Origin of the sequence: Paracoccus wurundjeri, from assembly GCF_030678915.1 — a bacterium.
In the GTDB taxonomy this organism is placed as follows: Bacteria; Pseudomonadota; Alphaproteobacteria; order Rhodobacterales; family Rhodobacteraceae; genus Paracoccus; species Paracoccus onubensis_A.
The window spans coordinates 1-448,585 of the sequence record NZ_JAUUTZ010000001.1; the positions used below are offsets into that span (position 1 = coordinate 1).

The following is a 448,585-nucleotide window of genomic DNA, read 5'->3' on the forward strand; positions in this document are numbered from 1 at the left end:
TCACCTCCGCCCCTTCTCCCGCTCTCCATTTCCGCCCTACTCCCGACTCGCAAGCCCCCCCCCCCCCGCCCCCCCCCCCCCCCCCCCCCCCCCCCCCCCCCCCCCCCCCCCCCCCCCCCCCCCCCCTGTTGGTACGCCACTGGTTCAAGGGACCAGCCGGCGACGGGCAGCGCCCCCGTCATCATGGGTCGATCGTTTCATTACAAATCCGGCAGATGGCCCGGCCAATTGGTTTCCTCGTGCCACGCTTGTCCCAGTCGGAGAATTGCAGCATCGCTTCCCGTCGCTCCGGCCAGTTGCATTCCCATCGGCAGGCCGTTCGCGCCAAAGCCTACCGGCACTGACAGGCAAGGCAATCCGGCAAGGCTGACCGGCACAACGATTTCCATCCAGCGGTGATAGGTGTCGGCAGGTTTGCCGCCCACCTCCTGCGGCCAGCGCCATTCGGCGGGGAAGGGCCAGACCTGCGCGGTCGGCAGTGCGATGATGTCTACCTCCTCGAATAACCGTGCCGCACGGCGATACCATTCGCTGCGGATCGCGCTTGCCTCGTAAACCTGCGAGGCGGAGAGGCTCAGGCCCTGCGCGATTTCCCATATCGCTTCCGGCTTCATCAGGGCGCGTTTATCAGGATCGTCATACAGGGCGCGTTTTCCTCCGGCTATCTGAAAGGCGCGCAGTGTCATCCAGCTTTCCCACAGTTTTTCCCCGGGGAAGGGCGGTGAAAGGGGGATGATTTCGCATCCCAATCCTTCCATCTGCGTCAACGCGGCTTCACAAAGCGGCAGGATTCCCTCTTCGCAGGGATAAGCGCCACCCCAATCGCCCAACCAGCCGATTCTGGTGCCTTTGGCCGGGGCATCAAGCGCGGCTGCGAAATCCTCGCCCGGGCGGCCGAATGGCAGGGCGGGATGAGGGCCGGCCATGATCGATAGAAGATGCGCGAGATCACGCGGGCTGCGGGCCATTGGCCCCAATGTCGCCATGGTTGCCATGAAGCTGTCGCCTATGGGCTCGCCGGGCACAAGCCCCCAGCTTGGCCGGAAACCGTAGACGTTACAGAAACCTGCCGGATTGCGCAGGCTGCCCATCATATCCGATCCATCGGCGACCGGCACCATCCGTGCCGCCAAAGCCGCCGCCGCGCCACCCGACGAGCCCCCGGCACTGCGATCGGGGGCATAGGGGTTGCGCGTGACGCCGAAGACCTCGTTGAAACTATGTGAGCCAAGACCCCATTCGGGCGTATTGGTCTTGCCGATGAAAATCGCCCCCGCCTCGCGCATTCGGGCCACGATTACATGGTCTTCCGTCGGCATGTGGTCGCGATAGATGGGCGAGCCCCATGTGGTGCGGATACCCTGAACCGCCGCGAGGTCCTTGACTGCTATGGGCAATCCATGCAGCCAACCCTTGCGGGGCGAACGGTCGGCCTCTCTTGCCTCGGCCAGCAATTCGTCGTGATCCCGAAGGCTGATAATGGCATTGATCCGGGAATTGGTGTCCGCGATCCGGTCCAGATGGGCCTGCATGATCTCTTCCGCAGTCAATTGGCCCGCGATCATGGCGCGGGTCAGAGTGTCGGCGTCCATATGGATTGGATTGCTCATCGGTTCCGGGCTTTCGTCTTGGCGGTTACGGGGGTTAAGCGGGTGCAGGCGAAGAGGCGGAATGCCTTGGCCTCAGCGGACATGCTCGCCTCGGGTTTCCGCATATCGGCCTTCATCCTGCACAGATCTGCTGTAGCGCCAGCCATTGCGGATCGGTCAGCAGTGCCTTCCGTGGCGGTGAATCGCGATAAGGATCCTCTTTGATCAGGTCCAGAACCGATGCGCCGGTGGGATCAAGGCTGTGCGCATAGGGCGCGCTTGGAATTCCCTTTTCCCTGAATGCCTTCAGCAGGCCGTCTCGATCCGCGGGCGGAGCCGGTTGTTGAAGAAGCGTTTCTCCGTATCCATGCATGGCCTTTTCGGGCAGCGTACCAAGCGTCAGCAATTGCAGAACCGCTCTGGTACCGGCATATTCCAATGCATTCAGCAAAAGCTCCTTATCCGAAACCGCCATTTCCGCGGCCATCAGATGCCCTGCCGCCGCCGCCGGTCCGGGGGCGGTCAGCAGGACGTCATTGCCAAGCACATACAGATTGCCCGGAAGGCGACGCGCGCCATTGACCGGAGAGGGAACAACCCGGATCTTCGCATCCTCGGCGATCAGCTTTGGCGCGATCCAATCCAGAACGGCCTGACCCGAATGACGTTCGCAGACGGCTCCGGTGCTGCGGGAGATATCGGTCAGAATGGCATTCCCAACGGCAAATGCCTGTGCCGGAGGGGCGATATTCGCCGCATGGCGCGTCAGTGCATCGGGCAGCCAGACGACCGCTGCGGCGGCCATGGCCAATGCCGTCAGCAATGTAAGTCCGCCCCTGAGCCGCCCGGGATGGGCCTGCCGTGCCAGAACCGCGCGCTGAACGCGATCTATGGCTTCGATCATCAGCGGATCGTCCACTTCCAGCGTTTCATCCGGTCCATCGGCGCGGGGGCTGTAGATCGCGGGCAGTTTGCCCGGATTGACTCGGGTCACTGCGGGCAGGGACCAATGCGACAGGGGGCGCTCCGATTTCGGGTCCGAAAGCGTCAGCGTGGCTTCTCCGACAGAGACGATTACCTCACGAAGCCGCGCCTCGGGCGTCTCGCGCCACGAGCCTTGCGCCTCAAGGCGTTCGAATTGCGTCAGCGCCGTCATGGTTTTGGAATTTACCCATCGTTTTCAACGACCATAGCGCGGCTACAGGGCTGGTCAATGCTTGCCGTCAGAATGCCGTGCGGCATCGTGGCAAACAGCTTCGATATTGTATCTGTCCGGGTCCAGGATGAAAGCGGCGTAATAATGCGGATGATATCGCACCCGCAGTCCCGGCGCGCCGTTATCTTCCCCTCCGGCAGCAACGGCTTCGGCGTGGAAGGCATCGACATCGGCATGTGTTTCGGCAGCAAAGGCGAAATGCACCAGTTCGGGCCGCGGCGTGCCGGGGGCGATCCAGAACTCGCCATCCGGATCGCGGGATCGGAGCGCGCCTGCCACCACTCCGAAACCGACGCCCTCCGCACGGTCGATCGTCATCCTGTAACCCAACGGTGCCAATGCCCTTGCATAAAAACGCTTGCTTTGGGCCAGGTCAGAGACTGTTATGCAAAGATGATCCAGCATGATTATCCGCGCCTGCCATCACCGGCCACGGCAATCGGGAACGATATTGCCGACCGCCGCGACGATTTGAACTGATAATACGAAGCGTACAGGAAAACGGGATGGGCAGCGGCGCCCACGGATATCAGTCCGCCGCTTCCGGCACCCGCATTCCCTTTTCTCGCGCCAGAATCCGCATCCGATCCTGAAGTTTCTCGAATGCGCGGACTTCGATCTGGCGTATGCGTTCGCGCGAAACGTTGTAGCGGGAAGAAAGATCCTCCAGCGTCATCGGGTCGTCGCGCAGGCGCCGCTCCATCAGGATATCCTTTTCCCGGTCGTTCAGTACGCTCATGGCTTCGATCAGCATCTGACGGCGCGTGCCGAGTTCTTCGGTTTCGGCATAGGCTTCGGCCTGATTGGCGTCCTCGTCTTCCAGCCAGTCCTGCCATTGCGCCGTGGAATCGCCATCCGCCGATCCCACCGTCGCATTGAGCGAGGCATCGCCGCCCGACAGGCGGCGATTCATCTGGGTCACTTCGTCCTCGGTGACGTTCAGGTCGTTGGCGATCCGGGCGACATGTTCGGGACGCAGATCACCCTCTTCCAGGGCGCCGATACGGGATTTGGCCTTGCGCAGATTGAAGAACAGCTTCTTTTGCGCACTGGTCGTGCCCATCTTGACCAGCGACCATGACCGCAGGATGTATTCTTGGATCGACGCGCGGATCCACCACATCGCATAGGTCGCCAGCCGGAAACCTTTTTCCGGATCAAAGCGTTTGACGGCCTGCATCAAACCCACATTCGCTTCCGAAATCACCTCGGCCTGTGGCAGACCATAGCCGCGGTATCCCATCGCGATCTTGGCGGCCAGACGCAGATGGCTGGTCACCAGCTTATGCGCGGCCTCTGAATCTTCGTGATCGGCCCATGCTTTGGCCAGCATATATTCCTCTTCGGGTTCCAGCAGCGGGAATTTGCGGATCTCCTGAAGATAACGGTTCAGGCCCTGCTCGGGACTGGGGGCGGGTAGATTTGCATAATTAGCCATAATCAAAGGCCTTTCGCGGAGGTAAACATAACGCAGAAATCACGGTTACGGTTCCGTGAGCGGAGGCTGCGCTTGCCCGCCAAGGGGCGAATTGGGCTGGAGGATAACTGTCCGGACTCTCTGGAATGATAACGTGGGAATGGCTCACGTTCATGTCAAGACTTCGCGAGGCGCAGACCCGTCAGCAGGCGCTGCATGTCGTCGGGCAAGGGGCTTTCAAAGCTTAGCGATGCGCCGCTGACGGGGTGATCAAAGCCAAGAAACGCCGCGTGCAGCGCCTGTCGCGGGAAGGCTTTGACCGCCTCTCCGATCTCTCCCAGTGCCTTGACCGAGGCTTTCCGCGCACCACCATAGACCGGGTCACCGATCAGGCCCAGCCCGGCATGGGCCATATGGATGCGGATTTGATGGGTGCGGCCTGTCTCCAACCGGCATTCAATCAGCATCGCCGCCGGGGGTTTTCCAAAACTTTCCAGCATTCGCGCCCGCGTCACCGCGTGGCGGCCGCGGTCAAAATAAACCGCCTGTCGCTGTCGGTCCGTGGCGTGGCGCGCCAGACGGGAGGTGATCTTGAGAATGCCACCGGGCTCGAAACTGATGCCGGGGATCCCGCGCAGTCTTGGATCGGCGGCGTCGATTACGCCATGCGCAAGCGCCAGATATCGACGCTGTGCCGTATGTGCCTCGAACTGGGCGGCAAGACCGTGATGCGCACGGTCGGATTTGGCGACGACCAGCAGACCCGATGTGTCCTTGTCGATCCGGTGAACGATCCCCGGCCTGCGCTCTCCGCCGATCCCGGACAGGCTGTCGGCGCAATGGGCCAGCAGCGCGTTCACCAGCGTGCCCGAGGGCGAGCCCGGGGCAGGGTGCACAACCATTCCTGCGGGTTTGTCGATCACAAGCAGATCCGCGTCCTCATGGACGATATTCAGCGGGATGTTTTCGGGCCGCGTCTCGACGGGTTCCGGTTTGGGCAGGGCGATGCGGTATTCCTGCCCCTCGATCACCCGCGCCTTTCCGTCCCGCGCCACCCCTTCGGGGCCGCTGACCGCACCATCCGCGATCAGCCGTGCAAGGCGCGTGCGCGAAAGCGCCGCTTCCTCTGGCACTGCGAGCGCAAGGGCCTTATCAAGCCGCTCAGGCGGATTGGCCGGGATGGTGACGACAAGGTTCGACATGACCAAGGATGATAACGACTGGAAAGAGACAGCGAAAGCGGTACCAGAGCTGCGTTTCCTGAAAACGCTTGTCACCGCATTGTCGTTGGTGATGGGGCTTGGGATGGTGGCGATCGTGGCGCTGCTATGGATGCGGCTAGGGCAACCGGTGCTGCCCGAACTGCCCGAGAACATTACCTTGCCCGAAGGCGCAGGCGCCGATGCCGTCACCTTTGCCCGTGACTGGATCGTGGTCATCACCGATACGGGTGAGGTGCTGCTTTACGATCGCAACGGGGTGCTGCGAGATCAGGTTCAGTCGCGCTGACGCCCTGTTTCCAGCGCATCGAGTCGCGCCCTCAGTTCGGCATTCTCGGTGCGCGCCTTGATCGCCATTTCGCGCACGGCCTCGAATTCTTCGCGGGTGACGAAATCGCGATCGGCCAGCCAGCGGTCGATCCAGCCTTTCATGGCGGTTTCGGCCTCGGTCTTGGCCCCTTGAGCGACACCCATCGCATTTGTCATCAATTGCGAGACATCGTCGAAAAACTTGTTCTGTGCAGCCATTTAGCTTGTTCCTCTGCGTTGATTGCCCCCTATATGGGCTGCAATCCTCCGGGGTTCAATGTTGACACTGCGCCGGGCGGCGCTAGCGTGCGCCCGCAAAACCGGTCCAGAGGCAGCATGATCCCGTTTCCCGAGATATCACCCGAAATTTTCACAATTCAGCTTGGGGGACTGTCGCTCAGCCTTCGCTGGTATGCGCTGGCTTATCTGGCCGGGCTGCTGCTTGGCTGGCGGATCATGGTGCGCATGATGCGCGGACCCGCCATCTGGGGCGATCGGGCTCCGATGGACGGCGAGGCGGTGGATGACCTGCTGACATGGGTGATTCTGGGCGTGATCCTGGGCGGCAGGCTTGGCTTTGTTTTCTTCTACGAGCCCCAATATTATCTTTCCAATCCGGCCGAGATCGTGAAGGTCTGGGAGGGCGGGATGAGTTTTCACGGCGGTTTCGCGGGTGTGATCGTCGCTGCGGGGCTGTTCTGCCGCGCCCGAGGGTTTCCCATGCTGCGGCTGGCCGATGCGATGGCCGTGGTTGCGCCTATCGGTCTGTTTTTCGGGCGTGTCGCGAATTTCATCAATGCCGAACTTTGGGGCCGTCCGACCGATCTGCCATGGGGCGTGATCTTCCCCGGAGAGGCCGCGCAGAACTGTCCCGGGATCGAGGGATTGTGTGCGCGTCATCCCAGCCAGCTTTACGAAGCGGGGCTGGAGGGATTGGCGCTTGGGTTGATCCTTTGGGTCTGCGTGCGGTCGGGCGGTCTGCGCAGGCCGGGACTTGCATTTGGGATTTTCTTGTCAGGATATGCACTTGCGCGGATATTCGTGGAATTGTTCCGGGTCGCTGATCAGCAATTCATCACCCCGGACAACCCGCTTGGCCATGTTATCGGTGGGCCGGTGATCGGGCTGACCATGGGGCAGGTTCTGTCCCTGCCGATGCTGTTGGTCGGGCTGTTCTTCATCATTCGCGCATGGCGTCGTGACCCGACCGCATGACCCCGCTGGCCGAGATCATCGTGCAGCGTATCCGGGCGACCGGGCCGATAACGCTGGCCGATTACATGGAGCTTTGCCTGCTGCATCCCAGCTTTGGCTACTATGCGACCCGCGATCCGTTCGGGAAAGGTGGTGATTTCATCACCGCGCCAGAAATATCGCAGATTTTCGGAGAGCTATGCGGGCTTTCTCTGGCACAGTCCTGGACGGATCAGGGCAGTCCGGCGTCTTTCACCCTAGCCGAGCCGGGGCCGGGGCGCGGAACGCTGATGGCGGATATGTTGCGCGCCATGCAGGCTGTTCCGGGTATGACACAAGCCGCTGAGGTGACGCTGATCGAGGCTTCGGCGCATCTGCGACAGATGCAGCGGCAGCGGTTGGATCAGGTCCGGCATCTGAAAAATATCGAGGAACTGCCGAACAAACCTTTGTTCATGATGGCAAATGAATTTTTTGATGCCCTGCCGGTCCGACAGTTTCAGCGTGTCGAAACAGGCTGGGCAGAAAGGGTTGTCGGATTGAAAGAGGACGGTTTGCGCATGGGTCTTTCCCCTCCGGTCGATCTTCCGCGAGAGGGGCGCATTGGCGATATCGTTGAAGATTGCCCGGCAGCAGTTGCGATCATGGCCACGATTGCGGGGAGGATCGTTGCCTGCGGCGGTGCCGCGATCGTCGTCGATTATGGCGGCTGGAACGGCTTTGGCGATACGTTTCAGGCGGTTCGGGGACATTCATCGGAAGATCCGCTGGCCAATCCGGGTGAGGCGGATCTGACGGCCCATGTGGATTTCGCGCCACTGGCGGCAGCGGCGATCCGGGCGGGCGCCGCGGTGTCGCGACCGGTCTATCAGGGCGACTGGCTGCTGTCGCTTGGTGCCGAAGCACGTGCGCGGCGATTATACGAGGCCGGAGATAAAGGCGCATTGGATGCGCTCAGACGCTTGACCGACGGGCAGGAAATGGGTCACCTGTTCAAAGCGATGGCCGTCTGGCCGAAAGGGGCGCCCCCGGTGCCCGGATTTGATGAGCTGAATGCCGATGCAGATGACGCTTGAAATCCTGACCCACCCGCTGCTTGCTGATGTAAGGCACGGATTTTTCACGCGAAAGGGCGGGGCTTCCTCGGGGCTTTTCGCCGGGCTGAATTGTGGACGCGGAAGCAGCGACCAACGGGAAATGGTTGCACTGAACCGAGCAAGGGTCGCGACAGCCATGGGCGTTTCCCCTGACAGGCTGACGGCGGTGAAGCAGGTTCACTCCGCCGATGTGGTGACACTGGGCGAGGATGACGATCCGGACAAGATCGGCGATATCAGGGCCGATGGGATGGTGACCCGCCGCCGCGATGTGGCGCTGGGGATTCTGACTGCGGATTGTCAGCCTATTCTTCTGGCCGATTCGAAGGCCGGGATCATCGGGGCATGCCATGCAGGATGGCGTGGCGCCCTGGCCGGAATCATCGAGGCCACGGTCGCGGCGATGCAGGAATTGGGCGCCGGTGAAATCCATGCGGTGATCGGACCGACCATCAGCCAGCGCGCCTATGAGGTCGGCGAGGAATTCATGGAAGATTTCCTGATGGAAGATCCGGAATACTCGCGGTTTTTCAGCGGTGGCTCGAATGGTCGTCCGATGTTTGATCTGCCGTCTTTCGGTTTGTCCCGCCTTCGCGCGGCAGGGGTCGAGGCCGAATGGTGCGGGCATTGTACCTATTCCGATCCCGAGCGCTTTTTCAGCTATCGCCGCGCGACGCATGAGGGGCATGCCGATTACGGCCGGCTGATCTCGGCAATCGCATTGTAGGGCCATCTCGTCCGGGCGACGTATTCACGGCGGGATATCATTCCTGATCTTCGAAAAGATCAAGCTGCACCTGATCCTGCGCTTCGTCCTGTTCGAAGCCCGACAGGGTGATGCCAAGCAATCGCGCGCCTCGCGGGTCGGGCAGGACGGTGGCGGCCAATTCGCGGGCCAGCATCAGAAATTCCTCTTGTGACGCAATCGCGTGGGGCAGGGTTCTTGCCCGCGTGACCTGTTTGAAATCGGCGAATCTCACCTTGACCGTCACCGTCCGGCCAAGCAACTGGTTTTTTGAGACATGCCGCCAGACCTTGTCCGACAGGGGGGCAAGCGCCTCATTCACCTCGGCTATGGTCATCAGGTCGGTGAAATAGGTATTCTCTGCCCCTACCGATTTGCGGACACGCTCGGGGCTGACGCGCCGATGGTCGATTCCGCGCGAAATATTCCAGTAATATCGCCCGGATTTTCCGAAACGGCGGGTCAGGAAATCCAGATCCTGTGCACGCATATCGGCACCCGTATGGATGCCCATGGCCTGCATCTTGGCGGCGGTGGCAGGACCGATGCCATGGAACTTGCCGACCGGCAGAGAAAGCACAAAATCCGGCCCGCGCGCGGGCGGGATGACGCATAGACCGTCGGGCTTGTTCTGGTCTGATGCCAGCTTGGCCAGAAACTTGTTGTAACTGACCCCCGCGCTTGCCGTCAGGCGGGTCGTCTCGCGGATCCGTGCGCGGATCTCTTTTGCGACCTGTGTCGCGGTTTGTCCGGGCCAGAGATGGTCGGTGACATCCAGATAAGCCTCGTCCAGTGACAGGGGCTCGACCAAAGGCGTGTAATCCAGAAAAATGTCACGGATTTGTCCGCTGACCGCGCGGTAGACGTCGAAACGATGCCGCACGAAGATCAGATCGGGGCACAGCCGCTTGGCCGTGACCGAGGGCATGGCCGAACGCACCCCATAAGCCCGCGCCTCATAGCTTGCTGCCGCCACTACTCCGCGCAGGGCAGCGCCGCCAACGGCGACCGGCTTGCCCCGCAATTCCGGATCATCCCGCTGCTCGACCGAGGCATAGAAGGCATCCATATCGATATGGATGATCTTGCGGACCCGCTCTGGCCCGCCGTCACGGGGCGCTGTGGCCCCTTCCGTCATTCGGGGAAGACACGGGCCGCGCCCGCCTCCATTCCGTCGCCCAGCCGGTCAAAGCGGACATGGGCGATTCCGCGACCGCCCGACTGCGTGAACAGCGTGCCGACCGCGCGGCCCTCACGCGTGATCGGGGTGCCGACAGGCGCGCTGCCCTCGACGCGCAGGGTGGTCAGGCCCTTGCGCAACTCGGTCTTGTGTTTCATCCGGGCGGTGACCTCCTGTCCGACATAACAGCCCTTGCGGAAATCGACGCCATGCAGACGCTCGAACCCGGCTTCAAGGATGAATGTTTCATTGGGGATCAGTTCGATCAGCGATTCGGGAATGCAATGGGTTACCCGGATGGCGTCCCAGTCGGTGCCATCATCGCCCGTGCCGCCGTAAAGCCGCCAGCCAAGCGCCTCGTGCCGTGGATCGGTGATCGCGCCCTCGGGGGCCGGACCCGTCCCGCGGGCAAGGGGCATCGAAACAGGCTCCAGCACAAGTTTTGAGCGCAGTTTGTATAGTGTCAGGCGGCGCAGCAGATCTTCGGTCAGACCGGCATCGACATCCAGCAGCAGGGTGTTTTCAACCGGTATGATCAGAAAATCCGCCAGATATTTCCCCTGAGGCGTCAGCAGCGCTGCCCAGCATGGACCCGTGCCGACATCATTGGTGACCAGATTCTGAAGGAATTCTACCCGATCCTCACCAGTGATGCGGATGAGTTGGCGATTGCTCATTCATAATTCTCCGGCAAGCCACGATATCGTGGCGACATGGTTATGGAATATCGGTCCTGAGATGGCTCGGGTAGGAAAAAAATACCGGGATCGCTACTGCCACTTCGCGCAAAGCGAATCTCCGCAGGATGATGGCGACGGGGATCAGAGCCGCAGCAGGCCAATATATCGCGACGGTCCGGCAACGTCTGAACAGGCTCACGGTAGCGCGGTTCTTCATGTGCTTTCCCCGAATTGCATTGCGACAAGGCTGGCATAGGCACCACCCTTTGCCATCAACTGGTCATGGCTGCCCTGTTCGACAACCCTTCCCGCGTCGATCACCACGATCTTGTCGGCATTGCGGATCGTTGAAAGCCGGTGCGCGATCACCAGCGTGGTCCTGCCCTTGGACAGCCGGTCCAACGATTCCTGCACCAGTCGTTCGCTGCCTGTATCAAGCGCACTCGTCGCCTCATCCAGCAACAGGATCGGCGCGTCACGCAGCACTGCCCGCGCAATCGCTACCCGCTGACGCTGCCCGCCGGACAAGGCCGAGCCGCGCGGGCCGGCCTGAGAATCCAGCCCTCGGCTGAGCGCTTCGGTGAATTCCAGCACATGCGCCGCCTCGAGTGCCTGCCGCAATGCCGGCTCTTCGGCATCAGGGCGGCCCATCAGGATATTGTCACGCAGGCTGTCATCGAACAGAGCAGATTCCTGTGAGACGGTCGAGAACTGGTCGCGAAGCGTCTCCAGATCGTAATCGGAAACCGGTATGTTCCCCAGCAGCACCTTGCCCCGATCAGGATCGATCATTCGTGTCAGCAGATTGAACACGGTGGATTTCCCCGCGCCGGACGGCCCGACAAGGGCGGTCGTCTGACCGGCTTCGGCGCGAAAGTTCAGCCCATGCAGAACTGTCTGGCCTTCGTAAGACAGCCAGACATCCTCCAGTTCGATCGACAGTTCGGTGGGCGGATCGCGCCGGGGGCCGGACAGGATCGTGGGCCTTGTGTCCAATGTCTGGTAAATCCGTTCAAGGCTGGCGGCGGCGGTCTGCCAGTTGCCCGCCGTTCCGCCAAGGCGGCGCATCGGCTGGAATGCCAGCGCGAGCGCCGTGAAAAATGACATGAAGTCACCGATGCTGCGCGTGCCTTCCATCACCTGCGAGCCGCCAAGCGCCAGGACGGCGACAAAGCCTATTCCGGTGACGATATCCGTCAAGGCGGGCATCAGGACGCTGGTCGTGGCGACCTTGACCTCGGCGCGGCGGATGCGGTTGATGATCTCGTCAAAGCGGCCCGTCTGCACCGTTTCCGCGCGATTCAACCGGATCGAAGCGATGCCATGCAGGATTTCGTCCAGTCTTGTAGCGCGCAGGCTGGCATTCGCACGGCTTTGCCGCATCTTGCGGCGGATATATCGCTGGATCAGTGCGGAAGGGGCGATCAGCAGGGGAATCCCGATCAATGCGGCAACCGTCCATGATGCGTCGATGGCGACGGCGACCGCGAACAGGCCGATCAGCGATATCACGTCCCGGGTTGCCCCGGTGATCAGCGTTGACCAGACACCCTGAACCGCGATCGTATCGCCCTGGATCCTCTCGATCAATGCGCCGGGGGAGTTGTCATTGAAGAAGCGGCCATCGAGTGTCAGGATATGGGCCAGCAAATCGCGCTGCATCTCGGTCGAGATATTCAGCGAGATCTGTTTCAACAGCGATCTGCTGGCGATCAGGGTCAAGGCGCGCAGCAGGAAGATGCTGAAGATCGCCATCCCCACCCACCAAATCGCATCGGCGTCCTTGCCGACGAAAACCCGGTCGAAAAGCGGCTTCAGCATCCATGAGATCAGCCCCAAGGTCGCGCCCTCGATCGACATCAGGACAAAGGCCAGGCCCATGGCGCCGCGGTTCTTGTACAGGTAATCCCGCCAGAAGCGTAAAAACAGCTCGCGGGAGGGAAGTTCCTGAGGGGCGGGTTTGGTCACGTGAACGCTCGTCTCCTTGGCCGGGGCGGTGGACCTCCGACCGTCTGCGGTGGGGCAACGCTCTATAGGGCATAGCCTGTCTGGGTCTGGACGGGCAAGTCGTGAAGATCTTCCGGTCGGGACCGTTGACGAAAGATCGGAACAGGCATACCGATTTTGCAGTCTGTGAAGGAAGAACAGAATGAGCCTTGCTTTCGGCCCCCCCGTTATCGCCATTCCCGGCCCTTCACCCGTTCCCGACCGGGTGCTGCGCGCCATGCATCGCGCGTCTCCGGATATCTACGGAGAGGAATTGGCAGAGTTCAATCTGCAGGTCATGGCAAAGCTGAAACGGCTTGCCGGAACAGATGCCAATCTCGCGCCCTATATCGGCAACGGGCATGCGGGATGGGAGGCCGTCGCCGCCAATATCTTCTCGCCGGGCGATGAGGCGCTTTTACTTGTTTCCGGGCATTTTGGCAGTTCCTGGGCCAGCCAGATGACCGAGATGGGCATTGCGGTCGAGGTGATGGATTTCGGCAGCGCGCCCGCCGATCCCGGGCGATTGGCCGAGCGATTGGCGCAGGATCGCGAAAGCCGTATCCGTGCGGTCATGCTGTGCCAGACGGATACAGCAACTTCCGCCGCGGCAGATATTCCGGCCATCCGGGCTGCCATGGATCAGCATCCGGCGCTTCTGGTCGTCGATTCGATCGCCTCTCTGGGATGCTCGCCGATGCATATGGATGATTGGGGTGTGGATGTTCTGATCTCAGCCAGTCAGAAAGGGCTGATGTGCCCGCCGGGGATCGCCTTTGTCTGGTTCTCTGACCGGGCTGCGGCACGGGGCCGTACCGCTTTGACTACACCGGTCTGGGACTGGCATTTACGCGCCGGTGCCGAGGCCCTGTGGCGGTTCTGGGGTGGCACTCCCCCCGTTCAGCATATTTTCGCGCTTGATGAAGCCCTGCGAATGCTGCTTGACGAAGAAGGGCTGGATGCGGTCTGGGCACGTCACGCGGCTTTGGCGGAAACCGTCTGGGCGGCGGTGGATGCCTGGGGCGCGGGGAATCCCGATATCCGGCTGACCATTGCGGATCCGGTAAACCGGGCGAATTCGGTGACGGCCCTGTCATTGCCCGGCGCATCCGCCCTGCGTCAATGGCTTAGCGCCAATACCGGCGTGACGCTTGGTGTCGGGCTGGGGGCGAGTGATCCGGACAATGCGTTGCGGGTTGCCCATATGGGTTACTGCAACGCGGCCATGCTGATGGCGTCCCTAGGAGCCATGGAGGCGGGGATGGCTGCCCTGTCCATTCCACGTGGCCGCGGCGCGCTTGAAGCCGCCGCCGGGATCGTCGCCGCGCGTGCGTGAAGCCCGGGCGGGTGCCGAGGCATTTGCGCGGTCTTGTCCGGTTCGGGCGGATCAATCGGTCTGGCCGCCTTCCATTCTGGCAATCGTGATGATGCTCTGGCCGTATTTTCGCTGATCGACCATCTGTATCGGCGCGGCGATCTTTGGCGGTTTGGCTTCTTCCCAAACGATGAACGCTCCGGGCGTGATCCAGCCGTTTTGCAGGCATGACGCAATTGCCTTTTCCCCCAGCCCCTTGGAATAGGGCGGGTCGAGGAAGATCAGATCATGGGGTGGCCCTTCGTTCAGGCCCGGTCTTGTCGCATCGCGCCGCAGGATGGAGATACTGTTCATCGCCCGCGCGCGTTCCGCATTGTCGCGGATAAGCCCCAGGGATTTCGGTCCGTTTTCGACAAATGTCACGAAATCCGCACCACGGGACAGGGCCTCTAATCCCAGTGCTCCGGTCCCCGCGAACAGATCCAGCACGCGTGCCCCCGCGACAGGATTGCCGTATTTGCCGTTCACAAGCAGGTTGAAGATCGCCTCGCGGATCCGGTCCGTGGTCGGGCGCAGATGCGTTGCCTCACTGCCCTGACCCAGTTCGGCAAGTTTCAGGCCCCGGAATGCGCCGCCGACGATTCTCATGCAAGCAATGCCTTGAGATCGACCGCAGCTCCGACGGCTTCGGGTGTGGGCGAGCGTCCGGCTTCGATCAGGCGTTTGCCGATCATATAGGCGCGCGGATCGTTCAACGCGTCCACGGCCAGCAGGCGTGACGCGGAATAATACCAGACCGAGCCGGAATGCGGCCGGTCGCCGGCCCGTGTCACGATATGGTCGTGATCGTTGCCCAGCCCGGCAATTTGCAGCTTGGCGTCGAACTGATCCGACCAGAACCACGGCTTCGCGACATAGGGGCGTCGCACACCACAAATGTTGTCCGCGACCAGTTCAGCCATGTCGATGGCGTTTCCGACGCTTTCCAGACGGATGCGCTTGCCCAGATGCGGAAAGCTGGCGCAGTCACCGGCGGCCCAGATCGCCGGATCCGAGCTTTGTCCGTATTCATCGACCGCGATGCCATTCTCGACGGCAAGTCCGGCCTCTTGCGCAAGAGCTGTTTCCGGGGCGACACCGATCCCCGTCACGACCAAATCGGCGGGCAGGGTCCGGCCGTTCTGAAGTGTGACTCCGCTGACCCACTTGTCACCGTTAAGGCGGGAAACCCCGACATTTTCGATGATCTCGACGCCATGTTTCCGGTGCAATTCGCGGATCATGTCTGCGGTTTCTGCGGCGGCGACGCGGCTCAGGATGCGCGGCGCGGCCTCGACCAATGCCACATCAAGGCCAAGTTTGCGTGCGACCGCGGCTGCTTCCAGACCGATATAGCCGCCTCCGATCACCACAAGGCGGCGGCCTGATTGCAATTCCGGCGCAAGATAATCGACATCTGCCAGATTGCGGATCACGTGAACCCCGGCCAAATTTCCGCCGATGCTTTCTGGCAGGTGTCGCGGCGATGCCCCTAACGTCAACGCAAGGATGTCATATCCGATTCGCTCCTTTTCGGTGACGATCTCTTGCGTTTCGCGGTCGATCGACCGGGCGCGTTCGTTCAGGCGCAGGGTGATTTCCTGCTCTTGCCACCATTCGGGGGCGCGCAGGGTCAGCCGGTCAAGACTCATATCCCCCAGCAGATAGGCTTTGGAAAGCGGGGGGCGTTGATATGGGGCAGCGGCTTCCGCTCCGATCACGGTAAGCGGGCCGTGATGCCCATTGGCACGTAGTCGTGCGGCCATCGACGCTGCCGCCTGTCCCGCCCCCAGGATCACGATCCGCATTACCCTGTCCTTCCGCCGTCTGGTCCGTCGCCGCAGCGCAACCTATAGTCGGCGCGAATCCATTGCAATTCACGGAGGACAGGCAATGAGCATTACCACAGGCGACGCATTTCCAGCGGGAAAGCTGCTTCGGGTCGGCGGAAACGGTCCCGAAGAGGTCAACACGAATGATCTTGCCCAGGGGCGCGTCGCGATTTTTGGTCTTCCCGGTGCCTTTACCGGCACCTGCACCAACGCACATATGCCCAGCTTTATCCGTACCGCTGATGATTTCCGCGCCAAGGGCATCGACCGGATTATCTGTCTGACGGTCAATGATCCGTTCGTGTGTGACGCCTGGGCCAAGGCGACCGGTGCGCCTGACGCCGGGATCGAGGTTCTTGCAGATGCGGATGGCAGTGTCACCAAGGCTCTTGGGCTAAGCTTCGATGCTCCGCCGGCTGGTCTTTTCGGTCGTTGCAAGCGGTTTGCGGCATTGCTGAATGATGGCAAGGTTGAGGTGATCCAGATCGAGGATTCGCCCGGCCAATGCAGCGTCAGTGCCGGAGAAGCGCTGCTCGAGAAGGTCTGACGAAAGGTTGCGGTCTTCCCGGCCGACGGGCGGGGGGGACAACCGCCTTGAACGGTCCAGTTGCGACGGGCCGTTTCAATACGCAACTTGCCGGGGTATGACAGGATGATCGGCGGCACAGGATTTCGTATCGGTTCTGATCTTGTCGATGGCCGCAATCGTTAAGTGAACCAGCGCGGGATCGCAGAGGAAACCGTCATCTTCGACATATCGATATGGAAGAAGGTGAGAGGCTGGATAACGACCCAAGCGGGACTCGTTACGGCTGCTTCCTTCCGGACCTGACCGGGTTGGCGAGGTGCCTGCCCGCACCAACCTCTCACGATTCATGTAGAACGCCGAACGGGGCGATGCAACCCCGTCGGGTTTTTTGTTACCGCCTGGAACGATTATCGTGTCCCGGATGCAAGTGACGTGCCGACCGGCGGAACATTGCAACCTTTGGGCGAATCCTGGCCGAGATTCGGGAGTGGGCGGGGTCAATCGAATCAAATGGGTTAAGATGTGGTAAGCAACTGATGACTGGATCTGCCCGATGTTGACGACATGGTTGAATAGCTCGCCCGGAATGGACTATCAGCAACGGAGCGCGGCAATTGGCGCGTCGTATTCCGGCATGTTTTCAGGGCGATCCATAATGAAATTTTCTACTCGGATTGATGCAGATCAACCTGCACCGCAGTTTTTTGACAAAGTGAACGATTTCAACCGGCTTGAAGAATTGCTGATCGCACGCGGCGCCAGTGTCACGCGAATCGATCCGGCCAAGGAGCCCGGCACCGGAATGGCCTGGGACATCGTATTCGACTGGCGGGGAAAAGAGCGCCGGATTCGCATGGAAGTGACACGTTTCGACCGGCCCGAACATGTGACCATGACCGGCCATTCCGATTCGCTTGAGATGACGATCGATTCGACCATCATCGCCCTGAGTCAAAATCGCTCACGACTTGTTTACGAGTTGGACATCCATCCGCGGAACATGCGGGCGCGATTGATGCTGCAAACCGCCAAGCTGGGCAAGGCCAGACTGGACCGGCGCTACGAGCATCGGATCCGGGAGCTCATTTCCGAACTGGGGGCGCTGGGCTGAGACAGCGCGGTCGCGCCCCGCTCAGGCCTGGGTCTTCCGCAGCGGATCGGCGGGATAAACCCCGAGAATATTCAGCATCGATGTGAAATAGCTGAGTTCATCCAGTGCCCGCTGGACATTCGCGTCATCGGGATGGCCCTGAATATCCGCATAAAACTGCGTCGCGGTGAAAACACCATCGACCATATAGCTTTCCAACTTGGTCATGTTCACGCCATTCGTCGCGAATCCACCCATCGCCTTGTAAAGCGCTGCAGGGATGTTTCTGACCCGGAATACGAAACTGGTCAGCATATCCTTGCTCCGGCGGCGGCGATCCGGTTCGCGCGACATCAGCAGAAAGCGCGTGGTGTTGTTCTGACGATCCTCGATCTGATCGGCGAGACTGCTCAATCCGTAAATCTCACCCGCCAGCGGCGAGGCAAGCGCTGCCAGCGACTTTATGCCGCGGGCCGCCACCTCTTGCGCAGATCCCGCCGTGTCGGCACCGGTGATACCGCGGATGCCGTGCTGGCGCATGAAGCCCCGGCATTGGCCAAGAAGCACGGTATGGCTCATGGCTTCGCGGATCTCGTGCAACTCGGTTCCCGGCAGGGCCAGCAGGCTGATATGAACCCGCACAAAGGCTTCGTCGACGATATGCAACCCGGATTCGGGCAGCAAATGGTGGATATCTGCCACCCGACCATAAGTAGAGTTTTCGACCGGAAGCATCGCCAGATCGGCTTTTTCCGATCGGACAGTTTCAATCACATCCTCGAAGGTCCGGCATGGCATGGCCTCCATATCCGGGCGCGCCCTGCGACAGGCGGCGTGGCTATAGGCGCCGGGCTCGCCCTGAAATGCGATGCGATTCGTGGTCATGTCTGTGTTCCAGTGTCGGAATTTTAGGTTTGGCAGGATAACTATACCTTGATCCCGGAAAGCGAAAGCGGATAGACAATGCCGGAATTGACGAGCTTACCAATCGGGGACCGCACGCGATGTTCGACACCATGACCGTGACCAAGGCAGCCGGGGCACTTATCGGGGCACTTTTGTTCTTGCTGCTTGTAAACTGGGGGGCCAGTGCTCTTTATCACGTTGGCTCGGCCGGGCATGGCGAGGGTGAGGAACATGCTCAGGCTTACACCATCCCGGTTCCGGAATCCGAGGAAGGTGGTGAAGGCGGTGAGGAAGAGATCGATTTTGCGGCTCTTATGGAAGCCGCCGACCCCGCCGCGGGCGAAAAGGGCTTTGGCAAGTGCAAAGCCTGTCACGCTGTGGATGGCAGCGATGGCGTAGGTCCGCATCTGAACGGTGTCGTGGGCCGCGATGTGGCTTCTGTCAGCGGCTTCGCTTATTCGAGCGGTATGACCGATCATGCAGCCGAAGCGCCGCAATGGACGCCAGAGGCGCTGCAGGAATTCCTGACCAATCCCAAAGGCGTAGTCAGCGGCACCAAGATGTCCTTTGCCGGTTTGAAAAAGCCCGAAGATCGGGCGGATCTGATCGCTTATCTGCAAAGCGTGGAATAAACCAAGACGGCCTTTCGGGCTTGCGGGGAATTTGATCCGTGCCTGCCCGGTTGGAATGGCCGTAAGACCATGGCAGGGGATGGTATCACCCTCTGCTTTTCCCTATATGGGTTTTGGTCTATGCTTGTCTCTTAAACACCAAGCGCGGGTTTCCCGATGAATATGCAATACGGCGACAAGAAGCTGCTGGAACTGGACCGTGATGCGGTCTGGGCACAGATACGCGATGAGGCGGCGCAGGCGATTCGGAACGAACCGCTGCTGGGCTCGGTGATCCACGGGGGGCTTTTGCATCATCGCAGCCTTGAAGCCGCATTAGCCTATCGGTTCTCGCAAAAACTGGCTTCCGGCGAGATGAGCGAGCAGATTCTGCGGGAAATCGCGGATGAAGCTTATCGCGCCTCGCCCGAGCTTGGCGATGCGGCGCGCAGGGATTTGCTTGCCGTCTACGAACGTGATCCCGCGACGCATCGGCTGATCCAGCCGATTCTGTTCTTCAAGGGGTATCAGGCATTGCAGGCCTATCGTATGGCCAACTGGCTCTGGCGGGAAGAGCGGCGCGATCTGGCTTATTTCGTGCAGATGCGCTGCTCGGAATGTTTCGGTGTCGATATTCACCCGGCGGCCCGGATCGGCACCGGTGTCATGATCGACCACGCCCATTCCATTGTCATCGGTGAGACGGCTACGGTTGGCGATGATGTCTCGATGCTGCATTCCGTCACGCTTGGCGGAACCGGGAAAGAGGACGGCGACCGCCATCCCAAGATCGGCGACGGCGTGATGATCGGCGCGGGGGCGAAGGTTTTGGGGAATATCCGGATCGGGAATTGTTCGCGGATCGCGGCGGGATCGGTCGTGTTGCATGAAGTTCCCGATTGCAAGACGGTTGCCGGTGTTCCTGCACGGGTGATCGGCGATGCCGGCTGCGCCGAGCCGTCGCAAAGCATGAACCAGTTGCTGGGGATCGAAGACTACATTTAACACAGGCGGCGCGCTTGACCGGAAGGTCGCTGCTATGCGTCCCGCGATGACCGGGCGCTGCCCCCGGACTCTTGGGTATATTGAGTGAAAACGACGGGAGGGGATCGGGACCGGAGCGGCGAGCCATGAGGCGGTGCCGTCGGATCAAAGACCCGATGCGCTTCCTGTCAGTTCCGGCAGCGTGATTTTTTCACGCGACAACCGGTCATCCAATTCCTCGGCTATGTGGGATGCCAGCGAGAAGCCCTGATAGATAAGCGCCGAATATAACTGAATCGCTGTCGCGCCTGCGCGAAGCTTGTCCCATGCCTGCTGGGCCGAACCGATACCGCCGACTCCGATCAGTGGAATTTTTCCGCCCGTTTCCCGATATAGCCTGCCAAGTATCTCGGTCGAGCGTTCGAATAGCGGCGCGCCGGACAGCCCGCCGGTCTCGGATTGCTGCTGACTTGTCAGATTGTCACGCGACAAGGTCGTGTTGGTGGCGATGATCGCGTCTATCCGCGCGTTACGGGCGACCGCGGCGATGTCGGACAGGGCGGCATTGTCCAGATCCGGTGCAATCTTGATGAAAACCGGAACCCGGCGCGGCAAGGCATCACGCGCCTCCATCACGCCCTCCAGAAGCGCGGCAAGCGCCTCGGCCCCCTGAAGGTCGCGGAGTTTCTCTGTATTCGGGGAGGAGACGTTGACGGTCAGGAAATCTGCGGCCGAACCAGCGATACGTGTCACCTCGGCGAAATCTGCGGCCCGGTCGGCGCTGTCCTTGTTCGCACCGATATTCAATCCGACCGGAATACCCGAAGGGCGTTCGGATAGCCGTGCGGCAATGGCGCTTGCACCGTCATTGTTGAAACCGAAGCGGTTCACAATGGCCCGATCCTCGCGCAGCCGGAACAGGCGGGGTTTCGGGTTGCCGGGCTGTGGGCGCGGGGTCGCGGCACCCAGTTCGATAAAACCGAATCCGGCCCGCATCAATGCCGTGACCGCGCGGGCATTTTTGTCGTAACCCGCTGCCAGTCCGACCGGATTGGGCAGTGACAATCCGGCAAATGTAACACGAAGACGGTCAGAGGTGACCGGCGCGCCGGGTAACGGCACCAATCCAAGCGCAAGCGCCCGGATTGAAAGATCATGAGCCTGTTCCGGATCCAGACGATGCAACGCATAGAGGCCAAGTTTTTCGACGATGCTCATTCCAGTGGCCCGGTCTCGTGGCCATCCGGCCCGGCTTCGATTGGTCGTGTCCAGAGGATATCGGATGATCCAAGTGACCGGTACAGATGCGGAAAAAGATCTCCTCCGCGCGACGGTTCCCATTTCAGATCCGTCGCCATCGCAGTTGAATCGCAGGCCACCAGCGTCAGGCCGGTTTCATTTATGAAATGTTTTGCAAGCGTTCCGGGCAGCTGGGCTGCGGTCGAAAAATGCACGAAGCCATCTTTAATATCGACCGGCGCACCGGAGAATATGCCCCTGGTGCTCAGTTCGGCCCATTCGGCTTCTCGGAGGATTTTGTAAATCAGCATGACGCCGTTTTGCGTCCGGTATCGCCCTGTGGTCAAGAGCGTATCGCACGGGATCGCAGGAAGTTTTCCAGGCGCGAAAACGGCCATCGGCTGGCGTGCTGCAGGCACAGAAATACCGGGGGACATAAAGTCCCCCGGCAGAATATTAGTCCATGGCCTTGAAGTTGAACTCTCCGCCTTCCTTGATGCCCGAGGGCCAGCGGGCCGTGACCGTCTTGGTCCGGGTATAGAAACGGAAAGCGTCGGGGCCATGCTGGTTCAGATCGCCGAAACCCGATTTCTTCCAGCCGCCAAAGGTGTGATAGGCCAGCGGGACCGGAATCGGAACGTTGATGCCGACCATGCCGATATTGATCCGATTGGCGAAATCGCGGGCGGCATCGCCGTCGCGGGTGAAGATCGCGGTACCATTGCCATATTCATGACTCATGGCGAGTCCGATCGCTTCTTCATAGCTGCCGGCGCGGATAGTGGACAGGACCGGGCCGAAAATCTCGGTCTTGTAGATATCCATATCCGGGGTCACGCGGTCGAACAGATGCGGGCCGACGAAAAAGCCGTCCTCATAGCCTTGCAATTTGAAATCACGGCCATCGACGACCAGTTCCGCGCCTTGATCGATGCCGGACTGGACAAGGCGATGGATATTCTCTTTCGCCGCCGCCGTCACCACCGGGCCATAATCCACATCATCGCCCGCCGTCCAGGGGCCGACTTTCAGTTTCTCGATACGTGGCACCAGCTTTTCGATCAATGCATCGGCGGTTTTCTCGCCCACCGGCACCGCAACTGAAATCGCCATACAGCGTTCACCCGCAGCGCCATAGCCTGCACCGACCAGCGCGTCGGCAGCCTGATCCAGATCGGCATCGGGCATGATGATCATATGGTTCTTCGCGCCGCCGAAGCATTGCGCGCGCTTGCCGGATTGCGCTGCGCGTTCATAGATATATTGCGCGATCGGGGTCGAGCCGACAAAACCCACCGCCTGAATGACCGGATTGTCGAGGATCGCATCGACGCTTTCCTTGTCGCCATTGACGACCTGCAATACGCCATCGGGCAGTCCCGCTTCTTTCAGAAGCTGAGCCAGCATCAGCGGAACCGAAGGATCGCGCTCGGACGGTTTCAGGATCATCGCATTGCCCGAGGCCAGCGCCGGTCCCATTTTCCACAGCGGAATCATGGCGGGGAAGTTGAAGGGCGTGATCCCTGCGACAACGCCAAGCGGCTGACGCATCGAATACATGTCGATGCCGGTACCGGCGCTGTCGGTGAAATCGCCCTTCAGCAGATGTGGTGCGCCGATACAGAACTCGATCACTTCCAGCCCGCGCTGCACGTCGCCCTTGGCGTCGGGGAATGTTTTGCCATGTTCGGATGACAGCGCTTCGGCCAACTTGTCCATATCGCGGTTCAGCAGGCGTACGAATTCCATCATCACGCGGGCGCGTCGCTGCGGGTTGGTCGCGCCCCATTTGACCTGCGCTTTCGCGGCGCTGTCGACTGCGGCGTCAAGTTCGGCCTTGGTGGCCAGCGACAGTTTCGCCTGCACTTCGCCGGTGGCCGGATTATACACATCAGAGAAGCGCCCGGATGTACCCTTGGCCTCTTTCCCGTCAATCCAGTGGTGAATCTCTTTCATGCTGTCCTCCTGCATTTGTCAGATGCAGCATAGTCTTGCGCAAATGCTGCGGAAAGGGGCAGGGTGACAAAAGCATTTTGCAAAATTGCAAGGGTCAGACATGGATTGGGACGATCTGCGCATATTTCTTGCCGTGGCACGAAATGAAAGCCTGTCAGGGGCGGGGCGCCGGCTGGGTCTGGATGCCTCGACCGTGGGGCGGCGGATTGCGCGGCTTGAACAGGCGGTCGGCGCGGTTCTGTTCGCCAAGACCCCGCAAGGATACATATTGACGACCGAGGGTGGCAGGCTGGTCGCCCCAGCCGAGGCGGCCGAAAAGGCGGCCGCCGCTGCGTTTGAGGCGACATGGCGGGATGAGGGGATTTCCGGGCAGTTGCGAATCGGCGCACCGGATGGCTGTGCGAATTACCTGCTTCCGCAGATCGCCCACCGGATGAGCGAAAGGCATCCGGGACTGGAGATCCAGATCGTCGCATTGCCGCGCGTGGTGAATCTGTCGAAACGCGAAGCGGATATGGCGATTGCGGTTTCCCCGCCGGAGACCGGGCGGCTGACGGTACAGCGCCTGTCTGAATATCATCTGCATCTGGCCGCTCATGATGATTACCTGCGCAGTCATCCTCCGATTGCGGGTCTGGCGGATCTTCGTCACCACCGGATGATCGGGTATATTCCCGACATGATTTTCGACCGGGAACTGGATTACCTGTCCGAAACCGGGGTCGAGGCCGCCGCGATCACCTCCAACTCGGTTTCCGTGCAGATGCAGGCGATCAGGGCAGGGGCGGGGCTGGGGATCGTGCATGACTTCGCGATCCCCTTCGCGCCCGGGGTGCGCAAGGTTCTACCCGATGAGATCGCCCTGACCCGGAATTTCTGGCTGCTGCGTCATGCGGATGACCGTGCTTCTCGTCGAATGACCCTGCTTGCCGATGAATTGGGGCGTGGAATCAGGCAAGAAATCGCGTTGCTTGAGGCAAAGCCGGATTGACGCGGCATCAGCGAGAGGTCGGGCTTGACGTGAAGCGAATGTAAGAAAATGATAAAATGAAGAATCTGGGCGGAGGAATAGCAATGCTTGTCAATCAGCTTTTGTCGATGAAGGGCCTGTCGGGCAAGCCCGGCGTCGTGTCGGCAACCATTTTCACCATCGCTCCGGATGCCACGCTTGAGGACGCGGCAAAACTTCTGGCCGAAAAGCGGATCGGCGCCGTTGTTGTTTCTTCTGACGGCTACAAGCCGGAAGGTATCCTGTCCGAACGCGATATCGTCCGGCAACTTGGGCAAAAGGGCAGCGGCATCCTGAACACGCCAATCCGCGAGGTCATGACGACCTCTGTCCAGACTTGCACAGTGGGTGAAGATGCACTGAGCATTCTTGACCGTATGACCAAAGGGCGCTTTCGCCATTTGCCGGTGGTCGATGATGACGGGAACATGCTGGGCGTGCTTTCCATCGGAGATGCGGTCAGCGGACGGCTGAAGGAGCTGGCCGCCGAGAAGGAGGCACTGACCGGCATGATCATGGGCAGCTAAGGCTGAAATTCAGTCAAAGCCTTGCAGATCCGGTGGAAATCAGTTTTCCCTAAGGGCAAGTTCACGCATAAGGAATTCTAACAATGCGCACTGGCCTTTATCCCGGTACATTCGATCCGATCACCTTGGGCCATACCGATATCATTCAGCGGGCAATGGCTTTGGTCGATCGGCTGGTGATCGGTGTCGCGATCAATCGCGACAAGGCCCCGCTGTTCAGTCTTGAGGAACGAGTCGCCATGGTCCGTGCCGAATGCGATACGATCATGGCGGAAACCGGAGGAGAGATCCTCGTTCATCCATTCGAGAACCTGCTGATAGATTGCGCCCGCAATGTCGGAGCAACCGTGATTGTGCGCGGATTGCGCGCGGTGGCGGATTTCGAATATGAATTTCAGATGGTTGGCATGAACCGCGCATTGGATTCCGGCGTCGAGACAGTGTTTTTGATGGCTGATGCACGCAGACAGGCCATCGCGTCGAAACTGGTCAAGGAGATCGCCAGACTGGGCGGCGATGTGTCGAAATTCGTGACGCCGGATGTACGGGCGGCCCTGACAAAAAAAATGACCTGATCCGGACAGATTTTCGGGCAAAGTGCCATTGCGGCTGCCTGATCGGCGTCAGACATCGGCAACAAAATGAAAAGGCCCGCTGAAGCGGGCCTTGATCACGCAATGAAGCGCGAAGTTATCACAATCTTACGTGCCAGTGGCAGGCGGCGCGAGCTTCTTGGTTCCGCCGCCATTCGCCAGCGGATCGTCCTGACGCTGAACCGATCCCTCGAAATGGGCGCCGGATTCAATGGCGATGGTCTTGTGAATAATATCGCCTTCCACCCGCGCGCTGGCCGAAAGCCGCACACGCAGACCCCGGACCCGACCAACGACCCGGCCATTGACGACAACATCGTCACCGACGATTTCGCCCTTGATCGTAGCAGTTTCGCCGACGGTAAGTTGATGCGCACGAACATCGCCCTCGATCGTGCCTTCGATCTGGATATCGCCTTCGGTCTTGATATTCCCGACCACGGTCAGATCAGAGGACAGAACAGATGGCGTGGTCCGGCCGCGCGGCGCGGTTGGTACCACATTCTCGCCTGCGCGCTCGGGCGCGGGGGCGTTGTAGGCTTCGGCTTCCTTGGGTGCGGAAGCTGGCTGCTGAGACTGATTTTCGGTCACACGAGTCTTAGAAAACATTGTTTGCTGCCTTGATGAAACTCATCGGATCTACGGCCCGGCCATTCATACGCACTTCGTAATGAAGATGCGGTCCGGTCGAGCGTCCAGTACTCCCCATATCACCGATCAGATCGCCTTGCGACACCCTTTGCCCCTGTTTTACACGAATTCGTGACAGATGCCCGAAGCGAGTTTCCGTTCCCAACTCATGCGAAATCTTGATCAGATTGCCATAACCGCTTTGCTGGCCCGCAAAATTCACGACCCCGTCGGCGGTTGCATAGACAGCGGTACCGGTCGGGCCAGCCATGTCGATCCCGGAATGCATCCGGCCCCAGCGGCGGCCGAAACCCGAAGTCAGGCGATAAGAGCTTTTCAGCGGCATTGCCAGAGGAAGCTTTTCGATGGCGATGCGATAAGTATTCATCTCGTCCAGCGTGACGACGATCTGCTTGGCTTTGGTTTCGCTTTGCTTCAGGGCGGCATTGCCGCTGGTCGAATATGAAATCGGATTCAGCGGACCGCCCTGGCCGGAATATCCTTTCCGAATGGCTTCCAACACCTCATCCGGGTCCATTCCGACGGAACGGAAGACATCATCCAGCGGCTTGACCGAGACCGTGACGGCGTTTTCAAGCTGGTTCAGGATTTCATCATTGCGGGTGACAATCTGATCGCGTTCGATCCGCAATTCCTCGGCCGTTTTCTGAGCCACTTCCGCAGTGCGTTCCGCTTCGCCCCGGGCCTTGGCGGTATCGCGCAACTCGCCGGACAGAATATCCAGCGCGGCGGCGATTTCCTCTTCCCGCGCATGGTCCGTCGCGCCATTGCCATCTGTCGTGCGGATTTGCTCTTCCGCATCGTTCCGTTCTGAAATTGCCTGGCGCAGGCTTGACTGGATGGTCTGCAAACCTGTTTCGAGTTCACTCCGCTTCTTTTCGGATGCAAGGAGCTGCGATTGCATTTCGGATACTTGCTGAAGGGCGGCGGTAAACCGGTTCTGCGTCGCCAGGGCCTCGGCTGCGCGGGCATCGCGCTCGGACGAAAGCTGAGCAAGCCGTTCTTCGAATGCAGCATGCGCCTGAACCATCTGCTCTTCATTCGATCCGGAACTGATCGCGTCGATGACCAGCACCGAGCTTGCGAACAATGTCCATCCGAACATCACCGTACCGCCCATCAGGCAGCCAAGTTGTGTCAGGGGGCGGAGGCGTAAAAAGCGGGTCGCATCGTCTGAACGCAGAAACAAACGTTTCTCGGGCAGCCATCGTTCAAGGGAAGAGTTCAGGCTGCTGATAAGGCGCTTTGGCAATGTGTGTCCCTCGTGTCGCACCTGTTTCTTTATTCGAGGTGCTGCAGTTCCAGTTGCCTAGCGGTAATAATAGGCTCCGCCCACAAGGCAACTCTCCTTATGTCGCACCCCCACATTTTGGCCGAAACACGCTTTGACTGGCGAAAATCCGCCGATATTGTGTTTTGCTCAGGCGATCTCGTAAGGCAGAGGACCGCTACGGTTGTCGGGGATACGCAAGGGTCTGTCTATCGGAGGAACCGACCGCTGGTGACAATCCGGCCGCGGGCAGATCCGGCAGGAAATACCGATCGGTTCAAATACAAGCGGATTGCCCGGATCAAGCCCGTCGGCATAGATCAGGCCATCTGCATGCCTGATCTCGCAGCCCAGACCGATGGCAAAGCGCCTGACCGGTGCATTGAACGCCCCGGCATGTTTCGAGACGTCGCGCGACAACAGCAGATAACGGACCCCGTCCGGCGTTTCCGCCAGCTGCCGCAGGAACCGGCCCGGCTGTTCGAAGGCCTGATGCACGTTCCAAAGCGGACAGGCGCCGCCGAAACGGGCGAATTGCAATCGCGTCGCCGAGTGCCGCTTGGTGATCGTGCCCGCCTGATCCACGCGAACGAAAAAGAACGGTACCCCCTTTGCCCCGGGACGCTGCATGGTCGAAAGGCGATGCGCCACCTGCTCAAGCGATGCGCCGAACAGATGTGAAAGACGCTCCAGATCGTGGCGTTCGCTCTGCGCGGCCTGAAGAAATTCGCGATAGGGCATCAGGGCCGCTCCGGCGAAATAATTCGCCAGTCCGACCCGGGCGATTTCACGGGCGACCGGGGTGCGGAAACGGGCAAGATCAAGCGTGGCTTCCAGAAGGTCGCGTTGCAATTCAAGCGCGACCAGATGCAGAAGCTGAAACACCCGCGTGGGTCTTTCGGCAGCCGCGTTCATTTGCAGTTCCCCCCCATTGCGGTGGAACACCGAATTGGTCGGAAGTTCCACGACCGATACGCGGATATCCCGTTGGGCCAGTGCATCGACGGCAATCTGCCAGGGATCGCCGCGTCTGCCATCCGTGCAGGCGAAACGTTCCGCCGCATGGTCCACGGCGTCGATGTAATTATCGCAGTAATGAAAGAAGTCCCGCACTTCCTCCCATGCGGTGATGACCGCGTTCTGGCCTGCCGCTCCGATGGCTTCGTCCAGTGCGGCCAGCCGTTCCTGTCCCTGGCGATGCGCGCGATACAGATCCAGAAACGCCCTTGCCAGCATCGGCGCATTGGTTGCGGCCAGACGCAGATCAGCCAATGGCGGCGTGGAATCGAACAGGGGATCGGCCAGCGCCTCTTGCATGTCGATCACCATGCGTTCCGCATCGCCAGCCGCCAGTGTGGTCAGGTCGATCCCGTATTCCCGGGCAAGCCGCAGCAGAACACCGGCGGAGATCGGGCGATGATTGTTTTCCATCTGCGACAGATAGGGAAGCGACACGCCCAGGGTTTCGGCAAAGCGCCGCTGCGTCAGCCCCTCTCGCGCCCGCGTTTCACGCAGGGCTGTTCCGGCATAGATCTTCTGCGTGGCCATGATCGCCCCCTACTTTGCAAACTTGGTTCTACCCTTTGCAAAGCCAGTTCGGCAAGTGGTGGTATGTATCAGGGGCCGAAATGAAAAGGCCGCCCCAAGAGGACGGCCCGGAACTTGCGATCTGCCCTGAAGATCAGTTCATGGCGTAGAATTCGACCACGAGGTTCGGTTCCATCTGCACCGCATAGGGCACATCGCCCAGCGACGGCGTGCGCAGGAAGGTCGCGGTCATCTTGTTGTGATCGGTTTCCACATAATCCGGCACGTCACGCTCGGGCAGGGCGACGGCTTCCAGCACGATGGCCAATTGGCGCGAACGCTCACGGATGGAAATCACGTCGCCTTCGCGGACGCGATAGGAAGGCACGTTTACACGCTTGCCGTTAACTTCGATATGGCCGTGGTTCACGAATTGGCGCGCGGCGAAGATGGTCGGAACGAATTTTGCGCGGTAAACGACTGCATCCAGACGACGCTCCAGCAGGCCGATCAGGTTTTCGCCGGTATCGCCCTTGATCCGCTCTGCTTCGGCATAGATGCGGCGGAACTGCTTTTCGGTCAGGTCGCCGTAATAGCCCTTGAGCTTCTGCTTGGCGCGAAGCTGGGTGCCGAAATCGGACAGTTTGCCCTTGCGGCGCTGGCCGTGCTGGCCGGGGCCGTATTCGCGGCGGTTGACCGGGGATTTGGCGCGGCCCCAGATGTTTTCGCCCATGCGGCGATCGATCTTGTACTTGGCAGCGGTGCGTTTGGTCATCGCTGATCTCCTTCTTTTGCGTTACGAAGGGCGTTGTCCTTTGGCCGAAGCCCGACAGGCATCCCCTTGCGGGGGCCACCAACACCAATGAAGTGCGCGCTTATAGCCTCACCGCCGCCAGAGTCAAGCGCGCTGCGCCTGCAATCGCGCCAATCCTTCGGACCAGCCGGAAGTCAGTGCCGGATCGGGTTCGAATCGCGCCGCGATATCCGGCTGCGAGATCGCATCGGCACCGGCCCCCAGGGCAGCCATCAGCCCCAGACGTGCCGCGCCGAAACCCGCCCCTGTCTCGGAGCCCGCCGGGCGCAGAATCGGCACGCGGGTCGCCTGCGCCAGCATTGCCAGCCACAGATCCGAACGTGCGCCTCCGCCCATCGCGATCAGCGAATCTGCCCCGCCTCCGGCATCGCGCAACGCGACCATGTTCTCGGCCAGAGCCAGTGTCACGCCCTCAAGTACGGCGCGGGTCATCTGAGGCCGGGTCGCGCCCGAAGACAACCCGCTGAACCCGGCCCGCTGCGCAGGATCGTTCAGCGGCGTCCGTTCGCCGCTCAGATAGGGCCAGAACGCGATGGGGCCCGGCGGGGTGGGGTGATCGTCCAGCTCTGCCAGCAGATTGCCAACCGGCTGATCGGCGATCCCCGCCCACCAGTCCAGACAGGCGGCGGCAGAAAGCATCACCCCCATCTGGTGCCATTGACCGGGCAGGGCATGGCAAAATGCGTGAACCGCGGTTTCGGGTGCGGGCAGGAAACGGTCGGTGGCTGCGAAAATGACGCCCGATGTGCCAAGTGAAACCAGACCGACCCCCGGACCGGTAATCCCTGCGCCGATTGCGGTGGCCGCGTTGTCGCCGCCGCCCCCGGCAACCGGGATACCGGGGGGAAGGCCCAATTCGCCGGCAATGTCCGCCCGCAGATATCCGGCAATTTCGCTGCCTTCTGTCAGCGTAGGCATTTGGCTGCGTTCCATGCCCGTAGCGGATAGCAGATCGTCGGACCAGTCGCGCTTTGCCGGATCGAACCATGCGGTGCCCGAGGCATCGGACATGTCGCTGATCGCCTCGCCGGTCAGCCAGAGGCGTAAATAGTCCTTGGGCAAAAGCACAAGACGGGTCCGTGCGAACAGATCCGGCTCGTGGTTCTGCATCCAGACCAGTTTCGGGGCGGTGAAACCTGCGAAGACGATATTGCCGGTGAGTTTGCGGAATTGCGGGTCGCCGTCCAGCCTGGCCGCTTCCTCCGAGGCGCGACCATCATTCCACAGGATCGCAGGGCGAAGAACCCGATTGTCGCTGTCAAGGCAGATTGCGCCATGCATCTGGCCGGACAGTCCGATCCCTGCCACTTTGTTCAATGGTATGCCGAGATCGGCAATCGCCCGGCGGGTGGCGGCAATCCAGTCTTGCGGTATCTGCTCGGACCAGCCGGGATGCCGATTCTTTACAGTCAGGGCGGCATGTCCCGTAGCCGCTACGCGCTGCGCATCGTCAATCAGCACCACCTTCACCCCCGAGGTGCCGAGATCGATCCCAAGAAACATCATGTCCCTCCCCGTTACTGGTCGTCGCATTCTTGCGTTATCCATCGCCGCGGCGCAATTCGCGACCGCGGTGGAAATTGCCTTGCGGCGGATTTTCAGAGCTGACGTGTCAGCCGGCGGGAATTGGCGGATATGCGCTTGTCATACGGCCTAAGCGCTTCGGACAAGACCTGTTCGGGGCTGGCGCCCCGGCTAGCGGCCTGCGCCATGGCGTAGAGGGATTCCGAGGCCGCCGCCTGTTTTTCCGCAACCATACGGAAAGGTTCACCCGGAGCCTGAGCGATGAGACCAAGCATTCCCGCCACACGCAGGCCGATTACCATTTGCGATTCCATCGAGATTCGCGTCAGTTGTGCCCAAAGTTGAAAAGGCGATGAAGAAACTGTTTTTCTTGTCATTTGTTTGTTTTTACCAATTGGATGGCATTATCGCCAAAAAGGGTATTCTTCGTCAGTTTTACGCGATGCCGCAAGTGCAACGCCCGGAAAACTGTTCGGTTTCCGGTTAATCCGGCTTGGAAAGCCTGTTTCGGCATGCAATGAGGCGTTTCATGACCGATCATATCACCCTTCGTCGTCCCGATGATTGGCACCTGCATCTGCGCGATGGCGAGATGCTGCGCGCCGTGGCCCCTCATTCCGCCGGTTTCGGCCGAGCGATCATCATGCCCAATCTGGTGCCGCCGGTCGTGACCGGCCAGCAGGCTGCCGCTTATCGTGAGCGCATTCTGTCGGCGGTGCCTGAAGGCGCGACCTTCCAGCCGCAGATGACGCTCTATCTGACCGATACGACCGATCCGGCAGATGTGATCAAGGCGCATCAGGGCGGCGTCATCCGGGCGGTGAAACTGTATCCGGCAGGCGCAACGACCAATTCGGATAGCGGGGTGACCGATTTCGATCGTATCCGCCCGGTATTCGAGGCGATGGCCGAGGCCGGCATCCCCCTGTGCGTGCATGGCGAGGTCACCGATCCCGATGTGGATATCTTCGACCGCGAGGCCGTGTTCATCGACCGCGTTCTGGATCCGGTCCGCCGCGCGAATCCCGAACTGAAGGTAGTGATGGAGCATATCACCACCTCTGACGGGGTGGCCTATGCACGCAGCGGCGAGAATATCGGCGCGACCATCACCACGCATCATCTGGTGATCAACCGCAATGCGATCTTTGCCGGAGGCATTCGCCCTCATTATTATTGTCTGCCGATTGCCAAGCGCGAAACCCATCGGCTGGCGCTGCGCGAGGCGGCGACCAGTGGCGATGCGCGGTTTTTCCTTGGGACCGACTCGGCGCCTCATCCCGACCGGGCCAAGCTGCAGCCCTGTGGCTGCGCGGGGTGCTTCACCGCGCCGAACACGATGTCGATACTGGCCCATGTCTTCGAGGAAGAGGGCGCATTGGACCGGTTGGAAGCCTTTACCAGCCTTAACGGAGCCGCGTTCTATGAGCTGCTGCCGAATGAGGACCGCATTCGCCTGACCCGCCGCGATATTCCCACCGAATATCCCGCAACCATTGTTGCCGGAGACGAAACCGTTACCGTTTTCGATCCCGGTTTTCCCCTTTACTGGCATCTGGAGGACCTATGAGTCTGCCCTATCCCACACGTGAAGAGATCGCCCGCCTGTCCGCCCGCATGCTGCTGGAAATCAAGGCGGTCGATTTCAATGCCAGGCAACCCTTTACCTATGCGTCGGGCAAGAAGGGGCCGACCTATGTCGATTGCCGCCGGATCGTCAGCTTTCCGCGTGTGCGCCAGACCTTGCTGGACTTCCTTGCCGCGACCATCATGCGCGATGCCGGCTTCGAAGCCTTCGACAATATCGCGGGTGGAGAAACGGCGGGCATTCCCTTTGCCGCGATGGTCGCGGAACGTCTTGGCCTGCCGATGACCTATGTGCGCAAGAAGCCCAAGGGCTACGGCCGCAATGCAAGGATCGAGGGCGTGATGACCGAGGGGCAGCGGGTGCTTCTGGTCGAGGATCTGACCACGGATGGCGGCAGCAAGCTGTCCTTCGTCGACGCGATCCGCGAGACCGGGGCAAGCTGCGCCCATACGGCAGTGATCTTCTATTACGGTATTTTCCCCGAGACGACGCAGCGCCTTGCCGATCATGGTGTCAGCCTGCATCACCTGTGCACTTGGTGGGATGTGTTGAACGAGGCGCGGGAAAGCGAAGCTTTCGATGCGGCCACGCTGGATGAGGTCCAGACCTTCCTGTCCGATCCGAAAGGGTGGCAGGCAGCCAACGGGTGACCTGCAGTTATCCACAGCTTATCCCCCATTCTGCCCACCAGATTTCGTTGCGCCGCCATTTGCGAAACCCATAACTTAGCGTATCATACTGCGAATAATCAGCATGCGGGGGCAGCGGGTCTATGAGCAATCTTCGGGTGATCGTTCCGGGACAGGAAGGCGAGGCGGGTGAAGTTCAGGCGGTACCTTATTCGCTTGAGGCAGAGCAGCAGCTTCTGGGTGCGCTTCTGACCAATAACGATGTCTTCGACCGGGTCAGCCAGATCATCAAGCCCGAACATTTCTATCACCCTGTTCACGCCCGCATCTTCGAGATCTGCGCCGAGCGTATCCGTAAGAATGCACTTGCAAGCCCGGTGACGATAAAAGCCTTCATGGAAAATGACGAAGGTTTGCAAGAGCTTGGCGGCGCACCCTATCTGGCGCGGATCGCGGGTGTGGCGATCTCGGCTTATGCGGCGCGTGATTACGCGCAGATGATCCGGGAATTCGCCCTGCGGCGCGAATTGATCGCACTGGGGCAGGATATTTCCGCGCGCGCCTCGACCGTCGAGGTGGATGACGACGCGGAAGAGCAGATCAAGGCGGCCGAACAGACGCTGTACAAGCTGGGCGAACAGGGCGTGGCCGAGCGCGGATTCCAAAGCTTTCTCAAGGCGGTGACGGGCGCTGTTCAGGCGGCGAACGCGGCCTATCAACGGGATGGCAAGCTATCGGGGATCCCGACCGGACTGATCGATCTGGACAACAAGATGGGCGGGCTGAACAATTCGGACCTGATCATCCTGGCCGGGCGGCCCTCGATGGGGAAAACCTCGCTGGTGACGAATATCGCCTTCAACGTTTCCAAGGTGCATAAACTGGGCGAGCGGCCGGATGGCACGCATGGGACCGTGGAAGGCGGCGTGGTCGGTTTTTTCAGCCTTGAAATGTCGGCGGAGCAGCTTGCCGCCCGTATCCTGTCCGAAGCCGCCGAGGTTCCCAGCGAACGCATCCGCAGCGGCAATATGGACGAGGCCGAATTCCGCCGTTTCGTCGAGGCGGCGCATGCGTTGCAGAATTGCCCACTTTATATCGACGACACGCCCGCGCTGCCGATCAATCAGCTTGCCGCCCGCGCCCGCAAGCTCAAGCGGACGCATGGGCTGGACGTGCTGATCATCGATTATCTGCAATTGCTGCGCCCGGCGACGGCCAAGGACAGCCGCGTGAACGAGGTTTCCGAGATTACGCAGGGCCTGAAGGCCATCGCCAAGGAACTGAATATCCCGGTGATCGCGCTGTCGCAGCTTTCGCGTCAGGTCGAAAACCGCGAGGACAAGCGCCCGCAATTGTCCGACCTGCGCGAATCGGGCAGTATCGAGCAGGATGCCGATATCGTCATGTTCGTGTTCCGCGAGGAATATTACCGCGAACGCGAAAAACCGTCCGACAGCGATCTGGACGCGATGGCCAAGTGGCAGCAGATCATGGAACAGGTGCATGGCAAGGCCGAAGTGATCCTTGGCAAGCAGCGGCACGGCCCCATTGGTACGGTCGAACTGGCTTTCGAGGGGCAATTCACCCGTTTCGGCAATCTGGCAAAGGACCGGCAAAGCTCATGGGATTGAGCCTGCCGGTTCCGGTCGTCACGATCGGTTTGCTCATCTTGTCAAATCTGTTCATGACGGTGGCGTGGTATGGGCATCTGAAATTCAAGGCGGCGCCGCTTCTGACCGTGATCATGGTCAGTTGGGGGATCGCCCTATTTGAATATATCCTGCAGGTGCCGGCCAATCGTGTCGGGTATGACTATTTCAATGCTGCGCAGCTGAAAACCATACAGGAAGTCATCAGCCTGTCGGTCTTCGCCCTTTTCTCGTGGGTTTACCTGGGCGAGAAGCTGAGCTGGCAGCACGGTGTCGGCTTCATGCTGATCTGCGCCGGCGCATGGTTCGTGTTCCATGACTGGGGATAAGGTGACCGAAGGCATGGCAGGTAAGAGAACGCCTCCGCATATCCTGACATTGGTGGCGCTGTCCGGTGTATCGGCGCTGTCGATGAACGTGTTTTTGCCCTCATTGCCTGGCATGGCGCGGGATTTCGGGGTGGAATACGGTGTGATGCAGCTTTCCGTCTCGGCCTATATCGGGGCCAGTGCGGTGCTGCAGCTTCTGGGTGGCCCGATCAGCGATCGCTGGGGCCGGCGGCCGGTCGTGCTGACTTCGTTGGCCATTTTCATCCTTGCGACGATCGGTACATTGCTTGCCCCGAATGTCGGAATTTTCCTGATTTTCCGGTTGATTCAGGCGGTTATAGCAACATGCATGCTGGTGCCCCGCGCCGTGGTGCGCGATATGTATGATGGTGCGCAGGCGGCGTCGATGATCGGTTACGTGACCATGGGCATGGCCGTCGTTCCCATGATGGCGCCGGTGGTCGGCGGGATCCTTGATGAAGCCTATGGATGGCGTGCGAATTTCGCGGTGATGGGGCTTCTGGCCTTGCTGGTCGGCATCGTGGCATGGCGCGATCTGGGTGAGACGGTTCGGGATGGCGGGCTGTCCATGCGGCAGCAGGCACAAAACTACCCGATTCTGGCGCGTTCGGTGCGGTTCTGGGGCTATTGTCTTGCAGCGACCCTGTCATCGGGCTGTTTCTTCGCCTATCTCGGCGGGGCTCCTTTCGTGGGCGAGCATGTCTTTGGGCTTTCTCCCGCTGAAGTGGGGTATTTCTTTGCCGCACCTTCGATCGGTTATCTGACGGGCAATTTCCTGTCGGCCCGGTTCACCGCGCGGTTCGGGTTGAATCGGATGATCCTGATCGGCACCTGTGTCTGCCTGTTCTTCGTTGCCTCTTCGCTGACGGTACTTCTTTTCGGGATTGTCGATCCGTTTATCTTTTTCGGTGCGATCGCTGGCATGGGTTTGGGTAACGGGCTGGTGATGCCTAACGCCAATGCCGGAATGATGAGCGTGCGGCCCGAGCTTGCGGGAACCGCCAGCGGGCTGGGCGGGGCGCTTGCCATTGCCGGGGGCGCAGTGTTGTCTGCGCTTGCCGGGGCACTTTTGCAGCCCGGAACAGGAGCCATGCCGTTGATGATCATCATGACGGTTTCGGCGGCAGGGGCGCTGTTGGCGATTCTGTGGGTGCTTCGGCGAGAGGCGCAGTTGAGCCGGGCAAAATAAACCGGGGCGATATAACCAATGGATCGCAAGATGAAGATTTGGAAGGAATGACCGGGCATGCCGCATGATCCGTTCCATCTTGCTCCGGCGCGGATGCATGAAGCCGAGGGGCAGGGCCGTCATGCTTTCGCGCTGTTTCAGGCGGTGCGCCACGATGGCCCGCTGATCTGGATTACGCCTGCCCGCGCTTCGCATAGCCCGATGCTGCCCGGATTGCCCGAGGGCGTGGGTGAGCGGTTGCATCTGATCCGTCCCGAAAACGAGACGGATTTGCTATGGTCCACCGAGGAAGCATTGCGCAGCCAGCCGGTTGGGCTGGTCATCGCCGAACCCGAAATTCCCATGTCCCTGACCGTTGCCCGCCGGCTGCAACTGGCTGCCGAGGCCGGGCAGACTCCGGGGCTGATGCTGATCCGTGAAGGAGCAGGCAGCAATGCCACTGAAACAAGATGGCATTGCGATCCTGTGGCGGGAAGCGCGGACTCGACTCTGCATCGCTGGTCCCTTAAAAAGAACAAAAAGGGAACATTTGGCAAGTGGATATTGCATTGGAATGGTGAAACGGCTGCTTTCGATCTGGTTTCCAAGACTGGCAAGCGATCTTCATCTGCGACATCGACCCGGTAAGGGGCCATTTGCCTTAAGTCACCGGTCAGGCAATACCATTCATCTGCATTGCCTGAACATGATTGCCGAAGCACAGGGACTGCGCCGGGGAATGCCTCTGGCCGATGCGCGCGCGATCTGTCCCCGGCTTGTGACCCATCCCGCCGATCTGCCGCGGGAAGCGGCGGGGCTGATGGCGCTGCGGCGTTTTACGCTGCGTTATGCGCCCTTGGTTGCAAAGGATGGCAGCGACGGGCTGATCGCGGATATTTCCGGGGTGCCGCATCTATTCGGGGGCGAGGAAGCCCTGCGTGACGATCTGCATGCGCGGTTTGCGGGGGCGGGCATCACGGTCGAAACGGCGATTGCCGGATCGCGCGGGGCGGCATTCGCATTGGCGCGCCATGGTGGCGGGATCATTCCCGACGGGGCTCTGAAACGGGGAATCGCGGCGCTTCCGGTCGCGGGCTTGCGGATCGGACACGAGATAGCCGGGGGGCTGATCCGGCTGGGTCTGACCCGGATCGGGGATCTGGCCTGCCAGCCGCGGGCGCCTCTGGTACGGCGCTTTGGACCCGGGCTGATGATGCGGCTGGATCAGGCGTTGGGGGAGCGGTCCGAACCGGTTGCGGCTGAACCCGAAGCGCCGCATTTCGGGGTGCGGATGACCCTGCCCGAACCCATTGGCCTGCAGGCGGATGTCATGGCCTCTTTGCTGCGCCTGCTGAAACAACTCGGCAGAAAACTGGCCCGTCATGAGATGGGCGCCCGCCGGTTGCGGCTGGAGCTTATGCGGGTGGACCGGGAGACGATAAGGATCGAGATCGGTCTTGCCCGTCCGATGCGTGATCCTTTTCGGATCGCGGCGCTGTTCACCAGAAAACTTGAAGAGGTCGATGCGGGTTTCGGCATTGAGGCCATGCGGCTTCATGCCCATGTCACGGAAAACCTGCCGCCCGAGCAAATTGACGATACGCCAGATCAGGAGGATGTACTTGCCGATCTGTTCTCGCGTCTTGGCAATCGTCTGGGATTTCAGCATGTGCAGCGCCTGCTTCCTGCCGATAGCGACATCCCCGAACGTAGCTTTACGCTTTCTGCCGCAGCCTATAGCCAGGCCGAGACCAGACCTCTGCGATACGGACCGCCGCGCCCGGTCATCATTTTCCCGCCCGAACCGGTCACAGCCGTTTCTGGCCACCCGCCCGTACGCTTCCGCTGGCGTCGGAGGGGATACACGACCTTGCGGGCCACGGGCCCCGAGCGGATTGCCCCGGAATGGTGGTTCGATGATCCGGCATGGCGCAGCGGGATCCGCGACTATTGGCGGATCGAGACGCGGCAGGGGCCGCGCCTGTGGTTGTTTCATACGCCACAGGCACCGGCATGGGCCATGCAGGGAGAATTCGCATGAAAGATTATGCCGAACTTTGCGTGACCAGCAATTTCACCTTCCTGACCGGCGCATCGCATCCCGAGGAACTGATCACGCGTGCTGCGCAACTTGGCCTTGCCGCCATTGCGATCACCGACCGTAATTCAGTTGCTGGTGTGGTCCGGGCCTGGACGGCGTTGAAAGAGATGAAGCGCTCGCAGGCAGAGGAAGACACTCCTATCGTTCCGCGCGATATGCCTTTGCCGAAATTTATCGCGGGCTGCCGGCTTGTGCTGACTGACAGCCCGGTGGAATGGCTGGCATTGCCAACCGATGTTGCGGCCTGGTCGCGACTGACGCGGCTGCTGTCGCTGGGCAAGGGGCGGGCGCCAAAGGGCGAATGTCATCTGGGCAGCCGGGATTTGCAGGAATGGGGCAGGGGGATGATCCTGATCGCCCTGCCGCCGGATCCTTTGGAAAGCGGTTGCAGCCATGCTGATCTGCGTGCCATGGGGCACCGTTTTCCCGGGTTTTGCTATCTGGGGGTCGCACCGCGTTATGACGGGCGCGATCCGCTGCGTTTCGATCATCTGGAGCGGATTGCGCACAAGACCTGTCTGCCGATGACAGCGGTAGGCGATGTGCTGATGCATCGTGCCGCGCGCCGCCCTCTGGTCGATGTGCTGACCTGTCTGCGGATCGGCTGCACCATCGACGATATCGGCCTGAACCGTCTGACCAATGGTGAACGCCGCCTGAAAGCCGGGGCCGAGATGGCGCGGCTGTTTCAGCACCACCCCGCTGCGATCCGGCGCACAATGGACATCGCGGATCGCTGCGGATTCGATCTTGGTCATCTGCGTGGGCAATATCCGGATGAGGAACAGGATGGCGAACCCGCACAGGATCGGCTGGAACGATTGGTGCGAGAGGGGGGTATCTGGCGCTATCCCGATGGGCTGCCGCCGAAAATCGCCGCGCGTGTCGAAACGGAATTGCGGCTGATCGCGGAGCTGGAATACGCGCCCTATTTTCTGACCGTGCGTGACATTGTGAGTTTTGCGCGATCAAAGGGAATTCTGTGTCAGGGGCGCGGTTCGGCGGCGAATTCGGTCATCTGCTACCTGTTGGGCATTACCGAGGTGCAGCCCGGTTCCATTACCCTGATCTTCGAGCGTTTCATCAGCAAAGAACGTGGCGAACCGCCGGATATCGACGTGGATTTCGAGCATGAGCGCCGGGAAGAAGTCATTCAGTGGATATATAAGAAATATGGCCGCGAACATGCGGGGCTGACTGCGACCGTCATCCGTTTCCAATCGCGCGCCGCCATTCGCGAGGTCGGCAAGGTCATGGGCCTGTCTCAGGATGTGCTGGCCCGGATGACCGGGTTGATGTGGGGCTCCTCCTCGAAAGGGCCGGGTATCGGGGAATTGCGGGCGGCCGGCCTTGATCCCAATGACAGGCGCGTCGGACTGACGGCCCGGCTGATCGGTGAAATCATCGGCTTCCCCCGGCATTTGTCGCAGCATGTCGGCGGTTTCGTCATCACCCAGGGCCGTCTGGATGAGCTTTGTCCCATCGAGAACGCGGCGATGAAGGATCGCACCGTGATCGAATGGAACAAGGATGATATCGACAGTCTTGATCTGATGAAAGTCGATGTGCTGGGGCTTGGCATGCTGACCTGCATCCGCAAGGCTTTCAAGTTGCTGAAGGATCATCGCGGGCTGGAACTGACGCTGGACAGTTTTCGGCCCGACGATGATCCGGATGCACCACCCGTTTATGATATGCTTTGCAGGGCCGATGCCGTGGGCGTGTTCCAGGTCGAAAGCAGGGCGCAGATGAATTTCCTGCCCCGGATGCAGCCGCGTGACCTTTATGATCTGATCTGCGAGGTCGCCATCGTCCGCCCCGGCCCGATTCAGGGCGGTATGGTCCAGCCCTTCCTCAATCGCCGTCAGAAACGGGAGAGTGTCGAGGATCTGGGCCCCGAGTTGATGGAGGTTCTGAAAGGCACTTATGGCATACCGCTGTTTCAGGAACAGGCGATGCAGATCGCCGTGATCGCCGCCGGCTTCACGCCAGCCGAGGCGGATCATCTGCGGCGCTCGCTGGCCACCTTCCGGCGCATGGGCACGATCCACAGATTTCGTGATCGTTTCATCACGGGAATGCTGCAAAATGGCTATGATCCGGATTTCGCCGCCCGCTGTTTCGCCCAGATCGAAGGTTTCGCCGATTATGGCTTTCCCGAAAGCCATGCGGCCAGCTTCGCGCGGTTGGTCTATATTTCGGCATGGATCAAATGCCATCATCCGGCGGTATTTACCTGTGCTCTGCTGAACAGCCAGCCGATGGGCTTTTACGGCCCGGCGCAGCTTGTACGGGATGCCCGCGATCATGGGGTCGAGGTTTTGCCGGTCTCGGTCAATCACTCCGAATGGGATTGCACATTGGAGGCGTGCGGCGATGGCGAACTCGCATTGCGTCTTGGCTTGCGTCAGATCAAAGGGATGAAGGAGGAGGATGCAGAACAGATCGCTAAGTTCCGGGGCAATGGGTATCCCGATGTCGAAAGCCTGTGGCTCCGGGCCGGGATCAAACCCGAGATATTGGAACGGCTGGCCGAAGCGGATGCCTTCGTCACAATCGGAGTTGGCCGCCGGGACGCATTATGGGCCGCCCGCGCCCTGCGCTCTCCGGGAATGCTGCCACTGTTCGGCGCGGATGGTGAGGGCGTAGATGAACCGAAAGTGATATTGCCCACGATGACATTGGGGCAGGAGGTGATCGAGGATTATCTTTCGATGCGTCTTTCCCTGCGGGCGCATCCGCTGGAAATACTGCGCCGGCGCTTGCCCGAAAGCATGGTGCATGAGCGATTATCCGTCATGAATGGTCGGGTTTCCGTGACCGGCCTTGTCATTACCCGACAACGGCCGGCGACAGCCTCTGGCGTCATCTTCCTGACGCTGGAGGATGAAACCGGCACCTCGAACATCGTTGTCTGGAGGCGAATCTACGAACGTTACCGCAATGCGATCATCGGTGGCCGCCTGCTGCGCGTTACCGGCCGTATCGAGCGTGAAGGGCAGGTGGTGCATGTCATCGCTGAAAAGATTGAAGATCTGTCTCTTATGCTGGCAAATATCAGCGGTCCCGGACGCATTGCCGGAAACGGGCCGCCGCAGCCCTCGGCCCGGCATCCGCGAGAGCAGGCGAAGCGGCTTTTCCCAAGCCGGGATTTTCACTGATCCGGTGCGAAATGCAGCCCCGAGCGTGCCAGAGCTGATAGCGTCGCCCGGAACTGATATCTCGCCGCCGGGATCAACTTCGGATCATCGACCGAAACCCGCCGCATTCGGCAGCCAGGTCGTCAGTTCCGGAACGGCAATCAGAACGGCCATACCGCCCAGCATCAGCAGAACGAAAGGTGCCGCACCTCGGACGATAGTGCCAAGCGTGGCATCGGTAATGCCCTTGATGACGAACAGGTTCATACCCACCGGGGGTGTGATCATGGCGAGTTCCAGATTGACCATCAGCAGGATACCGTACCAGATCGGGTCGATCCCGAGACTGGTGATCGTCGGAAGCAGGATAGGCGTCGTGATCAGGATGATGGCGATGGATTCAAGAAACATGCCAAGCACGAAGATCAGCCCCATGACCACAAGGATGAAACCGATCGGACCAAGGCCGAAGCCTGCCACCGTCTCCGTTACGCCGACGGGCAGGCGGATCAGGGTGATCGCATGTCCGAACATCGCCGCGCCCGCAATGATCATGAATACCATCATCGATGTGCGCATAGTGGAATAGGCGCAGTCCCACAGCTCGCGCAGGCCAAAGTTCCGATAGACCAGAACAGCGACCAGAAGCGCATAAAGAGATCCTGCCGCCGCAGCCTCGGTGGCGGTGAAGACGCCGAAATAGATACCACCCATCACAACCGGCGGTGCAAGCAGTGCCCAGACCGACCGGCGGAATGCTGCGGCCGCCTTGGGCCAGCCAGCCCATTCCGGTGAAGCGATTCCGCGGCGGGCACGGGCCTGCAGCACGCAGAAGATCGAAAAGACCAGCGCCAGCAACAGGCCGGGCACCACTCCGGCAAGAAAGAGCGCACCGATCGATGCGTCCGAAACGACGGCATACAGGATCATCGGGCCCGAAGGCGGGATCAGGATGCCAAGTGTGCCCCCGGCTGCGACCACGCCCAATGCATCGCGTTCTGGATAGCCGAAGCGTTTCATCTGGGGGATCGCGCTTGACCCTATGGAAAGCGCGGTTGCGACGGATGAGCCGGAAATGGCAGCGAAGATGGTGCAAGCCAGCACGGTTGCGACACCAAGGCCGCCTTTGACATGGCCGATCACCGTATGGGCGAAATCATAAAGATCGTCGATTACCCGTGCCTTGATCATAACCTGCGCCATGAAGACAAATAACGGGATGGTGCTGAGGACCGGCTTGTTCATATGCATGTAGACCGCGTCTCCAAGCCCGTCGATATCGCCTTCGACCAGCAAAAGGATTCCGCCGGCAGTCAGACCCAGCGCAGCGAAGATCGGAATACCGCTCAGAAGCAGCAGAAGCAGGACACCAAAGACCAGAAAAAGCGTCACTTCGGCACCTCCCGGATGCTGCGCAGCAGTCGAAGGCCGGCGGCAAGGAACAGAAGCATCGACCCGATCACGACCGGCACCTGCGGAATCCAGGTCTGGATTTCGATATAACCGACCGAATAAGAGCCGAAAGCGCGGGCGAAGGAGATCGAATCCCAAGTCGACATCCCCACGATTACGGCGAAAACCATGATCGTGAAACTGGCGAATACGGACTGGATACGGCCCATGCGGGGGCCAAGCCGCGCAGTCGCCAGATCAATCGCGATATGATCGCCCCGGCGCAGCGCTTCGGCGGCGCCAAGCATCACCATGGTTACCAGCAGATAGCCAACCATCTCGTCATTCCACTGCAAAGGACGACCCATCAGGTAACGGCGCGTGACTGCAAAGGTAATCTGGATCAGTACCACAAGGATCAATGCCGTGCTGATCGCGCCGCAGAAGCGGACCAGTCCGGTAATGATGCGATCGGGGAAGAAGGGGGCGTTTTCTACCCCTTTCTCGGAACGGATGTCATGCATGGAAACCGCCGGTCATATCTTGCTCAGCAATTCCAGCAGCTTCTGGCTATCGGGATCGCCTTCACCGAAAGCCTTGTCGAAAGCTGGCCGCATGACCGCCTCCAGCGCGGCATTTTCTTCGGGCGTTGCGATATGGACCTTTACCCCTTTCTCAAGCAATTGCTCGGGGCCGGCATCGCCGGCTTCCACCGATGCCTCGATCGCCCATTCCGAGGCTTTCAGCCCGGCTTCCGTCAAGGCGGCCTTCGAGGTGTCGGACAGGCTATCGTAGAATTCGGGATTCAGATAGCCGTGCAGATAGGCAGAAAGGACCGGAACGACTGTGAACGCGTCCTGAACTTCGTAATATTTGCGCGAAACGGCGGCAGCCACATCGGTAATCGCACCGTCAACCACGCCGGTGGCAAGTGCCTGATAGACCTCTGAGCCCGGTAATGCGGTGGGAGTAGCGCCAAGCGCCTCGAAAGCGGCATCGAAAGGCGGTGTGAGGCCGCGGATTTTCAACCCTTTGAAATCTTCCGGTTTGACCAGCGGTTCGCCTTTGGTGGTGAAGACGGATGTATTGGTCTGGAACATCCAGACAACATTCTTCACGCCTTTTTCCAGCAATTTTTCCTCAAGAAATGCGGCGGCTTCGGATTCCGGCCATTTCTTCCATATCTCGATATCGCCGAAGGCAAAGGGAGCCACGGTCACGTTCATGATCGGCAATGTCTTGCCCCATTGGAAATTCAGCGAAAAGGCGCATTCGATATCGCCCTTGGCTGTGGCCACGATGTTTTCACGGGCACCAACCAGACTGTCGGCACCGAAGACATGCACATCCAGTTCACCCTCGGAAAGTGTCTCGACCTCTTCCGCCCAGCGCTCGACGACTTTGGCGATATGATGTCCCGGCGGAAGCTGGTGGCTGCAACGCATTTCGGTTGCGGCAAAAACACCGGTTGCCGTCGAGGCAAACAGGGCTGCGCCGATTGCGGCGGACGTCACATATTTCATGATTGGTTTCCTCCCTACTGTTTTTCAGATCGTGCGGCTGGTTTTCCAACTGACATTCGGTGGCGGACCGGCTCGATTCAGAGTCCCGTGAAATCGTTCGCCCGGCATCGCCTCCTCCGCGATGGCCCGTGCGGCCTTTAGGCCGGCGAGATCGATTCCGGTCCGATAACCCATGGTTTCCGCCAGATAGACGATATCCTCGAAGACGACATTACCGGTTGCACCCGGTGCAAAAGGACAGCCGCCAAGGCCCCCAAGCGAAGCATCGATGACGCGCGCGCCATTGTCCAGTGCGGCTGCGGCATTGGCGATGCCCATGCCACGCGTGTCGTGCAAGTGGATGATGAAGGGGCGGCCAGCGCATAATTTCTCTATCCGGGCGCATAGCGCCCCTACCTGCTTCGGCCCGGCATAGCCCACTGTATCGGCAATCCCGACGATATCGGCGCCGGTGGCAAGACAGGTTTCGGCCAGTCGTATCACCTCATCATGCCTTACCTCGCCAGCGATCGAGCAACCGAAAGCCATCGCGATCCCGGCATTGATGATCTTGTCCGGGGCATCGTTATCGCGCATGGTTACGATCTTGCCGACCAGTTCCACCGCGGATTTGCGCGAGCGGCGCATATTGGCCTGACTGTGCTCATCGGTGGCCGAGATGACACAGACCATTTCATGCAACCCGGTCCGAAGCGCGGTTTCCGCTCCGCGCTCATTCAGCGTCAGTCCGGCGGAATGAATGTCCAGCCGTTCACTGGCATCCAGCATTGCCTCGATATCGGCGAATTGGGGAAAGCGGGCGGCGGGCAGGAAAGAACCGATCTCGTAATGCCGTACACCGGCCTGCGTTTCGCGTTCCATCCAGGCGATCTTTGCGCTGGTAGAGGGGATAGCCCGGGCGAGCTGTAAGCCGTCGCGCAGCCCGACCTCTCTCAGGGTTATCCTGTCTGTTGGATAGATCGCATCGACCCGGCTCATGCGGTCACGTCCTTTGCGCCGCTGGCAAGAAGGATTTCGGTTTCGCTCAAGCCAGCGCGGGATAAAACTTCGCGGGTGTCTTCGCCGATGTCCGCGATGTCGAGCGCGCCACCGGTGACCGCGGCATCATCGACCTCGAACGGCATCACCGGGGCACGAAAAACCTGTCCCTCGGGCAAGCGCGAAGCGAATAAGCCATCGGGGCGCAGGACATGGGGATCGTCATACATTTCGGCGGGTCGGTGGATCGGGGAAAAAGGGATGCCTGCATCTTCGAACATCGAGGCAAGCTGCGCGAAACGGAATTCCCGCACAGCGCTGGCGACGATAGGGATAGTCCAATCGCGCGCCTCTATCTGGTCCATGCGTTTTTGCAGGCGGGGATCGTCGCGCAGGCTGTCGAGACCCAGAAGATTGCACAGTGTGACCCACTGGCCTTCGGTCACAGCGCCGATAAAGACCTGCCGGCCGTCTCCGGACTCGAAAATGTCATAGACGGGCCAGGAAAATTCGCGTTCGGGCATTGGCGGCGCCTCGCGGCCTTCGATATCGAACTGCACCATATGCTGGGCGACCAGAAGCAGGCAATTTTCGAACAACCCGGTGCGCAGCACATGGCCTTTACCATCTTTGCCGCGCTCGAGAAGTGCGGCTAGCACCGCGAAAGCGCCGAACAGCCCGCCCATGATGTCATTGGCGGAAGAACCGATCCGCAGCGGTCGCCCGGTCGGGCCGGTCATATAGGCCATGCCGGTCATCATCTGCACCACCTCGTCCATGGCGGTGCGATTTTCATAAGGACCCTTGAGAAAACCCTTGAGAGACGAGACGATAAGCTGGGGATATTTCTTCCGCAGCATCCCGGGGTCAAATCCCATTCCGGCCAGCGACTCGTCGCGGAAATTTTCGACAAAGATATCGGCGCTTTCCAGAATGCGGTGCATCGCGGCCCTGCCTGCATCCGATTTCAGATCCAATGTGATGCTTTTCTTCCCACGGTTGAAAGTTGGGTGGAACCCGCGTCCCATCCCGGTAAGCGCACGGGTCTTGTCACCCTCAGGCGGTTCAACCTTGATGACTTCTGCACCCAGCATGCCCAGGAACATCCCGCAGGACGGCCCCATGATCATATGGGTCATCTCGATCACGCGCAGACCGGCAAGCGGCTTGAAATCATCATTCATTCGGTATCCTCCCGACTCGCAGATTAGCCAAAAGCCAATCAGCGGAATAATATAATGTTTGGATGTAACCCTTCTGGAAACGAGAATGCTTGATACCCGTCAGCTACAGTATTTCGCAGCCATTTATGAAAGCGGTTCGCTTGCACAGGCATCGCAGACCCTCCGGGTGGCGGCTTCGGCGCTCAGCCATCATCTGGCACAGCTTGAACACCGGCTTGGAAGCCCGCTATTCCTGCGCAAACCACGCGGAATGGAGCCGACCGCCGCGGGGCATCGGCTGCATGAACATACAAGGTCGATACTGCGGTCCATTGCCGCTGCCGAGACGGATCTCAGGGATAGCGTGGGGCAGGTGTCGGGCCCGGTCTCGGTCGGAATGTCCTTTTCCGCCGTCAAAGCGATTGGGGTCGAGTTCATTTCGAGGGTGGTGCATGATTACCCGGATGTGCAACTGGTCCTAACCGAAAGCCTTTCGGGAACCGCCTTGCCTTATCTGCTGGCCTCGGAGGTGGATCTGGCGTTGGTTTACAATCCGCCCAATGACCCCGCCATCCATTCCGAGCCTGTGCTTGAGGAAACGATGGTCTGCGTTGGCCGTTCGGAAATCATCGGAGAAACCAAGGACCCGATCAGTTTTGCCGAATTGCTCGAACTGCCGATTATCCTGCTGCGTCAGGGTGTGTCGGCCCGCGCGCTCATCGATGACAATACGTTGCTCAAGAAGATCGAGGCGCGGGCGCGCCTACAGATGAATTCGGTTCAGGCCATTGCCGGAAGTATTGATGCGGGGCTGGGCTGTGTGATCGGAACGCGGCTGTTCATGCAGGATCAGTTGCAACGCGGATCCGTCCATGCCCGCGCGATCACCAATCCAGAACTGTCACGCACTTTGCATCTGTGTCAGGTCGCCACGCGTCCACGAACCTTTGCCTCCGAGGCAATTCGCGCATTGTTGCTTGGGTTGGTGCGAAAAGCCGTCACCGACGGACGATGGGAGGCGCAGCTTGTCGGATGAATACGGCCAGAAAGTTGTGTCGCCGGTGGTGCCGCGGTGAAGCTGTGCCGATTCATGCCAAGGGCTGCATTCGGGCAAGCGCATCGGCCATTCGCGACAGGCCGGGCAAAAGCGGGAACAGGTCGGCTTGCAGCGCGTGGTAAATATCCGGCTTGCCGGTAAACTGCGGCCGCGCCCGAGTTTTATTGTCGCGCGGCTCGGGAAACCATCCGCCATATTCATGATCGATCAGGACTGAAGCCGCGAATTGCCACAGGCGCCGGTACCACATCTCGTCTTCGTCGCGGGCTTCCAGTTTGATCAGGCTTGCCAGAACGCCGATGGCTTCGGTCACCGGCCACCAGTAGCGCGACATGTCAAGCTGAGCGCCGTCGAAACGCAGGGTATAAACCAGGCCCTCCCGCTGCTGATCCCAGGCGGCGCGCAGGGCGTGTTGCACCAGTTCACGGGCATGAGCGGGTGCAGAGCCCTCGGGTCTTCCGGCCAGATCCCACCAATGCAGCAATAATCGCGCCATCTCGAAGGAATGCCCGGGTGTCGTGCCTGCCGGCCGGAACATCGGATTACCGGAATAGTCCGGGTCGGCAGTCCAGTTTTTGTCGTAATGCTCGGGGATTTGCCAGCCATTGCGGGCCGCCTCACCGGCGATGAAAAACGCGAGAATGCGTCCGGCGCGGGTCAGAAATGCGGTTTCTCCCGTGGCTTCATAGGCGGTCAGCAGGGCTTCAACCCCGTGCATATTCGCATTCATGCCGCGATAGGTCGAAAACACCTGCCAGTCACGGGTGAACTCGTCGCGGAACAGCCCGTGGTCTTCGTCCCAGTAATGCCGGTCCAGAATCTCGACGATATCGCCCAGAAGGCGGTCCGCATCCGGGTGGCCCGCCAGTTTCGCGCTGGAAGCCGCCAGCAGAACAAAGACATGCCCATAGGCCAGCTTGGTCCCGTCGGTGACGCCCGCCGCATCCCCCGCCGCATCCACGGACCAGAGATAACCGCCATGCTGCCGGTCGCGATGCCCCTGCCACAGCCATGCCATCCCCTGATCGATGATCTCGGCCTTGTCCGCCCGCCCGGCCATTTGCGCAAGGGCATAGCAATGCACAAGCCGTGTCGTCGTATGAAGTTCCTGCAATTCACCGGGCAAGGGCCTGCCGCTGTCGTCAAGCGTATGGAAACCACCCCCCGCGCGCGGGCTGGCATCGAAGAAATCAAGCGCCTTCCGTGCATCCTGCACAAGAAAGGCCCGATGCGTGTCATCCTTTAGCCAAAGGCCCGCAGCATCCGTCTTGCCGGGTTCGCCCATCATCCGCTCCTTCCCGGTTCACCGTTTCCGCATGGCATCCATAAGCGCGGCGCCGAACGATCCGTTCCCATCATTCCCGCGCGGCGCGGGTTTGACTTGTCTCGGCTTTTGCGCATTCCCGGAGGGGCCGCGTGACTGCGCCCCCGCCTTTCGTCCTTCTTGCGCCCCGCCATCCTTGCGCATGGTCAGGCCGATGCGCTTGCGGGGGATATCCACCTCGGTCACGCGAACCCTGACGATATCCCCGACCTTTACGACCTCGTTCGGGTCCTTCACGAAACGGTCGGCAAGCTGGCTGATATGCACCAGCCCGTCCTGATGCACACCGATATCGACAAAAGCCCCGAAGGCCGCGACATTGGTGACCGTGCCTTCCAGCGACATGCCAGAGCGCAGATCCTTGATATCTTCGACGCCCTCCGCGAAGCTGGCGGTCACAAAGCCGGGACGCGGATCGCGGCCGGGCTTTTCAAGTTCGGACAGGATGTCGCGTACCGTGGGCAGGCCGAATTTATCATCCACGAAATCCTCGGCGCGAAGCCCCTTCAACGCCATGGCATCACCCATGATCGCGCGGATGTCGCGCCCGCAGGCTTTCACGATCTTTCGCGCGACGCCATAAGCCTCGGGATGGACGCTTGACGCATCCAGAGGCTCGTCGCCCTCGCGAATGCGCAGGAAACCCGCGCATTGCTCGAAGGCGCGGGGACCAAGCCCCGCCACATCTTTCAGGGATTTGCGCGAACGGAATGCACCGTTGCCGTCCCGATGCGTGACGATGGCCCCGGCCAGAGACGGCCCCAGCCCCGCCACATGGGAGAGCAGCGCGGATGAGGCCGTGTTCAGATCGACGCCGACCGCGTTCACCGCATCCTCGATCACGGCTTCAAGCGCTTTGGTCAACTGCCGCTGATCGACGTCATGCTGATATTGCCCCACACCGATGGATTCGGGCGGCACCTTGACCAGTTCCGCCAGCGGATCCTGCAAGCGACGGGCAATCGAGACCGCGCCGCGCAGCGAAACGTCCAGATCGGGAAATTCCCTTGCCGCCAGTTCCGAGGCCGAATAGACCGATGCCCCCGCCTCGGACACCACGACCCTGGTCGGCGCCTTTTCCGTTTTGGGCAGGCGTTTCAGCACATCCGCGACCATCCGCTCGGTCTCGCGGCTGGCTGTGCCATTGCCGATGGCGATCAATTCGGCACCGTGCCGTGCGATCAGGGTCAGCAGGGCAGCCTCGGCCCCCGCCAAATCTTTCTTCGGGGGAAAGGGATACAGCGTTGCGGTTTCCAGCAGCTTGCCCGTTGCATCCACGACAGCCAGCTTGACCCCGGTCCGAATGCCCGGATCAAGGCCGATCGTAACTTTTGCCCCCGCCGGAGCGGCCAGCAGAAGATCCTTGAGATTGCGGCCGAAGACCCGGATGGCCTCGTCATGGGCGCGTTTGCGCAATTCGGTCAGCAGGTCGATATACATGGTGTTCGACAGCCGCACCCGCCAGGTCCAGCCGGCGACCTGCCGAAGCCATTTGTCCCCCGGCTGTTCGCCCAATTTGCCGATGGCCTGCGCCACGATTCCTTCGGCGCGCGCTGCGCCACTGTCCGGATCGGGGGAGATGTCGATGGTCACCACCTCTTCCTTTGCAGCCCGCAGGATCGCAAGCGCACGATGCGCGGGGATATCGGCCCATCTCTCGCGGTGATCGAAGTAATCGGAAAATTTCGCACCGGCCTCTTCCTTACCGTCCACGACCTTTGCCGCGATAAATGCCTCGGTCCGCATGAAATCGCGCAACGCACCCAGCAAAGCGGCATTCTCGGACAATTCCTCGACCAGAATGTCACGCGCTCCGTCCAGAGCCGCCTTCACATCGGGGACGGTTTCGGAAATGTAGCCCTGCGCCAGTTCCTGCGGTTCGGAGTCGCGATTTTCCTGAATGGCGCGCAGCAATGGTTCCAGCCCGTTCTCACGGGCGATCATCGCCTTGGTGCGGCGCTTGGGCTTGAACGGCAGGTAGATATCCTCAAGAGTTGCCTTGGTTTCCGCCGTGGCGATGCTGCGCGCCAGTTCATCGGTCAGCTTGTTCTGTTCGCGGATAGATTTAAGGATCGCCTCGCGCCGGGCCTCCAGCTCACGCAGATAGGCAAGCCGTTCGGACAGGACCCGCAACTGGCTGTCATCCAGCCCACCCGTCACCTCCTTGCGGTACCGTGCGACAAAGGGGACCGTCGCGCCGCCATCAAGCAGTTCCACAGCGGCATTGACCTGCGCGGCGCTGGCATTGATCTCGGTCGCGATGACGCGGGTGATACGTTCGGCTGACTCCATCTGATCCTCATTCGTTCCGGAAACAATGTCCTAGCCTTGCGGCGTCCATGCGCCAAGCGCGAAAACCCGTGCTACTCGGCGGCTGTGGGTTTTTTCTCTTCGAGTTTCAACTCAGGAAGCTCGAGGAGTTCGGCCCGTCGGGGATTGCCCGCCAGGCTTTGGCGCACGGCCTCGCGAAGCGCGTGCGAGCGTTTCAGAATCCGGCGGAAACTGGTTTCGTTCAGTTCCAGCAGGCTGGTGGGCGTGATTGCCGTAACTTCCGCCCGGCGCGGCTTGCCGGTCAGGACAGCCAACTGCCCGAACATGTCGCCCCGCCCAAGACGGACGGTCTGTCCGGCCGTTTCTTGCTGAACCGCGCCAGAGGATACGAAGAAGACGCTATGCGCCGCGCTGTCCTTGCGAAGAATGACCTTTCCCGCATTGACATAACGCGTAGTCAATGCGCGGCCCAGTCTGCGCATCTCGTTTTCGCTCAGATCGGCGAATAGCGGGAATTGCCGTACCAATTCTTTTTTCGGCAGCGCGAGGTCGAGATGGGGGCGGCCTTCGGACTCGGCGCGGCGGCGGCTGATATCCTGCATCAATGCGGTGTGCAGCTCTGATCCGATCAGCCCGTCGTCATGCATGGCGTTGTACTCGCGTTCTTCCAGACGCAGGGCGGTGCGGCGGATAAAGCGTCGTTCCAGCTTTTCGGCATAGCCGGGATATTGCAGACGCAATCCCTCGATCGCAGTTTCAACGGCTTCGACCCGACGGTTCAGCAATTCATGCAGGAGTTCCGCAACCCTGCGGCCGTGAATGCGACGGATCCGACGATCAATGAATTTGTATAAATCACGCAATATCAGCCGCTTTGCAAGCAACATCTCGAAGCGATCTGCGGTCATGCGGGCAAGTGGCGTGGCGATATGCAGCCGGTTGCGCAGGAATGCCGCCAATCTGAAATCCTTGCCATAGCGCAGACTGCGCCGCGCGGCCCGCTGATATCCGGTGCGCCCGCCGGTCCGCGCAGCTTCGATCATCCGGTCCGCGTCGAAAAGCATCGTTTCCGACAGTCGTGCGCTTATTGCCCGTTCGCGGAACCGTTCAAGGATCACTTCGCGCTCATATCCGGCAAGCGCGATCAGGCCCAGCGTGATACGGTCGCGATCAAGGATTTCGGTATTATCCTCTGCCTCCGCCTGCGCGACCGCCTCATCCAGCCTTTGGGCGAAGCGCTTGGCCTCCGAACGGACGGTTTCGCGCGTCAGTTCGTAATCTTCGGCGGTTTCCGCGACTTCTTCACGCACGGTTTGCAGCGATACGGCGATCACCTGATTGGATAGCGCGACATCCAGAGGGGACAGTTTGTCCAGTCCAAGCTTTCCGATCACCCAACGCAGCGTCGTTCCCTGAACCAGAAGCGTGAACAGGGTAAACCCGGTTGCGACGATCCCCACCAGTCGTTTCGTTTCGACCGGTACGCGCAGGTTTTCGGTCACCGCCAGCGCCAGCGCCAGCGTGACCGCACCGCGCAAGCCCCCCCAGAGGATCGCGCTCCGATATCGCCCGCTGACCTGCGGCGAGACGCGGACCGCCGATAATAACGGCATCAGGCCGAACAAGACGATTGCCCGTGCCACGGTGGCGGCGGCGATCACCACCAGAATAAGTGCGAAATCGCCGGCATGCGTATCCTCCAGAAGGCGCGGGATCAGCAATGCGGCGAGAATGAAGATCAGTGCCCCGGCCCAATGCGCAAGCAGGGCCCAGACCTCGCGCAGATTGGTCCAGAAGGCGGGCGACAGCCGGACAGGGCCGATGATGCTCATGGTCAGCCCGGCGACCACGACCCCGATCACACCGGATGCGTCGAATAATCTTTCCGCCATAACGAAGGACAGATAGGGGACCGCGACCGAAACCGAAATCTGCGCCAGTTCGAAGCGGGCGAACCACATCATCAGGACGACGGCGATACGCGCGGTCAGAAATCCGGCAAGCGTACCGCCGACGAACAGCATCGGAAATCCGCTGATCGCCTCGCCCAGAGCGGGGTCCGCGCCACCCAGCGTGACGAAACCCATGAACAGGCCGAACAGTGCGATTGCGGCGGCATCGTTCAACAGGCTTTCGCCCTCGATGATCCGTGCCAGGCGCCGCGGTGCCGAGATCGAGCGGAAAATCCCCACTACGGCCGAGGGATCCGTGGTGGAGACGATCGATCCGATCAGCAGGCAGATGACCAGCGGCAAGCCGCTGAACCATGCCAGCGAATAGCCGATCGTCAGGGTGGCAACGACGACGGCCACGACCGCCAGTGTCAGGATCGGTACCCAGTCATCCAGCATCCGCCGCACATTCATTTCCAGCGTTGCCTGAAAAATCAGTGTCGGCAGAAAGACATAGAGGAACACGTTCGAGCGGATCGGCAGGGCCAGAATTGCCTCGGCCACCGGGTCCAGGGCATTGGTCAGACTGGTACGCAGGAAAAAGATTGCGGCGGCCCCGATCAGAATGCCCAGAACCGCGAGAATCACACTGTAAGGCAATGCCAGCCGCGCCGCCAAAGGTTCAGCAAGCCCGATGAGGACGAAAAGCGACGCTGCAATGGTGGTCAGAAGAACGATGTCCATTGCTCTGCGATAGCCGGATTTTTCGGGTCAGGGAATATCTTCCCGCAACAAAAATCGATCACAATGGAGCGTTGATGCGTTTCGGCTAAAATTCGAGCGAACCGTGGCTTACGCCTGTCCATCGGCCAGCAATGCCAGATCCGCATGCCCCCGATCCGCCAGTTGCCGCGCCGCCCGCCATGCCCTGAGACCGCTGCGGCAGCATAACACCACGCGCTGCCCGGAAGGAGGTTCCCATTCGGCGATTGCTTCGGGACCAAGCCGCAGGGCATGGGGTGCTACGGGCGAAGGGGATTCGCTTTCCGGGCGCAATTCGATCACGCAATCAGAAGGGCGCAGCCCGTTGCGTGAAATGAAAGGCAGGGCAGGGCCGTCAGGCTCGGGCGCGTCGGTAAAGCGGAAACTGCTGAAGCGCCATCCGGCAAGATCAACGGTCACCATCTGCCCGATGGGGGAAGGTTCAAGGCCCAGCAAAGCGGACATGGCCATCTGCGCCTGCAATGCACCGACGGTCGCGACCACGGGGCCCATGACACCCGCTGTCGCGCAGCTTTGGGCATTGCGCGGAAGTTCCGGAAAAAGCGCGCGCAGGGATGGGCCCCCGCCGCAGAAACCACCGGCATATCCCTGCCGGCCCAGTACCGATCCGGCGATCAGCGGCAAGCGGCGGCGGGCGCATTCGTCCGAAAGAATGTAACTCACGGCAAAGCTGTCTGCCGCATCGACGACCAGATCAACATCCTCCAGCAGCGGTCCCGCCGTATCAGGATCAAGCCAGCCGCGAATTGCCTGAAGTTCGATCTCCGGATTCAGCCGCCGGGCTTCCCGCGCCGCGCAATCCGCCTTGGGCTGTCCGATATCCGACATGCGGAAGATCGTCTGCCGATGCAGATTGCTTTCACTGACCAGATCATCGTCCAACAGCCGTAATCGTCCGACCCCGGCCCCGGTGAGCGCCGGGATCACGCTTGACCCAAGCCCGCCTGCACCAACCACAAGCACATGCGATGCGGCAAGCCGGGCCTGTCCGACAGAGCCGATCTCGGGCAGGATGGTCTGACGGTCGTAACGGGTCATTCCGGCGGTTCCTTGGGCGGGTTCCGGATAGAGATATGAGTGTCCGGCGATGTGTTTCAACCGGAATTTGACGGATGGCGTTTCATATTGCGCGTGGCGGTGCTTTCAGATCCGCAAAACGCGGCAAGATTTTCGTCATCTCCGCCCGCAAGCTATTCTTGCTGCGACGAAGGATCACACGACCACGCCGGCGCCTTCGGTCGCGGGGCCGGCAACGGCCCGGAAGGCTGCGAATAACTCGCGGCCCATGCCCTCGTTGCTGCCTGAGGGATCGAAACCTGCGGGGCGGCGGTTGTCGAAATCCTCGGCCAGGCAATCGATCGTGCCCATGGTGGCGTCCATGCGGATGAGATCGCCATCCCGCACGCGGGCAAGCGGCCCGCCTACGGATGCTTCGGGCGAGATATGGATCGCGGCGGGCACTTTGCCCGAAGCCCCCGACATGCGCCCGTCGGTCACGAGCGCCACCTTAAGCCCCCGGTCCTGCAAGACAGCCAGGCATGGCGTCAGCGAATGCAATTCGGGCATGCCATTCGCGCGCGGTCCCTGAAAGCGGACGACGACAACCGTGTCTTCGGTGAATTCGCCCGCCTTGAAAGCAGCCTTCACCTGTTCCTGATCTGTGAAAACACGGGCTTTCGCTTCGATCACATGACGTTCCTGCGCCACGGCGCTGACCTTGATGACGCCTCGGCCAAGATTGCCCTCCAGCTGTTTCACTCCGCCGGTTCGGGCAAAGGGAGCGCTGGCCGGGCGCAGGATCTTGTCGTTCAGGGATTCTTTCGCCCCGGCCTCCCAGCGTACACGCTTTCCGTCCAGTTTCGGTTCGGCCGTGTAGCCGTTCAAGCCGGTTCCGTTGATCGTTCTGACATCGGCATGCAGCAGACCCGCTTCCAGCAATTGCCCGATCATATAACCGATGCCGCCAGCAGCATGGAAATGATTCACATCCGCCAGACCATTCGGATAGACCCGCGCCATTAGCGGGACATTTTCGGAAATATCATGGAAATCGGCGATATCCAGCAGCACCCCGGCCGCCCGCGCCATGGCCGGCAGATGCATGACCAGATTGGTCGAGCCGCCCGTCGCCATCAGACCCACGATGCCGTTGACAAAGGCACGTTCGTCCAGAACCTCGCCCGCGGGCAGGTAATCGTTGCCCAGTCGGGTGATCGCTGCCGCGCGTTCAAGACCGGCCACGGTCAGGGCTTCGCGCAGGGGGGTGTTCGGATTCACGAAGCTGGAGCCGGGCAGATGCAGCCCCATGAATTCCATCAGCATCTGATTGCTGTTGGCGGTGCCGTAGAAAGTGCAGGTGCCGGGGGAGTGATAAGAGGCCATTTCCGCCGCCATCAACACGTCACGCCCGACCTCTCCGGCGGCGAATTGCTGGCGAATCTTCGATTTCTCGTCATTCGGCAGGCCGGACGGCATCGGCCCGGCGGGAATGAATACGGCGGGGATATGGCCGAACGTTGCCGCCCCGATCACCAGTCCTGGTACGATCTTGTCGCAGACCCCCATGTAAAGCGCCGCATCGAAACAATCATGGGACAACGCCACCCCGGCGGCCAAAGCGATGACATCGCGCGAAAACAGCGACAACTCCATCCCCGCGCGGCCCTGCGTGACGCCGTCGCACATGGCGGGAACGCCGCCCGCAACCTGTACAGTTACCCCGATTTCACGCCCGGCGCGGCGAATGATATCGGGATAGCGTTCATAGGGCTGATGCGCCGACAGCATGTCATTATAGGCCGTGACGATCCCGATATTCGGCTTGCGCGAGCCCGCCAGATCGTCCTTGTCATCCATTGCCGCATAGGCATGGGCCTGATTGCCGCAGGACAGATGCGCCCGGCGGGGGCCATCCTCGGCGGCTTTGGCGATCTTTTTCAGATAAGCGCTGCGGGTGGTTTGCGAACGTTCGCGGATACGGTCGGTCACACGGTCGATGGTGGCGTGAAGGGTCATCTTGCTGCCTCCTCTGGCTTTGAAGGCACAATAATCTGTTAGCGATAACAATTCAACCCATGCTTGGAATTTGCAGCTATCACCGCGCGAGATTTCAGCAGATCGTCACATGCGGGAAATAGCCGTCAAATTCGCCGGATCGGAAGCGGGATCGTTCAGCCGGTGGCTTTTTCGGCCAGCTTCGCCTGATCCCACAGGCGATCCATCTCGGCAAGATCGCTATCCTCCGGGCGGCGGTTATCCGAGGCCAGGGCGGCCTCTATCGCCTGGAACCTGCGGGTGAACTTGGTATTCGCGCGGCGCAGCGCCTGTTCCGGATCGATCTTCAGATGCCTTGCCAGATTGGCCATGACGAACAGCAGATCGCCGAATTCCTCTTCAAGCTCGTCCGGTCCCAGATGATCGCGGGCCTCAACCAGTTCGGCGGTTTCCTCGGCGATCTTGTCCAGAACATTCGCGGCATCGGGCCAATCGAAGCCTACCCGTGCCGCCCGGTTCTGCAGTTTGACCGCCCGTGTCAGTGCCGGCAGGCCAAGCGCGACCCCGTCCAATGTCCCGCGTTCGGCCTTGCCCGCGCGTTCGACGGCCTTGATCGCCTCCCAGTCTTTCACCTGTTGTTCGGCGGATTTGTCGCGGCTTTCATCGCCAAAGACATGCGGATGCCGGAAAATCAGCTTGTCGGAAATTGCTGCGGCGCAATCCGCAAAATCGAACATGCCCTGTTCCTGCGCCATTTGCGCATGGAACACGACCTGCAACAGCAAATCGCCCAGTTCGCCCGGCAATTCATCCCATGCCTTGCGGTCGATGGCATCGGCGACCTCATGCGCCTCTTCGATCGTGTAGGGTGAGATCGAGGCGAAATCCTGTTCGATATCCCAGGGACAGCCGGTTTTCGGATCCCGCAACTCGGCCATGATGTCGATCAGGCGGGTGATCTCGGCGCCCGCGTTCTTGCTGTCAGCCATTGCAATTCATCCCGTCCTCGGCTCCGATGAACCGATTGCCACAGCATGAAGGGTGAGTCCACATGCCAGTCCTGAACCGAATCGCTTCCTTCGCTGACGATATGACCGCATGGCGACGGTATCTGCACCAGCATCCGGAACTGGGATTCGAGTGCCATGAAACGGCGAAATTCGTCGCAGGGAAGTTGCGCGAGTTCGGAGTGGACGAAATCCACGAAGGAATCGGAAAGACCGGCATTGTCGCGATTATCAATGGCAAGGGCGGAGGAAACACGATCGGATTGCGGGCCGATATGGACGGGCTGCCGATGTCCGAGACAAGCGGGGTGGAATGGGCCTCGACCGTGCCGGGACGGATGCATGCATGCGGACATGACGGGCATACGACCATGCTTCTGGGGGCGGCGAAATATTTGTCCGAGACACGGAATTTCACCGGACGCGTGGCGTTGATCTTTCAGCCCGCAGAAGAGGCTGGAGGCGGCGGAGACGTCATGGTTCAGGAAGGCATCATGGAGCGATTCGGGATCGGCCGGGTCTTCGCGATGCATAACAGTCCCGGTCAGCCTCAGGGGAGCTTCTATACCACGCCGGGGCCGATTATGGCGGCCGTGGACAGCTTCGAGATCGATATCAGCGGCCGTGGCGGCCACGGCGCGATGCCGCATCTGACCGCGGATCCGGTGGTGGCGGCCGTGGCCATCGTGACTGCGATCCAGACGATTTCCAGTCGCAACCATTACGCTTTGGACGATCTGGTCGTGTCAGTGACGCAGATCCATACCGGCAGCGCCGATAATATCGTTCCGGATGATGCGTGGATCTGCGGCACCGTACGGACCTTTGATCCGGATGTGCGCGAGATGGTCCGTCGCCGCCTGTCCGAGATCTGCACAGGGCAGGGTGCGGCCTACAATGTTACCGCAACATTAAACTATCACGAGGGATATCCCGCTACCGTCAACGATCCAGATCAGACAGCTTTTGCAGCGCAGACCGCCCGTGAGGTGGTGGGAGAGGCGAATGTCGCCGATAATTATGGCCGCGAGATGGGGGCCGAGGATTTCAGTTATATGCTGAATGCGCGTCCGGGCTGTTACCTGTTTCTGGGGCAGGGCGGTGGGCCGGGAGTTCACAATCCGGGTTATGATTTCAACGACGATATCGCTCCTATCGGCGCCAGTTTCTTCGCGCGTCTGGTCGAACGCGCCCAGCCGGTGGATTAAAGCCGGAAATACCCGCCGCATGGCGACGTGGGGGCTGTTCACGCGGTTCTGAACCCGAAAGTCAGCTTTGGGCATGCGGTTTCTTGCCAATAACCGGCCACACAGATAGGTTGCGCGCCAACTCGTGAGATGGTCCGTCATATTGACCCGGTCCGACAGCCGAAAGGAAATTGAATGTTCGCTACTCCTGCCTACGCACAGGCCGCCGGTGGTTCCGGCGGAGCTGCCTTTGCTCAGTTCATTCCGCTGGTACTGATCTTTGCGATCATGTATTTCCTGATGATCAGACCTCAGCAAAAGCGGGTGAAGCAGCATCGCGAGATGGTGGCCGCGCTGAAGAAGGGCGACCAGATCGTGACGCAGGGCGGTTTGATCGGCAAGGTTGTCAGTGCCCGCGATGACGAACTGGAGGTCGAAATCGCGCAGGGCGTGCGTGTCCGTGTGGTGCGTTCGACCGTGGCGCAGGTGATTAGCGCAACCCAGCCCGTTGCCGCCAATAGCTGAAGGCCGGATAACAGATGCTTCAGATCGACCGATGGAAACGTATCCTGATCATCGGGCTCTGCGTGCTGGGTCTGGCCTATGCCGCGCCCAACCTGTTCTACAAACGCGTAGAGGCGCATAACGACGCTGTCGCGCAGATCGAAAGGACCGGGGCCAGCACTCCGGAACTCGATGCGGCAAAGGCTGGCTGGCCGGGCTGGCTGCCGAGCGGTCTGGTCAATCTGGGGCTTGATCTTCGTGGCGGCGCGCATTTGCTGGCCGAGGTGCAGGTCGAGCAGGTCTACAAGTCGCGGATGGATGGGCTTTGGCCCGAACTTCGTCGCGCGCTTGCGGATGAGCGATCCACCATCGGCGCGATTCGGCGGGTGCAATCGCCGGAAGGGACGCTGAAAATCGAGATCGCCAATCCCGATCAGATGTCCCGCGCAATCGAGATCGCCCGCGGCTTTTCGGATCCCATCACCAGTCTGACAGGGGCGGGGCAGTCCAGTCTGGATATCTCGGGCAGCGGCAAAACGATGACGATTCAGTTGTCGGATGCCGAAAAGATCGCCGTGAATGACCGGACAATGCAGCAGAGCCTTGAGATCGTCCGCCGCCGTATCGACGAGGTGGGAACCCGTGAGCCGACGATTATTCGACAGGGCGATGACCGCATTCTGATTCAGGTGCCGGGCATCGGCTCGGCTGCCGAACTCAAGGAACTGATCGGTACGACGGCGAAACTGACATTCAACCCGGTCGCAGGTACCGGCTCGAATCCGGATGCGTCGGTCGATATCGGGCAGATCGTGCTGTCCGACGCCGAGAATGAAGGCGTTTATTACACGATCGAAGAAAACCCGGTCGTCACGGGTGAAGAATTGAACGATGCGCTTCCGGCCACGGACGAGAACGGATTTCCTTCGGTCACATTCCGTTTCAACCCGTCCGGAGCGCGGAAATTCGGGCATTATACATCGGCCAATATTGGCCAGCCCTTCGCGATCGTATTGGATGACGAGGTCATCTCGGCCCCGGTGATCCGGCAGGCGATCGAGACCGGCTCGGGCCAGATTTCAGGTTCGATGACCTTCGACGAGGCAAATCGGCTTGCAGTGCTGTTGCGCGCGGGCGCGCTTCCAGCCGAACTGAACTTTCTGGAAGAGCGCACGATCGGCCCGGAATTGGGGCAGGACAGCGTCGACGCGGGCAAGATCGCAGCTGGCGTGGGGTTCGTGGCAGTGGTTGCCCTGATGATCCTGTCATATGGGCAGTTCGGCGTCTTTGCCTCGATTGCGCTTGCCATCAATATGGGGCTGCTCTTCGGCGTGCTGTCGATGATCGGCGCGACATTGACCTTACCCGGTATCGCCGGGATCGTGCTGACCATCGGTATGGCAGTCGACGCCAATGTGCTGGTCTTCGAGCGAATACGAGAGGAACTGAGACATGCCAAAGGCCCGGCGCGGGCGATTGAACTGGGCTACGAACGGGCGAAGTCCGCGATCGTGGACGCCAATATCACCACGCTGATCGTCGCTGCGATCCTGTTCTTTCTTGGCTCGGGGCCCGTCAAGGGTTTTGCGGTGACGTTGACCATCGGTATCGTCACCTCGGTTTTCACCGCTCTTTGGGTCACACGACTATTGACAGTCACGTGGTTCCACCGCGCCCGTCCACGCCAGATCGAGGTGTAACATGGCTTTTCGTCTGAAACTGGTCCCGGACAATACGCAGATCGATTTTTTCCGGTGGCAGGCCCTGACCTTCGGTATATCGTCTCTGCTGGCTGTTCTGTCGGTTGTCGTTCTGGTGATATACGGGCTGAATTTCGGCATCGATTTCAGGGGCGGCACCACGATCCGTACCGAATCGACGCAAGCCGTGGATGTCGCCACTTATCGCGAGGCTTTGCAGCCCCTTGGGCTTGGCGACGTGGCGATTTCCGAGGTTTTCGATCCGACATTCGGTCCCGATCAGCATGTCGCGCAGATTCGTATAAGCGCGCAGGAAGGTGCGGAAGCCGCGAGCGCCGAAACCGTCGATGCCGTCAAGGTGGCGTTGCAGGAGGTCGATTCGGCAATTACCTTCCCCTCGGTAGAGTCGGTCGGTCCCAAAGTCTCGGGCGAGTTGATCAACACCGCCATCTACGCGGTTCTGGCCGCGCTGGTCGGGATTTCGTTTTATATCTGGCTACGTTTCGAGTGGCAGTTCGCGATAGGTGCGATCGTGTCCCTTGCTCATGACGTGCTGATCACTTTGGGTATCTTTTCCCTGCTTCAGCTCAAATTCGATCTGGCCACGGTGGCGGCGCTGCTGACGATCGTGGGATATTCGATCAACGATACCGTGGTGGTCTTCGACCGGCTGCGCGAAAACCTTTTGAAATACAAGAAACGGCCACTGCGCGAGGTGATGAACCTGTCGGTGAACGAGACCCTCAGCCGGACGGTGATGACGTCCGGGACCACGTTGCTGGCATTGATTGCCTTGCTGGTTCTTGGCGGGGATGTGATCCGCAGCTTTGTCTTCGCGATCACTTTCGGGATCGTGATCGGTACCTATTCCTCGATCTACACGGCCAAGAACATCGTGCTCTGGTTGGGCGTCAAGCGTGACTGGTCCAAAAAATCCCCTGCGGATTCGCCCGACTTCCCGGGGGCCGAGGCTCCCTGATGGCAATGAAGCCCACAGATTTCGACGGAGCGCAGCCGGTCGACGGCTACGGCCCCGGCTTCTTTCGGGTGGGCGGAGAGGTGCTGTATGGGCCGGTAATCGTACAGGCGGGTGGTGCGCAGCCCTGGGACGGCTTGGACGATCATGCGCCATTACTGGCGTTGGCGGGCAAGATCGATGTGCTGTTCCTTGGCACGGGCGAAGAGATTGCACGCCCGCCCGCCGATCTCGCGCAGGCCCTGGAAGATGCCGGCGTCATGGTCGAGGCGATGGCGTCCCCGACTGCCGCGCGCATCTATAACGTGACTCTGTCCGAAGGGCGTCGCGTCGCCTGCGCGCTCCTGCCGCTGTGAGCCTGCTTGCCGTCCATGATCTTGCCGTGGCGCGTGGCGGGCTGCGGGCGGTCGAAGGTGTGTCCTTCACCTTGCAGGAGGGCAAGGCACTGATCCTGCGCGGCCCGAACGGGATCGGCAAGACGACCCTGCTGCGCTGTGTTGCGGGCCTGCAGCCTCCGGTAGCGGGGCGGATCGAGTTGGCCGCTGATGCAGTGGCTTATGCCGCCCATGCCGACGGTCTGAAATCCGCCCTGACCGTGGCAGAGAATCTGCGCTTCTGGGCACAGGTTTTCGGCGGCGGCGATGAAGCCCGGGCGCTTGAATGGATGGAACTGACCGCGCTTGCCGATCGCCCGGCGCTTGCATTATCTGCAGGGCAGAAACGGCGGCTGGGCCTTGCTCGCCTGCTTGTATCCGGCCGTCCCCTCTGGGTGCTGGATGAGCCGACCGTGTCGCTGGATGCCGCCTCGGTCGGGCGCTTTGCCGACATGATCCGGATGCATTTGTCGGGTGGCGGGGCGGCACTGATGGCGACGCATATCGATCTGGGGCTGGACGAAGCGCAGGTGCTGGATCTGACCCCGTATCGCGCCAGACCCGGCCGGGTCGAACGACCCGCAGGCTTCAATGAGGCATTCGCATGAGCGGGCTGGCCGTCAGCGGTAATGCGGGGCAACGCGGCTTCGCAATGAAGAGGCCCAGATGCTGGCCCTTCTGAAACGCGACCTCACCCTTGCCACCCGCGCCGGAGGCGGATTCGGTCTGGCGGTTGCGTTTTTCCTGATCCTTTGCGCGCTCGTGCCTTTTGGCGTGGGCCCCGACAGCGAGGCTTTGCGCCCGATTGCGCCGGGAATCCTGTGGGTAGGCGCACTATTGTCCAGCCTGTTGTCGCTGGACCGGATTTTCGCGCTGGATCACGAGGATGGCAGTCTTGATCTTCTGGCGACCGCGCCGATTCCTCTTGAGGGCGTCGTCGCGGTCAAGGCGTTCGCGCATTGGATCACCACGGGATTGCCGCTGGTGGTGGCTGCACCGGTCTTCGGCCTGCTGCTGCATCTGCCCGGCGAGGCGGTTTTCTGGCTGATCCTGTCACTGCTGATCGGGACACCGGCGCTGTCCATGCTGGGCGCGTTCGGAGCAGGGGTCACCGTCGGGCTGCGGCGCGGAGGGCTACTTTTGTCGCTCTTGGTTCTGCCGCTGTATATCCCCACGCTGATTTTCGGCACCGAGGTCACCCGCCGGGGCGCCGAAGCAGCGGATCCGTTCACGCCGATGCTGTTCCTCGGGGGTATCACTGCGGGGGTGCTGGCATTAGTGCCGTTTGCCGCTGCCGCCGCCTTGCGGGTCAATCTGCGGTGATCGGGCTTGAGGGGCGCAGGCTTCGGGGGTAGGGGAAGCACATGTCGATCTGGGAATACGCCAATCCTGTCAAATTCATGCGCGTCTCCGGCGCGGTTCTGCCGTGGCTGGTAGCGACCGCCGTGATCTGCACGACAGGCGGTGTCGCGTGGGGTTTCCTGACGCCGGAAGATTACCGGCAGGGCTCGACGGTAAAGATCGTTTTCCTGCATGTGCCGGCGGCGATGATGGCGATCAACATCTGGGTGATGATGCTGGTCGCTTCGTTGATCTGGCTGATCCGCCGGCATCATGTCAGTGCCCTTGCCGCCAAGGCCGCCGCCCCTGTCGGTGCGGTGATGACCCTGATCGCTCTGGCAACCGGTGCGATCTGGGGGCAGCCGATGTGGGGAACGTGGTGGGAATGGGATCCAAGGCTGACCTCGTTCCTGATCCTGCTGCTGTTCTATATCGGATATATCGCCCTGTGGTCGTCAATCGAGGATGCGGATAGCGCCGCCGATCTGACGGGCGTGCTGTGTCTGGTCGGTTCGGTTTTCGCCTTGCTCAGCCGCTATGCGGTGATGTTCTGGAATCAGGGCCTGCATCAGGGCGCATCGCTTTCGGTCGCCGAGGGTGAAAGGATGAGCGCGGTTTACCGCTATCCGCTTTACCTTTCGATGTTGGGTTTCCTTCTGTTGTTTCTGGCGCTTGTCCTGATCCGCACCCGCACCGAGATCCGAAGGCGGCGTCTCGCCGCATTGCAGGCAAGGGAGATGCGTGGATGATCGAGCTTGGAAAATATGCCGGAACGGTGCTGGCGGCCTATGGGGTTTCCATCCTGCTGCTGATCGGGATCGTCTGGCAGACTTTGGCGGCGAATGCCCGCGCCCGCCGCGAGTTGGAGAAGCACGAGAAACATGGCTAGGATTTCCCCGCTTGTCATTCTGCCTCCGCTGGTCTTTGCCGCGCTTGCAGGATTGTTCCTTTGGGGTATGGGGCGCGACGATCCGCAATCACTGCCCTCGACCATGATCGGGCGCGAAGCGCCTGCCGTGCCGCAGACCACATTACCCGGCAAGGAGCAGTTGACCGATGAATTGCTGCGCCAGCCGGGCGTGAAGCTGGTGAATTTCTGGGCAAGCTGGTGTCCGCCTTGCCGGGCCGAGCATCCGACGCTGATGGAATTGTCGAAAGACATGCCGGTTTACGGAATCGATCTGAAGGACCCCGAGGCCAATGCGATCGAATTTCTGGAAAAGGACGGCGATCCCTATCATGCTCTGGCGACCGATCCCAAGGGACGCGGGGCGATCGACTGGGGCGTGAGCGCGCCTCCCGAGACGTTTATCATCAATGGCGAGGGTGAGATCCTTTATCGCTTCGCGGGGCCGATGGTCCGCGAGGATTACACCAACCGTTTCCTGCCGGAACTTGAAAAGGCGCTTGCCGCCGAAGAGTAATCGGGCGTCTTGCGTCCGGCAGGACGGCAGGACAAACTGCCCCTTATCGGGATAGGTATGGAGAGGGCAGTCATGACAAGGTTCAGTCTTGTGACGGCGTTGCTATTGGGCAGCGCATGGGCATTTCCGGGGATGGCGCAGCAGGCGACGGATGCCGTTGCCCCTGAAGCTGCGAGTTCTGAAACCGGCACGGAAGGCGACGCCTTTGCCGATCTTTCCGAAGCGGCGCGGGCCGCATTGACCAGCAAGGAATCCGGCGAACCTGTCACTGCGCAGAACTGGATGGTGAGTGCGGCGAATCCCCTGGCGGTCGAAGCGGGCGCTAAGGTCCTGGAACACGGCGGATCCGCAGCGGATGCCATGGTGGCGGTGCAAACCGTTTTGGGATTGGTTGAGCCGCAAAGTTCGGGACTTGGCGGTGGGGCGTTTCTTGTCTGGTATGACGCTGAAAGCGGCGATCTGACGACGCTTGACGGGCGCGAGACTGCGCCGATGGCTGCGACACCGCGCTATTTCCAGGATGAAGAAGGCGAGCCGCTGGAATTCTATGATGCGGTGGTCGGCGGACGTTCGGTCGGCACACCCGGCACGCCCGCGCTTCTCGAAGAGGCGCATCGCCGCTGGGGCAAGGTGAATTGGGGCGGGCTGTTCGATGATGCCATCACGCTGGCCGAGGACGGCTTTGCCGTTTCGCCCCGCCTTGCAGGGCTGGTTGCCGAAGAGGGTGAAAGGCTGCGCCGCTTCCCCGCGACCGAGGAATATTTCTTTCCCGAGGGTACGGCAATCGCAGCGGGGGATCGCCTGAAGAACCCGGAATATGCGCATGTGCTTAAGCGGCTGGCGCAAGAGGGTAGCAGCGCCTTTTACAGCGGCGAGATTGCCGAGGGAATCGTCGATACCGTGCGCAATGCCGAGGGCAATCCCGGTTTGCTGGCGCTGGGTGACTTTGCTGCCTATCGGGTCAAGGAACGGCCGGTCGTCTGTGCGGAATACCGGGATCACGATGTCTGCGGGATGGGGCCGCCTTCCTCGGGGGCGCTGACCATGGGGCAGATTCTTGGCATGCTGGACGGTTATGATCTGGCCTCGCTGGGGGCAGAAAATCCGGAAAGCTGGCGGTTGATCGCGGATGCCTCGCGCCTGGCATTCGCCGATCGCGAGCGTTACATGGCCGATAGCGATTTCGTTCCGGTTCCCGTCGAAGGGCTGGTCGCGCCAGAATATCTGGCCGAGCGGGGAAAGCTGCTGGCTGGCGATGATGCCCTGCCCGAGGTCACTGCCGGCTCTCCCGGCTGGTCGCATGCGATGAACTGGGGGCAGGACAGCGCGCTGGAACTTCCCTCGACCTCGCATATCTCGATCGTCGATGCCGAGGGGAACGCCCTCTCGATGACCACGACCATCGAGAACGGCTTTGGGTCGCGCCTGTTCACTCAGGGATTTCTGTTGAACAACGAATTGACCGATTTCTCATTCGAGACGCATGACGAGGCAGGTTATCCAATTGCCAACCGGCTGGAACCGGGCAAACGGCCGCGATCCTCGATGACGCCCAGCATCGTGCTGAAGGATGGCAAACCGGTGCTGGTAATCGGCTCTCCGGGTGGCAGCCAGATCATCGGCTATACCGCCAAGGCGATCATCGGCTATCTGGACTGGGGGCTGGATGTTCAGCAGGCAATCGGCCTGCCGAATATCGTCAACCGCTTCGGGCCGATGGATATCGAGGCCGGGACAAGTGCCGCTGAGCTGATGCAACCGCTGCAGGATATCGGTTTCGAAGTCGAAGAGACGGATCTGAACTCCGGTCTTCATGGCATTGCCATTACTCCCGAGGGGCTTTCGGGCGGGGCCGATCCGCGCCGCGAAGGGATCGCGTTGGGCGGATGAGGCGATTTGCGAAGAAAATCGCAAGGCGGCTGGATGGGCCTTCATGCCGCCGTCAGTTTCAGGCGTTGTACCTGCGTTGCGCATTTCAGTTCTTGCAAAGAAGACGCCGATGATCCGACGTTTCGGCGCAAGCCCGGAATTCGGGCGGCAATATCGGCGCAGACCCGGAGCCTATGCCGTCCTGTTGCGTGAGGGGCGGATCTTGCTGACATATCAGGACGGGTCCGAGCCTGAATTCCAGCTTCCGGGTGGTGGAATAGATCCTGGCGAGGCTCCGATTTTTGCGCTGCATCGCGAGGTTATGGAAGAAACCGGCTGGACGATATCCTCGCCACGGCGGGTCGGGACCTATCGCAGGTTTTGTTTCATGCCGGAATATGGGTTTTATGCGGAAAAGCTGTGTTCGGTCTGGATTGCGCGCCCGATCATGCAAATGTCGGCACCGACCGAGCCCGGCCATGAAGCGCATTGGTTCCCTGCCGGACAGGCCACAGCCATGCTTGCCGATCCGGGCGCGAGAGAGATGCTGACGATCGCGCTGCGATATGGCGGGAGAAGCCGGCGGTCGTGATGCCCGCCGGGGTTCCGTGACCTCCGGCAGGGCGAAATTCGTCGTTATACGAGCAATTCCGAAAGCAAATCGTCGCTGGTAATGTCACGATAAGTGAATTCGGAATGGTCAAGACGCTCCATCAAGGCGATCAGATTGGCGGGATCGCTGGTTTCGATCCCGATCAGCACCGAACCGAAATTCCGGGCGGATTTCTTGAGATATTCGAAGCGCGATATATCGTCATCCGGGCCCAGAAGCTGAAGGAAATCGCGTAAGGCGCCGGGTCGCTGCGGCATCCGCAATACGAAATATTTCTTGATGCCCGAGAAGCGCTGCGCGCGCTCCTTGACTTCGGGAAGCCGCTCGAAATCGAAATTTCCGCCGGAACAGACGCAGACTACCGTCCTGCCGGTCAGGTCGCCGATATCGGACAAGACGTCGATGGCAAGCGCGCCGGATGGTTCAAGCACAATCCCTTCGACATTCAGCATTTCCAGCATGGTGCGGCAGATGCGGTCCTCGGGCGCGATATGCACATCCTCGGGCAAGAAGCGGGACAGGGTTTCGAATGGCAGGCCGCCGATGCGGGCGACGGCCGCGCCATCGACGAATGTATCAATGGCGGGCAGGGCGACGGGCGCGCCGGTTTTCAATGCCGCGTGCAGGCAGGCCCCGCCAAGGGGCTCAGCAAAGGCGAAGCCGGTTTCGGGCGCGGTTTCGCCCAGATAGCGGACCACGCCCGAGGACATGCCGCCGCCGCCCACGGGCAAAACGACAAGATCGGGCGCACGGCCCAGTTGTTCCAGAAATTCCAGCCCTAACGTGGCCTGCCCCTCGATCACGTCGGCGGCGTCGAAGGGGCTTAGGAATTGCGCGTCATGCTTGGCTGCGAATGACTGCGAGGTCGCCAGGGTCTGGTCGAAATAGTCTCCGGTCAGCACGATCTCGATGGAGTCGCCGCCAAAGGTCTGGGTCTTGTCGATCTTCTGCTTGGGCGTCGTGACAGGCATGAAGATCGTGCCGCGCGCGCCGAAATGACGGCAGGCATAGGCCACGCCCTGGGCATGATTGCCCGCGCTTGCACAGACGACATGCGCATTGCTGCCCGCGCCGCTTTCGATCAGCTTGCGCATGGCGTTATAGGCGCCGCGCAGCTTGTAACTGCGGACCGGGGTCAAATCCTCGCGCTTGAGCCAGATATCGGCGCCGAATTTCGCCGAAAGATGGTCATTGCGTTGAAGCGGGGTCGGCTCGAACAGGTCGCGCAGCGCGGCCTCGGCCTGACGGACGGATTGAGCGAAGTTTTCCATGGCCTTGCCCATGCCGCGAATGAACGGAATTGGCAAGGGGGCGTGGGATGATAGGGGCAGATCCGATGTAAACCGCCGGAGCCGGGCGGCAAATATTCCCGTGAAATGGCCATGGCGGCGCGAAACCGGCAGTTAAACCGGCGCCTGCTCTTGTGACAGCCGCGAAAGAGGCATATTCCCCGGGAAAATTGACAAAAGGTTGAACGCATGTCCGACGCGCCGAAAAAAGTCGTCCTTGCCTATTCGGGCGGGCTCGACACCTCGATCATCCTGAAATGGCTTCAGACCGAATATGGTTGCGAGGTCATCACATTTACGGCCGATCTGGGGCAGGGCGAGGAACTGGAACCCGCCCGCCAGAAAGCCGAGATGCTGGGCATCAAGCCCGAGAATATTCATATCGAGGATCTGCGCGAGGAATTCACCCGCGATTTCGTTTTCCCGATGTTCCGTGCCAATGCGGTCTATGAAGGGCAGTATCTTCTTGGCACCGCGATCGCGCGTCCGCTGATTTCCAAGCGCTTGGTCGAGATCGCGCAGGAACATGGTGCCGATGCGGTTGCGCATGGAGCGACCGGCAAGGGCAATGATCAGGTGCGTTTCGAGATCGCCGCCTATGCGCTTGATCCGGCGATCAAGGTCATTGCGCCATGGCGCGAATGGGATCTGACGTCGCGCACCAAGCTGCTGGAATTCGCCGAACAGAACCAGATTCCCATCGCCAAGGATAAACGGGGCGAAGCACCGTTCAGCGTGGATGCGAATCTGCTGCATACCTCGTCCGAAGGAAAAGTGCTGGAGGATCCGGGTGCGGAAGCGCCAGACTATGTCTATCAGCGGACCGATCATCCGGAAAATGCCCCCGATCAGCCGGAATTCATCGAAATCGGCTTCGAGAAGGGCGATCCGGTGGCGATCAACGGCGAGGCGATGTCTCCGGCCACGCTTCTGACCGCGTTGAACGAATATGGCCGCAGGCACGGTATCGGTCGCCTCGATCTGGTCGAGAACCGGTTCGTCGGAATGAAATCGCGCGGCGTCTATGAAACCCCGGGCGGCACCATTCTGCTGGAGGCGCATCGCGGCATCGAACAGATCACGCTGGATCGCGGTGCCGGGCATCTGAAAGACCAGATCATGCCGCAATATGCGGAACTGATCTACAACGGTTTCTGGTTCAGCCCGGAACGCGAAATGTTGCAGGCTCTGATCGACAAATCGCAAGAGCATGTGACCGGTACGGTGCGGCTGAAACTTTATAAAGGGCTGGCGCGGACCGTGGCCCGCTGGTCGGATCATTCGCTTTATTCCGAGGCGCATGTGACCTTCGAGGATGATGCCGGCGCTTATGATCAGAAGGACGCGGCGGGCTTCATTCGCCTGAATGCCCTGCGGCTGAAACTGATCGGAAATCGCAACGCCCGTTTCAAACCATGAGCGAGCAGCGCCTGACCGCCCGGATCGCGATTGTCACTGTCAGCGACCGGGCGTCGCGCGGCGAATATGAGGATAAAGGCGGTCCCGGGGCCGAAAGCTGGTTGCGCGACGTGGTGGTTTCGCCCATCGAGATCGATCGCCATATCATCCCGGATGGACGTGAATGCGTTACCGTGAAGCTGCGTGAACTGGCCGATAACGGCGCCGATCTGATCCTTGTGACCGGCGGCACCGGCCCAGCGCCCCGCGATCAGACCCCCGAGGCGGTCATGGATGTGGCGGACAAGGAACTGCCGGGGTTCGGCGAGGAAATGCGCCGTGCCTCGCTGACCGAGGTGCCGACCGCGATTCTTTCGCGTCAGACGGCAGTGATCCGCGGGGAAACCCTGATCATCACCATCCCCGGCAAACCCTCTGCGATCGCGACCTGCATGAATGCGGTCTTCGCGGCGGTGCCCTATTGCCTTGATCTGATCGGTGCCGGCCGGATCGAAACCGACCCGGCGAAGATCAAGGCGTTTCGGCCGAAAGGCGCGTGATACCGGGTCGGGCAAAGTGCCCGCAGCGCACGGTGGAAGGCGGATTACAGGGGGCAGGCTGCATCTCGCAAACGTGAGGCCGCCATTGTAACGGCATCTGATGGGCATCCGTATCTCCATGCAAAGGAGAACAGGATGACATTGATTTTTGCCTATCTCGCGGGCTTGCTGACGCTTATCAATCCCTGCGTATTGCCGGTTCTGCCCATCGTCATCGGTTCGGCACTGGGACAACACCGGCTTGGCCCCGTGGCAATGGCCGCCGGGATGAGCGTTTCCTTCGTCATTCTGGGCCTGTTCGTCGCGGCTTTCGGCCAGGTGCTTGGCCTGACCGAGGAAAGGCTGAATATGATCGCGGCCATCGGCATGATGCTGTTCGGCGCGGCGTTGTTGTTGCCACAGGCAGGTGTCGTGTTCCAAACCGCGACCGCAGGGCTTGCCGCCCGCGCGGATGCCCGGATCGACCAGACCCGGAATCATGGCCTGATGGGACAGGTTTTGGGCGGCGCATTGCTTGGCGCCGCATGGAGCCCCTGTATCGGGCCGACACTTGGCGGGGCGATTGCCCTGGCCAGCAGTGGCGGGGGCCTGTTCCAGGCCGGGGCGATCATGCTGGCATTTTCCTTCGGCGTTGCCACGCTGATCCTCGCGCTTGGATATGGCGCCCGCGATCTTCTGATGCGCAACCGCGCAAGGGCGCAGGCTTTGGCGATAAGGTCGCGGCCGGTCATCGGGATCATCTTCATCCTTGTCGGGATCGCCCTGATATCCGGGCTCGTTCAATATCTCGAATTTCTTGCCGTCCAGTATCTGCCGGTCTGGCTGCAGGATCTTTCTGTCTCGATCTGATTTTCAACCAAGGAAGGATTACCAATCATGAAACGCCGAAATTTTCTGGCCGTCTGTACGGCACTGACATTTGCGCTACCCCATGTCACGCTCGCGAATGAGATGCTTGAAAATGATTTTGTGACCTACAATCCCAAGGTGCTTGAGCAGGCTTTGGCAAATGGCGAGACTGTCTTCCTTGATTTCAAGGCAAGCTGGTGTACGACCTGTGCGGCGCAGGCAAGAGTGATCTCGGCTCTGCGCGAAGAGGATCCAGCTTATGACAAGGCCATGACTTTCATGCTGGCCGATTGGGATATGTGGAAAGACAAGCCTATCGTCAGCGAGATGAATATTCCGCGTCGCTCGACCCTTGTCGTGCTGCGCGGAGAAGAGGAACTGGGGCGCGTCGTGGCGGAAACATCCAAGGAAAAAATCCAGTCCCTGATGGATCTGGGGCTGAAGGGTTAAGCCTTTCCGGGACGGAACCGGTATTCAATCCGACAAACGGGATCGGGATGTCGGACAGGATATCAGAAAACCGAAAGGATCTCGCCAAGTGGCTTCTTGCGCTTGGCGATTTCCGGAACAACCGCGTCATCCGCAGGCAGGCCGACAGGCAGGATCATCACCGGCTTTTCATTCACTGGCCGGCCGCATAATTCGTTCAGAAAGCGCATCGGATTGGGTGTGTGGGTCAGCGTAACCAGCCCGGCGTGATGAACCGCGGCGATCAGCATTCCACAGGCGATACCCACGCTTTCAGGAACATAGTAATGTTTGCGCTTCTCTCCGTCGCTGAATCCGTAACGCTGTGCGAAAACCACGATCAACCAGGGCGCGATCGTCAGATGCGGCTTGTCCGGGCCGGTGCCGACCGGTTCCAGAGCGGCGAGCCACTCATCCCCGCCGCCTCCCGCGTAAAAAGCCTGTTCTTCCTCTTCCGCGGCCTTGCGGATACGGGCTTTCATCGCGGAATCGCCGATGGCTACGAAATGCCACGGTTGCTGGTTTGCCCCGGAAGGCGCCGTTCCCGCAACCTCGATGCAGGTCTCGATCACCTCGCGCGAGACGGGCGTATCTGCGAAATCCCGGACGCTGTGCCGTCGCCGCATGTAATCCCGGAATTCCCGCAGCTTCGCCAGCGACATATCCGGAGAAAGCTGTACCCGATCGGGCAAGGGAACGGGTTTGTAGGTCATTTTTTCCTCCTTGCGGCGTCAACCTGCGCCAATCAATACTCCGGTTGCGAAGACCAGACCGCCGCCGACAACCACCTGAAGCGCGGCCCGCCAGAACGGGGTCTGCATCCAGCGATTCTGTATCCACGCGATCGCCCAAAGCTCGATAAAAACCACGATGCAGGCGATGATCGTGGCGGTCCAGAAATGCGGGATCAGATAGGGCAGGGCATGACCCAGCCCGCCAAGTGCCGTCATCACCCCCGAGGCAATGCCCCGGCGGATCGGTGATCCGCGCCCCGACACGATTCCGTCGTCCGAGGCGGCTTCGGTGAAGCCCATGCTTATCCCTGCACCCAGGCTGGCGGCCAGACCGACCAGAAATGTCGTCGACGTGTCCTGCGTGGCGAATGCCGTCGCGAAAATCGGCGCAAGCGTCGAAACGCTGCCATCCATCAATCCCGCCAGCCCCGGCTGAACCCATGTCAGCACGAAATTCCGATATGCGACCGCGCCTTCGTCTTCGCGTGCCTTGGGCGTCAGATGCTCATCGGCAAGTTCCTCGGCACGCTGTTCATGCCCGCGTTCCGCGGCGGCCAGATCGCCCAGCAGCTTGCGCGTGGCCGCATCGGTTGTGACCCGTGCTGCCTGAACATAGAATTCCGCCGCATCATGTTCCATCAATGCGGCCTCGCCCCGGATGGTTTCCAAGGACAGATTCTGCATCATCCATGCCGGACGACGGCTGTAATAGCCCGCCACATGCTCGCGCCGGATCACGGGAAGAGCTTCACCGAAACGCTGCCGATAGGCATCGATCAGGATCCTGCGATGCTCATCTTCTTCCTCGCCCATACCGTCGAAAATCGCCGCTGTCGCAGGGTAATCTTCGCGCAGGAATTCGGCCCAGTTACGGTATATTCGCGCGTCATCCTCTTCGGATGAGATGGCAAGCGCCAGCACTTCGCGTTCGGTCAGGTCGGAAAATCTCTTTCGATTGCTCAGCATCCGCATGGTATTCTTCTTTATACAGGGGCCTGTCTATCGCTGTAGAAGGATCAGACTGCAGGGGTCATCTGCGCTCTGGCAGCAATTGCTGCAACGGGCCGGCAAGCAGTAGCCAGATAGAGGTTAGCACAAGTCCCCAGTTCGCCCAGCTTGACGGATGGAAATCGACCCAGGCGGCGCGGGCAGCGAAGATCACCCAGAGAATCGCGACGGGCAATGAGACCATCCGCCAGCGTTCCGTCCTGACCGGGTGGATGAACTTGATATTGGTGAATGTGGCGATCGTCAGTGCGATCACGATCAGCATGATCACGGCCCAATGCGGTTTCACCGCGAAAAGGACCAGCACCACCATGTTCCAGCACCCGGGAAATCCCGCGAAAGAATTATCATTCGTTTTCATGCGGGTATCAGCAAAATATACGACGCTGCCATAAACGATCACGATGATCGCGACCCATCCTGTCCAGCCCGAAAGCAAGCCGGACCGAAACAATGCGAAAGCCGGAATGAAGACATAGGTCAGGTAATCGATGATCAGATCCATCAACACGCCGTCATAATTGGCCCAGTTTGTCTTGACGTCGTATCTGCGCGCCAGGGGGCCATCGATTCCGTCCACGGCGAAGGCGACGACCAGCCACAGAAACATCAGCGACCATTCGGATTGGGCTGCCGCCAGCATCGCCAGCATGGACAGCACCGCACCGGTTGCGGTCAGAAGATGTACCAACAAAGCCTTGTGACGTAGCTGCATTCGTCGTTTCTGGCAGGTTCGCGGTTGCCGCGCAACAGGCTTGTTCCGCGGTGATCAGCGTAACCGCGGAGGAGCTTTCGGCTTTTCCGCAGATGGCGTTTCAGCAGGTTCAAGATTGAAGCGCAGGGCTGCTTGTGGCGGTCTGGTATCCGAGAAGCTGATATCAACCCCGCCGGGCTGCGAAGGCAGGAAGGAAAGCGCCTCTGCAAGCGCCTTGGCGATTGCGGGCTGATGTTCGGTTGCGGCTCCGGCGATCAGCAGAATATGGCCGGAGGGGCCATTTTCACCCTCTATCCCGGCGAGTGCCGCTCCTGAAATGAGCCCGCTCATATCCGCGAACCGCATTGCCAAAGGCTCGGCCAATGCCTCGACGGTGGTCGGGGCGGCGGCGGTCAGACGCAGCCGCGCCTCGTCTGTTTCGGGCGTTGCCGCCAGGGCATCCGTCAGCCAGTGCAGCATCGCGGCATCAAGCAACATTTCCGAAGGAAAGCCCGGATTGACAAGCAGTCCCGCCTTTTCCTGCTGCAGCAACCCTGCCAGCACACGCCCCGGCATCGCGGCAAAAGAGACCGGCTTTCCGAAAAAGCCGGCCAACCGGTCTTCACCGTCGCAGGCCAGCGCGACCGGTCCCGACTCCAGAGGGAATATCTGCAATTCGAGCCGATCCCCAGCGGGTTCGCGAGCCAACGCAACCGACAATTCGGTATCCGCCAACCGCGACAGTATTCTTGCCCGCTGCGGAGAGGCGGCGTCATGGAATGGCACCACCGCGAGTTCGTCAAGCGCGGTCATGCCGTCCCTAGTCGATGAAATCGCCGGCCTGGAAATTGCCCAGGTTGCCAAGGATTTGCCCGATCAGCGAGATTTCGGTCACGCTTGTATCGGTCACGCGACGTGACAATGTGACGACACGACCCTGCTCGAGTCCGAATCGTTCGACATTGCGGACGACACCTTGCTGATCGAAGGATATCGCCACGACCTCGCGGCTGACTTCCTGCGGTTTCTGGGGGCCGAAATGGCGCCAGCGCGAGCCGACATAGTACCAGCCCGACCCGGTCAGCAGCCCCTGTGCGGAAGGGCGTCCGATAAGCTGTGGCACCTGATCCATCGTGGTTTGGCCCACAACGACCTGCGCCAGGTCAATGTCAGGCGGAACAAATCCGTGATTGCGATAGACCGGGGAGCAGGCTGCAAGCCCGAGAATGGCCACTAGGCCCAGAATCAAAATCTGCCGGATGGCGGCCATGAATTCGGTTTCCCTTCGCTCGGACTGTTGACGCGGCCCGTCCGCCTTAGCAAACTCGTCACCGACGCTCAAGAATATCCATCATCGTCCGACATCGCTGTTTCGTATCCTTGTGGATGCCGATCTGCCTGCCGGCCCCCAGAGGACCATTATGACCGCCCCCGAATCTCATCCGCAACGTCTGCGCGTCGCGCATTTGAATCCTCGTGCCGCCACGCCTTTCATTCTGCGTCCAGACGAGGAAACCCGGGCCGCCATCGCAGAGGATCTGGGGCTTCTGCGGCTGACCAGGCTTGAATTTTCCGGGCATGTGCGGGCCGAGGGTGGCGAGGCATGGAGGCTGGAAGGGCAATTGTCGGCGCGGGTGGTTCAGCCATGCGTGATCACCCTCAAGCCGGTGAAAACCGATCTTTCGCAGCCGGTGCAGCGCCATTATTCGCTGCATTTCCAATCACCTGAAGGTGAAGAGATCGAAATGCCGGATGAGACGCAGGAACCATTGGGTCAGTTCATCGATCTGGCGGAAGTGATGATCGAGGAACTGACGCTGTCCTTGCCGGATTATCCGCGGGCGCCCGATGCGGAATTGCCGGCAGAGTCGAACGACGCCGAAGAACCCGAAACCCGCAGGCCATTCGCCGGTCTGGACAAACTGCTGAAAGGTGGCGGGAATCAGGAGTGACGGGATCGTCCTATCCGCGCCCTCCGGCGATGAAATCCTCTTGCGAAAGCGTGGGTTTCGCGCCACGATCCGGGCGCACGGCGGCGGATAGAACACATTTCCCGCTCAAGCACCGCTGCAAGGGCTTGCAGGCGCGCCCGTCATGGCGTATCTGCGCGGTTCATTTGCGAATTCAATACACATGGTGCGCTTGCCGCAAGGGCAGGGCACCCAGCTAACCGAGGTTGTGACATGGCTGTCCCTCAGAACCGCGTAACCCGTTCCAAGCGTAACATGCGCCGTGCGCATGATGCTCTGGTCGCGGGAAACCCGAATGAATGCTCGAATTGCGGCGAGTTGAAACGCCCGCATCATGTTTGCTCGTCTTGCGGTCACTATGGTGATCGCGAAGTGATCGCGCAGGCTGACGAAATCGATCTCGACGACGACGCGGCCTGATCGGGGTCGGCTTCGCCATTTGATGACTACCGAACCGAACACATCGGCACCATGCGCCTCTGGAGAAGGGGGAAGCGTGGTGATTTCGGTTGACGCCATGGGGGGTGATCGTGGCCCCTCGGTGGTTGTCGCCGGCATGGCTGAAAGCGCCATGAAGAATCCCGAGATACGGTTTGTCGTGCATGGCGACGAAAGCCAGCTTGGGCACCTGATCTCCCGGCGCAAGGAATTGGCCGGCCGCTGTGACATCCGTCATGCCGCAGGCGTGGTGACGATGGATGACAAGCCCAGTCAGATCGTGCGCAAGGGGAGTGACACCTCGATGTGGTCCGCCCTCGAATCGGTTCGCGCCGGAGAGGCGGGGGCCGCTGTGTCCTGTGGCAATACCGGGGCATTGATGGCGCTGTCGATGTTGCGGCTGCGGAAATTGCCGGGTGTGAACCGCCCGGCGATCGCCTGCCTGTGGCCGTCGAAGAATCCGGGCGGCTTCAATGTCATGCTGGATGTGGGCGCCGATATCCGTGCCGATGCATCTGATCTTCTGAAATATGCGTTGATGGGCGCATCCTATGCCCGCAACGGGCTGGACATCCCCGATCCGCGAATCGGGCTTCTGAATGTCGGCACCGAAGAACATAAGGGTCGGGCTGAACTGAAACATGCCAACGACCTGATTGCCGCCGCTGCCGAGGCGGGGCATTTCCGCTATGTCGGTTTCGTCGAAGGGGGTGATCTTCCGTCCTCGCGCGTCGATGTTATCGTGACCGATGGATTTACGGGCAATATCGCGCTCAAGACCGGTGAAGGCACGGCGAAACTGGTCGGTGAGTTTCTGCGCCAGGCGTTCGCCAATTCGATCCTGTCCAAATTCGCAGCGTTATTGGCGATGACTTCGCTCAAGCGTCTGCAGAAACGTATCGACCCGCGCCGCGTCAATGGCGGGATATTTCTTGGACTGAACGGCACTGTCGTGAAGTCGCATGGCTCGGCCGATGCCACCGGCGTTTCCGCGGCGATCAAGCTGGCCTTTCAGTTGACCAAATCCGGCTTTCAGGACCGCTTGGCCGCCCGTGTCGCCCAAAGCGCCGCCACTCTGCCCTTGGGCACGGAATCAGGAGGAGCCACATCGTGACAACAAGGCGCGCGGTCGTTACCGGAACAGGCCATTATCTGCCCGAAAGAGTGGTCGAGAACAGCTGGTTCGAAGACAAGCTGGACACGTCCGACGAATGGATCCGCACCCGAACCGGCATCGAGCGGCGGCATTTCGCGGCAGAAGGCGAGACCACCGGTGATCTGGGAATTCGTGCCGGCCGCGCGGCACTGGACAAGGCGGGATTGCGGCCGGACGATCTGGACGGGATCGTGCTTGCGACCTCGACACCGGATCTCACCTTTCCGGCAGTGGCGACCATCGTGCAATCCGGACTGGGAATGACCCGAGGCTTTGCCTTTGATGTTCAGGCCGTCTGTGCCGGCTTCGTCTTTGCGCTTGCCAATGCCGACGCCCTGATCCGCTCGGGGCAGGCTGATCGGCTTCTGGTCATCGGCTCGGAAACATTTTCGCGGATCATGGACTGGAGCGATCGCAGCACCTGCGTGTTGTTCGGCGACGGTGCGGGCGCGGTCGTTCTGGAAGCGCAAGAGGGTAAAGGCGATAACAGCGATCGTGGCATCCTTGCCTGCGACATGAACAGTGACGGCCAGTATCGCGAATTGCTGTATGTCGATGGCGGCGTCTCGACGACCGGAACTGCCGGACAGTTGCGGATGCAGGGAAATCTGGTTTTCCGTCATGCGGTCGAAAAGCTGACCAGGACGGCGCATGCCGCTCTGGACAAGGCCAGTCTGGCCCCGGCGGATGTCGATTGGCTGGTCCCGCATCAGGCCAATCTGCGAATCATTTCGGCCACAGCGCAGAAAATGGGCTTGCCGATGGAAAAGGTTGTCCTGACTGTTGCGGATCACGGCAACACCTCGGCCGCTTCGATCCCGCTTGCCCTGTCCGTTGCGAATGACGAGGGCCGGTTCAAACCCGGAGATCTTCTTGTGACCGAAGCCATCGGCGGCGGATTAAGCTGGGGATCCGCGATCCTTCGCTGGTAGGGAACCCGCCCAGCGAATCGTGGGCCGGGAAACGCGGGGCGTCAGAACGGGGCGGGCAGGCTGAAACTTTGCTGCACGCCGCTATCGGGATGCCTGATGCGCAGGCCCTCGGCATGGAGCATCAGTCTTGAAAAATCCGCAGCTTCCCCCGTCGCGTAAAGCGGATCGCCAAGGATGGCATGTCCTGTCTCGGCCATATGCACCCGAAGCTGATGGCTGCGCCCGGTCAATGGAAATAACCGCACCCGGCTTTCATCATCCGAAGCACGGATGACGCGCCAATCCGTCTGCGCGGGTCGTCCTTCGGCGTGATCGACCTTTTGCCGGGGCCGGTTGGGCCAGTCCACGATCAGCGGCAGATCGACCCGGCCGGTTTTCGGCTCCAGCCGCCCATATACGCGGGCGATATAGGTTTTCTTGACCTGCCTTTCCTCGAATTGCTTCGACAGGAAGCGCTGTGCATGCGGAGTCAGGCCAAAGATCATCACGCCGGATGTATCCAGATCCAGCCGGTGCACCAGCAGCACGGTCGGAAAGGCGCCGCGCAGCCGCTCGATCATGCAGTCCGCTTTGTCGGGCCCCCGTCCCGGAACCGAAAGCAGGCCCGAGGGCTTTGCCACGACCAGAATTTCATGATCGGCATGGATCACCTCAGGCGGATCCGGGGGTGGCGCGTAAACCGAGATCATTTCGCCACAAGGCGCAGCGCCAGTCCGGCATACATGAATGCCGCGATCCGGTTAACCAGCCCAAGCCGCTTTCCGATCACCTGACCTGCAAACCCGCCGACGATACCGTAACCCATCGTGACGATGGTCCCCGTCACGATGAAGATTAGCCCAAGCCCCAGTATCTGCTGCCAGACCGGCCCCCAGGCGGGATTCGTAAACTGAGGCAGGAATGCCAGCAGGAACAGCACAGGCTTGGGATTCATCGCATTGGACAGAAACCCGCGGCGAATGATGTTCCAGGGTCGCACACTGCCTTTTGCCGAAGGATCTACAGGCCCTGCGGTCCAGCTTTTCCACGCAAGCCACAGAAGATAGGCGGCACCCACATATTTGATTGCGGTCAGGATGCCGGGATGTGTGGCGACGATTGCCCCCAGCCCGACCGTCGCCATGGTCAGGTGCATCAATACGCCCAGACCAACCCCCAGACCGGCCAGTATTCCGGCCTTTGGTCCGCCCTGAATACCGCAGGCGCTGGCAAAGAACACGTCCTGACCCGGCGCGAAATTCAGCACCAGCCCACCCGCAATGAAGGTCATGAGCTGTGCCAGCGGAATATTGGCCAATGTTTCCCAGATCATGACTGCGCCTCTTGCGGCAGACCATCTGCGATCTCGTAATAGTTCCCCTTGTCGGTCACGAAAATATGCCCGGTCAGCTGCAAACCCGTGGGTTCATCCACCGCACCCGATGCCACGGCCACCCTGTCCGAGCCGATCTTTCGCCAGAACAGACTGCTGCCACATTCCGGACAAAAGCCGCGCTCTGCCTCGTCGGAAGAGCGATACCATCTCATCGGCCCCTCGATGGTCAATGCGCGGGCAGCCGCGCTGGCCCAGAGATGCCCGGACCAACGACGGCACTGCCCGCAATGGCACGCGCTGTATCCGGCCTCATCCCATTGCCCACGAAAGCGCACTTCGCCGCACAGGCAATGCCCGGTAAATTCAGAACCCATCGAAGACTTCCTCCAATATCTCTACCAGCCGCGTGGCGTCCTGTTGTCCGAAGGCATCTGCGCGGTTGCTGTCGATATCCAGCACGCCAATCAACCTTCCGCTCTTGCCGAATACCGGCAATACGATTTCCGAGCGGGTCGTGCTGGAGCAGGCGATATGACCCGGGAAGGCGTCGACATCAGCGACGATCTGAACCTCGCCGCTGCGTGCTGCCGCGCCGCAAACGCCACGGGAGAACGGGATGACCAGACAGCCATGCCCGCCCTGATAGGGGCCGATCTTCAGCAGTTCGGGCGCGACGACGCGATAAAACCCGGTCCAGTCGAATCGCTCGTCCGAGTGGTGGATCTCGCAGGCCAACGTAGCCATAAGCGCAACTTCATCGGTTTCGCCTTCCGTCAGGGCGCGGATCCGCGCATGTAATGCGTCATAATCGGTCATGGTCTTCCTTTACGCCAGTCAGAGCGCGACGAGAAGACCATGTGTGACACCGGCAAGATGACGGGACTGATACCCCGAATGGGTCAATCCGGCAGGGGGATGAATTCGTCGCGATCCGCCGGCGGCAGGTCGAACTGACCCTGACCCCAGCGGGCGTCGCGCCATTCGCGCTTTGCCTCTTCGATCCTTTCGCGCGAGGAGGCGACGAAATTCCACCATATGTAGCGGGGACCGTTCAGCGTCTCGCCGCCAAGAGCCATCAGCCTTGCGCCGCGATCGCCTGCCGCCACCGTGATCTCGTCGCCGGGACGAAAGACCATCATTTGCCCGGCCTCGAATTCCTGTCCGGCGATGCGAATCGATCCCTCGGTAATGTAAAGCCCGCGATCTTCGTGATCCTTGGGCAAGGGAAAACGCGCCCGAGCCGCAAGGGTGACGTCGAGATAAAAACTGTCGGAATACATTTTGGCCGGGGCCGTTTCGCCATAAGCACGACCCAGGATCAGCCGGGCCTCGATGCCTTCATCGTGAATTTCGGGCAGGGTGCCCTTGCCGTGATGCTCGAATGTGGGGGCAATGTCTTCGTGACTTTCCGGCAGCGCGATCCATGTCTGTATTCCGTACAGGCTGTTCGGCCCCTGACGTCCGGCGGCGGAAGTGCGCTCGGAATGGGTGACGCCCTTGCCTGCGACCATCCAGTTCAATTCGCCGGGACGGATGACCTGATCGGCGCCGGTACTGTCGCGATGATGGAAATCGCCGCGAAAAAGATAGGTCACGGTGCCCAGCCCGATATGCGGGTGCGGGCGTATATCCACGCCTTGCCCGGTCAGGAATTCGGCGGGTCCGGCCTGATCGAAGAAGATGAACGGCCCGACCATCTGCCGTTTCGGGGCGGGCAGGGCGCGGCGGACCTCGAAATCGCCAAGGTCGCGGGCGCGGGGAACGATCAGGGTCTCGATGGCGTCCGGTCCGATCTCGTCCGGACAGCCGGGGGTCAATGCGGGGTTCCAACTCATAGGTGCCTCCTTGTGATATTGATCAGAATGGGCCGATTTTCGCGAACGGCCAAGAGGAAACACGTTCTGGATTCGCGAACGCCGGGTAGGCTGTTACGCCGCTGGCAGCGGGCCGGCAGATAGAGCATCTTACACGCAAGCAGAAAGGAGTCCGGGGCATGACCAGCGGTATTCATCATGTGACGGCGATCACCCGCGATGTTCAGGCGAATGTCGATTTCTGGATGGGATTCCTGGGGCTTTCGCTGGTCAAGCAAAGCGCGGGTTTCGAGGATGCCGAGCAGTTGCATCTGTTTTACGGCAATGCGGCAGGTGATCCGGGAAGCCTGGTCAGTTTTCTGATCTGGCAGGATGGAGCCGCCGGACGTGTAGGGCATGGACAGGTGGCCGAGATCGCCCTTTCCATTCCGCGTGCGCGTATCGGAGACTGGCTGACCCGCGCCATGCAGCACCGGCTGCCTGTCGAGGGACCTGCCCGTGAATTCGGCGAGCCGGTTCTGCGGCTGAAAGATCCGGACGGGATCATCGTCAAGCTGGTCGGGACGGATGTGCCGGATCAGGGATGGCCTGCCGCACCGCAGCGGTTGCGCTCGGTCACGTTATGGTCGGAACTGCCCGAGCAGACGGCAGCTTTCCTTGGCCGTTTCGGCTATCGGCCGGGGCCGGTGGAAGCGGGTGTCGTAAGGCTGATTTCAGACAGCGATGCCGTGGATATCCGCGATGCTTCGAGCTTTGTCCCAAGCATTCCTGGCAGCGGCGTGATTGATCATGTCGCTTTTCGGATGGCCGACATCGACGCGATCGAGGCGCATCATGCCGAATTGTCACGCCTGAACGGTGGCGAGGTCACGCTGCATGATCGAAAATATTTCACCTCGCTTTATGTCCGCGAACCCGCCGGTATCCTGATCGAACTGGCAACCGACGGTCCCGGCATGGGCGTGGATGAGGCCCGGCTGGGTGAGACCCTGATGATCCCTCCGCATTTTGCGGGCCGCGCGGATGATCTGCGCGTGTCACTTCCTCAATTCGCCCGCCCGGGCGAGGAAAGGATTCCGATGAGAGAGCTTCCCTTTATCCACCGCATCTATCAGCCCGACACAACGGATGGTTCTGCCCTGATCCTGCTGCCTGGCTCGGGCAGGGATGAGGCCGATCTGATGCCGCTTGCGCATCGAATCGCGCCCACGGCGCGTTTGCTGGGGGTGCGCGGACGCTCGAATGAAGAGGGGATGCCACGTTTCTTCCGCCGCATTACCATGACCAGTTTCGATCAGGACGATATCCGTGCCGAGGCGGCCGCTTTTGAGGCGTTCTGGCATGGCGCGATTGCAGCCTATGATCTGGATCCGGCGCGCACGACCGTATTGGGATATTCCAATGGCGCGAATTTCGCGGCGGCGGTGATGGCGCTGTATCCGGGGCTGCTGCGCCGGGCCGTTCTGTTGCGCGCGATGGCCGCGCTTGAGGATTTGCCGGTAAGCAGCCTAAGCGGAACTCAGGTCTTGACGGTGACCGGTGCACGGGATCCTTATGGGCCCTATGCTGCGCGTCTGAATGATTGGCTGAAAGCGAGCGGCGCCGATCTTGACGCGCGCTCGGTTTCCGCGGGCCATGAAATCACGCAGGATGATGTGGCGATTGTGCAGGATTGGCTGAAAGGAGAATGAGATGGCGGATATTACCATCACCAAAGAGGAAATCGACAACCGGCATGGTCGCTATGTAGCGCATGTGGCGGGAATCGATGCAGAGGCGGAACTGACCTTTACGCGCCGGGGTGAGGGGCGGATCAGTGCCGATCACACCGGTGCACCCGAAGAACTGCGGGGCACGGGCGCCGCGGGGGCGTTGGTCCGTCACATGGTCGAGGATGCGCGGGCGAATGGCTTGACCATCATTCCGCTATGCTCCTATGTGCAGGCGCAATATGCCAAGCATCCCGAATGGGCCGATCTGTTCACGACTGCGCCGGGTGAAAAGCCGAAAATACCGCAGTAATAGGCGCGGCTTGCCATCCCGTTCCACTGCATGTCAGATATCGGTCGGATTGGCGGTAGAAAACGGCATGACAGACGCTATGGAACAGATTGCGGTCGGAGATGGGGCTGCGGACGTTGCGATGTTGATGGGCGTGCTGGAAGCGCATGGCTTCGACCCGGTCGCGACCGACAGGCATTCCGGGCTGACGCTATCGAATCTGTCGCAGGCGATCGGCGGCGTGAGAGTCTTTGTTCGCGTCGGGCAGGCTGGCGAGGCGGGCGAACTGCTGACCGCTCTGGGCATGCCGGTCTGGAGCCGTCCGTCCTGGCGTACGATGCTGTTTTTCGCATTTGCATGGTGGTTTGCGCATGTGCCGCCGCCCGGCCTTGGCAGCGCGCTTGTCCTGCGCCCCGGAACTGGCGATGAGACGCAGCTTGCCGATCCCTGAACCGCAAGGGGAGCAACGCCCCCTTTGCCCCGCCGTCACTTCGTGCCAAAACCGGATAACAGCGCGAAAGGATGACCCATGACTTCGACCGGCTTCGGCAAAGGCTGCCATCTTCACCTGATCGACGGATCGGCATTCATTTTTCGCGCCTATCACGCGCTTCCACCGCTGACCCGGAAATCCGACGGGCTGCCGATCGGGGCGGTGGCGGGTTTCTGCAATATGCTGTGGAAATATATCAGCGGTCAGAACGGCAGTAACGCGCCAACTCATGTCGCGGTGATCTTCGATCATTCCTCGAAAACCTTTCGCAATGATATTTATCCGGAATACAAGGCCAATCGCCCCGAACTGCCCGAGGATCTGCGCCCGCAATTCCCCCTGACCCGCGAGGCGACGCGCGCCTTCAATGTCGCCTGCATCGAGACGGAAGGGTTCGAGGCCGATGATATTATCGCGACGCTGGCCTGTCAGGCCCGCGATGCGGGTGGGGCGGTCACGATTGTCAGCAGTGACAAGGATCTGATGCAGCTTGTCGGGCAGGGCGTGAACATGCTTGACCCGATCAAGAACAAGGCCATCGGTCCGGATGAGGTGGTCGAGAAATTTGGCGTTGGCCCCGACCGCGTGGTGGATGTGCAGGCGTTGGCCGGGGATTCGGTCGATAACGTGCCCGGCGCACCGGGAATCGGGGTGAAAACCGCCGCTTTGCTGATCAATGAATACGGAGATCTTGAAGCCCTGCTGGAACGGGCCGGAGAGATCAGGCAACCCAAGCGCCGCCAGACCCTGATCGATTTTGCCGAACAGATTCGCATCTCGAAAAAGCTGGTGCAACTGGATTGCCAGACGCCGCTGGATTTCTCATTGGGAAGCCTGGAGGTGCGCGATCCTGAATCCGAAGCGCTGCTGGACTTTCTGAGCCGGATGGAATTCCGGACACTGACCGCCCGCGTGGCCGAGACACTTGGGGTCGAGGCCCCTGCGGTGGTCTCTGCCCCGGCAAGCATCGCCCCTGCCGCGCCGGATATGCCGGCGATGGGCGCGAATGGCTACCAGACCCTGTCCGACCTTGCCGCCCTTGAGGCATGGATCGATGACATCCGCGAGACCGGGCATGTCGCCATCGACACCGAAACTACCGGGCTTGACGAAATGCAGGCCGGGCTTGTCGGCATCTCGCTTGCCGTTCGCCCGGGCGATGCCTGTTATATCCCGCTGGCCCATGTCGAGGGCGAGGGGGACCTGTTCGGCAGCGGCGACCGGTTGCCGGGACAACTTGAGACCGCCGAGGTGCTGGAGGCGTTAAAGCCCGTTCTGGAGGATCCGGCGATCCTGAAGATTGGCCAGAACGTCAAATATGACTGGAAGATCCTCGCTCGTCACGGAATCAGCATGGCGCCGGTCACGGATACGATGCTGATGTCCTATGCATTGAATGCGGGGACCCATAACCACGGTATGGATGAGTTGGCCGAACGTTATCTTGGCCATAAATGCATCCCCATCAAGGAATTGATCGGTTCGGGAAAGGCCCAGATCGGCTTTGCTCAGGTCGCCATCGACAAGGCCGCCCCCTATGCTGCCGAGGATGCCGAGGTAACGCTGCGTCTGTGGCAGCATTTCGCGCCGCTATTGTCCAGCGAGCGGGTGACGACCGCTTACGAAACGCTGGAGCGTCCGATGATCCCGGTTCTGGCCGGTATGGAAATGGCCGGAGTGAAGGTCAATGGCGATACGCTGAAGCGCATGTCGAATGCCTTTGCACAGAAGATGGCGCAGCTCGAGGAAGAGATTCATCAGCTTGCGGGCGAAAAGTTCAATGTCGGCAGCCCCAAGCAACTGGGAGAGATTCTGTTCGACAAGATGAGTCTGTCGGGTGGCAAGCAGGGCAAGACCGGGGCTTATTCCACCAGTGCCGATGTGCTGGAAGATTTGGCGGCGGAAGGTCATGACTTGCCTGCGCGGATCCTGGACTGGCGGCAGGTCGCCAAGCTGAAATCGACCTATACCGATGCGCTTCAATCCCATGTGAACCCGGATACAGGCCGGGTCCATACCAGCTATTCCATCGCCGGGGCGCAGACCGGGCGGCTGGCCTCGACCGACCCCAACCTGCAGAATATTCCGGTGCGCAGCGATGAAGGCCGCCGTATCCGCGAGGCTTTCGTAGCGACGCCGGGGCATCGTCTGGTCAGTCTGGATTACAGCCAGATCGAATTGAGGATACTCGCCAATGTCGCGGATATTCCGGCGCTGAAACAGGCATTCAGGGACGGGATAGACATTCACGCCATGACCGCCAGCCAGATGTTCCATGTGCCGGTCGAGGGAATGGATCCGATGGTGCGCCGTCAGGCCAAGGCGATCAATTTCGGCGTGATTTACGGCATTTCCGGCTATGGCCTGTCGCGCAATCTGCGGATCCCCCGGGCCGAAGCGCAGGCCTTCATCAATACCTATTTCGAACGCTTCCCCGAGATTCGCGTCTATATGGACAAGACCGTGGCGGACGCGAAAGAACATGGTTTCGTTCGCACTCTGTTCGGGCGGCGGATCAACACACCCGGAATCAATGCCTCTGGTCCGGCTGCGGGAGGCGCGCGGCGCGCGGCGATCAATGCGCCGATTCAGGGTGCGGCGGCGGATATCATTCGCAGGGCAATGATCCGGATGCATGCGGCGATCCGTCATCTGCCCGCGAAGATGCTGTTGCAGGTTCATGACGAACTGGTTTTCGAGGTCGAGGAAAGCGCAGCGGAAGATCTCATAGCTGCCGCGCGTCAGGTCATGGAAGCTGCTGCTGAACCTGCCGTCAAACTTTCGGTGCCGCTGGTTGTGGATGCGGGTATCGGGGAAAACTGGGCCGAAGCGCATTGACGGGATTGGGTGATGGGACATTCCCACGGGCACGGATATTCGCACGATCATGCGCATGGGCATCACCATCATCACGGTGACCATGCGATCGGCTGGGCTGTGGTCGTCAATCTGCTTCTGACGGCGGCGCAGATCATCGGCGGATTGCTGGCCGGATCCACGGCGCTGATCGCGGACGGGGTGCATAACCTTTCCGACGCATTGGCGCTGGTGCTTGCCTTTGGCGCGCGGCGATTGGCGCGGCGCGATGCTTCGCCCGACATGAGCTTTGGCTGGGGCCGGGCAGAGGTGGTGGCGGCTTTTGTCAATTACCTTGCACTGATCGCCATCTCGGTATGGCTGGCCATCGAGGCAATCGGGCGTCTTTTCAATCCACCCGAGGTCGCAGGTGGGGTGGTCATGGGATTGGCGGCATTTGCCTTGATCATCGATCTGGGGACAGCGGCGCTGGTGTACCGGCTGTCCAAGGACAGTGTGAATATCCGGGCGGCATTCATGCATAATCTGGCCGATGCCGCGGTATCGGTGGCGGTGATTATCGGCGGGCTGCTGATCTGGGCCTTTGGCTGGAATCTGGCCGATCCGATCCTGACGCTGGCGATCTCGGGTGCGATCCTGTGGCATATCCTGCCGGATCTTGGACCCGTGCTCCGTATGCTGATGCTGGGCGCTCCGCCGGGAAGCGATCCGGAAGCCGCGATCGAGGCATTGCGGAATCTGCCCGGGGTGCGCGACGCTCATCACCTGCATTTGTGGCAGATCGATGAGCGGAGGAATGCGGTCTCGGTGCATCTGGTGGTTGAATCCGACGACTATTCCAGGGCGATTCACGCTGCGAAAGACATGCTGCACCGGGATTTCGGCATAGCCCATGCAACGATCGAGGTCGAGCCGCCCGGCGCCTGCGCGGATGAGGTTGCGGCACCCGCGAAGAGTTCTTTGCGATAAACCGCTGGCATCGGGAACCATTAATCACGATCCGGCGTTAACCTGCGTTATCTTACTCACGCCGCCGTGAGCGGCAGGCATCAATCTTGGATGAATCGAGGGGACTATGGGCATTTTCGATAAAATCAAAGGCGCAATCTGGGGCGAAGCCGAAGCGGCAGAAGCCGATCCTGCGACCCGGCCCGCCACCGAACCCGCTGCCAAGGCTCCGGCAGGCGCTCCGGCAGACAAGGCACCCGAAGCCGCGAAAGCGCCACAATCATCCGGTGCTGCGGTCGATGTTGCGGCAGTGCTTGACGGAGCGGTGCAAAAATCCGGGCAGACGCTGAACTGGCGGAGTTCGATCGTCGATCTGATGAAAGCACTCGGTCTGGACAGCAGCCTTGATCACCGCAAGGAGTTGGCGCAGGAACTGGGGTATACCGGCGAACTGAACGGTTCGGCAGAGATGAATACCTGGCTGCACAAGCAGGTGATCCAGAAGCTGAAAGAGAATGGCGGCAAAGTGCCTGCCGATCTCTGAATCCGGACGCATCCGGGTTACAGGGCCGCATCTTCGGGTGCGGCCTTTTTTAATGCGATGTTTGATTGTCCGCTGCTTCAGGCCGCCAGTTCGCCGCGCAAGGAGTTGGTTGCACTCTCGACGATCCGGACCTGCGCAAGATCGCCGATCTGCACATCGCCCGTATCCACGAAGACCGAATGCAGATAATCGGATTTTCCGATCATCTGACCGGGGATGCGCCCCGGTTTCTCGAACAGGACACCAAGCGTCCGGCCGACCATATCCTGTTGCGCGGCCTTTTGTTGCCGGGTCAGAAGCGCCTGCAATTCCTGCAAACGGGCGTCCGCGACTTTGCTGTCGATCTCTTCGCGCTCATAGGCAGGGGTGCCGGGGCGAGGCGAGTATTTGAAGCTGAAAGCGGTGCCGAAACCGACGTCTTCGATCAGGCGCATTGTATCGGCATGATCCTGGTCGGTTTCGCCGGGGAAGCCGACGATGAAATCGCTGGTCAGCATGATGTCGGGGCGGGCTTCGCGGATCCGCTCGATCAGGCGCAGATATTCCGCAGCGGTGTGTTTGCGGTTCATCGCCTTGAGGATGCGGTCGCTGCCCGATTGGACCGGCAGATGCAGATAGGGCATCAATTGCGGCACGTCGCGATGCGCCTCGATCAGGTCATCGGCCATGTCATTGGGATGGCTGGTGGTATAGCGGATACGGTCCAGCCCGTCGATCTCACCCAATGCCCGGATCAGACGGCCAAAGCCCCATTCGCGGCCATCCTCGCCCTTGCCGTGCCAGCCATTCACATTCTGCCCCAAAAGCGTGATTTCACGCACGCCCCGTGACACCAGATCCCGCGCCTCGCTCAGGATACGCTGAACGGGGCGACTGACCTCGGCGCCGCGCGTATAGGGGACCACGCAGAAGGCGCAGAACTTGTCGCAGCCTTCCTGCACGGTCAGAAAAGCGGCAGGGGCGCGGCGGGTGGCACGGTTTTTCGGCAGATGATCGAATTTATCCTCTTCCGGGAAATCGGTAAGGATCCGGGGCGCTTCACCGCGCAGCATCTGCGGCAGGCGGTGATAGGTCTGCGGCCCGACGACCAGATCGACAATGGGCATGCGGCGCACGATTTCTTCGCCCTCGGCCTGCGCGACGCAGCCCGCCACGCCGATCTTCAGGTCCGGCTTTTCGGCCTTGAAGGGTTTCAGCCGTCCCAGATCGGAATAAAGCTTCTCTGCCGCCTTTTCCCGGATATGGCAGGTATTCAGCAGAACCATGTCGGCTTCGGCCTGATCCTCGGTCAGGACATAGCCTTCGCTGCCCATGGCCTCGGCCATGCGTTGGCTGTCGTAAACGTTCATCTGGCAGCCATAGGTCTTGATGAAGAGCTTTTTGGCCGCAGTTACGGTTTCCGGGGCGGTTTTGCTGGCGTTATCACTCATGCCGTGCTGTCCTTGAGGTTCCGGGGCTGATACAGGAAATCATAAGTTTTGGAAAGACGGATGACGGGCGATCTGACCAATATTCCCAATATCGGCCCTGCCACCGCGCGGGCCCTGATCGCCGCCGGGGTGCCGGATGAGGCGTATCTGCGTGAAATAGGCGCGGATGCGGCCTATCGCGCCTTGCTGCTGAACGGAGAACGGCCGCATTTCATCGGCTATTACGTGCTGCATATGGGGTTGCAGGGGCGACCGTGGAACGATTGCCGGGGCGATGAGAAGATCGCGCTGCGCGAACGATTTGACGCTTTGGTTGCGGAAATACGGGGCGCAGCCCTGTCGGGCATCGAAGCCGAGCTTGACGCGATCGGATTGCCGCGCGGCAAATGACCCGGGGGCAGGGCGCCCCCGGCTTTTTCGTACGCGTGCTCAGCCTTCGGGGAAGAAGGCAAAGCGGATCACGAACAATGCCGCCACCAGCCATGTCGCCGGATGCACCTGATGCGCCTTGCCCGTCAGCAGCTTCAGCACCGCATAGCTGATAAAGCCGAAGGCCAGACCATTGGCGATCGAATAGGTGAAGGGCATTGCGATGGCGGTCAAAACGGCGGGCGCGGCTTCGGTCACATCGTCGAAATCGACCTCGCGCAGTTCCCTCACCATCAGCGTTGCCACATAAAGCAGGGCAGGCGCCGTCGCATAGGCGGGCACCGATCCGGCCAGCGGCGCGAAGAACATCGCCAGCAGGAACAGGACCGCGACGACGAGGGCCGTCAATCCGGTCCGCCCCCCTGCCTGTACGCCCGAGGCGCTTTCGACATAGGCCGTGGTCGAGGATGTCCCCAGCACGGAACCGGCCAGGATTGCCGATGAATCCGCCATCAGGGCGCGGCCAAGGTTCTTGTTCTCATGCGCGGGCTCGTCTTTCATCAACCCGGCGCGTTTTGCCACGCCGATCAACGTGCCGGTTGCGTCGAAAACCTCGACAAGGATCATGACAAGGATGACATGGAAGATGCCGAAGCTGAGCGCCCCCATCAGATCCAGCTGAAAGAAGGTCGGGGCAATGGACGGCGGCATGGACATGATGCCCCCGAATTCGCTGACGCCCAGCAGGATTGCGGCAAGCGTCACGACCAGGATCCCGATCAGGATCGAGCCGGGCACTTTCAGTGCATCAAGCGCGGCGATGATGAAGAAACCGATGATGGCAAGAAGCGTCCCGGTCTCGGTCATATTGCCCAGCGCGACGAAGGTCGCGTCATTCGCGACAATGATCCCCGAGGATTTCATGGCGATGATGGCCAGAAACAGCCCGATGCCCGCCGCGATACCGCTGCGCATCGAGATCGGAATTCCCGAAATCAGCCAGCTTCGGATTCCCGTAACGGTCAGGATCAGAAAGATCACGCCGCTGATGAAGACCGCGCCAAGCGCCTCTTGCCATGTGAACCCCATCGCGCCCACGACGGTAAAGGCGAAGAATGCGTTCAACCCCATCCCGGGCGCCATGCCGATCGGCCAGTTCGCCAGCAATCCCATGATCGCCGAGCCAAGCGCGGCGGCAAGGCAGGTGGCGACGAAGACCGCATTCCTGTCCATGCCGGTCGAGGACAGGATGTCGGGGTTGACGAAGATGATATAGGCCATCGTCAGGAATGTGGTCAGACCGGCGATCACCTCGGTCCTGACATTGCTGCCATGTTCTGACAGCTTGAAGTAGCGTTCCATGAATTCTCCCTCCGCGCGGCGTTTCTGCCGCCATGCCTTTGCTTAAGGGCATGGCGCTTGCCGTTACAATCTGCCGGAAAGCGGAAGTCTTTCAACGATGAATTGAAACCACCTGCGATCTTTGTCGATTCATTGATACAGAATTCTGGCTTTGCCCGCTTGTCCGGCAGCGGCCGAAGCTGTTTGCTGGGGCCGGAGCAGCAACCGAAGGACAGGCAAGATGCGCTACAGCCGCGACATGCGAGGATATGGCGAAAAAACTCCGGATCCGCAATGGCCCGGCGGCGCGAAGATCGCCGTTCAGATCGTAGTGAATTACGAGGAGGGCGGCGAGAACAGCATCGAGCATGGCGATGCCGCCTCGGAAGGATTCCTGTCCGAGATCGTGGGCGCGCAGCCTTGGCCCGGCCAGCGTCACTGGAATATGGAAACGATCTATGATTACGGCGCACGCGCGGGATTCTGGCGGTTGCACCGTATTCTGCGCGACATTCCTGTCACCGTTTACGGCGTGGCGACGGCGCTTCAGCGTAGTCCGGAACAGGCCCGTGCGATGATGGATGCCGGATGGGAAATGGCGACCCATGGCTATAAATGGATCGAATACAAGGATGTGCCCCGCGAAACTGAGGAACAGCATATCGCCGAAGCGATCCGTATTCATACCGAAGTGACGGGCAGCCGTCCGTTGGGATTCTATCAGGGACGCGCATCGGTCAACACGGTGCCGCTTGGCTGCGAAGAGGGCGGCTTTGAATATCTGGCGGATACCTATGCCGATGAACTGCCCTTCTGGCATATTCATAATGACCGCCCGCAATTGATGGTGCCCTATACGCTGGATGCCAATGACATGCGCTTTGCCAATGGCGGTTTCACCAATGGCGAGGAATTCTTTCTTTATCTGCGCGACGCTTTCGACAATCTTTACCGCGAAGGATGTGAAGGTGCGCCGAAGATGCTGTCCATCGGGCTGCATTGCCGTCTGGCTGGCCGCCCGGCCCGGGCCGAGGCCGTGCGCCGTTTCATCGAACATGCCCGCGCACATGAGGGTGTGTGGTTCGCCACCCGTCTGGATATCGCGCGGCATTGGAAAGAGGTGCATCCCTACACAAAGATTTTGCGGCCCTCGCGGATGGAACGTGAGGATTTCATCAAGACATTCGGTGGCATTTACGAACATTCGCCCTTCATCGCGGAACGGGTCTGGGATGGTGAGATGGGCGCGGTCCATGATTGCACAGAAGGGCTTGCCGCAAGGATGGCGCAGATCTTCCGCTCTGCCTCGGACTCAGAGCGGTTGGGTGTTCTGACCGCTCACCCGGATCTGGCGGGCAAACTGGCTGCTGCCAAACGGCTGACCGCCGAAAGCACAGCCGAGCAGGCAAGCGCCGGGCTGGACGCACTGACCGATGCCGAGCATTCCGAGTTCACCCGCTTGAACGAGCTATATACCGGAAAGCATGGCTTCCCGTTCATCATCGCCGTGCGCGATCACGACAAGGCGGGCATTCTTGCCGCCATGAAATCGCGGGTTGAAAACGATACCCCGAATGAGCGTGTTGAGGCCGAACGGCAGGTCATGCGCATCGCTGAATTACGGCTGAAGGAAGTTCTGAAATGACCGATCTGCCCCTCGAAGGAGCCCCCTCTGGCAACCCGGCGAAACCGCCACAAGAGCAACTGGCGGGCCCCTATGCCGGACCGGTTGCCGGCCTGCCGCCGCAGAGCGGTCTGACCACCGACACGGCAGTTTTCACCGATGCCTATGCAATCGTCCCGCGCTCCGTGATGCGCGATATCGTCACCAGCTATCTGCCCGGCTGGACAGGGATGCGCATGTGGGTTCTGGCCCGCCCGCTTTCGGGGTTCGCCGAGACCTTCAGCCAGTATATCGTGGAACTGGCCGAAGGCGGTGGCAGCGATCAGCCCGATGACGATCCCGAGGTGCAGCACGCGCTGTTCGTCACCGGCGGAGAAATCTGCGTGACGATCGACGGCACCGATCACCTGCTGACGCCCGGCGGCTTCGCCTATATCCCTCCGGGCATGCCATGGCAGGTGCATAACCGCGCGTCCGGCAATGCCGGCTTTCACTGGTGGCGCAAACGCTGGCAGCCCTGCAATGGCGTCGACCGGCCCGATCCCATCGTCACGCAAGAGCAGGACATCCCGCCCTCGCCCATGCCCGATACGGCTGGCGCATGGGCCACGACGCGGTTCATGGATCCGACCGATCTGCGCCATGACATGCATATCACCATCGTCACGCTGCAGCCCGGCGGCTCGATCCCCTTTGCCGAGACCCATGTGATGGAACATGGCCTGTTCGTGCTGGAGGGCAAGGCCGTCTATCGCCTGAACCGCGACTGGGCCGAGGTCGGCCCGGGTGATTTCATGTGGCTGCGCGCCTTCTGCCCGCAGGCCTGTTATGCCGGCGGCCCGGGTCGGTTCCGCTATCTTCTATACAAGGACGTCAACCGCCACGCCGCCCTCTGGCAGAACCGATGAAAGACGCGTTCAGGTGAAAATCTGCCGGGTTTCCTCGGCATCGGTTTGCCTGAACGTGTTGGCAACCCGTTTCGAAACGCGGAAATAGGGAATCCAGATGAATAATCCGATTACCGCGCCGGACAGGCTGTAAATCATGGTCGAAGCCTCTGACGGCGTGATGGCGCGGGTTGCAAGATATTCCACCACGGCAACCACCACTCCGAACAGGTAATAGCCGATCATCCAGTTGGGTGTCCGTGAAGAGCGGGTCAGCATGAGATAAAGGCAAAATAATGCCAGCGCGAATGCCAGGAGCCCGATCGCAAGCGAAGCGATCACGGGCAGGCGTAAATACAAGAGCGAGGGCTCGTTACCCTGGATGATCGCGCCGATACTGTCCCATTGCATGAATGCCTGAACCAGATTGAAGCCAGTCGACGCCGCTGCCGCAATAAGACCCAACAGCGGCAATATCAGCCATCCTCCGATACCCGAGGGGCCATTCGGATCGTATGTCGGGGGCATGGGATAACCTCGCGCTCGTGATCTTTATCGGGAATATTCCAGATTATTTTACGAATGGTAAATATCTTTACGATCCTGATCCGAAAATCCGGCAGGATCGGCGTTATCCTTTGGTCGCGTTGACCGGAGGTGTCTTCGTTCTTGCGCGGATCCGGGCCTCGCGCCAGGTGATATAGGAGATGGCGCCGATCATCAGCCCGCCGCCCAGAATGACCCATTCGTCCAGCGGTTCATGGAAGATGAACACACCGACCATGCTTGCCCAGATCAGTTGCAGGAAGGTCACCGGCTGCGTCACGGTCATCGGTGCGGCGGCGAACGCGCGGGTCATGGCGTAATGCCCGCATGTGCCGAACAGGGCGACCAGTCCCAGCCAGCCAAGCTGGCCGAGGGTCGGGGGCACCCAGACGATGATCGTCAGCGGGATAAGCCCGATCATGCAAGTCAGCGACAACATCGCCACAACCGCCGCCGGAGAGATCATGGCCGTCAGGCGTTTGGCCAGCAGATAAGAGCCGCCGAACATCACGGCGGCGCCCAGTTGCGACAGATGCCCGGGATCCAGCTCGCGAATTCCCGGACGCAGCACGATAACCGCGCCCAGCAAGGCAACGCCGATGGCGGCAATGCGACGGGCCGCGAGTTTTTCGCCCAGAAAAAGCGCCGCGCCGACAGTCACCATGATCGGGTTGAGAAAGCCGATTGCGGTTACTTCTGCGACGGTTATCCGTGCCATGGCATAAAACCATGCGATGACCGCCAGGACATGCAATAGACCTCGCAAGGCAAAAAGCCGCCAGAGACTGGCGGAAAAGCCCTGCCTCAGAGCGGGTAACAGCGCAGGAAGCAGGAAAGCCGTACCATAGACGAAACGGATGAATGCCGCCTGAGGCGCCGGCAGCGCGCCCTCCAGACCACGCACGATGGCATTGACGGCCACGAAACAAAAACCGGTCAACAGCATCCAGCCAATGCCGATCGCATCCCGGCGTGTTTCAAGGTCGATTTGCATGATCTGCAACTCTGCGTTTTCGACAGGAATTGCAAGGTAAATCTATGCGCTCTTCTGCTATGTCGCGATGTCGGGGCGCATGTTGTGGCGGATATGCCGAAGCCCTTATTTGGTGCTGTGCGTTCTGTTTTGTCGCTCAGGCACTGACATTCGCCACGCGAGGACATAGATTTCCGGCATGAGCACATCTTTCACCCTGACCACCCATGCCGCCATCGCCGAAATCCCGGCTGAAACCTGGGACCGGCTGGGCGGAAGCAACCCTTTCACGACGCATCGTTTCCTTGACGCTCTTGAGCGCTCGGGCTCTGTCGGCCCCGGCACCGGCTGGCAGCCTTTGCATCTGACCGTCGAATGCGCGGGTGAGATTGTCGGGGCTGCGCCTCTTTACGCGAAGTCGCATAGTCAGGGCGAATATATCTTCGACCACGCATGGGCACAGGCCTATATGCGCGCCGGCGGGCGATACTATCCCAAGCTGCAATGCGCCACCCCCTTTACCCCGGTCAGCGGGCCGCGCCTGCTGGCCTCTGATTCCGAGGTGAAGCGGGCGCTTCTGGCGGGCATGATGCAGATCGCGGAGCGGGCCGGGTGTTCCGGCGTGCACGTAACCTTCTGCGACGAGGATGAGGTGACCTTGGGGGAGACCGCAGGCTATCTGCCGCGCGTCACCCAGCAGTTTCACTGGTTCAATCGCGGCTATGCCAGTTTCGACGCGTTTCTGACGGAATTGTCATCGCGGAAGCGAAAGGCGATCCGCAAGGAACGCGCACGGGCGCAGGCATTCGGCGGCGATATCGTCCAACTGACCGGGGATCGGCTGGAACCGCGGCACTGGGATGCTTTCTGGAACTTCTATCAGGACACGGGTAGCCGCAAATGGGGGCAGCCCTATCTGACCCGCGCCTTTTTCGACCATATTCAGGACAGCATGCGGGACGATGTGCTGCTTGTTCTTGCCGAGCGGGACGGAGAACCCATTGCCGGGGCACTGAACTTCATCGGCCCTGACGCGATTTACGGCCGCTACTGGGGCTGTGTCGAGGATCACGCCTTCCTGCATTTCGAACTATGCTATCATCAGGCCATCGACTACGCGATCCTGCACGGTCTCACCCGCGTCGAGGCAGGGGCGCAGGGTGAGCATAAGCTGGCACGGGGCTATCTTCCCGCCGAAATCCATTCATTGCACTGGCTGCGCGACGAAGGCTTTCTGCGCGCGGTGGCCAGCTATCTCGATCAGGAGCGCGAAGCGATGGGGGAAGAGATAGAATTGCTGACGGATTGGGGGCCATTCCGGAAGAACGGCTAGCGGGTTCTGTTCTGACCGAAAGTATCGCCGAATGATCCTGATCCCGTGGCTATCGGGCTCTTCCTTCCGGCGGTCAGCCATATTGCGCCTTTTCTTCGTCACCCACATATCCGCGGGCTCCGGGGGCAGCGGCCGGCTTTACCCGATTGGATTCATACCCATTCCCAGGGCCGTGTATGTTCTCCAAGACGGCGTGCCACCTCGGCCTCATCCACGGTATCGCCGCGCGTCAGGCGCGCGACGAGGCCACGCTTCTTGTCGTCGATCACTTCGGCAACGCTGGCCCCGGTGCCGTCCAGAACTTCGTTGTAAATCCGAATGATCGCAAGCTTTCGCAGATCGGGCTTGAAGATCTTCCCGACCGCCGTTTTGGGGAGTTCGGGCAGGATTTCGATATATTTCGGAATCGCCGCACGTTCGTGGATATGTGCGCGTGCATGTTCCATCAACTCCTCGACCGTTACCGCGCTGCCGGAAACCAGTTCGACATAGGCGCAAGGCAGTTCGCCCGCGAAACTGTCGGGCTGGCCGATCGCGCCGGCAAAGGCAACGTCGGGATGGCTCAGCAATCCGTCCTCCAACTCGGCCGGGTCGATGTTATGGCCGCCGCGAATGATCAGATCCTTGGCCCGTCCGGTGATCCACAGATAACCATCCGGATCGATCCGCCCCAGATCGCCGGTGCGCAGATAGACATCCTCGGTGAACAGCCCGTGGTTCTTGTCGGCCTCGGTATAGGTCGAGCCGGGGATGACGCCGGGATTGGCGATGCAGATCTCGCCCACCTCATCGGTGGCGCATTCATGCACATTGCCCGCATCGTCATGGTTCAGAATGCGGACATGGGTATAGGGCAGGGGAATCCCGACAGAGCCGACCTTCTTCAGCCCGTCCACGGGATTGCAACTGACCAGACAGGTCGCCTCGGTCAGCCCGTAACCTTCGGCGATCTCGACCCCGGTGGCCTGCCGGAAGCGGTTATAAAGCTCTAGCGGCAACGGTGCCGAGCCGGAAATCGCGGTTTTCAGCGAAGAAACATCGGCATCGACTTTGCGCTGCATCAGAGCCGAAATGGCCGTTGGCACGGTGATCAGGAAGGTACAGCGCCAGCGTTCGATCAGTTTCCAGAAATTGTCGAATACGCCCTCGCCGCGATAGCCGGCCGGAGTCGGCATGATGACATGCGCCCCCGAGGCGATACAGGACATCAGGATCGGATAAGCGGCGAAGACATGAAACATCGGCAGCGGGCACATCAGCACATCGGTTTCATCAAAGAGCAGAGTGCCGCCCAGCCAGCCGTTATAGATCATGCCGGAATATTTATGCTGCGCCAGCTTGGGCATACCGGTGGTGCCGCCGGTATGAAAATAGGCGGCGACCCGGTCCTGCTGAACATCCTCGAAGCGCAGGGCGGTGCCGTCCTGCTTGTCGGCCGCGTCATTGAAATCCAGAATCTGCGCCTTGTGGACGGTTGTGACCTTTGGCCGGATCAAGGGAACGATGAAGCGCTTCAGCCCGGTCAGATGCCGGTTCAGATCCACCTCGAGGACATGAGTGATATTCGGCGCTTGCGCAACCGCCTGGGCGGTTTTCTGGGCGATGTCGGTCTTGGGGAACGCTTTTAGCGTAACCAGCACCTTGGCGTTGGTTTCCCGCAGGATACCGGCAATCTGCTCGGGATCGAGAAGCGGATTGATCGGATTGACGATCCCCGCCGTCGCCCCGGCCACCAGAATCACCGGTGTCTCGATACTGTTTGGCAGAAGATAGGCGACCGTGTCACCCGGCCCGACGCCCAGGCTGCGGAACAGATTGGCGGTCTGGGTGACGCGGGCGAGAAATTCGCGCCAGCTCAGCGTCGTGGCATGATCGTTCGCGCCCGAAAGAAGCTGAAAGCTGAGGGCGGGACGGGATGGGAAACGATGTGCGGTGTCTTTCAGAAACCCGTATAATGTTACAGGCAGATCCCGTCTGTCGAACGGCATTTCGGCTTCGACACGGTCGCGGTCTTCATAGCTGCTGAATCGGCCCATCGTTTCCCCCTCCTTCAAAGCCCATAGGGGGGCTTTGCTCATTGATTGCCAGAATGGGATAAACCAATGATCATCGGCAAGGGTTTACTCGGGTAACCGCATTGGAACGCCACGTCAAATCCCGGGAAACAGGTCATCTGCTCTGCCTTTGGATCATTTCCTGTGATGCGGGAGGGGGCAGCGCGCCGGTTTGCGCAGCCGGGCGTTTTATGAGATTGCCGCTGCAGGAAGGCAATTGCCCTTGATCGCCGGAGCCGGAGAGTACCCATGTTCGAACCTTATCTGGGTCATTGGGACCTTGTTCGCGACGGAAAGCCAGTCGTTACCCCGTCCGCTGCTTTGCTTCCGGTGCTGTGGCGCGACAAGCCAGCCATGCTTAAACTGACCTCCAACGAGGACGTTCGGCGAGGTGCCGCGCTGTTGGAGTGGTGGCGCGGGGAAGGCGCGGCCAAGGTTTTTGCAAGAGATCAGGCGGCCCTGCTTATGGAGCGGGCCGAAGCTTCGCGATCCTTGGCGGATATGGCTCGCGGTGGATATGACGATGAGGCCTGCCGTATTCTATGCGCGACCGCTGCAGACCTACATACCACACGTTCCGGGATTCTGCCGGATCTGGCACCTTTGGAATACTGGTTCCGCGACCTTGAACCTGCCGCCGTGAAATATGGCGGGATCCTTATGCGCTGTGCGGAAACTGCCCGATCGCTGCTTGCCGAGCCGCGCGAATGCGGGGTTCTTCATGGAGACCTGCACCATGATAATGTGCTTGATTTCGGGGCGCGTGGCTGGCTTGTCATTGATCCCCACGCTCTGTTTGGCGAGCGTGGTTTCGATTTCGCCAATATCTTCACCAATCCTGACCTGAGTGATCCAAGCCGCCCCGTCGCGCGTGAACCGGGCTGCTTCGCCCGCCGCCTGAACGTGGTCGCCGAAGCGGCAAAGCTGGATCGGCTGCGCCTGTTGCAATGGATCCTTGCATGGACTGGATTGTCGGCCGCCTGGTACCTGAATGACGATGATCCTATGGCAAAGATCGATCTGGATGTTGCGGAATTGGCGGCAGCAGAGCTTGATCGATGATTTGCAAAGGGGGGTGCGGATGCCGACGAAGACAGCGGGCGGTAACGGGTTTTTCGCGTCGATCACGGCAAGAGATGTCAGCTTCCAGAGATTATTGACTCACGGGCCGAGGATTTTCTGTGCCTGACGGCCAGGACCGTCAGGCACTTCCACCCCAATCGTCAAGCAACGCTGACTCACTGTGCCTGTGATGCGGGACAGAGTTGACATTCAGCCTGTGAACGCGATGAAGAGATTGCGCTGCGGATCGAACAGCGCAACATTTCCGCCGTGATCAAATGAGTTCATCGGGCTCGCCGCCTCAAGGTATTCCCAAAGGCTATGAGAGCCGGTCACCTTGCGGATTTTATTGTTCCAGCATTCGTCCGCATTGCCAAGCACGCGTATCTCAATCGCCATCTCATGGACACGCTCAGTCAGAGGATTGATGCTCCAAGGCTCGAAGTTTTGTGCTAATTCAGGAGGTCCAGCGGCAGGGGTAGCGCGATAGATCGCCACCACGCACGTAAAGACCTGTGATTCACTCGCGACAACGGTGAGGCTTTCTACGCTTCCATCAGCTACAAAATGATCAGCGATGTTCTCATCCAAGCAGGCAGATAGCAGGAAGATCGCAATTAGTGGCCAAAACTTCATGCCAACTCCCAAGCTCAGTCAACTGGCATCCTATCTGTAAAGACTAACGGCGGCAAAGGACTCTTCGCACCGATGACCTGACCCCGGTTCAGGTGCCCTTTGGGTCAGAAATCTGACGGAAAGCCAGAAATATCTGACAGACGATAAAAGAGGCTAAATGGCGGACCCGGGACGATTCGAACGCCCGACCCCCAGATTCGTAGTCTGGTGCTCTATCCAGCTGAGCTACGGGTCCGCTGTAGGGGGGTGATCTAACGATGTGGCCTTGGATGCGCAAGGGGGAATGGTAAGAAAAATTCGGTAAATGATCAGCGCGCAGTGTCCGGGCGCGACTCAGGGCGCGATAGGAGCGGAGCATTCACCTCGCGGGGGATGCGTATCATGAATTCGCTGCCTTCCGCGTCGCTGCGCAGGAGTTCCAGCCGCCCACCGTGACTGCGCACCAGATCCGCCGCGATCGCCATGCCGAGGCCGGTTCCGCCCTTGCGTACGCTGCTGGTGAATGGCTGGAACAGATATTCCCGCGCCTTGTCGGGCAGACCGGGGCCATCGTCGCCAATGCGAATCCACCATTCGCTGTCACTTTCACCCGCGCCGATCTCGATCAGGCCGGGTTGCCCGGTTCCCTCAAGCGCCTGCCGGGCATTTCTCGTCAGATTGCTGAGCACCCGGTACAGTTGATCGCGATCTGCCCGAATCATCAGGCTTGCCGGGATATCCGTCAGATACTCGACCAGCCCCGGCTCCGGAGCGGCCAGGGTTTCCGCTTCGATGACCTCGGCGGCGAGCTGGGCCAGATTGAACCGCGACAGGGATGGCGCAGGCTCTTCCGCCTTGCCGAAGGCGAGGGTGGTTTCGCACAGGGTCACGGCGCGGGAAATCGAGTTGAGCAGCTTCGGCGCCGCCCGCCTGACCTTGGGATCGGCACTGTCTTCCAGCCGGTCGGCAAAAATCTGTGCGGTGGTCAGAATATTGCGCAGGTCATGGCTGATTTTGGCAACCGCCTGTCCAAGCTGCGCCAGACGCTCCTTTTGCTTCAGCGAAGAAGTGACGGTCTTCTGCATCGCCTCAAGCGCGATTTCGGCATTGCGCAATTCGACAAGCCGCGCGTCCGGGGTAATGATATGGCGCGGATCGTCCGGCGCTTCGGCATAGGCCGAAAGGTTGCTGATGACGCGGCGGATGGGAACCAGAATCAGGCGCTGCGCGGCAAGGTTCAGCAGGATGGCCGTCAGAATGGAGAAGGCGGCGGATGTCACCAGAATGCGCAGGCCGAAATCTATCATTCCGCTTCGCAGCGGAGCGGTCTGCATGGTGATCTCGATCAACTGCCCGGCCTGATTGACCGGTGCGCCGATCACGCGAATCACCTGATCCCTGCTTTCGGCCAGCGTTCCCATTGCGTCTGTGATAGATTGCCAGGGACGGGTCTCACGCAGATCATAGGTTTCGATAACAGGCCCCGGTATCGGTGACGAAAGCACAAGCTGCCGGATGTCGTCACGCCGCAGGACCACGTTGAATACTCCGGCATTCTGCAAAAGCTCGGATTCCAGGTCACTGGCCAGAGCGTCATCAGTCGCCAGCAGCGCGAGGCTGGCGATCTGGGCGCGTTCCAGTCGCGATTCAAGATAGTCCAGGCGATAATTCGACAATGCTGGCAAAAGAATGAATATTTCTGCCAGTATGACGAAGATGATCGTCAATGCAGCGAATCGGCCAGAGATGGTATTCAGTTTCATCTTCTCTCGGTTCTGTGCGCTTCGGCTGCTATGTAATCACGCGAACGCGATTTTTACATATCGAACGAAACAGGCAGGCTCAGAGTTCCCGGATCTTGTTGCGTCAAGCTGCCGCAGGCATTTCAACGGTTGACGCAGTAACCGGCTTGCACTATCCAGCGGGCTTCAGACAACCGGCGGTTATCGTGCGGGGCGGTGCTTTCAGGCTGCCTTGTCGTCTGCCGCCAACCGCAAGCTACGACCCGGAGACAGGAATATGAAGCGCACTTTTCAACCGTCGAACCTTGTTCGTGCGCGCCGTCACGGCTTTCGCGCCCGTATGGCCACCAAAGGTGGCCGCCGCGTGCTGAATGCCCGCCGTGCCAAAGGCCGCAAGCGTCTTTCGGCCTGATTCATTCCGGAGGGCTTTTGCCCTGCCGGTAAAAGGCCCGAACATGCCGCCCTTGCCCCATCCTTGTACCAATACTCGGTCCCCGGATGATGGCATGGCGGCTTTTCGCATGGATAACAATCCGCATCAGTGCAAGATGCCTGTGATCATCCGGAAACGTGCTGATTTTCTGGCCGCAGCGCGTGCACGCCGTCAGCCGATGCCGGGTTTTCTTCTACAGGCGCGGGATCGCGGTGATGACGGGCCGGCGCGGGTCGGTTTTACCTGCTCGAAGAAGATCGGCAATGCCGTTACGCGAAACCGGGCCAAGCGCCGGCTGCGCGAGGTTGCGCGGCACATCCTGGCCAGCACTGCCCGGCGAGGTTGGGATTATGTCCTGATTGGTCGCCCCGAAACCACGGTCAGCCGCGAATTTGCCTCGCTTTGCGACGATTTGACCCGGGCATTGCGCAAGGTGCATAAATGAGCCCGCTTGCTCATCTTTTTGCTCTGCCGGTCCGGGCTTATCGACTGATCGGGTCACCTTGGGTGGGGCATGGCTGCCGCTTCCAGCCCACTTGCTCTGCCTATGCGCTTGAGGCGCTTCAGCGTCACGGCGCGTTTCGAGGCGGCTGGCTGACCCTGCGGCGCATTGCGCGGTGTCATCCCTGGGGAGGGCAGGGCTTCGATCCCGTTCCGCAATGCGGTTCGGATTGCAATGACCAAGAAGAGCATCGCGATTAACTGCATGCGATATTCTACCGGGCCGGAATGGCCGATACCGTGGGATCAGGATCATGGGAACAGCCCTTAACGGATGGTGTCCCCGGGCATGAATGTTGGGGCCAGCTGAATGACGCGCCCTTCCGGCGGCGCTTCCTTCCCTGCAACAAGTCGCGCGGCACGCCGTCCGATTTCCACCCGTCGTGCGTCGGTCGTCGCCAGGCGCATCGGCAGGCCGTCCAGCAAATCCACCCCATTGAAGCCTGCAAGCCCCAATTGGTTGGGAATGTTATAGCCTTTGTCCAGACAGTGCAGTAAACCCCCTGCGCCTATCATGTCGTTGGAGTAATAAAGAAAATCCAGATCAGGCGCGCGGGTCAGGATTCGTTCGGTCAGTTCCCGGCCTTTCAGAAGCGATGAGCCGCCCTGATAATATTCCCGCCCCGCAAGCTGCACGCCGGCGGCGGCCAGTCCCTGCTCGAATCCTTCCATGCGTTTACGGGCGCGGTGATCTTCGGGCATATGGGTGCCGACAAAACCGATCCGGCGATAGCCTGCCGCAAGCAACCGTTCGGCCATCTCGCGTCCGGCCCGGATATGCGAAATTCCGACGATCGTATCGACTGCTTCGCCGTCCGTATCCATGATTTCGATAACCGGGATGCCGGAATTGGCAAGCATCGCTCGCGAGGCCTTGCTATGTTCCAGCCCTGCAAGAATGACGCCCGAGGGCCGCCATGACAGCATGTCGTAAAGGACCATCTCTTCCCGTGCCGGAGAGTAATTCGTTACCCCGACCACGGGCTGCAACCCGGTATCGTCCAACTCGGCCGAGACCCCGCCCAGAACATCGGGAAATACGAGATTCGACAATGAAGGAATGACCACCGCAATCAGATTGACCCTTTGGCTTGCCAGCCCTCCGGCAATCTTGTTCGGCACATAGCCCAATGTTTTCGCGGCGGTCAGGACCTTTTCCCGCGTTGCCGCCGAAACATCCCCCCGATTTCGCAGAACACGGCTGACCGTCATCTCGGACACCCCGGACGCTTCGGAAACATCACGCAAGGTCAACGAGCGGCGAGAGCGGGGATTGTTCATTTCTGTCCAATGAAAATTTGCTATCATTTATATGTTAGCGGACATCAACTGACAGGACAACCTTGCCATTGGGATACTGGCCGGCCTAAACACCAGCATAAGGCCCCGTGGCTCAACTGGATAGAGCAGCCCCCTCCTAAGGGGCAGGTTACAGGTTCGAATCCTGTCGGGGTCACCATCTAAGTAACTCTGAATTATAAGAAATTTATCTGCCACACCAAATCTGACATCAGCTCTGATGTGGCAGAACGAGGCAAGAACATGTATCATGTTGTGGCACAGAATTGGCACAGTGATTCTGGTTCCGTTCTTGTCCGAATCGTGCCGGTAGTTTGAATCCGGTTGCCGCGGGCGAGGAGGCGCGCCATTACCGCCCCATGAAAGCGACACATGACGACAAGACATTTATCCTGACCGGACGGTACTGGTCCGGAATATTTCCGGTCGAAGAACTGCCGAAGCAACTGGCCTTTTACCGCGGTCAGCGAGCGAAGTTCCCCAAGGCTAAGGGCACCTATGACGCAACGATCGAGGCGCTGGAGAAGCCGGCGAATGAGATCGGCCTATGAAAAGCCCGCGCCGGAAGACCGGCGCAGACAATCTCGGCCTCTGCTCAAAAGGCCATCCTGTGACAGGGAGACACAGGGGGCGGAGGGTTCAGGACTGCTCTGCGCCCACTATAACAACATCGGACCGCCGGAAATGTTCCTGATGGGTAACTGCGCATAAAAGGTCCGCGCTTGGGAGGCGATCCATCTACTCCGGAATAATCTTTTGAGCGATACCCGCGTGTTGCGCGATCACTGATCAGAGCCTGATGTAAACCGCCCTCAATGTCCCCATGTGTAAGGTATCCGCACAGTAATCCTGCGCGGTGTTATGGAGGGCCTCTCATGAGCACCCCGGAAAAAAACCACCCCGATCAGAAAACCGAGCCGCAACAAAATCAGGCGGAGCCGGTAAAAGACCCCAAACAGCAAGGCGATAACGATAAGAAGCCTTCCGGGAGTCGGCTTCCCGGTTGATCGAAAAGATCATGCGGTGCGGCGCTGGGAGGATGAGGGAGGCCTTATACCTTCTAGCTTGATCGCAGTCGCGGCGTTAATGCCAAGTTAAATTCGGCGGGGTAAAACCCGCCGTTTATGCATGGAAAAGCCCGCGCTAATGGGAGCGCGGGCCATTAGGTGATGAGAAAAGCATGTTTGGAAACAGCACTTATATGAGGAATACTAATGACAGGGGTATGACAGCGCGTGGTAAATCTGCCTGTATAGGACCGTCCTTCATCGGTTTTCGTGCCTGATCTGGCTGCTACAATCGCGCAGTAATCTGTCGCGTTTACGGAGAGAGTACATGAGGAAACTGGTTTTTGCTTTGGCACTTGCTATGGCGAGTGGCACGGCCCAGGCTGACAAGCGTTCGCTCGTTACCGATTGGGGAGGCGAAATCTCTAAGGCCATACTCGAGGCAATCAGCCAGCCTCCTGTTGATATATACTGGCACGACGGCTCAGAATACTACCTGTACATCACAGTTAAACGTGACGGGACGGTCGTTGATATTAGGAGTTCGGCGCCTAGAGACGATCAGATTGTGATAGAGTTCAAGCGCAGGATAATGAAGGCATCTCCCCTTCCTCCTGCGCCGAAGCTACTGTCTTATGACACCTATTCGTTTGCAGTCCCTGTAGGTATGTAGGGCTGTGCGCATGAAAAAGCCCGCGCCAGAGAGCCAGCGCGGGTTAAGCTTGGACACACGGGCTGCCAAAGCCCACGCACCGGTGACGTACCTTGGACGTCCAGTTGCACGCTATCCGTAAGATTACCTACGCAGAATTACGCATAAAAATCCCGCGCTAGATGGGGGTCCAGCGCGGGTTAGTCTGAACCAACGGGGTTATGAAGCCCGTTGCGGACAGCATATATCCAACGCTGTACCGATGGGCAACGAGTGGAAATGTCCATGAAAAGCCCCGCTCGATGGCGGGAAGGATATCGAAGGCATGTCCCGCTGCCTCGTGCGGCTCACCGCTCCAATCCTCCCGCATTCCGGACAATGGCATCTCGCGAACAACTGATCCCGGTGGACGAACCCCGACAGCGTGATGATCGAATGATGATCGCAGGAGCAATATATGTGGGCGGTGTTCAGTCACTCGTCCAGCGTTCTGCCCGCCAGCCTCTCAAGTATCCGCTCCGCTCCGTAGTCGCCTTGCCTGTGCTTCTCGTCAGCGGCCTTCAGCAGCCAGTTCATCATCTCATTTTTGCTGGCGATCGATCCGCGATGCTCGCATGCCATCACAAGCAAGCGGTAAAGCTGCTCAATGGCGCTTTCGTACTGATCGGGCGTTTCTTCGTGGTGTTCGGTGATCTCGGTCATTATTCTTCCTCAATCAACTATGGCCCATCAACGATAGCCGAAGTCTGGCCCGTGCCCCATTGGGATGCCTCAGTCAAACCACCAGTCCAACAAGATGATGACAAGGACTGCGGCACCCAAAAGATAAAGGATGGCGTGGGCGCTTCGTCCTCGGATGAATTTCCTCATAGGCACTCCGGCTATCAATCTTTCTCTATTTACTCCGGTTCATCATCCTTGATCCTGAACGTTGCCACCAAGTGATACTGTAACTGGACGTCAAGAACATCTGAGTTAATATCGGGGATTGACAGTGTTTCGGGTGGTGGTGAGCAAGGCTGTATGAAGTGGATTGAGGTGAAATGCGAGATTTGCAACTGTCATGGGCGCTATCGCAAAGAACGGTTCCATGAGATTTCCGGGACGGATCATCCGCCGAGTGCGCTAACCAAGTTCGCGGCGGAGATGGGATGCGCGAAAGCGATCGAACAGGGGTGGCAGTTCGTTCGCTATGATAATCTGATCATGCACGATCGATGCGGAATCCAATATTACAGACGGGATGGGTGATTGCGGTTGATGCTAAAGCTGAATGAGCCCGGCGTAAATTAGGGTTTCTTTCGACTTTTGGGGGTAGGTTGAACGGGAGTCGACAACGTTGCTTCCGCAGCCTCTTTTTCAATGCGAGCAGCTTTAAGCTTAACGTTCAGATCACGTTGGCGCCGCTGCTGTTCCTCTACAATTTTCTTGGCAACCGTCGTGGTTCGATCAAGCATTGTCTCTTTCGCTGTGTATGCTTGTCCATATGGCGAACTCGGGCTTTTCTTTCGCGACATATTTTCTCCGTAAGTTATTCTGACCTGACGAGTGCTTGATATAGAGATCGGCGGGTTTTACCCCGCCGGCTAATTGGATGCTATTGCCAGAGCTGCAATAAGGCTGGAAGGCAGAAGCCCACCCTCATTCTCCCAGCGTTCTATCGAGACATTTTTTGTATTCAGCTGGCGTTTTGATCTGTCGAGGCGGGCTCTTTGTTCTTCTCCCCGTCCTGCTTCGGGGTCTTCACCTGCTCCGACTGGTCACTTGGTTGAATGTCTTTCTGTTCGGGCTTCGGTTTATACGGGGCGCTCATCGGCATTCCCTCCATAACACCGCGCAGGATTACTGTGCGGATACAGTAGACGTGGGGTCTTGGCAGCCGATATACATCAGGTCCAGGTCAATAATCGCACAAGGCATGGAGATCATTCCTAAGATTGACCAGCGCCAGCGGTAAACTCTGCAGCGTGCGACCGCGATTTCACAGCGAGCCGGCGCTTTTCAGTGCCTCTGCCCGCCGATCTCGCCCAGTGATCGCATCCAGTCGTTCTTGTAGCTTTGCGCGGGCCATCTGTTCCAGCTGCTCCTGAGACAGGCAGGGATTATAGCTTGGAATTTTCCGAACCTATTGACTCTCCGTCCGCGACGCCGCCTGATTGCTTCTGGTGAAAACATTGATCCTTCGAGGCGGAAATGGTCGAGGATGCGGACATGGATGACCCGTGGCAAGTACCGGCTGGGGGTTTCTCGCCGAACGCCGAAGACGGCGATCCTATCTGTATTGAAACCATAGAGAATGTTGAGCCACTGGACCGACAATTTGGGATCAGTCCCAAGAAGACCGTTCCGGACGTGCTGCGGGAGGTCATTTTCGGTCAGCCCGAGCCGACCCAACCCGAAATTGAAATAGCAGGCGGAGATCCAGCTAATGTGCCATCGATGCAGACCTATGCTATCCTGGATGCAGCGAAGGTCACAAACCTGCCCGAGCTATTAGGAGCAAGCGGGTTAGAGCATCGTTGCCTGTTCAAAGGTAATGCCTATGATGATCTGAAGGATGTGGCGCCGTGGCTTGTCCGGTTGGAAGAGGGAAACGACTTCACTCGCCGTTTGTTCACCGGTCCTGACGGCATCAACGGGCTATGGGACAAAGAGCCGGGGATCTACGTGCGGTCACGCGGAATTCTGGATGAAATATTTCGACATTTTAGAAAATTCACTCGCTTGCGAGACAAAAAAGACCAGTGGAGATACTTCCGGTTTTGGGATCCTGAATTTTTTACAATTGCCTCAATGTTCGCAAAAGCAAAAAGATGTGATGTCTCAATAATTATGGGACGAACAATAACTCTATCTTCTGTCGGAAATTATGTAATTGATCCAGCGGAAGGTAGACATGCCAGTAGTCGTGATCGTGAAGAGCGAGAAATAGAGATATTTAATTAATCTGCAAAGTATATCTTGATAAATAAGAAAATTAAGAGTCATGAAAAGGAATTCAAAAAAAGTATGAAGGCGTCATTTGTGATGAGATCTTACGTGACCATGTTCGGAAATCCCGCGATAAAGGGGACTGGGCATGTTGGAATAGGGATTGTTTGTGATATTGTTTACGCTTCGCACTATTTTTTTGATGAAAACTTTGATGTTGTGAAACACATGTGGGCGTCGTGTAAGGTTAATGATGAGTGGCGATTTGATAAAATAGTTAGATTGAGAAACACAATGATTTTTTGCCTAAGGACTGGAATTAATCCCGTGAAAATAGATAATATTTGGAGCTAATGTTATGGGGAGTTCTGGAACGTCGAACACCGATGGCGACGAAGCAGGAATCGAAGAGGATGTTCAAACGGCCGCGGCTGGGGCGGATGACGAAAGTGACGCCGAAGCGTCATGCCCATGCCCTAAGTGGAAGTATGAAATCGGTGCCAACCATATCGGCGGGGCTTTGGGCAGGGAGTATTATCATCTTTTTGTACGGGTAACTGATTTGATGAACTTGTCGAGCCCGACATATAGAGCGGGGCCGAGTGCCGATGGGCAGCCGGCTATCAGCGGTGTCATCATGGGGACGATGACACCCGATTCAGTGGTGACGCCCAACGAGGATTATGAAAGTTCCGATGATGAGCTAAGCTTAGGGTACATTTTGCCTACGATATTCAATAATTTTCCGGGGTCACTCGAAGATACAGGAGTTGCGATATTCGGAGAGGCAGTAATTCTCGACAAGGATCATAACCTTGGTTTGACACAGCACTCCCAAGAAATTGCCGACAAAAAAATAAAATACGTTCCAACAGGACCTAACAGTAACTCATACGCCACTACAATTGTAAACGAAGAGGGCATCGGTGCAGAGCCGCCAGATTGCTGGGCTCCAGGAGCGGGTGTTAGCTTACTATGAGAATTATCATTGCATTCTTAATGTTATTCTCAACCTCTGCAATGGGAGATGCTGATATGAACTGCATAATGATAAATTATGACATGTCGCCTGAACAAGCTCAAAACCTGGTTGAAAAAAGTATCAGGCAAGTTCCCGTTGAGGACGTCCCCGGCCTTTTTTGTCAGGATCATCTCTTTTACCCTCCAAATGTGACCTTCTCCGACGATGGTACGTTTTATGTCGGGCTTTCCATCCAAGAAACCAGGGGGGGCTTGCCTAGGCTTCATAGGTTCATATTTCACTGGAGCGTTAGAGAAGGAGCAACGGACAAGTTGCTAGATGTAAATTATGGAACCTTATCTCCATGAAACTACATGTATATATTGATCAGGGCTTTGATCTTTGCTGCGTCCTCCGCTACCTATCGCCTTCACAGCGCGCCGGCGCCTTTCAACGCCTCAGCTAGCCGGTCCCGCCCGGTGATCGTGTCCAACCGTTCCTGTAGCTTTGCCCGTGCCATCTGTTCCAGTTGCTCCTGAGACGGGCCGAGCTTGCGTATCGCGCCGGGAACGGATTGCCTCACATAGCTGACGATTTCACCCGCCGTGCGATCCGGCACCGCGATGGAGGGATGGCGCTGCAAGGTATCAATGGCCAGACCCACACCGGTATTCAGGGCCGAGTGGAGCGCAGCGCGATGCCGGGCCTCGATGTCGATCCGCCACCGCTCTGGCAGGCGGCGGAAGAACCACGCCAGCGCAGCCAGAATCAGCCAGACGGCATAATCCACGATGATTGGTTGCAGAATGTTCTGCATGCTGTCGATGATGTTCATGACTTAACCTCCAATGGCTGCGAGACAGATGCGCTGTTCCGCAGCGCGGCGGTTCACGAGGCCTTGGACGGTTTTTCCGCCAGCCTTGTTCCAGCGTGGCAGCTCGTTGCAGGCATCGCGCCATCGGCCCGCATTGGCGCGCTTCGCCAGCGTCGAGCTGCAAGCGGCACCGGTGCCGACGTTGTAGGACCAAGAGATCAAGGCGACCTGCACATCGAGAGGCTGATCGGGCAGGGCAGGGATGCACCGGTTCAGCGGTTCGCGGAACTCGGCCAGAGCATCCATCAGCATCTTGCCGCACTCGGCCGAGGTGTAGCGGTCACCCTGCTTGACGCCTCGCGTTTCGCCGTAACAGACCGTCCAGACTGGCGGGCTGGCGACGCGATCGAGATAGGCTTCGGTGCGTTCGCCTTCCCACGGACCAACGAATGCGGCAGCGGCAGCGAGAACGGCAGCAGCGCCAGTTGTGGTCGCCGCTTTGCGCTTGGACGAAAACAGTGAGGCAATCCACGCCCAGAGCGCGGACAGGAATTGGTTCATAACATTCTCCATGAAGAAGCCGCCCAAAAGGCGGCGCAGCTAGGGCGGTATTTGTGTATTTATTTACACGTAGCGCTTGACGCGTCGGCTGACCTTGTGTATATATTTACACAGAAAGGAGGCGCGATGGAGCGAAATTCGAAAAAGCTCCTGAAGATGCTCAAAGCGGAAGGCTTCGAGGAAGTGTCAAAAAAAGGCTCTCACCTGAAGCTTCGGAAAGGCGAAAGGACCGTAATCCTTCCACATCCGAAGAAAGACCTGCCGCTAGGGACAGTCAGAAGCATATACGAACAGGCAGGGCTGCTTTAGGCCCTGCTTCCTTCGCGCTCCCGGAAACAGCAAGTCGCAAGAGGAAAAACATGCGTTACTTTACAGCTATCGTTCACAAAGACGAGGATAGCGCCTATGGGTTGACCTTCCCCGATCTTCCCGGCTGCTTTGCCGCGGCAGATACCTGGGATGGAATTCCCGCAGTTGCGGCGGAAGCCCTCGATCTGTGGTTTGAGGATATGCCGGATGTTGTTCCGGCATCCCTCGATGATATTCGCCAGCGGAAAGACGTGGCGGAAGCCCTTGCCGCTGGCGCAGTTCTGATGCCGGTTCCCTATATCCCGGCTGATACAGCACTGGCCCGGGTGAATATTTCGATGGAACGCGGGCTATTGCGGGCTATCGATGAAACCGCGAAAGCTCGTGGAATGACACGGTCATCGTTCATAGCGTCATCAGCTCGCAGGGAGCTTGTCGGCGCTTAGATTACGGCCCCCTGTCGATCTTCGCCTCGATCTTGCGCAGGCTGTCGAGGATGAGGATCAGCCGTTCATCCTGTCGGGCTGTCGTGTATTCGACAGATCGAATGCGGGCCTCGTTGGAGGAAATGGCCTTAGCTTGCTCTGCCGCCTTCTCTGACAGGCTCTCGGTCGTAGAGACCAGTTGCTGCCATCCGAACAAGATCCCTGCGATCGTCCCGGCACCCACCAGCAGGTTACCGGTGCTAATTCGTTTGTCGATCTCCCAAGCCATATGGCCTCCTTTCGGGCATAGAAAAAGCCCTGCGCGAGGCGGGGCTGACGAAACGTCGAAGTGTCGCGGACACAAAGAACTAGCCGAAATGCGCTTGCATAACGTGCAGTGATGGGCGAGTTATCGCCTATGGCTAGGATCGGCATGACCCATGGATGAATTCAAAGACGCGCTTGAAAAGCTGGCGAATAAGCGCGCTTTGCGCGAGGCGCGGGAAAGGCGGAAGATCCAGAAGGATCTGGCGAAGGGCCTCATGGATGATCATGCAGATGATGAGTCCGAGGCTAAATCGCCGCCGAGTTCGAAACGGACCATGGTCCGGGCCCGTCTGAGAATACAGCTCGCACCATTCCGATATGGCGCCCTGGCGGCGGCGCGGAAACCCTGTGCTGCGTAGCTGACACCGCTTCGACGGCCGGAATGACCAGGCTGTCAAACTCGACAATTGCGACTTCATACGACACGGCACCTGCTACGGGCGTCCATGACAGAAGCAGGTCACTGCCCGAGGCGCTCCATTCCGTGATTACTGGAGCCGACCGCTGATTAAGAACGGTGGTTTCCTGCAAAATTCCGGTCGCGATCACCTCGTGCCCCAGATTGGTCGGATGGATGTTGTCGTCTGATATGACATCCTGACCCACAGTTATGTTCGAAAACTGAACTTGCCCGTCAGTATTTGCACCGTCAACCGTGAGCATAAGGTCATAGAACTCCGCTCCTTCCGGAGACGTCCCTTCATTGGTGAATATTTGAACAGACGTGTCCGAAAGCGTGATGTAATCGCCGCTGGTCGTGGAAATTACGGTGTCGGGATTCTCTGAGCTTAACCAGCGGATTTGAATTCGGGCGCGACCGGTGGTTCCGCCGAGACGACGAATATCGGCTGAAATCCACAACTCGCCCTCCGGAACGGGGGATACATTACCCCCCTGATTGTTAGAAACCGTTGTGAGCGTGCCAACATAGGTCGCTGAACATGCAAGCGAGCGAACATCGAGTATCGTTCGCCGCATTCTGCTGGGCGCCATTCTTTCGCGACCAATGCCATGCGTCTTGGAGTCGGAATCAAGGATGCGATGGACGCCGGAGGATGGAAGTCAGCCGCATTGTTCATGGAAACATATGTCCACAGCGATGATCCGGGGCGACGTGTCGTCTCTGCCTTAGAAGGCACAAAATTGGCACAGGTTTCGGCCGGAAAGAGAAAACAGAAGAAAAAACAATTACCTAAAAAGGGCGGTTAATTCCCTCCTAAGGGGCAGGTTACAGGTTCGAATCCTGTCGGGGTCACCATTAAAGAAAATAAAGTGAATTATTCGAAACGGCGGGTTTGTGACGAATGTCATGACCAGAACGCGGCAAGAATATGTATCGAGCTGTGGCACAATCCCGGCAGAACGATTCTCGACCGGATCGCGCAGAAGAGAGACGGGCGATCCCATGACGGCAGGTCACAGCGCCGAATAATAGCCGAAAGCCTGACTCGCGTCAGACCGTTTCCACATCGATCGGCAAGGCGGTGGTCGTCCGGACGGTTTCCATCGCGAATTTAGATGTCACGTTCCGGCATGGCAACGCGCGTGTCAGTTCCAGATAGAACTGGTCAAAGGCAGAGGTGTCGGCCACAACGACCTTCAGCAGGTAATCGATATCACCTGCCATTCGATAAACCTCTACGATTTCATCGAATTGCGGGATGATCTTTCGAAACTGCGCTCGCCATTCCGGGCTGTGATCCGCAGCCTCGATTTCGATGAATACCATCAATCCAAGGCCAATCGTATCGGGATCAACCAGGGCAACCCGGCCGGTGATGATCCTGGCAGCTTCGAGCTTTTGCACCCTTTTCCAGCAGGGCGTCTGAGACAATCCGACACGCTCTGCCAATTGTGCCACGGGCAGGGTCGCGTCTCGCATCAGTTCATGAAGGATTTTTCGGTCAATCCTGTCGAGTGCGGGCGTGTTTACTGGAGCGTTCATTTATATGGTCCTGCCATCAAGTTGGTCCACGGTGGCGCAAGCCGGGCGAAGAATTCGCTTTCGGCTTGCGCGAGGAGCCATGCATTCGGCTCTTCTCTTCTCAGCCCGAAATCATACAGGCTCTGGTGCAGCAGGGCCTGCCAGATCGGATCGAACCGGCCTCGCCGGGGCCTGGGCATCACGATCACGCGCAGCTGGCGTTGCGCTTCGGGGTAACTGCGCCAGACGCAAACCCATTTCGGCGCTGCGGTGCGAATTTCCCATCCATCCCCGATCTCGCTCGGAGCTGGCCCCGCCACCCGCAACTTCGCCGTCGTGAACCACAGCGCGGCACGAAGCCGGAAATGCGGGCCGGATTGGGGCAGGGGTTGCATCGCACCCGCCCATTCCTAGGCCGTGGTGAAGGCGCGAACGAATTCACTGGCCGGACGCGCTCTGATATCGCCGGGTCTGCCGACCTGTTCGATCCGTCCCATCGACATGACCACCACCAGATCCGCCAGTTCCATGGCTTCTTCCTGATCATGCGTCACGAAGACGGTTGTCAGACCGGTCGTATCGTGAATCTCGCGCAGGCCCTGACGCAGCTCTTTTCTGACCTTGGCGTCAAGCGCGCCGAAAGGTTCATCTAGCAGCAGCATGCGCGGCTCGATGGCCAGGGCGCGGGCAAGGGCGACACGCTGACGCTGTCCACCCGAAAGCTGGCTGGGATAGCGCGGCCCGATATCGGGCAACTGAATGAGATCCAGCAGACGATTGACGCGCCGCCCTATCTCGGCCTCGGTCGGGCGTTCCTTGCGTTTTCTGGCGCGCAGACCATAGGCCACGTTTTCGAAAACGGTCATATGCCGGAACAGGGCGTAATGCTGGAACACGAAACCGGCGCGGCGTTGCTGCACAGTCATCCCGGTTGCATCCTCTCCGTTAAAGAGCACGCGGCCGGAGGTTGGGAACTCAAGCCCCGCGAGGATCCGTAAAAGCGTTGTCTTGCCGGAACCCGACGGGCCCAGAAGTGCGATCAACGCGCCCGAGGGAATGGAAAGCGACACGGGATGAAGCGCGCGCTCGGCACCGAATTCTTTTGCGATTTCTTCGATTTCAACAAACATGACTGGACCTTTCTAATGGCGGCGGGTGGCAGAAAGCAGATCCGCGTAACGCCATTCGAGCAGGGATTTCAGGAGGAGGGTGACCAGCGCCAGCATGGCCAGCGCTGCGGCCAGAGAGAATGCCGCGACCGAGAGATATTCGTTATAAAGCATTTCGATCATGATTGGCATGGTGGTCGTCTCACCCCGGATTTTGCCGGAGATGACCGCAACCGCACCGAATTCGCCCATGGCCCGCGCATTGCAAAGAAGCACACCATAAAGCAGCGCCCAGCGGATATTCGGCAGCGTCACGGTAAAGAATGTACGCCAACCCGAAGCGCCAAGGGTCAGAGCGGCCTCTTCCTCGGCCCGGCCCTGTTCCATCATTACCGGGATCAATTCGCGCGCTACGAAGGGGAAGGTCACGAACATCGTGGCGAGCAGGATACCGGGGAGAGCGAAGACGATTTTCATGTCATGCGCGATGAACCAGGCACCAAGGGCCGAATTCGAACCGAACAGCAGGACCAGCGCCAGACCGGCAACCACCGGTGAGACCGAGAAGGGCAGATCGATCAGCGTGATCAGGAAAGCCTTGCCGCGAAAATCGAACTTCGTGATTGCCCAGGCCGCTGCGATGCCGAACACGGCATTGAGAGGGACGACAACCGCCGCAACCAGCAGCGTCAGCCGGATCGCAGAGCGGGCATCCGGCTCTGAAAGTGAGGAAATCGCGGCAGACCATCCCTCGCGCAGAGCCTCGGCAAAGACCGCGATGAGTGGTGCGAATAACAGGATGGCGATCAGGACGACAACCGTGCCGATCAGGATATACCGGGCAAGGCGCGGTTCTGTGGTAACGGGGTTTGCCCGTACAGGATACGCAATATCAGACATTCACAAATCCCCCGCGGTTTCGATAATCATTCGGAAACCGGTATTTCCGCTTTCAGAGGACAGGCGCATGCCTGCTCTATGTGGGGGCTGCCGCATTCGGTTGCTGCTAGACATCGCCCATCCTCCGTCTGCTCCAGATCTGGATCGCATTGATCGCCAGCAGCATCGCGAAAGAGATCAGCAGCATGGCAAGTCCGATCGCGGTGGCGGCGTCGTAATTATATTCCTCGAGCCGGATCACGATCAGCAGGGGCGCGATCTCGGTTTGAAGCGGAAGGTTGCCCGCGATGAAAATGACCGAGCCGTATTCACCGACCGATCGGGCAAGCGCGAGAGCGAAACCGGTCAGGAGCGCGGGCGTCAGCGTGGGCAGGATGACCCGATACAGGGTATAGATGCGTCGTGCGCCGAGCGTGGCGCTTGCTTCTTCGATCTCGCGGTCGAGTTCCTCGATCACGGGCTGAACCGTGCGCACCACGAAGGGCAAACCGATGAAGATGAGCGCCAGCCAGATGCCGATCTCGGTATAGGCGATCTTGATGTTGAATGGTGCCAGCAACTGTCCGAATACGCCATTGGGTGCGTATAAAGCCGTCAATGCAATACCGGCGACTGCTGTCGGCAAGGCGAAGGGCAGATCGATCGCCGCATCGATCAGACGCCGCCCCCAGAACCTGTAGCGAACCAGAACCCAGGCCAGCACCAGCCCGAATACCAGATTGAACAGCGACGCGATCAGTGCCGCCCGAAAAGAAAGGAGCAGGGCGCTGCGGATGCGCTGTGAATTGACCATTTCCCACAGATCGGCAGGGCCAATGGTCAATCCCCGACCCAGAAGGGCGGCGATCGGTAAAAGCACGACGATGGAAAGCACCGTCATCATGATCCCGAAACTTAGCCCAAAGCCCGGAAGGGGCGAGGCCGAGCGGAGAATACCCGTTCTCATGCCTTATTGCCCTTCATAGATCTGGTCGAAAATGCCGCCATCGGCAAAGAAGGTCGGTTGCACCTCGGCCCAACCGCCGAAATCCTCGATCGAGAGAAGCTCGACTTCGGGGAAGCGGGCGATGTCTTCTTCTGATGCGGCCGAGGTATCCCAGGCGCGATAGAAATTCTTAAGGGCAAGGGCCTGCGCCTCGGGGCTGTAAAGATGCTCCAGATAGGCTTCGGCGGCTTCGCGCTGTGCGTCTGACTTGATGTTTCCGTCGATCAGGGCGACGGGCGGTTCGGCCAGTATCGAGATCGACGGGACCACGATATCGAACGCATCCTCGCCCTGTTCTTCGAGCGCAAGAAATGCTTCGTTTTCCCAGGCCAGCAGCACGTCACCCATACCACGCTGAACGAAGGTGTTCGTCGATCCGCGCGCCCCGGTGTCGAGGACCGGAACATTTCCGTAAAGCGCGGCCACATAGTCCTGCGCCTTTTTCTCGTCGCCGCCGAACTCCTTAAGCGCCCAGCCCCAACCGGCCAGGAAGTTCCAACGGGCACCGCCCGAGGTCTTGGGGTTCGGTGTGATGACCTGCACATCTTCTGCGACCAGATCATCCCAATCCTCGATGCCTTTCGGATTACCGTCCCGGACAAGGAATACGATCGTCGATGTATAAGGCGAGGAATTGTGCGGAAGACGCGACTGCCAGTCGTCGGGTATCTTACCGGTATTTTCCGCGATGACATCGATATCCGCGGAAAGCGCCAATGTGGCCACCTGTGCTTCCAGCCCGTCAATCACCGACCGGGCCTGTCCGCCGGACCCGCCATGCGACTGGCGCAATGTCACCGGCTCATTGCCTTGTTCAGTCCACCATTCGTTGAAAAGCTCGTTATATGCCCGGTAAAGTTCCCGGGTGGGATCATAGGAAACGTTCAGGATTTCCACCGATTCCTGTGCATGCGCAGCAGGTACGCCGCTGACGGCAAGACCGATGGCGGCGATGGTCGAAAGCAACCCTGCGCGCAAATGCCTAGCGGAGAACGCTGCTCTGACAGGCGAGACGCGCGTATCTTTTCGTGATGCGACCGGCTTTCCGGACAGTCTGCGACCGCCCGTATCGATCTCGATATGACCACCGACAAGATCCCGGACGAAGGTGCCCTGCGCGAGTAACTGCGAACTGATGGCGATTGTGCGGATCATAGTGACTTCCTTTGCTGAACCGGGTCATCGTTTGCTGTCTGACTGCGCAGCGCTCACGCGGCCGGATCATGCGATCAGAACCGCCGTGAGTCGCAGACACCGCCTGACCTCTAAATTACGACAGAGATAGTCGTGTTTTGCAAAGGAAAAATTACGTCTATTTTGATCGATATTTTGGAAAATTATTCTCCTGCGGCGGCTTCCGACAGGGAAAATCGTTCAAGAGGCTGCGAATCTTCCATCAGGTCTGCCAGTGTCAGCGACTCGATCATCAGAATATAAGCCGAGTAGAAACCACCAAAGACTGCCCGCACCCGGCAGGTTTCCTCGTCCTTGCAATCCTCGCATCGCTGATAGGCTTTTCGCGACAGGCAGGGCAAAGGCGCCATCGGCCCGTCGATCAGCCGCAGGATCATGGCGATCGAGATCCGTCTGGGATTCTTGATGAGTTCGTAACCGCCCTTGCGTCCGCGTCGGCTGCCGATAAAACCCGCACGCTTCAGATCCAGAAGGATATGTTCCAGAAACCGCTTCGGAGCCCCGGATCGCTCGGCAATCTCTTCGATGCGTAGGGCTGTTCCATCCCGTGCCATTTCATCGGCCATCACCATAAGAGACTTGAGAGCGTATTTCGTTTTCTGAGTGATCATTTATTTCCGGCGGGTTAGAAAAGCTTGATTATCATGGTCGATTTTAACAAGAGCGCAGTAAAAAGCGACCCCAATCTGCGCTTTACGACGCATTTGCGGGGTGTTGTTCCCTGATCGCCTCATTCACAGCATATCACGAGAAGATAGGGTTCTGACGATCCTTGGGAAGAGCGCGGGCGGCAGTCATGACTTGATCGTGTTCACACCGTTTGAACGAAAATGAGGAACTGACAATCATTGCAGCCTGATGTGGGCGGTATCATGGCTGGCGCAAAAGCCGGGCATCCGGCTTTGACCGAAAGATGCCGACGTGAATATGTCTGCATCCTCATGACTGCCGGCATGCGGCTTCCTGATTGACGTATTCGCGGGAATGTCAGGCGGATATTCGTGCGGCTTGCTTAGGCATTCTTGCGGAAGTTCGGTGAAGTATAAGCCCTGCGCGCAGGAACCTGCATTCAAAGCATGCTGTCATTCATGCTGACTCTTTGGCAGGCAAATGCGTTGCCTTGCTTGCACAAGGCGCGCAATTCACCGATCGCAGGGCCGCCGGCAGGTTTCGGCACCACGCGTTTCGATGAACAGGATGCCGTCAGGGCAATTGCCAGCATAAGAAGCAGATATCTCAGCATAATTCACTCATTACAGGGGCGATGACATGGAAAGGGGCCGGAAATCCGGCAACCGGGCTGGCGGCGGGTCTCACGCGAATAAAACCGCCAATTCCGCCCGCATATACGCGGCGCAGGCCTGACCTGCAGCAGAGCGCGATCTGAATGGCTGTATGTCTGGTCCGGTAATGAACCATGCGCGAATCCTTCCATTGCCCGATTACTGCAATTTATCCTCTGATCGTCAATGCGGTTGAAGTTGATGGCGGACTGGTTGTCCTTCACATCCTGGTTTATCTGCCGATCTTGTGGATAACTTGCTAATCCTGTCTATATATGGGGTTTTGGTTGACTTGTAGCGGTCTCGAGGCAACAATCCCCAACAGCTTTGATTCTGGAAAGGTTCGCCTTTGCGATTCGACCGTCTTCGCCTCAACGGCTTCAAAAGCTTCGTGGATCCGACCGATCTGGTCATTCGCGAAGGGCTGACGGGTGTGGTCGGGCCGAATGGGTGCGGAAAATCCAATCTGCTTGAGGCGCTTCGCTGGGTCATGGGTGAAAATCGCCCGACCGCGATGCGGGGCGATGGCATGGAAGACGTGATCTTCGCTGGAACGACGCGGCGTTCGGCCCGTGGGCATGCCGAGGTTTCATTGAAGATCGACAATCGCGACCGCCTTGCGCCTGCCGGCTTTAATGATGAGGATCATTTCGACATTGTGCGCCGCATCACCCGCGATGCGGGCTCTGCCTACAAGATCGCGGGCAAGGATGTGCGGGCGCGGGATGTGCAGATGCTGTTTGCCGACGCCTCGACAGGCGCGCATTCTCCGGCGCTTGTCCGGCAGGGGCAGATCAGCGAACTGATCAACGCCAAACCCAAAAGTCGCCGCCGGATTCTGGAAGAGGCGGCGGGGATTTCCGGCCTGTATCAGCGTCGGCACGAGGCTGAACTGAAGCTGAACGGGGCGGAAAGCAACCTAACGCGGGTGGACGATACGCTGGAACAACTGTCCACGCAGGCCGCCTCTTTGGCGCGGCAGGCGCGTGCGGCGGCGAAGTATCGCGAGATCGGGGCGGCGCTGCGACTGGCCGAGGGGTTGTTACTTTATCGCCGCTGGTCCGAGGCGGAAGCGTCGCGGATTGCGACTGCGGAAGCCCTGGCCACCGCCGTGAAGGCTGCGGCTGCGGCAGAGGTGGCATCGCGCGAGGCGGCGGCGCGGCGCGAGGCGGCGGATGAGGCGCTGCCTCCGCTGCGCGAAGAAGAACAGGTGGCGGCGGCGATCCTGTCGCGGCTGGTGGTCGAGCGGGAGGCTTTGGACGAGGCCGAGGCGCGGGCGGCGGAAACGGTACGGGCCCTGGTCGCGCGGATTGCGCAGCTTGACCGGGATATCGAGCGCGAAGAGGCGCTGAATCGCGACGCGGGCGAGGTGGTCGAACGACTGGCATGGGAAAAGGCCGAGCTTGAGAAATCGGGCGAAGGGCATGAAGCCAGACTGGACATCGCGGCAAATGCTGCCGATGAGGCCGCCGAGGCACTGCGTGAGGTCGAGGGACGTCTGGCGGAGCTGACCGATGAAGCTGCAAGGCTGGCTGCGCGCCACCAATCCGCAGAGCGTCTGGCATCCGATCTGCGGGACATGCTGGATCGCGCCGAACGTGCGGCGGCTGAGGCGGATGAGAATGCCAAACGCGCCAGCGCTACGGGTATCGCCGCCGAAGAGGCATTGCGCATGGCCGAAGAGGCGCAGGAGGCTGCCCGCAACCGGGCTGAGGCTGCCGAAGATGCCTTGGCCGGCGCAGAAATCGCCCGGGCCGAGGCGGAGGCAGCAGAGGCGACCGCCCGCGCAGCGCGGTCGGAAGCCGAGGGTGAATCCGGAGCGCTGGCGGCCGAGATGGCGGCACTTAAGCGGCTGGTCGAACGTGGGCAGTCCGACGGCCGCGCTATTCTGGACCGCGTTCAGGTTGCCAAGGGCTATGAAATCGCCTTTGGCGCTGCGCTTGGTGACGATCTGCGGGCCGGACTGGCCGAGGATGGCGAAAGCGGCTGGCATGAATTGCCGGGCTGGGATTCGCCGCAACCCATGCCCGAGGGTGCGACAGCGATATCGCAGCATGTCACCGGCCCGGAGGCACTGACGCGGCGCCTGACTCAGGTGGGGCTGGTCGCCGATGCGGGCAGAGGTGCTGCGATGCAGGCGAGGTTGCGTCCCGGTCAGCGTTTGGTGACGGCAGAGGGAGATCTTTTCCGCTGGGACGGGATGCGGGTGATGGCGGGCGAAGCTTCGTCATCGGCGGCGCTTCATCTTCAAAAGGTGAACCAGCTCAATGAATTGTCCGGGCAAGTTGAAGAAGCGCAGGAACGTGCCGCGATCGCCGTCGAGGCGCATGACGAGGCCAGAGCGCGCCTTGCCGATGCGGGGGCGCAAGAGAAATCGGCGCGCGACGCACGACGCGAGGCCGAGCGGCAGTTGTCGGATTCGGCGCGCGCAGCGACACGGGCCGAGTCGGATCTGGCCATGGCGAACAGCCGGGTGGACTCGGCGCGTGTTGAGGTCAAGCGACACCGGGAAGATGCTGCCGATGCCCGTAGCCGGCTGACCCAGGCAGAGCGGGCATTGGCCGAATTGCCGGATCGCGGCGATGCTTCGCGGGCGGTCGAGAATGCCCGGACCGGAGTTGAGGCTGCGCGCATCGCGACGATGACGCGGCGGACGGCCCTGGATGAATTGCGGCGGGAAGGAAATGCCCGCATCAAACGGCTGCAAGAAATAGCAAAGGAAGAATCGGGCTGGAAACTGCGGCTTCAGCAGGCCGGCACCCGTTCTTCCGAACTTGCGTCGCGGCGCGACGCGACGGCAGAGGAACTGGAGCAGGCCGAGGCGCAGCCCGCTATTCTGGCGGAGAAGCGCGAAAACCTGACCGAACGCGAGGTCGAAGCTCAAGAACGGCTTGATCGGGCGCGCGAAGCCTTATCGATCGCCGATGACGCGGTCCGCTCGGCCGGCCATGCCGAACGGGATGCAGAGCGTCTTGCGTCCGAGGCTCGTGAAAATCGCGCGGCACTGTCGGCACGGGCCGAGGCAGCGCGGGATGCAGAGACTACCGCGCGGGCGCGTATTGTCGAGGAAACCGAGGATACGCCCGACGCCTTGCGCGACAAGCTGGCCGACGAGGATACGGATACACCTTCCGCCATGCTCGAAGATCGGATCGCGAAGCTTCGAACCCAGCGCGATGCGCTTGGTGCCGTCAACCTGCGAGCCGATGAAGATAAGCGCGAAATCGAGGCAGAGCGCGATCAGCTGGCCGCCGAAAAGGCGGAACTCGAAGAGGCGATCCGTAAATTGCGTCTTGGGATCAACAGCCTGAATCGGGAAGGGCGCGAACGACTGCTGAATGCGTTCGATACAGTGAACGGGAATTTCTCGACACTGTTTCAAACCTTGTTCGGCGGAGGGGAGGCACGGCTGGTTCTGGTGGAATCAGATGATCCGCTTGAAGCCGGGCTGGAGATCATGTGCCAGCCGCCGGGGAAGAAACTGTCCACGCTCAGCCTGCTTTCGGGCGGAGAGCAGACGCTGACGGCGCTTGCCCTGATCTTTGCCGTGTTTCTTGCCAATCCCGCTCCAATCTGTGTTCTGGACGAAGTGGATGCGCCGCTGGATGACGCCAATGTCAGCCGTTTCTGCGACATGCTGGACGAGATGACGCAGCGCACCGAAACGCGGTTTCTGATCATCACGCACCATGCGGTCACCATGGCACGGATGGATCGTCTGTTCGGGGTGACCATGGTCGAGCAGGGGGTTAGTCAGTTGGTCAGCGTGGATCTGAAACGGGCCGAGGCGCTGGTCGCGTAACTCCGATACGATGTCGTCATGCCTCTTTGCGCCCGGGAATCGCGTTTCGAGGCTGTTATTTTTGCATGGCTGTGTTGCAATCGTTGTTTTCCCAGCATTTGCGCGAGATTCGCGGTTGACTTCATGCTTACCGCGACTAAAAAGCGGGCTTCAACGGATTCTAGGGGTTTGCGTCAAGCGGCTTGCCCCGAAGCAGGAGCTAAGACCATGGCGAAGCCGACGACCATCAAAATCCGGCTCAATTCCAGTGCCGGGACCGGTCATTTCTACGTGACCAAGAAGAATGCCCGCACCATGACGGAAAAGATGACCGTCCGGAAATATGATCCGGTTGTGCGTCAGCATGTCGAATACAAAGAAGGCAAGATCAAGTAAGATCTTCGCCTCGATTGTTTCGTTGAAAGGCCGCGCCCTTTGGGCGACGGCCTTTTCATTGATGCTGACGATCATATATGGTTGCTGACTGGCACACGGGATGCAGGAAAGCGGCATGGACACTGGCAACGATATTTTCAACACTTCGCCGGACCCGTTTGCCGGCCTGATCTCGCGGCCGGATGGAAGTTTGGCGCTGCTTCTGCGCTCGGAAGGGGGCTTTCCCCGCCGCCCTGGCGCGGCGATGGCATTATGGCCTGACGGGACCCGGATCGGGCGTCTGGGCGCGGGATGCATCGACGCGGATATCGCGGGACATCTTGGTGCGGTCGAGCCGGTGACACGGCTGATCTATGGGAAAGGCGGCCCGATCGATCTTCCCTTGCCCTGTGGCGGCAGTGTCGAGATTGCCTTGATTCAGCGGCCGGATCCCGAATGGCTGCGACAAATCGCCCATGCCCGAAAAATTCGGCAGGCCGCTTATTGGAGGATCGGTCTTGCTGAAGGCGAGGTTCAGATGACCGAAGCCGCGGAGACGGGCTTGCATGGCGATGAATTTGTCCTCAAACTGTATCCCGGCTGTGCCTTGCATATTCATGGCGAGGGCGATGAGGCGACGGCTTTGGCCGCCATGGCACGTGCGATCGGGTTGGACTGCCATTTGGGTGCAAATTCCGTTACGGCGGATGCACAAACCGCCGTTGTGGCCCTGTTTCATGATCATGACCGGGAATTGACGATCCTGCGCGACGCGCTTGCCTCTGACGCGTTCTATATCGGTGCGATGGGCTCCCATCGTGCGCAGGTGGCGCGTCTCGCTGGGCTGAGGGATGTCGGGGTAGGGGAAGAAGAACTGGCAAAGCTTCGTGGACCAATCGGCGTTGTCGCCCCCGCGCGCGAGCCACGCCTGCTGGCCGCATCGGTTCTGACCGAGATATTGTCGCTATATGATCGGGCATTCGGTTGACCCGCACCGGGCTGTTGCTTGCTGCCGGTGCGTCGCGCCGCTTTGGCGCGGATGACAAGCTTCTGGCCGTGCTTCATGATCGTCCGGTGATTACTTATGCTGCGGATGCCATGCGGCGGGCGCCACTGGAACGCCGGATTGCTGTGATCACAAATCCTGATCTGCGGCCCTTCCTGTCCGGCTTCGATGTGGTCGAGATCGCGCCCGGCACCCAATCCGACAGTCTGATCGCCGGGCTGAAAGCGGCGGATGTGCCTGATCGGCTGCTGATCGTCCTGGCTGATATGCCACTGGTCACGTCCGAATTGCTGAGGCAGGTCATTGCCCGGGTCAGCGACAGCCAGCCGGCGGCGTGTCATGACGAAGGTCCGCCCATGCCGCCGGCCTGCTTTCCGAAAAACTGGCTTGCACGGCTTGCCGATGCATCGGGAGACAGGGGGGCGGGGCGGTTCATCCGGGATTTGCCTGCCAGCGCGTTGATTCCGGCGCGCGGGATGCTTGCGGATATCGACAGCCTCGCCGATCTCGCGCGGCTGGAGGAGCAACCGCGACCATGAGAGGCCGGGGCAGCGCGTTTTCTGCGGCATTTCCCCTTGCCAAACTCGCGCATAGCGTTTATTTGCCGCCACACTTCACAGGCAGAGGAGGGCCCTTGCGGGAGACATCCGCAAAAGGTCCACCGGTTGGAGCATATGCTTCGAAACCTTTGCCAAGGCGCAAACCGGAAAGGAATTGGATATGGCGCTTCCCGAATTTTCGCTGCGTCAGCTTTTGGAAGCTGGCGTTCACTACGGTCACCAGACCCAGCGTTGGAACCCCCGCATGGGCGAGTTCATCTATGGTGAACGTAACGGTATCCACATCGTCGATCTGACGCAGACCGTCCCGATGCTGGACGCGGCTTTGCAGGCGATCCGCGACGTCGTTGCCAAGGGCGGCCGCGTGCTGTTCGTCGGCACCAAGCGTCAGGCGCAGAAATCGATTGCCGAAGCGGCCGAGAAATCTGCGCAATTCTACATGAACCACCGTTGGCTGGGCGGCACGCTGACCAACTGGAAAACCGTGTCGCAATCGATCAACCGCCTGAAAGCGATTGATGAGACGATGGCGGGCGGTGCCGAAGGGCTGACCAAGAAAGAACGCCTGGGCCTTGAGCGCGAGCAGGCCAAACTGCAAGCTTCGCTTGGCGGTATCCGCGATATGGGCGGCCTGCCGGACATGCTGTTCGTGATCGACGTGAACAAGGAAGACCTCGCCATCGCCGAGGCCCGCAAGCTGGGCATTCCGGTCATCGCCGTGGTCGATACCAATTGCTCGCCTGATGGTGTGGATTATATCATTCCGGGCAATGACGACGCGGCCCGGGCGATTGCGCTTTATTGCGATCTGGCCAGCCGTGCCGCTCTGGACGGGATGTCGGCGCAGATGGGCGCTGCCGGTGTGGATGTCGGCGCATTCGCCGAGGCTCCTGCAGAAGATCTGAGCGAAGACGAAGCCGGGACCGCCGCCGCCGAGCAAGCCACGACCGACGCCTGATTCCGACCGGGCTCGGGATAACTGCATTTTACAGAACTGTCGTCAGGCGGGGATATGCCCCGCCTGAGGCGTTGAAAAAAGGAGAAGATCATGGCTATCACAGCCGCGATGGTGAAAGAACTGCGTGAGATCACTGGCGCAGGTATGATGGATGCCAAAAAGGCACTTACCGAGGTTGACGGCGATATGCAGGCCGCCACCGACTGGCTGCGTACTAAAGGTCTTGCCACGGCGGCCAAAAAATCGGGCCGTGTCGCTGCCGAAGGTTTGATCGCGGTTGCTGTACGTGATGGCAAGGGTGTTGCTGTCGAGGTGAACTCGGAAACCGATTTCGTTGCGAAAAACGAGGAATTTCAGAATATGGTCCGCAAGATCGCGGACGCGGCGCTTGATGCCGACGATGTGGAGGCTTTGAAAAAAGCCCAGATCGACGGCAAGCCTGTCTCGGATATTCTGACCGATGCGATTGCCAAGATCGGTGAAAACATGTCGCTGCGCCGGATGACGGTCGTCGAGGCGCCGAAAGTTGTCACCTATGTCCATAACTCGGTTGCCCAGGGCATGGGCGCGATCGGTGTGCTGGTCGGTCTGGAAGGGGGCGATGACGAGATCGGCCGTCAGATCGCCATGCATGTTGCCGCGACCTCGCCCGCGTCGCTGGGGCAGGAGGATCTGGATCCCGCGATGATCGAGCATGAAAAACAGGTGCTGACCGATCAGGCCCGCGAATCCGGTAAGCCCGATGCCGTTATCGAAAAGATGATCGAGGGCCGGATGAAGAAATTCTTCGAAGAAGTGACGCTTCTTGGTCAGAAATTCGTCATCAATCCGGACCTGACCGTCGAGGCGGCGGCGAAAGAGGCCGGCGCGCGGATCACCGGTTTTGCCCGTGTTGCTGTCGGTGAAGGCATCGACAAGAAGGAAGAAGATTTCGCAGCCGAGGTCGCCAAGACTTTGGGCGGCGCCTGATCCATTCCCGGCCATCTCTGCATTCGGCGCCGTTTCCTGAAATGGCGCCGTTTTTATTTTCGAGTGATGACATGTTGTTACATTGCCACGCTGACATGGATTCAGCCCCTGACGGGAAGCCTGCGATACGCGCCGGTTTGGGTGCATATTGAGCCCCGTTTGCCGGAAGGATCGTCGTCGGGAAAAATCTTTTTTCCGCAAATCCCGTTGCAAACTGGATCTGTGACCTGAAAATATGGCAAGCAGGTCTGGCTTTTCAAAACTTTATGAGTGCGCTGCTGGTATGCCTTTCATCATTGCAATTGACGGACCCGCCGCTTCGGGAAAGGGCACGATCGCCCGTGCGTTGGCCGAACATTACGGTTTTTATCATCTTGATACCGGATTGCTGTATCGGGCCACCGGAGCCAAAGGCGGTGATCCGGTAGAGGCCGCACGAACTCTGACACCTGCGGATCTTGAACGTGACGGTCTGCGCAGTTCGGAAGCTGGGCAGATCGCAAGCCGCATTGCCATCATTCCCGAAGTCCGTTCGGCGCTGGTCGAGTTTCAACGCCGTTTTGCCGCGCAGGAGCCGGGTGCGGTACTGGATGGGCGCGATATCGGCACGGTGATTTGTCCAGATGCGCCGGTAAAACTGTATGTCGTTGCCTCGAATGAGGTGAGGGCACAGCGCCGCGCGGCGGAACTGGGTGCGGATCCGGCGCAAATGCTGTCTGAATTGCGGGAACGTGACCGGCGCGACCGGGAACGTGATACGGCGCCGATGCGTCCGGCGGATGATGCGCGGATCATCGATACCAGCAATATCTCGATCGATGAGGCGATTGCGGCAGCGATCGGTATCGTGGACCATTGTCGCAGTTGACATTATCCGGGCACCTTTCGCCAGATGCCGTTGCGGTTCTCGACACCCGCTCACTGACGGAAAAATATTATCTGCTGATCGCTGCCGAATATCGCCGTTACCCTCTTTCCCCTTCCAAAGGAACCTGCTATTTGCCCCGGCATAATAAAAGGCCGGTGTAGCTCAGCTGGTAGAGCACGTCATTCGTAATGATGGGGTCGGGGGTTCGAGTCCCTTCACCGGCACCATGAAATTTCCGCGATTTCCGTAGATACGGGATAAGCAGGAAATTCTGGTTCCAGCCTTTCAACGATAGCATGAGACCGATTGCGCGTTATTCCCGCATCAGGGGAAAGGCTGCCTGAAATAGAGGATGGCAGGAAGCCGTCGGCAGGAAGGCTCCGGACCGCATTCATCTGCACCTCATCGCTGTCCGCCCATTGACGCGAGGCACGGCTTGGGCCATGCCGCGAACCATGCTACGTATCGACGACATATCCTTTTCCATTCAGGGCCGCCCGCTTTTCGAAAGCGCGTCGGTCAGTATTCCCGAAGGTCACAAGATCGGTCTTGTCGGTCCCAATGGGGCAGGAAAGACGACGCTGTTCCGGCTGATCCGCGGCGAGCTGGCGCTTGATGGGGGTGAGATCACATTGCCAAGCCGCGCCCGTATCGGCGGCGTGGCGCAAGAAGCTCCGGGCACCGACCGTTCGGTACTGGAGACGGTATTGGCCGAGGATAAGGAACGCGCGGCCCTGATGGCGGAAAGCGAGACCGCTACAGATGCGCATCGGATCGCCGAGATCCAGACGCGGCTGGCTGATATCGATGCATGGTCGGCCGAGGCGCGCGCGGCTTCGATCCTTGACGGGTTGGGATTCGGCAATGCCGATCAGGCGCGCCCGACCAGCGATTTCTCGGGCGGCTGGCGGATGCGGGTGGCGCTTGCGGGGGTGCTGTTTTCGCAACCCGATCTGTTGCTTCTGGACGAGCCGACCAACTATCTGGATCTTGAAGGTGCGCTATGGCTCGAAACCTATCTGGCCCGCTACCCGCACACGGTGATCATCATCAGCCATGACCGGGAATTGCTGAACCGGGCGGTCGGACATATCCTGCATGTCGAAAACCGCAAGCTGACGCTTTACACCGGCGGCTATGACGGTTTTGCCAAGCTGCGGGCAGAGAAGCGGGCGCTTCAGGCTGCAGAGGCGAGGAAACAGGCGGATCGCCGGGCACATTTGCAAAGTTTCGTGGACCGTTTCCGCGCCAAGGCGACCAAGGCCCGTCAGGCGCAGGCCCGCATCAAGATGCTGGCCAGGATGGTGCCGATCACCGCGCCGGAAGAAGCGAAATTCCACCGTTTCAGCTTTCCCCAGCCCGAGGAATTGTCGCCGCCCATTATCGCGATGGAGGATGTCGCGGTCGGTTATGGCGACCGGGCGGTGTTGCGACGGCTGAATCTACGGATCGATCAAGATGACCGGATCGCGCTGTTGGGCCGGAACGGGCAGGGAAAATCCACGCTGTCCAAGCTGTTGGCCGAACGGCTGACCGTGATGGAGGGCCGGATCACCCGCGCGACGAAATTGCGGGTGGGTTACTTTGCGCAGCATCAGGTCGATGAATTGTCGCTGAATGAAACTCCGCTGGATCATGTGCGACGACTCCGCCCGGACGAAGCGCCGTCAAGGCTGCGTGCGCGGCTGGCCGGATTCGGGCTGATGGAGGCGCAGGCGGAAACCCGGGTCGGGCAATTGTCCGGTGGCCAGAAGGCGCGGCTTTCCTTGCTGATCGCCACGATCGATGCGCCGCATCTGCTTGTGCTGGACGAACCGACTAACCACCTTGATATTGAAAGCCGCGAGGCACTGTCCGAGGCATTGAATGATTATACCGGGGCGGTTGTGCTGGTCAGTCACGACATGCATCTTCTGGGGCTGGTCGCGGATCGGTTGTGGCTGGTGAATGAAGGACAGGTCACGGGTTATGAAGGTGATCTGGAAGATTATCGCCGATTCCTGCTGAACGGAGATCAGCCGTCCAGGCCCAAGCCGCCCGAGCCAGTGAAACCCGTCGCCAAACGCCCGGCCCGCGATGAATTGCAATCCGTCAAAGCCGAGGTTCGACGCGCCGAAGAACGGGTGCAGAAGCTGGCCGACATGCTGAAGAAGCTGGATCTGAAACTGGCCGATCCCGAGATTTACCGGGATGCCGTGGAGGCCGAGAAATGGGGCCGGAAACATGCTGAAGCAAAAGATGCCATGCGGCGGGCGGAAGATATCTGGATGAACGCACTGGAAAATCTTGAACTTGCGCAGAAGTCCTGAGGACTGTTGCGGAATTGTGCAGGCACGATTTCCTGACCGCGATCTGGACGATGTTTTCTTGCGCGGCGAAGTGATTCTCCGCTAAGTGATGACAGCACAGCCTTTGAACCTTGGGTCCGGACAGTCTCATGAAATGTTTTCTAGTTGCAGTAATTTTGACCTCCGCCGTCACGACGGCGGCGTATTCGCAGGAAGTATCGGCTGATCTTGGGCTTGGCGTGCAGGCCAAACCGACCTATCCCGGCGCAGATGATTCCTCTATCGCGCCGTGGTTCATCTGGCGCAATGTCAGCTTTGGGGCCGATGACGGCAGTAAAGACGGATTCTCTCTTCAACCCTCGTTTTCGCTGGTCGGAGATCGCGAAACTTCGGACGATGCGGCGCTTGAAGGGTTGGATGAAATCGAACGGGCCTATGAAGTGGGTGCCCGCCTTAACTATGTAAACGGGCCGGTGACGGCCTATGCCTCGATGCGCAGGGGCTTCAAAGGGCATGAAGGCCTGACAGGTGAAGTCGGGATGGATTACCGCACGGTTCTGAGTGATCGGGTTTCCTTGTGGTCCGGTGTCGAACTGGGCTTCGCCAACTCGAAATACACCAACACCTATTTCGGTGTGACGCCGGATGAGGCAAGCCGCAGCCAATATTCCGCATATGATGCGGGCGGCGGGCTGACCTCTGCTGCGATCAAGTTCCAGGCGGCCTATGCCGTCAATGACAAGACCGCCCTGCTGGGCGAAGTGTCCTATGGCAAGCTGCTTGGTGATGCCGCCGATTCGCCGATCGTGCAGGAAGAATGGCAACCCTCGCTGAAACTCGGCGTGGTGCGCCGCTTCTCCTTCGGCTTCTGATCGTTACACATACCTGTTCGCGCTGGGTTCACATCGCTTCTTCATACAGGTCGAAATCGCTTTGGCGCATTTCCCGAAGATGGCTGCGTAATTCCGTTGGAAGCTCCAGATGTGCCCGAGGAGAGACGTTGATCTTTTCAAGCACATCAAGATCAATCCGCAGCCTGTCAGTCAGGAAGTCCTGCAAGGCTTCCTGACTTTCGTATTTGAACAGGTAATCAACCTTGTAGCCAAGATCCGGGGCGGTCACCATCTGGCTTTGCCGCCCGATTTTTGCATAGCCAGGCTGTTCTTCGGCAAGATATCCTTCAATGAATTTGGTGAAGCTTACATCCCGGGTGGATTCCGGCTGTCCGGAAAATTGTGGAAGTAACCGATAGCGATACCAGCTTCCCAACCAGTCAAGCGGTTCCCGGATAACGGCCAGGGTCTCGATGGGTGCCGGGCCGTCCGGGATCAGTTTGCGGAACCGGTTATTGAACATGCGGATGCCCATATGTTTCAGGCCCGGCGGGTGGCGGAATACGATTGCGGCCTGATCGGCCAATGCTGCCTGATAGGCATGTGTACCTGTCTTGGGTACGGCCAGGAATGCCAGGCCGAATTTCCAGAACACCATCATTACTGTTTCTCCTGATCGTTTTCTGCAATCTTGGGCTTGCGGCCGTAAGCCGGATGTAACGCCACAGGATTCGCTTTTCGTCACGAGCGACGCGATGCACAGTTAAATCTGACGGAACTTTTGGTAAAGACGTCAGCTTGTACTTAAATGCATCATCCGGAAATCTGGTCGGTGGGGCAGTCAGTCGCGTTCTGGAAGACTACCGAAAGCGTGAAATGACATCGGATCGATGAATGATGTAGTCTGCGCCATGTGGCCGGTTTGACGGCATGAACAAGGTGAAACGAGGCAGAGATGGCCACATATCCGGAACTTGCGGCGATTCGGCTGGGATATGGATTATCGGCGCAAACACCCCCTCCTGCCGGACGGGACGAGGTGCTTGCTTCAGTCAGGCGTGCGGCGGCTGATGCTGATGGCGTCACCATGGCGGCTGCGCGCAACGGACAGTCGCGTCTCAGAAAACTGTCGAAAAAGCGTAAGAATGGCGACAAAACCGCCGCCGAGGCGATCAAAAAGCAGCGTCAGAGCTTAAGTCTGCTGGTTCTCAGGGATACGCAGCGCCGCTATGCTCGTGCCGTTGACGATCCGGGAGGGTTTGGCGAAAGGCTGGTCCAGTTCTGGGCCGATCATTTCACGGTCAGCGGTACCGATGTCGTGCGTCGCGTGATGATCAGCAGCCATGTGAATGAGGCGATCCGCCCGCATATCGGCGGAAGATTCGCCGACCTGATGTTCGCAGCAGAGACGCATCCATGCATGCTGGTCTACCTTAATCAGAATAACTCGGTCGGACCCAATTCGCCCTTGGCAAAGCAAAGAAAGGGAAAGAATAAGCTTGGCCTGAATGAAAACCTCGCGCGCGAAATGATCGAACTGCATAGTCTTGGGGTCGGGGCGGATTACACGCAGAAAGATGTGCGGCAGCTTGCGAAATTATTGACCGGGCTGACATATAGTTCGGAACATGGAGATATTTTCCTCGCTGAGCGCGCCGAACCGGGAGAAGTCACCGTATTGGGGCAAAGTTACAGGGGGGATGGCCCTCCGAAGCTCGACGATATTCGTGCCGTTATCGAGGATTTGTCCCGGAATCCCGCAACCGCGCAGCATCTGGCGCGAAAGCTGGTCACGCATTTCATCTCGGACGATCCGCCGCAATCGCTGGTAGACCGATTGGCAGGAACCTATACCGACACGGACGGAGACCTAAGCGCGGTTAACGCTGCCTTGGCCGATTCCCCTGAACTTGCGGAGCATTTCCGCGAGAAGGTGAAGCAGCCATTCGAATTCATCGTTGCCTCATTGCGCAGTCTTGGTGTCACTGGTGAAGAGATCATGGCTCTCAAACCCAAGCAGGTGCGCCAATGGCTGGAATTTCCCCTGACGGGAATGGGGCAGAAATGGGCCAGACCTGCGGGACCTGATGGCTGGCCCGAAGCCGCCGATGACTGGATTACGCCACAAGGGCTGGCTGCCCGGATCGAATGGGCCATGAATGTGCCTCAGAAGTTCCGCAAGAAGCTGCCTGATCCGCGACAGTTCATGCAGACAGCTCTTGGAGAAACCGCCTCCGAACCGCTGCAATGGGCGGTCCCCAAGGCCGAGACCACGCGCGACGGAATTGCGATCGTGCTGGCATCGGTGGATTTCAACCGGAGATGAAGCGATGCTGAGTCGACGACTATTCCTTAAATCCAGTGCAATCATCGGCTGCTCGGCTGCGGCACATCCGCTTTTGTCCAGCATCGCCTTTGCCTCCGCTCCCGGCGAAAACCGGCTGGTCGTGATCATTCTGCGCGGTGCTATGGATGGTATCGATGTGTTCCAGCCTTATGGCGATCCGGAATTGCGCAAGCTGCGCCGGAAAATCTCGCTTGGTCCGGATCAGGGGGCGCATGATCTTGACGGGTTCTTCGCCCTGCATCCGTCGTTATCATCGCTCATGCCGCTATGGAAAGCCGGAGAGCTGGGTTTTGCGCCCGCCGTCTCGACACCCTATCGCGACAAGCGAAGCCATTTCGACGGGCAGGACATGCTTGAAGCCGGCACCGGAACGGATGTGGAGGTCTTTCAGCAGCGCGACGGTTGGCTGAATCGTCTGTTGCACAACATGCCTGGCGCGAAATCCGAAACCGCCTATTCGGTCGGTACCGAACAGATGCGGATTCTCGCTGGCGATGCGCCGGCAAAAAGCTGGACGCCGAAAATCAACCTGCAGCTTGGCCCGCAGGCACAGATGCTGCTGCAACATGTCTATCACGACGATCCGTTGTTTCGCGAAGGCGGATTCGAAGGGATGGAAATCGCCAGTCAAAGCATGGATAAGATCAAAGAGAAGAAAGGGCCGACCCGTGATGCACGTGAATTGGCGCGTTTCTCTGCAAGCCGGTTGAACGGTGACACGCGGATCGCGACCTTTTCGTTGTCCGGATGGGATACGCATGCGCGGCAATTCGTTACGATTGACAGTGCATTGATGAACCTTGCGGACGCGATTCTGACACTGCGTGAGGATCTGGGTGAGAACTGGTCAAAGACGACCGTGCTGGCCATGACCGAGTTCGGCAGGACTGTGCGTGAAAACGGTTCGGGTGGTACCGATCATGGTACGGGCGGAGCCATGCTGATCGCCGGAGGGGCAGTGCGTGGCGGACAGGCTTTGGGGAAATGGCCGGGGCTGGGCGAAAGCGATCTTTATGCCGGGCGCGACCTGATGCCTGTGACGGATATTCGCGCTTATGCCGCCTGGGCATTGCACGATCTGTTCGGGACCGAACGGGGGGCGCTTGAAAGTTCGGTCTTTCCAGGGCTGGATATGGGTGAAAATCCACGCATCCTTGCCTGAATAGCGCTATCCCTTACCCTGATCGCTTGGGCTCTGAACGGAGGGCTGACGTCCAGAGCCGCATCTCGCTCGCGTGATCATGGGCGCGGCTCGTTGGCAAAGGGGCGGAAGCAGAACAAATTATCGGCTACCCTATAGACTGGGTCTTCCTGGCAAAATTGCCAGCCTGACCGTCGTGTAACTTTCTGCCGAAAGACTGGCTGGGGCGGTAGGATTCGAACCTACGGTACACGGTACCAAAAACCCTAGATTTAGCCTGATCTACAAGCGTTTTCCTGTAAACTGACCGTGTTTCAGGTTGTTTTATATCAATGACTTACAGAGATGCTGTAAACTATTTTTGCCGTGCCAGCTTGAGCAAAATCTCTGCCCCATTCTCCGGATTCGCGCGGGCATATTTTTCGATCATTTCGGATGCGTGCTTGAGGGACCATCCCATGAATGCCGCAATGTCCCCCAGCTTTAGGCCCGCAATGAGAAGCCGTGTCGCGGCGGTCCCGCGCAGGTCATAGGGGGTCAGTTTCGGGTTCACCTTCGCCTCTTTGGCGTATTTGGTGATCTGCCGGGATACTTGTCTCGGTGTCCATTGGCCCCCGCCTCGAATCTTCGTCAGGATCAGCATATCCGTGGATGAATCGATTACCTCCGCAAGCCGGGGCGTGACCGGTATGCTGTATGGCTGTCCCGTCTTGGCTCTGCGCCCGCGCAGGTACCGGCCAGAGGGGGTGACTGACACATTCCCCTTGGTGAGAGTGACCATATCGACAGGGGCAAGGCCGGTTTCGCTGGCGATGATAATTGCTCGCTGAACTGGCGCACTGGCAATGCGGATCGTTCGCTCGATCTCGTCATCCGTCCAGATAAATCCAGATCGATCGACGGAATAGACGCCTTTAATCCCCGCGAGATGATGATACTCGCTCATGCCGTTGTCATAGGCGAAGGCCGAAAGCTTCGCGAGCATCGACATATGCGCGTCGGCCTGCCTTCCAGACCAATTTTCATCCCGCCACTTCATAGCGACACCGCGAATCTTCCGGCTATTCAGGATCGAGATTGGCGCATCCCCGAATTTCTTGTCGATAGGGGTGATGTACTTGCTTTCATCGCTCTTGGTGCGCGGGGCAAGTTTCGCATAGGCACCGCTTTCGAGATACCGGACGATGAGCATGCGGAACTTGCCGGCAGACCGAACTGGGCCTTGATGCCTAGACAGGTCGGCAACGTATTTCGGCGATCCTTCGGCGTGAGGCATATCCGAGTTCCAGAACATCGGCCCACCGCGATAGGCGTAGTGGTACTGGCGGATACGGCCCGACGCCATCCGCTTTTTGACGCGATGAATTCCAGTCAGTTTTCCGCCAGCCATTTATCTGCCTCGCTCGCGTTCGCCTGCGTCGGTGCGTTGGTGATTATATGCACGTCTCCCGTTTCGCCAATACGGTATCCGTAGACGGTCAGGCCGCGATCCTCGGCCACCTGTAGCGCAATTTGCAGTCGGTCGTTGATGACTGTTCTGCTCGGTGCGCGTGCCATCATTCCGTCTCCTTGTGGTTGAGGGCGGCGCGGGCTATCTGGCCGCTGAAAAGGATCGGACGATCAGTCATTCCGCTCTCCATTGAATAAAGGTGGCGGACAGCGCCGCCGAGTTGCCGCGCACAGGCGAGGGCGCGGGGTTAGAACCAGTTGCCAAGGGCTTCATCCTCTTGGTCGGTCAGCATGCGTTCCACGCGCTTAAGCAGTTCCTCGCTGGAACCATGCGCGGCGTAGAACGCCCGCTTGGAATAGTGATATGCACCGGGCCCGAACTCGCGCCGATGGTGCGGCGGGCATAGCGGCAGGACGCGCATATTGCTGCGCGGCTCGCCTTCATGGTGAACCTCGACCGGCCATGCTCCGCAGACGAGGCAGGGCAATCCGTCAACGGCTTCCATGTGGTCTTTCTCGGCCTTGGTTTTGCTGGCGCTACGAGGCTTTCGCTTCTCGCCTTTCTGGCCAAGCGGACCCTTCATGCGGGCGATGAAGGTCATCTCATATCCTCCGGGTCAGTCAGTCTGACGCCTTGAGCCGACCAATGCCGCGCCATCTCGTCCAGGTATTCCGTCTTGGCTTCCTTGCTCATGCGGCGAGTTACCGGCATGTCGATCGGCTCCATCATGCAGGCCAGCTTGCTTTCGTATACGAGTGGCTTGACGTGCTGGTCATATTTGACGCGAAACTCATCATCAGTCCGGCGCAGGATCGGCACGCCAAAGTGCAGCTTGCTGTATCCTCGCGCCCATTCTGCCGACACGTCACCAAGCTGCGCAGCCACGTCATTGCACCACTGGCGCTGTAGGCGGTTCTGCTTGGTCGATCGGTCCTGCGTGATCCGCACCACGAAGCCAGCCGGTATTGTCGGCGCGATCTGCTGCAAATACAGACGCTGGCTGTCGCTGATGATGCGGATCGGCGCGAATTTCATGCCGCGGCCTCATACAGCATATCGATCACCTGCTGCTCGGCGCTATCGACCGTGCCGCCGATGGTTTCCGCAAGTAGCGCGGCTGCCGTGTCGATGATCAGTGACCGCTCCGTCCAGCCTGATTGGCGTGCGGCTGCAATGGCGGCGATGATGGTGGGCTTCGGGTAGGTCATGCGCGGTTTTCTCCTCTCAGGAAGTCGCCGTTCACTGTATGCAGCTTCCCGTGGCAGGACGTGCACAGCCAGAACACATCTAAAGGGCGGGAGTAATCGTGGTGATGAGCGTGAAGCTTCCCTTCGGCTCCACAAAAGAAGCACTCACTATCCTTCGCCAGCCTTCCATCTCTAACGGCATTATTGACGGCGCAGTGGGCCTTCCGTTTAGGGGTTCCCTTTATGCGGTCGCGATATTTCTTCCTCGAAGCAATACCCGCAGCGCTTTCAGAACTCCTTCTAGCGGCATCCTTTCGGTGATCGTTCTCCCGATATCGAACGCGGTCATAATTTCGGTAGTAATCGATCTTCTCATCTCGATTATTTCGGACCCTTTCTTTCGTGCACTCCTTGCATTCACCGGACTCCCCGTCTCGGCGAATTTGCTGCGGGTAAAATCCCGAAGCCTCTTTCTCCTCCTGGCAAACCCGGCAGATCGGCATTAGACCCTCCACTCTGCGGAAAAGGGGATGCTATCTCCGTCATACGGGTCTGGTGCGCCGCCGCTGGGCGCACCGCCTGCCGGTGCGCCGGATTGTCCTAGCGGCTCCTGATAGCTGCCGTTCCCACTGTCCCGCGATCCGCCGCCTTGCGCCCCGTCCAGCATCACCAACTTGGCGTCGAAGCCTTGCAGGACAATCTCGGTGCTGTAGCGGTCATTGCCGCTTTGGTCCTGCCATTTTCTGGTCGTGAACTTCCCGGCGACGAAGACTTTGCTTCCCTTGCGCAGATACTGCTCTGCGGTCTTAGCCAACGGACCGAAGATAACGATGGGAACCCATTCGGTTTTCTCGCGCTGCTCGCCCGACTGCTTATCGCGCCATTTTTCACTGACGGCGATCCGTAGATTGGCGATCTTGTCGCCAGATTGCATGGTTCTGATTTCAGGGTCAGCCCCGAGGTTCCCAATAAATTCGCAACGGTTCAGCATCAGTAAGCCACCTTCTCTTGATATACGCGCAGGCCATCGGCCCCGACGTTCTCTTTGTGGTTCCGTCTTGCCCATTCTTCGATGAATGCGGTCAGATCATCGCGCCGATTGACGGCGATCCAGTTCAGCAGTTTGCGGTGATCGGTGATCTCGTATTTCGTCACCGTGCGCATACCCTTGACGGTATCCTTGTTCGCGGATGCTGCGGCTTTCTTGGCGTCCATAGCGGCTTGTGCAGCCTCGGCTGCCGCGCGTTCGGCCTCGATATCGCCAGCCCTTACTTGCCGCGCAGCTTCTTCGGCAGCGCGTTCCTTGGCCCGCTGTTCCTCGTAAGCCTTGCGCTTTGCTTCTTCCTTCTCGGCCGCCAGCTTGCGCTTGTACGGGTCTTGCAGTGCCGCGCATCCCTTGATGCGCATTTCCAGATCGTCAAGCGTCGGCTTGAACCGGGCCTTCTCGGCTTTCCATGCGTCGTAGATCGGCTTTGCCGCGCTATCTTCTGCAGCAGTAACGGCTTTCTTCGCTTCTTTGAGCGTCTTTTGCAGGGCGTCTAGCGCCTTCATCTGCTCTTCGTTTTCTACCGGCGATCCATCCAGCCAGTTGTTGCTTTCCTCGATAGCGTCACCGAAAGGGGCAAGGGCTTCATCTAGCGGGTCGGGCGGCATGTTGTGGCCGACTTTTGCAGGGGCGTTCATGTCTATCTCCGTCAGTAAGGAATGCCATCGCCGGCCAGATCGGCATTGGCGGCGGCTTTCAGGGTTTCGATTTCAGCCTCAACTCGGGCCGCGTTCTCGGAATCCGATGACCGCATTTCAGCGAATGACGCTTTAAACTTCTCGCTGTCGGCTTCGGTAACACCGTTCCTCTTTAGTGCCGCAATCATGTTGTCGGCGCGTCTCGACATATCGACGGGCTGCGGGCGTTCATGGACCTCTGACCCCTGACGTCCGATGTCTCGCGGCGCTGCTGATTGCGCGTCGTCGTCAACCTCTGCGGACAGCCCAAGCGCTGCTTTCAGAGTATACCTTTGCAGATACGTCACCGCGCTTCCGATGGCCTGAAAGCCGTTCTTGTTTCCCGACTGGTCCGGCGAAGCGGAAAGCGTCGTTTCCTCCAAGTGGCCATGGACATGCTCAATTATGCAGGTCACGCTGACGCCATTCTGCTGACCTGTCCGGAACCGATAGGACAGCCCATTCGCAGCAAGGATAGGGTCAATCTGCTTCGCGATACCTGCAAGGGTTTCGTGCTTGTAATGGGTCCGGCCCTTGCTGCTGGTGAAATCCACCACGGCGTCCTTGACGATCGTCGGCATATCTTTCCGGGCCGATGCCAAGGCATGGGAAAAGGCGATACGGGCGCTCTGTGCGTCAACGCGCTCTTTCATGACCAGCATCCGTTCCAGCTTATCCAGATCGGCGTCGGGGTTCATGACAACCCGCTCAATCATCGATACGATGGGATCAGCAGGTAGGGTTGCATTTGCTTCATGCTTTGTGATCGGGTTCATCTGCGTTGCCTTTCGAATTGATGCCCCCGGAGCCTTCATTCCAGAGAGGGACAGGCTCCATACTGTGCGCTTATGCGCGGCTCCGAGGGGGCCGGCGTCATGCCGGGGAACTATTGCCGGCGGGGTGAAACGGTAGGCCCCGCCGGCGTCCGCGTGGGGAGGGTCACGCGGTTTGCTTGAGGGCGACCTGCGCCCGGTATTTCTGCTGCACCCATGCGGGGAGGCGGTCGTATTCGTCCTGCCAAGCCCAGTAGGGCGTGAAATGTACGGTGACGATCATGGCTGCGCTGCCCAAGTCAGCAGGAGCCAGAGATACGGGGCGGCAAAAACGCAGATCGCGCCGATGCCGTCACAAAACCAATCTCGGAGACTTCCCATCACACCACCCCATCCAGCGATGCGGTATCGACGCCGGCGTTATTCAGGTCGAACCGGCTCATGTAGCGGATGCCGTCTGCGCCATCGATCTCTGCGCCGATCAGGTCTTTCCAGTCTGCATACCGCCAGTCGTCGGGGTCGTTTGTGCCGCCATCGACAGCTTGAGTGCTGAGAGTGAAATGCGCGGTTACTGCGCTCTCATAATCGCCTGTCGCGTCTCCGTAGATGTCGGAGATGTCTTCGGTCAGGTCGCTTGCCTTGTGCCATGACGGCTTAACTGCGGTTCCGGTGATATGTGCCGGGATATGCATCACGCGATCCCCCATGCAGCGAGGGCAACGATGGCCATGAAGCCGATCAGCCAGATGATGTTGAAAGAGTTGTCCATGTATCCTCTCCGTTTCCGAGTTCGCTCCGTTGCCGTTTGGCGGTCGAGTTCTTCGGCGGTATGAAAGGAATGTACTTCGCAATATGCGTAGCGTCAAGATAAAAAATACGCAATTTGCGAAGTAATAATTTGCCCATGCCTCCGCGACGCGGTAGAATCAGGGCATGGAAAACAATGATGTTCCGCCGAATTGCGAATCGTTCCCGCTCCCGCGTAAGCTCGCCCGTCAGGGTGTTGCGAGGATCATTCGATGCGGTATCTGGGGAAAGTGTGGCGACAGGCCTGGACTTCATCAGCAGAGCGGTGGCCAAAATGGCGCGAGGGAGCAATGAGGTTCATTCTCCAAGCTGCAATAATTTTCGCGCTGTTATGGATAGTGCCGAGATTTGGGGCGTGGGACAGCCATGCGAAAGCTGGCATTATCACTCTAGCCGCCCTTGTCGGGAGCCTGGTTGTCACGTTCGTATCGGATTTGCTTGTGGCCCCGGCGCGAATAGATCGGGATCAGGTAAAGGAAATTCGACACCTTCGGGAGGCGATAGAAGCGTCAGCGCAGTCCGAAAGAATGAGTGCGGCTCTATCTGCTCTTTGGGTTCGAGGCGTAGACGTTGCCGACGGAGAACTTGATGATTGGCTGCGTGAAGTCACTGATTTCGTGGAACGCAACATGTCATCGGCAGACATCCATAAGTTGACAGTTTCAAAGGTCTCAGGGCATGAGGCCGTTTTAGAATTTTTGAACTCTCTAGCTTCATCGCCCTATCCCGGTGGGTTTCACGGCAAATTGCGAACAGTCCTATCTGAATACGCAATGTGGCCGCAACTTAGCGACAGATACACAGACAACACTGACACCCGAGATTTTCGGGATCGTTCCAGAGGCAGAGCTTGACGCCACTCGAAGGTCATCGGTGTCGTTCGTATCTGTGTGATTTGGACTTGCCTGCCGATCTCAGCTAAGCGAATACACCCGCATGAAGATCACGCACGACGACAAGACATTCACGCTGACCGGACGGTACTGGTCAGGGACATTCCCGATCGAAGAACTTCCGAAGCAATTGGCCTTTTACCGCAGCCAGCGAGATAAGTTCCCGAAGGCGAGGGGGGCTTATGACGCGCCGATCGCGGCGCTGGAGAAGCTGGAGGAAGAGATCGGCGCATGAAAAACTGCCCGCACCAATCAAGGCACGGGCAGCCATGAATCAACGGGGGTATGAGGCCCGTTGTGTGTAGCATGTAGGTCGCGCAGTTCGTCCGCGCAATGAGTAGAATTACGCATAAAAAGGCCCGCGCTAATTTGTTAGCGCGGGCGAGTCCAACGGGGGTTGATTATACAACCATCGCTAACCTGTCAGCCTCCGAATGTGTCTTCAAGGGCGACTTAAGTGGGCCTGCCGCATTCCGCGTTCTGACAACTTGTCAGTCGGTCTCAAGACCCGCGCATAAAAAAGCCCGCACCTTTGGGGAAGCGCGGACTGCAATATGACTGCCTAAAAATTACTTGTTCAATAGCCACAAACCATTGCGGTCATGTGACGGCGCTTTGTAAAAAAAGCCCCGCGCAAGGAGGATGACGCGCGGGGCTTGGTTCACCCGCAGGGAAGAGGAAGCGGGTTATCCAGTTGGTGTTATGCATATGTATAAATACGATTTCTGCGGAGCGGCGTAAATGAATGCGGCAGGATATTATGAGAAATTCTTTAGTTGCCTGATGTTTCGGCAGTCCAAATGCCGCGGTGCAGCGCAAGTGGGCAAATGCCCCTCGGTGGTGGGGCCGCAGGAAAAGTATATGCGGACGCTGTGGTCAGTCATTAATTCTACCGGCGAATTGGCCTATTCTTCTTCGATCAACTCCGGCCCGTCATCCTTTGCCCCGAATTTCGACACGGGATGATGTCTAAGCTGCACGCCGGCCCCTATATCTGGATCATCACTGCCACCCAGCCATGCATCGCGTTCTTCCGTGTTCAGGATAACGGGCATGCGGTGATGGACCGCGTCAACCATATCGTTCGCCGCGCGGGTCACAATCGTGCAGGTGAGCATATCCTGCCAGACTGACGACAGCCCGGCGAACCACAGCGTTTCCTCGTTCCCTGCGTTCCGAATGAAATGCGGCTGCTTGCTGCCTTTCTCGCCCGTCCATTCGTAATAGCCACCGGCGGGGATCAGGCAGCGGCCATATTTCCATGGGCCTCGATAGGCCGGCTTCTTCGCCGCATCCTCGATCCGGGCGTTGAATGTCGTGGCCTTCCAGTCTTTTAGATCGCCCTTGTGCCATGATGGGATCAGCCACCAGCGGGCGAGGGCAGGGGCGCCGTCATCATCGAACGTCCAGACGTCCTGCGTCGGCTTGATGTTGTATCGGCGCTTCCACCCCTTGAACGGGTCGATCTTTGTCTCGCTGATCTCCGCAAAGTTTGGATCGACAAATCGCCCGCACATCCAGTCATCCTCCCCGTCCTATTCTGTCACCGAGGCCAAGCCGATATGCAATGGCCAAACGCTGTATCTCGGATGAGCGGCTGCTTGCATGTGTAAGATTGAGGGCGCGATCCCATGCAATCGCGAGCATACCACCCTTTGGATGTGCGCTTGATATCCGCTCAATCGCCTCGCGAACATCCCGTGCCTGCCGCAAATCCTCATCTCGCGTCCGGTCAATCGCTGCATCGATAACCGCTAGTGCCTCGGCGAGTTCTTCATTGCCAGCGATCTGTTCGGACCAGGCGCCGCCAAACGCGACGTTCCGTAACTGTCCTTTCCTGTCCATATTGTCCTCTTGCATGGTGAGAACAAATATAGAACATAATCGGCGTACAGAACATCCGGCAGGTATTGGGTATGGGGCCGTTTCGAACACTATACATCGACATGAACAGCTTCTTCGCGAGCGTCGAGCAGCAGGTTGACCCGTCGATTCGCGGTCGTCCCGTGGCCATCACCGCCATGGAAAACGAGAAGGGGTGCTGTGTCGCGGCCAGCTATGAAGCCAAGGCATTCGGGGTCGGGACCGGTACAAGCGTTGTGGATGCGCGGCGGATGTGTCCTGGCATTGTGTTCCTGCCCAGCCGCCATAGGCTCTACGTACGCTACAATCTGCAAGTCGCGGCGGTGCTGGACCGGTTTTGCGAATTGGAGCGTATCCGGTCAGTGGATGAGTTTCAGGTTGCGCTATCGGGTGAGGCCCGAGCACTCGCTGGTGCGCGTGCGCTGGTTGCGTCGCTCAAAGGGGCTGTTGCTGCGGAGGTCGGGGAATGCCTTCGCTTCTCTGCTGGTATCGGTCCGAACCATCTCTTGGCGAAGATCGCGGGAAAGTTGGAAAAGCCGAACGGCTTCCAATGGCTATCGGCTGACAATATGCCGGACCGAATTTCCCATCTGGAATTGGATGATCTTCCGGGGATATCGAAATCGATGAAGGCGCGGCTTCTCCGTGCTGGTGTCTATGATGTCGGAACGCTGTGCCGACTCGATCCACGACACGCACGGATCATCTGGCGATCAGTCGAGGGCGAAAGATTTGTGCGGATGCTGCAAGGTATGAACATCGAGATCACGCCGACGAAAAGGAGCGGCTACGGAAACAGCAAGGTATTGGCGCCGGAGTTGCGCCAGCCGCGAGAAGCGTATTTGGTGTCGCGATGGCTGATCGAGAAGGCGACGTCCCGGCTGCGGCGTGATGGTCGCGTTGCATCGTCGTTCAGCCTGCACTTATCGCCGATGGACGCGCCTCGATGGGCGCGATCGATCAAGACTGCTTCGACACAGGACACAGCTGAGTTCCTGCGCATAAACCGGGCGCTGTGGATCAGGGCGTGGCCATATGTGCGCTGGAAGAAATTGCTCGGGATTGGCGTGCATCTTGGTGATGTAGATATGCTGGAGAACAGGATCGGCGATCTTCTCGCGCCGCTCGCCCCCGCCGAACGGAGCGCCGGAGAAAGGGCATCGGCAGCTGTCGATTTCATCAATCAACGATTTGGGGAAGGGACCGTTACCTATGGGATAAACAGACCTCATCCCGGTTTCTTTGAGCGTGGATGACGTGAAGCCCATAACTCGGCCGTCAGCATCTTCTCCAGTGTCATAGATCGCCGGAAAATGGGTTGTAGTATTCCGTTTCGATCCATTCCTCGGCATCGTGACCGAAGCCTGCATTCACGATTATCTGCACTGGCACGGAGACATTCTGGCCGCGGACTATCGCTTCGTTTATCGCGTCTTGGCGGTCGGCGAACATCAGGTCACCGATAATATCCTCCGCATCAATTTTCGGACCCGAGACTAGCCATTGCTCTTCATCTGATGCGCTGGGCATGACCTCGATGAACTGGGAAGGCGTGATGTCATCCTGCATATCACTTCTCCTGATATGTTCGGATCGCATGAGAACATAAAGAGAACGTAGGAGTCAATTCAATCCTTCCTATGCAAAAACGACAGCTCCAACTTATCCGCGTATTCGTCCAGCATGCGTGCCGCACCGTAATCGCCCTGCCGTTCCCGTTCATCGGCAGCCACCCTCACCATCTCGGGAAGGTCATCTTTCGATATCGCAGCCGGCGTTTCCGTCTGCAATTTCAGCATGTCGAGGATCACACGGATAGCGGCTTCGTATTGGTCTGACGTCTCGGTCATTTGGTTCTAACCATCTCGGCGGCTTGTCGCAGCACAGACGCAACCGCGGGGTGTGATTGTGTCGCCTGCCATTCATAGGCGGTGCAGACTTTTTCGCGGCCTTCCTCTGTGGCCAGCAACTCGACCTGCATGTTCACGAGCAGATCAAGCAGAAAGTCACGCAGCGCGGCTTCGTTGCTTCTTCTTGGGGCCGGTGTGTCGTTCATGTCGGCATCCATCCACAGGTATGTTGTATCATGACAATCGATCTGGCGTTAACTAAGACCCATAATCTACCCCGATTCCCATGATTCGCACCACGATATAGGCGCAAGACGCAACTAGTCGTGGCATTGATTCATCGGCAATGTTCTGCTTGTGTTCTCATGCCATATAGAGGTGGTAGATGGAAAAGAGAGACACGATCAGCGATGCCGATCTTTTAGAGGCCATGAAAAAAGCGCGGGAAGAAACCGGTTTGCCGATGGATTTTTGGGCCGATCTTACAGATGGGTTTCCTTACAGCTTAGCGGCAATCTTATGTGGCAGATCATCAATTTTTCCAAAGTACATGAACTCCAAGGACAGCCCATAAGCTTTGCGCAACTTCTTGGCTGCTTCTAAACTCAACGGACGCTTGGCGTTTTCAAATGGGCCATAGGTCTGCATCCCCATTTCAGCCCGTTCTGCGAATTCCTTCTTCTCCATGCCAAGAGCGAGACGCGCAGCCTTTAATCTTGCAGCCACCGCTTCGATGTCGTCGCCCTTCTCTTCAAGCATTCTGCACCATCCTAAGAAATCCGAGCGGATCATAACTACGCAGTCCGCGAAATTAACTAAGCTATTTGCGTATTGACAATTGCTACGCAGATTGCGAAGTTATGTGGCATGGAGAACATCTTTCACATTTGGCCGGACCTTGCTGCGCTGGCCCGCGATATAGGTAAGCCCTACACAACGGTTTATTCGTGGTCCGCCCGAGGCCGTATCCCGGCAGCTTACGACATCCATTTGATCGAAGCCGCTAGGCGTCGAGGGAAAAAACTCACTCTTGAACAGCTAGCCCGCGAACGATCCCCTAAACAAGAGGCGCAGCGATGAAACACGCCGCGCCCCCGTTTCCTCATTCTGTTGCTGTTGGCCCATCACAAGCCAACTCAACCACAAAGGGAACTCAAATGTCTTTACCCAAAGTTTTTGACCCGCGCGCGTTTCGTGCTCGGTTCGCGTTTTACTGGTCAGACTTCCTTCGGGCCAACTACCGAAACCCCGAAGCCGTAGCGCATGCTTTCGGCGTTACATTCCAGACTGCACTGAACTGGTGGAACGGCGCCAATCGTCCTTCTGGCGACGTTGTGGCGCTTGCCGGACGATCATTCACAGACTTCATGGAGGCGCGGCAATGAGGCTGCTTTATCTCGTTGGCTGGGCATTCGTGACCAGCTTGATATTCGCATGTGTGGGGTTGGCATTCCTGCCCCACACCGCCGCTTGCCTGCTAGCCCCCACTCAAAAGTTTTTGAGTAACCGTTCACGCCCCCGTCAAGGGGCGGGCGAGTGATGCCATGCGCAAGGTTCCTCGCTGTGGCAGATGCGGCGCTCTCAACGCGCCATTCGGTTTCTCCGTGGGCGGACAGACCATCTACTCCTGTCTCGCTCACCGCTCCGCAGCCCAGCAATGGGCCGACGACCGCCGCGCTGATATCGCGCCGCGCAGACCGGCTGACGTTCAACAACGGGGTCGTCAAGCGCCGATACATCGAGACGCAGATGAACCTGATCAGGGGAGCTTGATCTGATGGGCGCGATGCAACGCCGGAAGGGCGCGGAATTTGAACGCACCGTAGCGAAGGAATTGTTCGAGCGCCTCGGCATCGACTTCAATCGCAACCTGAAACAGTACCAGACAAGCGGGCAGGGCGATCTGACCACCGATGCACCCGGCTGGGGCTTCTCGATCGAGTGCAAGCACTGCAACACGGCGAACCTGCCGGCATGGCGTCGTCAGGCTGTAGAAGCCGCCCGCGCGACCGATCAGCTTCCCTGCGTCATATATCGCGTCACTCGCGGCCCGATCCGTGTCTCGGTGCCTCTCCGCGCCTTCTGTGACGCATGGCCGTCTGATGAATGGGCCGAGATCACGCTGGACGGCTTTTGCCTCCTGGCACGTGAAATCATGGCCGAGAGCGCAGCATGGCAGCCGAACGATTATCGGCGTCTGCGTGACCAGATCGTCGGAGAGGGGGCGGAATGAGCGTCAAAATCATGTCCGCTGTTTTCGAGAGCGAAACGCTGGCGCCCACTGAACGTCTGATCATGCTTGCGTTGGCGGATCATGCGGATGACACGGGCCGGTGTTACCCCTCGATATCACGTCTAGGCCGGAGAACAGGGCTTAGCGAAAGGGCTGTTCAGACCAACATCAGAAAGCTGGTCAATCAGGGTTATATTCGCGTCATCGCGGGCGGCGGAAAGAATAACACAAACGTCTATTTCGTCAGCGCAAACCCCGCAGCAGATGCACCCTGCACGAAATGCACCCCCGCAGCAGATGCACCCCAAACCCCGCAGCAGATGCGCCCAAACCCCGCAGCAGATGCACCCGAACCATCAGGAACCATCACTAAACCATCAGAAGAACCCCTTTTTATTCCCCCAAGGGAAAAATCGAAGCGGGCTACGTCGATCTCTGATGACTGGAAGCCTTCTCAGAAAAACATCGCCGACGCCCACAAGCAAAATCTCACTGATTGGGAAATCGAAAATGAATCCGAAAAATTCAGAGATTATCACAAGTCACGCGGCACCAAGTTCAAAGATTGGGACGCCGGCTGGAGAACGTGGATCAGGAACTCCCGTGAGTTCGCGGCCAGAAGTGCGCCTCGCCGCCAGCAGCCCCAGGCAGGTCAACAATTCTCTGGCCTCGCTGGCGCAGCAATGCGGAGTAGAGTTGCACGTCAGCAAGGATATGAAGGCTAAGTACGACAAGTACGGCGCTTTCATCGGATATGAAAAGACCGGGAAAATTCTAGCGACGATCAAAGGCGACGAGGACAGCATTTGCGCGATGCGCGAACGTCTGGCCGGGGCATTCGCACAGCCAACCGAAGATCAGGTCGAAGAATGGGTAGCGGAACTCTCTCTGATTGCTCCTAAGCGCTTCGACGGCGACGGGAACGAGATGCTGCGTCTCCGTGCTTATGTTTCCAGACTCCGCGAATACCCGGCTGACGTTGTCCGCGAGGCTCTGCTTTCGCGGGTGTGGCGCTTCTTCCCCAGCTGGGCCGAATTGTCAGATGCCTGCGACGAGCTTGTCGCCCATCGTCGTGCAGTCAGGGTAGAGCTGGACCGTGCCGAAGAAAAAATTCGGGACCGGGAGCTTCGCGCAAGAGCCTTGCCGACCGAGAAAACGGTGACGCTCACACCGGAGGAATCCGAGAAACGCCGAAAGGCGACCATGGCGCATGTCAACGGCATCATTTCCTCAATGCGGGAGAAGCTATCCGCGCAGCAAGTCGCCGAACAGGAACGCGAGGATGCATTGCTCGCCAAGATGAAGCGCCCCCCGGAGGTGAAATAATGGACAGCAGCAAAGCAATTTCCAAGCACATGGAAAACGCCCGCAAGGTACGCGAAGCATGGACCGACATCATCCGCAAGCACTGCGAGGCAGGCATGATGATGGGGGAGATGCGCAAGGCCACCGGCAAGTCGCATGCCTTCATTCGCCGCATCATGGACGAGAACGGATTCAAGCTGGCGTCTGAGGCCAAGCCAGAGCCTGCGCCGGTGAAGAAGCCCGATCCCAGCAAGCTGGTTATCGAGGTGTCCACCGGAACATGTCAGCGCGCCAACCGCATATCGCTGCGCCGCCCACCCTGGGGCGAGTTTGCCCGCGACCCACGCCACGAGACAGCCCCACGCGGCAACAGCCACATGTACAGCAGCCCGGTAACGCGGGCAGAGCAGATCGAGCGGGCGCTGTGGCAGGAGGCAGGGGTATGAGCGAGGGCCGCAAGGACGATGGCGAAAAGCTTCCCATGCACCTGCTGCCGCCAGAGCTGCTGACCAGCGTGGCATCCATATTGGACTTCGGTGCACAGAAATACGCCCCGCGCAATTGGGAGCGCGGCATGGCGTGGAGCCGCGTCTACTCGGCGCTGCTGCGGCATATGCTGGCTTGGTGGGATGGCGAGGACACGGACCGTGAGACGGGCAAGTCGCATCTCTGGCACGCCGGCTGCTGCGTGGCGTTCCTCATCGCATATGAGGCGCGTGGCACAGGCGAGGATGACAGGCCCGGGGCCGTCATGGCGCTGGAGCGGGAGGCGGGGAAGTGATCGACATGGATGATCCAAAGCAACGGCGCGATTTCCTGATCCACTATGCCCGCGTCAACCTGAAGGAAGCCGGACGCCGCAGGGAAGATCGGGCGTCTTCGTGCGTACTGATTGGCTGGGCGGCGAAGGCTCGCAGAGAGGCCGCATCGATCGACGTTACACCAGCGCAGGGCGACTTGTTCGCCGAATAACAACAGGAGAGCAGGATGGCACGTGCATACACGCAAGCAGCCCGGCGCAGGGCGAAGAAGGGGCGGAGCGGCCAGACGGTTGCATCGCTGTATCAGAGCTTTGAGCGCCAGACGGTGCGCCAAAAGCCGCGAGAGGACGCCGACAGGACGGTGATCGAAGCGAGACAACGCCATACAGGCAAGAGCCGGGATGAGGTCAGAAAGGCGCAGTATGGCGACATCTGCGGGAAGGCTATCGGCATGGGGTCAGATAGCGCGGATGAGTCTGATCGACTGTGGCAGACATTCAAGGGCCTCACGGTCGCCGCGGAAATCTACTACCGACGCCGCATAGGTGTCAGCTTGTTCCCGAACGTCGCCAAGATGGAATACATGCCCGAGGAATGGGGAACGCGGCCAGATGATAGGCCTGACACGCGCACCCGGGAGGAAAAGGAAGCGGATGCACGGAATACCTGGTCACGGTGGCAGGGGTATCTGGCGAAGCTGTCGCCGAGCGAGCGCACGATCATTGATTTCGCCATGCGGCATCGGTTCATCCTGTTCCAGATGGGTAAGCTGACGCGGCACGGACAGCGCTTTGTAAATGCGATGCGCTCGCTTGACGAGGTGGTCAGAGCGTGATAATCATATGGCAGCGCCACGGTTACGGACTAACGGCGCAATTGACTCCGCTATTTTGCCTGCGCCCCACCCCTCGGGTTGTACTCACATACTTGGGGCGCAGACATGATATCGGCCCGCGGAGTGTCGGAGAACCACATTCAGCCGTAGCGCTCGCGTTATCCCACCTTGGCCGTTCGCAGCCAAGGATAGCCCCGCCCGTTAACTCGCGCGGGGCTTTCGTTTACAGACGCGTCAAGATCGTGTTGTTTTTGACGATTTTGAAGTTATCGCCGTCCCGCACCACGTGCGCCCTATCTTCCGTTCGGTAATGGTTCGGCCCGTCCTTCATGTCCGCCACGCCGCCCACTGAATAGCGCACTTTGACTTCGACGTATCGTGTAAGCAGGTATTCTTCGCCGTGCTCATCTACGCAGGTAAAGGTTTCCCGTGTCTGGAATCGTCCCATGTCGTTGCCCTTTCGCAGCTGGTTCACCACAACATGACCAGCCGGTTCCTGCAAACTAATAATCCGCCATCCGGCGGCGTCATCCCTGATTGGGCAAAGCCCGCAGGCAATAGGTTCACCGTAAGGGGGCCGGGTGACGCTCCCCGATCGCGGCACAGACATCGCAGGTATTGAGCAAACAGGCCGCGATCAACTCATGAGGGCAGTGAATGACCAACCCAATCAAATGCGAGCTTCACATAGGTAGCGACGTATACGAGCTGGACGAGGTGACTCTGCGCCGGGACTGCGTAGAGGTTCCAGATTGTGGCGATCCGGGGTACATCCGCCGGTTCCCCGTCGAGACGCTGCGTGTTCAGGCTGTAGTGGGCAAGAAGGTGAAAAGCGACACGGTTGCGCCTCTCAGCGAATATGACCGCGCTTGCATGGATGGCTTTCAGAACAACATCGCATGACCAGTAAGTGGGTAGGCAAGTGGCTAGGCTAAAGGCACCGGCCCCGCGGTTATCCGTCCCCACCAAGAGGCTAGCGACGCCGCGAGCAGAGGTTTTCAGGTCAAAGCAACGGGCGCAGGAGATAACTTGGCGCGGCCTGTACGATAAGGCCCAATGGCGCGGAACAAAGGCTGCAAAGGGTCAGGACGGTCTACGGTGGAAGATACTCACCCGCGACCTGTTCACATGCCAATGGTGCGGCGATGCCGGCCAGCCCCCGTCGAAGCTGGTAGCGGACCACATACGGCCTCACACGGGAAACGGGGATCTATTCTGGGATGAGGATAACATCCAGTGCCTATGCAAGTCCTGTCATGACGGCAAGAAGCAGGCGCTAGAGAGGGCAGATAAGGCAGCGGCCATCCATCCGAAATGGATCGAGCCATCGCTCATCCCGCTCACTATAGTCTGTGGCCCACCAGCATCAGGCAAGACGCATTACGTAAACATGAATGCAGGTATTAACGATCTGGTGATCGACCTGGATGTGATAGCGTCTCGGCTATCGGGCGAGCCATTACATGGATGGGATAGGACTAAGTGGCTTAACGCAGCGCTGTGGCAACGCAACAATATGCTGGGCAGCCTGTCGAAGGCCCGTAAGCATAATGCAGCATGGCTGATCGTGTCAGAGCCAAAGGCAAGGCATCGGCAATGGTGGGTGGATACGATGAAGCCCAAGCAGGTGATCGTGCTGGAGGTTGATGAGCGCCAGTGCATGGCGAACGCGGCGAATGACGGCGACCGTGACTTATCGGAAGTCGATCGGATCGCAACGCAATGGTGGGCAAACTATCAACGCCGCGTCGGTGATGTGAGGATATCAGGCTGATTGATCAGGTCAGGGGGGGGTAGTGCGGAAGTGAATCGAGCCTCCTGCCCAACCCGCGGCCCCCATGCATGCAGAGATTTTTTTCCTGCTGGAGAGTTGGAGGGTGCGCACTAACCGCGCACTGCGACGCATGACCGATAAAAAACAGGCCATTGATTGGCCGAGCATCAAAAGCGATTGGGTCAAGTCTGACTGGAGTATTCGCAAGATTGCGGAATGGTATCAGGTTTCTGAAAGCGCCATCCGCAAGCGCTCGAAGGCTGAAAGCTGGCCGGAGCGCACCCAACCCGCTGCGAACTCGGTGCGCACCGATACGGCACCCCGACGCGAGCCGGTCATGATGGCCGGTGTCGATGCAACCAAGCCGGAGAACATCGTTTCTCGGGGGCAAAACCTGATCTTCCGCTTGCTGGATGAATTGGACGCGGTGACGACGCACAACACCGAACTGGCCGAGATGATCGAGACGCACGAGGAAGACCCGCGGCGCCGGGCCGCGATGATGAAGGCGATCGAGTTGCCGGGCCGGGCGAATGTGGTGAAGGCTCTTGCTACAGCATTCAAGACCTGGAGCGAGTCCGCGGCCCCGGAAGGGAAGAAGGCACAGCGTCAGGCAAGTGCGGAGGCGCGTGTTGGTGCCGGCGGGCGGGGTTCGCCGGGAGCGGCCCCTAAGCTGGCTGTGGATAACACTAATCGATGATGGAATGGACAACCTCGAACCCGCATTGGGAGAAGCGAATTGTCGAGGGGCGATCACTGATCCCTTGTCAGCCTCTTTTCCCGGATGAGGCCGAAGCCGCGCTGGATGAGTTCAAGGCGCTGCGGGTTGTGGACGCGCCGGGAAGCCCAACATTTGGCGAGACTGGTGACGATTGGATATTCGATTTCGTCAGGGCGATTTTCGGCGCATATGACGCGGAGGCCGGAACCCGCCGCATCAACCAATTTTTTCTATGCGTCTCGAAGAAAAACGGTAAGTCGACAATTGCTGCCGGTATCATGCTTACGGCATTGATACGCAATTGGCGGAAATCCAACGAGCTTATAATCGTCGCTCCGACGATCAAGGCAGCCAATAACAGTTTCAAGCCAGCCGCAGATATGGTTCGGGCTGACCCGCTTCTGAATTCTTCGGACGGCGGGTTTCTTCATGTCATCGATCATCAGCGAACAATCAAACACCTGACTACAGGTGCGACCCTGACGATTTTGGCGGCTGACGCAGGAACGGTTGCCGGCAACAAGGCCGCTTTCGTGCTTGTCGATGAGTTGTGGGAGTTTGGTAAGCAATCCAAGGCGGATGCTATGATGCGCGAAGCGGCTGGAGGGCTGGTTGCTCGTCCAGAGGGCTTTCTCATCTACATCACGACACAGGCGGACCAGCCTCCGTCTGGTGTGTTCAAAGACAAGCTTGATTATGCCCGAGACGTTCGGGATGGGAAGATCGAAGACCCGAAGTTTATGCCGGTGATTTACGAGTTCCCGCAGCCGATGCTGGACGCGGAATCATATCTTGATCCCGCAAACTGCTTCATCACCAACCCATATTTGGGGCGCACGGCTTGGGGTCCAGAGTGGATAGCTGACGAGCTCAAGAAGGAGATGGCCAAGGGCCCGGAAACCCGGAATGTGTTTCTTGCCAAGCACCTGAATGTCGAGATCGGAATGAACCTCCGGGCCAATCGCTGGCCGGGGGCGGATTTCTGGGCCAGTCGGGCCGATAAGACGCTGACGTATGAAACGCTAATGGATCGCAGCGATGTCGTTGTGATCGGTGTTGACGGAGGTGGCCTCGATGACTTGTTTGGCTTGTGCCTGCTCGGTCGTGACAAGAAAACGAAAGACTGGCTCGCATGGGGCCGGGCATGGTGCCACAAGGGCGTGCTGGAGCGCCGCAAGAGCATTGCCTCCCGGCTCCGCGATTTCGAGAGAGAGGGTTCGTTGACGATCCTTGACGATGAGCTGGGGGATATCGCCGCCATTGTTGAGATCGCGCAGGATGTTAAGGATCGGAAGTTGCTGGCTTCGGTCGCGGCTGACCCTGCTGGACTGGGCGAGATGATCGACGCCTTGGCGGAGGTTGGGATCACGCCGGAGAATGGCCTTGTCATCGGGGCGCCGCAGGGCGGGTTCCTGATGAACGCGATCAAGACGGCTGAACGAAAGCTGGTGAACGGCACGCTCTGGCATGACGGATCGGCTCTGATGGCTTGGTGCGTTGGCAACCTCAAGATTGAGGCCACAGCGACCACCATACGGGCAACCAAGGCCAATGCTGGGGATGCGAAGATCGACCCCGCGATGGCTTTATTCGATGCGGTTACGGTGATGAGCCGCAACCCGGAAGCGGCGAGAGAGCCGGAATATCAATTCTTCACGGTAGGCTAGGAGGCCGGTATGGATCGCGCCTATTCAACACTTGAGATCAAGGCGCTGGACGAGGAAGCCGGGACGATTACCGGCATCGCCAGCACGCCTGCGACCGATCGCATGGATGACATCGTTCTGCCGGAAGGCGCGACCTGCTGGCGATCATTGCGGAGTTGTCCGCGAATGATGGGGCGGATCAGGAGATGTTATTCGGCTGGGCGCAGAAAGTTGAAGCGGTCCTGCGCCAAGCAGAACGGCAGGTTGAGAATAGCGTTGACGAGCAAACGCGAACCTACAATCGCATCATAGAAGAATTCGATAAGGATACGCAGGAATTCAAAGGGCTTCTCGACGATCGAGCCACCGCACAGAAAGCGCTAGATGAGGCGATCAAGTCTGGTACCGATGCGCAGGTGGCGCAGTGGAAACGAGTGATCGCCGCACAGGATGAGCAGATCGCCAAGGCCTACGAGCAGGCGCAAAAGAACGACGAAGCGTTCCAGCGCATTGCAAAGTCGTTCGGGGTGATCGAGGGCGGCATTAAAAGTTATTCGCAGGCGATAGATTCTCTTTTCCCATCTTCCGGTAAGGGAATTCTCGACCTCATCGGACAGGCGGAAGGTACTGACAAGGGGCGCAGCTACAATGAAACCCTCGGGTATGGGGCTTATACCGGCGGCGCGGTGAATCTTACCAGCATGTCGCTCCGCGATGTTCTAGCGCTTCAAAAGCAGATACTCGATCACCCGAACAACCCCTACAATTCCTCTGCGGTTGGCCGGTATCAGATCGTCAGCAAGACGCTGCGGAGCCTGATCGGGGAATTGAACCTGTCGCTTGATGAGCAATTTACACCTGAATTGCAGGACCGTCTTGCGTTGCAATTGGTGCGCCGCCGCCAAGGACAAGGAACGTCGGGGCTCCGGAATGAATGGGAAGGTCTGCGCAATGTTCCGGACGAGGCGATTACGGCGGCATTGGGACAGCAGGTTATTCCGACTGCGGACCCTGAGATCACAAAGGCGCTGAAAGAGCAGATCAAGGAGCGCGAACGCCTCGCCGAGCAGGCAAAAAAATATGGCGAGCAACTATCTTCGAACCTCCTGACACAGCAGCAGACTGCTGCGCTTGAGAAGCAACGGGCAGAACAGATATTCGCGATTAGAACGCAGGGCCTCAGCAAGGAAGAGGAGGCATCTGCAATCGCATCCGTTAATGCGGAGTTCGAGAAGCAGCGGACGGTTATGTCTCTGGTCGCAGATGCCAAGCGTCGGAATGTTGATCTCGATCATCTCATGGCCGACAGCACGATGACTTATCGCCAGGCGATTGAAGCACTCGGAGTCGCCACCAGAGATGCCGCACTTGCGGAGTACGAACGATCCGCAGCGCTGAAAGAAGTCTCGGAGCGGCAGGCATTTGCGTCGAATATCAACGATCAAATGAAGAACGGTCTTCTCGACGCGATAGTTGCTGGCGAAGGTTTCGCGGATGTCTTGGCAAGTGTTGCTCAGATGTTGGCTAAAGCGGCGCTCCAAGCGGCGCTCTTTGGCAGTGGTCCATTCGGTGGAGGCGGCGGTAGCGGTCTATTAGGTAACCTCTTCGGAAACCTGTTCAGCTTCGACGGTGGCGGCTTTACCGGCATGGGCGGTCGCTCTGGCGGCATCGACGGAAAGGGCGGCTTTCCGGCCATCCTTCACCCGAATGAGACAGTCGTGGACCATACGCGCGGGCAGTCAGTCGGCGGTGGTTCCATGAGCATCAACGTCAACGTCGAGGGCGCGAACGGCGACCAGCACGTCATCGCGCTTGTGCAGCAAGGCGTCCAGCAGGGCTTGGCCTCATACGACAAGGCTATGCCCGCCCGCGTCCAGCAAATCAACGCCAGCCCGCGGAAGAGATGATGGCCCCAAAATGTAGCGTGAGCGAGATTTATATTTATGTGGAGGTTACACCGAGCGCGAGAGCCACGACGCTCAGGGAGCGGTGTACCGCACGTTCGTTTTCGCCAATTGATCCCTCGCGTTGATGCCCCTGTATGGCTTTCGCCGCCTTCTTGTACACGGCAATTCGCCAGTTTTGCGACCCGGAGACCTTATCAAAATCATCTGCCGCAATGGTCAATGCAGTAATCAAGGACTCCGTGAGTGGCATCATGATCGATGAGTTGCTCGATTCTTCGGGTGTCATAGGCGTGCTTTTCATTTGCTTAACGACCACCTTTAGCGGCCCATTCGGGTCTGGGTGCATGTAATTTTCTCCATCAATGCGTGTTGACGCGATGGTGACTGCATGACGGGGCCTTTGTCGAGACCCGGATTTCTAATTCGCAGGAGTGCCAATGGCTCTTTCATTCCCCTATGCGCTGGATTTCCTCGCTAACTGCATGATCGGTGAGCGTGTCCCGCTGAGATTGCAGCGCAATGATGAAATGTCCGGCAGCGGTGACGGGCGTTACTGGTCCGCTGAACTGGCGCGGCCTCTGTGGACGGCCAGCTATTCACTCTACGCTAAGCAAGAAGCACATGCCCGCGAGATGAACGCGAAGGTCTGGGGCCTCGACGGAATGAGTAAGACCATGCTCTGGGCTGACCCTAACTATCGCGGGCCGGCGTCCGGCGTGACGACAGGTCTTGGTGGCGTCAGCGTGTCCAGCGTCCGCGCGGATCGGGGGGCATTGTCGCTCACTGGCCTGCCTGTGGGCTTCACGGTGACGGCTGGTGACTTCCTGTCTATCGCGTTCGGTACATATGTCTACTTCGGGGCGTTTGTCGAAGGCGGCACGGCTGGCGCTGGCGGCGACTTGGGTAGCCGAGAGGTGCGGCCATTCCTGCCTATGGGCATTCAGACGCAAGCCGTTGAGCTTGTCCGGCCATACTTCAAGGCAATCGTGACCGAGTATCAGCCCTTCGCCAGCACGCGCTGGCATTGGGGCGATAGCGCGTCCATCAGTATTTTGCAGCGGCCCTGATATGAGAATACTCGCACCCAATCTGGTCACATCCCTGCAAGCCGCACGGGATGAGGGCATCAAGCCCGTCTATTTCGTGACGATCTACGCCAAGGATCGCGATACGGGGGTGGTCTATCCAATCGGCTTCTGGTCGGGGGATGAACAGATATTCGCCAACGTCCAGACGCCGCAAGGTGGCTTGTCGTCATATTTTTTCTTCGGCGGCGTGAATTTGCAGGTTGATGGTCTGCAATATGTCATGGACCTTACCGACAATGCAGTGTCAGTTTCTGTCAGTCAGGTTGAGGAAGTTTCACAAGAGCTATTCCGTGGTTTCGATGTCCGCCTCGCCAATGTCGAGATCCACGCCACCACGCTGACTGGCGGCGCATTCACCAGCGCACCGCAGCTTGTCTGGGTCGGGATTGTCGATGAATTGCAGATCGCCACGCCGGCAGTCGGAGGTGACGGGAATATCGGCTTCACTTGCCGGTCGGAGATCATGTCGCAGTTGACCGCGATCAACCCGGCGAAATCATCGAACGAGCATCAGAAGCGGCGCAACCCGAACGACCGCTTCAGCGAATACGCTTCGGTTATCAGTAGCCGGGACGTGCAGTGGTATTATCGCAAGGACGATTGAATATGCAGAACCATCCTTTTATCCGCATCGGAAGTGAAGATTATCGCATTGAAATCGGCACGGGCGGCCTAGTCATAATCGATAACCGGCACAAACAGAGCTGGTTACGGTCAACCCTGTTTCACGCCAAGCAGGTCGGCCGCCGCCTTAAGTGCTTTATGAACCCATAACTCCTCGTCGCTTCCGGTCGCCTCATGATTGTGCGTCATGAGCTCTCCACAGAGTTTCTGGTAGGCGTCAATACGCCATTCCTTTCCTGTTGCCTCGTCAGCCTTCATGGCTGCTAGTGATGCGGACCTAGCAAGCGCTGCCATTAGGATCCTTGTCGCCGTGGGGTTCTCCCAATCTTCGGGCGATAGCCGTAGGTCAAAGAATGGGCGGCAATCCACAACGATCTTCTTGGAAGGGTCGGGAAACATGACTGATTCTCCATCGGCGGATACCCGCTCATAGTGGTACGTTGATGCGAGGGAAGTCGAGTCTTTTTATTTCAATGAGGTAGCGATGCAGAGATTGTCACGTCGCGATGATTGGCGCGGTCGCTTTGCCGAGGAAATGGACAAGCAGCGCCGCGAGGCATTCGGATGGGGAACGCAGGATTGCGCTATCGGCCTTGTCGCTGGCGCGATCGAGGCAGTCAGCGGCGTTGATCTGGCAGAGCAATATCGCGGGAAATATGACGGCCCGTTCGGGGCTGTGCGTATCCTGCGCGATAGCGGCAGTCTGACGCTTGGTGACTTCGCCGCAAAGCATCTTCCGGAAATCCATCCTTCGCAGGCCCGTATTGGCGATATAGGCATTGTTGCCGCTGACGGGCCGATTGGCGAAGCATTCTGCATCTTCGACGCCAGCAGCGTGATCGTCATGACCGAACAGGGTCACGGTCGCTTGCCGCGTGCTGACGTCATCCGGGCATTCAAGGTCGGGTAATTCATGAAAAAGCTTCTTCTTGTCACATCGGCGCTTGTTGCGCTCGGGGCCGGTCCCGCTAATGCTGGTCCTGTCGCGGCTGCGGTCGCCTGGGTGGGAAATACGATTGCAGCAGGAGGGCTTGCAGCGGCTGCGCTACAAACGGCGATCGGCATGGGCGTGTCTATGTTGGCTCAGGCTATTGGCCGGGCGCGGATGGACAAGCCAGAGATCAGCGTCAGCTTCGACGTGCAGTTCGGCGACGATCGCCCGCTTTCGTTCATCGCGGGTGACTATGTCACGGCAGGCAAGCGCAAATATATCGGCTCATGGGGCAAGAATACCCGCTTCATCACTGAGGTGGTGGAGTTGTCCGCCCTGCCGCAGCCCAGCCTTGTCGGGATGTATGTAGATGATGAGCCAGCTGAATTCACTGGCAACATATGGGGAATCAACCCGAGCGATAATCCGAACAATATTTCGACGCAGGGTGAGTACAGCCCCGGAAACCTCCCGGTTGGGTGGATGAATGCCGGTCGCGCGGTGTCGAACTACAGCGACGATGGCAACCGCATCTATGTGAAGTTTGTGAACGGCATGCAGACCGCCGCCGACCCGTACCTTGTCTGGCTGTTCAGCAGCGATCCGGACTATCCGTGGACCGCCGATATGGTCGGGACCGGTAAATCATATGCCATCATCACCACCCGCTACGACAGCGACACGCTGACCAGCTACCCGCAGTATCTGTTCCAGCCAGAAGCTTTGCCGATGTACGACATCCGCAAGGACAGCACGGCTGGCGGGTCTGGAACGCATCGCTGGGGATCGTCCGCGACCTATGAGCCGACGCGCAACCCGGCGGTCATTGCCTATAATATCGCCCGGGGCATCTATTTCGGCGACGAATGGGTGTTCGGCGGAAAGAACCTTGCTGCATGGCGCTTGCCTGCTGCCGAGTGGATGGCAGCGGCGAATGAATGCGATGCCGAGGTGAACCTGGACGGCGGCGGGACGGAACCGGCCTATCGCTGCGGCATGGAAATCACCGTCGATATGGCGGCGGCGGATGTGCTGGAAGAAATCGGCAAGGCCGCGAATATGCACTTCGCCGAAGTCGGTGGCATGCTCAAGCCGATCGTGGGCCTGCCGGGCGCAGCGTCCCTGGCGTTTACCGATGACGATATAATCATCACCGAAGGGCAGTCATACAAGCCGTTTTACCCTGTAAGTGAAACGTATAACAGCCTGTCCGCGACCTATCCCGAGCCGGGCGAGAAGTGGGCGACCAAAGACAGCCCGGAATTCATCGACGCTACCGCGACGGCTGACGATGGCGGACGCTACCTGCCGACGTCTGTCAGTTATCCGGCCGCGCCCTACGGCAAGCAGGTTCAGCGGTTGCAGCGGGCGCAGATGCAGGACTTCCGCCGCTTCCGCCGTCACCAATTCCACCTGCCACCCGACGCTTATGCCTTGGAGCCGGGCGTTGACATGGTGTCGTGGACCAGCGAGCGCAACGGCTATATCAACAAACTGTTCGTGGTCGAGAGCGTCAGCAAGACGCCGGGCATGAATGTGCTTGTCGGCCTGCGCGAAGTGGATCCTTCCGATTATGATTGGTCGAGCGATTTCGAGCAGCCGATCGATATCATCGCGCCGGTTAATCCGATCCCGTTCACGCAGCCGATCAACGGCCTGACTGTCACGCCTGCAATCGTGAAGGACAACGCCAGCGCCGATCGCCGCCCGGCTATCCTTGTGCAATGCACTGGCGATGAGGCTGGCGTCACCGATATCCAGATCGAAGGACGGGTTCAGGGCGAGCCTGTCACCATCACGACGACGCGCAAATTCGCGGAGCCGTTCGGCTGGTATTTGCTCGATGTGGTGCCGCTGACGGTCTATGAGGTCCGGGCGCGGCTGCTGTCGAACCTGACGCCTAAGTCGCAGTGGTCCACATGGCTGACGGTCACGACGCCTGACGTGCGCCTGCAATGGGCCGATCTGGCCGAGGAAATCGAGCAGGCCGTGCAGGACGCGCAGGATCATGCTGATGAAGTCGCGCAGCAGATACAGGACGAACGCGATCGAGCAATGGCCGTTGAGGCCGCGCTTGAGGCTGCGGTTGACGGCCTGAATACCGAGGTCGATGGCGTTCAGAGCGATCTTAACAATGCCGTCACCACGATCAACAATGAGATCACGGACGTCCGCAATGACCTGAATACCGAGATTGATCAGGTCTATGTTGATTTTCAGGCGGCAGACGAGGGCATTCAGACGCAAGTTGATCTGCTGGCGCTGCAAGTCAGCAACACGTCATATATCCGCACCACTGACGGCGATAACGGCATCGGCCAGTGGACCGCCTTAACCGGCGCGGCAACGCCGACAACGGCGAGCTTCGTCCCCCCGGGCCAAACGGGAAACAGCATCGTCGTTTCAGCCCCTGGCGCATACGAGCAGCCCTATTACTCCGGCATCAGCATGAACGGGACTGTGTTCCGTATCCGTGGCTGGGTGAACGTTGCGGTGGGTTCGACGGGTCGCGTTGCTATTGTCGGGTCCACGCCGGGGAATGGCCCGGGCGGCGAAACCGTTCTCGCGCAGACTGATCCGATCACCGGCGGCTGGCAGCAGATTGACATGCAGTTCACGGTCGGGGTCGACACGGAAGAATGGGCGCCGGCGTTCCTCGTTGACACTGGGGTTATGCGGTTCTGGCGTGTTCGGCTTGAGGATTATTCCGCTGCGGCCAATCTCGAAGCTGCGATTGACGCCAATGCGCAGGCGATCATCACGGAAACGCAGGCCCGCGTGCAGATGGGTCTGGACCTGACCGCATCCTATGAAGCGGCAGACAGCAACCTGCAAGCCGGGATCACGTCGAACACGGTAGCAATCGCCGATGAGGAAGCCGCGCGGATTGCGGATATCGAACGTTTGGAGGCCCGCAGTGGTCTGGGCAACCTGATCAATAAGGCAGACTATAGTGATTCCTCCGTTGGCTCATGGATTGTTGTGGAGGGTCTACCCGCCGCGAACGTTACCACAAGCACGGCTCTGCCGCCGGAGGCATTGTCCGGCGATCGAACGATTATGTTCGCGGATTCCTCAAGCCCGGCTGACGTGCGGGCAGTTGAGGGCGATTTCCGGCCCGGAGATATCGGTGGCAAGACGTTGATCGTCACCGGAACGGCCCGCAGCGGCGTGGGATTGGCCCGCATCGCTTTGGGCGTCGAGGTGAGGCTGGCCGATAACAGCACGGCGATCTATACCGCGACCGTCCGTGATGGTGGTGTAGATCAGTCATGGGTCCAATTCTCTGCCGAGGTCACTGTCGAAGACGACAAGACTGTTTCATGGCGTCCAACGGTCACGATCACTGACAGCACGGCTGGCCTGAGCCGTGGCTTCCTGTGGGCGCCCCGCATGGAGCTTATCGACGGCGCGGCTATGGCTGCCGTCCAGCAAGAAGCGCTTGCCCGTGCTGCGGAGGATATCGCCCTTGCAGGCCGGATCGACACCGTGGAGGCGACGGTCGGCGACAACACCGCCGCGATCACGACCGAAACCGCCGCCCGAGTATCTGCTGATAACGCGCTGGCAACGCAGATCATCACGCTGGAAAGCGAGGTTGATGACAATGCAGCGGCCATCACCAGCGAGGCACTGACCCGCGCCGATGCCGACAGCGCACTGTCCGGCAGGATCACCACAGTCGAGGCAACATCAGAAGATAACACGGCGGCGATCGAGGCCGAGCAGATCGCACGATCAACCGCCGATGATGCTCTGGCAGGCGATATCATTATTTTGCAAACGCAAGTCGGCGATAATGAAGCCGCGATCCAACAGGAAGCCATCGCCCGAGCGAACGGGGATAGCGCTCTAGCTGAGCAGATCACATCGCTTGAGGCCAGCTTTGGCAGCGACGGGAACCTGATCAAGAAATCGGATTTCAGCGATGGCGAGGTGGGTCTATGGACTGGGACGGGATCGGCCAGCGTCAGGACGACCACAGCCCTGCCGTCGCAAGCGCCTGCCGGGGATATGGCCCTTGTTGTCGAACAGACTTCCGGCGCGACAGGAACGATCCTCGCTGTAGAGGGTGAGCCGCGCGTCGGGAACGTTGGCGGCAAAACGCTGGCCATCTCCGGATATGCCAGGGCCAACGCATCGGGGTCGCCCAATATTCATATCGGCGTCCGCTATACCACGATGGAGGGCGGCTCGGAAATTGGCGGCATCTGGACGCAGGTCCGCGCAAGTGGTCAGGGCTGGGGGTATTTTTCGGTCACTGTCACCGTTTCTGATGCCAAAACGTATTCGTGGCGCCCACAGATCAGGCTGACGGGAGGCACCGGCGGGAACTGGGCCGGCGTGGTCTGGTCGCCTCGTATCGAGATTGTCGATGATGTCGCGGTTCAGGCAAACGCTACGGCTACATCGGCTGCAACTGTTGGAGCGAATAACACTCAGGCAATCGCGAACATCACCAACACCGTCGCCGCCGAGTATGGATCATGGGGCGCATTCGTCAACCAGACGGCGACAGCAATCGCCGAGCAGAACGGATTTGCTGCGGGCTTCTTCGGTCTGACGGCGGAAACGTCGGGTGGGAATATCGTCGGGATCAAAGGCACGACATGGGATGACCCCGACGGCTCTGGCGGTTCGGTGCTGCGTTTGGTCGGTGAGACGACGATCGTTGAAGGCACGCTGGGCGCTTATATGCTGTCGATCTTCGACCCGGCTAACCTTGTTCCAGACAACCAGTTTCAGAGTAACGGCGCATGGGGCCTGCCGAGCGGCCCGTTTGCACTTGTGGCGTCGTCGGCTGGTAATATCGGCAGCATTGGCGCTATTCGCTACGACGGCACTCCCGGTACCGGATGGACGGCGTGGCGGCGAGGTAAGGATTTCAGCGTAGACCGGAACAAGGAATATTACGGCGAGGCAAGAGCCTTCACCGGCGGCGGTAATCAGTATTCGATCCAAGTTCAGGTCATGTGGGTGGATAGTTCCGGGGCTGATATATCGTCGCCGAGCACGATTGCAGGAATCGCCGTTAATACAGGAAACACCCTGTATACCAACAGCTTTACCGCTCCTGCTGATGCCCGCAAGGGGTACATCCGCTACCGAGTGAATCAGGACAACACGAATGCTGCCGTTCAGATCGGGGGCATTGTGGTTCGGGCCAAGGAACAGGCGACGACCCTGATCCAGCCTGACAGCATTACGACGCCGCTCCTTGTGACTGGTGCTGTTACGGCCAGCAAGATTTCAGTGAGCAACCTGTCAGCGGTATCCGCGACAGTCGGCCTGCTGCGCACGGCAACGACCGGCGAGCGCATGGAAATCCACTCCAATCAAATTCGTGTCTACGACGCGAGCAACACGATGCGAGTCAGAATAGGGAACCTGGGATGATTTACACAGATAAAGAAAACGGCATGACCGTTTGCACATGCGATTGCTGCGGTCTTGTCGAGGCGACCGACGAGGCGAACGGGGTTGCGGTTGAGGGATGGGGCAGCGGCCACCTGTGGCTTGACGTGTCCCTTGCGGAGCAACGCCAGACGCCGCTCTGTTTCTGTCCCGCCTGCAATCCCGGCATTCTGTCGGCACCCGTTCTGCGCGTGAAGCCCGAGGCTGAATAATGGCGTTCGGTGCGCAGGTTTTAACGCAGCGCGGGATCGAAGATATAGCCGCTGTGACATCCTTACGGCTCATCCACACGCAAGCGTTCACTGCAAGCTCCGGGACGTATACGGCACCAACTGAATTCACGCTGAATAACGGCAGCGTTTTCTTTACAGGCGGTTACGCGGGAAGCGGAAGTGTCGGAACCCGAGTCACCAGAAGCGGACGGGATTTCAGCTTTGTGAACGCTGAGGCGGGAATACGCTTCTACACTTGCTTGAAGGCTGCCGCACCGGTCAGTTCTGGATATGGAATAGAGATGATCAACGGCGACGGCTACGCGGTGATCGACACGAACAATGCGCCGTTGTGGGTGAAGTCAGAGGGGAACAGCACAGGCACACCGCATCCTATGGGCGGGGTTTACCAGCACTCAATATCCACAGCAGCCAATGACATAGTTATGTTTTCTCTCACTAGCGGCCAGATGGGGGTCAGCTACTACAATCCTACTGATGGCCATGTGATCATCCACAACGCCCAGAACATCCAATATAAAGTGCTCTCGCATATTCCGAAAACAGCGACCCCAAGCTTTGGCATGGCGATATTCAACCAAAGCGGGAATAAGGTCTGGGACAGTGAAATGCCTATCCTTAACCTGCAATTTGCCGATATATCTACGCCGGGCGATGGGGTGATATATACAGTCCCGTCCGGGACAAACTTCTTCTACATGTCCTCATTCAGCCACATAACCTATGACCCATTCTCGGGCGGTCAGGCGGATTACTGGATCGTGTTTAACGCCTATGCCCTGAGCAGGACATCGGCAACGTCCGTCACAAAAACGCTGATCCCAATCAACCAAATCCCAGGCTTCGGTACAGCCCCGGCACCGGCCAACCCCAATGGATGGACTTACTCCGTCCTTTGCGGTCGAACCTGATATCGACAGAACCTATCACGACCCTGAGCCTCGCTTTTGCGGGGCTTTTTTAATGCGGAGACGCCAATGGCCAGCAGTACGCTCAAACCTGGCGGGGTAGACGGAAATGATTGATGGCCTGCTTCGGTGCCGCGGGGGATTAACCTTCCGGCAGGGGAATCCAATGTTCGAAATCTGCGTTATAATACTCCACAGATAACTGAGGGTCGCTGAAAGTCCAATATCCATGCTCCCCGAACTCGAGAAATTGGCTTTCGGAATACTCCTCGTAATGAACGATGTACCAGAGATCGTTGACCTTCGCTAGAATGTTGCCCCCATCAAGGGGGGCTGAGTCTATCGTTCTTAGTTCGTCGTAGCTTGCGGAGATTTTGTCGGTACCCCGAAGCATGAACCTTTGCCGTTCAGTTACATCTGTTGGCAGCTTGTCGGCGTCGTCGCGGCTTGTCGCGGGGGTGGCTGAGTAGCGAAAATCTCTAATCCAGTTAGAAAAGGTAGAGGCCAGTCCCTCGAGTTCTTCCACTCGGGTCTCAAGGTCGCGGACTTTCTCGTTAATTTCTGGTGTACCGGACATGACGCTGCCAATCGTTGATATGAGCGAATTTATGCCTAACGTTTCCGAAAAGGCAAGCGATATTCCGCCACTCGCAGTTGGCTCGTGCTAATCCTGCAACCTCAGCAGCTCTCGCTCGATCGTGTCTAATGCGTCTGGGTCACCGGCGCGCGCCGATTTAATCGCTGTGTGAATTCTTTCCCACGAGGGATGATCATCGGCAATTAACCGGCCCTCCATGTGAGCGACCGTCAAAGCATGCGTGTAAACCACGCGATAGGCGGGGCGACGGATTGCCTCGTCACGCATATCGCGCAGGCGCTTATACAGTCGAAGAATGGTCATGCGCATTAGATAGTGCGGCACGAGTACAGGCCAAGGCCGCCATCCCTGCAATCTCCCTTATATCGCCCTGCCATGCGCGGGCTTTTTTCATGCCCGAAAGGAACCGGCATGCCACGCATCGAAAACACAGTATCGCTCGGCAACATCATCTCGATCGTTGGCACCATTCTCACGGCAATGAGCATGGTTGGCGCCATGGTCTATTGGGGCGGGAGATTGAGCGAACGCGCCGACAGCATGGAGCGCGAGGTATTGCGTCTGCAATCGACGGCAGCCGCACATGAAACGCGGATACGCAGCGTTGAGCAGATGTCGGCCCGGCAGGATGAGCGGTTGGTCCTGATCCTCGATGCGCTTCGCAAGATCGAAGCACGGATGGACAACCAGAATTAACCGGAGAGGGCAAGGCTATGGCAGGCTGGCACTGGCGGACATCGTGTTTCTGCAATCGGCTGCTATTCGGTCGAGCCAATGAACCGATATGCTCTCGGGTTTATGTAGCGCATCCATCGATATGCCGGAGCGTGTTCCTGTTCCTGATGGATATCGTTTTCGGCGAGTATCAGCACTGCCGAAACATCCACGAGAGATATAAGTGGACCCGGGTGCGCAACTCAGGGAACACCCCCGGGTCCTAGCCTCCGCATGCTGCTACATCTGCGGAGGCTATCTCTATAGTGTGCCGCGCGGCTTAAAAAACACTCGATACAGTATCGCAATTGCCAAGAACCAACGCGGGAACGAGCCGCGAGTTCCCAGAAATCCCAATCCCTGAAATTCAATTCCTGCCCGTGAATTCCGATTCCGGGCGGCTTTTCCTTGTGAGGAACCATGAGTAATTCCCCCATCAAACGCATCGTGCTGCACTATAGCGCGACCTATCCCGATCAGGACTTCGGCGTTGCTGATATCCGGCGCATGCATCTGGCTCGTGGGTTCAATGACGTGGGATATCACTATGTCATCAAGCGCGACGGAACCGTGCAGAAAGGCCGCGCCGACAACGTGATCGGGGCGCACGTCAAAGGCTTCAATACCGGCAGCCTCGGTATCTGCTGCATCGGCGGTATCGAACGATCCACCGGCCCGAATGTCGGCGTGGACAACCGCACCTCCGCGCAGAAAGCCGCGACGATCAAGCTGGTGAAAGAACTGCTGGCGAAACATCCCGGCGCGGAAGTCGTCGGCCATCGCGATCTGGCTGCCACTCAATGCCCCGGTTTTGATGTGCGTAGCTGGTGGGTTCAATCACAGCAAAGCGGGTTGAGTGGCGATGGCTCACATCAAAGCCCCAGCCTGATCACGCTGATCCTCAATTTCCTCAGAGCAATCTTCGGAGGGTGCAAATGACCCGAACCAATATCACCGTGATCGTCCGCGTGCTGCTCTACGTGATCGCAGGCGTGCTTATGCGCGGCGGCTGGCTGCCCGGTGACGCGACGATCGTATTCACCGACCCCGCCGTTGTGGAGCTTGTTGCTGGCGCGGTTCTGGCTGTCCTGACTGGCGTATTCACCGTCAAGCATGAGGGGCGGAAGCCATGAGCCTCTACGCCATTCTCGCGGCTCTTGGTGGCCTTGTCGTCACCATAGCCGGCGCGTTCTTCGCTGGCAGCCGCTCGGCAAACCGAAAGCGAGACGCTGACCAATCGGATGCGGCCCTCGAAACCTATCGCAAATCAAAGGAGGCACAAGACAATGCGTCTGATCTGTCTGACGATGCTATTTCTGACTGGCTGCGCGAACGTGCCCGTAAATGATGCGGCGCTATGCGATAGCACGGAAGCCGCGCGGACTAAGCTGGCTTCGGCGCTTCTGGTCGATGGAGGCCCGCAGAGCCGCCGCGCAGGCGCGACCCTGATTGCCGGGATCGATGGGGGCTGCGGGGACAACTGATGCTCGACGCTGAACAAATCGACAACTGGCACCGCGACAAGGAAGAAGCATTGTTCGCAGCCAAGGAATTCGCACGCAGGAAGCGCAAGGGGCTGCCGCCAGACCGGTTCGCGAGTTCCCGGCAGCTTCACCTCGTCGCAGAGGGCATCGACGCCCTGCGGCAAATCATCGACTGGCAGAACGCGGTCATTGAAGGAATGTCGGATGACTCCTGAACAACAAGCAGCGCTGGACGCGATGGAGCAGTACGGCAGCCAGCGCAAGGCAGCCGAGGCGCTGGGTATCAGCCGCGCGGGGCTTCGGTCACGTCTGGACGGGGCGAGAAAGCATGTAGACCCCGGTCCAGCCGTCACAGAAGCTGCTGAGAAAATCGGCCTCAACATGGCGGTAATAAAGGGCGGATGGGTAACGCCAAGGGGTTTATCCGCCCGGTTCTCTATTCCAGATACTGACGGATACCAGGAGGTCTTGGAGGAAATCCGCGAGAGCATCGAAGAACTGATGAACGGCAAGCGCCCATCACTGCCGGATCGTTTCGAGTCGAGGGAGGGCAGTATGCTTTTCGTGTCACCGGCTGATGTGCATATCGGCAAGCTGTCGGTGCAGACCGAAACTGGCGTGACCTACAACTCCGACATTGCCGCCCATCGTCTGGCAGAGGGCTGCCGGTCGATTATCCGGCGCTCCAAGGGTATGAGTTGTTCCCGCGTTGCTCTGGTCATTGGGAATGACATCTCACACATAGACAGGCCGGACAGACGCACGACGAGCGGAACGCCACAGGACACATGCGGCACGATATTCACTATCCATAAGGCTGCGTTCAAGGGTTACGTGGACGCCATCAATCATGCACGGGCAGAGGGTCTTGAGGTTCATTTGTATTTCGTGCCGTCCAATCACGACTGGGTGCTGGGGTATACGATAGCTCAAGCCGTCTGGGCATACTTCCACGATCACCCGAACGTCCATGCCAATGAGTACACCATGTCCGAGAACCATCGGAAATATATCCGGTTCGGAGGCAATAATATTGGCATCACGCATGGCGACGGGGCCAAGGAAAGCGACCTTCCGCAACTGATGATGCGCGAGACAGGCCACCATGCCGCAGAGACGCTGCACCATTACTGGTACATCCACCACTACCACCATAAGATCAAGAAGAATGCCGGTCTAAACCCGCAATCACGCGAGAAGGACCATATCGCGATGACGGCCATCAACATCGGCATCGGCGCGATGGAAGGCGATAACACGGCCATCGAAGTGATCCGCAGCCCGTCTGCGCCCGATGGATGGCATCACCGAAACGGATACCTGAACAGGCAAGCCGTCGAAGCATTCGTGCATCACGCGCGGGACGGACAGACTGACCGGCTCACCGAGTGGTTTTGATGATCCACAATTCCACGCCTTGCTGAACACCCTATATGGAGATCGTTCGATGACCCCAACCCGAAAGCGCCGCCTCCTGATCCTCGCCGGCAAGCCGATCGATCACAAGCCGTACTATTCGCAGTATCTGCAACTGATCGATGACGGCCTTTGCGGCTGGGTCAACGGATGGGCTTGGCGCACAGACGCAGGTGATCGGTGGTTGAGGGATAACGAGCGTTGATATTGTCCACCCCAAAGCGACAGGCGGAGGGGATGTTAAAGAGCGTTGAATCGGGACGCATCAGGAACGAATTTGTAAACTGCGCTGTAAACCGGGCATTCCTTCCGAATCACCCAATTTAACTACAATCATGAAATGTATCGATGATTTTTGGCTGGGGCGGTAGGATTCGAACCTACGGTACACGGTACCAAAAACCGTTGCCTTACCACTTGGCCACGCCCCAACTGTCCGCGCTGAATAGCCAAGACCATCGGGGGGTTCAAGTCGAAATTTATCTCAACTTGTTCACTTTCGGAGATACCGTTATGGGCAGCGCATGGATCAGGTGGATATCGCAATTCTTGGGGCCGGGGCGGCCGGGTTGTTCTGTGCCGGCTCGGCATTGACGCAGGGACAAAGCGTGCTGGTGATCGAGCATTCCTCGAAGCCGGGCGAGAAAATCCGTATCTCTGGCGGTGGAAGATGCAATTTCACCAATATGGCCACGACGTGGGACAGGTTTCTGTCGGGTAACCTGCGGTTTTCAGCATCAGCCCTGGCCAGGTTCCAGCCTGAGGATTTCGTGCGGCTGGTCGATGGGGCAGGGATTGCATGGCATGAAAAAACCCAGGGACAGCTTTTCTGCGACGGCAAGGCGACCCAGATCATCGATCTGCTTCTGCATCGTATGCGTGGCGCCGAGCTTCGGCTTCAAACGGCTGTGAAGGATGTCTCACGCAATGCGGACGGATTTGTCGTCGCGACATCTGCCGGGCAAGTCAGGGCGCAGCATGTCGTGGTCGCCACAGGCGGTAAATCGATTCCGAAAATGGGTGCGACCGGCATCGGCTATGATATCGCTGAAAAATTCGGGTTACGGCTGGTTGAGCCTCGCGCGGGGCTGGTGCCCCTTGGCTTTGCCGAGCAGGATCTGGCGCTGTGCCGCCCATTGGCCGGCATCTCGGTCGAGGCCGAGATTGCGCATGGTCCGGCGCGTTTTCGGGATGCGCTGCTTTTCACGCATCGCGGCCTGAGTGGCCCGGTGATCTTGCAGATCTCGAACTATTGGCGGCCCGGTGAGATGCTTGAGCTTGATCTGGTGCCGGATGTGGATATCGCCGGGTGCCTGATACAAGCGCGAAATGGTGCGGGGCGGGTGAGTGTCGCCCAAGTCTTGTCGCAATGGCTGCCCGAGCGGCTGGCGCAGGCGATTCTGGCCGAGATGGAGTTGGCCGCTGGCCGCTTGGCGGATCAGTCGAACGATAGCCTGAAACGGTTGGGGCAGCGGATCAATCGCTGGCAGATCCGTCCCGTTGGAACCGAAGGGTATCGAACGGCCGAAGTGACGCTGGGCGGTGTGGATACGGGTGATCTGGACGCGAAAACCTTACAGGCGCGCAAGGTGCCCGGATTGCATTTCATCGGGGAATGCGTCGATGTGACAGGCTGGTTGGGCGGCTATAATTTCCAATGGGCCTGGGCATCGGGGGATGCCGCTGGCCGCGCGATATCGCATCGCTGACCGGTTCAGACCCGAAGCGGGTCCGACTTGGCCAGGACGTCGAATTTCATGAGTGAACCGATCAATGCCTGCATCTGGTCCAGCGGGATCATGTTCGGCCCATCGGATGGCGCGTTGTCGGGGTCTTCATGCGTTTCGATGAAGACGCCGGCGACGCCCAGGGAAACCGCTGCACGTGCCATGACTGGTGCAAATTCCCGTTGACCGCCGGACGAGCCGCCTTGCCCTCCGGGCTGCTGGACCGAATGGGTGGCATCCATGATGACGGGGTAGCCGCTGCGCGCCATGATCGGCAATGCGCGCATATCTGCAACCAGGGTGTTATAGCCGAAACTTGCGCCGCGTTCGGTCAGCAGGATGTTGTCATTGCCGGTCGAGGCGACCTTGGCGGCGACATTCGGCATATCCCAGGGTGCGAGGAACTGGCCCTTCTTGATATTGACGACCGCGCCAGTTTTTCCCGCCGCCAGCAGCAGATCGGTTTGGCGGGAAAGAAAGGCGGGGATCTGAATGATATCCACGGCCTCGGCCGCCAGTTCCGCCTGCGCGATGTCATGAACATCGGTCAGGACCGGACATCCCAGCCTTTCGCGGATCGTCGTTAACATCTGCAGGCCTTCGTCTATCCCCACCCCCCTTCGACCCTGAAGAGAGGTGCGGTTTGCCTTGTCATAGCTTGCCTTGAATACATAGCCTGCACCGGCATCGGCGCAAATCCGGGCCATCGTCTCGCCGATATTAAGAGCGTGGTCCAGCGTTTCAAGCTGACAGGGCCCGGCAATGACCGTCAGCGGAAGGTCATTGCCGCAGGTCAGGTTGCCGATTGTGATATGGCGCGGCGTTGTCATGTGGATACCTGTTCACGCAAGATGGAAACCGTCAGCGACGCCATGAGATAAAGCCCCATGAAGATCAGAAACGCGACAAGCGTATTCTGAAATGCTTTCGGGTAGGTTGCCTCATCCGGCGGAACCGGAGAGATGGACATCGACAGATAGCGCACCTGTTTGTTGGCCTCGATCTGGGCGGAAACAAGCTGCGTCGCGGCGCTTGCAAGCAGTTCTTGCCGGGTCGCCAATTCGCCTTCGGCGATCCGCAATTCGCCCGAGATTTCGGCCAGCGAACTTCGCGCATCCCCGTCCTCGGTCAGTTGCGAGCGTGTTTCGCTGATGATTTCCTGAAGTCTGGCGATATCGCCGCGCGTTGCCGCGACCCTGCTTTGCACAGGGTTGGGATTGGCCTGAAGCTGTCCCAGTTCAAGCCGTTTTTCCGTCAGCTGCGCTTCAAGTTGCGAAATTTGCTGCATGACGACCGAGCTTTCCGCTGCCGGATCCAGCACGCCAAGCTGGGTCTGCAATTCCTGCACCCGCCGCTGCGCGGACAACACGTTTTGCTCGGCCTCGTTGTAATTTTCAGTTGCCCCCTTCATCTGGTCACCCCGTATGCGGGCCGTCAGCTTATCGACCTCTTCCTCGGCATAGCGGATCAGTGCCAGTGAAAATTCCTTGCTCAACTCGGCATTGGGGGCGATCACCTCCATATTGATCAGCCCCTCGGTCGGATCGTAACCGATGATCACCGAATCCTTGTAGAGTTCATAGGCTTCTTCATTGGTGGCATCCGCGGGTAATCGCCGAATCGGATCGAGGTCGGGGCTCTGGTAGTTTTCCTTGAAGCCCTGATCCTCGTTCAGCCGCATCATCGCTTCACGCGAGGTCAGATAGCCCTGAACCGCGACGGAATCGGTGTTATTCGCGAGCGGAGAGCTGCTGAACATGCCGCCGACATCTGCGCCTCCTGTCGAATCGGCTCGCTGAATCTGGAACTGCGAATAGGTGGCGTAAAGCGGCGAGGCGAATTTGAAGTAATAAACGCCCACCGCGAATGTTGGCAGCATCACGAAGACCAGCAAACGCATCGCGAGAGAGATCAGCCTGCGGCGGCGGCGGCGGGCCATATCCTGCTGGATACGATAGATTTCCGCCGCCCGGCGTTCTTCGTTCATATCGTCTGGGGCAGGCAGATTTGCTCCGCCATGAGGTCCGGTGAGCGACCCGGCAGGGCGAATGGCTGGCGCATTGGGAGAGGGTGAGGATCCGGCCTTAGCCCCTTCATTCGAAAGAATTTTCTTTAACGCTTCGCGGTGGGAAGGGTCGATTCCGCGTTCACGCAGTTCCAATACGGCTTCTTCGTCAGTACTGACCCTGATCTGATGCAAAGTGGCGATCCGGCGGGCGATACGCAATTGGCGATCCGAAAGCTTTTCCGCGCGGATCGCGGCAAGTTTGGCGTCGCGATCATCCGCAGGCTCGTTCGGTTGTGCCGCTGAACCAGACGGAGTGTCCGGCTTGGGATCGGTGAGACGGAGATCCCCGAAACCGTCATCATGCGGTTCGGGCTGCATCATCCGTTCGCGTATCTCTGCCTCGGTGGGGTTGCTGGGCGTTGTCTGCTGGGGTTGTGGGGTCTTCTTGCGGACCGCTACGCGCACCGATGGCCTTTTGCTTTCGGTTTCGGATGGCTTGGTTTCGCCGTCACGGACGGATCCCGGTGCCGAGGCGTGAAATCGTCTCGCTTTAGGCCGAATAGTCATAATACTGTTTTGCCTCTTCAAGGGTCTCAAATCTATATAATTTACCGTGACGCAAGATGGCAGCGGAACGGCAGAATCGTTCAATTGTCTGTGGCTGATGAGAAACGATGATTACGGTCGATTTCCGGAGTCGGTCGTAAAGTACCGATCCAGCCTTTCGGTTGAATTCGACATCCGTCGTATGCGGCATGCCTTCGTCAATCAGGTAAATGTCGAATTCCAGTGCAAGAAGCAATGAAAAGTTGAAACGCTGCTTCATTCCTGCGGAATAGGTTCCGACCGGCATTTCGAAATATTCGTCAATCCCTGTAAGCCAGCGCGTGAATGCTTCGACGTAATCTGGATCAAGTCCGTAAATACGTGCGATGTAACGAGAATTTTCAACTGCAGAGTGTTTATTGTTCACGCCGCCCATGAAGCCGAGCGGAAAGGAAACCCTGCAATTCGACCGGATCGCTCCCTCATCCGGTTTTTCGATACCACACATCATATTGATCAGCGTGGTCTTGCCGGTGCCGTTCGGCGCAAGGATTCCCAGGGAATTGCCAAGCTCTACCCGAAAGGACGCACGGTCCAGAATGACTTTGCGCTGTAGTCCGGTCCAGAAGGACTTGGAGACATTCTCGAATTCCAGCATTGAAGATCCTGGCACCATTTGATTGCCGCCACCGTGGCGGCACGGTGCGGACAATAGGTTCGGACTACCTGCCTGTCCAGCGGACTGCTGGAGATTTGAACTAATAAGAGAAGGTGGCTTTATTTCCTTGGAATTCGGTCTAGATTCGCGACATGTCGTCATTGTCGCAAGAGATTCGAGCCTGCAGGCTGTGCGCGCAGCGCTTTTCCGCCACCGCGACCAGACATGAGCCGCGACCGGTCGTCTGGTTTCGCAGCACTGCCCGACTTCTGATCGCGGGGCAGGCGCCGGGAATGCGAGTGCATGAAAGCGGCCGTCCCTTCACCGACAAATCTGGCGAGCGTTTACGGCAGTGGATGGAGATTGATGAGGAGACTTTCTATGATCGAAGCCGGGTCGCCATCGTGCCGATGGCCTTCTGTTTTCCCGGATATGACAAGAAAGGCTCGGATCTGCCCCCGCCGCCTGTCTGCGCCCGTACATGGCGTCATCGGGTCATGGAGCATCTTCGTCCGCGTCTGACATTGCTGGTCGGGGGGCATGCGATCAGATGGCATCTGGGGGCCGCGAATGTGACCGAGACGGTTCGGACATGGCGGGATCACGCCCCCGGCGTCTTTCCCCTGCCGCATCCATCCTGGCGCAATACGGCCTGGCTGCGCAGGAATCCCTGGTTCGAGGCGGAACTGTTACCCGAACTGCGCAAGGCGGTCTTCGCTGAACTCGACCGATGAGCTATTCGTGGAAACGGGGTCTTTCCCAAGTCGGATCGGGTGCCCGATTTCTTGCCTTTTGGGGGCGTGAGGTCTTTTCATCCGCGTTTATTCGCCCCATATTGAGAGTAAGGAGAGGATACGACATGCCCTTGCCGCACTTTCTTTTGCTTATCTGCACAGTGGTCATGGCGGCTGCCGCCACACTTTGGTTCAGCCTGACCGCTGGTGTTCCGTTACTGACTCTGCTGCTGATTGCGTTGACCGGGGCCGTTCTTCTGCATTTCTCGACAAGAAACGGGCACGATCAGGACGGCTGACGGAAGTTCAGCTTTCCAGTTCGGCATCCCAGTAAAGAAAATCCATCCAGCTTTCATGCAGATGGTTCGGCGGGAAGCGCCGGCCAATGGCATGCATTTCCTCGGGCACGGGCTGGCGCGGCTTGCGGCGCAGGCTCATCCCGCTATGGCGCAGGCTGCGATTCGCCTTGCGCAGATTGCAGGGCGAGCAGGCCGCCACGACGTTTTCCCAGCTGGTAATCCCCCCGCGCGAACGCGGCACGACATGGTCGAAAGTCAACTCACCCTTGGCTCCGCAATACTGGCAGCAGAATTCGTCGCGCAGAAAAAGATTGAAGCGCGTGAATGCCACGCGCTTCTGGGGTCTGACATAATCTTTCAACACGACGACAGAGGGGATTTTGAAGGCTTGCCGCTGACTTCGCACGACCTCCTCATATTCGGCGATGATACTGACCCTTTCCAGAAACACCGCCTTGATGGCTTCCTGCCAGGGCCACAGCGACAGCGGATAATAACTGAGTGGCCGGTAATCCGCGTTCAGAACCAAGGCGGGGTGATGGCGCAGATTGGCCGGTTCCCGTACGAACTGGGTTCGAAATTCCGCGTGATGAGCCTTATCCAGCATCCTTTGGTTCCGCCTGTCTTGCCTCCGCCCGCAAAAGGCGCTTGCGCCGCATTAAACCGACTATATCTCGTGGCTGACGAGTGACAAGCCCCCGGATGTATTCGGCTTGGCGAAGAATTAGTCTGCAAGGATGACAAGGCCATGACAACTTGCCTCGAACCCGAACGAATGGCAGTCTGGCATTATGACTGCATCACCGCCTCCTGTTTTCGGCACGCTGGAAACCGCTCTTTACGCGGATGACCTGCATGCTGCGGAAGATTTCTGGTCCGGCGTCATGGGATTCGAAAAGATTGTCGCCGAAGCCGGACGGCATGTCTTTTTCCGTATTGCGGAAAGCCCCGCTCCGCAGGTGCTTCTGATCTTCCGGCCCGTTGCGTCGGAAAAACCCACCGATCCCGGTGCCAGATTGCCGGTCCCGCCGCATGGAGCGCGTGGCCCCGGCCATTTCTGCCTTGCCGTGGCGCCTGACGCGCTGGATCGTTGGCGCAGTCATCTGGTTGCTCATGGCATTGAAATAGAGGCAGATTTCCTGTGGCCTGACGGCGCCCGTTCGATCTATTTCCGTGATCCTGGGGGTAATTCGATCGAATTGGCCGATCCGCATCTATGGGCGTGATGTTCGCCGGTCGCATGTGATGCGTCCCGGCCGGACAATATTCACTTCCCCAGACGTTCTTTCAGAAAGCCAAGCGCCACCGAAAGCCCGTCCGGCGAAATGCCATGGCCGGTTCCGTTCATCACGTGACCGTAAACCGTGAAATCCGCGCCTTGCAGCGCATCACCCGCGAGCTTCATATCCGCGAAAGGCACCACCGGATCGGCGTCGCCGTGAATGAGCAGCACGGGCGGTTTGACCTTCGCTTCGCTTTCCAGCAATTCGGGGACCAACAAGCGCCCCGAGAAACCGATAATGCCTGCGACCTCGTGGCTCCGGCGTGGCAGGATATGAAGGGCCATCATTGTTCCCTGTGAAAAGCCGATCACAACCATCCTGTCCGCAGTCAGGCCCTCATCGGTCAGCACCTTGTCCAGAAAATCGTTCAGCGATTCAATGGATCGCCCCATTGATTCCCGCGCCTGCTCTTCGGTCGAGCCGTCCATCCACGGAATAGGAAACCATTGATAGCCCGCCGGATTATTCGTGCAGGGCTCTGGCGCGTCGGGTGCATAAAAGGCGGCGCCGGGCAGATGTGGCGCAAGCGGATCGGCAAGCCCCAGCAGATCGGCGCCGTCCGCGCCATAACCATGCAGGAACACGATAACGGAATCTGCGTTTTCGGGGCCCTTGCGGGCGGATTTCAACTCGGTGGTCACCTGATCCCCTCTCGTCCTTTGATCTGGCGGTAATAGGCCCACAGCCCTCTTGCGGCAACCGCACGCCAGGGCCGCCACGCTTCGGCCATTTGCCGCAGCTCTGCCGGGCTGGGACGCGCATCGAGGCCATAGAGCAGTTTTGCCGCTTCCTGCAGGGCCAGATCGCCCGCTGCAAAGACATCTGCCCGGCCAAGTGCGAATTTCAGATAAATTTCCGCCGTCCATTGACCGATTCCCGGCAACGCGACCAATGCCGCTATCGCATCCTTATCGGGAAGTTCGCGCAGCCGTCCCCAATCCGGCTGTGTTTCGGCGATTGCCCGCAAATATCGGATTTTGGGCCGGGATAAGCCGACGGCGCGCATGTCATCGTCGCTTGCCTGCGCGATCCGGTCGGGCAAGGTTAGCCCGGCATGCTCCATCCGCGCCCAGATCGAGGTCGCCGCGGCAACCGATATCTGTTGCGCCACGATTGCGCCTGCAATTGCCTCGAACCCATCGGGACGGCGGCGCAGAGGCAGGGGAGAGAGATCCGGCATGACGCGTGCCCAGACCGGGCAGATGCCGGCAAGCCATGCGGCCCCTTCCGCCAGATCCGCCTCGGTCTCGATGATACGGCCCGGCGGCTGGAGAAGTTCAGCCATGATCCGCCTGGGCTTCCAGTTTCAACCGGGTTTCCCATGCTTTCGAGATATGCTGTCTCAGTTCGGCATCGGCGGCATTGCCGTCGCCGGCGGCGATGGCGTCGACGATTCGCTTGTGCTCGGACAATGCGGTCACGCTGCGGCCCTCTGCCGCAAGCGAGGTTCGCGCCATAAGCGCCATGCTTCGATGCACAAGATCAAGCTGCTGCACCAGATAACGGTTATGCGACGCAAGATGAATCTGCCGGTGAAAGCGGCGGTTCGTGCGTGCCAGTGTTTCCGGATCATCCAGGGATTTCTGATCATCGGCCACCATCTGCGCAAGGACGCGCACTTCTTCAGGCGTCGCATGGCGCGCCGCCAGCCGCCCGGCCAAAGCTTCCAATTCGGCGCGCACGACATAAAGCTCGGCCAATTGATTGTGATCCAGCGAGGCGACAATCAGGCTACGTCCGTCCCGGACCAGCATTTGCTGCGTTTCTAGCCGTTGCAGCGCTTCACGCACGGGGGTTCGTGACACGCCGAAGCGTTCGGCCAGTTCGGATTCAACAAGCCGGTCGCCGGGGCGATAGGTCCCCGATTCAATGGCGGCAAGGATCAAGGTATAGGCATCATCTCTCATGGGGGACACGATTGGCCGACTGAACGGCAATTGCAAGCGCGGTGTCGCCGGGATATGCGTTTGGGCATGGATTTGACCAAAGATTTCACCAATACCGATATCTGGATCTTCGATCTGGACAATACGCTTTACCCGGCCGAGCTGGATCTGTTTGCGCAGATCGAGACGCGGATGGTCGATTTCGTCATGCGTGAGTTTTCGGTCAGTGCAGAAATCGCCAACGGAATGCGGCATGATTACTGGTCCCGCTATGGGACCACGCTTGCCGGGCTGATGGCGGAACATGCCGTTGATCCTTCCGCCTATCTGTCCGAGGTGCATGACATCGATTTTTCGGTTTTGCCGCCCGCGCCGGAACTGGCCGAAGCGATTGCCGCCTTGCCGGGGCGCAAGCTGGTGCATACCAATGGTGATTCCGCCTATGCCGCCAAGGTTCTGGCCGCCCGGCAACTGGATGTCTTCGAAGCGGTTTATGGTGTCGAGGAAACGGCGTTTCATCCCAAGCCCCGGTCCGAGGCTTATGAAGCCGTGATCGCGCAGGCCGGGATCGATCCGCGCCGCGCGGCGTTCTTTGAAGACGACCCGCGCAATCTTGCGGTGCCGCATACGCTTGGCATGCGCACGATTTTAGTCGGGCCGGGGCGCGACGGACCAAACGCGCTTGCCGCGGGGGGCAGGATTGGCGATCATGTCCAACACCGAACCGGCGATCTGACCGTGTTCCTGCGGGACATCGCTTTGGTATAGATCCCTTTGGAAAGGGTGCGGATGAACAGCAAGATCGAAGATATCGACATTCTGGTCTCGGGCGGCGGAATCGCCGGGCTGATTGCCGCAGCAGCCTTTGGAGCCGGGGGCTTTTCGACCCTGTGCGTCGATCCTGCACCCCCGGTTGCCGATGAGGCTGCGGCAGGCGCGGATCTGCGCAGCACTGCCTTTCTGGCGCCTTCGGTGGCGTTTCTCGAACGGATCGGTCTGTGGGAACAACTGGCGCCTTTCGCCACGCCCTTGCAGATCATGCGCATCGTGGATGCCGGTGGCGAACGGTCTGATGCCCGGCTGACCCGCGATTTCGACGCCGCCGAGATCGGCGACAGGCCCTTTGGCTGGAACCTGCCTAACTGGCTTTTGCGTCGTGAAATTCCGGCGCGGCTTCAGGCTTTGCAGACCGTGCGTTTCCAGCCCGGTATAGCGACAGCAGATGTCATCCCCAGAGATGCGGGCGCGATTGTCACGCTGTCTGACGGGCGACGCCTGCGCGCGCGGCTGCTGATCGCGGCTGACGGTCGCAATTCACCCGTCCGGCGGGCCTTGGGAATCAATGTGCGGACATTCCGCTACGGCCAGAAAGCCCTGGCCTTTGCGGTGACGCATGATTTGCCGCATGAGAATATCTCGACCGAGATCCACCGTTCGGGCGGGCCGTTTACGCTGGTTCCCTTGCCGGATCGCGAGGGATTGCCATCCTCGGCGGTCGTCTGGATGGAGAGCGGACGCGAGATTGAGCGGCTGGCTGCGCTTCCACGAGAGGATTTCGCTTATGAACTCAATGCGCGATCAGCCGGGATCCTGGGGCATCTGACACAGGCGACGCCGTTGTCGCAATGGCCGATCATCAGTCAGATCGCTGACCGGTTCAGTGGAACTCGTACAGCCCTGATTGCGGAAGCCGCGCATGTCCTTCCCCCCATCGGCGCGCAAGGGCTGAACATGAGCCTTGCCGATCTGGATGTCCTGACGGAACTTTCGCGCGGCGATCCCGGAAGCCGGGACAGTCTTGAACGCTATGATCGGACCCGTCGCCCCGATGCCTATACCCGGCTTCTGGGTATCGATGCGCTGAATCGCGCCAGTCAGGCCAGTTTCCGCCCGTTGCGGGATCTGCGGGCCATCGCGCTGGGGGGCTTTTACGGCATTGCCCCGGTCAGGCGCATGATGATGCGGGCCGGGCTGGGATTGCGCGGAACCGGAACCTGAGCGGAGGAGGGCGATATGCCCAATCAGGACTATGTTCTGACCATGGCCAGATATAACCGCTGGCAGAACGAAAACCTTCTTGCTGCTACGGATGGGTTGTCCCCTGATGAACGACGCAAGGACAGAGGCGCCTTCTTCGGGTCGATCGAAAGGACTTTTTCACATATCCTGTGGGCCGACATGATGTGGCTGCATCGCTTTAGCGGAACGCCCCGTCCGAAGGGCAGCCTTTCGGACTCGGTCGCTCTGATCGGGGACTGGGATGAATTCCGCCAGTTGCGAGGCCGGCTGGACGGGCAAATTCTGCAATGGGCTCATGATGTGTCGTCGGATTGGTTCGAAGGAAATCTCCGCTGGACCTCTGGCATGGCTCATCGTGAATTTTCCATGCCGCGAAAAACCGTGGTCATGCAGCTTTTCAATCACCAGACCCATCATCGCGGTCAGATACATGCCATGCTGACCGCGGCGGGCGCGCAGCCGGGCGCGACGGATTTACCTTTCATGCCCGAGATTTACGCAAGCGCCTGATGTTTCTTTTGCTCGATGTCGCGATACTCGTCTATGTTCAGTCAACTTCCTTCAAGGGGCCGCTTCGATGACAACTGCCGTATTCACGCATCCCTCTGCCGAAACCCACCTGATGCCCATGGGACATCCCGAGCAGGTGGCGCGTTATGCCGCCGTGATCTCGGCTCTGGATGGTCTTGATCTGCTTTGGCAAGAGGCCGGACTGGCCGATGATTCCGAGATCCTGCGCTGTCATCCGCAACGATATCTGGACCGTATCCGCGCCGCGCTTCCGGATGAGGGGTTTCGGGCACTGGATGCCGATACGCATTTATCGCCAGGCAGTCTCGAGGCCGCCTCGCGTGCGGTCGGCGGGGCCTGCGCGGCTGTGGATGCGGTGTTGGCCGGGCATGTGTCCAACGCATTCCTTGCGATGCGCCCGCCCGGCCATCATGCCGAGCGTGAAACCGCGATGGGATTCTGCCTTTTCGGAACTGCGGCGATTGCGGCGAAGCGGGCATTGGATCATCACGGTCTTGACCGGGTTGCTGTTCTGGATTTCGACGTTCATCACGGCAATGGAACGCAGGATTTGCTATGGGACGAGAAGCGCGCCTTTTTCGCTTCCAGCCATCAGATGCCTTTGTATCCGGGCAGCGGGACGGTCGGTGAAACCGGTGCATATGGGCAGATCATGAATGTACCGCTTCCGCCGGGATCGGGTGGCGAACAGGCCGTTGCGGCATGGCGAACAATTCTGGATCGATGCCGGGATTTCAGGCCGCAACTGGTGCTGATCTCGGCCGGATTTGACTCGCATCGTGACGATCCGCTTGCCCAGCTTGAATGGCGAGAGGCGGATTTCGCAGAGATTACGCATTCGATCTGCGCGATGGCTGCCGAATGCAGTGCGCCGGTGGTATCCTGTCTGGAAGGCGGCTATGATCTGGCCGCTCTGGGGCGGTCGGTCCGCGCCCATGTCGAAGTGATGATGGAGGCCGGAAAATGACCGAGATCGAAAAGCTGTCGTTCGAGGACGCGATGCGCGAACTGGAACAGACCGTCGGCAAGCTGGAAACCGGCGAAGCCACGCTTGAAGAATCGATCAAGCTTTATGAACGCGGCGCCGAATTGCGGCAGCATTGCGAAAAACGGCTGCGCGAAGCTGAAGAACGTGTAGAGAAAATCACGCTTTCCGCGAATGGTCAGCCCACCGGCACGGAACCGGCCGAGCAGCCGTGATGCAAGCCAGATTCGATGAGGTGAAAGCGCAGGTTCAGGCTGCGCTCGATGCCGCAATGGCGGAATTGCCAAAGGGCGAGCTTCGCGATGCGATGGCCTATGCCACCGTTGGCGGCAAACGGGTTCGCGCTTTTCTGGTGATGGAATCGGCGCGGCTGCATGGGTTGGGCGATGACATTGCGCTGCCTGTCGCGACTGCGGTCGAGTTGCTGCATGCCTATAGTCTTGTCCATGACGATCTTCCCGCCATGGATAACGATGATCTGCGCCGCGGGATGCCGACCTGTCATGTGCAATGGTCGGAAGCCACGGCTATTCTTGCCGGCGATGCCCTGCAGTCTCTGGCCTTCCGGTTGCTAAGCGAGGATGCGGTCGGCGACGCCGAGGCGCGGTTGCGGCTGATTCGGGCATTTTCCGATGCGATCGGTGCGCGGGGGATGGTCTGGGGTCAGGCATTGGATATCGCGGCGGAAACCGCACTCGAACCGCTTGATCTGAAAGCGGTAACGAAACTTCAGGCCGCGAAGACGGGGGCACTGATCCGCTTTTCCGCAACTGCCGGACCTTTGATCACGGGGGAGGAACCGCAATATCTGGATGAATATGCCAAGGCACTGGGACTGGCATTTCAGATCGTGGATGACATTCTTGACGTGACGGGTGACGAAGAAGTGACCGGCAAGCGCGTCGGCAAAGACAGTAACGCGGGCAAGGCGACATTCGTGTCATTGCTTGGGCTGGACGGCGCGCAGGCAGAAGCGCGCAGCTATGCTGTAGCTGCGGAAGCTGCACTGAAACGCTATGGCGAAAGCGCAGAGAACTTGCGGGAACTGGCGCGGTTCGTTATCGAACGCGACACCTGAACGCATTGCCGGAGCGCCAGTCATGATAAATCGCCCGCAGACTCCGCTTCTTGACAGGGTCGCCTTGCCGTCGGACCTGAAAGCGTTGACCGATAGCGAATTGCGGCAACTCGCCGATGAGTTGCGAAGCGAAACCGTAAGTGCCGTCAGCGAAACCGGCGGACATCTGGGCGCAGGGCTGGGTGTGGTCGAACTGACCGTGGCGCTGCATGCGGTATTCGATACGCCGCGCGACAAGATCATCTGGGATGTCGGGCATCAATGTTATCCGCACAAGATCCTGACCGGCCGGCGCGACCGGATCCGCAGTTTGCGCATGGGCGGCGGTCTGTCCGGTTTCACCAAGCGCACCGAAAGCCCCTATGATCCCTTTGGCGCGGGACATAGCTCTACCTCGATCTCGGCAGCGCTTGGCTTTGCCATTGCCCGGGAACTGGGGGGAGACCCCGGGGATGCCATTGCGGTGATCGGCGACGGCGCCATGAGCGCGGGCATGGCCTATGAGGCTTTGAACAATGCCGGCGATCTGGGCAAGCGTCTTTTCGTGATCCTGAACGATAACGAGATGTCGATCGCGCCGCCCGTTGGCGCGATGTCGTCCTATCTGACCCGGCTGTATACGGGTGGCCCGTTTCAGGAACTGAAGGCGGCGGCCAAGGGCGCCGTCGGTTTCCTACCCGAAGCTTTGCAAGAGGGTGCGCGCCGGGCGAAAGAAATGCTTAAGGGCATGGCGGTCGGAGGCACTTTGTTCGAGGAACTGGGTTTCTCCTATATCGGGCCGGTGGATGGCCACGATATGGAGCAGCTTCTGCCGCTTCTGCGCACGGTCAAGTCACGGGCGACCGGGCCGGTTCTGATCCATGCGGTGACCAGAAAGGGCAAGGGTTACGCGCCGGCAGAATCCGCTGCGGACCGCGGGCATGCGACGGGAAAATTCGACGTCGTGACCGGGGTTCAGGCAAAGGCGAAATCCAACGCGCCCAGCTATACCTCGGTATTCGCGCGCGCCTTGACGGATCAAGCCAGCCGGGATGACCGGATTGTCGGGATTACGGCCGCGATGCCGGATGGCACTGGTCTTAAACAATTCGCCGAGACCTTTCCCCGCCGCTGTTTCGATGTCGGCATTGCCGAACAGCATGCGGTGACATTCGCCGCCGGTCTGGCGGCAGGTGGGATGAAACCCTTCTGCGCGATTTATTCGACCTTCTTGCAGCGCGGCTATGATCAGGTTGTGCATGACGTCGCGGTGCAGGGCCTGCCGGTTCGTTTCGCTATCGACCGTGCCGGGCTGGTCGGACAGGATGGGCCGACCCATGCCGGGGCTTTCGATATCGCCTATCTCTCGAATCTGCCAGGTTTCGTTGTGATGGCCGCCGCGGATGAGGCCGAATTGACTCATATGGTTGCGACTGCCGCCGCATATGATCAGGGGCCGATTTCGTTCCGTTTTCCGCGCGGCGAAGGCACGGGCGTCGATATGCCTGAACATGGCGAGGTTCTGGAAATCGGCAAGGGCCGGATCATATCCGAGGGGCAGGGGGTTGCCATTCTGTCTTTCGGTACGCGCCTATCCGAAGTTTCGAAGGCATGCGAATCCCTGCGCGCCCGTGGAATCGTGCCAACCGTCGCCGATGCCCGTTTCGCCAAGCCGCTGGACCGGGATTTGATCCTGCAACTCGCGGCGGATCATGGCGCATTGATCACCATCGAAGAGGGCGCGGTCGGGGGCTTTGGCAGCCATGTCGCCCAGCTTCTGGCGGAAGAGGGCATTTTCGACAACGGGCTGAAGTTCCGCTCGATGGTTTTGCCTGATCGTTTCGTCGATCACGATGCGCCTTATGCGATGTATGACAGTTCCGCCCTGAATGCGGCGCATATCGAGGCGAAAGTACTGGACGTGCTGGGCATCGGCGATCTGACGGGACGGCGCGCCGATAACCGCTGATCTTATTGGTAACTACGGACAAGCGCGCCTGCGATCAATGCCCAGCCATCGACTGCCACGAAGAATGCCAGCTTGAATGGCAGTGATACGACGACCGGCGGCACCATCATCATGCCCATGGACATCAGTACCGCCGATACCACCAGATCGATGATCAGAAAGGGCAGGGCGATCAGAAAGCCGATCGCGAATGCCCGCTGAATCTCGGACAGCATGAATGAGGGAACCAGAACCGACAGGCGTTCCGGTCCGGCATCCGGATCCGGAGCGATCTCGGCAAGCTGTAACAGGGTATCCGGGTCCGTCCGGTTTTCCATGAATTGCCGGAACGGTATCACGGCTCGCTGAAAGGCTTCGGCGATCCCGATCTCGCCACGCTGCAAGGGCGCACCGGCGCTTTGCCAGGCTTCGCGCAGAACCGGATCCATGATGAACCATGTCAGGAACAGCGATAGCGCGATGATCAGCATATTGGGAGGAGATTGCTGCAATCCCACGGACTGACGCAGGATCGACAGGACGGTGACGATGAACGGAAAGCAGGTCACCGTCACCAGAATGCCGGGGGCGAGGGACAGTACAGTCATCATCAGCAGGATCAGAACCGAATTCTGACCCAGACTGTCGGCAGCCTGTTGAAACGGCAGTTCTTGCGCAAATGCGCCGGACGGCAGGAGAAGCGCCACGGCGATGGATAACAGCCGCGTCACATTCCCTCCGTCGCGCCGATGATGCGGACGCATAGCCGGTCACCCGGAGAGCCATCGCCGGTCAGCTCGCCGCGTGCGACGACCTTTTCACCGACACAGACCTCAACCCCGTCATCGATGGTCTGGTCCAGTACCAGAATATCCTCTGGCTTCAACGCAGAGAGCTGCGCGACCGTTTGTCTTGTGTGTCCCAGCCGGATGCTGACTTCCAGTTGGATATGATCGGTATCGATCAGGTTTCTCAACTCGTTCATGCTGTCGAATCCTCTGCAATTTCTTCGATCATATTTTTGATTTCATGTATTATTTTCTCATTCGAGAATTCGATATGCCCGCCCGTGAAACTCAGTGAGATACGGTCGGATTCCGCGGCAGCCGTGGCGATTCCCGTTATGCCCGCTTCGGCGATGCAGCTTTTGACCAGGTCGCGCAGCTTGTCGTTACAGGCAATGCGCAGGGATACCGGGTGCGCGTCATTGGCCACGCGGGTCAATTCGGCCGTCAGCGCCCGTTCGATCCGCTGCGAAGCATGAAGCGGCGCAAGCGTGTCAACGATCCCCGAGATCAAAGGGATAAATGCCGCGGTCATTTCCTTTCTGACATCTTGGCGAAACGTCTGGTCTTCGCCGAGTGACTGTGAAACCCGCTCCAGCGCGCCGCAAAGCTGCCGGATATCGTCGTTCCGGGCCTGCTGCTGCCCATCCGCGAACCCCTCTGCCCGCGCGTGATCCAGATCGTCGCGAGTGAATGTCGGTTCCGGCGTAGTCTGCAGTCTCGCCGGCATGAAGGCTTCAAGCTTTATTGCAGTGGATGCCATTAGATTTTCTCTCTGTTTTCAATCCATCCCGATAAGATCTTAAGGCTCTCATCATGTTTTTCACGCATCATGCTGCGCAGCCGAGCAACCGGATCGGCGGATGGCAGGGCAAGAGGCTCATCCGCAGGTTCGAACGGGTCTGTGCCCAGTGGGATCGGGGTAACGAAACTGTCGAGTGAAAAACCGTCATCGCTACTGTCATTCAACAGGCCGGGCGACGGTTCCGGCGCGGGCTGTGCCGGCGCGCTGCTATTATCCGCCAATGGAAGTTGGGCCACGTCCTGCGGCCGTCGCAAAGCGCGGAGAACGAGCATCAGAATGGCCATTGCAAACAGGCCGAACAGGGCTAATCGCAGCAATGAATTCAGATGAAGGCGATCCAGCAAGGACGGTTGCGCAAATGTCCCATTCTGTGTCAATGCTGCGAATGGCAGGGATTTAACAGTGATGACGTCGCCGCGGGATTCGTCGAAACCGGTGGCAGAAGCCACGAGTTCGCGCAAGACCGCAAGCTCCGCTTCAGAACGCGGTATGATCTCGGACTCTCCCTGATCATTGGTTCCTACGGTTCCATTGACCAGAACCGCGACGGAAAGACGACGGATCGTGCCCGGTTGGCGGGACACTTCTCTGGTGATTGTGCTGATCTCGTAATTTTCCTGCTGCCGCGCCTGCGACCGTGCGGACTGCGAACCGTCCTGGGGATTATCCTCCGAATCCGGCAGGTTGGAGGCGGCGGTAACGGCTCCGGGACCGCTTGAACTGCTTTGATCCGAGCTTTCCTCGGTGATCTGGCTGATCAATGCACGCTGTTCGGGGTCAATACGCTCTTCGCGCAATTGTTCGGTTTCGTTCATGATGTCGAGATTCAACTCGACAATGGCGTTGCCTGTGCCCACATGCGATTCAAGGATCCGCGCGACATTCCGCTTCATTTCCGCGGCGCGGTCCAGCCCCTCCCGATCTTCGCCGGTGCCGATGATCCCATGCTGTGAATCGATGACGGTGACATTGTCGGGATGCAATCCGGGGACCGCCGAAGATACCAGATATTTCAACGCCGAAGCCTGATCCCGACTGATCGCCGATCCGCTTGTTGTCAATGTGACCGAGGCGCCCGCGTCGGCGTTCCGGCGGTAGCCGCGCGCCTGATCGACCGCCAGATGCACACGCGCGGATTTCACATTGGGCAGGGCCAGGATAGTTCGCGCCAATTCGCCTTCCTTGGCGCGCCAGTAAGCTGCGTCGAACATCTGCGACGTCGTGCCGAAACCCGACATCCCGTCCAGCAATTCATATCCGGCATTCCCTGTTTCGGGCAGCCCCTGCGCAGCCAGATCGACACGCAGCCTGTCGCGCGACGCCGCATCGACCCAGATCGAATCGCCACGAAGTTCATAGGCGATGCCCGCGCTTTCGATCCTTGTGACGATTTCACTTGCCTGTGCGGGTTCCAGTCCACCATACAGCAATGCCAGCTGGGCGCGGTTGGCGATCCAGCCAATCGTCGCGATTGCAATGAACGCAGCAAGAAACGTAGCAGTCATCAGGATTTTCTGCTTCGCGCTGCGCATTTTCCAGTAGTCCTGCAATTTTTGCAAAACCGGCCCCTTCGAATCAATCGTTGCTCTCTGCCTCCTTCATGACATCGGCCGGCTTAAGATTTGGTTAGTGGCAGGCTGTTAGATCGATTCGTGAATGACGGAGAATCACCATGAGCAATGATGCGGAACAGCAGGGGCAGAAACGCGGGAAGAAACGAAGGAAATTACTGATGCCACTGGCTGCCGTCGTGCTGGGCGGGGTGGGTTTCTTCTCGACTTATCTTGGCCTCCTGCCATCTCCTGGGGGTAAGGCCGAAGCCAAGCCGGCCGTGCATAAGGTCGAGTTTGTGGACATCCCCACGATAGAGCTTCCGATTCCCGGCACGCGTCATCGTATGGTCATTGTCTCGGCGGCAATCGAGACGGATGCCCTGCACAAGTCCGAGGTCGAGCATATGATGCCGCGTGTTCAGGATGCATTCACCAGCTTTTTATCCGATGTCGATGAAAGCGCGTATGAAAAGCGCGGTGTGCTTGAAATTCTGCGATCCGAACTGGTGACGCGCACCCGCTTCGTCCTTGGGGAAGAACCCGTCAAAGACTTGCTGATAACGGAGTTTCGGATCAAATGACGATGGATTCCATCTTGCAAATTATGCTGCTTGCCGCGTCTTGCGGGCTTGGCATGTTCTGTATCCTGCTGGCGCGCAGGCTGCATCGGCTGAACAATCTCGAATCCGGAATTGGCGGCGCCATTGCCGTCATGAGCGCCGAGGTGGACCGGCTTGATCGCGCGATCCGCAAGGCACGTGCCGAGGCGTCGGTGGCAAGCGAAGCGCTTGCCGAAGAAATTGCGCAGGCGCGCGGCGAACGGGAAATGTGGGACTTGCGCCAGAAAATGGATGCGGGCTTTGCGATTGGCTCGCAAAGCCGAAGCCCGGTATCCCGTCGTCTCCGCAAGCGCCTGCCGGAGGATGTCAATGCGTAACCGGCTTCTTCCCTTTCTGACGCTGGCATTCGCGTTGCCGGTTGCGGTAACCCTGATTGGTAAAGGCGGGCAGAATTTTCCTTATCAATTCGCGGCCTTCGCGGAACCTGCTGATTTGATGCGTGGCTGCACGGATGTGCCCGAGGCGGTCGCCCTTGCCCAGACCCTTAAGGAACGGGCCCTGCGGGTCGAGCGCTATCTGGCAAGCATCGAAGAGCGAAAGACCGAATTGTCACAGGCCGAAGGCGCGCTTCGGAAAAGGGCAGAGGAACTTAAAAGGCGCAAGGACGCGCTTGGCGCGCATAACGAAAACAAATCCGTTGCCATTCAGGACGATATTGACCGCCTGATCGCTGTTTATGATCAGATGAAGCCCGCCGAGGCCGCAGCCATCCTGACCAATCTGCCATCGGATTTCGCCGCCGAGATTCTGATGCGCGTCGACCCCGAGAACGGCGCACGGATTATCGCTGCGGTCGAGCCTCGTCAGGCGGCCCTTTTGACCGCCGAAATGGGCGCGCGCAGCGTCCGCAACCCCTAAGGAGTAATTTGTATGTTCGGGATCGTCGGCATGGTGGTGACCACGGTGATGGTATTCGGGGGATATTTGCTTGCAGGGGGCAAGATGCATGTGATCCTGCATTCGCTACCCTATGAGATGATGATGATCATGGGTGCGGCTGTCGGCGCTTATCTTCTTTCCAATGACAGCCACACGTTGAAAACGACGATTGGCGGGCTTGTGCGGGCCTTCAAGGGGCCGAAATGGACGGCACAGGATCATCAGGACGTGCTGTGCCTGATGTTTCAACTGCTGCGCGTTGCGCGTGACAATCCGGTCGGACTCGAGGCGCATATCGAAAGCCCGGACAGTTCCGAGATTTTCACCGCCTATCCGCGGCTGCTGGCGGATCGGAATATCGTTTCGCTGATTGCGGATACGCTGCGATCGGCAAGCCTGAACTACGATGATCCCTATCAGGTCGAAGAGATGCTTACGCGGCGTATCGCGAGTATGAGCGAAGACGAGATGCATGTTCCCCACGCGCTCCAGAATATGGCGGATGCCTTGCCTGCCCTGGGGATCGTCGCCGCGGTGCTGGGCGTCATCAAGACCATGAGCTCGATTGATCAGCCGCCGGCGGTGTTGGGCAAGCTGATCGGTGGCGCACTGGTCGGGACATTTCTCGGGGTGTTTCTGTCCTATGGCTTCGTGGCACCGCTGGCGCAGCGCCTCGGAGCGGTCATCAAGCAGGATCTCATGTTCTACGATGTTGTCAAATCGGTGCTTGTCGCCGGATTGCACCAACATGCGACAAATCTTTGCGTGGAAGTCGGAAGGCAAGCCGTGCCCGAACATGTAAGGCCGAGTTTCGACGGACTCGAAACTGCGCTGCGCGAATTGAAAAAGGCTGCATGATGATCGTATCGGCGCTTTTGACCGTTGTACTTGCGACATCGGATGCAGAACCTCCTGTAACAACCGGATTGGACGCATTTACCCGGGATGCCTCTGCCAGATTGCTGGAGGGGCGGGGTCTTCCGGCCGATTACCGGCGCCAGCTTCTGACGATGCCGCCGACGGATCGTTTACAGGCAATCATTTTTCTGCGCCGCTCGGGCCTTCTTTCCGGTGACATCTGGCTTCTGGAAGACGTTCTCCGCCCGCCCGGAATATCCGACCCGAATGAGAGTGCCGAATGAAACAGGTCGGTGGAGTATCCTCACGTTCTTCTTTTCTGCCGGATGCGCAGCTCCTGATCACCGGCGGTCTGGTGCTGATTGTCATTTCACTGGTCATTCCACTGCCTCCGGGACTGTTGGATTTCGGGATCGCCCTGTCGATCGCGACGGCGACACTGGTGCTTGTCATGGCATCTCTGGTTGACAAGCCAGCGGATTTTCAGGCTTTCCCGGTGCTGCTTCTGGTGTCTCTGGTGATCCGGCTTTCGTTGAACGTGTCGTCGACGCGGTTGATCCTGACCCAGGGCCATACCGGCAAAAGCGCCGCAGGTCAGGTTATCAGCGGTTTTGCTGATTTCGTGGCCGGTGGCTCGCTGCTGGTCGGGCTGACGATCTTCGCGGTTATCTCGGTGGTCAACTTCATGGTCATCACCAAGGGATCGGGCCGTATGGCCGAAGTTGCGGCCCGGTTCGCGCTTGATTCCATGCCGGGCAAGCAGCTTGCGATTGACGGCGACCTGAATGCCGGAGCTATCGATCACGAAGAGGCGAAACAGCGCCGCATTCGTGAACAGCATGAGATCAGCTTTTTCGGTTCTCTCGACGGCGCATCGAAATTCGTCAAAGGCGATGCGATTGCGGGGATCGTGATCACCCTGATCAATCTGCTGATCGGGCTAAGTGTCGGTGTCGCCGTTCATGGCATGGCCCTTGGCGATGCGTTGTCCACCTATTCGCACCTGACCATCGGCGACGGGCTGGTAAGCCAGATCCCGGCCCTGATCACGTCGATGGCCGCCGCCCTGCTGCTTTCGCGTGGCGGAACCACTGACACGACTGCGCAACTGGTTTCGCAGCAGATATTATCCGGCTGGATGCCTGTCGCGATTGTTGCGGGTGCCATGGCACTTCTGTCCTTTGTGCCGGGAATGCCGCGTGGATTGTTCCTTGCCATGGCGCTTGCAATGGCCATTGGCGCATGGCTGCTTGCCCGTCGCGGGCTTCGGATCGAAGAACCGATATCCGGACTGGATGACGAACAGCCGGTTGAGCGCCCTGCAGAACGGATCGGCGACGTGCTGGACACCGATGAGATTACAGTTGAAATCGGCGGTGATCTGGTACCCGCAGCGCTGGATCAGGCGCATGGCCTGGGAGGCAGGATCACGAATCTGCGCATTTTCGCTGCGCGCAGTTTTGGCGTTATTCTGCCAGATGTCCGGATCACCGATGCGGATGAGCTTCATGCGACGGATTATCAGATCCGCATTCAGGGTGTCGTAAGAGGGCGCGGCAGTTTACGCATAGATGAGGTTCTGGCTCTGGGGCCGGATGATATGCTTGAGGAGTTGGGCGGGATTGCGGTGAAGGAACCGGTCTATTCCAGCCCCGCCCGCTGGATTTCCAAAGACATGCGGGACGATGCCGCGACGAAGGGGCTGACAGTGGTTACCCCGATGGAAGTTCTGTCCACCCATCTGATGGAAGCCGTTAAGACCAATTTACCCTCATTGCTGACCCTGACGGCGCTGCAGCGGCAGATCGAGGAACTGAAATCCATTTCCGATCCCTCGCGGGCAGAGCGTTACAAGCGATATTTCGAAAGCATGGTTCCCGAAAAGGTAACTCCTGAGACGCTTCTGGCGGTTCTTCGTGCATTACTTGAAGAAGGAATTTCGATCCGGAACCTGCCTATCATTATCGATGCGATTTGCGAATTCCGGGCGATCGAGTCGGTCGAGACCGTTTATGAATTGGTGCGTAAGCGGTTGCGTGGGCAGATCACACAGCAATCTTCCGATGATTCCGGTCGGATCGAGGCGCTGCAATTGCATCCGGCATGGGAGGCGGAATTCGTACGCTCGGACACCGAAACGGGCAGGGCAGGCGGAACCGTCATCACCCCATCCCTTTCAGGTCGGTTGGTGAAAGCGATGCATCAGGCGCTTGGCGGCATGCAATCGTCACGGGCTGTCCTCATCATTCCGGATCACAGGCGCAGGATGGTTCGCGCGGTTCTGACGTCGAGCGGGGTCAGGGTGCCCGTGATCGGGATGGAGGAAATCGACAGTTCGGCCGAATTGTGCCTGTTGGGTACGGTTGAGGCGGCGTGATGTGGCAGCAAGCGGTGGAATTGCTGCCCGGGTTCAGCTGGACGATGGTACTTGTCTATGCGCGGGTTCAGGCCTGCCTGCTGATTTTGCCGGGTTTCGGAGAGCAGGTGATCCCCGCACGCGTCAAGGTGGGGCTGGCGATGGTAATCGTGCCGCTGCTGACTTCGGGGCTTCCGGTTGCCGGAATACCCCGGGCACCCGTGGAAATTCTGGGACAGATTGCTGTCGAAATGGTGATCGGTCTGGCAAGCGGGGGCCTGCTTCGGATTCTTGCAATTGCCATCGATATCGCGGCGACGGCGATTGCCACCGCTTCCTCATTATCGCAGCTTGTCGGTATTTCGCTCGATGCCGCTCCGCATCCGCTGGGCAACCTGCTGCATCTGGGTGGAATGGCGGTTCTGCTGGCGTTGGGATTGCCGGTCATGGTTCTGCAATTCATGGCCGACGGACTGTCGATATGGCCGCCGGGCGGCTGGCCGGATTTGCGCGATCTGGCCTATGAGGCGATACCGACGGTTGCGCGGGCATTCGGCCTTGCCATGTTGCTGGCTGCTCCGTTCACCCTTGGGGGTTTTCTCTTTCAGGCCCTGTCCGGGGTGATCAATCGCGTAATGCCATCCTTGCCGGTGATCTTCATCGGCTCCCCATTGTCGGTATTTCTGGCGATTGCGGGGGCGGCGATGATGGCGCCGCTGCTTATCGAGATCTGGGCGAATGCGGTGCTTGACTTCACCTTGTCGCCATTATGAGTGAGGAGAAGGACGAAAAACCGTTCGAACCATCCGAACGGAAATTACAAAAGGCCCGTAAAGATGGCGATGTTCCACGCTCGACCGAAGTCAATGTGCTGGGCATGTATCTGGGGGCCTGGCTGGTTTTGACAATCGGTGCAGGCGTCGCAACCCGTGAATGGCTGGCCTCGGCAAGCCGGGCATTGGGTAGCGACGCCTGGCTTGGCGGATCGGTCGTTGCCATTGCCATGCCGGTCGGCGGTTTTGCCGCCGTGGCCGTGATCGGTCTGATGATGGTGCCGTTTGCGACGATCTTCATCGCACTCCTCGCGCAACGCGGTTTGGTCTTTTCAGTCAAGAAGATCGCGTTCGATCCCAAACGTCTGAACCCGATCAGGAATGCCGGGCAGAAATTCGGCCCCGCCGGATTGGTGACTTTCGGGATCTCGGTCCTCAAGGCGGCATTTGTTTGTCTTGGCGGATGGTATCTGTTTTCGTCGCTTCTGAACCATCTTGCCGCGACCATGTCGGGAGCCGGCAACCAATGGATTCCGGGGCTGCGGAAACTGTTGCAGGATGTCGTGACGATGGCTGTCGCGATCTCGGCGTTGTTCGCGGTCATCGACCTGCTTTGGAAGCGCCATGAATATCTGAAGCGTCATCGGATGACCCGCAAGGAACTTGATGACGAGAACAAGGATACCGAAGGTGATCCGCATATCAAGGCGGCGCGTCGTCAGAAAGCCATTGATCTTGCGATGAAACAGATGCTTTCGGATGTCGCGCGCGCGGATGTGGTCATCGTCAATCCCACGCATTACGCGGTTGCGCTTGAATGGAAACGGGGAAGCGGGCGTGCGCCGGTTTGCCTTGCCAAGGGCACCGACGATCTCGCGGCCCGGATCCGTGACAAGGCGCGCGCGCATGACGTGCCAATCCATTCCGATCCGCCATGCGCGCGGGCGCTGCACGCCACTGTCGGTATCGGAGAGGAAATACGAAGAGAGCATTTCGCCGCTGTGGCGATCGCCATCCGTTTTGCCGAGAAGATGCGGCAGAAAGCGCGGGCGGGATGGTGAACAGAAGCAGTGATCTGACCCGGCTTGAACGGATCGCAAGGCTGAAGGCCGAACGTGAACTTGGAAAATTCGCAGCGATCAACGCGCATATGGCCGCTGCCCGGCAGCGCGTTTCGGCGATGCGGCAGACGCTTGAACAAAGCTATCGCAACCGGGCGCCGCTTTCTTTGCCCATTGCCCGGATCGAGACCGCGCAAGCCGGCCGTGTCGCCCGGGAATTATGGATGGCAGAACAGGATGCCGAACGTCTGAAACCGGGCTTCGAGCGGATTCGCCATGCCGCGATGCAGGAATTCGGCCGGGCAGAAGTCCTTAAGGAACTGGCGCGTCAAGAAACCCGCGCCAAGAAGACCCAGAGCCTGTAGCACCTGCCCGCATTCTCCTTCTTTCCTCCTCCCCTTCTTCTTTGTTCAAATACCTCGGGGGTGCGCGGGGCGCCCCCCCCCCCCCCCCCCCCCCCCCCATCGCGGGACGCAAGTAACCGGCATTGTCGCTTCAACGCGACACTCTCTCTCTTCAGGATCGCCTTATCATGACCGGAACTCAATCCGGCTGTGAAGCGACCTCAGACCCAGGGGCGGGCTTGCGTCATTTGCGACTCGTAGCTGTCAATCGCTCCGGCCTTTTCCATCGTCAGGCCGATATCGTCCAGCCCGTTCAGAAGGCAATGCTTGCGGAACGGATCGATGTCGAAACGGAATTCTTGCCCGTCTGAGCTGCTGACGGTCTGGTTTTCCAGATCGACGGTCATCCGGGCATTCGCGCCTTTGCGGGCATCATCCATCAGGGCATCCACCGCCTCTTGCGGTAGGGTGATTGGAAGAATACCGTTCTTGAAGCAATTGTTGAAGAAGATATCGGCAAAGCTGGTCGAGATGACGCAGCGAATCCCGAAATCCAGCAGCGCCCATGGCGCATGTTCCCGCGACGATCCGCAGCCGAAATTATCGCCTGCCACAAGAATTTGCGCATCGCGGTAAGCAGGTTGATTCAGGACGAAATCCGGCAATTCCTTGCCGTCTCGGTCATAGCGCATCTCGTCGAACAGGTTGACGCCCAGCCCTGTGCGCTTGATGGTTTTCAGGAATTGCTTGGGGATGATCATATCGGTGTCGATATTGACCAGCGGCATGGGGGCCGCGATCCCGGTCAGTGTGGTGAATTTATCCATGTCTCGGTTCCTCAGGCGTTTTCGGCCGCAAATTCGCGCACATCCACCAGATGTCCGGCAACTCCGGCTGCTGCTGCCATGGTGGGTGACATCAGATGGGTCCGGCCCTTGTAGCCCTGACGCCCCTCGAAATTACGGTTCGAGGTGGCGGCACAGCGCTCTTCCGGCGCCAATTGGTCCGGGTTCATGCCCAGGCACATCGAGCATCCGGCCAGCCGCCATTCGAATCCGGCATCGATGAAGATCTGATCCAGCCCTTCCTCTTCTGCCTGCGCCCGCACCAGCCCCGAACCGGGAACCACCATGCCGCGTACATTCGCGGCAAGTTTGCGCCCGCGCAGCACGTCGGCGGCAGCGCGCAGATCCTCGATCCGGCCATTGGTGCAAGAGCCGATGAAGACCGCATCAATCGCGATATCGGTCAGTTTCGTACCAGGCTTCAGCCCCATATATTCCAGCGAACGCCGTGCGGCATCGACCTTGCCGGCCTGGAAATCTTCGGGGGCGGGAACGGTCGCGGTGATCGGCAGCGCATCCTCGGGCGAGGTGCCCCATGTGACCGTCGGCGCAATATCCTCGCCCCGCAGGGTCACGATCTTGTCGAAATGCGCGCCATCGTCGGAATGCAGCGTCTTCCACCATGCCAGAGCAGCCTCCCACTGCGCGCCCTTCGGCGCGTGGGGGCGGCCTTTGACATATTCGAACGTGGTTTCGTCCGGCGCGATCAGTCCTGCGCGCGCGCCGCCTTCTATCGCCATGTTGCAGATCGTCATCCGGCCCTCCATCGACAGATTGCGGATCACTTCCCCGCAATATTCGATGACATGGCCGGTGCCGCCCGCTGTGCCCGTCTCGGCGATGATGGCCAGAACCACGTCCTTGGCGGTGACGCCGGGGGCAAGGCGGCCGGTGATCTCGACCTTCATGTTCTTCGATTTCGACTGGATCAGGGTTTGCGTCGCCAGGACATGCTCGACCTCGGAGGTGCCGATGCCATGGGCAAGCGCGCCGAATGCGCCATGCGTCGCGGTATGGCTGTCACCGCAGACAACGGTCATGCCGGGCAGGGTCCAGCCCTGTTCCGGGCCGACGATATGGACGATGCCCTGCCGGATATCGTTGACCGGATAATATTCAACGCCGAAATCGCGGGCGTTTTTGTCAAGCGCATCGACCTGAATCCGCGATTCCTCGTTCTCGATCCCGTCCTGACGGTCCAGCGTGGTGGGTACATTATGATCGGGGACGGCAATGGTGCGCTCGGGCGCGTGTACCTTGCGGCCGGTCATGCGCAGACCTTCGAATGCCTGCGGGCTGGTGACTTCGTGGACCAGATGACGGTCGATATAAAGCAGGCAGGTGCCGCTTTCGGAACGATCGACGACATGGGCGTCCCAGATCTTGTCATACAGGGTACGCGGGGTGATTTCGGGATTCGTCATGGCTCGTGGCTTTCGGCTGTGAGATTAAGTGCATGATGGCAAGAATCGGCAGGATGCCGCAAGCCGTCAGCCGCGGGCCGTCACGCAGCGCGTTTCGCCGTAAAACCGTGATGGAAGACGGGCACGGTCATGGATGTCGAAATAGATGAATCCGGTCATGGATCATATTCTACGCATGATTTTCGTAACCTGCAATATTGGTTGCGCAGGCTGGCATTGCAAGCCATGTCATTTTTCCGGAATGCCAATTTTACGTCTGTGGATTGAGATGAGACGAAAAGATGCTATCTTTAGTATAACCCCTGCGCCGGGGGCGATCGGCGCGTTGACCGGAGGATATGACCCTGTCAGAACACGTCTCGCCGGCTGATAGGCCGGCTGCGACCGCCGCGGGAGATCAGCTGAGCAGTGAGCAGCTGTTGTCCCGCATCTTGTCCTCGCTTGAAGACGACAAGGCCGAGGATATCGTTACGATCGACCTGCGCGGCCGATCGGCCATGGCGGATCACATGGTGATCGCATCGGGCCGCAGTGCACGTCAGGTTGGTGCCATCGCCGAAAAGCTGGCCGACCGCTTCAAGCAGGCAACTGGTCGCAGCGCGCGGATCGAAGGCAAGGACACCGGTGATTGGGTGCTGATCGACACCGACGACGTCATCGTCCATGTATTCCGCCCCGAAGTTCGCGATTTCTATCAGCTCGAGAAGATGTGGATGCCCGCCGATGCACTTGCCCGGGTGCGAGAGGCCGGCCCGCAGCCTCAGTAAGACATGCGGATCGACATCGCTGCCGTCGGGCGGCTTCGCAAGGGGCCGGAGGCGGCGATGGTCGCGGATTATCTTGACCGTTTCGCCAAAACCGGGCGAGGGCTGGGCCTGCCCTCGGTCAGGCTTATCGAGGTAGAGGACAAGCGTGGCGGCGGTATGGCGGCGGAAGCCGGGCTTTTGACCCGCGCAATTCCCGCAGGTTCCGCCATGATTGCATTGGACGAGCGGGGGGATCAGCCAACATCGCCCGATTTCGCCGCACGTATCGCGACATTTCGCGATCAGGCCCGGGATTTGTGCTTTGTGATCGGCGGCGCGGACGGGATCGATCCGTCACTGCGATCCCGCGCGGAATGGCAGATCAGTTTCGGCAAGATGGTCTGGCCGCATATGCTGGTGCGGGTCATGCTGGCCGAGCAGCTTTACAGGGCCACCACCATCCTTGCCGGGACACCTTATCACCGGAATTGAGGCCGGGGGCGGGGGCTCGTCCGTTGCCAACAGGTCTCTTGAACCGGTGGCGTAGCTGCCGGCGATGCCCTCGGAATATTTTTGGATGAAGAAGGCAGGCGGACTTACTGTCTTTCGCCTTTGAAACGCTCTGCCCATTCTTCGCGCTGGTCATCGGTGATCTTGGCGAACAGCATCTCGGGCCCCGTGAAGGCATGACCAGGAGGCAGTGCGGCCAGAGCCTTTTGCAGATCGCCGGGCCAGTCGGCGTTGTTGGTCTGCATCGCTTCCAGCATCGTTTTCGAGGCGAAGGGAATGAAAGGGGCAGACAGGACGGCATAGAGACGGATCAGGTTCAGACCCAGCCGTACCTGCATCGCCGCCTTTTCAGGATCGGCCTTGAAAGTGGCCCAGGGCGCCGCAGCTTGCAGATATTCGTTACCCAGCACCCAGATCGCACGCAATTCCGAAGCCGAGCGGCGCACCTCCATCCGGTTCATGCTGGCTTCATAGGCCCGGACACGGGTGATCAATGCGTCGATCAGCCGGTGTTCATCGGGACCGAACGTGCCGCCTTCGGGTACCGCTTCGCCGAACTTCGAGCGGCAGAACTTGGTAATCCGGCTGACGAAATTGCCCAGCACATCGGCCAGATCCTTGTTCACGGATTGCTGGAAATTTTCCCATGTGAATTCGCTGTCGCCGGATTCGGGAGCATGGGACAGAAGCCACCAGCGCCAGTAATCGGCAGGCAGGATTTCAAGTGCATGGTCCATGAAGACGCCACGCCCCTGAGAGGTACTGAACTGTCCGCCGTCATAGGTCAGGTAGTTGAAGGACTTGATGTAATCGACCATCTTCCACGGCTCGCCCGAACCGATCAGCGTAACCGGGAAGCTGAGCGTATGGAAAGGGACGTTATCCTTGCCCATGAATTGCGTATAGGTGACATCATCCGCGCCTTCATCGGTGCGCCACCAGCCGCGCCAATCGGCTTCGGCTTTGCCGTTCGCGTCGGCCCATTCGGCGGTTGCGGCGATATATTCGATGGGGGCGTCAAACCAGACATAGAAGACTTTGCCCTCCATTCCCGGCCATTCCTGATCTCCGCGTTTGACCGGCACGCCCCAGTTCAGGTCGCGCGTAATGCCGCGATCCTGCAAGCCGTCTCCGTCATTCAGCCACTTCTTTGCGATCGAAGTGGTCAGGATCGGCCAGTCGGTCTTTGAATCGATCCATGCCGCGATATCATCTTTCAGTGCGGATTGCCGCAGATAGAGATGTCGGGTTTCGCGCACTTCCAGATTGGTGCTGCCGCTGATGGCAGAGCGCGGGTCGATCAGGTCGGTGGGATCAAGCTGCTTGGTGCAGTTTTCGCATTGATCGCCGCGCGCCTTGTCGTAACCGCAATTCGGACAGGTGCCCTCGATATAGCGGTCGGGCAGGAAGCGGCCATCATCAATGGAATAGACCTGTTTCTCGCTGACTTCGCGGATATATCCGCGATCCGCCAGCTTTCCTGCGAAATGCTGGGTCAGCACGCGGTTGCGGTCGCTGGAAGAGCGTCCGTAATGATCGAAAGACAGACCGAAGCCCCGCGCGAGTGCGGATTGTTCGCCATGCATCCGGGCACAGTAATCGGCCACGGGCTCGCCGGTCTTGGCGGCGGCAAGCTCGGCCGGGGTGCCATGCTCATCGGTGGCGCAGATGAACATCACCTCATGCCCGCGCCCCCGCAGGTAACGGGCATAAAGATCGGCGGGCAGTTGCGAGCCGACGAGATTTCCCAGATGTTTGATGCCGTTGATATAGGGCAGGGCAGAAGTAATCAGATGGCGGGCCATATTCGCGTCCTTTGTATCGGCGCTTATCTAGCCGCGATGCCGGGCGAATGAAAGTGGCGATCGGGCTCAGGACCGGCCGGGGCTGCCGGAGACGCGAACGATGGTCCCCTGGGCCACCGCGCAGAGCGTTTCACGATCATCATCCACAGACCAGATCCGGCATTGGCAGATGGCCTGCTTTCCGGAGACCGAGACCGCTTCGGCCTGGGCCCGTAATCGCGCGCCCTTTGCCGGGCGGGCGTAATTGATCTTGAATTCAGAGGTCAGGGCGTCGTCGTTCAGTGCCATGCCTCCGGCGAAAGTCAATGAATTGTCGGCCAGATAGGAAATCACGCCGCCATGCGCAAAACCATGCTGCTGCTGTAATTCCCTGCGCAGGGGCAACTCCATGGTCACGCCGCTTTCGGACGCCTTGATGAGTGCAGCCCCAAGCAGTTGCGTAAAGGGTTGGCTCGCGAAGATCCGGCGAGCCAGTTCGGGCATCGAAGTTCGATCCATGGCGCGTCCCCTGAATGAGCTTTGGGCATATGATGAGTGTGGCGAGCCAGCCCGTTCTTTTTGCGGGCAATCCCGGCTTCCTGCAACAGGAACGTTGGGGAAGGTTCGTAAACGCCTTTGCCCGGACAACCCTCAGCACCCATCCCCAGGACGGGATGAATGCTGCGGGTTGCAAGGACTCAGCGGTAATAGGCGACCGGGGTGCCCGCCAGCACGCTCATGTTCAAAAGGCCGCGCGTGGTGATCGACGAGGTGACGATATGGGCGCGGTTGCCCATGCCCATGAGGATCGGCCCGACCTCCAGCCCGTTCGCGCACATCTTCAATGCATTGCGTACACCGGATGCGGTGTCTGTGCCCGGGAAAACCAGAACATTCGCCTTGCCTTCCAGCTTCGAGCCCGGAAAAATCCGTTCCCGCAATTCGGGATTGATCGCCGCATCGACCTGCATTTCGCCATCATACATGAAATCAGGCTTCTGCGCATCGAGAAGCGCGATCGCATCACGCATCTTGCGGCCGGTATAGGAATCCATATTGCCGAATTGCGAATGAGCGCACAAAGCGATTCGCGGAGTAAGACCAAAGCGGCGGACATGGCGGGCGGCGCCGATGACGGTATCGGCGACCTGCTGAGGCGTAGGATCGTTATGGCATTGCGTATCGGTGATGAAGAGCGGGCCATCCTCGAGAATGATCATCGACAATGCGCCAATTGGCCGCAGCCCGTCACGGGCCAGGACATTCTGGATGTATTGCAGATGCCACTTATATTGCCCGAAGGTGCCGCAGATCATGCTGTCGGCCTCTTGCCGGTGCACCATGACCGCGCCGATGGCTGTCGTATTGGTGCGCATGATCGCACGGGCGATATCCGGACTGACGCCGCGCCGCGCCATGAGTTGATGATAGGTTTCCCAGTAATCACGGTAACGGGGATCGTTTTCGGGATTCACGATCTCGAAATCCCGTTCGGGCCGGATCGGCAGCCCCGCGCGTTCCGCCCGCATCGTGATGACCTCGGGTCGTCCGATCAGGATCGGCGCATCGGTGGTTTCCTCCAGCATCGCGTTGGCGGCGCGCAGCACCCGTTCATCCTCGCCCTCGGCGAAGACGATGCGCCGCGTCGCGGTTGCAGCTGCTTCGAAGACCGGACGCATGATCATGGCCGAACGGAAGACCGAGCCGTCCAGCTTGCGCTTATAGGCTTCCAGATCCTCGATCGGGCGGGTGGCGACGCCGGTATCCATCGCCGCCTTCGCCACCGCCGAGGAAACGACGCCGACCAACCGCGGATCGAAAGGTTTCGGGATCAGGTATTCGGGGCCGAAGCTCAGGGTTTCGCCATGATAGGCGGCTGCGGCTTCGGCTGCCGTGGTGGTGCGGGCAAGCGCGGCGATGCCTTCGACACAGGCGATCTGCATCTCGTCATTGATCGTGGTCGCACCTACATCCAGCGCCCCCCGGAAAATAAAGGGGAAGCACAGAACGTTATTGACCTGATTGGGAAAATCGCTGCGTCCGGTGGCGATGATCGCATCGGGCGCAACCTTCCGGGCCTCGTCCGGCAGAATTTCCGGGATGGGATTGGCCAGCGCAAAGATGATCGGCGCCTTGCACATTTTCGCCACCATCTCCGGTTTCAGCACGCCGGGCCCGGAAAGGCCAAGGAACAAATCCGCGCCTTCGATCACCTCGTCCAGTTCCCGCTTGTCCGAGTTCTGGGCGAATGCCTGTTTCTGCGGGTTCATGTCTTCGGTCCGGCCGTCGTAAACCAGCCCGTTGATATCACAAAGCCAGACATTCTCGCGCTTGACGCCAAGTTTCAGCAGCATGTTGAGACAGGCGATTCCCGCCGCACCGCCGCCGGTCGAGACGACTTTGATATCCTCGAACCTCTTGCCGGCCACGCGCAGCGCATTATGCGCCGCAGCACCCACGACGATGGCGGTGCCGTGCTGGTCGTCGTGGAAAACCGGGATGTTCATCCGCTCGCGGCAGATTCTCTCGACGATGAAGCAATCGGGGGCCTTGATATCTTCAAGATTGATCGCTCCGAATGTGGGTTCCAGCGAACAGACGATATCGGCCAGTTTTTCGGGATCCGATTGATCTATCTCGATGTCGAAACAGTCGATATTGGCGAATTTCTTGAAAAGGACCGCCTTGCCCTCCATTACCGGTTTGGCGGCCGCCGCGCCGATATTGCCCAGCCCCAGAACCGCCGTGCCGTTCGAGACGACCGCGACCAGATTCCCGCGCGAGGTATAGCGGCTGGAATTGGCTGAATCTGCCTGGATTTCAATGCAGGCTTCGGCGACACCGGGGGAATAGGCGCGCGACAGGTCGCGACCATTGGCCAGCGGCTTGGTTGCCCGGATTTCCAGCTTACCCGGTCTTGGGAATTCGTGATAATCAAGTGCGGCTTGCCGGGCGTTATCCTGCCTGCGATCTTCCATATTTGCCCCTCCGGTTCTCATATTAGTTCACCGTTAAACCATTTCTGCGGCGGGGAACAGGAGGGTTCAGCTTGCGTTATGTGCTGATGGGCGCAAAACTCGTAAAAATTTTGACAGCAAAGGAGCAGCAAGCCATGTCATTACTGGATGCCGCACGAGAAGTGCGCGAGGCGGCATATGCTCCTTATTCCCGGTTCAAGGTTGGCGCCGCGATTCGCAGCGCCTCGGGTGAGGTCTATCGCGGCTGCAATGTGGAAAACGTTGCCTATCCCGAAGGCACCTGCGCCGAGGCCGGCGCAATTGCGGCGATGGTCGCCGCCGGAGAGACCGAACTGATCGAGGTTGCGGTGATCGCCGACAGCCCGTCCCCCGTGCCGCCTTGCGGGGGATGCCGCCAGAAACTGGCCGAGTTCGGACATGCCAATACGCCGGTTTTGCTGGCGACGGTGTCGGGTGCAACGCTTTCGACGACGATCGGGGAATTGCTGCCCGGGCGCTTCGATGCCGCCCATATGGGCAACGCCACATGACCGATCCGCGCAGTGTCATTGCCGCTTTGCGCGATGGGCGGGGCCTTGATGGCTCGGGCGCGGCTCTGATTGCGCAGGGATTGGCGGACGGTTCGGTAACGGACGCGCAGGCAGGGGCATTTGCCATGGCCGTGCTGACGCGCGGGGCGGGCGAAAAGGGACGGGTAGCCCTGACCCGGGCGATGCGCGATTCGGGCCATGTCATGAACTGGGACTTGCCGGGGCCGGTCGCGGACAAGCATTCGACCGGCGGTGTCGGAGATGCCGTCAGCCTGATCCTTGCGCCGCTTCTGGCGGCGAGCGGGGTATTCGTTCCGATGATCTCGGGGCGCGGGCTGGGCCATACGGGTGGCACGCTGGACAAGCTGGAATCGATTCCCGGATATATTTGCGATCAATCCGAAGAACAGTTTCGCCAGATCGTAGCGAATTGCGGCTGCGCCATCGTGGCGGCAACTACGGATTTCGCCCCTGCCGACCGTCGGCTTTACGCGATCCGTGACGAATCAGGTACGGTCGAATCCATCGATCTGATCACAGCGTCAATTCTGTCCAAGAAGCTTGCCGCGGGTTTGGATGCGCTGGTGCTGGACGTCAAGGCGGGCTCGGGCGCTTTCATGCCCAGGCCCGAGGCGTCGGAACGGCTGGCCCAGGCGCTTGTGCAGACGGCGAACGGGGCAGGGTGCCGGACTTCGGCCCTGATCACCGATATGGATCAGCCTTTGGCGCGCAGCGCCGGAAACGCGCTCGAGGTGACCGAGGCGATCCGGGTGCTGCGCGGTGAAAAGGGTGCATTGCGCGATCTGTCCCTTGCGCTGTCGGCGGAATGCCTGCGTTTGTCCGGGCAAGATGCAAATCGGCTGGAACAACTGCTGGACAGTGGCGCTGCCGCCGAGGCTTTCGGTCGCATGATTGCCGCGCAGGGCGGCCCTGCCGATCTGCTTGACCGATCCGATGCCTATTTGGTCGCTGCCCCGGTCATCCGTCCGGTTTTGGCGGGTGCCGGAGCGGTTTCGGCGATTGACGTCACGGCGCTGGGTCATGCCGTTGTCGCCCTTGGCGGCGGGCGCGTCCGGGCGGGGGAAAGGATCGATCACCGGGTCGGCTTGTCTGCCCTTGCGAAGCTGGGCGATGCGGTTGGCCCCGACGCGCCCATTGCCATGGTTCATGCCGCCGATGACACCGCCGCTGATATTGCCGTCGCCGCAGTTCAATCGGCCTATCGAATCGGAGAACCCACGCCGTCCGGACCTTTGATCCGCGACAGGATCGGTGGCGATGATTAGGGCAATGTGCAGGGCAATCGTTCAGCCGGCATCCGCTGCGGCTGCGCGTGAGGGCGGGGTGACCCGCTTCGACCCGATGCGAAAAACCTTGTTACATGGATGTATCGATGCCGGATAAACGCGCATTTCTGATCGTCATGGATTCCGTCGGCATCGGCGGCGCACCTGACGCCGACCGTTTCTTTAATGACGGCAGGCCGGATACCGGCGCGAATACCCTTGGTCATATCGCGCAGGCGCAGCCCTTGCAGATGCCTAATCTGGATCGGCTGGGACTGGGCGCCGCCATCCGACTGGCTTCGGGGCTGGAGGCACCGGGACTGGGTGCCGCCCCTCAGGGGCTTTGGGGCGCCGCGACCGAGATGTCCAAGGGCAAGGATACCCCCTCGGGGCATTGGGAAATCGCGGGCGTGCCGGTTCCGTGGGAATGGCACTATTTCCCCAAGACGATCCCGGCCTTTCCGCCAGAAGTTACCGCGCGTCTTTGCGAGCTGGCCGGGACCGAGGGGATATTGGCGAATTGTCACGCCTCCGGCACGCAGGTGATCGAGGAATACGGCGAAGCGCATATCCGTACCGGCTGGCCGATCTGCTACACCTCGGTCGACAGCGTGCTGCAGATCGCCGCGCATGAAAAGCATTTCGGCCTCGACCGTCTGCTTGCGCTCTGCCAGAGCATCGCGCCGATGCTGCATGACATGCGGCTGGGCAGAGTAATCGCACGGCCCTTTATCGGCGAGCGTCCCGGCGGGTTCAAACGGACCCCTAACCGGCGCGATTTCGCTATTGCTCCTCCGTCGGATACCATTCTGGACATCGCGGCAAAGGCGGGCCGCGTCACCCATGCCATCGGAAAGATCGGTGATATCTTCAGTCATCGCGGCATCACCCATCTGCACAAGGGAAAATCTGATGCCGATCTCGCCGATCATCTCATCACGCTGGGACAAGAGGCTGAATCCGGCAGCCTGACCTTTGCCAATTTCGTCGAGTTCGATATGAATTTCGGCCATCGCCGCGATATTCCCGGCTATGCGGCACAGCTTGAATGGTTCGATCGGGTGGCGGGCCGCCTGATCGAATGCCTGCGGCCCGGCGATCTTGCCATTTTCACCGCCGATCACGGCAATGACCCCAGTTGGTCCGGTACCGATCACACGCGCGAACGGGTTCCGGTTCTGGGCGCGGGACTGGGGGCTAAGGCAATCGGACAGGTGGGATTTTCGGATATCGGCGCTTCTGTCATGGCGCATCTGGGCCTGCCTGCGCCGCAAACTGGAAGGTCCTTCCTGTGAAGAAGATCGAACTTCACCTGCATCTCGAAGGGGCCGCGCCCGCATCCTTCATCCGCGGTCTTGCCGCCGAGAAACATATCGATCTGTCGGGGGCATTCGATGCCCACGGGCATTATGCCTATCGCGATTTCGCCGAATTCCTGCGCGTCTATGAAGCCGCCATCAGCGTCCTGCAAACCCCGCAGGATTTCGCCCGGCTTCTGGCCGAAGTGCTGGAGCGTTCCGCCGAGCAGGGCGTTATCTATACCGAGCTTTTTGTTTCGCCCGAATTCTGCGGCGGCGCGGATTTATCCGCATGGCGCGATTATCTTGCCGCCATGTCCGAGGTGGCGGCAAGGATGCGTCTTAAGGGCATCGACAGCCGCGGCATCGTCACCGCGATTCGTCACTTTGGTCCTGACCGTGCCCGCAAATCCGCCATTTGCGCCGCCGAAACGGCGGACGGATGGATCACCGGTTTCGGCATGGGCGGCGCGGAAACCGTCGGCCGCGCGACCGATTACGCATGGAGCTTTGACTGCGCGCGCGAAGCCGGACTGGGTTTGACCTGTCACGCAGGGGAATGGGGCGGGCCGGACAGTATCCGCGACGCATTGGATCTTGGCGTCTCGCGCATTGGTCACGGCGTGCGCGCCATCGACGATCCGGCGCTGGTTCGCGATCTCGCGGCGCGTGAAACGGTGCTGGAGGTTTGCCCCGGCTCGAATATCGCGCTTGGCCTTTGGCCGGACTGGGCCGCCCATCCCATTGCCCGGCTGCTGGATGCGGGGATGAAACTGACCATCTCGACCGACGATCCGCCATTTTTCCACACCACCATGCGCCATGAATATGCGCGCCTCGCCGATGCATTCGGTTGGGGCGAACAGGAATTCACGCAAATGAATCAATGGGCCATTGACGCCGCCTTCTGCGACGAGGAAACACGTGCGCGGCTGAGAAAGGAGTTCACGTGAACAAGCAGCATCTGACGATCATCAATCATCCGCTGGTCCAGCACAAGCTGACGATCATGCGCAAGAAGGACGTCTCGACCGCGGGGTTCCGCAGGCTCTTGCGTGAAATCAGCCTGCTTCTGGCCTATGAGGTCACGCGAGAGTTGGAACTGACAACCACCACGATCGAGACGCCGATCTGCGAGATGCAGGCCCCTACGCTTGAGGGCAAGAAACTTGCACTGATCTCGATCCTGCGGGCCGGGAACGGATTGCTTGACGGGATCCTTGAATTGATCCCCGGTGCGCGGGTGGGGTTCGTCGGGCTGTATCGCGATCCCGAGACGCTGCAGCCGGTGGAATATTACTGCAAGGTGCCGAATGCGCTTGATGCCCGCATGACCATTGTGGTCGATCCCATGCTGGCCACGGGAAACTCTTCGGTCGCGGCTATCGACAAGCTGAAAGAGCATGGCGCGAAAAACCTGCGTTTCCTGTGCCTGCTGGCCGCGCCCGAAGGGGTGGAGCGGATGCGGCAGGCGCATCCGGATGTACCGGTTTTTACCGCCGCCCTGGATGAGCGGCTGGACGATCACGGCTATATCGTGCCCGGGCTTGGCGACGCGGGTGACCGGATGTTCGGTACGAAATAAAGGCGCATTAAGCGTTTGTTCAAAGTTCCGGATTATCCATCGGCCATAAGATGAATCTGCGCAGGTGGCCAATGCGGTATGTCTGGGGCTTGTTGTTTCTGTTGAGTGCCTCTGTTGCGCAGGCGACCCCGTCACCTGAGCCCCCGCGGGATTATTCGGGTGATCAGTATATCGACGGGTCAGGTTGCGTCTTTAACCGTACCGGCGGACGATGGATTGCCCGAACCGATCGCGACGGCAAAGCCGTCTGCGGCTTTCCCTCCAGTCTCTCGGCGCGCCGGACCGATCCGGATGCCGAAACCGTTCTCGCGCCGCTTCGCCAACCGGAACCGCCGGATCCTGCGCAATTGCTGCGGGAACAACTGGCCGGTGAACTGCGTCAGGGTGAGTTTGCCGCCGATCCGCGACAGGCCGAGGAACGGCGGGAACCGGAAATTCCCGATGCCAGCCAGGGTCTGATCGCCGAGGCGCAGGCAGTGCTGAAATTACGGGCGGCGATTGGGGCGAAGCTTGCGGGTCGTCCGGCCGATTCTGCTCTCTGCGCGCGATTGGGCTATGTCCCCGATCCGGTTGCCCGTCCGATTCCAGGGGGCGATGTCCTGTCGGGATTTTGCCGCGGTCAACCTCCTGCGACGCCAGAAGCGCATATTCTTCCGGGGAAGCGGCTGGACCGAGGGGGGGAGGCTGTGTCCCGAACGGCACCTGCCGCGCGGCGGGCATCGGTGACGCTCGACGCGCAGCCATCGGTCAGACGAGCCGTGAAGCGACCCGTGCGTGATAGCTCGGCACCCGGCAGGACAGCCCCGGTCGCGAAGGCTAAGCCAGCCGCGCCGCGCCGTGATCCTGTTCCAGAGCTGATTCCGGCATCGGCACGCTATATTCAGATTGGCACGTTTTCCGATGACCTCAGTTCCGAACCGGCGATCCGGCATTTATCCGCATTGGGCTATCCGGTCGCGCGGGCTTATCGACAGGGCGCGGACCGGAAATCGCGGGTCATCCTGGCCGGCCCGTTTGACGACCGCCGTTCGCTGGTGGCCGCACTGAACCTGCTTCGGGACAAGGGATACCGGGCTGTTGCCCGTTGAAAAGCACCGGATCGGGCTTGGGACGCATGGCATCGTCAAGATGGCAATAAGGGGATAATGGCGCGGTTGACGGGGCTCGAACCCGCGACCCCCGGCGTGACAGGCCGGTACTCTAACCAACTGAGCTACAACCGCGCATTTATCCGGGCGAAAAGGTGCAAGTGGCGCGGTTGACGGGGCTCGAACCCGCGACCCCCGGCGTGACAGGCCGGTACTCTAACCAACTGAGCTACAACCGCACACTCACCTTCCCCGGCTGATCGCCCGCCGGGGTGAGCGGGGTTTAAGCGTAGCGTGGCGACACGTCAAGACAGCATGGGAAAAAACATCTGCGGATCAGAAGAGAATGCCCGGAATGCTTTGTGGTGCCCGTCTTGGGATCGGCGGAAGAAAGCTGATTTTGCGCCGTCTTCCCGGAATGCCAGATGAAATTGCGATGTGACAACGGCATTTGGTGACACAGAAGGGCGAACTGCATTTACCGGCTGTGGCTGATCCGCCCGCCGCAAACCGGCGCGGGAACCCCGGTTGTCATCGGGCCGGAAGTTGGAAGCCCTTTCACGACGCGAGCCGCCAGCCAGCCGAAAGCCTGTGCCTCAAGCATATCGCCGTCCAGCCCCGCCGATTCGACGGGTTGCACCCTGGTGGTCAGCTGCGCGCGCAATGCCTCCATGATCGCGGTGTTATGACGCCCGCCGCCGCAGACCAGAAGAACCGCCGGAGGGGCGGGCAGCCAGCGCAACCCCGCCGCGACCGAGCGGGCCAATGCCGCGACCAGCGTGGCCGCCGCATCGGCATCGGTCAAATGGGAAACGGCCTGGGAAAGCCCTGAAAACTGATTCCGATCCAGCGATTTTGGCGGCGGGCGCTCGAAATACGGATGGCGCAGGAATTCGGCCAGAATGTCGTGGTCAACCCGCCCCGATGAGGCCAGCCTGCCGTCCTCGTCCCGTTCCCGGTGCAGGCGGTTGCGCATCAGATCGTTGATCGGCGCATTTGCAGGGCCGGTGTCGAAGGCGATGCATGCGCCGGGGGCCTCGGGCGCGGGGACAGAGGGATCGGCCCAGGTGATATTCCCGACCCCGCCGAGATTCAGAAACGCGACGGGTTCGACGGGCAAATGCCCCTGCGCGATGGCCCATTCTGCGCAAGCCCAGTGAAAAAACGGCGCAAGCGGGGCGCCTTCGCCGCCCTGCCGGACATCCTCGCTGCGGAAATCCCAGATGACAGGGCGATCTGACATGCGGGCCAGCGCCGCGCCGTCTCCGGCCTGATGCGTGCCGCGGCCCTGCGGGTCATGCGCCAATGTCTGGCCGTGATAGCCGATCAACTCGGCTTCGGGAAAATCCCCCGCCAGCGCGGCATGGCTGAGAACAGAGATCTCCGCCGCCTCTTTCACCCCGGCCTCGCCGGGCCAGCGTCCAAGCGCCGCATGCAGCGCTGCCGCCTCGTTATCCGAATAGGCGCGATAACCGCTGCGGCCAAAGCCGCCGATGCGGATGCCGTCCGTCTCGATCATCGCTGCATCGACTCCGTCCAGCGAGGTTCCCGACATCATTCCCAGAACGCGGATCATCATGGCTTTTCCTTTGCTCTTGCAGCCGGTATATCCGCAGCGCAGCAAAGGAAACACCCATGACCTACCAGCCCAAATCCGATTTTCTGCAAATCATGTCCGAACGCGGCTATCTGGCCGATTGCACCGATTACGAAGGTCTGGACAGGGCGCTGCTGGCCGGTCCGGTGACGGCCTATATCGGCTATGATGCGACGGCGGCCAGCCTGCATGTCGGGCATCTGCTGAATATCATGATGCTGCGCTGGTTCCAGAAAACCGGCAACCAGCCGATCACGCTGATGGGCGGCGGGACGACCAAGGTGGGCGATCCCTCGTTTCGCGCGGATGAACGGCCATTGCTGGATGATGCCGCGATTCAGGGCAATATCGACGGGATGCAGCAGGTGTTCGCGCGCTATCTTGTTTACGGCGACGGGCAGGCCCTGATGCTGAACAACGCCGAATGGCTGGACGGGCTGAACTATCTGGAATTCCTGCGCGATATCGGCCGGCATTTCAGCGTCAACAGGATGCTGTCATTCGAGTCGGTCAAGTCGAGGCTGGATCGCGAGCAGTCGCTGTCCTTTCTTGAATTCAACTACATGATCCTGCAAGCCTATGATTTCCTTGAGTTGAATCGCCGCTATGGCTGTCAGCTTCAGATGGGCGGCTCGGATCAATGGGGGAATATCGTCAACGGGATCGACCTGACCCGGCGTGTGGATGACAAGGTGATCTGGGGGCTGACCTCACCCCTGTTGACGACCAGCGACGGGCGCAAGATGGGCAAGTCGCAGGGCGGTGCCGTCTGGCTAAATGGCGGGATGCTGTCACCTTATGAATTCTGGCAGTTCTGGCGAAATACTACTGATGCCGATGTCGGACGGTTCCTGAAGCTTTATACCGAATTGCCGGTTGAGGAATGTGACCGCCTTGCCGCTTTGCAGGGCTCGGAGATCAACGAGGCGAAGATCCGTCTGGCCAATGAGGTCACGACGCTTTTGCATGGCGCCGACGCGGCGGCGAGCGCCGAAGCAACCGCGCGTGAGGTGTTTGAACAGGGCGGGGCGGGCGGCGACCTGGAGGTTGCACTGTTGCCGGCGGATGCCTTTGACAGCGGGCTGAGCGTGGTTCAGATGCTGGTCAAAGCCGGCATCACGGCAAGCGGCAAGGAGGCAAAGCGACTGATTGCCGAAGGCGGACTGCGGTTGAATAATCAGCCTGTCGGCGATCCGCTGCTGCCTGTCGATGCGGGAATGATCGGTGACGGCATGAAAGTCTCGGTCGGCAAGAAGAAGCATCGGATGGTCCGGATCGGTTAGGGCGGAAACCGCATGGCTGCCTTGCGCGGCCATGTGACGCCACGTCGCGGCACTGGAATTCGGGTTTCGGCTTTCTTATCTGCACGGGTGCGGGAGGATAACTCCAATATGGCAGATTCAGATATGAGCCAAGATACACAACCGCAAAGCATCGCCAGCCGTCAGAACGGAAAAGAGGCCGACAACGCTCTGGAGCAGATGTTCGGCTATTTCAGCCGTGAAGAGCAGCCACGCCGGATCGTCACGGAATTCGACGCCTATCGGGCCGGGATCCGCGCCGCCTGATTATCGGCTTATCCGCGCTCGACCCTGCAATGGAAGCAATTATTGCTGGCCGAGCGGATATGGATGAATGCGATCTCGTCCCGCGTGAAGAGTTCACGGCACCGGGCCTCGATTTGTCCGGTCGGGACGACTCCGCCGGTTCCATAGACGATACGTTCATCGGCGGAATAGCCGCGGACGATATATTGCTCTGATCGCAGAAAGCCTGCGGGGAAATCCGGCCCGCCTGCCGCGCATTCCGCGGCGCAAAGAAAGATCGGGCCGGATTCCGTATAGGGGTTCAGCCCCTCGAATGGCCTATGCGCGACGATCAGATAAGGTTCGCCTTCCGGCACCTGATCCATGCAGTGACGGCAGGGCGTGCCATTGCCGGGTGAGGCCGCGACATGTTCGGGCGCCAGACCATAGGCGTCAGCTGCGCCGTTGCGCCATGCCTGTGCCAACGCGGTCGGGATCGGACGGAAACGGATTTGCATTTCGGGACTCCTGTTTTGCGACAGACCTGTTTATGTAGAACAGGCGAAATACAGGGGCGCAGAAATCGGGCGTCTCATTCGGCAAACTGGGTGACATGCGATGAAGGATATGGTCGAAGCAGAGGCGTTGATCGCGAAAATGGGCGAAGCCGCGCGCGCGGCCGCGACGGAATTGGCGCAAGCCCCAGCCGAACGGAAACACGCCGCGTTGATCGGCGCAGCCTATGAAATTCGTAAACGCGCGCCCGAAATTCTTGCGGCGAATGCGCGCGACCTGGAATATGGCCGCGAAAAGGGCCTGTCCGATGCAATGATCGACCGCCTTCGGCTGGATGACGACCGGTTGCGCGGGATCGAGGACGGTTTGCGCGCCGTGGCCGAGCAGCCGGATCCGATCGGTGCGGTCATCGATGAATGGGACCGTCCGACCGGATTGCATATCCAGCGTGTCCGTACACCGATCGGGGTGTTGGGCGTGATCTATGAAAGCCGTCCGAATGTGACGGCGGATGCCGGTGCGCTTGCCCTGAAATCCGGGAATGCGGTCATCCTGCGCGGCGGCTCGGAAAGCCTGCATTCGTCGGAAGCGATCCATGCCTGTCTGGTCGAAGGCTTGCGTCAGGCGAAACTGCCGGAAGCAGCGATTCAGCTTGTCCCTACCCGTGACCGTGCGGCGGTCAGTGCCATGCTGACGGCGCAGGGGCTGATCGATGTCATCATTCCGCGTGGCGGCAAGGGATTGGTCGGGCTTGTACAGCGAGAGGCGCGGGTGCCGGTCTTCGCGCATCTTGAAGGGATCTGCCATATCTATGTGGATCGCGATGCCGACCCCGAAATGGCCCGCAAGGTGGTACTGAATGCCAAGACGCGGCGCACGGGCATTTGCGGTGCGGCGGAATGCCTGCTGATCGACTGGCGGTTTTACACGCAACACGGGGCCACCGTCATCGAGGATCTGATCGCCGCCGGTGTAGAGGTCCGGGCGGAAGACGAGTTGTCGAAGATATCGGGAACCGTTCGCGCGCAGCCTGATGATTTCGGGCGGGAATTTCTGGATATGATCATCGCGGTCCGGCTTGTGGATGGCGTTGACGAGGCGATTGCGCATATCCGGAAATATGGCAGCCAGCATACTGAATCGATCCTGACCGGCAACGATGCGACGGCCGAGGCGTTTTTTGCCGGGTTGGACAGTGCGATCCTCATGCGGAACGCCTCGACGCAATTCGCGGATGGAGGCGAATTTGGCATGGGGGCGGAAATCGGCATCGCGACCGGAAAACTGCATGCCCGCGGCCCGGTGGGAGCCGAGCAACTGACCAGCTTCAAATATCAGGTCACGGGGCAGGGAACGATCAGGAGCTAGGCCGGCTCTCTGGCGGGACCGCCCCTTTGGCTGGGGCGGTCTTTTCGAATGTCAGAACGCGATTCCGACGCTGCGCCCGGTCAGCTTCCAGCTTAATGCGCGACCGCAATCCGCCGCCGCTTCCGCAAGCAGGAGAAACTGAACCTCTGAGGGCGAGGGGCTGCGTTGCGGTAGCGTTTCGCTTTGATCCAGCCAGGCCCACAGGGTGGTATCGGCCCGGATTTCTTCGGCTTCCGCCGTCAGTTTCCAGCCGGTTTCGGAATGCCGTACCATGACATTTCCGCCCTTGGGCAAGGCATGTTCAAGACACATCATGGCAAGCAAAACCATCCGGACGCGATCGCGTGGAAATGTGCCATAGGCGATCAGATCAACCTTGATCCGATGCTGCGCCGTCATGCCGGATAGCAGCTTCTTCAGTTGTGCGGCGGTGATCGACTGATCCGCCGAGGCATGGCCGAAAGCGATCCGGAAAGATTGAAGCCGGTTATGGGCCGCACTGACTGAATCCGCGATAAGACGCATTTCGGGCGTCCGGGTCAGGCCGGGAAACTCGTCCGAAAGTTCAAGCAGTTCTATGCCATTGCCGATCGCTCCGATCGGAGAAACAAGATCATGACACAGCCGGGAACCAACCAGTGTCGCCAACTGGCGGGGATCGATACGCATTGTATGGGCACTCATCAGAATGTACCTTCTGAACCTGACATCAAAGGATTAATCATGAATGAACTTCTCGAACCCGGAATGATCGTCCGGCATCCCGGTGCTCCGGAATGGGGAGAAGGACAGGTGCAATCGCGTATCGGCGACCGGATTACCGTGAATTTTACCAACGCCGGAAAGCAGGTTATCGACGGTAAAAGGGTTACTCTGGAGATCCTGCGGTGGAATCAATCGTGACATTGTGACCAATAATTACTCTTCTTTGGGTTGTTTTATGCCTGATTACGGCATCTTTTGCGTGTAACAGGATCCTGCATTTGGTTGCAATGCGACATTTGCACATTTAGACAGCAATCCTGAGCGCATTTCGGCAATACCGGCAGGTCCGATGAAATCCGACCCTTCTTATTTCGATATCCGCATTGCCACGAGTGAGCGTGATCTGCGCGCGGCGCAAAGGCTGCGCTACCGGGTTTTTGTCGAAGAGCTTGGTGGCGATGGCCCTTTGGTGGATCACGAGAATCGGCTTGAGCGGGACGAGTTCGATCCCGTCGTTGATCATCTCTGCCTGATCGATAAACGGCGCAGCACGGATGCGCTGGATCATGTCGTAGGGGCTTATCGGCTTTTACCGGGGCTTCGGGCGGAAGAGTTCGGCCGTTTCTATTGCGATAGCGAATATGATCTGACCAGATTGCGTACCTCGGGGCGATCTCTTCTCGAACTTGGCCGGTCATGCGTGGATCGGGATTACCGGGGTGGTTCGGGGATGTTTCTGCTGTGGAACGCCCTGGCCGATTACGTTCTTGATCTGGGGATAGAACTGCTGTTCGGCGTGGCCAGTTTTCATGGTACTGATTCCGGGATACTGGCTCCGTCGCTAAGTTGGCTTTACCATCATCACCTTGCCGATGAGACATTGCGCCCCACGGCCCGGGCAGAAGGTTATCAGCCGATGAATTTGATCCCTCCGGACCAGCTTGACCGGCGCGAGGTGATGATCGGCATGCCTGCGCTTATCAAGGCTTATCTCCGGCTTGGTGGCCGGGTCGGGGATGGCGCTTATATCGACCGGGATTTCAATACGACCGATGTTTTCCTTCTGATGGATACCGCGGCCATGTCCGAAAAGCACAAGAAATTTTACGAAAGCCGCTGGCAAGGGCAATGAGCGGAACACGTGAGCGCATCGAACCCGTCCGGGGTGAGATGACATGGCGAAGCGATGACGTTCCTGCCTTGGCGCGGCCGGCGGGGTTTTTGGGCTGGTGGCGGGTTATGCGCCGTGGAATACCTGCGATTCTTGTGCTTCTGATCGGTGTGATCCTGATCCTGCCGATGCGCGGAATCGAAAAGTTGCTTCATGGTCCTCGCCGCCCCTGGACCGGGCCTCATGTTCAGATCGTCTGCCGTCTGGTGCTGGTTTGCATCGGGCTTGGCTGGCGCTGCCAAGGGCTGCCCATGCGCGGTCCCGGCGCCATCGTGGCGAACCATTCAAGCTGGCTGGATATCCTGACGATGAATGCGGCGCTGCCGATCTTCTTCGTTTCCAAGGCCGAGGTGCGCGGCTGGCCGGGCATCAATATCCTGACTGCGGTCACCAATACCCATTTCGTGGTTCGCGATCCGAAATTCGCCCGGCAGCAGGCAAGGGAATTCGCCGCGCGTGTGCGGGCGGGTCATCGGTTGCTGTTCTTCCCCGAGGGAACCTCGACCGATGGGCGGCGGGTCCTGCCGTTCAAACCGACGCTGTTTCAGGGTTTTCTGGATCCCGAACTGCCCGAAGCCCTGGCGATTCAACCGATGAGCGTTGCCTATCACGCGCCCAGCGGGTGCGACCCGCGATTCTATGGCTGGTGGGGTGATATGGGGCTGGGGGATCATTTGCTGACGGTGCTGTCCGCGCCGCGTCAGGGCCGGGTCGAGGTGGTTCTGCTTCCGCCCGTTCCGGTTGCCGGAGAAACCCGGAAGACATTGGCCCTGAAGACAGGTGAATCCGTGCGTGAAGGGCTTGATGCCGCGCTTGGAGAAGCGGATAATCAAGATTGAATCTGCCGCCATAATACCATATATTGTATCCCCCTCCGCCATTGCCGCCAAGGAAGCCAGATGACTCGTTTTGCCGCCCCAATTGCCGAACAGATCTGGGACATGAAATACCGGATGAAGGATGCCGCCGGGCAACCTGTAGATGCAACGGTCGAGGATAGCTGGCGGCGCGTTGCCCGTGATCTTGCACAGGTCGAGAAAGAGCCGGAGATCTGGGAAGATCGTTTTTATGCCGCGCTCGAGGATTTCAAATTCCTGCCCGCAGGCCGGATTCTGGCCGGAGCGGGAACAGGCAGGACGGTGACGCTGTTCAATTGCTTTGTCATGGGGACGATCCCCGACAATATGGGCGGCATCTTCGACATGTTGAAAGAAGCCGCCCTGACCATGCAGCAGGGTGGTGGGATCGGCTACGATTTCAGCACCATCCGCCCCAAGGGGGCCGAGGTGAAGGGCGTGGCGGCGGATGCCTCGGGGCCGCTTTCCTTCATGGATGTCTGGGATGCGATGTGCCGCACGATCATGTCGGCGGGCAGCCGGCGCGGTGCGATGATGGCCACGATGCGCTGCGATCATCCGGATATCGAACAATTCATCGAGGCCAAGCAGGACAGCGCCCGTTTGCGGATGTTCAACCTTTCGGTGCTGGTCACGGATGCGTTCATGGAGGCCGTGAAGGTCGACGGCACATGGGATCTGAAATTCGGCGACAAGGTCTATCGGACCTTGCAGGCGCGCGATCTGTGGAACCGGATCATGCGCGCGACCTATGATTACGCCGAGCCCGGCGTGATCTTCATCGACCGGATCAATCAGGCGAACAATCTGCATTACGCCGAGACGATCTCGGCGACCAATCCCTGCGGCGAGCAACCATTGCCGCCCTATGGCGCCTGCCTGTTGGGCTCGATCAATCTGGCCCGGCTGGTGACGGAACCGTTCTCGGATGCCGCAAGGCTGGATGAGGCGGCGCTTGACGAACTGGTGCGGACTGCCGTGCGGATGATGGATAACGTGGTGGATGCCTCGAAATTCCCGCTGGATCAGCAGGCCGCTGAAGCACAGGCCAAACGCCGGATCGGGCTTGGTGTCACCGGCTTGGCGGATGCCTTGCTGATGCTTGGCCTGCGATACGGGGCAGAGGATGCGGCTGCGCAAACGCGGGTCTGGATGAAGGCAATTGCGCGTTCGGCCTATCTGGCAAGCGCCGATCTGGCGCGTGAGAAGGGGGCATTCCCGCTGTTCGATGCGGATGAGTTCCTGAAGTCGGGTTTCATGCAGCGGATGGATGTGGATGTGCGTGACGCCATCGCGGCGCATGGCATCCGTAACGCGCTTCTGACCTCGATCGCGCCGACCGGGACGATCAGCCTTTATGCGGGCAATGTCAGTTCCGGGATCGAACCGGTCTTCGCTTATGCCTATAGCCGCAAGGTGCTGCAAAAGGACGGTTCCCGTACCGAGGAAGAGGTGGTCGATTACGCGGTGCAGATGTGGCGCGATCTGAAGGGCGACGCACCCCTGCCGGATCACTTCGTGAATGCGCAGACCCTTGCGCCCCGCGATCACGTCGCCATGCAGGCGGCGGCGCAGGAATGGGTGGACAGCTCGATCTCCAAGACCATCAACTGCCCCGAAGATATCTCTTTCGAGGATTTCAAGGATGTTTATCTTGCGGCATGGGATCTGGGCTGCAAGGGCTGTACGACCTATCGCCCGAATGATGTGACGGGTTCGGTCCTGTCCGTTTCCGAAAAAACCGAGGCCGCGCCCGAAGCCGATCAGGGCGCCGATGTCGTCTATCTGACAGAGCCGCTTGACCGGCCGTCCGCGTTGGAGGGGTCGACCTACAAGCTGAAATGGCCGGGCAGCGAACATGCGATCTATATCACCGTGAATGACATCGTGCAGGGCGGACATCGCCGCCCCTTCGAAGTGTTCATCAACTCGAAGAATATGGAGCATTTCGCCTGGACCGTCGCATTGACGCGGATGATCTCGGCGGTGTTCCGTCGCGGCGGGGATGTGTCTTTCGTGGTCGAGGAATTGAAAGCGGTGTTCGATCCGCGCGGCGGCGCCTGGATGCAGGGCCGTTATGTGCCGTCCATTCTGGCGGCGATCGGCGGAGTGATCGAACGACATATGATCTCGACCGGGTTTCTGGCAGGTGAGGGAATGGGCCTGAAATCCGATCCGCGAGCAGAGGTCGTGGCCGTTGGGGAACGCCCGAAAGGCCCGGCCTGCCCAAGCTGCGGGCAATTCGGCATGCAAATGCTTGAGGGCTGCATGACCTGCCCGAATTGCGGCCATTCGAAATGCGGATAGGCACAGGAGCATTCCGAACCGGCGACAACTGGATGCCGACCGGGCGCCGCGATATCTTGTAAACGAAAACTACGCCCCGGGATCCTGCTCCTGATGGGACCAGAGATAACCGATGAATGCGCCTTTCACGATCCGCAGCAACACAAGGGTCAGAAGCGTCGTGATCAGGCCAACGATGAGCAGCAGAGTCAGCGGGCTTGGCCTGAACAGCACCCAAGTAAAGCCGATCAGCGGGATCAAAAGCAATAGCATGATCGTCATGGTGAAGAATGCCGGACCGTCCGCGGCCCGATAATTTCCAAGCGGAGCCTTGCAGTTTTCGCATTCAGGAGAGATCGTCAGATAGCCCGTCAGAAGTTTTCCCTCCCCGCAATTCGGGCAACGGTTCATCAACCCACGAATAACGGCCGCTTTTCTTTCCTGGGATTCCGTCATGTCCAGCCTCGCCCTCATATCACGTCAGCCATGCTGACACGGCCGACGATAGCAAATTCCGGGCGGACGTGACCACGCCCGGCGGATTTATTGGCCGCTCAAGCCTTCCGATTTGAAGAAATCCGCGCATAGCGGTTCGGTCAATGCGGTAAATTCGTCTTCCGAAAGCTTTGCATAACAGGCCGATCTCAGGCGGCGCTCATACATTGTTCCGGGTTGCGGTCGTTCGGGACGATTCCCCTCGACAGAGGCCGCCTCGGACATCTTCATGAATCTTCCCGACGGCGGATCGAAGGCAAATTCGTCCTCATAAATTTTCTCCAGACAGACCATTCCGCGGGTCGAGTCCTGCAGATTGAAGATCACACCTTCCCTGCTCAGAAGCTCTTCCCCGATTTCTTTTGCGGCATCGCTGGAGGGATCGCTCTCAAGCGCCGTCTCGCATTGATCAAGAAGCTCCCGCATCGGCAGACTGCTGTAATTCTCGTCGGCAAGAAGCGTGGCAGGGAATGTGGCGAATAGGGCGACAAATACGGCAGGTTTCAATTTTTCCTCCGGGGATGGTGCGTCGTCTCCCAATTGCCCATGAATGCGGATGTGACGCAAGACACAGTTCCCGGCGCCTTGCTGCTGCTGGCGAAGTTTGGCCATAAGAGTTGCGGGCAGGGCGCAGCCACCCCCTTTACCCAGCGGTGCCATCACATATAATTCGTTTGCTGCGCCCGTTCGTCTGGCCTAGTTTCGTGAGGCGCGGCGAAAGACATTCCGCCAATTTCCGAAACAAGAACCGTGGTCCGACCGATGAATACCAGATTCTGTGCCCTGATCGTGCTTGTGCTTTCCCTGCCGGCGACCTCATTCGCCCAAAGTGAAAAGACCGAACCGTCCCTGGCCGATCTGACCGCGGACGAAAAGATGGAAGCGGCATTCGATGACATGGCCGGGGACGTGGAATTGCCCGATTGGGTCAAGTCCAAGGCGGTGACATCTCCGGGTCAGCGGGTCAGTTTTGACGGCAAGGAATATCTGGCCATGACCGGTTGCGAGCAGCATCAATGCGGCGCTCACAAGATCGCGGTGCTTTACGAGGAACAATCCGGAACGATGTATGGCCTTTTGACCGCCGAGGATGAGGAAAGCGGCGGCGAGACGCTGACCTGGCTCAATATCGGCGGCGGGCCGGAATCGATCGACGGCAAGACCCTGTTATTCGCCGCAGTGACCGGAAGTATCGAGAACCACCCCGAGGATTTTCAATACGCGCAGTAAAACGCCGCGTCTTCGCCGATGGCTTTCTGAACCAGTGCTGCGCCGGTTGACGGTGATGCGCTGGATATTTGAATGAAGAAGGGCAGAGGTGGAGCCGGTCAGATATGACGGCAATCACCGGGCAGCCGCTCAGCCGCCGGAATGGATATTGCGGCTGTCTGCCGGTGCTTCGTCTCGGGCGTTCATGCCGTAATCGCGCAAAACATTGGCGATCCGCAGACGGTAATCGGCAAAGATGTGATCCCGGCCGGCCGTCTGTGCCGCGCGATGCTCTGACAGGTTGCGCCATTGCGCGATGGCGGCTTCGTCGCGCCAGAAGGACAGCGACAGAATTTTATCGGGATTCGTAAGACTCCGGAAACGCTCGATCGAAAGGAACCCGTCTATGTCTTCCAGCAAGGGGCGAAGCTGGGCAGCCAGATCAAGATATTCGCTTTGGGTTTCCGTGGTGATTTCCACTTCGAAGATGACCGCGATCATGGGTGCACCCCATGCGGCGCCGAGGCCATCTTGACGAACAGGCGATCTTCGCGCCGGATGAAACCCTGATCGCGGGCGAATTCGTAATTCTCGCGTCCCAGAGGATCGGCTGCCAATCGGGCGCGATAATCCTCGTATTCCGCCAGAGAGGGCAGGGAGTATATCCCGTAAGCGGTCGTTGCCGATCCTTCATGCGGCGCGAAATAGCCGAACAGATCGGCCCCGCAACGCGGAATGCATTGTCCCCAGTTGCGGGCATATTCCTCGAACAGGTCACGCCGGTTCGGATCTATATCATAGGTGATGATGCAGGTTATCATGTCTTGGCCTTTCCTTGCTGTCATCTGGATAGCAGATTGCCGATACGTAATGGTTCGGTTAATATCGAACCATGAGAGAAGGTCCGGATATCGCGCGCATTGCCGCATTGGTCGCAGATCCCGCCCGCTGTTCCATGCTGCTGGCATTGATGGATGGTCGCGCCCTGACCGCGACCGAGCTTGCCGGCCTTGCCGGGATCACCAAGCAGACAGCCAGTAGTCATCTGGCGAAGCTGGTGGATGGCGAGGTGCTGCGGGTGGAGGCGCAGGGGCGTCACCGCTATTTCCAGCTTGAGGGACCGCATGTGGCGGCTTTGCTTGAGGCGCTGATGGTGTTTTCCAGCGATTCCGTTCCACCGTTGCGTACCGGACCAAAGGATTTCGCACTTCGCAAGGCACGGATCTGTTATGACCATCTTGCCGGTGAAATGGGCGTGGAACTTCACGACCGGATGCGCGAGCGAGGCTGGTTGTCCGATGATCTGACCATTACCGAAAAGGGGTGGACGCATCTTGCCGCAATCGGTCTGACGCCGGCGAAATTGCCGCGCAGCAACCGCCCGCTTTGCCGGTCCTGCCTGGACTGGAGCCAGCGCCGTCATCACCTTGCGGGTCTGGTGGGCAGGATGATTCTTGACCACATCCTGGCGCTGTCCTGGGCGCGGCGTTTGCCGGCGTCCCGCGTCATCGCATTTACTCCGGATGGGGAACGACGTTTTCTGGATTGGCTGCGGTAGCGCAGGGCTGAAGCAAAACCCATCTCCGGCAGGATACTTATTTCGGATAGATGGCCCATCAATAAGACTGCAATGATCCGCTGGGGGGCGAAATGCCCGTCTTGGTCAGGCTATCGCGCGGCGAATGTTCCGCAGGACACCGGAGGGGCCCAGCTGTCGTCGTTCTGTTACCATGCCTTGGGAGAATTGCCGGATCAGCCAGAGAGCATTTTGTACCGCGAGCATCATGAACACAGAAAAAGACGCCAGATTCTGGGACCGGGCTTCACGGAAATACGCCAAGGGGGCGATTGCGGATCACGCCGGATACGAGCGCAGCCTGGATCGGACCCGCGCTTTGCTGGAACCGGAGGGCCGGGTGCTGGAACTGGGCTGCGGTACGGGAACGACGGCTTTGCGGCTTGCGGGCGATGTGAAAAGCTATCTTGCGACGGATATTTCCGCGGAGATGATCGCGATTGCCAATGAAAAATGCGCGGCCAATCCCGTCTCCGGACTGGTTTTTCACATAGCCACGGTGGAAACGGTTGTGCCGGATATGGCAGGCTTTGATGCGATACTGGGATTCAATTATCTCCATCTGGTCCGCGACTTGCCAGACGCTCTGCGCCGCATTCGTGCCTTGCTAGCCGCTGACGGCCTCTTCATTTCCAAGACACCCTGCGTTGGCGATATGAACCCGCTTATCGGGTTTGCCTTGTTACCCGCGATGCGCATGGTCGGCAAAGCGCCTTATGCGAATGTTTTCGCGGCAGCAGAGCTGAACCGGCATATACGGGATGCAGGCTTCGACATTCTTGTCTCTGAAAGCCATGCAACCGGGCGCAGGGATGCCCGCCCCTATATCGTGGCGCGCAAGCGGTAGGTGGCCGTGGATGTGCATCTCGCCTTGTGTGGCGGGGGCAGGTTTTCAGCCCGTCGCCGCCGTTCCGGAAAACGGATGACGGCGACGGTATTTGTCGCGGAAATTGTGGTTCAGGCGCTTCTGCCGATCTCGGGCGAGATGGTCGCCGGTTGTGGCGCGGCGGGTTTCTCGTCGGTTTTCAGGCTCCAGTACAACTCGTCCAGGCCGGAAGCCTGATCTTCAACCGGCACACACAATCCGACGGTCCGTTCCAGCAGGAAGGCCAGAATCGCACCTGTCACGACACCGGCACCGATACATATCGCGATTCCCGCAAGCTGCATGAGAAGACTGATCTGACCGTGCTGAAACGCATAGGCGCCCTCTTCGATGCCGAAATAACCGCCACGAGGTGTTCCGGCCTTCACGAGTCCGACCATGATCAAACCATATATGCCTGCGCCGAAGAAAAGCGGGAAAAGCTTATGCTCATCGATGCCGCGCTTTAGCGTGAATTCGTAAACCGCCCAACATGTGACGGGCGCGAACAGCGCGACAAGGAAGGCCTGCCACGGCAGATAGACATCAAAGCCCGATGCACAAGCCACATAGCCCGCCAGCGGTCCGAACAGGAAATAGATATAGGATTTGGTTCTGTAAGAGATGATCGCCCCGGTGATCGCACCGCCCGCCCAGGCGAGGCCGTAATTGTTGAACGCAATGCCGACGCTGGTATCCGCCATGGTCACACTGACGGCCAATGCCTCGGGGTCGAAGAAGAACAGGCATGACAGGATCACCATCGGCAATCCGGCAAAGATCGTCACCAGCCCGGTCGCGGCAAGGCCGATGCTGGGCGCGTTATATGACGGAACCTTGGGATGAGGCTCGAACATGCCCGGTCGTTGCCCCAGTTTCGGCACCAGAGCCGCCGCCATCCCCGCCGGGAACAGGTAGACGAAACCGACCCCGAAGAAATCGTGGAATCCCGCATTGGTCAGCGGACCGACAGATCCCCAGGTGATCCAGCTCAGCACCGAGGACACGATGGTCGCCACGACCGCGGTGATGTAGTAGGAGGTCGCCGTCATCCGCTCGGATACCGAGAAATGCAGCAAGACGTTAACGATCCCGGCAAAGCAGGCTAGGAAGAACACGAATATCTGGAATGTGTTCAATCCTGGGAAAATCGCCGGATCGGTATGATGCGCCAGACTGTTGGCCAGGCTGCCGCCCAGCCACCAGTCATGAAGGGCATCGCCAAGCGTCGCGCCTTCCATGATATAATATTGTCCGGCCCAGAAACCGAAGCCGATCACGAAATAGGTGGTAAAACCCAGAAAAAACCCCACCATTTTCTCGACGGTGGAATTGTACAGATTTTCGCTGCGGGTCGTGCCTGCGTCGATCATCAGAAGCCCGACGACGACAAGGATCGCACCGACCGCGCCAGAACCGTAGATAAGGTTCTGCACAAGCGAACTCAGCGTGACTTGCTCTGAATAGAGCATGGCTGCGTTAGATTCCATTATTGTTGCTCCCTGTTTTCAGTCCCTTTGTTTCTCAAGGCTTTCCATCTGTTGCTTCGTGTGGGACGTCACGAAAATTCATTGTCTCGCCTGATGCTTCCACGCAGGCTCTGCTTTCCGCGATCCGCGAATTGAAGGGGGAATCCGTCGATCCCCCCTCCCGGATCAGATCATCGGTCTTCCATCTTTCCGCGCCTCTCGGATTTCCCGCAGAAAGGCGCGGACGAGAACGAATAACACTCCGGCGACAATGACGGGCCAGACAAGAACATATGCGCTCAGCAGAATTTCGGTCATGGTCATCAGTCCTTTCACTCAGGTGTTTTGCGTGTCGAATTGGCCGGCATGACGCGCGATCCGGTCGAAATCGAACTCATCTTTATTGAACCAGGAAAGCACCACGCACAGGATCGCCGATACCGCATAGGCCAGAAGCGAGGCGGTCAGGACCGGATATTGATGCAGGAAACCAAGTGCGAAGGGCAGGGTGATCAGCATCGCCAGCACCACCGCCGCCACGCCGGCCCGCAGGCCGAAAAAGCCGAAGATCATCAGTCCGGCGATGACGCCTATGCCGACGACCGACAGAAGATCGGTGACGATTGCAACTGTGCCTTCCAGCGGCAGCCAGCCCGTGCGCACCAGCGTGAAGACCGCCAATGCCGCAAGGACCGAGATGGTGAAGCCGGTATTGTTGACCTTGTTCCAGTAGAAACTGGCGATAACCGGAAAGACCAGCGCTCCCCATATCGCCCCGACAAGAACAAGCAGATCAAGAATATCAAAGCGGCTGCTGGCGAAATACATTGCCATTCCGGTTGCGACGATCATGGTGATGCGGCCGATCAGCAGCATGAGTTGCGGCTTGGCGCCCGTCTTTCCCGCGATATTGCGGCCATAGATGTCGGTCATGACGATGGATGACATGGCCGCCAGATCCGAGTCTGCGGTCGAGGCGAGCGACCCGATGATCATGATGAAGAAGACGCACAGGAAGGCCAGCGGCAGATAGCCAGCCGCAAGCTGCGGGATCAGATTGTTGACGTCGCCATCCGCCGGGTCGATGCCGATATAAAGGGCAAGCACGCCAAGCATTCCGACCCCGATCACCGTCGCGCCATAACCCACGGTCGCGGTGACGAAGGTTTGCTTGATCATATCTTCGCGCACGGCGAAAAGGCGCTGTGCGATGGTCTGATTCCCGATCGCATAGGCCAGAACCGCGGCGATGAAGGGCGCGCCCTGATTGAAGAACGCGTCGGATGAGAAGAAGCTTTGTTGCTGTGCCGTCAGGTTCTGTGCGCCTTCAACGAAGATCGAACTGCCACCCGCCGCGAAGAAGATCATGGGAACAACGATGACGACTGCGCCCAGCATGGCACAGACCTGAATGAAATCCGTCAGCATCGAGGCCCGGATTCCTGACCAGAGCGTATAGAGCAGCACCCCTCCCGCGATCAGCAGCACCCCCGTCGAGAAGGACAGCGGCGACATCATCGAAATCAGGGCACCTCCGGCGATGAAATTGGACGTCAGGCTGAGAAGGCTTCCAAGCAGGTTCGATCCGGCAAGAAGCAACTGGCTGGACTGCCCATGTCGGGCATGCAGGATTTCAGCCAGGGTATGGGCCCTTGGCGCCAGTGATCGGATGCGCTTGCCGAAGGGATAGATGAACAGGATCATCAATGCGCCCCACAGCCCGTAATGGATCGGACCGGAAAGCCCATAGGTATAACCCGACGTCGCCGAGGCATAGAGAGATGCTGCCCAGATCCATGTGGCCGTCATTGACGCAGCCGAGATGCCGAAACCGACATTATTGCCCGCTGTCATGTAGCTGTCGGCATTCTCCTGCTTCTTGCCGATGGATAGCGAGATGACGAAGGTGATCCCGAAGAAGGCAATTAGAAGTAAGAGCGTCAGAGTGGTTCCAAGCGCCATGGGCTGCATTCATCTAGTCCTTTTGCTCAGGTTGCGGGGTATCGACAATTACCAGGAACGCCGCGGCCCGTTTGCGGATATCGTCCATTTGGCAAACCGGTCGTCGGTGAACATGTCTGATGATGCCAGCCTTCTGTCGCGGGACCGGCTGAACATCCATTCGGATGTAAGAGGGTATTGAGCTTGGGAAGCTTGGGGACGGCCACCATGATGAACAGGTCGCCGCCATGATCACTTCACCAGTTCCGGATGATCTGGCATGTCGCCCGTGAGCCGGCAGCCCGCCCCGGTATTTTCGACGATGCGTGTCGCCACCTTGTCAGCCGCATGGGCTGTTGCCGGTTCCGATATCGTCAACGCCACAGCTCTGCTGCGGATCGTCTGGCCAGCGTTCAAAGTGACTCCCATCCCGTCCCGGCCCTTCGCCTCCGGGCGTAAGGCAGGGCGGCGATGGGTAACGGCACGGGACGTCCACGATAATATCATGACCGGGGGCGTTTCTTTTCGGGATCGTAATGCGGGAAAGAGGCGATTTTCGCCGCGATACGTTTCTGATGTCCGTCCAGCCGACCCACCTCTACTGCCGTGCCCGGCTCGGCATGGGCGATATCCACACGCGCCAGCGCGATCATCTGCCCGGTTCGCGGCACCCGCATGGCCGAGCAGATCTCGCCCACCTGCGCGCGCCCGATCCGGATGCAATCGCCATGCGCCACAGGCTCCTGACCTTCGATCTCAAGCCCCACGAATTTGCGCGAGGGATGTTCCTTGCGCCGGATCAATGCATCGCGGCCTACGAAATCGGCGGTCTTGGATTTCAGCGGAACGGTAAAGCCGATACCGGCTTCGAACGGATCGGTCTGATCGTTGAAATCGTAGCCTGCAAAGACCAGCCCGGCTTCTATCCGCACCAGATCCAGTCCGGCCAGTCCCATCGGTTTGATGCCCAGTGGCTGCCCCGCCTGCCAGACGGCATCGAACACCGTTTCGCCGTCTTTCGGGTGACAGAACACTTCGTAACCCAGTTCGCCGGTATAGCCGGTGCGCGAGACGACGACCGGCACGCCCTGTTCGCCACCGATCCGGCCCACGGTAAAGCGGAACCAACCCAATTCCGGCAAGGCGGGCTGATGCGGAGGCGTCCAGATGATCCCGGACAGCAATTCGCGGGATTTCGGCCCCTGAACCGCCAGATTATGCATCTGATCGGTGGACGAGCGGATCATCACGTTCAACCCCAATCGGGCGGCTTCCTCACGCATCCAGACGCCGCCTTCGTCAGAGCCTCCGATCCAGCGGAAATTCTGCTCGCCCAGCCGGAACAGCGTGCCGTCATCAATCATGCCGCCATGCGGGTAACACATCGCCGAATAGACGACCTGCCCATGACCCAGCGTGCTGACATTCCGGGTCAGCACCCAGTTCATCAGGGCTTCGGCATCCGGGCCTGTTACCTCGAATTTGCGCAGCGCCGACAAATCCATGGCCACCACGCCTTCGCGGCAGGCGAAATAGCTTTCGACCGCGTCGCATTCCGGGAAGGAATTCGGCAGCCAGAAGCCGCGATATTCGACGAAATCACGCGTCATTCCGGCGAATTTCTGGTGGAAGGCGGTCTCGCGCGTCATGATCGGCTCCGAATCTGGTGTGGCGCGCCATGCGACTGCGCGTTGAATGCGCTCGGTCGCGGCGTAGCTGCGTAAATGAATATCGGTCAGCATCCAGCCATTGGCTGGCGAGGTGTCATCCGGGCAGGCCGAGGATACGCAGACAATATCGGTCAAAGCCCTCAGCAAGACGTAGTCACCGGGCCGCGACCATGGCTCGTCGGTATACATGACGCCATGCTCGTCGATCGAGGTATTGAAGAAGAAATTCGCCGCCATCCAGCCGCGCCGCTCGGGCACCCCGTAAGGCAACAGCGCCGCGTTGAAATTATCGGTGCAGTTCACATGACCGGGATAGCCGATATCGTCATAATATTTGGCCGAGCAGGCCATGGCGAAAGCATCATGCCGACCGCAGGTATCCTGGATCACCTCTACCAGTGGCGTCAGATCCTGATCGTAATATTTCGCATGCAGGCCCGGCATAGGATAGGCATGGTTCTGATAGGTGCGGGTCGTCGTCACATCCAGCGGCAGCGCTTGTCCACGATCCAGCTTGCGGGCATCGAAACATTGGAAATCCGTGCATTGGCGGCCATCGACATCGATGATCTGAATGAACTCGCCCTTGCGGACCAGATAGGCCTCGGCGGTAGAGGATTTCACCCGCAGATCAAGGATCGGATCGGCCAGCGGATCGGGCAGGGCGAATCCGGCATTGCGGCGTGGCGCCGCACGGGTGATGTTCAGGGTCAGCGGCGTCGTGGTGTTCTGAAGCTCGAAATCCATCGGCGCGCCGGGGGCCGCGACCACAAGCCACCCTTCGGCGGCTGCGGTGAAACCGGCCTGGGCGCCCGGTTCGGTCTCGGCGGAAAACAATCCGATCGCTCGCTTTATCTCGATCCCTCTTGCGGCCAGCCCCTTGCGCAATCGCGCAAGACTGGGCTGATCCGAAGACAGCAGCGCCTGTAACCCATTGGCCGGTCGATCCGCCTTTACACCCAGGATCTGGCTGTCCACCCGGCCATCGCGATGCGCAGCCAGAAGTTCGGCATGCTGGCCGCCCTCGTCATTCACAATCTCGATCCGGTCCCCTGTGGCGATCTGGACCAGAATGGCCCCGCCGCCGGGAACCGCATAGCGTTCGCTGGCCACCGAAAGATTGTATTTCGCAGCCCGGCGCGGGCGCGTTGCAACCGGCGGGCCCGGCCGAAGCAGATTGTCTGGCGGTAATGACAACATCTTTTGCCTCATCCTGAGAGAAGATTCCAAGGCGCCGGGCGGCGCCTTTGACTATTCATCGTCAGTTCTGCAGGTAGACTTCCTTGCTATCGTCCAGCGCATCCTTCCACGGCGTATGATGGACCGGAGCCATCGTGCCGGTGATCACCGAGCGATAGCAGTGATCGCGGAAGGTCATGATGTTCTCGGCCTTGTGCTTCTTCCATTCGAAGAAGGCCTGACATGCGCCATCGACATCGAAGCTGGGATAATCCGTCTCGGCGATCAGTTCCTTGACGTAGTCGCCCTGATACTGGATCGCATATTTGGCGTCGTCCGAGGCTTCCTCGCGCGTGATACGCTCTTGCACATCGGCCATCATCACCTGCTTGTCCGTGGGCAGTTCGATCCGCCCAAGGATCGCATCGCGCACCCACCACGCCTGAGCGTCGAACATGTTGAAGGTGAACCACTGGTCCTGCATGCCCAGATAGAACATCTTCGGATTATGGACATAGGCGACCCCCTTATACAGATCGGCACTCGCCAGCCGGTTGGCGGTTTTCAGTCGCAGATCGTCGGGCAGGAACGGGAAATAATGCCGGTACCCGGTGCAAAGGATGATCGCGTCGACCTCTTTGCTGCTGCCGTCAGAGAAATGCGCGGTCCGGCCGTCGACACGCTCCAATGCGGGCAGTTCCTGCCAGTTATCCGGCCATTTGAAACCCATCGGCGCGCTGCGATAGCAGGTGGTTACTGTCTTTGCGCCATATTTCCAGCATTGCGAGCCGATATCCTCGGCTGAATAGGACGAGCCCAGCAGCAGCACGTCCTTGCCGGTGAATTCACGGGCATCGCGGAAATCATGGGCATGGACGATCCGGCCGTTGAACTGTGCGAATCCGGGATATTCCGGCACGTTGGGGCTGGAGAAATGCCCTGAGGCGCAGATCACATGATCGAATTGTTCTTTGTATACGCTGTCTTTTTCCGCGTCATGGACAGTGACGGTGAACTGTTCCGTCTCGGGGTCGTAATCGATCCAGCGGATAATGCTCCGGAACCGGATCCAGTCGCGCACGCCCGCTTTCTTCACCCGCCCCTCGATATAATCGAACAGTACCGCGCGCGGCGGATAAGAGGCGATCTGCTTGCCGAAATGTTCCTCGAAAGAATAATCGGCGAATTCCAACCCCTCTTTCGGACCGTTGCTCCAAAGATAGCGATACATCGATCCATGGACCGGATCGCCATTCTCATCGACGCCGGTGCGCCAGGTGTAATTCCAAAGCCCGCCCCAATTGGATTGTTTCTCGAAACAGACGATCTCGGGAATCTCGGTGCCTTGCTTGGCGGCCGATTGAAATGCACGCAACTGTGCCAGCCCCGAAGGTCCAGCGCCAATGATGGCAATACGCTTGGTCATGTTCCTTGCTTCTCCCAATTGTGGTAAGACCAGTATTGTGAACTGGTTCATTCGGTTTGGACCTATAAGAACATCAGAGTGCCTTTAAGGCAATATTTTTTCGTCACAAGAATGTTGCTTATTATTTTCGTGCGCTTTGAGCGTTAAAAGCAGGCTATAACAATCGCATGAGCAGGTCGGTTTTTATCTGGAAGTCACCGGTCAGCGGATCCTTGCCTCATCCCGGCGCCGCGAATCGGCACGCTGCGGAACCGGTCGGCGCAGAGGAGCGGTCAATACCGGCAACTGCTTACCCGGATGATCCGGACCGAATTCTGACGGGGGAATCCTTGCCGCACTCTTATGCCGCGGCTAGGGTGAGATCCGTGTTACCAGTGAATAAGATTTTAAAATCATGCCGAAAGCCCGCCGCGAAAGCGATATCTGTTCCTGCCATAATTGTCATCTCTCACCATTACCCTCTCTGGGCGGCGGCAACCGCCTTGATTTCACCCAAGCCGCGACTTCGATATGATCCGCCTGTCCAGGGAAGACCTGGCGGTCTTCAGGGCGCATGCTGAGCAGAATCTGGATCGGGATAGCGCCGCACGTTTTCGGTTCAAGAACGCGGACGAGGTAGCCCATCTGAACGATCAGGAGCTTTTGGCCGCTATCCGCGCGGCGCGTGAAACGGTGGTCGGTTTCGGAATCTCCGATCTGAAATTGCGGTTTCGGTTCATCATGCTGGATGTCTTTCGCCTGCCCGGTTTCTGGCGCGATGAGGCGGTGCAATCGCTGATGCATGCAGAGACGGGAACTGCGGATACCCGCTTTGGCGATGTTTGCGCCTTGATCAAGATGGCGGCCGTCCGCAACGGCATGTCGGACCGGGTGTGGTGGTAATGGGCAAGACGCGTATTCTGAAAGCCCCGATCGAACAGACTTTGCGGCGGATCGAACAATATTTCAGACGACGTCGCACCGTCCCGGATGACGATATCTGGAATGTGCCCACACCTCTGAAGGGAATCCCGCCCGGAGATTTCGTCGTCCCGCCCGCTCCGGTGCTGAATCCCGGGGCTGACGACCCTGCGGCTCCGGAACCCGATCCGGATCCGGAAAGACGCAAACCCGGCATTCCCGCATTCGATCCTGAAACGGATGCCGAGAGCGAGCATAACAAGACGCCGAATACCAGAGACGAGCCGGAATGCGCGAAATGCGAAAGATGCCCGCCGCGACAGCAAGGGCATCTCACGCCCCAGTCCGCGCCGCAGAAGCGCCCGGAACAGAAGCGTGGCTATGATTATCAGTACTGGGTCTGTCCGTGGCATTACTATGATCCGGCAAGGTCGCAGATCGGGGAATGGGATTGGCTCGGGGTGATTTTCGATGGGCTGCACCCAAGCGAATGCCACCTGTTCGAGGCCAAGCATGGATATGACGGGTTTCTGAAGCAGGATGATTGGAATGCGGAGGGCAGGCCTGGTTTGCAAGACTGGGCTAGCAACGCTTTTGATAAGATCATCGATCAAGCGGATCGGCAGCACGCAGTTGTTGTGTCACATTACCCGAATGTCAGGCTGACATGGGTGTTCAGCAGCATGATAACCAAGCTTTATGTATTTCAAAGATTTATAGACAATGGATGGGTTCCTCCAATCGAGGCCGAGGTGCGCCCATTTGAGCAGGAAAGATATGACGATGAGTGATCTGGCGTTGTCCGTGAAGCTGCCCCCTCAAAACTATGGTTTTGAAGAGGGTGCGGCGGATTTTCTGGAACTTCTCACGCAACTGCGTCAGGTACGCGGTTTCGATGTGGACTGGTATGCAATATGGGAAAAAGATGGTCCCCGTTATGATGTTTGGAAAGACCGTGAAACTTATCTTCAGCAATTCCGCGAAAATAATGCTGAGAAAGCAGATCACTTCAGCATTTGGGCGCATGAAAGCAGTGATCGTTTATATGATTTGACATATCGCTGGAACAATTGGAGCACGAACCACCTGTCCGGCGAAGTTTATCGCCCTCATCCCCAATACGGCACCCAATTCCAGCTTTATGTCGGCCTGATCGACGCCATTCTCGGGTGGAAGCGTCCGCAGCATCTGGCCTTCGGGCCGGGCGTGTATCTCCGCGATCATCACCCGCTGGACCGTTCCCGCGCGGGCATCCGCTGGATTGGCTGGATCCCCTTCACGCTCAATCCTTCGGACGTGCCCGAGGCCGAGATCGTCCAGCCCATGCATAACGGCACCCTGATCGTCACCCAATCGCAATACTGGCAGGCATGGGAGGCGAACCCGGATTATTCCCGCGAAGCGATCGAGAGGGCGCAGGAGGTCGAAATCCGGCTTAATCTGCTTGGCGTTCTGCCCACAAATATCGAGCTGGAGCGCGGGGACTGGGGGCGATAGATCCTTAAACCCGCAATGCCGGAACATGGCCCGGCATTCCGATGTACCCGTGGCCGGGATCGTTCAGCCGATGCATGACGGCAGTCTGACCGTGACGCAATCGCGGGACCGACAGGCACGGGAAGTCAACCCGGAGTGTTCCGGCGAGCCGAAACAGTTAAGACCTGTTTCGGATTATTCAGTCATTTCCAGTGAATTAAATGGTAGCGGAGGAGGGATTTGAACCCCCGACACAAGGATTATGATTCCTCTGCTCTAACCAACTGAGCTACTCCGCCACGGGTGGGGGCGATGTAAGGGGTCTGGTGGGGGGCGTCAAGCGGTTTTCGTAACCGGACCGAACTTGCTGTCATGCTTCCCGAATGACGGTGGGGAAGGCGGGTTTCACGGGGCTTGCCCTCGCTTCGAGCTTGCGCCACCTTGCAGCTATCAATCCCGCGTTGACGGGACATGTCCGACAGGGAGACTTACATGAAACATCTGTTGACCACACGTGCGATGCTACTGGCTTCCGCCCTGGCCATTGCACCTGCCGCCCATGCTGAAACGCCGGCCGATGTGCTGGTCGTGGCGCATACGATAAACGATATCATCACGCTGGATCCCGCGCAGGCATTCGAGTTTGCGGGGAATGACGTCAATCGCAACAATTACGACCGGCTGGTGGATTTCGATCCGATGGATCTGGACGCCGGCTTCCAGCCCTCGCTCGCCGAAAGCTGGGAAATGTCCGAGGATGGAACCGCGATGACCTTTACCATGCGTGAAGGCGTCACCTTCCATTCGGGTAATCCGGTGCGTGCGGAAGATGCGGCATGGTCGCTGCAACGTGCCGTCAAGCTGGACAAGACGCCCGCATTCATCCTGACGCAATTCGGCTTTACGCCCGAGAATGTCGAGGAAAAGATCACATTCGAGGGGAACACGCTAACCCTGAATCTGGATGAGCCCTATGCGCAATCCTTCGTTCTCAACTGCCTGACCGCCATGGTCGCCAGCGTGGTGGATAAGGAAACGGTTCTGGAACATGTCGAGGGCGAGGATCTGGGCAATGCGTGGCTGGCGAATAATGAAGCCGGTTCGGGCGCATATGTGTTGCAGGCATGGAAGCCGAACGAGGCCGTGCAACTGACCGCCTATGAGGATTACTGGCAGGGTCCTGCCACGATGAAGCGGGTGATCATCCGCGATGTGCAGGAATCCAGCGCGCAGCGCCTGCTTCTGGAGCAGGGCGATATCGACGTCGCCCGGAATCTGTCACCGACCGATGTCGAGGGTCTGCAAGGGGTTGAAGGCGTCAAGATCCAGGACGAGCCGCTGGGACGAATCCTGTATATGGGGCTGAATCAGAAGGATGAATTGCTGTCGAACCCCGCTGTAATCGAGGCGATGAAATATCTTGTCGATTACGATGGAATCACCAACAGTTTCCTCAAGGGTCAGTTCGTGCCGCATCAATCCTTCCTGCCGAAAGGATATCTGGGGGCGCTGGAAGAACTTCCCTGGACATATGATGTCGAGAAGGCCAGGCAGATCCTGGAAGATGCCGGGATCGAGGGCGGGACCGTCACGACCAAGGTTCGCGATCTGCGCGAATATATCGACGTGGCGCAATCCCTGCAGGCATCGATGGCCGAGGTTGGGTTGACGCTGGAGATTCAGCAGATGACCGGCGCGCAGGTGCTGGATGCCTATCGCGCCCGCGATGTGCCGATTTTCCTGGGCGAATGGGGGCCGGATTACTCTGACCCGAATACCAATGCGGCGACCTTTGCATGGAACCCCGATAACAGCGATGACGCGGCGGCAACCGGCTTGCTTGCCTGGCGGAACGCCTATGCCGTCCCCGAGGACATGGCCGAAATGACCGAGGCCGCAACGCGGGAGCAGGATAGCGACAAACGTGCCCAGATGTATCAGGACCTGCAGCGCAAATATCAGGCCGAGGCCCCGATCATCCCGCTCTTCCAGCGTATCGAGCCGACGGGCTTGCAGGAGAATGTCCAGAACTGGAATTCCGGCAAATCCGTGACCTCGGTCATGTATCATCAGGTCACAAAGGGCGAATAAGCCTTGAGCGTGACCAATACAGAAACGGGCGGGAAGCGTATGGCTCGCCCGGGCTCTGCCCGCAATCGTCGCATCCGCCGGGTCGCGGGCACAGTTCTGTCGCTTGCCCTGACATTATTGGGCTTACTACTGGTAACCTTCATTATCGGGCGGGTCATGCCGATTGACCCGGTCCTGAAGGTCGTGGGCGATCGTGCCTCGCAGGCGCAATATGACGCGGTCTATCAGGCCATGGGACTGGATCAGCCGCTGGCGGTGCAGTTCCTGCGCTATATCGGCGAAGTGCTGACCGGCGATTTCGGGCGTTCCATTTCGACCGGCCAGCCGGTGCTCCAGGATATCAAGCGGGTTTTTCCAGCAACATTGGAGCTGGCGGCGCTGGGCACGTTGATCGGCGTCAGCATCGGCGTGCCGCTGGGCGTGATTGCGGCGGCGCGGCGCGGCGGCTGGATCGATCAGATCGCGCGGGTCGTGGCGCTTGTCGGGTATTCCATGCCGATTTTCTGGCTGGGGCTGATGGGGCTTCTGGTATTCTACGGCATCCTCGGCTGGGTCGGCGGACCGGGCCGGCAGGGCATCATCTATGACGGGATGGTCCCCCATGTGACCGGGATGATCCTTGTCGATTCGCTGATCACGGGCGACTGGGGGGCCTTCAGGGATGCTTTCAGCCATATCATCCTGCCGGCAAGCCTGCTGGGATATTACAGTCTTGCCTATATCAGCCGCATGACCCGCAGTTTCATGCTGGAACAGCTTTCGGCGGAATATATCACCACGGCTCGCGTCAAGGGAATGTCCGAGCGCGCGGTGGTCTGGCGTCACGCCTTCCGCAATATCTCGATCCCTCTCGTAACGGTGATTGCGCTCAGCTTCGGATCGTTGCTCGAGGGGTCGGTGCTGACCGAAATCATCTTCAGCTGGCCGGGGCTGGGGCAATATATCACCAACACCCTGCTGGCTGGGGATATGAACGCGGTGCTGGGCGGCACGGTCGTCGTCGGTGTCTGCTTTATCGGGCTGAATCTTCTCAGCGATATTCTTTATCGTGTGCTGGATCCGAGGTCGAAATGAGCGAAACCGAACTTTCCCGCCCGATATCCCGCCGCGAATGGCTTTTGTCAGATGCTCCGCAAAGCCGCCGGCAGGCGCAGCTTGGCGCGCTTTATCAGGGATGGCTGACATTCCGCGCGAACAAGCTGGCCATGTTCGGGCTGATCATCCTGATCCTGCTGTTCGGCATGGCGATATTCGCGCCCTGGCTTGCGCCGCAAAGCCCGTTTTCACAGAATCTTGCCGACCGGCTGCAACCGCCATCGGCAGCGCATTGGCTGGGCACCGATTCCTTTGGTCGCGATATCCTGTCGCGCCTGATTCACGGTTCCCGGATTACATTGTTCATCGTTGGCACCGTGGCACTGATCGCGCCGGTGGTGGGTCTGCTGATCGGCACTATCGCGGGATTCGCTGGCGGATGGGTTGATCAGCTGCTGATGCGGATCACCGACATCTTTCTGGCCTTCCCCAAGCTGATCCTTGCACTCGCCTTCGTTGCCGCCCTTGGTCCAAGCATCGGCAACGCCGTTCTGGCGCTGGCCCTGACGGCATGGCCGCCTTATGCCCGCCTTGCGCGTGCCGAAACGCTGACCATCCGCAATGCCGATTACATCGCTGCCGCAAGATTGCAGGGCGCGGGGCCGATGCGGCTGTTGATCCGGCATATCTGGCCGCTTTGCGTCAGTTCGCTGATCGTGCGCGTGGCCCTTGATATGGCGGGCATTATCCTGTCGGCGGCAGGGCTGGGCTTTCTGGGCCTTGGTGCGCAGCCGCCCATGCCCGAATGGGGCGCGATGATCTCGGATGGCAGGATCTATATCCTCGACTATTGGTGGGTGGCCGCGATGCCCGGCCTTGCGATCTTCATCGTCAGCCTTGCATTCAATCTGCTGGGAGACGGGCTGCGCGATGTTCTGGATCCGAAAGGAGCCAAGGAATGAGCACGCCTCTGCTATCCGTCAAGAACCTGTGTGTCACCTTTGCCAGCCGTCGCGGCGATTTTCAGGCCGTCCGCGGCGTCAGCTTTGAGCTTGGCCGCGAAAGGCTGGGAGTGGTGGGCGAATCCGGTTCGGGGAAATCCATGACCGGCCGCGCCATTCTGGGCCTCGTCCGTCCGCCGGGCCGGGTCACCGCCGACCGGATGGAGCTCGAGGGGCAGTCGATCCTGAACCTGCCGGAACGCCGGATGCGCAAACTGCGCGGCAGCCGGATCAGCATGGTGATGCAGGATCCGAAATTCAGCCTGAACCCGGTCATGACGGTCGGCGATCAGATCATGGAGTCCTACCGGCTCCATGCTGGCGGAGGCCGTGCCGCCGCACGCCAGAAGGCGCTCGAGATGCTGAATGCGGTCCGGATTCGCGACCCCGAGCGGGTCATGGACACCTATCCGCACGAGGTTTCGGGCGGGATGGGGCAGCGGATCATGATTGCCATGATGCTGGCGCCCGACCCGCAGATCCTGATCGCGGACGAACCCACCTCGGCGCTTGACGTTTCGGTCCGGGGCGAGGTGTTGAATATCATGGATGGGTTGGTGCGGGACCGCGGGATGGGGCTGATTTTCATCAGCCACGATCTGAACCTGGTCGCAAAATTCTGTGATCGGGTGCTGATCATGTATGCAGGCCGCGTTGTCGAAAGCCTGCCCGCGCGCGATCTCCATAATGCCCGACATCCATATACGCAGGGCTTGTTGCGCAGCCTGCCGCGCCTTGACACGCCGGTCGAACGCCTTCCGGTCCTGCAACGCGAAGAAAGTTGGCGCAGCGGTGAACTCGATCCGTCGCCTGAGACGTAAGATGCGTCTTCCTCGTAGACATATCCATAGACGACAGGGCCGCCCATGCTGAATGTTTCCGATCTTGATGTCTGGTTCGGCGATCCTCCCGACCGTGTGGATGCGGTCAGGGATGCTGCCTTTTCCGTGTCCAAGGGGGAAAGCTTCGGTTTGGTAGGCGAGTCGGGTTCGGGAAAATCCACCATCTTAAGGGCGATCGCCGGCCTGATCGACAGCTGGTCGGGGCAAATCGAAGTCGATGGTACGCGGATCGAGGGTGCGCGCCGCGACAGGGCATTTTACAAGACCGTGCAGATGGTATTTCAGGATCCCTATGCCAGCCTGCATCCCCGCCATTCTGTCGACGCGGTGCTGTCCGAAGCGCTTCGGCTACAGGGGATGGGCGATATCGACCGGCGCATCACCCGGCTGCTGGAGGATGTCGGGCTGGGGAAAGGGTTCCGTTTCCGCTATCCGCATCAATTGTCGGGTGGCCAGCGCCAGCGCGTCGCCATCGCCCGGGCCCTTGCCGCCGAACCGCGCCTGCTGCTGCTGGACGAGCCGACCAGTGCGCTGGATGTCAGCGTACAGGCGGAAATTCTGAACCTTCTGAAGGAATTACGGGAAGAGCACGGGCTGACCTATGTGATGGTCAGTCACGATCTGGCGGTGGTCGGGCATATCTGCGACCGGCTGGCGGTAATGCAACAGGGACAGATCGTCGAAATCATGTCCGTGGACGCCCTGCGCCGGGGAGCGGGTGAACAGGATTACACCCGACACCTGATCGCTGCCTCGCAGTGATGATGAATGAAGGGCAGCATCCATGCAGGCAGGGCGCGAGGCATAGCGGGCTGAAATTCCTGTGTGTCCTGATCATCTGTTTTTCCCTGATCGTCCCGTTTTCTGTCTGCGCGTGATGCAGGTTTTACTGCCGGGGAAATAGACGAACTGGCAGCCGCTACCCTCTGCTTTGCCATCTGGAATGACGCCCCTGATTCCCGATGATATCTTTGGTGATCAGGCGCGTTTTCCGAAGATGATCTCAGGCATCCGCTTTTTCGACCGCGCGTGCGGATCGATTGTTTTCGACCAGCTTTTCAACAAGATTTTTGTAATTATTAAGATAAGTCTGTCGCGTATACCGTTCCAACCCGTCCGAGCAGGACTTGGAGTATTTTTCCGGATCAAGCAGCACTTTCCTTATTGCTTCTGCGATATCGTCTACTTTTCCCGGCTTGATCAGATATCCGTTCGATCCCGATTTGATCATTTCCTGGGGACCATATTTGACGTCATAAGTAATAACCGGGCATGCGGCGGATAACGATTCAAGGATGGAAAGCCCAAATCCTTCGGTCAGGGTGGGATATAGTGACGCCAAAGCGCCGTTGAATTCTGCCAATGGCTCTTTCGTATAACCCATCAGCTTGATCCTGTTCTGACATTTCAGGCGCTTGATCAATGCGGTCAACTCTTTTCCGCCGCTTCCTTTCCCGTATATCAGATAATCGACATCAGGAAATTCTTTCTTTATTTTCGCAAACGCCTTGATACATTCGTCAATCGGTTTCCCTGACAGATCAAGCCGGGATATCGTTATGATATTTTTCCTCTTCTGTGGTTTAACCGGCTTTGCCTCATAATAATGAGGTATAACAGCCACCTCTTGTGATGGCTTCAGGTCAAGCTCGATTTCCTTTTTATGCACATTGGTTGCGGTGATGATCGCTTGACCATCGAAATCATCGACGAATTTCTTGTAAACGGGAAGGAGAACACCCTTTTGATCGCGATGTTCAGCATGCAGGAAAAGTGCCCGGGGGGTTTTTATGACATTCGACAGGTATGATCCTTTGATCCCATCCACAAATGTAACCGTATCCTGAAGCTCCACCATTTCCAGAAGGTTCCGCGCCAGCGCCTTCTGTGTCCGGCAGAGCCGGCCGGTTATCAGGTTTTTCCCAACCAGATATTTGTCGTTCTTGGTTTTGAGCCAGCGAATCGGCCTGCTTTCCGCATAATCTGTTGTTTCTGTCGTGCCATCTGAATTATTAACGATTTTATTTATGATAAACCCATTCAAAAGGGTGAAATGGATCGTATTTTTACCGTTTACAACTTTGCGATCCGTGATGGTGCCGACAGGTGATTTCTTGTTGTCGTCTTTCATGACAATCTTGCCATCACGTGAGTATACAATTTTACTTCCCTGTTTCTTTGCATTATCAAAATCGGGAAACCCGTTGAATAACTTTACCCCCTCTGTGATCGCAACCGGGGCGCAAAGTTCCGGCAATGTGAAATGCTTGACCTCCGGCGCCAATGTTCCTTCTTTTCTAAGGGATTCTATATCAAGTTTTTGTTCTACAGAATGGGCGGTTGTCATCAGGATGGCCGAAAATCCATCCATTTCGGAAAACCCGTTCAATCTATTGTAAATCGCTTTTACTTTTCCTCCGCCACGCAATAAAACCTCTTCCGTGATGCTGATGACTTTGATCATGATGTGGCTCCGAAAGGTAATCAGGGTGATTGTGCCTTCGATATAGGCGTATTTACTCGTGACTACTACCGCTTGTGCGAAAACGTCATCGCGACAAGCTGAATTTTGCTGTCCTATTATCCGGAAAGTTGCAAGCCAGCAATGGCGCCGACTCTGGGTTGTGGCGCGGTTTTCACCATGCTGTGAAAATGCCGGCGCCGGGATATAATCCGATAAGACCTGCTTCTTCTGCTGACCACTATCTTCGCTTGCAGCCCGATCCGGTTAATCGGGAACCAGTGCCGCCATCTTCATGGCCACAATCCATTACGCAAGCCAACTACGAAGGCGTAGCTGAAACAGCTACCGCCTTGGTACATATCTTGGAAATGGTGAGCCCGACAGGATTCGAACCTGTGACCCACTGATTAAAAGTCAGTTGCTCTACCAACTGAGCTACGGGCCCAACGGGGGGTTTACTAGGTGGCCCGGCGGGGGGCGTCAAGCGGAAATCATTCCTCTCTGGCGGATTTTTCTCGGGCGTCTTATATGCGGGGCATGAGTGCTGATCTTCCCCAGGCTCTGCCCTTCATGAAAATGCACGGGCTGGGCAATGATTTTGTCGTGATCGACCTGCGCGCCGGTGGCCAGCCTCCGGCGGCGGGGCTGATCATGCGAATTGCCGACCGGAATCGGGGGGTCGGATTCGATCAGCTTGCGACGATTGAAGCAGATGAACAGGCCGATCTGCGGCTGAGATTCTGGAATCCTGACGGATCGGTCAGTGCCGCCTGCGGGAACGCGACACGTTGCATTGCGCGTTATGTCATGGATGAAACCGGCCGTGACCGCCTGAGTTTGCGCACCGATCACGGGACCTTGCAGGCTGAGGATGCCGGGGCGGGGATGACGCGGGTGAATATGGGGCATCCCGTATTTGACTGGCGGCAGATACCCTTGGCACAGGATGTCGATATCGATCATTTGCCGATCCCGGGCGATCCCGTTGCGACGGGGATGGGAAATCCGCATATGACCTTCTTCGTCGAGGATGCCGCCGCCGTCGATCTGGAAGGATTCGGAGCCAGGCACGAACATCACCCCCTTTACCCCGAACGCAGCAATGTCGAGATCGTGCAGGTTCTGTCCCGCGATGAAATCCTTCTGCGGATATGGGAGCGGGGGACGGGCCCGACACTGGCCTCTGGCTCTTGTTCATGCGCGGCAGCGGTGGCCGCCGCGCGGCGCGGGCTTACGGGCAGGCGGGTCAAGGTCAATGTGCCTGGCGGCGTCCTGCATATCGACTGGCGCGAGGATGGCGTCTGGATGGAAGGCGCGACCGCGCATGTCTTTTCAGGCATGCTGACGCCGGAATGGTTATCCGAATGAGCGCGCCGGTCTTTTCCACGCTGGGCTGCCGCCTGAACGCCTACGAGACCGAGGCCATGCGCGAGATGGCCGAGTCGGCGGGAATGTCGGGCGCGGTCGTGGTGAATACCTGCGCCGTGACAGCCGAAGCCGTGCGCAAGGCGCGGCAGGAAATCAGGCGGCTGGCGCGGGAAAATCCGGGCGCACCGGTGATCGTGACGGGCTGCGCGGCGCAGACCGAGCCGGAAACCTTTGCCGCCATGCCCGAAGTGACCCGGGTGATTGGCAATCACGAGAAGATGCAGCCCGAGACATGGGCGAATATGCGAACGCCCGATCTGATCGGCGAAACCGAAAAGATCCGCGTTGACGATATCATGTCGATCAAGGAAACGGCGGGGCATCTGATCGACGGGTTCGGCCGGCATCGCGCCTATGTGCAGGTGCAGAATGGCTGCGATCATCGCTGTACCTTCTGCATCATTCCTTATGGTCGCGGGAATTCGCGCAGCGTGCCTGCGGGTGTGGTGGTCGAGCAGATCAAGCGTCTTGTGGGGCGTGGCTTCAACGAGGTGGTCCTGACCGGTGTTGACCTGACCTCGTGGGGCGCCGATCTGCCCGGGCAGCCCCGGCTGGGTGATCTGGTGATGCGGATCCTTCGGCTGGTGCCGGATCTGCCGCGCCTGCGGATCAGCTCTATCGACTCAATCGAGGCGGATGAGAATCTGATGCTTGCGATCGCGACCGAATCCCGGCTGATGCCGCATCTGCATCTGTCGTTACAGGCTGGCGATGATATGATTCTCAAGCGGATGAAACGGCGTCATCTGCGTGATGACGCCATCAGGTTCTGTGAAGAGGCACGCCGCTTGCGCCCCGAGATTGTTTTCGGTGCGGATATCATCGCAGGCTTTCCGACCGAGACCGATGCGATGTTCGAAAACTCCCTGCGACTGGTCGAGGAATGCGGCCTGACCTTCCTGCATGTCTTTCCCTATTCTGCACGCAAGGGAACTCCGGCGGCACGGATGCCTGCGGTAAAGGGGCCGGTCATCCGCGAACGCGCGGCAAGGCTGCGCGAGGTGGGGGACAAGGCGTTACAACAACATCTGAGGGCACAGGTCGGGCGTGTTCATCATGTGCTGACCGAAGGGCCGCGGCTTGGCCGGACAGAACAATTCACCGAAGTCAGCTTTGCGACGGAACAGCCCGAGGGTACATTGCTGAAACTGGAAATTTCCGGGCAGGACGGCACGCGGCTTGTGGCGTGAATGACGCACCCGGTTTCGCATTCGATATGACCGGGCGGGCTTTCAGAACAGGCTGAGCTGATCGCCTTTTCGTGCCGGAGGACCGAAGCGGCTGCAATCCAGTGGCGGCCTGCTTTCCCGAAACCCCAGACGTTTCCTCGCCAGCCGGAACCGCTGATGCATCAATTGCGCCTCTATCCCGGTACCGGTGAAGCGAAATCCGTAACGCGGATCATTATCGCGACCGCTGCGCATGGCCTGAACCCGGTTCATGACATGTGTGGCCATCCCCGGCCGATGACGCTCCAGCCAGTCCCGGAACAGCGGTGCGACCTCTCGCGGCAGACGCAGCGGGATCATGCTTGCCCATCTGGCTCCGGCATCATGGGCGGCGGATAATATCGATTCGATCTCGGCCTCGGTCAGGACCGGTATCACCGGGGCAACCATGACCCGAACCGGTATACCGGCATGCGACAGCTCCCTGATCATGCCAAGCCGGGTCCGGGGCGTCGGAGCGCGTGGTTCCAGAAGCCGTGCGAGTTCGGCATCCAATGTGGTCACACTGATCCCGATTTCTGCCTGATCCTTCGCCGCCATCTCGACCCAAAGGTCGATATCGCGCAGCACCGTCCGCCCGCGCGTCACCAGCGTGGCCGGATGGTTCCAGTCACGCAGCACCCGCAGAATACCGGGCATGATCGCCAGCTTCGCCTCGATCGGCTGATAGGGGTCGGTATTCGTTCCCAGGGCAATTGGCGCGGCATTGTAGGAAGGCCGGGCAAGCTCTTTCTCAAGCAGTTGCGCGGCGCTGGGCTTGGCGGTGATCTTCGTTTCGAAATCCAGCCCCGGCGACAGTCCCAGATAGGAATGGCTGGGCCGCGCATAGCAATAGACGCAACCATGTTCACAGCCGCGATAAGGATTGATGGAGCGATCAAAACCGATATCCGGCGAGCTATTGCGCGTGATTATCGAACGCGGACGCTCGATCATCAGATCGGTTTTAAGCAGGTGGGTGTCCTCTTCGATATCCCAGCCATCGGATTCGCGTATCCGCTGATGCCGTTCGAACCGGCCATCGGGGCGGGTATCCGCGCCACGGGCCTTCAGGCGTTCATCTGGATTACGAGGCGGCAGCATGGAATATTTATAGAACAAAACATGAACAAAATCCAGCAAAACTTTCCACGATCCTGCCCACAAACCTATAGGTTTCCGTCGAACCGCCCTAATAGGGGCGGTCCATCCGCGCATAGATGGCAACCCGGCCTTTCGCGGGGCTGGACCAGTTCAACCGGATCTGGCGTTTTTGCGTGCCGATCTGGGTCTGCACCCAGGGCATCTGTGTGACCGCGTCGCCAGAGGCATTGGTGATCCGGCTTTCAGCCACGACAGAGGTAACGGACATCGCCCGGCCTTTGAAGGGTAATCCGTTCAGTTCCGGTGATGTCCATGTTCTGGACGCGCTGGTCTGATTGATCGAAACCAGCAGCGGATTCGCGACATAGGTCGAGATGCCGTTGAATGTGTTCTCGGTGAAATGCACATTCCGCATCTTGCCATAATCGAGATCCGCGATCGAATTATCCACGCGATCGATCCGCTCCACAATGCTGTCATGCGTTTTGAAGACATTACCCACGACGGATAATCCGTGCAGGTAATGACCCTTGCCATATGGCTTGACGACCAGCCAGGAAAACCACCGGACGGAACTGCCGGTCAGGAATGTGTTGCCGGTGATGGTCAGAGCGCCGAAGCTGTATTGCTGGCCATTGAAATCCGGGTACTCGCTATGCTCATTCGTCCACTCGATCGAGGCATTATCGACATAGTTCCCGGTGATCGTGACCTGCACATGTGGCTGTGTCAGCACCAGCCCGGCATAACGCAGGCCCGCATCCGCACTGTCGCCCTGAAACCAGTGATTGCCGCTGATGATATGGCCGCCGCCATGGGCGATCATGAAATGCGCAAAGCGCACGAACCGGCTGTGACGGATCTTCACGTCATTCGCATTGACATTGATGGCGATGCTCTTGCGTTCCTGTGCAAGAACATCGAGCTCGTTCGAGATGAACTGACAGCTATCCACCATCAGATCCTGACAGCCCCGGCCGATCGAGGTGATGCCGCGATCCCTGGGGCGGGTGATGTAGCAGTTGCGGATCGCATTGGTCTGGCCGTCGCGCGCCAGCATGATCGCACTGGCGACGCCCTGGCAATTGATGTCGAGATCCACGAAATTGAAGCGGGCAAGCTGCTCCAGACCCGAGAAGTCAAGCATGTAACGGAAACGTTCGAAGCTGTACCGCCACGTTCCCGCACCACCATATAGCGGCTGAGACAATTCCAGTCTGCGCTTACCGATATTCCGGCTTTTGACATAGACCTCCCGCCCGACGCCGGTTCCCGTCACCAGACTGCCGGGTTCGATCGCCGCGATATTCTCGACATTGGTCAGTGCCGTCGGATCGGCGGGATCATAGTTTGCCATGCTGCGCACGAGCTTGGAATTCCATGCACCTCCGGCAGTGGCAAGCAGGCTGCCATTCGCGATCACCCGCCGGTTGGAATATCCGCGCAGATCGGGTGCCAGGCGATGCACTTCCAGCGGTTCTGTAATCTCGACCCTGCGCCCGCACAGATCGAGAGTCACGTGATCGGTATATCCCAGCAATGCTTGCAGGGCTTTCTTGAAGCCCGGGGTTTCGCCTCCGAACGCATCCGCATAGGTCGGCAGGTCGAAACTTTTTAATAGCGACACTCGCGTCGAAGCTGATGTCTTTAATCTACCTTTGAAGCGGATCCGTGAATTGATGCTCAGATTGCCGCCGATGAAATATTCGCCCTCGGGCACAAGGATACTCCCGCCATTCGCGGCATGATCGGCGGCAATGAAGGCGGCGCGGTCATCGGTGATCCCGTCGCCTTTGGCACCAAAATCCAGAACATCCACCCAATCGATGAGCGCAGGGACAAAACCGGTCGTGACATTCTCGATCCGCAGGGATTCGATCCGGACCGCGCCGCCATTGTCGCCGATCAGATCAAGACCGAAATGACCGAATGCCGGTTTGATGCCCCAGGCCAGGTCCACTCCGGGGCGGGATCCCGGGCCGACAATGGCGCTGATCTCTACAACCTGATTGTATTTCCGGATGGCCACCACGGGACCTGTCTCGGTCAGCCCCGTGACATGAGCGCGTGTCCGGTCGCGTGGCCAACCGGCGATGCGGACACTGCATAACGGCCCGGAAAGAATCTTAACCCTTGCCGAGATCCGCAAATAGGTGCCCGGAATGATCGGGGTATCGCCCTGATATCGTATCCTTGTCGTGGCTTTTTCCTTGCGGATTTCCAGACAGGTGCCGAAATGCTGATCATCCGGAACGATTCCCGCATTGCGCGCCGTGGCCCAATTCGCCTCGTTCTCGCTACCATTCCCCTGTGACCAAAGCTCAAGTCCCGCACTGAACGGTGCAGGCGCAAGCAGTAGTTGATTGGTGATTGCGATCGTCATGCCCATGTCTCCCTGAAATCCGATGCGGCTCAGGGAATACCCCTTTGCTGCATGGATGGGAGATAACTCGCCAACCCCTAATCCGGACTAAAGACCGCGCGCGTTGCGCAGCCGCAAAACTGTAACGATCAGACACGAACGGGGCAGGGCGGATATTCACTATCACCCTGCCGCCGGAAATTCCTATGACGATTGCGCCGCCAGCAACTCACCGGCAAGTGCGCGCTCGATCAAATCGCGGGTTTCATCGATCCCGTAAAGCGCGATGAAGCCGCCGAACCGTGGTCCCTGATCCGCGCCCAGCAGCACCTGATACAAGGCGCTGAACCAGTTCCGCAAAGGCTCGAACCCGTGGTCTTTTCCAACCGCGAACACCATGGATTGCAGGGTTTCCGCATCAACAGGCTGATCCCATGCGGCAAGCCGCGCGGCCAGATCTTCCATGGCCCTGCGCTCGATATCGTCCGGAGCCCGGAACTGCCGTGCAGGCGCCACGAAATCGTTGAAATAGCGCAGGGCGAAATCTGCGGCCTGATCGAGTCCGGGATGGGTTTCGGGACTGGCTTCGGGCGCATAGCGGCGAATGAAGCCCCAAAGCCCCTCCTTGCCCGAGGCCCCCGCGACCGATGCAAGATTCAGCAGCATCTGGAACGACACGACCAGATCCGAGGCGGGCACGTTATCGCCGTGAATATGTCGCACCGGGTTCATGAGTTTCTGTTCGGCGGTCTGTTCCGGATAGGCGCGCAATTGTTGATGATATTCGTCCACCGCCTTGGGGATGACGTCGAAATACATCCGCTTTGCCGTTTTGGGTTTCTGATACATGAAGTAAGACAGGCTCTCGGTGGCCGCATAGGTCAGCCATTCGTCGATCGAAAGCCCGTTGCCCTTGGATTTGCTGATCTTCTGCCCGTTCTGGTCAAGAAACAATTCATAGGTAAAATGTTCCGGTTTCCTGCCGCCAAGTATCTCGCAGATGCGATCATAGATCGGCGTATTCGTGGAGTGATCCTTCCCATACATCTCGAAATCCACATCCAGCGCGGCCCATCGGGCGCCGAAATCGGGTTTCCACTGCAATTTGACCTGGCCACCTGTCACCGGCAGGGTCAGCTCCTCACCCTCATCATCGAAGGTGATCGTTCCGGCACGGGCATCGACATGCTTGATGGGGACATAAAGCACGCGGCCGGATTTGGGGCTGATCGGCAGGAAGCAGCTATAGGTCTGCTGGCGCTCTTCGCGCAGGCTGGCCAGCATCACCTCCATGATCCTGTCATATTGCTCGGCCGCACGCAGCAGCACCGGATCGAACCGGCCCGAGCGATAGAAATCCGTGGCACTGATGAACTCGTATTCGAATCCGAACGTGTCCAGAAAGCGGCGCAACATGGCATTGTTGTGCTGGCCGAAACTTTCATATTGTCCGAACGGATCGGGCACCGAAGTCAGCGGCTTTTGCAGATGCTCGCGCAACAGCTCGGGCTGCGGGACATTGTCCGGCACTTTGCGCATTCCGTCCAGATCGTCCGAAAAGCAGATCAGCTTGGTCGGGATATCGCTGATGATTTCGAAGGCTCGGCGGATCATCGTCGTTCGCGCCACCTCGCCAAAGGTGCCGATATGCGGCAGGCCCGAGGGGCCATATCCGGTCTCGAACAGAACGTAACCCTTCTCGGGGGCCTTCTTTTCAAAGCGTTTAAGCACCCGGCGCGCCTCTTCGAACGGCCAGGCCTTCGATTTCATCGCGGCATCGCGCAAGGTGGTCATCGCATTTTCTCCTGTAACGGGACCTTGCCGCCTTATTGAAAGGCCGAGCAATCGTCAATATTCTGGTGTCCGACCCTGACGGAGACATGACATGACGACGGACTTGCCTTCCCTTTCTCCCTGCGATGCGCTGGTTGCCGTCATGGTCGCCGTTTCCGCCTCGGATGAGAACATGCGCACCGCTGAACTGGTGGCGATTCAGCGCATGGTCGATCATGCACCGATTTTCGCGGATTATGACGACGACCGGATCCGCCCCGTCAGCCAGACCGTCATGACCCTGTTTGAAGAAGAGGACGGGCTTGACGCGTTTTTCGGTCTGATCCGCGAGGCATTGCCCGAGAAACTTTATGAAACCGCCTATGCGCTTGCCTGCGATGTCGGCGCGGCCAATGGCCGTCTTTACGAAGGCGAAATTGCCATGCTCGCAGAGATCCGCGATCAGCTTAACATCGTGCGCCTGCATGCTGCCGCGATCGAGCTTTCGGCGCGGGTACGCCACCGGGTGCTGTAGCGCAGTCGCTGCGCTAAGGCGGACTGCCCGATCCTGAAGGATTGCGGCAGGAAATCTGATCGGCGTTAACCCCGGCCTGCGGCTGTCAGTCGCCGGATCAGCCGTCCCCGCGCCGCGGGTAACGGATGGCCGACCAGTTCTGCCGCAAGCCGGCCTTCAAGGAAATGCCCTGTGATGGCCAATCCTTCGGCAAGCCCATTGCCGCGATTGTCGCCCGCGCCGCCAAGCATTGCAGGCAAGGGCAATAGCCGCTCGGCCCATTCTCCGGCGCCTTCCCGGCTGACAGCCCGGCCCGAACGCGGGCTGACATATGCCAGCCCATCCCGCGTTCCGGTCACGGCGCATGTGTTCAGATCAAGGCCGAAGCCCATCTCGTCAAGCAGGCGCATTTCCCAATACAGGTAATCTTCTGCCCAGTCGCGGCCCTCATCCATGGCATCCAGCAACGCTTCGGTTGCCGCGACCAGGGCCGGATGCGGATCGCGCTCGGGCAGGGCAAAGCGCAGCAGCGCGCATATCGCATTCAACCCCGCCAGCCCAAGAGGATCCGCCAGAAGCGCCGCGCGTTGCCGGACCGGCTCGACCGCGAAATGTCCCAGATGATTCTCTTGTCGCGCCCGCCAGTGTAACGCCAGACGCGATCCGGGTTGCAGCATTGCCGCCCGCTTGCGCGAGGCCCCGCCGGGCACCAGCCCGACATGGCGGCCATGTTGCAGGGTCAGCACATCCAGAATGACCGCGGTTTCCCCATGCGTCCGGCCAGAGATGACGGTGCCTTCAGCCTGCCATTCCATGATCGTCTTTCTCAAATGCGGGGATCAGGCTGGCATGATGCGGCGTTTCGCACAAGCCTTGTCCTTTACACAGCGCTTTTAACCCAAATTCAGCCGCGACCGCGATCCTGGCGGATATCGCCGATCGTCAGGACCGGCGCGGCTTCGATATCGGCGGCGTTCAGCATCAAGGCAACCCTGTTCAGCACAGACAGGATCATCTGTTGTTCCCAGGTTTCCAGTTTTTGGTACTTTGCAACGAAATGCTGCTGCAGCGCGCTGGGAGCGCTGCGCAAAGCCTCGACCCCGGCCGGGGCGATAACGACATGGGTCTGTCGCCTGTCCGTGCTGGAACGTTCGCGGTGGACCATTCCACGGTTTTCAAGCTGATCGACAAGTGCGGTGACGGTCGCCTGACGGACTCCCATCTGGTTGGCCATGGCGGTCGGCGTGGCGTTGCCTTCCTTGCGTCCCGACAGGATTTGCAGCACGCGCAGCTTGGCAGGCGTCAGGCCCGCCGCCTGCGCCAGTTCCCGCTCGTACAGCTCGGTCGCCCGCAGAATACGCCGTAAAGCGATCAGGGTATCGTCAAGTTGTTTGTCATCGGAACCGTCCATATCCACATCATCACATGAAAGATCGAACCGGTTCAATCTGTAAGCTTCGTGTAAAATATTTCGCTTGACTAATGACTTTCTGACATCGCAATGCGGTGATATTATAAAAAACCCATGAAAATACAGAAAATTAACCGGAAATAGCCAAAACTTGCCGATAAGGTTGCAACCAAAGCGTGTTTTTATTAATTAGTATCACGAAGCAATTCAGAGGCCTGATTAATGCCCAAGGACGTGAACGAGATCGAAAAGCAACGCATGCGGACACTTGTCCTGCGCAAACCCCGAAGCACCGACGGCTCTGCCATCTGGGAATTGGTGCGGGAATGCAGTCCGCTGGATGAGAACTCGATGTATTGCAATCTCGTGCAGGCCGAACATTTCAGCGACACCTGTGTAGTGGCCGAGATGGGCGGCAATATCGTTGGCTGGATTTCAGGCCACATGATCCCGAACGAGGATGCGCTTTTCGTCTGGCAGGTGGCTGTCAGCCCGCGTGCGCGGGGTCTTGGGCTTGGCCGCAGGATGCTTGAACATCTGATCGGTCGTGACGCTTGTGCCGAAGCCGATCGGCTGAATACTACGATCACCAAGGATAACGAGGCATCCTGGGCGCTGTTCCGCAGCTTGGCCCGCGAGGTCGGCGGAGAGATTTCCGACAAGGCGCATTACAAGCGCGACACCCATTTCGATGGCCAGCACGCGACCGAACATATGGTGACGATTACTCTCCCGGCCGCGGATGCGTCGGAGACCTCTGACGCTGCCTGAAGCGTGCCTCGTATTCCAGGAATTCATCAGAACGCACGACGTGCGAAAGGACTTTCAATGTCTGACGACATGATTACGAAGCTTGACCCCGAAATTTTCACGCGCCGCGAAAGCGAGGCGCGTTCGTATTGCCGAAGCGTTCCGGCGGTATTCACCTCTGCGAGCGGTTCGATCCTGACCGATCAGGACGGTGTGGAGTATATCGATTTTCTGGCTGGCTGCTCATCGCTGAACTACGGCCATAACGATGCAGATATGAAAGATGCGCTTGTCCGGCATATCACCTCGGACGGGCTGGCCCACGGACTGGATCTGCATACCGATACCAAGGCCGGGTTTCTGACAGCGTTCGAGCGTCATATCCTGACCCCCCGCGACATGGACCACCGCGTGATGTTCACCGGCCCGACCGGCGCGAACGCGGTCGAGGCGGCGATGAAAATTGCCCGCAAGGTCACCGGGCGCACGAATATCATCGCTTTCACCAACGGATTCCATGGCGTCACGATGGGCGCATTGGCCGCGACCGGAAACGGCTATCATCGCGGCGGCGCGGGCATGGACAAGCAGGGCGTCACCCGCATGCCCTATGACGGCTATGCCAAGGGGGTGAATGCTGCCGCGTTGCTTGACCAGATGCTGTCCGATGCCTCGGGCGGGATCGATGCGCCTGCCGCGATCATGCTTGAGACAATACAGGGCGAGGGCGGGCTGAACGCCGCTTCGGATGAATTTGTCGGCAAGATTGCCGATATCGCGAAAAAGCATGGCGCATTGCTGATCATCGACGATATTCAGGCAGGCTGCGGCCGCAGCGGCACGTTTTTCTCGTTCGAGAAGATGGGCGTCATGCCGGATATCGTCACCATGGCGAAATCCATCTCGGGTTTCGGTCTGCCGCTTGCGCTGGTGCTCGTGCGTCCGGAATATGACGTGTTCGGCCCTGCCGAGCATAATGGCACATTCCGCGGCAATACCCATGCCTTCGTGACAGCCCGCGTCGCCATCGAGAAATTCTGGGCGAACAAGGCATTCGAAACGGAATTGGCCGAAAAGGCCATGCTGATCGAGAAGCGCCTGACCGAACTGGCCGATCTGGTTCCCGGCGCTTTCCTGAAAGGGCGCGGCCTGATGCGCGGCGTTGACGTGGGCACCGGCGAACTGGCCGATGAAATCTGTGGCCGTGCCTATGAAAAGGGCCTGATCATCGAAACCTCTGGCAGTGACGGGCAGGTCGTCAAGGTGCTTGCCCCGCTGACAACCTCGGTCGAGATTTTCAACAAGGGATTTGATATCCTGCTGGAATCGGCAGAAGAAGTCCTTGCCACAACCAAGATAGCTGCGGAGTAACAAAGATGATCGTGCGCGATTTCAACAAATTGAAAGATACCGATTCTTCAGTTTCGGATGCCCGGTGGAATTCGGTCCGGATGCTGCTGGCCGATGACGGGATGGGATTCTCGTTCCATATCACCACGCTGGAAGCCGGCTCCGAGCATACATTTCATTACAAGCACCATTTCGAAAGCGTCTATTGTATGTCGGGCAAGGGCTCGATCACCGATCTGGGCACCGGCGAGACGCATGAGATCAAGCCGGGCGTCATGTATGCATTGAATCTGAATGACAAACACACCCTGCGGGCCGAGGAAGAGCTGGTCATGGCCTGCTGCTTCAACCCGCCCGTGACGGGCAAGGAAGTTCACCGCGAAGATGGCTCTTATGCTCCGGTGGAAGAACTGACGGACTGAATATGACCCACACTGTCGATAAAATCGGCGGCACGTCGATGTCGCGCATCAATGAATTGCGCGACACGCTGATCATCGGCGATCGCAGCGGGGCTGATCTCTACGGGCGCATCTTTGTCGTCTCGGCCTTCGGCGGGATCACCAACCTGCTGCTGGAACACAAGAAATCGGGCGAGGCCGGGGTTTATGCCGCTTTTGCCAGCTCGGATTCCGATCATGGCTGGCACGAGGCGCTTGATCGCGTGGCCCAAGCCATGGCCCGGGCGCATCAGGCTGTTCTGGACCATCCCGCCGATACAGAGCGCGCCGATGCTTTCGTCCGCGACCGCATCCTTGGCGCCCGCAATTGCCTGATCGATTTGCAGCGCCTTTGCTCTTACGGCCATTTCCGGCTGTCCGAACATATGATGCAGACCCGCGAACTTCTGTCGGGGCTGGGCGAGGCGCATTCCGCCTTTGTCACCACGCTGATGCTGCAGCGAGCCGGCGTGAACGCCCGCTTTGTCGATCTGTCGGGCTGGCAGGATGAAGGCGATGTCAGTCTTGACCAGCGTATCGGGGGGGCGATGGACGGTGTCGATCCCGCGAATGAAATGCCTATCGTCACCGGTTATGCGCAATGCAGCGAAGGTCTGATGCGCGAATTCGACCGGGGTTATTCCGAAGTGACCTTTTCGCGGCTGGCGGCACTGACCGGCGCGCGCGAGGCGATCATTCACAAGGAATTCCACCTGTCCTCCGCCGATCCGAACCTTGTCGGGCAGAAGGCCGTGCGCAAACTGGGCCGGACGAATTACGATGTGGCCGACCAGCTGTCCAATATGGGGATGGAGGCCATCCATCCCAAGGCAGCCAAGACCCTGCGCCAGTCAGGCGTACCGCTGCGGGTCACCAATGCGTTCGAACCGGAGGATCCCGGCACCCTGATCGACGACCAGCCCACGGACGAGGCGCGGGTCGAGATCGTGACCGGGCTTGATCTTTTCGCTTTCGAATTGTTCGAGCAGGATATGGTCGGTGCGAAAGGATATGACGCCACGGTGCTGGAAATCCTGACCCGGCATAATGTCAGAATTGTCTCGAAAGTGTCGAACGCCAACACGGTCACGCATTACGTCGACACGTCGCTCAAGGTTTTGCGCAGGGTCGAGAAGGATCTGGAGCAGCGTTATCCCTCGGCGGAGGTGACCTCGCGGGCGATCTCGATGGTGGCGGCGATCGGGCGCGATCTGAATGGCTTGGCGGTGCTGAGCCGTGGTCTGAACGCATTGGCTGATAACGGGCTGGAAGCAATCGGCGCGACACAGGGGCCGCGTCCGGTCGATGTCCAGTTCATCGTGGAACGCGATGTCATGAAGCCTGCGATCCGGGCCCTGCATCATGCGCTGGTCGAACAGGAACCGCAGGGGCTGTTGAAGGCGGCGTAATACCGGATTGTCCGTGAGTGATGACCCCGGCCCGCAGATAATCCTGCGGGCCGGGGTCATTCATTGCCGCGCAAGCGCCCGCGTCTTTGCTTGCTTAATCGTTCATGTTGGATTAACTGCATCTTGCTTCGGTTCCGGGCGTCATGCCCGGTGAAAAGGGAACGCGGTGCAAACCCGCGACTGCCCCCGCAACTGTGAGCGGCGAGCGAAGCCGGAGGATGCCACTGTCTGCGACATTGCGGATGGGAAGGCCCGGCCAAGCAAGGACCCGCAAAGTCAGGAGACCTGCCAAAGCGATCACCCTGAGTGCATGCGAGGGGCATGCGCGATACGGTTTTTCCGTCGTGGTGATACTCGCGTTCGGCAGCCGGTCTGTCCGGGCAAAATGTATCCAGCCCGCTACCGGGCGGCCGACAGGAAATCGACAGATGAGAATCATCGCAATTCTGACTGTAACCACCGCACTTACGGCATTTTCCTCGAACGCGCAGGAGCCTGTTCTCCTGTCCGAGATCACCCTGACCGCCGGCAGCGAGGCCACCGAACTCAGCCGTTCGGGCAGTTCGGTTTCGGTGCTTGACGAAGACAGCCTCGCGAACCGGACCGGGCAACCCATATCGCAAAGCATCAGCCGGTTGCCGGGGGTCACCATGACTCAGTCCGGGCCGCTGGGAACGACTGGAAACCTGCAGGTCCGGGGCGCGCCTGCGCAATATGTGCCCGTGATCATCGACGGGATCGACGTCTCGGATCCGGCGGCGGGGCAGCCCGCTTTCGATATCGGCGGCATGACTGGTGCGAATCTCGGGCGGGTCGAACTTTTACGCGGAACGCAATCGTCGCTTTACGGGTCGCGCGCGGTTGGCGGTGTGCTCAGCATGCAATCGCTGCGCCCGGAACAGGAGGGTTCGCACCATCGTTTCGCGATCGAAGCGGGCAGCTTCAATACGCTATTGGCCAGTTACGGCGTCACGTTGCGGCAGGGTGGAACGGATCTGGCGTTCTCGGCCAGCCGGATCCACAGCGACGGATTTTCCGCCAAGGACGAGAATGACGGCAATTTCGAGCGTGACGGATATGACGCCACCCGTCTGAATTTCTATGCGGCGCATGAATTGCAGAACGGGGCAATTATCGGCCTCAACGGTTTCTGGGAAAAAAGCGAGGGCGATTTCGACGAGTTCGGCGGTGATATCACGGGCACACCGGGCGATGAATATAACGAACGCGAATCCTATGGGCTGCGTGCCTTCGCGCAGTTCTCGACTGGCGAGGTTCAGCACGATGTCGCCCTGACCCGCTATCATATCGACCGCATGAGTTGGACGAATGGTCATGGTGATCCTTTTGTCGGCACCCGCACCAAATTGTCCTGGCAGGGCGCAATGGATCTGGGCGGTGCGGGCACGCGCCTGATCATTGGTGCGGATACCGAGAAGGAAAAATCCGAAGGCAACGGCGATTCCCGCATGACGGGCGCTTTCGCGGAAATCGCGGTGCCGATCAGTCCCCGGCTTGACGTCAACGCATCGCTGCGCCGCGATGAACATTCGCGTTTCGGCGGTTATACCTCGGGCCGTCTGACGGCCGTCTATCGCGCCAACGAGGATTTGCTGTTCCGGGCCGCGGTCGGAAATGGCTTCCGCGCTCCGTCGCTTTATGAACTGTACGATTCCTACGGCAACCCGGATATGGAGCGCGAGGAAAGCGTGACCGCTGAACTCGGTGTCGAAAAGCGTTGGGGCGATGAGAATTATCTGCGTGCCACCGCGTTCTACACTGAAGCAGAGAACCTGATCGGCTTTGATAGGGAGTCGGTGTCCTGCAAGAGCGCGGTCGAGACGGGTTGGCCGGGATGCTACGCGCAGGTCGATGGAAAGGCCCGCCGCAAGGGGGTGGAACTCGATGGCCGCTTTGCTTTTGGCGCGGGCCACGCCCTGACGGCATCCTATACCTACACGGACAGCAATGTGATCGCGAACTGGGCGGATGTGCCCGCGCATAGTCTTCACCTTGGCGTCGAGACGGAATTCACAAGCGGGACCACGGCAGGTATCGCGCTGCGGTATCTGGCCCACCGGCCGGGAGAGCTGGAGGATTTCGCGACGGTTGATCTGTTGTTCAGCCATCCTCTGACCGAAAACGCTCAAGCCTATCTGCGCATCGAGAATATCTTCGACAAGCAATATCAATTGGTTGACAGCTATGGCACTCCTGATCGCTCTGTCTATGCGGGGCTGCGTGCGTCGTTCTAGGCGCATCTGCGGCTGGCTGGTGGCGATGCTGGTCGCCGCAGTCCTTCCCGCCGAGTCCGCGCCGCAGCGTGTGGTGTCGATGAATCTGTGCACCGATCAGATTGCCATGTTGCTTGCGGCGGAAGGGCAGTTGATTTCGGTCAGCGATCTGGCGGCGGATCCCCGGATGTCATCGATGGCGGACAAGGCTGCGGCGTACCAGGAAAATCATGGCCGGGCCGAGGAAATCTATCTGATGCGTCCCGATCTGGTTATTGCGGGGCAATTCACGCAAGGGCCGACCGTGCAGATGTTGCGGCGGCTTGGGATCCGCGTCGAGGTTTTTCCTCCGGCCGAAAGCATCGAGTCGATCCGCAAGGAGATCCGCCATATGGGGGCGTTGCTGGGCCGTGAGCAAGCGGCGGACGCCCTGCTTGCCGATTTCGATGAGGGTCTGGAGGCTACCGCCAGCAAGACCCGGCGCGGCAGGGCTGCGCTTTATTATGCGAATGGTTTCACCTCCGGGCGGAACACGCTGGCCGGGACGATTCTGGATGCGGCGGGTTACGATAATGTCGCCGGAGATTTCGGTATCGACGACACCTCGGCGCTGCCCATGGAACTGATCGTGATGTCGCAGCCGGACCGGGTGATTACCGGCTCGAAATGGCCCGGGCAATCCCGGTCCGAGGCGATCCTTGATCATCCCGCACTGAAGAAACTCTCATTCGGGGTCGCCGAGGCGACGGACCGGGACTGGGTTTGCGGCACCCCGTATATTCTTCGCGCCATCGGGGAACTGCAATGAAACCGGTTTTCGCCCTCCTGACGCTGCTGATGCTTGGGCTGTTCATCCTGTCTCTGGTAACCGGTCCCGCCGATCTGGGCATGGCTGACAGTCTTCTGGCGATGATATGGGGCGGCGACGGCCCGGTTCCGATCGTCATGCGCGAGATCCGTCTGCCGCGCGCGATCCTTGGGCTGGCAATCGGCGGGGCGCTTGGACTTGGCGGAGCGGCGATGCAGGGTTATCTGCGCAATCCGCTGGCCGAGCCGGGGCTGATCGGCGTTTCGGGGATGGCCGCGCTGGGGGCGGTTCTGGCGATTCAGACCGGAATGGCCCTGAACGCGCCACTTGTATTGCCGCTATCGGCACTGATCGGCGCGGCGGCCGGAGCGGGCCTGCTGATCCTGCTGGCCGGTCCGGGCGGCGGGTCGGTCACGCTGATCCTTGCCGGAATTGCCATCTCGGCATTGGCGAATGCCGGGACCGCATTGGTTCTCAACCTGTCTCCCAATCCCTACGCGGCGAATGAGATCGTCTTCTGGCTGATGGGATCGCTGGCCGACCGCTCGATGCTGCATGTCGCGCTTGCCTTGCCGTTGATCCTGCTGGGCGCTGTACTGGTCTGTGGCACGGCGCGCGGGCTGGATGCACTCACGCTGGGGGAATCCGCGGCGATGTCGATGGGAGTTTCGGCGGTGGCGCTAAGATGGCGCCTGATCGCGGGGCTGGCGCTTATGATTGGCCCGGCAACTGCGGTCGCCGGAGTAATCGGCTTCGTGGGGCTTGTCGTTCCGCATATCCTCAGGCCGTGGGTTGGCGCGCGCCCGTCGCTGCTGTTACCGGCATCGGCGCTTGGCGGTGCGATCCTTGTGCTGACTGCGGATATCGCCGTGCGGATGATCGTGCCCGAGAGGGATCTGAAACTGGGCGTGCTGACGGCGATCATCGGTGCGCCGCTGTTTCTGCATCTGATCTGGAAGACCCGCAGCGGAGGCAGGATATGAGTTTGCTCGAACTGCGGGAACTTTCGGTGATCCGGCGCAATCGGCAGGTGTTGAACGATGTTAGCCTGACCATTAACGAAGGTGAACTGGTCGGGCTGATCGGTCCGAACGGCGCGGGAAAATCGACCCTGATGGAGGCCGCGCTGGGGATGATTCCGTTTTCCGGCAGTTCCAGCCTTGCAGCGATGGGAACGGAAGGGCGCGCCCGCAAAGCCGCCTATCTGCCGCAATCGCGTGAAATTGCCTGGCCCGTCAGTGTCGAGGATCTGATCTCGCTGGGGCGCCTTCCCTGGCCGGGCGGCGGATACAGGGCAGAAGACAGGGACGCCATCGAATCCGCCATCACCCGCATGGAGCTGCAGCCATTCCGCCATCGGACCGCGCTGCGCCTTTCGGGGGGCGAACAGGCGCGGGTTCTGATTGCGCGGGCATTGGCGCAGCAAACCCCGCTGATCGTCGCGGATGAGCCGGTCGCGGGGCTTGATCCGGCGCAACAGCTTGCCTGCCTGCGCCTGTTCCGGCAACTCGCGCAAGAGGGCAGGGGCCTGCTTGTATCGTTGCACGATCTTGGGCTTGCCGTCCGGTTCTGCGACCGTCTCGTGCTTCTGGCCGGGGGAAGGGTGCTGGCAGATGGCGATCCCCGGCATGTGCTTCGGGACGAGACCGTGCAGGATGCGTTCGGCATCACCTTGCGCCATATCGAGACACCGGACGGACCGGCGGTTCTGCCGGTCTGAGGCTGTGCAGGGGGAATGGCCGGGACGGCAGGGGCGCTGTCAGGAGGCGCCTTGCCCGATATGTCCGGCCTTTTTCAATGCATCGGCAATTTCATCCAGAATCGCGGGATCGTCGATCGTGGCGGGCGCAGTTACCGTTTCGCCATTCGCGACCTTTGCCATGATCGCGCGGAGGATCTTGCCCGAGCGGGTCTTGGGCAACCGCTCGACCACGCAGGCGGTCTTGAAAGCGGCGACCGGCCCGATCTTGTCCCGGACCATGGCAACGACCTCTCGGGTGATCTGTTCGTCCGGCGCGTCGATGCCGCGTTTCAGGCACAGGAAACCCAGCGGCACCTCGCCTTTCAGCGGATCGCTTGCGCCGATCACCGCAGCCTCGGCGACGGCCGGATGCGAGGCAAGAACCTCTTCCATGGCGCCGGTGGACAGGCGGTGTCCGGCGACATTGATCACGTCATCGGTACGCGCCATGATATAAAGATAACCATCCGCATCGACATATCCCGCGTCACCGGTTTCGTAATAGCCGGGGAAACGCTCGAAATAAGCCTTGTGAAGCCGCGCTTCGGCATTCCACAGATTCGGCAGGGCCCCCGGCGGCAACGGCAATTTGATCGCAATCGCCCCAAGCATCCCGGTTGGCGTCTCATTGCCTGAATCGTCAAGGATATGAACATCATAGCCGGGCATCGCCACCGAGGGGCTGCCCTTCTTGACCGGCAGATGCTCGATGCCGAAAGGGTTCGCGGCGATGGACCAGCCGGTTTCCGTTTGCCACCAGTGATCCAGAACTGGCAGGTTCAGCTTGTCCTCAAGCCAGGTGATCGTATCCGGATCGGCCCGTTCGCCTGCCAGAAACACCGCCTTGAGAGCAGACAGATCGTAATTGCCGATCAGCTTGCCATCCGGATCCTCGCGTTTGACGGCCCGGATGGCGGTCGGAGCGGTGAAGAAGCTTTTGACCTTGTGCTCGCTTATCACGCGCCAGAAGGTTCCGGCATCCGGCGTTCCGACCGGTTTCCCCTCGAATATGATCGTCGTCGCGCCCGTGAATAGCGGCGCATAGCAGATATAGCTATGCCCGACCACCCAGCCGACATCCGAGGCGGCCCAATATACGTCTCCGGCATCGATGTCGTAGATATTCTTCATCGACCAGTTCAGTGCCACCAGATGTCCGGCGCTATGCCTGATCACGCCCTTGGGCTTACCGGTCGTTCCCGAAGTGTATAGAACATAGAGCGGATGGTTGCCCTCGACAGGCAGGCAATCCGCCGGAACGGCATCCTGCTGGAAGCTGTCCCATTCAAAATCCCGTCCGGGGATCATCTCGGCGATTTCCTGTTCCCGTTGCAGGATCACGCAGAATTCCGGCTTGTGGGTGGCCATGCTGATGGCCGTGTCCAGCAGCGGCTTATAGCTGACGATCCGGCCCGGCTCGATTCCGCAGGAGGCCGAGATGATGGCGCGGGGGGTTGCATCGTCGATACGCACCGCCAGTTCCCGCGCGGCAAAGCCACCGAAGACGACGGAATGTATCGCACCGATCCTTGCGCATGCGAGCATGGCGATGATCGCCTCGGGAACCATCGGCATATAGATAATGACCCTGTCGCCCTTGACGACGCCTTTTGCCTGTAAGGCACCTGCCAGACGGGCGACCCTGTCGCGCAGCTCGGAAAAGGTGATCTTCTGGACGCTGCCGGTGACAGGGCTGTCATGAATGACTGCGGGCTGATCGCCGCGTCCTGCCTCGACATGGCGATCCACGGCGTTCCAGCAGGTATTGACCATCGCATCCGAGAACCATTCCCCCACCGGGCCCTGATCGAACCATCCCTTGGCCGGCGCGCGGTCCCAGTCGATATCCTCGGCCGCTTTCAGCCAGAATGCTTCCGGATCCGCTTTCCACGCGTCGTAAATGTCACGATAAGTCATGTCTCATCCCCTCCTTGCCTGCCAGAACCGGTGTTACACGATGATCTTCGGCGGCTGCAACGCCACTTTGCCCGAAGCGCGCCTTGTGGCCCGTTTCGGCCTGATGCGGGTTTGACAAAATCAACTTGCCGCAGCAGGCTGTTTACCGGGGCCGGGTTTGTCACGGCGTGTGTCTCGCCGGGCCGCTGCCCCGCAGGAGAGGTGCTATGAAACTGTCCGATATGTTTTCCAGTCTTGCCGGCAATGCCCGCGATTTCGAAGAGCGGGTCAGCGAATGGCAGGCGCAACTGACCAGCAGCAATGAAGACATGATGGCCAGTGCCCGCAAATGGCAAGAGACGGCCATGCAGCGGCAGGAAGAACTGAACAGGCAGATGCAGGGCTATTTCGAGGAAGCGAACGAAAATGTCCGGACCCAGTGGCAGACCATGCAGACAGCCTGGGAAGAGCAGTTCAGGAAGATGCAGGACAAAAGCGAAGAAATGCGCAAAGCGGCCATGAAAAGCGGAAATTTCCCCGATTGGGCCGAGGCTTATGCCGCCCAGATGGTGACTTTCGCACAGAAGATGCAGGACGAGGCAGCCAATGCCATTGCCGCCGCCACCGAGGCGCGGGGATCGGACAAAAAGAGCAGGAAGAGCTGATCCGCCCGGCGCCACAGGCAGGGCAACGCCCGCAGGGTTAAGCCGGGATTAACCGGCGGGCGCGACTTTCGTCATCTCCGCCAATCCGGGCGGGAACAGGCGAAAGGGATGCAATGCCAAATGTTGAAGCGCCAACCGTGGGCATGATCGCACGAGAGATCGTCGCCCGCGAGGGCGGCTATGTGAATGATCCGGACGATCCGGGCGGGGCGACCAAATACGGTGTCACCATCGGCACCATGCGCGCGCTTGGGATGGATCTTGATGGCAACGGCCGCGTGGATCGGGCCGATGTGAAGGCCCTGACCCGCGAACAGGCCGAACATGTCTTTGTCGAACATTATTTTCATCGCCCCCGTTTGGCGGAACTGCCAGAGACGGTGCAGGCGTCGGTCTTCGACATGTATGTGAATTCCGGTGCCAATGCCGTGAAAATCCTGCAAAGGCTTGTGACGCGGATGGGATGTCCGGCAAATCCCGACGGGGTGATCGGCCCCCTGACGGTTTCAGCCGCCCATGCTGCGGCGGATGCGGCGCCCGAACATCTTGCGGATGCCTATGGGATCGCGCGGCGCAACTATTATTACGCTTTGGCTGACCGCAGATCCGCCAGCCGCAAATATGCCCGCACCCGCAAGGGCGGCAAAGGGGGATGGATCACCCGCGCCGAAAGCTTCATCTCGCCCAGATATCACTTATCCGAAACCGAACATCGCAGGAGAATCGCGCAATGGGGCTGATCGGCAGGTTTGTTCGCGGGCAGGGCGCCACCGCGCTTGGCAGCGCCGTGGGGGGTGTGGCTGAAATCTTCGTCCAGAACGCCACCCGCCGGATGGAACTGGACGAAGCGGCATATGCGCGGGCGGTCACTCAGTTCGGGCAGGAATTCATGGGCCGTGACGGCGGTTGGTTCGACAGTATCGTCAATGGATTGAACAGGCTTCCCCGGCCGCTTCTGGCTTTGGGGACGATGGCGCTTTTCGGTTATGCGATGATCGAGCCCACCGGCTTCGGATTGCGGATGGAGGGCCTGCAGCAGGTGCCCGAGCCGCTTTGGTGGTTGCTTGGCGCGATTGTCGGATTTTATTTCTGCGCGCGTGAAGCGCATTATTTCCGCAATCGCCATTGGCCCGCGAAAGGCGCGGAACCCGCAGCGCAACGGGCTGTTCAGGTGCCCGAAGACGATTTCCCGGACAATGCCGCCTTGCGGGATTGGGCGGCAAATATGCGAAAACGGCAGTGATTCTTGCCGCATCAGGGCGGCGGATACACGGAAAACTGACAGGTAGCGACAAAGGGGGGACTTTCCCCCCTTTTTTCATGGCTCTATGCTGCGCCTATACGGAGGTTCGCTCATATGATCGCAGAATTCGGCCATTTCGCCCTGATCCTTGCCCTGGCCGTCGCGGTCTATCAGATGATCGTGCCGATGATCGGGGCGGCAAAAGGCTGGCCCGGCTGGATGGAAAGCGCGCGTCCGGCGGCGATGGCGCAGTTCTTGCTGACCGGGCTGTCATTCGCGGCGTTGACGGTCGCATTCGTGACCTCTGATTTCTCGCTGAAACTGGTCTATGAGAATTCCCATACCGCCAAGCCGATGCTTTACAAGGTTGCCGGCGTCTGGGGGAATCACGAAGGCTCGATGCTTTTATGGGTGCTGATCCTTGCCCTGTTCGGCGCGGCGGCCGCGGTATTCGGGGGCAATCTGCCGCTACAGCTTCGGGCGCGGGTGCTGGCGGTGCAGGCGTCGATCGGCGCGGCGTTCTATGCATTCATCATCTTTACCTCGAACCCGTTTCTGCGGCTGGCGAATCCGCCTTTCGACGGGCGCGACCTGAACCCGCTCTTGCAGGATCCGGGCTTGGCCTTTCATCCGCCGTTTCTCTATCTGGGCTATGTCGGGCTATCGATGGCCTTCAGCTTCGCCGTCGCCGCCCTGATCGAAGGTCGCGTCGACGCGGCATGGGCGCGATGGGTCCGGCCCTGGACGCTTGCGGCATGGATGTTCCTGACCATTGGCATCGCGCTGGGTTCATGGTGGGCCTATTACGAGCTTGGCTGGGGCGGGTTCTGGTTCTGGGATCCGGTCGAGAATGCCAGTTTCATGCCCTGGCTGCTGGCGGCGGCGCTGCTGCATTCGGCAATCGTCGTGGAAAAGCGCGAGGCATTGAAAAGCTGGACGATCCTGCTGGCGATCATGGCCTTCGGTTTTTCGATGATCGGGACATTCATCGTCCGGTCGGGCGTGATCACCTCGGTCCACAGTTTCGCAAGCGATCCGACACGTGGCATCTTCATCCTTGCCATTCTGGCCGTGTTTACCGGCGGCGCATTGACGCTTTATGCCGCGCGGGCCGGGCAGATGACGGCGCGGGGGGTCTTTACTCCGGCATCGCGCGAAGGGGCGTTGGTGGTCAATAATGTATTGCTGGCAGTCTCGGCTCTGGTCGTTTTCGTTGGAACCATGTGGCCCCTGCTGGCTGAAATGCTTTGGGACCGCAAGCTTTCGGTCGGCGCACCCTTCTTCAACAAGGCATTCACCCCCTTCATGCTGATCCTGGCCATCGCCCTGCCTTTGGGGGCGATCATCCCCTGGAAACGCGGATCGATGCGGGCATTGAAACCCCTGCGCGGCGCGTTGATTTTTACCGGGGCGGTCATGCTGTTGGTCTTCTCGGTCTCCACCGGTCGTTCCGCCATCGCCCTGATCGGCGCCGGGCTGGGCGCGTGGCTGATCGGCGGCGCGGTGGCGGAACTGATTTACCGCACTGGAAATTCGGGCCTGTCACGGCTGTTGCGGCTGCCGCGGGCCGATTGGGGCAAGGCGGTGGCGCATGCGGGGCTGGGCGTGACCTTTATCGGCGTGGCGCTGCTGACTGCCTGGCAGACCGAGGATATCCGCGTCGCGCAGATCGACGCGCCTTTCGAGGTCGCCGGCTACCAGATCACGCTCAAGGAGGTGAATGAGATCGAAGGGCCGAATTACATCTCGACCATGGCGACGATGGAGGTGCAGCGGAACGGCCGGCAGGTTGCGCTGCTTCATCCTGAAAAGCGCGTCTATCCGGTGCAGGCGATGCCGACGACCGAAGCGGCGATAGATAACGGTCTGTTCCGCGACATTTATCTTGTCATCGGCGATGCCCAGAAGGATGGGGGCTGGGCAGTGCGATCCTATGTGAAGCCCTTTGCCAACTGGATCTGGGCGGGCGCGATCCTGATGGCGCTGGGCGGAGCGATCAGCCTGTCGGACCGCCGCTACCGTGTTGCGGCGGGCGAAAAGCGCCGAAGCCCTGCGGCAGCGGTGCCGGCCGAATGAAACGGCTGAGCCTGATAGCGGCGCTGTTGCTGGCGCTGGTGTCGCCCGTTTTCGCGGTGCAGCCGGACGAGGTGCTTGACGATCCCGTGCTGGAGGCGCGCGCCCGCGAGATTTCGCAAAAGCTGCGCTGTCCCATTTGCCAGGGTGAGAATATCGACGAATCCAATGCGGCGATCAGCCGTGATCTGCGGCTATATGTGCGCGAGCGTCTGGTGGCGGGCGATAATGATGACAAGGTGATCGATGCGGTCGTCGATCGCTTCGGGGAATATGTCCTGTTTGAACCACGCGCCCGCGGCTCGAACCTGATCCTGTGGCTGGCGGGTCCGGTCATGGCCTTCATCGGTCTGCTGATTGCATGGGGTTTCGTAAAGGCACGGTCGCGCGAGGCGGCGGTTCCCGAACCGCTGAAAGATGACGAGCAGGCGCGCCTGCGCGAAATCATGCGAGATTGACGCCGGGTTCCGCTTTTATCGTTGCGGAATCTGGGCATCATGTGCCGCAAAGAAGGGGATGGCATGAATTACGAAACGATCGAGTTCACCACCGAAGGCGGAATCGGCACGCTGACGCTGAATCGCCCGAAGGTGATGAATGCCTTGAACGGCAGGATGCGGGCCGAGATCACGCAGGTGCTGACCGAACTGCCCGACGAATTGCGCTGTGTTGTCATGACCGGATCGGGCGCGGCTTTCTGCTCTGGCCAGGATCTGACCGATGCCGGGTCGGCGATCGATCTGGAAGCAACCCTGCGCGACGAATACGAGCCGATGCTGCGTGCGGTCCGCAACTGCCCGGTTCCGGTGATCGCGGCGGTCAATGGCGTGGCGGCGGGGGCGGGGGCCAATCTTGCGCTTGTCGCCGATGTGGTGATCGCGGCGGACAACGCCAAGTTCATTCAGGCTTTCACCCGGATCGGGCTGATTCCTGATGCAGGCGGCACATGGGCGATCCCGCGTGCGGTCGGGGCTGCGCGCGCCATGGGGCTGATGCTCTTCGCGGATGCAATTCCCGCCCGCAAGGCCGCCGATTGGGGCCTGATCTGGGAAGCGGTTCCCGACGAGGATTTCACCGGGATCGTTGCCGACCGCGCCCGGCAACTCGCTCAGGGGCCGACCTCGGCCTATCTGTCGGTGCGGCAGGCGGTGGCGGCATCCTTCGACAATGATCTGGATGCGCAACTGAAGCTTGAAGCCAGTCTGCAGGGACGGGCAGGGCGCAGCGATGATTTCCGCGAGGGGGTGGCAGCCTTTCTCGAAAAGCGCAAGCCAAGCTTTACCGGGAAGTAAGGACGACCGGGAAGTAAGGACGGTTTCCCGCGTCTGCCGGTTTGCGTTCCGGTTCACCTGACATTTCGGGGCTGCGGACCGGAAGGTGCCGTGGCTTTGAATGGTTGACCTCCCCCGGTGAGTGGCGTTAACCCGCGATGATCAGTCAGGAAGACCAAAATGAACCTTTTCACCGATCTTCGCGGCACCGTTCTTGCCGCGCTGGAGCAGATGACCGAGGCAGGGGAACTGCCCAAGGGTCTGGATTTCTCGAATGTCGCGGTCGAGCCGCCGCGCGATCCGGCGCATGGGGACATGGCGACCAATGCAGCCATGGTGCTGGCAAAACCTGCCGGGGCCAAACCGCGCGATATCGCCGAAAAGCTTGCCGCAAGGCTGACCGATCCGCGTATCAGCAGCGCCGAGGTGGCGGGACCGGGATTCCTTAATCTGCGCCTTGCGCCGGACATCTGGCATGGAGTGGTCAAGGCCGCGATCAAGGATGGCGCGGATTTCGGTCGCTCGCGGATCGGTGCCGATACCCGCGTCAATGTCGAATTCGTCAGTGCCAATCCCACCGGCCCGATGCATGTCGGCCATGTCCGCGGGGCGGTCTTCGGGGATGCCCTGGCCAATCTTCTGGATTTCTCGGGCCATGACGTAACCCGCGAATATTATATCAATGACGGCGGCGCGCAGGTCGATGTTCTGGCGCGTTCCGCCTATGAGCGGTATCGCGAGGCCAACGGTCTTGAACCCACGATCAGCGAGGGGCTTTATCCCGGCGATTATCTTATTCCGGTGGGCGAGGCGCTTAAGAAGAGATATGGCGACACTCTGCTGGACAAGCCGGAAGAGGATTGGCTGGACGATATCCGCGAATTCGCCACTCAGGCGATGATGCAGATGATCCGCGACGATCTGGACGCGCTTGGCGTGCGCATGGATGTCTATTCAAGCGAAAAGGCGCTTTACGGCAGCGGCAAGATCGAAGCCGCGATCGAGCGGCTGGACAGTATGGGCCTGATCTATCGCGGCGTGCTGGAACCGCCCAAGGGCAAGCTGCCCGAGGATTGGGAAGAGCGCGAGCAGATGCTGTTCCGCTCGACCACGCATGGCGACGATGTGGACCGGCCGATCCAGAAATCGGACGGGGCCTGGACCTATTTCGCGCCCGACATCGCCTATCACTGGGATAAGATCGACCGGGGTTTCGATCAGCTGATCGATGTGTTCGGCGCCGATCATGGCGGTTATGTCAAGCGGATGAACGCGGCGGTCAAGGCATTGTCGAACGGTCGTGTGCCTCTGGACATCAAGCTGATCCAGCTTGTGAAGCTGTTCAGGAATGGCGAGCCGTTCAAGATGTCCAAGCGCGCGGGCACCTTTGTCACGCTGCGCGATGTGGTCGAGGAAGCGGGGGCCGATGTGACCCGCTTCATCATGCTGACACGCAAGAATGACGCGCCTCTGGATTTCGACTTCGCCAAGGTGCTTGAACAGTCCAAGGATAATCCGGTCTGGTATGTGCAATATGCCAGCGCACGGGTTCATTCGGTGCTGCGCCGCGCGCGAGAGGCCGGGATCGATGTTTCGGATAAGGCGCTGCTTTCCGCCGATCTGGCCCGGATTTCGCATCCGGCCGAGCTTGACCTGGCGAAAAAAGTTGCAGAATGGCCACGCCTGGTCGAGCATGCCGCCCGTGCGCATGAGCCGCATCGCATTGCATTTTTCCTCTATGATATCGCGTCAGAGCTGCACTCATTGTGGAATCGTGGCAATGACGATGCCAGCCTGCGCTTCGTTCAGGATGATGATTTCGCTGCGAGTCAGGCAAAAATTGCCCTGGTTCGCGCCGTCGGCGTTGTCATTTCCTGTGGACTCGGTATCTTGGGTGTAGCTTCGGCAGAGGAAATGCGCTGATATAATGCGCCCCTGTCGGCAAGGAACGAGCAGGTAACAGTAAAGCCGGGTTAACCGGCAGGCAGGCAGGCTATGGCAGTGATGGATTTCCGCGAAGGCGGATATATTTTCTCGCGTCACAAGGTACGGCGTGAGTTTGCTTATGATCAAGGTGGCTGGGACGAAGACGGAGCGCATGCGGATGACGCCCGTTACGCGGGTGATCCCGATGGGATTCCGCCCCTGACGACGCGCCTTGCCAGACTGACCCATTATCTGGGCGCATTGGCATCGGTCGCGTTGATGATCGGCCTGATGGTCTGGGGATGGCAGCTCATATCGCGGGATGTTTCGGGGATCCCGGTCATTCACGCGCTGGGAGGCGAGGCGCGTTCGACGCCCGAGGACCCGGGCGGAGAACTGACAAACTATACAGGTTACGCCGTGAATAATGTTGCCGAGGGTGCCGATACCGTGCCGGTCGATCAGGTCGCGGTTGTTTCTTCGGAAATTGCTCTGGCGGATGAAGATGTGGCCATGGGCCAGCTGGGGGCCGAAGCCCGCGAACCGACCCAGCAATCCGAAGTTCCGTTAAGCTTCGACGGCGAGCCGATCGCGCCGCTGTCCGACAGCGAGATGCGCGAGATCGCCGAGGCGGAAAGTCAGGCCGCAGCGGAGCATGCCGCCGCACAGAATGAGGTTGCGAATGCCGAGATCGTCGATGCTCCGGCAAGCGAAGGCCCGGTCAATGAGGTCGTGACCGATGAAAACGGTGTTCCTGCGCAGGCCGCCGCCATCACTGCGGCATTGGCAGAAGCACAAGCCCAGCAGGCAAACGACGCATTGGCGACATCGACCCGTCCGGCGCCTCGTCCACGGAGAACAAGCGCCGCCGAGACTGCCCCTGCGACCACCCAGACGGCCGCTGCCGAGGCTGCTCCTGCCCCCGCGCCGGCACCTGCCGCGCGTCCTGCGGCGGCCTCTGCTCCGGCGCCTGAAGCGCAACCGGCAACCGCTGTCGCTTCGGCAGGCGGCCCGGTGGTGCAGCTTGGGGCATTCGACAGCAATGCCATCGCCGAGAGCGAATGGAATCGTTTGTCGGGCAAGTTCGGCTCGTTGTTTTCCGGCAAGGGTCAGGTGATCCAGGAACATGCATCGAATGGGCGCACCTATTGGCGGCTGCGGGTTGCCGGCTTCAGCGATACGTCTGACGCCCGGAATTTCTGCGCCGAGATGAAGGCCGGCGGAACCGATTGTATCGCGCTGGCGGCCCAGTGAACCATAGCGCAACGATTCTTGGCGGGATCGCCGGGACAAGTCTGACTGCGGCCGAACGGGATTTCTTCCGTTCGGCTGATCCTTGGGGCTTCATCCTTTTTGCCCGCAATGTCGAAAGCCCCGAACAGCTTCGCCGCCTGACCGGCGATCTGCGCGAATCCGTGGGCCGCAATGCCGTCATTACCGTCGATCAGGAAGGCGGCAGGGTTCAACGCCTGCGCGCGCCGCATTGGCGCGAATGGCCCGCGCCGCTGGATCAGGCAGAGGCGGGCGCGCGGGCGATGTGGTTGCGCTATCGGCTGATCGGAGCGGAACTGAAAGAGGCCGGGATCGATTCAGATTGTGCGCCGACGCTTGACGTCGCCCAGCCCGAGACGCATCCGTTTCTGCGCAATCGCTGCCTTGGGACCGATCCTGCGAAAGTGACTGAATTGGGGCGTGCCGCGGCGGATGGGTTGCTGGCCGCGGGTATTCTTCCAGTGATCAAGCATATGCCCGGCCACGGTCGCGCCGTTGCCGACAGTCATCATGATCTGCCGAAAGTCGATGCCGGGCCGGATGAACTGGCAGCGGTCGATTTTGCGCCCTTCCGGGGCCTGAACGATCTGCCTATGGGGATGACGGGGCATATCTGTTTCACGGCGTTGGATGCGGCGCCCGCGACGGCATCCGCGAAGATCATTGGGCTGATCCGGGATCAGTTGGGATTCGACGGTTTGCTGATGACCGACGATATCAGCATGAACGCGCTTCCCGGAACCGAGGCCGAGCGCGCCGCAGCGGCAATTTCCGCCGGCTGCGATCTGGTGCTGCATTGCAATGGCGATATCGCCGCGATGGAGCCTGTCGTTGCGGCGGCAGGAGTGATGAACGCGGGAGCGCAGCAACGCGCGGAACGCGCCCTGATCATGCGTCAAAACCCCGAGCCTGCCGATCCGGAGGCATTGTTGGCGGAATATCACAAGCTGATCGGCACCCGGAGCGGGGTGTGAATCGGAAACGCCGGTGGTTTGCGTCCCGCGACGACCGGGGGCGCTGCCCCCCCGGACCCCCGAGGTATTTGGACAAAGAAGAAGCAGAAGGAGGGGAGCCTGAAGCCGGGCAGGTGTGATTGGCTCTAGGTTGCAGATCGATTCAGGCGTGATCAGCCTTCATCGCGGCGAGCCAGCGGTTCAGAACATCCAGCGACGGGGTTTCGTCCAGCCAGGGAATATGCGCGCGATCGGGGATCTCTGCATAGATCGTATCGGGACGACGGCGTTGCATTTCGGCAGCGGATTCCGGCGACAGAAGATTGGAATTCGCGCCGCGCAGCAGGGCGACGGGAAATCTGTCGCAGGCATCCCAAAGCGGCCATAAATCCGGTGCCTCACCCTGAAATGCGGCCAGGAATGCCTCTCGCAAGGCGGGATCGTATTTGATCCGCAGTCCGTCCGGGGTCTCATCGTAATGTTTTTGCGCATCCGCAAGCCAGCGGCCTTCCGGCACATTGGCAAAGCCCGGCATGATGAAAGGCAGGCGAGCGGCCAGTTCCGTATGGGTTTTTGCCGCGGGATTCCTGCCGACATAGTCGAATATCTGTTCAAGCCCGGCCTTCTCGATCTTTGGGCCGACATCGTTCAGGCATAGCCCAAGCAGCCGGTCATGCGCAGTCGCGGCAAGGAACAGGCCGATCAGGCCGCCCCGCGAGGTTCCGAGGATCGCGGCCTTGCCGATGCCCAGATGATCCAGAAGCGCTATCGCATCCTTGGCTTCCTGCGGCACGGTATAGCTGTCCTGCCCCGTCCAGTCGGATTGGCCTCGTCCCCGGTAATCCATCCGGATCAGCCGGATATTCTGCAGATGTGGGGCCACATAATCGAAATCGGCCATGTTGCGGGTCAGGCCCGCAAGACACAGGACGGGCAGCCCCTGTCCCTCATCGCGAAAGGCAAGCCGGGCGCCATCCCTGCCGGTGAAGAATGCGGTCATCGAAGTTCCCGGAGATCTGAAACGATTGTGCCGGGCTCACAGGGCAGGCGGTCCACAGGGAAACCCATGCGATTGACCCAGAAGGTGCGAAAGCCGAACCGTGTCGCGCCGTAAATGTCCCAGCCATTGGAGGACACGAAACGGATATCGCCCGGAGCGCAAGAGAAATGATCGGTGACGATACCGTAAGCCCTGGCCGAGGGTTTGAACTCGCCCACGGTTTCCACCGATAGCAGCGCGTCAAACCGCTGATCCAGTTTTGCGGATGTGACCGCATCGCCAAGCATCCGCGGGCTGCCGTTGGAGAATATTGCCAGACGGCCACCTTCGCTGCGCAGCCTGTCCAGCATCTTGGGTACTTCGGGATAGGCGGGCAGGTGGCGGTAAAGATCCAGCAGCCGGGCGGATTGTTCCGGCGCGACGCCATGATGCTTTGATACCCAGTCAAGCGCGTCGGATGTCACCCGCCAGAAATCGGCATGTTCCCCGGTGATCGTGCGCAGCCATGAATATTCAAGCTGTTTGCGTCGCCAATCGGCCGAAAGGGCCTTCCAGACGGCATTCAGGGAAGGGTCGTCCTTCGCTGCCTGACGCGCGGCCCCGTCGACATCGAACAGGGTGCCATATGCGTCGAAGACCCAGATCACAGGTTTTCGCTTTGCGGCATGCCAAGCACGTGATAACCGCCATCCACCCGTACGACCTCACCGGTGGTCGAGGCGCCCCAATCCGACAACAGCCAGACCGCGGTGCCGCCGATCGCTTCCAGCGTAGCATTGGCGCGCAGCGGTGCGTTGGCCTCTGTATGGCGAAAGGTCTTGCGGGCGCCGCCGATGGCCGCGCCTGCAAGGGTTTTCATCGGGCCGGGTGAAATCGCGTTGACGCGGATTCCATCGGGGCCAAGATCATTCGCCAGATAGCGGACGCTGGATTCCAGCGCCGCCTTGGCGACGCCCATGACATTGTAATAGGGCGTCACCCGGTTAGACCCGGCATAGGTCATGGTCAGGATCGTGGAACCCGGAGCCATCAGCGGCATTGACCGGCGGGCGACCTCGATCAGCGAATAGCAGGAAATATCCAGCGAGTGCTTGAAATTCGCGCGGCTGGTATTGACGAAACGCCCGGTCAATTCGTCCTTGTTGGAAAAGGCGATGGCGTGGATCAGGAAATCCAGACGGCCCCAGCGATCGGTAATACCGGCAAAGGCGGCATTCAGGCTGTCATCATCGGTGACATCGACATCCAGCAGAAAGTCCGAGCCGACGGATTCAGCCAATGGGGCGACCCGTTTACCGAATGCCTCGCCCTGATAGCTGAATGCAAGTTCGGCCCCTTCGGCCGCCACGGCGCGCGCAATACCCCAAGCGATGGAGCGGTCATTGGCGACCCCCATCACAAGCCCTCGCTTGCCTTTAAGAAGTTCGCCCATATTTTGACCTCGTTCTTGTTCTTATTCCATATATCTGGACATCAGCAATGTTGCATTGGTGCCGCCGAAACCGAAGCTGTTCGACAGAACCGAGTCAAGCCCGGCATTGTCGATGCGCGTCGTGGCAATCTCTTCCGGTTTGATCTCGGGATCCAGTGTCTGAATATTTGCAGATGCTGCAATGAAGTCATTTTGCAACATCAGCAGACAATAAATCGCCTCATGCACCCCGGTCGCGCCAAGGCTGTGGCCTGTCAGCGATTTGGTCGAACTGACGGGCGGCACATTGCCTTCCCCGAAAAGCCGACGCAACGCCTTGATTTCGCCCACATCGCCCACCGGGGTCGAGGTGCCATGCGCGTTGACATAGGATACCTTGCGGCCTTCGGGCAGGGTGTCCACGGCCAGCCGCATCGAGCGTTCCCCGCCTTCACCCGAAGGCGCGACCATGTCATAGCCGTCAGAGGTGGCGCCGTAGCCGGTGACTTCGGCATAGATTTTTGCGCCGCGGGCCCTGGCATGTTCCAGTTCTTCAAGCACGACGACCCCGCCGCCGCCGGCGATGACAAAACCGTCGCGGGTTTCGTCATAGGGGCGCGAGGCGGTTTCCGGCGTGTCGTTATATTTCGACGACATCGCGCCCATCGCGTCGAACAGGCAGGACAGTGTCCAGTCCAGTTCCTCGCCGCCGCCTGCGAAAACGATATCCTGCTTGCCCATCTGGATCTGTTCGACCCCGTTGCCGATGCAATGGGCGCTGGTCGAACAGGCAGAGGTGATCGAGTAATTGACGCCCTTGATCTTGAACGGTGTCGCAAGGCAGGCGGAATTGCTTGAAGACATGCAGCGCGTGACCATGAACGGACCCATCCGCTTTGGCGCGCCCTTTTCGATGACGATCCGATGGGCCTCGAAGAAATTCGACGTGGACGGACCGCCCGATCCCATGATCAGGCCCGAACGCGGATTGGAAACATCGCTTTCCTCCAACCCGCTATCTGCGATTGCCTGTTCCATGGCGATGAAATTATAGGCTGCCCCGGGACCCATGAAGCGCAGGTTGCGCTTGTCGATGTGATCTTCAAGCGCGATCTGCGGCATGCCGTGAACCTGGCTTCGAAAGCCATGTTCTGCGTAATCCGGCGCGAATACGATGCCCGAACGGCCCTGGCGCAAACTTTCGGTGACTTCGGCGGCGTTGTTGCCGATAGGAGAAACGATACCGAGCCCGGTGATAACGACGCGTCTCATAGGGGCCTCCTTGTGGAATTGCTTAAGTGGTCGACAAAGCGACTTTCATATCCTTGACCTGATAGATGACGTCGCCATCGGCCTCGACCCGTCCATCCGCAACGCCCATGGTCAGACGCCGGGTTTGCACGGCCTTGGTGAAATCGACGAAATAGCGCAGCATCTTGCGGTCGGGGCGCACCATTCCGGTCAGCTTGACCTCGCCGACGCCAAGCGCATAACCGCGCCCCTCCCATCCGCGCCAGCCAAGGTTGAAGCCGGTCAATTGCCATAGCCCGTCAAGCCCAAGACAGCCGGGCATGATCGGATTGCCGGGGAAATGGCAGGGAAAGAACCACAGATCAGGCTTGATGTCGAATTCGGCGGTGACGTGACCCTTGCCATGCAGGCCGCCATCTTCGGAGATATCGGTGATCCGGTCCATCATCAGCATGGGAGGTTCCGGCAGCTGGGCGTTTCCGGGGCCGAACAACTCGCCCCGCGCACATGCAAGCAGCTCGTCGCGGTCAAAGCTGGTTTGCGTCATTGCCATAAAGTCCTGCCTTCCCTCTAATGTTCCTTCGACCGGTCATGGCCGACTTGATCTATCGTTTATCATTCGCAGCGAAAGTCCTGCAAGCGCAAGGCGCTACATGACCGAATTTAGGCGTTATATGGGCATCTCTGCGGATCAGAACCACTGGCCGGGTTCCATCAGCCCGAAATCCATCAATTGCTGCGCACGCCATTCGAAAGGCACCGAATTGCGCCAGACGAAGCTGCCGATCGCATCGCGAGAGCCGGGATTGGTGGTCAGTGCCTTGGCAACGCGGAACGAGGCGATCGCTGCCGTCAGATTGTGATGCCACGGGCAGGAATAGGTATTGTATTCCTGAATGTTGAAGCGGTGATCCGGCAGAATTTCCAGACCTTTGGTCGCGCGGAACAACGATATCCGGTCGATTCGCCGCTTATCCGCCGACAGATGCTCTTCGAAGCGCCAGCGAAGCCCGCCGAAGAAATCAAGCTGACGCTCCACCGGGTGATTGTCGCGTCCAATCCGGGCAAGGGCATAATAGCCGGTGCGGTCGAACATGGTATGCTCGAAATCGACCGCATTCGGGCAGCGGTTCAGATCCGGCGCATAAAGATCGATGACATAGCTCAGCATGGCCGAGCGGCGTTCCTCGACATGGAAGGTCAGCATCTCGCCGACGCTGCGGCTTTCGGAAAACGGGAAATAAAGGAACTCCCCGTTGAAGCAATAATATAGCCAGGTCCCTTCAGGGACGGCCCGGATGACGGCATTGATCGCGTCGACATGCGCGGCGGGGCGCCGGGTCTGACAGCGCAGATTGGTCACCCGGGCCTTGTCCTCCTCAGACAGGATCAACGGTTCCGGAGACAGCGCAAGAATATGGCGAAAGCCGGCTTTCAGATGATGTTTCAGGGTTGCCGCGACGGCGATATCGTCCTCGATCAGGATTATCGCCAGCGGCCCCTTGGACAGGGCTTTGGGCTGGTCGATCAGAAAATCGTTAAGCTCGGAAAAATCGGCTGTCATTTCAACACTGGGATCAATTGCTTTTCATTACGGATTTGACCTGTTCGAGTGCGGCCTGGAGAAGCTGGGGATTGTCGCTTGCGCTTTCGATCAGACGTTTGAGCGTGGCCCGCTGGGCCTCGGGGATATCTGCCGTTTCAATCAGTTCAATGACGCGTTCGGCATCGAATCCTTCTGGGGTAAGCTCCGATTCGATCCGGCTCGCCGTGACGGCGGCGTCGGCGGCGGTATCGGTCGCCTCGGCGGCTTCTCTGGCGGCATTCGCGGCAACCTCCGCCGCTTCGTTTTGAGCGGATGAGGTGGGATCATTGGCCTGCGCGGCGGCCTCGGCGGCACGATCCGCGGCATCCAGCGCCGCTTCGGCAGCGGCTTCGGCTTCGTTCGCGGCCGAGCTTGCAGCGGGATGCGCGGCTTCTCCGGTCACCTGAACCGCTTCCGCGGCGGCGTCAGCGGCAATCGCGGCGGCATCTGCGGCAGCATCGGCGGCGTCATTTGCGGCTTGCGCGGTATCTTCTTCCTGCGTGGATTGTTCCCCTTCGGCCGGGGCGGTGGTATCCGCTTGCCCGGTCGCGTCCGGCACGGCATCCGTTTCGGCAGAGGTTTTGCCGGTTTCGGGTGCGGCGTCGGTCACCGGGGCTTCGTCGCTTGGGGATTCGCTTGTCCGCTGCCCGTCCCACCACCACCATCCGCCGGCGGCGGCAGCGAGAATCAGGAGTGGAAATAACAGCCTTTGCATGGTGAATCTTTCATTTCGGACCCGGTCGCGTCATCTATCGCACAGGCAGCGCGCCGCGAAAAGTCACCATCAGGCCATCGGGCGCGACAAATGAGCGACAAAAGCGTGCTTTGCGCAACCAATAGCGGCGAATTCGGTTGAATCGCCGGGGCCTCACGCTTATTTTTCCGCTATTCACGTCATGGTTATGAAGGAGAAACACCATAGCCCGCAGACCGCATAATGCACCGCCCACCCGTGACACTGGTCCCCGCGTCAACGAACGTATCCGTGTGGCAGAAATTAGACTGATCGGCCCCGAGGGCGAAAATGTAGGCGTTGTGCCTCCATCGGTCGGATTGCAGATGGCCGAAGATGCGGGGCTTGATCTGGTCGAGATTTCCCCGAACGCGACCCCGCCGGTCTGCAAGGTGATGGATCTCGGCAAATTCAAGTACGAACAGCAGAAACGCGAGGCCGAGGCGCGCAAGAAGCAGAAGATCATTGACGTCAAGGAGGTCAAGTTCCGTCCCGGCACGGATACGCATGACTATGACGTCAAGATGCGGAATGTCATGAAGTTTCTGGATGCGGGCGACAAGGTCAAGGTGACCCTGCGCTTCCGCGGCCGCGAAATGGCGCATCAGGATCTTGGTCTTGAACTGTTGAACCGGGTCAGAGACGATGTTGGCGAGGCCGGCAAGGTCGAGGCCATGCCGAAACTGGAAGGCCGTCAGATGGTGATGATGATCTCGCCGCGGTAAGCCTTTTCGTGCGAGATTGCTGAAACGGGGCCGCGCAGGCATTGCCGCGCGGCCTTTGCATGTGAGGAGATCGGATGAGCGAAGCACCAAGAATCGGAATCAAGCGGATCGAGGATTCGGATCACACGCTGGCGCTGCCGTCCTATGAAACCACCGGGGCGGCGGGCGCGGATCTGCGTGCGAATTTCCCCGACGAGGCGCGCGACGGACTTCTGCTTTCTCCGGGGCAGCGGGCCCTGGTGCCGACCGGGCTGATCCTTGACATCCCGCTGGGATGGGAGGTGCAGGTCAGGCCGCGTTCCGGGCTTGCGCTCAGACATGGTCTGACGCTGGTCAATACGCCCGGCACGATAGACAGCGATTATCGCGGTCCGGTCGGCGTAATTGTGATCAATCTGGGGGATGAGCCCTATCATCTGCGTCATGGCGAGCGCATTGCCCAGTTGGTCGTGGCACCCGCCGTGCAGGCGGGTTTCTTCGAAACCGCCGAAATTAGCGAGACGGCCAGGGGCGCCGGAGGTTTCGGTTCCACGGGGATCGGCTGATGCTGGGTGCCCTGATCTTCGTCGCAATCGCGGGGCTTGCATGGTTCGCAGGATTGCGGGGCAGGAATACGGTTCTTGCCCTTGCTGTTCCGTGGTTGAGCGTGGTTCTTCTCAAGTCGCAGATGCCTGATGCCTGGCTGGCGCGGCAGTTCGGCGGCGATATCCGGCACTGGCTGGTGACCGGGATGATCGGCGGGCTGGTTATCCTGTATCGGGTCGGGTTGCGGAAATTGCGGGGGCTTGCAACGGAACCCTCCGTGCCGGAGGCCGCACCGCAGAGTGACGGGATGTCCGATCCCGAGCTTGACCGCTATGCCCGCCATCTGGTGCTGCGGGAGATCGGCGGTCCGGGGCAGATGCGTCTGCGCGATGCGCGGGTGCTGGTGGTTGGTGCCGGAGGGCTTGGGTCGCCGGTCGGGTTGTATCTGGCGGCGGCAGGGGTCGGTGAGATTTGTCTGGCCGATGACGATATTGTCGATCTGTCAAACCTGCAAAGACAGGTAATTTTCCGGAATGATCAACAGGGTGAGCCGAAGGCGGAAGCGGCTGCGGAAAACCTGCTTAAGCTGAACCCGCATATCCACGCCCATACATGGCCCCATCGGATCACGGAAGAAAGCGCGAAGATGATCGCGTCCTATGACCTCGTGATTGACGGGACGGACAGTTATGCGTCGCGCGATGCCATCAACCGCGCCTGCGTCGCGGCCGGGGTTCCGTTGCTTGCCGGCGCGATTGCGCAATGGGAAGGGCAGGTTACCTTATATGATCCGGCACATGGCGGCCCCTGTTTTTCCTGCTTGTTCCCGCAGGAGCCCGCGCCCGGAAACGCGCCGCCATGCGCAGAGGCGGGGGTCGTCGGTGCGCTTCCCGGCGTGATCGGCAGTATTCTCGCGCTGGAGGCGATCAAATATCTGACCGGTGCGGGGCAGGGACTTGACGGGCGGATGCTGATCTTCGACGGATTATATGGCGAGACGCGGATGATAACGATCGCGCCCCGTCCGGATTGCTCGGTTTGTGGGGGGACCGCGCCGGGCTGAGAGGGGCGTTCAGACCTCCTCGATCCGCAATTCCACCGGGTCGCTGACCAGAACCCCTGTGCGCGGCAGCGCCTCGATGGCGAAATCGATGGCTTCGGGCGTGGTCTTGTGGGTGACGACCAGAACCGGAACGCTGCTGTCGCTGGAATGCCCGTATTGCCGCATCCGGTCGATAGAGATCCCGGCTTCGCCCAAGACCGAGGCTATCTTGGCCAAGGCGCCCGGTTTGTCCTGCAATTCCAGCCGCATGTAATACGAGGCAGGAACAGCGGTGCGTGCGGGCTGGGCGGGTTTCAACCCGGTCGCGGGCTGGCCGAAGACCGGCAGGCGGATGCCGCGCGCGATATCGGCGATATCGGACATGACGGCGCTTGCGGTCGGACCTTCGCCCGCACCTGCGCCGCGCAGTACGATCTGACCGACGCTGTCGCCCTCGACCACGATCATATTGGTGCCGCCCGCAAGCTGCCCAAGCGGGCTGTCGGCGGGTACAAGACAGGGCGACATGCGCTGTTCCAACCCGCGCGGAGTCATCTGCGCGATGCCCAGCAACTTGATCCGGTAACCCATATCCGAGGCGCGGTTGATGTCGTCGATGCTGACCCGCTCGATCCCCTCGATCTCGACCGCATCGAAATTCACCCTTGTCCCGAAGGCGATAGAAGAAAGGATCGCCAGTTTGTGCCCCGCATCGATGCCGCCCACGTCCAGATTGGGATCGGCTTCCAGATAGCCAAGCTGCCGCGCTTCCTCGAACACCGCCTCATAGGGCAGGCCGGCACTTTCCATCCGGGTCAGGATATAGTTGCAGGTGCCGTTCATCACTCCCATGACGCGGGTGGTGCTGTTGCCGGCCAGCGATTCCGTCATGGTCTTGATCACGGGGATACCGCCCGCCACCGCGGCCTCGAAGCGGATCACGCGGCCAAGGCTTTCGGCCAGTTCGGCCAGTTCCTGGCCATGCATCGCCAGCAGAGCCTTGTTCGCGGTGACGACATCCTTACCGGCATGCAGGGCGGCCTCGATGCTTTCTTTGGCGATGCCGTTATCGCCGCCGACCAGTTCGATATACAGGTCCACATCATCCGCCGTGGCCACGGCCATCGGATCGTCCTCCCAGCGATAGGCCGAGATATCCGCATCGCGATTCTTCATCCGATCGCGGGCACTGACGGCGGTAATCGTAATCTCACGCCCGGTCCGTTTGGCCAGCAGGCCAGCGTGTTTCTGGACGATCTTGATGACACCGATACCGACAGTACCAAGCCCGGCAATGCCGAGGCGGAGAGGGGACGACATGAAAGCCTCTTATTGTGGATTGCGCGGGTTGTTATCCTGCCTCTTGCAGGGTTGCAACGCAGGATCGGAAAATGCCATCGGGAAAGCCTGCTCCGGCGGTCTGCCTGTGCCTTATTGGCCGCAAGATCTGCAAGGTTTCGGTTTGTCCCTGAAAGATCGGAACGCCGCATCTTTTCGTTTTGGCGCAATTCCCGGCGCAAAACCGATACCCGCTTTTGTTGAAAATGCCTTAATCTTCCTCGTCACCGGCCAATTCGCCTTCGATCCCGGTTGCCCGCATGATCGACACTACCCGCCGGGCGATCTTCTGCGTCCGCTTGTGAATCGCATCGATTTCATCGGCGTTCATTTCATCGGGATAACGCTCGCCGCGGGTATTGATAAAGGTCGGATGCCAGTAACCGGGCTTCGATCCCGGACGCCATGACGCATGGCACAGCAGGTTGCGCTTTAGCCGAAGCTCGCTCAGTTCCTCGGTCAGGATATGCCGGTCATCGACCCGCGCATGTTTGATCGTGGCGATGAAACTGTCGATCAGAGTGCCAAGCGTATCGTCGGCGATATCCTCCATCCGCTGTAACCATTTCTCAAGCTCGTTCTCGCTTGCATCCTTTCCCAGCCCCTGCCGCGTCAGTGAAAAGATGGCGCGTTTCAGGGCCTCTTCGAGAAAACCGAAACCGGCGACGGCGTGACCGATCGCGGTGGCCATATCATCTGTCAGGCGCTCGGGAGTGGGGCTGAGGGTCATCGCGGTCTTCTGAACGTGAGATTGGCTGGATCGGGGTCGGGCACGACGTCTATTCGCGCCACATCCGTTCAACCCATTCGGTTGGATGGACGTAATGCCGCAAATGCCTGAAGAAGCTTTCGCGGCGATCCCTGGCGAATGCCGCGCGAAGGTGATCCAGCGGCGGGCGCGGCGTGGCGTGTTCGTCCCAGCGTCCGGCAATGGCGTCGGGCGGGTTAAGATTACCGGGAAAGATCACGATCCGGGCGTTTCGGGGGATGCGGGGTTTAATGAAATAATTCAGTGGAAAGACCGGCACGCATTGCATGCGGAAATGCACCATCCAGCGCAGCGGCCAGAATTTCACTCCGCCCGGCGCGTTGCGGGTGACGAAGCGTTGTTCGTATTTGTATTCATCCGCCACGGCCTGCGGATCGGCGCGGAAGATATCCTGCAAGGGGGCAAGATTGCCGACCTTCATCCGGTAAACCGAGGTCTGGCCCATGCGCTCGAAAGGCGTGTTCAGATTGCGCCCCAGAATCGTGTCCCCGGGATCGCCATGTTCGAAGAAACAGTCGATATTGCCGGTAATGACGACATCCAGATCCAGAAACAGCACGACACCCGTCACATCCCCCAGATCGCCCCATAACCGCGATTTGGGCCATTTCCCCCGCGTCCGTTCGGGGGTCTTGTAGTCGAATTCGGGTAGCGGCCGCACGGCGATATCGGGATGCAGACCCGTGCCGTCATCGGTGAAACAGAACAACCGGAAAGGCGGCGTGATATTGCGTGAGATCATGCCATGCAGGCGATTGACATATTCCGCGCCGAACTTGTCGCCCCATTTGATACAGATGATCTGCTTGACAGATCCGTTACGCCCGTCACTCATGACCGCCTCGCGAGTTTGGCTCGAAGGTTTCACAACCATGCGGTGAGAGCAAGAGAGGAAATTATCACTCGCCAGGCCGGAACGGGGGCGTTCCGTTCCGGCCGGGCGATCTCAGATCATCCCCGTGCTTCGCGGATCAGCCGCAGGATATCGGCTGCGGCTGCCGGAATATTCGTCCCGGGTCCGAAGATCGCCTTGACGCCCGCCTTGCGCAGGAAATCGTAATCCTGCTGCGGAATGACACCGCCGCAGATCACCAGAATATCCCCGGCCCCCTGTTCCTTCAGGGCCTCGATCAGCTTCGGGGCAAGGGTCTTGTGACCTGCCGCCTGAGACGAAATGCCGATGACATGCACGTCGTTATCCACGGCGTCCTGCGCGGCTTCTTCCGGGGTCTGGAACAGCGGGCCGACATCGACGTCAAAGCCGATATCGGCAAAGGCCGTGGCGATGACCTTGGCGCCGCGGTCATGGCCATCCTGACCCATCTTGACCACCAGCATGCGGGGGCGGCGGCCTTCATCCTCGGCGAATTTCTCGACATCGCGTTGAATGGCAGCGAAGCCTTCGTCGCCCTCATAGGCGGCGCCGTAAACGCCGGCGAGGGTCTTGACCTCGGCGCGGTGCCGGCCGAATTCCTTTTCCATGGCCATGCTGATCTCTCCGACTGATGCACGGGCGCGGGCGGCCTCGACTGCGGCCTCCAGCAGATTGCCGCCCTCGCGGGCGCGGCGGGTCAACTCGTCCAGCGCGGCCTGACAGGCGGATTCGTCGCGGCTGGCGCGGATCTTTTCCAGCCGGGCAATCTGGTTGTCGCGGACCTTGACGTTATCGATATCCAGAATATCGATCGGGTCTTCCTTGTCCTTGCGATACTTGTTGACGCCGACGATGACTTCCTCGCCCCGGTCGATCATGGCCTGACGGCGGGCGGCGGTTTCCTCGATCCGCAGTTTCGGCATCCCCGAGGCGACTGCCTTGGTCATGCCGCCCATCTCTTCGACCTCTTCCATCAGTGCCCATGCCTTTTCGGCCAGTTCGGCGGTCAGGCTTTCGATGTAATAGGACCCGGCCAAAGGATCGATGACATTGGTGATGCCGGTTTCCTCTTGCAATATCAGCTGGGTATTGCGGGCGATGCGGGCACTGAAATCGGTTGGCAGGGCGATTGCCTCGTCCAGCGCATTGGTATGCAGCGATTGCGTGCCGCCAAGCGCTGCGCTCATCGCCTCATATGCCGTGCGGATGACATTGTTATAGGGATCCTGCTCTTGCAGACTGACGCCTGAAGTCTGGCAATGCGTCCGCAGCATCTTGGAACTGACTTTCTTCGCCCCGAACTCGGTCATGACCCGATGCCACAGCAAACGCGCCGCCCGCAGCTTGGCAACCTCCATGAAGAAATTCATGCCGATGGCGAAGAAGAACGACAAGCGCCCCGCGAAGACGTCCACATCCATGCCCGCATTGATTGCCGCCTTCACATATTCGCGTCCGTCGGCCAGCGTATAGGCAAGCTCTTGCACCAAATTCGCGCCTGCCTCCTGCATGTGATAGCCGGAAATCGAGATCGAGTTGAAGCGCGGCATCTGGGTGCTGGTGAACTCGATGATATCGCTGATGATCCGCATCGAGGGTTCGGGTGGGTAGATATAGGTGTTGCGGACCATGAATTCCTTGAGGATATCGTTCTGGATGGTTCCCGACAGCACCGAGCGGTCGTGCCCCTGTTCCTCGCCGGTGACGATGAAATTCGCCAGAACCGGGATCACCGCGCCGTTCATGGTCATCGAGACGCTGACCTTGTCCAGCGGGATACCGTCGAACAGGATTTTCATATCCTCGACCGAGTCGATGGCGACGCCGGCCTTTCCTACATCGCCCACGACCCGGGGATGGTCGCTGTCATAGCCGCGATGGGTGGCCAGATCGAAGGCGACCGAAACCCCCTGCTGACCGGCGGCCAATCCGCGGCGATAGAAGGCGTTGGATTCCTCGGCGGTCGAAAAGCCTGCATATTGCCGGATGGTCCAGGGACGCCCGGCATACATCGTTGCGCGGGGGCCACGGGTGAAAGGCTCCAGTCCGGGCAGGCTGCCCAGATGGTCAAGCCCGCTTGTATCCGCCTCGGTGTAAAGCGGCTTGACGGTGATGTCTTCCAGCGTCTGCCATTCAAGGCTGGCCGGGTCGCGGCCTTTCAGTTCCTTTTCGGCAAGCTTGCGCCAATCCTCCAATGTCGATTTTGTCATGATCTGTCCTTTCCCAACGGCCCGCTTTGCTTATATTCAGAACAGGAAGAGGTGCCGATGAAGTTGAAATTCCTGATTTTCGCAATGGCTCTGGCTGCCATGGGCCAGGTGCGCGAGGCTCCGCCTCCGCGCAACGTGCCGATGACCGAGCCCGGTACGCCGATGAGTCCCGAGGAACTTGCCGGAACCCAAAGAGAGCCGAAGGCGCAGTCCGAATTGCGGTTACTTGATGCGGGCGATGCCGATCCGGATGAATTCCAGTGGAAGTCCCGCCCGGTCGTGGTCTTTGCCGACAACCCGGACGATCCTGCTTTCGTCGAACAGATGAAGGAATTGCAGCTCAATCCCCGCATGCTGGTAGAGCGTGATGTGGTGGTGCTCACCGATACCGATCCGCAGGCAGACAGCGTCTGGCGACAACGATTCCATCCGAAAGGGTTTTCGCTGGTCCTTCTGGACAAGGACGGGCAGGTCAAGCTGCGCAAACCCTTGCCCTGGGATGTCCGCGAAATCAGCCGCGCGATCGACAAGTTCCCTTTGCGCCGGCAGGAGATCGGACGGGCAGGGGTGCAATAGGATTCACCTTGACGCAGGTTCGGATTGCGAAAAACCGCCATAGTCCCTATATTCAGGGCAGGGCGGATATGTCTGCCCGCAAACGGAGGATGCGAAATGGCGAAAGCGGCCATGTTGCGTGATGACAAGCGGGGCCCTGTTCCGGCCATCAGTGCCGAGCGGATGGAGCAGTTCCGCAAACGGCTTGATGAACTACTCCGCGCCAGAAGGGAATTTCTGGACAAGAATGGTTCGGTCAATGACGTGACCTCTGCCTTGGGATTGACGCCTATCACGGGCCGCTCCGGTCCACGGATGTTCTACTGATCGCGGCTTTCCCAAGCCCGGCGGTAAGTGTATCGACAGCCTCCCGTCCTGTTTCCAGCGTTTCATTCGAAATCGCGATATAATCCAGAAGCATCTTGGCCGCGCGGTCGGGGTTGTTCCTGATATTTTGCAGCACATCTTCCCCAAAAGCCGCCCGAACCGCCAAAAGGCGATAATATCTGACCACCGAATCGATGCTTGCCTCGGGCAACATATGCACATCGGTGACTATCGCGCGGAAAATGCGGTCATTGGCGTCATGCGGCAGGATTGGCGCCGCTCCTTCGGATATCAGGAGTTGCAACTGCTCGGCATCCGGTAAATCCAGCATCTGCCGCTCCAGCGCGACCACATGCGCCCGGATCTCCGCTAAAAGCGCCCGTTGTATATCGTTGATCCGTTCTCGACGCAGCACCAGATCGCGGCGGCGTGACAGCGCATGTGTCCAGAACCAGCCCGCCGCCACCACCCCGCCGCCCACAATGGCGGTGACAAGGGCGGCAGCAACCCTTTCGTTCAGGATGAGGGGGGACAGATCCACGGGTTAGCTCCCTGGCGTCAATGATATTTCGGGTTTTGCCTCACTCAAACTCCATGATCACATCATCGACCTTCAGGCTTTGCCCCGCCTCGGCATTCACGGATTTTACCATGCCTTTCCGTTCGGCCCGCAGGATGTTTTCCATCTTCATTGCCTCGACTGTGCAAAGCGCCTGACCTTCCTGTACCTCATCGCCCGCGGCCACGTTGATTTTCACCACCAGCCCGGGCATCGGGCAAAGCAGGAATTTCGTGGTATCCGGCGCGATCTTCTCGGGCATCAGCTTGACCAGTTCGGCGGCGCGGGGGCGGCGGACATGGACATGCAGGTCGGCGCCGCGGCTGCGCAGGCGGAAACCGGCGGCGATCCTGTCGACCTTCATGACCAGAGGCTGCCCGTCGACCAGCATCCGCGCAAGCGAATGGCCGGGCCGCCAGTCGCTTTCCACGCGCAATTCGCGCGCCCCGGCCTGAACCGTAGCGCCTTCGCGGTCGGCGCGGATCCTGACCGGTACTTCGCGTCCGGCCAGAAAGACCACCCAATTCTCGCCAACATGGCGTTCGTGATTGTCCAGCCTTCCGCTGATCCGCGCGCGGCGGATTTCGGCCACGCGATGCATGGCCGCAGCGGCAGCGGCTATGCGGATGGTGTCATCATCTCCGGGCACAACCCCCTGAAAGCCATCGGGATATTCCTCGGCGATGAAGGCCGTGGTCATATCGCCAGCGACGAATTTCGGATGGTCCATCACGGCGGAAAGGAAGGGCAGGTTATGCCCGATCCCCTCGACCTCGAACGTATCGAGGGCGACCCGCATATCTTCGATCGCCTGCCCGCGCGTGGGTGCCCAAGTGCACAGCTTGGCGATCATCGGGTCGTAATACATGCTGATCTCGCCGCCTTCATAGACGCCGGTATCGTTGCGCACGACATGCGCGGTATCGGCGATTTCCTCGGGTGGACGATAGCGGGTCAGTCGCCCGATCGAAGGCAGGAAGCCGCGATAGGGATCCTCGGCATAAAGCCGGGACTCGATGGCCCAGCCGTTGATCTTCAGATCGGATTGCGTGAAGGGCAGCGGCTCTCCGGCGGCGACGCGGATCATCTGTTCAACCAGATCGACGCCGGTAATCAGTTCCGTGACCGGATGTTCGACCTGAAGGCGGGTATTCATTTCGAGGAAGTAGAAATTCCGCTCGCCATCGACGATGAACTCGACGGTGCCCGCGCTTGTGTAACCCACGGCTGAGGCCAGCTTGCATGCCTGTTCGCCCATTGCCTTGCGCGTAGCCTCGTCAAGGAAGGGCGAGGGGGCCTCTTCGATCACTTTCTGGTTGCGCCGCTGGATCGAGCATTCGCGTTCATGCAGGTAGACGCAATTGCCATGCGCGTCTGCCAGAACCTGAATCTCGATATGGCGTGGCTGGGTCACGAATTTCTCGATGAAGATGCGGTCGTCGCCGAAACTGTTCGCGGCTTCGTTCTTAGAGGATTCGAAGCCCTCGCGCGCCTCGGCCTCGTTCCATGCGATCCGCATGCCTTTGCCGCCGCCGCCTGCGCTGGCCTTGATCATCACCGGATAGCCGATTTCATCCGAGATCTTCGCCGCCTCATCCGCATCGGCGATCAGCCCCATGAAACCGGGCACGGTGCTGACGCCCGCCTTGGCTGCCAGTTTCTTCGAGGTGATCTTGTCGCCCATGGCTTCGATTGCCGACGCCGGGGGGCCGATAAAGGCTACGCCTTCGCGGGCCAGAGCCTCGGCGAAATTCTTGTTCTCGGACAGGAAACCATAGCCGGGATGAACTGCCTCTGCGCCGGTCTGGCGGATGGCATCCAGAATCCTGTCGATCACGATATAGGACTGATTGGCGGGCGGCGGGCCGATATGCACCGCTTCATCGGCCATTTTCACATGCAGCGCATTGCGATCGGCATCAGAATAGACGGCGACCGTCTGAATACCCATCTTGCGGGCGGTCTTGATGACGCGGCAGGCGATCTCGCCCCGGTTGGCGATCAGGATTTTCTTGAACATGGATTAACCTTGGCCAGAGGACATGAAAAAGCCGCCCGAAGCGAAACGGCTTCGGACGGCTTTGTTGGTTGTGATGCTGGGTTTAGCCTGAGCGTATACGCAGCGATTATTGGCAGGCGCCGACACCAACGTCATCGCAAAGCGCGCCGCCAAGGGCACCGACGGCAGCGCCTTTGTAAATGTCGCTTTCCTTACCACCAAGAGCCGCAGTAAGCACCCCACCTGCTGCTGCACCCATGGCCGTACGGTCGATTTCGGTTGCCCGGCCGGTCTGGTTCGCACAGCCCGCAAGGAGGGCGGTGCCAACAGCACCAGCAAGAAGGATTTTGATTGCCATGATGGTTCTTCCTTAACAAGTTTGATGCGAGTACAACTTAAACCGCACGGATTGGTTCCGTGGGAATGTTGAGTCTGATCAGTAAGCCCGGCGGCAGACGCCGGCGTCGTCACACAATGCGCCTGCTGCGCCACCAAGCGCTGCGCCAGCGGCAATATTCTCGTCCAGCGCCTTGGCGATAACGGCCCCTGCGACCGCACCACCGGCAGCACGCTGCGCATCCGGAGAAAGGCCCGTTGCGGTCTGATAACCGCCTTGCTGCGCACATGCCGACAAACCGGCAAGGGCGAGCGAAATTCCAGTGACGCGGATGATGTTGGAAATTTGCATGGTGTTCTTATGCCTGTATTCGTGGCCTCATTCAGAGGCGGTTGAGATGGACGCGCAACTATCACACTGCGGTTGCGCTTGTCCAACGGAGTTATAGCACGAAAAGTTCCGCTTGGCAGTAAATCGCGCATCAGCGGGTTTCCGCCGGCGCACTGTCCGGACGATCGTCGAAATCGTCATCGGAAAACAATTCCGGAAAGGATGCCTGGGCACAGGTCATGTCGACACGCAGCAATTGTTCGTAATCGGTAGGGTCGAGTTCGCCCTCGGTCACGATCTCGCGACCGATCAGCCAGGACAACCGTCCGGCATCCAGATTGCCGCGTTCGAACGGCGCGTCGCCGAAATGCTCGATCAATGCAGCCAGGAAGCCAATATCCGCCGCCCGATCCGCGGCCTTGCGGTCGCGATAACGCTCGCGCCGGACCAGGGGCGTCGCGCCCTTCTTGTTATTCCGCCGGATGGTGAACTGATAATCGGTGCCGGGAAGACGGCTGGGAAAGCCGCGATGCTTCAGCATATGGCGCCCTCCTGAACGGATAGCGGGCGCAGAAGGCGCGGGCGATCGTACCGCCCGCGCATGATTGGTGGGCGAGTGGCCTTAGCCGTATTTGCCCGAATAGACCGGCTCTTGCGAGACCGGATCCGCCGCGGGTGCGGGGGGCACATAGACTTCGGGCTCCTGGCGCTGGCAAGCGGCGAAAGCCGAAACCAGGACAAGGCCGAGAATGATCTTCTTCGACATAAGCAAACTCTCCTGTTTTGCGGACGGCGATGCGTCCGACTGCTCGGGTTTGTGCCGGCCTTTTGTGGGGCCTGACAATTATCCATGATAGCCAGCCCAAGAGCATGCAGATAGCCGGTCACCTGCGACGGCGGCGAAACTTCGCCGGGATGTGGCGCGGCTGCATCAATCACAAGCTTGTGTGTCCACATGGGATTCCCGTAACTTACAAGGGGATGTTGTCGTGTTTTTTCCACGGGTTCGACAGCTTCTTCCCGCGCAGGGCAGCGAAAGAACGCGCAACCCGGCGGCGAGTCGAGCGGGGCTGGATCACCTCATCGATGAAGCCTTTTTCCGCCGCAACGAAAGGATTGGCAAAGCGATCCTCGTAATCCTTCGTTCTGGCCGCGATCTTGTCAGGGTCGTTCAATTCGCTGCGATACAGGATCTCGACCGCACCCTTGGCGCCCATCACCGCGATTTCCGCGGTCGGCCAGGCATAGTTGAAATCGCCGCGCAGATGTTTCGATGCCATGACGTCATAGGCGCCGCCATAAGCCTTGCGGGTGATGACCGTGACTTTCGGCACCGTCGCCTCGCCATAGGCGAATAGCAGCTTGGCGCCATGCTTGATGACGCCGCCATATTCCTGACTGGTGCCCGGCAGGAAGCCCGGAACATCGACAAAGGTCAGGATCGGGATCTCGAAAGAGTCGCAGAAGCGCACGAAACGCGCCGCCTTGCGGCTGCTGTCGATATCGAGGCACCCGGCCAGTACCATCGGCTGATTGGCGACGACACCGATGGTACGGCCTTCCAGACGGATGAAGCCGGTGATGATATTCCCGGCGAAGTCCTTCTGGATTTCGTAGAAATCGCCCTCATCCGCGACCTTCACGATCAGCTCTTTCATATCATAGGGCTGGTTGGGATTGTCTGGGATCAGCGTATCCAGACTTTCATCGATCCGTGCCGGGTCATCGAAAAATGGCCGCACCGGAACGCCGTCGCGATTGTTCAGGGGCAGGAAATCGAACAGCCGCCGGATTTCCGAGAGCGTCTCGACATCATCCTCGAACGCGCCATCAGCGACCGAACTTTTCCGGGTATGGGTCGAGGCGCCGCCAAGCTGTTCGGCGGTGACCACTTCGTTGGTGACGGTCTTGACCACATCCGGCCCGGTCACGAACATGTAAGAGGTATCTTTGACCATGAAGATGAAATCGGTCATGGCGGGGCTGTAGACCGCGCCGCCCGCGCATGGCCCCATGATGACGCTGATCTGCGGAACCACGCCGGATGCCATGATATTGCGTTGAAATACATCGGCATAACCGGCCAGAGAGGCCACGCCTTCCTGAATCCGTGCCCCGCCTGAATCGTTCAGTCCGATGACCGGCGCGCCGTTCTGCACCGCCATGTCCATGATCTTGCAGATCTTCTGCGCATGGGTTTCCGACAATGAGCCGCCGAAGACGGTGAAATCCTGGCTGAACACATAGACCATGCGGCCGTTGATCGTGCCCCAGCCGGTTACCACGCCGTCGCCATAGGGCCGTTCGGCCTCCATCCCGAAATCGGTCGAACGATGCGCGACGAACATGTCGAATTCCTCGAAACTGCCTTCATCCAGCAGCAATTCGATCCGTTCGCGCGCCGTCAGCTTCCCACGCGCGTGCTGAGCATCGATGCGGCGCTGTCCTCCGCCAAGGCGGGCCTCGTCGCGGCGGCGTTCCAGCTCTTGCAGAATATCCTTCATGGGCGGGACCTTTCGGTTGAGTTGCGGGAAAATAGCGCGCGAATTCGGCGCATGAAAGAAGAATTGGGAAAATTTGCAAACTACATTGCCGCGTGATCGTGATAATTGCAAAATCGCAAACCTTCGCAATCCCGATCTTCCCGGCCCATTCCGGACCCGTGCGGCCTGAACGGGCGGGATTCCCCGCCGCGATCAATGGGCCATGAACACCGGCAGCGTGGTTTCGGCAATGATTTCCCGCGTCGCGCCGCCGAAGATCAACTGCCGCAAGCGGCTTTGGGTATAAGCGCCCTTGATGATCAGGTCGGACCCATGCGCTGCCGTTTCGGCCAGAATGGTTTCCCCGATCCCGCGCCCCTCCAGTTCGACCGAGCGGGCTTCGCAGGCAATATCGTTGCGGTTGAGATAGGTGACGATATCGGCGCCGTCGGGGCCGGATACGCTGCTGCCTTCGACCGTCAGGACAACGACCCGGTCCGCGCGCGCCAGCAGCGGCAGGGCAAAGGCGATCGTGCGTGCGGTTTCGGTGCTGCCATTCCAGACGATGAGAATATTCTTGCCGAATTGCCGGGGCGGTTCCGGCGGTGCGATGAGGACCGGCCGGCCACTTTCGAACAGGGCGGCCTCCAGCGTGGTGCCGCGCGGCTGGCCGTATTTCGAGCCGGGGCGGCCAAGCACGGTGATATCGAATGCCCGTCCGATATTACCGATGAAATCATCGCCATGCGTTTCTGCGTGCCAGCCGAAATGTGGCCCCTTGCCGGTACCGGTTGTTTCAGGGATCGCATGCGCCTGCATCGCGTCAAGGAATGCCTGCCGTGCCTTGACGGCATTCTCGCCGTTATCCTGCGCATCCTCCTGATAAAGGACCATGGTGCCCATGGCATCGGCCGCCATGAACGGACTGAGGGCGGGGCTGAGGGTAAAACCTTCAAGGTAACTGTCGAATGCCAGCCCCAGCAGCGCCGCTGTCTGAAGCGTCGATTGCGAGAGTTCGTGAAGTTCCACCGGGACGAGGATCGTTTTCATGACCATGACTCCAGCAGGGCTTGTGACTATGCCCCGATCTTAACATTATAGGCCCGTTCAGCCAAATTCGCATCAACGACCTTCACGCTACACCCGGAATTCATCTTTTGTCAGCCAAATCTACTCCTCCTTCGCCGCCGGTCGGGCAATTGCCGCCTGCCAGTGGCGGGAGGGCGCATTTCCTCACGCTTTTCTCGGCGATCATGCTGCCGATGTTTCTTGCGATCGTCGATCAGACCATCGTCGCGGCTGCCTTGCCCGCAATCGCGGCGTCCCTTGGCGATGTCGAGCTGGTCTCGTGGGTGGTGGTGGCCTATCTGGTCACCACCACGATTGCCGCGCCGGTTTATGGGCGTCTTGGCGATTTGCTTGGGCGGCGGAATCTGATGTTCGTTGCCTTGGCCATCGTGATCGTCGCATCGATCCTGTGCGCGATCTCGACCAGCACGGTTTTCCTGATCTGCGCGCGCGCGCTTCAGGGATTCGGGGGCGGCGGGCTTATGACATTGTCGCAGGCATTGATCGGCGAAAGTCTGGCGCCGCGCGACCGGGCGCGGTATCAGGGCTATCTGGCCGCGGTTGCCGTGACCTCCAGCGCCTTCGGCCCCGTCGTCGGCGGGTTCATGACCGAGCATTTTGGCTGGCGGTCGATTTTCCTGATGAATATTCCGCTTGGTCTGCTGGCGGCGATGCTGACATTGCGCTTGCCGTCACGGAGCGGATCGGGTGAGCGGATCCGCTTCGATTTTCCGGGCCTTGCGCTATTCGCGACCTTTGTCGTCTCGGCCTTGGTGATGCTTCAGCAGATCCAGCGCTTCGAACTCGGTTCTGTTCCCGTCATCATCGTCCTATCACTGGCCGGCATAGCCGCGATCGTGCTGCTGATCTGGCGCGAGAAGCGCGCGCCGGATCCGTTACTGCCGCTTCCGCTATTCCGCAATCCCACAATCTGGCGAAGCGACGCATTGGCGGCCTGCCACGGCGCCATGCTTGTTTCGCTGATGACATTCGTGCCGATCTATCTGCGTGTGGTTCACGGAGCTTCTCCCGCCGAGATCGGCCTGATGGTCCTGCCGATGACGGCGGCTATCGGTCTGGGCTCTCTGGTGACTGGTCGCATCGTCAGCCGGACCGGCCGTACCGCGATCTTTCCCTCGGGCGGGTTGGCGGTCGTGGTGCTGGTCCTGATCACCCTGGCGATCATCCTGCCATGGCTGAGCGCGCATGAATTTTCCTGGTTGCTGGGTTTCGGCGCGATCTTCATGGGTACGGTAATGGGGGTGGTGCAACTGACGGTGCAGGTAGCCGCAGGCAGCAGCAGGTTGGGCATCGCGGCCGCGACGGTGCAATTTTCCCGCTCGCTTGGGGCGGCGCTTGGAACGGCCATTGTCGGGACGGTGCTTTTCGGAATGCTGGCCATCGGGGATGCCGAAACCGCGCGGCTGTTCGGAACCATTCTTCAGGAAGGCCCGGATGTTCTCGCGTCATTGCCGGACGCGCAGCGAAGGATTGCGCAGGCCGAGATATCCGATGCTTTCCGTGCGGCGTTTCTGGTGATCACCAGCTTTGCTGCCGGCGGATTGTGGCTTGCCTGCTCGATGCCGCTGCGGCGCGTGTAGATTTCCCCGCGCGAGGGTGTGTTTGCAAAGTTTCGTGAATGGCGCCTGCGCGACAAGCGGCATCTTGACGCGGAACGCCGTATGGGGAAAAGCAGCAATATGGGATTGCAGATCGATATTCAGGCCATTGTGGCCAACTGGCAGGCTTTGGCGGCCAAGGCTCCTGCGGCGCGCGCCGCCGCTGTCGTCAAGGCAGATGGCTATGGTCTGGGCGCGGCGAAAATCGTCCCCGCCCTGTACGCGGCGGGGGCGCGCGACTTTTTCGTGGCGCTGGCGCGGGAAGGGCAGGCGATCCGCCCGCATCTGCCTGCAGATGCCCGGATCAATGTCCTGTCCGGGCATATGGAAGGCGCCGATCTGACCGGGCTTGTGCCGGTCATCAACAGTCCTGAACAATTCTTCCGGGATCGCGCCATGCGCCCCGGCAAACCCTTTGCGATCCAACTGGACAGCGGCATGAACCGGCTGGGAATGGAGCCCGCCGAATGGTCATCGCTTCGCGACGAGGCGCTGGCTGCCGGTCCCGCCTTCATCATGTCGCATCTGGCCTGCGCCGATGAGCCGGAACATCCGGCCAATGCCATGCAGCTTGCCGCATTCCGCGAGATGACCGAAGGGGTCGATCTGCCTCTGTCCCTGGCGGCGACCGGGGGAATCCTGTTGGGGAAGGATTATCATTTCGATCTGGTCCGGCCTGGGGTCGGGCTTTACGGCGGGATGCCTTTCGCCGATGCCCTGCCAGTGGTGCGCCTGTCGCTGCCGGTTATTCAGACCCGGTTCGTAGAGCCCGGTGAAATTGTAGGCTATGGCGCGACATGGAGCGCGGACGCGCCGCGCCGCATCGCAACGGTCGCGGCCGGTTATGCCGACGGAATCCTGCGGATATTGTCGGGCAGTGGTGCCAGTCTTTATGCGGATGGCGTAGCCTGTCCCATCGTCGGGCGCGTCTCGATGGACCTCGTCACCGCCGATGTCACGCATCTGCGGCAGGTGCCCGCCGAACTGGATCTGATTTGCCCGGAACAACCCATCGATGCCGTTGCCGACCGGGCCGGAACCATCGGCTATGAAATCCTGACCTCGCTCGGGCATCGTTACGAGCGCAGCTATCTTTAGGAATCTCTGCCGGTTTGTACCGCATCGACAGGGTTCTGTCATGCTCTTGCCACAGAAATTTGCAGCATGGCCTTGTGCGAATCCCCTTGGATCGCCACCATAAGAACATGATTTCGAGCAGGAGAGAAATTTGGGTCTGACTCCCACGTCACAACTTGCGACACCATCCAGCGAAACTCTGCTGGAATTTCCAGACAACCGGCTGTTGATCGATCTGTGCGGCGCCAATGACCGCCACCTCGCCCGCATCGAAGAGGCGTTGGGCGTTCATATCCTGCGGCGCGGCAATCAGCTTGCCGTAGTCGGCAAACCCGAGATACAGCACGAGGCGGCGCAATTGCTGCAAGGGCTTTATGCCCGGCTGGAACAGGGCAAACCCGTCGAGTTGCCCGAGATAGAAGCCGCTCTGCGCATGGGCACGGACAGCGCGACCGAGATCACGCCCGACGAGCAGCTTGAGATGTTTTCCTCGGGCAATTACGAATTGCGTACCCGCAAGAAATCCGTCGAACCGCGGACCGATGCGCAAAAGGCATATGTCCGCTCGTTATTCGAGAACGCGCTGGCCTTCGGCATCGGTCCTGCGGGTACCGGCAAAACCTATCTGGCGGTCGCCGTTGGCGTGACCATGCTGATCGGCGGGCAGGTGGATCGGATCGTCCTGTCGCGGCCCGCCGTCGAGGCAGGAGAGCGTCTGGGCTTTCTTCCCGGCGACATGAAGGAGAAGGTCGATCCTTACATGCAGCCGCTTTACGATGCCCTGAACGATTTCCTGCCCGGCAAGCAGTTGCAGAAGCTGATGGAGGAAAAGCGGATCGAGATCGCGCCTCTGGCGTTCATGCGCGGGCGGACGCTGGCCAACAGTTTCGTTGTGCTGGATGAGGCGCAGAACGCCTCGACCATGCAGATGAAGATGTTCCTGACGCGGCTGGGCGAAGGATCGCGCATGGTCGTCACCGGCGACCGCACGCAGATCGATCTGCCGCGCGGCGTGCAATCCGGCCTCAGCGACGCCGAACGGATATTGGCGGGCGTCAAGGGAATCAGCTTCAGCTATTTCACCGCCAAGGACGTGGTACGCCACCCGCTTGTCGCGCGCATCATCGAGGCGTATGATGCAGAAGCCGAAGCGGCATTGGCGCGCGGCGACAAGGAAGAGGTCCGGGGCGGCTATGTCCCTCGCCGGGCAGCAAGGAAAGATGCCTGACGAGATATCCTCTGATACCGTCATAGAAGACGAGCGATGGAAGGCCGCGGAGCTTGACGCTCTGGCGGCCCGCGCCATCGGGGCGGTCTTGGAATGGCACGGGATCGGCGGCGAGGCCGTGGTGCTGGGCTGCGATGACGCCCGGATCGCGCTACTGAACGCCGATTTCCGTGGCAAGCCGCGCCCCACCAATGTCCTGTCATGGCCCTCGGTCGAGCATGTTCCCCATGAACCCGGCATTCCTCCGGCGCTGCCGGATGTCGGTGAACTGGGGGATATCGCTATCGCCTATGACACCTGCGTCGCCGAAGCCCACGCGCAGGGCAAGCCCTTCGACGATCACGTCACGCATCTGCTGGTTCACGCGACCCTGCATCTGCTGGGCTATGATCACGAAAACGATCCGGACGCAGAAACCATGGAGCGGACTGAGCGTTCCATCCTGAAAAAACTTCGCATTCCCGATCCTTACCAAGAGAAAACCGCATGAGCTCCGAACCCCGATTATCTGCATCCCATCTTGGCGACGAACCCGCCACGCCTGCCGATGGCGTTGGCGGAGAAGGCCGCGATCTTCCTGCCTCGCGCGGCTTTTTCGGCCGCTTTTTCGAGGCGTTGACCGGTCATGAAGACGAGCAGGAAGAACCTGGGGGACAGCAGCTTTCCACTGCGCCCCATGCGCCGGGAATGCTGAACCTGCGCCGGATGCGGGTTGACGATGTGGCGATTCCCAAAGTCGAGATCGTTGCCGCGCCGCTGAATATTTCGCTTGAGGATCTGGTCGAGATGTTCCGCGAACACGGAGTTTCGCGCATTCCGGTATTCCGGGGAACCCTGGACAGTCCGCTTGGCCTGATCCATCTCAAGGATCTGACGCTCAAGCACGGTTTCGGCAAGGGCGGCAAGTTCAGTCTGCGCCCGATGCTGCGCCCGCTGCTTTATGTGCCGCCATCCATGCCCATCGGCGTGCTGTTGCAGCAGATGCGGCAGAAACGGATTCACATGGCACTTGTCATCGATGAATATGGCGGAGTCGACGGTCTGGTGACGATCGAGGATCTGATCGAGCAGGTGATCGGTCAGATCGAGGATGAACATGACGAGGTCGAAGATGGACTTTGGACGGTCGAGAAGCCGGGACAATGGCTGATTCAGGCGCGTGCCGAGTTGAACGAGGTCGAGGCGGAAACCGGTCTGCGTCTTGCCAGTGACGACGAGGACGAAGAGATCGACACGCTGGGCGGGCTGATCTTCATGCTGACCGGACGGGTCCCGCTGCGCGGCGAGGTGATCAGCCATGAATCCGGCGCGGAATTCGAGGTTGTCGAGGCCGATCCCCGCCGCATCAAACGGGTCCGCCTGAGGCTGCCGGATGCCGGAAATGCAAGGCAGCAGGTCGTTGAAAATTAAGATCGTCCACCCTGCCCGCGGCGATTTCCGGGCCGGATTTCATCTTTCTGACAGATTCAGTTAACAGTTTGACAGGAAAGGACACAGGCATCTGCCGCGCGAAGCCGGAAGCATCGCCCCTCCTTTCTTCTTCATTCAAATATCCCGGGGTGCAGGGGGCTGGTCCCCCGCCGTCGCGGGACGTAAAATGCGAGCATCCCTGTTCAGCCGTGGTATGTTTTTAACTGGTCCCTGCGCTCAGGAACTGTATCAGGGCGGCTTCCAGAACCCGGTCGCGCAGATCCGGCGCTTCCATCAGCACCTCGTGCCGGCAGTTCTCGAATTCCAGCAGCCTCGCCCCATCCCAACGGCCCGCACGGTCGCGGATCGCACGCGGAGACACGACCTTTTCGCAATCGCCCAGCGTAATCGTCACCGGCAGATCGGGCGAGGGCAGGGCGGCCAGCCGGTCGCATTCCCTGATTGCTTCCCTGAGCCAGTGCAGGGTCGCGCCGCCAATGGTCAGTTCCGGCCATGAGGCCGCTTCATGCAAAAGCCGGGTCCATTCATCGAGATCGCTGGTCAGCACATTTCCGCCGAATGCCTCATCGACGAAATAGGTGGTTTCGCCACCTGTGCCGGGCACCATCTTTTCACCGAAACCCAGCCTGTCGCCCACCACCGCGAGGGCCTGAACGATCGGGCGGGGGAAGCCGTTCCGCTCCAGCCCCCACATCGGCGCGGAAAAGACCGCGCTTGCCACAGGTAATTCATCGAACAGCGCCGACAACCCGATACAGCCGCCCATCGAATGGCCCAGCAAATGCCAGGGCTTCGGAAGATCGACGGCAGAGGCGGCCACGACCATCTCAAGCACGTCACGCTGATAATCCGCGAATGCACCGATATGACCCCGCCGGGGATCTTCGATCAGCCGGTCGGACATGCCCTGGCCACGCCAATCGATCGCAAGGACCTCGTAACCGGTATCGGTCAGTCTGCGGGCGACGGAGGCATATTTTTCCAGATATTCGGTCCGGCCGGGAAACAGCAGGACTCCTCCCACGGGTTCGACCGTCTCGCAGCGCCAAAGCGCCAATCGCAGACGGATGTCATCCTCGGTCCGGACCCAGAAAGCCGAGCCGGGTTTCAGCGGATCACGCGGAAGCTGGTGAAAGGGGGCCTGTTCGATCATCGGGGCATACTCGGATAAATTTCCGGTTCAGGTCAGTGCCTGACCCAGTTGCATCGCTACGCTCATGTCGCCATCCAGCGAGAGCTTGCCGCTCATATAGGCGGTCATCGGATTGACGCTGCCATCCAGGATACCCTCGAAGGTCTCGCGGCTGGCGGTCAGCGTGACCTCGGCGTCTTCGTCGCCCGCGCGCACGCCGCTTTCGTCGATCATGATCGATCCTTCATCCTCGATCACGAATTTGGCGGTAGAGGAAAAGCTGCCGACCTTTTCCTGAAGCTTTTCGACGGCGGCATTCACGATGTCACTCATTTGATTGCGTCTCCTTGCGCTAACTCTGGTGCCCGACGGGCGGTAAGGTTACATTCGCGCTATGCGCCCGATCCGAAATTTTTACCACCTTATCGTTACGGCAGGCATTCGTGCAATTGTCACCTGCGTGATCGTGATCTGCGCAGCGCAGATTGCCATGGCACAGGATCCGGATATGGATGACCTTTTTGCCAAACTGGCGCAACCCGGTAACGAGGCATGGCGAATCACCGAAGCCGATATCCTGCGCGAATGGTCGAAATCCGGCTCTGCGTCAGTGGATCTGCTGCTGAAACGCGGTGAAGACGCATTGGATACGGGCGATCTTGATGCGGCGATCGGGCATCTGACCGCATTGACCGATCATGCCCCGGATTTCGCTGCGGGCTGGCAATTGCGGGGAACGGCCTATGCCGCGGCGGGCTATTTCGGCCCTGCCATCGCCGATCTGGGCCGGGCGCTGGAGCTGGAACCGCGGCAGTTCGCCGCTCTTACCCAGCTGGGCGCGATTTTCGAAGAGATGGAAAGGACCGAAAACGCATTGACGGCCTATCGTGAAAGCCTGAAAATCCACCCGCATCAGCAAGAGGCCATAGATGCGGTGGCCCGGCTGGAAAAAGAACAGACCGGCACCGATATCTGACCCCATGAACATGTATTCAATCGATCGGGCAATCGATCGGGCGCGCGGCCGGGTGACGGCAGTCCTTGGCCCGACCAATACCGGCAAGACCCATTACGCCATCGAGCGGATGCTGGCCCATCGGACCGGGGTGATCGGCCTGCCATTGCGGCTGCTGGCGCGCGAGGTCTATGACCGGATCGTGAAGGCGCGGGGTCCTTCGGTCGTGGCCCTGATCACGGGTGAGGAACGTATCGTGCCCGAGCGGGTGCAATATTGGGTCGCCACCACCGAGGCCATGCCATCGGTTGCCGCGGATTTCGTCGCCATAGACGAGATCCAGCTTTGCGCGGATCCCGAGCGGGGGCATGTCTTTACCGACCGCCTGCTGAACATGCGCGGGCTGCACGAGACGCTTCTGCTGGGCAGCGACACCATGCGGCCGACCATTGCTGCGCTGGTGCCGGATGTGCAGTTTCAGCGGCGCGAGCGGTTCTCGGAACTGACATGGACCGGATCGAAGAAATTGTCGCGCATGCCCGCGCGTTCGGCCATTGTCGGCTTCAGCACCGATGACGTTTATGCGATGGCCGAGCTGATCCGGCGGCAAAAGGGCGGTTGCGCCGTGGTCATGGGGGCGCTGTCGCCGCGCACCCGGAATGCACAGGTGGCCATGTATCAGGCGGGCGAGGTCGATTATCTGGTGGCGACCGATGCCATCGGCATGGGGCTCAATCTCGATATCCGTCACATCGCTTTCAGTGCGACCCATAAATTCGATGGCCGGCGCGTTCGGGCACTGTTCCCGCATGAGTTGGGCCAGATCGCCGGCCGGGCCGGGCGGCATACCGATTCCGGAAGTTTCGGCGTGACCGGCGAGGCGCAGCCGCTTGACGCCGGACTGATCGAGGCGCTTGAAAATCATCGCTTCGCGCCGATCCAGCGGCTGATGTGGCGCAATGGCGCGCTTGAATTCGGAACGATGGACCGGCTGGTTTCCAGCCTTGAGGCGGCTTCGGGGCATGAGCTTCTGGCACGAGGGCGCGAGGCCGACGATCTGGCGGCACTTAAATCCCTGCGCGACATGCCCGAGATCCGCGACCGGGTGCAGGACGGGCGCGACGTGCGGCTGTTATGGGATGTTTGCCGGGTGCCGGATTTTCGGGGAATATCGCCCAGCGAACATTCCAGCCTTCTTGCCCGGATTTTCGGATTCCTGCGGGAAGGGTCGATTCCGTCCGACTGGATGTCGCAGGCCGTCAAACGGATTGACCGGACCCATGGTGATATAGACGCGCTGTCGAAAAGGCTGGCATATATCCGCACCTGGACCTATGTGGCACAGCGAAGCGGATGGGTCGAGGACGAAAACCATTGGCGCGGCGAAACTCGCGCTGTAGAAGACCGCCTGTCAGATGCGCTGCACGCGGCGTTGACACAAAGATTCGTGGACCGGCGCACATCCGTGCTGTTGCGCCGGCTCAAGCAGAAGGAGAGCCTTGTGGCCGAAGTGAACGACAAGGGCGAAGTGACGGTCGAAGGCGAATTCGCCGGTCGGCTGGAAGGATTCCGTTTCCGTCCCGACCAGACCGCGACAGCGGACGAGGCGAAGATGCTGAACCGGGTCAGTTACGAGGCTCTGCGTCCGCATTTCCACCTGCGCGCGGACCGTTTCTACAACGCTCCCGACACTGAACTGGATTTCACCGAGCAGGGTGGGCTGATGTGGGGCGAGGCCGCTGTCGGCAAGCTGATCAAAGGCGCGGATGCGCTGCATCCCGGTGTCGATATCTTTGTCGACGACGAAGCCGGCGATGAGATCGCCGAAAAGGTCCGCCGCCGTTTGCAGCATTTCATCGACCGCAAGATCGCCGCGCTGTTCGAGCCTTTGCTGAGCATGGAGAAGGACGAGGCGCTTACCGGGCTGCCCAGGGGTTTTGCGTTCCGCCTGATCGAGGCGCTGGGCGTATTGCCGCGCGCAAATGTTACAGCCGAAGTCAAGGATCTGGATCAGGAATCCCGCGGGATGCTGCGAAAGCATGGCGTGCGTTTCGGCCAGTTCACCATCTTCATGCCAGCGCTGCTGAAACCGGCGCCGACGCGGTTGCGGCTGGTGCTTTGGTCTTTGGCCGAAGGGCTGGACGAATTTCCCGAAAGCCCGCCTCCGGGGCTGGTCACGATCCCGCATATTCCCGAAGTGCCTGACGGGTATTACACATTGTCGGGCTATTGCCCTGCAGGCGAGCGGGCGATCCGTATCGACATGCTGGAGCGTCTGGCCGATCTGCTGCGCGCGCAGGATACGCGCGGCGGGTTCGAGGCGACGGCGGATATGCTGTCGATCACCGGCATGACGCTTGAGCAATTCGCGGGGCTGATGCAGGGGCTTGGCTATGCCGCCGAACAGGGCGAGCGTGAAAAGGTGAAAGCGGCCGAATCCGAGGCCCCGGCGGCCGAGGAGGAAGAACGGCCTTCCGATGCGCCGATGACCGAGGAAGAAAGCGTTCTTGCCGCCGAGACGCGCGCCAAATGGGAGGCCGAGCAGGCAGAGAAACGCCGCGCCGAGGCTGAGATGTCCGGAGAAGCGGTGTCCGGCGAAGAGCCTCCGGTCGAGACCGAGATATTCTATACGTTCCGCTGGGCACCCAAGCCGCGCGCCAATCGTCGCCCACAGGGGCAGGGCCGGCGCGAGTCGCAGAAGAATGCGCGATCCGAAGACGGCAAGCCGGGCGGCGGACGCGAAGGCGGCAAGCAAGGTGGCGGGCGCGAGGGTGGAAAGCCGCGCGGCAAGGGCGGCCCCCGAAAGGGTGGCAAGCCACAGGGCCCAAAGACCTTTACATCGCGACCGGAGAAAAAGGCCGATCCCGACAGTCCCTTTGCTGTCCTGGCGGTGCTTAAAGACAAGAAGTGACTGCCGAATCCGACGGTTTGCGCCTTGATAAATGGCTTTTCCACGCGCGGCTGTTCAAGTCGCGCGGGCTGGCGGCATCGCGGATCGAGGGCGGCGGGATCAGGCTGAACGGCCAGCCCTGCCGCAAACCCGGCAAAACCGTGAGGCCGGGGGACAAGCTGGTGGTCTCGATCCGCGGCCATGTGCGCAGCCTTGAGATTCTGGGCCTTGGCCTTCGGCGTGGTCCGGCTCCGGAAGCGCGTAAACTTTATCGTGAAGACGATAGTGGGACAGAAGACGGGTCGCCCGCCATATAGTTGTTGACCCGGAAGTTATTCCCGTATGGATTGTTATTCGCGGCCTGCGCATCTCGGCAGAACACCTGTCTGCACTTTCCCACGGGCGCGAAACCGCAGTCTTTTCGTCATAGGTGGTCTTGAATGATCCCAAGGCCAAGCGTACTTACGCGGCGAACGGAATGGAGCCTATCATGACCTATGTCGTCACGGACAATTGCATTATGTGCAAATACACCGATTGCGTCGAGGTCTGCCCTGTGGATTGCTTCTATGAGGGTGAGAACACCTTGGTCATCCATCCCGATGAATGCATCGATTGCGGTGTCTGCGAGCCGGAATGCCCCGCGGATGCGATCCGCCCGGACACCGAACCGGATATGGAGCAATGGGTCGAGTTCAACCGGAAATATTCCGAGCAGTGGCCGGTGATCACTCAGAAAAAAGACCCGTTGCCCACGGCCGAGGAAATGGATGGCGCCGAAGGCAAGCTGGAGAAATATTTCTCGGAAGCGCCGGGCGAAGGGGATTGAGGCGGATTGTTACAATCCTCTGAAAAAGCGGTTGCAGCTTGCCGCGATTTGCGGGCGATTCGCGGTCGAGATTGCGTGATCGGTAGATTGATATTCTATTAATTATTTGAATATAAATAAAAATACGGTCTTTCTGCACTGCCGCGAAACTTCTTCGCGGCAACTTCCTTTAATGTCTTATTTATGTTATGTTCAATTCCAGTCGCATCTGATGGGAGTCAGAGGCCCGGATGATATGCGCCGCTAGCTGCTGTTCTCGTGTCCTCTGCCGGGCGCGGGCAATTACAATGACCAAAACGGGCCGGACGCGGCATTTGCCGCTTTCGGTCCTTTGCGCCCTTCGCCAGGGCGCCACCTAGAGGAAGCCATATGTCGAAAGCCAAGAAAAACGAATTCCGCCCCGATGATTTCGTCGTTTATCCGGCCCATGGAGTCGGTCGCATCGTGTCGATCGAAGAGCAGGAAGTGGCGGGGCTGCGGCTGGAAATGTTTGTCATTTCTTTCGAGAAAGACAAGATGACCCTGCGTGTGCCCACCGCCCGCGCGACCGAAATCGGAATGCGTGGTCTTTCCACCCCGGATCTGGTGGACAAGGCGCTTGAAACGCTGAAGGGCAAGGCGCGGGTGAAACGTGCGATGTGGTCGCGCCGCGCGCAGGAATACGAGCAGAAGATCAATTCCGGCGATCTGCTGTCGATTGCTGAAGTGGTGCGCGACCTGCACCGCAATGACGAGCAGCGCGAACAATCCTATTCCGAACGTCAGCTTTACGAAGCGGCCCTTGACCGCCTGACGCGGGAAGTCGCCGCTGTCGCCGGGCTGGACGAAGGCGCGGCGCAAAAGCGCGTGGACGAGGTTCTGCTGTCCCGCGCGGCCTGAATAATCCTGAAAGTCATTTTAGGGGCGTCCTATCGCGGGGCGCCTTTTTTCTGGCGCGATTCAGTTTTCTGACCAGACAGCCATTTCCGTGCCTCCCGGTTCGCGAAACTGAAAGCGTCGCCCGCCGGGGAAATCGAAAATCTCTTTGGTGATCCTGCCTCCGGCCGCGCGGATGCGTGCCAGGGCCGCCTCCAGATCATCGCTTTTCAGGACGATCAGTGGTGCGCGCAAACTGACACGTTCGATTCCGCCACCAATCCCTGCGCCCTGTATGTCGCGATAATCGGGACCATATTCGATGAACTCCCAGCCAAAGGCATCCGCGAAAAATTTCTGGGTATCCTCCAGTTCCGGAGAGGCGAATTCCACATAGTCGATCCTTAGCCGATCACTCATCTGCTGATCTCCGATAATGTCGTGACAAGGTTTGAATGTACCTGTTTTGTTCTTTCCGGTCAATCTTGCCATGCGGCGATGGTCTGCTCGTGGACATCTGCAGTCAGCCCTCCTATAACGCCCGCAACTTCCGAACACAGAGGTTTGCATGATCAAGGTTTTCGGCCACACCGCCCCCGACACCGATTCCACCGGCTCTCCCATCATCTGGGCATGGTACCTGAATGAAATCCGCAAGACTCCGGCCAAAGCGATCCTGCAGGGAGAGCCCAATACCGAAGCCGCTTGGATGTTGGAACGCTGGGGGCTGGATAAGCCGGAAATCATCACGGATGTCGCCTCTGGCGAGCAATGCGTGATCGTCGATACCAACAATCCGGCGGAACTGCCCGCCTCGATCAACGAGGCCGAGGTGATCGAGATCATCGATCATCACATGCTGGCCGGTGGGGTAAAGACCCGCACGCCGATCAATATCACCATCCGGCCGCTGGCCTGCACCGCCACGATCATGCACGACCTGATCGGCGAGGATCTCGCCAAGGCGCCCGATGGTGTGAAAGGGGCGATGCTGACCTGCATTCTTTCGGACACGCTGGAATTCCGCAGTCCGACCACGACGCCCCATGACCGCGAGGTGGCCGAGAAAATCGCCGGGGAACTGGGTATCACCATCAGCGAATATGCCGCTGAAATGTTCGCTGCGAAATCCGATGTAAGCGCGTTTTCCGAGGCCGAACTTTTGCGGATGGACAGCAAGGAATTCGAGGTCGGCGGCAAGAAGCTGCGCGTCTCGGTTCTTGAGACTACAGCGCCGCAGGTATTGCTGGATCGCAAGCAGGCTCTGATGGAGGCAATGCCGGGCGTGGCTGAAGGCGATGGCGCCGATGAGGTGATCCTGTTCATCATCGATATCCTGAAGGAAGAGGCAACGCTGCTGGTGCCTAATGACACGGTCAAGGAGATTGCCGAGAAAAGCTTTGATGTCACCGTGAACGGCGACTCGATCGTTCTGCCCGGAGTCATGAGCAGAAAGAAACAGATCATCCCGGTTCTGGCAGTCTGATGAGCCGGATCATCGGGAACCTGTCGCAGATCGGTAGCGAATATGAGGCGCTGTTCTGTGATCTTTGGGGCTGTCTGCATAACGGCAAGCAGCCCTATCCTGCGGCGGTATCGGCGCTGCAAGACTATCGCCGGCAAGGGGGGAGGGTCTGTCTGATGACGAATGCCCCGCGCCCCAAGCAATATGTCATCGCACAGCTCGAACGGATGGGCGTGCCCGGGGACGCCTGGGATCTGGTGGTCAGTTCAGGCGATGCGGCGCAGGACGCGATGTTCGCGGGCGCAGTCGGCCGCAAGGTCTGGCATATCGGCACCAGCAAGGATGACGGGTTTTTCGACGATATTCCGGCAGATTGGACAGATGCCCCTACGGTGTCGCGCGTGTCTCTGGAAGAGGCCGAGGGCATCGTCGTGACCGGTCCCTTCGATGAAGAGAATGAAGTCCCCGAGGATTATCGCGGCAGGCTGACGCAGGCGCGGGAACGGGGGCTAAAATTGCTTTGCGCCAATCCCGACGTGGTCGTGGATATGGGCGAAACGCGGATCTATTGCGCCGGCGCGCTGGCCGAGCTTTATGGGGATATGGGCGGCGAGTCGCTGTATTTCGGCAAACCGCATCCCCCGATCTATGAGCGTGCGCGCCGTCTGATGGATCTTGGCGACAGCGCCCGGGTTCTGGTCGTGGGCGATGGTATCCGCACCGATGTGCTGGGCGCGCAGCAAGAGGCGCTTGATTGCCTGTTCGTTACCGGGGGATTGGCGGCGCAGGCATTCGGACCCGATGTCGAGAACCCGGATGAGGAATTGCTGCGCGAGTGGCTTTCTGCGCATCAGATGACGCCAAAATACAGCATTGGCCGGCTTCGGTAATTCATCCGGCAATAAAATTCCATTTTTCAGGTCGTAAAGAGATATTTTCTTGCGTCACGCAGCCTATGCTGCTATGCAGCATGAATTGATCTGAACCCGGCGCATCTGATGGAACCTGACATGCTGGACAATCTTCCTCGTGGTACGATCGTGATCGAAGATCTCGAACTGGGCATGACGCGCTATCTGCAAAAGCAGGTAACCGATCGCGATATCGAGATGTTCGCCCAGGTTTCGACCGATCACAATCCGGTGCATCTGGACGATGATTATGCGCAGGATACGATCTTCGAGGGGCGGATTGCGCATGGAATGCTGACGGCGGGGCTGATCTCGGCTGTGATTGGGGAACAGCTTCCGGGGCATGGAACGGTCTATCTTGGGCAGACATTGAAATTCATGGCGCCTGTCCGCCCCGGTGACATGGTTCGCGCCGAGGTCACGGTCGAGGCGATCGACCATGCGAAACGTCGGGTGACTCTTGCAACCCGCTGTCTCGTCGGCGATACGGTCGTTCTGAAAGGCGAGGCTGTCGTATTGGCACCAAGTCGTAAGTTCGACTGACGGGGCGGAACGCCCCGATAGGGGGCATTTTGCAGATCCATCGTGACTGGACCGGATTGTCGGCAGATTGTCGTGACGCGACGGTTGCCATGGGTAATTTCGACGGCGTGCATCTGGGCCATCGGGCAGTCATCGAGGCAGCGGCAAAGGCCGCCGACGCGCCCTTGGGCGTTCTGACTTTCGAGCCGCATCCGCGCGAATTTTTCGCCCCCGACGCGCCGCCTTTCCGGCTGATGAATGCCGAGGCCCGGGCCAATCGTCTTGCGCGTCTTGGCGTTCAGCAATTGTATGAACTGCCGTTCAATCAGGTTGTGGCCGGGCTAACCCCCGAAGCCTTTGCCCGCGATGTCCTGACCGACGGGCTGGGTATTCGCCACCTTACGGTCGGTGCGGATTTCCGCTTTGGCAAGGACCGCGCCGGCGATGCTCGGGTTCTTTCCGCACTTGGTGCGCAGATGGGTTTTGGCGTGACGATCGTGCCGCTGGCCGGAACGGCGGGACAGGAATACAGCTCGACCGCTATCCGCAAGGCACTGGCCGAAGGCCGGACGCGCGATGCCGAAAAGATGCTTGGCCATTGGCACCGGATCGAGGGCGAGGTTGTCCATGGCGACAAGCGCGGAAGGGATTTCGGCTGGCCCACCGCGAATATGAGCATGGAAGGGCTGCATCTGCCGCGACTGGGCATTTATGCGGTGCTGGTCGATGTGCTGACCGGCCCCGACCGCCTGTCCTGCCGGGGGGTCGCCAGTCTGGGCGTGCGGCCCATGTTCGGTCGCAATGCTCCGAATCTTGAAGTGCATCTGTTCGATTTTTCTGGCGATCTGTACGGTCAGCATCTGTCCGTCGCTCTGGTGGAATTTCTTCGCGATGAAGCGAAATTCGACTCGGTCGACGTGCTGATCGAGCAGATCGGCAAGGATGCGGAACAGGCGCGCGCGATTCTTGTAGGCGCGTGATGCGCGAGCGGTTCTGGGAATTGCCGCTAGAGCAACTGACCCCCGGCGAATGGGAGGCGCTTTGCGACGGCTGTGGGCGCTGTTGCCTGAACAAGCTGGAATTCGAGGATACGGGCGAATTGGCGTTCACCCGGGTGGCTTGCAAGCTTCTGGACGGGCATAGCTGCCGCTGCGGCTCTTATGCGAACCGGCACGATTATGTGCCGGAATGCGTGGTTCTGACGCCGAAAAAGCTGAAAGAGATCGATTGGTGGCTGCCCAGAACCTGCGCCTATCGGCTGCGATCCGAAGGCAAGCCGTTATATGACTGGCATTATCTGATCTCGGGCGATGCTGAATCGGTGCATCGGGCCGGGATTTCGGTGCGCGGCTGGACCGTCAGCGAGGCGGTGTTGCCTGAAGAAGATTGGGAAGATTATATCATCGAGGATCTGTCATGAATTTCGCCTCCGACAATACCTATGGCGCGCATCCCGCGGTGCTCGCCGCATTGAGCGACTGCAATGACGGCGCGGTGATGGGATATGGGGCGGACCCGGTCACTGCGCGGGCAGAGGCCGTGATCCGCGAGGTTCTGGAAGCGCCGCAAGCCGTGGTGCGTTTCGTGGCGACAGGTACAGCGGCGAATGCGCTGGTCTGCGGGCAATATGCGCCGCGATACGGGCGGATCTATTGTCATCAGGATGCGCATATCGAAACCAGCGAATGTGGGGCGCCAGAGTTCTTCACGGGCGGCGCCAAGCTGGTGACGGTGCCGGGCAATTGCGGCAAGATGCAGCCCGATGAGCTGGCCTCCCGCATGTGGCGCGGTGCCGCCGGGGGCATGAATGGCGGGCGCAATGGGTTGATCTCCATCACGAACGCAACCGAATGGGGCACGATTTATTCGCTGCCGGAAATTGCCGCGATCGCTGATGTCGCGCATGAGGCCGGGCTGCCTTTGCATATGGATGGCGCCCGGTTCGCCAATGCCGTCGCGGCAGCCGGTTGTTCGGCGGCGGATATGTCATGGCGCGCGGGCGTGGATGCGCTGTGTTTTGGCGGCACCAAGAACGGTGCGATGGGGGCCGAGGCCGTGGTGTTCTTTGATCCCGCGCATGCCGAGGATTTCGATTACCGGCGAAAGCAATCGGGACATGTCTTTTCCAAGCAGCGCTTTCTGGCGGTGCAGATGCTGGCACTGCTGGAGGGGGGGCTTTGGCTGGAACTGGCGAAACATGCCAATGATCTGGCTGCTGGACTGGCAGAAGCAATCCTTGCCGCCGGAGGCGATTTGCTGGCGCCGGTGCAGTCGAACGCGGTTTTCGCGACAATTCCGCCCGAAGCCCATGCAAGGGCGAAGGAAGCTGGCGCCATTTATTACCTGTGGCCCGATAAATCCGCCGAAGGCCAGGATCCCGTGCCGATCCGGCTGGTAACGGCATGGAACACCCCGGATGCGGATGTCGCCGCCCTGATCGCGGCGTTGAAAGGTTAGGCGGCTGTTAGCCGTTCAATGCCTTCAGCAATAAGGCAAGCGCGTGGCCGACCGTTGCCGTGCGCACATCGCTGCGGCCTATGGCACCGAATTCGACGGTTTCCGTTGTCACTCCAAATGCCGTCGCCACGCCAAAGCAGACCCGGCCTTCCGGCTTGTGCTCGGAGCCGCCGGGGCCGGCGATTCCGGTGACGGCAACGGTCAGGGACGCCTCTGAGCGGGACAGCGCGCCCATCGCCATCTCGGCTGCGATCTGTTCGCTGACGGCGCCATAAACGGTTAGCGTCTCGCTGCGAATGCCCAGCATCTGCTGTTTGGCGGCATTGGAATAGGTGACAAAGCCACGATCCAGGACATCGGAGGAGCCGGGTATCTCGGTTAACGCGGCGGCGATCAGCCCGCCCGTGCAGCTTTCGGCGGTGGCGATCATCACGCCACGGGCACGGGCGGCATCCAGAACATCACCCGGGGAGGTCACAGGATCACCAGATGAAACAGGGCGGCTGCAATCACAGTGGCAATACCCGCGAACAGCCCGGCCCAGAGATCGTCCTTCATCACCCCTGCCGCCGTGCCTTCCCGGTCGGCGCGGCCCACCAGCCAGGGCTTCCAGATGTCGAACAGGCGGAAGAACAGGAACGCTGCCACCCAGCCCGGCCAGGGAAAAACATGGCTTGGCATTTGCGCAAAGAAGAACCCCGCCGAGGGGAAGCAGAGCGCAATCCATTGCCCTGCGATTTCGTCGATGACGATTTCGCTGCGGTCGGGATCGTCCAAGCCGTCGGTAAACCGGCGCACGGCCCAGAAGCCTGCCACCGTCACGGCGAGGGTGGCGGCGGCCAGCAGCGGGAAATGGCCAAGCCGGTGGATCAGGACGCCAAGCAGGACCGCGATTGCCGAGGCCCAGGTGCCGGGGGCAGGGCGCAGCAGACCGGCGCCGAACCAGATGCAGAGAAGGCGGGGCATGGAAGCTCCTTTGATATTTGCTTCGTTCTAGCGAGTCGGGAACCGGGAAACCAAGCAGATTTGCAATTTTTGATGCGGCATGACCTGATGGCTTGTCCGCGTCGCCGTGCGCTATCCTCCGATCAGTGTCGCCGTCGCGATCGCGGCGATGCCTTCGCCGCGCCCGGTGAAGCCCAGACGCTCGGAGGTGGTGGCTTTCACGCTGATCCGTCCGGTTTCGACCTGCATGATTTCGGCAAGGCGGGTTTGCATCGCGTCAGCATGGGGGCCGATTTTCGGAGTTTCACAGATCAGCGTCACATCGGCATTGCCAAGGCGGAAGCCGCGTTCCCGTGCCAGATCGATAGCGTGACGCAGAAAGACATGGCTTTCAGTACCCTTCCATTGCGGATCCGAAGGGGGGAAGTGCCGGCCGATATCGCCTTGGGCCAATGCGCCATAGATGGCGTCTGTCAGGGCATGCATGCCGACATCGGCATCGGAATGGCCTTTCAGCCCGGAATCATGCGGGACGCGGATACCGCAAAGCCAGACATGGTCGCCCGGCTCGAAAGCATGCACGTCAAAGCCGTTGCCCATACGGATATCCATCGCGTTCCCCATCAATCGTTCGGCCCCCATCAACCGTTCGGCACGTGCGAAATCGTCTGGCCATGTGATTTTCAGATTGTCTTCACTGCCCGGCGTGATCGTGACCTCGAGCCCGATCTTCAAGGCAAGCGCCACGTCATCGGTCGCCCCTCCGGGATGCATCCGATGCGCGGCAAGAATTTCAGGAAGACGGAACCCCTGCGGCGTTTGCGCGCGATACAGGCCGTCGCGGGTGGTGATCGCGGTGACATTGCCGCCATCGCCACGCCATAGCGTATCCGATACGGGCAGGGCGGGCGCGGCGGCCACCGCACCGCCCTGCAAGGCGTCGACCACGCCCTGAATGACCGAGGCGGGCGTCAGCGGGCGCGCGCCGTCATGGACCAGCACATGGCTTGCCTGTCCTTCAAGCGCAAGCAGCCCGGCCATCACGCTGGCCGAGCGGGTCTCACCGCCGGTGACGATGGTGACGGGGCCTGCAAAGCGGGTGACGGCGTCTGCCATGTCATCGGGATGAACGACCAGAACGATGCGGTCAAAACCCGCGAATGCCGCAAGCGTATGGGCGATGACCGGCTGGCTGCCAAGGTTACGCCACTGCTTGGGCCGGTCGCTTCCGGCCCGCGCGCCGCGCCCGGCGGCGGTGATGATTGCGGCATAACCTGCTGGGGCGCGCACAGTCATCCGAAAGCGATCAAGCGTGATCGGGCATGTCGCCCCTGATGGCGCGGGCGAATGCGCTGCGGTAAAGCCCGGACAATTCGGCAAGCGGCGCGCTGTCATCGCCCAATGTCACGCTGTCCCCGCCTATGCGTCCGACCACGGCAACCGGGACCAAGGCGGCTTCGGCCGCATCCATGAGCGCCTTTGCCGAGACTTCGGGGCAGGCGACCAGATAGCGGGCCTGATCCTCTCCGAATAGCTGGGCGATATCCGTGCTGTCGAGAACAAGGCCGCGCCCGCCATGCTCGGCCATTTCAAAACCGGCAAGCGCAAGGCCGCCATCCGACAGATCCGTGGCGGCACTGAAAAGCGCCCGATTGGCGCGGATGAATTCGCCGTGTTTCCGCTCGGCCGTCAGATCCACGGGCGGCGCATCGCCTTCTTCCAGATCAAAAGCCTCTGCGGCCAGAGCCGATTGACCAAGATGTCCCCGCGTCTCGCCGATGAGGACAAGCAGATCGCCATCCGCAAGCACCGGCTCGATCATCTCGTCGAGATGCGGAATCAGTCCCACGCCGCCGATGGTAGGGGTGGGCAGGATGCCCTTGCCGTCGGTTTCGTTGTAAAGCGAGACATTGCCCGAGACGATGGGGAAATCAAGCGCCCGGCAGGCCTCTCCGATACCTTTGATCGCGCCGACGAACTGCCCCATGATCTCGGGCTTTTCGGGATTGCCGAAATTCAGATTGTCGGTGGTGGCCAGCGGTATCGCCCCCACGGCGCAAAGGTTGCGATATGCCTCGGCCACGGCCTGCTTGCCGCCCTCATAGGGGTTGGCGCGGACATAGCGGGGGGTCACGTCGCTGGTGAAGGCAAGCGCCTTGTCGGTTCCGTGCACCCGCACCACGCCTGCGCCAAGGCCCGGACGGCGGATCGTGTCGGCGCCGACCTGTGTGTCATATTGCTCCCATACCCATGATTTATGCGCGTAATTGGGCGAGCCCAACAGCGATTTCAGGGCCGCTATCGGGGTAATCGCAGGCAAAGCCGTGGCCGGTGGGGCAGGAGGCGTTTCTATCCATGGGCGGTCATATTCCGGCGCGCTTGATGAAAGCTTCGACAGGGGAAGATCGGCCTTTACCTCATTGCCATGCAGGATCAGGAAACGATCTTCGGCGATGGTCTCGCCGACAATGGCGAAATCCAGATCCCATTTCTCGAAGATCGCCCGCGCCTCGGCTTCTTTCTCGGGCTTCAGCACCATGAGCATGCGTTCCTGCGACTCGGACAGCATCATCTCATAGGCGGTCATATTGGTTTCGCGCTGCGGCACATCGTCCAAAACCAGCCGGATGCCCAGCCCGCCCTTGTCGCCCATCTCGACGGCGGAACAGGTCAGACCTGCCGCGCCCATATCCTGAATGGAAATCACGCTGCCCGAGGCCATCAGCTCAAGACAGGCTTCCAGCAGGCATTTCTCGGTGAAGGGATCGCCGACCTGAACGGTGGGGCGCTTTTCCTCGATCGTGTCGTCGAATTCGGCACTGGCCATGGTCGCGCCGCCCACGCCGTCGCGCCCGGTCTTTGCGCCCAGATAAACGACCGGCATGCCAACACCCGAAGCGGCGGAGTAAAAGATCTTGTCGGTATCGGCCAAACCTGCCGCAAAGGCGTTCACCAGACAATTGCCGTCATAGGAGGCATGGAACCGCACCTCGCCGCCCACATTCGGTACGCCGAAACAATTGCCGTAAGAACCGATCCCCTCGACCACGCCCTTGACCAGATGCGGGGTCTTGGGATGTTCGGGCCGCCCGAAGGACAGCGAATCCATCGCGGCAATGGGGCGCGCGCCCATCGTGAACACGTCACGCAGAATGCCGCCCACACCGGTCGCCGCGCCCTGATGCGGCTCGATATAGCTGGGGTGATTGTGGCTTTCCATCTTGAAAACCACGGCCTGACCGTCGCCGATATCGACGACGCCCGCATTCTCGCCGGGGCCGCAGATCACCTGCGGGCCCTCGGTCGGCAGGGTGCGCAGCCATTTCTTGGACGATTTATAAGAGCAATGCTCGTTCCACATGGCCGAGAAGATGCCAAGCTCGGTAAAGCTTGGTTCGCGTCCGATGATCTGCAGGATGCGGTCATATTCATCGGGCTTCAGTCCGTGCGCGGCGATCAAGTCCGGGGTGATCGACGGTTCCTGCATGTCTGGCCCTTCCTGCCTGTGGAGTCTGGCGCCTTTTATGACTTGCAAGAGGATATGGAAAGGGCGGTTTATTCTGTTTCCGGCCTGTTATCGCCCGGTTTGATCCATTCCATGACGTGATGATAGGGCATCCGGCGGTAGCGTTTGGTTCTGAAAGCCTCGCCGCCTTGTGGCAAGGGTTCGTCGAAATGAGAGAGCTGCAACCCCGAGGCCAGCAAAAGCTGCAGATAGAAACTGAAGGGCCGGTGCCAGTTGCGAATAGTGATCCCGGACCAGCTTGCCCATTCGGCACGCGCTTCCAGATAATTGTCCATGACGAAATAATCCGCGCCGTCTTCGCGCCTGCGCCAGTTTCCCGCCGTGGCGAAGCTGTTGAGATTTGCGATCAGCAACGCGCCATTTGGCCTCAGGACACGGGTCATCTCGGCAATGGCGGCCTCGATCTCGTCGATATCGATCAGCGTCAGGTAGCTGACCACAAGATCAAAGCTGGAATCCTCGAAGGGCAGCTTCTCGGCCTTGGCGTCGAGATAGCGTCCCGCAGGGTCGCGGGCTTGCGCCGCTTCGCGCAGGGCGGCTGTCGGCTCTATCCCGATCGGGTCCAGCCCGGCTTCGCGCAGCATCCGGCAAAAGCGGCCCTCACCGCTGCCGATATCCAGCGCAGTCGTGAACCCGCGGCCGCTGACGCGGGCCATCATCGGCCCGTCAAGAACATGCCGGCGCGAGAAATCACCATGCTCACCGATCGCCGCGAGCCAGCCGGTGGCGGAACTGTCCCAACCATTATCCTGCATATCCATCCCTGCCGCCTTTCCTGATGCATGAAAAAGCGGCAACCTAGAGTAGCTTGCCTGCCTTGGGAAGGGAGCGACGGTTTCAGGGATGGTGATTTTTTCCGGATTTCCCGCCGTCGTAAAAAAAAGCCGGGCACAAGGCCCGGCCTAAGTCCAACAGGGAGGTAGAAGGTGATGAGCGATTACGCAAATCATCGCCTTCGCAGACCGATCTATGTGCAGGTTGTGTATCCTTCAAGTGGAAACAGGCTGTTGTCGCAGCATAGCGGCCATGCAGTGACCGAATGGCTTCATGACAAAGTCGCGGATTTCCCCAGGAAAACGCCTATTCGGCAATTTTCCGCCGGTCGCGCTGCGGTTAGGCTTGCAGCGATTTTCCGGCTTCGCTTTGCCAGCGGCGATAGGCTTGGATCTCTTCCAGAACGAAATCGCGGAATACGGCGACCCGGCGGGTCTGCCGAAGCTCTTCCGGATATGCCAGAAAAACCGGCACCACGCCGGATTCGATATCGGGAAGAACCCGGATCAGATCCGGATGATCCGCCGTGAGATAATCCGGCAGGACACCGATTCCGACATTGGCCAGAACCCCTTGCAGAACGCCGAAGTAATTATTCACCGTCAGGGTCGAGACGACATTCTGCGCCATGACCTCTTCGATCAGCTTGGCGCCCGCCGCAACCTGAGGTTGATCAGCTTTCTGACAGACCATCCGATGAGTGGACAGTTCGGCCATGCTGCCCGGTGTTCCGGCGCGGTCAAGATAATCCTGCGTCGCATAAAGGCGCATACGGATATTCAGCAGACGGCGGCGGATCAGATCGGACTGGCTTGGTTCTTTCATGCGGATCGCCACATCGGCCTCGCGCATGGGCAGGTCCAGAACACGTTCTTCCAGCATCAGGTCGATTTTGAGATCGGGATATGTCTCGTAGAGTTTCACCAGACGGGGGGCCAGCCAAAGGGAGCCGAAACCGACGGTGGTCGTCACCTTCAATTCGCCGAAGACATGTTCCGCCGAGTCGCGCATCTTGGCCGAAGCACTGTCAAGCTTGCGCGCCATGGAGGATGTGGCGTCAAACAGCAGTTCTCCCTGTTCGGTCAGAATCAGGCCGCGTGCATGGCGGTGGAAAAGCGTGGTTCCCAGCGCCTCTTCAAGCGCGCGGATCTGGCGGCTGACGGCGGATTGAGACAGATGCAGCGTGTCGCCGGCATGTGTCAGGCTGCCGGCATCAGCAACCGCGTGAAATATTCTTAGCTTGTCCCAGTCCATCGCTGTTACAATCCTGCCTTACCAGCTATGCGTTTTTTGCAATTCTGTCATTCCACTGCCTGTCCTGACGCTCTGCGTCAAGGCAGGAATTAAGTCTTTATCGGTCAGTTATTCTGACCTATAATCGTTCCAGAGCCTTCGGGCATTGGAGGAGATGCAGGATGAGCAAGCAAGAATTCTCGCTAGCCGACCGTTTCGATCTGTCGAAATCCCAGGTATTGCTGAACGGAACGCAGGCACTTGTCAGGCTTATGCTTATGCAGGCGGCACGCGACCAAGCGGCCGGATTGAATACGGCTGGCTATGTGACAGGTTATCGCGGCAGCCCGCTGGGCGGTGTCGATTTGCAAATGATGCGCGAGGCAAAGCGCCTGAGCGAGGCGAATGTCCTGTTCCAGCCGGGTTTGAACGAAGATCTTGCCGCGACGGCAATCTGGGGCAGTCAGCAGGCCGAATTGCGGGGCGAGGGCAAATATGACGGGGTTTATGCCCTGTGGTACGGCAAGGGGCCGGGCATAGACCGAAGCGGCGATGTGATGCGCCATGCGAATATGGCGGGATCCTCGGCAAAGGGTGGTGTCGTCATGGCGATGGGCGACGACCATACCGGCGAAAGCTCGACCGTGCTGCATCAATCTGACTGGGCGATGATCGACGCCTATATTCCGGTGCTGTCGCCCGCGGGCGTGCAGGAAATTCTGGATTACGGGCTGTATGGTTTCGCATTGTCGCGCTTTGCAGGCGTCTGGACCGGCCTCAAGACGATGAAGGACACGGTCGAGGCGACGGCGGTGGTGAATGGCGATCCGCACCGGCTGACATTCGTGACGCCCGATTTCCAGATGCCCGATGGCGGGCTGAATATCCGGCTGGGCGATACTCCGGTGCTGCAAGAAGCCCGGATGATCGATCACAAGCGCTGGGCGGCGGAGGCATTCAGCCGCGCCAACCGCATCGACCGCAAGATTTGGGGCAAGCCGGGGGCGAAGATCGGCTTTGTCGCGGCAGGCAAGAACTGGCTGGATCTGGTGCATGCGCTGTCGCTTCTGGGGATCGACGAGACCGAGGCAGAGCGGCTTGGGATCACCACTTACAAGGTTGGACAAACCTGGCCTCTGGACATGAGGTCCATGCAGGAGTGGTCTGAGAATCTTGAGTTAATCGTTTGCGTCGAGGAAAAGCGCAAGCTGATCGAGGTGCAGCTTAAGGAAGCGATATTCGACAATCGTCGCGGCCGCCGGGTGCATGGCTGGAAACATGATCGCACGGGCGAAGAGCTGTTTCCCACGCGCTATGCGCTTGATCCGGTGATGATCGCGCAGAAGATCGGCGACATCCTGATCGAAGAGGGCCGCGGGACCGAGCATATAAAGGCAGGTCTGACCCGCCTGACCGAGGTTTTGCGTAGCGACAATGCTCCTGAAATCGCGACGCGGACGCCTTGGTATTGCTCGGGCTGCCCGCATAACAGCTCCACCCGCTTGCCCGAAGGCAGCCGCGCCTATGCGGGGATCGGCTGTCACTATATGGTGCAGTGGATGGGCCGCGAAACCGAGGGCTTCACCCATATGGGCGGCGAAGGTGTGAACTGGGTCGGAGAAGCCCCGTTCAGTAAAAGACTCCATGTATTTCAAAATCTTGGAGATGGAACCTATAATCATTCCGGGGTTCTGGCGATCCGCGCGGCTTTGGCTGCCGGAACCAATGTCACCTATAAGATCCTGTATAATGATGCCGTTGCCATGACTGGCGGCCAGCCGAATGAGGGCGGATTGTCTGCGCCCCAGATCGCCCGTGAACTCAGGGCGATGGGAGTCGATCCGGTGGTCGCTGTCTATGACGAGAAAGAGGATGTCGACCGCACGCAGTTTCCTTCGGGCATGCGGTTCGAGGAACGCGCCGAAATGATGAATGTGCAGCGCGAACTGGAAAGCGCGCAGGGCGTCAGTGCCATTCTTTACATCCAGACCTGTGCCGCTGAAAAGCGCCGCCGCCGCAAGAAGGGAAGTTTCCCCGATCCGGATCTGCGGATCTGGATCAATCCCGAGGTGTGCGAGGGATGCGGCGATTGCGGCGTGCAGTCGAACTGCGTCTCGGTGGTTCCTCTGGATACCGAACTGGGACGCAAGCGGCAGATCGACCAGTCAAGCTGCAACAAGGATTATTCCTGCGTGAACGGTTTCTGTCCCAGCTTTGTCTCGGTTCGGGGCGGCAAGCTGAAAAAGCCGAAACCCGAAGCGTTCGAAATTCCCGATCTGCCGGCGCCGGACCTGCCGGTGATCGATGGCACGCATAACGTCGTTATCACCGGTGTTGGCGGCACAGGCGTTGTGACCATTGGCGCGGTACTTGCTCAGGCGGCGCATATCGAGGGCAAGGGCGCGGGCATGATGGAGATGGCGGGGCTGGCCCAAAAGGGCGGCGCGGTTCACATCCATCTGCGGTTGGCCGAGAAACCGGAAGATATCAGTGCCATCCGGGTGGCCGTGGGCGAGGCGGATTGCGTCGTCGGTGGCGATCTGGTCGTGACCGCGGGGTCCAAAACCATCGGGCTGATGACCGGAGGCCGCACCGGCGCGGTGGTGAACGATCACGAGATCATCACCGGCGATTTCACCCGGTTCCGTGATTTTCAGGTCCCTTCCGACCGGCTGAAATTGTCGCTTCGGGCGCGTCTGGGCGATAATCTGGCATTTTTCGACGCGAATGAGCTGGCATTGCGGCTTCTGGGTGACTCGATCTATTCCAACATGCTGGTTCTGGGGGCCTGCTGGCAGCGCGGATTGCTGCCTCTGACCCGGGAGGCGATTATGGAGGCGATCCGGCTGAACGGTGCCAAGGTCGCCGAAAACCAGCGTGCCTTCGAGATCGGGCGCTGGGCGGCAGTATTCCCGGAGCAGTTAAGGAAACCTGCAGAAGTCACTGAACTACCTGCAGAACCTGTGGATTACCGCGCGGCGCGTCTGGTGGAATATCAGGGGCAGGCTTTGGCGAATAAATTCCGCAAACTGGTTAATTCCGCACCCGCTCCGCTTCGGGAATCCGTCGCAAGAGGCTACTATAAGCTTCTGTCTTACAAGGATGAATATGAAGTTGCGCGTCTGCATCTGAGCAGTGCCGAACAGATCGCCCAATCATGGGAGGGCGATACGAAACTGTCCTTCCATCTGGCGCCGCCGATGCTGCCGGGCAAGGATGCCGAAGGACGGCCGAAGAAACGTGAATTCGGGCCCTGGATACTCAAGGCGTTCCGGGCGCTGGCAGCCATGAAAACACTGCGCGGCACGCCTTTCGACCCGTTCGGCTATTTTCCGGAGCGGCGGCGCGAGCGTGCGATGATCCGCGAATACGAACGCGACATGCGCGAGGTTCTGGACAAGGTGACCGACGCGACCATGCCGGTCGCCATTGAACTGGCGGAATTGCCGCTGAGCGTGCGCGGCTACGGCCCTGTCAAGGATCGCGCGGCGGATGAGGCCGCCTTGCGCCGGGAAGAGCTTCTTGCCCAGTTCCGCTCGGGCGAGGCGCCGATACGGCAGGCGGCGGAATAACCGGCTGGCCTCGGGTTGCGCACAAAGATGTGTGGAGGCGCGAAATCTGCGGGCGTGTTTTCGGCGGTGATTGCAGGCTCGCGGGCTCCAGATCCGCCCACCTCATTCATTTGTGTCATTTTCAATTCCGGCCTGTACGCCTAAAACAATATCACATGCGGGATAAGGAGCGGCGACATGGCGGTGGGGGTTTTCGATTCGGGACTTGGCGGGCTGACGGTTCATCAGGCCATCGCCGCGAAACTGCCCGATCTGCCGCTGGCCTATCTGGGCGACAATGCCCATACGCCTTACGGTGTCCGGACCGCGGACGACATTTTCAACCTGACCTGTGCGGGCGTCGAACGTCTGTGGCAGGAAGGCTGCGATCTGGTCATCCTTGCCTGCAATACCGCCAGCGCCGCCGCCCTTCGCCGCATGCAGGAAACATGGCTGCCTGCGGACAAGCGGGTGCTGGGGGTCTTCGTGCCCATGATCGAGGCCCTGACAGAGCGGGGCTGGGGCGACAATTCGCCGCCGCGCGAAGTCCGGGTCAAGCATGTGGCGTTGTTCGCCACGCCTGCGACCGTGGCAAGCCGGGCTTTTCAGCGGGAACTGGCCTTTCGCGCCGTCGGCGTCGATGTCGAGGCGCAGCCCTGTGCCGGGATCGTTGACGCGATCGAACAGGGTGATGAAATTCTGGCCGAGGCGCTTGTGGCCAGCCATGTCGAGGCGCTTTTGCGCCGTATGCCGCAGCCCGAAGCCGCAATCCTTGGCTGCACCCATTATCCGCTGGTGGAACCGGTGTTTCGCCGCGCTTTGGGGCCTGATGTGGCGGTCTACAGCCAGCCGGGGCTGGTCGCGGACAGTCTGGCGGATTATCTGGAGCGCAGGCCGGAATTTCTGGGCGAGGGAACCCGGTCGCGGTTTCTGACCACCGGCGATCCCGAGCGCGTATCCGGCAAGGCAGTCCAGTTCCTGCGTTGCCCGATCCGCTTCGAATCCGCCTGTAAAGAACCAGCATGAGGGGCGCGATATGGCCGGTTTGAAATCACTGAAGAAGCGCCGCCGGATTCAGATCCTGCTGGCCGCAGCCGTCGCCCTTGCTGTCTCTGCGGTTCTGATCGGCTATGGTTTCCGCGACGGGATCAATCTTTACCGCTCTCCCACGCAGCTCAGCGAAAGCGCGGTTTCGCCGGATGAATATTTCCAGCTTGGCGGATTGGTAAAGGAAGGCTCGGTGGTGAATGGCGACGGCGTGGCCTTTGATTTCGTGATTACCGATGGTCTGGTGGAAATTCCGGTCAGCTATGTTGGCAATGATCCCCGGCCGGATCTGTTCAGCGAAGGGCAGGGTACGATCGCCAAGGGGCATTATCGCGAAGGCCGCTTCGAGGCGCGGGATCTGCTGGCCAAACATGACGAGACCTATATGCCGCGTGAAGTGGTCGATACGCTGAAGGCAAGCGGCGTTTATCAGGAGCCGGAAAGCTGAGCCCGCTCCGCCGTTATTTCCAGCGCCGGTGAACCCAGAACCACTGCTCCATATGACGGCGCACCAGCGCCTCTAGATCGTCATTCAGGGCCTGCATCATTACTGCGGGCTCGTCATGTTCGACCGGCTCTCCGACATGGACGCGGAATGACAGCCCGTCCGGCTGGCGGATGCCATGCACCGGAAGGATCAACGCGTTGTAACGGATCGCCAGTTCGGCGGGGGTCAGGACGGTTCTGCTGGGCAGGTCGAAAAATTGCAATTCGGGCGCATGCCGGTCGAACTGGTCATATCCCAATGCCAGCCAGCCGCCCCCCTTCAGAAAGCGCAGCATCGCCGCAAGCCCCGCGCGTCCGCGTGGGAAAAGCGGCTCGGCGATGGCGGTGATTGCGGGAATGTAATGGCGGTTGAAGGCCTCGTTGTTCATCGGCCTGTACAGCGCTCCCACGGGCCAGCCCCGCGCCGACAGCGCAGTGCGCATGGCGTCGTAATTGCCGAAATGCGCGCAGGCGATGATGACGGGACGCCCGGATGCGAAAGCGGCCTCCAGCTCGGGCAGGCCCGGCCCCTCCAGCGGATCGGATGAGCGGATACGGTCTGTGAATTCATGTCCCGAATAGATCTCGGCGACGGATCGGCCGGCATTGTTCGGCACCGCGCGAACTACGTCCTCGACCTCCTCGCGGGTCAGATCGGGGCGGGCCAGCGCCAGATTGTCGCGGATCCGCCGCCGCCATCCGGCCACCGGGGCGAGGAGATTCGAAAACAGCCAGCCCAGCGCCGGGATGCGCCGTTCATAGGGCAGCAGCCTCGCGACGCTCATCACCGCCACGAAGGCGGCATTCGCCAGCCGGTCGCCAAGTGGAAGTTTCTCGCCGTCGCTCATTGATCCTTTCGCGCCCCGCGATATTCGCGCGACCATACATAAAGACCTGCGCCAACGATAATCGCAGCGCCAAGAATGGTCCAGCGGTCGGGGAACTGTCCAAAGAACAGGATGCCCCATAATCCGGCCCAGATCAGACCGGTATATCCGAACGGTGCCAGCACGCCCGCTTCGCCGGTCGAGAAGGCCCGGACCAGAAGCCACTGGCTCAGCGTGCCGAAAAATGCCAGCAGCAGGACGATCCACCAATGCGCCGGATCGATGGGCTGCCAGACGAAGGGCACGAATAACGTGGTGACAGCCGTTCCGAATGCTGCAGACCACATGACCGAGGTTTCCACGGAATCGCTTCGCACCATCCGCGTCAGCAAGGCTCCCGCCGCAAAGGTAAATGTGCCGGCAAGCGGCAGCAGGGCGGCGGGCTGGAAGACGCCCAGACCGGGGCGGATGATGATCAACGCACCGATCATCGCGGCAGCGATCCCGGCCAGCCGGCGGGGGCCGATCTTCTCACCCAGAAACAGCGCCGCTCCCAGCGTGATCAGCACCGGGTTCATATCCATGATCGCGGTGGCTTCGGCCAGCCCGATGAATTGCAGCGATGTGAAGAACAGTCCCACCGAGGCAAGCTGCGACAGGGCTCTCCCGACCTGCAAACCTGGCTGTTTCGTTCTTAACAGCCCAAATATCCGCCCGCGGAAGATTGCGGCGAAGATCAGCAGATTGCCGGCAAAACGCACCCAGATCACCTGTCCCGGATGATAATGCTGTGTCAGGAACTTTGCGGTCGCATCCATCAGCGTGAAGCCAAGGATCGCGGCAAGCAGCAGCAGGATCGCCGAGGCGTTGCTGTCGCGGACCGGCCGCAGCCCGTCTCGTTCGCGCCCCATCAAGGCGAATGCCCGCGCCAGCACCTGCATCAGAACGCCATGCAAACAGCCGAGCAAATGCCCGGCTGCTTCTTCTTCATGAAAATATCCCCGCCGGAGGCAAGAATCTTTTTCACAACAATGACCTGACGCGCTCGGTCACGGCCTCTGCGGTAATCCCGAACTCCTTGTAAAGCGCGGGTGCCGGAGCCGAGGCGCCAAAGCCCTCCATCCCCACGAATGCCGATTTCGCCTCGTTGCCCCGCTCGCCCAGAAGCAGCCACTCCCAGGGTTGGCGGATGGCGGCCTCGACGGCGACGCGCACGGTATTGCCGGGCAGGACCTCTGCACGATATTCCCTGGATTGCGCACGGAACAGCTCCATCGAGGGAACCGAGACGACGCGCGTCGGCGTGCCTTCCGCCTCGAGTGTCTCGCGTGCGGCGACCGCGATCTCGACTTCCGAGCCGGTTGCCATCAGCACCACAGCGGGTTTGCCTCCGGTGGCCTCGCGCAGGATATAGGCGCCCTTGCGGGACAGGTTCTCATCTGAATGGCTGGTCCGAAGCGTCGGCAGGTTCTGCCGCGACAGGGCCATGACCGCAGGCGTGCCGCTTTCTGACAGGGCGATTTCCCAGGCTTCCGCTGTCTCGACCTGATCACAGGGGCGCAGCGTCAGCGTATTCGGCGTGGCGCGGCAGATGGCCAGATGCTCGACCGGCTGATGCGTCGGCCCGTCCTCTCCCAGACCGATTGAATCGTGGGTCATCACATAGACGACCGGTAGCCCCATCAGTGCCGAAAGCCGCATCGCGCCGCGCGCGTAATCGGTGAAGGTCAGGAAGGTGCCGCCATAGGGCCGGAAGCCGCCATGCAGCCAGATCCCGTTCATCGCGGCCGCCATGCCATGTTCGCGGATACCGTAATGGATATACCGGCCCGTGCGGTTCTCAGGGCCGAATATGCCCATTTCCGGCGTCAGGGTATTGTTCGAACCGGTCAGATCGGCCGAGCCGCCGAAATTCTCGGCCATCAGCGGGTTAAGCGCGGCCAGAACATTCTCGCTGGCCTTCCGGGTGGCGAGCTTGGGCTGTTCCTCTGAGGTCTGCTGTTTCACCAGCGCGACGGTTTTCGCCAGTTCCGGATGCGTATCATTGCTGATACGGCGGGCAAATTCGTCGCGGCTATCGGCGCTCAGCACATCAACCCGCGATTGCCATTCCTTGCGGATAGTTTCGCCACGCGCGCCGATCTCATGCCAGCTTTGCGCGATATCGCCGGGAATTTCGAATGGTGTCGTGTCGTCCCAGCCGTAACCCTTGCGGGTGGCGGCGATTTCGTCCGCACCCAGAGGCGAACCATGCGCTTTCGAGGAATCCGCCTTGTTCGGCGCGCCGAAACCGATGATCGTCTTGCAGGAGACCAGAACCGGGCGGCCGTCTTCCTGCGCGGCTTCGGTCAGGGCGCGGTCGATATCCGCCGCGTCATGGCCATCGCATTCCAGCACCCGCCAGCCCGCAGCGGCAAAGCGCGCCATCTGGTCGGTCTTGTCCGACAGGCTGACGCGCCCGTCGATGGTGATATCGTTATTGTCCCAAAGGACGATCAGGCGGCCAAGCTGCTGATTTCCGGCCAGACCCACGGCCTCATGGCTGATCCCCTCCATCAGGCAGCCGTCGCCGGCGATGACCCATGTCCGGTGATCGCAAAGATCCGCGCCGAATTCCGCCCGCATCGCCTCTTCGGCCATGGCCATGCCCACGGCGGTCGCGATGCCTTGCCCAAGCGGGCCGGTGGTCGTCTCGATGCCTTCGGCATGACCGTATTCCGGATGGCCTGCGGTAATCGAGCCAAGCTGCCGGAAATTTTTGATCTGACCGATCGTCATCTGCTTGTAACCGGTCAGGTGCAGCAATGCGTAAAGCAGCATCGAGCCATGCCCTGCGGACAGCACGAAACGGTCGCGGTCGAACCAGTTCGGCGCCGAGGCGTCGAATTTCAGATGTTTGCGGAACAGGACCGTGGCCACATCGGCCATGCCCATCGGCATGCCGGGATGGCCGGAATTGGCGGCCTCGACGGCATCCATCGCCAGAATGCGGATTGCGCTGGCCAGTTTCCAGTGATCGGGGTCGGCATTGCGGCGGGTTTCAATATCCATGACGTTCCCTTGGGTCAGAATGGGTTCGGGCACTTGTTAGGGTTAACGTGTTCCGGTTGCAAGGCGGCAGGTCCTCTTCTCATGCTGCGGTGTCGCGGTCCCGGGCCGCGCCGGCGATAAGCTGCTCCAGCATGGTTTCGAACCGTTCGGCGTCGGGTCCCAGTTCGGCATGAAGCCTGGCTTGAAATGCATCCGCGATTTCTCCCAGCCGCTGCATCAGGTCCTGTCCCTTCGGCGTCAGCTCGAGCGAGATGAGGCGACGATCCTGCATATGTCCGGATTTGCGAAGATGTCCGGCCTGTTCCAGCCGGGCGGCGGCGCGACTGACGATGGATTTATCAAGATTCACCCTGGCATGAATGTCGCGTATGCTGACCTGTCCTTCATTGGCCAGATGCGCCATGACCCGCCATTCGGGAATGGATATCCCCGTCTCTTCCTGATGCAGGGCGGCGAAGCGGCGGCTGATCAGGGTGGCGGCGACATTCAGTCGATAGGGCAGGAACTCATCCAGCATGAAGGGCATTACGGTCTCCTTTGCCAGCAGAACAGCAAAGAGCGGTTGCGGTTGCAACGGGAATAAGGCGCAGCCGGAGGTGAAACCCGGTTATCTTTGCCGGAACAGGTCATCGCTCCAGTACCAGCAGGTCGCCTTCGAAACTGATGCGGGCGAAGCGCTTCAGATAAGACATGCCCAGAAGCGAGTCGCTTAGCGCGCCGTCATTGACCGATGCGCGAATATCGGAATCGGTGATGTCGCCGATCCGGAATTCCCTGATCGTGACCGGGGCTGTCCGCACCACGCCGTTTGCCGTGCTGGCCCGGCCCCGATAGTCCAGACGGTCGGGATCGATGCCGATCTTGCGGGTGTCTTCGCGGGTCAGCACCATCATCGATGCACCAGTGTCGATCATGAACTCGACCGGCACGCCATTCGCTTCGGCGGTCAGGTAGAAATGGCCATCCGGGCTGGCCGGTATCTCAATTCGCCCGCCTTCCAGAAAGCGCGGCTCGCTTTGCCGGCTGAACCAGAGATTGGCGGCAAAGGCCACTCCGGCGAAGATGACCACCCAAAGCGCAAGCTGCCGGACGGCCTGACCCCCGCGCCCCGAGAATTCAACGATCAACGCGCCGCCAAGCAGCATCAGAAGCGTGACGCTGTAAGCGATACTTGCCCAGTCATCGGCGAACATCAGAACAGCCCCGATCCCTGAAGCCCGTCGATCACGAACTGGATCGACAGGGCGGCCAGCAGCATTCCCAGCAACCGCGTGACCACCATCGTGCCGGTGCGTCCAAGCGCGCGGGCCAGCGGCGTGGCAAGGTGGAACAGCGCCAATGCGATGACCAGCACCGCCAGCATGGTCAGATGAACCATCACGACATGCAGGACGCCGGAATCCTGTCCGACCAGCAGGATCATGGTTGCCAGCGAGCCGGGACCGGCCAGCAGTGGCGTCGCCAGCGGAAAGACCGACGGGTCGTTTTCGGCATCCTCGTCCTTGCCCTGACCTTCGCGCCTTGCGGTCCGGCGTTCGAACAGCATGTCAAGCGCGGTCAGGAACAGCAATATGCCGCCCGCGATGCGGAATGCGGGCAGCGAGATCCCGATCCCGTTCAGGATTGCCTGACCTGCCAGCCCGAACAATGTCAGCAGGATCGCCGAGATCGCCACCGCCCTTCGCCCGATTCGCGCCCGATCGGCGGCGGACATTCCCGGCGTGAGCGCGATGAAGACCGGTGTCAGCCCCACCGGGTCGATGACCACGAAAAGTGTGACGAAAGCGGTGATGTAAAGCGAAATCTCCATGCTTCCTTATTACCGCTATGCCAATCCCTGCCAAGTAGGACCGATCACGCAATCGGGCTTTGCAATCCCCTGACAGAGTCCCTAAATGTGGCACGCGGGCGTCAGGCCCCGCACAAGGGAGATCGCAATGCTGAACAATATCGGCCTTCCCGGCCTTCTTCTGATCGCTGTCGTGGTGCTGGTTCTGTTCGGGCGCGGCAAGATTTCGTCGCTGATGGGCGAGGTCGGCAAGGGCATTACCGCCTTCAAGAAAGGCGTGAAAGACGGCACCGAAGAGATTGAGAAAGCCGCCGATGACGGTAGTCATGACGGGCAGGGCATGCCGGGTGAGCGTGCCAAGGACGTGACGCCCGATCACAGCGACAACCGTAGCTGAGGCGAAGGACGGCGATGCTGGACGTCGGCTGGAGTGAGCTTTTGCTGATCGGGGTCGTTGCCCTGATCGTGGTCGGCCCCAAGGATCTGCCGCATCTGTTCCATGCGCTGGGACGCTTTACCGCCCGCGCACGCAGTATGGCGCGTGAGTTTTCCTCGGCTATGGAAGAGGCCGCCAAGAGTTCCGGCATCGATGAGGCGACAGATTCGATCAAGGATCTCAAGTCACTGACATCGAAGAAATCGCTGGGTCTGGATGCTTTGGACCGCGCGGCGGAACGGTTCGAGAAATGGGAGCCCAATCGCCCGAATAACAAGATTCGCCGGGATCCCGACGCGCCTCCGCCTCCTGCGCAAACCGGTCAGGACGAGCCCGCGCCGGATAAACCCGAACCAGACAAGATCACGTCAAGGCCGGCAAATGAAGCGTCCGGCGGCACGGCAGACACCGGCAAGCGACGCCTTCATGCGGTGCGCCGGTCGGATACGAAAGACGACTGAATTGGCCACGAAACCCCGCAACGACGAAGACGAGATCGATGACAGCTCGGCCCCGCTGATCGAGCATCTGGCCGAATTGCGAACCCGGATCATCTGGTCGCTTCTGGCCTTCGTCGTCATGATGGTGCTGTGCTACACCGTCTGGCAGCCGATCTATAATTTCCTGACCCAGCCGATCTGTCATGCCCTGGCCGGGCGTGGGCAGGATTGCCAATTGCAGATCATCAAGCTGCAAGAGGGTTTCTTCACCGCCATCAATATCTCGTTCTTTGGCGGTTTCGCCCTGGCATTCCCGATCATCGGCTATCAACTATGGCGTTTCGTCGCCCCCGGACTGTATCGCAGCGAAAAAGGCGCTTTCCTGCCCTTTCTGATCGCCTCGCCGGTGATGTTCGCGATCGGCGCGGCATTCGCCTATTACGTCATTCTGCCGATGGCCTATGATTTCTTCCTTGGCTTCCAGCAGGGACCCGTGGTCGCCACCTCTGAAGAGGCGACGGAAACCCGAAGGGTCGCTGGCATCGCATTTCAGGGCTCGATGCAGGAATATCTCAGCCTGACATTGAAATTCCTGATGGCTTTCGGTCTCAGCTTCCAGCTTCCGGTGCTGCTGACCTTGATGGGCAAGGCCGGGCTGGTTTCCAGCGAGGGGCTGGGATCGGTGCGAAAATATGCCGTTGTCGCCATTCTGATCCTTGCCGCAATCGCCACGCCGCCGGATGTCGTTTCGCAGGTGGTGCTGTTCGCCGTGGTCTACGGGCTTTACGAAATCTCGATCCAGCTTGTCCGACGGATCGAGAAGCGGCGCGAGGCTGACTTGAAGGCACAGGGGCTGTGGGTCGAGGATGAGGAATGAAGGATATGAACGACACAGCGCTTGAGCGTATCGCCGCCGCATTGGAACGACTGGCGCCGGTGCCCTATCCCGCACCGCGCTTTACGGAAGCTGCCGCCTATGTCTGGCATCCCGACCCGGACCGCCTTGAACCTGTCGAGACGGTCAACCGCGTCGATCTGGTGCAATTGATCGGCATCGACCGGGCCAAGGACATCCTGCTGGCGAATACAATGCAATTCGCCAGGGGTTATGGTGCGAATAACGCGCTGCTCTGGGGCGCGCGCGGCATGGGAAAATCCTCGTTGGTGAAGGCGGTTCATGCCGAGGCCGTCGCGCAGGGGCTGCCGCTGGTGCTGGTCGAGATTGCCCGCGAGGATCTGGGATCGGTCGGGCGGCTTCTGGCCATTCTGGGCAACGCGAAGGACCGGCGTTTCCTGCTGTTCTCGGACGATCTGTCCTTCAGCCATGACGATACGCAATACAAATCGCTCAAGGCGGTGCTGGATGGCGGGATCAGCGGGCGACCCGCGAATGTGATCCTTTACGCCACCTCGAACCGCCGCCATCTGATGCCGCGCGACATGATCGACAATGAACGCTCGACCGCGATCCATCCGGGCGAAGCTGTCGAGGAAAAGGTTTCGCTGTCTGACCGGTTCGGCCTGTGGCTTGGTTTCCACCCGTGTTCGCAGGATGAATATCTGGCCATGGTGCAGGGCTACTGTGATGCCTATGATCTTCGCATCGGGGCCGAGGAATTGCGCGCCGAGGCGGTGGAATGGCAGGCCACGCGCGGCGGACGCTCGGGCCGGGTGGCATGGCAGTTCTTTACCGATCTGGCCGGGCGGCATGGGGTTGCGCTTTAATCCCGCCTGACGCATTTTGGCGTCCGTGCAGGCCGAACCACCTGGAAGCGTGGCAAATGGCTTGCGTCACTGACCCCGGCCGGGTTTCATATTCGCCATGACCCTGCGCAGCCCCACCCATATCCTGACCGGTACCCGTATCCGTGAACGCCGGCTTGCACTGCGGCGAAGGCAGGCGGATATTGCCCGGGTTGCCGGTATTTCGCCTGCCTATCTGAACCTGATCGAGCATAATCGCCGTCCGGTGGGCGACAGGCTGGTTGCGCGTCTTGCCGAGGCGCTGGAGGTTCCGGCTGCTGAACTGACCGCTGGCCGCGAAGAGGCGCGGATCGCGGCACTGCGCGAAGCTGCGGCGCGGGCGCCCTCGACGGGCGAACTCGCACCCGAACTCGAGCAGGCGGCCGAGATTCTGGCGCGGTTTCCGGGCTGGTCCGCGACATTGATCGCCACGGCGCGGCGTTCCGATGCGCTTGAACGGCAATTGATCAACCTGTCTGACCGGATGACGCAGGATCCCTATCTGCTGACCAATCTGCACGAGGTGCTTTCGGCCGTGACATCCCTGCGCTCTACCGCCACGATTCTTGCGGAAGAGGGCGACGTGCCCGAAGAATGGCGGCATCGGTTCCATGCCAATCTGGCCGAGGACAGTTTGCGCCTGTCCACCACGGCGCAAGCTCTGGTGGCCTATCTGGATGGTTTCGAGACCGAAGGCGGGATTTTCACCCCGCAAGAGGAGGTCGAGGCATGGATGGCTGCAGGTACGCCGCCGATTGACAAGGCTACCGATCTTGCCTCGGATGCCGCGCGTGCGCTGGCACGGGATCATCTGGTGCGAATGGAGGATGAGCGGGCTGCGCTGCCGGATGCGGCATTGGCTGCGGCGTCGGAAGAAGGCGATCCGCTGCGCATCGCCACGCGGATGCGGGCCCCGCTGGATCTGGTGATGCGACGGCTGGCGGCACTGCGACCGCCGGGCTTCGAAGAGGCAGGGCTGCTGGTCTGCGACGGCTCGGGGACGTTGACCTTGCGCCGTCCCGCGCCGGGCTTTCCGCTGCCGCGCCCCGGCGATGCCTGTCCGCTATGGCCGCTTTATCAGGCACTGGCAGCACCACAGACCGCGATCAGTGCGCAGGTGGAGACGCCGCAACAGCACCGGTTCAGCACCATCAGCTATGCCACGCGCAGTCAGCCCGAAGGCGCGTTCGGGCCGGTGTTGACCCGGGCGCAGATGCTGATCCTACCTGTCGAGAAAGCTGCGAACGGGCCTGCTCCGGTGATCCGGATTGGTGCCTCTTGCCGGATCTGTCCGCGCATGGAATGCCCGGCCCGTCGCGAGCCGTCTATTCTTTCTCCGGCCCCGGCGGTACAGGGGCCATGATCGGGACCTTTATATGCGGGAGATATCGGCCGTACCGGAAACTGGTTCTTTGACAGAGGGCTCGGTTATTGCAAACTAAGCGGTAAAGCCGATGGAGGAGGCGGCGCTAATCTGATGATACCCGACATCCTGATGATCGAGGACGAGCCGAATATCGCCGAGGCCGTGCGCTTTATCCTGACGCGCGAGGGATGGAGTCTGGCACTGCATGACGATGGACGGGGCGGGATGGCGGCGATCAGAAACCTGCGCCCGCGTCTGGTGATACTTGACCTCATGCTGCCCAACCGTTCCGGTGCCGAGATCCTGTCGGAATTGCGGGCCGAAAGCGACCGGTCATTGGCCGGAACGCCGGTGCTGATGCTGACCGCCCGTGGTCAACCGGCAGAGGCCGCAGCACAGGCTGATGCTGTGATGCTGAAGCCCTTCGCGAATGACATGCTATGCGCGCAAGTCAGGCGAATGCTGGAATGAACGCGATCCGGAGCAATCATGCCTGAACGTCCACTTTTCCTCGAACGCGCCTCGTTCAGGCGCAGGCGGCTGGGAGATGCAGCGCGGGTTTTACCGGTGCTGGCGGCGATTGCCATGCTGTTACCGGTCTGGTGGCTGCCAAAGGCGTTCAGCTTTGCCACCGGGATGCTTGCGCTGTTCGGCTTCTGGGCGGTGCTGATTCTGTCCGTCAGGCTGCTGCATCGCGCCCTGATCCGTGCCGATGCCGCGGCACTTGCGGAAACCGCCGTGCTGGGCGATGCGCCCGGGACGGATGATGCAACTGTCAGGAATGACCGCGATGCCCTTTGAGGCGTTGGTCGCAGGATGCCTTGCCTATGTGGCGCTGCTGTTCGGCGTGGCCTTTGCGGCCGATCGGGCAGCGCAACGCGGCCATGTCCGCTGGCTCGACCATCCGGCGGTCTATACGCTGTCCTTGTCGGTCTATTGTTCGGCCTGGACCTTTTACGGTGCGGTTGGATATGCCAGCCGTTCGGGTCTGGAATTCGCGACGATCTATATCGGCCCGACCATCGTGTTTACCGGCGCCTGGTGGGGACTGCGCAGGCTGGTGCGGGTTGCGCGGATGCATCATGTCACCTCTATTGCCGATCTGATTTCGGCGCGTTTCGGGAAATCGAACCCGCTGGCCGCCCTGATCACCCTGATCGCCGTCATTGCCGCTACGCCCTATATTGCGCTGCAACTGCAATCCGTCAGCCTGTCATTCGAAGTGTTCGCCACGCAATCCCCGAACGCGCCGAAGATAGGTGGAGGAACTGCCTTGTGGGTGGCCGCAGGGCTTGCGCTGTTTGCGATTCTGTTCGGCACCCGCAATCTGGATGCGGACGAACGGCATCATGGCGTCGTGACCGCCATCGCGCTTGAGGCGGTGGTCAAGCTGGTGGCGTTCCTGGCGCTTGGGATATTTGTGGTCTGGGGGCTTGCGGATGGTCCCGGCGATATCGTCTCGCGGATCTCTTCGGCTGCCGCTGATCCAACGCGTGAAGGCTGGATATTGCGTCCGGATCGCTGGACCGCCCTGAATATCGTCTCGGCTGCGGCGGTGTTGACGCTTCCAAGGATGTTTCAGGTCATGGTCGTAGAGGCCGCCGATGAAGAGCGTCTGCATGTCGCCGGATGGGCTTTCCCCGCCTATCTCTTCGCGATGTCGCTTTTCGTGCTGCCTATCGCCGTGGTGGGGGCCGAGATATTGCCCGCGGGTGCCAATCCGGATCTGTATATGCTGACCTTGCCGCAAGCATCCGGACAGAACTTGCTGGCATTGCTGGTTTTTCTTGGCGGGTTCTCGGCTGCGACCTCGATGGTGGTGGTCAGTGCGATTGCATTGGCGACGATGATCTCGAACCATTGGTTGACGCCGCTCTGGCTGTTTTTGCGCCGCCGCCCGGCGGGTGATGATCCCGAGGATCTGCGCGGATTCGTGTTGAACGCGCGAAGGCTTGCCATCGTGGCCGTGGCAGGCGCGGGCTGGGTCTATCATCAGGCCTCGGGCGGGGCGACGGCCTTGGCGGCGATGGGGCTGGTTGCCTTTACCGGTATGGCGCAGGTCCTGCCTGCGATGCTGGGCGGGCTGTTGTGGCGTGGCGCGAACCGGATGGGCGCATATGCGGGAGTCGGTATCGGGTTTGCTCTTTGGCTTGCATTGATATTCCTGCCCTCGATCGGCATCGGCTCCGCGCTGGTTCCAGGGCCAGAGGTCGATCCTTTGACTTTCGCGATCTTTCTGTCGCTTGCCTGCAATACCCTGGCATTCATCAGCCTTTCGATCTTCGGCTTTCCCGATCCTGTCGAAAGGCTGCAGGGGCTGTCATTCGTCAATACTGTCCAGCCGTTCAGCCATTCCCGGCACACACGTGCTGATGATCGCGCCGAACCGCTTCTGGCGATGGCGCGCAGGGTCTGGGGCGCGGATGCCGCCCTGCATTATTTCCGGTCCCGCGCGGCGGCGCAGGGGAAATCGGGCTATCTGCCCGATCTGACGCCCGACTTCCTGACCGGGCTTGAACGGCGTCTTGCCGGCTCGGTCGGGGCGGCAACGGCGCATGCGATGATCGAAAGAGTGGCTGGCGGGATGTCTCTGACCGTTTCGGATCTGATGGAGGTCGCAGACGAGGCCCAGCGCGCCAAGGAAGAGGCGCAGCGGTTGGAGACCGCCAGCGCGGAACTTGAACGGATCGCAAGGCAATTGCGTGAGGCGAATGACAAGCTGACGGCGCTTTCCGTGCAGAAGGACGCCTTTCTGGGGCAGATCAGCCATGAATTGCGCACGCCGATGACCTCGGTCAGAGCATTTTCGGAAATTCTGAGCACACCCGATCTCTCTGATGCGGAGCGCATGCGATTTGCCGGGATCATTCATAACGAGGCGGAGCGGCTGACCCGGCTTCTGGACGATCTGCTGGATCTTTCGGTTCTTGAAAGCGGCAATGCGCAGATTGCCGTTTCGGGCGCCAATCTGCATGATCTGATCAGCCGGGCGCTCTCGGCCACGTCGGCGATTCGGCCCGAGCGGGTCTTTACGATCGATCGTGACATTCCGTCCGAACATCAGGGGGTCATCACCGATTCCGACCGGTTGCTGCAGGTGCTGATCAATGTGATCGGCAATGCCCGGAAATATTGCGATGCCGAGCGACCCGAACTGAAGATCCGGGTTGACCGGCGCACGAGGAATGGCCCGCAGATCGATATCAGCGATAACGGCTCGGGTATCGATATTGCCCGCCAGTCGTTGATTTTCGAGAAATTCGCCCGGTTGAACGAGCCTTCGCGGGCAGGCGGGGCAGGTCTGGGGCTTGCGATCTGCCGTGAAATCATGACCGCTTTGGGCGGGGATATCAGCTATCTGCCGGGGCAGGGCGGCGCGGCGTTCCGCATCACCTTGCCGAAAAGACCGCCTACGACGGCTCGAGCGAAGAAATCCTAACTTTTTGTCAATCCTTTGCTGTCAGAAACGAGCTGCAAAATGGTCGCTTCGGCGTGACGGCAAAGACGGAAACGGCATCATGGACGGGCAGGATCGCGAAAACAGCGGGGGCGTTTTGCAGCAGTTGCTGCTGGCCCGGAACCACAGCAAGGCCGCGCATGGGCGGGTTCCGCAATTGCCGTTATTGCCCGAACAAACTCCTGCCCAGGCCGCTGCCACGGCAATCGGACGCACGGCAGAAACACTTTATCATCTGCCCGTACAAACGGAATCCGTCACATTGAACGGCGCTTCTCTGGCCGAAATCCCGGAACTGCTGCCCGAGGGGGCCTTGCTGATGATCCTGCAAGGCAAGGGTGAGGAAACCGGAGTCATGGCGCTATGCCGGCAAGCCGTCGCCGCCCTGATCGAAATGCAGACCTGCGTCCGTGTCACCGCCCGCCCCGTCCCGAACCGAAAACTGACCCGGGGCGATGCACTGATGTGCGCGGAGTTTGCCAATTCGCTGCTTGCCGAACTTGCCACCGAACTGGGCGGGCTGGACGGTTATTCGGACTGGGGCGATTTCCGTTATGCCACTTTCCTTGACGATCCGCGGCCACTTCAGCTGATTCTCGATGATGGGCTTTTCCGTGGTCTGACCTGCCGTCTGGCCTTCGGGCAGGATCAGGTCAGGCAATCGACGATTTTTCTTGCGCTGCCACGTGCTGCATCTCAGCCGGTCACTCCCCCCGATCCCGAACCGGTCGCGGAGCCGCGCTCGGGGCGTTCGCTGCAAAGCCTGTCTGGTCGCGGTGCCGATCTCGTTTCCTCCGATCTCGTTGACAGCGTGCGGAATGTACCGGTTGATCTTTTTGCCGTGCTTTGCCGCCGCAAGATCACGCTGGGGGAACTGCGGTCTCTGACGGAGGGAGCGATCATCAGCCTTCCCCGTGTCACACTGTCGGATGTGACATTGGAACTGATATCGGGAGAGATCCTGGCCAGGGGCAAGCTGGGCGAGGCAGAAGGTTATCACGCCATCCGCCTGCATGATCCGGCAGCAATTGCGGATGATATGGCCGGATCTTCATCCATCCTTCCCGGTGTTGAGCCCATGTCCGAACTCATGCCCGAGGCGATCAGTGCGGCATTGCCAGTGGATCTGGATGCTCCGAATATATTCCTTGCGGATTCCGGCGAAGATCAGGAACGCGATATGGAAGAGATCGCTCCGATGAATACCGGTTGAAACGGATGATTGGCTTGCGGCCCGAATGTGATGCATTGTCCGATGCCGCGTTGGGTAAAATCGCATCGCCGAAGATGACCATATAAGGTTTGTCCGGAAGGACCGGCGGCAGGAATAAACTGCCTTGAATCCTGTTTTGCCGGTCGCAGAGCGCTTTTTCCTTGAATTTCTTGCTTATTGGACGCATCTAACGCTGGCCCCGAATCTTGCGGGGTGCTCAATACGGAGTGATCATGGCCAAGGAAGAAATGCTCGAATTCCCCGGCGTCGTGAAGGAACTCCTGCCTAATGCGACGTTCAAGGTCGAGCTGGAAAACGGCCATGAGATCATTGCGCATATGGCGGGCAAGATGCGGAAGAACCGCATCCGTGTTCTGGCCGGCGACCGGGTTCAGGTGGAAATGAACACCTATGACCTGACCAAGGGGCGGATCAATTACCGCTTCAAGTAAAGCCGTGCCGCCGCGGTTCATCCTTGGATCTTCCAGTCCGCGACGGTTGGAGTTGCTGGCCCAGATCGGGCTGTCCCCGGACGAGGTGCGGCCAGCAGATATCGATGAAACGCCCGCGATAGGGGAATCGCCCCGCGATTACGTTGCGCGTATGGCACGCGAAAAGGCCGAGGCTTTGTCTTTGGCCGAAGGCGAAGCCGCGTTGACCGCTGACACCACCGTTGCGGTTGGCAGGCGGATTTTGGGCAAGCCCGCCGACCGGGACGAAGCGGCGGCTTTCATGCGTCTGATGTCGGGCCGCAGGCATCGTGTCCTGACCGCCATTGCCCTTCGATATGGCGGGCATACAAGATTGCGGCAGGTTCAGACATTGGTGCGGATGCGGCCTATCGACGAGGCCATGCTTAAACGCTATCTCGATTTCGGAGATTGGCAGGGTAAGGCGGGCGCCTATGCGATTCAGGGCGCTGCGGCCGGATTCATCCCCTGGATTCAAGGATCGTTCTCGGCCGTTGTGGGTTTGCCGCTTTCCGAGACGGCGGCGATGCTGGCCGCTATCGATATTCACGGAGATGCAAGATGAAGGGCCGGCAAATCGTGCTGGGGCATTTTCAGGGTAATGAAGCTGCCGCATTGATGCAGGACGGACGGCTGATCGATCTGTTTCTTGACCCCGGCCCGCAGGTGACGCTTGCGCCGGGGATGATTTGCCGCGGCGTGACAGAACGTCTGATGAAGGGGCAGGGCGGGGCATTCGTCCGCTTGCCCGACGGGCAACGAGGCTATCTGCGCGACAGATCCGGGCTGGGCGAAGGGAAGCCGGTTCTGGTCCAGATCGGCGGCGTTGCCGAGGAGGGCAAGGCAATTCCCCTCTCCACGCGGCTGATGTTCCGGGGGCGCTACGGTCTGGTGACGCCTGCCGCGCCCGGCATCAATATCTCTCGCCGCATTCTTGACAGCAATCTGCGTGAGGAACTGCTTTTACAAGGGCAGGCGTTATTGGGCGCACGTACCCATGGGCTGATCATCCGTAGCGCTTCGGCCCGCGCCGGGGCCGAGGATATCGCCGCGGATCTTGTTCCATTGATCGCATTGGCCGACCGGATTACCGCCGAAATCGATGGACCTCCGGAAGCCCTGCTGGATGCCGCTTCGCCATGGGAGCAGGCCTGGACGGAATGGGCCGATCCCGAACCCGATGCGATCGACGAAGGCGCGGACAGTTTTGATCGCTGTGGTGTCAGCGATGCGATCGATGCGCTTTTGTCCACGCATGTTCACCTGCCATTGGGCGCGCATGCGGTGGTCGAGCCGACCCATGCCCTGATCGCGATTGATGTGAATACCGGCAGCGATACAAGTCCTGCGGCGGCGCTCAAGGCCAATATCGCGTTGGCGCGCGATCTTCCCCGTCAGCTCAGGCTGCGCGGTCTTGGCGGGCAGGTGGTGGTGGATTTCGCTCCGGTTCCCAAACGCGACCGAGCGGTGCTTGATCAGGTGCTGCGGGCGGCTTTCAAGGGGGAAGGAACCGAAACCACATTGATCGGTTGGACCAAGATGGGCCTATATGAAATCAGCCGCAAGCGTGATCGGGCGCCCCTGACCCGGCTTATCGGGAGGGGCTGATGGCCTGTCCGATCTGCTCCAAGGAAAGCACCCCCAGATATCGCCCCTTCTGTTCGAAACGATGCGCGGATGTCGACCTGGCACGCTGGCTGCGGGGTGAATATACCATTCCCGGCCCGCCTTTGGATGATGTGCCTTCCGGGGATGACGAGAAGGAGTGATTTTTCTGTCGTTGGGGGCTGGACAGTTCCGTTCCGCGCCCGTAAACACCGCGTCACGCCCGCCGTCTGACAGGACGCGCAGCGGCCCGGATAGCTCAGTTGGTAGAGCAGCGGACTGAAAATCCGCGTGTCGGTGGTTCGAATCCGCCTCCGGGCACCATTCAATTTTCTGAAAAATAACCGGTATTTGCCGTGCGCTGTAAAGGCCGGTTCGCTGGCATGTTTCCGGGCTGCATGGCCGCTGGCGCAGCGCTGTATGATCTGGCAAATCTTCCTGTCATTTTGCCATCCGGTCAGCGGCGGCTGACAAGCGCCGGCTGCATGCCGCGAAAGATATTAAGTCTTGCAATCGTCCCATGATTCGGGGTCTTTGGTTAACCGAAAGTGGTCGATATCGTCAGCGTGATGCGGAGGCTCCGGGTGGCGTGAGCGGGTCGATCCGGAAGCAGTGAATTATCCGGCGAAGGGGGCTGGAAAATGAACGCACCTTTCAAGCAAAACCAGCGTACTGGCCGTCTGATAACAGTACTTGGGCCCGATGAACTCGTTTTGTTGCGCTTCAATGGCACGGATCGTCTTAACAATCTGTTCGAATATCAGGTCGAGGCACTGTCCGCCCGGGACGATCTGGATTTCGACGCCCTGATCGGTACTCATGCGACGGTTGAAATTGAAGCTCATGACAGCATGCGTCCCTTTGACGGGATCGTGACCAAGGCCAGATGGGTTGGCGTGGGTGAGAATGGCCACCGATATGATCTGACCTTGCGGCCGTGGTTCTGGCTGGCAGGCAAACGGCGCAACCAGCGGATTTTTCATAACAAGAGCGTGGATCAGATTCTTCAGGAACTGTTCATGGATTACGTGGTGGCAGGGGATGCCGCTTTCGAACTCAAACTGTCCGAAGTCTATCCGGTGCTGGAATATACGGTGCAGTACCGGGAGAGTGATCTGGATTTCGCACGCCGCCAGATGGAGCGTCACGGGATCAGTTTTCATTTCCGTCACGAAATGGGCAATCACGTCCTTGTGCTGACCGATGACGTGATTACGCATGAAAATATCGGGTCGCGGGAATTCAAGCGCTATGACGGGCATCATCATGGCCAGGGCGAGCATTTCTGGGAATGGTCGCCCGAGCGAAACCTGACCACTGGGGCGGTCAGGCTGATCGATTACAATTTCAAGGCGCCGACGGCGACGATGGAATCCGATCATCTCGGGGATGCCAAATATGCATTCGGCCAGCTTGAAAGCTATGAGTATCCCGGCGATTTCGCGGATCAGGATCAAGGCAAGGCGGTTGCTCGCCTGCGGACCAGGCAGGAGCGCGGGGGTGATTGGCGCAACCGCGCGGTGGGTGATTGCGTCAGTCTTGGCTCTGGTATGGTGCTTGAACTCACCGGCGAGCCGATCCCCGGTTCAAGTGAGCGGTATTTATGCCTGAGCGCCTCGCATAACTTCGTCAGCGAGGCTTATGGCTCGGGCGACGCGGGCAGCGACGGTTATGCCTTTACCGGTTCTTATACGCTGATGCCGGATACCGCGCCGATGGCGCCTCCGCGTCAGACTCCGGTGCCGATCGTGCAGGGGCCGCAAACTGCGGTCGTGGTCGGAGATGGCGAGATCGATTGCGATGATTTCGGCCGTATTCTGGTTCAGTTTCACTGGGATCTGGAAGGCGCGCGGTCGATGCGGTGCCGCGTGGCGCAGAATTGGGCCGGAAACGGGCTTGGCGGTGTGGTCATTCCGCGCATCGGCATGGAGGTCGTGGTCGATTTCATCGATGGCAGCCCCGATAAGCCGATCGTGACGGGCTGCGTGGTGAATGGCAAGAATGGCAATATCTACGGCTTGCCCGGCAGCAAGACGAAAAGCGGCTTCAAGACCAAGACACATGAAGGCTCGGGTTTCAACGAGCTCAGCTTTGAGGATGCCAATGGCGCCGAGCAGATCTTCATGCATGCCCAGAAGGATCTGGCGCGGGTCGTCAAGGACAACGAATCCACGGTGGTCGAAGGCGGAAACCGCAGCATCAATGTGCAGGCCGGTGACGAATTCAAATCAGTCGATAGCGGCAATCTTGCCGAGATCGTCGCATTGACCCGTTCGGTACAGGCCAATGTCGTCAGTGAAACCGCCGTGGCGGGCAAGGGCGGCCCGGGTGTCATCTCTTATTCAGCGGATGATGATATTGCGATGACGGCGAAGAAACTCGTCTCGGTCAATTCCGACAAGGACATGCAGCATATTGCGACGCTCAACATGGCGCTGGATGCGAAGGATATTGCCGCCGGTGCGAAGGAAACCATCACGATGAAGGCTGAAACCAGCATCACGCTTCAGGTCGGCGGCGGCACCATCTCCATGACCCAGGACGGGATCGTGCTGGATTTCAACGGTACTCGGGTGACCCTGGCGGAAGGCGTATTGGATCAGGTTTCGGGGATGATTCATCTCAACAAGGATTCGGCGGGCTGAATGTATCGCATCAACGAGGGCAGTATCGATCTGCCGAAAGACTGGCAGGACCGGACGATCAACGTTCTTGCATCGAATGCCGTGGGATCCGGCGTATCGCTGACAATCACCCGTGACGATATGCCATGGGGAATGGATTTCGGTGAATATGTCGAGGATCAGTCCAAGCAGGCCGCGACCGCGCTCAAGAATTTCGAGGTGCTGGACCGGCGTGAAGTTACCGTGAACAAGGCAGCGGCGATTGAATTGGAATGTCGCTGGACCTCCAGGCAGGGGCGCGTTCATCAACTGATCACGACCGTACAGGGGGCGAAGCGGCAGGTCATGGTGCTGACCGCCTCGGCAAATGACATCATGAGCGATGGACAGAAGAAAGAATTGCGCCGCATCGTCTCAACGCTGAAGCTGGACAGGGCCGGAGGCTAGGCGGATGGGCGGTTTCGTCGATGGCATGACATATGGTGCGGGCCGCCTTTCCAGAATACCGGGCGACAGGGGTACATCGCCGCAGAACGGATCGACGGCGAATCTGAGCGATTATCATCAAAGCGAAATCTCGGCCGTGAATGCCTCGTCCGGGCCAAATCAGTTCGAGCAGTCGATCGACAATACGATTGCTGCCTATAATTCCGACACGGTCCAGAACGCCCTGACCTATGGACCCATTGCCGCCGCAGCAGCCTATGGGGGCGGCACGGCTGCGATTGCGGGCACGCCGATCCTTGCGGGTGCCGCCGCGGCGGCGGCACCGGTCACCGCGGCAGTGGTCGCCGGCATGGCGGCAGGCTTTGTCGGCTTCAAGGCCGGTGAAGCCCTTGGCGGCTGGGCGATGGAGGCGATGGGCTTCGAACGCATCGCGGAAGACGGCGAGATGCCCGCCACCAAGGGCCATCCGATCGCCCATGTCAGCGGCTGGTCGCTGGGCGCGATGGTTCTGGGCGCCGTGGCGGCAGTCGCGGTTGCTGCTCTTGTCGTGGCAACCGCAGGGGCGGCATTGGGTCCGATCATGCTTGCTGCTGCGGCGGCCGGTGCTGCGGGGCTTGTCGGGGGTATCGGCTTCGGTTTTGCTTCGGTCGCGGGGCAATATGGGACCAACAAGGGCAAGATCGAAACCGGTTCCGCCGATGTCTATTTCAACAACAAGCCCGTCGCCCGGGTCAAGGATGTCGTCGATTGCAGCGAACATTCCGTGTCCTTCGTCGCCGAGGGTGCAGAAACGGTCTTTGCCAATAATTGGCCCATCGCGCGTATTGGTCACAAGACGACCTGCGACGGAACGATCAATGACGGTATCCCGAATATCGCGATAGATATCGACACCAGCGCCATCGCTTTGGCGATTGATGTCGGATGGAACAGCCGGGCCGCGAACCTGTTGACCATGGCTGCAGATTTGCTTCCGATCGGCGGAAGAAAGCCGCGGAACGGCGATGGTTCAGCCGGGCGTAGCGGCGATTTGCCGAACAGCTGTCGTACAACCTGCCGTGACCCGATCGACGTGGCCAGCGGTCAATTCGTCGAATTGCGCACCGATATCCATATTCCCGGCACCATCCCGCTGCGTTTGGATCGCTGCCATGCCCCTCAATCCACGGGCCTGCAGGGGGTCGGCTGGTCGGGTACCTGGGCCCAGCATCTGCGGATCGATGGCGAAGCCATCAGTTTTCAGAATTCCGAAGGCAGCCTGATCGTTTTCCATGCGCCCGAAGACGAGGTGTTAAGCCACAATTTACGCTTTCCGCATCTGGAGTTGCTGGGCCGCCGATCGGCCGATCTGTTCATCTACGACCGGATCACACAACTTTTTTACGTCTTTGCCGACGAAGAGAAAGCCACCCGCCGTCTGTCACGGATCGAGGATCGCAACGGCAACCGGATCACCCTGCAATATGGGCATGACGGGTTGTACCGGGTCGAGCATTCCGACGGTTTCGCGCTTCAGGTGGAGAGCGAAAACGGTTTGATCCGCCGCGCCGTTCTGGATTCGGCTGATGCGGATGAATGTGTTTTTTCATGGGATTATACCCGTGATGGCCGCTTGAAAGAGGCTATTTCCTCGCAATCCGGCTATTTCCGCTATGATTATGACGGGCAGGGCCGGATCACTGGCTGGCATGATTCCAAAGAGACCCATGTTCATTACGAATATGGCCCCTCGGGCCGGATCGAGAAGACATGGACGGATAGCGGCCATATGGCGGGCCGGATCGATTACGACCTGCCCGGCAAGCGCACGGTCGTGACAACCCCGGAAGGCGCGGTGACGGTCTATGACTGGGATGATGACGGGCTGGTCTGGCGCGAGACGGATCCGCTTGGCCATGTCTGGCTGACCGAATGGGACCGGGCCTTCCACATGACCGCACGGGTCGATCCGCTGGGAAATTGCGTCCAGCTTGAATATGACAGCTATGGCAATCTGACCCGGCATACGGATGCCGAAGGCGCGGCGTTCACCTTCGAGCATGACAGCGCCGGGATGCTGATCGCCAGTGTCGATCCTTTGGGAAACCGTACCGAATTTCGCCATGACGAGAACGGAAACCTTGTCGGCGTCACGGATGCTCTGGGCCGGATCAGCACATTGGGTCTGGGCGAAAAGGGGCAGGTCCTGCGCATTGACCTGCCCGGAGGGGCGCAAGAGCGGATCTACTACGACCCCTTGTTGCGTCCGAATCGACGCCGTGATCCGGATGGTAACGAGACGCGGATGGGCTATGACACCGAAGGCCGGTTGCGCTGGCTCACCGATGAAATCGGCGCGACGACGCATTATGATATGGGGCGCGGCTCCGATAACCCGCGCGGCGCATTGCGGCAGCTCAGGACGCCGGACGGCGCGATCTCGACCGTGAGCTGGGATATCGAGGGCCAGTTGAGCGCGATCACCGACCCGAATGGCACGACCCGGCATTTCCGCTTTGGCGCCTTCGATCTTCCTCGGGAAACCGTCGATGCACAGGGCCATCGCCTGCGTCTCGAACATGATCGGGAAATGCGACTGTCGGCTGTCGTCAACGAGATGGGCGAACGTCATGAATTCACCTATGACCTGACTGGCAATATCCTGGCCGAGAAGGATTTTTCCGGCCGGATCACCCGCTATTCCCATGACGCCGCCGGCCGTTTGATCCAGAAAATCGCGGCAAACGGGGTTCGGATCAATTACAGCTATTCCGCCGCAGGCCGGCTTCTTGTTCAGCAAGTGGAAGGTGAGTCCGAAACCCGGTTCACTTATGATGCCCGGGGCCTGATGGTCCGGGCCGAGAATGACGCGGCGATCGTTGAATATGATTACGACGCCCTTGGCCGTGTGGTGGCCGAGCGGTTGAATGGCCGGCAGATCACCTCTGATTACTCGGTCGCGGGGCAGCGGGTGGCGCGGGCGGGCGATGTACTGCATCTGACCTCTGGCTGGACGCGGGCAGGGCTTCCGGCTGAATTGCGGATTGGCGATCACGCGCCGCTGTCCTTCCGTCACGATCCGCGCGGGCTGGAGCAACTTCGCGCCTCATCCGCAGGTTTTGCGCAGGCGCAGGGGCACACGATCATGGGGCAACTGACCGAGCAGATGGCCGGTCCCCTGACCCGGCTGCCGGATGAGGCAAGGACCGGGGGGCTTGGCCGGGGCATGCCGATCGAGATCGCCACGCGCATGGGCGCATTGACCCATCGCAGCTATGACTGGGATCGTGCAGGCCGGGCGATCACGGTGAATGACAGGATCATGGGGCAGGTGCGGTTCGATTATGACAATCGCGGTCAGGTCACCACCACCCGCCGCGACAATGTCGACGGCGCCTCTGCGCTGTCGCATTTCGAATATGATCCGGCCCGCAATATCGCCGCCGTTATCGAAGCAGGACGCACAGAACAGGTCCAGTCCGCCGCAGGGCGGGTAAAGCGCCGCGGGACTGTCAGCTATCGCCATGACGACACTGGCCGGGTCATCGAGAAGCGGGTCGAGGAACCGGGTTTCCGCCCCAGGGTCTGGAAGATGGCGTGGGACGGCCGGGATCAGCTTGCCGCTGTCGAGACCCCGGATGGCACGATCTGGCGCTATGCCTATGATCCTCTGGGCCGCCGCGTTGCCCGGAACTCGTCAGGGCAGGGATATGCGTACCAGTGGGAAGGCGATCAGCTGATCGCCGAGGCGCCGATGACTGCCGATGGCATGGTGGCCTGGGATCAGGCACGCCACTGGATCTATGAACCCGGCAGTTTCCGCCCTCTGGCCCAGATCGACGGCGAAACGCTGCATTACGTCGTCACCGATCATCTGGGGACGCCAAGGGAATTGCTGTCCGAGGATGGCACCGAGGTCGCATGGCGCGCCGAGCTTGGTCTTTGGGGCGAATTGTCAGAGCTGCGCCTGCCGCGCCGCGCGGCCAATGACGATGCGCCGCCGACCGATTGCCCGATCCGGTTTCAGGGGCAATGGTACGATTCCGAAAGCGGGCTGCATTATAACCGTTTCCGCTATTACGATCCGGATGCGATGCAGTATCTGTCGCCTGACCCGATCGGGTTGGCAGGTGGCGTCAGGCCGCAAGGGTATGTGACGGATCCGAATGAATCGGTCGATCCTCTGGGCTTAGCTCCGATTACTCCGGGAGATTTCGGGCTAGGCACCATTACAGATGATCCAGTTCTGCATCGACTATGGACCGATGCAATGAAAGATGCCGCCAGTTCCAGGCGGAGTAATGGTTATACACGGTTGCTCGATATATATTCAAAAGGGCAAACGCCCACCACGAAACAGCTGGAATCGGCTTTTGGGGCGGTTAACCAACGCTTTATGAAGGCGGCGCGTAACGCTGGATATACGGTCGCACAGGTACATCATTGGAACTATAATAAGGGCAGCTTCCCCACGCAAATAGTCGATCCGCGACATTTGGTTCCAACTCCATCACGGCAGGTGCATGAAGACATTCACCGAGCGACGACCTCTAATACATCTAATATATGGAAGGGGCCCATCGCAAATCAGCATCGTATAATCATACCTGATCATTCCACCCCGTTGCCTCCCGATTATTTCAAGCCAGGATCATGTAAATGAAAAGATATTCTGAACTCGTTTCCAAATTGGGTTATTCGACTGCTCGGAATATCTCCAATGAAAAGGTTGCATCTTTGTTCGAAAGTTACGAGGTGCCGCCGGGTTGGTATGGGTTTCCGCCTGCGCTTGTGCCAATTATAAGCGATGGGTCACTGCCAAGTTATATTGGTTTATGGAAACATTGGTTTGTCCAGAGAGAAGTAAGTTTTGTAACAATGAGTGTTTCAGATGATTATAGAATTTCAGAGATCGCACGGAATGAAGACCAGCTTTCTCAGATATTTGTTGCAAACCTCATTGTTCTTCAGGACGAAGTGACAGAAGATGCGACTTGGCTTGCAAAGCATTTGGGTGTAGAAAATATCGATGAAATAGATGGTGTTACAATGGCCTCCGGTGACGATCCAGAGGGTTTTTCAGCGCTAAGCTCCTTTAAAAGGAATGCGCCGCTTTCGTCATGCGATCCGGCTGATTACGATGGCGAGTTTCCTACGCCGGGTCGAATTGGAAGCAAGTATCAATGCTATTTCGAATATGCAGAAGATTCGTTGGATGATTTGCCGGATGTTCCCGAGTGGGTTAATCCGAATACAGACAAGCCAAGGCTTTTTGATAAATTCCTGAATGAGTCTCGCCTTGATTATGCCTGGTTGACGCTGAACGGAACCGGGTGGCACTATGCAGAAGCAGCGGCGGCCTTGGATCGTTTAAGAAAATCAGTTCCAGCGGATGAGAATTTTCAGATGATGGCCGATATCTGGATATCTTTTGCGTCAGAATATGACGGTGGCTACTAAAGTTATACGGGCGTAATTTTTGAATAATGATTATGCAGAAATTTCCGAGAATATCTTTCACATATGCCGTATGAAATTTATCTGTACTGAAAAATGCGACGATAAAATCATCGTATTTGATGTGAGGATGCCTTGACGCTTGGCAAAGCTTTTAAAGAACCCTCACATCATTCATGATGACTATTAGTCTGCGCGACTAATGCGACCGACGTCAATGCAATCGTTTAATGTACGCTGACCGGTGTCAGTTCATTCTGCCGCGCGAGCATGAATGCCATTTTACGGTCGCGCACCAGTGCCAGCCGTTCGCCCTCGGCGTCGTGGACGGCATAGAGATTGTCCACGTCGGAAAGCTGCTCCTGCAATTCCTGTGGCAGGGTGTTTGTTGCGACCTGCCGGATATATACCGTGTTTTCCGCGACGTTATCGTGAAAGTCGAATTTGCTATCCATGATGATCCCCTTATTTGCGGCTGATCGGAATGGTTTGATGAATCTGTTCGGGCTGAACCCGGCGCAGATCGATATGCAGCAGCCCGTTCTCGATCTCGGCCGAGATTACTTCGACCCCGTCTGCGAGAACAAAGCTTCGCTGAAAAGCCCTGGCGGCGATCCCGCGATGCAGAAAAACCCGTTGCTCATCGCTGTCGGTCATGCGCCCACGTATGACAAGCTGTCGGTCTTCGGTGGTGACACTCAGATCATCGTCGGAAAACCCGGCAACAGCCAGAGTGATGCGGAAACCGTCAGGGGCGGTATGCTCGATATTATAGGGCGGATAACCATCCGCGCCTTTTGCGGCGCGCTCCGCCATGCGCTCCAACTGGTCGAACCCCAGCAGATAGGGATGTGCCCCTAGCGAAATCTTGCTCATCTTCAGCCCTTTATCGGCAAGCGACTGTGAAAGGCGGCCCCGTGGAGGCAACCGCTCTGGAAACAATATGTGAACGCGCAATGCCAGATGCAACCCCGGATTGCCGTCTGCGGAGATTCCGGCGGCCGGGCCTGACCATCTGGAACGCCCGTTACCGGCGGGGAAACCTGCAATGCGCAACGCATGGAAGGAATATCACATGACTTCGACGAACATGCGCATATTCTGATATCATGGTTTCCAGAGATCGGTAAAATTGGTCTGTTCTCCTGCCGCATTGCTATTAACAGAACCTGAACAACCGGCTATAATCGCCTCAACCAGCGTCATTGTTCAGTTCGGACATCGCCAGATGAATATGCAAAACCATCCCGCAAGCCATGAGATGTCTCATGACGAGATTCTTCGTGCTGAACTGTCCGTTCTGCGCGCCGCTCATCGCGATCTGGATCAGGAGATCACGGCCCTGACCCAGCAGAAGCTGGCCTCGTCACTGACGCTTCAGCGGTTGAAAAAGAAGAAGCTGCTGCTCAAGGATCAGATCTCGCGGCTGGAAGATGAAGTGACCCCCGATATCATCGCCTGATTGCGGGCGTCGCGCACAGGCGTTATCTGGGCGTGCGGCGACGCAGTATGATGCGAGACATAAGGGCAGGGCATGGACAAACCGGTGGGAATCATCATGGGCAGCCAGTCGGACTGGCCGACCATGCGAGAGGCGGCGCAGATTCTGGAAGAATTGGGCATAGGTTACGAAGCCCGGATCGTCAGTGCGCATCGGACACCGGACAGGCTGTGGGAATATGGAAAATCGGCTGTGTCGCGCGGGCTGAAAGTGATTATCGCGGGGGCCGGAGGGGCCGCCCATCTTCCCGGCATGATGGCATCGAAAACCCGTGTGCCGGTGATTGGCGTGCCTGTGCAGACGCGGGCATTGTCTGGTGTGGATTCGCTTTATTCGATCCTGCAGATGCCCAAGGGTTTTCCGGTGGCGACCATGGCGATCGGCGCGGCGGGGGCGGCAAATGCCGGGCTGATGGCGGCGGCGATCCTTGCCGTCAGCGATCCCGCATTGGCCGAACGGCTGGATCAGTGGCGCGAGGCCTTGTCGGCCTCGATCCCGCAGGAGCCCATGGATGAGTGAGAACCGCGTTATCGGGATTCTGGGGGGCGGCCAGCTTGGCCGGATGCTGTCGGTTGCGGCAAGCCGGCTGGGCCTGCGTTGCCATATCTATGAACCGGACGCCGCGCCGGCGGGCGATGTCGCCTATCGTCTGACCAATGCGCCATACGAGGATCGCGCGGCGCTGCGCGCATTCGCGGAATCCGTCGATGTCATCACCTATGAATTCGAGAATGTGCCGACTTCGGCGCTTGACCTGCTGGAAAGTATTCGTCCGATCAGCCCGAACCGCCGGGCGCTGGCGGTATCTCAGGACCGGCTGGAAGAGAAGACATTCCTGAACGCGATCGGGTTGGCGACCGCGCCTTTCGCCGATGTGCCGGAAGAACGTGACCTGCCGGCTGCACTGACACAGATCGGGACGCCGTCGATCCTCAAGACCCGGCGGATGGGCTATGACGGCAAGGGGCAGGTCAGGATTACCGATCCGGCACAGGCCGAATGGACCGGTGCTCCGTCGGTGCTGGAAGGCTATGTGGAATTCAGTGCCGAGATCAGCGTGATCATCGCCCGTGCGGCGGATGGTCAGGTTGCCGCTTTCGATCCGGGACTGAATGTGCATCAGGGCGGCATCTTGCGCAGTACCACCGTGCCGTGCGGCCTTTCGGGGAAAATCACGACCGACGCGGTGCTGATCGCGGCGAAAATCGTCAATGAACTGGATTATGTCGGTGTGATGGGGGTCGAATTATTCGTTGCGCCGGAGGGGCTGATCGTGAACGAAATCGCGCCGCGCGTGCATAATTCCGGGCACTGGACACAGGCCGGCTGCGCCGTCGATCAGTTCGAGCAGCATATCCGTGCCGTCGTCGGCCTGCCCTTGGGCGATGGCAGGCGTCATGCCGATATCCAGATGGAAAATCTGATCGGCAATGACATCGACAGGCTGCCCGAATTGCTGGCAGAACCGGGGGTGCAGCTTCATCTTTACGGCAAGGGCGAGGCCCGGCCGGGGCGCAAGATGGGACATCTGAACCGGATCCGTTCCTGACGGTTCACGCCATTTCGCGGCAAGATTGAATCGCAATCATCCCATAAGAAAATCCTCTTTCCTTGGGCCTTCCGTTATGGAAGGAATTGGAAAAAGACCCAGATACGGCAAGCGGGGACGGCGGGATGGCGAAACCGGGAATGGATCGCGAGGCAAGACAGGGTCTGACCCTGATCGCGCCGCCTTTCCTCTATGCGCTTGCGATTCTTGCCGTGCCTGTCCTGACGATCCTCAGCTACAGTTTCCTGACGGATGGATATCTCGAGGTGATCGGTGAATTCACCTTTGGAAATTACATCCAGGTCTGGAGCGATCCGATCGTGCGCGCGGTACTGCTTCGTTCGCTTTCGGTCTCCGCCGCCGTGACGGTCGTTACCGTTTTGCTTGCGTTCCCGGTCGCCTATTATCTCAGCTTCGTGGTCAGGCCCGAGCGGAAATCGATGTGGCTGTTCCTGATCACGATACCGTTCTGGACCAGCTATCTGATCCGGGTTTTTCTGTGGAAGGTTATTCTTGGCTATAATGGCGTCATCAACTCGTCGCTGACAGGGCTTGGCATCATCGACCAGCCATTGACCTTCATTCTGTACAACGTCAATTCGATGGTTCTGACGCTTGCCCATGCCTATGCGCCTTTCGCCATCCTTCCGATTTTCGTGGCACTGGAAAAGATCGACCGTTCGCTGCTTGAGGCAGGGCGGGATCTGGGCGAAAACCGGTTGATGACCTTCTGGCGGGTCACGCTGCCGCTGGCGATGCCGGGGGTGGTTGCCGCGGTGCTGATCGTCTTTATCCCGACCATCGGCGATTACGTGACGCCCGAACTGATCGGTGGCGGCAAGATCCCGATGATCGCCAATCTGATACAGGTGCAGATGCTTGCGCTGGATAACCGCCCGCTTGGTTCTGCGCTTGCGGTAACGGCGATGCTGGTCGTCGCCGTGGTCAGCCTGATCTTCCTGTGGCTCAATCGCCGCTTTCTGAGGGTGAAACAATGAGCGGTCGAAGCAATGGTCTGCGCGCCTATGCGCTGCTTTACCTGCTGTTCCTTTATGCGCCGATCCTGCTTTTGCCGCTTTTTGCGTTCAATTCGGGCACCATCATCGCTTTTCCGCTTCAGGGTTTCACCACCGACTGGTTCACCCAGATGTGGGGTAATCCGACGCTGCGCCGGGCGCTGAGCAATTCGCTGATCATTGCCGTGTCTGCGTCCGTCATGGCGACCTGCCTTGGAGTTTTCGCCGCCCGTGCCACGACCAGATTCACTTTTCCGGGCAAGGGCGGGATCATGGGGTTCATCATGCTGCCGATGGTCCTGCCCGAGATCATTGTCGCCATGTCGCTTCTGGTCGTGCTGCTTGGGCTGGGGATTGAATTGTCGATCCTGACGGTGATCCTGGGCCATACGCTGATCTGCATGCCCTATGGAATCGCCATCCTGTCGACGGCTTTTTCCAGTCTCGACAGGTCTTTGGAAGAGGCAGCTTATGATTTGGGTGAAACGAAATGGGGCGCGTTCCGCCTGATCACCCTGCCTCTGGTCATGCCGGGGATCATTTCGTCGTTACTGATCTCGTTCACCATTTCCCTGGACGAATTCATTATTGCCTTCTTCCTGGCCGGGACCGAGCCGACATTGCCCACCTATATTTTCAGCCAGCTTCGTTTCCCCAAGCAGATCCCGTCGATCATGGCATTGGGAACCGTGCTGGTGGCGCTGTCGATCCTGCTTCTGGGGATTGGCGAATATTTCCGCCGCCGGGGTATCGCCCGGATGGGTGGCAAGAATGGTGGAGGTTTCCTGTGATTGCATCCCGTGACCAACGACCCGAAACCGCAAGGCCGATGATCGAATGCAACGAGATTCAGAAATATTACGGTGATTATCACGCTTTGCGCGGGATCGATCTGGTTATTCGCGAGGGCGAGTTCTTCTCGCTTCTCGGGCCATCGGGTTGCGGGAAGACGACGCTTCTGCGCACGATCGCCGGGTTCGAGGGTATTTCCTCGGGGGCTGTGCTGATCGACGGCAAGCATATGGAGAATGTGCCCGCGAATAGCCGGCCGACCAATATGGTCTTCCAGTCCTATGCCATATTCCCGCATCTGACCGTCGCCCAGAACGTGGCATTCGGCCTGCGCCGCGATCCGCGCGGCAAATCGGAAAAGGCGGCCCTGGTCGAGGAAGCACTGGCGATGGTGGGCCTTCGGGGTTACGGCGGTCGTGCCGCCCATGCTCTTTCCGGCGGGCAACGGCAACGTGTGGCTTTGGCGCGCGCATTGATCCTGAAGCCCAAGGTATTGCTGCTGGATGAGCCGCTGTCCGCGCTTGACCGCAAAATGCGCGAGCAGATGCAGGTGGAACTGATCAAGCTGCAACGTCAGGTCGGGATCACCTTCGTGCTGGTGACACATGATCAGGAAGAGGCTTTGGTCATGTCGGATCGTATCGCGGTGATGTTCGATGGTGAAATCGCACAGCTGGACGAACCAGAGACGCTTTACGCGCGGCCAAAGGATCGTCGGGTGGCGGATTTCATTGGCGTGATGAATTTTCTGCCGGCGCAAATTACCAGAGAAGCGGATGGGATCGTCAGCGTCGATGTGCCGGGGCTGGGGCCTGTCGAATTGCCGGAATCTCAGGTCAGCCGGGCGAATCCCGACGATAGCGGTCCGGTGCTGGGTTTCCGGCCCGAAACAATGACCTTGCTGACGCCGGGACAATCCAGCCAGCACGCGCGGGAAACTGATGTGGTGATCGACGAGGTCGTCTATTACGGCGACATGACCTATTACGATCTGCGACTGGAGGGAACGCAACACACCGTCCGGATTTCGATGCGCAATGTCTTCGGTCGCGATGTCCAATCGGTCGGAACCAAAGCACGCGTGGCGTGGTCGCCCGGATCGCTGGTGCTGTTTCGTTAACTTAATGTCAAACAAAAGCATCTTACTCTGCCGACCGGTGTTATTCTTGGGCAGGTCATGGATTATCCGGGGTGATGAACGCTTTGAATATCGATACGCTGAAACTCTCGCGCAAGCTGACGGCTGCAGGTCTGGAACCGGCGGCGGCAGAAGCGATTGCCGAGGTGATCAGGGATGTTGACACGGATGATCTGGCGACCCGGCAGGATCTTCAAACAACCGAACAGCGCCTGAAGCAGGATATCTTTGCGGTTCGGGGTGATCTTCAACAGGAAATGTCTGAACTGAGAAGTGGCCTGCTTCAGGACTTCTCCAGCTTTAAAATTGAGATGCAGCGGGACTTTTCAGTATTTAGAAGTGAAATGCAGCAGGAGAACGCAGCGTTTAGGACCGAATTGCAGCGGGAAAACACGGCGTTTAGGACCGAAATGCAGCAGGAGAACGCGGCGTTTAGGACCGAATTGCAGCAAGAAAACGCGACATTTAGAAATGAGCTGCAGCAAGAAAATGCGGCATTTAGGAATGGATTGCGACAGGAAAGCTCGGCGTTAAGGAATGAACTGTATCAGGAGATCGCGGCGGTTCGCGCGGATATGCGGGATATGGAAAACCGGCTTGTCATTAAGATGGGCGGTATGATCGTCGGGTCGCTTGCCATATTGACCGCATTGATGCGAATGATGCCGCCGGGCTGACAGGACGGATCATTCCCCGATGAGTTTTGCCTGAGTTTTTTTAGGCAAGCCTTTGAGTATAATCTCGTAACTCACCTTGATCCGGTGCTGCAATTCATCTTCGGGGCTCTCCAGGGGCAGCGCGACCCAACTGCGATGAAGATAACGTGCAGGTTTGGCCACGCCGGCGTCGATCAACATCTGTGCGGTCTCCGGACTGTCGGTCTTGACCGAAACGGCAGGGTCGACTGCGGCGGTAATCGCGAACATCTTGCCGCCGACCTTCCAGCAATCATGCCCTCCGCCCCAGGGATCGGAATGCTCGGCCCCCGGATATGCGGCACATATGCGATTGACTGCCTCGCGGCTCATTCATTCCTCGCGGCGTTCCAGCCGGATCAGAATGCCGTTCTTGCCCCGAACGGTCAAGCGGGCAACCGGAATGGGGGTTTCGCTGCCCGGATACAGCCGGAATGCGGCCGCGATCCGTGCCAGCATCACCACCCCCTCTAACATCGCGAAACCGGCACCTGGGCAGACCCGTTGCCCGGCAGAAAACGGGATATAGGCATCACGGGCGCTTGCCTTGCCCTCGGGTGTGTCCCATCTGCCCGGATCGAACATATCCGGTTGCTGCCATAATCTTTCATGCCGATGCAGATGCCAGGGCGACAGGACCAGTTGTGCTTTCCGGGGAACGTTCCGGTTCCTGAATGTTTCGGGCCGGGCAGCTTCACGCACCATCATCGGGACCGGAGGGTAAAGCCGCAAGGTTTCGCGAAACACGGCGCGGGTGGCCTTCAGGCCCGACACAGCCTTGAAATCCGGTGTCAGCATTCTGCCTTCGGCGGCGACGCGATCCTGCCATTCCGGATGTGCGGCCAATAGCCATAGCGCCCAGGCCAGGGCCGAGGCGCCGGTTTCATGCCCGGCCAAAAAGAAAACCGCGACCTGATCGACCATTTCCGAGGCGGTAAAGCGCTCACCAGTCTGAGGATCCGATGTTGTCATGATCTTGGTTGCCAGATCGTCCGGTGCTGCACCGTCGCGAATTGCGTCCCTGCGTGCGGTGACCAGTTCCCTGATCAATTCCCGGATTTCTGCTGCGGTCCGTTTTGTTTGCGGCGAGCGAAACCGGGGCAGCCAGCGAGGCAGGGGAAGCAATACCCCGAGATTGACAAGGGGTTGACTGTCCTGATGGGCGCGAAATGCCCGAAAAACCTTGAACGCAATTTCATGCTCTATCGGTAGGGAGAAGAGTGAACGGAAGATGACGTCAGCGGCGGCGTGGCTGGTTTCAGGCTCTATATCGATCTCTCCGGACGGTAACCGGGCGATGATCGCACTCGCTGCTGACCAGATTGCGGGGAAGGCTTCGCGTATGCGGCCACCTTCGAAAGCGGGATCGATGATGCGCCGTTGGTGCCGCCATTCCTCGCCATTGGTGACGAAAACGGATTCTCCAAGTAGCGGCGCCAACCCCTCGCGCAGGCGGTTTGATTTCGGGAAATCTTCTGGACGTTCCTGCAGGATGAGTCGAACCAGTGCCGGATCGTTGCAGACGAAACTGTGAATTAACGGATTGCGATACTCGGCCATCCATGCCCGGTACATCCGCCTGGGAAAGGTCGATAGCAGATCCCGGCGAAACCCGCGGATCAGGCGAAACAGGGAGCTGCGCCCTTCGGTGCTATCGGGTTTCGGGGCGCTCATATTCTTCGGCCCGGTCCGACGGGACGCGTGATCCGGGCCGGAGAAGGATGGCGATCGGCAAACCGCCTGGACAGCTTCAACGGGCCGGCGGTGATTGCGAAATAATCATAATCTCCGGGCCGGTCAAAGGCGCAGAGATATTGGAAGTGCAGCCTGAACCAACGCCAGCGGAGCGATTTCTGCATCTCGGGCGATAGCGTTTGCCGAAACGCGGCCGAGATTACCAAAGGCCATCGCTGGTCGGGCCCGGCCATCCCGCTGACGGCTACCGGATCGCATAATCCGAAACAGCAGGCATCCCCCGGCGCAGTGACATCCAGCCAGAAGATCGTTTCATTTTCGGACAGAAATGCCAGATCCTCACGCAACCGATCGGCCTTTGGCAGAAACGAGGCCATCGGGACGACATGACCAAGGCTAAGCAGCGCAAGTGCGGGACCTTTTTCGGGCAAGGATTTGCCGCGCAGAAGATCCGCCAGCAGCGAAACCGCCAGATATGCCCCGGAGGAATGTCCGACCACCAACACTTCGTCGACATCTTCGTGCAAAGCCTGACTCACCCGGTCGCCGAATTGGGCAAGACGTTGCTCCAGTTCCGCCGGATAAGCGCCGCGATGCTGTGCTGTGAAGGCGTAATCATGCATCAGGTAATAGGCGAACAGTCGATTGTCGATGCGGCGAAAGCCCGACAGCACGCCCCAGAAGACTGCCAGCGCAACCGGCAGTCCGATCCACCACAGGGTCAGTTTTGTCAGGATCCAGCCCGCCAATCCCGCGAGGATCAGCCCGACCAGAGCCTGAAGCAGCAGGACCACGATCGGATAAAGCGCCGCCAATACCGGCCCGCGCCGCAATTTCATCAGCTGGAAAAGGGCGCCGGTCCCGATATAGGTCCATGCCGTCGAGAAAAGCTGCATATATGTGCCGGTGATCCCGCGGCGCATCGAATCCTGCACCAGATCAGCCCAGACCAGTACTTCGAACTGGGTCTCGGCCTCTCCGTTGGGGAAACTGCCACGGGTCTGCCAGCCGAAGGCTGCCTTATGCGACGGGCGGACCAGTTCGATCCGGTAATCGGATACGGCTGCCTGAACAGGCGATTCCTTGCGAAACAACTCGCGATAGCGGCGTGGCGGGATGGGATCGAAGCCTGGGATATAAAGAACTTTGCGTCTAAATGGTCTGGACATGATCTGGCCTTGTTGAGCGCGGTCAGGATTAGCAAATTTGCCCTGCGCGGCAACCCGCATGCACGGAACAAATCGAAATCATGCATCTCATTTGCTTAAAACTGTTGCAAAAGCCGACCAAGCTCCGGCTTTCGCGAACTACGCAATATGATCGGTCGCGGCCTTTGCCGTCGCGTTTCAGCCCGCCTGCCGCACCCGTTCTTCCACCACTTCGAAGGGAACGGCCGGTTCGTCCTTAGCTCCGCGAATCACGAGCGATGTCTTGACGCTGGCCACATTGGGCGCGGCGGTCAGTCGGTCCGTCAGGAATTTCTGGAAGCTCGACAAATCGGGCGAGACGCATTTCAGGATGAAATCGATCTCGCCGTTCAGCATGTGACATTCGCGCACGAAAGGCCAGTCAAGCACAAGTGCCTCGAATGCCGAGAGATCGCGCTCTGATTGCGAGGTCAGCCGGACCATCGCGAAAACCTGCACCTCGAACCCAAGCTCGCGGGCGTCGATATCCGCGTGATAGCCGCGAATGAACCCGGTTTCCTCAAGCGCGCGGACCCGGCGAAGGCAAGGAGGGGCCGAAATGCCGACGCGCCGCGCAAGCTCGACATTCGTCATCCGGCCGTCAGCCTGCAGCTCGGCCAGGATTTTACGGTCGATCTCGTCCAGTTTGGTGCCGGTCATGCTGCCCTTCTTCCCTGTTTCTTATGGATTGCGGGAAACTACAATGCGGCCCCGGATTGCGCAACATTGTTTCTGTAATTACCGTATCCATTGCGCAGCACGGCAGGGGCGATTACCTAGGCATGGAAATCAAGATCGAGGCGCAAGATGAGCGACACCACCCATACCAAACTCCTGATCGTCGGCTCGGGACCGGCGGGTTATACAGCCGCCGTTTATGGCGCCCGGGCGATGCTGAATCCGATGCTGATCCAGGGGGTGCAGCCGGGCGGGCAGTTGACCATCACCACCGAGGTCGAAAACTGGCCGGGCGAGACAGAGATTCAGGGCCCCGATCTGATGGTCAAGATGGAAGCGCATGCGCGTGCCATGGGGGCAGAGGTCGTAAGCGATTACGTGACGCATCTGGATCTTGGTCTGCATCCTTTCGTGGCGGAATGCGACAGTGGGCGGCGGGTTACGGCGGATGCCGTGATCCTGGCGACCGGTGCTCAGGCCCGCTGGCTGGGTCTGGACTCGGAAGAAAAGTTCAAGGGATTCGGTGTCAGTGCCTGCGCCACCTGTGACGGATTCTTCTATCGCAATCGCGAGGTGCTGGTGATCGGCGGTGGCAATACCGCGGTCGAAGAGGCGCTGTTCCTGACCAAATTCGCCTCGAAGGTGACGCTGGTGCATCGCCGCGACAGTTTGCGGGCCGAGAAGATCCTGCAAAACCGCCTGTTCAAGCACCCCAAGGTCGAAATTGTCTGGGATCACGAACTGATCGAGGTCAAAGGCACCGACGATCCGTTGGGTGTCAGCGGGGCGGTGCTGCGCAGCACTAAGAATGGCGCAACGCAAGAGGTCAGGGCCGATGGCGTTTTCGTGGCCATTGGGCATGCGCCCGCCAATGAACTGGTGAAGGATCAGCTTGAGCTGCATAATGGCGGCTATGTAAAGGTCGAGCCGGGCAGCACCCGAACCTCGGTTCCCGGCGTCTTCGCGGCGGGCGATCTGACCGATCATGTCTATCGGCAGGCCGTGACCAGTGCCGGAATGGGATGCATGGCGGCGCTGGATGCCGAGCAGTGGCTTGCCGCGCAGGACGAAGGCGAAGACGTTCCGGCACAGCCAATACCTGAGAAAGCGCCAGCGGAATAAGGGTTTTATTCCCGTTCATCTGCGCCGGATGAGACGTATCAGGCCGGCCAGTCGCGCGCGGTGGCGTTCAATTCCGCGCGCAGCCAGTTGCGGAAATGGGTAATGGCAGGTTTGCGGCGCGCTTCAGCTGCGGTCACGAACCAATAGCTGTTCCCGGTCGCGGCACGGCCGGATAGCGGCGCAGTGATCTGACCTCGTGCAAGGGCGTCACTGGCCAATGTTTCCCACGCCATGAATATGCCTTGCCCGGAAATCGCCGCATCCAGACATAATCCGCCATCGGCGAATGTCGGCCCGTCCGGAATGCCGGCCGGATCGATGCCATGCGGGGCAAGCCAATCCCGCCATCCTGCCAGACATTCGTTTTCTCGCAGGATCGGAAGGCGCAACAGGTCTTCGGGCTCATGGATATGTTTCGCCAATGCGGGCGCGCAAACCGGCATGACCCGCTGATCAAGCAGTTTCTCTGCCCGCAATCCCGGCCATTCTCCACGTCCGACGCGCAACCCGATATCCACACCGCCGACGCCCGGCGTGACCATCTGGCTGACGGGCTCCAGCCGGATGCGGATATCGGGACGGGTTTCGGTAAAGCCGGAAAGGCGCCAGATCAGCCAGCGGCTGGCGAAGAGCGGCGCGACCGAGACATTCAGCAAATCGTCCTGTGCCGGATCCGCCAGCATGGCCGCCGCAGACAATTCGGCCAAACCACGCGACAGCCGGATCACCATATCCCGGCCAAGCTCGTTAAGCTTCAACCCCGCGCCGCCGCGGTCGAAGACCGGGCGGCCAAGCTGCGCCTCGGTTCGGCTGATCCGCTGACTGAGCGCGCCGGGAGTAACGCCAAGTTCTCTGGCTGCAGCCGAAAGGCTTCCCAATCGGGCGACGGCCTCGATCGCGCGAAGGCCAGTCAACGAGATGCGGTTCAAGGGATCCATTTAGAAAATCTAAAATCATGAAGTGATAATCTCAATACTGAAGAAGCAGAATTTCGAATATATTCAGATCATGTTAAATCTTTTCCGCCTGTTGCTGCGCCGGAGTTCCGGCAAGCTGGCCCCGTATCCGCAGGTCTGCGAACCGCTGGACCATCCCGAAATTCAACATATGAGCAAAAGGGAACTCGATGATTTGCCGCTGCCACGCCTGTCCGGCGATGGTGCCTCGTCCGATTGTCGCGCTTGAAGGCAAAGGGGAAGGCAGTTACGGGCAGGGGATATCTGCCACGAGATTGACATGACCCCGCTGAACCAGATCCCGATCCCAGAACTGTATGTCTCGCCCGAGGCTGCCGAGAAACTGACCGAAGAAGGGACGAAATTGCCGCGATGGGTTTTGTCCGAACAGCAAGCAGGTGATCTGGAGCTTTTGATGAATGGCGGGTTTTTCCCGTTGCGAGGTTTCATGACTCAGGCTGATTGCGACAGCGTCAGGCGTGACGGGACTCTGATCTCGGGCGCGGCTTGGCCCTTGCCGGTGACGCTGGGCGTCGACGACGATTTCGCCGGACGGATTGAACCCGGCGACGATATTGCCTTGTCGGATGGGTCGGATCTGCTGGCGATCATGTCCGTTACCGATCATTGGCAATCCGATGGCGTGACGCATCTGGGCGGAAAGGTCAAAGGATTGCGGCCACCGGCGAAGGCAGGCGATACGCCCAACCAGTTGCGCAGGATGTTCCGTCAGGCCGGCTGGGAGGATGTGACGGCGCTTTACGATGGTAATGGGCTCGCCGATGCGCAGAGTCCGGTCATGCTGGTTCTGCCGGTTACGGATCAGCTGGAGGATCACCCCGACGCGTTTATCCACGATAACATATGTACCGCCCGGATCCGTCTTTTCGACCGTGCAGAGAATGCAGCCATGACCGCGCTGCGGGAGATCGTTGGCAGAAATCACGGTGCGACACGCGTTCATTCCTGACCTGCATGGGTGCGGGGAATTCCCTGACGGCAGCTGGCAGTTTAATCGCGCTTAATCGCCCAGCGCTCGCCAACCGATATCGCGGCGGCAAAATCCCTCGGGCCAGTCGATGGCATCCACAAGATTGTAGGCGCGAGCATGGGCTTCGGACAGGGTCGCGCCGCGCCCGGTACAGGCAAGAACGCGTCCGCCCTGAGCGGTGAATTGCCCATCCGCCATGCCGGTTCCCGCATGAAAAATCATCTCGAAACTGGATTGATTTATGCTATCCAGATTTTTGATAAAACTTCCTTTTTGATATGTACCCGGATAGCCGTTAGCAGCCATGACGACCGTTAAGGCATGATCGTCTCCCCAATTGACCGTGGTTTCGGCCAGCCTGCCTGACGCGCAGGCATGCAACAAATCCAGGACCTGCGCGCCCAGTCGGATCATCAATGCCTGACATTCCGGATCGCCGAAGCGGACATTGTATTCTACCAGCCGGGCCTTTCCATCGGCAATCATCAAGCCAGCATAAAGAACGCCTTGAAACGGCATGTTTCGACGAGACATTTCCGCGACAGTGGGACGAATGATCCGTTCCATCACCTGCGCTTGCGACTCCTTTGTCAGAACCGGCGCCGGGCTGTAGGCGCCCATTCCGCCGGTATTGGGGCCGGTATCGCCTTCGCCGACCCGCTTGTGATCCTGAGCGGTTCCGATGGGCAGGCAATCGGTTCCGTCACACAGAACGAAAAAGCTTGCTTCCTCGCCATGCATGAACTCTTCGATCACGACTGAAGTATCGCCGAATTCTCCTTGGAAAATCAGATCTATGGCGTCATGCGCCTGCGCAACACTTTCTGCGACCGTCACGCCTTTTCCGGCGGCAAGGCCATCTGCCTTGACGACGATGGGCGCGCCTTGAGCGGTGACGTAATCCCTCGCTGGCGCGGCTTCGGTAAATCGCGCCCATGCGGCGGTCGGTGCGCCGCAGGCATCGCAGATTTCCTTGGTGAAGGTTTTCGAAGCCTCCAGTTCCGCGGCTGCCTGACTAGGGCCAAACACCAGAAACCCCGCCGCGCGTAATGCATCCGAGACACCGGCAGCCAGTGGAGCCTCGGGACCGATAACTACGAAGTCTATTGCGTTATCTTCTGCAAATTCAAGAATCTCTGCGCGAGAATTGATGTTGATTTCGGCACAATCCGCCACCTCGGCGATCCCCGCATTGCCCGGCGCGACAATCAGTCGATCACATTTCGGATTCTGCCGGATAGCCCATGCCAGCGCATGTTCACGCCCGCCGCCGCCGAGGATCAGGATATTCATTTGCCGCCCTTTCGCTTGCTGCCGGTTCTGCCGTCTTCTAGGGTCGCAACCTGTCGCCATCAAGCAAGAGCGTCATGCGGAAAGCGGAAATCTGGCGAAACCGACGGAGGCTTCCGTGGTTCCGGGCATGAGTGATGGCAGCGAAGGCGGTTGCGAAGGAAACTGACACATGGATCTGCTAGAGGACAGCGCAGGCGACAATGCCCATGAATTTACCGTCTCGGAACTTTCGGGCGCGGTAAAGCGCAATATCGAAGATCAGTTCGGCCGCGTCCGTGTGCGCGGTGAAATCGGGCGGGTGTCCCGGCCATCCTCGGGGCATCTCTATTTCGATCTCAAGGATGATCGCTCGGTTCTGGCGGCAGTTACCTGGAAGGGGCAGGCATCCCGCCTGGCGCAGCGCCCGGAAGAGGGAATGGAAGTCGTCGCCACCGGACGGATGACGACGTTTCCGGGACAGTCGAAATATCAGTTGATCGTGGATCAGATCGAACCCGCCGGGATGGGCGCGTTGATGGCGATGCTTGAAAAGCGTCGCAAGGCTTTGGCGGCCGAGGGGCTGTTCGACGATGCGCGCAAACGCCCGCTACCTTTTCTGCCGCGTGTCATCGGGGTGGTGACCTCGCCTTCGGGCGCGGTGATCCGCGATATCCTTCATCGCCTGCGCGACCGTTTCCCGACCCATGTGCTGATCTGGCCGGTGGCGGTACAGGGGGACGCATGCGCGCCCCAGGTCGCGGCGGCGATTCGCGGGTTCAACGATCTGCCGCATGGCGGCGCCGTGCCGCGCCCCGATCTGATTATCGTCGCGCGGGGCGGCGGCAGTATCGAGGACTTATGGGGCTTCAACGAAGAAGAGGTCGTGCGTGCGGCGGCGGCCAGTGACATCCCACTGATCTCGGCCGTCGGGCATGAGACCGACACGACATTGATCGACTTTGCCTCGGATCGCCGGGCGCCGACGCCGACGGCAGCGGCCGAACTTGCCGTGCCGGTCCGCAGCGATCTGGCGGCGCGACTGGCCGAGGCGGGTGCGCGGATGTCCCGGGCCAGCGGTTTGCGGATCGAGCGTCCCCGGCAGCGGTTGCGCGATTTGGCCCGGGCGATGGGCCGGCCTGCGGCCCTGACCGAAGGCGCACGGCAGCGGCTTGATCTGTGGGGCGCGCGGCTGGAGCCGGCGTTGCGTGGATTGGTACGGGCGCGGCGGCAGCAACTCGCCTCACGGCCCATGCCTGCCGCGAGCCTTCGGCAATTCACCTCGGCCAAGCGGCAATCGCTTGAATACAACGTCAGGCAGTTGCGCAATAGCGGTCAAAGGCAAGTCGAACGACGCAGGGATCGGCTTTTGCAGTTGCGGGAACGTCTGGAAGCGTCCTTGCGGTGGGTAACGGCCATGACCCGCAGGGCCATCGGCACCCAGTCCGAACGACTGGCGGAATTGTCCCTTCGGCTGGATCAAAATGCGCGGCGCGCGATCGATCATCGGCGGGATGCGTTATTGCGTCTTGACCGGATGCGCCGGACGCTGGGATATGAGCAGACGCTTCGGCGCGGATTCGCGGTTGTGCATGGTGCTGGCGGTGTCGTTACTTCGGCGGCTGCGGCTGGAAAACTTGCGCATTTCGAAATCGAATTCGCGGATGGCCGCATTCAGGCGGGACCGGACGGTTCCCGTTCCGAACCGGGGCGCAAGGCCAAGGGCGGGAAGACGGATGACGGCCCGTCGCAAGGGTCGCTTTTCTGATTTGGACGACTCAGTGATCTGGGGTTCACTGGCTGAAAATCAAGTGGTTGTGTCCAGTATGTTATCGCCATAGGTTGCGCAATGGCATTGTGGAATTTCCGCGTTATTTGCCGTTGCACAAATCTGACGATTTATCTTTAGAATACAGGCCGCGGGCATGATTGAACATACTCGAATTCTCGTTGCTGCTTCGGCACTTGGCGCGATATTCTGGACCAGCGCCATTATGGCGCAAGGGCAGGGTGAAGGCGAGATGCCTCCGCCCGCCGTTACCGTCGTGACGCTCAAGTCAGAGGATGTGACTTTGACTTCAACCTTGCCGGGTCGCGTTCTCGCATCGGCCGAGGCGGAATTGCGTCCGCAGGTTAACGGCCTTGTGATCGAACGCCTGTTCGACGAGGGTAGCGTGGTCGAACAGGGACAGCCGCTATACCGGATCGATCCCCGCAGCTATCAGGCTGCTGTGGCGCAAGCCGAGGCGGCTCTGGCACAGGCGAATGCGCAGGCGGACTCCGCACGGCGCGAGGCCGAACGGGTCGGCGCGCTTCGCGATCGTCGCGTCGCCAGCGAGCAAACGCAGGATAGCGCCGTTGCCGCGCGCCTTGCCGCCGAGGCGGCGGTCAAGGCGGCGGAAGCCAGCCTGCAAGCCGCGCAGATCGATCTTGACCGCACGACGATCACCGCTCCGGTCGATGGCGTCATCGGTCTTGCGTTGGCCTCGCAAGGGGCGCTGGTCACGGCATCGCAGGCCAATCCGCTTACCGTCATTCGCCGCATCGATCCGGTTCGTGTCGATGTGACCCAATCCGCGGCAGAAATCATCCGCTGGCAGCGTCTGGGTGCCGATGCCGCCTTGCCTGAAGGGGCGGATCAGACCGTTTCACTGCAACTGGCGGATGGCAGCACATTCGAGAATACCGGCTCGTTGACCGCGGCCGAGCCTCGCGTTGACGAAACGACTGGCGTCGTGACGTTGCGGATGGAATTTGCCAATCCCGACGGCCTGTTGCTGCCCGGAATGTATGTGCAAGCCGAAATCCCGCAGGCTTTCCTGCGCAATGTGGTGCTTGCCCCGCAGGAAGGCGTCACCCGTGACCGTCGTGGCCGCCCGATTGCCATGGTGGTGAATGCCGAAAACATGGTCGAGACGAGGTCGCTCGAGATTGCTCAGGATCGCGGCAGCGACTGGATCGTGACCGAGGGGCTGAAAGACGGCGACCGCCTGATTGTCGAGGGTCTTCAACTGATCGGCGAAGGGATGCCTGTGACTCCGGAAGAACGCGGTTCGGAACCGGCAGCGGAAGGCGAGGGCGCTTCGGCTGGCGGGGAAGCCGCAGAAGGCGAGGCTCCGGCGGAAGAGGCCGCGGCTCCGGAAGCTGATCCGGCTCAGGAGGATGCCGCACCGGCGGAAGAGGAACCGGCGCAAGAAGACGCTGCCCCGGCGGAAGAGGCTGCCGAGGCTCAGGACGACACCGGCAACTGACAACCGGATCAGCGCGAGAGATATCATGGCCCGTTTTTTCATCGACCGTCCGGTATTCGCCTGGGTGATCTCGATCATCATCATGGGGATCGGCGTATTGTCGATCATGACGCTGCCGGTCGCGCAATATCCGCAGATCGCGCCGCCCTCGGTGACGATCCGCGCGACCTATCCGGGGGCCTCGGCCGATACCGTCAGTAATACCGTTACCCAGATCATCGAACAGCAGATGACCGGGCTGGACGGCTTGCGGTACATGTCGTCCGACTCGACCTCTGATGGATCGTCAAGCACAACACTGACTTTCGAGACCGGCACCAATCCCGATATCGCGCAGGTTCAGGTACAGAACAAACTATCGCAAGCCACGCCTTTGCTTCCCGAACAGGTGCAGCGAGAGGGTGTCGTCGTCGAAAAGGCGGCTTCGGGCTTTCTGATGGTTGTCGGCCTGATCGGCGATGAAGGCTTCGATTCGACCGATCTAAGCGATTACATGGTGACCAATCTGGTCGATGATCTCAGCCGGATCGAAGGCATCGGCAGTGTCGAGGTATTCGGCGGACAATATGCCATGCGGATCTGGCTGGATCCGGCAAAGCTCGCCGCTTATGAACTGGCGCCATCCGATGTGGTGTCTGCCGTGTCGGCGCAGAATACCCAGATTTCGGCGGGGGCGTTTGGCGGTCTGCCGACGGTCGAGGGGCAAATGCTGAACGCGACCGTGACCGCGCAGTCATTGCTGTCCACGCCCGAGGATTTCCGTCAGATCGTATTGCGGGCCGAAGAGAATGGCGGGCTGGTGCTGCTACAGGATGTTGCCCGCGTCGAAATCGGTTCCGAAAGCTATTTCACCGATCCCACCTATAACGGCCGTCCCGCCTCGGGTATGGCACTCAGCCTTGCGCCCGGCGCGAATGCCCTGGACACCGCCGAGCGGGTGAAGGAGCGGATGAAGGAATTCGCGGAATTCTTCCCCGAAGGCGTCGAATATGTGATTCCTTTCGATACCGCGCCTTTTGTCGAGATTTCGATCGAAGAAGTGGTGCGAACACTGGTCGAAGCCATCGGGCTGGTCTTCGTGGTGATGTTCATCTTCCTGCAAAGCTTCCGGGCGACATTGATTCCGACGCTGGCGGTCCCGATCGTTCTGCTTGGGACATTCGGGATCATGGCCGCATTCGGCTTTACGATCAACACGCTGACCATGCTTGCCATGGTATTGGCCATCGGTCTTCTGGTCGATGACGCTATCGTCGTGGTCGAGAATGTCGAGCGGATCATGGAAGAGGAAGGTCTGTCCCCGCGTGATGCCACCCGCAAATCCATGGGGCAGATCACCGGGGCGTTGATCGGTATTGCACTGGTCCTGTCGGCGGTGTTCGTGCCGATGGCCTTTTTCGGCGGCTCGACGGGGGTGATCTATCAGCAATTCGCGATCACTATCGTTTCGGCGATGGGCTTGTCCGTGGTGGTTGCGTTGACCCTGACACCCGCGCTTTGCGCCTCGATTTTACGTCCGGCGCATGAAGCGAAGACTCGTGGCCTGTTCGGCCTGTTCAACCGTGGCTTCGACCGGACCTCGCGCGGGTATACCGGCGCGGTCGGCTGGATCGTGCGCCGACCGCTGCGGATGCTGTTGATCTATGCCGGTCTTGGCGTGGTGATGACGCTGCTGTTTCTGCGTACTCCCGAGGGTTTCCTGCCCGATGAGGATCAGGGCATCATGTTCGTGCTGGTGCAGGGGCCGACCGGGGCCACGGTGGAGCGAACCGAAGCCGTCCTGAATGAGGTCGAGAATTATTTCATGAATCAGGAATCCGAGTCGGTCGATTCGATGTTCGCCGTTTCGGGATTCAGCTTTGCCGGATCCGGGCAGAATGTAGGAATGGCCTTCGTGCGGATGAAGGACTGGTCCGAGCGACCGTCACCTGAACAATCCGTGCAGGCGGTGGCCGGCCGTGCCTTTGGCGCACTTAGCCAGATCAGGGACGCCATGGTCTTTCCGGTTGTGCCGCCTGCGGTGATCGAACTGGGCAATGTCTCGGGTTTCGACTTCTATCTTCAGGCACGTGGCGGGCAATCGCATGAGCAGTTGCTTGATGCGCGCAATCAGCTTCTGGGCATGGCCGGGGAAAGCCCCCTGATCGAACAGATCCGGCCCTCGGGGCTTGAGGATGCGGCGCAGTACCGGCTGAATATCGACTGGCGCAAGGCCGGTGCCATGGGCGTGACTGCTACCGATGTCGCCAATTTGATGCAGATCGCATGGACCGGTTCTTATGTGAATGACTTCATCGACCGGGGCAGAATCAAGAAAGTCTATGTTCAGGCCGAGGCGGATTCCCGTTCCGTGCCCAGCGATTTCGATAAATGGCGGGTGCGCAATTCTCATGGAGAACTGGTGCCTTTCTCGAACTTCACCGAGGGTGAATGGACTTTCGGTCCGCAGGGTCTAAGCCGCTATAACGGTGTCCCGTCCATGCAGATTCAGGGGGGGCCAATCCCCGGAGTCAGTTCCGGTGACGCTATGGCCGAGATGGAAAATCTGGTCGGGCAGCTTCCTGCCGGGTTCAATATCGCCTGGACCGGCCTGTCTCTGGAAGAGCGCGATTCAGGTGACCAGACGATGCTGCTGTATGCGTTGTCGCTGGCGGCGGTGTTCCTGTGTCTTGCGGCGCTGTATGAAAGCTGGGCGATCCCTCTGGCGGTCATTCTGGTGATGCCGATCGGGATTCTGGGTGCCTTGCTTGGCGTGTTCCTGGGAAAATTCGACAACGGGGTGTTCTTCCAGGTCGGTCTGCTGACGGTGATCGGCCTGACGGGCAAGAACGCCATCCTGATCGTCGAATTCGCCCGAGAACAGACACAAGCCGGGGTTCCGCTTTACAATGCCGTCGTCGAGGCTGCGCGTCAGCGTTTCCGCCCGATCATCATGACCTCGATCGCTTTTTCGCTTGGGGTGCTTCCGCTGGTATTGTCCACCGGCGCTGGCGCGAATGGGCGTAATGCCATCGGCGCTACCGTTCTGGGCGGCACCGTGATGGCAACGGTCTTCGGGATCCTGTTTGCGCCGCTGTTCTTCGTGCTGATGCGACGCTTGCTTGGCCGGAAGGACGAATGGGAGGATACGTCGGCGGAAGCGTCTCGCTGACGGGTTCGGTTCAGTGAGCGGGCGCTGCTCGTCATCGGGCCGTGCCTTTCCGATTGTTTGCGACATTTGAACTGTCCCGAGTTGCGGCTAAACTCGGCTGGACAGCGGCGGGAGGGACGCAGGTGATCGACAAGCTTGAAATGTTTCTGGCCGTCGCGAAAGAGCGTCATTTCGGCCGGGCTGCGGCCTCGATGGGGATCACCCAGCCGACGCTGTCCGCAGGGATCAAGCAGCTTGAGGAGCAGCTTGGGGTTCTGCTGATCTTTCGCGGCTCACGCTTTGGGGGGCTGACCCCCGAGGGACAGAGTGCGCTGGTCTGGGCACGACGGATCGTCGGCGATACCCGGCAATTGCGCGAAGAGATGCGAGCAGTGCGGCACGGGCTGGCGGGGCGGTTGCGGATTGCGGTGATCCCCACCGCACTGACCTGGGCGGCGAAGATCAGTGCCCGTTTCGGCGCAATGCATCCAAAGGTCGGTTTCACGATTCTGTCACGCACCTCGATCGAAATCCTGCAGATGATCGACGATCTCGATGTCGATGCGGGCATTTCCTATCTGGACAATGAGCCGTTGGGCAAGGTGAGCGCCGTCCCGCTATATGACGAGCGTTACATGCTGGTCTGTGGAATGGAGAGCGAGTTTGCCGAGCGGAAGAGCGTGGCCTGGACGGAATTGAACGGGCAGAGACTCTGCCTGCTGACGTCGGACATGCAGAATCGGCGGATCATCAACCGTAATCTTGCGGCTGCCGGGGTAACGCCCATGACCACCGTCGAATCCAGCTCAACCGTGGTCATGGTCTCGCATGTTCTGGTGGGGGGATGGTTGACGATTCTTCCCGAGGATATCGCCCGGTTTCTGACCCAGGGAAAGGATTTGCGACTGATCCCGCTGGACGGCGTGGACAGTATTCATACGGTGGGTTTGATCGCGCCGTGGCGCGAGCCGCATACCCCGGTGCTCCAGGCGCTGCTCACCGAAGCGCGCCGAATGGTTTCTAATAGATGATTTCTATCAATTGACGGGATAACGATATTGATTCCGTATCGCATAAGGTGTTGAATCGGACAAAAGAGGAATGACGAAAGGCCAGCTATGCATGTTAATGCGCCAGCGCCATCCGAAGAGGACATTCGCGGCATTGTCGCGCCGCTGACTTCTTTGGAAGGACCACTTCTCCCGATGCTGCACGCTTTGCAGGACAGCTACGGTTATGTGCCACAGGAAGCCGTGCCGGTTCTGGCGGATGAGCTGAACCTGGGGCGCGCCGAAATTCATGGCGTCATCAGCTTTTATCATGACTTCCGCAAGGCGCCCGCGGGCCGTCATGTGCTGAAGATTTGCCGTGCTGAAGCCTGTCAGTCGATGGGCGGCAATGCCCTGGCCGAGGCGACTTTGCGCAAGCTGGGTATCGGCTGGCACGATACGACCTCCAACGGCGCGGTGACGGTCGAGCCGGTTTATTGCCTTGGTCTTTGCGCCTGCGCCCCGGCCGCGATGCTGGACGATCGCGTCGCTGGACGCGTGGATGAGGAGCGGATGGACAAACTGCTGAACGAGGCTGGCGCATGAAGATTTATGTTCCCATGGATAGCGCAGCCAAGGCCCTGGGTGCGGATGAAGTGGCCGATGCGGTTCGCCGCGAGGCCGCGTCACGAGGAATTGATGTGCAGATCGTTCGCAACGGGACGCGCGGAATGGTCTGGCTGGAGCCATTGGTCGAGATCGATCAGGGGCAAGGTCGGATCGGCTATGGTCCCGTGACGCCCGAGGATGTCCCGGCGTTGCTGGACGGCAAGCTCGAAAGTCTTGGGCCGGTTGACGAGATTCCGTGGTACGCGCGCCAGACAAGGCTGACATTTGCCCGCTGTGGCGTGATCGATCCGCTGGATCTGGATGATTATCGGGCGCATGGCGGACTGACAGGGTTGCGCCGCGCCTGTGGCATGTCACAGGCTGAAATCGTGCAGGAAACCACCGATAGCGGATTGCGCGGGCGCGGCGGGGCCGGATTCCCCACCGGGATCAAGTGGAAAACCGTGATGGAAGCCACGGCCGAGCAGAAATATATCGTCTGCAACGCCGATGAAGGCGACAGCGGCACTTTCGCCGACCGTATGATCATGGAGGGTGATCCCTTTACCCTGATCGAGGGGATGGCGATTGCTGGGCTCGGTGTTGGCGCGACCAGAGGTTATGTCTATCTGCGCTCGGAATACCCGGACGCCATCAGGGTCATGAATGACGCCGTGCGGATCGCAAGGCAGGAAGGCGTGCTTGGGCCGGATGTACTGGGCTCTGGCAAGGCGTTCGACATGGAGATCCGCATGGGCGCGGGCGCCTATGTCTGTGGTGAGGAAACCTCACTGCTGAACAGTCTCGAAGGCAAGCGCGGCGTGGTCCGGGCCAAGCCTCCGCTGCCTGCTCTGGAAGGGTTCCTTGGGCGGCCGACCGTGGTTAACAACGTCATTTCCCTCGCGACCATCCCGGTTATCTTCGAGAAAGGGGCGGCGTATTATTCCGGTCTCGGCATCGGGCGTTCGCGCGGCACGGCCACATTGCAGATCGCCGGCAATATCAAATATGGCGGGCTGTTCGAGACGGCTTTCGGTGTGACTCTGGGCGAGGTCGTGAATGAAATCGGCGGAGGCACCGCATCGGGACGCCCGGTCAAGGCGGTGCAGGTGGGCGGACCCCTGGGGGCCTATATGCCGGTCAGCAAATTCGACACGCCGATGGGCTACGAAGAATTCGACCAGAATGGCGGGCTGATCGGCCATGCCGGGCTGGTGGTGTTCGACGATACTGCCGACATGCTGCAAATGGCCCGGTTCGCGCTTGAATTCTGCGCCGTCGAAAGTTGCGGCAAATGCACGCCATGCCGCCTTGGTGCGGTGCGCGGCGTCGAAACCGTTGATCGGATCGCGGGCGGTGACCCTGCGGCCGTGGATCTGCTGACAGATCTTTGTGAAACAATGAAGGACGGGTCGCTTTGCGCGCTTGGAGGGTTGACGCCCATGCCGGTGATGTCCGCTCTGACCCAGTTCCCCGATGATTTTGCCTGCCATAAGGAGGCTGCCGAATGAAAGATTTCATCATTCCCGCATTCCCGCCCGGTGACGACCGCGACATGGGCACCCCCGCACGCAGCGGTGCGCCGGTCTCGCTGACCATTGACGGTTTCGAAGTGACCGTGCCCGAGGGCACATCGGTCATGCGCGCGGCCGCAGAAGCCGGGATCCAGGTCCCGAAACTCTGTGCCAGCGACAATATGGAAGCTTTCGGTTCCTGCCGTCTTTGCCTTGTCGAGATCGAAGGGCGTCGCGGCACGCCCGCATCCTGCACGACGCCTGTTTCCGAGGGTATGGTGGTGCATACCCAGAACGAGAAACTGCGCCGGATGCGCAAAGGCGTGATGGAGCTGTATATCAGCGACCACCCGCTTGATTGCCTGACCTGCGCTGCCAATGGCGATTGTGAATTGCAGGACATGGCCGGGGCGGTGGGGCTGCGCGATGTGCGCTACAAGGCGCCCGAAAATGGCGGGCTGGCCAATCATTTCGCGCAACGCGACGGGGCCGGACCGAATGCGAATTATATCCCCAAGGATGAAAGCAACCCGTATTTCACCTATGATCCCTCGAAATGTATCGTCTGCTCGCGCTGCGTGCGGGCATGTGAAGAGGTGCAGGGCACTTTCGCCCTGACTATCGAGGGCAGGGGCTTTGACAGCCGGGTGAGTGCCGGCGCCTCAACCGATGATTTTCTGACCTCTGATTGTGTGTCCTGCGGTGCCTGCGTACAGGCCTGCCCGACCGCGACCCTTCAGGAAAAATCGGTGATCGAGCTGGGCACGCCCGAACGCTCGGTCATCACCACTTGCGCCTATTGCGGTGTGGGATGCAGCTTCAAGGCCGAATTGAACGGCGATGAGCTGGTGCGCATGGTGCCCTATAAGCACGGCAAGGCGAACCGGGGTCATAGCTGCATCAAGGGACGTTTTGCCTATGGATATGCCCAGCATAAAGACCGCATCCTGAAGCCGATGATCCGTGATCATATCGATGAGCCCTGGAAAGAGGTCGAATGGGACGAGGCTCTTGCCTTCGCGGCGAACCGGATGCGCGGGCTGCAGGAAAAATACGGTCAGAAATCCATCGGCGTGATCACATCCAGCCGCTGCACGAATGAGGAAACCTATCTCGTGCAGAAGCTGACCCGCGCGGTGTTCAAGAACAACAATACCGATACCTGCGCGCGCGTCTGCCATTCGCCCACCGGCTACGGTCTGGGCAAGACCTATGGCACCTCGGCCGGAACGCAGGATTTCGACTCGGTGCAATATTCCGATGTGATCATGATCATCGGTGCGAATCCGACCGATGCGCATCCTGTCTTTGCCTCGCGGATGAAAAAGCGCGTGCGGGCAGGCGCCAAGGTCATTGTCGTGGATCCGCGTCGGATCGATATGGTACGCTCGACCCATATTCGCGCAGAGCATCATCTGCCGCTGCGCCCCGGCACCAATGTGGCTGTCGTTACCGCCATGGCGCATGTGATCGTGACCGAAGGGCTCTATGACGAAATGTTCATTCGTGAACGCTGCGATTGGGACGAATTCCAGCATTATGTCGAATTCGTTCGTGACCCGCGTCATGCGCCCGAAGCGATCGAGATGCTGACAGGCGTTCCCGCCGCCGATCTGCGGGCTGCCGCGCGGCTATATGCGACGGGCGGCAATGGCGCGATCTATTACGGGCTTGGCGTGACCGAACATTCGCAGGGTTCGACCACCGTCATGGGGATCGCCAATCTGGCGATGTTGACTGGCAATATCGGGCGCGAGGGTGTGGGGGTGAACCCGCTGCGCGGCCAGAACAACGTGCAGGGTTCCTGCGACATGGGCTCCTTCCCGCATGAACTGCCCGGTTACCGGCATGTGAAACTGCCGGATGTGCGTGCAATCTACGAACAAGCATGGGGCGTCGAGATCGATCCCGAACCGGGTCTGCGGATCCCCAACATGCTGGATGCCGCCGTCGAGGGCACGTTCAAGGGGTTGTATTGCCAGGGAGAGGATATCCTGCAATCCGATCCCGACACGCATCACGTCGCGGCCGGTCTGGCAGCGATGGAATGCGTGATCGTGCATGACCTGTTCCTGAACGAAACGGCCAATTACGCCCATGTCTTCCTGCCCGGTTCGACCTTCCTTGAGAAGAACGGCACCTTCACCAATGCCGAGCGGCGGATCAATCTGGTCCGCAAGGTCATGGCGCCACGGAACGGTTATGAGGACTGGGAGGTCACGCAGATGCTGGCCAATGCGATGGGGGCCGATTGGCATTATACCCATCCGTCCCAGATCATGGACGAGATCGCCGCGACCACGCCAAGCTTTGCCGGGGTGACGTTCGAACTTCTGGAAGAGAAAGGCTCCGTGCAATGGCCCTGCAACGAGGACGCGCCCGAGGGCACGCCTCTGATGCATGTCGACGGCTTCAAGGCGGGCAAAGGTCATTTCATGATCACCGAATATGTGGCGACGGATGAACGTACCGGCCCGCGCTATCCGCTGTTGCTGACGACGGGGCGGATCCTGTCTCAGTATAATGTGGGCGCTCAGACGCGCCGGACCCATAATAGCATCTGGCATGACGAGGATGTACTTGAGATCCATCCGCATGATGCTGAACAACGTGGTGTCAATGATGGCGATTTCGTGCGGCTGGCGTCGCGTACGGGTGAGACGACGCTGCGCGCCGTTGTGACCGAACGTGTGGCGGTCGGGGTGGTTTATACGACCTTCCACCACCCCACGACGCAGGCAAATGTGGTGACGACCGATTTCTCGGACTGGGCGACCAATTGTCCTGAATTCAAGGTCACCGCAGTGCAGGTCAGCCCCTCGAACGGACCTTCGGAGTGGCAGGAGAACTATAACCGGCACGCCGAATTGTCGCGCCGGATCCTGCCCGCGGCGGAGTGATGACGAAATTGCCGGAACCCGTCGGCGTGATGCCTGCAAACCATGTCAGGCCGGGCAGTCAACGTGGCGTAAGCCGGAGTCTTCCCGAGGAAACTCCGGTCGCCATGGTCTATGACGGGACAAGTCACGCGGTGATGATGGCCACGCCCGCCGATATTCAGGATTTCGCGGCGGGCTTTTCGCTGACCGAGGGGTTCGTGACCGGGCTGGAGGATATCGCCTCTTGCGAGGTCATCGCGCATGATCTGGGCATCGAGGCCCGGATGTGGCTGCGCGGCGATCGTGCTCAGGCATTGGCCGCCCGCCGTCGCAACATGATCGGCCCGGTCGGTTGCGGGCTCTGCGGGATCGACTCGCTGGAAGAAGCGAGCCGGGCCTTGCCTGATTTGCGGGACAAGGGGCCGTCGCTTTCTGTGGCGCAGGTTGCCCTGGCCACCGATTCTCTGCGCGACTGGCAACCGTTTCACGACCAGACAAGGGCGGTCCACGCCGCGGGTTTCCTGATTCCCGGCCGGGGCGTGGTTCTTGCCCGCGAAGATGTCGGCCGCCACAACGCGCTTGACAAGCTGATCGGCGCAATGGCGCGGCAGGATATCGATGCAGAGCAGGGCGCCATCGTCCTGACCAGCCGCGTCTCGGTCGAGATGGTGCAGAAATGCGCCATGGCCGGATGCACCATCCTGATCGCTGTCTCGGCGCCTACGCTTCACGCTTTGCGGATCGCCGATACCGCAGGCATCACCGTCGCCGCATTCGCCCGTGGCGAAGGCTTCGATCTTTTTACCCACCCTGAACGGCTGAAGGCCGAGGTATCGCATGTCGCCTGAAAAAATGGTCATGATGGCCAATCAGATCGCTACTTTCTTCAACACCCAGCCCGGTGATGCGGCGAAGAATATCGCCAACCATATCTCTGATTTCTGGGAACCAAGGATGCGCCAGCAATTGGCGGATTATATCACGTCCGGCGGCGCGGGTCTGAACCCGTCAGTAGAGGCTGCGGCAAAATTGCTTTGAAACCGGTAAGGTCTCTGTACGTTATCTTTAACGCGTAACCGGTGAATAGCTTCCGAGGCCTTATGCCCAACAATGACTTCGATCTGTCGCAAAGCCGCCTTTGCGTCATCATGAATCTTGGTTCGGGCCGTAAGGACGATCGGGAATTCATCGCGCTTGTAACAGGGGCATTGCAGCCTCTTTGTGCAGCATTTGAATTGCGCCAGACCCAGCGCGGTGAAGATCTGACGCGGATGACAAGGCAGGCCGTCTCGGACGGTTTCAAGGTCGTCATTGCGGCAGGTGGTGACGGCACATTGGCGGCCGTGGCTGGCGTGCTTGCCGGGACCGATACCGTCATGGGCGTTCTGCCCGGCGGCACATTCAACTATTTCGCCCGCGATCTGGGCGTGGGCGAGACACCGGAAGAGGCGCTTGAAACGCTTCGGAATGCCCGTATCGCCACGGTGGATATCGGACAGATCAACGATCTGGTGTTTCTGAATAATGTTAGTCTGGGCATCTACCCGCATATCCTCAAGATGCGTGAAGGCATTTACCGGCGCTGGGGCCGCTCGCGTATTGCCGCCTATGGTTCGGTCCTGATTTCATTGCGGCGATTGCGCCGGCCGATGACGCTGACCGCGCGGATCGGGGACGAGGTTCGTCATTTCACGACCGCGCTTGTCTTCGTCGCCCGAAGTGCATACCAGCTTGAAAGTTTTGGCCTCGAGGGTGCCGATGCAATCCGCAAAGGGCAGTTTGCCGTGCTGATCGCCCGCGCGCGCAAACCGTTGCCGTTGATCCGTTCTGCCCTTCGACTAGTGGCGGGATTGGGGGCACAGGATGATGATTTCGACCTGATCACCACTGACGAATTGACCATCCAGACCAGAAAAAGCCAGCATGTCGCGCATGACGGCGAAAAAAACCTGATGCATAGCCCATTGCATCTGCGTGTCCGCAAGGATGCGCTGCGTATGCTGTTGCCCGCCGAGGGGCGCGTCAAGGCCAATGGTGACGGCGCGTGACGCGGCTTGTCCATCTTTCCGACCTGCATTTCGGCTATGAACATGCGGGAATGGTCGAATCCCTGCTTGCCTGCGTCAACCGCCAAGAGGCCGATCTGGTCGTTGTGACCGGAGATCTGACCCATCGCGCCCGCCCGGACCAGTTCGCGGCCGCCGCCAGTTTCCTTTCACGTATCAAGGCGCCGCTGCTAGCGGTGCCCGGCAATCATGATATCCCGCTGTACAGCCTTGTAATGCGCTTCACTCAGCCCTGGGCGGGCTATCGCCGCAGCATAGCTGCCGCGCTTTCGCCGGTCCTGAGGGTAGGCGGCGTGCAGGTATTGGGCATAAACAGCGTTGATCCGTTTTCATGGCGTCGCGGTGCGTTACACAGCGGTGCGGTCAGGGCTGCTATTGCCCGGATTGATCCTGCCGCGATAAATATCGTCGCTCTTCACCATCCCCTGCAGCAGGCGCCGGACGCGCCGAAGGAACTTGCCCGGAATGCCGGAACGGCATTGGCGATGCTGGAAGAGGCGGGGGTGCAGATCATTCTGTCGGGACATTTGCATCGATGGGAGGCAAAATTCCTGCTTGGGTCAGGCTCGCCCGCGCGAATCCTGCAGATTCATGCTGGAACCGCGCTTTGCGCACGCCCCGAGGATCCGCCGAACGAATTTGCCGTTCTGGAATTCAGCGACGACGACACGCTACTTGTCGCGCGTCATTATGCGCGGAATGGAACCTATGATCCTGACAGCATCGCCGAAACGACAAGTTTTTCGCGTGTGAACGGGTATTGGCGGAATCTGGACTGAGACCTGCTGCCCTTGCCGCTGTCCATCCGTGTATGACCAAGGGTGCAACCTGCCGCCGGCATCCATTTGAGGTGGCGGCAGGTTGCGGAATCGGTTTACAGGTAATCGCTGCGCTGCAACCCGTATTTTGCCATTTTTTCGTTCAGCGTCCGCCGGGGCAGGCATAGTTCGTCCATGACGCTGGCGATGCTTCCCCTGTGACGGCGCATGGTATTGTCGATCAGCATCCGCTCGAAACTTTCGACATATTCCTTCAATGGCTTGCCTTCCGTGGTGGTTGCCTGCTGATTGTCGTCACCATCGGACATCAGAAGCGACACGATGCTGCCCGTGCCGCGCCTGTTCTGCAGCACCGCCCGCTCGGCGACATTGATGAGTTGACGGATATTCCCCGGCCACGGTGCCTGCAGAAGCTGCGCTGCCTCCTGTGCGCCGACCTGGGGCGCATCGCAACCATACTCCTCGGCGAATTGTTCGGTCATGCGGTTGAACAATGTCAGGATATCCTCGCCGCGGGCGCGCAGGGGGGGCAGGGTGATGTTCAGGGCCGACAGGCGATAGAACAGATCCGGGCGCAGCGAATCCTCGGCTTTGCGACCTTCGCCACGGGCGTTCGATATGGCGATGATCCGGGTTTCCGAGGGCGAGGCCTGATCGTTGATGAAGGCAAGAAGCCGGGCCTGCAAGGGCTCGGACAGGGCCTCGATATCTTCCAGACATAATGTTCCGCCGCGCGTTTCTTCGAGTGCGGGCAATCCGTCATCCATCGGGCCGAACAACCGCGATGTCAGCGCCTCGTCATTATAGGCTGCGCAGGAGACTGGCACGAATTTCCTGTTGGCCCGTGGCCCGACGGCATGCAGCGCATGGGCCACCAGCGTCTTGCCGGTGCCGGTTTCGCCATCGATCAGGACATGGCCGTCGGCCTGCCCCAGATCAAGGATGTCTTCGCGCAGCCGTTCCATGACCGGGCTGGAACCGATCAGTTTCGACATGACCTGCTGACCTTCTGACAGGTCGCGGCGCAATGCGCGGTTATCCAGTGTCATCCGCCGGGCATGGGTCGCCTTCTTGGCAAGCGAGGTCATCTTGTCCGGATTGAACGGCTTTTCCATGAAGTCCATGGCACCAAGCCGCATGGCCTCGACCGCCATCGGGACGTCGCCATGCCCGGTGATCAGAATGACCGGCAGGGCAGAATCCGTGCTCATGAGCCGTTTGAGAAATGCGATGCCGTCCATGCCGGGCATGCGGATATCCGACAGGACAATCCCGGGCCAGTCCGGCCCGATAACCTTCAACGCGTCCTCTGCACTTGCAAAGGTTTCGGTATCGAAACCCGAAAGGACCAGCCACTGGCTGATCGATTCCCGCATATCGGGCTCGTCGTCAACGATCGCAATCTTGAGTTTGCGGGACATCAGGCATCCTCTCCTGTTTACTCATTCGGCAGCAAGCGCCTCGCCCGGATCGTCCGGCCGGTGCAAGGGCAACTCAACCTGAAACACCGCTCCACTACCTTCGGTTTCATTATGTGCGGTTAATCGTCCTCCGAAATCCGCGACGATAGACGAAGAGATCGCCAGACCAAGGCCTGTTCCCTCTCCGGGTTTTTTCGTTGTCCAGAAAGGTTCAAACAGTTTTTCGAGATCGGCGACACCCGGGCCGTTGTCCCGCACTGACAAATACGCGTGAGCACGGGTTTCCACCGTGATGTCAATTCGTCCGTCGCGCCTGTCTTTTACTGCATCCATAGCGTTTCGTAACAGATTGATGATGACCTGCTCAAGCCGGATACGGTCGGCCATGACCATGATCTTTTCACGCGGGATGTTTCTGTTCACACGGATCGGGCGTTCGCGCAGCTGCGGCTCCATCATGCTGAGCGCGGAACTGACGGCGGCGCGAAGATCGACAGGCTCGACGGCCTCGCCGCCCTTGCGGGCATAGGATTTCAATTGCCGCGTGATTGCGGTCATGCGGTCGATCAGATCATTGATACGCTGAAAGCTGGACAGGGCCTCTTCGGGGCGCGCGCGTTGCAGCAACAACCGTGCCCCTGCGAGATAAGTTTTCATCGCGGCCAGCGGCTGGTTGAGTTCGTGACTGACCCCGGCCGACATTTCACCAAGCGCGGCGAGCTTCGAGCTTTGCTGAACCGTTTGCTCCGCCACCCGAAGCTCTTTCTGGACCCGCTCGCGTTCGGCGATCTCGCGCGTGAGACGAGCGTTCAATGCCCGCAGGTCCGCAGACTCGCGCATATAGGCCACGGATTGCATCCGCGCCCGGCGCGACAGGATATAGAAACTTGCCGCCAGCAGGATCGCAAAGCCCATGATTTCAAGTGCCAACACGGCATTCACACGTTCGCGGATCGAGGAATAGGTGGTGAAGCCGATCATTTTCCAGCCCCGGAACGGAATCCGCGCCTCGCTGCGCATCACCGCGTTTCCGGCAAGATACGCGTCGGCAGGGGGGGTGGTCCAGTCGGTGGTGACCTGAAACGCCCGCTGGATGGCGGAAGGCGCCGAGCGCACCTCGAGCGCCTCGGGCATGGTCAGCCCACGCCAGCGTGGCTCTGTGGCCAGAATGATATTGCCTGAACTGTCGACGACCGCGACGGCATCCGATATTCCCGCCCATGACCGTTCTATCTGTGTCAGTTCCGCGCCGACGACGATCACGCCCAGCGTCTTGCCTTCGGCGACGACGGCGCGGGAATAGGTGAATTCATAGCCGGTCGCATTCTCGTTCGAGACAGTGAAAACCGTATCGCGAGAGCGCAATGCATCGACGTAATGGCGCGCAAGCGCGTAATTGGTGCCGATCTGGAAACGGTCTGTTGAGCTTACGGTGCGCCCGGATGCATCGAGAAGCCGGATCGACACGCCGCCGATTTCCTTTTGCGCCGCGATCAGCCGTGCCGAGGTCGTAGAGAAATTATTGCTGTTCAACGCATCGATCAGCAGCGGATCGCGGGCCAGCAGCAATGGCACCACGGCAGTGCGCCGCAATTCTGAAATCAGGTTCCCGGTATAAAGCGCAAGCCGCAATTCCGCCCGGACACGGGTATTCTCGGATATGCGATCGGTCAGCCAGGCATTCGTCGTCCAGATCGACGCGATCGCGGTCAGCACGATCAGCACAATGGAGCCGCGCAGCCACCACGGCTTCACTGCGGCGGCCAGTCTTCGGCGCCGTCTGGTCTGGATGTGAGCCGTGTTATTGTCTCCTTCAGTCACAAGGCGAACTTTCGGCTGCAAGTTACGGTTATGGCAGTCTAGTTCCAGAACCGTTTCCGCTCAAGTCAACTGCTTACCAATGCATCAACCAGCCCGCGGAACAGCAGCCTGCCGTCACTGCCGCCAAGTCTTTCATCCGCGGCGCGTTCGGGATGCGGCATCATGCCCAGCACACGACGATTGCCCGAAAGGATTCCCGCGATATCGGCGACAGAACCGTTGATCGCGGGCGCATAGGTGAAGGCGATCAGGTCGTCTTTGTACAGTTTTTCAAGCTCGTCAGGGGTGATCTGATAATTGCCGTCATGATGGGCAACCGGGATCGTAATCTGCTGACGTGCGGAATAGCCCGAGGTAAAAACGCTATCCGTCGTGGCGACTTCCAGAACCGCGGGTTTGCACAGGAATGTCAGTCCCTGATTGCGCATCAATGCGCCCGGAAGCAGGTCCAGCTCGGTCAAGACTTGGAAACCATTGCAAATTCCAAGCACGAAGCCCCCACGCTCGGCATGTTGCCGCAGGGCTTTTGCAATCGGTGACTGGGCCGCGATCGCGCCGCAACGCAGATAATCGCCATAGGAAAACCCACCGGGTACTGCGACCAGATCGGTTCCTGCGGGCAGAGAGTCGTCCTTGTGCCAGACCCGCGCGACCTCCGCCCCTGCCTGTTGTAGCGCCACGACCAGATCGCGGTCGCAATTAGAGCCGGGGAAGGTGATGACAGCAGCTTTCATGGGCGAAACTCCTAGCGAAGATGTCGCTGCCTTAGCCTAATTTCATCGCCCCGAAAAGAGTTTCCGCCCGTAAATCGCTGATGACGGGGTGATAATCGACGTGTTCCGTCGGACCTGCATTTCGGCCCCGGTCCACCCGTCATCCACCCGTCATCCGCCCGGCTGACCGGAAGGCGCGAATGGCCTGCCGTGTTTCGCACCCGACGTCGCGATGGTTACCCCTCGATGCGGGTGAAATCCGCGATCTGCCGCCCGGCCTCGCGAATGCGTGACAGCAAGTTCAGCCGGTTGCGCCGCACGATCTGCGCATCGGTATTGACCTGTACCGCTTCGAAAAACGCATCGATGGGCGCGCGGAGCGCGGCAATTGCGGTCATCGCGGCGGGGAAATCCTCTCGCTTGACAGCATCCGAGATTGCCGGTTCCGCCTGATCGAGTGCCGAGAACAGGGCGCGTTCCTCATCGGTTTCGGCGAATTTCACATCGGCGCCAAAGCTGTATTCGACCCCGTCCTGCTGTTCAGCTTGCGACAGGATATTCCCGGCGCGTTTCAACCCCTGCGTCAGGTTCTGCCCGTCCTCGGTCGCCAACATGCCGTTCAGTGCCGTGGCGCGGTTCACGACCGGCACCAGATCGTCATTGCCGGGCTGGGCCAGCACGGCATCGATAATATCATGGCGGATGCCCTGATCGCGCAGATGCACCTTGAGGCGATCGTGGAGGAAGGAAAGAAGATCGGCGGTATCCGCGTCAGCATTGCCCTTGGCGAAGAGATCTGTCAGTTGCGCGCGGACATCGTTCGACAGGATCAACCTGATCACCCCAAGCGCGGCCCGCCGAAGCGCGAACGGATCCTTGGAGCCCGTTGGCTTCTCGTCAATTGCCCAGAAGCCGGTCAGCAAGTCGATCTTGTCGGCCAGTGCGACGGCGATCGAAACCGGCGCCGCCGGAACTGCATCGGATGGGCCAAGCGGCGAATAATGATCCCGCACAGCATCGGCCACGACATCGGCGTGACCTGCCGACCTGGCATAATAGCGCCCCATGACCCCCTGCAATTCCGGGAATTCCCCGACCATTTCCGACCGCAGATCCAGCTTGGCGAGCTTTGCGGCCTCTTCGGCCTGATCGCTGTCCGCACCGACCAGCGGCGCAATCTCGCGGGCGAGGGCCGCGATCCGCTGAACCCGATCCGCTTGCGAGCCAAGCTTGCTTTGGAAGGTCACCGATTTCAGCCCTTCGGCCCAGACCTCCATCCCCGCTTTCGCCATCCGCAAATCGTTTTCCCAGAAGAAGGCCGCATCCGAGAGACGCGCGGCCAGCACCCTTTGGTTCCCGGCAAGGATGGTCGCGCCGTCATCGGTGGTGGCGATATTGGCGACGGTCACGAAACCTTCGATCCGGCCGGATCTGGGATTGCGGGCGGAAAAGAATTTCTGATGCTCTTTCATCGAGGTTTGCAGCACTTCGGGCGGCAGGTCGAGGAATCGCTCTTCGATCACCCCCATCAGCGGCACCGGCCATTCGACCAGCCCTGCCACTTCGGACAAAAGCCCGTCATCTGCAACGATTTCCCAGCCGCGCGCAAAGGCGAGGCTTTCGGCTTCCTGACGGATCGCCGCTTCACGCTCGGCCATGTCCAGCATGACATGGGCGCGGCGCAATCGGGTGGCGTAATCCTCGAAATTGCTGACGCTGAACGCATCCGGAGACATGAAGCGATGTCCGCGCGTGCTGTCGCCCGCAGCGATTCCGTCGATGGTCAGGGGAACGACCGACGCGCCCGATTCATCAGAGAGGATGCACAGGATGGAATGCAGCGGGCGCACCCAGCGAATGCTGCCCGAACCCCAGCGCATGGATTTGGGCCACGGAAAATTGCGGATCGCGGCGTCCAGAGCCTCGGCCACGATTTCGGCGGCGGGGCGCCCCGGTTTTTCGATGGTGGCGAAATAGACCTGCCCCTTCTTGTCGTCGCGGGTTTCCAGCTGATCGCGGGTAAGGCCGGTGCTGCGCAGGAAACCCTCGATCGCCTTTTCGGGCGCATCCACGCGCGGCCCTTTGCGTTCCTCGCGCAGGGTGGGGCTGTTGGCGCTCAGACCCTCGACCGTCAGGGTCAGGCGGCGCGGTGTGCTGAATGCGCCTGCGGAACCGTAAGTCAGCCCGGCCTCGACCAACCCGTCGGTGATCAGGCGTTTCAGATCGGCCCGCGCGCGGGATTGCATCCGGGCGGGGATTTCTTCCGAGAAAAGCTCGATGAGAAGGTCGGGCATCAGTCCATCACTCCGCGTTCCGGGGTCTTGTCGTTATATTGGTGCCAGCCATAGGCGCGGCCATCGGGATAAATGGCCAGTACACGGTCCACATCAGGGTGGATTTCGGGCTGAGCAAGTACGGCGCGGGCCTTTCCCGCTTCGAGATCCGCTCCGATCTGCGAAGCATCGAAACAATCGAACCAACCGGGCGCAATCAGCGGGGTCGGATTGTCGAAAGGGATTGTCTCGGGCAATTCACCTTCCAGCCTGAAACAGGCGCGCCAGCGAATGGGTGAGCTGTCGGCATCGATGATCTGAAATTCGCTCCCGGCAATGTCTTTCTGTCCGTCGGGCGTGGCGATCTGAACCTGGGCGGCGGGGCTGCCCGGTTCAACCGTTTGGTAATATCCATATTCCTGCGCATACCAGATCCCGCCTCCCACAATGAGCGGCGCGAGGATCAGCACGATAACGGCTATCTTGCCCCTCACGCGGCATCTCCTGCCGCGTCGGTGGTCAGGAACAGATCGGCGCAGCCTTTTGCAAGCGCCCGCACGCGGCCGATATAAGCCTGACGCTCGGTGACCGAGATCACCCCGCGCGCGTCCAGAAGGTTGAAGATATGGCTGGCCTTGATGCATTGGTCATAGGCCGGATGCGCCATCGGAATACGGCGTCCGGCCTTGTCTTCTGCCGCGGCGTCGAGGATGCGGGCGCATTCGGCCTCGGCATCCTTGAAATGCTGGAACAGCGTGCCGGTATCGGCCTGATCGAAATTCCAGCGGGAATATTCCTGCTCGGTCTGGCGGAAAATGTCGCCATAGGTCAGGGGAATGGCGGAATCCGGGTCGTTGAAGGGCATATCCATCACATGCTCGACCCCCAGCACATACATCGCAAGTCGCTCCAGCCCATAGGTCAACTCGCCCGAGACGGGGCGGCAATCATGTCCGCCGACCTGCTGGAAATAGGTGAACTGGCTGACCTCCATCCCGTCGCACCAGACCTCCCAGCCAAGGCCCCATGCGCCAAGGGTGGGGGATTCCCAGTCATCTTCGACAAAGCGCACATCGTGCAGCATCGGATCCAGACCGATGGCGCGAAGGCTGCCCAGATAGAGATCCTGCAGATTTTCCGGGCTGGGCTTGATGATCACCTGATATTGATAATAATGCTGTAGCCGGTTCGGGTTCTCGCCATAGCGGCCGTCGGCCGGGCGGCGCGATGGCTGCACATAGGCGGCTGCCCAGGGACGCGCGCCCAGTGCCCGCAGGGTCGTTGCCGGATGAAATGTGCCTGCCCCGACCTCCATGTCATAAGGCTGCAGAATCGCGCAGCCTTGCGCAGCCCAATAGTTCTGCAGGCGGAGAATCACCTCCTGAAAGCTGCGGGGACGGTTGGGGCTGGTCATCGGAGCGTCCTTTTTGCATAGGTAAGGCAACACGTCCCGCGCCTTCTAGGCGCGGCAGGGGGCAGGGTCAATAAAGGGCCGGATAGCGACATGCAAAGGAGGCCGGTATGCGGCAATTAGTATCGGTGGTTCTGGCGGTTTGTCTGCCGATGGCGGCGGTCGCGCAGGATGCCGTCATCCGGATCGAGGCCAAGCGCGGCGAGGCTGCCGCATCGCAGGCTGCATCGGGATGGCGGAAGGAATTCGACGATGTCGTGACCTTTCCGCTGAATGGCGAATGGATCGGGATCGCTTTGGGACCGCTGCCGCGCGACAAGGCGGATGCGCTGCTTGCCGAATTGCTGGGATCGGGCCGTATTCCGGCGGACAGCTTCGTCACTGTCCCGGGCGGTGACGTCTCCCTGACGCCTGTGGTCGAGGCGGCGGACGCAGGGGAAGGAGAGACGCCGGGGGCGGAGGGAATATTAGACGGTGCCGCCGCGGGGCAGGATGACGTTCCGAACGCCGGAACCGACAGAGATCCAGAGGTCATGCCTGTCCCGGCAGATGATCAGGCGGCGACGGCGCCAGCGGATGCACCTGACCCGGTTGTCGAGCCTGTCATTGCGGGCCCCGACACCTATATCCGCCTGCAATCACTTAGAACGGAAGCCGAGGCCGAGGAAGCCCTGACCAAATGGCGCAAGGATTTCCCCGGTGCCGGAATATGGCATTTGCCGGGCGACTGGTTCGGCGTGGCGCTGGGACCGCTGGAAGAAGAAACGGCGCAGGCATGGCTTGGGGTTTTCCGGCAGGGCGGGATATTGCCCGATGACGCTTTCACCTCTCACGCCGATGAAATGGGCGACGTGGTGACGCCGGGCGAGGCGCCCGATCTGCCCGCGCCGGACGGCCCGCGCGAGATGCCTCCTGTTCAGGAGATGCAGCAGGCGCTTCGCTGGGCGGGTTTTTACGAGGGTGACATCGACGGGAAGCCCGGCCCGCAGACCAACGCCGCCATTCAGGCCGAGATGCTTGCGGAACGGTTGTCCCCGGATCCCGGGACAGCCATGCAAAAGCTGATCGAACGGCGTGAGGATTGGCGCAAGGAGATGGGGCTGACCCTGTTGGAGGACGAGCATACCGGGCTGAGCCTGATGGCGCCGCTGGACAAGTTGCAATTCGACCGGACCGAGCGCGCATTGTCGATCTATGGTCCTGCGAATGGGTCCGGAGGAGCGTTGATTCTGTTCAGTCAGCCGGGCGGACAGCAAGAGCTTCTGGATCTTTCGGGGCTGATCACCGCGCTTGGCTGGGTGCCTCAGCCCGAGCGGCAGATCGAATCCGGCCATGTCCTGCTGAAAGGACAGAATTCCGATCATTTCGGCCGTGCCGAAGGATGGGTAAGAGACGGTCGCGCCGAAGGATTCGTGCTGGTCTGGCCTGCCTCGGATGCGAAAACCCATGAACGGCTGGCCGCCGAGATGAGCGATAGTCTTACGCGGTTCGAAACCGAAGATAACGAAGCGGCCGAAGGTCAGGATGCCGCGACCGGGCCGGAAATCACTCCGGTGCAGCAATGATCGCCATACCATGCCGGGTTCCCGGGATGCGAAGGCGGCCGGATGTGGAAAAGCTGTGTTCCTGCCGCGTCAAGCCCGGTTCCGCCCGATAGATCGTATCGAACCGGAGATCGCGGCCGGTCAGTAAGGTATCTGCGTCATGGCTGTGCCCGGAACACAGCGCCCTGAAGCCGCGTTATTGTCGTTGCGCAGGTTATCTTGCGATATTCCGGCGCAATTCATTTGTCAGATCGAGTTAAACTCCGAATTCATGTTACAGATCAGTAAAAGCGAAAATCTTGTCATTCAAACCGGGTTTTATACCCTGGAAGCGTTCGTCTACGACGATGGCGGGCCACTTGTCGTCACGTTCGAGCATCTCAGGGGGCAGGGGCGTGCGCAACACCGGCTTCGCTCGGGCTGGATGGTGAATTATCTGCGGACGAAGCGGGTTTCGCATCTTGCCGTCAAGCCGGGGCGAAATGACTGGTATCGGCGCCAGGGTCTGACGGAGGCTTTTCAGTATCTGAAGGATTCCGGCTTTCTGGACAGATTCGCGCGCGTGATTACCTGCGGCGGCTCGATGGGGGGATATGGTGCGCTTGCCTATTCCGGCATGCTTGGGGCCGATACCGTTGTCGCGTTCAATCCTTTGACGACATTGAATCCCCGGCTTGTCCCATGGGAGACGCGCTTTCAGAACTATGCCACGAATTTCGACTGGTGCGGGCCCTTGCACGATGCGGCAAAGGAATGCGCCTCGGTCCGGCAGGTCTATGCGATCGTGGACAGATGTTATGATCTGGACTGGAAACATGTCGCGCGCATGCCGTCGCATAATCTTCACGTTCTCAATGCGCCGTTCCTGCAGCATCAGTTGCCGCTTTATCTTCATCGGCTCGGGCTGCTTGAACCATTCTTCGACAATATGGTGCAGGGACGGATCGAGACCATGCCGTTCCACAAGGTTCTTCGTGATCGCCGCGAACTGGCGCAATATTTCCACGTACTCGAAAATGCGCCACGGGTCAGGAACAGCCCTGTTTTCAACGGGATCGTCAAGCGTTTCAAGCAAGAAAGCCCGCTGATGGGAAACTGAGCCAGGTCAGCTGCGCCAGAATTTCGGCAGGAGCAGCAACAGCACCGAAACCAGTTCAAGCCGGCCAAGAAACATACCCAGGATCATCAGCCATTTGGCGCTTGTCGGGAATTCGGCCACGGAACCGTTCGCCGTGATCTCGGGGCCCCATGCGGGACCGATATTGGCAATGGCGGTCCATGCCGCTGTCAGGGCGGTTTTCGGATGCAGCCCGGTCAGCGAAAGCCCGACGATCAGCAAGCCGAATGTCAGCATGAACAGGGTGAAGAAGGTAATGACGGAATCGATGACCTCCTGTTCGATATGCCGCCCGCCATATCGAAGCGGATAAACCCGGTGGGGCGAGTGGATCCGCCGGATCTGGGCGCGTACCGCCTGAAACAGAACCAGATAACGAAAGACCTTGACCGAACAGCCGGTGGAACTGGTGCAACCGCCGATCAGACCCACAAGGATCAGCACCGCCAGCGGCAGATGACCCCATGCCGTCATGTCGGTCGAGGCAAAGCCGGTGCCGGAAAAGGTCGAGATCGTGTTGAAGACCGTCTCCCGGATCAGGTCAGAGGGGTTCTCTCCCTGCTTCATCACGATCAGGCGGTAGAGAACGATGATCGTGCAGGCATAGGTGATCCATCTTAGATAAGCGCGGATCTGAATGTCCTGCCATAGCGGCACGAAATTTCCTCGCAGCGCCTGCACCATCCGGATGAACGGGATCGACGCCAGAATCATATAGAATGACGCGGCCCATTCCGGCGCACCCAGAAAGGCTCCGAAACTGGCATCGTAACTGGAAAATCCGCCGGTCGACATGGATGACAGGGCATGAACGACAGCGTCGTAACCGTTCATCCCCAGCAGGATATAGGTCAATATCGCTGCAATGGTCAGGAAGACGTATATCCGTGTCATCTCGGACGCGATTTCACCTGCGCGGGGCAGAATTTTGCCCAAAGTATCGAAACCTTCCGAACGAAAGAACTGCATGCCCCCGATCTTCATCACGGGCATGAAGACCATCGCAACGACTACGATTCCAAGCCCTCCGATCCATTGAAGGATCGAGCGCCACAGATTCGTTCCGCGCGGAAGGTTGTCCAGTTCGGGAAAGGCGGTGGTGCCGGTAGTGGTCACGCCGGACATCGCCTCGAAATAGGCATCGGTGAAACTGGCTCCGGGCTGGCCAAGAATGAAGGGCAGGGCGCCGAATACCGGCAGCACGGCCCATAATCCCGAGGTGATCAGAAAAGCCTGCTGGATATTCAGAACCCGGACTTCCCGCTGCGCCGCCGTGGCGATCAGAAGTCCCGCAACAACGGTCAGGAAACCGCATTGAAGAAAGACTTTCCAATGTGCATCTCCGGCCCACAGATCGACAGTCATGGGCAGGAACATGGAAACCCCAAGCACGACTGTGACTTTTCCGATCGGTTGAGCAACGGGCCGCATGTCAATCATCCTGATTGCTTGCCGCGTGGCGCGAAGAGCGTCAAGCACAGAAACGGCGGGGATGGCCGGCGCCATGAAATGAAGGCGGGGCTGTAAGCAACGCAGAAGACGCGCTATACTCTTTTCGAAACATGACCCGCATATCCCGGAGGAAGGATGACCGCATATCCCGTAACGCTGTCCGTTCAACCGGAGGTTCGTGGCTATTTCGATTCCGCGACGAACACGATCAGCTATATCGTGAAGGATCCTGCCACCGATGCATGCGCGATTGTCGATTCCGTTATGGATATCGACTACGCGGCAGGCAGGATCACCTATGAGCATGCTGACAGGCTGATCGAGGAAATCAGCCGGGAAAACCTGCGCCTGGAATGGATCATCGAAACCCATGTCCATGCAGATCATCTTTCTGCCGCGCCCTATATTCAGGATCGTCGTGGCGGCAAGATCGGCATCGGCAGCAAGATCATGGCAGTGCAGGAAGAATTCGGCAAGATTTTCAATGAAGGCACCGATTTTCAGCGGGACGGCAGCCAGTTCGACCGGCTGTTCGAAGATGGCGACAGCTATATGGTCGGTGAAATGCCCTGCTTTGCCATCCATACACCCGGTCATACCCCTGCCTGCATGACCCATGTCATCGGTGACGCCGCTTTCGTAGGCGATACCCTGTTCATGCCCGATGGCGGCTCGGCCCGGGCCGATTTTCCGGGTGGCGATGCGGGCATGCTGTATGACAGCATCCAGAAGGTCTTGTCCTTGCCCGACGAGATGCGGCTTTTCATGTGCCACGATTACGGACCGAATGGCCGCGATATCCAGTGGGAGACGACGGTAGCCGAAGAGAAAGCCAATAATATCCATGTCGGCGGCGGCAAGACGCGCGAGGAATTCATCCGCTTCCGGACCGAGCGCGATGCGCAACTGGCGATGCCGAAGCTGATTATTCCCTCGCTTCAGGTGAATATGCGTGCCGGCGAGGTGCCGACCGACAAGGATGGCCGCCCGATGCTGAAAGTTCCGGTCAACGGGCTATAGCTGCGCCGCCGGGGCGGAAATCCGCTTGGCCCGGTGATGCGGGATATCGGCGCCGGCGCCGCTCCGATGGGCAGATCACGCGTCGGAGCAATGCCCAAATAAGTTAATACGCCGTCGCACCCTTGATCGCACTCCACCCACGCGCTACCTTTATGGCAAGTTGAAATCGGAGGGCGTAGAAATGACGCCCAGGCGTCCCGCGGGTGGGGGCGCGTTCCCGAAAAATACGGTTGAGCCGTTCGTCACCCGCCAGACCGAGGAGGGCGCGCTTTATGCGGCGCTCGACCTTGGGACAAATTCGTGCCGGATGCTGATTGCGAGACCGCAGGGCAGTCAGTTTCTGGTTGTGGACAGCTTCTCCAAGCCCGTGCAGCTTGGCCGGGGGCTGGAGGCTTCGGGGCGTCTGTCCCGCAGCTCGATGGCGCGTACCATTCACGCATTGCAGGTCTGCCGCCGCAAATTGGATCAGCATAACGTCCGGAGTATGCGGCTGGTCGCGACCGAGGCTTGCCGCCGCGCGCGTAATGGCAAGGATCTCATGCGTAATATCCGCCGAGAAACCGGATTGCCGCTTGAGGTGATCGGACCCGAGGAAGAGGCCCGGCTTGCCGTGATCTCTTGTGCGCCGCTGGTTAGTCACAAGACCGAAACTTTGATGGTCGTGGATATCGGCGGCGGCTCCACCGAGCTTGTCTGGATCGATCTGGAGGATGTCGAGCCACGCGAGCGTCCGCGCGCGATCATGAAACTCAGCGAGGGATTCGGGGATCCGAAGCCTGGCGGCGCGCGCGTTGTCGACTGGATCAGCGTGCCGCTTGGCGTTGCGACCCTGCGCGACATGTTCTCGGATGTCGAGGACGATCAGGGCCGTTTCGCATTGATGAGCTGGTATTTCGAGGAATTGCTGGCTGATTTCGCGCCCTATGCGGACGGATCCCCCGATGAGGGGTTTCAGATCATCGGCACCTCGGGCACGGTGACGACGGTCGCGGCCAGCCATCTCAATCTGCGCCGCTACGACCGTACCAAGGTGGATGGTCTGGCGATGAGCACCGAACAGATCGACCGGGTGATTCAATCCTATCTTGCCCTTGGTCCCGATGGCCGCCGCGCGGATCCCCGGATCGGGCGGGAAAGGCACGCGCTCATCATGTCCGGCGCGGCAATCCTGCAGACATTGATGCGGGTCTGGCCGACGGACAAGCTGTCGGTAGCAGACAGAGGGCTGCGCGAGGGGTTGCTTTATGCCCAGATGGTGCGCGATGGAGTGCTGAAGCCCGAGGGGCTGAACGGAGTGGCATGATGGCAATCAAGGGATCGGACGGCAGCCGGGCAGGCAAGTCCAGCGGCCGGGGTCAGCGGGATCTGAAGGTGCGGGTCAAGACCGCCAAGGGGCGCAAGCTGTCCAGCAAACTGTGGCTGGAACGGCAATTGAACGATCCTTATGTCGCCCGCGCCAAACGTGACGGTTATCGGGGCAGGGCGGCTTACAAGATCCTTGAGCTGGATGATAAATACCGCTTTCTCGTGCCGGGCGCGCGGGTGGTCGATCTGGGATGCGCCCCGGGCGGCTGGTGTCAGGTGGCGGTGTCGCGGGTGAATGCGCTGGGTGAGAAATCCGGCAAATCGGTGGGCCGTGTGATTGGCGTCGATCTGCAAGAGGTCGATCCGATCCCGGGAGCCGAGATCCATGTGCTGGATTTCCTGTCGGATGGCGCGGATGACAAGGTCAAGGAATGGCTTGGCGGCCGCGCGGATGTGGTGATGTCGGATATGGCCGCGTCGTCATCGGGGCATAAGGGCACCGATCATCTGCGGATCGTGGCTTTGGTCGAGGCGGCAGCCGCGCTTGCCTTTGATGTGCTGGAACCCGGGGGTACTTTTGTCGCCAAGGTTCTTGCTGGCGGTGCGGAAAGCGAAATGCAGTCGATGCTCAAGCGCAACTTTCACAAGGTTGCCAATGTGAAGCCTCCGGCCAGCCGCAGCGATTCATCGGAAAAATTCGTGGTTGCGACCGGATTTCGCGGCAGTGACGACAGTAATGAGGGCCTAGCGTGACTGATCGCGATAGGTTTCGGGGCTGCTGCCGGTGGCCGAAACGAAGATACGGGTAAAATGCGCGAAACTGGTATATCCCATCTTCTGCGCAATCCGCGCCGCGCCCAGATTACTGTTCCGCAGCATCTCCATTGCCTGTTCCAGCCGCAATTCATTCATCACTTCGATGGCGCGTTTGCCATAGGCATCGCGGCATGCGCGATCCAGAAAGCCGGTATTGGTTCCCAGTTCCGCGGCGATCTCGGCGACAGTAGTTCCGTTCTGCAACTGCATGGCAGCCGCGACCCTAAAATGTTCCGCCAATGATTCCTGCGCGTGGCCATGTGGAGCCATGATGCGATCCGATGGTTTCCGAACTGGTTCCAACCCCCCCAAATACCGGGCCAATAGATGCAATATGCGATGCAGCGTCTTGATATCGGGATCGGGGCGGGTCGTCTCGGCCTCGATCTGGGCGAAGAGATCGGAAAGCTGGGATTCCGCGCCATCTACGGAACCGGCCAGCGGTTGCCCAGGAAAAGAAGGCTCGGATTCCGGTAGAATGGGTGGCGCAAGCAAGAGCGCGCTTCCTTGCGCGTTGGAACCGGGAAAGGTGGCAAATGCAGTTCCGGCGGGAACGAATTGAATCGAACCATGTGGCAGAATTTGCTGCCGTCGCGGAAAATCGAGGCGTAATTCTCCGGCGGTAATCCAGAGCAGAACGTGGTCCGGATTGGTTCGGGGACGTGGATGCCTTCCCCTGTTGCCCCAGGCGAAACCGGCCAGTGGCAGCAACCGCAATGCCGGCTGCCTGATCGTGGAACGCGCGAGATGAAGGCGGCGCGGAAGATGCGGCATATCCGGTATTCTGTCATTCAAATCCGGTTGCCGCTGCAGGATATGATGCCCCCCGGAAGCGGAAAGCCGGGGATTCCCTTCGGGAATACCGGAATCGTTTATCTGGGTGGCAGACAAATCTCCGGTCCTTGAACGAAGCCCCGGAATACGCTCGGCGAAGGCGCTTTGCGAAAACGGGAACCGGGATTTCTGCTCGTGGCGAGAACTCGATATCATCGTGAACAACCCAATCATTACCGAACCTGCTCCAGTTAATGCGACCCTGCCGGAACAGCAACGCTGAACTAGGTTAATAAATTGTTGAAAACATGGGCTTCACGGGGATTTTTTTCAGATTTGAGGCCCAACCGGCCAATCGCTCCAGTCCTTCATGCGATTGCGGAACCATATTCGCTGTGATTTCGCATATTGCCGTGTGGCGATGACGGCCCGCTCGATCGCGTCGTCAAGCCCAAGCTCGCCATGCAGACAGGCGACCAGTTCCGGCGCCCCGATTGCGCGGGCCCATTGTTTTTCGGGCTGCCATTCAGGCAACATCCGCTTCACCTCGGCCATTGCACCTTCGCTGATCATCGTGTGAAAACGCGATGCAATCCGCCCGGCCAGCCAGTTCCGGTCGGCCTGCAGTACCAGCCGCTGGCATTCCGAGGGCGCGATCAGTGGCGGCGGTGTGTCCGCCTGCCAGTCGGACAGGCCGCGACCGGTTGCCTTAAGAACCTCCCATGCCCGCTGAACGCGCGCCGGATTTTGCCTGTCGATGCGTCCGCGGGTCGTCTCGTCAAGTTCGGTCAGCATCTGTCCAAGCCCGCCGGGCCTTGCCAGAATATCGTCTCCGGCAGCGCGGATCCCGGGCGGGACAGGCGGGATATGTGCCAATCCCCGGGTCAGGGCGGTCAGGTAAAGGCCGGTACCGCCCACCACGATCAATCGCTGGTTCAGCAAGCCTTCCACATCGCGCAGCCAGTCCCCGACCGAATAGCTTTGAGAGGACGATACATGGCCATATAGCGCATGAGCCGCGGCGGCCTCGTCTTCCGGGGTCGGCCGCGCGGTCAGCACCCGCCAGCACGACCAGATCTGCAATGCGTCGGCATTCACGATCAGCCCGCCCTGCCGTTGCGCCACGGCAAGCGCAAGCGCAGATTTCCCGCTTGCGGTCGGTCCGGCAATGATCAGATGGCGCTGCGGGTCGATCCGTGAAAGATCAAAGACGTGCATGGTTGTGTCCGGGCTGTTGATCCTGCCGGTCTTTTGCGACATTTTGCGCGGCAATTAAAGCGCCATGCCCGGCAATGAAAGGACAGGACATGACCAAGGAACAGGGACATACGCCCACACAATACGGCCGGGTAATGCTGAAGATTTCGGGTGAGGCCCTGATGGGCGATCAGGGATTTGGCCTGCATCCCCCAACCGTCAGCCGTATCGCCGACGAGGTCGAATCGGTTGCCCGGATGGGTGTCGAAGTCTGCATGGTGATCGGTGGCGGCAATATTTTCCGCGGATTGCAGGGCAGCGCGCAGGGAATGGAGCGGACGACCGCCGATTACATGGGGATGCTTGCGACGGTAATGAACGCGCTTGCGATGCAGTCCGCGCTCGAAGCCAAGGGGCTTCATTGCCGGGTGATCAGTGCGATCCGCATGGATGAGGTCTGCGAGCCCTATATCCGGCGCCGGGCGATCCGCCATCTTGAGAAGAAACGGATCGTGATTTTCGCCGCCGGTACCGGCAACCCGTATTTTACCACCGATACCGCCGCCACCCTGCGGGCCAATGAAATGAATTGCGAAGCGATTTTCAAGGGCACCAAGGTCGACGGCGTCTATGACATGGATCCCAAGAAGTATACCGAGGCCCGGCGTTATGACAGCGTCACCTATGACGAGGTTCTGCAGAAACATCTGGGCGTCATGGATGCCTCGGCCATTGCGCTGGCGCGGGACAACCGGCTGCCGATCATCGTGTTTTCTCTGGATGAGCCGGGCGGGTTCCGGACCATTCTGGAAGGGCGGGGAACCTATACGCGGGTTCATATCTGAGATTGCCTGCCCTGCCCGGATCATGGCTGTCAAATGCCCGCCGATGCGTGGGTAAAGGCTTTGCCAAGCCATGGCATTGCGGTTACAAGCGGTGAAAATCAATTCAGAGGCAGTCCAAGATGGCAGAGGACATCGAAATAGATATTGACGATCTGGAACGGCGGATGAATGGCGCGATGGAGAATTTGCGTCATGAATTCGCTTCGCTGCGCACGGGTCGTGCCTCGGCATCCATGGTCGAACCCGTTCAGGTCGAGGCCTATGGCCAGCTGACACCTATCAATCAGCTTGGCACCGTCAACGTGCCCGAACCCCGGATGGTCACCATCAATATCTGGGACAAGGGTCTGGTGGGCAAGGTTGAAAAGGCCATCCGCGAAAGCGGTCTTGGGATCAATCCGCAGACCAATGGCACGATCATCATGCTGCCGATCCCCGAGTTGAACGAAGAACGCCGCCGGGAACTGACCAAGGTCGCGGCTCAATATGCAGAGAATGCGCGGGTCGCGGTCCGCAATGTGCGCCGCGATGGCATGGATCAGGTCAAGAAGGGCAAAGCGAGCGGCATGCCCGAGGACGATCAGAAATTCTGGGAAACCGCGGTGCAGGAACTGACCGACAAGATGATTGCCGGTGTGGACGAGGCGCTTGAGGCCAAGCAGGCCGAAATCATGCAGGTCTGACGCAGGATGGCCGCAGAACCCGCAGCAGCATTCGAAGAGACCGGCGGCGGCGACCGGCGCCCGCGCCATATTGCCATCATCATGGACGGCAATGGACGCTGGGCGACCGAACGCGGCTGGCCGCGTCTGGTCGGGCATCGCCGAGGGGCCGAGCGTGTCAAGCAGATCGTCAGGGCCTGTCCCGATCTTGGCGTGGACTGGCTGACCGTTTATGCCTTCTCGACCGAGAACTGGAAGCGTTCGACCGAGGAAGTGCTTGGTCTGATGAAGATCTTCCGCCGCTATATCCAATACGAAGCCGAGAGCATGTCTGCCGAAGGCGTGCGTATGCGCTTCATCGGCGACCGCGACCGGCTTGATCCCAAATTGCAGTCGCTGATGTCCTCGATCGAGATGCGCACCGCCAAGAACAGCCGGCTGAACCTGACAGTCGCCATCAATTATGGCGGTCGGGACGAACTTGCGCGCGCGGCGCAGCGTCTTGCCGGAAAGGTTATGCGCGGCGAGATGAGCGAGGCCGGTGAAGATGATCTTGAGGCATGTCTTGACACTGCGGGCCATCCCGATCCGGATCTGGTGATCCGGACTTCGGGCGAGACGCGGACCTCGAATTTTCTTCCGTGGCAGGCGGCATATGCGGAATATGAATTCACCCCGACATTATGGCCTGATTTCACCCCGGACCACCTGAAGGCCATTCTGGACAGATATGGCCTGCGCGAGCGCCGTTTCGGGGGCGTATGAACGAGAAAGAGCCGATGGTACAGAAAGCACCGGCGCCAACAGGTAAATGGAGCGATCTTTCGCGCCGCCTTGCCTCGACTGCGGTTTTACTGACCATCGGCATTCTTCTGGCGTTCGCCTCGGGCGTCTGGCTGCGATTGGGCGTGGCGGTGATTTCGGCCCTCACCTTCTGGGAACTTGCGGCGATGACCGGCTGGCGTTATCCGCGCTTTCACGCCGGGCCGTTCGGCAAATCGCGCCCGGTTGCGCTGGCGGTGATTGCCGGGCTGACGCAATTCGCGGCACTGATGATCGGCGGAGCCTGGGGATGGGGATTGCTGTTGCTGCCTATCCTTGCTGGTCTGCCCGGCGCGGCCTCTCGCGATCGCTGGACATTTGTGATTTTCGGGATCGCGATATTGCTGGTTGCCTACGGGCTGGTCGGTTTCCGTGAAGAATTCGGGCTGGGCTTCGTGCTGTGGCTGATGGGAATCGTAATCATCTCTGACACGGCGGGTTATTTCTTCGGCCGGATCATCGGCGGACGCAAATTCTGGCCCTCGCTCAGCCCCAAGAAGACATGGTCGGGCACCGTTGCCGGCTGGATCGGCGCCCTGATCCTTGGTGTCGTGCTATGGCTTGCGAATTGGGGCGATGTGGCGCTTGTCTGGTGCTCGCCGCTGGTCTGTTTTGCAGGGCAGATGGGCGATATCGCCGAAAGCTGGCTGAAGCGGCGCGCGGGGGTCAAGGACAGTTCCAACCTGATTCCCGGTCATGGCGGCTTCATGGACCGCTTTGACGCAGTGACAGGGGCGGTTCTGGCTGCGATATTGCTTGGACTTATCACGAGCCTGCCAGCGGTTAACTGAAGATATGCGACGGATTTCCATTTTCGGAGCGACCGGATCGATCGGCGCGAACGGGATCGACCTGATCCGGCGCGCGGGCGGAGCCGGGCTGTTCGACATCGTTGCTTTGACCGGGGGGCGCAATATTGCCCGCCTCGCCGAAATGGCGCGGGAATTGCGCGCCGAGGTGGCGGTGACCGCGCATGAGGAATTGCTTGGGGATTTGCGGGCGAGGCTGGAGGGTAGCGGGATCGAGGCTGCCGCCGGGCCCGCCGCATTGACCGAGGCCGCATCGCGCCCCGCCGATTGGGTGCTGTCTGCGATTGTCGGCGCTGCGGGGCTTGCGCCGGGTCTGACGGCGCTTGGACAGGGCAGCGTGCTGGCATTGGCCAATAAGGAATCACTGGTCTGCGCCGGTTCTTTGATGCGGGCCGCCGCGAAGCGGGGCAAGACCCGGATCCTTCCGGTCGATTCCGAACATTCCGCAATATTTCAGGCGCTTGGATCGGAAACCCTGGAAACGGTAAACCATGTGACCATTACCGCATCTGGCGGGGCGTTCCGTGACTGGCCGCTGGAACGTCTGGCTGCGGCGACGGTGGCCGAAGCGTCGAACCATCCCAATTGGGCGATGGGTCAGCGGATTACTATCGACAGCGCCTCGATGTTCAATAAGGCCATGGAAGTCATCGAAACACATGAGTTTTTCGGGTTGGACGAACATCGGATCAAGGTTCTGATCCATCCGGAATCGATCATTCATGCCATGGTGACGCATATCGATGGCGGTACGATTGCGCATCTTGGCGCGCCGGATATGCGTCACGCGATCGGTTATGCGCTTAACTGGCCGAAACGTGCCCCGCTGCCGGTGCCCGCGCTTGATCTGGCGGCGATCGGCAGACTGAATTTCCGTGAACCGGACGAAAAACGCTGGCCCGCCCTGCGCCTTGCGCGAGAGGTCATGGCAGCGGGTGGCATGGCGGGGGCGGTATTCAACGCCGCCAAGGAGCAGGCGCTTGACGATTTCATCGGCGGGCGGATCGGCTTCACTCAAATGGCTTCGATGGTGGAGACGGTGCTTGAAGCCCTTGCGGGCAGGCCCGGTTTCGGCGATGAACCTGTCGATCTTGAAACGGTCCTGCATTGGGATCGCATCGCCCGACAGGAGGCCGCTGCATGAGCGAACTGATCCCGCAATTCGGGGGCACGATCTGGACGCTGGCGGCATTTGTCATTGCATTGGCCGTGATCGTGACCGTGCATGAATACGGCCATTACATCGTTGGCCGATGGTCCGGGATCAGGGCCGAGGTGTTTTCCGTAGGCTTCGGACCAAGACTTTTTGCCCGTAGGGACCGGCGAGGCACAGTCTGGCAGATCGCCGCGATTCCCTTGGGGGGCTATGTCCGCTTTCTGGGCGATGCCAATGCCGCAAGCGCGGGCACCGGCCGGCAGGTCGATCCGGCCTTCAGGCGGCAGACCCTGACCGGGGCGCCCCTTTGGGCCCGGTTCTCGACCCTGCTGGCCGGGCCGGTCTTCAACTTCATCCTGTCGATCCTGATCTTTGCGGGTTTTGCCTTTACACAGGGGCTGCCCACGCAAGAGGTTCAACTGGGAACCATTGCTCCCGCGCCGCCACAGGTCGTGAACGAATTGCAGGCGGGCGATCTGGTACGCGCCATCGACGGCAATCCGGTCACAAACTGGGGCGATATCGGCGCGGTGGCGGATAAATTGCCGATTGCGGCGCAGCATGAATGGCGGGTCGAGCGGGACGGCACGGAAATAACGGTCGCTGGTCCCGATCCGTTGCCGCCCCGGATATCCGGCGTGGCTCCGCGCAGCGCTGCGGCCGATGCAGGTTTACGCGCGGGGGATGTCGTGATCGGTATCGACGATCAGCCCATCTCGCGATTTTCCCAGATGCCCGAGATGGTCAAGGCGGCCCAGGGCAAAGCCTTGCTGCTGGACGTCTGGCGGCCCGGAAGTGGTACCGCGCAATACAGTCTTCTGCCGAAAGAGCAGGACATCCCAAAAGCGGATGGCGGCTATGAGAAACGCTGGTTGATCGGCGTGACCGGCGGTTCGGGCTATTTCGAGCCGGCGACCAGGTCGGTGGGGCTGTTCGAGGGGCTTTGGCTGGGGATCGCGCAGACCCGGGATATCATCCTGTCCTCGCTGTCGGGAATGTGGGCGATGATCACCGGCCAGATCGGCAGTTGCAATCTTGGAGGGGCAATCTCGATTGCGGAAAGCACCGGACAGGCCGCCAGTCAGGGCGCCGGAAATTTCCTGTGGTGGATTGCCGTATTATCCGCGGCTATCGGGTTTCTGAATCTGCTGCCGATCCCGGTTCTGGATGGCGGTCACCTGATGTTTTATATTTTCGAAGCCGTGATCGGACGGCCGCCGTCGGACCGGATGTTGAATTTTTTGACGTCGCTGGGCATGGCTGCGGTGCTGGGTTTGATGATTTTCGGCCTCACAAACGATCTTTTCTGCCCCTGAACCGCGATGCGCTTTTGACACTGCGCCCCGGTTAAGGATACAGAAAGAGCAAAAGAAGGCGTCGGCAGGGCGTATATGCAGGCTGAAATAATGAGGGGCGGACATGAGTAAGAAACTGGGCAAGCGCGCTATCGCGCTGGTGACGGCTCTGACGATCTCGGTTCCGGCGGGATTGCTCGTGCCGCAATCGGCTGCGGCCTATGTGTTCAATGATGTGCGGATCGAGGGGGCGCAGCGGATCGAACCGGCGACCATCCTGTCCTACGCGAATATCGCGCGCGGGCAGGACGTTTCCGCCGGAGAGTTGAACGACGCCCTGCAGAGATTGCAGAATTCCGGTCTGTTCGAGACGGTCGAGGTCGTGCCGCAAGGCGGGCTGCTGGTCATTCGGGTCCGTGAATATCCCACGATCAACCAGATCACCTTCGAGGGTAATCGCCGGATCAAGGACGAACAGCTTGCTCAGGGCATTCAAAGCCAGGCACGCAGGGTCTATCAGCCATCCTTGGCGATGGCGGATGCTTCGAACATTGCTCAGGCCTATGCGGCAGAGGGGCGACTTGCCGCGCGTGTCGATCCCAAGATCATCCGCCGCAGTGACAATCGGGTCGATCTGGTGTTCGAAATCCGCGAGGGCGATCTGACCGAGATCGAACGAATCGGATTTACGGGCAATCGCTCTTATTCCGATCGCCGGCTGCGTCAGGTGCTGGAATCGAAACAGGCCGGATTGCTGCGTACGCTGATCCGCCGTGACACCTTTGCGCCGGAACGGGTTCCGGTGGATGAAAAACTGCTGACGGATTTCTACCGTTCGCGCGGTTTCGCTGATTTCAAGGTGCAGGGTATCGCACCGGAAATCGCGCGGGAACGTGATGCGTTCTATATCACCTTCAACATTCAGGAAGGCCCGCGCTATCGCTTTGCGCGGATTGACACGATATCCCAGATTCCGGGGGTGGATGCCGCGCCCTTCGCGGCCCAGAACCGGGTCAAGCGCGGGGCCTATTACAATCCTGCGGCCATCGATAACACCATTCGCCGGATGGAGACCGTCGCCATTCAGCAAGGTCTCGATTTCGTCAATATCGAGCCCCGGGTAACACGGAATCCTCACGATCAGACCCTGAATCTTGTATTCGCACTGACACGCGGCCCGCGGGTTTTCGTCGAGCGCATCGATATCGAGGGAAATACCACGACACGCGATGAAGTCATCCGCCGCGAATTCACCTCTGTCGAGGGCGATCCGTTCAACCCGCGCGAAATCCGTAACGCGGCCGAGCGCATCCGGGCGCTGGGATATTTCGCGAATGCGAATGTAGACAGCCGTCAGGGCACCAGCGACGAACGGGTGATCGTGGACGTCAATGTTGAGGAACAGCCGACCGGTTCCTTGTCATTCGGCGCATCTTACGGCGTCAATTCCGGTGTCGGCGTGAACATCTCCCTTAACGAAACCAATTTCCTTGGGCGGGGTCAGACTGTTGGCGTGACCGTCGCGACGGCCAAGGGCGACCGGCAGGCCTCGATCAATTTCATCGAGCCCTATTTCCTTGGCCGCGACCTGCGTTTCCGTTTCCGCACCTGGTATAGCGAAACCGAATCGCTGAATTCCGATTACGATACCCGTACCATGGGGCTGTCGCCATCGATCGAATTCCCGATTTCCGAGAATGGCCGGCTCGAACTGCGCTACAAGATCAATGAAGACAAGCTTGAGAATCTTGACGAGGGCAGTTCGCGAATCCTGCGGGAAGAAGAAGGGACGCGCCTTAGTTCGGGTGTTGGTTATACCTATAGCTGGGACACGCGGCGCACAGGTCTTGATCCGCTGACAAGTTACAAGATCGAATTCGCACAGGACTTTGCGGGCCTTGGCGGTGATGTGAAAAGCGTCACCACAACCGCATTGGCCGGTGTCGAAAGCCGCGCCTGGCGTGAAGAGGTGACATTGCGCGCCGAGATCGAGGCCGGCGCAGTTCACGCGCTTGGCGATTACGACACCTGGATTCTGGATCGTTTCCGCGGCGGTGGCAAAATTCGCGGCTTTGAGCCGAACGGCATCGGCCCGCGCGATCTGAACGCGGATAACGAAGACGCTTTGGGTGGCAATTATTTCTGGGCAGCCCGGGCCGAGGCGCAATTCCCGCTTGGATTGCCCGAGGAATACGGCATCAGCGGCGGTCTGTTCGCCGATGTTGGTTCGATCTGGGGGCTGGATCAGACGATCGGGAATGGCGGGGCTGTGGTGGACGATTCGATGAATATCCGTGCTTCGGTCGGAGCATCGATCTTCTGGACCACGCCGATCGGGCCTTTGCGTTTCAACTTCTCGCATGCCGTCCGCAAGGAAGACTACGATGAAGAGCAGAATTTCGACCTGACGATTTCCACAAGGTTCTGATGCTGCGCGGGTTACGCATAATCCTGGCCTTCTGCCTGAATTTGTCATGGCTGATGGCCGGGACGGCGGTTTTGGCTCAGGAATTAACCGAGGATTTCGCAACGCCGGAAACCCAGCAGGAAACGCAGCCACGCGAAAACCTTCCCAACCGGACCATCGAAAGCGATGGCGAGACGCCGGGGTTACAGGCCGCTCCTCTTCTGACGGTGGATCAGGAGCGGTTGTTTAGTGATTCCCAATGGGGCCAACGCGCGCAACGGGAACTTGAGGAAAAGGGCAGCAAGATCGAAGCCGAGAATGAAAGGCTTGCGAAGCAACTGTCCGATGAAGAGGCGGAATTGACCGAAAAGCGTGAAACGCTTGATCCGGCAGAGTTTCGCAAGGAGGCCGAAGCCTTCGATGCCCGCGCTACCGAAATCCGGCGCGAACGTGCGCAGGTCGTGCAGGAGCTAAGCGCCCAGGCAGAAGCTGATCGGAACAATTTTTACCGCGCGGCGCTTCCGGTCATGGGTGAGGTCATGCAGGCCCGTGGTGCCATCGCCGTGCTGGATCGCAGGACGGTTTTTGTCTCGCTAGACGCTATCGATATCACGGATGAGTTGATTGCCGCTCTGGATGACCGGATCGGCGAGGGACCGGCACAAGAAACTTCCGATCCCGAAATCCAACCAGCGCCCTCCGATAACTGAACAAGGTCAGCTATTCCGGCTATCCTATGGCAATAAAGCGATTTTTTCGCTGATCAGGGCGAACAGTCCGTCGCGATCCACATGCCGGATGAACAGCGCATTTGCCGGGCGTTCGCTGACCTGCCACCAATCCGCAACCGTCATGCCCGTCGTGAACTCGCCCTGGGTCTCGATCTCGACATTAATCTGCCTGCCCTCGAAAAGCTCGGGGCGAAGCAGCCATGCGATCGTGCAGGGATCGTGTAACGGAGCCCCTTCGCTACCGTATTTCTCTCGGTCGTAGCGCTCGAAGAAATCGGTCCAGCTTGCCACCGCCGGGCCGCAGCGATTGGGCAGGGCGCGCATCGCCTCGACCCAGCCGTGCGAGGTCAATGCCTCATGCGTCACATCCAGCGGCAGCACGACCAGCGGTGCACCTGACGCAAAGACGATGCTGGCGGCTTCGGGATCGACATAGATATTGAACTCTGCCGCCGGGGTGATGTTGCCCACTTCGAAATAGGCGCCACCCATCAGGACGATCTGTTTCACACGAGAGACAATATCGGGGGCTTTCTGGAAAGCGGTGGCAATATTGGTCAGCGGGCCGATGGGCACCAGCGTGATGCTGCCCTCAGGGTGCTGGCGCAGGCTGTCGATGATGAAATCCACGGCGTGGACGGATTGCAGCTGCATCGCCGGCGTGGGAAGTTCGATTCCGTCGAGGCCGGTCTTGCCATGAACATGCTCGGCCGTCACTAGTTTGCGGGTAAGCGGCGCGTCGCAACCCGCGAAGACCGGAATTTCCTGCCGTCCCGCCAGTTCAAGTATCTTGCGGGCGTTCAGTTCGGTCAGGTTCAGGGGCACATTGCCTGCGACGGCGGTAATCCCCAAAAGGTCCAGTTCCGAGCTCGCCAGCGCCAGCAGGATCGCAACGGCGTCATCCTGACCGGGATCCGTATCGATGATGATTTTCTGTGTCATGGCTGCCCCCGTGGTTGGGCGTAAATCTGCGCTGCGGGGCGAATGGGTGCAACCGGAAAACCGCGCCGGGCGAATACGGAAAACGTGATCCGGAATTTGCGGTTTTTCTGCTATACTGTTGATATCCGGGCTTGAGATTGCCGGAATAACCGCGTGTATCCGCATATCCCGAGCCCGCCGGCTTTGTAAAAGGGAGGCTTCGGCATGGATCAAACCATTGGGAACCCGGTTTCTTGGGCAGTACGCCACATATCCGCCTCATTCTCGCATGTTGGCGATATGGCGCGTACGGTCAGCGGCGAAGAAGAGCAGGAATTGCCCATCGTCAATACCTTGTCACTGCAGGATTTGCGTGACGCGCTTGCGCAGGGTTATGATGATTTCAAGACATTCCGCTCGGATCTGATCGCTGTCTGCACACTTTACCCGATCATCGGCATCTGCCTTGCCGTCATGGCGTTTCAGGGCAATCTGGTTCACCTGATCGTTCCGCTGATCACGGGCTTTGCCTTGCTTGGTCCCGTGGCATCGGTTGGCATGTATGAGATGAGCAGACGTCGTGAAGCGGGGCAGAAGACGGATTGGCTGGCGATATTCGAGGTGATCCGTTCGCCGAATATCGGGGCGATTCTGGTGCTTGCCGTCATGTGCTTCGCGCTGTTCGCCGCCTGGCTGGGGCTGGCGCATGTCATCTATCTGATGACTATCGGCACATGGCCGCCCGCAAGCATTGGAAGTTTTCTGGCCGATGTCTTCGGAACGCCCGCTGGCTCGGTAATGATGATCGTGGGAACGGCGGTGGGCTTTATCTTTGCGCTTGTCGTGCTGACGATCAGTATCGTCTCTTTCCCGCTCTTGCTTGAACGCAGGGTCGGTGTCCCGGTTGCCATCGCGACCTCTTTGCAGGTGGTGAAGGAAAACCCGATTCCGGCCATGGTGTGGGGCCTGATCGTTGCCGTGTCGCTGACGATAGGTTCGATCCCGGCATTGCTGGGATTGATGGTGGTCCTGCCCATCCTTGGGCATGCGACATGGCATCTGTATCGCAAAGCTGTCACCTGAAACACAAGACACGACGCAGAGGGCAACGCGAGGGGATCGGCAGCAGACATTGCCAGCTATTCGTCAAAGCGGGGGGATATCGCCCCCCGCACGCATCGCGTGGAAATCCGCGATGTAACCGTCCAGCCGCCCCTGGCTGATCGCATCGCGCAGACCGGCCATGAGATCCTGATAATAGTGCAGGTTATGCCATGTCAGCAGCATGCCCGAAATCATCTCTCCGGCGCGGAAGACATGGTGAAGATAAGCGCGGGAATAGCTGCGGCAGGCAGGACATGTGCAATCCTCGTCCAGTGGGCGCGGATCATCCTGATGCCGGGCATTCTTGATATTGATCTGCCCGCGCCGCGTCCATGCCTGCCCGGTGCGACCCGAGCGCGATGGCAGGACGCAATCCATCATGTCGACCCCGCGTTGAACCGCGCCCACGATATCATCCGGCTTGCCCACCCCCATCAGATAGCGCGGCTTGTCCTGCGGCAACAACCCGGGGGCGTAGTCCAGAACGCCGAACATCGCCTCTTGCCCCTCACCCACGGCAAGTCCGCCGATGGCATAGCCGTCGAAGCCGATCCCGGTCAGGGCCTGCGCCGATTCCTCGCGTAATTCGCGGGTGACGCCGCCCTGCATGATGCCGAACAGCGCATGGCCCGGGCGGTCTCCGAAAGCGTCGCGGGACCGTTGCGCCCATCGCATCGAGCGTCGCATGGAATCCGCCACGGTTTCCTCGGTCGCGGGCAGGGCGGGGCATTCATCGAAGGCCATAACGATATCCGAACCCAGCAACCCTTGGATCTCCATGCTGCGCTCGGGCGTGAGTTCATGGCGCGAGCCGTCGATATGACTCGCGAAAGTCACGCCTTCCTCGGTCAGTTTGCGCAGGGGACCAAGGCTCATCACCTGAAATCCGCCCGAATCGGTCAGAATGGGGCGCTGCCAGTTCATGAAATCGTGAAGGCCGCCAAGTCGCGCGATCCGTTCGGCGCCCGGCCGCAGCATCAGGTGATAGGTATTTCCCAGCAGGATATCCGCGCCGGTTTCGCGCACCGATTCCGGCAACATCGCCTTGACGGTCGCGGCAGTTCCCACGGGCATGAAGGCTGGCGTGCGGATATCGCCCCGCGTGGTCTGGAGGGTTCCCGTGCGCGCCAGTCCGTCGCGGGCATTCACGGCAAAGGAAAATCGGTCGGACATGTGCTTGGGCCTGTTCATGAAACCGCATGCCCATAGCCCGTTTACCTGGCAGAGGCAACGCTGGCCGGACTGGACCCACGCCTTCCGGTACCCTATATATCCAAGTGAAATTGACAGGAACGCGATATGACAGAATCGATGATGGAAGGAGAGCCGCTGATCGCGCCCTCAAGCACCGATCACCCGCTATATGATTCGGTGGTCGAGGCTTGCAAGACCGTCTATGATCCCGAAATCCCGGTGAATATCTATGATCTGGGGCTGATCTATACGGTTGATATCAACGACTCGAATGATGTCCGGATCATCATGACCCTGACCGCGCCGGGTTGCCCGGTCGCGGGTGAAATGCCGGGTTGGGTGGCTGACGCGGTCGAGCCTTTGCCGGGCGTCAAGCAGGTTGATGTCGAGATGACCTTTCAGCCGCAATGGGGCATGGACATGATGTCCGACGAAGCGCGGCTGGAACTAGGCTTCATGTGATTTTCCGCCGTTCATCTTATGAAAAAGGGGGCTGTCCGCCCCCGCCGCCCGTTCCGGGCGACTCCCCCGAAGGTATTTCCGCAAAAGAGAAGCTGCTCGTGGGATCTTGAGATGAGCGGGCAGGGGCCTTATCTTTGGAGTAACCGAGTCAGGAAGGTTCGATCATGTTTGGCATTCCCGGATCATCTCCGGTCACGATCACGCCCACCGCCGAGAAGCAGATCGCCCGGCTGATGGCGGGCAAGAACGCTTATGGCTTGCGGATCGGCCTGAAAAAGGGCGGATGCGCCGGCATGGAATATACGATGGAATTGGCCGATACGCCCAATGCAAACGAAGAGGTCGTTGAACAGGGCGGGGCGCGGGTGATGATCGCGCCCATGGCACAGATGTTCCTGTTCGGAACCGAAATCGATTATGAAACCGGTCTGCTGGAATCCGGTTTCAAATTCCGCAATCCGAATGTTACCGACAGTTGCGGCTGTGGTGAGTCGGTCCGGTTCGAGCCTTTGGAAGGCAGCCGCGCCGAACTGTAATCTCTTCGTTATTCCGGCTGATCCTGACGCTATCACGATTGCGCCGGGACGCCATTATCCTTAATCCGGGCGCAGAAACGGATAGGAGGATCATATGGCACCGCGCAAACTGGCCGCAGGAAACTGGAAGATGAATGGCGATCTGGCGTCGCTGACCGAGATCGACCAGCTTTGCAAGGCGCATCCGGAACCGGGTTGCGATATGCTGATCTGCCCTCCGGCCTTGCTGGTTTATCCGATGGTGGCAAGCGCGCAAACTCATGCCCTGATGGTGGGCGGACAGGATTGCCATGCGAAGGAATCCGGGGCGCATACGGGCGATATCTCGGCAGCGCAGTTGCGGGATGCCGGCGCGGACTACGTGATCCTTGGCCATTCCGAAAGGCGCGCGGATCATGGCGAAACGAATGCCGATGTGGCGGCCAAGGCTGCTGCCGCGCATCAGGCGGGGTTGATCGCGATAATTTGTGTGGGTGAAACCGAGGCACAGCGAGATGCGGGTGAAACCCTGTCCGTGATCGGCGATCAGATCGCCGGATCGCTGCCCGAAAGAAGCGATTCCGCAAATACCGTCATTGCCTATGAACCGGTCTGGGCGATCGGGACGGGCCGCACGCCGACCAATGAGCAGATAGCCGAAGTGCACGGCTTTATCCGGAGGCAACTTGACGGGCGCACAGGCGATGCGGTCAATTTGCGGCTGCTTTACGGCGGCAGCGTCAAGCCCGTGAACGCTGCAGAGATCTTTGCCATTCCGAATGTCGACGGTGCCCTGGTCGGCGGCGCGAGCCTGAAGGCGGCGGATTTTGGCGGAATCGTCGCTGCGCTGGAAGCGGCCGGCTGAACCGGTTTCAACGCATCGGCATCAGGGTTGATTTTCAAACAGATATGCAAGCGATCCGGGCAGGTGTGCCCGGGTCAGATCATGGCCGCGCCAGGTGGCATCGCTGAAATCCTGATGTCTCGTATGGGCTGAGGGCGTCACCATGCAGCGCAATCCCGCAGACAAAGCCGCATTCAGCCCCGGCAGACTGTCCTCGAAGGCGATCGCCTGCGTGGCCTCAACGCCAAGCCGGTCAAGCGCAAGCAGATAAACATCCGGCGCCGGTTTCTTTTCCGCAACCTCATCTCCGGCGGCGATCACGTCGAATACCGACTCTGCGTTCGCTTCCCAACAGTTCCGGCACAGCGCGTCCACATTGCTGCGGCTCGTGGTCGTGGCGACGGCAATTTTCAGCCCGGCTTTTCGCCCTACATCTATCAGGTCTCGGACACCGGGACGTAATTCCAGCACTTCGTCCCGTAAGATTTCCGCATAGCGCGCGGTTTTATCGGCATGCAGCGTGACAATCTCTTCATCAGATGGCCGCGCCGCTCCGATTTCGTCGCGATAGCGTCGGAGCCGCTCTTTCCCACCGGTCGTGCCCAGCAACCGCGTGTATTCCGTGACCGACCAATGCCAGTCCAGCCCTGCCTTAGCGAAACTTTCGTTGAAGGCCCGGCGATGCGCTTCTTCGGTCTCGGTCAGCGTGCCATCCACATCGAAAATCAGAGCGCGCAGCGTCATGCCGCGCCGGTGGCGGGCTTGCGATCCACATCCAATCCGCCCTGAAAGACCCGGCTTGCCCTGATATCCGGTTCCGAGATGGTCGACAGCGCCCGGGCGTCCAGTGGCCCCTTGGCCTCGTTGAACAGCCGGTTCGCCTGCCGCAGCCGCGCCCGGTCCAGGGCATTGCGGACCGAACGGGCATTGGCGAAATGCGGCTGAACGCGGCGCAGCCGGATATATTCCTCCATCGCCTTTTCTCCGCCTTGATCAAAGCGATACCCCAATCCGTTCAGCATCACTCCGGCGATCTGATCCAGTTCCTCATCGGTATAATCGGGAAACTCGATATGATGCGCCATACGCGACCGGAAACCCGGATTGGCATTGAAGAAGCGGTCCATCCGATCTGCGTAACCTGCCATGATGACCACCAGATCGTCACGGTTGTTTTCCATCACCTGAAGCAGGATCTCGATGGCCTCCTGCCCGTAATCCCGCTCATTTTCGGGTCGATAGAGATAATAGGCCTCATCGATGAACAAGACGCCGCCCATGGCCTTTTTCAGGACTTCCTTGGTCTTGGGCGCGGTATGGCCGATATATTGGCCCACCAGATCGTCACGGGTCACGGTGACAAGATGACCCTTGCGGACATAACCCAGACGATGCAGCAGGCTGGCCATTTTCAGGGCTACGGTTGTCTTGCCGGTACCGGGATTGCCGGTAAAGCTCATATGCAGGGTAGGGGTTTCGCTGCTCAATCCCATCTGCTGCCGCGCCCGGTCCACCAGCAGAAGCGCCGCCGTTTCGCGAATGCGTTGCTTGACCGGTGCAAGGCCGATCATCGTTTCGTCAAGCTCCTGCAAGATGTCGCGCACGCCGCTTTCCTCGAATGCGGCGGCCAGATCGACCGTAGTAGGCCTCTCGATATCGCTTTGATCGTTCATCACAAACCTCTTGCAGAGACAGGGATCAATTCGGGCGACGGCAGGGGGGAACCGCCGCCCGAAACCGGGTGGATCCAAATGGAAACCTGCCCGAACTCACATCTTCTTCTTTGCCCAAATACCTTCGGGAGGGGTCCGGGGAGGGCAGACAGCCCTCTCCGGCTATCGCGGGACGCAATTGCCGGTCAGGCGTAGCGCTGCCCTTCGGGTTCCCGGACCGCGTAGCTTTCGATCGTGTAGCGGATGGCGCGGCCATCAACCTCCTGCCGGACGACACGGAATCCCGGCTCGTCTTTCGGGCGGTTGACGATAAAGCTCATGCGGATAGATTCCCATCCGGGCGAGGCATCGAAGGCGATGACCCGGATATATTCCCCGCCATGTTCCTTACGGCATTCATTGACTTCAAAGACCACAGCGGCGGCATCCGGATTGTCGAACATCGGATGTCCCCACATCTCCCAATAGGTGTTCCGGGGATGCGGATCATCGGTATATTCGACCGAAACCGCCCAGCCATTATCGATGGCATATTGAGCCTGAATCCGGATATCATCATCCGAAAAATCGGGCAGAAAGCTGAATTGTCCCTGTGTGAGACGCATGTTCATTCTCCTTCGCTAGACGCATGGCGCAGTCGATTTCAGGGTTGCGAGCCATGCGCATGAAACTGATCGCTCAGTGGGGTTACATCGAAACTTCGGGCGTTGGTGCAAAGTCAGGCGCGTCGGTTGAGGCGTAATCGAAGGTCACATCCTTCCAGGTATCCAGCGCCTGTTTCAGCGGTGTGCAGGTCTTGGCCGCATCGCGCAGGATATCCTCGCCCTCGTTCCAGATGTCGCGACCCGCATTGCGCGCGAACACCATGGCCTCCAGCGCGACCCGGTTGGCCGTTGCGCCTGCGGCGATACCATGCGGGTGACCGATGGTGCCGCCGCCGAATTGCAGCACGACATCCTCGCCCAGATAGGTCAGAAGCTGATGCATCTGCCCGGCATGGATACCGCCCGAGGCGACCGGCATCATCTTGTTCAGTGAGGCCCAGTCCTGATCGAAGAAGATGCCGTTCTCCAGCGCCATCGGGTTATATTCCTCGCGGAAGATATCGTAATAGCCCTTGGTCGTTGCGGGGTCGCCTTCCAGCTTACCGACGACCGTACCCGCATGCAGGTGATCGACACCGGCAAGGCGCATCCATTTGGCGATGACACGGAAGCTGACGCCGTGGCTGCGTTGCCGCGTATAGGTCGAATGGCCCGCGCGGTGCAGGTGCAGGATCATGTCATTCGCCCGCGCCCATTTCGCCATCGACTGGATCGCGGTATAGCCGATCACCAGATCGATCATGATCACGACCGAGCCAAGCTGCTTGGCGAATTCCGCTCGCTCGTACATGTCCTCCATCGTGGCGGCGGTCACATTCAGATAGGTGCCCTTTACCTCGCCCGTGGCGGCAGAGGCGCGGTTCACGGCCTCCATGCAATACAGGAAACGGTCCCGCCAATGCATAAAGGGCTGGCTGTTGATATTCTCGTCATCCTTGGTGAAATCCAGCCCGCCCCGCAGCGCCTCATAGACGACGCGCCCGTAATTTCGGCCCGAAAGACCCAGCTTCGGCTTGACCGTCGCGCCCAGCAGCGGGCGGCCATAGCAGTTCAGCCGCTCGCGTTCGACCACGATGCCGGTGGCGGGGCCCTGGAAGGTCTTCACATAGGCGACCGGCAGGCGCATATCCTCCAGCCGCAATGCCTTGAGCGGTTTGAAACCGAAGACATTGCCGATGATCGAGGCGGTCAGGTTGGCAATAGAGCCGCCTTCGAACAGATCGAGATCATAGGCGATATAAGCGAAATATTCGCCCTGACTATTCGGGACCGGATCGACGCGATAGGCCTTGGCGCGGTATTTCTCGCAGGCCGTCAGCCGGTCGGTCCAGACCACCGTCCATGTCGCGGTCGAGCTTTCGCCCGCAACCGCAGCCGCAGCCTCGATCGCATCCACACCATCCTGGGGCGTGATACGAAACAGCGCGATGACATCGGTATCCTTCGGCGTATAATCGGGCTCCCAATAGCCCATCTGGGCGTATTTCATCACGCCGGCGGAATAGCGCTTCGCGCCGGTGACGGTCTTTGCATCGGATAGATCGTTCATGGTCGTCTCCTCTCTAAATGTCTTCAGGCGGCTTTGGCGGCGGCAATGCGCGGGGCGAGTGCGCCCGATGCATAGCGCCGGGCCATCTCGTCCATCGGGATTGGCTTGATGCCGCTTGCCTGCCCGGCGGTGCCGAACCGTTCGAAACGGTCGCGGCAAAGGCTTTCCAGTTCATCCATCGCGGGGATAAGGAATTTGCGCGGATCGAATTCCGTTGGCTTTTCGCTTGCGATCTTGCGGAACTGGCCGGTCATCGCCATGCGGCAATCGGTGTCGATATTCACCTTGCGGACACCGTGACGGATGCCGCGCTCGATCTCTTCGACCGGGACGCCATAGGTCTGCGGCATCTCGCCGCCCGATGCGTTGATCAGATCCTGTAGATGCTGTGGCACGCTGCTTGATCCGTGCATGACCAGATGCGTATCGGGAAGGCGCTTGTGGATCGCCTCGATCACATGCATGGCAAGGATGTCGCCATCGGGTTTGCGGGTGAACTTGTAGGCTCCGTGGCTGGTGCCGCAGGCGATTGCCAGGGCATCGCATTGGGTCGCTGCGACGAAGTCGAGCGCCTGATCGGGATCGGTCAGAAGCTGACTGTGATCCAGCTTGCCTTCCGCGCCCGAGCCATCCTCGGCTGCCGCCTCGCCGGTTTCAAGCGAGCCCAGCACACCCAACTCTCCTTCGACCGAAGCACCGACGGCATGAGCGGCGCGGGTGACGCGGGCGGTGATCTCGACATTGTATTCATAGGAAGCAGGGGTTTTCATGTCCTCTTCCAGCGAGCCGTCCATCATCACGCTGGTGAAGCCATGGCGGATGGCCGACAGGCAGGTGGCGTCGTTATTGCCATGATCCTGATGCAGCACGATATGGTTGTCGGGATACATCTCGGCCAAAGCCTGAACCATGTGCCGCAGCATCACATCACCCGCATAGGACCGCGCGCCACGACTGGCTTGCAGGATCACCGGCGCGTCGCAGCCCTGTGCTGCCTGCATGATCGCCAGACCCTGCTCCATATTGTTGATGTTGAAGGCGGGCACGCCATAACCATGCTCGGCTGCGTGATCCAGAAGCTGTCTCAGGGTGATGAGCGCCATTATTTCTCTCCTTCGATGAGTTGCCGGGCCAAGGACGCGACGGCCTGTGGCGTGATGCCGAAATGGCGGTAAAGCTCAGGGGCGGGGGCGGATGCGCCGAAGCCGGTCATGCCGATGAAGCCGTCATCCGGGCGCAGCATCAGATCCCAACCCTGACGAATGGCGGCCTCGATCCCGATGCGTGGGGCGTCGCAAAGCACGCCCTGCCGGTAAGCGCGATCCTGTGCCGCGAAAAGCTCGAAACAGGGGGCCGAGATGACGGCGGCATCGATGCGCTGTTCTTTCAGCAGATCGGCGGCGGCAAGCGCGATCTCGACCTCGGAGCCGGTCGCGATCAGCGTCACGTCGCGAGGCGAAGGCGTGCTGCGCAGGACATAGGCGCCGCGCAGGCTGCGGTTCTCGCCCTCGTCCTCGGTGCGCACGGCGGGCAGGTTCTGCCGTGACAGACAGAGGACTGAAGGTGTCGTTTCGCTGGTCAGGGCGATTTCCCAGGCTTCGGCCGTCTCGACCGCATCGGCGGGGCGGAAAACCTGAAGATTCGGGATCGCACGAAGCGCCGCCACATGTTCGACCGGCTGATGGGTCGGGCCGTCTTCGCCAAGCCCGATACTGTCATGGGTCATCACATGGATCACCTTGACCCCCATCAATGCACCCAGCCGGATCGCGGGGCGCGAATAGTCGGCAAAGGCAAGGAAGGTGCCGCCATAGGGGATGAACCCGCCATGCAGCGCGATCCCGTTCATCACCGCCGCCATCGCGTGCTCGCGGATACCGTAATGGATATAGCGACCGGAATAATCGCCAGGGCGGATCGGCTGCATGCCCTTGGTCAAGGTATTGTTCGAGCCGGTCAGATCGGCACTGCCGCCGATGGTATTGGGCAGGGTGGCATTGACGATCTCAAGCGCCATCTCGCTGGATTTGCGGGTCGCGACCTTGGGACGCTCGGCCACCAGTCTGTGGCAATATTCTCCGATGGCCGAACGCAGAGCGGCTTCGTTCGGCTGTCCCTGCGCGGCCAGAAAATCGGCGCGGTGATCTGAAACCTCCAGTCGCGCTACCCAGTCGGCATGCTCTTTTGCTCCACGCGCCGCAATGGCCGCCCAAGCGTTCATCACATCATCGGGCACGGTAAATGGCTGATGCGGCCAGTCGAGTTTTTCGCGCGCAGCCGCGATTTCCTCGGCGCCAAGAGGCGCTCCGTGAACCGAATGGCTGCCCTGCTTATTCGGCGCGCCAAAGCCGATCACCGTCTTGCAGGCGATCATCGATGGGCGATCATCTGCGCGAGCGGCCATGATCGCCGCGGCGACTGCCTCGCGGTCGTGGCCGTCCACCTGCTGCACATGCCAGCCGGCCGCGGCAAATCGCGCCGCCTGATCGGTCGAAGTGGACAGATCCGTGCCACCGTCGATGGTGATGCCGTTATCGTCCCACAGCACGATCAGGCGGCCAAGACGCAGATGCCCGGCAAGGTCGATGGCCTCATGGCTGATGCCCTCCATCAGGCAGCCATCGCCTGCGATCACATAGGTATGGTGATCGACCAGATCATCGCCCCAGCGGGCATTGGCCATACGCTCGGCCGAAGCCATGCCGACAGCGGTCGTGATGCCCTGACCCAGCGGGCCGGTCGTCGTCTCGATCCCCTTGGCGTGACCGTATTCGGGATGACCTGCCGTGCGCGAGCCCATCTGCCGGAACGCGCGGATCTGATCCATGCCCATATCGTCATAGCCCAGCATGTGATTGATCGCATAGACCAGCATCGAGCCGTGCCCCGCCGACATCACGAAACGGTCGCGGTCGGGCCAGTCATGCGCGGCCGGATCCACCCGCATGAAGCGGTTGAACAGCACCGCCGCCACATCGGCCATTCCCATCGGTGCGCCGGGATGACCGGATTTCGCCGCCTCGACGGCATCCATGGCAAGCGCGCGGATGGCATTTGCCATGCGGGCTTCCAGCGCGGTATCTATCGGGATCATCTGGTTCATCTTTTCCTCCTTCAGGCGCGGCGGGATTCGTCGCGCAGGCGCAGGATCATCGGGGTCAGGATCAGCTGCATCGCCAGATCCACCTTGGGACCGGGGACGACGATGGAATTGGCGCGGCTCATCCACGAGCCCTGGATCATCGAGGTCAGATAGGGGAAATCGATCCCGCGCGGATTGCGGAACCGGATCACCACAAGGCTTTCATCGGGTGTCGGTATCCAGCGGGCAACAAATGGATTCGAGGTATCGACCACCGGCACCCGCTGGAAATTGATGTCGGTTTCGGTGAATTGCGGGCAGATGCAATGTACATAGGCATGCATCCGGCGCAGGATCGTGTCGGTCACGGCCTCGGTCGTGTAGCCGCGGCTGGCCTTGTCGCGGTGAATCTTCTGGATCCATTCCAGATTGATCACCGGCACAACCCCGATCTTCAGATCCGCCAGCTTGGCTAGGTTGACATTGTCGTTGACGACCGCGCCATGCAGCCCTTCGTAGAACAGCAGGTCAGAGCCGTTCTCGAAAGGGGCCCAGTCGGTGAAGGTGCCGGGAGGGTTGCCATAACGTTCGGATTCTTCCTCGTCATGAACGTAATGCCGGGTTTCGCCCTTGCCGGTCTTGCCATAGACGCGGAACACCTCTTGCAGCTTTTCCAGCTCATTGGCGTCATAGCTGAAATGGCTGAAGGTCTGATCTCCGCCGGCCTGACGTCGAATAAGTTCTTCTTTCATTGCGGCGCGATCAAAGCGGTGAAAAGCGTCGCCCTCGATGCTGACCGCCTTGATGCCTTCGCGGCGGAATATCTGGTCGAAGGTGCTTTTGACCGTCGTGGTGCCTGCTCCGGATGAGCCGGTGACCGAGATGATGGGATGTTTTCTGGACATGTATTTTCCCTTGGTTCAGGCGCGGAACAACCCGCGATTGCCGAACAGAGCCGAAACCTCGTGCTCGGGCAGGTCGTGATAGGTGGCGACACGCTCGACCTTGTCGGGAGTGCCAAAGACGAATGGTGTGCGGGCGTGCAGGCTATCGGGAGTCAGGTCGAGGATGGGGGTAAGCGTGTTAGTGGCTTTGCCACCTGATTGCTCGATCAGAAAAGCGATCGGCGCGCATTCATAGACCAGCCGCAGCCGACCGCTTTGATAGCCATCGCGGGCATCTGCCGGATAAAGGAAAATTCCGCCCCGGGTGATGATCCGATGCGTTTCGGCCACCAGAGAAGCGATCCACCGCATGTTGAAATTCTTGCCGCGCGGCCCGTTGGTTCCGGCAAGACAATCGTCGATATAGGCCCGGATCGGCTGCGGCCAATGGCGGTAATTCGAGGCGTTGATGGCGAATTCCGGAACCTTGCAGGATTGCGGCAACCCGGATGCAGGGGTCTCGACAAATACGTCCTTTTCGCGATCCAGGATAAATTTGCGGATGCCGTCGCCGAAGCTGACCATCAATGCGGTCTGCGGGCCATAGATGAAATATCCCGCAGCCTCGATGTGATGTCCCGGACGCAGGAACGTGGTTTCGGGGTCGGCCTCGGCGGGCTGGATGCTGAAGATCGTCCCGATCGAGACATTCACGTCGATATTCGAGGAACCGTCCAGCGGGTCGATGGCGATCGCCAGCCTGCCTTCCGCGTCGACCTCGACCGCGTTCTCCTGTTCCTCCGACGCATACCAGCGAATGCCTGTTCCACGCAGGGCCGCGGTGAAAGCCTCATCCGCGATCACGTCCAGCGCTTTTTGCGTATCGCCGTCGGTATTCGCGCCGACATTTTCAGCAAGATTCCCCTCTAACCCGCCAGCCGCGATGCGAGCGGCCAGATCTGCTGCCACCCGGCACATTGCCGCGACGGGTGTTTCGAGATGCGCAGGAATCGCGCCGCCGGCGATCTGCTGAATTCGGGCCATCGACTGAACCTCCCCTTTCAAGTTCGACAGGCCCTTGCTATTTCATCGCGGGGTGATAATAAATTTTAAAATTCTTTTCTAATACTAAAGAAAAATTATGTCCCTGCTGGATCGGATCACGCTCAAACAGTTACGCGCACTGCGCGCATTGGCGGATCATGGCACGGTGACCGCTGCTGCAAAGGCGATCAGCCTGACTGCGCCGGCTGTTCATATCCAATTGAAAAATCTAGAAGAAATATCCGGAACGCCATTGGTGGACCGCGAATCCCGTGAGGGCGGACTGACCCCGCAGGGTCATGCGATGCTACGGGCGCATGACCAGATAGAGGCGGCAATCACCCGTGCTCTGGCCGAGGTCGAGGCGTTGAATGCCGGTACCTGCGGCAATTTGACGCTGGGCGTCGTGACCACCTGCAAATATTTCGCGCCCGAGATCGTCGCGCTTCTGGCGCAGGACATGCCGGATGTCACGATTGCCCTGAAAGTCGGCAATCGCAGCGAACTTATGCAGGGGTTGGAGCGAGGCGAGTATGATCTGTGTATCATGGGCCGCCCGCCACGCGAACCTCTGGTCGGCGCGCGATCGCTTGCGCCGCATCCGCATGTGCTGATCGCGCGCCCGGATCATCCGCTGGCCGGGCGCAATGATATCCGTCCCGTCGATCTGGTGGACGAACGTTTCGTCATGCGCGAGCCGGGGTCGGGCACCCGAATCCTTGCCGAGCGCTTTCTGAGCGATGTCGCCGAGAAAAAACAGGCCGCAACCATCGAGATGAGCTCGAACGAGACGATCAAGCAGGCGGTGATCAGTGGCCTTGGGATTGCGCTTATCTCGGGCCATACGGTCGCTTATGAATTGCAGATGAAGCGGTTGGTCACATTGAACGTGGTTGGTTTGCCGATCTTGCGAACCTGGTATGTCATCACGCCCCGCGACGTTCCCCTGTCCATCGTCGCGCAACGGGTGCGGGAATGGCTGCTTGAAAATGCGGCGCGATTTTTGCCTGCGCTGGACACGGAAGCACGGCTATGAAACCGCGATCCCCCGATCATCCTTAAGCGTTTTCAGCACGATTTCCGACCGGACTTGCGAGACCTGCGGATGGGGCAGCAATTGCCGGTGTACGAATTCGGCGAATGCGTCCAGATCGCGGGTGCGCACATCCAGCACGTAATCCGCATCCCCGGAAACCGAAAAGGCCGAGCGAATCTGCGGATGACTGGCGACGAAACGGGCAAAATCGTCCTCTTTGCTCTGGCCGTGGCTGGACAGGTTCACGCGGATGATCGCCCGCATCCCATAGCCAAGCTTGGCCGCGTTCAGCCGGGCGGAATAGCCCGAGATCACACCAGCCTGTTCCAGCGCCGCCCGCCTGCGTGAACATTGAGAGGCGGACAGATTCACCACTTCGGATAACGCGGCATTGGTCATCGCTCCGTCCCGCTGCAATGCGGCAAGAATGGTGATGTCGAAGCTATCCAGGTTCATTTTCTGCGCGGTTCAAGCTGATTTTGCATGTTTCGTGCAATACTGCCGTGATCGGGGCAGGGTTTGCAAGCATATTGCATCCTCATGGCGGCATCCTTGGGTCAAGGCGATATCACGCAGTTATCGGAGGAAAAAGATATGGGCCCGTACCCGCATAACGCCCCGAAGGCCACGATCAGCAAGGTGAATCCCGCTGGCACGGATGGGTTCGAATTCGTCGAATACGCCCATCCCGACCCCGAAAAGCTGGACGTCATTTTCCGTCAGATGGGATTCGTCCCTGTCGCAAGGCACAAGAGCAAGAAGATCACCCTTTATCGTCAGGGGGATATCAATTATCTGCTGAATGCCGAACCGGGCACTCATGCGGCCGGTTTCGTCAAAGAGCATGGGCCCTGCGCTCCCGCCATGGCGTGGCGCGTCGTTGATGCACAGGCGGCACTGAAACGTGCGCTTGATCTGGGGGCAAAGGAATATACCGGCGACGGCAAATCGATCGAAGCGCCTGCGGTTTTCGGGATCGGCGGCTCGCTGCTGTATTTCATCGACAGATATGGCGAAGACGGCAGTGCTTATACCGCCGATTACGACTGGCTGGATGAGGTCGATCCCGCGCCGGAAGGGTTCGGCTTCTATTATCTCGACCATCTGACCCATAATGTCATTCGCGGCAATATGGATACCTGGTATAAATTCTATCACGACACCTTTAATTTCCGCGAAATCAAGTATTTTGACATCAAGGGCAGGCAGACCGGCCTTGTCAGCCGCGCCCTGACCTCACCGGATGGCAAGATCCGCATCCCGATCAACGAATCCAGTGACGAGCATAGCCAGATCGAGGAATATCTGCGCGAATACAAGGGCGAGGGTATCCAGCATATCGCCATCGCGACCGAGGATATCTATGCTGGCACGGATCGGATTTCGGATGCCGGGATGCAGTTCATGCCGGGGCCGCCCGATGTCTATTACGAGATGTCGCACAAGCGGGTGAAAGGCCATGAAGAGCCGATCGAACGGATGAAGAAGCACGGGATCCTGATCGATGGCGAAGGTGTGGTCGGCGGCGGCGAGACGCGGATCCTGCTACAGATTTTCTCGAAAACCGTGATCGGGCCGATTTTCTTCGAATTCATCCAGCGCAAGGGTGATGACGGTTTCGGCGAGGGCAATTTCCGGGCTTTGTTCGAATCCATCGAAGAGGACCAGATTCGCCGTGGCGTGCTGAATGCCGAACTGGCAAGCTGAGATCGCCGGCCCCGCCGGATCACCCGGCGGAGCCGGTTTTCGGCGACAGAATCAATCATCCAGAACGAAAGTCACCATCATGTTGACGCGATAACTGGTGATCTGCCCACTGTCGCAGTCAACGCTTTGTTCCTTGATCCACGCCCCTCTGACATTGCGCAGGGTATCGTTCGCGCGCTTGATGCCCTGGGTTACGGCATCCTCGAAGCTGGTGGGGGATGAAGCTGAAATTTCGGTTACACGTGCGATAGACATGACTGTTTCCCTTCCTGTGAGATATCGTAAGAAACCAACGTGCCCGGTCGGCACCGGGTTCCGCCCCCTGCCAAAGGGGCGGGAAACGGTATGAGTTGGGTGGATTATGCGTCGGCCCCGGCACCCGGTACCCCTATCTGCCGAGAGTCAGAGGCGGGCGCGGTAAACGTCCTGACCATCACCACCGGGAAGGGCGACTTTCCAGTGCTGTTGCTGCACACGGCGCAGGGCTGGCGCGCTTATGTCAATGCTTGCCCGCATCAATATCTGCCGCTGAATTACCGCGGCGAACAGCTTGTTTCTGCGGATGGTGCGAAGCTGATATGCACGGCGCATGGCGCACAGTTCGATATTTACAGCGGTCAGGTGATTCATGGTGCGGGTTGCGGCCTTGATGCAATTCCCATCGAAATTGCGGATGGAGAGATCCGCATCACCCTGATTTAAATTATTCCGGCCTGAGCCGCGTCAGATATCCAGTTCTTCCACGAAACGGGCGTTTTCCTGAATATACTGGAAACGCAGTTCCGGCTTCTTGCCCATCAGCCGTTCGACAAGATCGCCGGTTTCTCCGCCCGCATCCTCGTCGATATTGACACGGATCAGGCGTCGTGTCGCGGGGTTCATCGTGGTATCGCGCAAATCCTTGGCGTCCATTTCCCCAAGCCCCTTGAAGCGTTGCAGGTCGATCTTGCCTTTGCCGCCCAATCCCTTGGCCAGCATCCGTTCTTTCTCGGCATCGTCGGCGACATAGACGCGATGTGCGCCCTGCGTCAGCCGGTAAAGCGGTGGGCAGGCCAGATACAGATGTCCCTTGTCGATCAGCGGACGCATCTGGGTGAAGAAAAAGGTCATCAGCAGGCTTGCGATATGCGCGCCGTCCACATCGGCATCGGTCATGATGATGATCTTGTCATAGCGCAGATCGTCTATATTGAACTTGCTGCCCATGCCGACGCCAAGCGCCTGACAGATATCGCCGATTTCCTGATTGGCGCTCATTTTGTTCGACGCCGCGCCCAGCACGTTCAGAACCTTGCCGCGCAGGGGCAGAAGGGCCTGGGTCTTGCGGTCCCGCGCCATCTTGGCGCTGCCGCCGGCACTATCGCCCTCGACGATGAACAGCTCGGTCCCGTCCCGTGCCGCATTCGAGCAATCGACCAGCTTGCCGGGCAGGCGTAGCTTCTTGGTTGCAGATTTACGGGCGGTTTCCTTTTCCTGCCTGCGCCGCAGCCGTTCTTCGGCTCGCAGCACGAGGAAATCAAGGATCGCGCCCGCCGATTTCGTATCCGCCGCCAGCCAGTTGTCGAAATGGTCACGCACCGCACCCTCGACCAGCTTATGCGCCTCGGTCGTGGCCAGCCGGTCCTTGGTCTGGCCGACGAATTCAGGCTCGCGGATGAAGCAGGACACCAATGCGCAGCCCCCGGTCAGCAAATCCTCGCGGGTGATCTGTGCCGCCTTCTTGTTGTTCACCAATTCGCCGTAGGCGCGGATCCCCTTGAGGATCGCGGCCCAGAACCCGGCTTCATGCGTGCCGCCTTCGGGTGTGGGGACGGTGTTGCAATAGGACTGGATGAATCCGTCGCGCGAAGGTGTCCAGTTGATCGCCCAATCGACCTTGCCGGGCGCATTGAAGCGTTTGAAATCCATACTGCCCGAAAAGGGCCGGTCGGCATAGGTCGTCGCGCCTTCCAGCGTTTCGCCCAGATAATCCGCCAGACCGCCGGGGAAATGGAAAACCGCTTCCTGCGGTGTTTCGCCATCGTCGATTTCCGACTTCCAGCGGATCTCGACGCCCGAAAACAGATAGGCTTTGGATTTCACCAGTTTGATCAGCCGCGCCGGCTTGAAGCGGTGATGACCGAAAATCTCTTCATCGGCGTGGAAGGTCGTGGTCGTGCCCCGCCGATTCGGAGCCGCGCCCAGCTTTTCGACAGGGCCCAGCGGTACGCCACGGGAAAAGCTTTGCTGAAACAATTCACGGTTGCGGGCGACCTGCACCACAAGGGAATCGGACAGGGCATTGACCACCGAGGCGCCGACGCCATGCAGCCCGCCCGACGTCTCGTAGGAATCGCCCGAGAACTTCCCGCCCGCATGCAAGGTGCACAGAATGACCTCAAGCGCCGATTTACCCGGAAATTTGGGGTGCGGGTCGATGGGGATCCCGCGTCCGTTATCCCGGATGGTCACGCTGTAATCGGCGAGCAATTCGACCTCGATCCGGCTGGCATGACCCGCGACGGCTTCATCCATCGAGTTGTCGAGGATCTCGGCCACAAGATGATGCAGGGCGCGTTCATCCGTGCCGCCGATATACATACCGGGGCGCTTGCGCACCGGTTCAAGCCCCTCCAGTACCTCGATGGAGGCGGCGGAATAGGCATCAGCATTCATATCAACGGTGGAAAGAAGATCGTCGGCCATCCGGACTGCTCGTTTTTTGTCGTGTTTTGTCCAGTATCTCATGTCAGCGGGTATCGGCGCAAGGGGTTGTAGGGCAGGGCAGGCTCTCCGCAAGCAGTTGCGGCTATGCAGGTGGCATCACGACGCCTTTCTGCCCGATAAGCCGAAACGCTGCCATTCGTGCGTCGTCATAGGTAGCGTCAGTCGCCGGTGCCGAAATCAGCACGATCATGCCCGGTTCAATGCTCATTCAGGCTCGGCCAGCCTTGTTTTCCACATCTTCTGGAATGCCGGGCGAATCTGGCATTCGGTCAGCCATGCGTTCAAGGCGGGAAACTGCTCCATCAGCGGGTCATAGCATTGGGCATAGCGCAGCACCTCGGCCATATTGATATCGGCGACCGTGAATCGGCCTCCGACCATATAGCTTTGGCCCGACAGGTGTTCATTGACCACAGCGAGCGGTCTTTTCAGCCGATCGGCGGCATTCTCGACAGATGCTTTCTCACCGGATGACAATGCCTTCCCGGGACCATAGACGTAAAGCAATGTCAGGGCATCGGGTTCGATACTAGTTGCGGCGTAAAAGCTCCATTGCATCATCAATGCATCTTCCTGCGCATCGGCGGGGCCGTAGGGCTGACCATATTTCCCCGCGAGATAGAGATTGCAGGCCATCGATTCCCGCAGGACCAGCGGGCCATCCTCGATCACCGGTATGGCGCTTGCAGGCGAAAGCGCCATGAATTGCGGTGATCGGGTGTTCAGCGGCGCGTCCGCCGCATCGGGATCCGGCAGCCGATAGGCCTGGATCACCGGGATTTGTTCGAACTCGATGCCGATCTCATGGCACAGCCAGATGATGCGTGACGCGCGGGAGCGGGTGACACCGTGGATTTTCAGCATGGGATTCCTCCTGTTTGTGCCAGAGGATATCGGATTGTCGGCAGTGTCGACCTGAAAAACCGCACAGGATGAAAGCGGGTAGCGATCTTTGGTTGCCAAGCGGGTGCGATGTGATGCCATTTGCATTGATTGGCGGGGATGAGTAACAGGTATCGAACGCGAATTGAGGTTGCCCGCTTTGTTCCGCCCTGTTCTTGCCGCCACCTGCCTGACCCTTGCGCCAGCATCGCTCATGGCCCATCCGCATATCTATATCGAGGCCGGTCTTGATCTGATCTATAACGAGAAGGGGGAACTGACGTCGTTTGGCGTCAAATGGGCTTATGACGAGCTGTATTCACTGCTGATCATCGAGGATTTCAGCTTTGATCAGGATGGTGACGGCGTTCTGACACCCGAGGAGAACGAGATGATCCAGGGGTTCGATGCCGATTGGGAACCGGATTTCGACGGACGGCTTTATCCTTCCGTCGATGGCCAGCCGGTTGCGATGGAACCCGTGCGCGATTTTACGGCTGAATATCGTGACGGACGCCTTATCTCTTATCACCTGCATCCGCTTTCCACGCCTCTGCCTGCGGATAAATCATTAACGATTCAGGTATATGATCCTGAGTTTTATGTACATTTCACGCTTCCCGAACCGCCCGAATCCAAGGGGCGCGACGATTGTGAAATCACCTTGATCCCGGGCGATCCGAACGCGGCCCCGGCGGCCTATCGTCAAGCGGTCGAGGCGTTGCTGGGCAGTAATGCGTCCAATGACGACGCGGATCTTGTAACGGTCGATATCGGTGCCGCAGGTGCGGATGAGGCCCGGATCCGTTGCGGGGCCGGGCTGGCTGAATGAGGATACCCGCCCGTATTCTCGCCGTAACCGGATTGTTGACCGCCGCAATCGTGGTCTTCCTGTGGCAAAGCGGGTGGCTGGCGGGCCTTGAGCAATGGGCCGCGCTGCGGCAGCGCGAGGCGCAGACCATGATGGCCGGCGCGCTGCGCGGACTGCGCGCGGGCGATCCGGGCGCCAGTCTTTCGCTGATGGCGATCTGTTTCGGTTACGGCTTCCTGCATGCTGTCGGACCCGGCCATGGCAAGGTTCTGATCGGCGGATATGGCTATGGCGCAAAGGTTCCGCTTGGACGATTGGCGGGGATTTCCGTCGTGGCTTCTTTGGCGCAGGCTCTGACTGCGGTATTGCTGGTCTGGGGCGGGCTGACATTGTTCGATCTGTCCCGCGACGCGCTTACCGGCCTGTCCGAGGATCATATGGCCGATATCAGTGCTGTCATGATCGGGCTGGTCGGTATCTGGCTGGCATGGCGCGGAACGCGGCAATTGATCCGGGCCCGGCACAGCCCAAATCACGACCACCATCACCATCATGACCATGATCACGATACGGATTGCGGATGCGGCCATGCGCATGGTCCCAGCATTGATCAAGTCACCGAAACCCGCTCGCTGCGGGATGCGCTTGCTTTGATCGCGGGGATCGCCATCCGACCCTGCACAGGGGCGATCTTTCTGCTGCTGCTGACCTGGCGGATGGGCTTTTTCGGTACCGGAATTGCCGGGGCATTCGCCATGGGGCTGGGAACCGCGACGGTGACATTGCTGGTCGCCTGTCTCTCGGTATGGGCACGCGAGGGAAGTTTCGCGCTTTTTTCCGGCGCGGGCGCCATTGGAGCCATGAGCCGCTGGTTACCCGGCATGATGCAGCTTGCCGCCGGACTGGTCGTTGCGCTCGTCGCCCTGAGTTTGTTGCGCTAAGGTCAATTGGCCGGGGATCGCTCATTCCGCCTATGGTATGAGGGGCCTGATTGAAATGCTTGCGCTGCGTTGCAGCATCGCTAGGATGCGCCAAACCGTCGATAGGGAGCCGGCATGTTTCAGAAAATCCTGATTGCCAATCGTGGCGAGATTGCGATTCGCGTGATGCGGGCTGCGAATGAGTTGGGGAAGCGCACCGTCGCGGTCTATGCCGAGGAAGACAAGCTGGGTCTGCACCGTTTCAAGGCGGACGAGGCTTACCGGATCGGCAAGGGTCTGGGACCGGTAGCCGCGTATCTCTCGATTCCCGAGATTATCCGGGTGGCGAAGGAATCGGGCGCGGATGCGATCCATCCGGGCTACGGGTTGCTGTCTGAAAACCCGGATTTCGTGGATGCCTGCGCGCAGGCGGGTATCGCCTTCATCGGGCCGCGCGCCGAGACGATGCGCGCCCTTGGCGACAAGGCCAGCGCCCGCCGGGTCGCCATCAAGGCGGGTGTGCCGGTCATTCCGGCGACCGAGGTGCTGGGCGATGATTTCGACGCCATCAAGCGCGAGGCGGCGGAGATCGGCTATCCGCTAATGCTCAAGGCTAGCTGGGGCGGCGGCGGGCGCGGCATGCGTCCGATCAATTCCGAGGCCGAACTTGTCGAAAAGGTCCGCGAAGGCCGGCGCGAGGCCGAAGCCGCATTCGGCAATGGCGAGGGCTATCTGGAAAAGATGATCCTGCGCGCGCGCCATGTCGAGGTGCAGTTGCTGGGCGACACGCATGGGGGGCTTTATCACCTGTATGAGCGCGACTGCACCGTGCAGCGTCGCAACCAGAAGGTGGTCGAACGCGCGCCCGCGCCTTATCTGAGCGAGGCGCAGCGCAAGGAAGTCTGTGCGCTGGCGTTGAAGATCGGGCAGGCGGTCGGCTACCAGAACGCCGGCACGGTCGAATTCCTGATGGATATGGACAGCCAGAAGTTCTATTTCATTGAGGTGAACCCGCGCGTTCAGGTCGAACATACCGTCACCGAGGAGGTGACGGGGATCGACATCGTTCAGGCCCAGATCAGGATCGCCGAGGGCGCGACTCTGGCAGAGGCGACCGGGGCGGGACGGCAGGAGGATATCGAACTGTCCGGCCATGCGCTGCAATGCCGGGTGACGACCGAGGATCCGCAGAACAATTTCATCCCCGATTACGGGCGCATCACCGCCTATCGCTCGGCCACCGGCATGGGGATCCGGCTGGATGGCGGTACCGCCTATTCGGGCGGAGTCATCACGCGCTTCTACGATTCGCTTCTGGTGAAGGTCACCGCCTGGGCGCAGACCCCGGATCAGGCGATCAAACGGATGGATCGCGCCCTGCGCGAATTCCGGGTGCGCGGCGTCAGCACGAATATCGATTTCGTCATCAACCTGCTGAAACACCCGGTTTTCCTTGACGATACCTATACGACGAAATTCATCGACACGACACCGGATCTGTTCTCGTTCCGCAAACGGCGGGACCGGGGAACCAAGATCCTGACCTATCTGGCCGATATCACCGTGAACGGCCATCCCGAGACGGCAGGCCGTCCCTTGCCGCCCGCACAGACGCGCGAGCCGACGCCGCCCGCGCCGACAGCCGAACCTGCCCCCGGCACAAGGCAACTGCTCGAGGAAAAGGGCGCCCAGGCGGTTGCCGACTGGATGGCGGCGCAAAAGCGGCTGCTGATCACCGACACGACCATGCGCGACAGTCATCAGTCGCTGCTGGCAACGCGGATGCGCTCGATCGACATGATCCGGGTCGCGCCCAGCTATGCCGCCAATCTGCCACAATTGTTCAGCGTCGAATGCTGGGGCGGCGCGACTTTTGATGTCGCCTATCGCTTTCTTCAGGAATGCCCCTGGCAGCGGCTGCGCGATATCCGCGCCCGGATGCCGAACCTGATGACGCAGATGCTGCTGCGGGCCAGTAACGGGGTCGGTTATACCAATTATCCCGATAATGTCGTGCAATCCTTCGTGCGTCAGGCCGCCGAGACCGGGGTGGATGTGTTCCGCGTTTTCGACAGTCTGAACTGGGTCGAGAATATGCGCGTGGCCATGGATGCGGTGATCGAATCCGGCAAGATCTGCGAAGGCTCGGTTTGCTATACCGGCAATATGCTGGACCCGGAGCGGTCCAAATACGATCTGCAATATTACGTGAAGACCGCCAGTGAATTGAAAGCTGCCGGCGCGCATGTGCTGGGCCTGAAGGATATGGCCGGACTTCTGAAACCGGCAGCCGCGACATTGCTGGTCAAAGCCCTGAAGGAAGAAGTCGGCCTGCCGGTGCATTTCCATACCCATGACACCAGCGGCATGGGCAGCGCGACGATTCTGGCCGCGGCGGAGGCGGGAGTGGATGCCGTGGATTGCGCCATGGACGCGCTTTCGGGCAATACCAGCCAGCCGACCCTTGGCAGCGTGGTCGAGGCTCTGGCCGTGACCGAACGCGATACCGGGCTGGATATCGGCCATATCCGCGCCATCTCGAACTACTGGGAGCGGGTGCGCGAAAACTATGCCGCTTTCGAATCTGGCCTGCAATCGCCCGCGTCCGAAGTTTATCTGCACGAAATGCCCGGCGGCCAGTTCACCAACCTGAAATCACAGGCACGCAGCATGGGGCTTGAGGATCGCTGGCACGAGGTCGCGCAGGCCTATGCCGATGTGAACCGGATGTTCGGCGATATCGTCAAGGTCACGCCGTCCTCGAAAGTCGTGGGTGATATGGCATTGATGATGGTTGCGCAGAACCTGACGCCCGAGCAGGTGGCGGATCCGGAGGTCGATGTCAGCTTCCCCGACTCGGTCGTCGACATGATGCGCGGCAATCTGGGGCAGCCGCCCGGCGGTTGGCCCGAAGCCCTGCAACGGCGTATCCTCAAGGGTGAGGCCCCGGTCACCGATCGCCCCGGCGCACATCTTGCCCCGGTCGATCTGGAGGCCGAACGCGCGAAACTGTCCGAAGAGCTGGAGGGGAAAGCTGTCGATAACGAGGATCTGAACGGGTATCTGATGTATCCGAAAGTGTTCCTCGACTATATGGGCAGGCATCGTATCTATGGTCCGGTGCGGGCTTTGCCGACCCGGAATTTCTTTTACGGAATGGAGCCCGGAGAAGAGATCACCGCCGAGATCGATCCCGGCAAAACTCTGGAAATCCGCTTTCAGACCCTTAGCGAGACGGATGAGCAGGGCGAGGTCAAGGTGTTCTTCGAACTCAACGGCCAGCCGCGCAGCGTTCGGGTGCCCAACCGCAAGGTGAAAGCCGAAACCGTGGCGCGTCCCAAGGCGGATCCGGGGAACGAGGCCCATATCGGCGCGCCCATGCCGGGCGTGGTTGCCTCTGTCGCGGTCAGTAAGGGGCAGGCAGTCAAACAGGGCGATATGCTGCTGACGATCGAGGCGATGAAGATGGAAACAGCTATCCATGCCGATCACGACGGAACCGTCAAAACAGTCCACGTCTCACCCGGCGCACAGATCGATGCCAAAGATTTGATGGTAGAATTCGAGTGACGTCCCGACCACAACGGGAGGGCATCACCCTCCCGTTGTGGTGCGATTAGTCAGGAGCAGCGCCGGTTTTTTTACAGCCGTCGCGCAGGTCGGAGGCGAGTTTTGTACCGTTCTTACCGACGATAATGAGCTTAAGGCTGCCTTTTTTCCCTTTGCTTCCGCGGTCGATGAATGCGAAGAACGGCATTTTTCCGGTTTCCTGCGCGTTGAGCGGCAGGAAATTGACCAAACCGCAGGCCGTCAATTTCTGGGGATCCTGGCGATATGTGCCTTTTATATCGGATAGCGAAACGGTGATCAGTACCCCGAAACGCGATCTGAAATGATCTTCAATGATTGCTCTATCTGCTTGGGTCACCAGAGTAATCTTTGACTGCCCGGTCTTCGGAGAAGCTTTTATGCCTGCCTGATCTGCGCAGGCGCCAAGCAGAAAAATTATGGTTACAGGTAACAATAGTCTACGCATAATACACCGAATGCTTGTGTTTCGTCGTGTTCCAGTGCTCGCGACGAATGTTTAGAACCAGCTAACAGGCCCGGGAAAGAGGAAAAAATGCTATGCATTTTCCTCTTCGGACGCTCCCCTCCGCCCGTTGACCCCGCTGGCCGTCAGGTCTAAACCGTGCCAAGCCAACCCGTCGCGGGGCAGCCAGCAAAATCCTCGCGACTGACAAGGGGATTTAGCCCGTGGAACATCTTCTGCAGGAATATCTGCCGATCCTCGTTTTTGCGGCAATGGCCTCGGGCCTTGCCCTTATTCTGATTCTCGCTGCGGTCGTCATCGCGGTGCGCAACCCTGATCCGGAAAAAGTCAGTGCATATGAATGCGGTTTCAACGCATTTGACGACGCACGGATGAAATTCGACGTCCGGTTCTATCTGGTCTCGATCCTGTTCATCATCTTCGATCTCGAGGTGGCTTTCCTGTTTCCCTGGGCGGTCGGTTTCGCGGATCTGTCCGAGACCGCATTTTGGTCGATGATGGTGTTCCTTGCCGTTCTGACGGTGGGCTTTGCCTATGAATGGAAGAAAGGTGCTTTGGAATGGGCGTGATGACCGGTGCCAATACCGCCGGGGCCGATCGTGAGGTCGCGACCCAGGCCCTGAATTCCGAATTGCAGGACAAGGGTTTCCTGCTGACCACGACCGAGGATATCATCAACTGGGCGCGGAACGGTTCGCTGCACTGGATGACCTTCGGCCTTGCCTGCTGCGCGGTCGAGATGATGCAGGTTTCGATGCCGCGCTATGATGTCGAACGGTTCGGTACCGCCCCGCGCGCAAGTCCGCGTCAGTCGGACCTGATGATCGTGGCCGGCACGCTGACCAACAAGATGGCCCCGGCATTGCGCAAGGTCTATGACCAGATGCCCGAACCCCGCTATGTGATCAGCATGGGGTCCTGCGCCAATGGCGGCGGTTATTACCATTACAGCTATTCGGTGGTACGCGGCTGTGACCGGATCGTTCCGGTGGATATCTATGTTCCCGGCTGCCCGCCCACGGCCGAGGCGCTGCTTTACGGCATCCTGCAACTTCAGCGTCGCATCCGGCGCACCGGCACGCTGGTGAGGTGAAGCCATGACAGCCTATCCCGATCTTGATGCGCTGCAGCAACTGGGTGAGCATATCAGCCAGCGCCGCAACAATTCCGTGCTGGATACACAGGTCGAATTCGATGAACTGACCGTGACCGGCACCGTCAGTGGCCTGCTGGATCTGGTCGAATTTCTGCGCAGCGATTCCAGCTGCCGATTCTCGACACTGGTGGATATCACGGCGGTGGATTATCCTGCCCGACCCCAGCGTTTCGACGTGGTCTGGCATTTCCTGTCGATGTATCAGAATCAGCGGATCCGCGTGAAAGTCGCCATCCGAGAGGATGAGATCGTGCCGTCTCTGATCGGGATCCACCCCTCGGCCAACTGGTTCGAGCGCGAGATTTTCGATATGTTCGGGATCATGTTCTCGGGCCATCCCGATTTGCGCCGGATCCTGACCGATTATGGTTTCCGTGGTTATCCGTTGCGCAAGGATTTCCCGACAACCGGCTATGTCGAGGTGCGCTATGACGAATCCGAAAAGCGCGTGGTCTACGAACCGGTGAATCTGACGCAGGAATATCGTCAGTTCGATTTCCTGTCGCCATGGGAAGGGGCGAAATATATCCTGCCCGGCGACGAGAAGGAGGGGATGAAATGACCGAACTGCAAGGTCAGTGCCTTTGTGGCGCGGTGCGGTTTACCGCCATACCCAAAGGCGGCGCGGCGGTCTGCCATTGTAATATGTGCCGCAGATGGACCGGGGGCATCAATATCGCGGTCGATCTCTCTGAACCGCCTGTTTTCTCGGATGAAAGCAAGTTGGGCGTTTATCGGTCCTCGGACTGGGCCGAGCGGCTGTTCTGTTCCCAATGCGGCAGCAGCATCATGTATCGCACCGTTGACGGTGTGCATAACGTGGTTTCCGCCCAATGTTTCGACGATCCGTCGCAGTTCCCGCTGGAAAGCGAAATCTTCATTGACGAAAAACCCTCCAGCTATTCTCTGGCCGGAGAGCGTCCGCGCATGACAGGGGCCGAGTTCATGGCGATGATAGCCCCGGACAAGGAGGGCTGATCGATGGATGGCGATATTCGCAACAATATTTACGAAGACGGCAATGCCGATTATCTGACGGGTGAGCAGCGCATCCGCAATTTCAATATCAATTTCGGCCCGCAACACCCTGCCGCGCATGGGGTTTTGCGGATGGTACTTGAACTCGACGGCGAGGTTGTCGAACGTGCGGACCCGCATATCGGGCTGCTGCATCGCGGCACCGAAAAGCTGATGGAAAGCCGTACCTATCTGCAGAACCTGCCTTATTTCGATCGGCTTGATTACGTCGCGCCGATGAATCAGGAACATGCCTGGTGCCTCGCCATCGAGAAACTGACCGGCACGGAAATCCCGCGCCGCGCCAGCCTGATCCGGGTGCTGTATTCCGAAATCGGGCGCATTCTGAACCATCTGCTGAACGTGACCACGCAGGCAATGGATGTCGGCGCGTTGACCCCGCCTCTGTGGGGGTTCGAGGAACGCGAGAAGCTGATGGTCTTCTATGAGCGCGCCTGCGGGGCGCGGCTGCACTCGGCCTATTTCCGTCCGGGCGGCGTGCATCAGGACCTGCCGCCCGAACTGATTGATGATATCGAGGCATGGTGCGACCCGTTCCTGAAAGTCGTGGACGATCTGGACGGGCTGCTGACCGAGAACCGCATCTTCAAGCAGCGCAATGTCGATATCGGCGTTGTCAGTGAACAGGATTGTCTCGACTGGGGCTATTCCGGCGTGATGGTGCGTGGATCCGGCATGGCCTGGGATCTGCGGCGCAGTCAGCCTTATGAATGCTATGACGAATTCGACTTCCAGATTCCGGTGGGCAGAAATGGCGATTGCTATGATCGCTACCTGATCCGCATGGAAGAGATGCGGCAATCGGTCCGCATCATGAGGCAGGCGATCGACAAGCTGTGTGCCGAACCTGCGGGCGATGTAATGGCGCGTGGAAAGCTGGCTCCGCCGCGGCGCGGCGATATGAAGCGTGACATGGAAAGCCTGATTCACCACTTCAAGCTTTATACTGAAGGTTTCCGTGTTCCTGCCGGCGAAGTTTATGCCGCGGTCGAAGCGCCAAAGGGCGAATTCGGCGTGTATCTTGTCAGCGATGGCAGTAACAAGCCCTACCGTGCCAAGCTGCGGGCTCCGGGTTTTCTGCATCTTCAATCCATCGACTGGATGGCCAAGGGGCATTTGCTGGCCGATGTTTCGGCGATTATCGGCACGATGGATATCGTGTTCGGTGAGGTCGACAGGTAGCAGGTAAGGAGAGGCCGTGTGATGGCAACCCTTGTTAATTGGTTCGGCTGGCTTCTGGCGCTGGCAATGATCGGCGTTACCGTATTGCTTGCGTTGAACAAGCAAAGCGGACTGAAACTTATTCAGCACCGGATCGAAATGCTCCCGCAGGCCATGTTGGTCCGTTATGCCGGGCTGACGGTGCTGGCTGTGGTGGCGTCCTGGTTCGGTGCGCCACGCGTGTTGTTTGGCCTTTTGATCGCCATTGCCGTCATCAGTCTTGGTGACACTTATATATACCGCCGGGCGGGTCACCCGTTCTGGCTTCATCTCGCGATCGGGGGGGCGGCGGCATTCGGCGCCTTCCTGTCGCTATTTGCGATGAACTGAGGGTTTTCATGCTTCGCAGACTTCATCCCGTCCAGCCGGACAGCTTCGAATTCACGCCCGCCAATCTGGAATGGGCGAAAGCGCAGTACACCAAATACCCTGAGGGTCGCCAGCAATCGGCGATCATTCCGGTACTGTGGCGCGCGCAGGAACAGGAAGGCTGGCTTAGCCGCGCCGCGATCGAATATTGCGCCGAACTTCTTGGTATGCCCTATATCCGGGCGCTTGAAGTGGCGACGTTCTACTTCATGTTTCAATTGCAGCCGGTTGGAAAAATTGCAAATATTCAGATTTGCGGTACAACGAGCTGCATGATTTGCGGCGCCGAGGATCTGATTGAGGTTTGCAAGCGCAGGATCGCGCCGACCCCGCATACGGTTTCGGAAGACGGCAAGTTCAGCTGGGAAGAGGTCGAATGCCTGGGCGCCTGTGCCAATGCACCGATGGCGCAGATCGGCAAGGATTATTACGAGGATCTGACCCCTGCGAAACTTGAAGCTTTGCTTGACGCATTCTCTGACGGAAAGGTGCCATTGCCCGGACCCCAGAATGGCCGTTTTGCATCTGAACCGGCGGCAGGTCTGACCTCGTTGCAGGATCACGGTGGCGGCGGCGGCGAGTTGAATGCCAGTGCGGCTCTTGCCCGCGAGTTCGGCGAGACGGTCAAGCGGATCGACGGTACCGAAGTGCCGATCCTGACGAAATGGCTGAAATCGGACAAACCCGCAGCAGCAGTGGAACAGGCGCCAAAGACCGAGACTGGCGAGACTGCGGAGCAGGCTGACAATCCGGCCGAAGCAGGCCGCCGGCCTGACGGGCTTGATGCCCCGAGGGAAGGCGCTGCTGATGATCTCAAGCTGATCAAAGGTGTTGGACCCAAGCTTGAACAACTGTTGAACAGCCTTGGATTCTGGCATTTCGATCAGGTTGCGGCCTGGGGTGCCGAAGAATTGGCCTGGGTTGACGCCAATCTGGAAGGTTTCAAGGGCCGGGCCTCGCGCGATGACTGGGTTGCGCAGGCCAAGGTGCTTGCCGAGGGCGGCGAGACCGAATTTTCCAGCCGTGCGGAAAAAGAGAATTTGTATGATAAGGAGTAAGTCAGGAAACCGCTAGGATCGGGAGAGGATGATGTCGACCGCTAATTGCACCAGGAATTGTTGGATCGCCGGGGCCTTGCTTGGCCTTTTCGTGTGGATTTTTACTGCTGGTGTTGGCCCGTTGCGATGGTTTGAAGGCCTGTTTCTGGGCCTGATTGCGGCCGGATTGATGGGCCAGTTTCTGATCTGGTTTCTCTGTGGCGGCGCGCGTTCCGTCGGTGGCGAGGCATGGCAACCATCTTCGACGGTTACCCAGCCAGAGCCGGTGGCATCAGCGGTTGGATTTGCCGATATGGCGGCGAAACGGCCGGACGATCCGGATGATGCGGTGTCCCGGACAGCTGAACCCCCACAGGGGGCAGAGGGACGCGATACCGTCATGAAGCAGCCCGCGGGCCGTGCCGATTCAGAAGCCGCCGCCCCGAGGCCGACCGGATCGGGAAGCGTCGCATCTGCAGGAGTCGGCCCTGCGGGGCAACCGGCGGCCAAGGTCGAATCGGCAAAAGATGACCTGAAGGAGATCAAGGGCGTGGGTCCGAAACTTGAAGATCTGCTAGGTCAGCATGGCGTGACCCGCTTTGCGCAGATCGCGGAGTGGGGCGATACGGAGATTGACCATTTCGCCGAGTTGATCGGCCGGATGGGCAGCCGTATCCGCAGCGATGACTGGGTCGGGCAGGCAAGGATACTCGCAGCGGGCGGAGAAACGGAGTTTTCGAAGCGCGTCGAGAAGGGTGACGTTTACTGATGAATCAGCGGCGCGATCAGGATAGCGGGCAGATGCGGCTGGTTGCCGTGGTCATCGCGATTGCGATGATCGGCTGGCTGGGCATGCAGTGGCTTGGCAGTCAATATGGCTGGGCCGCGAAATGGGCCTATCTGATCGATCTTGCCGCTATCGGCGCTTTTGTCTGGTCGCTGCTTGTGACCTGGCGTATTTGGCGGCGCAGGAATGCTTGACGCCCAGATGAAGAGGACAGGAACCGGATGCTGAAAGATCAGGATCGCATATTTACCAACCTCTATGGGATGGGTGACCGTAGCCTGGACGGTGCGCGGAAGCGCGGCCATTGGGATGGTACGGCGGGAATTATCGCGCGCGGCCGTGACAAGATCGTCGAAGAGGTCAAGGCCTCGGGGTTGCGCGGGCGTGGCGGCGCGGGTTTCCCGACCGGGCTGAAATGGTCCTTCATGCCCAAGGAAAGCGATGGCCGTCCCTCTTATCTGGTCATCAATGCCGATGAATCCGAACCCGCGACCTGTAAGGACCGCGAAATCATGCGCCACGATCCGCATACGCTGATCGAGGGTGCTCTGATTGCCAGTTTCGCGATGGGCGCGAATGCTTGCTATATCTATCTGCGCGGCGAATATATCCGTGAGCGCGAAGCTTTGCAGGCCGCGATCGACGAATGTTACGACGCCGGGCTGCTGGGTGCGAATGCCGCCGGGTCAGGTTGGGATTTCGACTGTTATCTGCATCACGGCGCAGGCGCCTATATCTGCGGCGAGGAAACGGCACTGCTGGAAAGCCTTGAAGGCAAGAAGGGCATGCCGCGGATGAAGCCTCCGTTTCCTGCTGGGGCGGGGCTTTATGGCTGCCCGACGACCGTGAACAATGTCGAATCTATTGCCGTGGTGCCGACGATCCTGCGCCGGGGACCGGAATGGTTCGCAGGTTTCGGGCGGCCGAATAATGCCGGGGTGAAACTGTTCGGCCTGACCGGGCATGTCGAGAATACCTGCGTGGTCGAGGAAGCCATGTCGATCAGCATGAAGGAATTGATCGAAAAGCATGGCGGTGGCGTGCGCGGCGGCTGGAAGAACCTCAAGGCGGTGATTCCCGGCGGCGCATCCTGTCCGGTCCTGACGGCCGAGCAATGTGAGACCGCGATCATGGATTACGATGGCATGCGCGATCTGAGGTCGAGCTTTGGCACCGCCTGCATGATCGTCATGGATCAGTCCACAGATGTCATCAAGGCGGTCTGGCGGCTGTCGAAATTCTTCAAGCATGAAAGCTGCGGTCAGTGTACGCCCTGTCGTGAAGGCACCGGCTGGATGATGCGGGTGATGGACCGTCTGGTCCGGGGCGAGGCCGAGATCGAAGAGATCGACATGCTGTTCGATGTGACCAAACAGGTTGAAGGTCACACGATCTGTGCGTTGGGCGATGCTGCGGCATGGCCCATTCAGGGCCTGATCCGCAATTTCCGCGAGGAGATCGAGGATCGGATCAAGGCCAGACGGACCGGGCGCATGGGCGCCATGGCGGCTGAATAGGGGGCAAGGATGACCGGTATCCATAGCATAACCGATCGTGCCGGTACTCTGGTCGCTGTGCTGGGGCTGACCGCATTGGCGGGCTGTTTCGGCATCGGCGGCCCGGACGGTCCGCCGCCGCTTGCCACTGCGCAGGTGAATGGCGTGCAATATCGGGTCGATGCGGTCGAAGCCGGCGCGGCGTCCGGCGTTGCACAATCGCCGCTTGATCTTGCCGGTGCCGGGTCGGGCTGGGTCGTCAGCCGCGCGGATGGCAAGCCGATGACCTCCGGTGATGAGCAGGGGGCCTATCGGGCCTTTGCGGCGCATTGCAAGGGGCTGATCGGGCCGGGCAACCTGTCGCAGCATCAGGGCAAATCGGTTTACCGCTTCCGGGAGTGTAATGAGTGATGATGAAACTGCGTTCAGCTATAGCGATTGCGCCGTCCGGCAGGGCGGTGGTTGCGGTTGGCGCGGCTGTGATGGGTTTTGCTGGACGTATGATGACCCTCACGCATCTTTCACCGAACCGTGCGACCGCGTTCCGTGTTATGTCCGGCAGACATAACAGATCGGAGGCACGAGCCATGAAAGCCCGTAACTGTATGGCGGCAGCAATCGCCGCGACACTGACCCTGACCGCTGTTCCTGCCGTCGCGTTGGAACCGCTGAGCCAGGAGCGTTATATCAATGACCGCCTGATCGCGGCGCGGATTGCCGACCGGATCCGGCGGGAATGCCCGACCATAAGCGCCAGGATGGTTTATGCTTGGTCGCAGGCGCGCGCGCTTAAGAAATATGCGCGCGACAAGGGCTATTCCGAAGCCCAGATCGAGGCGTTTCTGGACAGCAGACCTGATAAGGATCGCATTTATGCCGTGGCCGAGGATTACATGGCCCGCAATGGCGTGACAAACGGCGATGCAGAGAGTTATTGCCGCCTCGGGCGGGATGAAATCGCGAAGAAGACGGTCACCGGATCGCTTCTGAACGCAAAGTAAGGATGGAATGATGGCCGAATTGCGGACAATCAAGATCGACGGCAAGGAAATCGAGGTCGATCCCAACCTGACTCTCATTCAGGCCTGCGAGCAGGCCGGGGTCGAGATTCCGCGATTCTGCTATCATGAGCGGCTGTCGATCGCCGGCAACTGCCGGATGTGTCTGGTCGAGGTGGTCGGCGGCCCGCCAAAGCCGGCGGCATCCTGCGCCATGCAGGTCAAGGATCTGCGCCCGGGCCCAGAAGGCGCACCCAGCGAGATCCGCACCAACAGCCCGATGGTCAAGAAGGCGCGCGAAGGCGTGATGGAGTTCCTGCTGATCAACCACCCGCTTGATTGCCCGATCTGCGATCAGGGCGGCGAATGCGATCTTCAGGATCAGGCCATGGCTTACGGCGTGGATTTCAGCCGTTATCGCGAGCCCAAACGGGCCTCGGAAGAGCTGAATCTTGGCCCGCTGGTCGAAACCCATATGACCCGCTGCATCTCCTGCACCCGCTGCGTGCGTTTTACGACCGAGGTGGCCGGGATCACCCAGATGGGCCAGACCGGTCGTGGCGAGGACAGCGAGATCACCAGCTATCTGAACGAAACGCTGGCCTCGAATCTTCAGGGAAATATCATTGATCTTTGCCCGGTCGGGGCGCTTGTCAGCAAACCCTATGCCTTTACCGCCCGCCCTTGGGAACTGACCAAGACCGAGACGATCGACGTGATGGATGCGCTTGGCAGCAATATCCGAGTCGACACCAAGGGACGCGAGGTGATGCGGATCATGCCGCGCAACCATGACGGCGTGAACGAGGAATGGATCAGCGACAAATCCCGCTTCGTCTGGGACGGGCTGCGCCGTCAGCGGCTGGACCGGCCCTATATCCGCGAGAATGGCAAATTGCGGGTGGCAACATGGCCCGAGGCTTTGACCGCTGCAGCCCGTGCGATGCAAGGCAGGAAAATCGCGGGACTGGTCGGCGATCTGGCCCCGACCGAAGCCGCCTTCAGCCTGAAGACGCTGATCGAGGGGTTGGGCGGCAATGTCGAATGCCGCACCGATGGGGCACGGCTGCCCGTTGGAAACCGCGCTGGCTATGCGGGGACGGCACGGATCGAGGATATCGATAATGCGGCGATGATCCAGTTGATCGGCACCAATCCCAGAGAAGAGGCCCCGGTATTGAATGCCCGTATCCGCAAGGCGTGGGCTGCCGGCGCACGGATCGGGCTGGTGGGCGAGGCCGTCGATCTGACCTATGATTACGCCCATGTCGGCACCGACCGGGCAGTGCTTGAAAAGCTGTCTTCACAGAAAATCAGCGATGAGGCCCGTGATAAGCCGACGCTGGTCATCGTCGGGCAGGGCGCGATCCGAGAGGCCGATGGCGAGGCGGTTCTGGCCCATGCGATGAAACTGGCCGAGAATTCGAATTCCGGGCTGCTGATCCTGCATACGGCCGCCTCGCGCGTGGGCGCGATGGATGTCGGCGCCGTGACCGAAGGCGGATTGCCTGCGGCCATCGAGGGTGCCGAGGTGATCTTCAATCTTGGTGCTGACGAGGTCGAAATCGCCGAAGGGCAGTTTGTGATCTATCAGGGAAGCCATGGCGACAGGGGGGCGCATCGTGCCGATGTGATCCTGCCCGCGGCCTGCTATACCGAGGAAAACGGGCTGTTCGTGAATACCGAAGGCCGTCCGCAACTGGCGCTGCGTGCCAATTTCGCGCCGGGGGAAGCCAAGGAGAACTGGGCGATCCTGCGTGCGCTTTCCGCGGAACTGGGTCAGACATTGCCCTGGGACAGCCTGGCGCAACTGCGCCGCGCCCTGATCAAGGCGGTTCCGCACCTGGCCCTGATCGATCAGGTGCCTGAAAATGAATGGCAGGCTTTGAAGCTGGCCGATCTTGGCCGCGCGGATTTCAGTAATCCGATCAAGGATTTCTATCTCACCAACCCAATCGCGCGCAGTTCGCCCCTGATGGGGGAATTGTCGCGTATGGCCGCGGCGCGTCATGCGCCGGCCATAGCTGCGGAGTAATTGATATGCTGCCAGCCCCTCGCAAGCCCGTGTTTCGTCTCGCCCTTCTGGGGGTGCTGTTGCTGGCTGGTTGCGGGGCGGGGGACAAGCCGCAGCGCCCTCCGGAAAAGCCCAATTATCTGGTGGCCCGGGTCGGGTCCGCCGGTCAGTCTGCGAAAGCAGGGGAGCTGAAACTGGCGCGGGTTTCGACGAAATCCGGCGAAATCCTGATTCTCGAACCGGACGGCGAGGTGACCTCGATGGATCTCGATTCGCCAGAAGGGAAGGAAGCCTTTGCAATCACCGAGGCCGACCTGATGGCGTTGAACGCCAATCTGGATATCGACCTTTCGGGCGTTGCCGGTCCGGCCGAACCCGGTCGGCCACCGCGCAAATCGGCGCAGCAGAAGATGATCGAGGCGTTCGCCGCGCGGACACAGCCGCTTTTGCCGAATATGAGGGAAGGAACCAAGGTCGATCCCGAAGATTTCCTTGCGGTGCAGGTGGTGGTTCTGAATCCCGGCAAGGGTGACGATCTGGTCAGCGTTAAGGCAAATCTGCGTAAAGGGGTGGACGCGGATATCGCCTTTTCGTATGCCACCTGCGCACTGGCCGGGTGGGCGAATGACTCGGGAGCGAATTACGGGCGTCATATCCGTACGTTACAGGATACACGTAACGGGAAAGTACTGATCGACGCGGCATTCACGATCTCGGACGAAAAGCCGCTGGGATTGCGGGTCATGGAAACACAAGACGCTTTGCAAGAGTGCAAGGCACGCGGCATTCCCGCGGCATAAGGCAGAGGGACGGGCTATATGGCTGAATTCTGGGCATCCTCTTTGGGAATCGCAGTCAGCCTGCTATTGCAGGGACTTGCGTTGATCGCCTTTGTGATGGGTTCGCTCATCTATCTGGTTTATGGCGACCGCAAGATCTGGGCTGCGGTCCAGATGCGGCGCGGCCCGAACGTGGTCGGACCCTGGGGGCTGTTGCAGACCTTTGCCGACGCCTTGAAATATGTCGTCAAGGAAATCGTCGTTCCGGCCGGTGCGGACAAGTTCGTCTTCTTCCTTGCGCCTTTCCTGTCGATGGTGCTGGCGCTGCTGGCATTCGTTGCGATCCCTTTCGCGCCGGGCTGGGTGATGGCCGATATCAATGTCGGCATCCTGTTCATCTTCGCTGTCTCCTCGCTCGAGGTGTACGGGGTGATCATGGGGGGCTGGGCGTCCAACTCGAAATATCCGTTCCTGGGCTCGTTGCGTTCCGCCGCTCAGATGATCTCTTATGAAGTCAGCCTTGGTCTGATCATCATCGGTATCATCATCTCGTCCGGTTCGATGAACCTGACCACCATCGTCGAGTCGCAAAGCGGGGCGGGCCTGCTGTCGTGGTATTGGCTGCCGCATCTGCCGATGCTGGTGCTGTTCTTCGTTTCGGCGCTGGCCGAAACCAACCGCCCGCCCTTCGATCTGCCCGAGGCGGAATCGGAACTGGTGGCGGGCTTCATGGTCGAATATTCCTCGACGCCCTATCTGCTGTTCATGGCTGGCGAATATATTGCCATGTGGCTGATGTGCGCATTGATCTCGCTGCTGTTCTTTGGTGGCTGGCTGTCGCCCATTCCGGGTATTCCCGACGGGGCGCTGTGGATGGTGCTGAAGATGGCCTTCTGGTTCTTCATGTTCGCCATGGTGAAGGCCATCGTGCCGCGTTACCGCTATGATCAGCTTATGCGGATCGGCTGGAAAGTGTTCCTGCCGCTATCGCTGGGATGGGTCGTGATCGTGGCATTTCTTGTAAAATATGAAGTGCTTGGCGGGTTCTGGGCCCGCTGGGCGGGAGCATAAGCTATGGCATTCGATATCGCCCGAGCCACCAAATATTTCCTGATGATTGATTTCATCAAGGGCTTCGGCCTTGGCATGAAATATTTCTTCGCCCCCAAGGCCACGCTGAACTATCCGCATGAGAAGGGGCCGCTTTCGCCGCGCTTCCGGGGCGAACATGCGCTGCGCCGGTATCCAAATGGCGAAGAGCGTTGCATCGCCTGCAAACTGTGCGAGGCGATCTGCCCTGCGCAGGCGATCACCATCGATGCCGAACCACGCGAAGACGGCAGCCGCCGCACCACGCGTTATGACATCGACATGACGAAATGCATCTATTGCGGATTCTGTCAGGAGGCTTGCCCGGTCGATGCTATCGTCGAGGGGCCGAATTTCGAGTTCGCGACCGAAAGCCGTGAAGAACTGTTTTACGACAAGCAGAAATTGCTGGATAACGGTGCCCGTTGGGAAGCCGAAATCGCCCGCAACCTTGCCATTGACGCGCCCTACAGATGACCGACGCTTTCAACAAGATGTTTCAGCAGATGCTGCAATCCGGACAGGAGATGGCGCGCGCCTTCAATCCGGCGCTGGAGCATGTCGATACCAAAGCGTTCGAAAAACTGGTTCCGACCATGCCTTCGGACATGCTGGAGATGTGGTTCGGCAAGACCTTCAACCGCGACGGGCTTGACGCGCGGACGCGGTTGCTCGTGACGATCGCTGCGATGACCGTGCAGGGCGCCCATGCCGAACCGCAGCTTCGCCTGACCATCCGCCATGCCCGTGAAGCGGGCGCCTCCGCGCGCGAGATTGCCGAGGTGATCTATCAGATGGGGATGTTCGGCGGTATTCCAGCGATGCAGAAAGCCCTTGAAATCGCGCAGGGCGTATTCACTGAAGACGAGGACGAGACCGAATGATTACACTTGCATTCTACCTGTTCGCGATCTCTGTCTGCGTGGCCGGATTCATGGTCGTACTGTCCAGGAATCCGGTGCATTCGGTCCTGTGGCTGATTCTGGCTTTCCTGTCGGCCGCGGGTCTGTTCGTGCTGCAAGGGGCGGAATTCGTAGCGATGTTGCTGGTGATTGTCTATGTCGGTGCGGTTGCGGTTCTCTTCCTTTTCGTCGTCATGATGCTGGATGTCGATTTTGCCGAGCTCAAAGGAGAATTTGCGCGCTATCTTCCGCTTGGCGGGCTGATCGCTATTGTCCTGATGGCACAGCTTGGGATCGCGCTCGGAGCCTGGGAAAGCGCACAGGACGCCGAGGCATTGCGCGCCGTTCCGATCACGGGCGAGGCGATGAACTCGCATGCGATCGGCAACGTGCTTTATGACCACTATCTGCTGCCCTTCCAGCTTGCCGGTCTGGTATTGCTGGTGGCGATGATCGGGGCAATCACGCTGACCATGCGCCACCGCCGCGACATCAAGCGGCAGGACGTGGTCGAACAGATGCACCGCGATCCGGCCAAAACCATGGAACTGCGTGACGTGAAACCGGGGCAGGGGCTTTGAGGACCGGCAGCATAATTGCAATAGCCATCGGAATCCTGGCAGCGGTTCTTGTGGCAAACGGATATTTCAGTGGGTAAAAACCCTGAGGGACAAGGACGATGATTGGACTGACGCATTATCTCGTGGTGGGGGCGATCCTGTTCGTCACCGGCATTTTCGGCATCTTCGTGAACCGCAAGAACGTCATCGTCATCCTGATGTCGATCGAACTGATGCTGCTTGCGGTGAATATCAATTTCGTCGCCTTCTCGACCCATCTCGGCGATCTGACCGGGCAGATATTCACCTTGTTCGTGCTGACCGTTGCCGCGGCCGAGGCGGCGATCGGGCTTGCCATTCTCGTGGTGTTCTTCCGCAACCGCGGCTCGATCGCGGTGGAAGATGTCAATGTGATGAAGGGGTAGGGAGACATGGCGCAATTCATCCTTTTTGCCCCGTTGCTGGGCGCGATCATTGCCGGATTCGGCTGGCGCGTGATCGGCGAGACGGCGGCACAATATCTGACAACAGGTATCCTGTTCGCCGCAGCGCTGTTCAGCTGGATCATCTTCCTGAGTTTCGATGGCGAAGTGCAGAATCTGCCGGTTTTCGACTGGGTGGTGTCAGGTGACTTCGCTTCGGAATGGGCCATCCGGCTGGACCGGCTGACCGCGATCATGCTGGTGGTGGTGACGACGGTTTCGGCGCTCGTCCATCTGTATTCGATGGGCTACATGGCCCATGACGATAATTTCGACCACGATCAGAATTACAAGGCGCGGTTCTTCGCCTATCTGTCCTTCTTCACCTTTGCCATGCTGATGCTGGTGACTGCCGATAACCTGTTGCAGATGTTCTTCGGGTGGGAGGGCGTGGGCGTCGCCTCTTACCTGCTGATCGGCTTCTATTTCAGGAAACAATCTGCGGGCGCGGCGGCGATGAAGGCCTTCATCGTCAACCGGGTTGGCGATTTTGGTTTCCTTCTTGGGATTTTCGGCCTGTACTGGATGACCGGCTCGATCCAGTTCGACACGGTTTTCGAACAGGTGCCGGAACTGGCGCAGACACAGATGCATTTCCTGTGGAGCGACTGGAACGCTGCCGAGGTGATCGCGGTTCTGCTGTTCATTGGCGCGATGGGGAAATCGGCGCAGCTTCTGCTGCATACATGGCTGCCCGACGCGATGGAGGGTCCGACGCCGGTTTCCGCCCTGATCCACGCCGCGACCATGGTGACGGCGGGCGTCTTCCTCGTCTGCCGGATGTCTCCGCTGTACGAGTTCGCTCCGGATGCCAAGACCTTCATTACCGTCATTGGCGCGACAACGGCGTTTTTCGCGGCGACCGTGGGGCTGGTGCAGAACGATATCAAGCGGGTGATCGCCTATTCGACCTGTTCGCAGCTGGGCTATATGTTCGTGGCGGCGGGCGTGGGTGTCTATTCGGTGGCGATGTTCCATCTGCTGACCCATGCTTTCTTCAAGGCCATGCTGTTCCTTGGTGCGGGCTCGGTCATTCATGCGATGCATCATGAACAGGATATGCGGAATTACGGCGGGTTGCGGAAGAAAGTGCCGCTGACCTTCGCCGCGATGCTGATCGGCACGCTGGCGATCACCGGGGTCGGGATCCCGCTGACGCATATCGGTTTCGCAGGCTTCCTGTCCAAGGACGCCGCGATCGAAAGCGCATGGGCAGGCAATACCTATGCGTTCTGGATGCTGGTCATTGCTGCGGCATTTACCAGTTTCTATAGCTGGCGGCTGATGTTCATGACCTTCTGGGGCAAGCCGCGTGGCGATCATCATGCGCATGACCACGCCCATGAAAGCCCGCGCGTCATGACTGTACCTCTGGGTGTTCTGGCGGTCGGGGCGATCTTTGCCGGGATGGTCTGGTATCAGCCCTTCTTCGGTAGCCATGACCGTGTGGCCGAATTCTTCCATATGGGGCATGGCGAGGTCCATGCCAGCGCCGAGGCCGGGCATGAAGAGGCCGAAGAAGCTGAAGAGGGCACGGGCGAGGAACCCGCCGCTGCAGCCGAAGGGCAGGAAGCGGCAGCGCCCACCGAGGGTGAAGCGGCGACCGGGAGCGATTCCGCAGAGGGTGAGGAACATGCGATTGCCACCGACGTTCCGGCACCGGTCGGCGGAGCGATCTACATGCATCCCGGCAATCATGTTCTGGACGAGGCGCATCATTCGCCCGCATGGGTCAAGGTTTCGCCGTTTATCGCCATGCTTGGAGGGTTGCTGGTTGCGTGGCTCTTTTACATCCGTTACCCGCAGGCCCCCGCGAAACTGGCTGCCCAGCAGCCTGCGCTATACCAGTTCCTGCTGAATAAATGGTATTTCGACGAGCTTTACGACGTCGTTTTCGTCCGTCCCGCCAAATGGCTTGGCCGCAAGCTGTGGACGGGCGGCGACGGAGTGGTTATCGACGGCACCATCAACGGGATAGCCATGGGAATCATCCCGCGTCTGACGCGCTTTGCCGGTCGGGTGCAGTCGGGCTACCTGTTCCATTATGCCTTTGCCATGGTTCTTGGCATCGTGGGCTTGCTGATCTGGGTAATGATGCGGGGAACGCACTGATATGACGAACTTACTTTCGATCATTACCTTTTTGCCAATCGTTGCGGCCATCATTCTGGCGCTGTTCCTGCGCGGTGATGACGAAGCGGCGCAGAAGAATGCCAAATGGCTGGCCCTGATCGCGACATCGGCGACATTCGTGATCTCGCTGTTCCTGCTGACGGGCTTCAATCCGGCGGATACCGGGTTCCAGTTCGTCGAGGATCACGCATGGATCATGGGCTTGCGCTACAAGATGGGCGTCGATGGCATTTCGATACTGTTCGTGATGCTGACCACCTTCCTGATGCCGTTGACGATCCTGTCGACATGGGACGTCAAGACGCGTGTGAAGGAATACATGATCGCCTTTCTGGCCCTTGAGGGGCTGATGATCGGCGTTTTCACGGCGCTTGACCTGTTCCTGTTCTACCTGTTCTTCGAGGCCGGCCTGATCCCGATGTTCCTGATCATCGGGATCTGGGGTGGGCAGAACCGTATCTATGCAGCGTTCAAGTTCTTTCTCTATACCTTCCTTGGCTCGGTGCTGATGCTGGTTGCGATGATTGCCATGTACCGGACCGCAGGCACGACGGATATCGCCGTTTTGCTGGACTATAATTTCCCGTCCGAGACGCTGCGGGTGCTGGGCTTCACCATCGTTGGCGGAATGCAAACGCTGCTGTTCCTGGCCTTCTTTGCCAGTTTCGCGGTCAAGATGCCGATGTGGCCGGTGCATACCTGGCTGCCGGACGCTCATGTTCAGGCACCCACCGCGGGCTCGGTCGTGCTGGCGGCGGTGCTGCTGAAGATGGGCGGCTACGGCTTCCTGCGGTTCTCGCTGCCGATGTTCCCGGTGGCAAGCGAGATGTTGCAGCCGCTGGTCTTCTGGATGTCGGCGATCGCCATTGTCTACACTTCGCTGGTAGCTATGGCCCAATCCGATATGAAGAAGCTGATCGCCTATTCCTCGGTGGCGCATATGGGTTACGTGACCATGGGGATTTTTGCCGCCAATCAGCAGGGGCTTGACGGGGCGATCTTCCAGATGCTGTCGCACGGGTTCATCTCGGGGGCGCTGTTCCTGTGTGTCGGCGTCATCTATGACCGGATGCACACGCGCGAGATCGATGCCTATGGCGGATTGGTAAACCGGATGCCTGCCTATGCGCTGGTGTTCATGTTCTTCACGCTTGCCAATGTCGGCCTGCCCGGAACCTCGGGTTTCGTGGGTGAATTCCTGACATTGATGGGAACGTTCAAGGCGAATACCTGGGTGGCCTTTGTCGCTGCGACGGGCGTAATCCTTTCGGCGGCCTATGCGCTGTGGCTTTATCGCCGGGTGACGCTTGGCGCGTTGATCAAGGAAAGTCTCAAGATGATCAGCGACCTGACCCCGCGCGAGAAATGGATTTTCGCGCCGCTGGTTGCGATGACGCTGCTTCTGGGCGTTTATCCGCGCCTTGTCACCGATATCACCGGCCCGGCAGTCGAGGCACTGCTGGTCGGCTATACCGACGCTCTGCCGCACGAGGCGGCTGACGGGCTTGCCCCGCTCGGCTCTGCCGCCGCCTCTGAGTCCAGCCATTGAGGAAAGCAAGATGACCGCGCTCGATTTCTCGACCATTCTGCCCGAGCTGCTGCTGGCCATCTATGCGCTGGTGGCGCTGTTGGCCGGGGCGTATTTCGGTAAGGATGCCATTGCAAAACCGATCATGTGGGCGACCGTCGCGGCGCTGCTGCTGGCCGGGTTATATATCGGCCTTGGCAACCAGCCCGCGCAGCAGACCGCCTTTTATGGCATGTTCATCGACGATCCCTTTGCGCGCTTCGCGAAGGTGACGATCCTTGTCTCTGCCGCCGCAGTTCTTGCAATGAGCGCGGATTACATGATGCGGCGTGGCCTGATGCGGTTCGAATATCCCGTGCTGATTGCCCTGGCGGCAATCGGCATGATGATGATGGTTTCTGCCGGAGATCTGCTGTCGCTTTATCTGGGATTGGAACTCCAATCCCTGTCGCTATACGTCGTGGCGGCGATGCGTCGGGAAAGCGCCAAATCCTCGGAGGCAGGGCTGAAATATTTCGTGCTTGGCGCGCTTAGTTCCGGTCTGCTGCTGTTCGGTGCGTCGCTGGTTTATGGCTTTGCTGGAACCACGAATTTCGAAGCGATTGCGGGAACCGTGACCGGCGACAGTCTGTCGATCGGGATTCTTTTCGGTCTGGTCTTCCTGCTGGTCGGTCTTGCCTTCAAGGTCTCGGCGGTACCGTTCCATATGTGGACGCCGGATGTCTATGAAGGTGCGCCCACGCCGGTTGCGGCCTTCTTCGCCACCGCGCCCAAAGTTGCGGCCATGGCGCTTCTGGCGCGGTTGTTGTTCGGCGCATTCGGGAACGTGACCGGCGACTGGGGGCAGATCGTCGCGGCGCTTGCGGTCATGTCGATGTTCCTTGGCTCGATTGCCGGGATCGGGCAGCGTAATATCAAGCGCCTGATGGCCTATTCCTCGATTGCGCATATGGGGTTCGCTCTGGTCGGACTTGCCTCCGGCACCGCCGACGGGGTGCAGGCGATGCTGCTTTACATGGCGATCTATGCGGTGATGAATGTCGGTACCTTTGCCTTCATCCTCTCGATGGAACGTGACGGCGAACCGGTGACCGATCTGGACAGCCTGAACCGCTTTGCCCTGTCCGAGCCGACAAAGGGAATGGCTGTGCTGTTCCTGATGTTCAGCCTTGCCGGCGTTCCGCCTTTTCTGGGCTTTTTCGCCAAGCTTGGCGTGCTTTCGGCGGCTGTCGACTCGGGAATGGCTTGGCTTGCGGTGCTGGGTGTCGTCGCCTCGGTCATTGGCGCGTTCTATTACCTGCGGATCGTCTATTACATGTATTTCGGCGCCGAGGGCGACGCTATCGCAAGCCGTATGGGATTGATGCAATATCTGGCTTTGATCGTGCCCGCGGCCGTTCTGCTGCTTGGCGCGGCCTCGATGATGGGTGCCGACCAGGCCGCCGCCACAGCGGCGCAATCGCTTGTCGCGCCCGAGGCCGCGGCAGCAGGCGCAGATGCCGTGGAAGGCCAGAGCCCCGCCGGGACGGATAGTGAATAATCGGGCGATCGCGGATTGGCCCGACGGCGTGGCCCGGCATGTTCTGGAGCGCGTGGACAGCACGAATGCCGAGGCTTTTCGCCTTGCTCCGCATCTGAGCGGACCCGCCTGGATCATGGCGCGACGACAAGAGGCCGGGCGCGGTCGCCGCGGACGGCCCTGGAACGATCCTCCGGGGAATTTCGCCGCCACACTGGTGCTTCGCCCAACGGGCGGCCCGGGTGAGGCGGCGCGGCTGTCCTTTGTCGCGGCACTTGCCTTGCACGATGCGTTGGTTGCCCTGTGCGGTCCGCAGATTCGGCTTGCCCTGAAATGGCCGAACGATGTGCTGCTGAATGGCGGCAAGCTGTCGGGTATTCTTCTGGAAAGCAGCGGAACCGGTGGCAGCATGACATCGCTCGCCATCGGCATCGGCGTCAACCTTGCGGCTGCACCGGAATCCGAACAGGTCGAGGCCGGGGCGATGCGTCCCGTCAGCCTGCTGGGTGAAACCG

At 59.7% G+C, this 448,585-nt stretch carries 462 protein-coding genes, 9 tRNA genes, 1 other RNA gene and 1 riboswitch (1 of these 473 cut by a window edge); of the genes, 279 read left to right on the forward strand and 193 right to left on the reverse strand.

Annotated elements, in window-relative coordinates:
* Nucleotides 1–200 precede the first annotated feature (200 nt).
* From Q0601_RS00005 to Q0601_RS00025, 5 genes are all read right to left on the reverse strand, one after another.
* Complete coding sequence (locus Q0601_RS00005; RefSeq protein WP_305285782.1) at nt 201–1,610, reverse strand: amidase; 1,410 nt, start codon at nt 1,608–1,610, stop codon at nt 201–203.
* Between the two features lie 112 nt (nt 1,611–1,722).
* Nucleotides 1,723–2,745, reverse strand: coding sequence for a hypothetical protein (locus tag Q0601_RS00010; RefSeq protein ID WP_305285784.1), 1,023 nt, complete (start codon nt 2,743–2,745; stop codon nt 1,723–1,725).
* Between the two features lie 54 nt (nt 2,746–2,799).
* On the reverse strand, nt 2,800–3,210 hold the full coding sequence (locus Q0601_RS00015; protein WP_305285786.1) for a VOC family protein: 411 nt from the start codon (nt 3,208–3,210) through the stop codon (nt 2,800–2,802).
* A gap of 124 nt (nt 3,211–3,334) precedes the next feature.
* Entirely contained in the window at nt 3,335–4,243 is a 909-nt protein-coding gene (gene rpoH, locus Q0601_RS00020) for an RNA polymerase sigma factor RpoH (RefSeq protein WP_119746022.1), read from the reverse strand.
* Nucleotides 4,244–4,398: 155 nt separating this feature from the next.
* Nucleotides 4,399–5,424 (reverse strand): RluA family pseudouridine synthase, encoded by a 1,026-nt coding sequence (locus Q0601_RS00025; RefSeq protein ID WP_305285795.1) that lies wholly within the window; start codon nt 5,422–5,424, stop codon nt 4,399–4,401.
* Here Q0601_RS00025 and Q0601_RS00030 point away from each other — a divergent pair.
* Entirely contained in the window at nt 5,423–5,731 is a 309-nt protein-coding gene (locus Q0601_RS00030; protein WP_305285797.1) for a DUF6476 family protein, read from the forward strand. The genes Q0601_RS00025 and Q0601_RS00030 overlap by 2 nt on opposite strands.
* Here the strand turns inward: Q0601_RS00030 and Q0601_RS00035 are convergent.
* Nucleotides 5,719–5,970, reverse strand: coding sequence for an accessory factor UbiK family protein (locus tag Q0601_RS00035; RefSeq protein WP_119746028.1), 252 nt, complete (start codon nt 5,968–5,970; stop codon nt 5,719–5,721). The genes Q0601_RS00030 and Q0601_RS00035 overlap by 13 nt on opposite strands.
* 117 nt (nt 5,971–6,087) lie before the next feature.
* On the opposite strand from Q0601_RS00035, the gene lgt reads away from it, so the two are divergent.
* The 3 genes from lgt to pgeF are packed head-to-tail and all read left to right on the forward strand — an operon-like array spanning nt 6,088 to nt 8,769.
* Nucleotides 6,088–6,966 (forward strand): prolipoprotein diacylglyceryl transferase, encoded by an 879-nt coding sequence (gene lgt / locus Q0601_RS00040; RefSeq protein WP_305285799.1) that lies wholly within the window; start codon nt 6,088–6,090, stop codon nt 6,964–6,966.
* Nucleotides 6,963–8,021, forward strand: coding sequence for a class I SAM-dependent methyltransferase (locus Q0601_RS00045; protein ID WP_305285801.1), 1,059 nt, complete (start codon nt 6,963–6,965; stop codon nt 8,019–8,021). Before lgt ends, Q0601_RS00045 begins: the two co-directional genes overlap by 4 nt.
* Nucleotides 8,005–8,769, forward strand: a complete 765-nt coding sequence (gene pgeF, locus Q0601_RS00050) for a peptidoglycan editing factor PgeF (RefSeq protein ID WP_305286707.1) — start codon at nt 8,005–8,007, stop codon at nt 8,767–8,769. The genes Q0601_RS00045 and pgeF overlap by 17 nt, the downstream gene beginning before the upstream one ends.
* A gap of 37 nt (nt 8,770–8,806) precedes the next feature.
* Here pgeF and dinB read toward each other — a convergent pair whose 3' ends face one another.
* The 3 genes from dinB to Q0601_RS00065 form a co-directional block, all read right to left on the reverse strand.
* On the reverse strand, nt 8,807–9,925 hold the full coding sequence (gene dinB, locus Q0601_RS00055; RefSeq protein ID WP_305285803.1) for a DNA polymerase IV: 1,119 nt from the start codon (nt 9,923–9,925) through the stop codon (nt 8,807–8,809).
* Complete coding sequence (gene ygfZ / locus Q0601_RS00060) at nt 9,922–10,644, reverse strand: CAF17-like 4Fe-4S cluster assembly/insertion protein YgfZ (RefSeq protein WP_305285805.1); 723 nt, start codon at nt 10,642–10,644, stop codon at nt 9,922–9,924. The genes dinB and ygfZ overlap by 4 nt, the downstream gene beginning before the upstream one ends.
* Nucleotides 10,645–10,860: 216 nt before the next feature.
* Nucleotides 10,861–12,528: an ABC transporter ATP-binding protein gene (locus Q0601_RS00065; protein WP_305286709.1), complete on the reverse strand. Its 1,668-nt coding sequence runs from the start codon at nt 12,526–12,528 to the stop codon at nt 10,861–10,863.
* 268 nt (nt 12,529–12,796) lie between these two features.
* On the opposite strand from Q0601_RS00065, the gene Q0601_RS00070 reads away from it, so the two are divergent.
* The gene (locus Q0601_RS00070) at nt 12,797–13,969 is read left to right on the forward strand and encodes a pyridoxal-phosphate-dependent aminotransferase family protein (protein WP_305285808.1); all 1,173 of its coding nucleotides are present in this window, start codon (nt 12,797–12,799) and stop codon (nt 13,967–13,969) included.
* 51 nt (nt 13,970–14,020) lie between these two features.
* On the opposite strand, the gene rsmD is transcribed toward Q0601_RS00070, so the two are convergent.
* Together rsmD and Q0601_RS00080 are read right to left on the reverse strand one after the other, a co-directional pair.
* Nucleotides 14,021–14,596: a 16S rRNA (guanine(966)-N(2))-methyltransferase RsmD gene (rsmD, locus tag Q0601_RS00075; protein ID WP_305285810.1), complete on the reverse strand. Its 576-nt coding sequence runs from the start codon at nt 14,594–14,596 to the stop codon at nt 14,021–14,023.
* Nucleotides 14,593–15,795 (reverse strand): NAD(P)/FAD-dependent oxidoreductase, encoded by a 1,203-nt coding sequence (locus Q0601_RS00080; RefSeq protein ID WP_305285812.1) that lies wholly within the window; start codon nt 15,793–15,795, stop codon nt 14,593–14,595. The genes rsmD and Q0601_RS00080 overlap by 4 nt, the downstream gene beginning before the upstream one ends.
* Before the next feature lie 85 nt (nt 15,796–15,880).
* Here Q0601_RS00080 and Q0601_RS00085 point away from each other — a divergent pair, with 85 nt between their 5' ends.
* Nucleotides 15,881–16,366 (forward strand): peroxiredoxin, encoded by a 486-nt coding sequence (locus Q0601_RS00085; protein ID WP_305285814.1) that lies wholly within the window; start codon nt 15,881–15,883, stop codon nt 16,364–16,366.
* 224 nt (nt 16,367–16,590) lie between these two features.
* On the opposite strand, the gene ffs is transcribed toward Q0601_RS00085, so the two are convergent.
* Nucleotides 16,591–16,687: signal recognition particle sRNA small type (gene ffs, locus Q0601_RS00090), an RNA gene on the reverse strand.
* A 316-nt stretch (nt 16,688–17,003) separates the two neighbouring features.
* On the opposite strand from ffs, the gene Q0601_RS00095 reads away from it, so the two are divergent.
* The gene (locus Q0601_RS00095; protein ID WP_305285816.1) at nt 17,004–17,459 is read left to right on the forward strand and encodes a hypothetical protein; all 456 of its coding nucleotides are present in this window, start codon (nt 17,004–17,006) and stop codon (nt 17,457–17,459) included.
* Between the two features lie 21 nt (nt 17,460–17,480).
* On the opposite strand, the gene Q0601_RS00100 is transcribed toward Q0601_RS00095, so the two are convergent.
* Nucleotides 17,481–18,323, reverse strand: coding sequence for a prephenate dehydratase (locus Q0601_RS00100; protein ID WP_305285818.1), 843 nt, complete (start codon nt 18,321–18,323; stop codon nt 17,481–17,483).
* Between the two features lie 119 nt (nt 18,324–18,442).
* Here Q0601_RS00100 and Q0601_RS00105 point away from each other — a divergent pair, with 119 nt between their 5' ends.
* Nucleotides 18,443–18,976, forward strand: a complete 534-nt coding sequence (locus Q0601_RS00105; protein WP_305285820.1) for a c-type cytochrome — start codon at nt 18,443–18,445, stop codon at nt 18,974–18,976.
* 156 nt (nt 18,977–19,132) lie between these two features.
* Nucleotides 19,133–19,960 (forward strand): serine O-acetyltransferase, encoded by an 828-nt coding sequence (cysE, locus tag Q0601_RS00110; protein WP_305285822.1) that lies wholly within the window; start codon nt 19,133–19,135, stop codon nt 19,958–19,960.
* 144 nt (nt 19,961–20,104) lie between these two features.
* Here cysE and Q0601_RS00115 read toward each other — a convergent pair whose 3' ends face one another.
* Genes Q0601_RS00115 through Q0601_RS00125 form a run of 3 tightly spaced genes read right to left on the reverse strand, consistent with a single transcriptional unit; the run spans nt 20,105 to nt 23,134 of the window.
* On the reverse strand, nt 20,105–21,157 hold the full coding sequence (locus Q0601_RS00115) for a quinone-dependent dihydroorotate dehydrogenase (protein ID WP_305285824.1): 1,053 nt from the start codon (nt 21,155–21,157) through the stop codon (nt 20,105–20,107).
* A complete protein-coding gene (locus Q0601_RS00120) occupies nt 21,154–21,615 on the reverse strand; it encodes a DUF952 domain-containing protein (protein ID WP_370656074.1) in 462 nt (153 codons plus the stop codon). Before Q0601_RS00120 ends, Q0601_RS00115 begins: the two co-directional genes overlap by 4 nt.
* Before the next feature lie 19 nt (nt 21,616–21,634).
* Nucleotides 21,635–23,134 (reverse strand): CoA-acylating methylmalonate-semialdehyde dehydrogenase, encoded by a 1,500-nt coding sequence (locus Q0601_RS00125; RefSeq protein WP_305285826.1) that lies wholly within the window; start codon nt 23,132–23,134, stop codon nt 21,635–21,637.
* Between the two features lie 100 nt (nt 23,135–23,234).
* Between Q0601_RS00125 and Q0601_RS00130 the strand changes: the two genes are divergently transcribed.
* The 3 genes from Q0601_RS00130 (at nt 23,235) to coaD (ending at nt 25,245) form a co-directional block, all read left to right on the forward strand.
* Entirely contained in the window at nt 23,235–24,125 is an 891-nt protein-coding gene (locus Q0601_RS00130; RefSeq protein ID WP_305285828.1) for a LysR family transcriptional regulator, read from the forward strand.
* A gap of 83 nt (nt 24,126–24,208) precedes the next feature.
* A complete protein-coding gene (locus Q0601_RS00135; RefSeq protein WP_119746059.1) occupies nt 24,209–24,670 on the forward strand; it encodes a CBS domain-containing protein in 462 nt (153 codons plus the stop codon).
* Between the two features lie 83 nt (nt 24,671–24,753).
* Nucleotides 24,754–25,245: a pantetheine-phosphate adenylyltransferase gene (coaD, locus tag Q0601_RS00140; protein ID WP_305285832.1), complete on the forward strand. Its 492-nt coding sequence runs from the start codon at nt 24,754–24,756 to the stop codon at nt 25,243–25,245.
* 126 nt (nt 25,246–25,371) lie between these two features.
* Here coaD and Q0601_RS00145 read toward each other — a convergent pair whose 3' ends face one another.
* The 6 genes from Q0601_RS00145 to Q0601_RS00170 all read right to left on the reverse strand — a co-directional run bounded on the left by Q0601_RS00145 (nt 25,372) and on the right by Q0601_RS00170 (nt 31,351).
* Entirely contained in the window at nt 25,372–25,872 is a 501-nt protein-coding gene (locus Q0601_RS00145) for a bactofilin family protein (protein ID WP_305285834.1), read from the reverse strand.
* Nucleotides 25,862–27,166: a M23 family metallopeptidase gene (locus Q0601_RS00150; protein WP_305285836.1), complete on the reverse strand. Its 1,305-nt coding sequence runs from the start codon at nt 27,164–27,166 to the stop codon at nt 25,862–25,864. Before Q0601_RS00150 ends, Q0601_RS00145 begins: the two co-directional genes overlap by 11 nt.
* Nucleotides 27,167–27,334: 168 nt before the next feature.
* Nucleotides 27,335–28,732: a helix-turn-helix domain-containing protein gene (locus Q0601_RS00155; RefSeq protein WP_305285838.1), complete on the reverse strand. Its 1,398-nt coding sequence runs from the start codon at nt 28,730–28,732 to the stop codon at nt 27,335–27,337.
* Nucleotides 28,733–28,865: 133 nt separating this feature from the next.
* On the reverse strand, nt 28,866–29,486 hold the full coding sequence (gene rpsD, locus Q0601_RS00160; RefSeq protein ID WP_119746069.1) for a 30S ribosomal protein S4: 621 nt from the start codon (nt 29,484–29,486) through the stop codon (nt 28,866–28,868).
* 123 nt (nt 29,487–29,609) lie between these two features.
* Nucleotides 29,610–31,028 (reverse strand): xylulokinase, encoded by a 1,419-nt coding sequence (gene xylB / locus Q0601_RS00165; RefSeq protein ID WP_305286712.1) that lies wholly within the window; start codon nt 31,026–31,028, stop codon nt 29,610–29,612.
* Nucleotides 31,029–31,123: 95 nt separating this feature from the next.
* Nucleotides 31,124–31,351, reverse strand: coding sequence for an antibiotic ABC transporter (locus Q0601_RS00170; protein WP_305285842.1), 228 nt, complete (start codon nt 31,349–31,351; stop codon nt 31,124–31,126).
* Between the two features lie 227 nt (nt 31,352–31,578).
* On the opposite strand from Q0601_RS00170, the gene pyrC reads away from it, so the two are divergent.
* The 8 genes from pyrC to Q0601_RS00210 all read left to right on the forward strand — a co-directional run bounded on the left by pyrC (nt 31,579) and on the right by Q0601_RS00210 (nt 41,695).
* Entirely contained in the window at nt 31,579–32,619 is a 1,041-nt protein-coding gene (gene pyrC, locus Q0601_RS00175; RefSeq protein WP_305285845.1) for a dihydroorotase, read from the forward strand.
* Nucleotides 32,616–33,287 (forward strand): orotate phosphoribosyltransferase, encoded by a 672-nt coding sequence (locus tag Q0601_RS00180; RefSeq protein WP_305285846.1) that lies wholly within the window; start codon nt 32,616–32,618, stop codon nt 33,285–33,287. The genes pyrC and Q0601_RS00180 overlap by 4 nt, the downstream gene beginning before the upstream one ends.
* Before the next feature lie 122 nt (nt 33,288–33,409).
* A complete protein-coding gene (locus Q0601_RS00185) occupies nt 33,410–34,897 on the forward strand; it encodes a replicative DNA helicase (protein ID WP_305285848.1) in 1,488 nt (495 codons plus the stop codon).
* A complete protein-coding gene (locus Q0601_RS00190; protein ID WP_305285850.1) occupies nt 34,888–35,244 on the forward strand; it encodes a DMT family protein in 357 nt (118 codons plus the stop codon). The genes Q0601_RS00185 and Q0601_RS00190 overlap by 10 nt, the downstream gene beginning before the upstream one ends.
* Nucleotides 35,231–36,454: a multidrug effflux MFS transporter gene (locus Q0601_RS00195; protein WP_305285852.1), complete on the forward strand. Its 1,224-nt coding sequence runs from the start codon at nt 35,231–35,233 to the stop codon at nt 36,452–36,454. The genes Q0601_RS00190 and Q0601_RS00195 overlap by 14 nt, the downstream gene beginning before the upstream one ends.
* Nucleotides 36,455–36,511: 57 nt before the next feature.
* Nucleotides 36,512–37,081 (forward strand): ImuA family protein, encoded by a 570-nt coding sequence (locus tag Q0601_RS00200; protein WP_305285854.1) that lies wholly within the window; start codon nt 36,512–36,514, stop codon nt 37,079–37,081.
* Nucleotides 37,008–38,474 (forward strand): Y-family DNA polymerase, encoded by a 1,467-nt coding sequence (locus tag Q0601_RS00205; RefSeq protein ID WP_305285856.1) that lies wholly within the window; start codon nt 37,008–37,010, stop codon nt 38,472–38,474. The genes Q0601_RS00200 and Q0601_RS00205 overlap by 74 nt, the downstream gene beginning before the upstream one ends.
* Nucleotides 38,471–41,695 (forward strand): error-prone DNA polymerase, encoded by a 3,225-nt coding sequence (locus tag Q0601_RS00210; RefSeq protein ID WP_305285858.1) that lies wholly within the window; start codon nt 38,471–38,473, stop codon nt 41,693–41,695. The genes Q0601_RS00205 and Q0601_RS00210 overlap by 4 nt, the downstream gene beginning before the upstream one ends.
* Before the next feature lie 84 nt (nt 41,696–41,779).
* Here Q0601_RS00210 and Q0601_RS00215 read toward each other — a convergent pair whose 3' ends face one another.
* From Q0601_RS00215 to Q0601_RS00235, 5 genes are read right to left on the reverse strand one after another with little or no spacing between them, the layout of a single operon-like run.
* Complete coding sequence (locus Q0601_RS00215; protein ID WP_305285860.1) at nt 41,780–43,066, reverse strand: TRAP transporter large permease; 1,287 nt, start codon at nt 43,064–43,066, stop codon at nt 41,780–41,782.
* The gene (locus Q0601_RS00220; RefSeq protein ID WP_305285863.1) at nt 43,063–43,590 is read right to left on the reverse strand and encodes a TRAP transporter small permease; all 528 of its coding nucleotides are present in this window, start codon (nt 43,588–43,590) and stop codon (nt 43,063–43,065) included. The genes Q0601_RS00215 and Q0601_RS00220 overlap by 4 nt, the downstream gene beginning before the upstream one ends.
* A 12-nt stretch (nt 43,591–43,602) precedes the next feature.
* On the reverse strand, nt 43,603–44,589 hold the full coding sequence (gene dctP / locus Q0601_RS00225) for a TRAP transporter substrate-binding protein DctP (RefSeq protein WP_305285865.1): 987 nt from the start codon (nt 44,587–44,589) through the stop codon (nt 43,603–43,605).
* A gap of 24 nt (nt 44,590–44,613) precedes the next feature.
* Complete coding sequence (locus tag Q0601_RS00230; protein WP_305285867.1) at nt 44,614–45,567, reverse strand: hydroxymethylglutaryl-CoA lyase; 954 nt, start codon at nt 45,565–45,567, stop codon at nt 44,614–44,616.
* Nucleotides 45,564–46,751, reverse strand: coding sequence for a CaiB/BaiF CoA transferase family protein (locus Q0601_RS00235; protein WP_305285869.1), 1,188 nt, complete (start codon nt 46,749–46,751; stop codon nt 45,564–45,566). The genes Q0601_RS00230 and Q0601_RS00235 overlap by 4 nt, the downstream gene beginning before the upstream one ends.
* A gap of 85 nt (nt 46,752–46,836) precedes the next feature.
* On the opposite strand from Q0601_RS00235, the gene Q0601_RS00240 reads away from it, so the two are divergent.
* Entirely contained in the window at nt 46,837–47,766 is a 930-nt protein-coding gene (locus Q0601_RS00240; protein WP_305285871.1) for a LysR family transcriptional regulator, read from the forward strand.
* Nucleotides 47,767–47,818: 52 nt separating this feature from the next.
* Here Q0601_RS00240 and Q0601_RS00245 read toward each other — a convergent pair whose 3' ends face one another.
* From Q0601_RS00245 to mazG, 6 genes are all read right to left on the reverse strand, one after another.
* The gene (locus Q0601_RS00245; protein ID WP_305285873.1) at nt 47,819–49,075 is read right to left on the reverse strand and encodes an AGE family epimerase/isomerase; all 1,257 of its coding nucleotides are present in this window, start codon (nt 49,073–49,075) and stop codon (nt 47,819–47,821) included.
* A gap of 15 nt (nt 49,076–49,090) precedes the next feature.
* On the reverse strand, nt 49,091–51,403 hold the full coding sequence (locus Q0601_RS00250; protein WP_305285875.1) for a Tex family protein: 2,313 nt from the start codon (nt 51,401–51,403) through the stop codon (nt 49,091–49,093).
* A 71-nt stretch (nt 51,404–51,474) separates the two neighbouring features.
* A complete protein-coding gene (locus Q0601_RS00255) occupies nt 51,475–54,018 on the reverse strand; it encodes a cation:proton antiporter (protein WP_305285877.1) in 2,544 nt (847 codons plus the stop codon).
* Nucleotides 54,019–54,126: 108 nt separating this feature from the next.
* Nucleotides 54,127–55,095 (reverse strand): HesA/MoeB/ThiF family protein, encoded by a 969-nt coding sequence (locus Q0601_RS00260; RefSeq protein ID WP_305285879.1) that lies wholly within the window; start codon nt 55,093–55,095, stop codon nt 54,127–54,129.
* A 174-nt stretch (nt 55,096–55,269) separates the two neighbouring features.
* Nucleotides 55,270–57,072, reverse strand: coding sequence for a phosphogluconate dehydratase (gene edd, locus Q0601_RS00265; protein ID WP_305285881.1), 1,803 nt, complete (start codon nt 57,070–57,072; stop codon nt 55,270–55,272).
* Between the two features lie 155 nt (nt 57,073–57,227).
* On the reverse strand, nt 57,228–58,040 hold the full coding sequence (gene mazG / locus Q0601_RS00270) for a nucleoside triphosphate pyrophosphohydrolase (RefSeq protein WP_305285883.1): 813 nt from the start codon (nt 58,038–58,040) through the stop codon (nt 57,228–57,230).
* Nucleotides 58,041–58,102: 62 nt separating this feature from the next.
* Between mazG and Q0601_RS00275 the strand changes: the two genes are divergently transcribed.
* From Q0601_RS00275 to Q0601_RS00330, 12 genes are all read left to right on the forward strand, one after another.
* Complete coding sequence (locus Q0601_RS00275; RefSeq protein ID WP_305285886.1) at nt 58,103–59,266, forward strand: M20 aminoacylase family protein; 1,164 nt, start codon at nt 58,103–58,105, stop codon at nt 59,264–59,266.
* Between the two features lie 174 nt (nt 59,267–59,440).
* Nucleotides 59,441–59,770: a preprotein translocase subunit YajC gene (gene yajC / locus Q0601_RS00280; RefSeq protein ID WP_119746113.1), complete on the forward strand. Its 330-nt coding sequence runs from the start codon at nt 59,441–59,443 to the stop codon at nt 59,768–59,770.
* A gap of 14 nt (nt 59,771–59,784) precedes the next feature.
* Entirely contained in the window at nt 59,785–61,449 is a 1,665-nt protein-coding gene (gene secD / locus Q0601_RS00285) for a protein translocase subunit SecD (protein WP_305285890.1), read from the forward strand.
* Between the two features lies 1 nt (nt 61,450).
* A complete protein-coding gene (gene secF, locus Q0601_RS00290; RefSeq protein WP_305285892.1) occupies nt 61,451–62,428 on the forward strand; it encodes a protein translocase subunit SecF in 978 nt (325 codons plus the stop codon).
* Nucleotides 62,428–62,781 (forward strand): Mth938-like domain-containing protein, encoded by a 354-nt coding sequence (locus tag Q0601_RS00295; protein WP_305285894.1) that lies wholly within the window; start codon nt 62,428–62,430, stop codon nt 62,779–62,781. Before secF ends, Q0601_RS00295 begins: the two co-directional genes overlap by 1 nt.
* Nucleotides 62,778–63,407 (forward strand): heme ABC exporter ATP-binding protein CcmA, encoded by a 630-nt coding sequence (gene ccmA, locus Q0601_RS00300; protein WP_305285896.1) that lies wholly within the window; start codon nt 62,778–62,780, stop codon nt 63,405–63,407. The genes Q0601_RS00295 and ccmA overlap by 4 nt, the downstream gene beginning before the upstream one ends.
* Nucleotides 63,408–63,465: 58 nt before the next feature.
* Entirely contained in the window at nt 63,466–64,122 is a 657-nt protein-coding gene (gene ccmB, locus Q0601_RS00305) for a heme exporter protein CcmB (protein ID WP_305285898.1), read from the forward strand.
* A 41-nt stretch (nt 64,123–64,163) separates the two neighbouring features.
* Nucleotides 64,164–64,889, forward strand: a complete 726-nt coding sequence (gene ccmC, locus Q0601_RS00310; RefSeq protein ID WP_305285900.1) for a heme ABC transporter permease CcmC — start codon at nt 64,164–64,166, stop codon at nt 64,887–64,889.
* Nucleotides 64,886–65,029: a heme exporter protein CcmD gene (ccmD, locus tag Q0601_RS00315; RefSeq protein ID WP_119746126.1), complete on the forward strand. Its 144-nt coding sequence runs from the start codon at nt 64,886–64,888 to the stop codon at nt 65,027–65,029. Before ccmC ends, ccmD begins: the two co-directional genes overlap by 4 nt.
* Nucleotides 65,022–65,564, forward strand: a complete 543-nt coding sequence (locus Q0601_RS00320) for a DsbE family thiol:disulfide interchange protein (RefSeq protein ID WP_305285903.1) — start codon at nt 65,022–65,024, stop codon at nt 65,562–65,564. Before ccmD ends, Q0601_RS00320 begins: the two co-directional genes overlap by 8 nt.
* Nucleotides 65,565–65,636: 72 nt before the next feature.
* Nucleotides 65,637–67,454, forward strand: coding sequence for a gamma-glutamyltransferase (gene ggt / locus Q0601_RS00325; RefSeq protein ID WP_370656075.1), 1,818 nt, complete (start codon nt 65,637–65,639; stop codon nt 67,452–67,454).
* Nucleotides 67,455–67,563: 109 nt separating this feature from the next.
* Nucleotides 67,564–68,025, forward strand: a complete 462-nt coding sequence (locus Q0601_RS00330; protein ID WP_305285905.1) for an NUDIX hydrolase — start codon at nt 67,564–67,566, stop codon at nt 68,023–68,025.
* Between the two features lie 44 nt (nt 68,026–68,069).
* On the opposite strand, the gene ilvA is transcribed toward Q0601_RS00330, so the two are convergent.
* Complete coding sequence (gene ilvA / locus Q0601_RS00335; RefSeq protein ID WP_305285909.1) at nt 68,070–69,317, reverse strand: threonine ammonia-lyase IlvA; 1,248 nt, start codon at nt 69,315–69,317, stop codon at nt 68,070–68,072.
* Nucleotides 69,318–69,524: 207 nt separating this feature from the next.
* On the opposite strand from ilvA, the gene Q0601_RS00340 reads away from it, so the two are divergent.
* From Q0601_RS00340 to Q0601_RS00355, 4 genes are all read left to right on the forward strand, one after another.
* Entirely contained in the window at nt 69,525–70,754 is a 1,230-nt protein-coding gene (locus Q0601_RS00340) for an argininosuccinate synthase (protein ID WP_305285911.1), read from the forward strand.
* The gene (mog, locus tag Q0601_RS00345) at nt 70,751–71,293 is read left to right on the forward strand and encodes a molybdopterin adenylyltransferase (protein WP_305285913.1); all 543 of its coding nucleotides are present in this window, start codon (nt 70,751–70,753) and stop codon (nt 71,291–71,293) included. The genes Q0601_RS00340 and mog overlap by 4 nt, the downstream gene beginning before the upstream one ends.
* Before the next feature lie 135 nt (nt 71,294–71,428).
* The gene (locus Q0601_RS00350) at nt 71,429–72,142 is read left to right on the forward strand and encodes a cytochrome c biogenesis CcdA family protein (protein WP_305285915.1); all 714 of its coding nucleotides are present in this window, start codon (nt 71,429–71,431) and stop codon (nt 72,140–72,142) included.
* Between the two features lie 27 nt (nt 72,143–72,169).
* Entirely contained in the window at nt 72,170–72,592 is a 423-nt protein-coding gene (locus tag Q0601_RS00355) for a thioredoxin family protein (RefSeq protein ID WP_305285917.1), read from the forward strand.
* Nucleotides 72,593–72,654: 62 nt separating this feature from the next.
* Here Q0601_RS00355 and Q0601_RS00360 read toward each other — a convergent pair whose 3' ends face one another.
* The 5 genes from Q0601_RS00360 to Q0601_RS00380 are packed head-to-tail and all read right to left on the reverse strand — an operon-like array spanning nt 72,655 to nt 76,316.
* Entirely contained in the window at nt 72,655–73,323 is a 669-nt protein-coding gene (locus Q0601_RS00360) for a nitroreductase family protein (RefSeq protein WP_305285919.1), read from the reverse strand.
* Between the two features lie 18 nt (nt 73,324–73,341).
* Complete coding sequence (gene mbfA / locus Q0601_RS00365) at nt 73,342–74,316, reverse strand: iron exporter MbfA (protein WP_305285921.1); 975 nt, start codon at nt 74,314–74,316, stop codon at nt 73,342–73,344.
* Nucleotides 74,317–74,374: 58 nt separating this feature from the next.
* The gene (locus Q0601_RS00370) at nt 74,375–75,067 is read right to left on the reverse strand and encodes a CDP-alcohol phosphatidyltransferase family protein (protein WP_305285922.1); all 693 of its coding nucleotides are present in this window, start codon (nt 75,065–75,067) and stop codon (nt 74,375–74,377) included.
* Nucleotides 75,068–75,121: 54 nt separating this feature from the next.
* Complete coding sequence (locus tag Q0601_RS00375; RefSeq protein WP_305285924.1) at nt 75,122–75,859, reverse strand: SseB family protein; 738 nt, start codon at nt 75,857–75,859, stop codon at nt 75,122–75,124.
* A 7-nt stretch (nt 75,860–75,866) separates the two neighbouring features.
* A complete protein-coding gene (locus tag Q0601_RS00380) occupies nt 75,867–76,316 on the reverse strand; it encodes an outer membrane protein assembly factor BamE (protein WP_305285926.1) in 450 nt (149 codons plus the stop codon).
* A 151-nt stretch (nt 76,317–76,467) separates the two neighbouring features.
* On the opposite strand from Q0601_RS00380, the gene Q0601_RS00385 reads away from it, so the two are divergent.
* From Q0601_RS00385 to Q0601_RS00400, 4 genes are all read left to right on the forward strand, one after another.
* Nucleotides 76,468–76,998, forward strand: coding sequence for a YceD family protein (locus Q0601_RS00385; protein WP_305285928.1), 531 nt, complete (start codon nt 76,468–76,470; stop codon nt 76,996–76,998).
* 231 nt (nt 76,999–77,229) lie between these two features.
* The gene (gene rpmF, locus Q0601_RS00390) at nt 77,230–77,436 is read left to right on the forward strand and encodes a 50S ribosomal protein L32 (protein ID WP_119746154.1); all 207 of its coding nucleotides are present in this window, start codon (nt 77,230–77,232) and stop codon (nt 77,434–77,436) included.
* Between the two features lie 22 nt (nt 77,437–77,458).
* On the forward strand, nt 77,459–78,568 hold the full coding sequence (plsX, locus tag Q0601_RS00395) for a phosphate acyltransferase PlsX (protein WP_305285932.1): 1,110 nt from the start codon (nt 77,459–77,461) through the stop codon (nt 78,566–78,568).
* A complete protein-coding gene (locus tag Q0601_RS00400) occupies nt 78,565–79,542 on the forward strand; it encodes a beta-ketoacyl-ACP synthase III (protein ID WP_305285934.1) in 978 nt (325 codons plus the stop codon). Before plsX ends, Q0601_RS00400 begins: the two co-directional genes overlap by 4 nt.
* Nucleotides 79,543–79,583: 41 nt before the next feature.
* Here the strand turns inward: Q0601_RS00400 and Q0601_RS00405 are convergent, their stop codons facing one another.
* The 5 genes from Q0601_RS00405 to Q0601_RS00425 all read right to left on the reverse strand — a co-directional run bounded on the left by Q0601_RS00405 (nt 79,584) and on the right by Q0601_RS00425 (nt 82,692).
* On the reverse strand, nt 79,584–80,231 hold the full coding sequence (locus tag Q0601_RS00405; protein WP_305285936.1) for a pseudouridine synthase: 648 nt from the start codon (nt 80,229–80,231) through the stop codon (nt 79,584–79,586).
* On the reverse strand, nt 80,228–80,854 hold the full coding sequence (locus Q0601_RS00410; protein WP_305285938.1) for a LysE family translocator: 627 nt from the start codon (nt 80,852–80,854) through the stop codon (nt 80,228–80,230). Before Q0601_RS00410 ends, Q0601_RS00405 begins: the two co-directional genes overlap by 4 nt.
* Nucleotides 80,851–81,231, reverse strand: a complete 381-nt coding sequence (locus tag Q0601_RS00415; protein ID WP_305285940.1) for a GFA family protein — start codon at nt 81,229–81,231, stop codon at nt 80,851–80,853. The genes Q0601_RS00410 and Q0601_RS00415 overlap by 4 nt, the downstream gene beginning before the upstream one ends.
* Entirely contained in the window at nt 81,221–81,673 is a 453-nt protein-coding gene (locus Q0601_RS00420; protein ID WP_305285942.1) for a GAF domain-containing protein, read from the reverse strand. The genes Q0601_RS00415 and Q0601_RS00420 overlap by 11 nt, the downstream gene beginning before the upstream one ends.
* Before the next feature lie 83 nt (nt 81,674–81,756).
* Nucleotides 81,757–82,692: a pirin family protein gene (locus Q0601_RS00425; protein ID WP_305285944.1), complete on the reverse strand. Its 936-nt coding sequence runs from the start codon at nt 82,690–82,692 to the stop codon at nt 81,757–81,759.
* Between the two features lie 158 nt (nt 82,693–82,850).
* Between Q0601_RS00425 and Q0601_RS00430 the strand changes: the two genes are divergently transcribed.
* The 6 genes from Q0601_RS00430 to Q0601_RS00455 all read left to right on the forward strand — a co-directional run bounded on the left by Q0601_RS00430 (nt 82,851) and on the right by Q0601_RS00455 (nt 89,474).
* Nucleotides 82,851–84,362 carry a VOC family protein gene (locus Q0601_RS00430; protein ID WP_305285946.1) on the forward strand — a complete coding sequence of 504 codons (1,512 nt, stop codon included), beginning with the start codon at nt 82,851–82,853 and terminating at the stop codon, nt 84,360–84,362.
* A gap of 1 nt (nt 84,363) precedes the next feature.
* On the forward strand, nt 84,364–84,693 hold the full coding sequence (locus Q0601_RS00435) for a GNAT family N-acetyltransferase (protein ID WP_305285948.1): 330 nt from the start codon (nt 84,364–84,366) through the stop codon (nt 84,691–84,693).
* Nucleotides 84,694–84,760: 67 nt separating this feature from the next.
* Nucleotides 84,761–85,123: a putative signal transducing protein gene (locus Q0601_RS00440; protein ID WP_305285950.1), complete on the forward strand. Its 363-nt coding sequence runs from the start codon at nt 84,761–84,763 to the stop codon at nt 85,121–85,123.
* Nucleotides 85,124–85,201: 78 nt separating this feature from the next.
* On the forward strand, nt 85,202–88,003 hold the full coding sequence (gene polA, locus Q0601_RS00445) for a DNA polymerase I (protein ID WP_305285952.1): 2,802 nt from the start codon (nt 85,202–85,204) through the stop codon (nt 88,001–88,003).
* Between the two features lie 12 nt (nt 88,004–88,015).
* Nucleotides 88,016–88,951, forward strand: coding sequence for a cation diffusion facilitator family transporter (locus tag Q0601_RS00450; RefSeq protein ID WP_305285954.1), 936 nt, complete (start codon nt 88,016–88,018; stop codon nt 88,949–88,951).
* Nucleotides 88,952–89,057: 106 nt separating this feature from the next.
* Nucleotides 89,058–89,474, forward strand: coding sequence for a DUF3597 domain-containing protein (locus tag Q0601_RS00455; RefSeq protein WP_305285957.1), 417 nt, complete (start codon nt 89,058–89,060; stop codon nt 89,472–89,474).
* A 77-nt stretch (nt 89,475–89,551) separates the two neighbouring features.
* On the opposite strand, the gene miaB is transcribed toward Q0601_RS00455, so the two are convergent.
* On the reverse strand, nt 89,552–90,904 hold the full coding sequence (gene miaB, locus Q0601_RS00460) for a tRNA (N6-isopentenyl adenosine(37)-C2)-methylthiotransferase MiaB (RefSeq protein WP_305285959.1): 1,353 nt from the start codon (nt 90,902–90,904) through the stop codon (nt 89,552–89,554).
* A gap of 60 nt (nt 90,905–90,964) precedes the next feature.
* Here miaB and Q0601_RS00465 point away from each other — a divergent pair, with 60 nt between their 5' ends.
* Entirely contained in the window at nt 90,965–91,294 is a 330-nt protein-coding gene (locus Q0601_RS00465; RefSeq protein ID WP_305285961.1) for a TfoX/Sxy family protein, read from the forward strand.
* Nucleotides 91,295–91,333: 39 nt separating this feature from the next.
* Here Q0601_RS00465 and Q0601_RS00470 read toward each other — a convergent pair whose 3' ends face one another.
* Nucleotides 91,334–92,635 carry an NCS2 family permease gene (locus tag Q0601_RS00470; protein WP_305285964.1) on the reverse strand — a complete coding sequence of 434 codons (1,302 nt, stop codon included), beginning with the start codon at nt 92,633–92,635 and terminating at the stop codon, nt 91,334–91,336.
* A 220-nt stretch (nt 92,636–92,855) separates the two neighbouring features.
* Here Q0601_RS00470 and puuE point away from each other — a divergent pair, with 220 nt between their 5' ends.
* Complete coding sequence (puuE, locus tag Q0601_RS00475; RefSeq protein WP_305285966.1) at nt 92,856–94,259, forward strand: allantoinase PuuE; 1,404 nt, start codon at nt 92,856–92,858, stop codon at nt 94,257–94,259.
* Nucleotides 94,256–95,146, forward strand: a complete 891-nt coding sequence (locus Q0601_RS00480; protein ID WP_305285968.1) for a bifunctional allantoicase/(S)-ureidoglycine aminohydrolase — start codon at nt 94,256–94,258, stop codon at nt 95,144–95,146. The genes puuE and Q0601_RS00480 overlap by 4 nt, the downstream gene beginning before the upstream one ends.
* A 9-nt stretch (nt 95,147–95,155) precedes the next feature.
* Here Q0601_RS00480 and Q0601_RS00485 read toward each other — a convergent pair whose 3' ends face one another.
* Both Q0601_RS00485 and Q0601_RS00490 read right to left on the reverse strand, forming a co-directional pair.
* Nucleotides 95,156–95,653: a DUF2569 domain-containing protein gene (locus tag Q0601_RS00485; protein ID WP_305285970.1), complete on the reverse strand. Its 498-nt coding sequence runs from the start codon at nt 95,651–95,653 to the stop codon at nt 95,156–95,158.
* A 103-nt stretch (nt 95,654–95,756) separates the two neighbouring features.
* Nucleotides 95,757–96,665, reverse strand: a complete 909-nt coding sequence (locus Q0601_RS00490; protein WP_305285972.1) for a DMT family transporter — start codon at nt 96,663–96,665, stop codon at nt 95,757–95,759.
* A 178-nt stretch (nt 96,666–96,843) separates the two neighbouring features.
* Here Q0601_RS00490 and Q0601_RS00495 point away from each other — a divergent pair, with 178 nt between their 5' ends.
* Nucleotides 96,844–97,977: a GNAT family N-acetyltransferase gene (locus tag Q0601_RS00495; RefSeq protein ID WP_305285974.1), complete on the forward strand. Its 1,134-nt coding sequence runs from the start codon at nt 96,844–96,846 to the stop codon at nt 97,975–97,977.
* 152 nt (nt 97,978–98,129) lie between these two features.
* On the opposite strand, the gene Q0601_RS00500 is transcribed toward Q0601_RS00495, so the two are convergent.
* Nucleotides 98,130–100,013: an acyl-CoA synthetase gene (locus tag Q0601_RS00500; RefSeq protein ID WP_305285976.1), complete on the reverse strand. Its 1,884-nt coding sequence runs from the start codon at nt 100,011–100,013 to the stop codon at nt 98,130–98,132.
* A gap of 267 nt (nt 100,014–100,280) precedes the next feature.
* Between Q0601_RS00500 and Q0601_RS00505 the strand changes: the two genes are divergently transcribed.
* Nucleotides 100,281–101,093 (forward strand): aminoglycoside phosphotransferase family protein, encoded by an 813-nt coding sequence (locus Q0601_RS00505; RefSeq protein WP_305285978.1) that lies wholly within the window; start codon nt 100,281–100,283, stop codon nt 101,091–101,093.
* A 210-nt stretch (nt 101,094–101,303) separates the two neighbouring features.
* Here Q0601_RS00505 and Q0601_RS00510 read toward each other — a convergent pair whose 3' ends face one another.
* The 3 genes from Q0601_RS00510 to Q0601_RS00520 form a co-directional block, all read right to left on the reverse strand.
* On the reverse strand, nt 101,304–101,729 hold the full coding sequence (locus Q0601_RS00510; protein WP_305285980.1) for a hypothetical protein: 426 nt from the start codon (nt 101,727–101,729) through the stop codon (nt 101,304–101,306).
* 158 nt (nt 101,730–101,887) lie between these two features.
* A tRNA-Arg gene (locus Q0601_RS00515) sits at nt 101,888–101,964 on the reverse strand.
* 73 nt (nt 101,965–102,037) lie between these two features.
* On the reverse strand, nt 102,038–103,471 hold the full coding sequence (locus Q0601_RS00520; RefSeq protein ID WP_305285982.1) for a sensor histidine kinase: 1,434 nt from the start codon (nt 103,469–103,471) through the stop codon (nt 102,038–102,040).
* Nucleotides 103,472–103,727: 256 nt separating this feature from the next.
* Between Q0601_RS00520 and rpmH the strand changes: the two genes are divergently transcribed.
* The 3 genes from rpmH to yidD all read left to right on the forward strand — a co-directional run bounded on the left by rpmH (nt 103,728) and on the right by yidD (nt 104,585).
* Complete coding sequence (gene rpmH / locus Q0601_RS00525) at nt 103,728–103,862, forward strand: 50S ribosomal protein L34 (RefSeq protein ID WP_028725980.1); 135 nt, start codon at nt 103,728–103,730, stop codon at nt 103,860–103,862.
* Nucleotides 103,863–103,956: 94 nt separating this feature from the next.
* A complete protein-coding gene (gene rnpA, locus Q0601_RS00530) occupies nt 103,957–104,328 on the forward strand; it encodes a ribonuclease P protein component (protein ID WP_305285995.1) in 372 nt (123 codons plus the stop codon).
* Nucleotides 104,325–104,585 carry a membrane protein insertion efficiency factor YidD gene (gene yidD / locus Q0601_RS00535; RefSeq protein ID WP_305285997.1) on the forward strand — a complete coding sequence of 87 codons (261 nt, stop codon included), beginning with the start codon at nt 104,325–104,327 and terminating at the stop codon, nt 104,583–104,585. Before rnpA ends, yidD begins: the two co-directional genes overlap by 4 nt.
* A 66-nt stretch (nt 104,586–104,651) precedes the next feature.
* Here the strand turns inward: yidD and Q0601_RS00540 are convergent, their stop codons facing one another.
* On the reverse strand, nt 104,652–105,665 hold the full coding sequence (locus tag Q0601_RS00540; RefSeq protein WP_305285999.1) for a LacI family DNA-binding transcriptional regulator: 1,014 nt from the start codon (nt 105,663–105,665) through the stop codon (nt 104,652–104,654).
* Nucleotides 105,666–105,766: 101 nt separating this feature from the next.
* Between Q0601_RS00540 and Q0601_RS00545 the strand changes: the two genes are divergently transcribed.
* The 4 genes from Q0601_RS00545 (at nt 105,767) to Q0601_RS00560 (ending at nt 107,363) form a co-directional block, all read left to right on the forward strand.
* Nucleotides 105,767–105,843, forward strand: a tRNA-Arg gene (locus tag Q0601_RS00545).
* 199 nt (nt 105,844–106,042) lie between these two features.
* Nucleotides 106,043–106,234 (forward strand): hypothetical protein, encoded by a 192-nt coding sequence (locus Q0601_RS00550; RefSeq protein WP_305286001.1) that lies wholly within the window; start codon nt 106,043–106,045, stop codon nt 106,232–106,234.
* A gap of 324 nt (nt 106,235–106,558) precedes the next feature.
* Nucleotides 106,559–106,690, forward strand: coding sequence for a hypothetical protein (locus Q0601_RS00555; RefSeq protein ID WP_305286003.1), 132 nt, complete (start codon nt 106,559–106,561; stop codon nt 106,688–106,690).
* A gap of 328 nt (nt 106,691–107,018) precedes the next feature.
* The gene (locus tag Q0601_RS00560; protein WP_305286004.1) at nt 107,019–107,363 is read left to right on the forward strand and encodes an energy transducer TonB; all 345 of its coding nucleotides are present in this window, start codon (nt 107,019–107,021) and stop codon (nt 107,361–107,363) included.
* Nucleotides 107,364–107,816: 453 nt separating this feature from the next.
* On the opposite strand, the gene Q0601_RS00565 is transcribed toward Q0601_RS00560, so the two are convergent.
* Nucleotides 107,817–108,044, reverse strand: a complete 228-nt coding sequence (locus Q0601_RS00565) for a hypothetical protein (RefSeq protein WP_305286006.1) — start codon at nt 108,042–108,044, stop codon at nt 107,817–107,819.
* A gap of 976 nt (nt 108,045–109,020) precedes the next feature.
* A complete protein-coding gene (locus tag Q0601_RS00570; protein ID WP_305286008.1) occupies nt 109,021–109,155 on the reverse strand; it encodes a hypothetical protein in 135 nt (44 codons plus the stop codon).
* Between the two features lie 398 nt (nt 109,156–109,553).
* Here Q0601_RS00570 and Q0601_RS00575 point away from each other — a divergent pair, with 398 nt between their 5' ends.
* Nucleotides 109,554–110,288 (forward strand): DUF4123 domain-containing protein, encoded by a 735-nt coding sequence (locus Q0601_RS00575; RefSeq protein WP_305286010.1) that lies wholly within the window; start codon nt 109,554–109,556, stop codon nt 110,286–110,288.
* 343 nt (nt 110,289–110,631) lie between these two features.
* A complete protein-coding gene (locus tag Q0601_RS00580) occupies nt 110,632–111,252 on the forward strand; it encodes a hypothetical protein (protein WP_305286012.1) in 621 nt (206 codons plus the stop codon).
* Nucleotides 111,253–111,664: 412 nt separating this feature from the next.
* On the opposite strand, the gene Q0601_RS00585 is transcribed toward Q0601_RS00580, so the two are convergent.
* Together Q0601_RS00585 and Q0601_RS00590 are read right to left on the reverse strand one after the other, a co-directional pair.
* Nucleotides 111,665–112,069 (reverse strand): hypothetical protein, encoded by a 405-nt coding sequence (locus Q0601_RS00585; protein WP_305286014.1) that lies wholly within the window; start codon nt 112,067–112,069, stop codon nt 111,665–111,667.
* A 3-nt stretch (nt 112,070–112,072) separates the two neighbouring features.
* Nucleotides 112,073–112,609, reverse strand: a complete 537-nt coding sequence (locus Q0601_RS00590) for a lysozyme (RefSeq protein WP_305286016.1) — start codon at nt 112,607–112,609, stop codon at nt 112,073–112,075.
* 126 nt (nt 112,610–112,735) lie between these two features.
* Here Q0601_RS00590 and Q0601_RS00595 point away from each other — a divergent pair, with 126 nt between their 5' ends.
* Complete coding sequence (locus Q0601_RS00595; protein ID WP_305286018.1) at nt 112,736–112,918, forward strand: type II toxin-antitoxin system HicA family toxin; 183 nt, start codon at nt 112,736–112,738, stop codon at nt 112,916–112,918.
* Between the two features lie 50 nt (nt 112,919–112,968).
* The gene (locus Q0601_RS00600) at nt 112,969–113,364 is read left to right on the forward strand and encodes a type II toxin-antitoxin system HicB family antitoxin (RefSeq protein ID WP_305286020.1); all 396 of its coding nucleotides are present in this window, start codon (nt 112,969–112,971) and stop codon (nt 113,362–113,364) included.
* 1 nt (nt 113,365) lies between these two features.
* Here the strand turns inward: Q0601_RS00600 and Q0601_RS00605 are convergent, their stop codons facing one another.
* From Q0601_RS00605 to Q0601_RS00645, 9 genes are all read right to left on the reverse strand, one after another.
* The gene (locus tag Q0601_RS00605) at nt 113,366–113,632 is read right to left on the reverse strand and encodes a hypothetical protein (RefSeq protein WP_305286022.1); all 267 of its coding nucleotides are present in this window, start codon (nt 113,630–113,632) and stop codon (nt 113,366–113,368) included.
* Between the two features lie 284 nt (nt 113,633–113,916).
* The gene (locus Q0601_RS00610; protein WP_305286024.1) at nt 113,917–114,531 is read right to left on the reverse strand and encodes a hypothetical protein; all 615 of its coding nucleotides are present in this window, start codon (nt 114,529–114,531) and stop codon (nt 113,917–113,919) included.
* Between the two features lie 592 nt (nt 114,532–115,123).
* Nucleotides 115,124–115,615: an Lrp/AsnC family transcriptional regulator gene (locus Q0601_RS00615; RefSeq protein WP_305286026.1), complete on the reverse strand. Its 492-nt coding sequence runs from the start codon at nt 115,613–115,615 to the stop codon at nt 115,124–115,126.
* Nucleotides 115,612–115,989 (reverse strand): hypothetical protein, encoded by a 378-nt coding sequence (locus tag Q0601_RS00620; protein WP_305286027.1) that lies wholly within the window; start codon nt 115,987–115,989, stop codon nt 115,612–115,614. The genes Q0601_RS00615 and Q0601_RS00620 overlap by 4 nt, the downstream gene beginning before the upstream one ends.
* 15 nt (nt 115,990–116,004) lie before the next feature.
* Complete coding sequence (locus Q0601_RS00625; RefSeq protein ID WP_305286029.1) at nt 116,005–116,724, reverse strand: sulfate/molybdate ABC transporter ATP-binding protein; 720 nt, start codon at nt 116,722–116,724, stop codon at nt 116,005–116,007.
* A 12-nt stretch (nt 116,725–116,736) separates the two neighbouring features.
* Nucleotides 116,737–117,603: a sulfate ABC transporter permease subunit CysW gene (gene cysW, locus Q0601_RS00630; protein ID WP_305286030.1), complete on the reverse strand. Its 867-nt coding sequence runs from the start codon at nt 117,601–117,603 to the stop codon at nt 116,737–116,739.
* A 106-nt stretch (nt 117,604–117,709) separates the two neighbouring features.
* Nucleotides 117,710–118,549, reverse strand: a complete 840-nt coding sequence (cysT, locus tag Q0601_RS00635; protein WP_305286032.1) for a sulfate ABC transporter permease subunit CysT — start codon at nt 118,547–118,549, stop codon at nt 117,710–117,712.
* A 3-nt stretch (nt 118,550–118,552) separates the two neighbouring features.
* Nucleotides 118,553–119,743, reverse strand: coding sequence for a sulfate ABC transporter substrate-binding protein (locus tag Q0601_RS00640; RefSeq protein WP_305286034.1), 1,191 nt, complete (start codon nt 119,741–119,743; stop codon nt 118,553–118,555).
* 182 nt (nt 119,744–119,925) lie between these two features.
* Nucleotides 119,926–120,393, reverse strand: coding sequence for an RrF2 family transcriptional regulator (locus tag Q0601_RS00645; RefSeq protein WP_305286036.1), 468 nt, complete (start codon nt 120,391–120,393; stop codon nt 119,926–119,928).
* 1,021 nt (nt 120,394–121,414) lie between these two features.
* Between Q0601_RS00645 and smc the strand changes: the two genes are divergently transcribed.
* From smc to Q0601_RS00695, 10 genes are all read left to right on the forward strand, one after another.
* Nucleotides 121,415–124,867, forward strand: coding sequence for a chromosome segregation protein SMC (gene smc / locus Q0601_RS00650; RefSeq protein ID WP_305286038.1), 3,453 nt, complete (start codon nt 121,415–121,417; stop codon nt 124,865–124,867).
* Nucleotides 124,868–125,074: 207 nt separating this feature from the next.
* Nucleotides 125,075–125,242 carry a 50S ribosomal protein L33 gene (gene rpmG, locus Q0601_RS00655; RefSeq protein WP_089344652.1) on the forward strand — a complete coding sequence of 56 codons (168 nt, stop codon included), beginning with the start codon at nt 125,075–125,077 and terminating at the stop codon, nt 125,240–125,242.
* Nucleotides 125,243–125,357: 115 nt separating this feature from the next.
* A complete protein-coding gene (locus Q0601_RS00660; protein ID WP_305286053.1) occupies nt 125,358–126,209 on the forward strand; it encodes an XdhC family protein in 852 nt (283 codons plus the stop codon).
* A complete protein-coding gene (locus Q0601_RS00665) occupies nt 126,206–126,766 on the forward strand; it encodes a nucleotidyltransferase family protein (RefSeq protein WP_305286055.1) in 561 nt (186 codons plus the stop codon). The genes Q0601_RS00660 and Q0601_RS00665 overlap by 4 nt, the downstream gene beginning before the upstream one ends.
* 181 nt (nt 126,767–126,947) lie before the next feature.
* Complete coding sequence (gene rpsB, locus Q0601_RS00670; RefSeq protein WP_305286057.1) at nt 126,948–127,745, forward strand: 30S ribosomal protein S2; 798 nt, start codon at nt 126,948–126,950, stop codon at nt 127,743–127,745.
* A gap of 90 nt (nt 127,746–127,835) precedes the next feature.
* The gene (tsf, locus tag Q0601_RS00675; protein ID WP_305286060.1) at nt 127,836–128,714 is read left to right on the forward strand and encodes a translation elongation factor Ts; all 879 of its coding nucleotides are present in this window, start codon (nt 127,836–127,838) and stop codon (nt 128,712–128,714) included.
* Nucleotides 128,715–128,997: 283 nt separating this feature from the next.
* Nucleotides 128,998–129,582: a (d)CMP kinase gene (locus Q0601_RS00680; protein WP_305286062.1), complete on the forward strand. Its 585-nt coding sequence runs from the start codon at nt 128,998–129,000 to the stop codon at nt 129,580–129,582.
* Between the two features lie 151 nt (nt 129,583–129,733).
* Nucleotides 129,734–129,809, forward strand: a tRNA-Thr gene (locus Q0601_RS00685).
* A gap of 228 nt (nt 129,810–130,037) precedes the next feature.
* The gene (locus Q0601_RS00690; protein ID WP_305286716.1) at nt 130,038–131,891 is read left to right on the forward strand and encodes an ABC-F family ATP-binding cassette domain-containing protein; all 1,854 of its coding nucleotides are present in this window, start codon (nt 130,038–130,040) and stop codon (nt 131,889–131,891) included.
* Nucleotides 131,892–132,019: 128 nt separating this feature from the next.
* On the forward strand, nt 132,020–132,742 hold the full coding sequence (locus tag Q0601_RS00695) for a MipA/OmpV family protein (RefSeq protein WP_305286064.1): 723 nt from the start codon (nt 132,020–132,022) through the stop codon (nt 132,740–132,742).
* Nucleotides 132,743–132,770: 28 nt separating this feature from the next.
* Here Q0601_RS00695 and Q0601_RS00700 read toward each other — a convergent pair whose 3' ends face one another.
* On the reverse strand, nt 132,771–133,364 hold the full coding sequence (locus Q0601_RS00700; RefSeq protein WP_305286066.1) for a gamma-glutamyl kinase: 594 nt from the start codon (nt 133,362–133,364) through the stop codon (nt 132,771–132,773).
* A 294-nt stretch (nt 133,365–133,658) separates the two neighbouring features.
* Between Q0601_RS00700 and Q0601_RS00705 the strand changes: the two genes are divergently transcribed.
* Nucleotides 133,659–135,029 (forward strand): DUF1800 domain-containing protein, encoded by a 1,371-nt coding sequence (locus tag Q0601_RS00705; RefSeq protein WP_305286068.1) that lies wholly within the window; start codon nt 133,659–133,661, stop codon nt 135,027–135,029.
* A 4-nt stretch (nt 135,030–135,033) separates the two neighbouring features.
* On the forward strand, nt 135,034–136,212 hold the full coding sequence (locus tag Q0601_RS00710; RefSeq protein WP_305286070.1) for a DUF1501 domain-containing protein: 1,179 nt from the start codon (nt 135,034–135,036) through the stop codon (nt 136,210–136,212).
* Nucleotides 136,213–136,546: 334 nt separating this feature from the next.
* Here Q0601_RS00710 and Q0601_RS00715 read toward each other — a convergent pair whose 3' ends face one another.
* The 9 genes from Q0601_RS00715 to Q0601_RS00755 all read right to left on the reverse strand — a co-directional run bounded on the left by Q0601_RS00715 (nt 136,547) and on the right by Q0601_RS00755 (nt 142,015).
* Entirely contained in the window at nt 136,547–137,581 is a 1,035-nt protein-coding gene (locus Q0601_RS00715) for a tyrosine-type recombinase/integrase (protein WP_305286073.1), read from the reverse strand.
* A complete protein-coding gene (locus tag Q0601_RS00720; RefSeq protein ID WP_305286075.1) occupies nt 137,563–137,748 on the reverse strand; it encodes a hypothetical protein in 186 nt (61 codons plus the stop codon). Before Q0601_RS00720 ends, Q0601_RS00715 begins: the two co-directional genes overlap by 19 nt.
* Before the next feature lie 140 nt (nt 137,749–137,888).
* Nucleotides 137,889–138,242, reverse strand: a complete 354-nt coding sequence (locus Q0601_RS00725) for a DUF968 domain-containing protein (RefSeq protein WP_305286077.1) — start codon at nt 138,240–138,242, stop codon at nt 137,889–137,891.
* Nucleotides 138,239–138,676 carry a hypothetical protein gene (locus tag Q0601_RS00730; protein ID WP_305286079.1) on the reverse strand — a complete coding sequence of 146 codons (438 nt, stop codon included), beginning with the start codon at nt 138,674–138,676 and terminating at the stop codon, nt 138,239–138,241. The genes Q0601_RS00725 and Q0601_RS00730 overlap by 4 nt, the downstream gene beginning before the upstream one ends.
* Nucleotides 138,673–138,849: a hypothetical protein gene (locus tag Q0601_RS00735; RefSeq protein WP_305286081.1), complete on the reverse strand. Its 177-nt coding sequence runs from the start codon at nt 138,847–138,849 to the stop codon at nt 138,673–138,675. The genes Q0601_RS00730 and Q0601_RS00735 overlap by 4 nt, the downstream gene beginning before the upstream one ends.
* Nucleotides 138,850–139,330: 481 nt before the next feature.
* Nucleotides 139,331–139,819: a single-stranded DNA-binding protein gene (gene ssb, locus Q0601_RS00740; RefSeq protein ID WP_305286083.1), complete on the reverse strand. Its 489-nt coding sequence runs from the start codon at nt 139,817–139,819 to the stop codon at nt 139,331–139,333.
* Nucleotides 139,819–140,511, reverse strand: coding sequence for a hypothetical protein (locus Q0601_RS00745; RefSeq protein WP_305286086.1), 693 nt, complete (start codon nt 140,509–140,511; stop codon nt 139,819–139,821). Before Q0601_RS00745 ends, ssb begins: the two co-directional genes overlap by 1 nt.
* 11 nt (nt 140,512–140,522) lie before the next feature.
* The gene (locus tag Q0601_RS00750) at nt 140,523–141,365 is read right to left on the reverse strand and encodes an ERF family protein (protein ID WP_370656076.1); all 843 of its coding nucleotides are present in this window, start codon (nt 141,363–141,365) and stop codon (nt 140,523–140,525) included.
* A 338-nt stretch (nt 141,366–141,703) separates the two neighbouring features.
* Nucleotides 141,704–142,015: a hypothetical protein gene (locus tag Q0601_RS00755; protein ID WP_305286088.1), complete on the reverse strand. Its 312-nt coding sequence runs from the start codon at nt 142,013–142,015 to the stop codon at nt 141,704–141,706.
* A 1,051-nt stretch (nt 142,016–143,066) separates the two neighbouring features.
* Between Q0601_RS00755 and Q0601_RS00760 the strand changes: the two genes are divergently transcribed.
* Entirely contained in the window at nt 143,067–143,258 is a 192-nt protein-coding gene (locus Q0601_RS00760) for a hypothetical protein (protein ID WP_305286089.1), read from the forward strand.
* 670 nt (nt 143,259–143,928) lie between these two features.
* Here the strand turns inward: Q0601_RS00760 and Q0601_RS00765 are convergent.
* The gene (locus Q0601_RS00765) at nt 143,929–144,540 is read right to left on the reverse strand and encodes an SOS response-associated peptidase (RefSeq protein ID WP_305286091.1); all 612 of its coding nucleotides are present in this window, start codon (nt 144,538–144,540) and stop codon (nt 143,929–143,931) included.
* A 4-nt stretch (nt 144,541–144,544) separates the two neighbouring features.
* Complete coding sequence (locus Q0601_RS00770; protein ID WP_305286093.1) at nt 144,545–144,868, reverse strand: hypothetical protein; 324 nt, start codon at nt 144,866–144,868, stop codon at nt 144,545–144,547.
* Nucleotides 144,869–144,939: 71 nt separating this feature from the next.
* Between Q0601_RS00770 and Q0601_RS00775 the strand changes: the two genes are divergently transcribed.
* Nucleotides 144,940–146,142 (forward strand): DNA polymerase Y family protein, encoded by a 1,203-nt coding sequence (locus tag Q0601_RS00775; RefSeq protein WP_305286095.1) that lies wholly within the window; start codon nt 144,940–144,942, stop codon nt 146,140–146,142.
* A gap of 40 nt (nt 146,143–146,182) precedes the next feature.
* Here the strand turns inward: Q0601_RS00775 and Q0601_RS00780 are convergent, their stop codons facing one another.
* The 4 genes from Q0601_RS00780 to Q0601_RS00795 form a co-directional block, all read right to left on the reverse strand.
* Nucleotides 146,183–146,455: a hypothetical protein gene (locus Q0601_RS00780; protein WP_305286097.1), complete on the reverse strand. Its 273-nt coding sequence runs from the start codon at nt 146,453–146,455 to the stop codon at nt 146,183–146,185.
* Nucleotides 146,456–146,514: 59 nt separating this feature from the next.
* Nucleotides 146,515–146,736, reverse strand: coding sequence for a hypothetical protein (locus Q0601_RS00785; RefSeq protein WP_305286099.1), 222 nt, complete (start codon nt 146,734–146,736; stop codon nt 146,515–146,517).
* Nucleotides 146,733–146,942 carry a hypothetical protein gene (locus Q0601_RS00790; RefSeq protein ID WP_305286101.1) on the reverse strand — a complete coding sequence of 70 codons (210 nt, stop codon included), beginning with the start codon at nt 146,940–146,942 and terminating at the stop codon, nt 146,733–146,735. The genes Q0601_RS00785 and Q0601_RS00790 overlap by 4 nt, the downstream gene beginning before the upstream one ends.
* Before the next feature lie 292 nt (nt 146,943–147,234).
* Nucleotides 147,235–147,495 (reverse strand): helix-turn-helix domain-containing protein, encoded by a 261-nt coding sequence (locus Q0601_RS00795; protein WP_305286103.1) that lies wholly within the window; start codon nt 147,493–147,495, stop codon nt 147,235–147,237.
* Nucleotides 147,496–147,603: 108 nt separating this feature from the next.
* On the opposite strand from Q0601_RS00795, the gene Q0601_RS24675 reads away from it, so the two are divergent.
* From Q0601_RS24675 to Q0601_RS00835, 9 genes are all read left to right on the forward strand, one after another.
* Nucleotides 147,604–147,816 (forward strand): carph-isopro domain-containing protein, encoded by a 213-nt coding sequence (locus Q0601_RS24675; RefSeq protein ID WP_370656077.1) that lies wholly within the window; start codon nt 147,604–147,606, stop codon nt 147,814–147,816.
* A gap of 77 nt (nt 147,817–147,893) precedes the next feature.
* Nucleotides 147,894–148,121, forward strand: a complete 228-nt coding sequence (locus Q0601_RS00800; protein ID WP_305286105.1) for a hypothetical protein — start codon at nt 147,894–147,896, stop codon at nt 148,119–148,121.
* A gap of 392 nt (nt 148,122–148,513) precedes the next feature.
* Nucleotides 148,514–148,969 carry a putative PDDEXK endonuclease gene (locus Q0601_RS00805; RefSeq protein ID WP_305286106.1) on the forward strand — a complete coding sequence of 152 codons (456 nt, stop codon included), beginning with the start codon at nt 148,514–148,516 and terminating at the stop codon, nt 148,967–148,969.
* Nucleotides 148,966–149,694 (forward strand): helix-turn-helix domain-containing protein, encoded by a 729-nt coding sequence (locus Q0601_RS00810; RefSeq protein WP_305286109.1) that lies wholly within the window; start codon nt 148,966–148,968, stop codon nt 149,692–149,694. The genes Q0601_RS00805 and Q0601_RS00810 overlap by 4 nt, the downstream gene beginning before the upstream one ends.
* The gene (locus Q0601_RS00815) at nt 149,684–150,295 is read left to right on the forward strand and encodes a hypothetical protein (protein WP_305286111.1); all 612 of its coding nucleotides are present in this window, start codon (nt 149,684–149,686) and stop codon (nt 150,293–150,295) included. The genes Q0601_RS00810 and Q0601_RS00815 overlap by 11 nt, the downstream gene beginning before the upstream one ends.
* Nucleotides 150,295–150,720, forward strand: coding sequence for a hypothetical protein (locus tag Q0601_RS00820; RefSeq protein ID WP_305286113.1), 426 nt, complete (start codon nt 150,295–150,297; stop codon nt 150,718–150,720). Before Q0601_RS00815 ends, Q0601_RS00820 begins: the two co-directional genes overlap by 1 nt.
* A complete protein-coding gene (locus tag Q0601_RS00825) occupies nt 150,717–151,055 on the forward strand; it encodes a dATP/dGTP diphosphohydrolase domain-containing protein (RefSeq protein ID WP_305286115.1) in 339 nt (112 codons plus the stop codon). Before Q0601_RS00820 ends, Q0601_RS00825 begins: the two co-directional genes overlap by 4 nt.
* Nucleotides 151,052–151,246: a hypothetical protein gene (locus tag Q0601_RS00830; RefSeq protein WP_305286117.1), complete on the forward strand. Its 195-nt coding sequence runs from the start codon at nt 151,052–151,054 to the stop codon at nt 151,244–151,246. Before Q0601_RS00825 ends, Q0601_RS00830 begins: the two co-directional genes overlap by 4 nt.
* Before the next feature lie 15 nt (nt 151,247–151,261).
* On the forward strand, nt 151,262–151,870 hold the full coding sequence (locus Q0601_RS00835; RefSeq protein WP_305286119.1) for a hypothetical protein: 609 nt from the start codon (nt 151,262–151,264) through the stop codon (nt 151,868–151,870).
* A 223-nt stretch (nt 151,871–152,093) separates the two neighbouring features.
* Here Q0601_RS00835 and Q0601_RS00840 read toward each other — a convergent pair whose 3' ends face one another.
* Entirely contained in the window at nt 152,094–152,318 is a 225-nt protein-coding gene (locus Q0601_RS00840) for a hypothetical protein (protein WP_305286121.1), read from the reverse strand.
* Between the two features lie 209 nt (nt 152,319–152,527).
* On the opposite strand from Q0601_RS00840, the gene Q0601_RS00845 reads away from it, so the two are divergent.
* The 5 genes from Q0601_RS00845 (at nt 152,528) to Q0601_RS00865 (ending at nt 157,918) form a co-directional block, all read left to right on the forward strand.
* Nucleotides 152,528–152,773: a hypothetical protein gene (locus tag Q0601_RS00845; RefSeq protein WP_305286123.1), complete on the forward strand. Its 246-nt coding sequence runs from the start codon at nt 152,528–152,530 to the stop codon at nt 152,771–152,773.
* A 19-nt stretch (nt 152,774–152,792) separates the two neighbouring features.
* A complete protein-coding gene (locus Q0601_RS00850; RefSeq protein ID WP_305286125.1) occupies nt 152,793–153,644 on the forward strand; it encodes an AAA family ATPase in 852 nt (283 codons plus the stop codon).
* A gap of 130 nt (nt 153,645–153,774) precedes the next feature.
* Nucleotides 153,775–154,344 carry a hypothetical protein gene (locus tag Q0601_RS00855; protein ID WP_305286127.1) on the forward strand — a complete coding sequence of 190 codons (570 nt, stop codon included), beginning with the start codon at nt 153,775–153,777 and terminating at the stop codon, nt 154,342–154,344.
* Complete coding sequence (locus Q0601_RS00860) at nt 154,341–156,032, forward strand: terminase large subunit (protein WP_305286129.1); 1,692 nt, start codon at nt 154,341–154,343, stop codon at nt 156,030–156,032. The genes Q0601_RS00855 and Q0601_RS00860 overlap by 4 nt, the downstream gene beginning before the upstream one ends.
* 185 nt (nt 156,033–156,217) lie before the next feature.
* The gene (locus Q0601_RS00865; protein WP_305286131.1) at nt 156,218–157,918 is read left to right on the forward strand and encodes a lysozyme family protein; all 1,701 of its coding nucleotides are present in this window, start codon (nt 156,218–156,220) and stop codon (nt 157,916–157,918) included.
* A 34-nt stretch (nt 157,919–157,952) separates the two neighbouring features.
* On the opposite strand, the gene Q0601_RS00870 is transcribed toward Q0601_RS00865, so the two are convergent.
* Nucleotides 157,953–158,204 carry a hypothetical protein gene (locus Q0601_RS00870; RefSeq protein WP_305286133.1) on the reverse strand — a complete coding sequence of 84 codons (252 nt, stop codon included), beginning with the start codon at nt 158,202–158,204 and terminating at the stop codon, nt 157,953–157,955.
* A gap of 151 nt (nt 158,205–158,355) precedes the next feature.
* Here Q0601_RS00870 and Q0601_RS00875 point away from each other — a divergent pair, with 151 nt between their 5' ends.
* Together Q0601_RS00875 and Q0601_RS00880 are read left to right on the forward strand one after the other, a co-directional pair.
* Nucleotides 158,356–158,985 (forward strand): hypothetical protein, encoded by a 630-nt coding sequence (locus tag Q0601_RS00875; protein ID WP_305286134.1) that lies wholly within the window; start codon nt 158,356–158,358, stop codon nt 158,983–158,985.
* Nucleotide 158,986: 1 nt separating this feature from the next.
* On the forward strand, nt 158,987–159,610 hold the full coding sequence (locus Q0601_RS00880) for a hypothetical protein (RefSeq protein WP_305286135.1): 624 nt from the start codon (nt 158,987–158,989) through the stop codon (nt 159,608–159,610).
* Between the two features lie 110 nt (nt 159,611–159,720).
* Here Q0601_RS00880 and Q0601_RS00885 read toward each other — a convergent pair whose 3' ends face one another.
* Nucleotides 159,721–160,029, reverse strand: coding sequence for a hypothetical protein (locus Q0601_RS00885; RefSeq protein WP_305286137.1), 309 nt, complete (start codon nt 160,027–160,029; stop codon nt 159,721–159,723).
* Nucleotides 160,030–160,114: 85 nt separating this feature from the next.
* On the opposite strand from Q0601_RS00885, the gene Q0601_RS00890 reads away from it, so the two are divergent.
* The 4 genes from Q0601_RS00890 to Q0601_RS00905 are packed head-to-tail and all read left to right on the forward strand — an operon-like array spanning nt 160,115 to nt 167,120.
* Nucleotides 160,115–160,540, forward strand: a complete 426-nt coding sequence (locus Q0601_RS00890; RefSeq protein WP_305286138.1) for a DUF6950 family protein — start codon at nt 160,115–160,117, stop codon at nt 160,538–160,540.
* Nucleotides 160,541–160,543: 3 nt separating this feature from the next.
* Nucleotides 160,544–165,958: a hypothetical protein gene (locus Q0601_RS00895; RefSeq protein ID WP_305286140.1), complete on the forward strand. Its 5,415-nt coding sequence runs from the start codon at nt 160,544–160,546 to the stop codon at nt 165,956–165,958.
* Between the two features lie 23 nt (nt 165,959–165,981).
* On the forward strand, nt 165,982–166,188 hold the full coding sequence (locus Q0601_RS00900) for a hypothetical protein (RefSeq protein WP_305286142.1): 207 nt from the start codon (nt 165,982–165,984) through the stop codon (nt 166,186–166,188).
* The gene (locus tag Q0601_RS00905; protein WP_305286144.1) at nt 166,188–167,120 is read left to right on the forward strand and encodes a hypothetical protein; all 933 of its coding nucleotides are present in this window, start codon (nt 166,188–166,190) and stop codon (nt 167,118–167,120) included. Before Q0601_RS00900 ends, Q0601_RS00905 begins: the two co-directional genes overlap by 1 nt.
* A 139-nt stretch (nt 167,121–167,259) precedes the next feature.
* On the opposite strand, the gene Q0601_RS00910 is transcribed toward Q0601_RS00905, so the two are convergent.
* Nucleotides 167,260–167,694 carry a hypothetical protein gene (locus Q0601_RS00910; protein ID WP_305286147.1) on the reverse strand — a complete coding sequence of 145 codons (435 nt, stop codon included), beginning with the start codon at nt 167,692–167,694 and terminating at the stop codon, nt 167,260–167,262.
* A 432-nt stretch (nt 167,695–168,126) separates the two neighbouring features.
* Here Q0601_RS00910 and Q0601_RS00915 point away from each other — a divergent pair, with 432 nt between their 5' ends.
* From Q0601_RS00915 to Q0601_RS00945, 7 genes are all read left to right on the forward strand, one after another.
* On the forward strand, nt 168,127–168,411 hold the full coding sequence (locus tag Q0601_RS00915; RefSeq protein WP_305286149.1) for a hypothetical protein: 285 nt from the start codon (nt 168,127–168,129) through the stop codon (nt 168,409–168,411).
* Between the two features lie 438 nt (nt 168,412–168,849).
* On the forward strand, nt 168,850–169,368 hold the full coding sequence (locus Q0601_RS00920; RefSeq protein WP_305286151.1) for an N-acetylmuramoyl-L-alanine amidase: 519 nt from the start codon (nt 168,850–168,852) through the stop codon (nt 169,366–169,368).
* A complete protein-coding gene (locus Q0601_RS00925) occupies nt 169,365–169,562 on the forward strand; it encodes a hypothetical protein (RefSeq protein ID WP_305286153.1) in 198 nt (65 codons plus the stop codon). The genes Q0601_RS00920 and Q0601_RS00925 overlap by 4 nt, the downstream gene beginning before the upstream one ends.
* On the forward strand, nt 169,559–169,777 hold the full coding sequence (locus Q0601_RS00930; protein ID WP_305286155.1) for a hypothetical protein: 219 nt from the start codon (nt 169,559–169,561) through the stop codon (nt 169,775–169,777). The genes Q0601_RS00925 and Q0601_RS00930 overlap by 4 nt, the downstream gene beginning before the upstream one ends.
* 135 nt (nt 169,778–169,912) lie before the next feature.
* Complete coding sequence (locus Q0601_RS00935) at nt 169,913–170,128, forward strand: hypothetical protein (RefSeq protein ID WP_305286157.1); 216 nt, start codon at nt 169,913–169,915, stop codon at nt 170,126–170,128.
* Nucleotides 170,118–171,311 (forward strand): hypothetical protein, encoded by a 1,194-nt coding sequence (locus Q0601_RS00940; protein WP_305286159.1) that lies wholly within the window; start codon nt 170,118–170,120, stop codon nt 171,309–171,311. The genes Q0601_RS00935 and Q0601_RS00940 overlap by 11 nt, the downstream gene beginning before the upstream one ends.
* Before the next feature lie 49 nt (nt 171,312–171,360).
* On the forward strand, nt 171,361–171,534 hold the full coding sequence (locus Q0601_RS00945; RefSeq protein ID WP_305286161.1) for a hypothetical protein: 174 nt from the start codon (nt 171,361–171,363) through the stop codon (nt 171,532–171,534).
* Nucleotides 171,535–171,685: 151 nt separating this feature from the next.
* Here the strand turns inward: Q0601_RS00945 and Q0601_RS00950 are convergent.
* A tRNA-Gln gene (locus tag Q0601_RS00950) sits at nt 171,686–171,760 on the reverse strand.
* 93 nt (nt 171,761–171,853) lie between these two features.
* Here Q0601_RS00950 and Q0601_RS00955 point away from each other — a divergent pair.
* The gene (locus Q0601_RS00955) at nt 171,854–173,038 is read left to right on the forward strand and encodes a BaiN/RdsA family NAD(P)/FAD-dependent oxidoreductase (RefSeq protein WP_305286163.1); all 1,185 of its coding nucleotides are present in this window, start codon (nt 171,854–171,856) and stop codon (nt 173,036–173,038) included.
* 5 nt (nt 173,039–173,043) lie between these two features.
* On the opposite strand, the gene kdsA is transcribed toward Q0601_RS00955, so the two are convergent.
* The 3 genes from kdsA to Q0601_RS00970 form a co-directional block, all read right to left on the reverse strand.
* On the reverse strand, nt 173,044–173,886 hold the full coding sequence (gene kdsA / locus Q0601_RS00960) for a 3-deoxy-8-phosphooctulonate synthase (protein WP_305286165.1): 843 nt from the start codon (nt 173,884–173,886) through the stop codon (nt 173,044–173,046).
* A complete protein-coding gene (locus Q0601_RS00965) occupies nt 173,883–175,529 on the reverse strand; it encodes a capsule biosynthesis protein (RefSeq protein WP_305286167.1) in 1,647 nt (548 codons plus the stop codon). The genes kdsA and Q0601_RS00965 overlap by 4 nt, the downstream gene beginning before the upstream one ends.
* A gap of 85 nt (nt 175,530–175,614) precedes the next feature.
* Nucleotides 175,615–176,268, reverse strand: coding sequence for an ABC transporter ATP-binding protein (locus Q0601_RS00970; RefSeq protein WP_305286169.1), 654 nt, complete (start codon nt 176,266–176,268; stop codon nt 175,615–175,617).
* Between the two features lie 152 nt (nt 176,269–176,420).
* Between Q0601_RS00970 and Q0601_RS00975 the strand changes: the two genes are divergently transcribed.
* Both Q0601_RS00975 and Q0601_RS00980 read left to right on the forward strand, forming a co-directional pair.
* A complete protein-coding gene (locus Q0601_RS00975) occupies nt 176,421–177,002 on the forward strand; it encodes a uracil-DNA glycosylase family protein (RefSeq protein ID WP_305286171.1) in 582 nt (193 codons plus the stop codon).
* Nucleotides 177,003–177,127: 125 nt separating this feature from the next.
* Nucleotides 177,128–177,301: a hypothetical protein gene (locus Q0601_RS00980; protein WP_305286174.1), complete on the forward strand. Its 174-nt coding sequence runs from the start codon at nt 177,128–177,130 to the stop codon at nt 177,299–177,301.
* Nucleotides 177,302–177,308: 7 nt separating this feature from the next.
* Here the strand turns inward: Q0601_RS00980 and Q0601_RS00985 are convergent, their stop codons facing one another.
* On the reverse strand, nt 177,309–177,908 hold the full coding sequence (locus Q0601_RS00985) for an HNH endonuclease (protein WP_119746280.1): 600 nt from the start codon (nt 177,906–177,908) through the stop codon (nt 177,309–177,311).
* Between the two features lie 184 nt (nt 177,909–178,092).
* Between Q0601_RS00985 and Q0601_RS00990 the strand changes: the two genes are divergently transcribed.
* On the forward strand, nt 178,093–178,527 hold the full coding sequence (locus Q0601_RS00990; RefSeq protein WP_305286183.1) for a VOC family protein: 435 nt from the start codon (nt 178,093–178,095) through the stop codon (nt 178,525–178,527).
* Nucleotides 178,528–178,568: 41 nt separating this feature from the next.
* Here Q0601_RS00990 and Q0601_RS00995 read toward each other — a convergent pair whose 3' ends face one another.
* The 3 genes from Q0601_RS00995 to Q0601_RS01005 are packed head-to-tail and all read right to left on the reverse strand — an operon-like array spanning nt 178,569 to nt 180,491.
* Entirely contained in the window at nt 178,569–179,225 is a 657-nt protein-coding gene (locus Q0601_RS00995) for an alpha/beta hydrolase (RefSeq protein ID WP_305286185.1), read from the reverse strand.
* Nucleotides 179,222–179,869, reverse strand: a complete 648-nt coding sequence (locus tag Q0601_RS01000) for a DNA-3-methyladenine glycosylase family protein (RefSeq protein ID WP_305286187.1) — start codon at nt 179,867–179,869, stop codon at nt 179,222–179,224. The genes Q0601_RS00995 and Q0601_RS01000 overlap by 4 nt, the downstream gene beginning before the upstream one ends.
* On the reverse strand, nt 179,862–180,491 hold the full coding sequence (locus Q0601_RS01005) for a GntR family transcriptional regulator (protein WP_305286188.1): 630 nt from the start codon (nt 180,489–180,491) through the stop codon (nt 179,862–179,864). The genes Q0601_RS01000 and Q0601_RS01005 overlap by 8 nt, the downstream gene beginning before the upstream one ends.
* 66 nt (nt 180,492–180,557) lie before the next feature.
* Here Q0601_RS01005 and Q0601_RS01010 point away from each other — a divergent pair, with 66 nt between their 5' ends.
* The 7 genes from Q0601_RS01010 to dxs all read left to right on the forward strand — a co-directional run bounded on the left by Q0601_RS01010 (nt 180,558) and on the right by dxs (nt 187,031).
* Nucleotides 180,558–181,238 (forward strand): pyrimidine 5'-nucleotidase, encoded by a 681-nt coding sequence (locus tag Q0601_RS01010; RefSeq protein WP_305286190.1) that lies wholly within the window; start codon nt 180,558–180,560, stop codon nt 181,236–181,238.
* 21 nt (nt 181,239–181,259) lie between these two features.
* Entirely contained in the window at nt 181,260–182,468 is a 1,209-nt protein-coding gene (locus Q0601_RS01015) for a UbiH/UbiF family hydroxylase (RefSeq protein WP_305286192.1), read from the forward strand.
* A gap of 15 nt (nt 182,469–182,483) precedes the next feature.
* Nucleotides 182,484–182,999, forward strand: a complete 516-nt coding sequence (locus Q0601_RS01020) for a DinB family protein (protein ID WP_305286193.1) — start codon at nt 182,484–182,486, stop codon at nt 182,997–182,999.
* A 67-nt stretch (nt 183,000–183,066) separates the two neighbouring features.
* Entirely contained in the window at nt 183,067–183,987 is a 921-nt protein-coding gene (locus tag Q0601_RS01025) for a histone deacetylase family protein (protein ID WP_305286194.1), read from the forward strand.
* Nucleotides 183,984–184,220: an exodeoxyribonuclease VII small subunit gene (locus Q0601_RS01030; protein ID WP_119746296.1), complete on the forward strand. Its 237-nt coding sequence runs from the start codon at nt 183,984–183,986 to the stop codon at nt 184,218–184,220. The genes Q0601_RS01025 and Q0601_RS01030 overlap by 4 nt, the downstream gene beginning before the upstream one ends.
* Nucleotides 184,220–185,083: a polyprenyl synthetase family protein gene (locus Q0601_RS01035; protein WP_305286196.1), complete on the forward strand. Its 864-nt coding sequence runs from the start codon at nt 184,220–184,222 to the stop codon at nt 185,081–185,083. Before Q0601_RS01030 ends, Q0601_RS01035 begins: the two co-directional genes overlap by 1 nt.
* 22 nt (nt 185,084–185,105) lie before the next feature.
* The gene (gene dxs, locus Q0601_RS01040) at nt 185,106–187,031 is read left to right on the forward strand and encodes a 1-deoxy-D-xylulose-5-phosphate synthase (protein WP_305286198.1); all 1,926 of its coding nucleotides are present in this window, start codon (nt 185,106–185,108) and stop codon (nt 187,029–187,031) included.
* A gap of 2 nt (nt 187,032–187,033) precedes the next feature.
* Here the strand turns inward: dxs and fliP are convergent, their stop codons facing one another.
* The 4 genes from fliP to fliF are packed head-to-tail and all read right to left on the reverse strand — an operon-like array spanning nt 187,034 to nt 190,159.
* The gene (fliP, locus tag Q0601_RS01045) at nt 187,034–187,774 is read right to left on the reverse strand and encodes a flagellar type III secretion system pore protein FliP (protein ID WP_370656078.1); all 741 of its coding nucleotides are present in this window, start codon (nt 187,772–187,774) and stop codon (nt 187,034–187,036) included.
* Nucleotides 187,738–187,995, reverse strand: a complete 258-nt coding sequence (locus Q0601_RS01050) for a FliM/FliN family flagellar motor C-terminal domain-containing protein (RefSeq protein WP_305286202.1) — start codon at nt 187,993–187,995, stop codon at nt 187,738–187,740. The genes fliP and Q0601_RS01050 overlap by 37 nt, the downstream gene beginning before the upstream one ends.
* Nucleotides 187,992–188,525, reverse strand: a complete 534-nt coding sequence (locus Q0601_RS01055; protein WP_305286204.1) for a hypothetical protein — start codon at nt 188,523–188,525, stop codon at nt 187,992–187,994. Before Q0601_RS01055 ends, Q0601_RS01050 begins: the two co-directional genes overlap by 4 nt.
* Before the next feature lie 32 nt (nt 188,526–188,557).
* The gene (fliF, locus tag Q0601_RS01060) at nt 188,558–190,159 is read right to left on the reverse strand and encodes a flagellar basal-body MS-ring/collar protein FliF (protein WP_305286205.1); all 1,602 of its coding nucleotides are present in this window, start codon (nt 190,157–190,159) and stop codon (nt 188,558–188,560) included.
* 113 nt (nt 190,160–190,272) lie between these two features.
* Between fliF and Q0601_RS01065 the strand changes: the two genes are divergently transcribed.
* The 9 genes from Q0601_RS01065 to Q0601_RS01105 are packed head-to-tail and all read left to right on the forward strand — an operon-like array spanning nt 190,273 to nt 197,065.
* Nucleotides 190,273–190,734 (forward strand): flagellar basal body-associated FliL family protein, encoded by a 462-nt coding sequence (locus Q0601_RS01065; protein ID WP_305286207.1) that lies wholly within the window; start codon nt 190,273–190,275, stop codon nt 190,732–190,734.
* 23 nt (nt 190,735–190,757) lie between these two features.
* Entirely contained in the window at nt 190,758–191,090 is a 333-nt protein-coding gene (locus Q0601_RS01070; protein ID WP_370656082.1) for a hypothetical protein, read from the forward strand.
* Nucleotides 191,083–191,631 (forward strand): MotE family protein, encoded by a 549-nt coding sequence (locus tag Q0601_RS01075; protein ID WP_305286211.1) that lies wholly within the window; start codon nt 191,083–191,085, stop codon nt 191,629–191,631. Before Q0601_RS01070 ends, Q0601_RS01075 begins: the two co-directional genes overlap by 8 nt.
* 12 nt (nt 191,632–191,643) lie before the next feature.
* Nucleotides 191,644–192,510 (forward strand): flagellar motor stator protein MotA, encoded by an 867-nt coding sequence (gene motA / locus Q0601_RS01080; protein WP_305286212.1) that lies wholly within the window; start codon nt 191,644–191,646, stop codon nt 192,508–192,510.
* Nucleotides 192,507–192,794: a hypothetical protein gene (locus tag Q0601_RS01085; RefSeq protein WP_305286215.1), complete on the forward strand. Its 288-nt coding sequence runs from the start codon at nt 192,507–192,509 to the stop codon at nt 192,792–192,794. The genes motA and Q0601_RS01085 overlap by 4 nt, the downstream gene beginning before the upstream one ends.
* Complete coding sequence (locus Q0601_RS01090) at nt 192,791–194,887, forward strand: flagellar biosynthesis protein FlhA (protein WP_305286217.1); 2,097 nt, start codon at nt 192,791–192,793, stop codon at nt 194,885–194,887. Before Q0601_RS01085 ends, Q0601_RS01090 begins: the two co-directional genes overlap by 4 nt.
* Nucleotides 194,887–195,639: a flagellar biosynthetic protein FliR gene (locus Q0601_RS01095; protein WP_305286220.1), complete on the forward strand. Its 753-nt coding sequence runs from the start codon at nt 194,887–194,889 to the stop codon at nt 195,637–195,639. The genes Q0601_RS01090 and Q0601_RS01095 overlap by 1 nt, the downstream gene beginning before the upstream one ends.
* The gene (gene flhB, locus Q0601_RS01100) at nt 195,636–196,700 is read left to right on the forward strand and encodes a flagellar type III secretion system protein FlhB (protein WP_305286222.1); all 1,065 of its coding nucleotides are present in this window, start codon (nt 195,636–195,638) and stop codon (nt 196,698–196,700) included. The genes Q0601_RS01095 and flhB overlap by 4 nt, the downstream gene beginning before the upstream one ends.
* A complete protein-coding gene (locus Q0601_RS01105; RefSeq protein WP_305286224.1) occupies nt 196,694–197,065 on the forward strand; it encodes a hypothetical protein in 372 nt (123 codons plus the stop codon). Before flhB ends, Q0601_RS01105 begins: the two co-directional genes overlap by 7 nt.
* Before the next feature lie 200 nt (nt 197,066–197,265).
* Here the strand turns inward: Q0601_RS01105 and leuD are convergent, their stop codons facing one another.
* Together leuD and leuC are read right to left on the reverse strand one after the other, a co-directional pair.
* The gene (gene leuD, locus Q0601_RS01110; protein WP_305286225.1) at nt 197,266–197,871 is read right to left on the reverse strand and encodes a 3-isopropylmalate dehydratase small subunit; all 606 of its coding nucleotides are present in this window, start codon (nt 197,869–197,871) and stop codon (nt 197,266–197,268) included.
* An 11-nt stretch (nt 197,872–197,882) separates the two neighbouring features.
* Nucleotides 197,883–199,313, reverse strand: a complete 1,431-nt coding sequence (gene leuC, locus Q0601_RS01115; RefSeq protein ID WP_305286227.1) for a 3-isopropylmalate dehydratase large subunit — start codon at nt 199,311–199,313, stop codon at nt 197,883–197,885.
* A gap of 338 nt (nt 199,314–199,651) precedes the next feature.
* Between leuC and rsfS the strand changes: the two genes are divergently transcribed.
* The gene (rsfS, locus tag Q0601_RS01120) at nt 199,652–200,080 is read left to right on the forward strand and encodes a ribosome silencing factor (RefSeq protein ID WP_305286229.1); all 429 of its coding nucleotides are present in this window, start codon (nt 199,652–199,654) and stop codon (nt 200,078–200,080) included.
* 3 nt (nt 200,081–200,083) lie between these two features.
* Nucleotides 200,084–200,551 (forward strand): 23S rRNA (pseudouridine(1915)-N(3))-methyltransferase RlmH, encoded by a 468-nt coding sequence (gene rlmH, locus Q0601_RS01125; RefSeq protein WP_305286232.1) that lies wholly within the window; start codon nt 200,084–200,086, stop codon nt 200,549–200,551.
* 104 nt (nt 200,552–200,655) lie between these two features.
* On the opposite strand, the gene metG is transcribed toward rlmH, so the two are convergent.
* The 3 genes from metG to Q0601_RS01140 all read right to left on the reverse strand — a co-directional run bounded on the left by metG (nt 200,656) and on the right by Q0601_RS01140 (nt 205,331).
* Nucleotides 200,656–202,374: a methionine--tRNA ligase gene (metG, locus tag Q0601_RS01130; protein ID WP_305286234.1), complete on the reverse strand. Its 1,719-nt coding sequence runs from the start codon at nt 202,372–202,374 to the stop codon at nt 200,656–200,658.
* 66 nt (nt 202,375–202,440) lie between these two features.
* The gene (locus tag Q0601_RS01135; protein ID WP_305286236.1) at nt 202,441–202,872 is read right to left on the reverse strand and encodes a PaaI family thioesterase; all 432 of its coding nucleotides are present in this window, start codon (nt 202,870–202,872) and stop codon (nt 202,441–202,443) included.
* Between the two features lie 179 nt (nt 202,873–203,051).
* Entirely contained in the window at nt 203,052–205,331 is a 2,280-nt protein-coding gene (locus Q0601_RS01140) for an NADP-dependent malic enzyme (RefSeq protein ID WP_305286238.1), read from the reverse strand.
* A 134-nt stretch (nt 205,332–205,465) separates the two neighbouring features.
* Between Q0601_RS01140 and Q0601_RS01145 the strand changes: the two genes are divergently transcribed.
* The 6 genes from Q0601_RS01145 (at nt 205,466) to Q0601_RS01170 (ending at nt 211,118) form a co-directional block, all read left to right on the forward strand.
* Entirely contained in the window at nt 205,466–205,861 is a 396-nt protein-coding gene (locus tag Q0601_RS01145; protein ID WP_441847875.1) for a cytidine deaminase, read from the forward strand.
* Complete coding sequence (locus tag Q0601_RS01150) at nt 205,858–207,147, forward strand: thymidine phosphorylase (protein ID WP_305286239.1); 1,290 nt, start codon at nt 205,858–205,860, stop codon at nt 207,145–207,147. Before Q0601_RS01145 ends, Q0601_RS01150 begins: the two co-directional genes overlap by 4 nt.
* A 107-nt stretch (nt 207,148–207,254) precedes the next feature.
* Nucleotides 207,255–208,442, forward strand: a complete 1,188-nt coding sequence (locus Q0601_RS01155; RefSeq protein WP_305286240.1) for a phosphopentomutase — start codon at nt 207,255–207,257, stop codon at nt 208,440–208,442.
* Nucleotides 208,439–209,398: an adenosine deaminase gene (locus tag Q0601_RS01160; protein ID WP_305286242.1), complete on the forward strand. Its 960-nt coding sequence runs from the start codon at nt 208,439–208,441 to the stop codon at nt 209,396–209,398. The genes Q0601_RS01155 and Q0601_RS01160 overlap by 4 nt, the downstream gene beginning before the upstream one ends.
* Complete coding sequence (upp, locus tag Q0601_RS01165) at nt 209,395–210,030, forward strand: uracil phosphoribosyltransferase (RefSeq protein ID WP_305286244.1); 636 nt, start codon at nt 209,395–209,397, stop codon at nt 210,028–210,030. Before Q0601_RS01160 ends, upp begins: the two co-directional genes overlap by 4 nt.
* Nucleotides 210,031–210,101: 71 nt before the next feature.
* Nucleotides 210,102–211,118 (forward strand): SPOR domain-containing protein, encoded by a 1,017-nt coding sequence (locus Q0601_RS01170; protein ID WP_305286246.1) that lies wholly within the window; start codon nt 210,102–210,104, stop codon nt 211,116–211,118.
* Nucleotides 211,119–211,176: 58 nt separating this feature from the next.
* Here the strand turns inward: Q0601_RS01170 and Q0601_RS01175 are convergent.
* The 3 genes from Q0601_RS01175 to Q0601_RS01185 all read right to left on the reverse strand — a co-directional run bounded on the left by Q0601_RS01175 (nt 211,177) and on the right by Q0601_RS01185 (nt 212,697).
* A tRNA-Asp gene (locus Q0601_RS01175) sits at nt 211,177–211,253 on the reverse strand.
* Between the two features lie 27 nt (nt 211,254–211,280).
* A tRNA-Asp gene (locus Q0601_RS01180) sits at nt 211,281–211,357 on the reverse strand.
* A gap of 239 nt (nt 211,358–211,596) precedes the next feature.
* Nucleotides 211,597–212,697 (reverse strand): anhydro-N-acetylmuramic acid kinase, encoded by a 1,101-nt coding sequence (locus Q0601_RS01185; protein WP_305286248.1) that lies wholly within the window; start codon nt 212,695–212,697, stop codon nt 211,597–211,599.
* A gap of 56 nt (nt 212,698–212,753) precedes the next feature.
* On the opposite strand from Q0601_RS01185, the gene tyrS reads away from it, so the two are divergent.
* The gene (gene tyrS / locus Q0601_RS01190; protein WP_305286250.1) at nt 212,754–213,998 is read left to right on the forward strand and encodes a tyrosine--tRNA ligase; all 1,245 of its coding nucleotides are present in this window, start codon (nt 212,754–212,756) and stop codon (nt 213,996–213,998) included.
* Nucleotides 213,999–214,121: 123 nt separating this feature from the next.
* Nucleotides 214,122–214,283, forward strand: a complete 162-nt coding sequence (locus tag Q0601_RS01195) for a hypothetical protein (protein ID WP_305286252.1) — start codon at nt 214,122–214,124, stop codon at nt 214,281–214,283.
* 8 nt (nt 214,284–214,291) lie between these two features.
* Here the strand turns inward: Q0601_RS01195 and Q0601_RS01200 are convergent, their stop codons facing one another.
* Nucleotides 214,292–214,759: a DUF1203 domain-containing protein gene (locus Q0601_RS01200; RefSeq protein WP_305286253.1), complete on the reverse strand. Its 468-nt coding sequence runs from the start codon at nt 214,757–214,759 to the stop codon at nt 214,292–214,294.
* Between the two features lie 100 nt (nt 214,760–214,859).
* On the opposite strand from Q0601_RS01200, the gene Q0601_RS01205 reads away from it, so the two are divergent.
* Nucleotides 214,860–216,125, forward strand: coding sequence for a glutamate-5-semialdehyde dehydrogenase (locus tag Q0601_RS01205; RefSeq protein ID WP_305286254.1), 1,266 nt, complete (start codon nt 214,860–214,862; stop codon nt 216,123–216,125).
* Between the two features lie 51 nt (nt 216,126–216,176).
* Here the strand turns inward: Q0601_RS01205 and Q0601_RS01210 are convergent, their stop codons facing one another.
* Nucleotides 216,177–216,809, reverse strand: a complete 633-nt coding sequence (locus Q0601_RS01210) for a histidine phosphotransferase family protein (protein WP_305286256.1) — start codon at nt 216,807–216,809, stop codon at nt 216,177–216,179.
* A 39-nt stretch (nt 216,810–216,848) separates the two neighbouring features.
* Between Q0601_RS01210 and Q0601_RS01215 the strand changes: the two genes are divergently transcribed.
* The 4 genes from Q0601_RS01215 to Q0601_RS01230 all read left to right on the forward strand — a co-directional run bounded on the left by Q0601_RS01215 (nt 216,849) and on the right by Q0601_RS01230 (nt 221,165).
* Entirely contained in the window at nt 216,849–217,028 is a 180-nt protein-coding gene (locus Q0601_RS01215) for a DUF3553 domain-containing protein (RefSeq protein ID WP_305286258.1), read from the forward strand.
* 151 nt (nt 217,029–217,179) lie between these two features.
* Entirely contained in the window at nt 217,180–217,962 is a 783-nt protein-coding gene (olsB, locus tag Q0601_RS01220) for an L-ornithine N(alpha)-acyltransferase (RefSeq protein ID WP_305286259.1), read from the forward strand.
* Nucleotides 217,959–218,840: a lyso-ornithine lipid O-acyltransferase gene (gene olsA / locus Q0601_RS01225; protein ID WP_305286261.1), complete on the forward strand. Its 882-nt coding sequence runs from the start codon at nt 217,959–217,961 to the stop codon at nt 218,838–218,840. Before olsB ends, olsA begins: the two co-directional genes overlap by 4 nt.
* Before the next feature lie 60 nt (nt 218,841–218,900).
* A complete protein-coding gene (locus tag Q0601_RS01230; protein WP_305286262.1) occupies nt 218,901–221,165 on the forward strand; it encodes an adenosylcobalamin-dependent ribonucleoside-diphosphate reductase in 2,265 nt (754 codons plus the stop codon).
* Nucleotides 221,166–221,234: 69 nt separating this feature from the next.
* On the opposite strand, the gene Q0601_RS01235 is transcribed toward Q0601_RS01230, so the two are convergent.
* Together Q0601_RS01235 and Q0601_RS01240 are read right to left on the reverse strand one after the other, a co-directional pair.
* On the reverse strand, nt 221,235–221,600 hold the full coding sequence (locus Q0601_RS01235; protein ID WP_305286265.1) for a DUF983 domain-containing protein: 366 nt from the start codon (nt 221,598–221,600) through the stop codon (nt 221,235–221,237).
* A gap of 87 nt (nt 221,601–221,687) precedes the next feature.
* On the reverse strand, nt 221,688–222,146 hold the full coding sequence (locus Q0601_RS01240; protein WP_305286267.1) for a hypothetical protein: 459 nt from the start codon (nt 222,144–222,146) through the stop codon (nt 221,688–221,690).
* 255 nt (nt 222,147–222,401) lie between these two features.
* Between Q0601_RS01240 and Q0601_RS01245 the strand changes: the two genes are divergently transcribed.
* Nucleotides 222,402–222,869 (forward strand): Ivy family c-type lysozyme inhibitor, encoded by a 468-nt coding sequence (locus tag Q0601_RS01245; RefSeq protein WP_305286268.1) that lies wholly within the window; start codon nt 222,402–222,404, stop codon nt 222,867–222,869.
* A 129-nt stretch (nt 222,870–222,998) separates the two neighbouring features.
* On the opposite strand, the gene Q0601_RS01250 is transcribed toward Q0601_RS01245, so the two are convergent.
* Nucleotides 222,999–223,349, reverse strand: a complete 351-nt coding sequence (locus Q0601_RS01250) for an antibiotic biosynthesis monooxygenase family protein (RefSeq protein WP_305286270.1) — start codon at nt 223,347–223,349, stop codon at nt 222,999–223,001.
* A complete protein-coding gene (locus Q0601_RS01255) occupies nt 223,346–223,669 on the reverse strand; it encodes an NIPSNAP family protein (RefSeq protein ID WP_305286272.1) in 324 nt (107 codons plus the stop codon). Before Q0601_RS01255 ends, Q0601_RS01250 begins: the two co-directional genes overlap by 4 nt.
* Before the next feature lie 71 nt (nt 223,670–223,740).
* Between Q0601_RS01255 and Q0601_RS01260 the strand changes: the two genes are divergently transcribed.
* Together Q0601_RS01260 and Q0601_RS01265 are read left to right on the forward strand one after the other, a co-directional pair.
* Nucleotides 223,741–224,406 carry an ArsR/SmtB family transcription factor gene (locus tag Q0601_RS01260; RefSeq protein ID WP_305286274.1) on the forward strand — a complete coding sequence of 222 codons (666 nt, stop codon included), beginning with the start codon at nt 223,741–223,743 and terminating at the stop codon, nt 224,404–224,406.
* 226 nt (nt 224,407–224,632) lie between these two features.
* Nucleotides 224,633–225,271, forward strand: a complete 639-nt coding sequence (locus Q0601_RS01265; protein ID WP_305286276.1) for a class I SAM-dependent methyltransferase — start codon at nt 224,633–224,635, stop codon at nt 225,269–225,271.
* Nucleotides 225,272–225,381: 110 nt separating this feature from the next.
* Here the strand turns inward: Q0601_RS01265 and Q0601_RS01270 are convergent, their stop codons facing one another.
* The 5 genes from Q0601_RS01270 to Q0601_RS01290 form a co-directional block, all read right to left on the reverse strand.
* Nucleotides 225,382–226,779, reverse strand: coding sequence for an ammonium transporter family protein (locus tag Q0601_RS01270; protein WP_305286278.1), 1,398 nt, complete (start codon nt 226,777–226,779; stop codon nt 225,382–225,384).
* A 165-nt stretch (nt 226,780–226,944) separates the two neighbouring features.
* Nucleotides 226,945–227,076, reverse strand: coding sequence for a putative transporter small subunit (locus Q0601_RS01275; RefSeq protein WP_220475265.1), 132 nt, complete (start codon nt 227,074–227,076; stop codon nt 226,945–226,947).
* Nucleotides 227,077–227,094: 18 nt separating this feature from the next.
* A complete protein-coding gene (locus Q0601_RS01280; protein ID WP_305286282.1) occupies nt 227,095–228,729 on the reverse strand; it encodes a sodium:solute symporter family transporter in 1,635 nt (544 codons plus the stop codon).
* Between the two features lie 473 nt (nt 228,730–229,202).
* On the reverse strand, nt 229,203–231,569 hold the full coding sequence (locus Q0601_RS01285; RefSeq protein WP_305286283.1) for a DUF1989 domain-containing protein: 2,367 nt from the start codon (nt 231,567–231,569) through the stop codon (nt 229,203–229,205).
* A 61-nt stretch (nt 231,570–231,630) separates the two neighbouring features.
* On the reverse strand, nt 231,631–232,974 hold the full coding sequence (locus tag Q0601_RS01290) for an NAD(P)-binding domain-containing protein (RefSeq protein ID WP_305286285.1): 1,344 nt from the start codon (nt 232,972–232,974) through the stop codon (nt 231,631–231,633).
* A 510-nt stretch (nt 232,975–233,484) separates the two neighbouring features.
* Between Q0601_RS01290 and Q0601_RS01295 the strand changes: the two genes are divergently transcribed.
* From Q0601_RS01295 to Q0601_RS01305, 3 genes are read left to right on the forward strand one after another with little or no spacing between them, the layout of a single operon-like run.
* A complete protein-coding gene (locus tag Q0601_RS01295; RefSeq protein ID WP_305286287.1) occupies nt 233,485–233,856 on the forward strand; it encodes a hypothetical protein in 372 nt (123 codons plus the stop codon).
* Nucleotides 233,856–234,665: a Tox-REase-5 domain-containing protein gene (locus Q0601_RS01300; protein WP_305286289.1), complete on the forward strand. Its 810-nt coding sequence runs from the start codon at nt 233,856–233,858 to the stop codon at nt 234,663–234,665. The genes Q0601_RS01295 and Q0601_RS01300 overlap by 1 nt, the downstream gene beginning before the upstream one ends.
* Nucleotides 234,598–235,371, forward strand: a complete 774-nt coding sequence (locus Q0601_RS01305) for an Imm52 family immunity protein (protein ID WP_305286291.1) — start codon at nt 234,598–234,600, stop codon at nt 235,369–235,371. The genes Q0601_RS01300 and Q0601_RS01305 overlap by 68 nt, the downstream gene beginning before the upstream one ends.
* Before the next feature lie 201 nt (nt 235,372–235,572).
* Here the strand turns inward: Q0601_RS01305 and Q0601_RS01310 are convergent.
* A tRNA-Met gene (locus tag Q0601_RS01310) sits at nt 235,573–235,649 on the reverse strand.
* Nucleotides 235,650–235,842: 193 nt separating this feature from the next.
* On the opposite strand from Q0601_RS01310, the gene Q0601_RS01315 reads away from it, so the two are divergent.
* The 5 genes from Q0601_RS01315 to Q0601_RS01335 are packed head-to-tail and all read left to right on the forward strand — an operon-like array spanning nt 235,843 to nt 241,081.
* Nucleotides 235,843–237,441: an ABC transporter substrate-binding protein gene (locus Q0601_RS01315; protein WP_305286293.1), complete on the forward strand. Its 1,599-nt coding sequence runs from the start codon at nt 235,843–235,845 to the stop codon at nt 237,439–237,441.
* A 39-nt stretch (nt 237,442–237,480) separates the two neighbouring features.
* The gene (locus Q0601_RS01320) at nt 237,481–238,515 is read left to right on the forward strand and encodes an ABC transporter permease (protein WP_305286722.1); all 1,035 of its coding nucleotides are present in this window, start codon (nt 237,481–237,483) and stop codon (nt 238,513–238,515) included.
* The gene (gene nikC / locus Q0601_RS01325) at nt 238,512–239,438 is read left to right on the forward strand and encodes a nickel transporter permease (RefSeq protein WP_305286295.1); all 927 of its coding nucleotides are present in this window, start codon (nt 238,512–238,514) and stop codon (nt 239,436–239,438) included. The genes Q0601_RS01320 and nikC overlap by 4 nt, the downstream gene beginning before the upstream one ends.
* Nucleotides 239,435–240,298, forward strand: a complete 864-nt coding sequence (locus Q0601_RS01330; protein WP_305286297.1) for an ABC transporter ATP-binding protein — start codon at nt 239,435–239,437, stop codon at nt 240,296–240,298. Before nikC ends, Q0601_RS01330 begins: the two co-directional genes overlap by 4 nt.
* Before the next feature lie 45 nt (nt 240,299–240,343).
* Complete coding sequence (locus Q0601_RS01335) at nt 240,344–241,081, forward strand: ABC transporter ATP-binding protein (protein ID WP_305286299.1); 738 nt, start codon at nt 240,344–240,346, stop codon at nt 241,079–241,081.
* Nucleotides 241,082–241,322: 241 nt separating this feature from the next.
* Here Q0601_RS01335 and Q0601_RS01340 read toward each other — a convergent pair whose 3' ends face one another.
* Nucleotides 241,323–242,783 (reverse strand): glycosyltransferase, encoded by a 1,461-nt coding sequence (locus tag Q0601_RS01340; RefSeq protein ID WP_305286301.1) that lies wholly within the window; start codon nt 242,781–242,783, stop codon nt 241,323–241,325.
* A gap of 369 nt (nt 242,784–243,152) precedes the next feature.
* Nucleotides 243,153–243,228: transfer RNA gene (locus tag Q0601_RS01345), tRNA-Lys, on the reverse strand.
* Nucleotides 243,229–243,311: 83 nt separating this feature from the next.
* Here Q0601_RS01345 and dapF point away from each other — a divergent pair.
* Both dapF and mtaB read left to right on the forward strand, forming a co-directional pair.
* Nucleotides 243,312–244,151: a diaminopimelate epimerase gene (gene dapF / locus Q0601_RS01350; protein ID WP_370656079.1), complete on the forward strand. Its 840-nt coding sequence runs from the start codon at nt 243,312–243,314 to the stop codon at nt 244,149–244,151.
* Nucleotides 244,148–245,401, forward strand: coding sequence for a tRNA (N(6)-L-threonylcarbamoyladenosine(37)-C(2))-methylthiotransferase MtaB (gene mtaB, locus Q0601_RS01355; protein WP_305286305.1), 1,254 nt, complete (start codon nt 244,148–244,150; stop codon nt 245,399–245,401). The genes dapF and mtaB overlap by 4 nt, the downstream gene beginning before the upstream one ends.
* 42 nt (nt 245,402–245,443) lie before the next feature.
* Here the strand turns inward: mtaB and Q0601_RS01360 are convergent, their stop codons facing one another.
* The 3 genes from Q0601_RS01360 to Q0601_RS01370 all read right to left on the reverse strand — a co-directional run bounded on the left by Q0601_RS01360 (nt 245,444) and on the right by Q0601_RS01370 (nt 250,679).
* The gene (locus tag Q0601_RS01360; protein ID WP_305286307.1) at nt 245,444–246,523 is read right to left on the reverse strand and encodes a PA0069 family radical SAM protein; all 1,080 of its coding nucleotides are present in this window, start codon (nt 246,521–246,523) and stop codon (nt 245,444–245,446) included.
* Between the two features lie 88 nt (nt 246,524–246,611).
* On the reverse strand, nt 246,612–248,906 hold the full coding sequence (locus tag Q0601_RS01365; RefSeq protein WP_305286309.1) for a glycosyl hydrolase family 28-related protein: 2,295 nt from the start codon (nt 248,904–248,906) through the stop codon (nt 246,612–246,614).
* A 183-nt stretch (nt 248,907–249,089) separates the two neighbouring features.
* Nucleotides 249,090–250,679 carry a lysine--tRNA ligase gene (locus Q0601_RS01370; RefSeq protein WP_305286311.1) on the reverse strand — a complete coding sequence of 530 codons (1,590 nt, stop codon included), beginning with the start codon at nt 250,677–250,679 and terminating at the stop codon, nt 249,090–249,092.
* Between the two features lie 91 nt (nt 250,680–250,770).
* On the opposite strand from Q0601_RS01370, the gene Q0601_RS01375 reads away from it, so the two are divergent.
* On the forward strand, nt 250,771–251,193 hold the full coding sequence (locus Q0601_RS01375) for a tellurite resistance TerB family protein (protein WP_305286313.1): 423 nt from the start codon (nt 250,771–250,773) through the stop codon (nt 251,191–251,193).
* A gap of 65 nt (nt 251,194–251,258) precedes the next feature.
* Here Q0601_RS01375 and recO read toward each other — a convergent pair whose 3' ends face one another.
* Together recO and Q0601_RS01385 are read right to left on the reverse strand one after the other, a co-directional pair.
* Entirely contained in the window at nt 251,259–251,990 is a 732-nt protein-coding gene (gene recO, locus Q0601_RS01380) for a DNA repair protein RecO (protein WP_305286725.1), read from the reverse strand.
* Nucleotides 251,991–252,076: 86 nt separating this feature from the next.
* Entirely contained in the window at nt 252,077–252,583 is a 507-nt protein-coding gene (locus Q0601_RS01385) for a MarR family winged helix-turn-helix transcriptional regulator (protein ID WP_305286315.1), read from the reverse strand.
* A gap of 222 nt (nt 252,584–252,805) precedes the next feature.
* Between Q0601_RS01385 and ectA the strand changes: the two genes are divergently transcribed.
* The 8 genes from ectA (at nt 252,806) to Q0601_RS01425 (ending at nt 261,294) form a co-directional block, all read left to right on the forward strand.
* On the forward strand, nt 252,806–253,354 hold the full coding sequence (gene ectA / locus Q0601_RS01390; RefSeq protein ID WP_305286317.1) for a diaminobutyrate acetyltransferase: 549 nt from the start codon (nt 252,806–252,808) through the stop codon (nt 253,352–253,354).
* A 57-nt stretch (nt 253,355–253,411) separates the two neighbouring features.
* Complete coding sequence (gene ectB, locus Q0601_RS01395; protein WP_305286319.1) at nt 253,412–254,704, forward strand: diaminobutyrate--2-oxoglutarate transaminase; 1,293 nt, start codon at nt 253,412–253,414, stop codon at nt 254,702–254,704.
* 5 nt (nt 254,705–254,709) lie between these two features.
* Nucleotides 254,710–255,105, forward strand: coding sequence for an ectoine synthase (locus Q0601_RS01400; RefSeq protein ID WP_305286321.1), 396 nt, complete (start codon nt 254,710–254,712; stop codon nt 255,103–255,105).
* Between the two features lie 2 nt (nt 255,106–255,107).
* Nucleotides 255,108–256,532 (forward strand): aspartate kinase, encoded by a 1,425-nt coding sequence (locus Q0601_RS01405; RefSeq protein ID WP_305286324.1) that lies wholly within the window; start codon nt 255,108–255,110, stop codon nt 256,530–256,532.
* A gap of 112 nt (nt 256,533–256,644) precedes the next feature.
* A riboswitch (cobalamin riboswitch) is annotated at nt 256,645–256,839 on the forward strand.
* Nucleotides 256,840–256,960: 121 nt separating this feature from the next.
* Entirely contained in the window at nt 256,961–258,787 is a 1,827-nt protein-coding gene (locus tag Q0601_RS01410; RefSeq protein WP_305286326.1) for a TonB-dependent receptor plug domain-containing protein, read from the forward strand.
* Nucleotides 258,774–259,574, forward strand: coding sequence for an ABC transporter substrate-binding protein (locus tag Q0601_RS01415; protein WP_305286328.1), 801 nt, complete (start codon nt 258,774–258,776; stop codon nt 259,572–259,574). Before Q0601_RS01410 ends, Q0601_RS01415 begins: the two co-directional genes overlap by 14 nt.
* Entirely contained in the window at nt 259,571–260,557 is a 987-nt protein-coding gene (locus Q0601_RS01420; protein ID WP_305286330.1) for a FecCD family ABC transporter permease, read from the forward strand. Before Q0601_RS01415 ends, Q0601_RS01420 begins: the two co-directional genes overlap by 4 nt.
* A complete protein-coding gene (locus Q0601_RS01425; RefSeq protein WP_305286332.1) occupies nt 260,554–261,294 on the forward strand; it encodes an ABC transporter ATP-binding protein in 741 nt (246 codons plus the stop codon). The genes Q0601_RS01420 and Q0601_RS01425 overlap by 4 nt, the downstream gene beginning before the upstream one ends.
* A gap of 39 nt (nt 261,295–261,333) precedes the next feature.
* Here Q0601_RS01425 and Q0601_RS01430 read toward each other — a convergent pair whose 3' ends face one another.
* Complete coding sequence (locus Q0601_RS01430; protein WP_305286334.1) at nt 261,334–263,232, reverse strand: propionyl-CoA synthetase; 1,899 nt, start codon at nt 263,230–263,232, stop codon at nt 261,334–261,336.
* A 206-nt stretch (nt 263,233–263,438) separates the two neighbouring features.
* Here Q0601_RS01430 and Q0601_RS01435 point away from each other — a divergent pair, with 206 nt between their 5' ends.
* From Q0601_RS01435 to Q0601_RS01475, 9 genes are all read left to right on the forward strand, one after another.
* Nucleotides 263,439–263,876 carry a hypothetical protein gene (locus Q0601_RS01435; protein ID WP_305286336.1) on the forward strand — a complete coding sequence of 146 codons (438 nt, stop codon included), beginning with the start codon at nt 263,439–263,441 and terminating at the stop codon, nt 263,874–263,876.
* Between the two features lie 113 nt (nt 263,877–263,989).
* Nucleotides 263,990–264,616, forward strand: a complete 627-nt coding sequence (locus tag Q0601_RS01440) for a holin-associated N-acetylmuramidase (RefSeq protein WP_305286338.1) — start codon at nt 263,990–263,992, stop codon at nt 264,614–264,616.
* Nucleotides 264,607–265,119: a holin family protein gene (locus tag Q0601_RS01445; protein ID WP_305286340.1), complete on the forward strand. Its 513-nt coding sequence runs from the start codon at nt 264,607–264,609 to the stop codon at nt 265,117–265,119. The genes Q0601_RS01440 and Q0601_RS01445 overlap by 10 nt, the downstream gene beginning before the upstream one ends.
* 114 nt (nt 265,120–265,233) lie before the next feature.
* Nucleotides 265,234–267,195, forward strand: a complete 1,962-nt coding sequence (locus tag Q0601_RS01450; protein WP_305286342.1) for a heme lyase CcmF/NrfE family subunit — start codon at nt 265,234–265,236, stop codon at nt 267,193–267,195.
* On the forward strand, nt 267,192–267,650 hold the full coding sequence (locus Q0601_RS01455) for a cytochrome c-type biogenesis protein (protein WP_305286344.1): 459 nt from the start codon (nt 267,192–267,194) through the stop codon (nt 267,648–267,650). The genes Q0601_RS01450 and Q0601_RS01455 overlap by 4 nt, the downstream gene beginning before the upstream one ends.
* A 63-nt stretch (nt 267,651–267,713) precedes the next feature.
* The gene (locus tag Q0601_RS01460; protein WP_305286346.1) at nt 267,714–268,484 is read left to right on the forward strand and encodes an enoyl-CoA hydratase-related protein; all 771 of its coding nucleotides are present in this window, start codon (nt 267,714–267,716) and stop codon (nt 268,482–268,484) included.
* Nucleotides 268,485–268,643: 159 nt separating this feature from the next.
* The gene (gene argS, locus Q0601_RS01465) at nt 268,644–270,386 is read left to right on the forward strand and encodes an arginine--tRNA ligase (protein WP_305286348.1); all 1,743 of its coding nucleotides are present in this window, start codon (nt 268,644–268,646) and stop codon (nt 270,384–270,386) included.
* Nucleotides 270,387–270,458: 72 nt separating this feature from the next.
* A complete protein-coding gene (locus Q0601_RS01470) occupies nt 270,459–271,643 on the forward strand; it encodes an SPOR domain-containing protein (protein WP_305286350.1) in 1,185 nt (394 codons plus the stop codon).
* On the forward strand, nt 271,640–272,635 hold the full coding sequence (locus Q0601_RS01475) for a glycoside hydrolase family 3 N-terminal domain-containing protein (protein ID WP_305286352.1): 996 nt from the start codon (nt 271,640–271,642) through the stop codon (nt 272,633–272,635). The genes Q0601_RS01470 and Q0601_RS01475 overlap by 4 nt, the downstream gene beginning before the upstream one ends.
* Before the next feature lie 142 nt (nt 272,636–272,777).
* On the opposite strand, the gene Q0601_RS01480 is transcribed toward Q0601_RS01475, so the two are convergent.
* The 7 genes from Q0601_RS01480 to Q0601_RS01510 form a co-directional block, all read right to left on the reverse strand.
* Complete coding sequence (locus Q0601_RS01480) at nt 272,778–273,614, reverse strand: alpha/beta fold hydrolase (protein ID WP_305286354.1); 837 nt, start codon at nt 273,612–273,614, stop codon at nt 272,778–272,780.
* Nucleotides 273,611–274,261 (reverse strand): haloacid dehalogenase type II, encoded by a 651-nt coding sequence (locus Q0601_RS01485; protein ID WP_305286356.1) that lies wholly within the window; start codon nt 274,259–274,261, stop codon nt 273,611–273,613. Before Q0601_RS01485 ends, Q0601_RS01480 begins: the two co-directional genes overlap by 4 nt.
* Nucleotides 274,258–275,046, reverse strand: coding sequence for an enoyl-ACP reductase FabI (locus Q0601_RS01490; protein WP_305286358.1), 789 nt, complete (start codon nt 275,044–275,046; stop codon nt 274,258–274,260). The genes Q0601_RS01485 and Q0601_RS01490 overlap by 4 nt, the downstream gene beginning before the upstream one ends.
* Nucleotides 275,047–275,067: 21 nt before the next feature.
* Nucleotides 275,068–276,297, reverse strand: coding sequence for a beta-ketoacyl-ACP synthase I (fabB, locus tag Q0601_RS01495; protein ID WP_305286360.1), 1,230 nt, complete (start codon nt 276,295–276,297; stop codon nt 275,068–275,070).
* 22 nt (nt 276,298–276,319) lie between these two features.
* Entirely contained in the window at nt 276,320–276,829 is a 510-nt protein-coding gene (gene fabA, locus Q0601_RS01500) for a bifunctional 3-hydroxydecanoyl-ACP dehydratase/trans-2-decenoyl-ACP isomerase (protein ID WP_305286362.1), read from the reverse strand.
* Nucleotides 276,830–276,967: 138 nt separating this feature from the next.
* Nucleotides 276,968–277,840: a glycosyltransferase family 2 protein gene (locus Q0601_RS01505; RefSeq protein WP_305286364.1), complete on the reverse strand. Its 873-nt coding sequence runs from the start codon at nt 277,838–277,840 to the stop codon at nt 276,968–276,970.
* Between the two features lie 13 nt (nt 277,841–277,853).
* The gene (locus tag Q0601_RS01510) at nt 277,854–278,576 is read right to left on the reverse strand and encodes a hypothetical protein (protein WP_305286366.1); all 723 of its coding nucleotides are present in this window, start codon (nt 278,574–278,576) and stop codon (nt 277,854–277,856) included.
* 203 nt (nt 278,577–278,779) lie between these two features.
* Here Q0601_RS01510 and infC point away from each other — a divergent pair, with 203 nt between their 5' ends.
* From infC to Q0601_RS01525, 3 genes are all read left to right on the forward strand, one after another.
* On the forward strand, nt 278,780–279,319 hold the full coding sequence (gene infC, locus Q0601_RS01515) for a translation initiation factor IF-3 (RefSeq protein ID WP_119748582.1): 540 nt from the start codon (nt 278,780–278,782) through the stop codon (nt 279,317–279,319).
* Nucleotides 279,320–279,393: 74 nt separating this feature from the next.
* Nucleotides 279,394–279,864: a dUTP diphosphatase gene (dut, locus tag Q0601_RS01520; RefSeq protein ID WP_305286372.1), complete on the forward strand. Its 471-nt coding sequence runs from the start codon at nt 279,394–279,396 to the stop codon at nt 279,862–279,864.
* On the forward strand, nt 279,864–280,907 hold the full coding sequence (locus Q0601_RS01525) for a HesA/MoeB/ThiF family protein (RefSeq protein ID WP_305286375.1): 1,044 nt from the start codon (nt 279,864–279,866) through the stop codon (nt 280,905–280,907). The genes dut and Q0601_RS01525 overlap by 1 nt, the downstream gene beginning before the upstream one ends.
* Nucleotides 280,908–280,916: 9 nt before the next feature.
* Here the strand turns inward: Q0601_RS01525 and Q0601_RS01530 are convergent, their stop codons facing one another.
* The 4 genes from Q0601_RS01530 to scpA form a co-directional block, all read right to left on the reverse strand.
* Nucleotides 280,917–282,206 carry a homoserine dehydrogenase gene (locus tag Q0601_RS01530; RefSeq protein ID WP_305286377.1) on the reverse strand — a complete coding sequence of 430 codons (1,290 nt, stop codon included), beginning with the start codon at nt 282,204–282,206 and terminating at the stop codon, nt 280,917–280,919.
* Nucleotides 282,207–282,435: 229 nt separating this feature from the next.
* Nucleotides 282,436–282,954: a hypothetical protein gene (locus tag Q0601_RS01535; protein WP_305286379.1), complete on the reverse strand. Its 519-nt coding sequence runs from the start codon at nt 282,952–282,954 to the stop codon at nt 282,436–282,438.
* Nucleotides 282,955–283,003: 49 nt separating this feature from the next.
* Nucleotides 283,004–283,828 (reverse strand): glycosyl transferase, encoded by an 825-nt coding sequence (locus Q0601_RS01540; RefSeq protein WP_305286380.1) that lies wholly within the window; start codon nt 283,826–283,828, stop codon nt 283,004–283,006.
* Between the two features lie 116 nt (nt 283,829–283,944).
* Nucleotides 283,945–286,077 (reverse strand): methylmalonyl-CoA mutase, encoded by a 2,133-nt coding sequence (gene scpA / locus Q0601_RS01545; RefSeq protein WP_305286382.1) that lies wholly within the window; start codon nt 286,075–286,077, stop codon nt 283,945–283,947.
* A gap of 57 nt (nt 286,078–286,134) precedes the next feature.
* Between scpA and Q0601_RS01550 the strand changes: the two genes are divergently transcribed.
* Nucleotides 286,135–286,653 carry a DUF4174 domain-containing protein gene (locus Q0601_RS01550; RefSeq protein WP_305286385.1) on the forward strand — a complete coding sequence of 173 codons (519 nt, stop codon included), beginning with the start codon at nt 286,135–286,137 and terminating at the stop codon, nt 286,651–286,653.
* Nucleotides 286,654–286,749: 96 nt separating this feature from the next.
* Complete coding sequence (locus Q0601_RS01555; RefSeq protein WP_305286387.1) at nt 286,750–286,959, forward strand: hypothetical protein; 210 nt, start codon at nt 286,750–286,752, stop codon at nt 286,957–286,959.
* On the opposite strand, the gene Q0601_RS01560 is transcribed toward Q0601_RS01555, so the two are convergent.
* From Q0601_RS01560 to Q0601_RS01595, 8 genes are all read right to left on the reverse strand, one after another.
* Complete coding sequence (locus Q0601_RS01560; protein WP_119748566.1) at nt 286,925–287,500, reverse strand: hypothetical protein; 576 nt, start codon at nt 287,498–287,500, stop codon at nt 286,925–286,927. The genes Q0601_RS01555 and Q0601_RS01560 overlap by 35 nt on opposite strands.
* A 40-nt stretch (nt 287,501–287,540) precedes the next feature.
* Complete coding sequence (locus tag Q0601_RS01565; protein ID WP_305286393.1) at nt 287,541–289,538, reverse strand: acetyl-CoA carboxylase biotin carboxylase subunit; 1,998 nt, start codon at nt 289,536–289,538, stop codon at nt 287,541–287,543.
* 106 nt (nt 289,539–289,644) lie between these two features.
* Nucleotides 289,645–289,875 (reverse strand): glycine zipper 2TM domain-containing protein, encoded by a 231-nt coding sequence (locus Q0601_RS01570; protein ID WP_305286395.1) that lies wholly within the window; start codon nt 289,873–289,875, stop codon nt 289,645–289,647.
* A gap of 78 nt (nt 289,876–289,953) precedes the next feature.
* The gene (locus Q0601_RS01575; protein ID WP_305286397.1) at nt 289,954–290,205 is read right to left on the reverse strand and encodes a hypothetical protein; all 252 of its coding nucleotides are present in this window, start codon (nt 290,203–290,205) and stop codon (nt 289,954–289,956) included.
* Between the two features lie 130 nt (nt 290,206–290,335).
* Nucleotides 290,336–290,725, reverse strand: a complete 390-nt coding sequence (locus Q0601_RS01580) for a hypothetical protein (protein ID WP_305286399.1) — start codon at nt 290,723–290,725, stop codon at nt 290,336–290,338.
* A gap of 81 nt (nt 290,726–290,806) precedes the next feature.
* Nucleotides 290,807–290,950, reverse strand: a complete 144-nt coding sequence (locus Q0601_RS01585) for a hypothetical protein (protein ID WP_182912803.1) — start codon at nt 290,948–290,950, stop codon at nt 290,807–290,809.
* A gap of 205 nt (nt 290,951–291,155) precedes the next feature.
* Nucleotides 291,156–292,688: an acyl-CoA carboxylase subunit beta gene (locus Q0601_RS01590; protein ID WP_305286404.1), complete on the reverse strand. Its 1,533-nt coding sequence runs from the start codon at nt 292,686–292,688 to the stop codon at nt 291,156–291,158.
* A 192-nt stretch (nt 292,689–292,880) separates the two neighbouring features.
* Nucleotides 292,881–293,717 carry a universal stress protein gene (locus Q0601_RS01595; protein WP_305286406.1) on the reverse strand — a complete coding sequence of 279 codons (837 nt, stop codon included), beginning with the start codon at nt 293,715–293,717 and terminating at the stop codon, nt 292,881–292,883.
* 107 nt (nt 293,718–293,824) lie between these two features.
* On the opposite strand from Q0601_RS01595, the gene Q0601_RS01600 reads away from it, so the two are divergent.
* From Q0601_RS01600 to Q0601_RS01620, 5 genes are all read left to right on the forward strand, one after another.
* Nucleotides 293,825–295,336, forward strand: a complete 1,512-nt coding sequence (locus Q0601_RS01600) for an MFS transporter (RefSeq protein ID WP_305286407.1) — start codon at nt 293,825–293,827, stop codon at nt 295,334–295,336.
* 99 nt (nt 295,337–295,435) lie between these two features.
* Nucleotides 295,436–296,452, forward strand: coding sequence for an alanine racemase (alr, locus tag Q0601_RS01605; RefSeq protein WP_305286727.1), 1,017 nt, complete (start codon nt 295,436–295,438; stop codon nt 296,450–296,452).
* A gap of 130 nt (nt 296,453–296,582) precedes the next feature.
* Complete coding sequence (locus Q0601_RS01610) at nt 296,583–297,659, forward strand: PhoH family protein (protein ID WP_305286408.1); 1,077 nt, start codon at nt 296,583–296,585, stop codon at nt 297,657–297,659.
* Nucleotides 297,652–298,149: an rRNA maturation RNase YbeY gene (ybeY, locus tag Q0601_RS01615; RefSeq protein ID WP_305286409.1), complete on the forward strand. Its 498-nt coding sequence runs from the start codon at nt 297,652–297,654 to the stop codon at nt 298,147–298,149. Before Q0601_RS01610 ends, ybeY begins: the two co-directional genes overlap by 8 nt.
* Nucleotides 298,146–299,069: a hemolysin family protein gene (locus Q0601_RS01620; RefSeq protein ID WP_305286410.1), complete on the forward strand. Its 924-nt coding sequence runs from the start codon at nt 298,146–298,148 to the stop codon at nt 299,067–299,069. Before ybeY ends, Q0601_RS01620 begins: the two co-directional genes overlap by 4 nt.
* A gap of 220 nt (nt 299,070–299,289) precedes the next feature.
* Here the strand turns inward: Q0601_RS01620 and Q0601_RS01625 are convergent, their stop codons facing one another.
* Both Q0601_RS01625 and Q0601_RS01630 read right to left on the reverse strand, forming a co-directional pair.
* On the reverse strand, nt 299,290–300,243 hold the full coding sequence (locus tag Q0601_RS01625; RefSeq protein WP_305286412.1) for an alpha/beta fold hydrolase: 954 nt from the start codon (nt 300,241–300,243) through the stop codon (nt 299,290–299,292).
* A 27-nt stretch (nt 300,244–300,270) separates the two neighbouring features.
* The gene (locus Q0601_RS01630) at nt 300,271–300,555 is read right to left on the reverse strand and encodes an SCP2 sterol-binding domain-containing protein (RefSeq protein ID WP_119748546.1); all 285 of its coding nucleotides are present in this window, start codon (nt 300,553–300,555) and stop codon (nt 300,271–300,273) included.
* A gap of 175 nt (nt 300,556–300,730) precedes the next feature.
* Here Q0601_RS01630 and Q0601_RS01635 point away from each other — a divergent pair, with 175 nt between their 5' ends.
* The 5 genes from Q0601_RS01635 to Q0601_RS01655 all read left to right on the forward strand — a co-directional run bounded on the left by Q0601_RS01635 (nt 300,731) and on the right by Q0601_RS01655 (nt 305,775).
* Entirely contained in the window at nt 300,731–301,198 is a 468-nt protein-coding gene (locus Q0601_RS01635; protein ID WP_305286415.1) for a tetratricopeptide repeat protein, read from the forward strand.
* Nucleotides 301,199–301,202: 4 nt separating this feature from the next.
* Nucleotides 301,203–304,088 (forward strand): helicase-related protein, encoded by a 2,886-nt coding sequence (locus Q0601_RS01640; protein ID WP_305286417.1) that lies wholly within the window; start codon nt 301,203–301,205, stop codon nt 304,086–304,088.
* Nucleotides 304,085–304,384, forward strand: coding sequence for an RNA-binding S4 domain-containing protein (locus Q0601_RS01645; protein WP_305286419.1), 300 nt, complete (start codon nt 304,085–304,087; stop codon nt 304,382–304,384). Before Q0601_RS01640 ends, Q0601_RS01645 begins: the two co-directional genes overlap by 4 nt.
* Before the next feature lie 173 nt (nt 304,385–304,557).
* Nucleotides 304,558–304,896, forward strand: coding sequence for a ferredoxin FdxA (fdxA, locus tag Q0601_RS01650; protein WP_119748542.1), 339 nt, complete (start codon nt 304,558–304,560; stop codon nt 304,894–304,896).
* 369 nt (nt 304,897–305,265) lie between these two features.
* Nucleotides 305,266–305,775, forward strand: coding sequence for a CarD family transcriptional regulator (locus tag Q0601_RS01655; RefSeq protein ID WP_119748540.1), 510 nt, complete (start codon nt 305,266–305,268; stop codon nt 305,773–305,775).
* Between the two features lie 60 nt (nt 305,776–305,835).
* Here Q0601_RS01655 and Q0601_RS01660 read toward each other — a convergent pair whose 3' ends face one another.
* Nucleotides 305,836–306,171 (reverse strand): VOC family protein, encoded by a 336-nt coding sequence (locus Q0601_RS01660; RefSeq protein WP_305286425.1) that lies wholly within the window; start codon nt 306,169–306,171, stop codon nt 305,836–305,838.
* A gap of 148 nt (nt 306,172–306,319) precedes the next feature.
* Between Q0601_RS01660 and Q0601_RS01665 the strand changes: the two genes are divergently transcribed.
* The 6 genes from Q0601_RS01665 (at nt 306,320) to Q0601_RS01690 (ending at nt 311,106) form a co-directional block, all read left to right on the forward strand.
* Entirely contained in the window at nt 306,320–307,237 is a 918-nt protein-coding gene (locus tag Q0601_RS01665; RefSeq protein ID WP_305286428.1) for a manganese-dependent inorganic pyrophosphatase, read from the forward strand.
* Nucleotides 307,237–308,106, forward strand: a complete 870-nt coding sequence (locus tag Q0601_RS01670) for a TIGR01459 family HAD-type hydrolase (RefSeq protein ID WP_305286429.1) — start codon at nt 307,237–307,239, stop codon at nt 308,104–308,106. Before Q0601_RS01665 ends, Q0601_RS01670 begins: the two co-directional genes overlap by 1 nt.
* A 120-nt stretch (nt 308,107–308,226) precedes the next feature.
* Nucleotides 308,227–308,670 carry a MaoC family dehydratase gene (locus Q0601_RS01675; RefSeq protein ID WP_119748534.1) on the forward strand — a complete coding sequence of 148 codons (444 nt, stop codon included), beginning with the start codon at nt 308,227–308,229 and terminating at the stop codon, nt 308,668–308,670.
* A 29-nt stretch (nt 308,671–308,699) separates the two neighbouring features.
* Nucleotides 308,700–309,629: a bifunctional riboflavin kinase/FAD synthetase gene (locus Q0601_RS01680; RefSeq protein ID WP_305286432.1), complete on the forward strand. Its 930-nt coding sequence runs from the start codon at nt 308,700–308,702 to the stop codon at nt 309,627–309,629.
* Nucleotides 309,629–310,069, forward strand: a complete 441-nt coding sequence (locus tag Q0601_RS01685; RefSeq protein WP_305286433.1) for a YcgN family cysteine cluster protein — start codon at nt 309,629–309,631, stop codon at nt 310,067–310,069. The genes Q0601_RS01680 and Q0601_RS01685 overlap by 1 nt, the downstream gene beginning before the upstream one ends.
* Nucleotides 310,066–311,106, forward strand: a complete 1,041-nt coding sequence (locus tag Q0601_RS01690; RefSeq protein WP_305286435.1) for a threonine aldolase family protein — start codon at nt 310,066–310,068, stop codon at nt 311,104–311,106. Before Q0601_RS01685 ends, Q0601_RS01690 begins: the two co-directional genes overlap by 4 nt.
* Nucleotides 311,107–311,113: 7 nt before the next feature.
* Here Q0601_RS01690 and Q0601_RS01695 read toward each other — a convergent pair whose 3' ends face one another.
* From Q0601_RS01695 to Q0601_RS01720, 6 genes are all read right to left on the reverse strand, one after another.
* Nucleotides 311,114–311,584 (reverse strand): CinA family protein, encoded by a 471-nt coding sequence (locus tag Q0601_RS01695; protein ID WP_305286437.1) that lies wholly within the window; start codon nt 311,582–311,584, stop codon nt 311,114–311,116.
* Nucleotides 311,581–312,072, reverse strand: coding sequence for a phosphatidylglycerophosphatase A family protein (locus tag Q0601_RS01700; protein ID WP_305286439.1), 492 nt, complete (start codon nt 312,070–312,072; stop codon nt 311,581–311,583). The genes Q0601_RS01695 and Q0601_RS01700 overlap by 4 nt, the downstream gene beginning before the upstream one ends.
* A 111-nt stretch (nt 312,073–312,183) precedes the next feature.
* Nucleotides 312,184–313,347, reverse strand: a complete 1,164-nt coding sequence (locus Q0601_RS01705) for a bifunctional 2-C-methyl-D-erythritol 4-phosphate cytidylyltransferase/2-C-methyl-D-erythritol 2,4-cyclodiphosphate synthase (RefSeq protein WP_305286442.1) — start codon at nt 313,345–313,347, stop codon at nt 312,184–312,186.
* Nucleotides 313,348–313,357: 10 nt separating this feature from the next.
* Nucleotides 313,358–315,538 (reverse strand): phosphoribosylformylglycinamidine synthase subunit PurL, encoded by a 2,181-nt coding sequence (gene purL, locus Q0601_RS01710; protein ID WP_305286444.1) that lies wholly within the window; start codon nt 315,536–315,538, stop codon nt 313,358–313,360.
* Nucleotides 315,539–315,606: 68 nt separating this feature from the next.
* Nucleotides 315,607–316,338 (reverse strand): class I SAM-dependent methyltransferase, encoded by a 732-nt coding sequence (locus tag Q0601_RS01715; protein ID WP_305286446.1) that lies wholly within the window; start codon nt 316,336–316,338, stop codon nt 315,607–315,609.
* Between the two features lie 352 nt (nt 316,339–316,690).
* Nucleotides 316,691–317,605: a LysR family transcriptional regulator gene (locus Q0601_RS01720; RefSeq protein WP_305286448.1), complete on the reverse strand. Its 915-nt coding sequence runs from the start codon at nt 317,603–317,605 to the stop codon at nt 316,691–316,693.
* Nucleotides 317,606–317,766: 161 nt separating this feature from the next.
* Here Q0601_RS01720 and Q0601_RS01725 point away from each other — a divergent pair, with 161 nt between their 5' ends.
* The 3 genes from Q0601_RS01725 (at nt 317,767) to ccmE (ending at nt 322,630) form a co-directional block, all read left to right on the forward strand.
* Nucleotides 317,767–321,156, forward strand: coding sequence for an indolepyruvate ferredoxin oxidoreductase family protein (locus Q0601_RS01725; RefSeq protein ID WP_305286451.1), 3,390 nt, complete (start codon nt 317,767–317,769; stop codon nt 321,154–321,156).
* Between the two features lie 177 nt (nt 321,157–321,333).
* On the forward strand, nt 321,334–322,161 hold the full coding sequence (locus Q0601_RS01730) for a glutamate racemase (RefSeq protein WP_305286453.1): 828 nt from the start codon (nt 321,334–321,336) through the stop codon (nt 322,159–322,161).
* Between the two features lie 19 nt (nt 322,162–322,180).
* Nucleotides 322,181–322,630, forward strand: coding sequence for a cytochrome c maturation protein CcmE (gene ccmE, locus Q0601_RS01735; RefSeq protein WP_305286729.1), 450 nt, complete (start codon nt 322,181–322,183; stop codon nt 322,628–322,630).
* A gap of 13 nt (nt 322,631–322,643) precedes the next feature.
* Here ccmE and Q0601_RS01740 read toward each other — a convergent pair whose 3' ends face one another.
* The 6 genes from Q0601_RS01740 to Q0601_RS01765 all read right to left on the reverse strand — a co-directional run bounded on the left by Q0601_RS01740 (nt 322,644) and on the right by Q0601_RS01765 (nt 328,356).
* Nucleotides 322,644–323,516 carry a lysophospholipid acyltransferase family protein gene (locus tag Q0601_RS01740; RefSeq protein ID WP_305286455.1) on the reverse strand — a complete coding sequence of 291 codons (873 nt, stop codon included), beginning with the start codon at nt 323,514–323,516 and terminating at the stop codon, nt 322,644–322,646.
* Complete coding sequence (locus tag Q0601_RS01745; protein ID WP_305286457.1) at nt 323,513–324,463, reverse strand: DMT family transporter; 951 nt, start codon at nt 324,461–324,463, stop codon at nt 323,513–323,515. Before Q0601_RS01745 ends, Q0601_RS01740 begins: the two co-directional genes overlap by 4 nt.
* A gap of 55 nt (nt 324,464–324,518) precedes the next feature.
* Nucleotides 324,519–326,546, reverse strand: a complete 2,028-nt coding sequence (tkt, locus tag Q0601_RS01750) for a transketolase (RefSeq protein WP_305286459.1) — start codon at nt 326,544–326,546, stop codon at nt 324,519–324,521.
* 79 nt (nt 326,547–326,625) lie between these two features.
* A complete protein-coding gene (locus Q0601_RS01755; protein ID WP_305286461.1) occupies nt 326,626–327,072 on the reverse strand; it encodes a MarR family winged helix-turn-helix transcriptional regulator in 447 nt (148 codons plus the stop codon).
* A 100-nt stretch (nt 327,073–327,172) separates the two neighbouring features.
* Nucleotides 327,173–327,739, reverse strand: coding sequence for a retropepsin-like aspartic protease family protein (locus Q0601_RS01760; protein ID WP_305286463.1), 567 nt, complete (start codon nt 327,737–327,739; stop codon nt 327,173–327,175).
* Nucleotides 327,739–328,356 (reverse strand): MarC family protein, encoded by a 618-nt coding sequence (locus Q0601_RS01765; RefSeq protein WP_305286465.1) that lies wholly within the window; start codon nt 328,354–328,356, stop codon nt 327,739–327,741. The genes Q0601_RS01760 and Q0601_RS01765 overlap by 1 nt, the downstream gene beginning before the upstream one ends.
* 127 nt (nt 328,357–328,483) lie before the next feature.
* Here Q0601_RS01765 and Q0601_RS01770 point away from each other — a divergent pair, with 127 nt between their 5' ends.
* The 18 genes from Q0601_RS01770 (at nt 328,484) to Q0601_RS01855 (ending at nt 347,575) form a co-directional block, all read left to right on the forward strand.
* Nucleotides 328,484–328,732 (forward strand): twin-arginine translocase TatA/TatE family subunit, encoded by a 249-nt coding sequence (locus tag Q0601_RS01770; protein WP_119748499.1) that lies wholly within the window; start codon nt 328,484–328,486, stop codon nt 328,730–328,732.
* A 14-nt stretch (nt 328,733–328,746) separates the two neighbouring features.
* The gene (gene tatB / locus Q0601_RS01775; protein ID WP_305286469.1) at nt 328,747–329,232 is read left to right on the forward strand and encodes a Sec-independent protein translocase protein TatB; all 486 of its coding nucleotides are present in this window, start codon (nt 328,747–328,749) and stop codon (nt 329,230–329,232) included.
* A 1-nt stretch (nt 329,233) separates the two neighbouring features.
* A complete protein-coding gene (gene tatC, locus Q0601_RS01780) occupies nt 329,234–330,088 on the forward strand; it encodes a twin-arginine translocase subunit TatC (RefSeq protein ID WP_305286471.1) in 855 nt (284 codons plus the stop codon).
* Between the two features lie 5 nt (nt 330,089–330,093).
* Nucleotides 330,094–330,936 carry an ATP-binding protein gene (locus Q0601_RS01785; RefSeq protein WP_305286731.1) on the forward strand — a complete coding sequence of 281 codons (843 nt, stop codon included), beginning with the start codon at nt 330,094–330,096 and terminating at the stop codon, nt 330,934–330,936.
* Between the two features lie 97 nt (nt 330,937–331,033).
* The gene (locus Q0601_RS01790) at nt 331,034–332,317 is read left to right on the forward strand and encodes a short-chain fatty acyl-CoA regulator family protein (protein ID WP_305286473.1); all 1,284 of its coding nucleotides are present in this window, start codon (nt 331,034–331,036) and stop codon (nt 332,315–332,317) included.
* Between the two features lie 114 nt (nt 332,318–332,431).
* A complete protein-coding gene (locus Q0601_RS01795; RefSeq protein WP_305286475.1) occupies nt 332,432–332,791 on the forward strand; it encodes a response regulator transcription factor in 360 nt (119 codons plus the stop codon).
* An 18-nt stretch (nt 332,792–332,809) separates the two neighbouring features.
* Nucleotides 332,810–333,121 carry a hypothetical protein gene (locus tag Q0601_RS01800; protein ID WP_119748489.1) on the forward strand — a complete coding sequence of 104 codons (312 nt, stop codon included), beginning with the start codon at nt 332,810–332,812 and terminating at the stop codon, nt 333,119–333,121.
* On the forward strand, nt 333,111–335,759 hold the full coding sequence (locus Q0601_RS01805; protein WP_305286733.1) for an ATP-binding protein: 2,649 nt from the start codon (nt 333,111–333,113) through the stop codon (nt 335,757–335,759). Before Q0601_RS01800 ends, Q0601_RS01805 begins: the two co-directional genes overlap by 11 nt.
* 79 nt (nt 335,760–335,838) lie before the next feature.
* Nucleotides 335,839–336,990 carry a FliM/FliN family flagellar motor C-terminal domain-containing protein gene (locus tag Q0601_RS01810; protein ID WP_305286478.1) on the forward strand — a complete coding sequence of 384 codons (1,152 nt, stop codon included), beginning with the start codon at nt 335,839–335,841 and terminating at the stop codon, nt 336,988–336,990.
* Between the two features lie 233 nt (nt 336,991–337,223).
* The gene (gene infA / locus Q0601_RS01815; protein WP_055212580.1) at nt 337,224–337,442 is read left to right on the forward strand and encodes a translation initiation factor IF-1; all 219 of its coding nucleotides are present in this window, start codon (nt 337,224–337,226) and stop codon (nt 337,440–337,442) included.
* 4 nt (nt 337,443–337,446) lie between these two features.
* Nucleotides 337,447–338,025, forward strand: a complete 579-nt coding sequence (locus Q0601_RS01820; protein WP_305286491.1) for a Maf family protein — start codon at nt 337,447–337,449, stop codon at nt 338,023–338,025.
* On the forward strand, nt 338,022–339,068 hold the full coding sequence (locus Q0601_RS01825) for a ribonuclease E/G (protein ID WP_305286493.1): 1,047 nt from the start codon (nt 338,022–338,024) through the stop codon (nt 339,066–339,068). Before Q0601_RS01820 ends, Q0601_RS01825 begins: the two co-directional genes overlap by 4 nt.
* Nucleotides 339,068–339,229 carry a DNA gyrase inhibitor YacG gene (locus Q0601_RS01830; protein WP_305286495.1) on the forward strand — a complete coding sequence of 54 codons (162 nt, stop codon included), beginning with the start codon at nt 339,068–339,070 and terminating at the stop codon, nt 339,227–339,229. The genes Q0601_RS01825 and Q0601_RS01830 overlap by 1 nt, the downstream gene beginning before the upstream one ends.
* A gap of 84 nt (nt 339,230–339,313) precedes the next feature.
* Nucleotides 339,314–339,389: transfer RNA gene (locus tag Q0601_RS01835), tRNA-Phe, on the forward strand.
* Nucleotides 339,390–339,706: 317 nt separating this feature from the next.
* Nucleotides 339,707–341,710, forward strand: a complete 2,004-nt coding sequence (locus Q0601_RS01840; protein ID WP_305286497.1) for a type VI secretion system Vgr family protein — start codon at nt 339,707–339,709, stop codon at nt 341,708–341,710.
* Complete coding sequence (locus tag Q0601_RS01845; protein WP_305286499.1) at nt 341,711–342,136, forward strand: DUF1795 domain-containing protein; 426 nt, start codon at nt 341,711–341,713, stop codon at nt 342,134–342,136.
* Between the two features lie 4 nt (nt 342,137–342,140).
* The gene (locus Q0601_RS01850; RefSeq protein ID WP_305286501.1) at nt 342,141–346,778 is read left to right on the forward strand and encodes an RHS repeat-associated core domain-containing protein; all 4,638 of its coding nucleotides are present in this window, start codon (nt 342,141–342,143) and stop codon (nt 346,776–346,778) included.
* The gene (locus Q0601_RS01855; protein WP_305286502.1) at nt 346,775–347,575 is read left to right on the forward strand and encodes a hypothetical protein; all 801 of its coding nucleotides are present in this window, start codon (nt 346,775–346,777) and stop codon (nt 347,573–347,575) included. The genes Q0601_RS01850 and Q0601_RS01855 overlap by 4 nt, the downstream gene beginning before the upstream one ends.
* A gap of 224 nt (nt 347,576–347,799) precedes the next feature.
* Here the strand turns inward: Q0601_RS01855 and Q0601_RS01860 are convergent, their stop codons facing one another.
* Together Q0601_RS01860 and Q0601_RS01865 are read right to left on the reverse strand one after the other, a co-directional pair.
* A complete protein-coding gene (locus tag Q0601_RS01860) occupies nt 347,800–348,027 on the reverse strand; it encodes a DUF1150 family protein (protein ID WP_305286504.1) in 228 nt (75 codons plus the stop codon).
* A 10-nt stretch (nt 348,028–348,037) separates the two neighbouring features.
* Nucleotides 348,038–348,448 (reverse strand): Hsp20 family protein, encoded by a 411-nt coding sequence (locus Q0601_RS01865; protein ID WP_119748724.1) that lies wholly within the window; start codon nt 348,446–348,448, stop codon nt 348,038–348,040.
* Nucleotides 348,449–348,800: 352 nt separating this feature from the next.
* On the opposite strand from Q0601_RS01865, the gene Q0601_RS01870 reads away from it, so the two are divergent.
* The 7 genes from Q0601_RS01870 to Q0601_RS01900 all read left to right on the forward strand — a co-directional run bounded on the left by Q0601_RS01870 (nt 348,801) and on the right by Q0601_RS01900 (nt 354,245).
* Complete coding sequence (locus Q0601_RS01870; RefSeq protein ID WP_119748466.1) at nt 348,801–349,034, forward strand: YdcH family protein; 234 nt, start codon at nt 348,801–348,803, stop codon at nt 349,032–349,034.
* 72 nt (nt 349,035–349,106) lie between these two features.
* The gene (purE, locus tag Q0601_RS01875) at nt 349,107–349,592 is read left to right on the forward strand and encodes a 5-(carboxyamino)imidazole ribonucleotide mutase (protein WP_305286511.1); all 486 of its coding nucleotides are present in this window, start codon (nt 349,107–349,109) and stop codon (nt 349,590–349,592) included.
* Nucleotides 349,585–350,622: a 5-(carboxyamino)imidazole ribonucleotide synthase gene (locus Q0601_RS01880; protein ID WP_305286513.1), complete on the forward strand. Its 1,038-nt coding sequence runs from the start codon at nt 349,585–349,587 to the stop codon at nt 350,620–350,622. Before purE ends, Q0601_RS01880 begins: the two co-directional genes overlap by 8 nt.
* Nucleotides 350,623–350,747: 125 nt before the next feature.
* A complete protein-coding gene (locus tag Q0601_RS01885; protein WP_305286515.1) occupies nt 350,748–351,620 on the forward strand; it encodes an ABC transporter permease in 873 nt (290 codons plus the stop codon).
* Nucleotides 351,617–352,429 carry an ABC transporter permease gene (locus Q0601_RS01890; RefSeq protein ID WP_305286517.1) on the forward strand — a complete coding sequence of 271 codons (813 nt, stop codon included), beginning with the start codon at nt 351,617–351,619 and terminating at the stop codon, nt 352,427–352,429. The genes Q0601_RS01885 and Q0601_RS01890 overlap by 4 nt, the downstream gene beginning before the upstream one ends.
* Nucleotides 352,430–352,467: 38 nt before the next feature.
* Nucleotides 352,468–353,550 carry an ABC transporter ATP-binding protein gene (locus Q0601_RS01895; RefSeq protein WP_305286735.1) on the forward strand — a complete coding sequence of 361 codons (1,083 nt, stop codon included), beginning with the start codon at nt 352,468–352,470 and terminating at the stop codon, nt 353,548–353,550.
* A 74-nt stretch (nt 353,551–353,624) separates the two neighbouring features.
* Complete coding sequence (locus Q0601_RS01900; RefSeq protein WP_305286519.1) at nt 353,625–354,245, forward strand: CCDC90 family protein; 621 nt, start codon at nt 353,625–353,627, stop codon at nt 354,243–354,245.
* A 9-nt stretch (nt 354,246–354,254) separates the two neighbouring features.
* On the opposite strand, the gene Q0601_RS01905 is transcribed toward Q0601_RS01900, so the two are convergent.
* The 4 genes from Q0601_RS01905 to Q0601_RS01920 form a co-directional block, all read right to left on the reverse strand.
* The gene (locus Q0601_RS01905; protein WP_305286521.1) at nt 354,255–354,596 is read right to left on the reverse strand and encodes an MmcQ/YjbR family DNA-binding protein; all 342 of its coding nucleotides are present in this window, start codon (nt 354,594–354,596) and stop codon (nt 354,255–354,257) included.
* Nucleotides 354,597–355,937 (reverse strand): cytochrome P450, encoded by a 1,341-nt coding sequence (locus tag Q0601_RS01910; RefSeq protein WP_305286523.1) that lies wholly within the window; start codon nt 355,935–355,937, stop codon nt 354,597–354,599.
* Nucleotides 355,934–357,127, reverse strand: a complete 1,194-nt coding sequence (locus Q0601_RS01915; protein WP_305286525.1) for a hypothetical protein — start codon at nt 357,125–357,127, stop codon at nt 355,934–355,936. The genes Q0601_RS01910 and Q0601_RS01915 overlap by 4 nt, the downstream gene beginning before the upstream one ends.
* Before the next feature lie 177 nt (nt 357,128–357,304).
* Nucleotides 357,305–357,805 carry an Lrp/AsnC family transcriptional regulator gene (locus Q0601_RS01920; RefSeq protein ID WP_119748450.1) on the reverse strand — a complete coding sequence of 167 codons (501 nt, stop codon included), beginning with the start codon at nt 357,803–357,805 and terminating at the stop codon, nt 357,305–357,307.
* 147 nt (nt 357,806–357,952) lie between these two features.
* Here Q0601_RS01920 and trxB point away from each other — a divergent pair, with 147 nt between their 5' ends.
* Nucleotides 357,953–358,945 (forward strand): thioredoxin-disulfide reductase, encoded by a 993-nt coding sequence (trxB, locus tag Q0601_RS01925; RefSeq protein WP_305286531.1) that lies wholly within the window; start codon nt 357,953–357,955, stop codon nt 358,943–358,945.
* 38 nt (nt 358,946–358,983) lie between these two features.
* On the opposite strand, the gene Q0601_RS01930 is transcribed toward trxB, so the two are convergent.
* The gene (locus Q0601_RS01930; RefSeq protein WP_305286533.1) at nt 358,984–359,883 is read right to left on the reverse strand and encodes a LysR substrate-binding domain-containing protein; all 900 of its coding nucleotides are present in this window, start codon (nt 359,881–359,883) and stop codon (nt 358,984–358,986) included.
* 70 nt (nt 359,884–359,953) lie between these two features.
* Here Q0601_RS01930 and Q0601_RS01935 point away from each other — a divergent pair, with 70 nt between their 5' ends.
* Nucleotides 359,954–360,130 carry a hypothetical protein gene (locus Q0601_RS01935; RefSeq protein ID WP_305286535.1) on the forward strand — a complete coding sequence of 59 codons (177 nt, stop codon included), beginning with the start codon at nt 359,954–359,956 and terminating at the stop codon, nt 360,128–360,130.
* Between the two features lie 51 nt (nt 360,131–360,181).
* On the forward strand, nt 360,182–360,871 hold the full coding sequence (locus Q0601_RS01940) for a bifunctional sulfate adenylyltransferase/adenylylsulfate kinase (RefSeq protein WP_305286537.1): 690 nt from the start codon (nt 360,182–360,184) through the stop codon (nt 360,869–360,871).
* Between the two features lie 51 nt (nt 360,872–360,922).
* Here the strand turns inward: Q0601_RS01940 and purD are convergent, their stop codons facing one another.
* Nucleotides 360,923–362,185 carry a phosphoribosylamine--glycine ligase gene (gene purD / locus Q0601_RS01945; protein ID WP_305286539.1) on the reverse strand — a complete coding sequence of 421 codons (1,263 nt, stop codon included), beginning with the start codon at nt 362,183–362,185 and terminating at the stop codon, nt 360,923–360,925.
* 169 nt (nt 362,186–362,354) lie between these two features.
* On the opposite strand from purD, the gene xseA reads away from it, so the two are divergent.
* The 11 genes from xseA to Q0601_RS02000 all read left to right on the forward strand — a co-directional run bounded on the left by xseA (nt 362,355) and on the right by Q0601_RS02000 (nt 377,378).
* Nucleotides 362,355–363,929, forward strand: a complete 1,575-nt coding sequence (gene xseA / locus Q0601_RS01950) for an exodeoxyribonuclease VII large subunit (RefSeq protein WP_305286541.1) — start codon at nt 362,355–362,357, stop codon at nt 363,927–363,929.
* 157 nt (nt 363,930–364,086) lie between these two features.
* Complete coding sequence (locus Q0601_RS01955) at nt 364,087–365,412, forward strand: efflux RND transporter periplasmic adaptor subunit (RefSeq protein WP_370656080.1); 1,326 nt, start codon at nt 364,087–364,089, stop codon at nt 365,410–365,412.
* 25 nt (nt 365,413–365,437) lie between these two features.
* Complete coding sequence (locus tag Q0601_RS01960; protein ID WP_305286544.1) at nt 365,438–368,563, forward strand: efflux RND transporter permease subunit; 3,126 nt, start codon at nt 365,438–365,440, stop codon at nt 368,561–368,563.
* A 122-nt stretch (nt 368,564–368,685) separates the two neighbouring features.
* Entirely contained in the window at nt 368,686–369,573 is an 888-nt protein-coding gene (locus Q0601_RS01965; protein ID WP_305286546.1) for a LysR family transcriptional regulator, read from the forward strand.
* 87 nt (nt 369,574–369,660) lie between these two features.
* Nucleotides 369,661–370,137, forward strand: coding sequence for a formate dehydrogenase subunit gamma (locus Q0601_RS01970; protein WP_305286548.1), 477 nt, complete (start codon nt 369,661–369,663; stop codon nt 370,135–370,137).
* On the forward strand, nt 370,134–371,651 hold the full coding sequence (locus Q0601_RS01975; protein ID WP_305286550.1) for a formate dehydrogenase beta subunit: 1,518 nt from the start codon (nt 370,134–370,136) through the stop codon (nt 371,649–371,651). The genes Q0601_RS01970 and Q0601_RS01975 overlap by 4 nt, the downstream gene beginning before the upstream one ends.
* Nucleotides 371,648–374,554: a formate dehydrogenase subunit alpha gene (gene fdhF / locus Q0601_RS01980; RefSeq protein WP_305286552.1), complete on the forward strand. Its 2,907-nt coding sequence runs from the start codon at nt 371,648–371,650 to the stop codon at nt 374,552–374,554. The genes Q0601_RS01975 and fdhF overlap by 4 nt, the downstream gene beginning before the upstream one ends.
* On the forward strand, nt 374,554–375,381 hold the full coding sequence (gene fdhD / locus Q0601_RS01985; RefSeq protein WP_370656081.1) for a formate dehydrogenase accessory sulfurtransferase FdhD: 828 nt from the start codon (nt 374,554–374,556) through the stop codon (nt 375,379–375,381). The genes fdhF and fdhD overlap by 1 nt, the downstream gene beginning before the upstream one ends.
* The gene (locus tag Q0601_RS01990) at nt 375,371–375,571 is read left to right on the forward strand and encodes a formate dehydrogenase subunit delta (protein ID WP_305286554.1); all 201 of its coding nucleotides are present in this window, start codon (nt 375,371–375,373) and stop codon (nt 375,569–375,571) included. Before fdhD ends, Q0601_RS01990 begins: the two co-directional genes overlap by 11 nt.
* A gap of 62 nt (nt 375,572–375,633) precedes the next feature.
* Nucleotides 375,634–376,581 (forward strand): diacylglycerol/lipid kinase family protein, encoded by a 948-nt coding sequence (locus Q0601_RS01995; protein ID WP_305286556.1) that lies wholly within the window; start codon nt 375,634–375,636, stop codon nt 376,579–376,581.
* A complete protein-coding gene (locus Q0601_RS02000) occupies nt 376,578–377,378 on the forward strand; it encodes a metallophosphoesterase family protein (protein ID WP_305286558.1) in 801 nt (266 codons plus the stop codon). The genes Q0601_RS01995 and Q0601_RS02000 overlap by 4 nt, the downstream gene beginning before the upstream one ends.
* A gap of 95 nt (nt 377,379–377,473) precedes the next feature.
* Here the strand turns inward: Q0601_RS02000 and Q0601_RS02005 are convergent, their stop codons facing one another.
* The 6 genes from Q0601_RS02005 to Q0601_RS02030 all read right to left on the reverse strand — a co-directional run bounded on the left by Q0601_RS02005 (nt 377,474) and on the right by Q0601_RS02030 (nt 385,020).
* Nucleotides 377,474–378,799: a sigma-54-dependent transcriptional regulator gene (locus Q0601_RS02005; RefSeq protein WP_119748421.1), complete on the reverse strand. Its 1,326-nt coding sequence runs from the start codon at nt 378,797–378,799 to the stop codon at nt 377,474–377,476.
* A 21-nt stretch (nt 378,800–378,820) separates the two neighbouring features.
* On the reverse strand, nt 378,821–380,566 hold the full coding sequence (locus Q0601_RS02010) for a sensor histidine kinase (RefSeq protein ID WP_305286741.1): 1,746 nt from the start codon (nt 380,564–380,566) through the stop codon (nt 378,821–378,823).
* 119 nt (nt 380,567–380,685) lie between these two features.
* Complete coding sequence (purQ, locus tag Q0601_RS02015) at nt 380,686–381,354, reverse strand: phosphoribosylformylglycinamidine synthase subunit PurQ (protein WP_305286561.1); 669 nt, start codon at nt 381,352–381,354, stop codon at nt 380,686–380,688.
* Between the two features lie 215 nt (nt 381,355–381,569).
* Nucleotides 381,570–383,627 (reverse strand): glycine--tRNA ligase subunit beta, encoded by a 2,058-nt coding sequence (gene glyS, locus Q0601_RS02020; protein ID WP_305286563.1) that lies wholly within the window; start codon nt 383,625–383,627, stop codon nt 381,570–381,572.
* Nucleotides 383,627–384,100 (reverse strand): DUF6446 family protein, encoded by a 474-nt coding sequence (locus tag Q0601_RS02025; protein ID WP_305286565.1) that lies wholly within the window; start codon nt 384,098–384,100, stop codon nt 383,627–383,629. The genes glyS and Q0601_RS02025 overlap by 1 nt, the downstream gene beginning before the upstream one ends.
* A complete protein-coding gene (locus tag Q0601_RS02030) occupies nt 384,097–385,020 on the reverse strand; it encodes a glycine--tRNA ligase subunit alpha (RefSeq protein WP_305286567.1) in 924 nt (307 codons plus the stop codon). The genes Q0601_RS02025 and Q0601_RS02030 overlap by 4 nt, the downstream gene beginning before the upstream one ends.
* Nucleotides 385,021–385,127: 107 nt before the next feature.
* On the opposite strand from Q0601_RS02030, the gene Q0601_RS02035 reads away from it, so the two are divergent.
* Both Q0601_RS02035 and Q0601_RS02040 read left to right on the forward strand, forming a co-directional pair.
* Nucleotides 385,128–386,582 (forward strand): peptidoglycan-binding domain-containing protein, encoded by a 1,455-nt coding sequence (locus Q0601_RS02035; RefSeq protein WP_305286569.1) that lies wholly within the window; start codon nt 385,128–385,130, stop codon nt 386,580–386,582.
* A 250-nt stretch (nt 386,583–386,832) separates the two neighbouring features.
* Nucleotides 386,833–387,660, forward strand: a complete 828-nt coding sequence (locus Q0601_RS02040; RefSeq protein ID WP_305286571.1) for a hypothetical protein — start codon at nt 386,833–386,835, stop codon at nt 387,658–387,660.
* Nucleotides 387,661–387,666: 6 nt separating this feature from the next.
* On the opposite strand, the gene Q0601_RS02045 is transcribed toward Q0601_RS02040, so the two are convergent.
* Nucleotides 387,667–389,118, reverse strand: a complete 1,452-nt coding sequence (locus tag Q0601_RS02045) for a TrkH family potassium uptake protein (RefSeq protein WP_305286573.1) — start codon at nt 389,116–389,118, stop codon at nt 387,667–387,669.
* A 147-nt stretch (nt 389,119–389,265) separates the two neighbouring features.
* On the opposite strand from Q0601_RS02045, the gene Q0601_RS02050 reads away from it, so the two are divergent.
* The 3 genes from Q0601_RS02050 (at nt 389,266) to Q0601_RS02060 (ending at nt 392,208) form a co-directional block, all read left to right on the forward strand.
* Entirely contained in the window at nt 389,266–390,150 is an 885-nt protein-coding gene (locus Q0601_RS02050) for an MBL fold metallo-hydrolase (RefSeq protein ID WP_305286575.1), read from the forward strand.
* 181 nt (nt 390,151–390,331) lie between these two features.
* Nucleotides 390,332–391,453 (forward strand): Ppx/GppA phosphatase family protein, encoded by a 1,122-nt coding sequence (locus Q0601_RS02055; protein ID WP_305286576.1) that lies wholly within the window; start codon nt 390,332–390,334, stop codon nt 391,451–391,453.
* On the forward strand, nt 391,453–392,208 hold the full coding sequence (locus tag Q0601_RS02060) for an RlmE family RNA methyltransferase (RefSeq protein WP_305286578.1): 756 nt from the start codon (nt 391,453–391,455) through the stop codon (nt 392,206–392,208). The genes Q0601_RS02055 and Q0601_RS02060 overlap by 1 nt, the downstream gene beginning before the upstream one ends.
* Here Q0601_RS02060 and Q0601_RS02065 read toward each other — a convergent pair.
* Nucleotides 392,200–392,766, reverse strand: coding sequence for a helix-turn-helix domain-containing protein (locus Q0601_RS02065; protein ID WP_305286580.1), 567 nt, complete (start codon nt 392,764–392,766; stop codon nt 392,200–392,202). The two genes, Q0601_RS02060 and Q0601_RS02065, sit on opposite strands and share 9 nt — an antisense overlap.
* Nucleotides 392,767–393,375: 609 nt before the next feature.
* The gene (miaA, locus tag Q0601_RS02070) at nt 393,376–394,263 is read right to left on the reverse strand and encodes a tRNA (adenosine(37)-N6)-dimethylallyltransferase MiaA (RefSeq protein WP_305286582.1); all 888 of its coding nucleotides are present in this window, start codon (nt 394,261–394,263) and stop codon (nt 393,376–393,378) included.
* An 89-nt stretch (nt 394,264–394,352) separates the two neighbouring features.
* Here miaA and pyrH point away from each other — a divergent pair, with 89 nt between their 5' ends.
* The 8 genes from pyrH (at nt 394,353) to Q0601_RS02110 (ending at nt 402,948) form a co-directional block, all read left to right on the forward strand.
* Nucleotides 394,353–395,087: a UMP kinase gene (pyrH, locus tag Q0601_RS02075; RefSeq protein ID WP_305286584.1), complete on the forward strand. Its 735-nt coding sequence runs from the start codon at nt 394,353–394,355 to the stop codon at nt 395,085–395,087.
* Nucleotides 395,088–395,206: 119 nt separating this feature from the next.
* Entirely contained in the window at nt 395,207–395,770 is a 564-nt protein-coding gene (gene frr, locus Q0601_RS02080; protein ID WP_305286586.1) for a ribosome recycling factor, read from the forward strand.
* A 6-nt stretch (nt 395,771–395,776) separates the two neighbouring features.
* Nucleotides 395,777–396,514, forward strand: a complete 738-nt coding sequence (uppS, locus tag Q0601_RS02085; protein WP_305286588.1) for a polyprenyl diphosphate synthase — start codon at nt 395,777–395,779, stop codon at nt 396,512–396,514.
* A gap of 14 nt (nt 396,515–396,528) precedes the next feature.
* Nucleotides 396,529–397,362 carry a phosphatidate cytidylyltransferase gene (locus tag Q0601_RS02090; RefSeq protein WP_305286590.1) on the forward strand — a complete coding sequence of 278 codons (834 nt, stop codon included), beginning with the start codon at nt 396,529–396,531 and terminating at the stop codon, nt 397,360–397,362.
* Between the two features lie 4 nt (nt 397,363–397,366).
* The gene (dxr, locus tag Q0601_RS02095; protein ID WP_305286593.1) at nt 397,367–398,524 is read left to right on the forward strand and encodes a 1-deoxy-D-xylulose-5-phosphate reductoisomerase; all 1,158 of its coding nucleotides are present in this window, start codon (nt 397,367–397,369) and stop codon (nt 398,522–398,524) included.
* Nucleotides 398,521–399,852 (forward strand): RIP metalloprotease RseP, encoded by a 1,332-nt coding sequence (gene rseP / locus Q0601_RS02100; protein ID WP_305286595.1) that lies wholly within the window; start codon nt 398,521–398,523, stop codon nt 399,850–399,852. The genes dxr and rseP overlap by 4 nt, the downstream gene beginning before the upstream one ends.
* Before the next feature lie 103 nt (nt 399,853–399,955).
* Nucleotides 399,956–402,259 carry an outer membrane protein assembly factor BamA gene (gene bamA / locus Q0601_RS02105; RefSeq protein ID WP_305286597.1) on the forward strand — a complete coding sequence of 768 codons (2,304 nt, stop codon included), beginning with the start codon at nt 399,956–399,958 and terminating at the stop codon, nt 402,257–402,259.
* Nucleotides 402,259–402,948 carry an OmpH/Skp family outer membrane protein gene (locus tag Q0601_RS02110; RefSeq protein ID WP_305286598.1) on the forward strand — a complete coding sequence of 230 codons (690 nt, stop codon included), beginning with the start codon at nt 402,259–402,261 and terminating at the stop codon, nt 402,946–402,948. The genes bamA and Q0601_RS02110 overlap by 1 nt, the downstream gene beginning before the upstream one ends.
* 24 nt (nt 402,949–402,972) lie before the next feature.
* On the opposite strand, the gene Q0601_RS02115 is transcribed toward Q0601_RS02110, so the two are convergent.
* Entirely contained in the window at nt 402,973–403,911 is a 939-nt protein-coding gene (locus Q0601_RS02115) for a nucleoside hydrolase (protein WP_305286600.1), read from the reverse strand.
* Nucleotides 403,912–404,190: 279 nt separating this feature from the next.
* Between Q0601_RS02115 and Q0601_RS02120 the strand changes: the two genes are divergently transcribed.
* Nucleotides 404,191–404,973, forward strand: coding sequence for a DUF2189 domain-containing protein (locus Q0601_RS02120; RefSeq protein ID WP_305286602.1), 783 nt, complete (start codon nt 404,191–404,193; stop codon nt 404,971–404,973).
* 63 nt (nt 404,974–405,036) lie between these two features.
* Here Q0601_RS02120 and tgt read toward each other — a convergent pair whose 3' ends face one another.
* Nucleotides 405,037–406,167, reverse strand: coding sequence for a tRNA guanosine(34) transglycosylase Tgt (gene tgt, locus Q0601_RS02125; protein WP_305286745.1), 1,131 nt, complete (start codon nt 406,165–406,167; stop codon nt 405,037–405,039).
* Between the two features lie 126 nt (nt 406,168–406,293).
* On the opposite strand from tgt, the gene Q0601_RS02130 reads away from it, so the two are divergent.
* From Q0601_RS02130 to tpiA, 3 genes are all read left to right on the forward strand, one after another.
* Nucleotides 406,294–406,650, forward strand: a complete 357-nt coding sequence (locus tag Q0601_RS02130) for an SUF system Fe-S cluster assembly protein (RefSeq protein WP_119748374.1) — start codon at nt 406,294–406,296, stop codon at nt 406,648–406,650.
* 164 nt (nt 406,651–406,814) lie between these two features.
* Nucleotides 406,815–407,186, forward strand: coding sequence for a HesB/IscA family protein (locus Q0601_RS02135; protein WP_305286605.1), 372 nt, complete (start codon nt 406,815–406,817; stop codon nt 407,184–407,186).
* A 94-nt stretch (nt 407,187–407,280) separates the two neighbouring features.
* Complete coding sequence (tpiA, locus tag Q0601_RS02140) at nt 407,281–408,030, forward strand: triose-phosphate isomerase (protein WP_305286607.1); 750 nt, start codon at nt 407,281–407,283, stop codon at nt 408,028–408,030.
* A gap of 21 nt (nt 408,031–408,051) precedes the next feature.
* Here tpiA and Q0601_RS02145 read toward each other — a convergent pair whose 3' ends face one another.
* From Q0601_RS02145 to Q0601_RS02180, 8 genes are all read right to left on the reverse strand, one after another.
* Nucleotides 408,052–408,753: an HAD-IA family hydrolase gene (locus Q0601_RS02145; RefSeq protein WP_305286609.1), complete on the reverse strand. Its 702-nt coding sequence runs from the start codon at nt 408,751–408,753 to the stop codon at nt 408,052–408,054.
* Nucleotides 408,750–409,682, reverse strand: coding sequence for a CbbX protein (gene cbbX / locus Q0601_RS02150; protein WP_305286612.1), 933 nt, complete (start codon nt 409,680–409,682; stop codon nt 408,750–408,752). The genes Q0601_RS02145 and cbbX overlap by 4 nt, the downstream gene beginning before the upstream one ends.
* Before the next feature lie 185 nt (nt 409,683–409,867).
* Nucleotides 409,868–410,287 (reverse strand): ribulose bisphosphate carboxylase small subunit, encoded by a 420-nt coding sequence (locus Q0601_RS02155; RefSeq protein WP_305286614.1) that lies wholly within the window; start codon nt 410,285–410,287, stop codon nt 409,868–409,870.
* An 82-nt stretch (nt 410,288–410,369) separates the two neighbouring features.
* On the reverse strand, nt 410,370–411,836 hold the full coding sequence (locus Q0601_RS02160) for a form I ribulose bisphosphate carboxylase large subunit (protein ID WP_305286615.1): 1,467 nt from the start codon (nt 411,834–411,836) through the stop codon (nt 410,370–410,372).
* A 23-nt stretch (nt 411,837–411,859) separates the two neighbouring features.
* Entirely contained in the window at nt 411,860–412,939 is a 1,080-nt protein-coding gene (gene fba, locus Q0601_RS02165) for a class II fructose-bisphosphate aldolase (RefSeq protein ID WP_305286618.1), read from the reverse strand.
* Nucleotides 412,939–414,930 (reverse strand): transketolase, encoded by a 1,992-nt coding sequence (gene tkt / locus Q0601_RS02170; protein ID WP_305286747.1) that lies wholly within the window; start codon nt 414,928–414,930, stop codon nt 412,939–412,941. The genes fba and tkt (Q0601_RS02170) overlap by 1 nt, the downstream gene beginning before the upstream one ends.
* Before the next feature lie 20 nt (nt 414,931–414,950).
* Entirely contained in the window at nt 414,951–415,823 is an 873-nt protein-coding gene (locus tag Q0601_RS02175) for a phosphoribulokinase (protein ID WP_305286620.1), read from the reverse strand.
* Between the two features lie 15 nt (nt 415,824–415,838).
* Complete coding sequence (locus Q0601_RS02180; protein ID WP_370656083.1) at nt 415,839–416,780, reverse strand: class 1 fructose-bisphosphatase; 942 nt, start codon at nt 416,778–416,780, stop codon at nt 415,839–415,841.
* A gap of 163 nt (nt 416,781–416,943) precedes the next feature.
* Here Q0601_RS02180 and Q0601_RS02185 point away from each other — a divergent pair, with 163 nt between their 5' ends.
* Entirely contained in the window at nt 416,944–417,882 is a 939-nt protein-coding gene (locus tag Q0601_RS02185; RefSeq protein ID WP_305286624.1) for a LysR family transcriptional regulator, read from the forward strand.
* Here Q0601_RS02185 and Q0601_RS02190 read toward each other — a convergent pair.
* Nucleotides 417,877–418,338: an Lrp/AsnC family transcriptional regulator gene (locus Q0601_RS02190; protein WP_305286626.1), complete on the reverse strand. Its 462-nt coding sequence runs from the start codon at nt 418,336–418,338 to the stop codon at nt 417,877–417,879. The genes Q0601_RS02185 and Q0601_RS02190 overlap by 6 nt on opposite strands.
* Nucleotides 418,339–418,476: 138 nt before the next feature.
* On the opposite strand from Q0601_RS02190, the gene hppD reads away from it, so the two are divergent.
* A complete protein-coding gene (hppD, locus tag Q0601_RS02195; RefSeq protein WP_305286628.1) occupies nt 418,477–419,589 on the forward strand; it encodes a 4-hydroxyphenylpyruvate dioxygenase in 1,113 nt (370 codons plus the stop codon).
* 51 nt (nt 419,590–419,640) lie between these two features.
* Here hppD and Q0601_RS02200 read toward each other — a convergent pair whose 3' ends face one another.
* Nucleotides 419,641–419,844, reverse strand: coding sequence for a dodecin family protein (locus Q0601_RS02200; protein WP_305286630.1), 204 nt, complete (start codon nt 419,842–419,844; stop codon nt 419,641–419,643).
* A 90-nt stretch (nt 419,845–419,934) separates the two neighbouring features.
* On the opposite strand from Q0601_RS02200, the gene Q0601_RS02205 reads away from it, so the two are divergent.
* Nucleotides 419,935–420,291 (forward strand): Rieske (2Fe-2S) protein, encoded by a 357-nt coding sequence (locus tag Q0601_RS02205; RefSeq protein ID WP_305286632.1) that lies wholly within the window; start codon nt 419,935–419,937, stop codon nt 420,289–420,291.
* A 21-nt stretch (nt 420,292–420,312) separates the two neighbouring features.
* On the opposite strand, the gene parE is transcribed toward Q0601_RS02205, so the two are convergent.
* From parE to Q0601_RS02220, 3 genes are all read right to left on the reverse strand, one after another.
* Nucleotides 420,313–422,274: a DNA topoisomerase IV subunit B gene (gene parE / locus Q0601_RS02210; RefSeq protein ID WP_305286635.1), complete on the reverse strand. Its 1,962-nt coding sequence runs from the start codon at nt 422,272–422,274 to the stop codon at nt 420,313–420,315.
* A 103-nt stretch (nt 422,275–422,377) separates the two neighbouring features.
* The gene (locus Q0601_RS02215; protein ID WP_305286637.1) at nt 422,378–422,503 is read right to left on the reverse strand and encodes a hypothetical protein; all 126 of its coding nucleotides are present in this window, start codon (nt 422,501–422,503) and stop codon (nt 422,378–422,380) included.
* Nucleotides 422,500–423,159: a glutathione S-transferase family protein gene (locus Q0601_RS02220; protein ID WP_305286639.1), complete on the reverse strand. Its 660-nt coding sequence runs from the start codon at nt 423,157–423,159 to the stop codon at nt 422,500–422,502. Before Q0601_RS02220 ends, Q0601_RS02215 begins: the two co-directional genes overlap by 4 nt.
* Nucleotides 423,160–423,337: 178 nt before the next feature.
* Between Q0601_RS02220 and Q0601_RS02225 the strand changes: the two genes are divergently transcribed.
* From Q0601_RS02225 to Q0601_RS02235, 3 genes are all read left to right on the forward strand, one after another.
* Nucleotides 423,338–424,009 carry a DUF1007 family protein gene (locus tag Q0601_RS02225; protein WP_305286641.1) on the forward strand — a complete coding sequence of 224 codons (672 nt, stop codon included), beginning with the start codon at nt 423,338–423,340 and terminating at the stop codon, nt 424,007–424,009.
* Nucleotides 424,006–424,929: a nickel/cobalt transporter gene (locus Q0601_RS02230; protein WP_305286643.1), complete on the forward strand. Its 924-nt coding sequence runs from the start codon at nt 424,006–424,008 to the stop codon at nt 424,927–424,929. Before Q0601_RS02225 ends, Q0601_RS02230 begins: the two co-directional genes overlap by 4 nt.
* 114 nt (nt 424,930–425,043) lie before the next feature.
* The gene (locus Q0601_RS02235; protein WP_305286645.1) at nt 425,044–428,478 is read left to right on the forward strand and encodes a pyruvate carboxylase; all 3,435 of its coding nucleotides are present in this window, start codon (nt 425,044–425,046) and stop codon (nt 428,476–428,478) included.
* Between the two features lie 46 nt (nt 428,479–428,524).
* Here the strand turns inward: Q0601_RS02235 and Q0601_RS02240 are convergent, their stop codons facing one another.
* Entirely contained in the window at nt 428,525–428,836 is a 312-nt protein-coding gene (locus Q0601_RS02240; RefSeq protein ID WP_305286647.1) for a hypothetical protein, read from the reverse strand.
* A 329-nt stretch (nt 428,837–429,165) separates the two neighbouring features.
* On the opposite strand from Q0601_RS02240, the gene Q0601_RS02245 reads away from it, so the two are divergent.
* The 23 genes from Q0601_RS02245 to Q0601_RS02355 form a co-directional block, all read left to right on the forward strand.
* Nucleotides 429,166–429,531: an NADH-quinone oxidoreductase subunit A gene (locus Q0601_RS02245; protein ID WP_305286649.1), complete on the forward strand. Its 366-nt coding sequence runs from the start codon at nt 429,166–429,168 to the stop codon at nt 429,529–429,531.
* Nucleotides 429,531–430,055, forward strand: a complete 525-nt coding sequence (locus Q0601_RS02250; RefSeq protein WP_119748715.1) for a NuoB/complex I 20 kDa subunit family protein — start codon at nt 429,531–429,533, stop codon at nt 430,053–430,055. The genes Q0601_RS02245 and Q0601_RS02250 overlap by 1 nt, the downstream gene beginning before the upstream one ends.
* A 4-nt stretch (nt 430,056–430,059) precedes the next feature.
* On the forward strand, nt 430,060–430,680 hold the full coding sequence (locus Q0601_RS02255; RefSeq protein WP_305286652.1) for an NADH-quinone oxidoreductase subunit C: 621 nt from the start codon (nt 430,060–430,062) through the stop codon (nt 430,678–430,680).
* Nucleotides 430,677–431,096, forward strand: a complete 420-nt coding sequence (locus Q0601_RS02260; RefSeq protein ID WP_305286654.1) for a GFA family protein — start codon at nt 430,677–430,679, stop codon at nt 431,094–431,096. The genes Q0601_RS02255 and Q0601_RS02260 overlap by 4 nt, the downstream gene beginning before the upstream one ends.
* 3 nt (nt 431,097–431,099) lie before the next feature.
* On the forward strand, nt 431,100–432,338 hold the full coding sequence (locus Q0601_RS02265; RefSeq protein ID WP_305286656.1) for an NADH-quinone oxidoreductase subunit D: 1,239 nt from the start codon (nt 431,100–431,102) through the stop codon (nt 432,336–432,338).
* A gap of 21 nt (nt 432,339–432,359) precedes the next feature.
* On the forward strand, nt 432,360–432,707 hold the full coding sequence (locus Q0601_RS02270; protein ID WP_305286658.1) for a hypothetical protein: 348 nt from the start codon (nt 432,360–432,362) through the stop codon (nt 432,705–432,707).
* 8 nt (nt 432,708–432,715) lie between these two features.
* Nucleotides 432,716–433,804, forward strand: a complete 1,089-nt coding sequence (gene nuoE / locus Q0601_RS02275) for an NADH-quinone oxidoreductase subunit NuoE (RefSeq protein ID WP_305286660.1) — start codon at nt 432,716–432,718, stop codon at nt 433,802–433,804.
* 121 nt (nt 433,805–433,925) lie between these two features.
* A complete protein-coding gene (locus Q0601_RS02280; protein ID WP_305286662.1) occupies nt 433,926–434,552 on the forward strand; it encodes a hypothetical protein in 627 nt (208 codons plus the stop codon).
* Nucleotides 434,552–434,764 (forward strand): DUF5337 domain-containing protein, encoded by a 213-nt coding sequence (locus tag Q0601_RS02285; protein ID WP_305286664.1) that lies wholly within the window; start codon nt 434,552–434,554, stop codon nt 434,762–434,764. Before Q0601_RS02280 ends, Q0601_RS02285 begins: the two co-directional genes overlap by 1 nt.
* Nucleotides 434,765–434,791: 27 nt before the next feature.
* On the forward strand, nt 434,792–436,087 hold the full coding sequence (nuoF, locus tag Q0601_RS02290; protein ID WP_305286666.1) for an NADH-quinone oxidoreductase subunit NuoF: 1,296 nt from the start codon (nt 434,792–434,794) through the stop codon (nt 436,085–436,087).
* 9 nt (nt 436,088–436,096) lie between these two features.
* Nucleotides 436,097–436,477 (forward strand): hypothetical protein, encoded by a 381-nt coding sequence (locus Q0601_RS02295; RefSeq protein ID WP_305286668.1) that lies wholly within the window; start codon nt 436,097–436,099, stop codon nt 436,475–436,477.
* Nucleotides 436,478–436,653: 176 nt separating this feature from the next.
* Nucleotides 436,654–437,067: a DUF5333 domain-containing protein gene (locus Q0601_RS02300; protein ID WP_305286671.1), complete on the forward strand. Its 414-nt coding sequence runs from the start codon at nt 436,654–436,656 to the stop codon at nt 437,065–437,067.
* A 10-nt stretch (nt 437,068–437,077) separates the two neighbouring features.
* Nucleotides 437,078–439,099 carry an NADH-quinone oxidoreductase subunit NuoG gene (nuoG, locus tag Q0601_RS02305; RefSeq protein WP_305286673.1) on the forward strand — a complete coding sequence of 674 codons (2,022 nt, stop codon included), beginning with the start codon at nt 437,078–437,080 and terminating at the stop codon, nt 439,097–439,099.
* Nucleotides 439,100–439,104: 5 nt separating this feature from the next.
* Complete coding sequence (locus Q0601_RS02310) at nt 439,105–439,878, forward strand: hypothetical protein (RefSeq protein WP_305286675.1); 774 nt, start codon at nt 439,105–439,107, stop codon at nt 439,876–439,878.
* Nucleotides 439,879–439,896: 18 nt separating this feature from the next.
* Nucleotides 439,897–440,928 carry an NADH-quinone oxidoreductase subunit NuoH gene (gene nuoH / locus Q0601_RS02315; protein ID WP_305286677.1) on the forward strand — a complete coding sequence of 344 codons (1,032 nt, stop codon included), beginning with the start codon at nt 439,897–439,899 and terminating at the stop codon, nt 440,926–440,928.
* A 3-nt stretch (nt 440,929–440,931) separates the two neighbouring features.
* A complete protein-coding gene (gene nuoI, locus Q0601_RS02320) occupies nt 440,932–441,423 on the forward strand; it encodes an NADH-quinone oxidoreductase subunit NuoI (protein ID WP_305286678.1) in 492 nt (163 codons plus the stop codon).
* Nucleotides 441,420–441,830, forward strand: a complete 411-nt coding sequence (locus Q0601_RS02325; protein ID WP_305286680.1) for a carboxymuconolactone decarboxylase family protein — start codon at nt 441,420–441,422, stop codon at nt 441,828–441,830. Before nuoI ends, Q0601_RS02325 begins: the two co-directional genes overlap by 4 nt.
* Entirely contained in the window at nt 441,827–442,429 is a 603-nt protein-coding gene (locus Q0601_RS02330; RefSeq protein ID WP_305286682.1) for an NADH-quinone oxidoreductase subunit J, read from the forward strand. The genes Q0601_RS02325 and Q0601_RS02330 overlap by 4 nt, the downstream gene beginning before the upstream one ends.
* 98 nt (nt 442,430–442,527) lie before the next feature.
* Entirely contained in the window at nt 442,528–442,833 is a 306-nt protein-coding gene (nuoK, locus tag Q0601_RS02335; protein WP_119748300.1) for an NADH-quinone oxidoreductase subunit NuoK, read from the forward strand.
* 6 nt (nt 442,834–442,839) lie between these two features.
* Nucleotides 442,840–445,002 (forward strand): NADH-quinone oxidoreductase subunit L, encoded by a 2,163-nt coding sequence (gene nuoL, locus Q0601_RS02340; protein WP_305286685.1) that lies wholly within the window; start codon nt 442,840–442,842, stop codon nt 445,000–445,002.
* Between the two features lies 1 nt (nt 445,003).
* Nucleotides 445,004–446,572 (forward strand): NADH-quinone oxidoreductase subunit M, encoded by a 1,569-nt coding sequence (locus Q0601_RS02345; RefSeq protein WP_305286687.1) that lies wholly within the window; start codon nt 445,004–445,006, stop codon nt 446,570–446,572.
* Between the two features lie 10 nt (nt 446,573–446,582).
* Nucleotides 446,583–448,091 (forward strand): NADH-quinone oxidoreductase subunit NuoN, encoded by a 1,509-nt coding sequence (gene nuoN, locus Q0601_RS02350; RefSeq protein ID WP_305286689.1) that lies wholly within the window; start codon nt 446,583–446,585, stop codon nt 448,089–448,091.
* Nucleotides 448,092–448,098: 7 nt separating this feature from the next.
* On the forward strand, nt 448,099–448,585 hold the 5' portion of the coding sequence (locus Q0601_RS02355) for a biotin--[acetyl-CoA-carboxylase] ligase (protein WP_305286749.1). It continues 272 nt past the right edge of the window; 487 of the gene's 759 nt are visible here — the first part of the coding sequence; its start codon is at nt 448,099–448,101; the stop codon falls past the right edge of the window.

Bases quoted from the DNA above. Each gene is read 5' to 3' on its own strand.
- Q0601_RS00005 (WP_305285782.1), bottom strand. From the start codon at position 1,610: ATGAGCAATCCAATCCATATGGACGCCGACACTCTGACCCGCGCCATG.
- Q0601_RS00010 (WP_305285784.1), bottom strand. From the start codon at position 2,745: ATGACGGCGCTGACGCAATTCGAACGCCTTGAGGCGCAAGGCTCGTGG.
- Q0601_RS00015 (WP_305285786.1), bottom strand. From the start codon at position 3,210: ATGCTGGATCATCTTTGCATAACAGTCTCTGACCTGGCCCAAAGCAAG.
- rpoH (WP_119746022.1), bottom strand. From the start codon at position 4,243: ATGGCTAATTATGCAAATCTACCCGCCCCCAGTCCCGAGCAGGGCCTG.
- Q0601_RS00030 (WP_305285797.1), top strand. From the start codon at position 5,423: ATGACCAAGGATGATAACGACTGGAAAGAGACAGCGAAAGCGGTACCA.
- Q0601_RS00025 (WP_305285795.1), bottom strand. From the start codon at position 5,424: ATGTCGAACCTTGTCGTCACCATCCCGGCCAATCCGCCTGAGCGGCTT.
- Q0601_RS00035 (WP_119746028.1), bottom strand. From the start codon at position 5,970: ATGGCTGCACAGAACAAGTTTTTCGACGATGTCTCGCAATTGATGACA.
- lgt (WP_305285799.1), top strand. From the start codon at position 6,088: ATGATCCCGTTTCCCGAGATATCACCCGAAATTTTCACAATTCAGCTT.
- Q0601_RS00045 (WP_305285801.1), top strand. From the start codon at position 6,963: ATGACCCCGCTGGCCGAGATCATCGTGCAGCGTATCCGGGCGACCGGG.
- pgeF (WP_305286707.1), top strand. From the start codon at position 8,005: ATGCAGATGACGCTTGAAATCCTGACCCACCCGCTGCTTGCTGATGTA.
- dinB (WP_305285803.1), bottom strand. From the start codon at position 9,925: ATGACGGAAGGGGCCACAGCGCCCCGTGACGGCGGGCCAGAGCGGGTC.
- ygfZ (WP_305285805.1), bottom strand. From the start codon at position 10,644: ATGAGCAATCGCCAACTCATCCGCATCACTGGTGAGGATCGGGTAGAA.
- Q0601_RS00065 (WP_305286709.1), bottom strand. From the start codon at position 12,528: ATGGGCCTGGCCTTTGTCCTGATGTCGATCGAGGGCGCGACCTTGGGG.
- Q0601_RS00070 (WP_305285808.1), top strand. From the start codon at position 12,797: ATGAGCCTTGCTTTCGGCCCCCCCGTTATCGCCATTCCCGGCCCTTCA.
- rsmD (WP_305285810.1), bottom strand. From the start codon at position 14,596: ATGAGAATCGTCGGCGGCGCATTCCGGGGCCTGAAACTTGCCGAACTG.
- Q0601_RS00080 (WP_305285812.1), bottom strand. From the start codon at position 15,795: ATGCGGATCGTGATCCTGGGGGCGGGACAGGCGGCAGCGTCGATGGCC.
- Q0601_RS00085 (WP_305285814.1), top strand. From the start codon at position 15,881: ATGAGCATTACCACAGGCGACGCATTTCCAGCGGGAAAGCTGCTTCGG.
- Q0601_RS00095 (WP_305285816.1), top strand. From the start codon at position 17,004: ATGAAATTTTCTACTCGGATTGATGCAGATCAACCTGCACCGCAGTTT.
- Q0601_RS00100 (WP_305285818.1), bottom strand. From the start codon at position 18,323: ATGACCACGAATCGCATCGCATTTCAGGGCGAGCCCGGCGCCTATAGC.
- Q0601_RS00105 (WP_305285820.1), top strand. From the start codon at position 18,443: ATGTTCGACACCATGACCGTGACCAAGGCAGCCGGGGCACTTATCGGG.
- cysE (WP_305285822.1), top strand. From the start codon at position 19,133: ATGAATATGCAATACGGCGACAAGAAGCTGCTGGAACTGGACCGTGAT.
- Q0601_RS00115 (WP_305285824.1), bottom strand. From the start codon at position 21,157: ATGAGCATCGTCGAAAAACTTGGCCTCTATGCGTTGCATCGTCTGGAT.
- Q0601_RS00120 (WP_370656074.1), bottom strand. From the start codon at position 21,615: ATGTCCCCCGGTATTTCTGTGCCTGCAGCACGCCAGCCGATGGCCGTT.
- Q0601_RS00125 (WP_305285826.1), bottom strand. From the start codon at position 23,134: ATGAAAGAGATTCACCACTGGATTGACGGGAAAGAGGCCAAGGGTACA.
- Q0601_RS00130 (WP_305285828.1), top strand. From the start codon at position 23,235: ATGGATTGGGACGATCTGCGCATATTTCTTGCCGTGGCACGAAATGAA.
- Q0601_RS00135 (WP_119746059.1), top strand. From the start codon at position 24,209: ATGCTTGTCAATCAGCTTTTGTCGATGAAGGGCCTGTCGGGCAAGCCC.
- coaD (WP_305285832.1), top strand. From the start codon at position 24,754: ATGCGCACTGGCCTTTATCCCGGTACATTCGATCCGATCACCTTGGGC.
- Q0601_RS00145 (WP_305285834.1), bottom strand. From the start codon at position 25,872: ATGTTTTCTAAGACTCGTGTGACCGAAAATCAGTCTCAGCAGCCAGCT.
- Q0601_RS00155 (WP_305285838.1), bottom strand. From the start codon at position 28,732: ATGGCCACGCAGAAGATCTATGCCGGAACAGCCCTGCGTGAAACGCGG.
- rpsD (WP_119746069.1), bottom strand. From the start codon at position 29,486: ATGACCAAACGCACCGCTGCCAAGTACAAGATCGATCGCCGCATGGGC.
- xylB (WP_305286712.1), bottom strand. From the start codon at position 31,028: ATGTTTCTTGGGATCGATCTCGGCACCTCGGGGGTGAAGGTGGTGCTG.
- Q0601_RS00170 (WP_305285842.1), bottom strand. From the start codon at position 31,351: ATGGTAATCGGCCTGCGTGTGGCGGGAATGCTTGGTCTCATCGCTCAG.
- pyrC (WP_305285845.1), top strand. From the start codon at position 31,579: ATGACCGATCATATCACCCTTCGTCGTCCCGATGATTGGCACCTGCAT.
- Q0601_RS00180 (WP_305285846.1), top strand. From the start codon at position 32,616: ATGAGTCTGCCCTATCCCACACGTGAAGAGATCGCCCGCCTGTCCGCC.
- Q0601_RS00185 (WP_305285848.1), top strand. From the start codon at position 33,410: ATGAGCAATCTTCGGGTGATCGTTCCGGGACAGGAAGGCGAGGCGGGT.
- Q0601_RS00190 (WP_305285850.1), top strand. From the start codon at position 34,888: ATGGGATTGAGCCTGCCGGTTCCGGTCGTCACGATCGGTTTGCTCATC.
- Q0601_RS00195 (WP_305285852.1), top strand. From the start codon at position 35,231: ATGACTGGGGATAAGGTGACCGAAGGCATGGCAGGTAAGAGAACGCCT.
- Q0601_RS00200 (WP_305285854.1), top strand. From the start codon at position 36,512: ATGCCGCATGATCCGTTCCATCTTGCTCCGGCGCGGATGCATGAAGCC.
- Q0601_RS00205 (WP_305285856.1), top strand. From the start codon at position 37,008: ATGGTGAAACGGCTGCTTTCGATCTGGTTTCCAAGACTGGCAAGCGAT.
- Q0601_RS00210 (WP_305285858.1), top strand. From the start codon at position 38,471: ATGAAAGATTATGCCGAACTTTGCGTGACCAGCAATTTCACCTTCCTG.
- Q0601_RS00220 (WP_305285863.1), bottom strand. From the start codon at position 43,590: ATGCATGACATCCGTTCCGAGAAAGGGGTAGAAAACGCCCCCTTCTTC.
- dctP (WP_305285865.1), bottom strand. From the start codon at position 44,589: ATGAAATATGTGACGTCCGCCGCAATCGGCGCAGCCCTGTTTGCCTCG.
- Q0601_RS00230 (WP_305285867.1), bottom strand. From the start codon at position 45,567: ATGAGCCGGGTCGATGCGATCTATCCAACAGACAGGATAACCCTGAGA.
- Q0601_RS00235 (WP_305285869.1), bottom strand. From the start codon at position 46,751: ATGAATGATGATTTCAAGCCGCTTGCCGGTCTGCGCGTGATCGAGATG.
- Q0601_RS00240 (WP_305285871.1), top strand. From the start codon at position 46,837: ATGCTTGATACCCGTCAGCTACAGTATTTCGCAGCCATTTATGAAAGC.
- Q0601_RS00245 (WP_305285873.1), bottom strand. From the start codon at position 49,075: ATGATGGGCGAACCCGGCAAGACGGATGCTGCGGGCCTTTGGCTAAAG.
- Q0601_RS00250 (WP_305285875.1), bottom strand. From the start codon at position 51,403: ATGGAGTCAGCCGAACGTATCACCCGCGTCATCGCGACCGAGATCAAT.
- Q0601_RS00255 (WP_305285877.1), bottom strand. From the start codon at position 54,018: ATGGACATCGTTCTTCTGACCACCATTGCAGCGTCGCTTTTCGTCCTC.
- Q0601_RS00260 (WP_305285879.1), bottom strand. From the start codon at position 55,095: ATGACCCGTTACGACCGTCAGACCATCCTGCCCGAGATCGGCTCTGTC.
- edd (WP_305285881.1), bottom strand. From the start codon at position 57,072: ATGACCCTTCACGCCACCATCGACCGTGTGACCGACCGTATCCGCGAA.
- mazG (WP_305285883.1), bottom strand. From the start codon at position 58,040: ATGGCTGACAGCAAGAACGCGGGCGCCGAGATCACCCGCCTGATCGAC.
- Q0601_RS00275 (WP_305285886.1), top strand. From the start codon at position 58,103: ATGCCAGTCCTGAACCGAATCGCTTCCTTCGCTGACGATATGACCGCA.
- yajC (WP_119746113.1), top strand. From the start codon at position 59,441: ATGTTCGCTACTCCTGCCTACGCACAGGCCGCCGGTGGTTCCGGCGGA.
- secD (WP_305285890.1), top strand. From the start codon at position 59,785: ATGCTTCAGATCGACCGATGGAAACGTATCCTGATCATCGGGCTCTGC.
- secF (WP_305285892.1), top strand. From the start codon at position 61,451: ATGGCTTTTCGTCTGAAACTGGTCCCGGACAATACGCAGATCGATTTT.
- Q0601_RS00295 (WP_305285894.1), top strand. From the start codon at position 62,428: ATGGCAATGAAGCCCACAGATTTCGACGGAGCGCAGCCGGTCGACGGC.
- ccmB (WP_305285898.1), top strand. From the start codon at position 63,466: ATGCTGGCCCTTCTGAAACGCGACCTCACCCTTGCCACCCGCGCCGGA.
- ccmC (WP_305285900.1), top strand. From the start codon at position 64,164: ATGTCGATCTGGGAATACGCCAATCCTGTCAAATTCATGCGCGTCTCC.
- ccmD (WP_119746126.1), top strand. From the start codon at position 64,886: ATGATCGAGCTTGGAAAATATGCCGGAACGGTGCTGGCGGCCTATGGG.
- Q0601_RS00320 (WP_305285903.1), top strand. From the start codon at position 65,022: ATGGCTAGGATTTCCCCGCTTGTCATTCTGCCTCCGCTGGTCTTTGCC.
- ggt (WP_370656075.1), top strand. From the start codon at position 65,637: ATGACAAGGTTCAGTCTTGTGACGGCGTTGCTATTGGGCAGCGCATGG.
- Q0601_RS00330 (WP_305285905.1), top strand. From the start codon at position 67,564: ATGATCCGACGTTTCGGCGCAAGCCCGGAATTCGGGCGGCAATATCGG.
- ilvA (WP_305285909.1), bottom strand. From the start codon at position 69,317: ATGGAAAACTTCGCTCAATCCGTCCGTCAGGCCGAGGCCGCGCTGCGC.
- Q0601_RS00340 (WP_305285911.1), top strand. From the start codon at position 69,525: ATGTCCGACGCGCCGAAAAAAGTCGTCCTTGCCTATTCGGGCGGGCTC.
- mog (WP_305285913.1), top strand. From the start codon at position 70,751: ATGAGCGAGCAGCGCCTGACCGCCCGGATCGCGATTGTCACTGTCAGC.
- Q0601_RS00350 (WP_305285915.1), top strand. From the start codon at position 71,429: ATGACATTGATTTTTGCCTATCTCGCGGGCTTGCTGACGCTTATCAAT.
- Q0601_RS00355 (WP_305285917.1), top strand. From the start codon at position 72,170: ATGAAACGCCGAAATTTTCTGGCCGTCTGTACGGCACTGACATTTGCG.
- Q0601_RS00360 (WP_305285919.1), bottom strand. From the start codon at position 73,323: ATGACCTACAAACCCGTTCCCTTGCCCGATCGGGTACAGCTTTCTCCG.
- mbfA (WP_305285921.1), bottom strand. From the start codon at position 74,316: ATGCGGATGCTGAGCAATCGAAAGAGATTTTCCGACCTGACCGAACGC.
- Q0601_RS00370 (WP_305285922.1), bottom strand. From the start codon at position 75,067: ATGCAGCTACGTCACAAGGCTTTGTTGGTACATCTTCTGACCGCAACC.
- Q0601_RS00375 (WP_305285924.1), bottom strand. From the start codon at position 75,859: ATGACCGCGCTTGACGAACTCGCGGTGGTGCCATTCCATGACGCCGCC.
- Q0601_RS00380 (WP_305285926.1), bottom strand. From the start codon at position 76,316: ATGGCCGCCATCCGGCAGATTTTGATTCTGGGCCTAGTGGCCATTCTC.
- Q0601_RS00385 (WP_305285928.1), top strand. From the start codon at position 76,468: ATGACCGCCCCCGAATCTCATCCGCAACGTCTGCGCGTCGCGCATTTG.
- rpmF (WP_119746154.1), top strand. From the start codon at position 77,230: ATGGCTGTCCCTCAGAACCGCGTAACCCGTTCCAAGCGTAACATGCGC.
- plsX (WP_305285932.1), top strand. From the start codon at position 77,459: ATGACTACCGAACCGAACACATCGGCACCATGCGCCTCTGGAGAAGGG.
- Q0601_RS00405 (WP_305285936.1), bottom strand. From the start codon at position 80,231: ATGATCTCGGTTTACGCGCCACCCCCGGATCCGCCTGAGGTGATCCAT.
- Q0601_RS00410 (WP_305285938.1), bottom strand. From the start codon at position 80,854: ATGATCTGGGAAACATTGGCCAATATTCCGCTGGCACAGCTCATGACC.
- Q0601_RS00415 (WP_305285940.1), bottom strand. From the start codon at position 81,231: ATGGGTTCTGAATTTACCGGGCATTGCCTGTGCGGCGAAGTGCGCTTT.
- Q0601_RS00420 (WP_305285942.1), bottom strand. From the start codon at position 81,673: ATGACCGATTATGACGCATTACATGCGCGGATCCGCGCCCTGACGGAA.
- Q0601_RS00425 (WP_305285944.1), bottom strand. From the start codon at position 82,692: ATGAGTTGGAACCCCGCATTGACCCCCGGCTGTCCGGACGAGATCGGA.
- Q0601_RS00430 (WP_305285946.1), top strand. From the start codon at position 82,851: ATGACCAGCGGTATTCATCATGTGACGGCGATCACCCGCGATGTTCAG.
- Q0601_RS00435 (WP_305285948.1), top strand. From the start codon at position 84,364: ATGGCGGATATTACCATCACCAAAGAGGAAATCGACAACCGGCATGGT.
- Q0601_RS00440 (WP_305285950.1), top strand. From the start codon at position 84,761: ATGACAGACGCTATGGAACAGATTGCGGTCGGAGATGGGGCTGCGGAC.
- polA (WP_305285952.1), top strand. From the start codon at position 85,202: ATGACTTCGACCGGCTTCGGCAAAGGCTGCCATCTTCACCTGATCGAC.
- Q0601_RS00450 (WP_305285954.1), top strand. From the start codon at position 88,016: ATGGGACATTCCCACGGGCACGGATATTCGCACGATCATGCGCATGGG.
- Q0601_RS00455 (WP_305285957.1), top strand. From the start codon at position 89,058: ATGGGCATTTTCGATAAAATCAAAGGCGCAATCTGGGGCGAAGCCGAA.
- miaB (WP_305285959.1), bottom strand. From the start codon at position 90,904: ATGAGTGATAACGCCAGCAAAACCGCCCCGGAAACCGTAACTGCGGCC.
- Q0601_RS00465 (WP_305285961.1), top strand. From the start codon at position 90,965: ATGACGGGCGATCTGACCAATATTCCCAATATCGGCCCTGCCACCGCG.
- Q0601_RS00470 (WP_305285964.1), bottom strand. From the start codon at position 92,635: ATGGAACGCTACTTCAAGCTGTCAGAACATGGCAGCAATGTCAGGACC.
- puuE (WP_305285966.1), top strand. From the start codon at position 92,856: ATGCGCTACAGCCGCGACATGCGAGGATATGGCGAAAAAACTCCGGAT.
- Q0601_RS00480 (WP_305285968.1), top strand. From the start codon at position 94,256: ATGACCGATCTGCCCCTCGAAGGAGCCCCCTCTGGCAACCCGGCGAAA.
- Q0601_RS00485 (WP_305285970.1), bottom strand. From the start codon at position 95,653: ATGCCCCCGACATACGATCCGAATGGCCCCTCGGGTATCGGAGGATGG.
- Q0601_RS00490 (WP_305285972.1), bottom strand. From the start codon at position 96,665: ATGCAAATCGACCTTGAAACACGCCGGGATGCGATCGGCATTGGCTGG.
- Q0601_RS00495 (WP_305285974.1), top strand. From the start codon at position 96,844: ATGAGCACATCTTTCACCCTGACCACCCATGCCGCCATCGCCGAAATC.
- Q0601_RS00500 (WP_305285976.1), bottom strand. From the start codon at position 100,013: ATGGGCCGATTCAGCAGCTATGAAGACCGCGACCGTGTCGAAGCCGAA.
- Q0601_RS00505 (WP_305285978.1), top strand. From the start codon at position 100,281: ATGTTCGAACCTTATCTGGGTCATTGGGACCTTGTTCGCGACGGAAAG.
- Q0601_RS00510 (WP_305285980.1), bottom strand. From the start codon at position 101,729: ATGAAGTTTTGGCCACTAATTGCGATCTTCCTGCTATCTGCCTGCTTG.
- Q0601_RS00520 (WP_305285982.1), bottom strand. From the start codon at position 103,471: ATGAAACTGAATACCATCTCTGGCCGATTCGCTGCATTGACGATCATC.
- rpmH (WP_028725980.1), top strand. From the start codon at position 103,728: ATGAAGCGCACTTTTCAACCGTCGAACCTTGTTCGTGCGCGCCGTCAC.
- rnpA (WP_305285995.1), top strand. From the start codon at position 103,957: ATGGCGGCTTTTCGCATGGATAACAATCCGCATCAGTGCAAGATGCCT.
- yidD (WP_305285997.1), top strand. From the start codon at position 104,325: ATGAGCCCGCTTGCTCATCTTTTTGCTCTGCCGGTCCGGGCTTATCGA.
- Q0601_RS00540 (WP_305285999.1), bottom strand. From the start codon at position 105,665: ATGAACAATCCCCGCTCTCGCCGCTCGTTGACCTTGCGTGATGTTTCC.
- Q0601_RS00550 (WP_305286001.1), top strand. From the start codon at position 106,043: ATGAAAGCGACACATGACGACAAGACATTTATCCTGACCGGACGGTAC.
- Q0601_RS00555 (WP_305286003.1), top strand. From the start codon at position 106,559: ATGAGCACCCCGGAAAAAAACCACCCCGATCAGAAAACCGAGCCGCAA.
- Q0601_RS00560 (WP_305286004.1), top strand. From the start codon at position 107,019: ATGAGGAAACTGGTTTTTGCTTTGGCACTTGCTATGGCGAGTGGCACG.
- Q0601_RS00565 (WP_305286006.1), bottom strand. From the start codon at position 108,044: ATGACCGAGATCACCGAACACCACGAAGAAACGCCCGATCAGTACGAA.
- Q0601_RS00570 (WP_305286008.1), bottom strand. From the start codon at position 109,155: ATGAGCGCCCCGTATAAACCGAAGCCCGAACAGAAAGACATTCAACCA.
- Q0601_RS00575 (WP_305286010.1), top strand. From the start codon at position 109,554: ATGGATGACCCGTGGCAAGTACCGGCTGGGGGTTTCTCGCCGAACGCC.
- Q0601_RS00580 (WP_305286012.1), top strand. From the start codon at position 110,632: ATGGGGAGTTCTGGAACGTCGAACACCGATGGCGACGAAGCAGGAATC.
- Q0601_RS00585 (WP_305286014.1), bottom strand. From the start codon at position 112,069: ATGAACATCATCGACAGCATGCAGAACATTCTGCAACCAATCATCGTG.
- Q0601_RS00590 (WP_305286016.1), bottom strand. From the start codon at position 112,609: ATGAACCAATTCCTGTCCGCGCTCTGGGCGTGGATTGCCTCACTGTTT.
- Q0601_RS00595 (WP_305286018.1), top strand. From the start codon at position 112,736: ATGGAGCGAAATTCGAAAAAGCTCCTGAAGATGCTCAAAGCGGAAGGC.
- Q0601_RS00600 (WP_305286020.1), top strand. From the start codon at position 112,969: ATGCGTTACTTTACAGCTATCGTTCACAAAGACGAGGATAGCGCCTAT.
- Q0601_RS00605 (WP_305286022.1), bottom strand. From the start codon at position 113,632: ATGGCTTGGGAGATCGACAAACGAATTAGCACCGGTAACCTGCTGGTG.
- Q0601_RS00615 (WP_305286026.1), bottom strand. From the start codon at position 115,615: ATGAACGCTCCAGTAAACACGCCCGCACTCGACAGGATTGACCGAAAA.
- Q0601_RS00620 (WP_305286027.1), bottom strand. From the start codon at position 115,989: ATGCAACCCCTGCCCCAATCCGGCCCGCATTTCCGGCTTCGTGCCGCG.
- Q0601_RS00625 (WP_305286029.1), bottom strand. From the start codon at position 116,724: ATGTTTGTTGAAATCGAAGAAATCGCAAAAGAATTCGGTGCCGAGCGC.
- cysW (WP_305286030.1), bottom strand. From the start codon at position 117,603: ATGTCTGATATTGCGTATCCTGTACGGGCAAACCCCGTTACCACAGAA.
- cysT (WP_305286032.1), bottom strand. From the start codon at position 118,549: ATGAGAACGGGTATTCTCCGCTCGGCCTCGCCCCTTCCGGGCTTTGGG.
- Q0601_RS00640 (WP_305286034.1), bottom strand. From the start codon at position 119,743: ATGATCCGCACAATCGCCATCAGTTCGCAGTTACTCGCGCAGGGCACC.
- Q0601_RS00645 (WP_305286036.1), bottom strand. From the start codon at position 120,393: ATGATCACTCAGAAAACGAAATACGCTCTCAAGTCTCTTATGGTGATG.
- rpmG (WP_089344652.1), top strand. From the start codon at position 125,075: ATGGCGAAGCCGACGACCATCAAAATCCGGCTCAATTCCAGTGCCGGG.
- Q0601_RS00660 (WP_305286053.1), top strand. From the start codon at position 125,358: ATGGACACTGGCAACGATATTTTCAACACTTCGCCGGACCCGTTTGCC.
- rpsB (WP_305286057.1), top strand. From the start codon at position 126,948: ATGGCGCTTCCCGAATTTTCGCTGCGTCAGCTTTTGGAAGCTGGCGTT.
- tsf (WP_305286060.1), top strand. From the start codon at position 127,836: ATGGCTATCACAGCCGCGATGGTGAAAGAACTGCGTGAGATCACTGGC.
- Q0601_RS00680 (WP_305286062.1), top strand. From the start codon at position 128,998: ATGCCTTTCATCATTGCAATTGACGGACCCGCCGCTTCGGGAAAGGGC.
- Q0601_RS00690 (WP_305286716.1), top strand. From the start codon at position 130,038: ATGCTACGTATCGACGACATATCCTTTTCCATTCAGGGCCGCCCGCTT.
- Q0601_RS00695 (WP_305286064.1), top strand. From the start codon at position 132,020: ATGAAATGTTTTCTAGTTGCAGTAATTTTGACCTCCGCCGTCACGACG.
- Q0601_RS00700 (WP_305286066.1), bottom strand. From the start codon at position 133,364: ATGATGGTGTTCTGGAAATTCGGCCTGGCATTCCTGGCCGTACCCAAG.
- Q0601_RS00705 (WP_305286068.1), top strand. From the start codon at position 133,659: ATGGCCACATATCCGGAACTTGCGGCGATTCGGCTGGGATATGGATTA.
- Q0601_RS00710 (WP_305286070.1), top strand. From the start codon at position 135,034: ATGCTGAGTCGACGACTATTCCTTAAATCCAGTGCAATCATCGGCTGC.
- Q0601_RS00715 (WP_305286073.1), bottom strand. From the start codon at position 137,581: ATGGCTGGCGGAAAACTGACTGGAATTCATCGCGTCAAAAAGCGGATG.
- Q0601_RS00720 (WP_305286075.1), bottom strand. From the start codon at position 137,748: ATGGCACGCGCACCGAGCAGAACAGTCATCAACGACCGACTGCAAATT.
- Q0601_RS00725 (WP_305286077.1), bottom strand. From the start codon at position 138,242: ATGACCTTCATCGCCCGCATGAAGGGTCCGCTTGGCCAGAAAGGCGAG.
- Q0601_RS00730 (WP_305286079.1), bottom strand. From the start codon at position 138,676: ATGAAATTCGCGCCGATCCGCATCATCAGCGACAGCCAGCGTCTGTAT.
- Q0601_RS00735 (WP_305286081.1), bottom strand. From the start codon at position 138,849: ATGACCTACCCGAAGCCCACCATCATCGCCGCCATTGCAGCCGCACGC.
- ssb (WP_305286083.1), bottom strand. From the start codon at position 139,819: ATGCTGAACCGTTGCGAATTTATTGGGAACCTCGGGGCTGACCCTGAA.
- Q0601_RS00745 (WP_305286086.1), bottom strand. From the start codon at position 140,511: ATGAACGCCCCTGCAAAAGTCGGCCACAACATGCCGCCCGACCCGCTA.
- Q0601_RS00750 (WP_370656076.1), bottom strand. From the start codon at position 141,365: ATGAAGGCTCCGGGGGCATCAATTCGAAAGGCAACGCAGATGAACCCG.
- Q0601_RS00755 (WP_305286088.1), bottom strand. From the start codon at position 142,015: ATGCATATCCCGGCACATATCACCGGAACCGCAGTTAAGCCGTCATGG.
- Q0601_RS00760 (WP_305286089.1), top strand. From the start codon at position 143,067: ATGAAGATCACGCACGACGACAAGACATTCACGCTGACCGGACGGTAC.
- Q0601_RS00765 (WP_305286091.1), bottom strand. From the start codon at position 144,540: ATGTGCGGGCGATTTGTCGATCCAAACTTTGCGGAGATCAGCGAGACA.
- Q0601_RS00770 (WP_305286093.1), bottom strand. From the start codon at position 144,868: ATGGACAGGAAAGGACAGTTACGGAACGTCGCGTTTGGCGGCGCCTGG.
- Q0601_RS00775 (WP_305286095.1), top strand. From the start codon at position 144,940: ATGGGGCCGTTTCGAACACTATACATCGACATGAACAGCTTCTTCGCG.
- Q0601_RS00780 (WP_305286097.1), bottom strand. From the start codon at position 146,455: ATGCAGGATGACATCACGCCTTCCCAGTTCATCGAGGTCATGCCCAGC.
- Q0601_RS00785 (WP_305286099.1), bottom strand. From the start codon at position 146,736: ATGACCGAGACGTCAGACCAATACGAAGCCGCTATCCGTGTGATCCTC.
- Q0601_RS00790 (WP_305286101.1), bottom strand. From the start codon at position 146,942: ATGAACGACACACCGGCCCCAAGAAGAAGCAACGAAGCCGCGCTGCGT.
- Q0601_RS00795 (WP_305286103.1), bottom strand. From the start codon at position 147,495: ATGCTTGAAGAGAAGGGCGACGACATCGAAGCGGTGGCTGCAAGATTA.
- Q0601_RS24675 (WP_370656077.1), top strand. From the start codon at position 147,604: ATGGAGAACATCTTTCACATTTGGCCGGACCTTGCTGCGCTGGCCCGC.
- Q0601_RS00800 (WP_305286105.1), top strand. From the start codon at position 147,894: ATGTCTTTACCCAAAGTTTTTGACCCGCGCGCGTTTCGTGCTCGGTTC.
- Q0601_RS00805 (WP_305286106.1), top strand. From the start codon at position 148,514: ATGGGCGCGATGCAACGCCGGAAGGGCGCGGAATTTGAACGCACCGTA.
- Q0601_RS00810 (WP_305286109.1), top strand. From the start codon at position 148,966: ATGAGCGTCAAAATCATGTCCGCTGTTTTCGAGAGCGAAACGCTGGCG.
- Q0601_RS00815 (WP_305286111.1), top strand. From the start codon at position 149,684: ATGAAGGCTAAGTACGACAAGTACGGCGCTTTCATCGGATATGAAAAG.
- Q0601_RS00820 (WP_305286113.1), top strand. From the start codon at position 150,295: ATGGACAGCAGCAAAGCAATTTCCAAGCACATGGAAAACGCCCGCAAG.
- Q0601_RS00825 (WP_305286115.1), top strand. From the start codon at position 150,717: ATGAGCGAGGGCCGCAAGGACGATGGCGAAAAGCTTCCCATGCACCTG.
- Q0601_RS00835 (WP_305286119.1), top strand. From the start codon at position 151,262: ATGGCACGTGCATACACGCAAGCAGCCCGGCGCAGGGCGAAGAAGGGG.
- Q0601_RS00840 (WP_305286121.1), bottom strand. From the start codon at position 152,318: ATGGGACGATTCCAGACACGGGAAACCTTTACCTGCGTAGATGAGCAC.
- Q0601_RS00845 (WP_305286123.1), top strand. From the start codon at position 152,528: ATGACCAACCCAATCAAATGCGAGCTTCACATAGGTAGCGACGTATAC.
- Q0601_RS00855 (WP_305286127.1), top strand. From the start codon at position 153,775: ATGACCGATAAAAAACAGGCCATTGATTGGCCGAGCATCAAAAGCGAT.
- Q0601_RS00860 (WP_305286129.1), top strand. From the start codon at position 154,341: ATGATGGAATGGACAACCTCGAACCCGCATTGGGAGAAGCGAATTGTC.
- Q0601_RS00865 (WP_305286131.1), top strand. From the start codon at position 156,218: ATGTTATTCGGCTGGGCGCAGAAAGTTGAAGCGGTCCTGCGCCAAGCA.
- Q0601_RS00870 (WP_305286133.1), bottom strand. From the start codon at position 158,204: ATGACACCCGAAGAATCGAGCAACTCATCGATCATGATGCCACTCACG.
- Q0601_RS00875 (WP_305286134.1), top strand. From the start codon at position 158,356: ATGGCTCTTTCATTCCCCTATGCGCTGGATTTCCTCGCTAACTGCATG.
- Q0601_RS00880 (WP_305286135.1), top strand. From the start codon at position 158,987: ATGAGAATACTCGCACCCAATCTGGTCACATCCCTGCAAGCCGCACGG.
- Q0601_RS00885 (WP_305286137.1), bottom strand. From the start codon at position 160,029: ATGTTTCCCGACCCTTCCAAGAAGATCGTTGTGGATTGCCGCCCATTC.
- Q0601_RS00890 (WP_305286138.1), top strand. From the start codon at position 160,115: ATGCAGAGATTGTCACGTCGCGATGATTGGCGCGGTCGCTTTGCCGAG.
- Q0601_RS00895 (WP_305286140.1), top strand. From the start codon at position 160,544: ATGAAAAAGCTTCTTCTTGTCACATCGGCGCTTGTTGCGCTCGGGGCC.
- Q0601_RS00900 (WP_305286142.1), top strand. From the start codon at position 165,982: ATGACCGTTTGCACATGCGATTGCTGCGGTCTTGTCGAGGCGACCGAC.
- Q0601_RS00905 (WP_305286144.1), top strand. From the start codon at position 166,188: ATGGCGTTCGGTGCGCAGGTTTTAACGCAGCGCGGGATCGAAGATATA.
- Q0601_RS00910 (WP_305286147.1), bottom strand. From the start codon at position 167,694: ATGTCCGGTACACCAGAAATTAACGAGAAAGTCCGCGACCTTGAGACC.
- Q0601_RS00915 (WP_305286149.1), top strand. From the start codon at position 168,127: ATGCCACGCATCGAAAACACAGTATCGCTCGGCAACATCATCTCGATC.
- Q0601_RS00920 (WP_305286151.1), top strand. From the start codon at position 168,850: ATGAGTAATTCCCCCATCAAACGCATCGTGCTGCACTATAGCGCGACC.
- Q0601_RS00925 (WP_305286153.1), top strand. From the start codon at position 169,365: ATGACCCGAACCAATATCACCGTGATCGTCCGCGTGCTGCTCTACGTG.
- Q0601_RS00930 (WP_305286155.1), top strand. From the start codon at position 169,559: ATGAGCCTCTACGCCATTCTCGCGGCTCTTGGTGGCCTTGTCGTCACC.
- Q0601_RS00935 (WP_305286157.1), top strand. From the start codon at position 169,913: ATGCTCGACGCTGAACAAATCGACAACTGGCACCGCGACAAGGAAGAA.
- Q0601_RS00940 (WP_305286159.1), top strand. From the start codon at position 170,118: ATGACTCCTGAACAACAAGCAGCGCTGGACGCGATGGAGCAGTACGGC.
- Q0601_RS00945 (WP_305286161.1), top strand. From the start codon at position 171,361: ATGACCCCAACCCGAAAGCGCCGCCTCCTGATCCTCGCCGGCAAGCCG.
- Q0601_RS00955 (WP_305286163.1), top strand. From the start codon at position 171,854: ATGGATCAGGTGGATATCGCAATTCTTGGGGCCGGGGCGGCCGGGTTG.
- kdsA (WP_305286165.1), bottom strand. From the start codon at position 173,886: ATGACAACGCCGCGCCATATCACAATCGGCAACCTGACCTGCGGCAAT.
- Q0601_RS00970 (WP_305286169.1), bottom strand. From the start codon at position 176,268: ATGCTGGAATTCGAGAATGTCTCCAAGTCCTTCTGGACCGGACTACAG.
- Q0601_RS00975 (WP_305286171.1), top strand. From the start codon at position 176,421: ATGTCGTCATTGTCGCAAGAGATTCGAGCCTGCAGGCTGTGCGCGCAG.
- Q0601_RS00980 (WP_305286174.1), top strand. From the start codon at position 177,128: ATGCCCTTGCCGCACTTTCTTTTGCTTATCTGCACAGTGGTCATGGCG.
- Q0601_RS00985 (WP_119746280.1), bottom strand. From the start codon at position 177,908: ATGCTGGATAAGGCTCATCACGCGGAATTTCGAACCCAGTTCGTACGG.
- Q0601_RS00990 (WP_305286183.1), top strand. From the start codon at position 178,093: ATGACTGCATCACCGCCTCCTGTTTTCGGCACGCTGGAAACCGCTCTT.
- Q0601_RS01000 (WP_305286187.1), bottom strand. From the start codon at position 179,869: ATGGCTGAACTTCTCCAGCCGCCGGGCCGTATCATCGAGACCGAGGCG.
- Q0601_RS01005 (WP_305286188.1), bottom strand. From the start codon at position 180,491: ATGAGAGATGATGCCTATACCTTGATCCTTGCCGCCATTGAATCGGGG.
- Q0601_RS01010 (WP_305286190.1), top strand. From the start codon at position 180,558: ATGGATTTGACCAAAGATTTCACCAATACCGATATCTGGATCTTCGAT.
- Q0601_RS01015 (WP_305286192.1), top strand. From the start codon at position 181,260: ATGAACAGCAAGATCGAAGATATCGACATTCTGGTCTCGGGCGGCGGA.
- Q0601_RS01020 (WP_305286193.1), top strand. From the start codon at position 182,484: ATGCCCAATCAGGACTATGTTCTGACCATGGCCAGATATAACCGCTGG.
- Q0601_RS01025 (WP_305286194.1), top strand. From the start codon at position 183,067: ATGACAACTGCCGTATTCACGCATCCCTCTGCCGAAACCCACCTGATG.
- Q0601_RS01030 (WP_119746296.1), top strand. From the start codon at position 183,984: ATGACCGAGATCGAAAAGCTGTCGTTCGAGGACGCGATGCGCGAACTG.
- Q0601_RS01035 (WP_305286196.1), top strand. From the start codon at position 184,220: ATGCAAGCCAGATTCGATGAGGTGAAAGCGCAGGTTCAGGCTGCGCTC.
- dxs (WP_305286198.1), top strand. From the start codon at position 185,106: ATGATAAATCGCCCGCAGACTCCGCTTCTTGACAGGGTCGCCTTGCCG.
- fliP (WP_370656078.1), bottom strand. From the start codon at position 187,774: ATGCGTCCGCATCATCGGCGCGACGGAGGGAATGTGACGCGGCTGTTA.
- Q0601_RS01050 (WP_305286202.1), bottom strand. From the start codon at position 187,995: ATGAACGAGTTGAGAAACCTGATCGATACCGATCATATCCAACTGGAA.
- Q0601_RS01055 (WP_305286204.1), bottom strand. From the start codon at position 188,525: ATGCCGGCGAGACTGCAGACTACGCCGGAACCGACATTCACTCGCGAC.
- Q0601_RS01065 (WP_305286207.1), top strand. From the start codon at position 190,273: ATGAGCAATGATGCGGAACAGCAGGGGCAGAAACGCGGGAAGAAACGA.
- Q0601_RS01070 (WP_370656082.1), top strand. From the start codon at position 190,758: ATGCTGCTTGCCGCGTCTTGCGGGCTTGGCATGTTCTGTATCCTGCTG.
- Q0601_RS01075 (WP_305286211.1), top strand. From the start codon at position 191,083: ATGCGTAACCGGCTTCTTCCCTTTCTGACGCTGGCATTCGCGTTGCCG.
- motA (WP_305286212.1), top strand. From the start codon at position 191,644: ATGTTCGGGATCGTCGGCATGGTGGTGACCACGGTGATGGTATTCGGG.
- Q0601_RS01085 (WP_305286215.1), top strand. From the start codon at position 192,507: ATGATGATCGTATCGGCGCTTTTGACCGTTGTACTTGCGACATCGGAT.
- Q0601_RS01090 (WP_305286217.1), top strand. From the start codon at position 192,791: ATGAAACAGGTCGGTGGAGTATCCTCACGTTCTTCTTTTCTGCCGGAT.
- Q0601_RS01095 (WP_305286220.1), top strand. From the start codon at position 194,887: ATGTGGCAGCAAGCGGTGGAATTGCTGCCCGGGTTCAGCTGGACGATG.
- flhB (WP_305286222.1), top strand. From the start codon at position 195,636: ATGAGTGAGGAGAAGGACGAAAAACCGTTCGAACCATCCGAACGGAAA.
- Q0601_RS01105 (WP_305286224.1), top strand. From the start codon at position 196,694: ATGGTGAACAGAAGCAGTGATCTGACCCGGCTTGAACGGATCGCAAGG.
- leuD (WP_305286225.1), bottom strand. From the start codon at position 197,871: ATGGATAAATTCACCACACTGACCGGGATCGCGGCCCCCATGCCGCTG.
- leuC (WP_305286227.1), bottom strand. From the start codon at position 199,313: ATGACGAATCCCGAAATCACCCCGCGTACCCTGTATGACAAGATCTGG.
- rsfS (WP_305286229.1), top strand. From the start codon at position 199,652: ATGACCCTGTCAGAACACGTCTCGCCGGCTGATAGGCCGGCTGCGACC.
- rlmH (WP_305286232.1), top strand. From the start codon at position 200,084: ATGCGGATCGACATCGCTGCCGTCGGGCGGCTTCGCAAGGGGCCGGAG.
- metG (WP_305286234.1), bottom strand. From the start codon at position 202,374: ATGGCCCGCCATCTGATTACTTCTGCCCTGCCCTATATCAACGGCATC.
- Q0601_RS01135 (WP_305286236.1), bottom strand. From the start codon at position 202,872: ATGGATCGAACTTCGATGCCCGAACTGGCTCGCCGGATCTTCGCGAGC.
- Q0601_RS01140 (WP_305286238.1), bottom strand. From the start codon at position 205,331: ATGGAAGATCGCAGGCAGGATAACGCCCGGCAAGCCGCACTTGATTAT.
- Q0601_RS01145 (WP_441847875.1), top strand. From the start codon at position 205,466: ATGTCATTACTGGATGCCGCACGAGAAGTGCGCGAGGCGGCATATGCT.
- Q0601_RS01150 (WP_305286239.1), top strand. From the start codon at position 205,858: ATGACCGATCCGCGCAGTGTCATTGCCGCTTTGCGCGATGGGCGGGGC.
- Q0601_RS01155 (WP_305286240.1), top strand. From the start codon at position 207,255: ATGCCGGATAAACGCGCATTTCTGATCGTCATGGATTCCGTCGGCATC.
- Q0601_RS01170 (WP_305286246.1), top strand. From the start codon at position 210,102: ATGCGGTATGTCTGGGGCTTGTTGTTTCTGTTGAGTGCCTCTGTTGCG.
- Q0601_RS01185 (WP_305286248.1), bottom strand. From the start codon at position 212,697: ATGATGATCCGCGTTCTGGGAATGATGTCGGGAACCTCGCTGGACGGA.
- tyrS (WP_305286250.1), top strand. From the start codon at position 212,754: ATGACCTACCAGCCCAAATCCGATTTTCTGCAAATCATGTCCGAACGC.
- Q0601_RS01195 (WP_305286252.1), top strand. From the start codon at position 214,122: ATGAGCCAAGATACACAACCGCAAAGCATCGCCAGCCGTCAGAACGGA.
- Q0601_RS01200 (WP_305286253.1), bottom strand. From the start codon at position 214,759: ATGCAAATCCGTTTCCGTCCGATCCCGACCGCGTTGGCACAGGCATGG.
- Q0601_RS01205 (WP_305286254.1), top strand. From the start codon at position 214,860: ATGAAGGATATGGTCGAAGCAGAGGCGTTGATCGCGAAAATGGGCGAA.
- Q0601_RS01210 (WP_305286256.1), bottom strand. From the start codon at position 216,809: ATGAGTGCCCATACAATGCGTATCGATCCCCGCCAGTTGGCGACACTG.
- Q0601_RS01215 (WP_305286258.1), top strand. From the start codon at position 216,849: ATGAATGAACTTCTCGAACCCGGAATGATCGTCCGGCATCCCGGTGCT.
- olsB (WP_305286259.1), top strand. From the start codon at position 217,180: ATGAAATCCGACCCTTCTTATTTCGATATCCGCATTGCCACGAGTGAG.
- olsA (WP_305286261.1), top strand. From the start codon at position 217,959: ATGAGCGGAACACGTGAGCGCATCGAACCCGTCCGGGGTGAGATGACA.
- Q0601_RS01230 (WP_305286262.1), top strand. From the start codon at position 218,901: ATGACTCGTTTTGCCGCCCCAATTGCCGAACAGATCTGGGACATGAAA.
- Q0601_RS01235 (WP_305286265.1), bottom strand. From the start codon at position 221,600: ATGACGGAATCCCAGGAAAGAAAAGCGGCCGTTATTCGTGGGTTGATG.
- Q0601_RS01245 (WP_305286268.1), top strand. From the start codon at position 222,402: ATGAATACCAGATTCTGTGCCCTGATCGTGCTTGTGCTTTCCCTGCCG.
- Q0601_RS01250 (WP_305286270.1), bottom strand. From the start codon at position 223,349: ATGATCGCGGTCATCTTCGAAGTGGAAATCACCACGGAAACCCAAAGC.
- Q0601_RS01255 (WP_305286272.1), bottom strand. From the start codon at position 223,669: ATGATAACCTGCATCATCACCTATGATATAGATCCGAACCGGCGTGAC.
- Q0601_RS01260 (WP_305286274.1), top strand. From the start codon at position 223,741: ATGAGAGAAGGTCCGGATATCGCGCGCATTGCCGCATTGGTCGCAGAT.
- Q0601_RS01265 (WP_305286276.1), top strand. From the start codon at position 224,633: ATGAACACAGAAAAAGACGCCAGATTCTGGGACCGGGCTTCACGGAAA.
- Q0601_RS01270 (WP_305286278.1), bottom strand. From the start codon at position 226,779: ATGGAATCTAACGCAGCCATGCTCTATTCAGAGCAAGTCACGCTGAGT.
- Q0601_RS01275 (WP_220475265.1), bottom strand. From the start codon at position 227,076: ATGACCGAAATTCTGCTGAGCGCATATGTTCTTGTCTGGCCCGTCATT.
- Q0601_RS01280 (WP_305286282.1), bottom strand. From the start codon at position 228,729: ATGCAGCCCATGGCGCTTGGAACCACTCTGACGCTCTTACTTCTAATT.
- Q0601_RS01285 (WP_305286283.1), bottom strand. From the start codon at position 231,569: ATGTTGTCATTACCGCCAGACAATCTGCTTCGGCCGGGCCCGCCGGTT.
- Q0601_RS01290 (WP_305286285.1), bottom strand. From the start codon at position 232,974: ATGACCAAGCGTATTGCCATCATTGGCGCTGGACCTTCGGGGCTGGCA.
- Q0601_RS01295 (WP_305286287.1), top strand. From the start codon at position 233,485: ATGATCCGCCTGTCCAGGGAAGACCTGGCGGTCTTCAGGGCGCATGCT.
- Q0601_RS01300 (WP_305286289.1), top strand. From the start codon at position 233,856: ATGGGCAAGACGCGTATTCTGAAAGCCCCGATCGAACAGACTTTGCGG.
- Q0601_RS01305 (WP_305286291.1), top strand. From the start codon at position 234,598: ATGGATGGGTTCCTCCAATCGAGGCCGAGGTGCGCCCATTTGAGCAGG.
- Q0601_RS01315 (WP_305286293.1), top strand. From the start codon at position 235,843: ATGAAACATCTGTTGACCACACGTGCGATGCTACTGGCTTCCGCCCTG.
- Q0601_RS01320 (WP_305286722.1), top strand. From the start codon at position 237,481: ATGGCTCGCCCGGGCTCTGCCCGCAATCGTCGCATCCGCCGGGTCGCG.
- nikC (WP_305286295.1), top strand. From the start codon at position 238,512: ATGAGCGAAACCGAACTTTCCCGCCCGATATCCCGCCGCGAATGGCTT.
- Q0601_RS01330 (WP_305286297.1), top strand. From the start codon at position 239,435: ATGAGCACGCCTCTGCTATCCGTCAAGAACCTGTGTGTCACCTTTGCC.
- Q0601_RS01335 (WP_305286299.1), top strand. From the start codon at position 240,344: ATGCTGAATGTTTCCGATCTTGATGTCTGGTTCGGCGATCCTCCCGAC.
- Q0601_RS01340 (WP_305286301.1), bottom strand. From the start codon at position 242,783: ATGATCAAAGTCATCAGCATCACGGAAGAGGTTTTATTGCGTGGCGGA.
- dapF (WP_370656079.1), top strand. From the start codon at position 243,312: ATGCGGGGCATGAGTGCTGATCTTCCCCAGGCTCTGCCCTTCATGAAA.
- mtaB (WP_305286305.1), top strand. From the start codon at position 244,148: ATGAGCGCGCCGGTCTTTTCCACGCTGGGCTGCCGCCTGAACGCCTAC.
- Q0601_RS01360 (WP_305286307.1), bottom strand. From the start codon at position 246,523: ATGCTGCCGCCTCGTAATCCAGATGAACGCCTGAAGGCCCGTGGCGCG.
- Q0601_RS01365 (WP_305286309.1), bottom strand. From the start codon at position 248,906: ATGACGATCGCAATCACCAATCAACTACTGCTTGCGCCTGCACCGTTC.
- Q0601_RS01370 (WP_305286311.1), bottom strand. From the start codon at position 250,679: ATGACCACCTTGCGCGATGCCGCGATGAAATCGAAGGCCTGGCCGTTC.
- Q0601_RS01375 (WP_305286313.1), top strand. From the start codon at position 250,771: ATGACGACGGACTTGCCTTCCCTTTCTCCCTGCGATGCGCTGGTTGCC.
- Q0601_RS01385 (WP_305286315.1), bottom strand. From the start codon at position 252,583: ATGGACGGTTCCGATGACAAACAACTTGACGATACCCTGATCGCTTTA.
- ectA (WP_305286317.1), top strand. From the start codon at position 252,806: ATGCCCAAGGACGTGAACGAGATCGAAAAGCAACGCATGCGGACACTT.
- ectB (WP_305286319.1), top strand. From the start codon at position 253,412: ATGTCTGACGACATGATTACGAAGCTTGACCCCGAAATTTTCACGCGC.
- Q0601_RS01400 (WP_305286321.1), top strand. From the start codon at position 254,710: ATGATCGTGCGCGATTTCAACAAATTGAAAGATACCGATTCTTCAGTT.
- Q0601_RS01405 (WP_305286324.1), top strand. From the start codon at position 255,108: ATGACCCACACTGTCGATAAAATCGGCGGCACGTCGATGTCGCGCATC.
- Q0601_RS01410 (WP_305286326.1), top strand. From the start codon at position 256,961: ATGAGAATCATCGCAATTCTGACTGTAACCACCGCACTTACGGCATTT.
- Q0601_RS01420 (WP_305286330.1), top strand. From the start codon at position 259,571: ATGAAACCGGTTTTCGCCCTCCTGACGCTGCTGATGCTTGGGCTGTTC.
- Q0601_RS01425 (WP_305286332.1), top strand. From the start codon at position 260,554: ATGAGTTTGCTCGAACTGCGGGAACTTTCGGTGATCCGGCGCAATCGG.
- Q0601_RS01430 (WP_305286334.1), bottom strand. From the start codon at position 263,232: ATGACTTATCGTGACATTTACGACGCGTGGAAAGCGGATCCGGAAGCA.
- Q0601_RS01435 (WP_305286336.1), top strand. From the start codon at position 263,439: ATGAAACTGTCCGATATGTTTTCCAGTCTTGCCGGCAATGCCCGCGAT.
- Q0601_RS01440 (WP_305286338.1), top strand. From the start codon at position 263,990: ATGCCAAATGTTGAAGCGCCAACCGTGGGCATGATCGCACGAGAGATC.
- Q0601_RS01445 (WP_305286340.1), top strand. From the start codon at position 264,607: ATGGGGCTGATCGGCAGGTTTGTTCGCGGGCAGGGCGCCACCGCGCTT.
- Q0601_RS01450 (WP_305286342.1), top strand. From the start codon at position 265,234: ATGATCGCAGAATTCGGCCATTTCGCCCTGATCCTTGCCCTGGCCGTC.
- Q0601_RS01455 (WP_305286344.1), top strand. From the start codon at position 267,192: ATGAAACGGCTGAGCCTGATAGCGGCGCTGTTGCTGGCGCTGGTGTCG.
- Q0601_RS01460 (WP_305286346.1), top strand. From the start codon at position 267,714: ATGAATTACGAAACGATCGAGTTCACCACCGAAGGCGGAATCGGCACG.
- argS (WP_305286348.1), top strand. From the start codon at position 268,644: ATGAACCTTTTCACCGATCTTCGCGGCACCGTTCTTGCCGCGCTGGAG.
- Q0601_RS01470 (WP_305286350.1), top strand. From the start codon at position 270,459: ATGGCAGTGATGGATTTCCGCGAAGGCGGATATATTTTCTCGCGTCAC.
- Q0601_RS01480 (WP_305286354.1), bottom strand. From the start codon at position 273,614: ATGACCGCATTCTTCACCGGCAGGGATGGCGCCCGGCTTGCCTTTCGC.
- Q0601_RS01490 (WP_305286358.1), bottom strand. From the start codon at position 275,046: ATGGGCGAACTTCTTAAAGGCAAGCGAGGGCTTGTGATGGGGGTCGCC.
- fabB (WP_305286360.1), bottom strand. From the start codon at position 276,297: ATGAGACGCGTCGTTATCACCGGGCTCGGTATCGTTTCTCCTATCGGC.
- fabA (WP_305286362.1), bottom strand. From the start codon at position 276,829: ATGGCAATGACGCAAACCAGCTTTGACCGCGACGAGCTGCTTGCATGT.
- Q0601_RS01505 (WP_305286364.1), bottom strand. From the start codon at position 277,840: ATGACAGCCGATTTTTCCGAGCTTAACGATTTTCTGATCGACCAGCCC.
- Q0601_RS01510 (WP_305286366.1), bottom strand. From the start codon at position 278,576: ATGCAAAGGCTGTTATTTCCACTCCTGATTCTCGCTGCCGCCGCCGGC.
- dut (WP_305286372.1), top strand. From the start codon at position 279,394: ATGAGCGAAGCACCAAGAATCGGAATCAAGCGGATCGAGGATTCGGAT.
- Q0601_RS01525 (WP_305286375.1), top strand. From the start codon at position 279,864: ATGCTGGGTGCCCTGATCTTCGTCGCAATCGCGGGGCTTGCATGGTTC.
- Q0601_RS01530 (WP_305286377.1), bottom strand. From the start codon at position 282,206: ATGTCGTCCCCTCTCCGCCTCGGCATTGCCGGGCTTGGTACTGTCGGT.
- Q0601_RS01535 (WP_305286379.1), bottom strand. From the start codon at position 282,954: ATGACCCTCAGCCCCACTCCCGAGCGCCTGACAGATGATATGGCCACC.
- Q0601_RS01540 (WP_305286380.1), bottom strand. From the start codon at position 283,828: ATGAGTGACGGGCGTAACGGATCTGTCAAGCAGATCATCTGTATCAAA.
- scpA (WP_305286382.1), bottom strand. From the start codon at position 286,077: ATGACAAAATCGACATTGGAGGATTGGCGCAAGCTTGCCGAAAAGGAA.
- Q0601_RS01550 (WP_305286385.1), top strand. From the start codon at position 286,135: ATGAAGTTGAAATTCCTGATTTTCGCAATGGCTCTGGCTGCCATGGGC.
- Q0601_RS01555 (WP_305286387.1), top strand. From the start codon at position 286,750: ATGGCGAAAGCGGCCATGTTGCGTGATGACAAGCGGGGCCCTGTTCCG.
- Q0601_RS01565 (WP_305286393.1), bottom strand. From the start codon at position 289,538: ATGTTCAAGAAAATCCTGATCGCCAACCGGGGCGAGATCGCCTGCCGC.
- Q0601_RS01570 (WP_305286395.1), bottom strand. From the start codon at position 289,875: ATGGCAATCAAAATCCTTCTTGCTGGTGCTGTTGGCACCGCCCTCCTT.
- Q0601_RS01575 (WP_305286397.1), bottom strand. From the start codon at position 290,205: ATGCAAATTTCCAACATCATCCGCGTCACTGGAATTTCGCTCGCCCTT.
- Q0601_RS01580 (WP_305286399.1), bottom strand. From the start codon at position 290,725: ATGCTGAAGCATCGCGGCTTTCCCAGCCGTCTTCCCGGCACCGATTAT.
- Q0601_RS01585 (WP_182912803.1), bottom strand. From the start codon at position 290,950: ATGTCGAAGAAGATCATTCTCGGCCTTGTCCTGGTTTCGGCTTTCGCC.
- Q0601_RS01590 (WP_305286404.1), bottom strand. From the start codon at position 292,688: ATGAAGGATATTCTGCAAGAGCTGGAACGCCGCCGCGACGAGGCCCGC.
- Q0601_RS01595 (WP_305286406.1), bottom strand. From the start codon at position 293,717: ATGAAAACGATCCTCGTCCCGGTGGAACTTCACGAACTCTCGCAATCG.
- alr (WP_305286727.1), top strand. From the start codon at position 295,436: ATGGGATTGCAGATCGATATTCAGGCCATTGTGGCCAACTGGCAGGCT.
- ybeY (WP_305286409.1), top strand. From the start codon at position 297,652: ATGCCTGACGAGATATCCTCTGATACCGTCATAGAAGACGAGCGATGG.
- Q0601_RS01620 (WP_305286410.1), top strand. From the start codon at position 298,146: ATGAGCTCCGAACCCCGATTATCTGCATCCCATCTTGGCGACGAACCC.
- Q0601_RS01625 (WP_305286412.1), bottom strand. From the start codon at position 300,243: ATGATCGAACAGGCCCCCTTTCACCAGCTTCCGCGTGATCCGCTGAAA.
- Q0601_RS01630 (WP_119748546.1), bottom strand. From the start codon at position 300,555: ATGAGTGACATCGTGAATGCCGCCGTCGAAAAGCTTCAGGAAAAGGTC.
- Q0601_RS01635 (WP_305286415.1), top strand. From the start codon at position 300,731: ATGGATGACCTTTTTGCCAAACTGGCGCAACCCGGTAACGAGGCATGG.
- Q0601_RS01640 (WP_305286417.1), top strand. From the start codon at position 301,203: ATGAACATGTATTCAATCGATCGGGCAATCGATCGGGCGCGCGGCCGG.
- fdxA (WP_119748542.1), top strand. From the start codon at position 304,558: ATGACCTATGTCGTCACGGACAATTGCATTATGTGCAAATACACCGAT.
- Q0601_RS01655 (WP_119748540.1), top strand. From the start codon at position 305,266: ATGTCGAAAGCCAAGAAAAACGAATTCCGCCCCGATGATTTCGTCGTT.
- Q0601_RS01660 (WP_305286425.1), bottom strand. From the start codon at position 306,171: ATGAGTGATCGGCTAAGGATCGACTATGTGGAATTCGCCTCTCCGGAA.
- Q0601_RS01665 (WP_305286428.1), top strand. From the start codon at position 306,320: ATGATCAAGGTTTTCGGCCACACCGCCCCCGACACCGATTCCACCGGC.
- Q0601_RS01670 (WP_305286429.1), top strand. From the start codon at position 307,237: ATGAGCCGGATCATCGGGAACCTGTCGCAGATCGGTAGCGAATATGAG.
- Q0601_RS01675 (WP_119748534.1), top strand. From the start codon at position 308,227: ATGCTGGACAATCTTCCTCGTGGTACGATCGTGATCGAAGATCTCGAA.
- Q0601_RS01685 (WP_305286433.1), top strand. From the start codon at position 309,629: ATGCGCGAGCGGTTCTGGGAATTGCCGCTAGAGCAACTGACCCCCGGC.
- Q0601_RS01690 (WP_305286435.1), top strand. From the start codon at position 310,066: ATGAATTTCGCCTCCGACAATACCTATGGCGCGCATCCCGCGGTGCTC.
- Q0601_RS01700 (WP_305286439.1), bottom strand. From the start codon at position 312,072: ATGCCCCGCCTTCTCTGCATCTGGTTCGGCGCCGGTCTGCTGCGCCCT.
- Q0601_RS01705 (WP_305286442.1), bottom strand. From the start codon at position 313,347: ATGACTGTGCGCGCCCCAGCAGGTTATGCCGCAATCATCACCGCCGCC.
- purL (WP_305286444.1), bottom strand. From the start codon at position 315,538: ATGCAGGAACCGTCGATCACCCCGGACTTGATCGCCGCGCACGGACTG.
- Q0601_RS01715 (WP_305286446.1), bottom strand. From the start codon at position 316,338: ATGGATATGCAGGATAATGGTTGGGACAGTTCCGCCACCGGCTGGCTC.
- Q0601_RS01720 (WP_305286448.1), bottom strand. From the start codon at position 317,605: ATGGACTGGGACAAGCTAAGAATATTTCACGCGGTTGCTGATGCCGGC.
- Q0601_RS01725 (WP_305286451.1), top strand. From the start codon at position 317,767: ATGAGCAAGCAAGAATTCTCGCTAGCCGACCGTTTCGATCTGTCGAAA.
- Q0601_RS01730 (WP_305286453.1), top strand. From the start codon at position 321,334: ATGGCGGTGGGGGTTTTCGATTCGGGACTTGGCGGGCTGACGGTTCAT.
- Q0601_RS01740 (WP_305286455.1), bottom strand. From the start codon at position 323,516: ATGAGCGACGGCGAGAAACTTCCACTTGGCGACCGGCTGGCGAATGCC.
- tkt (WP_305286459.1), bottom strand. From the start codon at position 326,546: ATGGATATTGAAACCCGCCGCAATGCCGACCCCGATCACTGGAAACTG.
- Q0601_RS01755 (WP_305286461.1), bottom strand. From the start codon at position 327,072: ATGCCCTTCATGCTGGATGAGTTCCTGCCCTATCGACTGAATGTCGCC.
- Q0601_RS01760 (WP_305286463.1), bottom strand. From the start codon at position 327,739: ATGTTCGCCGATGACTGGGCAAGTATCGCTTACAGCGTCACGCTTCTG.
- Q0601_RS01765 (WP_305286465.1), bottom strand. From the start codon at position 328,356: ATGGAGATTTCGCTTTACATCACCGCTTTCGTCACACTTTTCGTGGTC.
- Q0601_RS01770 (WP_119748499.1), top strand. From the start codon at position 328,484: ATGCTGAACAATATCGGCCTTCCCGGCCTTCTTCTGATCGCTGTCGTG.
- tatB (WP_305286469.1), top strand. From the start codon at position 328,747: ATGCTGGACGTCGGCTGGAGTGAGCTTTTGCTGATCGGGGTCGTTGCC.
- Q0601_RS01785 (WP_305286731.1), top strand. From the start codon at position 330,094: ATGAACGACACAGCGCTTGAGCGTATCGCCGCCGCATTGGAACGACTG.
- Q0601_RS01790 (WP_305286473.1), top strand. From the start codon at position 331,034: ATGACCCTGCGCAGCCCCACCCATATCCTGACCGGTACCCGTATCCGT.
- Q0601_RS01795 (WP_305286475.1), top strand. From the start codon at position 332,432: ATGATACCCGACATCCTGATGATCGAGGACGAGCCGAATATCGCCGAG.
- Q0601_RS01800 (WP_119748489.1), top strand. From the start codon at position 332,810: ATGCCTGAACGTCCACTTTTCCTCGAACGCGCCTCGTTCAGGCGCAGG.
- Q0601_RS01805 (WP_305286733.1), top strand. From the start codon at position 333,111: ATGCCCTTTGAGGCGTTGGTCGCAGGATGCCTTGCCTATGTGGCGCTG.
- Q0601_RS01810 (WP_305286478.1), top strand. From the start codon at position 335,839: ATGGACGGGCAGGATCGCGAAAACAGCGGGGGCGTTTTGCAGCAGTTG.
- infA (WP_055212580.1), top strand. From the start codon at position 337,224: ATGGCCAAGGAAGAAATGCTCGAATTCCCCGGCGTCGTGAAGGAACTC.
- Q0601_RS01825 (WP_305286493.1), top strand. From the start codon at position 338,022: ATGAAGGGCCGGCAAATCGTGCTGGGGCATTTTCAGGGTAATGAAGCT.
- Q0601_RS01830 (WP_305286495.1), top strand. From the start codon at position 339,068: ATGGCCTGTCCGATCTGCTCCAAGGAAAGCACCCCCAGATATCGCCCC.
- Q0601_RS01840 (WP_305286497.1), top strand. From the start codon at position 339,707: ATGAACGCACCTTTCAAGCAAAACCAGCGTACTGGCCGTCTGATAACA.
- Q0601_RS01845 (WP_305286499.1), top strand. From the start codon at position 341,711: ATGTATCGCATCAACGAGGGCAGTATCGATCTGCCGAAAGACTGGCAG.
- Q0601_RS01850 (WP_305286501.1), top strand. From the start codon at position 342,141: ATGGGCGGTTTCGTCGATGGCATGACATATGGTGCGGGCCGCCTTTCC.
- Q0601_RS01855 (WP_305286502.1), top strand. From the start codon at position 346,775: ATGAAAAGATATTCTGAACTCGTTTCCAAATTGGGTTATTCGACTGCT.
- Q0601_RS01860 (WP_305286504.1), bottom strand. From the start codon at position 348,027: ATGGATAGCAAATTCGACTTTCACGATAACGTCGCGGAAAACACGGTA.
- Q0601_RS01865 (WP_119748724.1), bottom strand. From the start codon at position 348,448: ATGAGCAAGATTTCGCTAGGGGCACATCCCTATCTGCTGGGGTTCGAC.
- Q0601_RS01870 (WP_119748466.1), top strand. From the start codon at position 348,801: ATGAATATGCAAAACCATCCCGCAAGCCATGAGATGTCTCATGACGAG.
- purE (WP_305286511.1), top strand. From the start codon at position 349,107: ATGGACAAACCGGTGGGAATCATCATGGGCAGCCAGTCGGACTGGCCG.
- Q0601_RS01880 (WP_305286513.1), top strand. From the start codon at position 349,585: ATGAGTGAGAACCGCGTTATCGGGATTCTGGGGGGCGGCCAGCTTGGC.
- Q0601_RS01885 (WP_305286515.1), top strand. From the start codon at position 350,748: ATGGCGAAACCGGGAATGGATCGCGAGGCAAGACAGGGTCTGACCCTG.
- Q0601_RS01890 (WP_305286517.1), top strand. From the start codon at position 351,617: ATGAGCGGTCGAAGCAATGGTCTGCGCGCCTATGCGCTGCTTTACCTG.
- Q0601_RS01895 (WP_305286735.1), top strand. From the start codon at position 352,468: ATGATCGAATGCAACGAGATTCAGAAATATTACGGTGATTATCACGCT.
- Q0601_RS01900 (WP_305286519.1), top strand. From the start codon at position 353,625: ATGAACGCTTTGAATATCGATACGCTGAAACTCTCGCGCAAGCTGACG.
- Q0601_RS01905 (WP_305286521.1), bottom strand. From the start codon at position 354,596: ATGAGCCGCGAGGCAGTCAATCGCATATGTGCCGCATATCCGGGGGCC.
- Q0601_RS01910 (WP_305286523.1), bottom strand. From the start codon at position 355,937: ATGAGCGCCCCGAAACCCGATAGCACCGAAGGGCGCAGCTCCCTGTTT.
- Q0601_RS01915 (WP_305286525.1), bottom strand. From the start codon at position 357,127: ATGTCCAGACCATTTAGACGCAAAGTTCTTTATATCCCAGGCTTCGAT.
- Q0601_RS01920 (WP_119748450.1), bottom strand. From the start codon at position 357,805: ATGACCGGCACCAAACTGGACGAGATCGACCGTAAAATCCTGGCCGAG.
- trxB (WP_305286531.1), top strand. From the start codon at position 357,953: ATGAGCGACACCACCCATACCAAACTCCTGATCGTCGGCTCGGGACCG.
- Q0601_RS01930 (WP_305286533.1), bottom strand. From the start codon at position 359,883: ATGGATCCCTTGAACCGCATCTCGTTGACTGGCCTTCGCGCGATCGAG.
- Q0601_RS01935 (WP_305286535.1), top strand. From the start codon at position 359,954: ATGTTAAATCTTTTCCGCCTGTTGCTGCGCCGGAGTTCCGGCAAGCTG.
- Q0601_RS01940 (WP_305286537.1), top strand. From the start codon at position 360,182: ATGACCCCGCTGAACCAGATCCCGATCCCAGAACTGTATGTCTCGCCC.
- purD (WP_305286539.1), bottom strand. From the start codon at position 362,185: ATGAATATCCTGATCCTCGGCGGCGGCGGGCGTGAACATGCGCTGGCA.
- xseA (WP_305286541.1), top strand. From the start codon at position 362,355: ATGGATCTGCTAGAGGACAGCGCAGGCGACAATGCCCATGAATTTACC.
- Q0601_RS01955 (WP_370656080.1), top strand. From the start codon at position 364,087: ATGATTGAACATACTCGAATTCTCGTTGCTGCTTCGGCACTTGGCGCG.
- Q0601_RS01960 (WP_305286544.1), top strand. From the start codon at position 365,438: ATGGCCCGTTTTTTCATCGACCGTCCGGTATTCGCCTGGGTGATCTCG.
- Q0601_RS01970 (WP_305286548.1), top strand. From the start codon at position 369,661: ATGCATGTTAATGCGCCAGCGCCATCCGAAGAGGACATTCGCGGCATT.
- Q0601_RS01975 (WP_305286550.1), top strand. From the start codon at position 370,134: ATGAAGATTTATGTTCCCATGGATAGCGCAGCCAAGGCCCTGGGTGCG.
- fdhF (WP_305286552.1), top strand. From the start codon at position 371,648: ATGAAAGATTTCATCATTCCCGCATTCCCGCCCGGTGACGACCGCGAC.
- fdhD (WP_370656081.1), top strand. From the start codon at position 374,554: ATGACGAAATTGCCGGAACCCGTCGGCGTGATGCCTGCAAACCATGTC.
- Q0601_RS01990 (WP_305286554.1), top strand. From the start codon at position 375,371: ATGTCGCCTGAAAAAATGGTCATGATGGCCAATCAGATCGCTACTTTC.
- Q0601_RS01995 (WP_305286556.1), top strand. From the start codon at position 375,634: ATGCCCAACAATGACTTCGATCTGTCGCAAAGCCGCCTTTGCGTCATC.
- Q0601_RS02005 (WP_119748421.1), bottom strand. From the start codon at position 378,799: ATGTCCCGCAAACTCAAGATTGCGATCGTTGACGACGAGCCCGATATG.
- purQ (WP_305286561.1), bottom strand. From the start codon at position 381,354: ATGAAAGCTGCTGTCATCACCTTCCCCGGCTCTAATTGCGACCGCGAT.
- glyS (WP_305286563.1), bottom strand. From the start codon at position 383,627: ATGCCCGACCTTCTCATCGAGCTTTTCTCGGAAGAAATCCCCGCCCGG.
- Q0601_RS02030 (WP_305286567.1), bottom strand. From the start codon at position 385,020: ATGACCAGCCCCAACCGTCCCCGCAGCTTTCAGGAGGTGATTCTCCGC.
- Q0601_RS02035 (WP_305286569.1), top strand. From the start codon at position 385,128: ATGCGGCAATTAGTATCGGTGGTTCTGGCGGTTTGTCTGCCGATGGCG.
- Q0601_RS02040 (WP_305286571.1), top strand. From the start codon at position 386,833: ATGTTACAGATCAGTAAAAGCGAAAATCTTGTCATTCAAACCGGGTTT.
- Q0601_RS02045 (WP_305286573.1), bottom strand. From the start codon at position 389,118: ATGATTGACATGCGGCCCGTTGCTCAACCGATCGGAAAAGTCACAGTC.
- Q0601_RS02050 (WP_305286575.1), top strand. From the start codon at position 389,266: ATGACCGCATATCCCGTAACGCTGTCCGTTCAACCGGAGGTTCGTGGC.
- Q0601_RS02055 (WP_305286576.1), top strand. From the start codon at position 390,332: ATGACGCCCAGGCGTCCCGCGGGTGGGGGCGCGTTCCCGAAAAATACG.
- Q0601_RS02060 (WP_305286578.1), top strand. From the start codon at position 391,453: ATGGCAATCAAGGGATCGGACGGCAGCCGGGCAGGCAAGTCCAGCGGC.
- miaA (WP_305286582.1), bottom strand. From the start codon at position 394,263: ATGCACGTCTTTGATCTTTCACGGATCGACCCGCAGCGCCATCTGATC.
- pyrH (WP_305286584.1), top strand. From the start codon at position 394,353: ATGACCAAGGAACAGGGACATACGCCCACACAATACGGCCGGGTAATG.
- frr (WP_305286586.1), top strand. From the start codon at position 395,207: ATGGCAGAGGACATCGAAATAGATATTGACGATCTGGAACGGCGGATG.
- uppS (WP_305286588.1), top strand. From the start codon at position 395,777: ATGGCCGCAGAACCCGCAGCAGCATTCGAAGAGACCGGCGGCGGCGAC.
- Q0601_RS02090 (WP_305286590.1), top strand. From the start codon at position 396,529: ATGGTACAGAAAGCACCGGCGCCAACAGGTAAATGGAGCGATCTTTCG.
- dxr (WP_305286593.1), top strand. From the start codon at position 397,367: ATGCGACGGATTTCCATTTTCGGAGCGACCGGATCGATCGGCGCGAAC.
- rseP (WP_305286595.1), top strand. From the start codon at position 398,521: ATGAGCGAACTGATCCCGCAATTCGGGGGCACGATCTGGACGCTGGCG.
- bamA (WP_305286597.1), top strand. From the start codon at position 399,956: ATGAGTAAGAAACTGGGCAAGCGCGCTATCGCGCTGGTGACGGCTCTG.
- Q0601_RS02110 (WP_305286598.1), top strand. From the start codon at position 402,259: ATGCTGCGCGGGTTACGCATAATCCTGGCCTTCTGCCTGAATTTGTCA.
- Q0601_RS02115 (WP_305286600.1), bottom strand. From the start codon at position 403,911: ATGACACAGAAAATCATCATCGATACGGATCCCGGTCAGGATGACGCC.
- Q0601_RS02120 (WP_305286602.1), top strand. From the start codon at position 404,191: ATGGCGCGTACGGTCAGCGGCGAAGAAGAGCAGGAATTGCCCATCGTC.
- tgt (WP_305286745.1), bottom strand. From the start codon at position 406,167: ATGTCCGACCGATTTTCCTTTGCCGTGAATGCCCGCGACGGACTGGCG.
- Q0601_RS02130 (WP_119748374.1), top strand. From the start codon at position 406,294: ATGACAGAATCGATGATGGAAGGAGAGCCGCTGATCGCGCCCTCAAGC.
- Q0601_RS02135 (WP_305286605.1), top strand. From the start codon at position 406,815: ATGTTTGGCATTCCCGGATCATCTCCGGTCACGATCACGCCCACCGCC.
- tpiA (WP_305286607.1), top strand. From the start codon at position 407,281: ATGGCACCGCGCAAACTGGCCGCAGGAAACTGGAAGATGAATGGCGAT.
- Q0601_RS02145 (WP_305286609.1), bottom strand. From the start codon at position 408,753: ATGACGCTGCGCGCTCTGATTTTCGATGTGGATGGCACGCTGACCGAG.
- cbbX (WP_305286612.1), bottom strand. From the start codon at position 409,682: ATGAACGATCAAAGCGATATCGAGAGGCCTACTACGGTCGATCTGGCC.
- Q0601_RS02155 (WP_305286614.1), bottom strand. From the start codon at position 410,287: ATGCGTCTCACACAGGGACAATTCAGCTTTCTGCCCGATTTTTCGGAT.
- Q0601_RS02160 (WP_305286615.1), bottom strand. From the start codon at position 411,836: ATGAACGATCTATCCGATGCAAAGACCGTCACCGGCGCGAAGCGCTAT.
- fba (WP_305286618.1), bottom strand. From the start codon at position 412,939: ATGGCGCTCATCACCCTGAGACAGCTTCTGGATCACGCAGCCGAGCAT.
- tkt (WP_305286747.1), bottom strand. From the start codon at position 414,930: ATGATCCCGATAGATACCGCGCTGGAAGCCCGCATGGCAAATGCCATC.
- Q0601_RS02175 (WP_305286620.1), bottom strand. From the start codon at position 415,823: ATGTCCAGAAAACATCCCATCATCTCGGTCACCGGCTCATCCGGAGCA.
- Q0601_RS02180 (WP_370656083.1), bottom strand. From the start codon at position 416,780: ATGTGCCGGGTGGCAGCAGATCTGGCCGCTCGCATCGCGGCTGGCGGG.
- Q0601_RS02185 (WP_305286624.1), top strand. From the start codon at position 416,944: ATGTCCCTGCTGGATCGGATCACGCTCAAACAGTTACGCGCACTGCGC.
- Q0601_RS02190 (WP_305286626.1), bottom strand. From the start codon at position 418,338: ATGAACCTGGATAGCTTCGACATCACCATTCTTGCCGCATTGCAGCGG.
- hppD (WP_305286628.1), top strand. From the start codon at position 418,477: ATGGGCCCGTACCCGCATAACGCCCCGAAGGCCACGATCAGCAAGGTG.
- Q0601_RS02200 (WP_305286630.1), bottom strand. From the start codon at position 419,844: ATGTCTATCGCACGTGTAACCGAAATTTCAGCTTCATCCCCCACCAGC.
- Q0601_RS02205 (WP_305286632.1), top strand. From the start codon at position 419,935: ATGAGTTGGGTGGATTATGCGTCGGCCCCGGCACCCGGTACCCCTATC.
- parE (WP_305286635.1), bottom strand. From the start codon at position 422,274: ATGGCCGACGATCTTCTTTCCACCGTTGATATGAATGCTGATGCCTAT.
- Q0601_RS02215 (WP_305286637.1), bottom strand. From the start codon at position 422,503: ATGAGCATTGAACCGGGCATGATCGTGCTGATTTCGGCACCGGCGACT.
- Q0601_RS02220 (WP_305286639.1), bottom strand. From the start codon at position 423,159: ATGCTGAAAATCCACGGTGTCACCCGCTCCCGCGCGTCACGCATCATC.
- Q0601_RS02230 (WP_305286643.1), top strand. From the start codon at position 424,006: ATGAGGATACCCGCCCGTATTCTCGCCGTAACCGGATTGTTGACCGCC.
- Q0601_RS02235 (WP_305286645.1), top strand. From the start codon at position 425,044: ATGTTTCAGAAAATCCTGATTGCCAATCGTGGCGAGATTGCGATTCGC.
- Q0601_RS02250 (WP_119748715.1), top strand. From the start codon at position 429,531: ATGACCGGTGCCAATACCGCCGGGGCCGATCGTGAGGTCGCGACCCAG.
- Q0601_RS02255 (WP_305286652.1), top strand. From the start codon at position 430,060: ATGACAGCCTATCCCGATCTTGATGCGCTGCAGCAACTGGGTGAGCAT.
- Q0601_RS02260 (WP_305286654.1), top strand. From the start codon at position 430,677: ATGACCGAACTGCAAGGTCAGTGCCTTTGTGGCGCGGTGCGGTTTACC.
- Q0601_RS02265 (WP_305286656.1), top strand. From the start codon at position 431,100: ATGGATGGCGATATTCGCAACAATATTTACGAAGACGGCAATGCCGAT.
- Q0601_RS02270 (WP_305286658.1), top strand. From the start codon at position 432,360: ATGGCAACCCTTGTTAATTGGTTCGGCTGGCTTCTGGCGCTGGCAATG.
- nuoE (WP_305286660.1), top strand. From the start codon at position 432,716: ATGCTTCGCAGACTTCATCCCGTCCAGCCGGACAGCTTCGAATTCACG.
- Q0601_RS02285 (WP_305286664.1), top strand. From the start codon at position 434,552: ATGAATCAGCGGCGCGATCAGGATAGCGGGCAGATGCGGCTGGTTGCC.
- nuoF (WP_305286666.1), top strand. From the start codon at position 434,792: ATGCTGAAAGATCAGGATCGCATATTTACCAACCTCTATGGGATGGGT.
- Q0601_RS02295 (WP_305286668.1), top strand. From the start codon at position 436,097: ATGACCGGTATCCATAGCATAACCGATCGTGCCGGTACTCTGGTCGCT.
- Q0601_RS02300 (WP_305286671.1), top strand. From the start codon at position 436,654: ATGAAAGCCCGTAACTGTATGGCGGCAGCAATCGCCGCGACACTGACC.
- nuoG (WP_305286673.1), top strand. From the start codon at position 437,078: ATGGCCGAATTGCGGACAATCAAGATCGACGGCAAGGAAATCGAGGTC.
- Q0601_RS02310 (WP_305286675.1), top strand. From the start codon at position 439,105: ATGCTGCCAGCCCCTCGCAAGCCCGTGTTTCGTCTCGCCCTTCTGGGG.
- nuoH (WP_305286677.1), top strand. From the start codon at position 439,897: ATGGCTGAATTCTGGGCATCCTCTTTGGGAATCGCAGTCAGCCTGCTA.
- nuoI (WP_305286678.1), top strand. From the start codon at position 440,932: ATGGCATTCGATATCGCCCGAGCCACCAAATATTTCCTGATGATTGAT.
- Q0601_RS02325 (WP_305286680.1), top strand. From the start codon at position 441,420: ATGACCGACGCTTTCAACAAGATGTTTCAGCAGATGCTGCAATCCGGA.
- Q0601_RS02330 (WP_305286682.1), top strand. From the start codon at position 441,827: ATGATTACACTTGCATTCTACCTGTTCGCGATCTCTGTCTGCGTGGCC.
- nuoK (WP_119748300.1), top strand. From the start codon at position 442,528: ATGATTGGACTGACGCATTATCTCGTGGTGGGGGCGATCCTGTTCGTC.
- nuoL (WP_305286685.1), top strand. From the start codon at position 442,840: ATGGCGCAATTCATCCTTTTTGCCCCGTTGCTGGGCGCGATCATTGCC.
- Q0601_RS02345 (WP_305286687.1), top strand. From the start codon at position 445,004: ATGACGAACTTACTTTCGATCATTACCTTTTTGCCAATCGTTGCGGCC.
- nuoN (WP_305286689.1), top strand. From the start codon at position 446,583: ATGACCGCGCTCGATTTCTCGACCATTCTGCCCGAGCTGCTGCTGGCC.